This window comes from Hymenobacter radiodurans (assembly GCF_004355185.1).
In the GTDB taxonomy this organism is placed as follows: Bacteria; Bacteroidota; Bacteroidia; order Cytophagales; family Hymenobacteraceae; genus Hymenobacter; species Hymenobacter radiodurans.
The window spans coordinates 4,121,999-4,583,371 of sequence record NZ_CP037922.1; the positions used below are offsets into that span (position 1 = coordinate 4,121,999).

The 461,373-nt window shown below is 53.7% G+C and carries 393 protein-coding genes, 5 tRNA genes, 3 rRNA genes, 22 pseudogenes and 2 riboswitches (2 of these 425 only partly in view); of the genes and pseudogenes, 196 read left to right on the top strand and 227 right to left on the bottom strand.

Annotated features, from left to right (window positions below; all coding sequences use genetic code 11):
* The 3 genes and pseudogenes from porU to EPD59_RS18740 form a co-directional block, all read left to right on the top strand.
* Window positions 1–3,066, top strand: a pseudogene (porU, locus tag EPD59_RS22880) (type IX secretion system sortase PorU) (it extends 893 nt beyond the left edge of the window).
* A 46-nt stretch (window positions 3,067–3,112) separates the two neighbouring features.
* Window positions 3,113–4,330 (top strand): type IX secretion system outer membrane channel protein PorV, encoded by a 1,218-nt coding sequence (porV, locus tag EPD59_RS18735; RefSeq protein ID WP_133274117.1) that lies wholly within the window; start codon window positions 3,113–3,115, stop codon window positions 4,328–4,330.
* Between the two features lie 8 nt (window positions 4,331–4,338).
* On the top strand, window positions 4,339–5,619 hold the full coding sequence (locus EPD59_RS18740) for a M16 family metallopeptidase (RefSeq protein WP_133274118.1): 1,281 nt from the start codon (window positions 4,339–4,341) through the stop codon (window positions 5,617–5,619).
* A gap of 309 nt (window positions 5,620–5,928) precedes the next feature.
* Here EPD59_RS18740 and rrf read toward each other — a convergent pair.
* The 12 genes and pseudogenes from rrf to rpmH form a co-directional block, all read right to left on the bottom strand.
* Window positions 5,929–6,040, bottom strand: a 5S ribosomal RNA gene (gene rrf, locus EPD59_RS18745).
* Window positions 6,041–6,122: 82 nt separating this feature from the next.
* A 23S ribosomal RNA gene (locus EPD59_RS18750) occupies window positions 6,123–9,033 on the bottom strand.
* A gap of 207 nt (window positions 9,034–9,240) precedes the next feature.
* Window positions 9,241–9,314, bottom strand: a tRNA-Ala gene (locus EPD59_RS18755).
* Window positions 9,315–9,345: 31 nt separating this feature from the next.
* Window positions 9,346–9,419 (bottom strand) — tRNA-Ile (locus EPD59_RS18760).
* A 125-nt stretch (window positions 9,420–9,544) separates the two neighbouring features.
* Window positions 9,545–11,057: ribosomal RNA gene (locus EPD59_RS18765) — 16S ribosomal RNA — on the bottom strand.
* The 16S, 23S and 5S rRNA genes sit together here with 2 tRNA genes alongside, the layout of an rRNA operon.
* A gap of 866 nt (window positions 11,058–11,923) precedes the next feature.
* A complete protein-coding gene (locus EPD59_RS18770) occupies window positions 11,924–12,748 on the bottom strand; it encodes an ion transporter (RefSeq protein WP_133274119.1) in 825 nt (274 codons plus the stop codon).
* Between the two features lie 52 nt (window positions 12,749–12,800).
* Entirely contained in the window at window positions 12,801–14,117 is a 1,317-nt protein-coding gene (locus EPD59_RS18775) for an amino acid permease (protein WP_133274120.1), read from the bottom strand.
* A 95-nt stretch (window positions 14,118–14,212) separates the two neighbouring features.
* A complete protein-coding gene (locus EPD59_RS18780; RefSeq protein ID WP_133274121.1) occupies window positions 14,213–14,722 on the bottom strand; it encodes a DUF2480 family protein in 510 nt (169 codons plus the stop codon).
* A 100-nt stretch (window positions 14,723–14,822) separates the two neighbouring features.
* On the bottom strand, window positions 14,823–15,509 hold the full coding sequence (gene tsaB / locus EPD59_RS18785; protein WP_133274122.1) for a tRNA (adenosine(37)-N6)-threonylcarbamoyltransferase complex dimerization subunit type 1 TsaB: 687 nt from the start codon (window positions 15,507–15,509) through the stop codon (window positions 14,823–14,825).
* A gap of 138 nt (window positions 15,510–15,647) precedes the next feature.
* Window positions 15,648–17,347, bottom strand: a pseudogene (locus tag EPD59_RS24225) (S41 family peptidase).
* Window positions 17,348–17,374: 27 nt separating this feature from the next.
* Window positions 17,375–17,794 carry a ribonuclease P protein component gene (locus EPD59_RS18795; protein WP_133274123.1) on the bottom strand — a complete coding sequence of 140 codons (420 nt, stop codon included), beginning with the start codon at window positions 17,792–17,794 and terminating at the stop codon, window positions 17,375–17,377.
* A gap of 43 nt (window positions 17,795–17,837) precedes the next feature.
* Entirely contained in the window at window positions 17,838–17,996 is a 159-nt protein-coding gene (rpmH, locus tag EPD59_RS18800; protein WP_084444044.1) for a 50S ribosomal protein L34, read from the bottom strand.
* A gap of 231 nt (window positions 17,997–18,227) precedes the next feature.
* On the opposite strand from rpmH, the gene EPD59_RS22885 reads away from it, so the two are divergent.
* From EPD59_RS22885 to EPD59_RS18810, 3 genes are read left to right on the top strand one after another with little or no spacing between them, the layout of a single operon-like run.
* Complete coding sequence (locus EPD59_RS22885; RefSeq protein WP_240731496.1) at window positions 18,228–18,728, top strand: M61 family metallopeptidase; 501 nt, start codon at window positions 18,228–18,230, stop codon at window positions 18,726–18,728.
* Window positions 18,680–19,960, top strand: coding sequence for a M61 family metallopeptidase (locus EPD59_RS18805; RefSeq protein ID WP_240731497.1), 1,281 nt, complete (start codon window positions 18,680–18,682; stop codon window positions 19,958–19,960). The genes EPD59_RS22885 and EPD59_RS18805 overlap by 49 nt, the downstream gene beginning before the upstream one ends.
* 12 nt (window positions 19,961–19,972) lie before the next feature.
* Window positions 19,973–20,758 (top strand): hypothetical protein, encoded by a 786-nt coding sequence (locus EPD59_RS18810; RefSeq protein WP_133274124.1) that lies wholly within the window; start codon window positions 19,973–19,975, stop codon window positions 20,756–20,758.
* A 63-nt stretch (window positions 20,759–20,821) separates the two neighbouring features.
* Here the strand turns inward: EPD59_RS18810 and EPD59_RS18815 are convergent, their stop codons facing one another.
* The 3 genes from EPD59_RS18815 to EPD59_RS18825 all read right to left on the bottom strand — a co-directional run bounded on the left by EPD59_RS18815 (window position 20,822) and on the right by EPD59_RS18825 (window position 22,326).
* Entirely contained in the window at window positions 20,822–21,085 is a 264-nt protein-coding gene (locus EPD59_RS18815; RefSeq protein WP_133274125.1) for a hypothetical protein, read from the bottom strand.
* A 138-nt stretch (window positions 21,086–21,223) separates the two neighbouring features.
* Window positions 21,224–22,153 carry a PfkB family carbohydrate kinase gene (locus tag EPD59_RS18820; RefSeq protein WP_133274126.1) on the bottom strand — a complete coding sequence of 310 codons (930 nt, stop codon included), beginning with the start codon at window positions 22,151–22,153 and terminating at the stop codon, window positions 21,224–21,226.
* A gap of 99 nt (window positions 22,154–22,252) precedes the next feature.
* Window positions 22,253–22,326 (bottom strand) — tRNA-His (locus tag EPD59_RS18825).
* Between the two features lie 234 nt (window positions 22,327–22,560).
* Between EPD59_RS18825 and EPD59_RS18830 the strand changes: the two genes are divergently transcribed.
* Window positions 22,561–23,973: a DEAD/DEAH box helicase gene (locus EPD59_RS18830; protein WP_133274127.1), complete on the top strand. Its 1,413-nt coding sequence runs from the start codon at window positions 22,561–22,563 to the stop codon at window positions 23,971–23,973.
* A gap of 22 nt (window positions 23,974–23,995) precedes the next feature.
* Here the strand turns inward: EPD59_RS18830 and EPD59_RS21700 are convergent, their stop codons facing one another.
* From EPD59_RS21700 to EPD59_RS18845, 4 genes are all read right to left on the bottom strand, one after another.
* Window positions 23,996–24,169 (bottom strand): hypothetical protein, encoded by a 174-nt coding sequence (locus tag EPD59_RS21700; protein ID WP_165963661.1) that lies wholly within the window; start codon window positions 24,167–24,169, stop codon window positions 23,996–23,998.
* A gap of 255 nt (window positions 24,170–24,424) precedes the next feature.
* A complete protein-coding gene (locus tag EPD59_RS18835; protein WP_240731498.1) occupies window positions 24,425–24,889 on the bottom strand; it encodes a hypothetical protein in 465 nt (154 codons plus the stop codon).
* A gap of 150 nt (window positions 24,890–25,039) precedes the next feature.
* The gene (gene upp / locus EPD59_RS18840; RefSeq protein WP_133274128.1) at window positions 25,040–25,729 is read right to left on the bottom strand and encodes a uracil phosphoribosyltransferase; all 690 of its coding nucleotides are present in this window, start codon (window positions 25,727–25,729) and stop codon (window positions 25,040–25,042) included.
* A complete protein-coding gene (locus EPD59_RS18845; RefSeq protein ID WP_133274129.1) occupies window positions 25,717–26,661 on the bottom strand; it encodes a GNAT family N-acetyltransferase in 945 nt (314 codons plus the stop codon). The genes upp and EPD59_RS18845 overlap by 13 nt, the downstream gene beginning before the upstream one ends.
* Before the next feature lie 217 nt (window positions 26,662–26,878).
* Here EPD59_RS18845 and EPD59_RS18850 point away from each other — a divergent pair, with 217 nt between their 5' ends.
* The 7 genes and pseudogenes from EPD59_RS18850 to EPD59_RS18880 all read left to right on the top strand — a co-directional run bounded on the left by EPD59_RS18850 (window position 26,879) and on the right by EPD59_RS18880 (window position 35,913).
* Window positions 26,879–28,687 carry a hypothetical protein gene (locus tag EPD59_RS18850; RefSeq protein WP_133274130.1) on the top strand — a complete coding sequence of 603 codons (1,809 nt, stop codon included), beginning with the start codon at window positions 26,879–26,881 and terminating at the stop codon, window positions 28,685–28,687.
* 23 nt (window positions 28,688–28,710) lie between these two features.
* Complete coding sequence (locus tag EPD59_RS18855) at window positions 28,711–29,859, top strand: NAD(P)/FAD-dependent oxidoreductase (RefSeq protein WP_133274131.1); 1,149 nt, start codon at window positions 28,711–28,713, stop codon at window positions 29,857–29,859.
* Window positions 29,860–29,907: 48 nt separating this feature from the next.
* Window positions 29,908–31,748, top strand: a pseudogene (locus EPD59_RS18860) (ABC transporter ATP-binding protein).
* A gap of 231 nt (window positions 31,749–31,979) precedes the next feature.
* Entirely contained in the window at window positions 31,980–32,603 is a 624-nt protein-coding gene (locus EPD59_RS18865) for a hypothetical protein (protein WP_133274132.1), read from the top strand.
* A gap of 2 nt (window positions 32,604–32,605) precedes the next feature.
* Complete coding sequence (gene lpcA, locus EPD59_RS18870; RefSeq protein ID WP_133274133.1) at window positions 32,606–33,205, top strand: D-sedoheptulose 7-phosphate isomerase; 600 nt, start codon at window positions 32,606–32,608, stop codon at window positions 33,203–33,205.
* A 123-nt stretch (window positions 33,206–33,328) separates the two neighbouring features.
* Window positions 33,329–34,866 (top strand): annotated as a pseudogene (locus EPD59_RS18875) (YifB family Mg chelatase-like AAA ATPase).
* Between the two features lie 18 nt (window positions 34,867–34,884).
* A complete protein-coding gene (locus EPD59_RS18880; RefSeq protein WP_133274134.1) occupies window positions 34,885–35,913 on the top strand; it encodes a quinone-dependent dihydroorotate dehydrogenase in 1,029 nt (342 codons plus the stop codon).
* A 154-nt stretch (window positions 35,914–36,067) separates the two neighbouring features.
* On the opposite strand, the gene EPD59_RS18885 is transcribed toward EPD59_RS18880, so the two are convergent.
* Window positions 36,068–36,751 carry a DUF2306 domain-containing protein gene (locus EPD59_RS18885; protein ID WP_133274135.1) on the bottom strand — a complete coding sequence of 228 codons (684 nt, stop codon included), beginning with the start codon at window positions 36,749–36,751 and terminating at the stop codon, window positions 36,068–36,070.
* A gap of 216 nt (window positions 36,752–36,967) precedes the next feature.
* The gene (locus EPD59_RS18890; protein ID WP_165963662.1) at window positions 36,968–38,086 is read right to left on the bottom strand and encodes an acyloxyacyl hydrolase; all 1,119 of its coding nucleotides are present in this window, start codon (window positions 38,084–38,086) and stop codon (window positions 36,968–36,970) included.
* A 294-nt stretch (window positions 38,087–38,380) separates the two neighbouring features.
* On the opposite strand from EPD59_RS18890, the gene EPD59_RS18895 reads away from it, so the two are divergent.
* The 4 genes from EPD59_RS18895 to EPD59_RS18910 all read left to right on the top strand — a co-directional run bounded on the left by EPD59_RS18895 (window position 38,381) and on the right by EPD59_RS18910 (window position 41,512).
* On the top strand, window positions 38,381–39,118 hold the full coding sequence (locus EPD59_RS18895) for a porin family protein (protein ID WP_133274137.1): 738 nt from the start codon (window positions 38,381–38,383) through the stop codon (window positions 39,116–39,118).
* Between the two features lie 168 nt (window positions 39,119–39,286).
* Window positions 39,287–39,958, top strand: a complete 672-nt coding sequence (locus EPD59_RS18900) for a porin family protein (protein ID WP_133274138.1) — start codon at window positions 39,287–39,289, stop codon at window positions 39,956–39,958.
* Window positions 39,959–40,125: 167 nt separating this feature from the next.
* Window positions 40,126–40,749 carry a porin family protein gene (locus EPD59_RS18905; RefSeq protein WP_133274139.1) on the top strand — a complete coding sequence of 208 codons (624 nt, stop codon included), beginning with the start codon at window positions 40,126–40,128 and terminating at the stop codon, window positions 40,747–40,749.
* A gap of 145 nt (window positions 40,750–40,894) precedes the next feature.
* Complete coding sequence (locus tag EPD59_RS18910) at window positions 40,895–41,512, top strand: outer membrane beta-barrel protein (protein WP_165963663.1); 618 nt, start codon at window positions 40,895–40,897, stop codon at window positions 41,510–41,512.
* Window positions 41,513–41,571: 59 nt separating this feature from the next.
* On the opposite strand, the gene EPD59_RS18915 is transcribed toward EPD59_RS18910, so the two are convergent.
* The 12 genes and pseudogenes from EPD59_RS18915 to EPD59_RS18970 form a co-directional block, all read right to left on the bottom strand.
* Entirely contained in the window at window positions 41,572–42,933 is a 1,362-nt protein-coding gene (locus EPD59_RS18915) for a dipeptidase (RefSeq protein WP_133274141.1), read from the bottom strand.
* Window positions 42,934–43,035: 102 nt separating this feature from the next.
* Window positions 43,036–43,521, bottom strand: a complete 486-nt coding sequence (locus EPD59_RS18920; protein WP_133274142.1) for a DUF2199 domain-containing protein — start codon at window positions 43,519–43,521, stop codon at window positions 43,036–43,038.
* Window positions 43,522–43,632: 111 nt separating this feature from the next.
* Entirely contained in the window at window positions 43,633–44,181 is a 549-nt protein-coding gene (plsY, locus tag EPD59_RS18925; protein ID WP_317128403.1) for a glycerol-3-phosphate 1-O-acyltransferase PlsY, read from the bottom strand.
* Window positions 44,182–44,508: 327 nt separating this feature from the next.
* A complete protein-coding gene (locus EPD59_RS18930) occupies window positions 44,509–49,698 on the bottom strand; it encodes a hypothetical protein (protein WP_165963664.1) in 5,190 nt (1,729 codons plus the stop codon).
* 508 nt (window positions 49,699–50,206) lie between these two features.
* On the bottom strand, window positions 50,207–51,397 hold the full coding sequence (locus EPD59_RS18935; RefSeq protein WP_133274144.1) for a sialidase/neuraminidase family protein: 1,191 nt from the start codon (window positions 51,395–51,397) through the stop codon (window positions 50,207–50,209).
* Window positions 51,398–51,454: 57 nt separating this feature from the next.
* Window positions 51,455–53,089: a family 43 glycosylhydrolase gene (locus EPD59_RS18940; RefSeq protein ID WP_240731499.1), complete on the bottom strand. Its 1,635-nt coding sequence runs from the start codon at window positions 53,087–53,089 to the stop codon at window positions 51,455–51,457.
* 96 nt (window positions 53,090–53,185) lie between these two features.
* Window positions 53,186–53,974 carry a glycoside hydrolase family 43 protein gene (locus tag EPD59_RS18945; protein WP_240731500.1) on the bottom strand — a complete coding sequence of 263 codons (789 nt, stop codon included), beginning with the start codon at window positions 53,972–53,974 and terminating at the stop codon, window positions 53,186–53,188.
* A 332-nt stretch (window positions 53,975–54,306) separates the two neighbouring features.
* Window positions 54,307–55,443: a glycoside hydrolase family 43 protein gene (locus EPD59_RS18950; protein WP_133274145.1), complete on the bottom strand. Its 1,137-nt coding sequence runs from the start codon at window positions 55,441–55,443 to the stop codon at window positions 54,307–54,309.
* 165 nt (window positions 55,444–55,608) lie between these two features.
* Window positions 55,609–56,223 (bottom strand): annotated as a pseudogene (locus EPD59_RS18955) (RagB/SusD family nutrient uptake outer membrane protein); the annotation flags it as partial.
* Complete coding sequence (locus tag EPD59_RS18960) at window positions 56,142–57,104, bottom strand: RagB/SusD family nutrient uptake outer membrane protein (protein ID WP_133274147.1); 963 nt, start codon at window positions 57,102–57,104, stop codon at window positions 56,142–56,144. The pseudogene EPD59_RS18955 and the gene EPD59_RS18960, both read right to left, overlap by 82 nt.
* 65 nt (window positions 57,105–57,169) lie before the next feature.
* The gene (locus tag EPD59_RS18965; RefSeq protein ID WP_133274148.1) at window positions 57,170–59,233 is read right to left on the bottom strand and encodes a SusC/RagA family TonB-linked outer membrane protein; all 2,064 of its coding nucleotides are present in this window, start codon (window positions 59,231–59,233) and stop codon (window positions 57,170–57,172) included.
* Window positions 59,230–60,294 carry a carboxypeptidase-like regulatory domain-containing protein gene (locus EPD59_RS18970; protein WP_133274149.1) on the bottom strand — a complete coding sequence of 355 codons (1,065 nt, stop codon included), beginning with the start codon at window positions 60,292–60,294 and terminating at the stop codon, window positions 59,230–59,232. The genes EPD59_RS18965 and EPD59_RS18970 overlap by 4 nt, the downstream gene beginning before the upstream one ends.
* A 734-nt stretch (window positions 60,295–61,028) precedes the next feature.
* Here EPD59_RS18970 and galK point away from each other — a divergent pair.
* Complete coding sequence (gene galK / locus EPD59_RS18975) at window positions 61,029–62,201, top strand: galactokinase (protein ID WP_133274150.1); 1,173 nt, start codon at window positions 61,029–61,031, stop codon at window positions 62,199–62,201.
* A 41-nt stretch (window positions 62,202–62,242) separates the two neighbouring features.
* The gene (locus EPD59_RS18980; RefSeq protein ID WP_133274151.1) at window positions 62,243–63,310 is read left to right on the top strand and encodes a UDP-glucose--hexose-1-phosphate uridylyltransferase; all 1,068 of its coding nucleotides are present in this window, start codon (window positions 62,243–62,245) and stop codon (window positions 63,308–63,310) included.
* 79 nt (window positions 63,311–63,389) lie between these two features.
* Here the strand turns inward: EPD59_RS18980 and EPD59_RS18985 are convergent, their stop codons facing one another.
* From EPD59_RS18985 to EPD59_RS18995, 3 genes and pseudogenes are all read right to left on the bottom strand, one after another.
* The gene (locus tag EPD59_RS18985) at window positions 63,390–64,532 is read right to left on the bottom strand and encodes a cellulase family glycosylhydrolase (RefSeq protein ID WP_133274152.1); all 1,143 of its coding nucleotides are present in this window, start codon (window positions 64,530–64,532) and stop codon (window positions 63,390–63,392) included.
* Window positions 64,533–64,713: 181 nt separating this feature from the next.
* The gene (locus EPD59_RS18990) at window positions 64,714–65,769 is read right to left on the bottom strand and encodes a glycoside hydrolase family 43 protein (protein WP_133274153.1); all 1,056 of its coding nucleotides are present in this window, start codon (window positions 65,767–65,769) and stop codon (window positions 64,714–64,716) included.
* A 284-nt stretch (window positions 65,770–66,053) separates the two neighbouring features.
* Window positions 66,054–67,180, bottom strand: a pseudogene (locus tag EPD59_RS18995) (glycoside hydrolase family 43 protein).
* Window positions 67,181–67,491: 311 nt separating this feature from the next.
* On the opposite strand from EPD59_RS18995, the gene EPD59_RS21995 reads away from it, so the two are divergent.
* The 6 genes from EPD59_RS21995 to EPD59_RS19020 all read left to right on the top strand — a co-directional run bounded on the left by EPD59_RS21995 (window position 67,492) and on the right by EPD59_RS19020 (window position 73,007).
* Entirely contained in the window at window positions 67,492–67,758 is a 267-nt protein-coding gene (locus EPD59_RS21995; RefSeq protein ID WP_205703445.1) for a hypothetical protein, read from the top strand.
* Entirely contained in the window at window positions 67,755–68,582 is an 828-nt protein-coding gene (locus tag EPD59_RS19000; protein WP_205703446.1) for a glycoside hydrolase family 172 protein, read from the top strand. The genes EPD59_RS21995 and EPD59_RS19000 overlap by 4 nt, the downstream gene beginning before the upstream one ends.
* 74 nt (window positions 68,583–68,656) lie before the next feature.
* Entirely contained in the window at window positions 68,657–68,938 is a 282-nt protein-coding gene (locus EPD59_RS24230) for a twin-arginine translocation signal domain-containing protein (protein ID WP_133274154.1), read from the top strand.
* Window positions 68,854–69,789: a glycoside hydrolase family 43 protein gene (locus tag EPD59_RS19010; protein ID WP_133274155.1), complete on the top strand. Its 936-nt coding sequence runs from the start codon at window positions 68,854–68,856 to the stop codon at window positions 69,787–69,789. The genes EPD59_RS24230 and EPD59_RS19010 overlap by 85 nt, the downstream gene beginning before the upstream one ends.
* A 134-nt stretch (window positions 69,790–69,923) precedes the next feature.
* Complete coding sequence (locus tag EPD59_RS19015; protein WP_240731503.1) at window positions 69,924–71,876, top strand: sialate O-acetylesterase; 1,953 nt, start codon at window positions 69,924–69,926, stop codon at window positions 71,874–71,876.
* 93 nt (window positions 71,877–71,969) lie between these two features.
* Complete coding sequence (locus EPD59_RS19020; protein WP_133274157.1) at window positions 71,970–73,007, top strand: LacI family DNA-binding transcriptional regulator; 1,038 nt, start codon at window positions 71,970–71,972, stop codon at window positions 73,005–73,007.
* A 74-nt stretch (window positions 73,008–73,081) separates the two neighbouring features.
* On the opposite strand, the gene EPD59_RS23335 is transcribed toward EPD59_RS19020, so the two are convergent.
* From EPD59_RS23335 to EPD59_RS19055, 8 genes are all read right to left on the bottom strand, one after another.
* Window positions 73,082–73,342, bottom strand: coding sequence for a 50S ribosomal protein L11 methyltransferase (locus tag EPD59_RS23335; protein WP_262712912.1), 261 nt, complete (start codon window positions 73,340–73,342; stop codon window positions 73,082–73,084).
* Entirely contained in the window at window positions 73,291–73,914 is a 624-nt protein-coding gene (gene prmA, locus EPD59_RS19025) for a 50S ribosomal protein L11 methyltransferase (RefSeq protein ID WP_262712948.1), read from the bottom strand. Before prmA ends, EPD59_RS23335 begins: the two co-directional genes overlap by 52 nt.
* A gap of 115 nt (window positions 73,915–74,029) precedes the next feature.
* Window positions 74,030–74,779 carry a hypothetical protein gene (locus EPD59_RS19030; protein WP_133274158.1) on the bottom strand — a complete coding sequence of 250 codons (750 nt, stop codon included), beginning with the start codon at window positions 74,777–74,779 and terminating at the stop codon, window positions 74,030–74,032.
* On the bottom strand, window positions 74,728–75,393 hold the full coding sequence (locus EPD59_RS19035) for a hypothetical protein (RefSeq protein WP_133274159.1): 666 nt from the start codon (window positions 75,391–75,393) through the stop codon (window positions 74,728–74,730). Before EPD59_RS19035 ends, EPD59_RS19030 begins: the two co-directional genes overlap by 52 nt.
* Window positions 75,372–76,133, bottom strand: a complete 762-nt coding sequence (locus EPD59_RS19040) for an ABC transporter ATP-binding protein (RefSeq protein ID WP_133274160.1) — start codon at window positions 76,131–76,133, stop codon at window positions 75,372–75,374. Before EPD59_RS19040 ends, EPD59_RS19035 begins: the two co-directional genes overlap by 22 nt.
* Before the next feature lie 170 nt (window positions 76,134–76,303).
* Complete coding sequence (locus EPD59_RS19045) at window positions 76,304–76,696, bottom strand: DUF6150 family protein (RefSeq protein ID WP_240731504.1); 393 nt, start codon at window positions 76,694–76,696, stop codon at window positions 76,304–76,306.
* A 78-nt stretch (window positions 76,697–76,774) separates the two neighbouring features.
* Entirely contained in the window at window positions 76,775–77,536 is a 762-nt protein-coding gene (gene tpiA / locus EPD59_RS19050) for a triose-phosphate isomerase (RefSeq protein ID WP_133274161.1), read from the bottom strand.
* An 81-nt stretch (window positions 77,537–77,617) separates the two neighbouring features.
* The gene (locus EPD59_RS19055) at window positions 77,618–78,400 is read right to left on the bottom strand and encodes a hypothetical protein (RefSeq protein ID WP_133274162.1); all 783 of its coding nucleotides are present in this window, start codon (window positions 78,398–78,400) and stop codon (window positions 77,618–77,620) included.
* Between the two features lie 324 nt (window positions 78,401–78,724).
* On the opposite strand from EPD59_RS19055, the pseudogene EPD59_RS23885 reads away from it, so the two are divergent.
* The 4 genes and pseudogenes from EPD59_RS23885 to EPD59_RS19070 form a co-directional block, all read left to right on the top strand.
* Window positions 78,725–79,326: pseudogene (locus EPD59_RS23885) on the top strand (3-keto-disaccharide hydrolase); the annotation flags it as partial.
* Window positions 79,321–80,115: a 3-keto-disaccharide hydrolase gene (locus tag EPD59_RS23890; protein WP_317128541.1), complete on the top strand. Its 795-nt coding sequence runs from the start codon at window positions 79,321–79,323 to the stop codon at window positions 80,113–80,115. The pseudogene EPD59_RS23885 and the gene EPD59_RS23890, both read left to right, overlap by 6 nt.
* Window positions 80,116–80,150: 35 nt before the next feature.
* The gene (locus tag EPD59_RS19065; protein ID WP_133274163.1) at window positions 80,151–81,506 is read left to right on the top strand and encodes a Gfo/Idh/MocA family protein; all 1,356 of its coding nucleotides are present in this window, start codon (window positions 80,151–80,153) and stop codon (window positions 81,504–81,506) included.
* A gap of 9 nt (window positions 81,507–81,515) precedes the next feature.
* Window positions 81,516–81,971, top strand: a complete 456-nt coding sequence (locus tag EPD59_RS19070) for a VOC family protein (RefSeq protein ID WP_133274164.1) — start codon at window positions 81,516–81,518, stop codon at window positions 81,969–81,971.
* Between the two features lie 35 nt (window positions 81,972–82,006).
* Here EPD59_RS19070 and EPD59_RS19075 read toward each other — a convergent pair whose 3' ends face one another.
* Complete coding sequence (locus EPD59_RS19075) at window positions 82,007–83,020, bottom strand: LacI family DNA-binding transcriptional regulator (RefSeq protein WP_133274165.1); 1,014 nt, start codon at window positions 83,018–83,020, stop codon at window positions 82,007–82,009.
* Window positions 83,021–83,529: 509 nt separating this feature from the next.
* Here EPD59_RS19075 and EPD59_RS19080 point away from each other — a divergent pair.
* The 11 genes from EPD59_RS19080 to uxuA (EPD59_RS19125) all read left to right on the top strand — a co-directional run bounded on the left by EPD59_RS19080 (window position 83,530) and on the right by uxuA (EPD59_RS19125) (window position 98,576).
* Window positions 83,530–84,603, top strand: coding sequence for a carboxypeptidase-like regulatory domain-containing protein (locus EPD59_RS19080; RefSeq protein ID WP_133274166.1), 1,074 nt, complete (start codon window positions 83,530–83,532; stop codon window positions 84,601–84,603).
* A complete protein-coding gene (locus tag EPD59_RS19085; protein ID WP_165963665.1) occupies window positions 84,597–86,702 on the top strand; it encodes a SusC/RagA family TonB-linked outer membrane protein in 2,106 nt (701 codons plus the stop codon). The genes EPD59_RS19080 and EPD59_RS19085 overlap by 7 nt, the downstream gene beginning before the upstream one ends.
* Window positions 86,703–86,833: 131 nt before the next feature.
* A complete protein-coding gene (locus EPD59_RS19090; protein ID WP_133274168.1) occupies window positions 86,834–88,351 on the top strand; it encodes a RagB/SusD family nutrient uptake outer membrane protein in 1,518 nt (505 codons plus the stop codon).
* Window positions 88,352–88,569: 218 nt separating this feature from the next.
* Window positions 88,570–90,315 (top strand): glycoside hydrolase family 2 protein, encoded by a 1,746-nt coding sequence (locus EPD59_RS19095; protein WP_205703447.1) that lies wholly within the window; start codon window positions 88,570–88,572, stop codon window positions 90,313–90,315.
* A 93-nt stretch (window positions 90,316–90,408) separates the two neighbouring features.
* A complete protein-coding gene (locus EPD59_RS19100) occupies window positions 90,409–91,869 on the top strand; it encodes an agarase (RefSeq protein WP_133274169.1) in 1,461 nt (486 codons plus the stop codon).
* Window positions 91,866–92,732 (top strand): sialate O-acetylesterase, encoded by an 867-nt coding sequence (locus EPD59_RS19105; RefSeq protein ID WP_133274170.1) that lies wholly within the window; start codon window positions 91,866–91,868, stop codon window positions 92,730–92,732. Before EPD59_RS19100 ends, EPD59_RS19105 begins: the two co-directional genes overlap by 4 nt.
* 48 nt (window positions 92,733–92,780) lie before the next feature.
* Window positions 92,781–93,857 carry an endo-1,4-beta-xylanase gene (locus EPD59_RS19110; RefSeq protein WP_133274171.1) on the top strand — a complete coding sequence of 359 codons (1,077 nt, stop codon included), beginning with the start codon at window positions 92,781–92,783 and terminating at the stop codon, window positions 93,855–93,857.
* 260 nt (window positions 93,858–94,117) lie between these two features.
* Window positions 94,118–95,512 (top strand): glycoside hydrolase family 3 N-terminal domain-containing protein, encoded by a 1,395-nt coding sequence (locus EPD59_RS22000; RefSeq protein ID WP_205703448.1) that lies wholly within the window; start codon window positions 94,118–94,120, stop codon window positions 95,510–95,512.
* Complete coding sequence (locus EPD59_RS23340; RefSeq protein WP_205703449.1) at window positions 95,449–96,327, top strand: glycoside hydrolase family 3 C-terminal domain-containing protein; 879 nt, start codon at window positions 95,449–95,451, stop codon at window positions 96,325–96,327. Before EPD59_RS22000 ends, EPD59_RS23340 begins: the two co-directional genes overlap by 64 nt.
* A 13-nt stretch (window positions 96,328–96,340) precedes the next feature.
* Window positions 96,341–97,219, top strand: a complete 879-nt coding sequence (locus EPD59_RS19120) for an SDR family oxidoreductase (protein WP_133274172.1) — start codon at window positions 96,341–96,343, stop codon at window positions 97,217–97,219.
* A gap of 184 nt (window positions 97,220–97,403) precedes the next feature.
* Window positions 97,404–98,576: a mannonate dehydratase gene (gene uxuA, locus EPD59_RS19125; protein ID WP_133274173.1), complete on the top strand. Its 1,173-nt coding sequence runs from the start codon at window positions 97,404–97,406 to the stop codon at window positions 98,574–98,576.
* 139 nt (window positions 98,577–98,715) lie between these two features.
* On the opposite strand, the gene EPD59_RS19130 is transcribed toward uxuA (EPD59_RS19125), so the two are convergent.
* Complete coding sequence (locus tag EPD59_RS19130) at window positions 98,716–99,129, bottom strand: DUF2251 domain-containing protein (protein ID WP_133274174.1); 414 nt, start codon at window positions 99,127–99,129, stop codon at window positions 98,716–98,718.
* 68 nt (window positions 99,130–99,197) lie between these two features.
* Complete coding sequence (gene uvrA, locus EPD59_RS19135) at window positions 99,198–101,990, bottom strand: excinuclease ABC subunit UvrA (RefSeq protein ID WP_133274175.1); 2,793 nt, start codon at window positions 101,988–101,990, stop codon at window positions 99,198–99,200.
* A 325-nt stretch (window positions 101,991–102,315) separates the two neighbouring features.
* On the opposite strand from uvrA, the gene EPD59_RS19140 reads away from it, so the two are divergent.
* Together EPD59_RS19140 and EPD59_RS19145 are read left to right on the top strand one after the other, a co-directional pair.
* Entirely contained in the window at window positions 102,316–103,077 is a 762-nt protein-coding gene (locus EPD59_RS19140) for a hypothetical protein (RefSeq protein ID WP_205703450.1), read from the top strand.
* 222 nt (window positions 103,078–103,299) lie between these two features.
* Complete coding sequence (locus EPD59_RS19145) at window positions 103,300–103,803, top strand: DUF1905 domain-containing protein (RefSeq protein WP_133274177.1); 504 nt, start codon at window positions 103,300–103,302, stop codon at window positions 103,801–103,803.
* A 194-nt stretch (window positions 103,804–103,997) separates the two neighbouring features.
* Here EPD59_RS19145 and EPD59_RS19150 read toward each other — a convergent pair whose 3' ends face one another.
* Both EPD59_RS19150 and EPD59_RS19155 read right to left on the bottom strand, forming a co-directional pair.
* The gene (locus EPD59_RS19150; protein WP_133274178.1) at window positions 103,998–105,098 is read right to left on the bottom strand and encodes a hypothetical protein; all 1,101 of its coding nucleotides are present in this window, start codon (window positions 105,096–105,098) and stop codon (window positions 103,998–104,000) included.
* A gap of 234 nt (window positions 105,099–105,332) precedes the next feature.
* The gene (locus EPD59_RS19155; RefSeq protein WP_133274179.1) at window positions 105,333–106,040 is read right to left on the bottom strand and encodes an SGNH/GDSL hydrolase family protein; all 708 of its coding nucleotides are present in this window, start codon (window positions 106,038–106,040) and stop codon (window positions 105,333–105,335) included.
* A 196-nt stretch (window positions 106,041–106,236) separates the two neighbouring features.
* Between EPD59_RS19155 and EPD59_RS19160 the strand changes: the two genes are divergently transcribed.
* The 3 genes from EPD59_RS19160 (at window position 106,237) to EPD59_RS19170 (ending at window position 109,465) form a co-directional block, all read left to right on the top strand.
* Window positions 106,237–107,109 (top strand): alpha/beta hydrolase family protein, encoded by an 873-nt coding sequence (locus EPD59_RS19160; protein ID WP_133274180.1) that lies wholly within the window; start codon window positions 106,237–106,239, stop codon window positions 107,107–107,109.
* 17 nt (window positions 107,110–107,126) lie between these two features.
* Window positions 107,127–107,774 (top strand): hypothetical protein, encoded by a 648-nt coding sequence (locus tag EPD59_RS19165; RefSeq protein WP_394347206.1) that lies wholly within the window; start codon window positions 107,127–107,129, stop codon window positions 107,772–107,774.
* 209 nt (window positions 107,775–107,983) lie between these two features.
* On the top strand, window positions 107,984–109,465 hold the full coding sequence (locus tag EPD59_RS19170; RefSeq protein WP_133274182.1) for an alpha/beta hydrolase family protein: 1,482 nt from the start codon (window positions 107,984–107,986) through the stop codon (window positions 109,463–109,465).
* An 85-nt stretch (window positions 109,466–109,550) separates the two neighbouring features.
* Here EPD59_RS19170 and EPD59_RS19175 read toward each other — a convergent pair whose 3' ends face one another.
* The 5 genes and pseudogenes from EPD59_RS19175 to EPD59_RS24235 all read right to left on the bottom strand — a co-directional run bounded on the left by EPD59_RS19175 (window position 109,551) and on the right by EPD59_RS24235 (window position 115,488).
* The gene (locus EPD59_RS19175) at window positions 109,551–111,287 is read right to left on the bottom strand and encodes a DUF4974 domain-containing protein (protein ID WP_165963666.1); all 1,737 of its coding nucleotides are present in this window, start codon (window positions 111,285–111,287) and stop codon (window positions 109,551–109,553) included.
* A 39-nt stretch (window positions 111,288–111,326) separates the two neighbouring features.
* A complete protein-coding gene (locus EPD59_RS19180; protein ID WP_133274184.1) occupies window positions 111,327–112,388 on the bottom strand; it encodes a FecR family protein in 1,062 nt (353 codons plus the stop codon).
* A gap of 103 nt (window positions 112,389–112,491) precedes the next feature.
* Window positions 112,492–113,226: a head GIN domain-containing protein gene (locus tag EPD59_RS19185; protein WP_133274185.1), complete on the bottom strand. Its 735-nt coding sequence runs from the start codon at window positions 113,224–113,226 to the stop codon at window positions 112,492–112,494.
* A gap of 100 nt (window positions 113,227–113,326) precedes the next feature.
* Window positions 113,327–113,902 carry an RNA polymerase sigma-70 factor gene (locus tag EPD59_RS19190; protein WP_133274186.1) on the bottom strand — a complete coding sequence of 192 codons (576 nt, stop codon included), beginning with the start codon at window positions 113,900–113,902 and terminating at the stop codon, window positions 113,327–113,329.
* 294 nt (window positions 113,903–114,196) lie between these two features.
* Window positions 114,197–115,488, bottom strand: a pseudogene (locus EPD59_RS24235) (MFS transporter).
* A gap of 692 nt (window positions 115,489–116,180) precedes the next feature.
* Here EPD59_RS24235 and EPD59_RS19200 point away from each other — a divergent pair.
* From EPD59_RS19200 to nth, 3 genes and pseudogenes are all read left to right on the top strand, one after another.
* Window positions 116,181–116,816, top strand: coding sequence for an RNA polymerase sigma factor (locus EPD59_RS19200; RefSeq protein ID WP_133274187.1), 636 nt, complete (start codon window positions 116,181–116,183; stop codon window positions 116,814–116,816).
* Complete coding sequence (locus tag EPD59_RS19205) at window positions 116,755–116,985, top strand: hypothetical protein (RefSeq protein WP_133274188.1); 231 nt, start codon at window positions 116,755–116,757, stop codon at window positions 116,983–116,985. Before EPD59_RS19200 ends, EPD59_RS19205 begins: the two co-directional genes overlap by 62 nt.
* Before the next feature lie 68 nt (window positions 116,986–117,053).
* Window positions 117,054–117,787, top strand: a pseudogene (gene nth / locus EPD59_RS19210) (endonuclease III).
* Between the two features lie 6 nt (window positions 117,788–117,793).
* On the opposite strand, the gene EPD59_RS19215 reads toward nth, so the two are convergent.
* Both EPD59_RS19215 and gldB read right to left on the bottom strand, forming a co-directional pair.
* On the bottom strand, window positions 117,794–119,002 hold the full coding sequence (locus tag EPD59_RS19215; RefSeq protein ID WP_133274189.1) for a glycosyltransferase family 4 protein: 1,209 nt from the start codon (window positions 119,000–119,002) through the stop codon (window positions 117,794–117,796).
* 65 nt (window positions 119,003–119,067) lie between these two features.
* A complete protein-coding gene (gene gldB, locus EPD59_RS19220; RefSeq protein WP_133274190.1) occupies window positions 119,068–120,069 on the bottom strand; it encodes a gliding motility lipoprotein GldB in 1,002 nt (333 codons plus the stop codon).
* Window positions 120,070–120,176: 107 nt separating this feature from the next.
* Between gldB and EPD59_RS19225 the strand changes: the two genes are divergently transcribed.
* Window positions 120,177–120,833 carry a porin family protein gene (locus EPD59_RS19225; RefSeq protein ID WP_133274191.1) on the top strand — a complete coding sequence of 219 codons (657 nt, stop codon included), beginning with the start codon at window positions 120,177–120,179 and terminating at the stop codon, window positions 120,831–120,833.
* A gap of 176 nt (window positions 120,834–121,009) precedes the next feature.
* Here EPD59_RS19225 and EPD59_RS19230 read toward each other — a convergent pair whose 3' ends face one another.
* The 3 genes from EPD59_RS19230 to EPD59_RS19240 form a co-directional block, all read right to left on the bottom strand.
* Window positions 121,010–122,617 (bottom strand): Rne/Rng family ribonuclease, encoded by a 1,608-nt coding sequence (locus EPD59_RS19230; RefSeq protein ID WP_165963667.1) that lies wholly within the window; start codon window positions 122,615–122,617, stop codon window positions 121,010–121,012.
* 399 nt (window positions 122,618–123,016) lie between these two features.
* Window positions 123,017–123,934: a tetratricopeptide repeat protein gene (locus tag EPD59_RS19235; protein ID WP_133274192.1), complete on the bottom strand. Its 918-nt coding sequence runs from the start codon at window positions 123,932–123,934 to the stop codon at window positions 123,017–123,019.
* A gap of 83 nt (window positions 123,935–124,017) precedes the next feature.
* Window positions 124,018–124,323: an HU family DNA-binding protein gene (locus EPD59_RS19240; RefSeq protein ID WP_084443967.1), complete on the bottom strand. Its 306-nt coding sequence runs from the start codon at window positions 124,321–124,323 to the stop codon at window positions 124,018–124,020.
* A gap of 199 nt (window positions 124,324–124,522) precedes the next feature.
* Here EPD59_RS19240 and mutY point away from each other — a divergent pair, with 199 nt between their 5' ends.
* The 4 genes and pseudogenes from mutY (at window position 124,523) to recG (ending at window position 129,060) form a co-directional block, all read left to right on the top strand.
* A complete protein-coding gene (gene mutY, locus EPD59_RS19245; protein ID WP_240731507.1) occupies window positions 124,523–125,614 on the top strand; it encodes an A/G-specific adenine glycosylase in 1,092 nt (363 codons plus the stop codon).
* 94 nt (window positions 125,615–125,708) lie between these two features.
* Window positions 125,709–126,134 carry a single-stranded DNA-binding protein gene (locus EPD59_RS19250; protein WP_133274194.1) on the top strand — a complete coding sequence of 142 codons (426 nt, stop codon included), beginning with the start codon at window positions 125,709–125,711 and terminating at the stop codon, window positions 126,132–126,134.
* Between the two features lie 155 nt (window positions 126,135–126,289).
* Complete coding sequence (gene gldD, locus EPD59_RS19255) at window positions 126,290–126,892, top strand: gliding motility lipoprotein GldD (RefSeq protein ID WP_133274195.1); 603 nt, start codon at window positions 126,290–126,292, stop codon at window positions 126,890–126,892.
* A 72-nt stretch (window positions 126,893–126,964) separates the two neighbouring features.
* Window positions 126,965–129,060: pseudogene (gene recG / locus EPD59_RS19260) on the top strand (ATP-dependent DNA helicase RecG).
* A gap of 62 nt (window positions 129,061–129,122) precedes the next feature.
* Here the strand turns inward: recG and EPD59_RS19265 are convergent.
* A complete protein-coding gene (locus tag EPD59_RS19265) occupies window positions 129,123–129,347 on the bottom strand; it encodes a hypothetical protein (protein WP_133274196.1) in 225 nt (74 codons plus the stop codon).
* A gap of 458 nt (window positions 129,348–129,805) precedes the next feature.
* Here EPD59_RS19265 and EPD59_RS19270 point away from each other — a divergent pair, with 458 nt between their 5' ends.
* On the top strand, window positions 129,806–131,203 hold the full coding sequence (locus EPD59_RS19270) for a hypothetical protein (protein ID WP_165963668.1): 1,398 nt from the start codon (window positions 129,806–129,808) through the stop codon (window positions 131,201–131,203).
* Window positions 131,204–131,274: 71 nt separating this feature from the next.
* On the opposite strand, the gene EPD59_RS19275 is transcribed toward EPD59_RS19270, so the two are convergent.
* The 5 genes and pseudogenes from EPD59_RS19275 to EPD59_RS19295 all read right to left on the bottom strand — a co-directional run bounded on the left by EPD59_RS19275 (window position 131,275) and on the right by EPD59_RS19295 (window position 139,399).
* Complete coding sequence (locus EPD59_RS19275) at window positions 131,275–133,059, bottom strand: acyl-CoA dehydrogenase family protein (protein WP_133274198.1); 1,785 nt, start codon at window positions 133,057–133,059, stop codon at window positions 131,275–131,277.
* A gap of 228 nt (window positions 133,060–133,287) precedes the next feature.
* Window positions 133,288–134,465: pseudogene (locus tag EPD59_RS19280) on the bottom strand (thiolase family protein).
* A 48-nt stretch (window positions 134,466–134,513) separates the two neighbouring features.
* Entirely contained in the window at window positions 134,514–136,922 is a 2,409-nt protein-coding gene (locus tag EPD59_RS19285) for a 3-hydroxyacyl-CoA dehydrogenase/enoyl-CoA hydratase family protein (RefSeq protein ID WP_133274199.1), read from the bottom strand.
* Window positions 136,923–136,992: 70 nt separating this feature from the next.
* Window positions 136,993–137,472, bottom strand: coding sequence for a MarR family winged helix-turn-helix transcriptional regulator (locus EPD59_RS19290; protein ID WP_133274200.1), 480 nt, complete (start codon window positions 137,470–137,472; stop codon window positions 136,993–136,995).
* A gap of 151 nt (window positions 137,473–137,623) precedes the next feature.
* The gene (locus EPD59_RS19295; RefSeq protein ID WP_133274201.1) at window positions 137,624–139,399 is read right to left on the bottom strand and encodes an AMP-dependent synthetase/ligase; all 1,776 of its coding nucleotides are present in this window, start codon (window positions 139,397–139,399) and stop codon (window positions 137,624–137,626) included.
* Window positions 139,400–139,555: 156 nt separating this feature from the next.
* Here EPD59_RS19295 and EPD59_RS19300 point away from each other — a divergent pair, with 156 nt between their 5' ends.
* From EPD59_RS19300 to EPD59_RS19315, 4 genes are all read left to right on the top strand, one after another.
* Complete coding sequence (locus EPD59_RS19300) at window positions 139,556–140,704, top strand: formimidoylglutamase (RefSeq protein WP_133274202.1); 1,149 nt, start codon at window positions 139,556–139,558, stop codon at window positions 140,702–140,704.
* Between the two features lie 54 nt (window positions 140,705–140,758).
* Entirely contained in the window at window positions 140,759–141,088 is a 330-nt protein-coding gene (locus tag EPD59_RS19305; RefSeq protein ID WP_133274203.1) for a cytochrome b5 domain-containing protein, read from the top strand.
* Window positions 141,089–141,130: 42 nt separating this feature from the next.
* Window positions 141,131–141,937, top strand: a complete 807-nt coding sequence (gene murQ / locus EPD59_RS19310) for an N-acetylmuramic acid 6-phosphate etherase (protein WP_133274204.1) — start codon at window positions 141,131–141,133, stop codon at window positions 141,935–141,937.
* A gap of 105 nt (window positions 141,938–142,042) precedes the next feature.
* The gene (locus EPD59_RS19315) at window positions 142,043–142,609 is read left to right on the top strand and encodes a hypothetical protein (RefSeq protein ID WP_133274205.1); all 567 of its coding nucleotides are present in this window, start codon (window positions 142,043–142,045) and stop codon (window positions 142,607–142,609) included.
* 73 nt (window positions 142,610–142,682) lie between these two features.
* Here EPD59_RS19315 and EPD59_RS19320 read toward each other — a convergent pair whose 3' ends face one another.
* The 3 genes from EPD59_RS19320 to era all read right to left on the bottom strand — a co-directional run bounded on the left by EPD59_RS19320 (window position 142,683) and on the right by era (window position 145,564).
* On the bottom strand, window positions 142,683–142,931 hold the full coding sequence (locus tag EPD59_RS19320) for a YtxH domain-containing protein (protein ID WP_133274206.1): 249 nt from the start codon (window positions 142,929–142,931) through the stop codon (window positions 142,683–142,685).
* Between the two features lie 298 nt (window positions 142,932–143,229).
* Complete coding sequence (der, locus tag EPD59_RS19325; RefSeq protein WP_133274207.1) at window positions 143,230–144,552, bottom strand: ribosome biogenesis GTPase Der; 1,323 nt, start codon at window positions 144,550–144,552, stop codon at window positions 143,230–143,232.
* Window positions 144,553–144,670: 118 nt separating this feature from the next.
* On the bottom strand, window positions 144,671–145,564 hold the full coding sequence (era, locus tag EPD59_RS19330; RefSeq protein ID WP_133274208.1) for a GTPase Era: 894 nt from the start codon (window positions 145,562–145,564) through the stop codon (window positions 144,671–144,673).
* 193 nt (window positions 145,565–145,757) lie between these two features.
* On the opposite strand from era, the gene hemH reads away from it, so the two are divergent.
* A complete protein-coding gene (gene hemH / locus EPD59_RS19335) occupies window positions 145,758–146,798 on the top strand; it encodes a ferrochelatase (protein WP_133274209.1) in 1,041 nt (346 codons plus the stop codon).
* Between the two features lie 125 nt (window positions 146,799–146,923).
* Window positions 146,924–147,721, top strand: coding sequence for a sulfite exporter TauE/SafE family protein (locus tag EPD59_RS19340; protein ID WP_205703451.1), 798 nt, complete (start codon window positions 146,924–146,926; stop codon window positions 147,719–147,721).
* Between the two features lie 35 nt (window positions 147,722–147,756).
* Here EPD59_RS19340 and EPD59_RS19345 read toward each other — a convergent pair whose 3' ends face one another.
* The 4 genes from EPD59_RS19345 to glmM all read right to left on the bottom strand — a co-directional run bounded on the left by EPD59_RS19345 (window position 147,757) and on the right by glmM (window position 151,876).
* On the bottom strand, window positions 147,757–148,287 hold the full coding sequence (locus EPD59_RS19345) for a PRC-barrel domain-containing protein (protein ID WP_133274211.1): 531 nt from the start codon (window positions 148,285–148,287) through the stop codon (window positions 147,757–147,759).
* Window positions 148,288–148,359: 72 nt separating this feature from the next.
* Window positions 148,360–149,019, bottom strand: a complete 660-nt coding sequence (locus tag EPD59_RS19350; RefSeq protein ID WP_133274212.1) for a hypothetical protein — start codon at window positions 149,017–149,019, stop codon at window positions 148,360–148,362.
* Between the two features lie 214 nt (window positions 149,020–149,233).
* Complete coding sequence (locus EPD59_RS19355) at window positions 149,234–150,385, bottom strand: cysteine desulfurase family protein (protein WP_133274213.1); 1,152 nt, start codon at window positions 150,383–150,385, stop codon at window positions 149,234–149,236.
* A 96-nt stretch (window positions 150,386–150,481) separates the two neighbouring features.
* A complete protein-coding gene (gene glmM, locus EPD59_RS19360) occupies window positions 150,482–151,876 on the bottom strand; it encodes a phosphoglucosamine mutase (RefSeq protein WP_133274214.1) in 1,395 nt (464 codons plus the stop codon).
* 174 nt (window positions 151,877–152,050) lie between these two features.
* Between glmM and mazG the strand changes: the two genes are divergently transcribed.
* From mazG to EPD59_RS19410, 10 genes are all read left to right on the top strand, one after another.
* Window positions 152,051–152,890: a nucleoside triphosphate pyrophosphohydrolase gene (gene mazG / locus EPD59_RS19365; RefSeq protein ID WP_133274762.1), complete on the top strand. Its 840-nt coding sequence runs from the start codon at window positions 152,051–152,053 to the stop codon at window positions 152,888–152,890.
* A gap of 276 nt (window positions 152,891–153,166) precedes the next feature.
* Window positions 153,167–154,042 carry a MotA/TolQ/ExbB proton channel family protein gene (locus tag EPD59_RS19370; protein ID WP_240731509.1) on the top strand — a complete coding sequence of 292 codons (876 nt, stop codon included), beginning with the start codon at window positions 153,167–153,169 and terminating at the stop codon, window positions 154,040–154,042.
* 106 nt (window positions 154,043–154,148) lie between these two features.
* Entirely contained in the window at window positions 154,149–154,733 is a 585-nt protein-coding gene (locus EPD59_RS19375; RefSeq protein ID WP_133274215.1) for an ExbD/TolR family protein, read from the top strand.
* Between the two features lie 14 nt (window positions 154,734–154,747).
* The gene (locus EPD59_RS19380; protein WP_133274216.1) at window positions 154,748–155,272 is read left to right on the top strand and encodes an ExbD/TolR family protein; all 525 of its coding nucleotides are present in this window, start codon (window positions 154,748–154,750) and stop codon (window positions 155,270–155,272) included.
* Window positions 155,269–156,096, top strand: a complete 828-nt coding sequence (locus EPD59_RS19385; RefSeq protein ID WP_240731510.1) for an energy transducer TonB — start codon at window positions 155,269–155,271, stop codon at window positions 156,094–156,096. The genes EPD59_RS19380 and EPD59_RS19385 overlap by 4 nt, the downstream gene beginning before the upstream one ends.
* A 213-nt stretch (window positions 156,097–156,309) precedes the next feature.
* Window positions 156,310–157,143 (top strand): energy transducer TonB, encoded by an 834-nt coding sequence (locus EPD59_RS19390; protein ID WP_133274217.1) that lies wholly within the window; start codon window positions 156,310–156,312, stop codon window positions 157,141–157,143.
* 198 nt (window positions 157,144–157,341) lie between these two features.
* Entirely contained in the window at window positions 157,342–157,599 is a 258-nt protein-coding gene (locus tag EPD59_RS19395) for a hypothetical protein (RefSeq protein WP_133274218.1), read from the top strand.
* Window positions 157,580–158,539 (top strand): PstS family phosphate ABC transporter substrate-binding protein, encoded by a 960-nt coding sequence (locus tag EPD59_RS19400; protein WP_133274219.1) that lies wholly within the window; start codon window positions 157,580–157,582, stop codon window positions 158,537–158,539. The genes EPD59_RS19395 and EPD59_RS19400 overlap by 20 nt, the downstream gene beginning before the upstream one ends.
* A gap of 45 nt (window positions 158,540–158,584) precedes the next feature.
* The gene (locus EPD59_RS19405) at window positions 158,585–159,613 is read left to right on the top strand and encodes a tetratricopeptide repeat protein (RefSeq protein WP_133274220.1); all 1,029 of its coding nucleotides are present in this window, start codon (window positions 158,585–158,587) and stop codon (window positions 159,611–159,613) included.
* Window positions 159,607–160,182: a tetratricopeptide repeat protein gene (locus EPD59_RS19410; RefSeq protein WP_133274221.1), complete on the top strand. Its 576-nt coding sequence runs from the start codon at window positions 159,607–159,609 to the stop codon at window positions 160,180–160,182. The genes EPD59_RS19405 and EPD59_RS19410 overlap by 7 nt, the downstream gene beginning before the upstream one ends.
* A gap of 86 nt (window positions 160,183–160,268) precedes the next feature.
* Here EPD59_RS19410 and EPD59_RS19415 read toward each other — a convergent pair whose 3' ends face one another.
* From EPD59_RS19415 to EPD59_RS19480, 14 genes are all read right to left on the bottom strand, one after another.
* Window positions 160,269–161,330 carry an RluA family pseudouridine synthase gene (locus tag EPD59_RS19415; RefSeq protein WP_133274222.1) on the bottom strand — a complete coding sequence of 354 codons (1,062 nt, stop codon included), beginning with the start codon at window positions 161,328–161,330 and terminating at the stop codon, window positions 160,269–160,271.
* Window positions 161,331–161,422: 92 nt separating this feature from the next.
* Window positions 161,423–162,049: an OmpH family outer membrane protein gene (locus EPD59_RS19420; protein ID WP_240731511.1), complete on the bottom strand. Its 627-nt coding sequence runs from the start codon at window positions 162,047–162,049 to the stop codon at window positions 161,423–161,425.
* 41 nt (window positions 162,050–162,090) lie between these two features.
* A complete protein-coding gene (locus tag EPD59_RS19425; RefSeq protein WP_133274224.1) occupies window positions 162,091–162,774 on the bottom strand; it encodes an OmpH family outer membrane protein in 684 nt (227 codons plus the stop codon).
* 38 nt (window positions 162,775–162,812) lie between these two features.
* Entirely contained in the window at window positions 162,813–165,323 is a 2,511-nt protein-coding gene (bamA, locus tag EPD59_RS19430; RefSeq protein WP_133274225.1) for an outer membrane protein assembly factor BamA, read from the bottom strand.
* A 9-nt stretch (window positions 165,324–165,332) separates the two neighbouring features.
* Window positions 165,333–166,079, bottom strand: a complete 747-nt coding sequence (locus EPD59_RS19435) for an isoprenyl transferase (protein WP_133274226.1) — start codon at window positions 166,077–166,079, stop codon at window positions 165,333–165,335.
* Window positions 166,080–166,164: 85 nt separating this feature from the next.
* Window positions 166,165–166,887, bottom strand: a complete 723-nt coding sequence (gene porG / locus EPD59_RS19440; RefSeq protein ID WP_133274227.1) for a type IX secretion system protein PorG — start codon at window positions 166,885–166,887, stop codon at window positions 166,165–166,167.
* A 42-nt stretch (window positions 166,888–166,929) separates the two neighbouring features.
* Entirely contained in the window at window positions 166,930–167,886 is a 957-nt protein-coding gene (locus tag EPD59_RS19445) for a DUF6089 family protein (RefSeq protein WP_133274228.1), read from the bottom strand.
* A gap of 70 nt (window positions 167,887–167,956) precedes the next feature.
* Window positions 167,957–168,850 (bottom strand): NAD kinase, encoded by an 894-nt coding sequence (locus EPD59_RS19450; protein WP_133274229.1) that lies wholly within the window; start codon window positions 168,848–168,850, stop codon window positions 167,957–167,959.
* A 39-nt stretch (window positions 168,851–168,889) separates the two neighbouring features.
* Window positions 168,890–170,329 (bottom strand): BamA/TamA family outer membrane protein, encoded by a 1,440-nt coding sequence (locus tag EPD59_RS19455; protein WP_133274230.1) that lies wholly within the window; start codon window positions 170,327–170,329, stop codon window positions 168,890–168,892.
* A gap of 140 nt (window positions 170,330–170,469) precedes the next feature.
* Window positions 170,470–171,147 carry a CBS domain-containing protein gene (locus EPD59_RS19460; protein ID WP_133274231.1) on the bottom strand — a complete coding sequence of 226 codons (678 nt, stop codon included), beginning with the start codon at window positions 171,145–171,147 and terminating at the stop codon, window positions 170,470–170,472.
* A 124-nt stretch (window positions 171,148–171,271) separates the two neighbouring features.
* A complete protein-coding gene (locus tag EPD59_RS19465) occupies window positions 171,272–172,060 on the bottom strand; it encodes an alpha/beta fold hydrolase (RefSeq protein ID WP_133274765.1) in 789 nt (262 codons plus the stop codon).
* Between the two features lie 12 nt (window positions 172,061–172,072).
* On the bottom strand, window positions 172,073–172,693 hold the full coding sequence (locus EPD59_RS19470; protein ID WP_133274232.1) for an anthranilate synthase component II: 621 nt from the start codon (window positions 172,691–172,693) through the stop codon (window positions 172,073–172,075).
* A gap of 129 nt (window positions 172,694–172,822) precedes the next feature.
* The gene (locus EPD59_RS19475) at window positions 172,823–173,344 is read right to left on the bottom strand and encodes a CvpA family protein (RefSeq protein WP_133274233.1); all 522 of its coding nucleotides are present in this window, start codon (window positions 173,342–173,344) and stop codon (window positions 172,823–172,825) included.
* 77 nt (window positions 173,345–173,421) lie between these two features.
* Window positions 173,422–173,886: a GatB/YqeY domain-containing protein gene (locus EPD59_RS19480; RefSeq protein WP_133274234.1), complete on the bottom strand. Its 465-nt coding sequence runs from the start codon at window positions 173,884–173,886 to the stop codon at window positions 173,422–173,424.
* 140 nt (window positions 173,887–174,026) lie between these two features.
* Here EPD59_RS19480 and EPD59_RS19485 point away from each other — a divergent pair, with 140 nt between their 5' ends.
* The 6 genes and pseudogenes from EPD59_RS19485 to EPD59_RS19510 all read left to right on the top strand — a co-directional run bounded on the left by EPD59_RS19485 (window position 174,027) and on the right by EPD59_RS19510 (window position 179,165).
* On the top strand, window positions 174,027–174,740 hold the full coding sequence (locus EPD59_RS19485; RefSeq protein ID WP_133274235.1) for a pyridoxine 5'-phosphate synthase: 714 nt from the start codon (window positions 174,027–174,029) through the stop codon (window positions 174,738–174,740).
* An 81-nt stretch (window positions 174,741–174,821) separates the two neighbouring features.
* Complete coding sequence (gene mnmH, locus EPD59_RS19490; RefSeq protein ID WP_133274236.1) at window positions 174,822–175,880, top strand: tRNA 2-selenouridine(34) synthase MnmH; 1,059 nt, start codon at window positions 174,822–174,824, stop codon at window positions 175,878–175,880.
* A gap of 54 nt (window positions 175,881–175,934) precedes the next feature.
* Window positions 175,935–176,985 (top strand): annotated as a pseudogene (gene selD / locus EPD59_RS19495) (selenide, water dikinase SelD).
* A 3-nt stretch (window positions 176,986–176,988) separates the two neighbouring features.
* Entirely contained in the window at window positions 176,989–177,582 is a 594-nt protein-coding gene (locus EPD59_RS19500) for a hypothetical protein (RefSeq protein ID WP_133274237.1), read from the top strand.
* 68 nt (window positions 177,583–177,650) lie between these two features.
* Entirely contained in the window at window positions 177,651–178,352 is a 702-nt protein-coding gene (locus EPD59_RS19505) for an alpha/beta fold hydrolase (RefSeq protein WP_240731513.1), read from the top strand.
* A 108-nt stretch (window positions 178,353–178,460) separates the two neighbouring features.
* The gene (locus tag EPD59_RS19510; protein ID WP_133274238.1) at window positions 178,461–179,165 is read left to right on the top strand and encodes an SAM-dependent methyltransferase; all 705 of its coding nucleotides are present in this window, start codon (window positions 178,461–178,463) and stop codon (window positions 179,163–179,165) included.
* A 19-nt stretch (window positions 179,166–179,184) separates the two neighbouring features.
* Here the strand turns inward: EPD59_RS19510 and feoB are convergent, their stop codons facing one another.
* Both feoB and EPD59_RS19520 read right to left on the bottom strand, forming a co-directional pair.
* Window positions 179,185–181,371 (bottom strand): ferrous iron transport protein B, encoded by a 2,187-nt coding sequence (feoB, locus tag EPD59_RS19515; RefSeq protein ID WP_133274239.1) that lies wholly within the window; start codon window positions 181,369–181,371, stop codon window positions 179,185–179,187.
* Between the two features lie 9 nt (window positions 181,372–181,380).
* Window positions 181,381–181,644, bottom strand: a complete 264-nt coding sequence (locus EPD59_RS19520; protein WP_240731514.1) for a FeoA family protein — start codon at window positions 181,642–181,644, stop codon at window positions 181,381–181,383.
* Between the two features lie 214 nt (window positions 181,645–181,858).
* Between EPD59_RS19520 and EPD59_RS19525 the strand changes: the two genes are divergently transcribed.
* The gene (locus EPD59_RS19525) at window positions 181,859–182,758 is read left to right on the top strand and encodes a carboxypeptidase-like regulatory domain-containing protein (protein ID WP_133274240.1); all 900 of its coding nucleotides are present in this window, start codon (window positions 181,859–181,861) and stop codon (window positions 182,756–182,758) included.
* Between the two features lie 101 nt (window positions 182,759–182,859).
* Window positions 182,860–183,759 (top strand): carboxypeptidase-like regulatory domain-containing protein, encoded by a 900-nt coding sequence (locus EPD59_RS19530; protein WP_133274241.1) that lies wholly within the window; start codon window positions 182,860–182,862, stop codon window positions 183,757–183,759.
* A gap of 102 nt (window positions 183,760–183,861) precedes the next feature.
* Here the strand turns inward: EPD59_RS19530 and EPD59_RS19535 are convergent, their stop codons facing one another.
* The 4 genes from EPD59_RS19535 to murF all read right to left on the bottom strand — a co-directional run bounded on the left by EPD59_RS19535 (window position 183,862) and on the right by murF (window position 188,873).
* Window positions 183,862–184,470: an OmpA family protein gene (locus EPD59_RS19535; protein WP_133274242.1), complete on the bottom strand. Its 609-nt coding sequence runs from the start codon at window positions 184,468–184,470 to the stop codon at window positions 183,862–183,864.
* 80 nt (window positions 184,471–184,550) lie between these two features.
* The gene (locus tag EPD59_RS19540) at window positions 184,551–185,891 is read right to left on the bottom strand and encodes an alpha/beta hydrolase family protein (protein WP_165963669.1); all 1,341 of its coding nucleotides are present in this window, start codon (window positions 185,889–185,891) and stop codon (window positions 184,551–184,553) included.
* A gap of 487 nt (window positions 185,892–186,378) precedes the next feature.
* Window positions 186,379–187,011 (bottom strand): alanine racemase, encoded by a 633-nt coding sequence (gene alr / locus EPD59_RS23895; RefSeq protein ID WP_317128405.1) that lies wholly within the window; start codon window positions 187,009–187,011, stop codon window positions 186,379–186,381.
* A 5-nt stretch (window positions 187,012–187,016) separates the two neighbouring features.
* Window positions 187,017–188,873 carry a UDP-N-acetylmuramoyl-tripeptide--D-alanyl-D-alanine ligase gene (murF, locus tag EPD59_RS19545; RefSeq protein WP_317128406.1) on the bottom strand — a complete coding sequence of 619 codons (1,857 nt, stop codon included), beginning with the start codon at window positions 188,871–188,873 and terminating at the stop codon, window positions 187,017–187,019.
* A 105-nt stretch (window positions 188,874–188,978) separates the two neighbouring features.
* Between murF and EPD59_RS19550 the strand changes: the two genes are divergently transcribed.
* Entirely contained in the window at window positions 188,979–189,842 is an 864-nt protein-coding gene (locus EPD59_RS19550; protein ID WP_165963670.1) for an EamA family transporter, read from the top strand.
* Between the two features lie 48 nt (window positions 189,843–189,890).
* Entirely contained in the window at window positions 189,891–190,394 is a 504-nt protein-coding gene (locus EPD59_RS19555; protein ID WP_133274245.1) for a regulatory protein RecX, read from the top strand.
* 68 nt (window positions 190,395–190,462) lie between these two features.
* Here the strand turns inward: EPD59_RS19555 and EPD59_RS19560 are convergent, their stop codons facing one another.
* Entirely contained in the window at window positions 190,463–192,115 is a 1,653-nt protein-coding gene (locus EPD59_RS19560) for a catalase (protein ID WP_133274246.1), read from the bottom strand.
* A gap of 153 nt (window positions 192,116–192,268) precedes the next feature.
* Between EPD59_RS19560 and EPD59_RS19565 the strand changes: the two genes are divergently transcribed.
* The gene (locus EPD59_RS19565) at window positions 192,269–193,195 is read left to right on the top strand and encodes a hydrogen peroxide-inducible genes activator (protein ID WP_133274247.1); all 927 of its coding nucleotides are present in this window, start codon (window positions 192,269–192,271) and stop codon (window positions 193,193–193,195) included.
* A 9-nt stretch (window positions 193,196–193,204) separates the two neighbouring features.
* Here EPD59_RS19565 and EPD59_RS19570 read toward each other — a convergent pair whose 3' ends face one another.
* The 8 genes from EPD59_RS19570 to EPD59_RS19595 form a co-directional block, all read right to left on the bottom strand.
* Entirely contained in the window at window positions 193,205–193,834 is a 630-nt protein-coding gene (locus EPD59_RS19570) for a DUF4230 domain-containing protein (protein WP_133274248.1), read from the bottom strand.
* A gap of 116 nt (window positions 193,835–193,950) precedes the next feature.
* Window positions 193,951–194,691 carry a 1-aminocyclopropane-1-carboxylate deaminase/D-cysteine desulfhydrase gene (locus EPD59_RS19575; RefSeq protein ID WP_240731515.1) on the bottom strand — a complete coding sequence of 247 codons (741 nt, stop codon included), beginning with the start codon at window positions 194,689–194,691 and terminating at the stop codon, window positions 193,951–193,953.
* Window positions 194,619–194,906: a hypothetical protein gene (locus tag EPD59_RS22910; RefSeq protein ID WP_240731516.1), complete on the bottom strand. Its 288-nt coding sequence runs from the start codon at window positions 194,904–194,906 to the stop codon at window positions 194,619–194,621. The genes EPD59_RS19575 and EPD59_RS22910 overlap by 73 nt, the downstream gene beginning before the upstream one ends.
* Before the next feature lie 30 nt (window positions 194,907–194,936).
* Window positions 194,937–195,377, bottom strand: coding sequence for a YfhO family protein (locus tag EPD59_RS22915; protein WP_240731772.1), 441 nt, complete (start codon window positions 195,375–195,377; stop codon window positions 194,937–194,939).
* Complete coding sequence (locus tag EPD59_RS19580) at window positions 195,269–197,491, bottom strand: hypothetical protein (protein WP_240731517.1); 2,223 nt, start codon at window positions 197,489–197,491, stop codon at window positions 195,269–195,271. Before EPD59_RS19580 ends, EPD59_RS22915 begins: the two co-directional genes overlap by 109 nt.
* 187 nt (window positions 197,492–197,678) lie before the next feature.
* On the bottom strand, window positions 197,679–197,969 hold the full coding sequence (locus tag EPD59_RS19585; protein ID WP_133274249.1) for a DUF4834 domain-containing protein: 291 nt from the start codon (window positions 197,967–197,969) through the stop codon (window positions 197,679–197,681).
* Window positions 197,966–198,733: an FkbM family methyltransferase gene (locus EPD59_RS19590; RefSeq protein WP_133274250.1), complete on the bottom strand. Its 768-nt coding sequence runs from the start codon at window positions 198,731–198,733 to the stop codon at window positions 197,966–197,968. Before EPD59_RS19590 ends, EPD59_RS19585 begins: the two co-directional genes overlap by 4 nt.
* A gap of 68 nt (window positions 198,734–198,801) precedes the next feature.
* Window positions 198,802–199,254: a hypothetical protein gene (locus EPD59_RS19595; RefSeq protein WP_133274251.1), complete on the bottom strand. Its 453-nt coding sequence runs from the start codon at window positions 199,252–199,254 to the stop codon at window positions 198,802–198,804.
* 189 nt (window positions 199,255–199,443) lie between these two features.
* Here EPD59_RS19595 and EPD59_RS19600 point away from each other — a divergent pair.
* Window positions 199,444–199,516 (top strand) — tRNA-Thr (locus EPD59_RS19600).
* Window positions 199,517–199,609: 93 nt separating this feature from the next.
* Here EPD59_RS19600 and EPD59_RS19605 read toward each other — a convergent pair.
* The 6 genes from EPD59_RS19605 to EPD59_RS19630 form a co-directional block, all read right to left on the bottom strand.
* On the bottom strand, window positions 199,610–200,140 hold the full coding sequence (locus EPD59_RS19605) for a sensor histidine kinase (protein ID WP_133274252.1): 531 nt from the start codon (window positions 200,138–200,140) through the stop codon (window positions 199,610–199,612).
* A 17-nt stretch (window positions 200,141–200,157) separates the two neighbouring features.
* The gene (locus EPD59_RS19610) at window positions 200,158–200,871 is read right to left on the bottom strand and encodes a PAS domain-containing sensor histidine kinase (RefSeq protein WP_165963671.1); all 714 of its coding nucleotides are present in this window, start codon (window positions 200,869–200,871) and stop codon (window positions 200,158–200,160) included.
* Entirely contained in the window at window positions 200,778–202,700 is a 1,923-nt protein-coding gene (locus tag EPD59_RS19615; protein ID WP_133274254.1) for a PAS domain-containing protein, read from the bottom strand. Before EPD59_RS19615 ends, EPD59_RS19610 begins: the two co-directional genes overlap by 94 nt.
* 138 nt (window positions 202,701–202,838) lie before the next feature.
* Window positions 202,839–203,231, bottom strand: a complete 393-nt coding sequence (locus EPD59_RS19620) for a Fur family transcriptional regulator (protein WP_133274255.1) — start codon at window positions 203,229–203,231, stop codon at window positions 202,839–202,841.
* Between the two features lie 195 nt (window positions 203,232–203,426).
* The gene (locus EPD59_RS19625) at window positions 203,427–203,963 is read right to left on the bottom strand and encodes a fasciclin domain-containing protein (RefSeq protein WP_133274256.1); all 537 of its coding nucleotides are present in this window, start codon (window positions 203,961–203,963) and stop codon (window positions 203,427–203,429) included.
* A 231-nt stretch (window positions 203,964–204,194) separates the two neighbouring features.
* The gene (locus EPD59_RS19630; protein WP_133274257.1) at window positions 204,195–204,968 is read right to left on the bottom strand and encodes a hypothetical protein; all 774 of its coding nucleotides are present in this window, start codon (window positions 204,966–204,968) and stop codon (window positions 204,195–204,197) included.
* A gap of 482 nt (window positions 204,969–205,450) precedes the next feature.
* On the opposite strand from EPD59_RS19630, the gene EPD59_RS19635 reads away from it, so the two are divergent.
* Window positions 205,451–206,185 (top strand): SDR family NAD(P)-dependent oxidoreductase, encoded by a 735-nt coding sequence (locus EPD59_RS19635; RefSeq protein WP_133274258.1) that lies wholly within the window; start codon window positions 205,451–205,453, stop codon window positions 206,183–206,185.
* Between the two features lie 83 nt (window positions 206,186–206,268).
* Here the strand turns inward: EPD59_RS19635 and EPD59_RS19640 are convergent, their stop codons facing one another.
* Window positions 206,269–206,628: a hypothetical protein gene (locus tag EPD59_RS19640; RefSeq protein ID WP_133274259.1), complete on the bottom strand. Its 360-nt coding sequence runs from the start codon at window positions 206,626–206,628 to the stop codon at window positions 206,269–206,271.
* A gap of 317 nt (window positions 206,629–206,945) precedes the next feature.
* On the opposite strand from EPD59_RS19640, the gene EPD59_RS19645 reads away from it, so the two are divergent.
* Both EPD59_RS19645 and EPD59_RS24240 read left to right on the top strand, forming a co-directional pair.
* Entirely contained in the window at window positions 206,946–207,566 is a 621-nt protein-coding gene (locus EPD59_RS19645; RefSeq protein WP_133274260.1) for a C40 family peptidase, read from the top strand.
* 172 nt (window positions 207,567–207,738) lie between these two features.
* A complete protein-coding gene (locus tag EPD59_RS24240) occupies window positions 207,739–208,581 on the top strand; it encodes a DUF1232 domain-containing protein (protein ID WP_394347208.1) in 843 nt (280 codons plus the stop codon).
* Window positions 208,582–208,651: 70 nt separating this feature from the next.
* On the opposite strand, the gene EPD59_RS19655 is transcribed toward EPD59_RS24240, so the two are convergent.
* The 5 genes from EPD59_RS19655 to EPD59_RS19675 all read right to left on the bottom strand — a co-directional run bounded on the left by EPD59_RS19655 (window position 208,652) and on the right by EPD59_RS19675 (window position 215,978).
* Window positions 208,652–208,924, bottom strand: a complete 273-nt coding sequence (locus EPD59_RS19655) for an acyl carrier protein (RefSeq protein WP_133274261.1) — start codon at window positions 208,922–208,924, stop codon at window positions 208,652–208,654.
* A 106-nt stretch (window positions 208,925–209,030) separates the two neighbouring features.
* A complete protein-coding gene (locus tag EPD59_RS19660) occupies window positions 209,031–212,459 on the bottom strand; it encodes an efflux RND transporter permease subunit (RefSeq protein WP_133274262.1) in 3,429 nt (1,142 codons plus the stop codon).
* A gap of 73 nt (window positions 212,460–212,532) precedes the next feature.
* Window positions 212,533–213,672, bottom strand: a complete 1,140-nt coding sequence (locus tag EPD59_RS19665) for an efflux RND transporter periplasmic adaptor subunit (RefSeq protein WP_133274263.1) — start codon at window positions 213,670–213,672, stop codon at window positions 212,533–212,535.
* 104 nt (window positions 213,673–213,776) lie between these two features.
* Window positions 213,777–215,330: a TolC family protein gene (locus EPD59_RS19670; protein ID WP_133274264.1), complete on the bottom strand. Its 1,554-nt coding sequence runs from the start codon at window positions 215,328–215,330 to the stop codon at window positions 213,777–213,779.
* Window positions 215,331–215,363: 33 nt separating this feature from the next.
* Complete coding sequence (locus EPD59_RS19675) at window positions 215,364–215,978, bottom strand: TetR/AcrR family transcriptional regulator (protein ID WP_133274265.1); 615 nt, start codon at window positions 215,976–215,978, stop codon at window positions 215,364–215,366.
* Between the two features lie 245 nt (window positions 215,979–216,223).
* Between EPD59_RS19675 and ispF the strand changes: the two genes are divergently transcribed.
* From ispF to EPD59_RS19695, 4 genes are all read left to right on the top strand, one after another.
* Window positions 216,224–216,709, top strand: coding sequence for a 2-C-methyl-D-erythritol 2,4-cyclodiphosphate synthase (gene ispF, locus EPD59_RS19680; RefSeq protein ID WP_133274266.1), 486 nt, complete (start codon window positions 216,224–216,226; stop codon window positions 216,707–216,709).
* Between the two features lie 74 nt (window positions 216,710–216,783).
* Complete coding sequence (locus EPD59_RS19685; RefSeq protein WP_133274267.1) at window positions 216,784–218,484, top strand: M28 family peptidase; 1,701 nt, start codon at window positions 216,784–216,786, stop codon at window positions 218,482–218,484.
* Window positions 218,485–218,690: 206 nt separating this feature from the next.
* Window positions 218,691–220,064, top strand: coding sequence for a LutB/LldF family L-lactate oxidation iron-sulfur protein (locus tag EPD59_RS19690; protein ID WP_133274268.1), 1,374 nt, complete (start codon window positions 218,691–218,693; stop codon window positions 220,062–220,064).
* 101 nt (window positions 220,065–220,165) lie between these two features.
* Complete coding sequence (locus tag EPD59_RS19695) at window positions 220,166–221,251, top strand: hypothetical protein (RefSeq protein WP_133274269.1); 1,086 nt, start codon at window positions 220,166–220,168, stop codon at window positions 221,249–221,251.
* 64 nt (window positions 221,252–221,315) lie between these two features.
* Here the strand turns inward: EPD59_RS19695 and sdaAA are convergent, their stop codons facing one another.
* The 3 genes and pseudogenes from sdaAA to EPD59_RS19710 all read right to left on the bottom strand — a co-directional run bounded on the left by sdaAA (window position 221,316) and on the right by EPD59_RS19710 (window position 224,215).
* Entirely contained in the window at window positions 221,316–222,224 is a 909-nt protein-coding gene (gene sdaAA / locus EPD59_RS19700; RefSeq protein ID WP_133274270.1) for an L-serine ammonia-lyase, iron-sulfur-dependent, subunit alpha, read from the bottom strand.
* 184 nt (window positions 222,225–222,408) lie between these two features.
* A pseudogene (msrB, locus tag EPD59_RS19705) lies at window positions 222,409–222,865 on the bottom strand (peptide-methionine (R)-S-oxide reductase MsrB).
* Between the two features lie 114 nt (window positions 222,866–222,979).
* A complete protein-coding gene (locus tag EPD59_RS19710; RefSeq protein ID WP_133274271.1) occupies window positions 222,980–224,215 on the bottom strand; it encodes a hypothetical protein in 1,236 nt (411 codons plus the stop codon).
* Between the two features lie 144 nt (window positions 224,216–224,359).
* Between EPD59_RS19710 and EPD59_RS19715 the strand changes: the two genes are divergently transcribed.
* Entirely contained in the window at window positions 224,360–225,874 is a 1,515-nt protein-coding gene (locus EPD59_RS19715; protein WP_133274272.1) for an NAD(P)H-hydrate dehydratase, read from the top strand.
* Window positions 225,875–225,905: 31 nt separating this feature from the next.
* Here the strand turns inward: EPD59_RS19715 and EPD59_RS19720 are convergent, their stop codons facing one another.
* From EPD59_RS19720 to EPD59_RS23350, 6 genes are all read right to left on the bottom strand, one after another.
* Window positions 225,906–226,439, bottom strand: a complete 534-nt coding sequence (locus EPD59_RS19720) for a UbiA prenyltransferase family protein (protein ID WP_133274273.1) — start codon at window positions 226,437–226,439, stop codon at window positions 225,906–225,908.
* Window positions 226,436–226,843: a hypothetical protein gene (locus EPD59_RS19725; RefSeq protein WP_133274274.1), complete on the bottom strand. Its 408-nt coding sequence runs from the start codon at window positions 226,841–226,843 to the stop codon at window positions 226,436–226,438. The genes EPD59_RS19720 and EPD59_RS19725 overlap by 4 nt, the downstream gene beginning before the upstream one ends.
* A 13-nt stretch (window positions 226,844–226,856) precedes the next feature.
* A complete protein-coding gene (locus tag EPD59_RS19730; RefSeq protein WP_133274275.1) occupies window positions 226,857–227,540 on the bottom strand; it encodes a DUF6766 family protein in 684 nt (227 codons plus the stop codon).
* Window positions 227,541–227,627: 87 nt separating this feature from the next.
* Window positions 227,628–228,215, bottom strand: coding sequence for an inorganic diphosphatase (locus tag EPD59_RS19735; RefSeq protein WP_133274276.1), 588 nt, complete (start codon window positions 228,213–228,215; stop codon window positions 227,628–227,630).
* 181 nt (window positions 228,216–228,396) lie between these two features.
* Window positions 228,397–229,227, bottom strand: coding sequence for an alkaline phosphatase family protein (locus EPD59_RS23345; RefSeq protein WP_262712914.1), 831 nt, complete (start codon window positions 229,225–229,227; stop codon window positions 228,397–228,399).
* A 50-nt stretch (window positions 229,228–229,277) separates the two neighbouring features.
* Entirely contained in the window at window positions 229,278–230,105 is an 828-nt protein-coding gene (locus tag EPD59_RS23350) for an alkaline phosphatase family protein (protein WP_262712915.1), read from the bottom strand.
* Window positions 230,106–230,272: 167 nt separating this feature from the next.
* Between EPD59_RS23350 and EPD59_RS19745 the strand changes: the two genes are divergently transcribed.
* Window positions 230,273–230,998: an HAD family hydrolase gene (locus EPD59_RS19745; RefSeq protein WP_165963672.1), complete on the top strand. Its 726-nt coding sequence runs from the start codon at window positions 230,273–230,275 to the stop codon at window positions 230,996–230,998.
* 66 nt (window positions 230,999–231,064) lie between these two features.
* On the opposite strand, the gene atpG is transcribed toward EPD59_RS19745, so the two are convergent.
* The 8 genes from atpG to EPD59_RS19785 all read right to left on the bottom strand — a co-directional run bounded on the left by atpG (window position 231,065) and on the right by EPD59_RS19785 (window position 237,136).
* Window positions 231,065–231,958, bottom strand: a complete 894-nt coding sequence (gene atpG, locus EPD59_RS19750; RefSeq protein WP_133274278.1) for an ATP synthase F1 subunit gamma — start codon at window positions 231,956–231,958, stop codon at window positions 231,065–231,067.
* Window positions 231,959–232,043: 85 nt separating this feature from the next.
* The gene (atpA, locus tag EPD59_RS19755) at window positions 232,044–233,624 is read right to left on the bottom strand and encodes a F0F1 ATP synthase subunit alpha (protein ID WP_133274279.1); all 1,581 of its coding nucleotides are present in this window, start codon (window positions 233,622–233,624) and stop codon (window positions 232,044–232,046) included.
* Between the two features lie 9 nt (window positions 233,625–233,633).
* The gene (atpH, locus tag EPD59_RS19760) at window positions 233,634–234,194 is read right to left on the bottom strand and encodes an ATP synthase F1 subunit delta (RefSeq protein ID WP_133274280.1); all 561 of its coding nucleotides are present in this window, start codon (window positions 234,192–234,194) and stop codon (window positions 233,634–233,636) included.
* Between the two features lie 90 nt (window positions 234,195–234,284).
* Window positions 234,285–234,782 (bottom strand): F0F1 ATP synthase subunit B, encoded by a 498-nt coding sequence (locus tag EPD59_RS19765; RefSeq protein ID WP_133274281.1) that lies wholly within the window; start codon window positions 234,780–234,782, stop codon window positions 234,285–234,287.
* 210 nt (window positions 234,783–234,992) lie between these two features.
* Window positions 234,993–235,262: an ATP synthase F0 subunit C gene (atpE, locus tag EPD59_RS19770; protein WP_084443863.1), complete on the bottom strand. Its 270-nt coding sequence runs from the start codon at window positions 235,260–235,262 to the stop codon at window positions 234,993–234,995.
* Between the two features lie 64 nt (window positions 235,263–235,326).
* Window positions 235,327–236,397: a F0F1 ATP synthase subunit A gene (gene atpB / locus EPD59_RS19775; RefSeq protein WP_133274282.1), complete on the bottom strand. Its 1,071-nt coding sequence runs from the start codon at window positions 236,395–236,397 to the stop codon at window positions 235,327–235,329.
* Between the two features lie 33 nt (window positions 236,398–236,430).
* The gene (locus EPD59_RS19780; RefSeq protein WP_133274283.1) at window positions 236,431–236,763 is read right to left on the bottom strand and encodes a hypothetical protein; all 333 of its coding nucleotides are present in this window, start codon (window positions 236,761–236,763) and stop codon (window positions 236,431–236,433) included.
* 127 nt (window positions 236,764–236,890) lie between these two features.
* A complete protein-coding gene (locus EPD59_RS19785) occupies window positions 236,891–237,136 on the bottom strand; it encodes an AtpZ/AtpI family protein (protein ID WP_133274284.1) in 246 nt (81 codons plus the stop codon).
* Window positions 237,137–237,355: 219 nt separating this feature from the next.
* Here EPD59_RS19785 and porW point away from each other — a divergent pair, with 219 nt between their 5' ends.
* The 3 genes and pseudogenes from porW to uvrC all read left to right on the top strand — a co-directional run bounded on the left by porW (window position 237,356) and on the right by uvrC (window position 244,784).
* Window positions 237,356–240,361: a type IX secretion system periplasmic lipoprotein PorW/SprE gene (gene porW, locus EPD59_RS19790; protein ID WP_133274285.1), complete on the top strand. Its 3,006-nt coding sequence runs from the start codon at window positions 237,356–237,358 to the stop codon at window positions 240,359–240,361.
* A gap of 183 nt (window positions 240,362–240,544) precedes the next feature.
* Window positions 240,545–242,790: pseudogene (locus EPD59_RS24295) on the top strand (penicillin-binding protein 1A).
* 182 nt (window positions 242,791–242,972) lie between these two features.
* Window positions 242,973–244,784, top strand: a complete 1,812-nt coding sequence (gene uvrC / locus EPD59_RS19800; RefSeq protein WP_133274286.1) for an excinuclease ABC subunit UvrC — start codon at window positions 242,973–242,975, stop codon at window positions 244,782–244,784.
* 86 nt (window positions 244,785–244,870) lie between these two features.
* Here the strand turns inward: uvrC and porN are convergent, their stop codons facing one another.
* The 10 genes from porN to lipB all read right to left on the bottom strand — a co-directional run bounded on the left by porN (window position 244,871) and on the right by lipB (window position 255,162).
* Window positions 244,871–245,761: a type IX secretion system ring subunit PorN/GldN gene (gene porN / locus EPD59_RS19805; RefSeq protein WP_133274287.1), complete on the bottom strand. Its 891-nt coding sequence runs from the start codon at window positions 245,759–245,761 to the stop codon at window positions 244,871–244,873.
* Window positions 245,762–245,807: 46 nt separating this feature from the next.
* A complete protein-coding gene (porM, locus tag EPD59_RS19810; RefSeq protein ID WP_133274288.1) occupies window positions 245,808–247,391 on the bottom strand; it encodes a type IX secretion system motor protein PorM/GldM in 1,584 nt (527 codons plus the stop codon).
* A 60-nt stretch (window positions 247,392–247,451) separates the two neighbouring features.
* Entirely contained in the window at window positions 247,452–248,258 is an 807-nt protein-coding gene (gene porL / locus EPD59_RS19815; protein ID WP_133274289.1) for a type IX secretion system motor protein PorL/GldL, read from the bottom strand.
* A gap of 80 nt (window positions 248,259–248,338) precedes the next feature.
* The gene (gene porK, locus EPD59_RS19820) at window positions 248,339–249,358 is read right to left on the bottom strand and encodes a T9SS ring complex lipoprotein PorK/GldK (RefSeq protein WP_133274290.1); all 1,020 of its coding nucleotides are present in this window, start codon (window positions 249,356–249,358) and stop codon (window positions 248,339–248,341) included.
* 225 nt (window positions 249,359–249,583) lie between these two features.
* The gene (locus EPD59_RS19825; protein ID WP_240731518.1) at window positions 249,584–250,615 is read right to left on the bottom strand and encodes a PorP/SprF family type IX secretion system membrane protein; all 1,032 of its coding nucleotides are present in this window, start codon (window positions 250,613–250,615) and stop codon (window positions 249,584–249,586) included.
* A 101-nt stretch (window positions 250,616–250,716) separates the two neighbouring features.
* Window positions 250,717–251,547 carry a uroporphyrinogen-III synthase gene (locus EPD59_RS19830; protein WP_133274291.1) on the bottom strand — a complete coding sequence of 277 codons (831 nt, stop codon included), beginning with the start codon at window positions 251,545–251,547 and terminating at the stop codon, window positions 250,717–250,719.
* Window positions 251,548–251,625: 78 nt separating this feature from the next.
* Window positions 251,626–252,762 carry a DUF4271 domain-containing protein gene (locus EPD59_RS19835; RefSeq protein WP_165963673.1) on the bottom strand — a complete coding sequence of 379 codons (1,137 nt, stop codon included), beginning with the start codon at window positions 252,760–252,762 and terminating at the stop codon, window positions 251,626–251,628.
* A 64-nt stretch (window positions 252,763–252,826) separates the two neighbouring features.
* A complete protein-coding gene (locus EPD59_RS19840; protein ID WP_240731519.1) occupies window positions 252,827–253,996 on the bottom strand; it encodes an MraY family glycosyltransferase in 1,170 nt (389 codons plus the stop codon).
* Window positions 253,959–254,375 carry a hypothetical protein gene (locus EPD59_RS19845; RefSeq protein ID WP_133274293.1) on the bottom strand — a complete coding sequence of 139 codons (417 nt, stop codon included), beginning with the start codon at window positions 254,373–254,375 and terminating at the stop codon, window positions 253,959–253,961. The genes EPD59_RS19840 and EPD59_RS19845 overlap by 38 nt, the downstream gene beginning before the upstream one ends.
* Window positions 254,376–254,382: 7 nt before the next feature.
* The gene (gene lipB, locus EPD59_RS19850) at window positions 254,383–255,162 is read right to left on the bottom strand and encodes a lipoyl(octanoyl) transferase LipB (RefSeq protein WP_133274294.1); all 780 of its coding nucleotides are present in this window, start codon (window positions 255,160–255,162) and stop codon (window positions 254,383–254,385) included.
* Window positions 255,163–255,232: 70 nt separating this feature from the next.
* Between lipB and EPD59_RS19855 the strand changes: the two genes are divergently transcribed.
* A complete protein-coding gene (locus EPD59_RS19855) occupies window positions 255,233–255,592 on the top strand; it encodes a YraN family protein (RefSeq protein WP_133274295.1) in 360 nt (119 codons plus the stop codon).
* 41 nt (window positions 255,593–255,633) lie between these two features.
* Here the strand turns inward: EPD59_RS19855 and EPD59_RS19860 are convergent, their stop codons facing one another.
* Together EPD59_RS19860 and htpG are read right to left on the bottom strand one after the other, a co-directional pair.
* Window positions 255,634–256,581 carry a toxin-antitoxin system YwqK family antitoxin gene (locus tag EPD59_RS19860; protein ID WP_133274296.1) on the bottom strand — a complete coding sequence of 316 codons (948 nt, stop codon included), beginning with the start codon at window positions 256,579–256,581 and terminating at the stop codon, window positions 255,634–255,636.
* 187 nt (window positions 256,582–256,768) lie between these two features.
* A complete protein-coding gene (gene htpG / locus EPD59_RS19865; RefSeq protein WP_133274297.1) occupies window positions 256,769–258,601 on the bottom strand; it encodes a molecular chaperone HtpG in 1,833 nt (610 codons plus the stop codon).
* Window positions 258,602–259,028: 427 nt separating this feature from the next.
* Here htpG and EPD59_RS19870 point away from each other — a divergent pair, with 427 nt between their 5' ends.
* Entirely contained in the window at window positions 259,029–261,668 is a 2,640-nt protein-coding gene (locus EPD59_RS19870) for an endo-1,4-beta-xylanase (protein ID WP_133274298.1), read from the top strand.
* Between the two features lie 327 nt (window positions 261,669–261,995).
* On the opposite strand, the gene EPD59_RS19875 is transcribed toward EPD59_RS19870, so the two are convergent.
* Window positions 261,996–262,439, bottom strand: a complete 444-nt coding sequence (locus EPD59_RS19875; protein ID WP_133274299.1) for a hypothetical protein — start codon at window positions 262,437–262,439, stop codon at window positions 261,996–261,998.
* Window positions 262,440–262,841: 402 nt separating this feature from the next.
* Between EPD59_RS19875 and EPD59_RS19880 the strand changes: the two genes are divergently transcribed.
* From EPD59_RS19880 to EPD59_RS19915, 9 genes are all read left to right on the top strand, one after another.
* Window positions 262,842–263,186, top strand: a complete 345-nt coding sequence (locus EPD59_RS19880) for a hypothetical protein (protein WP_133274300.1) — start codon at window positions 262,842–262,844, stop codon at window positions 263,184–263,186.
* A 298-nt stretch (window positions 263,187–263,484) separates the two neighbouring features.
* A complete protein-coding gene (locus EPD59_RS22925; protein ID WP_240731520.1) occupies window positions 263,485–263,736 on the top strand; it encodes a hypothetical protein in 252 nt (83 codons plus the stop codon).
* Window positions 263,649–264,278, top strand: coding sequence for a TonB-dependent receptor (locus EPD59_RS19885; RefSeq protein WP_240731773.1), 630 nt, complete (start codon window positions 263,649–263,651; stop codon window positions 264,276–264,278). Before EPD59_RS22925 ends, EPD59_RS19885 begins: the two co-directional genes overlap by 88 nt.
* Entirely contained in the window at window positions 264,215–265,936 is a 1,722-nt protein-coding gene (locus EPD59_RS19890; RefSeq protein WP_133274302.1) for a TonB-dependent receptor domain-containing protein, read from the top strand. The genes EPD59_RS19885 and EPD59_RS19890 overlap by 64 nt, the downstream gene beginning before the upstream one ends.
* A gap of 18 nt (window positions 265,937–265,954) precedes the next feature.
* Window positions 265,955–266,875, top strand: coding sequence for a cation diffusion facilitator family transporter (locus EPD59_RS19895; protein ID WP_133274303.1), 921 nt, complete (start codon window positions 265,955–265,957; stop codon window positions 266,873–266,875).
* A gap of 95 nt (window positions 266,876–266,970) precedes the next feature.
* Window positions 266,971–268,236, top strand: coding sequence for an MFS transporter (locus EPD59_RS19900; RefSeq protein WP_133274304.1), 1,266 nt, complete (start codon window positions 266,971–266,973; stop codon window positions 268,234–268,236).
* Window positions 268,237–268,306: 70 nt separating this feature from the next.
* The gene (locus tag EPD59_RS19905) at window positions 268,307–268,696 is read left to right on the top strand and encodes a hypothetical protein (RefSeq protein ID WP_133274305.1); all 390 of its coding nucleotides are present in this window, start codon (window positions 268,307–268,309) and stop codon (window positions 268,694–268,696) included.
* A gap of 117 nt (window positions 268,697–268,813) precedes the next feature.
* Window positions 268,814–269,263 carry a DUF6526 family protein gene (locus EPD59_RS19910; RefSeq protein WP_133274306.1) on the top strand — a complete coding sequence of 150 codons (450 nt, stop codon included), beginning with the start codon at window positions 268,814–268,816 and terminating at the stop codon, window positions 269,261–269,263.
* Between the two features lie 58 nt (window positions 269,264–269,321).
* On the top strand, window positions 269,322–269,624 hold the full coding sequence (locus tag EPD59_RS19915; RefSeq protein ID WP_133274307.1) for a DUF4286 family protein: 303 nt from the start codon (window positions 269,322–269,324) through the stop codon (window positions 269,622–269,624).
* 73 nt (window positions 269,625–269,697) lie between these two features.
* On the opposite strand, the gene EPD59_RS19920 is transcribed toward EPD59_RS19915, so the two are convergent.
* The 14 genes from EPD59_RS19920 to EPD59_RS19975 all read right to left on the bottom strand — a co-directional run bounded on the left by EPD59_RS19920 (window position 269,698) and on the right by EPD59_RS19975 (window position 285,272).
* A complete protein-coding gene (locus EPD59_RS19920) occupies window positions 269,698–270,204 on the bottom strand; it encodes a GNAT family N-acetyltransferase (protein ID WP_133274769.1) in 507 nt (168 codons plus the stop codon).
* Window positions 270,205–270,331: 127 nt separating this feature from the next.
* Window positions 270,332–270,565, bottom strand: a complete 234-nt coding sequence (locus EPD59_RS19925; protein ID WP_133274308.1) for a hypothetical protein — start codon at window positions 270,563–270,565, stop codon at window positions 270,332–270,334.
* Window positions 270,566–270,708: 143 nt separating this feature from the next.
* On the bottom strand, window positions 270,709–271,347 hold the full coding sequence (locus EPD59_RS23910) for a prolyl oligopeptidase family serine peptidase (protein WP_317128409.1): 639 nt from the start codon (window positions 271,345–271,347) through the stop codon (window positions 270,709–270,711).
* Entirely contained in the window at window positions 271,263–272,906 is a 1,644-nt protein-coding gene (locus EPD59_RS19930; RefSeq protein WP_317128410.1) for a prolyl oligopeptidase family serine peptidase, read from the bottom strand. Before EPD59_RS19930 ends, EPD59_RS23910 begins: the two co-directional genes overlap by 85 nt.
* 108 nt (window positions 272,907–273,014) lie before the next feature.
* A complete protein-coding gene (locus tag EPD59_RS19935; protein ID WP_133274309.1) occupies window positions 273,015–273,689 on the bottom strand; it encodes an OmpA family protein in 675 nt (224 codons plus the stop codon).
* 100 nt (window positions 273,690–273,789) lie between these two features.
* Window positions 273,790–275,250 (bottom strand): hypothetical protein, encoded by a 1,461-nt coding sequence (locus tag EPD59_RS19940; RefSeq protein WP_133274310.1) that lies wholly within the window; start codon window positions 275,248–275,250, stop codon window positions 273,790–273,792.
* A gap of 111 nt (window positions 275,251–275,361) precedes the next feature.
* Window positions 275,362–276,897 (bottom strand): hypothetical protein, encoded by a 1,536-nt coding sequence (locus EPD59_RS19945; protein ID WP_133274311.1) that lies wholly within the window; start codon window positions 276,895–276,897, stop codon window positions 275,362–275,364.
* A gap of 59 nt (window positions 276,898–276,956) precedes the next feature.
* The gene (locus EPD59_RS19950; RefSeq protein WP_133274312.1) at window positions 276,957–280,430 is read right to left on the bottom strand and encodes a hypothetical protein; all 3,474 of its coding nucleotides are present in this window, start codon (window positions 280,428–280,430) and stop codon (window positions 276,957–276,959) included.
* Between the two features lie 65 nt (window positions 280,431–280,495).
* Window positions 280,496–281,491 carry a hypothetical protein gene (locus EPD59_RS19955; RefSeq protein WP_240731521.1) on the bottom strand — a complete coding sequence of 332 codons (996 nt, stop codon included), beginning with the start codon at window positions 281,489–281,491 and terminating at the stop codon, window positions 280,496–280,498.
* Between the two features lie 38 nt (window positions 281,492–281,529).
* The gene (locus tag EPD59_RS22930) at window positions 281,530–281,943 is read right to left on the bottom strand and encodes a hypothetical protein (protein ID WP_240731522.1); all 414 of its coding nucleotides are present in this window, start codon (window positions 281,941–281,943) and stop codon (window positions 281,530–281,532) included.
* 150 nt (window positions 281,944–282,093) lie between these two features.
* The gene (locus EPD59_RS19960) at window positions 282,094–282,339 is read right to left on the bottom strand and encodes a hypothetical protein (protein WP_133274313.1); all 246 of its coding nucleotides are present in this window, start codon (window positions 282,337–282,339) and stop codon (window positions 282,094–282,096) included.
* Between the two features lie 252 nt (window positions 282,340–282,591).
* The gene (locus tag EPD59_RS19965; protein WP_165963674.1) at window positions 282,592–283,128 is read right to left on the bottom strand and encodes a hypothetical protein; all 537 of its coding nucleotides are present in this window, start codon (window positions 283,126–283,128) and stop codon (window positions 282,592–282,594) included.
* Complete coding sequence (locus EPD59_RS19970; RefSeq protein ID WP_133274315.1) at window positions 283,122–283,982, bottom strand: hypothetical protein; 861 nt, start codon at window positions 283,980–283,982, stop codon at window positions 283,122–283,124. Before EPD59_RS19970 ends, EPD59_RS19965 begins: the two co-directional genes overlap by 7 nt.
* Before the next feature lie 288 nt (window positions 283,983–284,270).
* Window positions 284,271–285,272 (bottom strand): sugar phosphate nucleotidyltransferase, encoded by a 1,002-nt coding sequence (locus tag EPD59_RS19975; RefSeq protein ID WP_133274316.1) that lies wholly within the window; start codon window positions 285,270–285,272, stop codon window positions 284,271–284,273.
* Window positions 285,273–285,428: 156 nt separating this feature from the next.
* Between EPD59_RS19975 and EPD59_RS19980 the strand changes: the two genes are divergently transcribed.
* The 3 genes from EPD59_RS19980 (at window position 285,429) to EPD59_RS19990 (ending at window position 287,330) form a co-directional block, all read left to right on the top strand.
* Window positions 285,429–286,007, top strand: coding sequence for a LemA family protein (locus EPD59_RS19980; RefSeq protein ID WP_133274317.1), 579 nt, complete (start codon window positions 285,429–285,431; stop codon window positions 286,005–286,007).
* Between the two features lie 79 nt (window positions 286,008–286,086).
* The gene (locus tag EPD59_RS19985; protein WP_133274318.1) at window positions 286,087–286,542 is read left to right on the top strand and encodes a TPM domain-containing protein; all 456 of its coding nucleotides are present in this window, start codon (window positions 286,087–286,089) and stop codon (window positions 286,540–286,542) included.
* On the top strand, window positions 286,539–287,330 hold the full coding sequence (locus EPD59_RS19990) for a TPM domain-containing protein (protein ID WP_240731523.1): 792 nt from the start codon (window positions 286,539–286,541) through the stop codon (window positions 287,328–287,330). Before EPD59_RS19985 ends, EPD59_RS19990 begins: the two co-directional genes overlap by 4 nt.
* Window positions 287,331–287,363: 33 nt before the next feature.
* Here EPD59_RS19990 and EPD59_RS19995 read toward each other — a convergent pair whose 3' ends face one another.
* Genes EPD59_RS19995 through EPD59_RS20005 form a run of 3 tightly spaced genes read right to left on the bottom strand, consistent with a single transcriptional unit; the run spans window position 287,364 to window position 288,675 of the window.
* Window positions 287,364–287,663, bottom strand: coding sequence for a 3'-5' exonuclease family protein (locus tag EPD59_RS19995; protein WP_133274319.1), 300 nt, complete (start codon window positions 287,661–287,663; stop codon window positions 287,364–287,366).
* An 8-nt stretch (window positions 287,664–287,671) separates the two neighbouring features.
* Window positions 287,672–287,983, bottom strand: coding sequence for a hypothetical protein (locus EPD59_RS20000; RefSeq protein WP_133274320.1), 312 nt, complete (start codon window positions 287,981–287,983; stop codon window positions 287,672–287,674).
* 53 nt (window positions 287,984–288,036) lie between these two features.
* Window positions 288,037–288,675, bottom strand: a complete 639-nt coding sequence (locus EPD59_RS20005) for a DUF1684 domain-containing protein (protein WP_133274321.1) — start codon at window positions 288,673–288,675, stop codon at window positions 288,037–288,039.
* A gap of 112 nt (window positions 288,676–288,787) precedes the next feature.
* Here EPD59_RS20005 and polA point away from each other — a divergent pair, with 112 nt between their 5' ends.
* From polA to EPD59_RS20020, 3 genes are all read left to right on the top strand, one after another.
* Complete coding sequence (gene polA / locus EPD59_RS20010) at window positions 288,788–291,640, top strand: DNA polymerase I (RefSeq protein WP_133274322.1); 2,853 nt, start codon at window positions 288,788–288,790, stop codon at window positions 291,638–291,640.
* Window positions 291,641–291,785: 145 nt separating this feature from the next.
* Complete coding sequence (locus EPD59_RS20015; protein ID WP_133274323.1) at window positions 291,786–292,220, top strand: DoxX family protein; 435 nt, start codon at window positions 291,786–291,788, stop codon at window positions 292,218–292,220.
* Window positions 292,221–292,273: 53 nt separating this feature from the next.
* On the top strand, window positions 292,274–293,290 hold the full coding sequence (locus EPD59_RS20020; protein WP_133274324.1) for a YpdA family putative bacillithiol disulfide reductase: 1,017 nt from the start codon (window positions 292,274–292,276) through the stop codon (window positions 293,288–293,290).
* A gap of 76 nt (window positions 293,291–293,366) precedes the next feature.
* Here the strand turns inward: EPD59_RS20020 and EPD59_RS20025 are convergent, their stop codons facing one another.
* From EPD59_RS20025 to EPD59_RS20040, 4 genes are all read right to left on the bottom strand, one after another.
* Window positions 293,367–294,824, bottom strand: coding sequence for an SGNH/GDSL hydrolase family protein (locus EPD59_RS20025; protein ID WP_133274325.1), 1,458 nt, complete (start codon window positions 294,822–294,824; stop codon window positions 293,367–293,369).
* 23 nt (window positions 294,825–294,847) lie between these two features.
* Window positions 294,848–296,101 carry an OmpP1/FadL family transporter gene (locus EPD59_RS20030; RefSeq protein ID WP_133274326.1) on the bottom strand — a complete coding sequence of 418 codons (1,254 nt, stop codon included), beginning with the start codon at window positions 296,099–296,101 and terminating at the stop codon, window positions 294,848–294,850.
* Between the two features lie 155 nt (window positions 296,102–296,256).
* Window positions 296,257–296,487 (bottom strand): hypothetical protein, encoded by a 231-nt coding sequence (locus EPD59_RS20035; RefSeq protein ID WP_165963676.1) that lies wholly within the window; start codon window positions 296,485–296,487, stop codon window positions 296,257–296,259.
* Window positions 296,478–297,062, bottom strand: a complete 585-nt coding sequence (locus EPD59_RS20040; protein ID WP_165963677.1) for a cyanophycinase — start codon at window positions 297,060–297,062, stop codon at window positions 296,478–296,480. The genes EPD59_RS20035 and EPD59_RS20040 overlap by 10 nt, the downstream gene beginning before the upstream one ends.
* A 364-nt stretch (window positions 297,063–297,426) precedes the next feature.
* Here EPD59_RS20040 and mgtE point away from each other — a divergent pair.
* The 3 genes and pseudogenes from mgtE (at window position 297,427) to EPD59_RS20055 (ending at window position 300,612) form a co-directional block, all read left to right on the top strand.
* A pseudogene (mgtE, locus tag EPD59_RS20045) lies at window positions 297,427–298,808 on the top strand (magnesium transporter).
* Between the two features lie 88 nt (window positions 298,809–298,896).
* Window positions 298,897–299,808: a magnesium transporter CorA family protein gene (locus EPD59_RS20050; RefSeq protein ID WP_133274329.1), complete on the top strand. Its 912-nt coding sequence runs from the start codon at window positions 298,897–298,899 to the stop codon at window positions 299,806–299,808.
* Window positions 299,809–300,015: 207 nt separating this feature from the next.
* The gene (locus EPD59_RS20055; RefSeq protein WP_165963678.1) at window positions 300,016–300,612 is read left to right on the top strand and encodes a hypothetical protein; all 597 of its coding nucleotides are present in this window, start codon (window positions 300,016–300,018) and stop codon (window positions 300,610–300,612) included.
* A 30-nt stretch (window positions 300,613–300,642) separates the two neighbouring features.
* Here the strand turns inward: EPD59_RS20055 and arfB are convergent, their stop codons facing one another.
* Both arfB and EPD59_RS20065 read right to left on the bottom strand, forming a co-directional pair.
* The gene (arfB, locus tag EPD59_RS20060; protein ID WP_133274331.1) at window positions 300,643–301,047 is read right to left on the bottom strand and encodes an alternative ribosome rescue aminoacyl-tRNA hydrolase ArfB; all 405 of its coding nucleotides are present in this window, start codon (window positions 301,045–301,047) and stop codon (window positions 300,643–300,645) included.
* Between the two features lie 42 nt (window positions 301,048–301,089).
* Window positions 301,090–301,521, bottom strand: coding sequence for a hypothetical protein (locus EPD59_RS20065; protein ID WP_133274332.1), 432 nt, complete (start codon window positions 301,519–301,521; stop codon window positions 301,090–301,092).
* Between the two features lie 255 nt (window positions 301,522–301,776).
* Here EPD59_RS20065 and EPD59_RS20070 point away from each other — a divergent pair, with 255 nt between their 5' ends.
* The 4 genes from EPD59_RS20070 to EPD59_RS20085 all read left to right on the top strand — a co-directional run bounded on the left by EPD59_RS20070 (window position 301,777) and on the right by EPD59_RS20085 (window position 306,276).
* Window positions 301,777–303,834: a M13 family metallopeptidase gene (locus EPD59_RS20070; RefSeq protein ID WP_133274333.1), complete on the top strand. Its 2,058-nt coding sequence runs from the start codon at window positions 301,777–301,779 to the stop codon at window positions 303,832–303,834.
* 11 nt (window positions 303,835–303,845) lie between these two features.
* Window positions 303,846–304,241: an ACT domain-containing protein gene (locus EPD59_RS20075; protein WP_133274334.1), complete on the top strand. Its 396-nt coding sequence runs from the start codon at window positions 303,846–303,848 to the stop codon at window positions 304,239–304,241.
* 140 nt (window positions 304,242–304,381) lie between these two features.
* Entirely contained in the window at window positions 304,382–305,110 is a 729-nt protein-coding gene (locus tag EPD59_RS20080) for a head GIN domain-containing protein (RefSeq protein ID WP_133274335.1), read from the top strand.
* Between the two features lie 158 nt (window positions 305,111–305,268).
* A complete protein-coding gene (locus EPD59_RS20085) occupies window positions 305,269–306,276 on the top strand; it encodes a DUF3667 domain-containing protein (RefSeq protein ID WP_133274336.1) in 1,008 nt (335 codons plus the stop codon).
* Between the two features lie 12 nt (window positions 306,277–306,288).
* Here the strand turns inward: EPD59_RS20085 and EPD59_RS20090 are convergent, their stop codons facing one another.
* The gene (locus tag EPD59_RS20090; protein ID WP_133274337.1) at window positions 306,289–306,882 is read right to left on the bottom strand and encodes a hypothetical protein; all 594 of its coding nucleotides are present in this window, start codon (window positions 306,880–306,882) and stop codon (window positions 306,289–306,291) included.
* Between the two features lie 160 nt (window positions 306,883–307,042).
* On the opposite strand from EPD59_RS20090, the gene EPD59_RS20095 reads away from it, so the two are divergent.
* Window positions 307,043–307,990, top strand: coding sequence for a 3-oxoacyl-ACP synthase III family protein (locus EPD59_RS20095; protein ID WP_133274770.1), 948 nt, complete (start codon window positions 307,043–307,045; stop codon window positions 307,988–307,990).
* A gap of 63 nt (window positions 307,991–308,053) precedes the next feature.
* On the opposite strand, the gene EPD59_RS20100 is transcribed toward EPD59_RS20095, so the two are convergent.
* Window positions 308,054–310,213 (bottom strand): matrixin family metalloprotease, encoded by a 2,160-nt coding sequence (locus EPD59_RS20100; protein WP_133274338.1) that lies wholly within the window; start codon window positions 310,211–310,213, stop codon window positions 308,054–308,056.
* 391 nt (window positions 310,214–310,604) lie between these two features.
* Here EPD59_RS20100 and EPD59_RS20105 point away from each other — a divergent pair, with 391 nt between their 5' ends.
* Genes EPD59_RS20105 through EPD59_RS20120 form a run of 4 tightly spaced genes read left to right on the top strand, consistent with a single transcriptional unit; the run spans window position 310,605 to window position 313,283 of the window.
* On the top strand, window positions 310,605–311,387 hold the full coding sequence (locus EPD59_RS20105; RefSeq protein WP_240731524.1) for an ABC transporter ATP-binding protein: 783 nt from the start codon (window positions 310,605–310,607) through the stop codon (window positions 311,385–311,387).
* Window positions 311,371–312,147, top strand: coding sequence for a hypothetical protein (locus EPD59_RS20110; protein WP_133274340.1), 777 nt, complete (start codon window positions 311,371–311,373; stop codon window positions 312,145–312,147). The genes EPD59_RS20105 and EPD59_RS20110 overlap by 17 nt, the downstream gene beginning before the upstream one ends.
* 15 nt (window positions 312,148–312,162) lie before the next feature.
* Window positions 312,163–312,546, top strand: a complete 384-nt coding sequence (locus EPD59_RS20115; protein ID WP_133274341.1) for a GntR family transcriptional regulator — start codon at window positions 312,163–312,165, stop codon at window positions 312,544–312,546.
* Window positions 312,547–312,548: 2 nt separating this feature from the next.
* Window positions 312,549–313,283 carry a hypothetical protein gene (locus EPD59_RS20120; protein ID WP_133274342.1) on the top strand — a complete coding sequence of 245 codons (735 nt, stop codon included), beginning with the start codon at window positions 312,549–312,551 and terminating at the stop codon, window positions 313,281–313,283.
* A gap of 41 nt (window positions 313,284–313,324) precedes the next feature.
* Here the strand turns inward: EPD59_RS20120 and EPD59_RS20125 are convergent, their stop codons facing one another.
* Complete coding sequence (locus EPD59_RS20125) at window positions 313,325–314,239, bottom strand: DUF72 domain-containing protein (RefSeq protein WP_133274343.1); 915 nt, start codon at window positions 314,237–314,239, stop codon at window positions 313,325–313,327.
* A 349-nt stretch (window positions 314,240–314,588) separates the two neighbouring features.
* Between EPD59_RS20125 and EPD59_RS20130 the strand changes: the two genes are divergently transcribed.
* Together EPD59_RS20130 and EPD59_RS20135 are read left to right on the top strand one after the other, a co-directional pair.
* Window positions 314,589–315,431 (top strand): septal ring lytic transglycosylase RlpA family protein, encoded by an 843-nt coding sequence (locus EPD59_RS20130; protein ID WP_165963679.1) that lies wholly within the window; start codon window positions 314,589–314,591, stop codon window positions 315,429–315,431.
* A 198-nt stretch (window positions 315,432–315,629) separates the two neighbouring features.
* Window positions 315,630–318,065: a penicillin acylase family protein gene (locus EPD59_RS20135; protein ID WP_133274345.1), complete on the top strand. Its 2,436-nt coding sequence runs from the start codon at window positions 315,630–315,632 to the stop codon at window positions 318,063–318,065.
* 194 nt (window positions 318,066–318,259) lie between these two features.
* Here the strand turns inward: EPD59_RS20135 and EPD59_RS20140 are convergent, their stop codons facing one another.
* Both EPD59_RS20140 and EPD59_RS20145 read right to left on the bottom strand, forming a co-directional pair.
* On the bottom strand, window positions 318,260–319,003 hold the full coding sequence (locus tag EPD59_RS20140; protein WP_133274346.1) for an alpha/beta fold hydrolase: 744 nt from the start codon (window positions 319,001–319,003) through the stop codon (window positions 318,260–318,262).
* Window positions 319,004–319,100: 97 nt separating this feature from the next.
* The gene (locus tag EPD59_RS20145) at window positions 319,101–319,487 is read right to left on the bottom strand and encodes a winged helix-turn-helix transcriptional regulator (protein ID WP_133274347.1); all 387 of its coding nucleotides are present in this window, start codon (window positions 319,485–319,487) and stop codon (window positions 319,101–319,103) included.
* 331 nt (window positions 319,488–319,818) lie between these two features.
* Here EPD59_RS20145 and EPD59_RS20150 point away from each other — a divergent pair.
* The 14 genes and pseudogenes from EPD59_RS20150 (at window position 319,819) to EPD59_RS20210 (ending at window position 336,735) form a co-directional block, all read left to right on the top strand.
* A pseudogene (locus tag EPD59_RS20150) lies at window positions 319,819–320,882 on the top strand (alkene reductase).
* 228 nt (window positions 320,883–321,110) lie between these two features.
* On the top strand, window positions 321,111–321,956 hold the full coding sequence (locus tag EPD59_RS20155; RefSeq protein WP_240731775.1) for an SDR family oxidoreductase: 846 nt from the start codon (window positions 321,111–321,113) through the stop codon (window positions 321,954–321,956).
* A 188-nt stretch (window positions 321,957–322,144) separates the two neighbouring features.
* Window positions 322,145–322,459: a hypothetical protein gene (locus EPD59_RS22935; protein WP_240731525.1), complete on the top strand. Its 315-nt coding sequence runs from the start codon at window positions 322,145–322,147 to the stop codon at window positions 322,457–322,459.
* Window positions 322,441–322,761 (top strand): gluconate 2-dehydrogenase subunit 3 family protein, encoded by a 321-nt coding sequence (locus EPD59_RS22940; RefSeq protein ID WP_240731526.1) that lies wholly within the window; start codon window positions 322,441–322,443, stop codon window positions 322,759–322,761. Before EPD59_RS22935 ends, EPD59_RS22940 begins: the two co-directional genes overlap by 19 nt.
* A gap of 88 nt (window positions 322,762–322,849) precedes the next feature.
* Complete coding sequence (locus EPD59_RS20165) at window positions 322,850–324,523, top strand: GMC family oxidoreductase (RefSeq protein ID WP_133274349.1); 1,674 nt, start codon at window positions 322,850–322,852, stop codon at window positions 324,521–324,523.
* Window positions 324,524–324,535: 12 nt separating this feature from the next.
* Window positions 324,536–325,873 (top strand): family 1 glycosylhydrolase, encoded by a 1,338-nt coding sequence (locus EPD59_RS20170; RefSeq protein WP_133274350.1) that lies wholly within the window; start codon window positions 324,536–324,538, stop codon window positions 325,871–325,873.
* Window positions 325,874–325,992: 119 nt separating this feature from the next.
* A complete protein-coding gene (locus EPD59_RS20175; RefSeq protein WP_133274351.1) occupies window positions 325,993–327,435 on the top strand; it encodes a M16 family metallopeptidase in 1,443 nt (480 codons plus the stop codon).
* Window positions 327,436–327,676: 241 nt separating this feature from the next.
* Window positions 327,677–328,872 (top strand): annotated as a pseudogene (locus EPD59_RS20180) (M16 family metallopeptidase).
* A gap of 156 nt (window positions 328,873–329,028) precedes the next feature.
* Window positions 329,029–329,136: riboswitch (SAM riboswitch) on the top strand.
* A 71-nt stretch (window positions 329,137–329,207) separates the two neighbouring features.
* On the top strand, window positions 329,208–332,921 hold the full coding sequence (gene metH / locus EPD59_RS20185; RefSeq protein ID WP_133274352.1) for a methionine synthase: 3,714 nt from the start codon (window positions 329,208–329,210) through the stop codon (window positions 332,919–332,921).
* A gap of 49 nt (window positions 332,922–332,970) precedes the next feature.
* Window positions 332,971–333,927, top strand: coding sequence for a methylenetetrahydrofolate reductase [NAD(P)H] (metF, locus tag EPD59_RS20190; RefSeq protein WP_133274353.1), 957 nt, complete (start codon window positions 332,971–332,973; stop codon window positions 333,925–333,927).
* 176 nt (window positions 333,928–334,103) lie between these two features.
* A complete protein-coding gene (locus EPD59_RS20195) occupies window positions 334,104–334,580 on the top strand; it encodes a tetratricopeptide repeat protein (RefSeq protein ID WP_133274354.1) in 477 nt (158 codons plus the stop codon).
* Between the two features lie 84 nt (window positions 334,581–334,664).
* Complete coding sequence (locus EPD59_RS20200) at window positions 334,665–335,222, top strand: hypothetical protein (RefSeq protein WP_133274355.1); 558 nt, start codon at window positions 334,665–334,667, stop codon at window positions 335,220–335,222.
* Between the two features lie 238 nt (window positions 335,223–335,460).
* Window positions 335,461–335,952 carry a GAF domain-containing protein gene (locus tag EPD59_RS20205; protein WP_133274356.1) on the top strand — a complete coding sequence of 164 codons (492 nt, stop codon included), beginning with the start codon at window positions 335,461–335,463 and terminating at the stop codon, window positions 335,950–335,952.
* A 291-nt stretch (window positions 335,953–336,243) separates the two neighbouring features.
* On the top strand, window positions 336,244–336,735 hold the full coding sequence (locus EPD59_RS20210; RefSeq protein ID WP_133274357.1) for a GAF domain-containing protein: 492 nt from the start codon (window positions 336,244–336,246) through the stop codon (window positions 336,733–336,735).
* A 5-nt stretch (window positions 336,736–336,740) separates the two neighbouring features.
* Here EPD59_RS20210 and EPD59_RS20215 read toward each other — a convergent pair whose 3' ends face one another.
* Complete coding sequence (locus tag EPD59_RS20215; RefSeq protein WP_133274358.1) at window positions 336,741–337,409, bottom strand: hypothetical protein; 669 nt, start codon at window positions 337,407–337,409, stop codon at window positions 336,741–336,743.
* Window positions 337,410–337,606: 197 nt separating this feature from the next.
* On the opposite strand from EPD59_RS20215, the gene EPD59_RS20220 reads away from it, so the two are divergent.
* The 8 genes from EPD59_RS20220 (at window position 337,607) to EPD59_RS20240 (ending at window position 343,876) form a co-directional block, all read left to right on the top strand.
* On the top strand, window positions 337,607–339,115 hold the full coding sequence (locus EPD59_RS20220; RefSeq protein WP_133274359.1) for an N-acetylmuramoyl-L-alanine amidase: 1,509 nt from the start codon (window positions 337,607–337,609) through the stop codon (window positions 339,113–339,115).
* Between the two features lie 169 nt (window positions 339,116–339,284).
* Complete coding sequence (locus EPD59_RS22945; protein WP_240731527.1) at window positions 339,285–340,166, top strand: MFS transporter; 882 nt, start codon at window positions 339,285–339,287, stop codon at window positions 340,164–340,166.
* A gap of 23 nt (window positions 340,167–340,189) precedes the next feature.
* On the top strand, window positions 340,190–340,687 hold the full coding sequence (locus EPD59_RS22950) for an MFS transporter (protein WP_240731528.1): 498 nt from the start codon (window positions 340,190–340,192) through the stop codon (window positions 340,685–340,687).
* Window positions 340,688–340,727: 40 nt separating this feature from the next.
* Window positions 340,728–340,958 carry an MFS transporter small subunit gene (locus EPD59_RS24300; protein WP_449404373.1) on the top strand — a complete coding sequence of 77 codons (231 nt, stop codon included), beginning with the start codon at window positions 340,728–340,730 and terminating at the stop codon, window positions 340,956–340,958.
* 16 nt (window positions 340,959–340,974) lie between these two features.
* Window positions 340,975–341,295, top strand: coding sequence for a putative signal transducing protein (locus tag EPD59_RS20230; protein ID WP_133274360.1), 321 nt, complete (start codon window positions 340,975–340,977; stop codon window positions 341,293–341,295).
* Between the two features lie 102 nt (window positions 341,296–341,397).
* Window positions 341,398–341,489: riboswitch (SAM riboswitch) on the top strand.
* A 389-nt stretch (window positions 341,490–341,878) separates the two neighbouring features.
* On the top strand, window positions 341,879–342,490 hold the full coding sequence (locus tag EPD59_RS22955) for an ATP-grasp domain-containing protein (protein ID WP_240731529.1): 612 nt from the start codon (window positions 341,879–341,881) through the stop codon (window positions 342,488–342,490).
* Complete coding sequence (locus tag EPD59_RS22960; protein WP_240731530.1) at window positions 342,454–342,699, top strand: hypothetical protein; 246 nt, start codon at window positions 342,454–342,456, stop codon at window positions 342,697–342,699. Before EPD59_RS22955 ends, EPD59_RS22960 begins: the two co-directional genes overlap by 37 nt.
* 157 nt (window positions 342,700–342,856) lie before the next feature.
* Window positions 342,857–343,876, top strand: coding sequence for an LLM class flavin-dependent oxidoreductase (locus tag EPD59_RS20240; RefSeq protein ID WP_133274361.1), 1,020 nt, complete (start codon window positions 342,857–342,859; stop codon window positions 343,874–343,876).
* 34 nt (window positions 343,877–343,910) lie between these two features.
* Here the strand turns inward: EPD59_RS20240 and EPD59_RS20245 are convergent, their stop codons facing one another.
* Window positions 343,911–345,266 carry a molybdopterin molybdotransferase MoeA gene (locus tag EPD59_RS20245; RefSeq protein WP_240731531.1) on the bottom strand — a complete coding sequence of 452 codons (1,356 nt, stop codon included), beginning with the start codon at window positions 345,264–345,266 and terminating at the stop codon, window positions 343,911–343,913.
* Between the two features lie 272 nt (window positions 345,267–345,538).
* On the opposite strand from EPD59_RS20245, the gene moaC reads away from it, so the two are divergent.
* Together moaC and EPD59_RS20255 are read left to right on the top strand one after the other, a co-directional pair.
* Window positions 345,539–346,030 (top strand): cyclic pyranopterin monophosphate synthase MoaC, encoded by a 492-nt coding sequence (gene moaC / locus EPD59_RS20250; protein WP_133274362.1) that lies wholly within the window; start codon window positions 345,539–345,541, stop codon window positions 346,028–346,030.
* A 636-nt stretch (window positions 346,031–346,666) separates the two neighbouring features.
* The gene (locus EPD59_RS20255) at window positions 346,667–347,197 is read left to right on the top strand and encodes an NTP transferase domain-containing protein (RefSeq protein WP_133274363.1); all 531 of its coding nucleotides are present in this window, start codon (window positions 346,667–346,669) and stop codon (window positions 347,195–347,197) included.
* Window positions 347,198–347,200: 3 nt separating this feature from the next.
* On the opposite strand, the gene EPD59_RS20260 is transcribed toward EPD59_RS20255, so the two are convergent.
* A complete protein-coding gene (locus EPD59_RS20260) occupies window positions 347,201–347,617 on the bottom strand; it encodes a molybdenum cofactor biosynthesis protein MoaE (RefSeq protein WP_133274364.1) in 417 nt (138 codons plus the stop codon).
* Window positions 347,618–347,668: 51 nt separating this feature from the next.
* Entirely contained in the window at window positions 347,669–347,911 is a 243-nt protein-coding gene (locus EPD59_RS20265) for a MoaD/ThiS family protein (protein WP_133274365.1), read from the bottom strand.
* 138 nt (window positions 347,912–348,049) lie between these two features.
* Here EPD59_RS20265 and moaA point away from each other — a divergent pair.
* The 3 genes and pseudogenes from moaA (at window position 348,050) to EPD59_RS20280 (ending at window position 350,698) form a co-directional block, all read left to right on the top strand.
* Window positions 348,050–349,056 (top strand): annotated as a pseudogene (gene moaA / locus EPD59_RS20270) (GTP 3',8-cyclase MoaA).
* A gap of 242 nt (window positions 349,057–349,298) precedes the next feature.
* Window positions 349,299–349,499, top strand: a complete 201-nt coding sequence (locus EPD59_RS20275) for a hypothetical protein (RefSeq protein ID WP_133274366.1) — start codon at window positions 349,299–349,301, stop codon at window positions 349,497–349,499.
* Between the two features lie 398 nt (window positions 349,500–349,897).
* A complete protein-coding gene (locus tag EPD59_RS20280) occupies window positions 349,898–350,698 on the top strand; it encodes an alpha/beta hydrolase (RefSeq protein ID WP_133274367.1) in 801 nt (266 codons plus the stop codon).
* 3 nt (window positions 350,699–350,701) lie between these two features.
* Here the strand turns inward: EPD59_RS20280 and EPD59_RS20285 are convergent, their stop codons facing one another.
* The 4 genes from EPD59_RS20285 to moeB all read right to left on the bottom strand — a co-directional run bounded on the left by EPD59_RS20285 (window position 350,702) and on the right by moeB (window position 354,010).
* Complete coding sequence (locus EPD59_RS20285) at window positions 350,702–351,103, bottom strand: nuclear transport factor 2 family protein (protein WP_240731532.1); 402 nt, start codon at window positions 351,101–351,103, stop codon at window positions 350,702–350,704.
* A gap of 53 nt (window positions 351,104–351,156) precedes the next feature.
* Window positions 351,157–352,317 (bottom strand): putative sulfate/molybdate transporter, encoded by a 1,161-nt coding sequence (locus EPD59_RS20290; RefSeq protein WP_133274368.1) that lies wholly within the window; start codon window positions 352,315–352,317, stop codon window positions 351,157–351,159.
* A 64-nt stretch (window positions 352,318–352,381) separates the two neighbouring features.
* Complete coding sequence (locus EPD59_RS20295; protein ID WP_133274369.1) at window positions 352,382–352,816, bottom strand: hypothetical protein; 435 nt, start codon at window positions 352,814–352,816, stop codon at window positions 352,382–352,384.
* A gap of 84 nt (window positions 352,817–352,900) precedes the next feature.
* On the bottom strand, window positions 352,901–354,010 hold the full coding sequence (gene moeB / locus EPD59_RS20300; protein ID WP_133274370.1) for a molybdopterin-synthase adenylyltransferase MoeB: 1,110 nt from the start codon (window positions 354,008–354,010) through the stop codon (window positions 352,901–352,903).
* Window positions 354,011–354,178: 168 nt separating this feature from the next.
* Between moeB and fdhD the strand changes: the two genes are divergently transcribed.
* The 3 genes from fdhD to EPD59_RS20315 all read left to right on the top strand — a co-directional run bounded on the left by fdhD (window position 354,179) and on the right by EPD59_RS20315 (window position 358,109).
* Window positions 354,179–355,072: a formate dehydrogenase accessory sulfurtransferase FdhD gene (fdhD, locus tag EPD59_RS20305; RefSeq protein WP_240731533.1), complete on the top strand. Its 894-nt coding sequence runs from the start codon at window positions 354,179–354,181 to the stop codon at window positions 355,070–355,072.
* The gene (locus EPD59_RS20310; RefSeq protein ID WP_133274371.1) at window positions 355,056–355,379 is read left to right on the top strand and encodes a DUF7009 family protein; all 324 of its coding nucleotides are present in this window, start codon (window positions 355,056–355,058) and stop codon (window positions 355,377–355,379) included. Before fdhD ends, EPD59_RS20310 begins: the two co-directional genes overlap by 17 nt.
* Before the next feature lie 174 nt (window positions 355,380–355,553).
* A complete protein-coding gene (locus EPD59_RS20315; protein ID WP_133274372.1) occupies window positions 355,554–358,109 on the top strand; it encodes an FdhF/YdeP family oxidoreductase in 2,556 nt (851 codons plus the stop codon).
* An 86-nt stretch (window positions 358,110–358,195) separates the two neighbouring features.
* Here the strand turns inward: EPD59_RS20315 and EPD59_RS20320 are convergent, their stop codons facing one another.
* The 9 genes and pseudogenes from EPD59_RS20320 to EPD59_RS20360 all read right to left on the bottom strand — a co-directional run bounded on the left by EPD59_RS20320 (window position 358,196) and on the right by EPD59_RS20360 (window position 370,247).
* On the bottom strand, window positions 358,196–358,399 hold the full coding sequence (locus EPD59_RS20320; RefSeq protein ID WP_133274373.1) for a helix-turn-helix domain-containing protein: 204 nt from the start codon (window positions 358,397–358,399) through the stop codon (window positions 358,196–358,198).
* A gap of 3 nt (window positions 358,400–358,402) precedes the next feature.
* On the bottom strand, window positions 358,403–358,930 hold the full coding sequence (locus EPD59_RS20325) for a DUF2975 domain-containing protein (protein WP_133274374.1): 528 nt from the start codon (window positions 358,928–358,930) through the stop codon (window positions 358,403–358,405).
* Window positions 358,931–359,120: 190 nt separating this feature from the next.
* Window positions 359,121–361,433, bottom strand: a complete 2,313-nt coding sequence (gene tamL, locus EPD59_RS20330) for a translocation and assembly module lipoprotein TamL (protein WP_133274375.1) — start codon at window positions 361,431–361,433, stop codon at window positions 359,121–359,123.
* Window positions 361,434–361,637: 204 nt separating this feature from the next.
* Window positions 361,638–366,122 carry a translocation/assembly module TamB domain-containing protein gene (locus tag EPD59_RS20335; protein WP_133274376.1) on the bottom strand — a complete coding sequence of 1,495 codons (4,485 nt, stop codon included), beginning with the start codon at window positions 366,120–366,122 and terminating at the stop codon, window positions 361,638–361,640.
* Window positions 366,123–366,130: 8 nt separating this feature from the next.
* Entirely contained in the window at window positions 366,131–366,820 is a 690-nt protein-coding gene (locus tag EPD59_RS20340; protein WP_133274377.1) for a DUF748 domain-containing protein, read from the bottom strand.
* Window positions 366,821–367,065: 245 nt separating this feature from the next.
* A complete protein-coding gene (locus EPD59_RS24245) occupies window positions 367,066–367,776 on the bottom strand; it encodes a DUF4394 domain-containing protein (RefSeq protein ID WP_394347233.1) in 711 nt (236 codons plus the stop codon).
* 126 nt (window positions 367,777–367,902) lie between these two features.
* Window positions 367,903–368,687 (bottom strand): annotated as a pseudogene (locus EPD59_RS22970) (DUF4394 domain-containing protein); the annotation flags it as partial.
* Window positions 368,688–368,810: 123 nt separating this feature from the next.
* Window positions 368,811–369,761, bottom strand: a complete 951-nt coding sequence (locus tag EPD59_RS20355) for a DUF4394 domain-containing protein (protein ID WP_133274380.1) — start codon at window positions 369,759–369,761, stop codon at window positions 368,811–368,813.
* Window positions 369,762–369,995: 234 nt separating this feature from the next.
* Window positions 369,996–370,247 (bottom strand): DUF4394 domain-containing protein, encoded by a 252-nt coding sequence (locus tag EPD59_RS20360; protein ID WP_133274381.1) that lies wholly within the window; start codon window positions 370,245–370,247, stop codon window positions 369,996–369,998.
* A gap of 215 nt (window positions 370,248–370,462) precedes the next feature.
* Here EPD59_RS20360 and EPD59_RS24250 point away from each other — a divergent pair.
* From EPD59_RS24250 to EPD59_RS20385, 5 genes and pseudogenes are all read left to right on the top strand, one after another.
* Window positions 370,463–370,654 (top strand): annotated as a pseudogene (locus EPD59_RS24250) (CBM20 domain-containing protein); the annotation flags it as partial.
* Window positions 370,655–370,743: 89 nt separating this feature from the next.
* Entirely contained in the window at window positions 370,744–373,212 is a 2,469-nt protein-coding gene (locus EPD59_RS20370; protein WP_165963680.1) for a 4-alpha-glucanotransferase, read from the top strand.
* Window positions 373,213–374,155: 943 nt separating this feature from the next.
* Complete coding sequence (locus EPD59_RS20375; protein ID WP_133274384.1) at window positions 374,156–374,869, top strand: hypothetical protein; 714 nt, start codon at window positions 374,156–374,158, stop codon at window positions 374,867–374,869.
* Window positions 374,809–378,792: a beta strand repeat-containing protein gene (locus EPD59_RS20380; RefSeq protein WP_133274385.1), complete on the top strand. Its 3,984-nt coding sequence runs from the start codon at window positions 374,809–374,811 to the stop codon at window positions 378,790–378,792. The genes EPD59_RS20375 and EPD59_RS20380 overlap by 61 nt, the downstream gene beginning before the upstream one ends.
* A gap of 89 nt (window positions 378,793–378,881) precedes the next feature.
* Entirely contained in the window at window positions 378,882–379,847 is a 966-nt protein-coding gene (locus tag EPD59_RS20385) for an NAD(P)/FAD-dependent oxidoreductase (protein WP_133274386.1), read from the top strand.
* A gap of 9 nt (window positions 379,848–379,856) precedes the next feature.
* Here EPD59_RS20385 and EPD59_RS20390 read toward each other — a convergent pair whose 3' ends face one another.
* The 24 genes and pseudogenes from EPD59_RS20390 to uxuA (EPD59_RS20490) all read right to left on the bottom strand — a co-directional run bounded on the left by EPD59_RS20390 (window position 379,857) and on the right by uxuA (EPD59_RS20490) (window position 417,342).
* On the bottom strand, window positions 379,857–381,236 hold the full coding sequence (locus tag EPD59_RS20390; protein ID WP_133274387.1) for a sensor histidine kinase: 1,380 nt from the start codon (window positions 381,234–381,236) through the stop codon (window positions 379,857–379,859).
* 623 nt (window positions 381,237–381,859) lie between these two features.
* A complete protein-coding gene (locus EPD59_RS20395) occupies window positions 381,860–382,138 on the bottom strand; it encodes a hypothetical protein (RefSeq protein ID WP_133274388.1) in 279 nt (92 codons plus the stop codon).
* Between the two features lie 280 nt (window positions 382,139–382,418).
* Window positions 382,419–383,393 carry a hypothetical protein gene (locus tag EPD59_RS23915; RefSeq protein ID WP_317128411.1) on the bottom strand — a complete coding sequence of 325 codons (975 nt, stop codon included), beginning with the start codon at window positions 383,391–383,393 and terminating at the stop codon, window positions 382,419–382,421.
* Window positions 383,381–385,387: a glycosyl hydrolase 115 family protein gene (locus EPD59_RS23920; protein ID WP_317128412.1), complete on the bottom strand. Its 2,007-nt coding sequence runs from the start codon at window positions 385,385–385,387 to the stop codon at window positions 383,381–383,383. Before EPD59_RS23920 ends, EPD59_RS23915 begins: the two co-directional genes overlap by 13 nt.
* 251 nt (window positions 385,388–385,638) lie before the next feature.
* A complete protein-coding gene (locus EPD59_RS20405; RefSeq protein WP_133274389.1) occupies window positions 385,639–386,763 on the bottom strand; it encodes an endo-1,4-beta-xylanase in 1,125 nt (374 codons plus the stop codon).
* 56 nt (window positions 386,764–386,819) lie between these two features.
* Window positions 386,820–388,403 carry an alpha-N-arabinofuranosidase gene (locus EPD59_RS20410; protein ID WP_133274390.1) on the bottom strand — a complete coding sequence of 528 codons (1,584 nt, stop codon included), beginning with the start codon at window positions 388,401–388,403 and terminating at the stop codon, window positions 386,820–386,822.
* 207 nt (window positions 388,404–388,610) lie between these two features.
* Complete coding sequence (locus EPD59_RS22975; RefSeq protein ID WP_240731534.1) at window positions 388,611–389,429, bottom strand: transketolase-like TK C-terminal-containing protein; 819 nt, start codon at window positions 389,427–389,429, stop codon at window positions 388,611–388,613.
* A 44-nt stretch (window positions 389,430–389,473) separates the two neighbouring features.
* A complete protein-coding gene (locus EPD59_RS22980; RefSeq protein WP_240731535.1) occupies window positions 389,474–390,661 on the bottom strand; it encodes a transketolase family protein in 1,188 nt (395 codons plus the stop codon).
* Window positions 390,662–390,746: 85 nt separating this feature from the next.
* On the bottom strand, window positions 390,747–392,078 hold the full coding sequence (gene xylA / locus EPD59_RS20420) for a xylose isomerase (protein ID WP_133274391.1): 1,332 nt from the start codon (window positions 392,076–392,078) through the stop codon (window positions 390,747–390,749).
* Window positions 392,056–393,581 (bottom strand): annotated as a pseudogene (locus EPD59_RS24255) (xylulokinase). The gene xylA and the pseudogene EPD59_RS24255 overlap by 23 nt, the downstream one beginning before the upstream one ends.
* A gap of 403 nt (window positions 393,582–393,984) precedes the next feature.
* Window positions 393,985–394,683, bottom strand: a complete 699-nt coding sequence (locus EPD59_RS23935; protein WP_317128415.1) for a sialate O-acetylesterase — start codon at window positions 394,681–394,683, stop codon at window positions 393,985–393,987.
* Complete coding sequence (locus tag EPD59_RS20430; protein ID WP_317128416.1) at window positions 394,677–395,990, bottom strand: sialate O-acetylesterase; 1,314 nt, start codon at window positions 395,988–395,990, stop codon at window positions 394,677–394,679. The genes EPD59_RS23935 and EPD59_RS20430 overlap by 7 nt, the downstream gene beginning before the upstream one ends.
* 66 nt (window positions 395,991–396,056) lie before the next feature.
* Window positions 396,057–397,022, bottom strand: coding sequence for a glycoside hydrolase family 43 protein (locus tag EPD59_RS20435; RefSeq protein WP_240731536.1), 966 nt, complete (start codon window positions 397,020–397,022; stop codon window positions 396,057–396,059).
* 52 nt (window positions 397,023–397,074) lie between these two features.
* Window positions 397,075–399,528, bottom strand: a complete 2,454-nt coding sequence (locus EPD59_RS20440) for a glycoside hydrolase family 95 protein (protein WP_133274392.1) — start codon at window positions 399,526–399,528, stop codon at window positions 397,075–397,077.
* Window positions 399,529–399,626: 98 nt separating this feature from the next.
* Window positions 399,627–401,555, bottom strand: a complete 1,929-nt coding sequence (locus tag EPD59_RS20445) for an alpha/beta hydrolase-fold protein (protein ID WP_133274393.1) — start codon at window positions 401,553–401,555, stop codon at window positions 399,627–399,629.
* Between the two features lie 78 nt (window positions 401,556–401,633).
* A complete protein-coding gene (locus EPD59_RS20450) occupies window positions 401,634–402,977 on the bottom strand; it encodes a family 43 glycosylhydrolase (protein WP_133274394.1) in 1,344 nt (447 codons plus the stop codon).
* Between the two features lie 126 nt (window positions 402,978–403,103).
* Window positions 403,104–404,690 (bottom strand): glycoside hydrolase family 43 protein, encoded by a 1,587-nt coding sequence (locus tag EPD59_RS20455; RefSeq protein WP_133274395.1) that lies wholly within the window; start codon window positions 404,688–404,690, stop codon window positions 403,104–403,106.
* Window positions 404,691–404,718: 28 nt separating this feature from the next.
* On the bottom strand, window positions 404,719–406,026 hold the full coding sequence (locus EPD59_RS20460; protein ID WP_133274396.1) for a glycosyl hydrolase family 8: 1,308 nt from the start codon (window positions 406,024–406,026) through the stop codon (window positions 404,719–404,721).
* Between the two features lie 50 nt (window positions 406,027–406,076).
* A complete protein-coding gene (locus EPD59_RS20465) occupies window positions 406,077–407,753 on the bottom strand; it encodes a glycoside hydrolase family 43 protein (protein ID WP_133274397.1) in 1,677 nt (558 codons plus the stop codon).
* A 381-nt stretch (window positions 407,754–408,134) separates the two neighbouring features.
* A complete protein-coding gene (locus tag EPD59_RS20470) occupies window positions 408,135–409,904 on the bottom strand; it encodes a RagB/SusD family nutrient uptake outer membrane protein (RefSeq protein ID WP_133274398.1) in 1,770 nt (589 codons plus the stop codon).
* Window positions 409,905–409,943: 39 nt separating this feature from the next.
* The gene (locus tag EPD59_RS20475; RefSeq protein WP_165963681.1) at window positions 409,944–412,985 is read right to left on the bottom strand and encodes a SusC/RagA family TonB-linked outer membrane protein; all 3,042 of its coding nucleotides are present in this window, start codon (window positions 412,983–412,985) and stop codon (window positions 409,944–409,946) included.
* A gap of 136 nt (window positions 412,986–413,121) precedes the next feature.
* A complete protein-coding gene (locus tag EPD59_RS20480; protein ID WP_133274400.1) occupies window positions 413,122–413,931 on the bottom strand; it encodes an SDR family NAD(P)-dependent oxidoreductase in 810 nt (269 codons plus the stop codon).
* A gap of 24 nt (window positions 413,932–413,955) precedes the next feature.
* Entirely contained in the window at window positions 413,956–416,061 is a 2,106-nt protein-coding gene (locus EPD59_RS20485) for an alpha-glucuronidase family glycosyl hydrolase (RefSeq protein ID WP_133274401.1), read from the bottom strand.
* Between the two features lie 24 nt (window positions 416,062–416,085).
* A complete protein-coding gene (gene uxuA, locus EPD59_RS20490; protein WP_240731537.1) occupies window positions 416,086–417,342 on the bottom strand; it encodes a mannonate dehydratase in 1,257 nt (418 codons plus the stop codon).
* Window positions 417,343–417,671: 329 nt separating this feature from the next.
* On the opposite strand from uxuA (EPD59_RS20490), the gene EPD59_RS20495 reads away from it, so the two are divergent.
* On the top strand, window positions 417,672–418,904 hold the full coding sequence (locus EPD59_RS20495; protein WP_133274402.1) for a LacI family DNA-binding transcriptional regulator: 1,233 nt from the start codon (window positions 417,672–417,674) through the stop codon (window positions 418,902–418,904).
* On the opposite strand, the gene EPD59_RS20500 is transcribed toward EPD59_RS20495, so the two are convergent.
* Together EPD59_RS20500 and EPD59_RS20505 are read right to left on the bottom strand one after the other, a co-directional pair.
* The gene (locus tag EPD59_RS20500; RefSeq protein WP_133274403.1) at window positions 418,866–419,747 is read right to left on the bottom strand and encodes an FG-GAP-like repeat-containing protein; all 882 of its coding nucleotides are present in this window, start codon (window positions 419,745–419,747) and stop codon (window positions 418,866–418,868) included. The two genes, EPD59_RS20495 and EPD59_RS20500, sit on opposite strands and share 39 nt — an antisense overlap.
* A 29-nt stretch (window positions 419,748–419,776) precedes the next feature.
* Window positions 419,777–421,564, bottom strand: a complete 1,788-nt coding sequence (locus EPD59_RS20505) for a VCBS repeat-containing protein (protein ID WP_133274404.1) — start codon at window positions 421,562–421,564, stop codon at window positions 419,777–419,779.
* 707 nt (window positions 421,565–422,271) lie between these two features.
* On the opposite strand from EPD59_RS20505, the gene EPD59_RS20510 reads away from it, so the two are divergent.
* On the top strand, window positions 422,272–422,490 hold the full coding sequence (locus tag EPD59_RS20510; RefSeq protein ID WP_133274405.1) for a hypothetical protein: 219 nt from the start codon (window positions 422,272–422,274) through the stop codon (window positions 422,488–422,490).
* A gap of 105 nt (window positions 422,491–422,595) precedes the next feature.
* Here EPD59_RS20510 and EPD59_RS20515 read toward each other — a convergent pair.
* Window positions 422,596–422,668 (bottom strand) — tRNA-Met (locus EPD59_RS20515).
* A 135-nt stretch (window positions 422,669–422,803) separates the two neighbouring features.
* Window positions 422,804–424,639, bottom strand: coding sequence for a BamA/TamA family outer membrane protein (locus EPD59_RS20520; protein WP_165963682.1), 1,836 nt, complete (start codon window positions 424,637–424,639; stop codon window positions 422,804–422,806).
* A 246-nt stretch (window positions 424,640–424,885) separates the two neighbouring features.
* On the opposite strand from EPD59_RS20520, the gene EPD59_RS20525 reads away from it, so the two are divergent.
* From EPD59_RS20525 to EPD59_RS22990, 8 genes are all read left to right on the top strand, one after another.
* Window positions 424,886–425,476, top strand: coding sequence for an RNA polymerase sigma factor (locus EPD59_RS20525; RefSeq protein WP_133274407.1), 591 nt, complete (start codon window positions 424,886–424,888; stop codon window positions 425,474–425,476).
* Between the two features lie 3 nt (window positions 425,477–425,479).
* Window positions 425,480–425,782, top strand: coding sequence for a hypothetical protein (locus tag EPD59_RS20530; RefSeq protein ID WP_133274408.1), 303 nt, complete (start codon window positions 425,480–425,482; stop codon window positions 425,780–425,782).
* 93 nt (window positions 425,783–425,875) lie between these two features.
* A complete protein-coding gene (locus tag EPD59_RS20535) occupies window positions 425,876–426,568 on the top strand; it encodes a ClpP family protease (protein ID WP_133274409.1) in 693 nt (230 codons plus the stop codon).
* 107 nt (window positions 426,569–426,675) lie between these two features.
* Window positions 426,676–427,815, top strand: a complete 1,140-nt coding sequence (hemW, locus tag EPD59_RS20540; protein ID WP_133274410.1) for a radical SAM family heme chaperone HemW — start codon at window positions 426,676–426,678, stop codon at window positions 427,813–427,815.
* Window positions 427,816–427,843: 28 nt separating this feature from the next.
* Window positions 427,844–428,317, top strand: coding sequence for a hypothetical protein (locus EPD59_RS21705; RefSeq protein WP_165963683.1), 474 nt, complete (start codon window positions 427,844–427,846; stop codon window positions 428,315–428,317).
* A gap of 229 nt (window positions 428,318–428,546) precedes the next feature.
* Window positions 428,547–429,239 (top strand): alpha/beta fold hydrolase, encoded by a 693-nt coding sequence (locus EPD59_RS20550; RefSeq protein WP_133274412.1) that lies wholly within the window; start codon window positions 428,547–428,549, stop codon window positions 429,237–429,239.
* A gap of 24 nt (window positions 429,240–429,263) precedes the next feature.
* A complete protein-coding gene (locus EPD59_RS22985; protein ID WP_240731538.1) occupies window positions 429,264–429,761 on the top strand; it encodes a cyclase family protein in 498 nt (165 codons plus the stop codon).
* Window positions 429,762–429,817: 56 nt separating this feature from the next.
* Window positions 429,818–430,033 (top strand): hypothetical protein, encoded by a 216-nt coding sequence (locus tag EPD59_RS22990; RefSeq protein WP_240731539.1) that lies wholly within the window; start codon window positions 429,818–429,820, stop codon window positions 430,031–430,033.
* Window positions 430,034–430,155: 122 nt separating this feature from the next.
* On the opposite strand, the gene rpmA is transcribed toward EPD59_RS22990, so the two are convergent.
* Together rpmA and rplU are read right to left on the bottom strand one after the other, a co-directional pair.
* Entirely contained in the window at window positions 430,156–430,446 is a 291-nt protein-coding gene (gene rpmA / locus EPD59_RS20560; RefSeq protein ID WP_133274413.1) for a 50S ribosomal protein L27, read from the bottom strand.
* Between the two features lie 94 nt (window positions 430,447–430,540).
* Entirely contained in the window at window positions 430,541–430,846 is a 306-nt protein-coding gene (gene rplU / locus EPD59_RS20565; protein ID WP_133274414.1) for a 50S ribosomal protein L21, read from the bottom strand.
* A gap of 472 nt (window positions 430,847–431,318) precedes the next feature.
* On the opposite strand from rplU, the gene EPD59_RS20570 reads away from it, so the two are divergent.
* The 9 genes from EPD59_RS20570 to EPD59_RS20600 all read left to right on the top strand — a co-directional run bounded on the left by EPD59_RS20570 (window position 431,319) and on the right by EPD59_RS20600 (window position 438,769).
* Complete coding sequence (locus EPD59_RS20570; protein ID WP_133274415.1) at window positions 431,319–432,278, top strand: ribonucleoside-diphosphate reductase small subunit; 960 nt, start codon at window positions 431,319–431,321, stop codon at window positions 432,276–432,278.
* Between the two features lie 501 nt (window positions 432,279–432,779).
* Window positions 432,780–435,164, top strand: a complete 2,385-nt coding sequence (locus EPD59_RS20575; RefSeq protein WP_133274416.1) for a ribonucleoside-diphosphate reductase subunit alpha — start codon at window positions 432,780–432,782, stop codon at window positions 435,162–435,164.
* A gap of 336 nt (window positions 435,165–435,500) precedes the next feature.
* Complete coding sequence (locus EPD59_RS20580) at window positions 435,501–435,692, top strand: hypothetical protein (protein ID WP_133274417.1); 192 nt, start codon at window positions 435,501–435,503, stop codon at window positions 435,690–435,692.
* A 291-nt stretch (window positions 435,693–435,983) separates the two neighbouring features.
* Window positions 435,984–436,787 carry a hypothetical protein gene (locus EPD59_RS20585; protein WP_133274418.1) on the top strand — a complete coding sequence of 268 codons (804 nt, stop codon included), beginning with the start codon at window positions 435,984–435,986 and terminating at the stop codon, window positions 436,785–436,787.
* A gap of 163 nt (window positions 436,788–436,950) precedes the next feature.
* A complete protein-coding gene (locus EPD59_RS22010) occupies window positions 436,951–437,229 on the top strand; it encodes a hypothetical protein (protein ID WP_205703452.1) in 279 nt (92 codons plus the stop codon).
* A complete protein-coding gene (locus EPD59_RS20590; protein ID WP_205703453.1) occupies window positions 437,172–437,633 on the top strand; it encodes a RibD family protein in 462 nt (153 codons plus the stop codon). The genes EPD59_RS22010 and EPD59_RS20590 overlap by 58 nt, the downstream gene beginning before the upstream one ends.
* A 159-nt stretch (window positions 437,634–437,792) precedes the next feature.
* Window positions 437,793–437,897: a GIY-YIG nuclease family protein gene (locus EPD59_RS23940; protein ID WP_317128417.1), complete on the top strand. Its 105-nt coding sequence runs from the start codon at window positions 437,793–437,795 to the stop codon at window positions 437,895–437,897.
* Window positions 437,870–438,031: a GIY-YIG nuclease family protein gene (locus EPD59_RS23945; RefSeq protein WP_317128542.1), complete on the top strand. Its 162-nt coding sequence runs from the start codon at window positions 437,870–437,872 to the stop codon at window positions 438,029–438,031. Before EPD59_RS23940 ends, EPD59_RS23945 begins: the two co-directional genes overlap by 28 nt.
* A gap of 258 nt (window positions 438,032–438,289) precedes the next feature.
* Complete coding sequence (locus tag EPD59_RS20600; RefSeq protein ID WP_133274419.1) at window positions 438,290–438,769, top strand: GNAT family N-acetyltransferase; 480 nt, start codon at window positions 438,290–438,292, stop codon at window positions 438,767–438,769.
* 240 nt (window positions 438,770–439,009) lie between these two features.
* Here the strand turns inward: EPD59_RS20600 and EPD59_RS20605 are convergent.
* Together EPD59_RS20605 and EPD59_RS20610 are read right to left on the bottom strand one after the other, a co-directional pair.
* Window positions 439,010–440,460: pseudogene (locus EPD59_RS20605) on the bottom strand (Gfo/Idh/MocA family protein).
* Window positions 440,461–440,723: 263 nt separating this feature from the next.
* Window positions 440,724–441,719, bottom strand: a complete 996-nt coding sequence (locus tag EPD59_RS20610) for a ScyD/ScyE family protein (protein WP_133274420.1) — start codon at window positions 441,717–441,719, stop codon at window positions 440,724–440,726.
* 307 nt (window positions 441,720–442,026) lie between these two features.
* Between EPD59_RS20610 and EPD59_RS20615 the strand changes: the two genes are divergently transcribed.
* The 5 genes from EPD59_RS20615 to EPD59_RS20630 all read left to right on the top strand — a co-directional run bounded on the left by EPD59_RS20615 (window position 442,027) and on the right by EPD59_RS20630 (window position 445,785).
* Entirely contained in the window at window positions 442,027–442,563 is a 537-nt protein-coding gene (locus tag EPD59_RS20615; RefSeq protein ID WP_133274421.1) for a glycosyl-4,4'-diaponeurosporenoate acyltransferase CrtO family protein, read from the top strand.
* Between the two features lie 115 nt (window positions 442,564–442,678).
* Window positions 442,679–442,951 (top strand): hypothetical protein, encoded by a 273-nt coding sequence (locus EPD59_RS22015; RefSeq protein ID WP_205703454.1) that lies wholly within the window; start codon window positions 442,679–442,681, stop codon window positions 442,949–442,951.
* Complete coding sequence (locus EPD59_RS20620; protein WP_205703455.1) at window positions 442,909–443,952, top strand: M48 family metallopeptidase; 1,044 nt, start codon at window positions 442,909–442,911, stop codon at window positions 443,950–443,952. The genes EPD59_RS22015 and EPD59_RS20620 overlap by 43 nt, the downstream gene beginning before the upstream one ends.
* A 14-nt stretch (window positions 443,953–443,966) precedes the next feature.
* Window positions 443,967–444,272, top strand: coding sequence for a hypothetical protein (locus EPD59_RS20625; RefSeq protein WP_133274422.1), 306 nt, complete (start codon window positions 443,967–443,969; stop codon window positions 444,270–444,272).
* A gap of 154 nt (window positions 444,273–444,426) precedes the next feature.
* Complete coding sequence (locus tag EPD59_RS20630; protein WP_133274423.1) at window positions 444,427–445,785, top strand: TPM domain-containing protein; 1,359 nt, start codon at window positions 444,427–444,429, stop codon at window positions 445,783–445,785.
* Between the two features lie 85 nt (window positions 445,786–445,870).
* Here the strand turns inward: EPD59_RS20630 and EPD59_RS20635 are convergent, their stop codons facing one another.
* Complete coding sequence (locus EPD59_RS20635) at window positions 445,871–446,398, bottom strand: hypothetical protein (protein ID WP_133274424.1); 528 nt, start codon at window positions 446,396–446,398, stop codon at window positions 445,871–445,873.
* Window positions 446,399–446,837: 439 nt separating this feature from the next.
* Here EPD59_RS20635 and EPD59_RS20640 point away from each other — a divergent pair, with 439 nt between their 5' ends.
* From EPD59_RS20640 to EPD59_RS20655, 4 genes are all read left to right on the top strand, one after another.
* A complete protein-coding gene (locus tag EPD59_RS20640; protein WP_133274425.1) occupies window positions 446,838–447,404 on the top strand; it encodes a GNAT family N-acetyltransferase in 567 nt (188 codons plus the stop codon).
* A gap of 318 nt (window positions 447,405–447,722) precedes the next feature.
* Window positions 447,723–447,989 (top strand): acyl carrier protein, encoded by a 267-nt coding sequence (locus EPD59_RS20645; RefSeq protein ID WP_165963684.1) that lies wholly within the window; start codon window positions 447,723–447,725, stop codon window positions 447,987–447,989.
* 183 nt (window positions 447,990–448,172) lie between these two features.
* Window positions 448,173–448,889, top strand: coding sequence for a 3-ketoacyl-ACP reductase (locus tag EPD59_RS20650; RefSeq protein ID WP_133274427.1), 717 nt, complete (start codon window positions 448,173–448,175; stop codon window positions 448,887–448,889).
* A gap of 207 nt (window positions 448,890–449,096) precedes the next feature.
* On the top strand, window positions 449,097–450,014 hold the full coding sequence (locus EPD59_RS20655; protein ID WP_240731540.1) for an alpha/beta fold hydrolase: 918 nt from the start codon (window positions 449,097–449,099) through the stop codon (window positions 450,012–450,014).
* Window positions 450,015–450,071: 57 nt separating this feature from the next.
* Here EPD59_RS20655 and aspA read toward each other — a convergent pair whose 3' ends face one another.
* Entirely contained in the window at window positions 450,072–451,478 is a 1,407-nt protein-coding gene (aspA, locus tag EPD59_RS20660) for an aspartate ammonia-lyase (RefSeq protein ID WP_133274429.1), read from the bottom strand.
* A gap of 280 nt (window positions 451,479–451,758) precedes the next feature.
* Here aspA and EPD59_RS20665 point away from each other — a divergent pair, with 280 nt between their 5' ends.
* From EPD59_RS20665 to EPD59_RS20690, 7 genes are all read left to right on the top strand, one after another.
* A complete protein-coding gene (locus EPD59_RS20665; RefSeq protein WP_165963685.1) occupies window positions 451,759–452,349 on the top strand; it encodes a DUF4269 domain-containing protein in 591 nt (196 codons plus the stop codon).
* 57 nt (window positions 452,350–452,406) lie between these two features.
* On the top strand, window positions 452,407–453,174 hold the full coding sequence (locus tag EPD59_RS20670; protein WP_133274431.1) for a creatininase family protein: 768 nt from the start codon (window positions 452,407–452,409) through the stop codon (window positions 453,172–453,174).
* 75 nt (window positions 453,175–453,249) lie between these two features.
* Complete coding sequence (locus tag EPD59_RS20675) at window positions 453,250–453,699, top strand: alpha/beta fold hydrolase (RefSeq protein ID WP_133274432.1); 450 nt, start codon at window positions 453,250–453,252, stop codon at window positions 453,697–453,699.
* 14 nt (window positions 453,700–453,713) lie between these two features.
* Window positions 453,714–454,187: an alpha/beta hydrolase gene (locus EPD59_RS20680; protein ID WP_133274433.1), complete on the top strand. Its 474-nt coding sequence runs from the start codon at window positions 453,714–453,716 to the stop codon at window positions 454,185–454,187.
* Between the two features lie 107 nt (window positions 454,188–454,294).
* Entirely contained in the window at window positions 454,295–455,179 is an 885-nt protein-coding gene (locus tag EPD59_RS20685; RefSeq protein ID WP_133274434.1) for a haloacid dehalogenase type II, read from the top strand.
* Window positions 455,180–455,783: 604 nt separating this feature from the next.
* Window positions 455,784–455,981, top strand: a complete 198-nt coding sequence (locus EPD59_RS23950) for a cupin domain-containing protein (protein WP_317128418.1) — start codon at window positions 455,784–455,786, stop codon at window positions 455,979–455,981.
* Complete coding sequence (locus tag EPD59_RS20690; protein WP_317128419.1) at window positions 455,978–456,637, top strand: pirin family protein; 660 nt, start codon at window positions 455,978–455,980, stop codon at window positions 456,635–456,637. The genes EPD59_RS23950 and EPD59_RS20690 overlap by 4 nt, the downstream gene beginning before the upstream one ends.
* Before the next feature lie 105 nt (window positions 456,638–456,742).
* On the opposite strand, the gene EPD59_RS20695 is transcribed toward EPD59_RS20690, so the two are convergent.
* From EPD59_RS20695 to EPD59_RS20715, 5 genes are all read right to left on the bottom strand, one after another.
* On the bottom strand, window positions 456,743–457,000 hold the full coding sequence (locus EPD59_RS20695) for a hypothetical protein (RefSeq protein WP_133274435.1): 258 nt from the start codon (window positions 456,998–457,000) through the stop codon (window positions 456,743–456,745).
* Between the two features lie 52 nt (window positions 457,001–457,052).
* Window positions 457,053–457,586 carry a TonB-dependent receptor plug domain-containing protein gene (locus EPD59_RS20700; RefSeq protein WP_133274436.1) on the bottom strand — a complete coding sequence of 178 codons (534 nt, stop codon included), beginning with the start codon at window positions 457,584–457,586 and terminating at the stop codon, window positions 457,053–457,055.
* 49 nt (window positions 457,587–457,635) lie between these two features.
* Window positions 457,636–459,018 carry a M56 family metallopeptidase gene (locus EPD59_RS20705; protein ID WP_133274437.1) on the bottom strand — a complete coding sequence of 461 codons (1,383 nt, stop codon included), beginning with the start codon at window positions 459,016–459,018 and terminating at the stop codon, window positions 457,636–457,638.
* A complete protein-coding gene (locus EPD59_RS20710) occupies window positions 459,018–459,386 on the bottom strand; it encodes a BlaI/MecI/CopY family transcriptional regulator (RefSeq protein WP_133274438.1) in 369 nt (122 codons plus the stop codon). Before EPD59_RS20710 ends, EPD59_RS20705 begins: the two co-directional genes overlap by 1 nt.
* A gap of 157 nt (window positions 459,387–459,543) precedes the next feature.
* On the bottom strand, window positions 459,544–461,373 hold the 3' portion of the coding sequence (locus EPD59_RS20715; RefSeq protein ID WP_133274439.1) for a T9SS type A sorting domain-containing protein. 1,752 nt of this gene lie beyond the right edge of the window; 1,830 of the gene's 3,582 nt are visible here — the last part of the coding sequence; the start codon falls outside the window, past its right edge; its stop codon occupies window positions 459,544–459,546.

A 461,373-nucleotide genomic window follows, 5' to 3' on the forward strand; every position in this document is an offset into this window, starting at 1 on the left:
GGCCATCACGGCCTCTCCCACCGCCACCATCACAACCTTTGCAGAGCGGAAATTTCATGAGATTGATCTGATCAATTTGCTCAAATCGGGCCGGCAATGGCTGGGCGAAAAGTTTGAGTCAGGTGGGCGTCAGGAAATTTCGTTTACCATTCCCGACCTCGTTCCCGGCTCCCCAGTGCAGCTTACGTCATCGGTAGCAGCGGCGTCGAATAGTGCTTCCAGTTTTCAAATCAGCGTTGGGGGGCAAAATGTGGCTTCTCAATCGGTAGCTGGCTACAGCTCCAACTTCTTCCCCGAGATAGCCAATATCAGCCTGATTACAGCGTCTCTGCCCGCGCCGGCCACTACTGATTTGCGTGTCTCGCTGACGTATAATGCCACCAATCCTTCTGCTGCCGGCTACCTTGATTACTTGGAGCTGAATGCCCAGCGGCAGTTACGCTTTGTAGCACCTCAGCTTGAATTCCGCTCGTTCGAAAATATCGCTCGGGGTGCCGTCAGCCGATTTACCGTAGCGAATGCCGCTGGCGTTACAATATGGGATGTTACCAATCCGCGCCGGCCGGTAGCTCGCCTGCTCGATGCCAGCGGCGCTTTTGTGGCTCCTACCGATTCTCTACGCGAATTCATTGCCTTTTCGGGTTCCAGCTTTGAAGCACCGCGCAGTTTTGGTCGAGTAGCACCTCAAAATCTGCACGCACTGAACCTTGATGGGCGGCTGGACTTCGTGATCGTGACGCACCCGCTGTTTCGGGCCGAGGCTGAGCGCTTAGCTGAATATCGGCGTAACCCCGCCCGCCCCGCTGATAAGCTCAACGTAGTGGTGGTCACGACGGAGCAGATATATAATGAGTTCAGTTCGGGCGGTCAGGACGTAACGGCTATCCGCGACTTCATGAAAATGATTTATGACCGGACGCCGGCTGGCAAGCGCACGATGCTTTTGCTCTTCGGCGATGCTTCATACGACTATAAATCAGACCCCACAAATGATCTGACGAAAGTGCCAGCGTGGTGGAAGCAGCGGCGGCTATCCGAAAGTGGCGCAACAGACATCGATAGAATCAATCAGAACTTCGTGCCGGTGTATGAGTCGCGCGAGTCCTTCAATCGCGTTTTTCCTCGACCCGGCGCTCCCGCCCTCTCCTATTCCTCCGACGATTATTTTGGTCTTTTAGATGACGACGAAGGCCGCTGGGATGAGGGTGGCCGCCCGACTAGTGAAGGCCTCGATATTGGCATCGGTCGTTTGCCCGTGCGCACCCCCGCTGATCAGCCCCGCTCAACCGCTCAGGCTAAGTTGGTGGTGGATAAGCTTATTACCTACGACTCGCCGGCGGCGTATGGCAAATGGCGCAACCGCGTCACTTTCGTCGCCGACGATGGCGACGCCAATGAGCATGTGTTGTCATCTACCGAGCCGTTGGCCAACGACCTAGTGACACGCCGCCCAGCCTACAACGTGCACAAAGTTTACCTCGATATGTACCCACAGGTGGCGGGTGCTGGGGGGCAAAATTCACCCAGTGCCACCCGGGCCATTGATGAAGCGATTGAGCAAGGGTCGCTTATCGTCAATTATGCGGGCCATGGTGGAGTGCGTGGCTGGACCGATGAGCAGATTTTCACAAAATCTGACGTTCTGAATTTAGAAAATATAACACGGCCCACATTTATGCTCACGGCTACCTGCGATTTCAGTACCTACGATGACCCAGAATTTGATTCGGCGGGCGAAGTTGCCCTTACGAACGTGACAGGGGGGCTATCGGCTTGCTGACGACCACCCGTGTGGTTATATCTACGTTTAACCGTTTTCTGAATGAGCGCTTCTTTGCCGTGGTTTTTGCGCCAGTCAATGGTCGTATGCCTCGCTTAGGCGACGTCATGGCGCTTACCAAAAACGGCAGTCAAGCCGGCGATAATAACCGCAACTTCTCCCTTCTCGGTGATCCTTCTGCGCGCTTAGCTTATCCTGAGCAGTCAGCCGCTATTCGGCAGTTGAATGGCCAACCAATTGAATCCGCTACTGACACACTCCGGGCACTTTCCCGCGTAGACTTAGCCGGTACTGTAACAACAGCCGCAGGTACCATCGACGCTGGTTTTAGTGGCAAAGTACAGGTGACTGTATTCGAGAAGCCCGCTACCGTTACGCTGCTAGGCAATGAAATAAATGATGGCCGCCCCACGATAGCAGTGCAGCGCGATATTATTTATGATGGTCAAGCCAGCGTGCGCAATGGTGAATTTAAGCTCACTTTTGTCGTGCCCAAAGATATTAATTACAGCTTCGGCCAAGGGAAGATAAGCCTCTATGCCGCCGATACCATTCGGCGAACCGATGCCAGCGGTGCTACAAACGTAGTGGTGGGGGGCGTTTTAGACAATGCTGCCACCGATACAATTCCCCCAGATATCCGGCTATTCATGGATACGGAATCGTTTGTATTCGGCGGCCTCACCGGCACTTCTACCACGCTCATCAGTCGTTTGCGTGATGATAATGGCATTAATACGGCAGGTTCAGGTATTGGCCACGAAATAACAGCCACCCTGGATAACGATGTAAGCCAACTCGTCGTTCTAAACGATTACTATACAGCCGAGGTTGATAGTTTTCAGGTCGGGCGGGTGCGATATGTATTTGAAGACTTAGCTCCTGGTCCTCATTTGCTTCGAGTAAAAGCCTGGGATACGTTTAATAACTCCGCTGAAAAAGAAATTGAATTTATTGCGGCCCGCACCGAGAAGTTGGCGCTCGATCATGTATTGAACTATCCCAATCCGTTTTCCCGTGCTACTACGTTTCACTTTGACCACAATCGCACCGGCGACGATTTGGATATTCAGGTACAGATCTTTACGGTGTCGGGCAAATTGGTTCGCACTTTGCGCACTACCGCTATTAGCAGCAGTTCACACCTCAGTGACATCACCTGGGACGGACGGGACGAGTTTAATGACCAATTAGCCCGCGGTGTGTACGTTTATCGAGTCAGCGTGCGTTCTCCGCGTGATGGCTCTACGGCTTCTAAATACGAAAAACTAGTTCTTCTGAATTAACTTACTGGCCTCACCTTTATCTTTCAGCTCATCTTTTCCCGATTATATGCTCTTGTCGAAGCTGCCACTGCGCTATGCGCTTCTCCCCGGTTTGTTGGGTTTGTCGATTGCGGCTACGGCCCAGATTACCAACTCGAAAGTCATTACCACCGCAGTTCCAGTTCTCACCCTCAGCCCTGATTCTCGGGGTGCTGCTCTTGGCGAAGCCGGCGTGGCCACTTCACCCGATGCCAACTCTGCCTACTACAACGCGGGCAAGCTAGGCTTTGTACCGAATCAGTATAGCGTATCGCCTTCCTACACGCCGTGGCTGCGTTCCATCACCGACGATATGGGTTTGGCTTACCTATCGGGCTACGCCAAACTTAACCAGCGTGGTGCCATCTCAGCTTCACTTCTTTATTTCGACTTAGGAAGCATTGCGCTGCGCTCGGCCGCCAATCAGCCAGAAGGAGAGTTTAACCCGAAGGAGTACGCTTTTGCTTTATCCTACGGGCAGAAGCTCAGCGAGTACCTAGGCGTGGGCGTTACGGCGCGTTACATTCGCTCCAACCTTGTCGGTCCTACCAGCGGTGGTGACTCCAAACCGGGCAACGCTCTAGCCGTTGACTTAGGCACCTATTATACCCGCGACTTGAGCATCGGTGGTGGTGCCTATAATTTGGCTTTAGGGGCTGCTATTGCCAACATTGGTAATAAAATGACTTACACTGATGCCAATCAGGCCGACTTCCTGCCGATGAACATCAGATTAGGCACAGCCATCACCCGCGAGCTTGATCCGTATAATAAGCTCACTCTAACCCTCGATGGCACCAAGCTATTAGTGCCTAGCCCTTATTACGAAGACAACGTAGCTACGGACAATGCCAGTCAGCAAGCTTACCTTCTGCGCCGTGATGCTGAGAATGAAAAGAGGAGACAACTAGGTGTAGTTAGTGCCATTACAACTTCCTTTAGTGACGCGCCGGGGGGCTTTTCTGAAGAGCTACAAGAAATTAACCTTTCCGCTGGTCTGGAGTACACGTACAAGGATTTGCTGATGGCTCGCGTAGGATACTTCTACGAAAACCCGGACAAAGGCGACCGTCGCTACCTCAGCTTAGGTTTGGGAGGGCGCTTTCAAGTATTCGGAATTGATGGCGCTTATTTGGTTCCTAACTCCCGAGCGAATCCTTTAGCACAAACCATTCGGGTATCGTTACACTTCAACTTCAATAAGTTGGAGGAGGCTTTCGGCAACGACACCTCCCCTACCAACTAACTCGCTCTATGCTCGACCGTAAAGTCGCTCCTCCCGTTCAGCCGCTGGCCAGTGTGACACTGCCCGCGGCTGACGTGTTTTCACTCCCTAATGGCGCTCGTTTGCACGTATTGCGCAACGATGCCCAACCCGTCATTCGGCTACAGATAGTGTTTCCGGCCGGGAAATGGTACGAGCCACTACCTGGTATATCGCTTCTTGCCGCTCGCATGCTTCTAGAAGGAACCAAAAGCCGCACAGCTCGTCAAATTGCCGACACTATAGCTTTCTATGGTGCTTCGCTTGAGTGTGAGCAAGGCTTTGATCGAGCTACGCTAACTCTATATTGCCTCACTCGCCATCTTGAAGCGCTCCTACCACTCGTATTGGATGTTGCTACAGAAGCAACTTTTCCAACTGCAGAATTTGACTTACTGAAGTCACGCACCATTCAAAATGTAAGAATAGAGCGGCAAAAGACTGGCTATTTAGCTGCTGAGCGTTTCTCCCACAATTTGTTTGGCAATAATTATCCTTACGGGGTAACCTTCGATGAGAACTCATTTGAGAGGCTTACTCCTGAGCTAGTCAAAGCATTTTATCATACTGCTTACCAAGTTAGCTCCGCAGAAATATTTCTCTGTGGCGACATTTCTGATCAGCATGAGCAACTTGTTACCCAAACTTTTGGCCAAGGTTCTGCTAATCATCAAGCATCAACAATACAAGCTGAACCTGAGATCTTAACAGTTGCTCAACATGATTATGTCACCGTTGCGCAAAGTCTACAAGCATCACTACGGATTGGACGCCTATGGCCAAGTCCTATCCACCCAGATGCACATCGCTTGCAAGTATTAGTTAAAGTGTTGGGGGGCTATTTTGGGTCTCGACTAATGAAGAACATTAGGGAGGATAAAGGATTCACGTATGGTATCTATTCTAGTATAGCTCCCCGCGAACATGCGAGCATGTTTGTAATCGGCACAGACGTGAATGCAGCCAGTGCTGATGCAGCAATCAGAGAGGTCCATATCGAATTACGCCGACTGCAAGAAGAACTTATTCCAATCGAGGAATTACAAACCGTGAAAACGTATATGGCTGGTAAGTTCGCTAATGAACTTAGTACCGTTTTCGAGCAATGTGATAAGTATAAAACAGTTGTTCTGTTAGGTCTTCCAAGTAATCATTATTCGGAGTTCTTAACACAAGTTAATTCTGTTAGCGCAGATGATTTACAGCAGTTGGCCCAGGAATATCTAACGCCCGAGCATATGATAGAAGTTGTGGCTGGACCTATTAGATAATTTTATATTTCAATTCATATATCTGCACAACCACGGTTTACCGCGCATATTAATAAACAATAAAAGCCCCCTGAAGCTATTCTTTAGGGGGCTTTTATTATCTGACACTTATTCGGTATAAAGTAATAGGTCTTGAGGATGAGAACACATCTAAAATGGTTTGTGAGAAGCATTAAACAGCACCCCATCCCATTCATTAGTATCACGCTTATAGGGTCATTTCCAGCAGGGCAGGGAACGTCTTGTGTAAACGCGAACAGCCCCCCGCATCCGCTGATAAAGGGACGCTGGGGGCTGAACTGAAAGTAAGGTTGGCGGCGACCGACTCTCCCACCGGTGAAGGTAGTACCATAGGCGCTCCGGGGCTTAACTGCTCTGTTCGGAATGGGAAGAGGTGAACACCCGGGCTAAAGCCACCATTACTGGCGGTTGTGGCTAGTGCACAGCCACAACAAAAACGTTGACGTAGAAAACGAGTAAGAAGCCACAGAAAAGAGCTGGTACTAGGTAAGTGTTCGAGTCATTAGTACTACTCGGCTCAGCCATTTCGGACCTTCCACCTGTAGCCTATCGACGTGGTAGTCTACCACGACTCTTCGTATATGAGAGATCTCATCTTGAGGTGAGTTTCGCACTTAGATGCTTTCAGCGCTTATCTCATCCCAGCGTAGCTACCCGGCGCTGCAGCTGGCGCCACAACCGGTGCACTAGCGGCTGGTCCATCCCGGTCCTCTCGTACTAAGGACAGGTCCTCGCAAATCTCTAACGCCCACCACAGATAGGGACCGAACTGTCTCACGACGTTCTGAACCCAGCTCGCGTGCCACTTTAATCGGCGAACAGCCGAACCCTTGGGACCTTCTCCAGCCCCAGGACGTGACGAGCCGACATCGAGGTGCCAAACCTCCCCGTCGATATGAGCTCTTGGGGGAGATCAGCCTGTTATCCCCGGCGTACCTTTTATCCTTTGAGCGATGGCCCTTCCATGCGGAACCACCGGATCACTATATCCGTCTTTCGACCCTGCTCGGCTTGTAGGCCTCACAGTCAAGCCCGCTTCTGCTATTGCGCTCTGCGTACGGTTACCAAGCGTACTGAGCGGACCTTTGAAAGCCTCCGATACTCTTTTGGAGGCGACCACCCCAGTCAAACTACCCACCAGACACTGTTTCCCCGTCTCGGAGATTAGGCACCGAGTAACACAAGGGTGGTATTTCAACGTTGGCTCCCCGAAAGCTGGCGCCTCCGGCTCATAGCCTCCCACCTATCCTACACATGTGTTACCCAGCGTCAATGTCAAGCTATAGTAAAGGTGCACGGGGTCTTTCCGTCCCGTGGCGGGTACTCGGCATCTTCACCGAGACTACAATTTCACCGAGCTCACGGCTGAGACAGCGCCCAGATCGTTACACCATTCGTGCAGGTCGGAACTTACCCGACAAGGAATTTCGCTACCTTAGGACCGTTATAGTTACGGCCGCCGTTTACCGGGGCTTCGATTCAAACCTTCGCCTTGCGACTAAGTTCCCCTCTTAACCTTCCGGCACCGGGCAGGTGTCAGACCTTATACTTCCGCTTACGCGTTCGCAAAGTCATGTGTTTTTGTTAAACAGTCGCCTGGGCCTTTTCACTGCGGCTTCTTGTCTTGCGACAAGGAAGCGACCCTTCTCCCGAAGTTACAGGTCCATTTTGCCGAGTTCCTTGGCCGTGATTCACTCGAGCCCCTCAGGATACTCTCCTTGACTACCTGTGTCGGTTTGCGGTACGGGTTACAATAAGATTAAAACGCTTAGCAGGTTTTCTTGGCAGTCTGATTAGGTACACTATCCCCGTGGCCGAGGCCGTAGGGTACTATCACGTTTCAGCAAAGTCAGCGGATTTACCTACTGTCTCTATACCTACGCGCTTCAACGGGCACTTCCGTCCGCCCGCGGTACTTTCACTTCTGCGTCACTGCATCACTTCTCATTGTAAGTGCTGGAATATCAACCAGCTGTCCATCGACGTAGCCTCTCGGCGTAGCCTTAGGTCCCGACTAACCCTGCTCCGATTAGCGTTGAGCAGGAAACCTTAGTCTATCGGGGGCGGGTTTCTCACCCGCCTTATCGTTACTCATGCCTACATTTGCTTTTCTAGCCGCTCCAGCACGCCTGACAGCATACCTTCACCGCTGCTAGAATGCTCCCCTACCACTTATGCATAGCATAAATCCATCGCTTCGGTACCGGACTTGATGCCCGCGTATTATCGATGCCCTCTCGCTCGACCAGTGAGCTGTTACGCACTCTTTAAATGAATGGCTGCTTCCAAGCCAACATCCTGGCTGTCAAGGCAAGTGGACCTCCTTTGTTCAACTTAGTCCGAATTTAGGGACCTTAGCGGATGGTCTGGGTTCTTTCCCTCTCGGCATGGGACCTTAGCACCCCACGCCTCACTGCCGGCTATATTACGTGGCATTCGGAGTTCGTCTGGATTCGGTAGGCTTTGACACCCCCTAGTCCAATCGGTAGCTCTACCTCCACGTAACTCAACGCCGACGCTGTACCTAAATACATTTCGGGGAGTACGAGCTATTTCTCAGTTTGATTGGCCTTTCACCCCTACCCACAACTCATCCAAATCCTTTTCAACGGAAACTGGTTCGGGCCTCCAGTTGGTTTTACCCAACCTTCACCCTGGTCATGGGTAGATCACAAAGTTTCGCGTCTACCCCCCTGACTCTGCGCCCTATTCAGACTCGCTTTCGCTGCGGCTCCATGACTTGAGTCATTTAACCTTGCCAGGGAGGAGTAACTCGTAGGCTCATTATGCAAAAGGCACGCCGTCACCCCACAAAAGGGCTCCGACCGCTTGTAAGCACACGGTTTCAGGTTCTTTTCACTCCTCTATTCGAGGTTCTTTTCACCTTTCCCTCACGGTACTGGTTCACTATCGGTCTCTCAGGAGTATGTAGCCTTAGCGGATGGTGCCGCTGGATTCAGAGGGGATTTCTCCGGTCCCCCCCTACTCAGGAATCCTCTACCGTGCTTGATTCTCTCGCTTACGGGATTCTCACCCTCTATGATCGACTTTCCCACGTCGTTCAGCTAAAACCAAACAATCAGATGTTGAGGTCCTACAACCCCGCGCTGGCCGTAACCAACCCGGTTTGGGCTCGTCCCCGTTCGCTCGCCACTACTTAGGGAATCATTGTTATTTTCTGTTCCTCCGGGTACTTAGATGTTTCAGTTCCCCGGGTTTGCCCGTCTACCACTAAAGATAGACGCCCCTGTGCTTCACACAGGTGGGTTGCCCCATTCGGATACCCGCGGATCACCTCGTATGTGCCAATCCCCGCGGCTTTTCGCAGCTTATCACGTCCTTCCTCGCCTCTGAGAGCCTAGGCATCCCCCGTGTGCCCTTGTTTACTTACCTTATCTCCTTCCACAAGGAAAGGAGGGCTCATAACAAGAAACTACATTGAAGTAATCCTCGCTTCTTTCTTTTTCTTCTTACTCGTTATCCTACGTCAAAGAACATCTGTCTTCCGGTTGAAGACACAGTACTACTAAGGAGTGACCTCGCTTAGTAGTGTGTATTGAGTACTCTCCTAGCCTACCCACCATCTGTGGGCAACTCTAGTGGAGAATAACGGATTCGAACCGTTGACCCCCTGCGTGCAAGGCAGGTGCTCTAGCCAGCTGAGCTAATCCCCCGTGTGCTCTGCTCCTCCCCGCCTTCCCCCTGTGGGCCAGCGTGGACTCGAACCACGGACCTCGACATTATCAGTGTCGCGCTCTAACCACCTGAGCTACTAGCCCGAGTCAACTTTACACCTACATTGATAGGTATATAGTGAATCCTAAAAACGTTGAATGAAAGGAGTAACGAATAATATGCAAGACAATTGACACAATTGATTACGTCGTGAGCAAGGACGCTCCAGAAAGGAGGTGATCCAGCCGCACCTTCCGGTACGGCTACCTTGTTACGACTTAGCCCCAGTTACCTGTTCTACCCTAACTGGCTTCTGTGACGAGCACCAGCTTCAGGTCTACCAGACTTCCATGGCTTGACGGGCGGTGTGTACAAGGCCCGGGAACGTATTCACCGCGTCATTGCTGATACGCGATTACTAGTGATTCCAGCTTCACGGAGTCGAGTTGCAGACTCCGATCCGAACTGAGACCGGTTTTGTGAGATTGGCGTCTGCTCGCGCAGTAGCGACCCTCTGTACCGGCCATTGTAGCACGTGTGTAGCCCTAGGCGTAAGGGCCATGATGACCTGACGTCGTCCCCGCCTTCCTCACTGCTTGCGCAGGCAGTCCTTCTAGAGTCCCCGGCTTAACCCGCTGGCAACTAAAAGTAGGGGTTGCGCTCGTTGCGGGACTTAACCCAACACCTCACGGCACGAGCTGACGACGGCCATGCAGCACCTTGCTTTGTGTCCCGAAGGAAAGCCTGATCTCTCAGGCGGTCACGCGCATTCTAGCCTAGGTAAGGTTCCTCGCGTATCATCGAATTAAACCACATGCTCCACCACTTGTGCGGGCCCCCGTCAATTCCTTTGAGTTTCACTCTTGCGAGCGTACTCCCCAGGTGGGATACTTAACGCTTTCGCTAAGTCACCAACAGTCTATCGCTGGCAACGAGTATCCATCGTTTACGGCGTGGACTACCAGGGTATCTAATCCTGTTCGCTCCCCACGCTTTCGTGCCTCAGTGTCAGATGTAGCCTAGGCAGCTGCCTACGCAATTGGGGTTCTGGACGGTATCTATGCATTTCACCGCTACACCGTCCATTCCGCCACCCTCGACTACTCTCAAGCTTGCCAGTATCCAGGGCAGTTCCACAGTTGAGCTGTGGGCTTTCACCCCGGACTTAACAAGCCACCTACGCACCCTTTAAACCCAATAAATCCGGACAACGCTTGCACCCTCCGTATTACCGCGGCTGCTGGCACGGAGTTAGCCGGTGCTTATTCCTCAGGTACCGTCAGTTTAGGACGCATCCTCTTTTTCTTCCCTGAGAAAAGCCGTTTACAACCCAGAAGGCCTTCATCCGGCACGCGGCATGGCTGGGTCAGGCTCTCGCCCATTGCCCAATATTCCCTACTGCTGCCTCCCGTAGGAGTCTGGCCCGTATCTCAGTGCCAGTGTGGGGGATCACCCTCTCAGGTCCCCTAAGCATCGTCGCCATGGTGGGCCGTTACCCCGCCATCTAGCTAATGCTACGCAACCCCATCTGAATCCAATAAATCTTTACCGTCCAAGTGATGCCACTCACACGGCTTATGCGGTATTAATCCGCCTTTCGGCGGGCTATCCCCCAGATCCAGGTAGGTTGGTTACGCGTTACGCACCCGTGCGCCACTAGTGTATTGCTACACCCGTTCGACTTGCATGTATTAGGCCTGCCGCTAGCGTTCATCCTGAGCCAGGATCAAACTCTCCATTGTATAAATTCTCTTCACCTATGCGAACATAGGCTGCTGTCATGGGCTGATCCTTGCTCACGTATTGACGTAATCATTTAATTCGTGTCGCTTGGTCTTACTTGTCTCATTATCTCTTGTTACCAAAATTTAATTGAGACGTTTACCATTCGTTACTTTCCAATCATTCAAAGAACGTATGCGCCCTTCCTATTGAAGGAGCCTTGTGAGTCGAGCGACTCATTATTTTTTTAAAGACCAACCCTCTTTCGGATTGGGGATGCAAAGGTAAGCTTTCTTTTTAGATTGTCAAGAAAAATTTAGAATTTTTCTCTAAAATTTTCGAGCTAGATATTCGTCTTAAAAGCCTTATCAAAGTCCTTGAGACTTCTTGACTTCCCAACTCCTTTTGATTTGGGAGTGCAAAGGTACAAACCTTTTAATTAATGAAGCAAATAGATTTTTGTAAAAAATTCATTTGCTGAGTTCTGCGTTTTCAAACAGATAAGCAGGAAAACGCAGTCTTCTAGTTCAAAGGAGCAATTTGGCCTATTTTGCCCACCGCGTTTCGGATTGGGAGTGCAAAAGTGCAGGATAAAATCGTTGTTTGCAAGTAGGGAGGGGAGATTCCCACAAATCATCTCTTGTTACATGCCCTCGGTCGCCATCAGCATTCTGAGGCACAAGCCGTTATACTCACCAACTATTTCAGATTATTTTGAACGGTTGATTTTATTGCTGTCACAGCCGTTTGATAGAACTAGGCGCAATACTTACGGGCATCTATTCCACTCATCGGTTGTTGAAAGATATTTAACAGGTCAATGCCTTAGAACGTCTAGTTAAGATCGAGCTGTAATTCTCTCAGAATGAGTAAAGTGAGCCGAATCTTAGAGCTTCTCCCCGCACTTACGACAAAACTCAGCATCCTCCTCATGATCGGTGGCTTGGCAAACGTGGCAAATGACGTGCTTATAGGTTTTCTGGTAAGGTCGCGATAGCTCGGCGGTGACGATACCAGTAGGAACCGCGATAATAGCGTACCCCATAATCATGATAATGGAGGCTAATGCTTTTCCCAGGGTAGTTGTTGGGGAAATATCACCGTATCCTACTGTAGTAAGCGTGACGATAGCCCAGTAAATACTTTGGGGAATACTGGTGAAGCCATTCTTTCCACCCTCAATCACATACATCAGTGTGCCTGTTATAACAACCATAGCCACAACAGAGGTTAAGAACACTAATATCTTATGACGACTAGCTTTTAAAGCTCCCGTTATAACGGCAGCCTCCCCCACGAATCGACTGAGTTTAAGAATGCGAAAGACTCGCAGCAGTCGAATAGTACGGATGATCAGTAGGTATTGGCTACCTACTATAATCAGGCTCAAAAACGTCGGAATTATGGCCAGAAAGTCAATTATGCCTAGAAAGCTAAAGGCATAACCTAGTGGCCGACGCACTACAATAAGCCGTATTATGTATTCGATAGTGAATAGGATGGTAAAAAACCATTCAAGGGCCCGTAGGTAAGGACCGTACTGCTGGTTTATACTCTGTACGCTTTCGAGCATTACTACCAACACACTGATTAGTATAGCCCACAGCAGAGTAACATCAAAGGCTTGCCCGGCGTGCGTATCTGCCTCGAATACTACCTGATATACAGCTTGCTTCCAGCGCGAGTGTCGAGCAGAGGGGTTGTATGGCACAAGCGAGCTTTTTTGTTAAGGTAAGGCAGTATACGAGTGGAGAACACCAAGGTCAAACTGACTTCGGTCGTACTCGGGGTCCTGCATAATAAACAAATAAGCCTCCCAGAAGCGTAGCCAGTCCATAAAGTGACTCGGTAGGATTGTCGCGCAGAATAAAAACCAGCGTCCAGCCGCTTAGCACCAGAAATATAAATGGCGTTAAGGGGTAGCCCCATGCGCGGTAAGGCCGGGGTAAGTTGGGCTGACGCCAGCGCAACACAAACAAGCCCATTACTGTCAGAAAAGTGAATAAGCTAAGTATAAAGCCCGCATAGAGTAATACAGCCTTAAAAGTGGAGGTAAAAAGAAAGAGAAGCGTTAAGGCCGTCTGGAACAGCATAGCGCGCACCGGAACTCCCGCTTTGCTTACAGCGGCCATCTCACGCAAGGCTGGCAGATCTTCGCCCATAATCTGCACAATGCGCGGGCCGGCAAAAATCATAGAACTCACAGTAGACAAAAGCAAGCCTGCAATAACACCGCCCATAAGACGCCCCACTGATTCTCCGAAAAGCCGATTGGCAACTACATATCCTACTTCCACTTGTCCAGCAAGGCTCGTAATAGGTGTAGAATAAAGGAAGATGAAGTTTAAAGCCACGTATAAGAGGCATACTATAGAGGTGCCTAGCAGCAAAATGCGCGGTAAGTTGCGTTGGGGGGCTTTTACCTCACCCGCCAAATAAACAACTGCATTCCACCCGGAGTAGGCATACGAAACATATATCAACGCTACGGCAAACTCAGGGCTGAGCAATTGCCTCCAATCGGTGGCCTGGGGGGCAAATTGAATAAACTGGGGCTCAGCAAGCAGCCAACCTGTTCCAATAAAGGCCAGTAAGACTATTACTTTAACCGCAGTAATAATCACTTGTAAGTAGCTTCCGGCCCGACTGCTTGTCGCGTGAATCGCCGTCAGCGCTAATACTGCCGTTACAGAAAGCCATAGCGGATTTAGCGCTGGCCACACATTGGTGGCATAACTGCTTAGGGCCATTGCGCCGAGTGCCGTTGGAGCGGCGAACCCCACGGTGGCAGATACCCAACCCGATAAGAATCCGACAGCCGGATGATAAATTTGAGATAAGTAATGATACTCGCCTCCTGAGCGGGGCATTGCAGCAGCCAACTCAGCGTAACACCAAGCGCCACATAAGGCAATAAGCCCCCCCACAACCCACAGCATCAGCACCACAAAGCCACTCTGAATATCCAGTAGTTGGAGGCCTAAGGTGGTAAACACACCTGTTCCTACCATATTGGCTACTACCAAAGCTACGCCAGTAGTTAAGCCGATCTGGTAAGTGGGTACCTTAGGTTTGGTCATACAAGCCGTTTAGCTCTTCTTATTATAGAGTAAGCACAATGCATAGCGCAAAATGCGCACTCTATAGTAAGAGATATGATCTAAACTGAATGCACTTATACCTTAGGGCGCTTATATAATGGCACGGTGCTGCACGGCTCGCCATACATCATGCTGGCTGCTACCGGCAGGAGCTTTTGCATGATAGCGACGTAGGCATACGTTGGTACTGGGATATTGCCACAACCCTTCACTACCACTTTCGCGTCGCGATACTCTTCGGCATCGATGGCGGCAATGGCTTCTTGAAACAACTCCTGCTCCAAGGCTTCTAAGTTGCCGAATATGTACCGATGGGCGTGCCCTTGGAGTTTTGTGGCCAACAACATATAAGCCCAGGTAGGCACAATAGCATCGGCCGAGCAGATGATAGCTACATTTTTACCGTCATACTGACTCCAGTCATGGGTCTTAACGAATTCGCGAAAGTCCTTTTCGCGCAGGATAAGCCCCTGAAACAAGTTGTCTTTAATATCATACACCACACGCTCGCCGGGATGTAGCAGCAATTCAAGATTAAGCGTCGTGAGGGCGCTTTGTGCTACGCGATTGATGATTTCTTCCATATAAATAAGGCCCAGAGGGCTTCAAATTGGTGCAATGATTTTGTTCAGCTACTCTTAACAATATGGCTTAGGAGCGCCGTTGCATTGTTTCCACAACTTTTTACTTCGCCTTCGGAGTGGTTGTATACACTTCCTTTAGATAAAAAGGCTCGTAATACGCAACATCTCTAAACTCCTGACGCTGAAATGCCCCCCAAGCCAAAGCGCCTACCGCCACCGCCGATGGCTCGATACCCGCTAGAAAACCGGCATTGGGTTGCTCAGCTAGCAGCGACTGAAATTTAACTGCTCCGTTGCCAAAGAATAACACACGATGCCCACCTAATTGTTCGGCTAGCGCATCGGGAGTTAACACGAGGGCGGTGGGGGGCAAAATTTCCTGACTGTCGGGGGTATATAAGGCAGTATAGACCTCCATACGCCGTGCATCCAGCATAGGGCAATACAGATAAGTTTCGGGCGACGCAGTATAAGCGGCCACTTGCCAAGCCAAAGCCTGCAACGTACTAATCGCCAGCAACGGAATATTTAGGGCGAAGCATAATCCTTTGGCAGCCGCCCCACCTATCCGCAGCCCTGTATACGAGCCGGGCCCATCGGATAAAGCCACTGCCGCCACGTCTTGCAGTGCGTGGCCTGTGTTTTCCAGCAACTGATTAATTAACAGGCTTAGGTGCGACGAGTGTGACTTTTCGAGTCGTAGTTCCGCTTGGCCTAATAGAACACCAGCTTGGTGTACGGCCACAGAACACACAGAAGAAGAGGTTTCGAGGGAAAGAATAAGCATGTGCCAAGGCTATTTGTGCAAAGGTACAACTGGAAAGAAGCACGATGCTGATCGGATGAATTTCGCCTTGCGGCGGGTGTAACTAAAAAAGCAGGCCCCTACGGAGCCTGCTTTTGCTTATCCTAAACTACTTTAAGGCTACTTCTCCCCTGTTTTCTTCACCTCCGGCCGTGATTTAGCCTCGGGCGTACCTGGCTTTAGGAGTGCCGTATACCGCGCCTGATCATTCAACACATTCAGCGCCATCAGAATATCCGGATCATCATCAAAGCTAGCTTCGATCTGACCTTTTTGGAAGTAGTAGCGCGATACGATTTCCTGCTCTAATAACTCCCGAATTTCGGGTTTGAAGCGGGTTAAGTCGTTGCTCTTGTTGGTAGAAACCTTACGACGGATGGCTTCAATCTCGGCTTTTACGTCGTCGTAATGTTTTTCCTCTTTTGCCCTGCTACTCAACTGAGCGAGGCTTTTTTCCATATCCGTAGAATAGCTCAGATCCTTTCCGCCTAAAAACTGAATAAACTTCTGGTACTCAGCATCTGAGAGATGGAATTCGCGGGCGGGGGGCAAAGTTGCGTGAGCAGCGCGGTAGCGGGTAGCGTAATCAAATAGATAGTTCTTCTGTAGCAGCACCCGGGTAATATCGGCAATCGTGCGCTCCTGCACTTCTACGTCGGGGGCCACGCCGCCGCCATCGTACACCACCCGACCGCTAGTCGTTTTGAAAGCGGTGCGCAAGGAATCAGGCACCTTTCCCAAGCTGCCGTCATCAGCCCGATGAGCGTAGTCTATTTCCTGAATGCAGCGCCCGCTAGGAATGTAATACTTGGCTGTCGTGACTTTTAGCTGCGAATTATATGACAAAGGCCGCGTAGCCTGCACTAGCCCTTTACCGAACGTTCGCTTACCAACCAACACAGCCCGGTCATAATCCTGGAGCACACCAGACACGATTTCAGAGGCGGAGGCAGAGCGGTTGCTAGTGAGCACTACTACCGGCATCTGCGTGTCCAGAGGCGCGTCGAGCGCTTTATAGGTCTTGTTCCAGTCCGTGACTTTGCCTTTGGTGCTCACAATATCCAAGCCCTTATTCACAAAGAGGTTAGATACGTTAACGGCTTCATTGAGCAACCCCCCGGATTGTCGCGTATATCGAATACGATTTTCTTGGCACCCTGCTCTTTCAGCTTCATTACCGCCAAACGTGCTTCCTTACCAGCGTCAATGGTAAAGCCAGCCAACTGAAAATAGCCGATGTCAGGCGTTAGCATGCCGTAGTACGGCACATTCTCTACCTGAATCTTATCACGAGTGATATTGATTTCTGTTGGCACATCCTGCCCATAGCGCGTCACGAGCAGCTTGGCCACCGAGTTAGCCTGGCCTTTCAGCAGCTTACTAATGTCGGAGTTGTTTTTGGTGGCTACGTTGATTCCGTTGATAGTAATAATCTCATCGCCGGGCAGCAAACCTGCTTTCTGGGCTGGAGAGCCTTCATAGGCCGCCTGCACAATGGTTTTTGTCCCCCGCTTTGATATCAACGCCCCAATGCCGCCGTACTGCCCAGTGGTCATGAAGCGGAAGTCCTCGATATCGTCCTCTGGGATATAATTGGTGTACGGGTCGAGCGACTTAAGCATCGCGTCGATACCTGTTTTCACCATTTTCGCGGGCGTTATCTCGTCCACGTAGTACGTATTCACTTCCTTAAATAAGGTCGCGAAAATGTCGAGGTTCTTGGCAATCTCGAAGTAGCGCTCATTATCAGAGGCACTGCGGAAAGAGACGAGCAACGTGGCCCCACCTAAGACCAGGCCGGCCAGATATTTTTTGCGCATAAAAAGGCTGAAAGCGTGGAAAACAACCTACGATACAGGCACTACCTCAACGGTAGGGGTTGCATCAGTTAGCAAACGCTCCAGCCCTGAAATTAATTTTTTTTCAACCAGCGCGAAAGGCTTTTTTTCCTTGCCCGAATAGATAATCCCCAGCAACGCAACAGAATGCCCCCCAGGGGCCTCCAGCAAACGGTATTTATTTAATCGGTATGCCTCGCGCATGAGACGCTTGAGGCGGTTGCGGTCCACGGCTCGCTTAAAGGAGCGCTTCGATACGCTCACCAGCACTTGGGGCGGAGTTGTAGTAGGCGCAGGTGCAGGCAGCCAGACCAACCGCAATGGGTACAAACCAAAAGAAGAACCCCGGCCGAAAAGCTCGTCAATGAGCTTTTTGCGACACAAGTGTTCTTCTTTCGGAAATGAGTAGGAGCGCGCGCCCGGCGGCATAGATATGGCTGGCTGGGGCGAATCGGCGGGAGCCGTCAGCGGTTTAGCGCTTATGACGACCCTCGTCGGATACCGTTAGGCGCTTGCGGCCTTTGGCGCGGCGGGAGGCCAGTACACGGCGGCCATTGGCGGTTTCCATGCGTGAGCGGAAACCGTGCTTGTTGCGGCGCTTGCGCTGCGAGGGTTGAAATGTTCTTTTCATCGTCTTGGAATGCTATTCGGGGATGGCCGGCAAAGGTAAGGCGTTCATTTGTAAATGCCAAACAGTATGAAAAAGTAGTATCGGCTCTGTTGGCTTTAAGTCTTATTAAAGGCCTTCCAGCATGTCCTTGAGCTTATAGGCAGATCCGCTTCGTATACATTTAACCTCCGCACCCTACTTCGTTTTTGAAGTACCAACGTACACTTCAGCCGCAAAGCATACCTTTCCTTTATGATTCACTACCACGTCTCATTTGAGAATCCGCTTACCTTTTATCTGCAAATTCAGCTGACGCTTACAGTGCCGGCCGAAGCGACCGAACCGATAGAGTTGCAGTTGCCCGCGTGGCGTCCCGGTCGGTATGAGCTGCAGAACTTCGCGCAAAAAATTCAGCGGGTGGTAGTAGATGATGCTGATTCGGGCGAGGTTCTCCCCTATCGCAAGCTCACCAAAGACCGCTGGCAAGTGCCGGGTGCAGCCGGCCGCACAGTCAGGGTGCGCTACAACTTCTATGCTCATCAGATGGATGCGGGCGGCTCTTGGCTCGATGAAAGTCAGTTGTACATAAATGGCGTGCAATGCTTTATGTACGTTGAGGGTCGTCAGCAGGAGCCTTGCGAGTTGACATTGGAGCTGCCCGAAACCTATCAAATTGCCTGTGGTTTGCCCCAAAAAGCCCCCACATGCTACAAGCTGATAGTTTTGAGCACCTTATCGAGTGTCCGCTCATAGCTAGTCCTACGCTGCAGCACCATGAATACCAAGCGCAGGGCATACCATTTCACGTCTGGGTGCAGGGCGAATGTGACCCTGATTGGCCACGCCTGCTCCAAGATTTCGCAGCTTTCTCAGAAGAGCAATTGAGCTTATTCGACAGCTTTCCGGTAGCTGACTACCATTTTCTCAATCAAATACTGCCGTACAGTCATTACCACGGCGTTGAGCACACCAACTCTACGGTTATCACGCTGGGACCTGCGCAACTGCTCATGACAGACGTGTTGTATAAAGAACTGTTGGGCGTAAGCTGCCACGAATTATTTCACACGTGGAACATCAAAAGCATCCGGCCGGCTGAGCTTTTACCCTATAATTATACGCAGGAGCAGTACTTCCGCACCTGCTATATCGCCGAAGGCATCACAACTTATTACGGAGAGTACCTATTAGCGCGAAGTGGCGTGCGCACGGCGGAGCAATACTTTCATGAGCTAAACACTGTGCTGCGCAAGCATTATGAAGACGATGGCCGCTTCAACCTGTCGCTAGCCGATGCCTCGGTCGACCTTTGGCTGGATGGCTACAAGAATGGCGTGCCCGACCGTAAAGTATCGGTGTATCATAAAGGAGCGTTGGTGGCTTTACTGTTGGATCTGGCGTTGCGACAACTTTCTAAGCATCAGCGCAGCCTCGACGATGTATTGCGGCGGCTGTGGCTGGAATTTGGCCAACCCGGCGTAGGCTACACTGAGGACGACTATATCCGCTTAGTTGAAGAAGTAGCCGGCCGGCCCATGCGGCAATACTTCGACAGCTTTATTTACGGTACAGCCCCGTTGGAAGAGCCTCTGACCAAAGCTTTACACTTTGTGGGGTGCACGCTGTTGCAAGAGGAAAACGTATCGGCCGCGGAAGGCGTATTTGGCTTTAAAACCATTCTCAAAAACGAGCGAACAGAAGTAACGAACATCTCACCCCACTCACCTGCAGCCGCGGCTCTTACTGTTGATGATGAGATAATAGCCGTGAACGGGCAACGGGTTCAGATGAACTTACAGGTACTGCTGAACAGCGGGGCCCCTAGCTATGAAGTAAGCGTGTTTCGTCAGAGCCGCCTGCTTACGGTGTTGCTGGTAGCCGAGCCGAGCAAGCGTTTTTGGCCTAAGATTACTGTTGAAAAACGCCCCGATGCTACGCCGGAACAGCAGGTGAGCTTTCGCCAGTGGCTCAAGCAAGATTTCTAATTTTATTCTTATATGAACTTGTATCCCATTATTCTTACGCTGGGGGGAATCCTGCTGATCAGCTGCGACAGCAGTCCTCAAGAAGTTGAGAAAACTCAAGCAAGACCACCTACTGCGGCCGTCGAGCCGAAGGTTTTGCCCCCCGCTACCTCCGCAACGGCGGCTCCCGCGGCCAAGGTTCTACGCTCGGAGACTGACACACTTCGGCTTCGCAACGGCAGTATAGCGCAGCTTAGTCCAGCTCGTGAAGCCGAATTCGCTCGCCTCAGTGGCATTGACACCGACACCACCGAACAGAAATATATTCAGCTAGCCGGGGGCCGTGCCCAACGCCGTGCTGATCAACTCCTCCTTACACTCAAGAATGGTCGTACACTTACGCTAACGAATAATATAACCGATCCGGACGAAGAAAAACACGTCATCTACCGCTTCCGCGGTCCTCTTGATAAGAGCGACTTTTGGGTGCTAGACGTCACGCGTTGGGAGTCAGGGTTTGTACTTCTAATAAACCAACACACTGGGCGACGCACCCAGCTGTGGGGGCGGCCGGTATTGGCGCCCGACGGTACGCATTTGGTCGCATTCAACTCCGATATGGAAGCCGGCTATTCGCCTAATGGGTTGGAGGTTTGGTCCTTGGAAAGTGGAATTCCTATGTTGCGCTGGAACCGCGTAGTGAATACCTGGGGACCAGAGGAAGTACGCTGGCTGAATGACAAAACGCTCATCATCCGCCAGTATTACCCCGACAGCACTCCTCAGATCAAATATGCGCGCCTGCTGCTACCCCAGTAGATTGAGCCACAAAAAAGCCCCCAGAACTAGCTCTGGGGGCTTTTTTATAAATTATACCAATGTTTACTTCGCTTTTTGCTGGGTAGGATTGGGGTTGCTGCGAGGCTTATTAGTACGAGCCGAACGTACCTCGTTGACGTTACCGCCGGGGGTATTGTTCTTGATGTCGTTGCCTGCTTCAGTCAGTATATTCTGGTTAGCATTCTGCACTTTCGTTCCGCCGCTGTTGGAGCCACCCTTCATGTCCGGGGCTACAGAATTCAGTTCATTCTGCGGCGAATCGGAGGCTACAGATTTCTTCTTCGAGGGCTTCTTATTTTCTGCCATGAGAGTAGAGCTAAGGGTGAGAAGATTACTTCCCTCTTTTACCCAGCTTAGCAGTATTTAGTTGCCCGAAGAACTGCGGCAAATACATAGAAAAGCCCCCAGCATTGGTGGCTGGGGGCTTTTTTAATTTACCCGAACTTACGCTTCTATGCTAATCGGCTCTACGTTTACCAATTCGGCAAATTGACGCTCCCGAGCTTCGATTTCTTCTTTGGTCAAATTCACCAAACGCTCTGTACCAAACTTCTCTACGCAAAACGAAGCCATTGCCGAGCCGTGAATCACGGCGCGCTTCATGTTGTCGAAGCTAATATCATCGGTGGCAGCAAGGTAGCCGATAAAGCCGCCTGCGAAAGTGTCGCCGGCGCCGGTTGGATCGAATACTTCTTCCAAGGGCAATGCTGGCGCGTAGAAGACTTTGTTCTTGCAGAACAGTAGCGCACCGTGCTCACCCTTCTTGATGATCAAATACTTAGGACCCATGGCCATGATCTTGCGAGCCGCTTTTACCAGCGAGTACTCACCGGAAAGCTGGCGAGCCTCCTCATCATTAATGCTTAGCACATCCACCATCTCGATGGTCGTGAGCAATTCTTCGAGCGCCACATCCATCCAGAAGTTCATGGTGTCCAGCACAATCAGCTTGGGCCGATTAACGAGGCGCTGAATAACCAAGCGTTGCACTTGGGGCGTTAGATTCCCCAGCATCAGGTATTTGCAATCCTGATAAGAATCGGGAATGATTGGGTCGAAATCGGCCAGCACATTCAGTTCCGTCTGCAAGGTTTCGCGCGAATTCAGATCCGTCGAATACTTACCCGACCAGAAAAACGACTTCTCCCCTTCTTTTATCTGCAACCCTTCTGTATCTACGCCGTGCTCTTGCAATAACAGCACATCCGACTGCGGAAAATCGTCGCCTACTACAGCCACTAGTTTCACCGGCTTTACGGAGTAAGAAGCTGACAGCGTGATATAAGTAGCTGCGCCACCGATGATTTTGTCAGTTTTGCCGAAAGGCGTTTCCAGGGCATCGAACGCCACCGAACCGATAACTACCAGACTCATAAGAAGAGGGAATAAAAGTGATTCAAGCAGATGATTTGAAGTTGACAACGGCACAAACAAAAAAAAAGTCCCCGGAAAAACTTTCGGGGACCTTTTTAGGGTAAGCAATGGGGCTCGAACCCACGGCCTTCGGAATCACAATCCGATGCTCTAACCAGCTGAGCTATGCCTACCATATGGGTAATGGAGGGACAAAAGTAGCGGTCTGTTGGGGTTATTCAAAAAATATACGTGAGTTTTTTTACGCTAATCCATAGTTCCTAAAAATGCGTCATCACTCATTTAGCGTTTATATCACCTATTCAAACTATCAATTTTGCCCCCCAGTGCCAGCCAACGATTAGCTGTGCCGTGTCGAGCTCCTACCAGAGTCATGTACCTTTGTCTTTCGCATTAGCTTTTTTATCATGTCCGACGCCACGCCCCCACCCATTTCCTTTGCCGATTTCAAGCTCAATAAGCAGCTACTTACGGCCGTGGCTGAAGCAGGCTTTACAGAGCCAACCCCGGTTCAGCAGCAAACTATTCCGCTTCTCCTTGCCGGGCACGATGTGCTCGGTATCGCGCAGACGGGCACTGGCAAAACCGCCGCTTTTGGTTTGCCCTTGCTCATGAAAGTGAAATTTGCGCAGGGTATCCATCCCCGAGCCTTGATTTTGGCCCCCACCCGTGAATTGGCTATTCAGCTCGAAACGCACTTAAAGCGCCTCGCTACCCAAACCGACTTGCGGATTTACGCTATTTATGGTGGTTTGGGCCCCAAAACGCAGATTGAAACCTTAGCTCAGGGCGTTGATATTCTTATTGCCACGCCGGGCCGCCTGCTAGAGCTTTACCTGAAGGGCGAGTTGGTCTTGAAAGAGCTGAAAACCTTAGTGCTCGACGAGGCCGACAAAATGATGGATATGGGCTTTATGCCCCAGATCAGGCGTATTCTGGAAGTTATTCCGACCAAGCGGCAGAACGTGCTGTTTTCGGCTACCATGCCGGATAAGGTAGCAACCCTGAGTGAAGAGTTTCTGGAGTTTCCGGTGCGAGTGGAAGTGACGCCGGCGGCCACATCGGCCCAAAACGTCAGCCAGACGATGTATCAGGTGCCTAATCTGCTCACCAAGATCAACTTGCTGGGCCATCTGGTGCGCGATGAGGAGGAGTTTAACCGCGTCATGATTTTCTGCCGCACCAAGGAGCACGCCGACAATGTGGCCCACTTTCTGGGTCGCAAAAGCACGGGTGAGGTACGCGCTATTCACGGCAACAAAGGCCAGAATGTGCGGATCAACGCGATGGATGCATTTCGCAACGGCGAGCTACGCTTCCTAGTAGCCACTGATGTAGCGGCCCGCGGTATCGACGTACCACAAGTAAGCCACGTCATCAACTTTGATGTACCACTTATTTACGACGACTACGTGCATCGTATTGGCCGCACGGGTCGGGCCCAGCACACGGGAGCCGCCATTACGTTTGCTAACGCCGCCGAAATGCACCACATGGGTCGCATTGCAGAGCTTATTAATCAAACTATTCCGGAATTACCTCTGCCGCCGGACGTAACGGTGGCCGCTACCGCCTTTGATGAACAGCAAGGCATGGATCGGGAGATTGATGATCGTCGTCGCCGCCTCGACCCGAACTTCAAGGGCGCATTCCACGAGAAGAAGGTTCCGCTGCAAAAAGATATTGACAAGCGCACTGGTTTGCCTTATGTAGAAGGCCCGAACCGGAGCGTAAAAGGACGCAAAGCGAATCCGTCCAAGGGACGGTCGTCGTCGCCGGCGAAGAAAGCGGTAGCCAAGGCTCGCAATCGTCGCAAATAAAATCAGGTTTTACACTTCCAGTTTACTCGCTGCAAGCCATCAGGCGATAACCAGCCCGCACGGTTTCTTCGCATAGCGGCAAATACACCCTGGCACCTAGGGCATTGGTGTGCAAAAAAACCAATACAGGAGCGGCCGCCGTCCGTTCGTGTATCGTTGAAGAACGGCCTTGCAAGGTGAAGGATTGAGGTTTCATAGCAGCAACGATGAGAAGAACAGGAAGCTAGATACAAACAACAGATAGAGCTAAATATAATAAGACACTAGACAAAATCGAACTGTCTAAAGCACAAATATTTATAGCTTACTTCACATCAAAGCAACACCATAATCTACTGTTAAGCAATACCCACTTCAGGGTATTTTAGCCTTTGTTTATCTACGTAGAAATGCCCCCCAGACCGTCGGTCTGGGGGGCATTTCTACGTAGTTATATCTCGCAGCTGTAGCGTTAGTGACGAAAAATGGGCAAATGACTGAACTGAATAGTCATGAAGGTGAGCGCAACGCCCCATAGAGCTGCACTCCACAGCATATGGAGTAAGATCCGTGAACGGGGCACGTGCAATTGGGTAGCAATGACGGTACCGAGGATAGGGCTAAACAAAATGGGCGTCAGGAAAGCAATACCGGGCATTCCGAAGCGGCGAAAAATGCTCACAATACGGCGGCTGCGCTTACTGAATATGGGCTTTCCTTTACGCTGACGCCGCTTCCGAATGTGCAGCGCCCAAGCACGGCCCACCCCCGACACAATAATGACACTAGTCATCATGCCAGCCACGGTAAGCCCCCAAGTGAGTATGAAAGATAAGCCCGCCGCCGTGCCCGCAATTGGGCCTGCAAAGAACTTAAGAGTGCTCAGCAGGTAAACAGAAGCATATTGGGCCAATTCTTTGGCAAGTTCGGGTAGCACGAGCAAGAGGTAGTTACAGCTTGAATGACAAAGACGGCCAACAGCTTCGGGCGTAAAGGTAACACGAAGCTTGCGCCACCTTTGGTTCCGTATACGTTGACAGATTATTGTCGTGTTAGTAAAGCTGATATCTCATAAACTGACTTCTGCTCACAATTTGCTTCCATATGATAGGTCGCCGGCGTCGCCGAGGCCGGGCATAATGTAGGCCTGGGCGTTGAGGCCTTCATCAACGGCTGCTACCCAGAGTGTAGCCTCTGGGATTTCGCGGGTTACATACGCTACGCCCTCCGGGCTGGCAATAACGGCCGCAATGTGTACCTGCCGAGGAGTGCCAAAGCGTAACATTGCTCTATACGTAAGTACCAACGATTTGCCTGTAGCCAACATTGGATCAGCTAGAATAAGTACTCGCTCGTCCAAGGAAGGGGCAGCCAGATAATCGACCTGCACTTGTACTTGTGAGGTACCTTCTATGCGGTAGGCGGCGGCAAAAGCACTGGGCGATTGGTCGAAATAATTGAGAAAGCCCTGATGAAAAGGCAAGCCCGCCCGCAACACGGTAGCTAGCACCGGAAAGTCACGGAGCTGCTGGCTATTGGCCGTGCCCAGCGGGGTTTGTACCGCCTTATCAGTATAGCTCAGCAAAGAACTGATACGATACGCAATGATTTCACCTAACCGCTGAAGGTTGCGCCGAAAACGCAGGCTGTCGCGCTGCACGTCCACATCACGCAGTTCGGCCAAAAAATGATTTGCAATGGAAGGCTCGGCGCACACGATGTGCACACGCTGGGAGTGTTCGGGAGTAGCTTCGGGCGTAGGGTTTAGCGCATCCATTGCAGATACCAGGGTTGGCGGGTTTGAGTGAGGGCCGCGTAAGGCACGGGCGTGGCGCCGAAGTTGGCGAAAAAACGAGCAATAGAAGGAATCATCCCGCCCTCAAAATCCAGGACCAAGCCGGGCGAGCCTGCATAGCGCTGAATTACATGATCGAGCAGTAGTAGCGGGGCACCAACTTTTTTGCCCCCCAGTGAGGTGGCAGCAAACAAATAAATGATCACATGGGCATGGTAAACAAACAATGCCCCAGCTAGCAACTCACCGCTATCCGGGGCCCGCACTTCCAGTATCAGCAATCGGCTATGCGTCGGTAACGCTTCTACCAAAGCCGCCAAGTGCTGATATTCCTGGCTTTTCAACCCCACAGCCGCTTTCTCCTTTTTGAACAACTGAATAACAGCCGCCGCCGACATCGTTTCGGTAACTACTAAAGGCTGGGGCTGCTCCTGATTACGACCTAGACGGCGGCGGTAGTCGGGAGAATAGCCAGCAAGCAACGTAGCATAAACGGGCGCCAGATTGAGCTGATAGGTTTGGCGCGGAGCCAGTTTGAAGCCGGGCGGCGCAGCTACTAGTTCGTTTTGAGTGCTCAACTGCAAGTACAGATGCGCAAAACGACCTGCGGGCAGCAAAGCCAGATAGTCGAGCACATTACGGTGGCGGCTGGCGGCAGTGGTTATCAGGCCAAGCTGCTGCGTAAAATGCGGCTGATACACGTCGCGGCCCCAGGGGCGTGTTTTAAGGGGCAGCGGAAATACAGAGGCGTAAGTGCCGATATCTTCCTTCATTTCCACTACCGCATCCCAACGACCAGCCGTAGCCGCTAGCCACCAGGCGCACGCATACGGCAATGCCTGGGGCGCGGCCGCAATGCAAGCTTCCCAGGCAGATAGGTCTAGTTCAGAATGGCGGAGATAACGAAGCAGCAAGGGCAAATTTGAAAATTACCAGACTTAGTACGGCAACCTGAAGCAAAGGAGCACGGCATTGGGGGCTATTTTAGGGCAAAAAGTTTCAGTAAGCCAGCCAACACGTCTTTTACGCAGCGAAGCCGGATCGATTTTCGCGCTCAACCTAATTTGCCCCCCAAGTGCGTAGTTTTGTACAGCCGGACGCCTCAGTGGTCGTTTGGTCCTACTAAGTAGTATGAGAAAATCGTTATTGCTGCTCACAGCGTTGAGCTTTCTGGCTGGTCAGGCCGTTGCCCAGGTAAACCCAACTGGCCCCACTTATCTCCGCATCGACACGCTGGGCGCCAAGCCTGCGGTTCCGGCTCAACCCCAAAGTGATGTGCAAGGCACTACCTATGTGCCACTCGACAGCGATGTGTATCGGCTTATCGACCGCTATACTATTCTCTTCGGCCCCGATTCGCTCAACGACCCGCATACTTCCGTACGGCCTTATACCCGCGCTAGCGTAGCCCGCTTAGCTGAGCGCATTCTTCGCGACAGCACCACCGTGGGTATCACTCGCGCCGACCGATTCAATGCTGACTACTTATTACGCGACAACTGGCAGTACACGAAGCAAGATATTGCTGCCAATACGTCGAAAAAGCCGGTATTGGGGCGGTTTTACCGCAATCAGTCCGATTTTTTCCATGTAGAAACACCTAGCTTCACCTTGCGCGTGAATCCGGTAGCCAACCTCTCCGTAGGCCGCGACACCGACATTGACGGCCTGCGCTACCTCAATACGCGCGGCGTGCAGGTAGAAGGTACCATCGACGAAAAGCTGGGTTTCTATACATTTTTGGCCGATAATCAGACAGCAGCACCATTTTATGTGCAGCAACGAGTACTGCGCGACAATATCGTGCCGCATGAGGCTTTCTGGAAAACCTATAAAAACCGCTCCGACCAGTACGACTTTCTGTCGGGGCGCGGCTACCTCACTTACGCCGCCAGCAAGCATATCAACCTCCAGTTTGGCTACGACCGCAACACCATCGGCAATGGCTACCGCTCGCTTATTCTGTCGGACTACGCGGCGCCTTACCTGTTTTTAAAGGTGAATACCCGCATCTGGAAATTCAATTACCAGAACCTATTTGCGGAGATGACGGCTGAAAAGGCCAACCAAGACACTATTTATCAAAAGAAGTACTTCGCGCTTCATCACCTCAGCCTCGATCTGGCGCCTAATTTCAATGTAGGCGTATTTGAGTCAGTGGTATTTGGGCGGGGCAAGGGCCGCTATGAGTTGCAGTACCTCAACCCGATCATCTTCTATCGATCTGTGGAGCAGGCTATTGGCTCCAATGACAATGCCTTGCTGGGCCTCGATTTCAAGTGGAATATTAAGCGGCGGTTGCAATTGTACGGGCAGGTAGTGCTGGATGAGTTCGTTATCAGTGAGGCGCGGGCAGGCAAAGGCTCGTGGCGTAACAAGCAATCCGTACAGCTTGGCGGCCGCTACCTGAATGTAGCGGGTATCCAAAACCTTGATTTTCAGGGCGAGGTCAACTATATCCGGCCTTACACCTATCAGCACCTCGACCAGTACCGCAACTATCAGCACTATAATCAACCCCTGGCTCACCCCATGGGGGGCAATTTGGTGGAGTTGCTTGGTATTATCAGCTACCAACCCCTACCCCGTTTGAACTTAGTAGCCAAAGGATTCTACACCGTGCAGGGCAACGATGTGGTGGACGAAAACGGCTTCCTAATCAATTACGGTGGCAATGTACGGCTGCCCTACACCAATCGTCCGCTCCTAGAAAATGGCAACGTGCGCACAGAAGATTTCCGAGTGGGCGACGGCATCCAAACCAATCTTATCCACACCGATTTTACCGCCACGTATCAGGCCCGCCATAACGTATGGCTGGATGCGAAGCTGATTATGCGCCGCGTAACCAGCCCCGACGTAGATAATATAACGAATAGCACGGTGTACCCGTCTTTGGCTTTTCGCTGGAATATCGCGCAGCGCCTCCACGAGTTTTAACAGCTCCTGCGGGCCGCTATTCCATGACCAATCACTATGATGTCGTTATTCTCGGGGCCGGACCGGCGGGTACGGCGTGCGCGTTGGCGTTGCAGCATAGTGGTTTGCGCGTGGCCTTGATAGACAAAGACCAGTTTCCGCGTGATAAAGTCTGCGGCGACGCCATTCCGGGCTTAGCGCTCAAAGCTATTCGGCAGCTCTCGCCCGCTTTGTATGACGAGTTGTATGCCTTGCCGCAGAAAGCCGAAACCCGCGACAGTCGGCTGTTTGCCCCAGATGGTGGCGATATCCGGGTGCGTTGGCAAATTCAAACCTTCAACAGCCCACGCCTGCACTTTGATGCGCGCCTGCTGGCGATGGTGCAAGCGCACACCGCAACGCACGTTCAGCTCGATTTTGCGGTCAAAGGCATTCACATCACGGCTGAGCAAGTCACGCTGCTGCCCGCCAACGACCAGGCGCCGCTTACCTGCCAGCTGCTGATTGGCTGCGACGGCGCCAACTCGGTGGCTGCCCGCAAGCTCACCAAACGCCCCCTCGACCGCGCCCACCAGTGCGTAGCCGTGCGCGCCTACTTTCAGGGTCTCACCGACACCGACGAAACCACTACCGAGTTTTACTTCCTGCGCGAGTATCTGGCCGGTTATTTCTGGATATTTCCAGTCGGCGACGGCGTATATAATGTTGGCTTTGGTATGCTCTCATCGGATGTGGCAGCCCAAAAGGTGGATTTAAAGAAAGTGCTGCTGGCCATCACTCGCGAGCATCCACAGGTAACCAAACGCTTTGCCCAGGCCAGCCAACTAAGCGAAGTAAGTGGCTTTGGCTTACCGCTGGGGGGCAAATCTCGGCCTATCAGTGGCGACCGTTTCATGCTTTGCGGCGACGCTGCCTCGCTGATCGACCCGTTGCAAGGGCACGGCATCGATACGGCTATTCAAAGCGGGATACTAGCGGCCAAGCAAGCGATACGCTGCTTTGAGCAGCAAGACTTTAGTGGGGCGCAAATGCGCTGGTACGAGCAAGCGGTGTATCAACAAATAGGCAAGAAACTGGCGCGTAGCTACCGGCTCATGCGGTTTATTTCTACCAAGCCTTGGTTGGTAAATGCGGGATTTGGCCTTGCCCGCAATGCCTGGGTGAAGAAATGGCTGCTGAAAGTGGTCGGGTAGAAGCCGATTAACAGTAGGCTGCGCTAATGCCTTACCTTTGCGGCCTCCATGAAAACTTACCTCCGCATTCTGGGCTATGCGCGGCCGTTCGCCGATTTCGTGCCCCTGTATTTTCTGTATACGGTGCTCGGCATCATATTCGGACTCTGCAACTTTACGCTGGTCATTCCCCTGCTCAATGTGCTATTCGGCACTACGGAGCAGCATACTGCCACCGCTACCGCGCCACCGGACTTCGCGCTGTCAATCGACTACATCAAGACGACGTTCGATTACTACTTCACGCAGGTCACGCTTTCTCGTGGCAAGCTGGGCGCGCTGAGTTTTGTGTGTATGGTTCTGATTGTCTCGGTATTTCTGAGCAATCTGTTCCGCTATCTGGGCTTGCGCCTTATTGCCCGCGTTCGGGCCCGCGTGATTCGCAATATGCGCCACGCGCTGTACGAGCGCATTACGCAGCTTCAGCTCGGCTACTTTTCGGGCGAGCGGAAGGGCGACCTCATGTCGCGCCTCACCAACGATGTGCAGGAGGTAGAAGGATCCGTGGTAAACACCCTAACCGGCGTCATCCGCGACCCGCTGTTTATCGTGGCCTACTTCGTGCTTTTGCTGTATATGTCGGTGAAGCTCACGCTGTTCACTTTGCTTATTTTACCAGTGTCGGGCTTGCTGATTTCGGGCATTTCCAAGCGGCTCAAGCGGCAAGCTCACCAAAGTCAAGAATCGCTGGGTACTATGCTGACGGTAATTGACGAGACGCTGGGGGCATTCGGGTTATCAAGGCTTTCAATGCTCAGCCCTACATTTTGGGTAAGTTTCGGGCGCAGAACAACGAGTACGCACGCACGCTGCGGGCCATGGCCAACTCTCGTGATTTGTCGTCGCCCATTTCCGAATTTTTGGGCGTTGGCGTCGTGGCTGGCTTGCTATTCTACGGCGGCACTTTGGTGCTGTCGGGCGAGTCGGAGCTGACGGCGTCCGACTTTATCGGGTATTTGATCCTGTTTTCCCAAGTATTGGTACCAGTAAAGGCGCTGGGCGGGGCGTTCAGTTACATTCAGCGGGGTTTGGTGGCCGGCGAGCGAATTCTGAAAGTGGTCGATACGGAGCCTATTATTCGCGATAAACCCGACGCGCACGTACTCCCGCCGTTTGAGCACCAGATCGAGCTGCGGAATTTACAGTTCAGCTACGGCGACCAGCCCGTACTCACCGATATCAACCTCATCATTCCGAAAGGTAAAACGGTGGCGCTGGTGGGACCGTCGGGCAGTGGCAAGTCAACGCTGGCCGACCTGCTGCCACGCTTCTACGACCCCACTGGGGGGCAAATTCTGATCGACGGCCACGATGTGCGCGACTGCACGATCCACTCTGTGCGCGAGCAAATGGGCATCGTGACCCAAGAAAGCATTCTGTTCAACGATACGATCTTCAATAATATTCGCTTCAACACGGAGGCCACGGAAGCGCAGGTGATAGAGGCGGCCAGGATTGCTAACGCTCACGAATTCATTCAGCAAACCCCCGAAGGCTACCAGACCTTTATCGGCGACCGGGGTTCGCGCCTCTCGGGCGGGCAGCGGCAGCGCATCAGTATTGCCCGCGCTATTCTGCGCAACCCGCCCATTCTGATTCTGGATGAAGCTACCTCTGCCCTCGATACGGAGTCGGAAAAGCTGGTGCAGGAAGCCCTGACGCGCTTGATGCAAAGTCGTACTTCGCTGGTCATTGCTCACCGCTTAAGCACCGTGCAGCACGCTGATGAAATTGTGGTGCTACAGAACGGTCGCATCGTGGAGCGTGGCACCCACGAAGAGTTGCTGGCGCATGCTGGTGGCTTGTATCAGCGCCTGAATAGCATGCAAACCAACGGCCTATTGGTGTAGAATTCGGGTGACAAATAAATATTAGCTTCACGTTCAACCGCCCCGAAAAAGCCCCCAGACCGTGAAAAAGGCGCTTAAATTCAACCGTTGAAGGCTTGGTTGCGTTTAGCAAGATGGTGCCAAGGTTGCACTACGCGACGAAAATGGGTAAAGGTCTATATTTAGCCCGCCGTTGTGGCTTCCACGCGTGGTCCGACCACTGGCTTTTCTTCCACTTAGCTTTCTCTTCCTATGCTTGCTTTCAAACGCTTAGTCAATGTAGTCGTCATGGTGTATTTGCTCCTGGCGCTGCTGTTCATCCTAATGCCCGCGTCCCGCGACTTTATGATGTCATCAATGGGATTGAGTGGCAACTTAGGGTTGGCAACATTTTACAATACGATGTTTGTCATCGGAGCCGTATTGCTGGCTTTAGAGCTGATTGTAGAGAATCTGTACAAGGTGGCCTTGCAGCGCGACCTTTCCCGTCAGGCAGGTAAGGTAAACGAGTTGAAAGCCCGCCTCTATGATCACCAGATGGAGCAGCGCGACCGGGAATTGCAGGCCCGTCCGGTTACAACATCGGCTCCCGCTCGTCCCGCTACCACCACGGCCCCTGTTGTGCCCGTTACCCCAGTAACACCACCAACTCCCGTTGCGACACCAACTCCGGCTCCAGCACCATCGGCTACTACGACCACTACAACCACCCGTCTCGACCCGGTATATGTAGTGCCTACCGATCCGACGCCGGGTACCAATTTGCCCCCCAACCCTACTGTGGTAGAGACACCACCGCATTCCAACGTTCCGCCTGCTTCCGCCGCCGACCTCGAGACGCCGCGGACCACCCAGTATCCTTCTTCCCAACCTTAGTAGTGACCAATTCGCTTACCAACCGCATTCAGGCCGAACTCACGGAAGCTCGTACAGTCCTCGACCGTTTTCTAGCTGATCCAGCCAACCTTACTTCCATCGAGCAAGCGGCCCGTCTTATGGCTGAGAGCTTGCGGCTGGGGGGCAAAATTCTGACTTGCGGCAACGGCGGCTCTCTCTGCGATGCGCAGCATTTTGCCGAGGAACTCAGCGGCCGCTACCGCCACGACCGTCCCGCCTTGGCGGCCATTGCTCTCACTGAGGCTTCACACATGAGCTGTGTAGCCAATGACTATGGCTACGACCATGTGTTTGGTCGCTTCGTGCAAGCTCTAGGTCGCCCCGGGGATGTGTTGCTGGCCATTAGTACCAGTGGCAATTCACCCAATATTTTACGCGCCGCCGAAGCCGCGAAGGCTGCCGGAATATATGTAGTAGCACTTACGGGCAAAGATGGGGGGCAATTAGCGGCCCTCTGCGACGTCGAGATTCGGGCGCCGCATTCAGGTTATGCCGACCGAATCCAGGAGATTCACATCAAGGCAATTCACATCATGATTATGCTGATTGAGGAATTGGTCAACGAGAAAGCGGAGAGCTAGCACGTTTTATCAGCTTATCTTTCTTCTCATTAACGCAGTTAAAAAAGCCGGCTTCAAAAGAGGCCGGCTTTTTGGTGTCTATCTTTGATCCAGCTTTCATCTTATCCTATTTAGTTTTTATCAATGCTTACCAAAACCTTCGGCTCAGCCGTACAGGGAGTTAATGCCAATACCATTACAATTGAGGTAGTTGTATCACAGGGGACCAATTTTTATGTAGTTGGCTTAGCCGACAATGCTATTAAGGAAAGCCAGCAGCGCATTGAGTCGGCCCTGAAGTTTCGGGGTTATCGGATGCCGCGCACAAAGGTGGTCGTGAATATGGCGCCGGCCGATGTGCGCAAGGAAGGCTCAGCCTACGACTTGCCCATTGCGCTAGGTATTCTGCACGCTTCTCAGCAGCTAAATACAGAGCAGCTCGGCGACTATATTATTATGGGTGAGTTGGCGCTGGATGGCAGCTTGCGGCCCATACGGGGCGTATTGCCCATTGCTATTCAAGCCCGCAAAGAAGGTTTCAAAGGCTTCATTTTGCCCCGCGAAAACGCTCAAGAAGCGGCCATCGTGAACAACCTCGACGTGATTCCGGTGGACAGCATGCAGCAGGCCATCGACTTCTTCGAAGGGCGCGAGGAAATTGCCCCCCTGCGCATCGATACCCGCGACGTATTTCAGCACAGCGTCAACCAGTACACTGCCGACTTCGCCGATGTGCAGGGACAGGAAAACATTAAACGCGCGCTGGAAATAGCCGCCGCTGGGGGCATAATGCCATAATGATTGGCCCGCCTGGCGCTGGCAAAACCATGTTAGCTAAGCGGTTACCCAGCATTTTGCCACTCCTCTCCATGCAGGAGGCGCTCGAAACCACCAAGATTCACTCTGTGGCCGGTAAGTTGGGCACTAATGCCTCCTTGCTGACAACGCGGCCGTTTCGGGCACCGCACCACACTATTTCGGATGTGGCGCTCGTAGGTGGCGGCGGTAATCCACAGCCGGGCGAAATCTCGCTTTCGCACAACGGTGTGCTGTTTCTGGATGAGCTGCCGGAGTTTAAGCGCACCGTCCTGGAAGTGATGCGTCAGCCGCTGGAAGAACGACGCGTGACTATTTCGCGGGCGAAAGTGAGCATTGAGTTTCCGGCCAACTTCATGCTTATTGCTAGCATGAACCCGTGCCCCTGCGGCTACTACAATCACCCGGAGAAAGAATGCGTTTGCGGCCCCGGGGTGGTGCAGCGCTACCTTAACAAGGTAAGCGGCCCCCTCCTCGATCGAATTGATTTGCACGTAGAAGTTACGCCCGTCACGTTTGACCAGATGACGGAAACCCGCAAATCGGAAAGCAGCGCTGATATTCAGCTACGAGTAGAAAAGGCGCGGAAGGTGCAAAATGCTCGCTTCAAAGACTTTCCCGATATTCATTCCAACGCCATGATGCCTTCGCAAATGGTGAAGGATATCTGCCAGATAAATACGGCGGGCCGCGCCCTGCTCAAAACCGCCATGGAGCGCCTCGGCCTCTCTGCCCGAGCCTACGACCGCATTTTGAAAGTAGCCCGCACCATCGCTGACTTAGCCGGTACCGAAGAAATTCGCATCGAGCACTTGGCGGAGGCTATCCAATATCGAAGCTTAGACCGCGAAGGCTGGGCCGGATAATTTTTAACTAACTGATCGATGTACAAGCGCTTCGTCAAACCTCTCCTTTTTCAACTCGACGCGGAGCGCGCTCATCACTTTGTTTTCGATAATCTCAAGCGCGGCTACCGCGTGCCGGGCACAGCCGCCTTGCTGCGCCGCCTCTATGATTTCCAGCACCCCAGTTTAGAACGAGAGGTTTTTGGGTTGAAATTCAAGAACCCTGTAGGCTTGGCGGCGGGCTTCGACAAAAACGCCTACCTCACCGATGAATTGGCGGCGCTGGGCTTCGGCTTTGTGGAAATTGGAACGGTGACGCCCCGGGCTCAACCAGGCAATCCAACCCCGCGCCTGTTTCGGCTGCCGGCTGATGCGGCCCTTATTAACCGCATGGGTTTCAATAATGAAGGTGCTGAGGCCGCAGCCGCGCGCCTTGGTCAGCGACGCTCGTCTATGATTATTGGCGGCAACATTGGCAAAAATAAGGACACGCCCAATGAGCATGCTGCCGCCGATTATATTGCCTGTTTCGATGCGCTCTTTGATGTAGTTGACTACTTCGTGGTCAACGTCAGCTCGCCGAACACTCCCAATTTGCGCCAGCTTCAGGAAAAAGCCCCCCTGATCGACTTGCTCCAGCAAGTACAGAGCCGTAACCAGGCCCGCCTCAAACCCAAGCCGCTACTGCTCAAAATCGCGCCTGACCTGACGGATGGCCAACTCGATGACATCTTGCTCATCGCCCGCGAAACCAAATTGAGCGGCCTGGTTGCTACTAACACCACCATCAGTCGGGAAGGGCTGCAAATTGCCCCCCAGCAGCTACAGCAGCTAGGCGCGGGCGGGCTGAGTGGACGCCCTTTGCGCCAGCGCGCCACGGAGGTAATCCGGTATTTACACCAAAAATCGAACGGTGAACTGCCAATTATTGGTGTGGGGGGCATTTTTTCGGCTGCCGATGCTCAGGAAAAACTCGCGGCCGGCGCAGCGTTGGTGCAGTTATATACAGGCTTTATTTATGAAGGCCCGGCGCTGGTGAAGCGCATTAACCAAGCGTTAGTGCAGTAAGCTTTTCTAATCAATAAGCCCGTCATGCAGAGGCGGAGCCGAAGCATCTCGCGTGTTTAGTAAGAGTAGTACTCCTGCGTCAGCACGCGAGATGCTTCGCTCCGCTCTGCATGACGGACTAAATAAATTTCCCTTCTGGATCTGATGAGAAGATCTAAGCCTGGTTCTGTAAGCGCACTTCTACAATTTGTTCCGGGCGCTGCCCCTGCGAGAATTTCGCTTTGTAGCGGCGTTGCACCCACACTAGGGGCGGCACCATGACGAGCGTAGGCCACAGAAAATTCCAGGGCCAGGGAATGAACGTGAGGCTGGTAGCCGAAAAAGCCGACACCGCTGCTATATAGGCTCCCACAAACCCCGATATATGGTTGTGCAGCCATTGCCCCGTAGGCCAAGGGCCGGGGCGGCGAAACGCGCGCAACTGCTGTACGGCAAAGTTGGCCCCAATGCTGCCAAACACGAGCGAAATGACATTGCGGGTAACCAACCCATAGACAATTGTGCCTCCAAAAACCACCAGTCCCAGCCCTACTCCTATCCAATCGTAGACGGAGGCTTGCTGCCCTCGGCCCATGTGTTTATGGTAGAGGGAGCGGTAGCCAAACCAGGCCAAGTACAAGCTAAAAATACCCGTCAGCAGCAAGAAGGTGAGACCCTTGACACTAGCCGAAAAGATGGCTGTAGTGCCCGCAACTACCATCGCCCAAAAGAAGATACGCCCCCAAAGCCGATGTGCAGGTCCACCTTTGCGCACTGCCAGAGCGGCCGGCGCCATGAAAAAGCCCACAAATCCGGCCCCAATGTGAAGCCAGCGGTTCAGCAGCAGTATCTCGTCCATGACAGCAGCGAATAAGGGTTGATTATCAACCAACTCTGGTTGGTTGCTGTCAAATGTGGGCTAAAACGGGGTTTGAGTGAAAAAAATGATTCTGAAACGTCGGAATCAATAGCTGAAGCAACGGCTCCGGCAGACGAACTGCTGATTGCTTCTTCTCCGGGGGGCTTTTTCAGAGTACCGACACTACCGCTTAAGGCGTAGTGAGGACGAGATCAACTAGATCTTCATTCCCACTCGCCACTCAATTACGTCGGCGGCGCCGCGGTGCACTTTTAAGTCGATGGAGCCGAAAAGGCGCTCCGTAACGTGGTATTTCAAGCCGATGCGCTCGTAGTAAAAGCTGTTCGATTTGTACGGATTATACACGTAAATCCCCAGGTGCGTAACTACGGCCATGCGCCCAAACAGCAACTCGTGACCAACGAGCACACCAGCCTTCTTTACATCAATTAGCGCTTCTCCGTTGCGAACCGTATCGCGCTGCTCAGCAAGCAAGCCCCGGTCATAAAAGCCCTCTACGCCGGCCACCAAGTTACTTTTGCGGTTAACACGCCGACCGGCAATTACCGTCAGCGAGTTCACCAGATACTTCTGCCGGCTCGACTCGTTGCGCTGCTTGTAGCCGAGGGTACCACTGAGATTAAGGAAATTTCGGCCAATATCCTCGGGCACATAGCCCGGCACAGTAGCCACCGGCCGAAACGGTCGCTGCTGATGATAGTTCAGGCCCACGACCACTGTAGGTATATTGATGCCTAGGTTGGGCTTCGTGGTAGCACCGTTGGAGTAATGATTAAGCCCCACGCCCAATAATAGACCCAGATGCTGCGAAATAGCTACATCGTACTCGGCCCGCAGTTGCAGCGTGGCATTCAGACGTGAGCTGACAATCAGATTTTTATGGTTGGTTTCCTGATCGAAGCGTGTAGGAAAGTAGCCCAGACCAGTGCCCATGCGCAGGTTTAGCTCGTGGCGCGCCGTGCGCAAAAACGCCTTATTCAGGTACACGGTAGCAGCATACGACTTGCCCAGCACCGGATTGTGGTAGTCGTAGTACGTGAAGGCCACGCCCACTTTCGGATAGCGATACCACGCGTGCCAGGGTGCATTGCCAGTGGTTTGGCGCTGCCAGTTCAGCTCAAATCCCGTTGGGTGTGCTTTCACTAAGTGTGCTACCCGCGGCGTATGGGCAATAATAAAGCCCCCCTGTACATAAGCGCCCAGCACCAACGGCCCACGTGGCTCCCCAACGGCATCTGTGCTCTGAGCTTGTACTGACTGGCCACATAAGCCTAGTCCAACGAAAGCAGCTAAAACAATACTGCCCCAATTCAATCGACCAAAAATAACCATAGAGCAGCGTATCGCGACTCAAAATTAGTAAAACCCAAGCCACCGCACCGCGGAAACATGTCTGCTGTAAAGTGACAACTAAGCTACTGACCTCATTGCACTTGTCGGAAACACGAGTGCTCGGAAGAGGTTTTTGGGGCTACCCAACAAATATTAATTACGACCTGAGCCGCAACTTTTATACTCGCTTTTACGGTATGAGGGCCTGACAATCGTTTGTCTTGCTGGTATTAACACCAGATTTACAATGTTTTACAAAAACCTTTTATCCTTTTTATGAAAAAGTTTGCAGTACTAGCTTTAGGCCTTCTGACGGCTTCCGTCGCCCAAGCTCAGGACCCGGGCGGATTTCGCATTGGCGTAAAAGCCGGTGCCACTTACTCCAACATCAGCGGCGACAACGTAGAGCAAATCACGGGTGCGAATTATAGCAGTGACTTTGGTGACTATAAAGTGGGATATAATGCCGGTGTATCGCTGAGCATTCCGCTTAGCTCCGATGGCTTCTTCTCCTTCGCCCCTGAGTTGCTTTACAATCGCAAAGGCTACGAAATCAGCTCTACTTTGAAGAATCCAAGCGCTGGTATTTCTAAGCTAGAAGTCGAACAGTCGCGTGTTCTGCACTATCTGGATGTACCTCTGCTGGCTAAAATCAACGCTGGTGGGCTTTTCTTCGAGCTTGGTCCGCAGGTGAGCTATTTGTTCGGTTCTAAAAACAAGAGCCAGACGACCACCAAGTACACCAACGGCGATAAGGACAAGGTAGAGGACAACTCAGGCTTTCTCGATTACACCGGTGTTAGCCGCGACGATGCCTACAAGTCTGACTTGGCACAGTTCGATATTAGCGGTGTAGCCGGTATCGGTTACATGACGGAAGGTGGCATTAGCCTGGGCTTGCGCTATGCGCGGGGCTTCAACTCCCTCATTGACACCAAGGACACCGACAACGAGCCAAAAGCATTTAACAATGCTTTCACTCTACAGTTAGGCTACCTGATTCCAACGAAATAGATAGTTGCTGTTCAGCTTCTTAGAGCGGGTTGTCATGATATGGCAACCCGCTTTTTTGTGCTGTTTAAAATTTAAATAATCCCTTTTAAAGCCATTTTTCGGCATGATGGCACACTTTTCGTCAGCAGTCGAGGTGTGCAATTTATCTAACCAAACTTTTTTTGCGCCATGAAAAAAACTGCATTTATACTCGCCACTCTGCTATCGGCTGCGGCCTTCGCTTCGTCCGATGCGCATGCTCAGGGCATTCGCTTTGGCATAAAGGGCGGTGCCAACTACTCCAACCTCTCCGGCGACCTGACCAACGAAGACATATATGAGAATAAGTTTGGCGCTCATGGTGGCGTCATGCTGAATATCGGCCTCGTAGATGACGGTTTCCTCTCTGTTCAGCCCGAGGTTTTGTTTTCCCAGAAAGGCTACAAATACGCCGATGACCAGTTCACCTTCTTAGGTCAGAACTATACCTACAAAGGCACCCAGACCTACAATTACATCGACGTGCCGCTGCTGCTTAAAATCAATACGGGGGGCGTTTTCTTCGAGGGAGGCCCGCAGTATAGCTACCTGCTTAAGGTGAAAGACGAGTCGGAGCGCACTACCAACGGTACGGTGTTCAGCAAAGTGCAGAACGAACAGAATTTGGACGAAGTAAACCGCAACGAGATTGGCTATGCGGCTGGTCTGGGCTATCAAAGCGACGCTGGCCTGCTGATTGGCCTGCGCTACAACGGCTCCTTCACCGATTTTGCCAAAGATGGCTACCGCGACAACGAACTGCGCAACGCCCGCAACCAAGTATTTCAGGTATCACTTGGCTACCTGATTCCGAGCCGATAGAGCGATTTATAAAGTATTAATACAGAACACCCAACCGATCTGGTTGGGTGTTTTTTTTATTATTTATTAGCATATTTTAATATTTGGCATAATTATGAAGCACAACAATGCATCCATGCTTTTAACTGTATAAAGCGTGTAAATCATCATATTCATTATCTATAACAATGAAAAAGGTTTTCCTTTCCTTCCTGCTAATTGCCGGGGCTGCCTCCTTTAGTCATGCGCAGGGTGTAAAGCTTGGGCTCAGAGCCGGTGCTAATCTTTCCAACTATGCTGGCAAAGGCAAAGAAAATTTGGAAAATGCATTAGATGTTGAGTTAAAGCAGCTTGTTGGTCCTCATGGGGGCATCACCCTAAATGCTCCTTTGAGCAGCGATGGCTTCTTTTCATTACAACCCGAACTTCTATATTCTCAAAAGGGATTCCGGATAGAGGAAGATGGAGCCAAGCAAACGGTACGCAATCACTACATCGACCTACCGATACTGGCGCGCATCAATGCTGACGGCCTCATTTTCGAAGCTGGTCCACAGTTAGGGTATTTGGTAGCGGCAAAGAGCAAGTATGAAGGTGGTGGTAGGACTGAAGAGGATAGCAGCCTTGATGGCTACAATCGATTTGATATAGGCTATGTAGCCGGTGTCGGATATCAGTTTGCTTCCGGCCCGAGCTTAACGATTCGCTATAATGGAGGCATTTCATCGGTTGGAGAAGACGATGATGACGACACGAAAGCGCGCAACGCTGTATTTCAATTGTCTTTAGGCTACGTTTTTGGTAGCAACTAGAGAATAGTTTTAGAGGCCCAAAAGGCTGTTTCTCAGATTTGAGAAACAGCCTTTTTCTGTTTTACAGGCTTGTGAGAAAAGCGTCAGTATCTGTAGCTACTTTTGACCGATGACTTCGTTAGTAGTCTTTCGCTCTCGGCATTTTATGACAAAGGCACTTTTAGGCTTCCTCCTGCTACTTATTACCAGCACCGCCAGCTATGCGCAGCTCGTGCGCCTGCGGCCCGGCATCAAGGTGGGGGGCAATCTGAGCAGTGGCGTGGGGCGAGATGTGGAGAACAGCAAGTTTCGGGTGGGCTACCACGGCGGTGCTACGTTGAATCTGAGCGTTGGGGAGCGGTTTTCGTTGCAGACAGAAGGGTTGTACACCATCAAAGGCGACAAGTCGCTGGCGTACGGACCGAACATTCTAGCTGAGTTGCGCTATCTAGATGGCTTGGCACTTTTGCGCTACACCGTCACCGACATATTTTTCGAAGCGGGTCCACAGGTGGGGCGTTTGCTCTCAGTCAATAGCAATCTGGCAAGTGTGGCGGAGTTTAGTGTGGAAGAAGGCCCTTTTCGCCAACTGGAGTATGGTTATGCCGTCGGTTTTGGCTACCAAGATCCGGGCGGTCTGAGCGCAGGTTGGCGCTACCTAGGTGGCCTCAGCAATATTTTTAAAGCCGTCCAGTTTTCGGAGACTGAAACACAGCAGCTCCAGGCTCGCAACGGAGCACTTCAGTTTTACGTCGCCTATCGATTTTTCAATAAGAATAAATAGAGCAAAAAAGCCCCCAACGCAGGTGTTGGGGGCTTTTTTGCTCTAGTATCCGGCAAGTATTATTTGCTGGCCGCCGCGTAGTTGCGGTAGAAGTGCGGAATGGTTTCGATGCCCTTCAGGAAATTGAAGACGCCAAAATGCTCGTTGGGCGAGTGAATAGCATCGGAGTCCAGCCCGAAGCCGAGCAGCACCGTATCTAAGCCCAGCTCCGACTTGAACATGGCTACAATTGGAATTGAACCGCCACCGCGCGTAGGAACCGGCTTTTTGCCATACGTAGTTTCGATGGCCTTAGCAGCCGCCTGATACGCCACTGAGTTTGTGGGCGTAACGACGGGCTCACCACCATGATGCGGCGTTACCTTCACCGTGACGCCTTGGGGGGCAATTCTGGTGAAGTGCTCCTGAAACTTCTGCGTGATTTCGGCTGAGGTTTGGTGGGGCACCAGGCGCATCGAGATTTTGGCGTAAGCCTTGGAGGCGATTACCGTTTTGGCGCCCTCGCCAGTGTAGCCACCCCAAATACCGTTTACGTCCAGCGTGGGCCTAATACTGGTGCGCTCGATAGTGCTGTAGTCCTTCTCGCCGTAAATATCTTTCAGGCCAATGCTCTGTTTGAAATCTTCATCAGAGTGTGGGGCTTTGGCCATTTCGGCGCGCTCCTCGGCGCTCAGCTCATCTACGTTATCGTAAAATCCGTCGATGGTAATGTGGTTGTTCTCGTCGTGCAGGCTGGCAATCATCTTGCAGAGCACGTTGATGGGGTTTGGAACTGCGCCGCCGTATATACCAGAGTGCAGGTCGCGGTTCGGGCCGGTTACTTCCACTTCGTGGTAGCTCAAACCGCGCAGGCCAACCTCGATGCTAGGCACATCATTAGACAACATGCCGGTGTCCGAAATCAGAATAACATCAGCCTTCAGCTTCTCTTTATTTGCCTTCACGAAGATGCCGAGGTTGTTGGAGCCTACTTCCTCTTCGCCCTCAATCATGAACTTGACGTTGCAGGGCACGCCACCGTCCTGGCTCATCATTTCGAAGGCCTTCACATGCATATACACCTGGCCTTTGTCGTCGCAGGCGCCGCGCGCGTAGATTTTCTCGTCTTTGATTACCGGCTCAAAGGGCGGCGACGTCCACAGCTCATATGGGTCGGCGGGCTGCACGTCGTAGTGGCCGTACACGAGTACTGTAGGCAGGCTGGGGTCGATGATTTTGTCGCCGTACACGATGGGATAACCGGCAGTCTGGCAAATCTCCACGTTTTCTACGCCAGCTTCTTCGAGGCGGGCTTTAAGAAAATCGGCGGCTTTAAGCACATCGCCCTGAAACTTAGGGTCGGCGGAAACGGATGGAATACGGAGCCAATCGAGCAGCTCAGAGAGGAAACGATCTTTGTTTTGGTCGAGGTACGTGGGCATGGGGCGGTGAGGTTGATTGGGAATTAGAAGTAAAAGTAACAATCCCGCGTTGTCGGTTGCAGTCGCTTTGCGACAGAAGCGTTAGGAGCAGATATGCTTTGACTACTTATCCATGTATTGATGCACAATCTCCCACGCTCGTTCTAAGCTAACCCCCTCCTGCTGAGCTATCGCCAAAGGGTGGTTTGTAGGCTCTAATTCAATCCAAGGTCGTAGATTATTACCTTGGAAGTGCACGCGAGTTTTCAAATTTAACGTTGAGCCAAAAGCTGGTATACTACTGCATAACCAACCAAAATAAGGACCTATTTCGGCTGAATTTGGCTCCCGCATATAGGTCGCAAAGTTCTCTGCTTTCTGACTTACCCATACTCCAAGTCCAAAGGTTGTTTCTTGTCCATGTACAGGTAGTTCAATAAGACCACGAATGAAGAACTCATCGTTATCTATAATACAAGTCTCATTGGTCAACTTAACTCGATCTTTGCGCTCACCTTCTGGTACTGTGAAGAATGGATCCGGTTTAGCGAAGCCAATGTCTGGCAATGAATCGTGTATTTGACCACAACAGGCACATTTGTAACTCATAAACCTTACTTAGCAGTAATAACTACTTCCGCCCAAACAACGGCACCCGGCTCTCCGTCCCGGCGCGGAGGCGACCAATATTAGCTCGGTGGGTATAAATCAGCAGCCCGGCTAGCACGAAGCCGAATACCAGCAGCAGCGAATTATCCGGCCGAAACGGGGGAGCAGTTGTAAGAAAGCAAACGCCACGCCCGCCGCCATCGACGAGAGCGACACGTAGCGGGAAAGCAACAACACCGCTAAGAATACCAGAATACATACGCCCACGGTGGCCGGCGCAATGGCCAGCATCATGCCCAACACCGTGGCCACGCCCTTGCCACCTCGGAAGCCCGCGTAGATGGGATATATGTGGCCAACCACAGCCAGTACACCGCAGGCTAGCTGAAAGTACAGTAAGTGCCCGGCCTGAATAGCTCCCTGATTTAGCATCACCGTAGCCAGTGACGTAGCGGCCCAGCCCTTGAATACATCAATGGCCATCACTACGGAACCGGGACGCTTGCCTAGCACGCGAAAGGTATTGGTAGCACCCGAATTGCCGCTGCCATGCTCCCGGATATCCAGCCCGAAAAACCACTTTCCCACCCACAAGGCCGTTGGGATGGAGCCGATCAGGTAAGCGGCCACAAGGAGGCCAAGCACAATAGCAATGTTCATAGGGCGGAAGGGCAGAAAATGCGGATACGCTCAAAGATAGAAGTTGACTCCACCTTATACGCAAGTAGCAACATAGCATTACGAGAATACCTATAAAGGCTGTCACAACAAGTGCCACGGCGCACTTACTTGATCAGCGGCGATTGGTCAATCTTGTATGTCATGCAGAACGCAGTAAAGCATCTCGCGTGTTTGATTGGACTACTAACCTATCGTCAGCGCGCGAGTTGCTTCGGCCTCGCCTCTGCATGACTGCCATGCTAAGCAGTTGCATAAAAAAGCCCCCAGAAAATTTCTGGGGGCTTTTTTGCTTAAATGCTCTACTTTCTATGATCCGCCGAAGGGGTCTTCTTCATCGGATTTTTTCTTCTTCTTTTTCTCCTTCTTGGGCTCTTCTACCGGCGCGTCGGCAGGCGGAGCAGCTTGGTCTACCGCTTCGTCTTTCTTTCTCTTTTTCTCTTTTTTCGACTCTTCTACTGGCGCATCGGCAGCGGGCGTGGTGCCTTCGTCGACAACGGCTTCCTGCTTCTTCTTTTTCTTCTTTTTGCCAGTATCCTCCATGTTGTCGAAGTTGCCGGTGTCGTCGTTGCCGCTTACGATGGGAGTTGCTTTGCGCTTCTTCAGGTCTTCGCCCAGATAGTCTTTGCGGAAATGATCGAGGAAGAGCTGTACTTCTTGGTCGTCGCCGAGGTAGAAGCCGTACTGAGTGGCCGTGTTGTAGTCGCCCTTGGCTTTCAGGCTGATAATCTCATCGAAGGAGCCGTGCTGAGCTTTAGCTAACACTACATTATTAGTGTACTTGATGTAGTACCACGTGCGGGGTTCGGCTTCCAGGTAGATTTCTACCGCGTCGCCAGTGCTCTCCTTCTTGATTTCGATGTAACCGTCAATCAGCGCATTCAGGTCTTTCTTACCTACGCTCGCCAAGCCAATTTTGCCCACCGAATACCAAGCTTTCTTCTTCTCCGACCACTCCAGATTTACCTTGCTCAGCACCAGCGTATGTAGGAATTTAGAAGAGAGTTTTTGCAGAGGCACGTAGCTGCCCTTGCGAGCCGCGTAGCCTTGCACTGCCTTGCTACCAATAAACTCGCCTAGCTTGTACAGCTCATTCTGCGAGCCGTCGAGCGCCTCGGGAGCCCCTTTGATGCTGCCGGCTATGTCGGCCGCCATTGCCTCGATGGCTTTTTCGGGCATATTGATGTCGAATGCCATGAAGGTATCCAGCTCGTAGCGGTTGCTGTCGGGCTTGGCTTTGCCTACACCGGCGGCAGTTAGCGAATAGTCTTTGTTGGAGGCAATCAACTCCATCTTGCCTCGGAAATTCATCACCCCCGTGGAGTCGTCCAGCTTCAACACCTGGCCTTCGTAGATGTTGATGTCATTCGCATCATGACGGGCAATGGTGAAGTTGCGCTTCTTGGCATCGAAGCGCATAGTTCCGTCTACCTTAAAGATGTTCAGGTCGGTCACGTCGGGCTTCACGGCTGCGAAGAGCGGATACACTTTGGCCGTGCTACCCGACATAAACAGACCGGTGAGCATGGGGGAGCCATCTTCTGAGGTCAGATCCTGCACCTTAATGCGCATATCCTTGGGGTCAATACTATCCTGGACGGCAAACCAGCCACTGGCCGAGGGTTGGGAGCTGAAGTCGAGACGCGCCTGCCCATCGAAGATGAACCCCTTACGCTGGGAGTTCAGGCGCACGTTGCCCCGATAAGGCACCCGCGGCGCCAACTTGAATTTCTCAGCGGCCTGGATGTTTGCCACCGCTACCGTGGCCGGCGACAGGGGGTTCATGATGTTCTCTTTTTTGCCCCCCAGCAAGCCTTTTCCGCCACCCTTGCCAACATTAGCTAAGCTGCCCTTCACAGCCACCGAATCGACGGCAAAGTTGGCAAACTTGATGGCGAACGAGTCGGCCGTGGCATTCTGGTAGCTGTACAATGCGTTGCCCGTGAAGGACGTACGCGACTTAATTTCTATCTGGCCCTTATACAGCTCGTGGAATTTACTGAGCGTATCCATCACGATTCCGGCATTCTGGAAGGAGCGCATTTGGCCGCTGCCCAACACGTACACTTTGCTGCTGTCGGGCGTAATCCAGGCGTCGGCGGAGGCAATGTAGGGCACACCACCGGCTACCAAGCGGTAGCGGCTCAGGTCATATTGGCCACTGGTACCTCTGAACTTCAGCCCTTTCTGCTCTTCTTTGGTAGAAAAGAAATACGCTTTGGTGGAGTCGGCGCCGGGCGCCACGCGCATCTGCACGAGCTTCTTCTTGAAGTCCCAACGGCCACCGCTTAGCGTCGTTTTGAAGTCCGAATAGGGCAGATCGATGCTCGCTTTGCTGCCTTCTTCGCGGGTAAAGTTGGCAAAGCCCTGCTTGATATCGTAGTCGAAGCCTACTTCGTTGGCCGTAAGCGCGGGCTTGTTTGCTTCCGACGATTTGATGCTCAGCGTTGACTTTTTACCCTTGTAACTGGTAGGTAAGAAGGTGAACTGCTGCGAGCGAATAAACGACTGCGGCCCGTCCATCCCGCCGTTGCCATAAAGCCCCCCAGGCGTCAGAACGGCGGTACCTTTAAACCCGTAGTCGCCGGCGTAGAATTTCATGGCCATACCGTCGCGCGGGGTGCTGATGTACATGGAGTCGGCTTTCACCACCCATTTCATTTCATAGCCCGGCAATAGTGCCACATTGGCAAAATTCACCCCGTTGAGTGGTCCCTGCGCGATATTTCCCGACTTACCCGAGGTCACGACAGAATCTTGATAGAAGATAAACTGCTCACTTTGGAGCTTGCCCACGAGGTAAGTCAGCTCGCCATTGCCCTGAATACCGCGGTTGCTCATCTGCACCTTATTGTACAGACGACCTTTGCCCCCGTACACCGGCAACCCCTCTTTGGGAGCATTGTAGTTGAAGCCCAGCGAGCCGTCTTCCTGCAAGCTCAGTTTGGTTTGGATAGGCGGTAAAATGCCCCCCGACATGAATGTACCCTTGAAACCGACGGCCGAACGGTTCTTGTTATTCAGCGAGTCGAGGCGGAAAGGCGGAATGTCGAAGTACACGGCTGTATCGTAGGCGCCGCCTAGTACTTCGGGCTTGTTGAAGAACACATAGGCCCCTGTGGAAGCGTCGAATGAAGGGTAAGCGCCTAGCTTCTTGCGGCCCGACTTGTTCTTGGGGTCGTTGATGTAGAGCTTACCCGACGAGCTTTTCTTCTTGTTTGTCAGGGCAAAGTCAGTGTCTTTGCGCGTCTTCATCACCGAGCCTTTCGAGTTTTTGCCCTTCACGATGATGGAGTCAATCTTCACCAGATCAATGAAGAAGCCATCATAGTCGAACTTAAACTCTTTGCCTTTGAAGATAAACGCCGACGCCACCACGGTACCATTGAAGAGCACGCCGCGGTTTTTCTGGATGCGAATGGTGCTGCTGTCGGGCTTCACGTACACCGTTACGGAGTCGTCGGAGAAGTTGAAGCGGTCCACGCCGCGCACAATCAGGTCGTTGCTGTTCAGGTCCAGCGTCGCATTCTTCCCACTCGGCGACAACGACTTGATGGCAATATGGTCGTAGTCTTTTTTGCCGCGCGAGGAGCGCACGTAGTGAGTGGCTTTGGGCAGTAGAGTCACTTCGTCGGTGGCAGCATTCCAGGCCACATAGCCGTCGCGAGCGAGGCCCGATACGGCGGAGCGCACGTTGGCTTCCTTCACTTTCAAATCGGCGGCCATTTGCGCTACCGTGAAGGTTTTGGCATCGCCGTGGGTCTGGCTGTAGCCCACCACCATTTGTAGAGGGTGCAGCTTGTTAATGGCCTTAATCTGCTGATAGCGCGTATTTGTGTAGAACTCCTTCGACTCAAAGCTGGCCGTTACCTGGTTCTTGGCAGTCAGCATGGAGAAGTCAATTAGAGGGGTGCGAATGGGCCACGTAAGCAGTTCCGTCGCGATTTCCATCTGATGGTAGGAGTCGTAGTAAGGCGTATTTTTATACAGGCCATCCTCCCGGTTCAGCTGCAATACTTGGCCGCGCTTGCTATACTTAAGCTTCACGCCGGGGTGCGTTAGGGAGTCGGCTTTATCCTGATAAATGGTAACGCCGGCCCGGGCAGCAGTGATGATAGAGTCGCCCAATACATAGGCCCGCGACGTGGCCGCAAACTTAGTTTTGCCGTCGGCCACCACTGTAATGCGCGACAAGCTGCCATCGAGAGAAGCACTGAGCATCTTGCTGCCCGCCAACGAAAAGCCCCCCACATAGCGAATGTTGTCGCCGAGGTTTTTTACGCGGGCATCATTGGTAAGCGAGATGAAGCGCGGGTAGCCGGAGTCGGTGGCACCGGGCTTTTTCTTTACGCTTTTATAAGAAAGCGCGCCCTCAATAGGAGCTTCCAGCACCGCTGGGTACGTGAGGGTAACGGGTTCGGCGGTGAACTCAGCTTTAGCAATATCGAAGTCATAGCTGGTCAGGTCAGCCGTGACGGGATTGTTATTAATGGTCCAGGCCATTTGCCCGCCTTGCCCCACAAAGCTGCTACGACCGGGCACTACAATGCCACTGGTCTTGCGCAATACAATGCTGTCGCCGGGAGTGGCCATCAGCAGGTCAGCATCTTTAATAATGAGCACCGGGCCGCGCGTGGGCGGAGCCATGTACGAATCGTAGCTGTTATCGACGAATGCGGGCTCGGGAGCAGGTTCGGGCGCTTTTACGGGCGCAGCGACTTTAGCTGGCGTCTTGGCAGCAGTTTTGGCGGGAGCTTTTGCTGGTGCTTTCTTCTTGGGAGTGCCCCAGCCATCATCGTTGCCCCAGCCATTGTCGCTGCCGGAGTCCCATAGGTCGGCGGTATCCCAGCCGTCATTGCTTTTCTTGTTGGCGGGCTTAGGCTTTGCAGCGGGTTTGGCGGCAGGAGTTACAGCCAGCGGCTCCGTTTTTACGACGGGTGCAGGTGCGGGCGCAACTAACTTAGGCCGCGGCGGAGCCGGCAGTGGATTATCGTTTTCGTTGTAGGCGAAGGTAAAATTGCCCCCCACTACTCGCAGATTATTGTAGCGCGAGCGATACAGGGTTTTGGTGTTCAAAAACTGCGCGGTGTTAGTCAGAAACTTCTCCGTCGTCAGCAAATCCTCTTTGTCTACCGCCTTAGCTACTACGCCCAGCAGTTCCGTCATCTGCTGATCGGAGAGGTTTTGACTCGCGCCCGCCAGCACAGCATTGAACAGTGACTCAAAGTGCGGCCGGGGCCGATACTTCTTCTCCAGCATCTGCTGGGAAATAGCCACAATAGATGCCTGCTGCGTGGCCGTGAGCTTATTGCTAGCCCATAGCTGCTGTAAGCTGGCCGCAGAAGCCTTGGCCGCCGCGTTGTTGGTGCTGGCCATCATGGACTGCACATCCAGAATATATTGAGCTGGCTCTGGGGAAAGCTTGCCTCCCTTCGGACGAGGCGCGGCCGCAGGCGCACCCGCTACCGGCGTTTTGGGCGGGGCTTGCTGCCCCCACACAGGTGTGTTCCCCCCTATTATCAGCAAACAAAACCAACCAAAGACAAGATGCTTCATACTCACGCCATCAGGACCATAATAAGACAGCTACAATTTCGCAAAAACCACGCAGATTTTCGTAGTGACGCCCCAAAAACGGCGTAGTTGCAGGATTTGCGGCTTTTTATATAGAATAGTACCTAGTGAATACACTATAAATGAAAGCACCAGATACTATCTAATATCATTATAATACAAAACAGAGTCTCACAAATAACTCTACTGTTTTATCACAAAACTTGAAGAGTAGCTTGAAGGCAGACACAAAAAAGCCCCCCAGCAATAACGCTAGCGGGCTTTATAACTTATATACTACTTCATGAATGCAGTGAGATACACTTTGCTACACACTGCTTACGGGTAGTTTAAGTCTCTAACAAAGACAAAATCGAAATAAAGTCAAGCACTGCGCTGGCAATGCGAAATGCACAAAAAGCAGCATTTACACTTGGCTTCAGTCCTCACTTGCTTACTTCGACTTGCGAGCCTTCTTACTTGCAGGGGCTTTCTGCGGAGTTGGCGGGCTGAGTGGCGCCGAGCTATAGAAGGCACGGCAGCCATTTTCTGTCATTCTAAGCGCTACCTCCAGTACCGTTAGGCCGTCGGCGGAGGGCAGCAGTTGGGAGCTGTAATTAGGGCAAGGATTATCCTTGGCATCGGGCACTGGAACGGGCGCGGGCACTTCAGTCCAGGGGCCAATGCCGTTGGTGGTGTTTACCATGTATACTTTGCCGTTGTCGGGGGCTACTGTATTGTCGGCGTTATTGAGCAGCATTTGCCCGATAACCAACAGTTGACCGTCTTTCTTGCCCGGCACCGGCGCCCAAGCCAAGGTGGGTGCATGCTCAAAGTGATGCCCTGCCGTCGATTCTACGCGGGTACCCTCTACGGCCGGGTCGCCCCAGTTAGTGCCATCTGGCGAAGTGCGGATATAGGTGTCGCAGCCAGTACCGCAAATCTCGTAGGTCATGACGAAGCTGCCGTTGGGTAGTTGCTTTACCAGAGGCATTCCGGGGCGTCTTTTTCCATCATTCATGCCTACATCCAGCACTTCTTCGCCCCATGTTAGCCCCCCATCCAGCGAGACTTTGTGCGCCAGCATCTGATTGTAGCCGTTGGCTTTGCGCTCTTCGCTGGAGTAATACACCACCAATCGACCTTGCTTATCCACGGCAAATTCCGGCTCCCACAGCCCGATAAACCCGCTAACAGGGGTTGAGAAATAGCTCCAAGTGCGGCCTTCGTCCTGGCTGCGGTAAATCCGAATGGAGCACGGACCTCGTCCACCTTTGTCGGTACCCACGGAGGTTGACCAAAATAAGGTACCCGCCGCCGTGTTGCCGAGCTGGCGCGGCACCTCATACAGGCCACTGCAACAATTGCCGGGCGGCGTGGTCTCGGTAACTTCTGCTACAGCCTGCCAGGTTTGGCCATTATCAAGACTTTCGTAGATGTTGCCAGTTCGGCCCGAATCAAAGCTAGCCAGCAGCCGACCATTGGCCGCGCCGCTATGCTGCAGCCGAATGACGCGCGGATAGTATGTGGGTCGGTTGAGCGGCACCATATTTTGCGCCGATGCCCACCCGCTGCTCAGAAGTAGGAATAATAATACGGCCGTCAGGAAACGACAGTTGATGTAGCAAAACTTAGTTGTGATCATAGCAAATAGAGCTTGGGGGGCAAATTCTGTTCACATTCGCTGGCTACCGGCAAGAGCTTACTGATTGTCCAGCGTGAACCGATCAAAAGCGACGGTAGCTGAGCTTGGGCCTTGGGCCAGCACACCTACGCGCACCCCCAAATCCCAGGGCGGAAGGAAGCTACCATCGATGGCGTCGCCGCTGGCGGGCATATTTTGCCACGTTTGGCCACCATCCGGACTGTAGGCAAACCGGTATTTGTTGCCGCCTTCCGCTTGCACCCGCAACGTCAGATTCTTACCCTTCGGCAACGCCACTTCGCCCATATTCTCCCGCTTGCCTTTCTTCAGCTGCCATAGTCGGAGCTTACCGCCGCCAGCCGTAAGCGCCAGCGTATTTTCCACATTTCCAATGGTCGTCAGCCCCGCTTGTACGCCGGTGGGCAGCGTCGTAGGATCGAGCTGGGTGGTGGCGATATAATTGGTGGTATAGGTCGTTTGGCCGAGCATAGCGCCCGCGACCTCAGGGCGGGCAGTAAGCTGCAATTTGCCTTCGCGCACTGCAATTTTCGGCTTGGCGGTGACGGGCCATTGCCAAGCTAAGCCAAGTGCGGGTCCTTCGAACTCGTCGGTTACGTCATATTGTTCCAGATTAGCCGTTTGCGTGGCGGGCGTACTGCCGCCCGTAAACTCGGGCCACCCTTCCGCATTCCAAGTGAATTCGCTTAGTACGCCCTGGCGGCCTATGTTCTGAAAGCCCTCATTCTTATAAGCATGATGCAGAAAGTACCACCGGTTATCGTGCTGCACCACCGTGCCATGGCCGGGGCATTTCCAGGTATCATTGGGGGTCAAAATGGGGTTCTTGTCGTATTTCTCCCAAGGTCCGAGTAGGTTTTTGGCGCGGGCCACGCCGGTAGCATATGTGCAGCCACTACCACAGCAGCCATTTGCGGCATAAAAAGCATAGAAGTAGTCGTTGTGGCGCACCATAGCCACGCCTTCTACCAAGTTGCCTTCCCAAGGGGCCGTATTGCGAAACAGTTCGGTTTTCTCGCCGGTCAGGGCCGTGCGCTCCTCGTTGAGGCGCTGGGCCCAAATGGGAGTCGGCTCCTTCACACTGTTGCCATCTTCTTTCCAGACAAGATAAAGCTGCCCCTTCTCATCGCGCATCGGAAAACCATCGATAGAGCCGGCGGGCTGCCCTACTAAGAAGCCATGGTCGCGGTAAGGGCCTTCGGGCCGGTCGGCGCTAGCTACACCTACGGCCAGGTTGCCGCCCTTCTTATGGGCGGAGTAGTACACGTAGGTTTTGCCATTGTCCTGATTGATTTCGGGGGCCCAAAAATAGTAGTCAGCCCAGCTGGGGGGCATTTCTGGGAACACATGCCCGACGATCTTCCAATCGGTTAGATTATCGGATTTGAGCAAAGGAAAAACAGGCCCCCAATTCGACGAAGTAGCTGTGGCCCAATAGTTAGTGCCCACTTTCGTTACCGATGGATCAGGAAAGTCACCGGGTAGAACTGGGTTAGGTATAGGCGGCGCTGTGGGTGTTGCGGGAGCCGCAGGCTCAGGTGTAACCGCCGTGGCTGTGGGGTTGTCAGCGGGCTGCGTGGCAGTAGCCGGCGGCTGACAACCAATTACTACACTAAGACCCAGCGTAGCCAGCCAGCCAGCTTTTTTAGAAAAGGAAGAGAGCAAAGTAGTCACGGAAGAGAGCTTGGAGTAAGAAGAAGAGCGGAGTTTTGGGTATCAGCTTATGATAAATTGAAGCTATAAAACTGTATTCAGAGGTAAAACAGCCTCTTATTCGCCACTGGGCCGCGGCAGTTTGCTGCCAGTTGGCACAGGCTGCCCAAAGTTGGGGGAGCCATCGGAATTCCAGGTGAATTTCTGCATGCGCGTGCTTCGCGCATCGCCACACCCCTGCCCCGTCGCCACATTGGCGTGGTAGATCAGCCAGTCCTCCGTACCATCCGGTGATTTGAAAAAGCCATTGTGGCCGGGCCCGTAGGCATTGCCAGTGGGGTTCTTCACAAAAACTGGGGTTGGGGTTTTGGTCCAAGATTTTGGATCCATTGGATCGGCGGTTTGTGAGGCGGTTAGCAGGCCCAGCACATAGTCATCGGTGGAGCAGTGACTGCCTGAGTACACGATGAACGTCTTGTTGCCGTGCTTCAGCACTTCGGGGCCTTCGTTGACGTCCGGCTCACCTTTCTTTTCCCACTCATATTCGGGGCTGGAAAGCTCGACGCGCGGCCCGGTTAGCGTCCAGGGGTTGATCATCTTGGAAATGTAGAGCCGCTGCACGCCATCAGCCGTTTCGCGGTGGCCCGACCACAGGAAATAGCGCAGCCCGTTCTGCTCCAGCACCGTCCCGTCGATGGCCCAAAAGTCTTCCGTAGGATTGGCGATTCGGCCCTTATCGACCCAAGTGCCCGTAGTGGGGTCAGGCGACGAGTTTTCTAATACAAACACGCGGTGTCCATTGCAGCAAAACGGATCGGCGCTAAAATACACGTACCATTTACCGTCGAAGAAATAGATTTCTGGGGCCCAAATATCGCGGTAGGTATTGCCGGGGGAGGCGTCCAAATAACCTTCGGCGCTGCTTTGCTCAACTCCGACATTTTCGCGGTTTTGCGCAAAGACAAATTGCCCCCCGTCGTGCTCATGAAGTAATAGAACCCATCTTTTTGGTACACCCAAGGGTCGGGAGCGGAAGCCAGCAATGGATTCGCATACGTCGTCTCGTCTACTACCAGCGGCGGTGGCGCAACCGAGGACGTCTCTGATTTATTACATCCCAGCAGGCCTACTAGCAGCAAGAGAGTGAGCGGTTTACGCAAGACAGTTTTTATTAACATTGAGCAGGATAGAGAAAGAGAATAAGGACTAATGAATGGAACACTCAGGGAATACGGCTCTTATTTAGCCGCTGGTGTAGTGTTCGTGGCAGGAACAGGCACCGCGCCTGCTGAAGGAGTACCGTTGGCGGCTACGCGCGGCCAACCGTCCTGGTATTCTAGCCGGTCGAGGAGCATCACCCGCCCACCCGAGCCAGCGGGACTTCCGGCAGCGGTTTTTTGGGTGTTGATGGCATGATAAGCAATCCAGTCGTGACCGGCGGCATCCGTGATGACGGAGTTGTGGCCGGGCGCCAACCATTGGTCGTTGCGCACCAGAATGGCACTATTGGGCCGACCAGTTGCTTGAGCGAGCGTTTCAAAGGGACCGGTAGCGCTGCGCGAGCGAGCCACCAGCACGGCATAGTGGGCTTTGGGGCCGCAGCAGTTGTCGCCGGAGTAAAACAGGTAATACCAGCCATCACGCATCACCACCCACGCACCCTCCACCAGCTTCTGATAGTTATCTGTAGTTTTGGAAGTATCAGCTTTAATCAGATTGGTGGCGGTGCTACCCGGCGCGAATGAAGTACGATTGGGCGCCAACTCGCGCACTTTGATGGGCTCGAAGCCGGAGCCCCAGTACAGCAAGCGCTTGCCCGTAGCGGGGTCGTCGAAGCTCATGGGGTCAATGTTGACGAAGCCCGGCCCGCACTGCATTGGCTCCCCACTATCAACGAAGGGTCCGGCGGGCGACGTAGCCGTGGCCACGGCCAGGCACAGCCCATTTACTTCCTTGCCCTTCACCGGGTACTTGCGAATGTTCGGCTCAGCTGAATAGTATAGGTAATAGCGCCCATCGTGAAAGCTCACATGCGGCGCCCAGAAATTCTGAGTAGTATCGGCCCAGGCAGGTTTTTGGGGCAGCGCATCGCCCAGATGCTCCCAGACAACCAGGTCGCGGGAGCGGGCCACTTGTATGTTGAGCACTTTGCCCTTGCGCTCCGTTTGGGTGCCGTAGGCGTAGTAGTAGCCATCAGCAGCTTTAATAACCGTCGGGTCAGGAAAATCTTCGTTTAGAACTGGATTGGTAAACGAAGATTTGCCCCCCAGTACCGGCGCGGCAGCTACATCCGGCGCCGTGGTAGTACGCTGACATCCAAGGAGACCGGTACAAATGGTGAGCACCGCTAACAAGCGACAGGTAATCAGGTGCATAGGCAGGATAGTAACTGTAGAATGCGTCTGGGGGCTTTTTTATAAACCCGTTGCCCCTAGCAGCCAAAAAAATTCCGGGCCAGAAGCAGAGGTGACCAGTAGTCACGCACTGTCCCGGCCCGGAACGGAAATACTAGCGGCTAGTCGCCCGCGGCCAGTAATAGATTACCAACCGGGGTTTTGCTTAAGACCTTTATCAATGTCGAGGTCTGTCCGGGGCAAAGGCAATAAGGCCGACTTGCCGGGCACGAAATTGAGGAAGTCCTGGTCGCGCGTCTTGATCTGATCAACGCCGGCTTGGTTATCGAGTAGGCCAGAGCGAGTCAAATCGAAGAAGCGAACACCTTCACCACCAAGCTCGACAGCACGCTCGTGCAGAATCTGAGTTTTCATCTGCGCCTGGCTGAAGCTACCTGCTAGCGGCACTATACCAGCACGGGCGCGTACCTGATTGATAAGCGGAATAGCCGCCGCTGTTTGCCCTAAGTTATTGAGCGCTTCAGCTTGCATCAGGAGAATGTCGGCGTAGCGGATAACGCGAATGTTGATACCTGAGTGATAGTCTTCAAAAGTCCGGGTACGATCGTTCTGGTATTTGCGCCAGAACAGTTCATTCGGGTCATTATAGCCACGCTGAGCATATGTCCGGCCATAAATCGGCATCGCAGAGTTGAATACCGTAACATCACGACGTGGATCTACGCCTCCGGTGGTAGTGAGATCGGAAAACTCGGTGAACAACCAACGGCGAGGCTGACCATCGCTCCAGCCAATGCCACGAGGTCCAAAGAACTGAGCCCGGTTGTTACCTTCCGACCCGCCAGGAGCATCTTGCGCATCCCCTGCAAAGCATCGGAGAACTGTATTTCGAAGACGGACTCGGGATTGTTTTCGCTCGTCATCGTGAAGTTGTCCACGTAGTTTTCAACCAGTCTGTACTTGCCTGAGCTAATAACCTTCGTGAATTGTGCTGATGCTTCAGCCCACTTACGTTGCTGCATAAGCGTTTTGCCCATCAATGCCTGGGCGGCTCCTTTGGTAGCACGCCCGATATCAGCGCCCGTGTACTCGGTAGGCAGCCCTGCTTCAGCAATAGCCAAGTCAGCTAACACCTGCGCGTAATTTGATTCGATAGTACCTTGGGGCGCTCGTGAGGTGGCCGTAGAGACTTCCAGAATCATGGGCACATTGCCGTAGAGCGAGGTCAGGTTAAAGTAATATAGCGCCCGCAGAAAGTGTGCTTCGGCCAGCAACCGCGTCCGCATGGCCGCATCCATCGTCGTGATGGTAGGCAAGTTGGCAATGATTTGATTCGTGCGGTACACGCCCCGATAATGGTCGGTCCACATTACCTCGGAAGGCTCGAAGTTGTAATCGAGTTGGAGAAAACGGGTAAAGTTGGCGAGGTCGGTCCAAGGGCTGGCGCTATATCCTTCATCAGAGCGCAAGTCTGTGGCAAACCAGTACCAGCGGCTATAGGTACCGGGCAGCTGTAATGTGCCATAAGCCGACGTCACTGCCTTCATAGCATCGTCCTGGGTTTTCCAAAAGTCCTGCGTGGAAGGCTGGTTGGGATTCACCTTTTCCAGCAGATCTTTTTCGCAGCTGCTCAGCGACAATATACCAGCCAGTGCTGCTACGGTAAGTTTATTTATTTTCATGACTACAGGATGGTAATAGGTTTAAGATCAGCGCTTAAGAGTAAGCGCTGATCAACCAAAATAGTTTAGAAACCAAGCTGAATTCCGCCCGTGAAGGTGCGCAGGTTGGGGAAAGAGCTAAAGTCTACCCCACGCTCAAAGAAGTTGCCGTTTACAACCTCCGGATCCGGACCGCTATAATCGGTGAATGTCAGCACGTTTTGGCCCGTCACATAGATGCGCGCATTACTGATACCCTTCACTTTGCCTGTCAAAGACTCAGGAATCGTGTAGCCTATAGAGATGTTCTTTAAGCGCAGGTAAGAGCCATCCTCCAGGAAGCGGGAGCTGCCCCGAGCGTTAGAAGCAGCAGCTTCACGCAGGTTGGCCGTAGTACCGCCACCTTGCAGGGCGCGCGGGGTAGAGCTGGAAGGCGCATCTGGCCGCCAAGGCGTGAAGTCGGCGCGGAAGTTTGCAGGGTCGTCGGTGCGGTCCATAGTAGCGCGGGCTACGTTGAACAATTCGTTGCCCCCCGATCCTTGGAAGAGCAAGGAAAAGTCTACTCCTTTAAAGCCGGCGTTAGCACCTAAGCCATATTGAATCTTTGGAATAGAAGTATCGTAGAAAATACGGTCGGAGTCATTAATCTGTCCGTCATCATTCGTATCGCGGTAGCGGGCATCGCCAGGAGCAGCATAGGGCTGAATAACACGACCAGCAGAGTTTACGTGTCTAGTTACTTCCTCTTGGGTCTGGAACACGCCATCAAAAGGAATTAGAAAGAAGGCGCCTACTGGGTGGCCCACCTCTGTCCGGGTAACACCGCTTGGAATGCTCTGTCCTTCCTGAGAAAGGCGCAGTACTTCATTTTTAACGGTGGTCAGGTTGCCCGTCACCCCATAAGTGAAGGCGCTGCGGTTGTCCTGGTAGCCGAGTTGGAGCTCAAACCCCTTATTCTCGATATCACCAATGTTGACGAAGGGCCGAGTACCTGAGTTGCCCAAATAAATTGGCAGCAGCGGGTTTACAAGCGCATCCTCCGTCCGGGAGGTGTAATAGTCGGCGGATAAAGTGATGCGGTCATCGAAAAGCCCCAGATCTAAACCGTAGTTGGTGGTAAAGCGTGACTCCCACTTAATCCCTTCGCTGGGAATGGTCGTCTGGATCGAACCTACAGTTACCACGTTACCATTGTACACGTAGTTGGCGTTCTGATTAATTACGCCCTGATAGCGGTATTCACCGATCGCGTCATTTCCGTTTACGCCGTAGCTGACGCGGGCTTTCAGGTTGCTGATGTAAGGAGCTGATTCTTTCAGGAAATCTTCCTCACTGATGCGCCAGCCCAGGGAAGCCGCACCAAAGTTACCGTAGCGGTTTTCGGGGTCGAAGCGGGAAGACCCGTCGCGACGGAAGCTACCTGTAAGCAGGTAGCGGTTCTTATAATCGTAGACGGCCTGCGTGAAATACGACCGTTTGGAGTACTCCGAATCGGTTCCGGTAACCTCTGGACCAGTAGTACCCGCACTGAGTACAAAGTTATAGTTTGGGCCAGTACCGTATCCGCGGTTTAGTCCCCGCGAGAAGGTGTTTTTACCTCTCTGCTCCGAGTAGCCCAGGATTACATTAATCCCATGATCCCCGAACTGCTTATTGAAATCTAGAATGTTTTCTACGATCAGGAAGGAGTTATCCCCTCGCTGCTCCTGATACGTCGACTGGTACTCGTTCTGTGGTTGGTTCTGGGTAATGCGGCCGTATTTGCGCGAGTTGCGGTCGACATAGTCTAGGGTTTCTACCCCCACATTCAACTTATACGATAAGAAGTCGAAGAATGCGTATTCCGCATTGACGCTACCCTGAAGGCGGTTGTTGTACTGCGACTCGTCCCGGATGAGCTGCGACGCCACCGGATTGGTACCAAAGGTGTTAGCCGCTGGGCTACCATAGCCAAAGCCACTGCCAGTGCTTTCCGTAGGATCAAAAACAGGAATAGTAGGCAGCAGCCGGATAGCATCTTGGAAGGGAGCTCCACTTGGCAAGTCGGTGAGAGCGTGAGCCAACTGTAGAGATTCGCTTAGCTTGAAGCGACCGGCCGTCAGCCCTGAATTTAGGCGGAGAGTATAACGCTCAAAGTCCGTCCCGATCAGCGCACCTTTTTGTTTAAAATAGCCCCCGAGATCAGGAAATTGGTGCTGAAGTTCTCCCCTGTTGAGCCCCCTGAGAAATTCAGATTATAGTCTTGTACGGTACCGGTGCGCAGAATCTCATCCTGCCAGTCGGTGTTGGCATAGTTCTCCGGATTAGCCGCGGAAGCCAGCGGCGTCAGGCCTGCATTCTGGTAAGCTTCGCGGCTGAGCGCAGCCCACTCACTGGCATTGGTCAGATCCCAGCGGTCTACTACGTTTTGTACGCCAGCGTAGGCGTTAAAGCCAATAGTTGGCTTGCCCGCTTTCCCCTTTTTCGTGGTGATAATAACAACGCCATTTGCCCCCTGAGAGCCATAGATGGACGTTGAGGACGCATCCTTCAAGACCGTCAACGATTCAATATCCGACGGATTCAAGTCGCGGATATTATTCGTCCAAAGGCCATCCACTACGAATAGCGGAGCACTACCGCCGTTGAGTGTGCCAATACCGCGGATATTAAAGATAGGAGCCTGGCCAGGCGTGCCGCTATTCGAAATCTGAACGCCAGTGGTGCGGCCCTGGATAGCTTCCGTAATAGTTGCTACAGGTGCTCTTTTGGCCGCGGCCACATCTACAGGGCTCACGGCGCTGGTTAGGTTCTGGCGGTTCTGGGTGGTGTAGCCCAACACTACTACTTCTGACAGCGCTTGTGCATCAGGAGTTAGCGGCACATCAATAGTGGTGCGGCCGCCTACGGCAATTTCCCGGGGCGTATAGCCCACATAGGATACCACCAATGTTGCGTTATCCGGCACGGTGATGCTATAACGACCCTCAACATCAGTGCTGGTGCCATCGGAAGTGCCTTTTACTACTACGTTCACACCAGGCAGGCCCTCTCCTTTTTCATCCGTCACACGACCAGTTACAGTTACGTCAGGAGTCTGGATGATCGCAGCGGAAGGCAGTGCTGCACGCACGCTGGCCGCGGCGTTAGCCTCGGCAGCGACGGTAAGCGGCAGGTAGCAGATAAGCGCTGGAATGGCGAGCCAGCGCAGCTTGGGTACAGTCTTTTTCATAGAGAAAAGGTAGGATAGGGAAGGTGTTCGTTCAGGAAAGGAGAATGGAAGCACATATGAATGGCAAGCAAATCTTACTATGTGGCGCAAACGTTTGCGGACTCTTTGCTAAAAAAATCAGTTGACCAGGAAGCATTCTTCTTCGGGGTGAACTGAATCATTACTGAGGTTGGCCAGAGAAAACGCACGCGAACGGGCATTATGGCTCTCAGCCAAGTAAGTAAGTGCTGTAAGGATAACAGGAAATTAAACTAATGTCAAGAGAAATCATGCAATTTTCGTTAGCTGGACAATTCATTGATAAAACTATCGACAGTAATTCCTGCATTATATTAAGTCGAATCAGGCAGATCTTATTCAGCTGACTGGCGCATATCCTTAGGAATAATTTTAAGTAACAAAGTCCAAAACTTAGCAATTTCTACTTAGGCGAGCGCAATTTGAAAAGCCTAATGACAAAGCAATACTTATTGACTTAATAGTATTATAATCAATGATTTATCAACTTAAAATCTACTAACACAAGTAGTCATTCACTCGTTTTCTGGGCATGCTCGCTACCTCCTTTGATGTAATCTTATGACCAGGGTTTTACACGCCAAGCGAATAGCGAGGAGACGTACCCGTTAGTAACTAAAAGGCGCAATCGTTTGCGTTTTACAACCGGGTTTCTCACCTTTAGCATTGCTCTTCTCCCTCCCCTATTTTTGTTTCATTCTTTGCCTTATATCCTTATGTCCTCTCATTCTATAACTACTGCCTTCGAAAGCCATTTCGGATATGTTCCGCTTTTGGTGAGAGCTCCGGGTCGGGTAAATCTGATTGGTGAGCACACTGATTATAATGGCGGCTTTGTATTGCCCGCCGCAGTAGACAAGGAGATTCACTTCGCGGTTGGGCTAAACGGCGGCGATACGGCCCGCCTTGTGGCACAGGACCTGAATGAGACACATGATTTTTCCCTGACCGAAGAGATAAAGCCCGGCAAAACACAGTGGGCAAACTATCTGAAAGGTGTTGTGGCGCAGATGCAACGCAAGGGCGCAGATGTGCCCGGCTTTGATTGTGTGTTCGGGGGCAATATTCCGCTGGGTGCAGGCATGTCATCTTCGGCAGCTATAGAATGCGGGTTGGCTTTTGCCTTGAACGAGTTGCTGGGGGGCAAATTTGACCGCTTGGAACTGGCTCACATGGGGCAGGCCGCTGAGCACGAGTTTGCCGGTGTAAAGAGTGGCCTGATGGATCAGTTTGCCAGTCTCTTTGGGCGCGCCGGCCACGTTGTACGCCTAGACTGCCGCTCGCTTGACTACGAGTATTTCCCCTTCGATACCACCGCTTATCGTCTGATTCTGTGCAACTCCGGCGTGAAGCACGCCTTGGCCAGCTCCGAATATAATACCCGCCGACACGAATGCGAGCAGGGCGTGGCGCTGCTACAGCGGTATTATCCGGAGGTAAAAAGTTTACGGGATGTCACCTTGTCGCAGCTTCAGGCGCACGAGGCCGAGCTAGGCGATGTACTGTATCGCCGGTGCTCCTACGTGGTGGAAGAAAACCTGCGGGTGGAAGCAGCCTGTCAACATTTGCTGGAAGGCAACTTTCAGGGTTTCGGTCAGGAAATGTATGGCTCACACGCCGGATTGCGCGATAAGTATGAGGTGAGTTGCCGAGAACTCGATGTATTAGTGGAGTTGGCCCGACCTCTGCCAGGCGTATTAGGGGCGCGTATGATGGGGGGCGGCTTTGGAGGCTGCACCATCAACTTGGTAGAAACCGATAAGGTAGATGCCTTTATAGAGCACATGACAGCTGGTTATCAGCGGGAGCTGAACTTATCGCTTGAAACCTACCGGGCTACTATTGTAAGCGGCGTAGAAGTGGTGGAAAGCGTAGAAGCAGGCAGCTAGAATCGCGCTGCTCATTTATTCACTATCAACCGCTACTTGCCATGACATTTGATACCGCTGAACACTCCCACCGCCGCTACAACCCACTTACGGGCGAGTGGATACTCGTATCACCTCACCGATCGAAGCGGCCGTGGCAGGGGCAACAGGAAGAAACACCAGCCGACGTGCGGCTCACCTACGACCCCACCTGCTACCTCTGTCCTGGCAATACGCGCGTGGGGGGCATTGTGAACCCGCCTTACGATAGCACCTTCGTATTTGCCAACGACTTTGCCGCGCTGCAAGCCGATGCGCCCGTGGGTGAGATAACCGTGGGCGGACTATTGCGCGCCGAAGCCGAATCAGGAGTGGCGCGCGTTATCTGCTTTTCGCCCCGCCACGATCTGACACTGCCCGAGATGGACGAACCAGCCATTCGGCGCGTAGTGGACCTGTGGGTAGAGCAGTATCTGGAGCTGGGCGCCCGGCCGGATATCAACTACGTGCAGATATTTGAGAACAAAGGAGCCATGATGGGCGCCAGCAATCCGCACCCGCACGGCCAAATCTGGGCGCAGCGGACGGTGCCATCTGACCCAGCCAAGGAAACCGTTCAGCAGGCCGCCTACTTTGCCGAGCACGGTCGCAGCTTGCTCAGTGCTTATCTGGAAGTGGAGCTACAGGAGAAAACTCGGGTAGTGGTCGAAAACGAGCATTTCGTGGTGTTGGTGCCCTTCTGGGCCGTGTGGCCTTATGAAACGCTGCTTGTTTCGCGTCGCCACGTAACCAGTATCGAGCAGCTTACCAACGACGAGAAAGACGCGTTTGCTGCTATTCTGCGCCAGCTCACTATCCGCTACGACAACCTGTTTCAGATTTCTTTCCCCTACTCTGCCGGTCTTCACCAACGCCCGACCGACGGGCAAGCGCACGAAAGCTGGCATCTGCACATGCATTTCTATCCGCCGCTGCTGCGCTCCGCTACGGTGCGTAAGTTTATGGTAGGCTACGAGCTGCTGGCCAACCCCCAGCGTGACGTGACGGCCGAGTTTGCGGCCGAGCGTCTGCGCAGTTTGCCCGCCGTGCACTACAAGCAGTTAGCATCTTCAGAAACGGAAGTCAAGTAACATCAGCTTTAAGAGCGGAGAACGTTAGCCCGTAAAAAAGCCCCCAGAGCAGTTCTGGGGGCTTTTTTACGGGCTAACATTACTTGACCTTGAGCGCTGCTTCAATAGCTGCATCGGCCTTTTCGGCGTTCAATCGTTTGATCACGCTTGCTTCGTCTTGGCGGTAGGGCGTGCCATCGGGGTGGAATACTTCGTGGAACCACTCAATTGGCTCGCTGCCGTCGGCTAGAGGAGTATCCCACTGATACTTCGTGTTCGTTTTGCCCGCAACCAAGCCCCAGTTGATAGCTCCCACGTTTTGCTTCTTCAGCAGAGGCATAATGTTGGCAAACCGGCTGCCCCGAATACGAGCCATATACTCCGTGCAGATGAGTGGCCGGCCGTGGGTTTCCAGCATTTCGATGATGCGCTGGTGAGCGGGCGTGTCGTCGTAGCAGTGGTAGGTGATTACATCCGAATTCATGGCCTGAAAGGCGTTCAGCTTTTCAAAATCCCAAGCCCAAAGACCTATGCTCAGCGGCTGATCGGGGTTGACAGCGCGGGCCCAGCGGAATACGTTGCGTACCAGCGGCAAAGAGTTTTCCTTGTGGTTGCTGTTGCCGGGCTCATTATATAAGTCCCAAAGCAAAATGCGCTTGTCATTTTTGAACTGCGTCATCACGTCGGTGACGTACTTCTGCAACACTGGAAATAGGGTCGAATCCTGGGAAGTGGGCTCACCGCCGGGGTCCTGCACCCAGCCTGAGTTGTGAATGCCAGGCTTCGGCGCAGGCTGCGGGCCGGCTTTGTAGTCCTTGTTCCAGCAATCGTCGAAGAACACGAACATGGTCTTGATCTTGTGCTTGTCGGCGATGCCCAGGTATTGATCCATGCGCTTCTTAAATCCTTGCGGGTCTTGCTCCCACGCCAAGTGATGCAAAAACACGCGCATGGTATTGAACCCGATACTTTCGGCGTAACCTAACTCCTTGTCGATGGTAGCAGGATCGAAGGTGGCCGCTTGCCACATTTCGAGTTGGTTGATGGCGGTGCTGGGCGTAAAATTGGCCCCCGACATCCAATCCTGGGCTTTATACCAGGCGTTGGCTTTTTCCGGCGTCCAGCGGGTACCAACCGCGGCTTTGGACGTTTTGGCTGCTTTGGTTTTTCGATTTTGAGCTTGTAGCTGAACGTCGGGCGTGGCCACCAACAACAGCAGAATAAATAGCAGAGCTTTCTTCATGCGCTTAAGATTTGGGGAGAGTGTGGATGTATAGGAAGTTTTCTCAAAGCTTCGAGCTACTTACTGGCACTGGCAGGAGGCAGCGTACCGAAGCGAATTTGCACGTTGTGGCCGCTGGCGGGTCGTTTTTAAGAATTTACACTGCTTAGGGCCAAGCCTGCCTTTTAATAGTGAGCAACGTTTACTTTTCGCCGGAGGGCCTGGGCAGGGCTACTCCAGTGGAAATGGGCTGCCCAAAGCTGGGCGTATCATCGGCATTCCAGGTAAACTTCTGGGCGCGGGGCGTGCGAAACCGGCCGCAGCCCTGGCCTGCCTCGTCGTTGGCGTGGTAGAGAATCCAGTCTTCGGTGCCATCCGGCGATTTGAAGAAGGAGTTATGACCCGGTGCGTACACTTTTACCGCGGGCGCCTGCTGAAAAACGGGCGTTATGGTTTTGGTCCACGAGCCGGGCTTGAGTAGGTCGCTGGTAGCCGAGGCGGAGAGCATGCCCAAAGCGTACGTATCGGTCCAGCAGCCACTAGCTGAATAAATTAGGTGAATTTTCTTGCCGTGGCGCAGCAGCTGCGGACCTTCGTTCACATCCACATGGGGCGGATCGTTTGGGTTGTTTAAGTCGCCATTGCGCTCCCAGTGGAAGACAGGGGTGGAAAGTTTGTGCCGCTCCCCATCTATAGTCCAGGGGTTTTTCATCTTGGCGATGTAGATTTCCTGGCGGCCGTTTACGTCGCCCTCCCAGCCCGACCACACAAAATACAGCTGCCCATCGTGGTCGTATACCGAGCCGTCGATGGCCCATTTATCGGTGGGGTCCGTTATTTTGCCTTTGTCAACCCACGTGCCTTCCATTGGATCGGGCGAGGAATTTTCGAGCACCCACAAACGGTGCGTTTGGTTGGTGCCGGCGTCGGCGGCGTAGTACAGGTACCATTTGCCCCCCAGATAATGCAGCTCCGGCGCCCAGATATCCTTGGAGTTGGGGCCGGTGGCAGGCGGCGTCCAGACTACTTTTTTGGGAGCGTTCTTCAGCTGGCTTAATGACTTAGTTTTCCAGAGCGTGATGTTGCGGCCCGTCGTGTTGGTGTAGTAGTAATAGCCGTCTTTGTAAATGCTCCACGGATCGGCTCCTCCAGGCAAGAGTGGATTTGTAAAGGTGTTATCGGAAGCAGCCGGCGTTTGGGCCCAGGCGGCGGGCCCCACGCTACAGCCGAGCAGAAGCAAAAGCAGCAGTTTTTTCATTCTATGCAATTGTAAACTCTAGTTCTAGGCGGTCATGCGGAGCGGAGCGAAGCATCTCGCGTGCTGATGTTGCCAAGCTAACTGTATAAATCATCTGTCATCCTGAGCTTGCGAAGGACCTTATGGCAGTTAAACGACTAGTATTACTATGACTCGTTTCAGGGTGAGAAGGTCCTTCCTTCGTCAGGATGACAACGAAACAACATCAGCACGCGAGATGCTTCGCTCCGCTCTGCATGACCGCCTTTATCATTTATAGAAAGCTCTCAAAAAAGCCCCCAGCCTTATTTGGAAGTGCCGCTAGGGCGAGGCAGCGGCTTTTTGGTTGATACAGGGGCGCCAAAGTTGGGCGTGCCATCGGTATTCCAGGTAAAAGGCTGCATGCGCGAGCTGCGCTGTTCGCATTTGCCGGTGGCAGCATCTTTGGCGTGATACACTATCCAATCCTGCTTACCGTCCGGCGACTTGGTGAAGCTGTTGTGGCCGGGGCCATATACGCTATTGGCCTCCGACTTTTTGAACACTGGCTGGGGGCTTTTTTCCAGGAACCGGCTTGCAGCAGATCGGCATTTTGGTCGGCCGTGAGCATGCCCAGCGAGTAGTTGTCGTCCCAGCAAGCGCTGGCTGAGTACACAAGAAATAGCTGGCCTTTTTTGCCCGGCAAAAATTCTGGGCCTTCCAGAATCTGGCGCCCGCCGCCTTTTTCCCAGTCGTAAGTAGGTGTGGCAATCGTCACTTCCTTGCCGGCTTGCAGGGTCCAGGGGTTCTCCATGGGCGCAATTGCCAGTACGCTTTGCGGCCCCACGTAGGCCGAATACACGAAATAACGTTTCCCTTTATGCTCAAATACGCTGCCGTCGAGGCCTGTGTATTTTGTATTTACCTTGCCCCTGTCAGTCCAGGTTCCGGTGGTAGGGTCGGCACTGGCGTTTTCCAGCACGAATACGTAGCGCGTGTTATCCCCAAAATTTGCCTTGTCGGTAGCTGTATAATAGAGGTACCATTTACCATCTAGGAAATGTAGCTCTGGCGCCCATATCTCATATGAGTTCGGCCCTGTAGCAGGTGGCATCCACACCGTTACGGGCTTGGCCTCACGCACTTGGCTCAAGTCTTTGGTTTTCCACAGTACCAAGCGGTTGCCCATGGTATTTGTGTAATAATAGGTATCGCCCTGCCGGATAACCCACGGATCGGGGCCATTAGCGAGCAAGGGATTGGTGAAGGTGGCCGCCGTTTGGGCCTCACTCACGAAGGGCATAACGGCGAGCATTGCCAGCAAGAGAAAGCGTTGTTTGATATTCATAGGTAGAGTAGTACACGCAAACGTTTGTTTAGTAGCCGCAACAACTACTATATCACGTTGGAGCCGAAAGTTGCCGGAGCGGCGCATGCCGCAGCAAGTCAGCATCAATCCGGTTGAGATAAAGGTTCTTATTCGTACTCATGGGCTGCTAGTGAAGGAAGAAAAGCCGATAATCCTTCCTAGGTAACGACTGCTGTTTCAGCCAATTTTACTAGTGCAGTAGGAAGTTGCCAGGATAAGTTTGGACGAGCGATGCGGCCAATCTAAGACAGATTATTATATTGTGCAAACGTTTGCGCATAGTTACGCTTCCGGTTATTCGCTTCCCCGTCCCGACTAGCCACCGTACTTAACCTCTGCTTATGCTACGAAACACGCTACTCTTTCTCCTACTTTTGGGCACTCTGGGGCCAGTTATGGCTCAAAAAGCCACCTTCAATGGACTCGGTTCTGAATTAGGAAATCTGTACCGGCTCTCCGACGCCCAGACCCGCTCCATCAGCCCCGAAAACTTTAACGGCGCGAAAGGAAAAGGCGGCATGGCTACGGAAGGAACCGGCAAAAACGCTTCCCGCGACTTGGGCCAAGGCTGGAAAGTAAGCCCTAGTGTAATCATCAAAGCCGGCCAAACGATTACGGTGGCCGAAATCAATGGCTCGGGGCCATTCAGCACATCTGGATGACACCTACCGGACTGTGGCGGTTTGCCATTTTGCGCATGTATTGGGATGAGGAGAAAGAGCCCTCGGTAGAAGTACCGGTGGGCGATTTTTTTGGCCAAGGCTGGGGTCAAGTAGCCATGCTCAACTCCATTCCGGTTGTGGTAAACCCCGGTAGCTCATTCAATTCCTACTGGTTGATGCCCTTCCGTAAGAAGTGTCGCATCACGATGGAGAATATCGATGAGAAGGACATGGTGCTGTATTACCAAATAGACTACACCCTCACCGATGTGCCCAACGATGCGGCCTACTTTCACGCCCAGTTTCGGCGCCAGAACCCGACCCAGTACAAAGTCCCCTACACCATCTTGGACGGCGTAAAAGGCCGCGGGCACTACGTGGGCACCTATATGGCCTGGGGCGTGAACAGCAACGATTGGTGGGGCGAAGGCGAAATCAAGTTCTACATGGATGGCGACAAGGAGTGGCCCACCATCAATGGCACCGGCACCGAAGACTACTTTTTGGGTTCCTACAACTTCGAAAACAAGAAAACCAAGCAGTATCAAGAGTACACCACACCCTACGTGGGTTTGCACCAGGTAATAAGGCCCGACGGGCTGTATCAGGCCAATACGCGTTTCGGAATGTACCGCTGGCACATCCCGGATCCGGTCCGCTTCCAGCAAGATTTGCGCATTACCATTCAGGCGTTGGGCTGGCGCTACAATGGCCGATATCTGCCCCTACAGGATGATGTGGCGTCAACGGCTTTTTGGTACCAAACGGAGCCGCACGCGCCATTTCCTAAGCTACCTAGCAAAGACGATTTAGAAACCAAGTAACGCTCAGTTCAGCATTGCATCTGGCCCAACTCATCCTACATCAACACGTCAATTCGTCATTTTTGCCCCCCACTATGCCTCTTCACTCCTCCCGTCGCGAATTTCTTCAGCGCAGCACGCTCGGTTTGGGCGCGCTGGCGTTCTTGCCTTACTGTACTTCTCGCAGCAACGAAGCCGCAGATAGCAACCCCGAAGCGCCCACTGAAGGTAAAGCTGAAAGCGGTGGTACCTATACCAACCCCGTGTACGCGGGCAGTTTCCCGACCCATTTGTGCTGCGGCACGAGGGCACGTATTACGCCTTTGCCACCACCGGCCAAAGCCAGAAAAAAGACGGACGCATTTTCTCTATTCTGACTTCCAAAAATCTTTACGATTGGGAGGAAGTAGGCGGCGCGCTCACGCCCCCCACCGGTTCGGAAGGAGCCGATTTTTGGGCCCCAGAAGTGGTGTTTGTCAACGGCAAGTTCTACATGTACTACTCCAGAGGTGGCGGCGCTATCAACGCCAATGTGGGCCACCGCCTGCACGTAGCTACCAGTGATAAACCAGCCGGGCCCTATGAGGAAGTGGCACTGATGGACGTACCGGAAAGCAAGTTTACCATTGATGCTCACCCCTTTCAGGACACCGATGGCTCGTGGTACCTTTTCTACGCCCGCGACTTTATCGACTCCAACGACGGCTATTATCCGGGCACCGGCCTCGTGGTAGATCGACTCATCGACATGACCAAGCTGGCCAATGAAAGCCGCACCGTCATGCGGGCTCGCCACCCCTGGACGCTGTTTGAAGCCAATCGCCGCATGCCTATTTATGACAACAAGGTGTTTGCCCAATGGCACACGCTGGAAGGACCATTTATGCGTAAGCACGAAGGCAAATACTACTGTTTCTACAGCGGCGCCAACTTCCTGACCGACCGCTACGGCGTCGATTTTGTGGTTGCTGATTCTATTCTCGGGCCTTACTCCGATGCGGGTGCCGAGAAAGGTGCTCGCGTGCTGCACTCAGTTCCCGGCAAAGTGCGTGGGCCGGGCCACCACTCCCACGCCATGAGCCCCGATGGCAGAACCGAAGTACTCGTATATCACGCTTGGGACGAAGCCATGAAAGAGCGGCAACTATGCATCGACCCGCTCCTCTGGACACCCGAAGGCCCCCGCTGCCAGGGCCCTACCTACACGCCTCAGCCTCGCTTGACGTAGAGAGTTTCGCCCCCTAGAACGTCATGCAGCGCACCGCGAAGCATGACCGCTACTAATTAAATAATTAAGCTGAATTCTTGTTCTACGTATTGCTCTTTATGAGACTTATCAAATATCCTCTTCTCCTACTGACTTTGCTTACGCAGCTTTCGGCGCAAGCTACCGTGCGTGTGCCGAAGCTGGTGGGCGACCATATGGTGCTTCAGCGAGATAAGCCTCTGCAACTCTGGGGTTGGGCTGATGGGGGCGAAGCCGTAACAGTTTCGTTTCGAGGGAAAAGCTACCCGGCCAAAACGGGCGGACCGGGGAACAAATGGACGGTGACGCTGCCGGCTCAGCCAACGGGCGGCCCTTACGAGATGAGTATCAAAGGCTCGAATACCATCCAAATTCGCGACATTTTGCTGGGTGATGTGTGGCTGGCTTCCGGGCAGTCGAACATGGAATGGCCGCTGCAACAGAACGTAGTCAATTTTAAGCAGGAAATAGCCCAGGCAAATTTTCCTCGTATTCGCCTGCTCAATGTGCAGGATGCCACGGCGGCTACCCCACAGGCGGACTTTAAGAGTGAGGGCTGGAAAGTGTGCAGTCCCGAAACCGTGGGGGGCTTTTCGGCCGTGGCATACTTCTTCGGGCGCGATCTACACCAGCAGTACAAGGTACCCATCGGGTTGATTTCGAGTGAATGGGGCGGCACACCCGCCGAAGCCTGGACCAGCGGACAAACCTTGCGCAACTTCCCGGAATTTGCCCCCCAGGTGGCAGCTTTAGAGTCCAGCACGGGTCCGGCGCGCCAGCAGGCCGATTATCAGGCCGCCCTAGCCGCGTGGAAGAAAAGCCCTGCCAGTCAGGATCGGGGCCTGATACCTGGGCTGACTTCTTGGACTGATCCGGCTTACACACCTACCAATTGGCCCACGATGCAACTGCCCGGACTATGGGAAGACCAGCCGGAGCACCCCGAGCTGCGCGGCTTCGACGGCATTATCTGGCTACGCAAGGAAATAACGCTGCCTACCACCGCCGCTGGTCAGCCGCTTACGCTTTCGCTGGCCCAAATCGATGACCGTGACTCAACCTGGTTCAATGGTGTATTGGTGGGCAGCACCAACGGCTACACCCAACCCAGACGCTACACGGTGCCAGGTACTGCCGTGCGTGCCGGCCGCAACGTCATTGCGGTGCGCGTTGTAGATACGGGCGGAGGTGGGGGCATCTGGGGCAAGCCTGAGGAGCTTTATCTCAAAACGGCTACCCAAACTATGCCGCTAAATGGCCCCTGGCAATACCAACCTGCCTATGATCCGGCCAGCGTACCAAAAAATCCCTTCCCCGGCGGCACCCAAAACCAGCCGACTATGCTTTACAATGCCATGATTGCTCCGCTAGTACCCTACGCCCTGAAGGGTGTGATCTGGTATCAGGGCGAGAGCAACGCCGAGCGCGCGTATCAGTACCGCGCGTTGTTTCCGGCCCTTATTCAGGATTGGCGCACCCAGTTCGGACAGAAAGACCTTCCTTTCCTATATGTACAGTTGGCCAGTTTTGGTCCCCAGCAAGATCAACCCGCCGACTATGCCTGGGCTGAGTTGCGGGAAGCTCAACTGATGACGCTTGCGCAACCGAGTACTGGCATGGCCGTGGCTCTGGACCTTGGTAACCCCAATGATATTCACCCCCTCAATAAGCAAGATGTAGGGCATCGTCTAGCCCTAGAAGCGCGGCGCGTGGCCTACGGCGATAAAGCCGTAGTTTCTTCCGGCCCCGCCTATAAGTCGATGAAGGTGGAGGGTAACCGCGTTCGGCTGCAATTCGATAATATGGGCAGCGGCCTCATACTGAAAGATAGCAGCGGGCCCTACCTCAGAGGCTTTGCCATTGCCGGCGCCGACCGCAAGTTTGTGTGGGCTCAGGGCAAGCTGGAGGGTAATTCGCTCGTACTCTATAGCGATCAAGTAGCCAAGCCGGTTGCCGTGCGCTATGCTTGGGGCAACAGCCCATTTGTCAATCTTTATAATAAAGAAAACCTGCCAGCCTCGTCCTTTCGCACAGATACTTGGCCGGGTGTCACGGAAGGTAAAAAGTAAGATACTTTTTGCGTAGATTACTCAACCTTTTTGCGCCATTTTTTGCATTAAGTGTTGCGTAGCTATTTCTTTATTCTCTAAAAATCTACTTCTGTGGCCAGCAAGCGAGCGTCTATTTCGGATATGGCGAAAGAGCTGAATGTATCCGTTTCCACCATTTCGCGGGCGCTTAGCAATCATTCCAGTATTAGCGAGGCTACGAAGAAAAAAGTGTGGAAGCTGGCGCAAGAGCTTAACTATCAGCCCAACCACTTAGCGGCGGCACTACGCAAAGGCAAGAGCAATTTGCTGGGCGTAATAGTGCCCCACATCGACGGTCACTTCTTTTCCTCCGTAATGCATGGCATCGAGACAGTGGCCAGCAAAGCGGGTTTCAACGTGTTGATTTGCCAATCGAACGAGGACGTAACGCACGAGCGCAAAAACATCGAAACGCTTATTAATGCGCAGGTAGAAGGCATCTTGGTGTCGCTGGCCCGCACCACCCGCGACTTCAAGCATTTTGAAAAGGTCCGCAAACGGGAGATTCCACTCGTGTTTTTTGACCGGGTTTTGGAAGGGCAAGATGTGAATGCCGTGGTCATCGACGACCGCGAGGGCGGTTATCTGACTACCAAGCACCTCATCGCCCAAGGCTGCCGGCGCATTGCGCATTTTGCGGGTCCGCAGCACCTAAATATCTACAAAAATCGTCGCCAAGGCTACTTTGATGCCCTACGGGAACACGATTTACCCATCAATGAGGAGCTTATTTTTTACTGCGACATGACCCTAGAAGACGGCATTGTGGGCATGAAGCACCTGCTGCAGCTGCCGGAAGTGCCCGATGCCGTGTTTTCGGCCAGCGACTTCTCCATTGTAGGAGCGATGCAAGTGCTCAAAGCCCAGCGCCTGCGGGTGCCGGAGGATATAGCCTTGGTCGGCTTCAGCAACGAGTCATTCACCTCCCTCACGGAGCCCATGCTCACCTCCGTCGACCAGCGCTGCGAGCAGATGGGGCAGTCGGCGGTGCGCCTGTTTTTGGAGCTAGTGGAGGAAAAAAGCACGAAGTTTTCGCCCCGCCGCATCGTACTTCAGCCTGACCTTATTATTCGGGATTCTTCAATCAAGGACAAAGTCGGCGGAAAGTAAAGGACATCTTTTCTACCGCAAAAAAGCCCCCAGAAATATTTCTGGGGGCTTTTTTGCGGTAGAAAAGATGTCCTTTAAGCCACTTTCGTGAAGACGGCGGAAACCCAATTATTCTTGGTGAGGTGCGATTGAAATACCAATTGATGTTTATTGGCTTCTTCCTCAATCAGCGCTAAATCTTCCTGGTAAAAACCGCTGAACAGAATAGGTGAGCCAGTGGGCAGCAGGGCCGCGTAGGCGTACATGTCTTCCAACAACACGTTGCGGTTGATATTGGCCAGAATCAGGTCAAACGGCGCTTCCCCTTCCAGCACTTCCACGCCCCCAAGCGGCATTCGATGTTGGTGCAGTGGTTTTCGGCGGCATTATCGGCAGCGTTTTCCACCGTCCAGGGTTCTACATCGACGGCCAGCACTTCGCGGGCGCCGAGCTGAGCCGCCATGATGGCCAGAATGCCCGTGCCGCAACCCATATCCAGCACGCGCTTGCCGGCATGATCGACGCCTAGCTGGTTCTCAATCATCAGGGCGGTGGTTTCGTGGTGGCCGGTGCCGAAAGACATGCGCGGCATGATTACGATGTCGTACTCAATCGGCTCGGGCTTAGGGTGAAACGGCGCCCGCACTGATACTTTATCGGCAATAACAAGGGGCTGAAAATTCTTCTCCCACTCGGCGTTCCAGTTTTGGCGCGTGATGATGCGGTGACTATAGTCGAGCGTGCCGATGCCCGAGTAGCGGGCCATTACCTCAGCTACGGCATCAGGGTTGAAATCGCCCTCGCCGATGTAGGCGCAAAAGCCCTCGTCGTGGTCTTCAAAGGTATCGTAGCCCACTTCGGCCAACTCAGCTACCAGAATATCGGCCAACTCGCGCGGGGCCAGCACGCGCACTTCCACAAAATCCATAAGGGGCACAAAAGAAAAGTCAGAAACGAAAATGCCGCCCTGAGACGGGCGGCAAAGTTCGCAGGAAAAACTCAGCTATAATACATTGGCTTTAAAGCCGTCGTTGCTCGTTGCGTTAAGCGCCGATGCTACGCCATAGCTGGCGGCGCAGGTCGCCATCGTTGCGCCGAACTCGATTGATCAATAGCCAAACAGACGCCATCAGCACGACAACGATGGCCACGCGCACCCACCACCACGGCATAAACCACAATCCGACCATCAGCAGCACAGAAGCTGTGCTCATGAGCTGCGAGGTGTTGTTGCGCATCGCGCTCAGTTCCTTCACCTTCTTCACTGGCTTAGCGTGATAGAAGCTGGCCCACAACCCGACACTTAGTAACGCACCTACGCTCAGCGGCAGCAGCCACAGCAGGTGCCAGATACTGGACGGGAAAAAAATCAGCAACAGCACAGCGGATATAACACAATCGGTCAGCACGACGGGTACTACTAATCGGAAGTAGAGCTTAAGTATGCGCGGCGTCAGGCCAACTCGCTGGATTTCGTTGGCTACGATCGGCATGAGGTAGCCAAAGAGGTTATTGTTGATATAGGTGAAGGTTAGCAGAGGCAAGAACGCCACATAAAATATCCCGTTCGTCCGCATCGTGCCGTCGGCTTTTATCAGCTCCATTATGGTGCAGATGCTCATTAGCACGAGTTTGAACAGTAGGCTTACCAGCAGTGGCACCCACACTTTCAACACGTAGGCTTTGCTCTCAGGCGCTAAGCGAGCCAATAGGCGGATGGCACCATCGGGCGCGCCAGTTATCAGATGGCGACCGTTGAAAAAGCCCCCAGCCACCACAGCTGCACGCCCCACAGCACCCACGGCAACAGGGCCATTAGTACTCCTAGCATTGCGTGGTAAGGGGCATTAGGCAGAGCTAGCCACACGCCAGCCACCGCCAGACTGAGCAGATGCAACACTACCACCGGGTGGCGCCAGCGCCCCAACGACAACAGCAAGCGCAGGTTGAAGCTGGCCGCCGTGGCGCTCAGAATCAGCAACAAGCTGAACCCAATTTCCAGGCGCAACCGCTGGGCTATGGCTAGGGCTAGCAGCAGTCCGAATAGCAGGGCAACCCGGCGCAGAGAAATGAAATCGAGCAGAAACGCCGTTATCAGATTCAGCCTGTCGGATACGGGAAAATGCTCAGGCAAGGGCCGCTGTACCGCCCGAAAGGAGGGCATAAAATCTACCAATAAGGTAGAGACAAACAGAACGCTATTCAGCCCCAGCAGAAATCCTTGTAAGGTGGCGGGCTTCATCTCGCTGTTGCAAATTGCCCCCAAAAAGCCCCCATACAATAAACCTGCCCCCAGCAGGAGCATACTTACGGCCCGCTCCTCGCCCGCGGCGGGCCAGACTACCGCCCGCAGACGACGCCTTATTAGGTAGGGTAGAAAATGGCCTAGCGTTGGTTGGTCAGCCATGTCAGATCCTGGGTGGAGGCGGTAGTGGGTTGGAGCAGCTGGAGCAGCGCGTCGTTGAGGTAGGCTTGCTGCCCTTGTAGAAAGTCCGCCATCGTGCCCCAATATTTCACTTCGCTCTCGTCCAGAATAAGCAAATGCGTGGCGACCTTCTCGATGTGCGTCAGGTTGTGCGACGATACAAACGTGATGGCCTGCGGCCGGTAGCTGTTCAGCAAGTCGAGCATGCGCTCGACGGAAAACACATCGAGGCCATTGAAGGGCTCGTCGAGAATAAGCAGCTCGGGACGATGTAGCAGGCAAGAGGCCACGGCGACCTTCTGCTTCATGCCCGTCGAAAAGGAACTGAGTCGCTTGGTGCGCACGGTGTCGTAGTCTTCCAGCAAGTGCGCTAGCAGGCTTTCGATGCGCGTCATGGCGTCGGGCAACTCGTAAATGCGCGCCACGAATTGCAGGTACTCGATGGGCGTAAGCTCCTCCACTAAGTATCCTTGGTTGATGAGCGCACCCATGCGCCGCTTCACTGACATCGGGAAGGTTTCGCCCAGCGCCACGCCATCCAGCAACAGCTCGCCGCTACTAGGCAACAGCCCATTGGTGAGCAGGTTGAACAGCGTGCTTTTGCCCGCTCCGTTGCGCCCTAGCACACCGACACAGCAGCCCGTTTGCGCGGCGAAGGAAATATCGTGCAGGACCTTTTTCGGCCCAAATGATTTGGTAATACGGCGTAATTCTAGCTCCATTTATCAAGAAGTATATTCGTAGGTAATCACGGCCTACTCAGGGAAGAATATTGCAGACAAGGTACCATAAAGTGCGTGGCCGACCCCTACCCTAGCGCACAAAAAATGGCGCCCACCCAACATAAATTGGGTGGGCGCCAGGCTTACTACGATGGTGCGGTAGTGGGTGCTTACTGCTTGCGGCAGCCGGCGTACGAGCGCACATCGGTATAATGAATGCTGAAGTCAGCTAGGTTGCGGTTGTCGGTTACGAAGAGCGCGTAATCGGCAAAGTCGCGGGCCATAGTGAAGTACCAGAAGCCAGCTTTATCGGCGAAGAGCTTATTCGATTCCTTGAATATCAACACATCGGCAAAGGCTTCTTCGGGCTCCAGATACACCGTGGCAAAGCAGTAGCTGCGGCGCCGCGGGTCGGTTTCGAGGTAGATGCTGCCGTAGATGCGGCACGGCTCGATGGACAGAGCCGAACTGGGGGGCAACATGGGCGTCGGAGCCGGCTGGGGGGCAAAATTGCTTCCCCAGCCCAAGGTTAGCCAACCCACGAGCAGCAGAGTAAACGTCATGATTTCTTAGTAAGGATACACCTGCTTGCCAGACAAACTTGTCGCCACGTTTGGTTCGCTGAACTCAGCGGTTAGCACCTAAAAGGACTTGATAATTTCGGTGAAGTCGCGCGACTTGAGCGATGCGCCCCCAATGAGGCCGCCGTCGACATCGGGCTGGGCGAATAGCTCGCGGGCATTTTGGGCGTTGGCCGAGCCACCGTAGAGAATAGTAGTATCGAGGGCCGCTTTGGCGTCGTAGGCGCGGGCAATCTGCTCGCGGATAAAGGCGTGCACTTCCTGGGCCTGCTGGCTAGTGGCAGTTTTGCCCGTACCGATGGCCCAAATGGGTTCGTAGGCAATTACGACCTGCTCAAACTCCTCATTGGACAAGTGAAAAAGGCCATTCTGGAGCTGCTTGCCAATAAAGTCGTTGGTCTCGTTCATTTCGCGCGTATCCAGGCTTTCGCCCACGCAGAAGATGGGCTTGAGGCCGGCGGCCAGCGCGGCTTTCAGCTTCTGGCTCAGCAGTTCATCATCTTCCCGGAAATACTGTCGCCGCTCGGAGTGACCCAGAATCACGTATTCGCAGCCTACGGAAGCCAGCATTTTGGCCGACACTTCGCCGGTATACGCACCGCTTTCCTTCTGGTGGCAGTTTTGGGCGCCGAGGTGAAAATTGCTGGCCGGCGGCAATTGACGGCCAATGGCCGACAGAAAAGGCGCTGGGGGGCAAATCACGATTTCGACGTCGGCGGTAGTCTCATCGGCTACCATGTTCGTGATTTCTGATACCAGAGCCAGACCGTCTTGGTAGGTCATGTTCATTTTCCAGTTGCCGGCAACGAGGTTTTGACGCATAAGCGGGAGAGAGTTGATGGAGAATATGGGTGGAGCCTGCAAGTTAGGCGGAGTATCGGCATTGGCTACCGATGTTGGCGGCTAAGCTCGGCTTCGGGACAGAAAAAAGCCCCCCACCCCCACTAGCACTGCCCCGATAAGCGCCGCCCAACCCAGCTCAGGGTAGTCGGTGCGTTGCGCCACCCAAATGGCCACCAAAGCCCATGCTAACACCAGCGGATACACCATTTCCTGAAAAGCCCGGCTTATAATAAGCCCTAGCGCCACGACAATAGCCAGCAGCCCAAACGCCAGCAGCACAGATACATTCAGCGCCGACTGTACGCCCATATCGCGCAAACCCAGCGTGATATTGATCACCGAAGCCACCGAAATCCAGCCCAGGTACAAGGCAAAAGGCACACTTACCCAGGCCGATGCCTCGCCAGCCAACACCTGCCGCCGTGCCCGGCCATACACGATGATTAGCGCAAGCAGAATCACAAGCATGGTAAGCACACTAAGTTCAATCAGTTCGTAGGCAAACAGCGCCACCCAGGCCGCCGTAGCCACGCTAGCCATAGTGAGCGGCACGGCTATGGTATCGGGCAGGGCGTTGTGGCGCTGAGCAGGTAGCAGCTGCCACACCGCGTAAATGGTTAGGGCCAGAAAAATTGCCCCCCAAATGCTGAATGCGTAGCCCGCAGGCGTAATCAGGGTAGGATACTGAGCCGAGACCGCGCCCATGGTTTGCCCATTGAAGGGATAGGCTTGGCTGTAATAGTTCAGGCCGATATTACCCAGAATACTCAGAGCCGCCAGCCAGCGCCAAACGCGTGCAGCCGTAACGGGCACTCCCGAATCGAAAGTAGCAGTAGTTGTCATGAATAGCAGTTGAGGTTGTGTGGTTGTGTAATCTTACGAATGCACTACTGTATCTGTTGGGTACGCAGATGATGGCAGTATGCTAATTACAGAAACATCGGACTTTTTGCCTAAGCACTAGTATTGGGCAGATGATATATAACAGCAAGATGAATTGATGTTCTAGCAGCTTTCTTTTGGTTGCTTACAACGGCTAACAGCCTGAAAGAGTAGAATAGGCTGATTATAGACTTGCAGCGCAGAGCTTTGCGGATAATGTATATCGGCTGACTGCCGAAACTTTAGTAGCTTGACTTAACCTGACCTGATTTTACATCTCATCAAATGAGCCCTTTGAAAACCAAACGATTCTTACTTGCCTACCTGACCCTGGCAGCGCTGGCTTTCGGCCAGCCCCAGCAAGCGGCGGCTAGCACGGCCGAGGAGTGGCAGAACCTTTTCGATGGCAAGACCCTAAAGGGCTGGAAGCGCCTGGCGGGCACGGCCGACTACAAAGTGGAAAACGGTGCTATTGTGGGCACGACCGTGATGAACTCGGGCAACACGTTTTTGGTCACGGAGAAAGAGTACGGCGACTTTCAGCTGGAGCTTGATCTGATGATTGAAAGCACGGTGAGCAATTCCGGCGTGCAAACTCGCAGCCACTTCAACACGCCGGGCTTCGAGAATAAAGTCTATGGTCGACAAGTGGAGGTCGATCCGTCGGCGCGGAGCTGGTCGGGGGCATTTACGACGAGGCGCGCCGGCAATGGCTTTATCCGCTGGATTTGCACCCCCAGGCCAAGCCGCTTTTCAAGGTGGGCCAGTACAACCACATCAAAGTGGAGTGCATCGGCAACGAGATGAAAACCTGGATCAACGATAAGCCCGTGGCTTACGTGGTGGACCCCGTTGATCCAAAAGGCTTCATTGGGCTGCAAGTGCACGGCATTACTACCAAAGAGCAGGAAGGCAAAAAGGTCTACTTCAAAAACATCAAAATCAAGACGACTAACCTGAAGCCCAGCGCTTTCCCCGCCGACATTTACGTTGTCAACTTCGTACCTAACTACCTGACGGATTACGAAAAGCAGCACGGCTGGAAGCTACTCTTTGATGGCAAAAACCCGTCGAGCTGGCGCAGCGCCAAGGCTGCGACGTTCCCGGCCCAAGGCTGGAAAACCACCGATGGCACCCTCACCGTGCTATCTTCTGAAGGCAAAGAGGCAGCAAACGGCGGCGACATCGTTACCAAAGAGCAGTACAAAGCCTTCGACTTATCCTTTGAGTTTAAACTGTCGCCGGGAGCCAATAGCGGCGTGAAATACTTCGTGACCCTCGACGAAAAGACCCAAGGTTCTGCTATCGGCTTAGAGTACCAAGTGCTCGACGATGCGCTGCACCCCGACGCCAAGCTTGGCCGCGACGGCAACCGCACCCTAGCCTCACTCTATGACCTGAAGAAAGCCGACAAGAACCCCCGCTTTATTCACCCCATCGGGGAGTGGAATGTGGGCCGCATAATCGTGTATCCGGATAACCGGGTGGAGCATTATCTGAATGGGGCGAAAGTGCTGGAATACGTGCGCGGTTCCCAGGAATTCCGGGATTTAGTGGCTCAGAGCAAGTACAAGGTGTGGCCAAATTTCGGTGAGGCGGCGGCTGGTCACATTCTCTTGCAGGACCACGGCAATCTGGTTTCCTTCCGCAGTATCAAGATCAAAGAGCTGAAGTAGTTGCCTCTGCTCCCACCCTAACCAAGAAGATTCCCATGTCTACCGAACGTCGTCAGTTTATCAAGCAAACGGCCTTAGCCAGCGCTGGGGTGCTTTTTTCGCAGGTTAGCTGGTCGGCCAGCAGCTATAAGCGCATCATTGGGGCGAATGACCGGGTGCGCGTGGGCGTGGTGGGTTTTTCCGACCGACATAAGCAGTCGCACATGCCCTGCTTTATGAACCATTACAAGGAGCTAAACTTCGATGTGGTGGCCGTGTCGGACATTTGGAAGCAGCGGCGGGAAGAAGGCGCGGCCGCCTGGAAAGAAAAGCTGGGCCACGACGTAGCAGCCTACCGCAACAACGAGGAGATGTACAGCAAGAAGGCCGTGGACGCCGTGTTTATCGGCACCGCCGATTTTCAGCACGCGCTGCACGCCATTGAGGCCGTAAAAGCCGGCTGCGATGCCTACGTGGAAAAGCCCTTCGCCGAAACCATGGCCGACAACCGGGCCGCGCTGAAAGCCATCAAAGCCTCCGACCGCATTATCCAGATTGGCTCCCAGCGCCGTAGCGGCAGCAATTACCACGCGGCCGAAGCCTTTATTAAGTCGGGCAAGTTTGGGCCGATTACAATGGTGGAGCTTACCTGGAACGTGAACCAGCCCGGCCGCTGGCGCCGCCCGGCGTTGGTAGCTCAGCTCAAGGAATCTGACGTGGATTGGAAGCGGTTTCTGATGAACCGACCCGCTGAGGCTTTCGACCCACGCAAATACTTGGAATACCGTCTGTTCTGGCCTTATTCCTCGGGCTTGCCCGGCCAATGGATGAGCCACCAGATTGATACTGTGCATTGGTTTACCGGCCTGCCCCACCCGCGCAGCGTGGTAGCCAACGGCGGCATTTATATGTGGAAAGACGGTCGCCGCAACTGGGATACCATGACGGCTGTGTTCGACTATGGCCCGCTCAATGACCCGTCTACCGGCTTCCAGGTAACATTTGGCTCCCGTATGCACAACGGCGATGAGCGCCCCGCCGAGATTTATTATTCCAATGGCGGCGAGCTCAACCTGATTACCAACCAAGTGTCGCCCCGCGGCGGCCTGACCAAGAAGTTTGCTGAAGCCATGCAGCTCCAGGCCAATCTGCTGCCGGAAATGAGCTTAGCCGCGGCCGAAGCGGTGGTAGCATCGGCCAACACTGGGGGCGATACGCTGACCTCCAACCACGTCCGCAACTGGATGGAGAGCGTACGCAGCCGCAAAGCGCCGCACGCGCCCGTGGAGGCCGGTTACAGCCACTCCATTGCCAACATCATGACCACGGCCGCCGCGCACACGGGTATGAAGGCCACGTTTGATGAGAAAACCCAGGAAGTGATGGTGGGGGGCAAAGTGTTCACGCTATAGCACTACCTGATGAAAAACGTCTTTTTTCTGGCTTTCCTACTTGCCCTATTTGCCCCCCAGCGGGTCGTGGCCCAAGCAAATAAAACCGATGGTCCGCATTTCAATCACGCAGCGCTCTGCGTGCGCGACTTACAGAAAAGCGTGACTTTTTACCGCGACGCTCTCCAGCTGAAAGAAATTGCGAACCCCTTCAATGACGGCGCGCACGCTTGGTTTAGCATTGGGCCGGCGCTTCAGCTCCACATTATTCAGCGGGGCTGCGCGCCCGTCACAGCTAAGGATACGCATCTGTGCTTTAGTGTGAGTTCGCTCAGCAACTTTATCGCGCAGCTAGAAAAGCAAAAAGTGGCGTACACCAACCTAAAGGGCGACGGTAAAACACCGACTACCAGAATAGATGGCGTAAAGCAAATTTACCTGCAGGACCCCGACGGCTATTGGATCGAAATCAACGACGCCAAATAAGCTAAATTCTGTCGTCTGGGGGGCAAATTACTTGCCTAGCAAGCTGTCGATTTGCGCTGAAATAGCTCCGACTTCAAGATGATACTTTGGCTGGGCAGAATGGCTTTTTTCTTCTCAATGGCGCGCAGCAGAATCTTGGCGGCTTCCTTGCCGATTTCGTAGGCCGGCTGAGTAATCGTGGTCAGGGCTGGGTCGAGCAGGGAGGCTACGCCCAGGTTGGAGAAACCGATGATTTTAACGTCTTCCGGAATAGAGCGGCCCAGGTTTTTGCACGCCTGGTAGCTGCTGATAGCCAGGCGCTCGACGGAGGCAAAAACGCCATCTACCTCGGGGCGGCTGCGTAGCAGGTCCATTATCAGTTCGGTGTTGCGCTCGTCGCTGGCCTCGCCGTCCAGAATCAGGCTCTCGTCGAAGGGAATCGAGTGGTCGGCCAGCGCCGCCTGATAGCCTTGCATGCGCATGCGCCCAATGGACAAGTTGCCCGACACTGACATGTGGGCCACGTGGCGGCAGCCCGCTTCAATCAGGTGTTTGGTAGCTATATAGCCACTTTCGTAGTCGTTGGTGGTGACTTTGGCGGTGGCTACGGCGTCGCACACCCGGTCGAAAAACACAATGGCGGGCTTGCTGGCGTACAAGTGCTGCAAGTGGGCAAACTCCTGCGTTTCACTCGCCACCGACATTAGAATACCATCGACGCGGCCGCCGGTCAGGTACTGCGTAATAGCGACTTCCCGCTCGTGATTTTCGTGGGTGAGATAGATAAGCACGTGGTAACCACTCTGGCGCGCGATTTCCTCTATTCCATTGATAGCCAGCGAGAAGAAATGATTGGCAACCTCCGGAATAACGACTCCAATGGTCTTGCTGACGTTGCGGCGCAGGCTGCTGGCGTAGGCATTGGGTTGGTAGTTCAGCTCAGCGGCCAGCGCCTTTACCCGTTCTTTCGTTTGGGGCGATACCTCGTAGCTGTCCTGAAGCGCTCTGGAAACCGTGGCAATTGATAGGTTCAGTTCCTGCGCCAGCCGTTTCAAATTTACTTGACTCATCAAACGCTTGAATGAAGCTGAAAATGGGTGAATATGGAGGTGAATGGAAAGGGTAATGGCTCAGCTGAGTAAAGCTAACGCATTTTAAGCAATGGCAAATTATAGCGTAACGCGTAAAACAGGCACTGCCAGCACCCACGAATAGCATTATCACAACTCACTAATTCCTGGTGACTACGCCCTATTTCCATATGCGCCTGGCTATGTTCTCACCCAGGGAAATGTAAACGTTTACGTAGATAAACAGGGCCTTTATCTATGATTTGACTGCTAAATCTACTGTACTTAGCAGGGCGGAGCAGTTAAAGAAAATGTTGAATTCCTCCCAATTCAGCAGCTTATGTGCTGTCCATCACCATCTCTTATTCCACTGAATAAGAAAGCCCCCCAGCATCGATAATTGAAATATTTACTGTTCGATTAGCGGCTGTGCCCGTGAATTGCTGCCGATTGCTCGTGGCAGCAAGCCTGTCTCCTCGTCTTTGCTCAACAACAATTCCCACACCTCTATGACTCGTACTTTACATTTTCAACCGTTGCGTTGGGTTACAAGGCCGCTAATCCTGCTGCCCGTACTCAGCCTCGGTTTTAGCAACGGGCTACAGGCCGCTCCGACGGCACCTACCCCTGGCGTTACTTCCGGTTTGCTGGCCGACGTGATCATCACGGGTAGGGTAATTGATGAGCGAGGCGAAGGCTTGCCCGGCGTGAACGTGGTAGTAAAAGGCACCACCAACGGTGCCCAAACGGACCCCGACGGCCGCTATAAAATCACGGCTCCGAGTGATGCCACGCTGGTGTTTTCCTTTATCGGTTACCTGGCGCAGGAAGTAGCTATAAATGGGCGCGAGACGGTAAACGTAGCCTTAGCACCCGACAACAAGACGCTGAGTGAAGTGGTGGTAGTGGGTTACGGCGTACAGGAGAAAAAGCTATTGACCACTTCCATTGCTTCCGTCTCGGCCAAGGAAGTGGAACTGCTGCCGGTGGCCTCGCCCAATGAGGCGCTGGTGGGTTTGGTGGCCGGCGCCCAGGTAACCGAGCCATCCGGGGAGCCGGGTGCCGGCGCGGTTATCCGCATCCGTGGGCTAGGTTCGATTTCGGCTGGCAACTCGCCTCTGTATGTTGTGGATGGTTACCCGCTCAACAGCGCCGACAGCTACAACCAGATTCCACCCGGTGACATTCAGTCGATTCAGATTCTGAAGGACGCGGCGGCCTGCGCCATCTACGGCTCGCGTGGCGGCAACGGCATCGTGATTGTGACTACCAAGCGCGGCCGCAACGACGGCAAAACCCGCTTCAACTTCACTGCTAACACCGGCATTATTCAGGTAGCTAAAAAGGTGGACCTGATGGACCGTGACCAATACCTGGATTACCTCCGCGAATCGTTTACGAATGGCAACCGCGCCATTCCGGCCCAGCTACAACCAGGCGCCCCAGATCTGCCCGACACCGACTGGCAGGACGAGGTGTTCAGCACCGGCATGCAGCAGCAGTACCAGCTTGCGGCCTCGGGGGGCACCAACGTTTCGCGCTTTTACATCTCGGGGGCTATTTTAAGCAAAAAGGCGTGGTAGATAACACCGGCTTCGAGCGGTTTTCTCTGCGGGCCAATTACGACGCACAACTCGGCAAGAAGCTGAAACTGGGCTTGAGTTTGGCCCCCAACTACTCGCGCACCGACGTAAAGCCGATTTCGGGGAGCTACAACGGCGGCAACATCCAGGGCGGCGGCCCCGGCGGCGAAACAGCCATCATAACGTCGGCGCTGATTCTGCCGCCCGTGGTGCCCGTGCGCTTGGCCAACGGCGACTATGGCGCCATCCGCAACTCAGGCTCGGGCCTGACTACGCCGGGTGACCTGCTAAATCCTGTGTCTACGGTTGATTTATATAAGGACCGCGCCAGCGCCATACGCGCGCTGGGCTCTACTTACCTAGAATTCGAGCCTATCACGGGGCTGACGCTCCGCACCAATTTTGGGGCAGAGTTGCTCAACACCCGCCGCGCGATCTACGTGCCGGCGTCGTTGCCGACTAATAGCAACCAGGGCGCTAACATCTCCAACCCGGTGCTCAACAACATCGACGCGCGGCAGGCCAACGGTACCAACCTGAACTGGGTATGGGAGAATACGGCCACCTACAACCGCACGCTCGGCATCAACCATAACCTCACGCTGCTAGCTGGTTACTCGGCCCAGCGCAACACCAACGAAGGCAGCACGGTGCTGGGCCAAACGGGCACCTACACCAATACCAACATTGAGTACGCTACCGCCGCCGGCCAGCTGTTTGGGCAAGCCAACTATTCAGCAAACGCCCTGACCTCGGTATTCGGTCGCCTCGACTACGCCTTCAAGGAGCGCTACATTCTAACAGCTGCGCTGCGTACCGACGGCTCCTCACGCTTCGGCCCAGAAAACCGCTACGCTACCTTCCCTTCCGTGGCTTTGGCGTGGCGCTTGGGTGAGGAAAACTTCATCAAGGGCATTCCTACTATTTCAGAGCTGAAGCTGCGCGCCTCCTACGGCGTAACCGGCAACAACAACATCGGCGACTACAACTACCAGAGCTATCAGACAGCCGCCAACTACGTATTCGGCGCTGGCACAGGCACCCGCTTCTATGGTTTCTCGCCCAACGGGGTGGCTATTCGCGACTTAAGCTGGGAAACCAATACGCAGTTCGATGCCGGTTTTGACCTGGGCTTGTTCCGCGACCGGATCTACCTGACGGTGGCCGCATACCAGCGCAATACCACCGATTTGCTGCTCAACCGCAACATTCCGGCCTTGCTAGGTTACTCGGCACGGGCACTAGCCAACGTGGGGGAAGTACGCAACCGCGGCCTAGAGTTTCAGCTGAACACAGCCAACATTGTGCAAGGCGACTTCACGTGGAGCACCGCCGCTAACCTCTCGATGAACCGCAACGAGGTCATTGCCCTCGCTGGCGCCAATGAGCAAATCACCTTCGATGCCGTGTTCGGTTACACCGGCTCCATTCGGGTAGTGCCGGGCCAGCCGCTGGGTGTATTCTATGGCTACGAGCAGGAAGGACTCTACCGCGACCAAAGCGACATCGACAGCAGCCCCAAATGGACAGCTAGTAATACCGCCGTGCTACCGGGTGACTTCAAATTCAAGGACCGCAACGGCGATGGCGTTATCAACACCCAAGATATTGGCCCCATCGGCAACCCGTTCCCCAATTTCACCTACGGTCTGCAAAACACTTTCGGATATAAAGCCCTATCACTGGCCGTTACGCTGCAAGGCTCACAGGGCAACGAGGTTCTCTACGGGGGCGACCGGTACACCTTCAACTCGCCGGGCCAAACCAACGGCCGTGTGGAGCTAGTGGACCGCTGGCGCAGTCCCGAAAACCCAGGCGATGGCAAGACGCCCCGCGCCACTTCCGCTAGTTCGCTGCGCACGGTGTTCAATTCCTATTTCATCCACGACGCTTCATTCCTACGCATTCGCAACGTGACGTTGCGCTACAACCTGCCCGAGCAATGGGCCAAGAAAGCCAGCTTGCAAAACGCGAGCATTTACACCTCGGTGCAGAACCTGTACACCTTCACCAAATACGTGGGCTATAACCCGAAGCCAACAACTACGGCAATACCAGCAACCCCACATACGGCGTCGATCAGGGCTCTTACCCAATGAACCGCACCCTCACCCTGGGCATCCAAGTTGGCTTCTAACTCATTAGTGCTTAGTTGTTGGCGGCTCGTGCTCAAGCCAGTCTGAAGCCAGCGCAAACCAAGCCCAATTAAGCCCTATCAACTTCTCTCATCATGACTTTCAACTACAAAAATATACTTGTCGGTGCTGGCGTAACGGTGCTGCTGGGCCTGACTTCCCTGGGCACTACCTCGTGTCGGGACGAATTTATTGACCTAACCGACCCCACGCGCCTGCCTACCGTGGAGGGCTACACCGATTCATTGAGCATCTTCAACGGGGTGACGGCGACTTACGCCTCCTTGCAGGACTTGTACGGTCGCTCGGGCGGCAGCCGCGGCCTGTTCATCTTCGGCGAAATTCCGTCGGATAACAGCTTCACCGTGTCGTCGGGCGAGCGACTCAACGAGTACAACGATTTCACGCTGGTGAGCGACAATCAGCACCTACAGAGCTATTGGCAATCGACGTACCGCACCATTGCGCGCTGCAACATTGTGCTGAACCGCGGTGGCGCTGTCAAGCTCACCGATGCTACTCGTAACCGGTTCTACGCGGAGGTGCGCTTCATTCGAGCCTTAGCCTACTTCAATGCCGTGCGCATCTGGGGCGAAGTGCCGCTGGTGACCCGTGAAATCGAAAGCATTCCCGAAGCCTACGAATTTGGTCGTCAACCAGTGACGGAAGTGTACGCGCTGATTGAGGAAGACCTGGCTTTCGCCGAAGCTAACTTGCCGCCGACGCAAACCACTGCCAACCTCGGCCGCGCTACCAAAGGTGCTGCTACAGCTTTGCTGGGCAAGGTGCTACTTACGCAGAAGAAGTATCAGCAGGCTGTGAGTACGCTGCAGCCGCTAGCCACCGGCACAACGTACGCGTTGCAGCCTGCTTATGCCAACATCTTTCTGACTACCAATGAGATGAACAGCGAAATCATCTTCGCGGCGCGCTACAGCAAGGGCGCACTTGGGGTGGGTAGTGCGTTCAGCACTTGGTTTATGCCGGCCCTAACCGCCGCGGTGGCTACCACCGTAAATGGCAACGTGGGCACCGGCCAGCAGTTCAACAGTGTAGATCCGGACCTAGTAGCCGCCTTCACGGCCAGCGGCACGACGGATGTACGTGCCACTGCCTCTTTCGGTGCCTTCACCAGCGGCAGCAACCCTACGCTCTACTATACCAAAAAGTACAACGACGTGCCTACCAGCGCCTTCGATGCCGAAAACGACTGGATCGTGTTGCGTTACGCCGATGTGCTGCTGATGTATGCCGAAGCCGTGAATGAGCTAAGCGGCCCCAACGCTGCTGCTCTTACGGCCGTGAACCAGGTAATTCGTCGCTCGCGCAACCTGCCGGTGGCTACGCCCAGCGCCACCGTAGATTTGCCCGCCGCCACCACCCGCGAAGCCCTGCGCACCCGCCTGGAAGTGGAGCGCCGCTTGGAACTGAATTTTGAAGGTCACCGCTGGTTTGATCTGGTGCGCACCGACCGGGCTATTCCAGTAATGAATGCCTTCTTCACCCGCGCCAACAGCACCATTCGCCTCAGCCAGAACTCGCTGCTGTTCCCCATTCCGGTGCAGGAAATCCAAACCAACCCGATTCTGACCCAGAACCCCGGCTACAACTAAGCACTGCGGTGTGATGCTGAGCTGACGCGGTTTGTACTTCTCAAACAGCCAACTCAGCATCGCACCAAGTCGCTATTTCACTTTTTACACCCTGCTATGACTTTACCGAACCTGATGAAAACGCTGATAGCCTCTGTACTGCTGCTGGTTGGCACATTCAGCAGCCAGCTAGTACAGGCCCAGTCGGCGTTGCTCCAAAATGCCCCCAGCGCCGTGTATTGAGCCTGAACGGATCTTGGAACTACATCATTGACCCCTACGAGAATGGCTTCTACGACTACCGCCGCGAGGCCTTTGATCAGTCGAAGTCGGGCAAGGGCGGCTATTATGATAACCAGAAGCCTAGCAGCACGCAGGAAGAGGAATTGATTGAGTACGACTTCGATAAGTCGCAGGCCATGCAGATTCCGGGTGACTGGAATTCGCAGCGGCCGGAGCTGCTCTATTACGAAGGCACCATCTGGTTTAAGAAAAGCTTCAACCTGACGCCCAAGGCCGGCAAGCGCTATTTCCTGTATTTCGGGGCCATTAACTACGAGTCGCACATTTACCTGAACGGCAAGAAGCTGGGCATGCACAAGGGCGGTTTCACCCCGATTCAGTACGACATCACGACCGGCCTCAACCCCTCGGGGGGCAATTTTGTGGTCGTGAAGGCCGACAACACCCGCCGCCCCGAAGCAGTACCGACCATCAACACGGACTGGTGGAACTACGGCGGCATCACCCGCGACGTGTTTATTGCCGAAACGCCTGATACCTATATCGTTGACTACAAAGTTCAGCTATCTAAGGACGACGCCAAAACGCTTACCGGCTACGTGCAGCTCAGCGGCGAAGGCCGAGCCGGCCAAACGGTGAGCCTGAATATTGCCGAAGCGGAAATTAAGCAAACCATGAAAACCGACGCCGAAGGGCGCGCCACCTTCAGCGTGCCGGCCCGCAAGCTCACGCTCTGGTCGCCCCAAACGCCCAAGCTCTATACTGTTGCCTTAAGTGCGAGTGGCGACGCTATTCAGGACAAAATCGGCTTCCGCACCATTCAGACGCGGGGTCAGGACATTTTGCTGAACGGCAAGCCCATCTTTATGCGTGGCATTTCCATGCACGATGAAAACCCGCTAATTCCCGGCCGGGCCCGCGGCGAAGGCGACTTACGCATGATGCTGACTTGGGCCAAGGAGCTGGGCTGCAACTTCGTGCGCCTCGCTCACTACCCGCACAACGAAATCATGCTCAAGCTGGCCGACGAAATGGGCTTGTTGGTGTGGGCTGAAGTGCCGGTGTACTGGACCATTGCCTGGGAAAATCCCGCGACTTACCAGAATGCCGAAACCCAGCTCTCGGACCTGATCAACGTGGGTAAAAACCGCGCGAGCATTGTGATTTGGTCGGTGGGTAACGAAACGCCACTGGGCGAGCCCCGCCTGAAGTTTATGAGCAACCTGGCGAAGAAAGCGCGCAGCCTAGATGATACGCGCATGATTTCGGCCGCGCTGGAGCTGCACCGCACCCCCGACAACGTGATCCACGTGGACGACCCGCTGGGCGAGTTCCTGGACCTGACCAGCATCAACGAGTACGCTGGCTGGTACTGGGGCGGCAAGCCCGGCGAAATCACCAAGTATAGCTTCGACATCAAGTACAAAAAACCCGTGATCATCAGCGAGTTTGGCGGCGATGCCCTTGCCGGATACCACGGCGACGCCAACACCCGCTGGAGCGAGGAGTACCAGGAAGCATTGTACCAGAACCAGATCAAGATGCTGGGGGGCATTTCTGGTCTCCGCGGCATGACTCCCTGGATTCTGGCCGACTTCCGCGCCACCCGCCGCCAGCACCCCGTGTATCAGAACGGCTTCAACCGCAAAGGCTTGATTTCGAGCACCGGCGTAAAGAAAAAAGCCTTCTACGTGCTGCAGGAATATTATCGGCAGCTGGCCCAGAAATACGACAGCAAATAGAATATGAAACCCGTAAGCCAGAACGTCATGCAGAGCAGAGCGAAGCATCTCGCCAGCTGTAGTCAGAGTGGTACTCACGCATCAGCACGCGAGATGCTTCGCTCTGCTCTGCATGACGTTCGACTGGTTGGGGCTTTTCTGTTGCTGCTCGGTGCTACTACTGCTGCACAGGCCCAGAACCGCGATAGCGCCGAATACACCCTGCGCGTAGCGGCTAAAAAGACCATCAATAACTCCGCTATTGATGGAAAAGCGGGTTTCTCGGAGTACAAGAATTACCCTACGCGCACTATTGCGCAGCTGCAAGGCTTCAAGCCCGCTACCGTTAAGCTGAGCAAATACGGCGGACGGCTGGACAAGCACACCAAGGCCACGGGCTTTTTCCACGTGAAGAAAATCGAAGGACGCTGGTGGGCTATTGATCCGGAGGGTTACTACTTCCTGCACAATGCCCCTAATGACGTGCAGCCGGGCCGCTCGGAGCGCACGAAGAAGGCTTTGCAGGAGAAGTATAAGGACAATGCGGGCTGGATGTCCGCCACCCGTAAGTTTCTGTTTGCGAACGGCTTTAACGGCGCGGGCGCCTGGTCAGCGACCAAGGAGATTCAGGCCGAAAACGTGAAGGCTGATAAGCCGCTGGCTTACACCATCAATCTGGATTTGATGAGCGGTTATGGGAGCAAGCGAGGCGGCACCTACGTGCAGCCCGGCCACAAAGGCTACCCCAACGACGTGATTTTCGTGTTCGATCCAGGCTTCGAGGAGTTCGTTGAGGAGGCTACCAAGCAGCTGGCTAAGAACAAGAACGACAAGAACCTCTTCGGCTATTTCTCCGACAACGAGATGCCGCTGCTCCGCAAAAACCTCGACGGCTACCTTACGTTGCCCCCCACCGAGCCCGGCTACGTGGCCGCCAAAAAGTGGGCCGACGAGCGCGGTATTACCCTGGCCACCATCACCGACCAGCACCGCCAGGATTTCCTGGCCTACGCCGCCGAGCGCTACTTTTCCATCGTGGCCAAGGCCATGAAAAAGAACGACCCCAACCACATGTACCTCGGCTGCCGCTTCCACGGCGCCCAACGCTACTACCCCGAGCTAATGCGCGTGGCAGGCAAATACCTCGATGCTGTGAGCATCAACTACTACAACAACTGGACGCCCGAGAAGAAGTGGGTGGCCGAGTGGGAGCAGGTAGCCGGCAAGCCTTTCATGGTGACGGAATGGTACGTGAAGGGCGAAGACGCCCCCGGACTGGCCAACACTGCAGGCGCAGGCTGGGTAGTGAAGACGCAGGAGGACAGGGGGCTTTTTTACCAGAATTTCACGCTGGGTTTGCTGGAATCAAAGAATTGCGTGGGCTGGCACTGGTTTAAGTACCAGGATAATGACCCCACCCTGGTGGGCGCTGAGCCCTCGAATACCAATGCCAACAAGGGCATTGTGAATAACTACCTGGAGCCCTACACACCGCTGCTGGATAAGATGCGCGAGCTAAACCAGCAGATGTACACCCTGGCCGACTTCTTCGACAAACGCCAGCCCCAACCATGAAGTACGCCGCTACTTTGCTGCTGAGCTTAACGCTCCTGCTAACAGGCTCGGCCGGTGCGCAGAGTCTGCGGCCGCGGCTGCGCGAGGTGGTAGCGCCGCCGGCGCGTAAGGAGCAGTTTCGGCTTTACCTGCTCATTGGGCAGTCGAATATGGCGGGGCGCGGGGTGGTAGCAGCGCAGGATACACTTCCTAACCCGCGGGTGTTGCGCCTAAACCAAGCCGGGCAGTGGGAAGTAGCCAAAGACCCCGTTCACTTCGATAAGCCGGTAGCCGGCATGGGGCCAGGACTTAGCTTCGGCAAAACTCTGGTTGCGCAGGAGGCCGGCATCACCGTGGGGCTGATTCCGTGCGCGGTAGGCGGGTCGGCCATTGCCTTTTGGCAGCCGGGCGTGTTTTACCCCGCCACCAAAACCTACCCCTACGACGATGCCCTAGCGCGGGCCAAAGCAGCAATGCAGAGCGGTACCCTGGCCGGCATCATTTGGCACCAGGGCGAATCGGACAGCAACCCCGCCGGCAGTGAGGCTTATGCCCAAAACCTGACTGAATTAATTGTGCGGCTGCGTCAGGATCTGCAAGCTCCTAGCGTGCCCTTTGTGGCTGGTCAGCTGCCCGCATTTCAGATAGAAAAAGCCGATAGCCTCGGTCGCAAAACCACTAATGCTGCGGCCATTCGCCTCAATGAGGCCATAGCTACTCTTGCCCGAATGGTGCCGCATTACGCTTACATCAGCGCTGAGGGCACCCACGACAACGGCGACCAAATCCACCTAGATGCCGCCTCCGCCCGGCTTATGGGCCAGCGCTATGCCCGGGCAATACGCAGTCTGCAAGCCAAGGCCAAACGCCCCAAACGCTCCTGACGCTACCTAGGCATTGCTTTAACAGCTCACTACTTCACTCCCCCGCTCATGAAATCGTTGCCTGTACTCGTCTTTTGCATCCTGCTACTGATGCAGTGCAGCAACAAAGAGTCCGGCGACGTGGCGCCTGTTCCAACGCCTACACCCCCAAAAACGCCCCCCAGCACCACATTACGGCAAGTAGCGCCCTTTCCGATGGGTGCGGCCGTGAACATTAATCTGCTAAAGACGCGGGCCGCTTACCTGAACGTGGTAAAGACCGAATACAATAGCGTGACGGCCGAAAACGCCATGAAATTTGGCGCGGTGCATCCCAGCGAGACGGTTTACAACTGGACCGATGCGGACTATTTGGTGGAGTTTGCGCAGCAAAATAATGCCCGCGTGCACGGCCACACGCTCATCTGGTACAAGTCGCTACCCAGTTGGGTCACCAACTACCAAGGCAACACGGCGGCGTGGGAGAACCTGATGAAAACCCATATTCAGACCGTTGTGGCGCACTTTAAAGGCAAAGTAGCGGCGTGGGACGTGGTAAATGAAGCCTTTGAGGATGATGGGCAGTTGCGCAATAGCATCTGGCGGCAAAAGCTCGGCGACGACTACATCGCGCGGGCCTTTGAGTACGCGCATCAAGCCGACCCTGAGGCTTTGCTTTTCTACAATGACTATGGCCACGAGTACAGCACCACGAAGCGCACGGCTATTCTGGGCCTAGTAAACAGCCTAAAGAGCCGTGGTATTCCGATTCATGGTATTGGCCTGCAAATGCATACTAGCAGTACTATTTCCAATACCAATCTGGCCAACGCCATTAATACGGCCGCTCAAACCGGCTTCAAAGTGCATTTGGCCGAGCTGGACATTGCCATGAACCGAGATGCGGTGGCTACGGCAACGTTCACGCCGGCGCTGGCCGCGGCGCAGAAAGACAAATACAAAGCCGTGGTGCAGGCATTCAGGGCGCTGCCGGCTGCCCAGCGCTACGGCATCACCACCTGGAACGTGGGCGACGCGGATACCTGGGTGCGCGGCTACTGTAGCTGCCCCGATTGGCCCCTGCCCTTCGACGAAAATTACCAACGCAAGCCCGCCTACGACGGCATTGTGGAGGCTTTACAATAATCAAGCACTAGTGCGGGCTTGAGAGAAGCCCGTGCTTCTATGTTCACTTGGCGGCCACTGGCCACATTGGGGAATGGAAAAGCAGCTTTTCAGTAGTTCATGCGTCGGCCGCCTTGGTGGGTGAAATGCGTCGATGCTAATAGAAAAGCTGTGGCTAGTGGCCGCCAGTGAACATCTTATCCTTTGTTTTTGCCCCCCAGCGGCGACTTTTTACCCTAAACTGAATGCGCCTACCTCTTCACAGATATTTACTCCTGGGATTGTTGCTGGCCTCCGGCACCACCGGATTAGCCCAGAAAAAGCCCCCCACGGCGGCTACTATTGAGCAGCGCGTCAGCAGTTTGCTGGCCCAGATGACCTTGGAGGAGAAAGTCGGCCAGCTCAACCAATACTCGGGCCGCGAGCTGACGGGCCCAGTCAGCAACCGCAAAACCGATTTGCTCAACAGCATTCGCAGCGGGCAGGTAGGCTCCATGCTGAACGTGAAAGGCGTAGCCGACACGCGCGCAATTCAAGCGGAAGCCATGAAGTCGCGCCTGAAGATTCCGCTGCTGTTCAGCCTCGATGTGATTCACGGCTACCAAACTGTTTTCCCGATTCCGTTGGGTGAAGCGGCTTCCTGGGACTTGGCGGCCATCCGCGAATCGGCGCACGTGGCGGCCCGCGAGGCAGCGGCTTCGGGCATCCACTGGACGTTTGCGCCCATGGTGGATGTGGGCCGCGACCCGCGCTGGGGTCGCGTGATGGAGGGCGCCGGCGAAGACACCTACCTCGGCTCCCAGATTGCCAAAGCCCGCGTGCTGGGTTTTCAGGGCGAGAAGCTGGGCAGCACCGACGCCATAATGGCTTGCGCCAAGCACTTCGCGGCCTACGGGGCCGCCTTGGCCGGCCGCGACTACAACGTGGTGGATATGAGCGAGCAGCAGCTTTGGGAGGTGTATCTGCCGCCCTTCAAAGCGGCGGCCGACGCGGGCGTAGCCACGTTTATGAACTCTTTCAATACCCTGAACGGCATTCCGGCCACCGGCAACAGTTATTTGCAGCGCGACATCCTGAAGGGTCAGTGGCAATATCCCGGCTTCGTGGTGAGCGATTGGGGCTCGATCAAGGAGATGGTGGCCTGGGGATATTCTCTGGATAAAGCCGACGCCGCCCAAAAAGCCATAACCGCCGGCAGCGACATGGACATGGAAAGCGACGCTTATTCTGCTTCGCTGGCACAGCTCGTCAAAGATGGCAAAGCCGACATAAGGCTCGTGGATGACGCTGTGCGCCGTATTCTGCGCAAAAAGTTTGAGTTGGGCCTGTTCGACGATCCCTACAAGTTCTCGGATGCCAAGCGCGAGAAAAAGGTACTCAGCGACCCGCAGCACCGCGTGGCTGCCCGCCAGATAGCGCAGAAATCCATCGTGCTGCTGAAGAACGAGAAGAACACGCTGCCCTTAACCTCGCAGCGCAAAATTGCCCTCATTGGTCCGCTGGCTAAGGCCAAGCGCGACCTGGCCGGCAGCTGGATTGTGCTGGCCGATACCACCCAAATAACCTCCGTGTACGACGGCCTGACCAAGCGCGGCGGCGAAAATGCCCCCAGGTGCTTTACGCCAAAGGCTGCGAGGTGCAGAGCGACTCCCGCGCCGGCTTCGCGCAAGCCGTAGAAACGGCCAAAGCCGCCGACGTAATTGTGCTGACCGTGGGCGAAACCTGGGACATGAGCGGCGAGGCCAAGTCGCGCGCCGATATTCATTTGCCCGGCGTGCAGGAAGAGTTGTTTCAAGTCTTGAAAGCCACCGGCAAGCCCATTGTGGTCATACTCATGGCAGGTCGGCCACTCATTTTTAACGCCATAGCCGATCAGGCCGATGCCATCTTGTACGGCTGGTGGCCGGGTTCGGAGGGCGGCGCGGCCCTGGCCAACGTGCTGTATGGCGACTATAATCCGTCGGGCAAGCTGCCGGCTACGTTTCCGCAATCTGGGGGGCAAATTCCGATCAGCTACCAGCAATACAGCACTGGTCGGCCCGTTACCAAGCCCGGCGACATTCGCTACAAATCGGCCTACATCGACGCGCCCAATACGCCGCGCTACGCTTTTGGCCACGGGCTGAGCTACACTACGTTTAAGTATGATGGTTTAAAAATCAGCCAGCCTAGCATGCGTGCGGGCCAAACGGTGCAGGTGCAGCTGACGGTGACTAATACGGGCCAGCGCGCCGGCGAGGAAGTGGTGCAACTGTATTTGCGCGACTTGGTGGCTTCGGTAGCGCGGCCGCTGAAGGAACTCAAGGATTTTAAGAAGCTCAGCCTCAAGCCCGGCGAAACCCAGACCGTGACGTTCGTCGTCGATAAAGACAAGCTTGCCTTCTACAATCGGAAGCTGGAATGGGCCGCCGAGCCCGGCGAGTTTCAGCTCATGGTTGGCTCCGCCTCCGATGATATTCGGCTGGAAAGCAAACTAACCCTACTACCCTAAGCGACCTCTCTATATGCTTTCTACTATTCCCGTGCAGCCCGATGGAGCCACCGATTCCACTCCTCGCCCGAAGGCCGCTCTTGATCAGTTTTCCCTACGCGGCAAAGTCGTTGTCATTACTGGGGCCACGGGCGTGCTGGGTGAGGCTATGTCGCTAGCCGTGGCCGAGGCCGGCGCCAAAGTAGCCATCCTCGGCCGCGACGCTACCCGAGCAGCGGCGCGCGTGGCGGCAATTCAAGGCATGGGCGGCGAAGCCATGGCGGTATTAACGGACGTCCTAGACCAGGAAAAAATGCAGGCCGCTTGCGACGAGATTCTGGCTGCTTGGGGTTCTATTGATGGTTTGGTGAATGCAGCGGGGGGCAATATGCCCGGCGCCACCATCGGTCCCGACCAGGATTTGTTTGATCTGAGCATTGAGCAAACCCGCCAGGCGGTAGACCTGAACCTGTTCGGCACCGTCATTCCTACCACTATCTTTGGCCGTGTGATGGCCGAAAAAGGACGCGGGTCTATTGTAAATATTTCCTCTCTTACTGCCCAACGGCCTCTAACTCGGGTGTTGGGCTACACCATGGCCAAGAAAGCGGTGGAAGCGTACACGCAGTGGATGGCTTCGGAGCTGGGCCTGCGCTACGGCGGCGCCCTGCGCATGAATGCCATTGCCCCCGGCGTTTTCCTGACTGAGCAAAACCGTTCCTTGTTACTCGACGCTGACGGAAATCATACAGATCGGGCCCGCAAATTCATCGCCCATACGCCCTATCAGCGTTTCGGCGTGCCCGAGGAACTGACCGGTACGCTCATCTACTTGCTCAGCGATGCCTCCCGCTTCGTAAGCGGTGAAACGATATTGGTGGATGGTGGCTTCAATGCCTTCAGTGGCGTATAATTGGTCATTAATCAGTTCAAAAGGCAGTCATACAGAGCGCCGCGAAGCATCTCGCGTGTTTAGTTGGAAGACTAATCTCATCCCATCAGAATGTCATGCTGCGCTGGTTGAAGCATGACAATATTCTGACAACGACCGCGCGATACTGCGTCCTGCCTGACGTCCTCCTAGTGTTTTCTTCCCTATGCCTATCATTCAAAGCTGGCGCTGGTACGGCCCCAATGACCCCGTAAGCCTCTCCGACATCCGCCAAGCCGGTGCTACCGACGTGGTATCGGCCCTGCATTATATTCCGAATGGTGAAGTGTGGCCCATAGCCGACATCAAGCAGCGGCAGGCTGAAGTAGCCGCGGCGGGCCTCACGTGGAGCGTGGTGGAAAGTGTGCCCGTGCACGAGCAGATCAAAACCCGCACCGGCAACTTCGAGCACTACATTGCGAATTACCAGCAAAGCCTGCGCAACTTGGCTGCTTGCGGCATTCATACCGTCACCTACAACTTCATGCCCGTGCTGGACTGGACGCGCACGGATTTGGCCTACGAGGTAGAAGATGGCTCTAAAGCGTTGCGCTTCGAAAAAGATGCATTTGTGGCCTTTGATGCGCTGCTGCTGAAGCGCCGTGGGGCTGCTCACGAGTATACGTCTGAAGAATTGACGCGAGCCAAGACGCGCTTAGCTGGCATGAGCGAAGCCGAGCGGCACCAGTTAGAGCGCAACATCATTGCCGGCTTGCCCGGATCAGAGGAAAGCTTCACGCTCGCGCAGTTTCAGCAGGCGCTAGACGCGTACGACGGCATCGACGCAGCGCGACTGCGGCAGCACCTGATTCTGTTTCTGCAAGCCATTGTGCCCGTGGCCGAAGAAGTAGGCGTGAACCTGGCTATTCACCCCGACGACCCACCCTACCCTATTCTAGGATTGCCGCGCGTGGTCAGCACCGCCGCCGACGTGGAAGCGTTAGCCACCGCGGTGCCTTCGCTAAATAATGGCTTATGCTTCTGTACTGGCTCCTTCGGCGTGCGGGCCGACAACGACCTGCCGCAGATGGTACGCCAGTTTGCCGACCGGATTCATTTCATTCACCTGCGCAGCACTCAGCGCGATGCGGGGGGCAATTTTTACGAAGCTAACCACCTTGAAGGCGATGTAGACATGTACGCCGTGATGCGCGAGCTGATAGCCGTGATGCGCCAGCGCCAAGTGAGCCTCCCCATGCGCCCCGACCACGGCCACCAGATGCTCGACGACCTGCACAAAAAAACCAATCCCGGCTATTCCGCCATTGGCCGCCTGCGCGGCTTAGCCGAATTGCGCGGTCTGGAAATGGGCATTTCGCGCAGCTTAGCAGCGGAATAAGTAACTCCAAAACAGTGCGGAGACGCAACACTTTGCGTCTTGTCGTTGCTATGTTGGTCGTTCAGGCGGGAGAAGGTCCTGCCTTCGTCAGGATGACAGACGATTATGATTCTGACAGCAACATTTGCCCCCCAGCCACTTAGGCAGCGAAGTATTTATCCACCAATTCATCCGTCAGCTCACGCGAACCTAGCTGCCCGTTTTGGGCAGGTGGGAAAGCGTTGCGGCAAAAGCCAGCTTGGCGCTGGAAATCATACAGCGCGTGACTTTTGCCGTTGATGAGCAGCACAGCCGTGTTTTGGGCTTCATCCCAGAAGATTTGGGCGGTTATGGGCACTTCTTGATCTTCAATATCAGCCACGTTGTAGATGTGGAGCGCATCGAGCAGTTCCAGCTCATTGCCGTTGCGCAACGCGTAGAAGTGGCCGGTGGTGCCGTCATCTTCAAACAGAACCTGAAACTCATTATTAGCCGCTGCGCTGCTGATTAAACGGTTTTTCTCGCCGGGCTCTGGTTCGCCTACTCGGAATTTTTCTTCGACGCTTAAGATCATAGCTGCAATAAAAAAGGAGCCGCTAAGTAGCGGCTCCTTCGTTTTACGAGAAATCTGGGTTGAGGTCGCTACACTTTGTCAGCCAGGAAACGGGCCGTGTGGTTCGTGTCTTTGAGCTTCACCATGTCTTCAGGCGTGCCTTCGAACAATAAATGCCCCCCATTGAGGCCACCTTCCGGGCCGAGGTCGATAATCCAGTCGGCGCACTTGATGATGTCGACGTTGTGCTCGATGATGAGGACCGAGTTGCCTTGCTCTATCAACGCGTTTAGGGCTTTGAGCAGCTTGTTGATGTCGTGGAAGTGCAGGCCGGTGCTGGGTTCGTCGAAGATGAACAGGATTTTATCCTGCTGCAAGGTGGCGCCTTTGGTCAGGAAGGAAGCCAGCTTTACGCGTTGGGCCTCGCCGCCCGAAAGCGTATTGGCCGACTGGCCCAAGCGGATATAACCTAGTCCCACGTCGTCCAGCGGTCTGAGGCGCTCGGCTACTTTGGGCTGGCCTTTGAAGAACTCCACGGCATCGGCTACGGTCATGTCGAGCACGTCATCGATGCCTTTATCCTGGAATTTCACGTCCAGAATATCCTGCTTGAACTTGTGGCCGTTGCAGCTTTCGCAGGTCAGGTAGATGTCAGCCATAAACTGCATCTCAATCTTCACCTGGCCTTCACCTTGGCACACTTCGCAGCGCCCGCCTTCGATATTGAAGCTGAAGTGCGAAGGTTTTAAACCGCGCGCTTTAGCCAGTGGCTGCTCCGAAAACAAGGTCCGGATGGCGTCGTAGGCCTTCACGTACGTCACTGGGTTGGAGCGCGAGGACTTGCCAATCGGGTTCTGATCGACAAATTCTACGTGCGTCACCTGCCCGTTTACGCCCATCAGGCGGTCGAACCTACCAGTGGCTTCGCCCGCTCCGCCGCCGAGCTGCTTCATGAGTGCGGGGGCCAAAATGCGCTTTACCAGCGTCGATTTGCCGGAGCCCGATACGCCCGTTACCACCGTCATCACGTTCAGCGGAAACTTGATGTTGACGTTCTTGAGGTTGTTTTCGCGGGCGCCGGTTATTTCCAGGGTGTTGCGCCAAGGGCGGCGTGAGGTGGGTACTTTGACCTCCATTTTGCCCCCCAGATACTGCCCGGTATAGGTGCTGGTGTTTTTAAGAATCTCGGGGTAAGTGCCCTGGAACATCAGGTTGCCGCCGCCCGAACCGGCTTCGGGGCCGATGTCAATAATCTGGTCGGCCTGCTCCATCATCATTTCCTCGTGCTCCACCACAATCACGGTGTTGCCGAGTTTTTGCAAGGAGCGCAGCACGCCAATCAGCTGCTCCGCATCCTTGGGGTGCAGGCCGATGCTGGGCTCATCGAGAATATACATGGAGCCTACCAGTGCCGAACCCAGCGACGTAGCCAGCGAAATACGCTGCGATTCGCCCCCTGAGAGCGTACTGCTCAGGCGGTTGAGCGTGAGGTAGCCCAGGCCCACGCGGTGCAGGTAGCCCAGGCGGTTGGTCACCTCCGTTACCAGGCGCTCAGCTACTTTGGCGTCGTGCTCGGTTAGGGTCAGATTGTTGAAAAACTCCAGGGCCTTGCTCACCGGCAGCAGCACCACGTCGGTGATGCTCTGACCGTCGATTTTGACATACTGGGCGTCTTTACGCAGGCGGGTACCGCGGCAATCGGGACAGGTGGTGCGGCCCCGGTAGCGGCTTTGCAGCACGCGGTACTGGATTTTGTGGGTCTGGGTACTTACCCAGCGGAAGTAAGCGTCGAGGCCCTCGAAGTACTTGTTGCCGTCCCAAAGCAAGCGGCGCTCGGCTTCGGTCAGCTCGTTGTAGGGGCGGTGAATGGGGAAGTCGAAGCGGATGCCGTTTTTCAGCAAAGGCTTCAGCCACTCGCTCTGCTTATCGGTGCGCCAGGGGGCAATGGCGCCCTCAAACACGGTCAGGTTTTGGTCGGGAATAACGAGGTCTTCATCAATGCCCAGCACCGAGCCGAAGCCTTCGCAGGTCTGGCAGGCGCCGTAGGGATTGTTGAAGCTGAAGAAATTGACGCTCGGCTCCTCGAAGCTCATGCCGTCCAGTTCGAAGCGGTCGGAGAAGATGCGGGTTTCCTCATCGAGGCGCACCAAGCAGGTGCCGTGGCCCTCGAAAAAGGCCGTTTGCACCGAGTCGGACAGACGGAACTGCAAATCTTCGTCGCCGGGCCGGATAACGGCGCGGTCAATCATGATGTGCACGGCGCCTTTCACTTCCGGCTTGCCTTCCCCAATCAGGTCTTCGATGAACGACACTTCGCCGTTTTCGGTCACTACCCGCGAGTAGCCTTTTTGCAGCAGCAAATCCAGCTCCTTGCTCATCTTCCGGCCTTCCTCGGAGGGAGTCAGCGGCGACAGCAGCATCACACGGGTACCATCGGGCAGCGTAAACAGAAAATCGACCACGTCGGCCACGGTATCCTTGCGCACCTGCTCGCCACTGACGGGCGAAAACGTGCGACCTACGCGGGCAAACAGCAGCTTGAGGTAATCGTAAATCTCGGTGCTGGTGCCGACGGTGGAGCGGTTGTTCTTAATAGATACCTTCTGCTCGATGGCAATAGCCGGCGAAATGCCCCGGATATAATCGACGTCGGGCTTGTCCATGCGGCCCAGAAACTGGCGGGCGTAGCTGCTCAGGCTCTCCACGTACATGCGCTGACCTTCAGCGTACAACGTATCAAACGCCAGGCTCGACTTGCCCGACCCCGACAGCCCCGTCACGACAATAAACTTATTGCGCGGCAGCGCTACGCTGAGGTTTTTGAGATTATGAACCCGGGCATTTTTAATGAGAATAAACTCGCGCGGATCAAGCGCGTCAATCGGGTCGTCCGCGGGGCCGGCACCTGGAGGGAAGCAGTTTTGGGCATAGGTAACGTAACAGCCGGCAGCGGGTGGAAGGTTTCGCCCACAGCGTTTTGAATTCGCAAAGGTACGGCGGGGGTGGTTGGGATGGTAACTGCCTAGTGGTTTTGCGCTACTGCTCTATGATGACTTTTAGTGTAATCTATGCTACTATTGGTACGATTTACGCTACTATTTTGTGCGTTAAGGATTCATTGACGCTACTCCTTAATGGCGATAACACTAATTTCACCAAAAATTTTAAGGGAAAAAATAACTAATGAGAAGGTCAAAACAAATTACGTTGACAGTATTAATACTTTCCCTACTTACAGGGTGTGATTTTATTAAAAACGCTTTCACATATAAAGATAAAACAAAGGGCTTTATTGAATCAGTCTTAAAGAAAGACTACAATAATGCGATTGGTTATTTCGCTATGGAACATGAAATAGCAAAAGACTCTAATTCTGAAGAAATGAAAGCAAGTTTCGCCAGATTTCGAGAAATTATAGTCAAAGATTTCGGAACAGATTTGGACTTCACTTTTATGAATGCCGAGAAGAAATTCTCAACTAAGGAAGAGGAAAATACAGCACCTAACACAACAGTTGCACTAATTGAGTTTTCGAACGGTAAAGAATTTGGAATCTTTAAGGTTGTCTTTGACGACAAATCAGGAAAGATATTGAATATAAATACACTTGATGTAAAGAAGCCCGTTCCGTCTATGATATACTTTTGGTTATTTGGGCTTGTCGCACTATGTGTTCCTATATTTAATATTTATGTCATTAGACAAATAAAAAAGAGTGACTTAAGAAAGAAAAAACTAAAATATATTGCAGTGTTTGTTTTCAATGTTCCTGCATTGACGTATGCCGCGGTTAGCGGATTTTCCTTTAATATTCTTAGTTTTCAAATTTTACTTGGACTTAGTTTTAGCTACATGGGATATCTAGGTTCAGTCTGGACTTTTGGAATTCCATTGGGCGGATTATATTGGTTTTGGAAAATTAGACAACGAAAAATTGAGGTAGCAGAAACTGAAGTTGCTGCTTATTAAATTATCCCCCTAACTGGCGCGAGTTTAGCGCAGCGTAACTCGTGACACTTATCCGGGCGAGGCTGTGCCTCGCATCAGAACGTCTTGGCCACTTAATCTCACCCAAGTTTGCCGCTAACGCGGCAGTGGAGGCACAGCCTCCACTTTATAGTTTGTCACGAGTTGCGCTGCGCTAAGCTCGCGCCAGCACTGGAGCGTTTTAGATTCAAATTTCCTCCCATTATGCCCATCGAAGTCATAAATGCGGAAGTGACGCTGGAGAAATTTTCTGGCAAAGGTGGCTGGACGTATGCGCCCGTGCCGGCGCCGTTTGCGGGTTCCAAGGGTTACTTCAGCACGCTGCCGGTGAGCGGGCACATCGATGCGTTTGAGTTAACCAACGCGCACTTGATGTCTATGGGTCAGGGTCGGCTGTTTCTGCCGGTGAAGGCCGCTATTCGCAAGGAGTTGGGCAAGCAGGCCGGCGACGTGGTGCGGCTGGTGCTCTTCTGCCCCGATGAAGAGGCGCCGCTCACCGTATCCGCCGATGACTTTCGGGAGTGCCTGGCGGAGGTGCCCGGCGCGCTGGAAGCTTACGAGCGCCTGAGTGCCGCGCACCAGCAAGCCTGGGTAGCGTGGGTAGCGGCAGCCTCCACCGATGAGCAAAAAGTAATTCGGGCCGAAACTGCCTGCACGCGGCTGGCACATTTGCCCCCCAACACGAAAAGCTGCCTGCCACCGACGTAAAAAAGCCCCCCAGCGGCGGCTGCGGTCATGCTGAGCGGAGTCGAAGCATCTCTACTGCTTCGTTGATTACCGTTGCGGGAGAGATGCTTCGACTCCGCTCAGCATGACGTCCATTTTGGGATAACTTTAGCTTGGCGACGTCAGCACGCGAGATGCTTCGTGCTGCGCTGCATGACAAAAAATGTACATATGCTCTAAGGCAGGTCGTTGTAGCTAATCACTTTCACGCCGGGCATGGCCGCCAGAATTTCGCGCATGCCTTTGCCGTGCGAGGCTCCTACTCCCACAATTACCTTTTTGGCGCCTTGCTGACGAGCCTGGCGCACAATGTTCTCGCACATCCCCTGGTTGCGCCGCTCATATTGCACCTTCATTCCCTTCACCGATTCCGTGGGAAAGCCCGGCATGCCATAGAGCGCCTCACCACCGTAAAAATTCATGGCTTCGTCTACTGCGTCGTAGGCGGGTGTATTCATGAATTGGTAATAAATCATCTCCTGCGTGAGGGTTTCGGTGGGCTTAATATCATCCCCAAATGTGCGGTAGGCCACCACGGCGGCCTGAATTTTCTTGGCCGTTAGCGCCTCGGCAGAAGTGGAGTCGGCTTTTACCCGCGCCTTGAGCGCTTCTACCGCCACGGCCGTGCGGCTCCATTCTTGGCTCCATTCCTTATCGTACTTCTGGCAATCCATGGGGTAAACGCGTTGCCCTAGTTCATATACTAGAGGAAAATAAATCCGGTCGTACTCGGTGCCGGGGCGTAGTAGCTTCACCTTTCGTAAGGAGTCGGCGCCGCCAAGCACGGTATCGAAGTGGGCTAGGTCGGCGGGGCTGAACTTGGGCTTCTGAACCTTTTCCAGAATGTGCAGCTGGTACTCGGCGTTGGCCCGGTCGTAGGCCAGCACGTAGTTGCGAGCCAGCTCTATTCGGGTGGTGTGCTTGTCGGGCGACTTCCGAAGCGTCTTTTCCTGCTTGCTGATTTCACGCGCTAAGTTCTTGGGCATTACCGGTGTACGCCGCAGGATATAGCGGTAGCGGGGCATAAATGTATAACGGCCGTAGGTGCTGTCGTTGGCCGCTTTTAGCTCCGCTGGCAGCATGTACTCACCGAACACCATATCTGGCTGATAGGCCTTTAGCTTGTCAATAATAGGCCGGTATTTTTCCGGCTTGCTGGGGTTGCCGTGAGAGGAAGCCACCAGCACGACCTCCAGAGGCGCTTGAGCGCTAACGTTGCTGCTAAAGCCCGCGCAAAGCAGTGTAATGGTGAGGAGGAGAAGTAGAGATTGTTTCACTAGATGTTACTGTGATTTTAATAAAGGATAGGTTGTAGAGTTAAGATGCTAACAGTAGGTTAAAAGGATGCCTGGGGGGCATTTTTATTTACAACAACCCCTACCGTCATGCAGAGCGGAGCGAAGCATCTCGCATGTTAACCAGGATTACTAATCCAATGTCAGCACGCGAGATGCTTCGCTCCGCTCTGCATGACGGGCGAAATTATTGGGACAATCCTTCTAACAGCTTTCTTATTTAGCCAAAACGGGTAGTACCGCCTGCGTCCAGATTTCATAGCCGGCGCGAGTCATGTGCAGGCCATCTTCCAGGAAGAGCTCCGGGCGGGGTTTGCCATCGGCGCCGAGCATGGGCGCACCCACATCCACGAAGCGCAGCCGCTTGGGGTGAGCCTCGATATATTGACGGATGAGGTTGTTGGCCTCCTGCATTTTGGGGTAAAGCGCCCACCGGGCCAGACTAGGCTTGATAGACAGAAAAACCAGCTGCGACTTGGGCAGCTTCCGGCGCATAAGCTTCTCAAATGTGCGGAACGACGCATATACTTCCTGGGGCGTGGCACCGGCCGCTATGTCGTTGTCGCCTTCGTAGAGCACCACTTGCCGCGGCCGGTAGCGCACCACCAGCTGATCAAACAGCTGAATGGCATCGGGAAAGCGCGAGCCGCCGAAGCCGCGGTTGAGCACAGGTTGATTGGGGAAGTCGGTGGCCAGCGTTTCCCACATGCGGATGGAGGAGCTACCGTAGAACAGAATAGCGGCGATGGGGGGCTTTTTGAGGCTGTCCTGGCGTGCAAATGCTCGTAGCTCAGTCGTCCACTGGGCGACGCTGGCAGGGGGCGGAGCCGTTTGGGCGAAGCCCGTCAGCGCGACCAGTGAGAAAAGCAGAACAGCAAAAGCGCTCCTCAGAGCCTGAAGCGAACGTAGCCGAAAACGAAGCATAGAGTTGAGCATACTACTGATGAAAGATTGGGCAGCTGGCACTCACTGAGGCATCAAGGTAGCGGAAGCAACGCGATTCTCAGCTAAAAAAGCCCCCGCAAGCCGCCTGATAGCCACAGCAACGGGTGGTACTGGTCGGTGATTTTCTGCGCCTGCCTTAGTAAATATAGCATTTAGCCAATGGCAAAATTTAGAGATGGGTATACTATTCCTATCACTGGCCGGCGTTTTGCACCTGCCTGCGTCAGCTATTCATATCCCTCCCTATGCATACCGCCACCCCATTTCTGCTGCTATTTCAGCTCCTACTTGCCTGCAGCACCTCAGCGCTGGGCGCTGCCCCGGCTCTGGGGGCAAATGGAGTGGGACCCTGAAAATACCGAACGGTAAGCTGCTCCAGCTTCAGCTGCATATCTCCGACAATAATGGGAAGCCCACGGCCAGCTTGGATATTCCGACCCAAAATGCGCGTGGCATTGCCGTGGAGCGAGTGGAGGTGCGCGGCGACAGCTTACTGTTGCAGTCGAATGCCATTCGAGCCTCCTTCGCGGGCCGCATAGCACCTACTGGGGGGCTAATTACGGGTAAATGGCGGCAAAATGGCGCTAAGCTGCCACTGCTGTTGCAGCGCACCAGCACCGCCGTAGTGGCGGCTGCCGCGGCGGCTACCCCAACTATTCCGCCGAGCAAGCCTGTGGCCAGCAAGAACGCAAAACGGCCACAAGAACCCCAGACACCATTTCCGTATCGCGAAGAGGAGGTGCGTTTTACAAACAAAAGCGCTGGTATCAACTTCGCCGGCACCCTAACGGTGCCGCAGGGTGCGGGCCCATTTCCGGCCGTCGTGCTGCTTTCGGGTTCTGGGGCCCAAAATCGCGACCAAGCCGTGTTTGGGCACCGCCCATTCTGGGTTATTGCCGATTATCTGACCCGCCGCGGTATTGCCGTGCTGCGCTTCGATGATCGGGGGGTGGGCCAGTCGGGGGCAATTCGGCCACGGCTACGGCCGCTGATTATGCCACGGATGCCCAGGCCGCCCTGGATTTTCTGCGTACCCGCCGCGACTTAAATGCCAAGCAACTTGGTTTGGTAGGGCACAGCGAAGGCGGCACAGCTGCTATTATAGCCGCTAGTAAAGCGCAAGCGTCTAACTTCCTGGTACTACTGGCCACGCCCGGCGTGCTTGGACCTGAGGTTATCGTGCGTCAGACCTTGGACATCTCTCGTCTGAAAACCAATGACCCCAAAATTCTGGCTGGCGTAGAGCAGCGCCAACGGGCCCTGCTCAACATCGTGCAGCAGATCAGCGACAATAAGCACGCGCGGGCCCGTCTTATTCCGGCCATGATTCCGCCCATTCCGCTGCCTCCCGAGCAAGCCGCGCAGATGCAGAAACTAGCCGAAAATAAGGCTGACATGATGACTACGCCGGCTTACCGCTATATGCTGGAGGATAATCCGCCCAAAAACCTGCGCACGATTAAGTGCCCGGTGCTGGCGCTTAATGGCTCCAAAGATCTGCTGGTAGCGGCTGAGCCTAATCTGAAGTCAATTGAAAAAGCATTGAAAACCGGGGGTAACCGCGACGTGACCGTAAGGGAGCTATCGGGCCTGAACCACCTTTTTCAGACAGCCCCTACTGGTGCCGTCACCGAGTATGAGGGCCTTACGGAAACATTCTCCCCCACGGCACTACAAGCCCTGGGCGACTGGATCGTTCAACGAACCAAATAAGGTTACGGGCTGGTTATTAAGACAATTATCTTTTTCCGCTATTGCATAGATAGCAAGCGAACGGCACGCCGATTGCGCTAGTGAAAATATTTGTCTTAAATTATCCCAAAATAGCTTAATCGCCTATATTAATCACTATTCAGCGAGTGATAGGCTAGAAGACTATTGTTGCGTTTGACTGACTCCCAAGCAGAACATAATTAAACTTTATGAAGAAATCTTTATTCATTTCTCTGTTAGCGTGCCTGCTGATTTGGCTACCTAACCTTAGCCAAGCCGCTGATCCTGCTCCGCTAAAAGGCCAGTGGAAAGGGATGCTGAAGGTACCAGGAGGCAGCCTGGAGCTAATTATCACGATTATGCCGCTTACAAATGGCTCTTACTATGCAGCGCTAGATGTGCCTAAGCAGCGGGTTAACCGCATGCCCGTAGAGGTTGAGCTGAAAGGCAACGACCTGACGCTACGTATGGAGCAGGCTGGCAGCAGCTTTGTAGGTAAAGTAGGGCAAGGCGCCGCTACCCTCACCGGTACTTGGAAGCAGCCTGGCCTCACCGCTCCGCTTGTACTGAAGCGCTTGGTCGTTTCTACGCCGCCCGTAGCTAAAAAAGCGCGCCTCACCCCCCCCTACCGCGAAGAGGATGTTGCGTTTATGAATGTCGCGGCTAAGCTCAAGCTGGCCGGCACGCTGACCATACCAGCCGGACCAGGTCCGTTTCCGGCGGTGGCTCTCTTATCTGACACAGGCCCGCAGGATCGGGACGCCGGGCAGCAGGAATACCGCATGTTTGGGCAGCTCGCCGACTATCTCACGCGCCGCGGCATTGCCGTATTGCGCTTTGATGATCGAGGTGTAGGCAAATCGGGTGGGGATTATCGTACTGCTACTACCGTCGATTTGGTAGGCGATGCGCAGGCTGCGTTAACGTTTTTGCGCTCGCGCGACCTCATCGACCCGCAGCATGTGGGCTTGCTGGGGCACGGGGAAGGTGCCAACGTAGCCTTACTAGCTGCGGCCGACCAACACACGAAGACGCCTGATTTCGTGGTATCCTTGGCGGGCTACGGCCTAACCGGTCGGGACGTGCTGCTGCGCCAGCAAGTAGAAATTATGCGGCTTATTGGCTCAGATGCTCAGCAAGTGCAAGCGGCCGTAGACCTTCACAACCGTATGGTGGAAGTAATACGCCAGACACCCGATGATACGCAGGCGCGAGCTAAGCTGGCCGGCATCCTGCGGCTCAATAACACGCATATTGACCCGGTGATGGCTAAAGCACGCGCTATTCAGCTCACCACGCCGTGGTCGCGCTACTTCATGGATTTTGATCCTACCCACAAATTATCTGACGTAAGATGCCCAGTGCTGGCGCTCAACGGCGTGGATGACTTACAGGTAGCGGCCCGCACGAATCTTTCTATGTTATCGAAAGGTCTCAACGCTAACCGCGATGTGACCGTGCACAAGCTGGCGGGCGTCAATCACTCTTTTCAACCCGACATGAAAGATTGGCCCATTGTGAACGGGCAGCAGCAGCCGGCTTTCTCACCCAAAGCGCTGGACACCATCCGCGAGTGGGTGATGGATCGTAGCGGGCAGCCCGACGCTAAAAAGTTAGCAGCGCACACCACGTTTTTCAAACGACTGAAGCCTAACTTCGCCAAGCAGCCTAAGAGTCAGGCGAGCCGGTAGCATCATTTGTTTTTGGCATAAAATAGCCCAGCGCTTTCTCCGCCCAGCTGCATGAGAAAGCGCTGGGCTAGTTTCGTTTGTGCATTTATAAGCGCACCCCAACGCTATAGCCAACCCACCCCAGTACGCGAGTACTGGCGCTGCCTTCATCCAGCCACAAGCTGCGGTTCTGCAGCAGACTGGAATACACTTGAGCACGCTCCGTATCGTAGCGCTGCGTGACGAGCACGCTCACCGTCGGCCCGGCCACTAAACGCAGGCGGCCACCGGCTTTCAGCGGGGCGAAGCCTACTAGCAGGCGCAGCTGGTTGTGCAGATTCAGGTCGTCAGTCCAGCCGCGGCTTTCCTCATTTACGTGCATAGCTACCGCATCGAGGCTAAAGCTGACGCGACGCCGGGCAAATACCTCGGTGCCTACACCATAGCCAAGCCCCCAGCGTCGGTCGCGGCTGCCGAAGCCATCGTAAGCGCCCGTGAAAAAGGTATAGAAACTAGGCGAGCCGCCCAGCTTCAGGCTGGCGCTTACCGGCCACGATTCCGTATTAATAACCTCAAAGCGATGGTAGCCACGGCGCACAAAGTTGAGCGGCGCAATACTGACGCCCGCCACTGAGTCAGCAATATTGAGCAACCCCGCCACCTGCACACCCCGCACCGTACCGCCTACATTGAATAAGCCTGCGGCCTGCGCCCCTCGCACTTCACCCAAGGCGATGTTGAATAATCCCGCGGCCTGCATCGTTGGTCGGCCGGGGAGCATTTTAGCATCTGTGTTCTCGATATCCGTTGGCTGGGGGGCTTTTTTGGCAGGACCAACATAGTTGAACAGGCCAGCCGTTTGAGCCCCGCTTACGGGTCGGGTAGCTACGTTAAATAAACCCGCAGCTTGCCACCCAGTGGCGGTGCCACCCAGCACATTCAGCAAACCTGCGCCCTGAAAGCCAGTGAGGTTGCGCCCTACTATGTTAGCCAAACCAGCCACCTGCACACCCCGCACCGAGTCGCGGGCCACGTTGAAAAGACCCGCGGCTTCTACTCCATTTACCCCCGCCGAATAGCCTCCCAACACGTTCAAGGATAGTCGGTTTACCGTTTGGCCACTACGCAATCCATTCGACCCCAGAGGCCCCAGAAAAGACACCTGCACCTGTTTGGTAACAGTAGGCCTCCTCGTTTTTTCTGCCGAAATCTCAGGAGTGGTAGGCTGCGCTGTAGAATCGGATGAGGCGGTTGCGGCGAGTGTATCCACTGAGTTGGATGGCACAGAGGCCGCACTCGCGCTGATAGGTGGCGCTGCGGTTGGCACCGATTGGGTTCCTGACTTCGCCGTATCATTCGTAACCACGGTGGTCGAAGTCTGGGGGGCTTTTTTCTTACTTGGTAGCGGTTTACTAGATGCTGTCGGCTTATTGGGGGTTGAAGTAGTAGCGGCAGTTGCTTTCGTCACGGCACCCTTACTTGCGGCGTTTGCACCTGAGTCGAGGCTAGGCTTGGACGGAGTTGTGGAGTGCAGCACCACTTGGTCGCCTACCAGCTCATAGCCGATGTTTTTACCCGCCAGCACCGAGTTGAGTACAGAGCGCAACGATTGATTTTGCACGCTGAGCGTCACGGGCTGGCTCAAATCGAGGGCCGTATTGCTGTAGGATATTCGCACGCCATATTGGCGCCGCAGCGTACGCAGCACCGATTCGAGCGGTGCCTGATTGAAGGTCACCGTTACTTTGCGCTCCAGCACAGAGGCGGAGCTATTTTGGGCCTGAGTAGGTAGCCCGCATAGGGCAAAAAGCAAGGCCAAGGCTAGGCATATGCGGTTTCGCATAGCTATCATGAGTTAAAAGGCGAAAGAAAATCCGAACTGCTAGCGGCAGCCCGGCCCGTCGAGTGTGTAGCCGGCGCCTGATTGGCTTACCGTTAAGTTGGCCGATAAACTCACCACGCGTAGCACCTGGGGTAGGCTAGCCTGGGCAAAGGTGCCCGTGAATCGGCAGCGCCCAAGGGCCGGGTTAGCAAGCGTTACAGGCTGGTCGTAGTAGCGGGTCAGCGTTTGAGCAAGCTGTTCCAACGACTGATTGTCGAATACCAATTCCTGGCGCTGCCAGGCGCGGAAGTTAGGATCTACAATAGGTTTTTGCACGGCCGCCGTGGGTGCCACCCGATGAATTACCCCGCGCAGCCCCGCCGTGAGCAGCACCGAATCCGAACCAGTCGGTAAGCGGCGCACGGGGCTAAAAGCCACTCTCCCAGTTACTACGGCCACCTCCACGGAGTCCTCGGCGCCGTAGGCTCGTACGTTGAAGGAAGTGCCTAACACCTGCGTGCGGGTCTCATTGGCAAGTACCGTGAATAGGCGGCCTTGGTCTTTTTTCACTTCGAAAAACGCTTCTCCTTGCAGCTGCACAACCCGAGCGGTTTGGTTGAAGTTGGCGGCGTAGCTAAGCGTAGAGTGTCGATTCACCCACACCTTGCTGCCATCGGGTAAAGTGGTTTGCTGACGCTCAGCACCGGCTGTTACGGTTATCATTTCCTCCTGCCGGTTATTGAGCAAGAAGATGCGGAGCAAGCTCCAAACACCGACGAGCAGCAATACGGCTGCCGCTACCCGCAGCCAGGGCCGCGCAGCGGGCCACAAAGGCACTACTTTTCCAGCAGGTATTGCTGCCTGAATTGGGGCTGCTGGAGCTAGGTCAGCGGCTATCCGGAAGCGCTGCCAAGCTGGCTCAACATCAGCCTCCGAAAACTCCTCAGCTACGGTACCACCCCGCTCCCACGCCCGAACGGCGGCAGTAAGCAATGGCAAACGCTCCGGCGTAGCCGTCACCCAAGCGTGCAGTTCTTGTTGTTCCGACGCAGACGCCTCCCCGGCCAAGTGTTTGGCCAAAAGATCCCAGGGGGCATCCGTGTCGGAATACAAGTTGGGCATGAATGAAAGCGGCAAGTGAGCCTGCTAAAGTCGGTATTTTCGGGATACCGGATGGGGGTGCGAAAGGCAGTTTAGCAATTCCCCCGAAGCAATGCAAGTGAGCCTAATTGTCGGCTAGCACCTTGCCTGAACCTGTAATTCGGCTGCTTACGACGGGGGCGCCGCGGTAGTATACCGAGCCACTGCCGGTAATGTCGGCATTAAGCGTCCGTGAGGCGCGCACGTAGCTTCTACCCGATCCATTTATTGCTACGTAGCTATCCTGCGTGTCCAGATCATAGGCATCTACGCGGCCCGAGCCGCTGATATTCACGTTGTGGCTGGGTGCATTCCCGCTCAGCTTTGCCGCACCCGAGCCGGATATGCTCGTCCGCAGGGCATCGGCCCGATTGAAGTTCAAGCTAGCCTCTCCCGAACCGGATACCCCCACCCGGAAGCTGGTAGCCGTCCAGGGTGTTGTGCTGCTCACTTTTCCTGAGCCTGCTACCTCCACTTCCGTTAGGGCAGGCACCGTAATATAGATTCGAACCGGATCATGGCCGCGCACATTGTAGCGTCCATACTCTATCTCCAGCTTGTCACCGGCCAGTTCTGTTTCGAGCACGTCAAGGATGTTGCGCTGGGCCTCGATGCGCACTTGCTGGGGGCTGCCTTGGGTCAGAATCACATCAGCGTCAATTTTAAGCTCGAGGCGGCTGAAGTTATTGATGGTTCGGGTTTCGGTTTGGGTCGGGCCCGTGCCGCGTACACTTGGACCTAGTATGTCGCCTTCGTGGTTACAGGCAGTCGTGGTGAACAGCGAAGTGGATACTGCTAATAAGAGAAGTAGCTTTTTCATAGCTGACAATAGGTTGGGAGATGGGAATGCTTTCAGTAGTAAGATTCAAATCCCTGCCTTTACCCCTACGTCAGGTGAAAATATTTTTTTGCCCCAGCTTTTACCAACACAAAAAGCTGTGCAGCAAGCCCTGTAAGCCTTTTCGAAGTAGTCGTAGCGCTTTGCCCATCTGGTTCTCTACCGTTTTGGGGGCCACTTCTAAGGCATCGGCAATCTGCTGGTAACTCATGCCTTCCTGCCGACTTAATAAGAATACGGCGCGGCATTGGGGCGGCAGGGTGTCAAGAGCGGCGGCTACGGCAGCTTCGGCTTCCTGTCCGTAGACTTGTTCGTCGGTGGTGTTACGGCCCGGATCAGGTAATCTAGCTTCGTCCCACGTGACTTGGCGCTTCTGACGAGCGGCGTGGCGCAAGGCAACGTTCATGGCTGCCCGGAATAAATAAGCTTGATAAGTGGAAGTAATGTGGAGAGTTTCGCGGTTTTTCCAAACGTTCATCAACACGTCTTGCACCAAATCCTCGGCTACGGCTCGATCCTGCACTACACGAAAAGCGACATTCGCCAACGACCGGTAGAAGGCTCGAAATAGCGTTTCCATAAACGCCTCCGCATCCGTATGCTGCAACTCCGCCAAGCGAAGCTCTAAATCAGCGGCAGGTTCGGTAGCGATGGACATAGTGAGGTGGGTGAAAGCAACCACAACTCCTGAAATTCACCTAGTAAAACAGCTAGTCTAAACAGTCTGAATAAGCGGTAGAACCCACACTACTATTTACCTAGCTGTATCACTTGATTTCTGCGATGTCGCAAATTATAGTGGAGTTATATACTCAATCAGATAACTAATATGGGTGCAACAATACAGCTTTACAGGCTGATACACCACCTCAGGTTCCTATATTTTATTTGAAAAATACTCTAGTGTTTAACCAGAGTTGTTGGCGTAGGATAAGGACTCTCAATGAAGCACTTAGGCTGCTGCCACTGGCTTCGGCTCGGGTGTTAAATCGAGATGGCGCAGCTTATTCGCTTTAATCGCCGTGATACCAACGACTAGTAAGGTCATGGCGCCGCCAAAAATCACGGATGGCACTACGCCCATGAGTCGCGCCGCCGCACCCGATTCGAAGGAACCGATTTCGTTGGATGAGCCAATAAAAATGTTGTTCACGGCCGACACTCGGCCTTTCATATGCTCCGGCGTGAAAGTGTGCAGCAGCGTAGAGCGGACAATTACTGAAACGGCGTCGAAGGCACCAGTAAGGAACAGCAGAACTAAAGACAGCCAGAAATTACGCGACAACGCAAAGCAAATAGTAGCGACGCCAAACCCAGCCACCGCCCACAGGAGCTTACGCCCGGCCCTACGCCTCAATGGGAAGTATGTCATCATCACTGCCATTAGCACCGACCCGACCGCTGGCGCCGCGCGCAGGTAGCCTAGCCCTTCAGGACCCGTACGCAGAATATCATCAGCGAAAATGGGTAGTAGAGCTACGGCTCCACCAAATAGCACCGCGAACAAATCGAGCGATAAAGCCGCTAGCACCAACTGGTTACTAAAAATAAACTGCACCCCCGACAGAATACTTTCCTTCAGATTTAGCCGCTCCCCTTCTATCTGCGGAAGGGCGCGGCCAGCAATGCTACCGTACAGCAGCAAAGCCAGCGCCATCAGCACTGCATCGACACCGTAGGCGGTATTGATGCCGGCTTTGGCAAATAAAAGCCCCCAATCGCTGGTCCGAGCACCGCAGCCGCCTGATACGTAGTGCTGTTCCAGGTGATAGCGTTGGATAGGCGCTCACGGTCGGGGATAAGCTGGGGCATGAAGGAAAACAAGGCTGGCCCTAGAAAGCCACGCGCAATTCCACTCACGAATATGACGGCATACAGTGGCAGCGTATAAAACTGATCCTTCGCCAGCAGCCACGACCCAACAGGACGGGTAAGCAGAAACAACGTGACTGAGCAGAAAAGCAAAGCCGTGACGGCCGCCACAATAATGTTCTTCCGCCGCACGGAGTCCGCGACGTGCCCGGCGTAAAGCGATACGACAATGCTCGGGATTGCCTCGGCTAAGCCAATTAAACCAAGAGCTAATGGATCATTAGTAAGCTGAAACATTTGCCAACTTACCACTACGCCTTGAATTTGGGTAGCGACAGTCATGCACACACGAGCCGACAACAAACGTCGAAATTCGGGCAGTCGCAGAGCGGCGTATGGATCGTGGGGCCCGGTAGAGGAAAGAACGGACATAATATAAACGCAGGTCGAAATCGGGCTCAAAGGTAGCGCAACCCCGCTGGAAAGCAGGGCTATCAGGCGTCGGCCTTCGGTTTATTAGTAGGGTAGTTCTGCGTACAATCAGCGACCAGAATTAGTTTTCACACCATACGTGGGCGACTAACAAGCCAATAAAGGTGTGGAGAGTTGCAGTGCTCCTATCTCAACCTATACTTTGAGGAATAGATTAATCACTGGGGGCTTTTTTGAGTCGTGATACGTGCTATTGTACTAAATCCGGGTGATGCCGTGAATTCGTATGCTTGTTTTTGAAGGAATAACGTGACAATGATCCGGGCAGTCAAGCCGGTAAATCAACACTGAAATTGCCGCACGTAATTTGCAATATCTTGTTAGGGGCAGCGCTGGCGCGTTGTTATTACTCAGCAGTAAACCCAGTATTTGCCTGTATCTAGGGGGTTTGCAATAGTTAATGATATTAGTTTTTGAAAATTAGAAATAATAAATACTTGATTTACAATATTTAATAGTTTGTTTTGAATCCGTAAAAAAAATATTTTAACAGATTCTTTATCGCGTTGTATTTGGTCAACTAGTTTTATACATTTGATTCTCCCAGTTATCTTTTTATAAGAATTATCTCTTTCACCGGCAACCTGCACTATTTGACCTAAAGCTCTACGTTCTCTTAACCCGTAGCCTTTATGGAAACCATGCAGCCGAGTGATTCCGCGTTGATTTCGCTCTACATTGCCGGCAAAGAAGATGCATTCGCTCTCTTGCTGGAGCGGCACAAAGCCCGCGTCTTCACTACTATTATGCTCATCGTGCGCGATGAAGCCGTTGCTGAAGACTTACTCCAAGACACCTTTATAAAAGCCATCCACACCATGAAGGGTGGACGCTATAATGAGGAAGGAAAATTTTCTTCCTGGATTTGCCGCATTGCCCATAATTTGGCCATTGACTGCTTCCGCCGCGAAAAACGCAAACCTTTATTGAGTCTTGATACAACAAGCCACGCCTTTAATTCGTTGGCTTTAGCGGAGGAGGGCGCGGAAGCGACCATCACCCGCGAAGAGACCCATGCCCGGTTGCGCGAATTAATTCAGGACCTGCCCGCGGCGCAGAAGGAAGTGCTTGTTATGCGTCATTATGGCGATATGAGCTTTCAGGAAATCGCCGATGCAACGGGGGTCAGCATTAATACCGCTTTGGGGAGGATGCGCTACGCGCTTATCAACCTGCGGAAAAAAATGGCCGCACAACCCGTTTTCTATGATCAAAACATTTACCCACGAGAAACTGATCCGGTACGTATACAACGAGTTGCCGGATAAGGAGCGCCAAGAAATAGAACAAGCCTTAGCGCACGATGCTGATTTGGCAGCCCGCTGTGCCGATTTGCTGCTGGCCCAGCGCTGCCTCACCAGCTTGCAGCGAGGCCCTCGGCCCGCCACTACCCAAGCCATTCTACAGTATTCGCGCACCTTTCTGACGCCGTCGTAGAAGAGAAAAGAGGGAATGAGTAATGAGAGTAGCGTATTTTGCTGCTTCATTACTCATTCCCTCTTTTTATGCGCAAGGCCGAACGGTTTCGTCGCTTTCTGGACTACTTCACCACGAACTTTCCGGAGCCGCAAACTGAGCTACAATACTCCAATCCGTACGAGTTGATTGTGGCCGTGGTGCTCAGCGCTCAGTGCACCGATAAGCGCGTAAACCTTGTAATGTCCGAATTGCTGCGTCACTTCCCAACGCCAGCGCACTTAGGTGCGGCCTCAGCAGAAGAAGTCTACCCTTTTATCCGCAGTGTCTCCTACCCGAATAACAAGGCGAAACACTTAGCTGGATTGGGTAAGATGCTGATGGAGGACTTTGGGGGTGAAGTTCCGAGCACCATTGAGGAGCTACAGCGCTTGCCCGGCGTTGGCCGAAAGACGGCGAATGTGGTTGTCTCCGTTATTTATAATCAGCCAGCTATGGCTGTGGACACCCATGTATTTCGGGTGTCGCACCGACTAGGGCTAGTCAATCGCTCTTCTACTACGCCCCTAGCCGTAGAGAAAGACTTAGTGCGTTACATCCCGAACTCCTGATTCCGAAGGCTCATCACTGGCTGATTCTGCATGGCCGCTACATCTGCGTTGCACGTCAGCCCAAATGCGCCATTTGTCCCCTAACGGATATTTGTAAATACTACGCGGAGCATTATGGCTTGCCCTCTCCTGATAGTAGTGGCTCCTTAACTGAGCCGAAATTCCCCCCAGCGGGCCTTATATTTCATCTACAGGTACAACATAGTACATAAGTAGTTCTAGTTGGTATTAGACACAGCGCTTTCTAGCACTTTCTGCACATCCGCGGCAATTACTTCTCTATCGAAGTGAAGTAAGGCGGTAGCTCTTCCCCTTTCCCCAGCTTGCTTTAAGGCTGTGGGCTTGGCCAAGAGATTACTTAAACACGAAGCCATAGTGGATGCATTGCCAGCGGGAGTGTACCAGCCACACTTGTAGTCTTCCACCCACTTCTTTGTCCACCCGTTGTTTGTGACGACTACTGGTGTACCAACCGCAAGGCTATCGTAGAATTTGGCAGGAGAATTTGCGTCTAATACCGGCAGATTCAAGAAAGAAACTATCGACACTTCGGCCAACTTAAACCAAGTAAACACAGTGTGGCGGGGCTGGGGGGCAATTATGCGAATCCCAGTGCATCGGGCTGCTGCTGCTTGGATTAGGGGTTCATGAAAGCCATGCCCCATAAATAACCACGTAACATCCGGATGGCTGGGGGCCATTTTTTCGGCGGCGGCAACCAACGTGGGAATATCATTAGCCCGCCCGAAAGTACCTGCGTACAGCACCACTCTACGCCCTATTAAGCCCTGCTCCTGCCGCAGAGCCATTACGGCCGCGTCAGTGGCCGCGGCAGCTAGGTGGAAGTCCGTGCCGTTGAGAACCGTTGTTATTTTAGCTGAGCTTATCCCTAGCGCCTCAACGTAGTGCGACATATCGGGCGATAGGGGTAGGATGTGTTTTGCGCTAGCATAAAGGCCTCTCTCTAACGCAAACAGACGTCTTTGCGCTATTTTATTTGGTACGGCACCCATGGCGATTGGAAAAGACGGCCACAAGTCCTGAACTTCAAACACCCACGGCACACGACGTAGCCGGGCAACTTGCGCGGCGGCCCAGGCCGCCGTGAGCGGCGTAGATATTCCCCAGATAACATCTGGCTTCTCCAAGCGCAGGCCTTCGCGCAGGGCGTAGGTTGCATATTGGCCAAAAGCCAATGCCCGCCGGCCGACACCCATCTTATTATGGTACGGAACTTCGGCGGCTCGCATTTCTACACCTTCTGGCACCCACGGAAACTTTTGGGTAAGGCGCTGTGACTCCCACGTACGCGTCGTTATAAGTGATACGCGGTGCGTGCGGGCTAAATGCGCCAGCAAGGTGTAGTGCCGACTGGTAGCCGGACAATCGGGGTTGGTATGATACTGACTGAAAACCGCGATATGCACTTCGGCAACTAAAACTAGCTTCTTATTTCCCTTTCTTATTCGTTGAAAGCAGCTTCCCTTTCAAATCACTTCCGCTTCGGGCGGTAGCGCGACTCGTTTAGAATAGCCTGCGGATCCTTCATCGCCATAAGTTGAGCCAGTGTCACATTGGGGTGGGTTTCCATGTATTTACGCACAATTTGCCACCCTACCCAGGCACCAATACGTCCGGGGGCCGTTTTGGCAATTTCGGGCACGTTTGGTCGCTCGCTCACGTATTTTTGAATAGTGAAAGGGCTGTTGTTATAAAGCAGCTTTTTCTCAATAAAGTGAGCCCACACCTTACTTTCATTGAACTCTAAGCCCGCCAATTCCTCAGCGGTATAGCCAATGAGCACCGAATCGGGAGTACAGGGCAGCACCTTTTCGGTGAAGTAAAGCGACTTGCCCAGTTGTATCATCTCGCCCAGCATGGTTTGCTGGTTGGCGGGCAACGGTTGGTTGTACTTGCTGGAAATAGCCTGTGCTACGGTCGGCAACAGGTGAGCTGGAGTGTAGCGCCGCAAGATGTAGCCGGGTACATTGGGGCGGTAGCTAGCTTTGGGACCCACAAAGAAGTCAAGGCTAAGCACCATCAGGCTATCATTCACAAATAAATCCTGGCTCAGGCCGCTTACAAACGTCTTGACCGGTGGCACTCGGAAGGCCGGGAAATAATAGCGCACGTGCTGCATCAGCTGTTTTAGCTCCATCTGCAACGTATCAGTGCTAGAAAATTCGGCCAGTGTTTCGCGGCCTAGCTTCTGCAACCCTGGGTTGGTAGCCAAGCGCGTGAGAGTAGCCGCCAGCGCCGCATCGGAGGGGTACTGCCGGCGCTGCAGAAACTGGTTGGCCAACAACGGGTTTCGAGCCAAAAATTGCTGGGCCTCTGCTTCGTTCTTGATAGCGAAGAATGATTGCTCCAGTCGCTCCACTTGGACGGGCGCCTCTATCTTGGCTACTTCTGGGTTAATTTCGCAGGAGTTATCCTTTTTGCAGCCAGCCAGCAGCAATAGAGTACTCAGCCAAATGGCAAAACAGGTACGCAAGGGGGCAGATTTATAATACACGGTTCTATCTTTGGGACGAAAATAGCCAAAACGAAACGCCAGCCAGTCAGCTTTCGTGTTTCAGGTGTCGTTTTATCCGTTTAATTATGAAAAAAATACTCATAGCCCTGTTCTTACTTGGCGCTTCCCTCGGCACTGCTTCCGCTCAGGTTGAAATTGGCATTAAGCTTTCACCGTCTATTGCTTACCTGCGGGCCGATGCACCTTCGCAGTACAATTTTCAATCAGAGAAAAGCAAGGTTGGTATCGGTGGTGGCTTAGTTGTCGATTATTTCTTTGGCCAAAACTATGCCTTCGGTACGGGCTTACAGCTCACCAGCAAAGGCGGTACAGTTTCTTATGATGCCAACACCACCATTCAGGATAATGAACAGAAGATTAGCCTTCAGTATCTAGAGATACCGCTAACCGTGAAGCTGTTTACCAACGATATTACCACGGATACTAAGCTTTACTTCCAGCTGGGGGGCAAAATTGGCGGCTTAGTGGCAGCCCGCATTGATGGCGAAAAATTCTACCAATTCGGTGGCGAAAAGGCCACAAAGCACTTTATTATTCCGGATGCTGCCTTACTTGGTGGCCTCGGGGCTGAATATCAAGTGGGGCAGAGCACAAAAGTCTTTGCCGGTCTCTCTTATCATCACGGCCTTGCTAATGTGGACCGTTACTTCAAAAAGAATGGTTTCAATGGTGCTACCCTAAAAAACGGAGAAGTAGCGCTTGATTTGGGTATCAAGTTCTAATATAAGCCAGTGAGAAAAAAGCCCCCCAGCAGCGTTTTTATTGTTGAAAACGCTGCTGGGGGCTTTTTTGACTGCACATTATAGAACACAGACTATCTCTACGCAAAAGCCCGCCTTGCTCATCCAGAGCGAGGCGGGCTTTCTTCTTGGTCAGGGGCTTTTCGCAGAAAAAACCGTTAGTCCGTAATCTCTATTTCGCGGTCTTGGAGGCGGGCCATAGCTGCTGCGGGTGAGTGCAGCTCAATGTCTTCGCCTCGTTCGTCCTCAATGCGGTAGTCGGTGAGGCCAAGGCTAGTGTCCTTAGTCACTTTTACCCACTTATAGTATTTCAGATACCACTTCATCTGCTTGGAAACCAAGCCTTTGGTATAGTACGCGTACAGGAAAGGGTGCACGTGCAGCGTAATACCCGACTGGTTCTGGGTTACGAGCAAGTCTTCGATGCTGTTCTCAATCTCGTCGGTAACAAGGATAGAAGCCGAAATCTTGCCGGTGCCGCCGCAGGTGGGGCATAGCTCGCCGGTAATGATGTTTTCAGCGGGCCGCACGCGCTGCCGCGTGATTTGCAGCAGGCCGAACTTGGTGATGGGCAGAATTGTGAAGCGCGCTTTATCGTGCTTCATAATGTCCTTCACCGCGTCCTCCACCTTCTTGCGGCTCTCCGCCGACTTCATATCAATGAAATCGACGACGATAATGCCCCCCATATCGCGCAAACGCAGCTGACGGGCCACTTCACGGGCCGCCGACATGTTTACGTGCAAAGCATTAGCTTCCTGGTCGCTCTCTTGGTTGCTCTTATTGCCCGAGTTAACGTCGATGACGTGCAAAGCTTCGGTGTGCTCAATAACGAGGTAACCACCACCGGGCACCGTTACAGTTTTGCCAAACAGCGTTTTGAGTTGCTTCTCAATGTTGAAATGCTCAAACATCTTCACCTTACCGGTGTAATGCTTGAGCAAGCCCAGCTTATCAGGAGCGATTTTCTCCAGATAGCTGCGCATCTCTTCGTACATCGGCGCCGAATCGACGGTGATAGCATCGAAGGATTCATTGAGCATATCGCGCAGCATGGAGCTAGTGCGACCCAACTCACCCAGAATCTTATCGCGCTCCTTGGCAGTGCGCAGGGTCTGGAAGAGTTGTTCCCAATTAGCCGTCATGCTCTGCATATCCTTATCCAACTCGGCTACCTCGCGGCCCTCCGCTACAGTTCGGATAATAACGCCGAAGTTGTCAGGCTTGATAGACGCAATAAGACGCTTGAGGCGGTCTCGCTCCGTACGGCTGACAATCTTCTTAGAGACGCTTATGGTATTGGAAAAAGGCACCAATACCAGGTAACGACCAGCCATCGAAATATCGGTGGATAGGCGCGGACCTTTGGTCGAGATGGGCTCTTTTACTATTTGAACCAGCAATTGCTGACCCTTTTTGAGCACGGTGTCGATCTTGCCGACTTTGTCGAGCGGCTCCTCAAACTGAAAAGTCTTCAGTGGCCCAACGGTAATTTTCTGCGATTGTACGCCTTTCACCCACTTATTCAACGACGGGAAGTTCTCGCCCAAATCGCCATAGTGCAGAAAAGCGTCTTTTTGATACCCGATGTCAATGAACGCAGCGTTCAGACCGGGCATCACTTTCTTGACCGTACCCAGGAAGATGTCACCAACGGAATAGTTGGTGTCGTTGCGGTCGAAATGATATTCGATGAGCCGCTTGTCCTGGAGCAGGGCAATTCTTTCGCCATCCTGAGCAGAATTAATGATTAATTCGTTACTCAATGTCTCGGTAGCTTAACTAATCTCCCCAAAAGCGCCTGCATTTGCCCCCCGAAACCCACAAAGGGAAGCCAGTGCACCAAGGCACCAGCTTCCCTTCCGAGCCACGGGGAAAGCATCAAACCAGTCACTCTCAAGGATACTAAATGAGAGATAAACGGACTTTGGTTGAAGCCTCAACCGTCCGCCAGCTAACCCCGCGGGCTTACTTCTTCTTGTGACGGTTCTTGCGCAGACGCTTCTTGCGCTTGTGGGTGGCAATCTTATGACGCTTTCTCTTTTTACCGCAGGGCATGTGGTTGTAGGTTAAATGGTTGAATGATTCTATTGTCGAATGGCTGACCTTTTATTCCTCGTTCTTGCATCAAGTGCAGTGAGTTTCGGAGTTACAAATCTGCCGATTTATTCCAACTTGCTCAGCTCCTCATCAACAGAGGCCGCTAGGCTTGGGTCGCTGCTTAGGCTTTTTGCTTTAGTAAAAGCCGCTATAGCTTCTTCTTTAGCACCCGTTTGGGCCAAAGAAACGCCCAAATAAAACTGGCCGTTCACATTCTCTGGATTCACTTTTACAAGCTCCCGAAAACGCTCTACGGCTTTGTCGTACTGATTGCTTTGAATAGAGAGGATGCCCAAATTATAGAGCGCCTTCTCATTACGTGGGTTGGCGGCCAGCACCTCGCGCAGTAACGTAACGCCCTGCACGGGGTTGTCGCTGGCCATGTAGGCCATGCCCAGGTTGGTTTTGGCATCGAGGTTATCGGGGTTGTTTTTCAACACCTTCTCGTACAGCTCGCGCGTCTTTGCACTTAGCGTTTTGGCTCGCTCCTCGGTAGCAGCAAAGCCAAAGGCCTCGAAGTACTCATCGGCAGCACGTTTCCAGGCTTGCTCGCCCGGACGCGCAATAGCTACCTGCTCGTAGTAATAGCCAGCGCTATCAAACTTAGCGATATCCTTATACTTAGTAGCTAGGTCAGAGGCTACGCGCAAACGAGCCTGCGGATCGCGCTCCTTATTGTAGCGCGCGGCCAATTGCTTGATTTCGCGGCTTTGCTCGGCTGTAGCCTGCTGATGTGGCTGTTCAGGTGTAGCGCCCGCAGGGCCAGCTGTTTGCTCTTGGTCACCCGAAGAAGCAATAGCCTTCGACCCATTAGTAGCAGGGCCGCCACCGTCACGGTTGGCCGTGCGAGCTGCATCCTGATTCATTTCCCCTTTACCTTCTTTGGGTTTCACCGTTACTTTAGGCAACAGAAACAACCCAGCCACCAGCACAAGAGCGATGACTAGTATAATTAACTGATGTGAACGGGAACGTGATGCCATACAGAAAAAGCAGGCCGTCGGGCCCCCAGTTATGGAACGCCCGACGGCTCGCCGGCAAAAATTAAACGAAAGAAAAAGAGGGATTAAGCCTGAGCTGTTTCCTTGATTTTCTTGCTGTTCTTGATTTTGCCGATGAATGTTTTCGACGGCTTGAAGCTAGGAATAAAGTGCTCGTCGATGATGATCGACGTGTTTTTAGAGATGTTACGAGCCACTTTCTTTGCCCGCTTCTTGTTTACGAAGCTGCCAAAGCCGCGTACGTAGATGTTGTTGCCGTCGGCCATCGAATCCTTTACTACTTTGAAGAAGGCTTCAACGGTAGCTGACACGTCTCCTTTTTCGATGCCGGTCTTGTCGGCAATCTCGGCGATTACTTCTGCTTTAGTCACGCTGGTAAATGAAATGTACTATGGAGAGAAAAAATATGCTGGGCAAAATATCCCGATTCAACACGTAAGCCCTTGCCCGGTAAGCTGTTCGCTTATGAATTGGGGCCACAAAGGTAGTTTCCTTTTTTGGTTTTGCAACATTATTTACTGATTCCACACGGCTCTGTCTTTCTTTCCTAAATTATTTATTCTCAATATATTGACTTCCCTCTCTTCTACTTCTGCCCACCCTTTCTTTGCCTCTGCTCTACTCGAATGGTACCCACGCCACCGCCGCGACCTGCCTTGGCGCCACACGCGTGATCCATACGCTATTTGGCTCTCAGAAGTCATTTTGCAACAAACTCGTGTAAAGCAGGGCCTCCCCTACTACCTCGACTTTGTAACAACTTATCCCACCGTTCAGGAGTTAGCGGCGGCTCCCGAGGATGAAGTCATGCGTCACTGGCAGGGACTGGGTTATTATTCTCGGGCCCGCAACATGCATCACACCGCCAAACAAGTTACAAGTGAGTTTGGGGGGCAATTTCCAGGCTCTTATGACGGCTTGCTCCAACTTAAAGGTGTGGGGCAGTACACCGCGGCCGCTATTGCCTCTTTTGCTTACGACGAACAGGTAGCTGTCCTCGATGGCAATGTGTATCGGGTGCTGGCCCGCGTGTTTGGTATCAGTGCGGATATAGCTGCGCCGGCTAGCCGCAAGGTGTTCCAGCAACTAGCTGACTCGCTTATTCCGGCGGCCTCGCCAGCGGAGTTCAACCAAGCTATCATGGAGTTTGGCGCTATTCAGTGCACGCCTTTAAAGCCCGATTGTCTTTTTTGCCCCCTACAAGGTCAGTGCTTTGCTTTTCAGCACGGCATGGTGCAGGAGTTGCCCGTAAAAAGTAAAGCCAAAGCGGCACGCACGCGCTATTTCCACTACATGGTCTTGCGCTACGAGGACACCGTCTACCTGCGCAAGCGCACGGAAAAAGACATCTGGCAGGGCCTTTATGATTTTGCCCTGACTGAAACTGATGGCCCCAATTTGCCCCCCACCGACTTGCTTGATGCAGTAGAAGCCTTGGGGGGCAAATTGGACACTAATAGCGTGGAGGAGCCAGCTTACGCAGCTCGACATGTGCTAAGTCACCAGAAAGTGGAAGCGCGTTTTCACCCTGTTTGGCTAGAGGCGCCACTCCCCGCTGCGGCTTTAACGGCTAGCGGCTTGGCAGCTTTTACTAGTGCCGAAATTGAGCAGTTGCCCAAGGCCGTTTTGATCAGTAATTACCTAGGAAGACCCGGCTTTTAAGCCGTTTTGGGCTTGGATGCCTCATGCTTTTTTTGTATCTTTAAAGGAATAGGAAGCGGCTTATTTCGCTTCATAACCCCTTATTAATCAGGCTATGTCAGCAGGAGTTAACAAAGTAATATTAGTTGGAAATCTGGGCAAAGACCCGGAAGTACGCCACTTAGAAGGCGGCGTAAGCGTGGCCAATTTTACCTTAGCTACAAACGAGTATCACAAGGATAAAAACGGCGCCCGTATTGAGCGTACCGAGTGGCATAACATCACTGCTTGGCGTGGCTTGGCCGAGGTAGCGGAGAAGTATTTGCGCAAAGGTCACCAGGTATATATTGAAGGTCGCATCCGGACGCGCCAGTATCAGGACAAAGACAATCAGACCCGTTACATTACCGAAATTGTGGCTGATGAAATGACTATGCTGGGTGGCAAGCCTCATACTGACGGAACTACTACCCAGGCTGCCCCGACTCCGGAGGCTCAGACGTTCCGTCAGGAGCCGGAACTCGACCAGTTGCCCTTCTGAAATTGCCCTAGCGGGTAGTAATGCTTGAAAGCCTCGGCACGAAGCCGAGGCTTTTTGCGTTTCAAGGGTCTTACGAACGAATTGGTAGAATCAGTAGATGGAGACAACATCTTCTTTTCCGCCTACCTTTGATTATCATCTTCGCATTGTTTCAAATGCCTGTTTTTCGACTTTATCGTAGCCTGAGTGCGGTTCTGCTTTTTGTAGGTGCCTCACTTACTTCTTGCACATCTTCTGGGGGCGACTATACGCCTAAGCCTAAAGGGTATAATCGTATTGATTTGCCCCCCCATACCTACCAGCAACTCCCGTCGGGCCGCCCCTATACATTTGAGTATTCGCAGCACGCGCGTATTCTGCGGGATTCATCATACTTAGCACAGCCCAATTGGATTAACATTTATTATCCAAAGCTGGGCGCTAATGTGCAGATCACTTATACTAACGTGCAGCAGAACCCCAAGCTGTATAATAAGATGATGGAGGATGCGCGTAAGCTCACCAGCAAGCACCAGATCAAGGCATCAGCCATTGACGAGAGCATCATGCAAACGCCTAGTGGGATGAAAGTGGCCGTGTTTGAGCTAGCGGGTGACGTACCTAGCCAGTTTCAGTTTTATACAACTGATAGCACCAAGCATTTTTTCCGGGGGGCATTATACTTTCCTATCGCGACGGCCAATGATTCGCTCGCCCCGATCATTGACTATGTTAAGAAGGATATTGTACAGATGCTCAACACGTTGAAATATCAATAACACTTTGCTTAGTGAGCAATGCAGGGAGCCAAGACGCCTTCGTCTTTTATCCTGCATTGCTCATTCCCATGAATGAGCAATTTCTTCAATACCAAAATCGAGTATTTGCGTGGGGTAGGTACCCAGCGGGCACAGCTTCTGCAAAAGGAACTGAACCTTTTCACTTACGGCGACCTCATTCAGCGCTACCCCTTCCGCTACCTCGACCGTACCCAGTTTTATAACATAGCGGACCTGCACGACGATCTGCCGTATGTGCAGGTGAAGGGCGTGTTGCGCAATCGTGAAGTGTTAGGGGAAGGCCCGAAACAGCGCTTGGTAGCCAAAATTGCCGACGAGAGTGGTGAGCTGGAACTGGTGTGGTTTAAAGGGGTAAAATACCTGCAAAACGTCGTCAAGAACCACCAGGAATACATTGTCTTCGGCAAGCCGACGATGTTCAATGGCAAGCCGCAAATGGCTCATCCAGAACTGGAGGAAGTAACGGAAGCCAAGCCGGGCCAAAGCTTCTTGCAGCCCGTTTACAACACTACCGAGAAGCTCAAAAACTACCATCGTATTGATAGCAAGGCGCTGGCCCGCATAGTGGCCGACTTGCTCAAAATTGCCCCCCGCACATTCCAGAGTCGTTGTCGCCGGCGCTGATTCAGCACTATGCGCTCATGGGCAAGGCAGATGCGTTGCAGCAGATTCACTTCCCGCAGAGTCCTGAGCTACTGCAAGCAGCGCGATTCCGGCTCAAGTTTGAGGAGTTGTTCTATGTCCAGCTCAAGCTGTTGCGCCAGCGAGACCAGCGTAAAGTAGAGCTAGCCGGCCAGATTTTCCGGGAGGTACCATCACTGGTTGATTTTTATAAGAACCATCTTCCCTTCGACCTCACTGGTGCCCAAAAACGTGTCATCCACGATATCTACAAAGATTTTTGCGCCGGTAAGCAAATGAACCGCTTGCTACAGGGCGACGTAGGCTCGGGTAAAACCATCGTGGCCTTTATTGCTATGCTTATGGCTGCCGATAATGGCGCCCAAAGCTGCCTGATGGCCCCCACCGAAATTCTAGCTGACCAGCATTATGTTGGCCTCAAAGCATACGCCGACCAGTTGGGTATTAGTATAGGCAAGCTCACCGGCAGCACCCGTACTGCAGAGCGCCGGGTGTTGCATGAAGCACTGCGCGCAGGCCAGATGCATATGCTGGTGGGTACTCATGCCCTGCTGGAAGATGTAGTGCAGTTCCGCAACCTGGGCCTAACCATTATGGATGAGCAGCACCGCTTCGGCGTGGCGCAACGATCCAAGCTCTGGCAGAAGAACCCGCACGTCATACCCCATGTGCTAGTGATGACCGCTACGCCCATTCCGCGCACGCTGGCCATGACTTTATACGGAGACCTCGATGTCTCAGTGATTGATGAGCTACCAGCGGGTCGTAAGCCCATCGTGACGGTGCATCGCTATGATGCTAACCGGCTCAAAGTATTTCAATTCCTGCGCGATCAAATCAACCTAGGTCGGCAGGTATATATCGTATATCCGCTCATTGAGGAATCGGAAACGCTGGACTACAAAGATCTCACAGACGGCTACGAAAGTGTGGCGCGCGCCTTCCCCGAGTTTCAGATTAGCATTGTGCATGGGCGGATGCGGGCTGAAGAGAAGGATTTCGAGATGCAGCGCTTCATAAAAAAGGAAACGCAGATCATGGTGGCAACCACCGTCATTGAGGTGGGCGTGAATGTGCCTAATGCCTCCGTGATGGTAATAGAAAGCTCGGAGCGATTTGGCTTATCGCAGCTACACCAGTTGCGAGGCCGGGTGGGCCGGGGTGCTGACCAGAGCTATTGCATCCTGATGTCGGGCTATAAGCTCAGCAAGGATTCCCGCACTCGCCTCGAAACGATGGTGCGGACGAATAATGGCTTCGAGATTGCCGACATCGACTTAAAGCTACGCGGCCCCGGCGACCTGATGGGCACCCAGCAAAGCGGCGTACTTGATCTACTCATCGCCGACTTAGCCAAGGATGGCCGTATTCTGAGCGAGTCGCGGGCGGCAGCTCAGCAGCTCCTAAGTGAAGATCCAGGTCTTAGCCGGCCCGACAACCTCAATATTCGTCGCCATATCGAGTCGTTGCCCGCCACAGCTGTCAATTGGAGCCGAATCAGCTAACGTGAGCTTAGCTAATGAACATAAAAAAAGCAACTAACTAGTTGCTTATCAGGTACTTGGCTCTAATTATTACTTAGCTGGGCTTGTTCTTGCAACCACCACTGCTTACCATCGCCTGAGGTAGTACCTTGCAATGTAGCCTGCCGCGAAAAGAAAGAAACCATATGCACAGATAGCTCATTGGGAGCAACACGCTTAGTAGCAATATCTCCGGCAACAGGCTCTTTCGCCAACTTACCAACTATGATGAGACTAAACAGTAATACAAACTTGAGTAATGATTTCATAATGTAGGTAAGCTAATAAACGACTGCCTTAGAGGGGCACAAAGTTAAAGCCAAAGGTGGTAAAGAGGCAAGGAAACAAATGACAATGACGAGGAAAGGCGATTTAAAAGCTCCTGAAGCGTTTTTTTTATTTTTGTTACTTCTCTCATCTGCCATTTTTAGGGACACAAGTAGTAAGCGCTTACCGGTAATTTCATATTCGCCAATATTCTATCCACAAAGTAAGCGTACTCAAACCCTAATATTGAACACCAGAATATTAAGGCTTCATCAAGAAATGGTTACTTACTGATCCACTACCCGACTGGTAGCGGCGCCATATACGAGATGCCGTCGAAGATGGATACCTTTGATCCTATTTATTTCTGTTAATTATCATTTTTCCAATCTAACTGTCTTTCATTGTGCGATTTATATTTCCTCTTTCTCATTGCCTTATTTGGGCCATCAGTCTGGTCTTGGCTTTACCGGCGTTAGGGCAACGGGTAAAATCGGTAGCCTTTACCTACTTGCCCGAAAAGACGGACGACCGCTATAACCAACGGGTAGCCAAAAAAACGCTTCCTCTAACAGATGGTGGCTTCGTGATCTTAGCGCACCACACGGCTACTGAGTATGCGGTGGAGCGTTATGACAAAGAGCTAAAGCGCCTCTGGTCAACGGCCCTACCAGTTACAGCGGAGGAAAGCATTGATGGATTTGAACATAGTAGTCAGCAGGTTACAGCCATTATCTACCGCAAAGACGGTGCAGCCCAAAGCTTAACAGCGCAGCCGTTTGATTTGAGCACCGGCAAAATTGCCCCTCGGAAAAAGCTTACCGAAACTACTGCCCGCAACCGTCGCCCAGGGGCAGTTTTCTCCCTTGACGGTACTAAAATTGTGGCGTGGCAGTACGTCACCCGCGATGAGCAGATTCGGTCTATCAGCGCCAGCGTGTACGATGAGAAACTAACCAAGCTCAAGGATCGGGTTTACAATTTTCAGGATCTGGGGGGCTTTTTTTCGACCACTATTCACGTCGACAACGAGGGCACACAGTACGTAACGCTGCTGAGCGACGAGATGAAGAAGCTCACGGTGCGCCGTTACCGCAATGATAATCCGGACATCAAAGTGATGTCGGTGGCCGTGGGGGGCTCCTTTGAGGGCAAGAGCATTATGGTGTTCGACGCCAAGTTTGCCCTTCAACCGGACTCCACACTCTACGCCGCCGCTATTTGCACGGAGCGCCTGACAGGCCTTTACTATAGCCTGAAAGTAGTAAAGTTCGATTTTGCGGGCCAAGGCACCATGAAGTTTGCCCCCGAGTTCCGCTTCAAGCCCGAATACTTAGCAGAAGTAAACAAGGCGACCCAATCAACAGCGAAGCGGTTGGAAGACGTGTATCTAAACGACTTGCTCTTCACCGCGGAAAAGCAGCTGATAGTCGTCGCGGAAAAGAAATATGAAGAGGGCGGCGATACTTCGCCAGTGCATGCCCGTGAGCTGCACTTATTCGGCTATAACGAGTTTCAGCTTCCAGAATGGCACAGCATCATCGATAAAAAGCAGGTAGCCTCACCCGCGGAAGCCTTTGCTGGAATCGGCTACCGAGTGGCAGTTTTTGGCCCCGAAATTCATATTCTAACGCAGGAAAAGCTGAAAGGTAAATCGGACTTGTACTTGCGCCGGGTGAACGCACAAACTGGTGTAGTAGAGCCGGCGAAAGGCTTGGGCCTTAACGTAGCCAATGACCAGCAGCTAGCTTACGTAAAGGACTTCACCGCTTGGCTAGACCCCAAAACTATCGTAGGTGTGAGCCGACCAAGCAAGAAATCGGCAGCATTACAGCTGAATAAAATTGCTGTAAAGTAGTTACTACTTGTTAAGCATAAAAAAGCCCCCAGACGAATCCTGGGGGCTTTTTTCTTAGAAATAAGTGTCAGTTAGTACACGTATTCGTTCGCCTCAATCATGGCCGCGGCAATACGGCGACGGGCTTCTTTCGTATTGAACAGCTCCGCTTTAGTGAAGCGCTTAAGGCCGGTAGCCAGCAGTCGTTGCTCGTCACCTTCTGTCATGGCGGCAATCGCGTCTTTCGCTGATTTGGTTACTAAATCAATGGTGTCGGCCAAGTACACGCGGGCAATGTCGATCTGGTTGGCCAGTGCACCTTCGTTTTTCAGGCTAATTTCCTTCTCAACGCGTAGCAGCGTGCTCTCGGCAGTGTATACCTTGATGGACATGTCGGCGATGTTCATCAACACTTCCTGCTCTTTGGCCAATGAGTTCATGTACTTCTGCACGGCCGTGCCAGCTACCATCAGAATAGCTTTCTTGAGGTTAGCAATGATCTTCTTTTCGGCGCCAAACAGTGAATCATCAGCCTCGGCAAAGTCCGGGATGGCCAGTAACTCTTGCTGTACCGCCTGCGCTGGGCCCATCAAATCTAGCTCGCCCTTCAGACCTTTCTTCAGAATCATATCAACGGCCAGCATGCGGTTGATTTCGTTGGTGCCCTCAAAGATGCGGTTGATACGGGAGTCACGGTAAGCGCGGTCCATGGGGTAATCGGCCGAAAAGCCGTAGCCGCCGAAGATCTGCACGCCTTCATCACACACGAAGTCAAGCACTTCCGATCCTTCTACCTTCAGCATGGCGCATTCTACGGCAAACTCGCGCGCAGCACCTAGCAGCGCTTCGTTCGATGATTTGCCTTGGCTCAACAACTCCTGCTCCATGCGGTAGATGTCCATGCCAGCGCGGTAAATAGCCGATTCAGCCGCATATACACGGATGGCTTGCTCGGCCAACTTGTGGCGGATAGCACCGAATTTAGAGATGGGCAGCTTAAACTGCACCCGCTCATTGGCATACTTGATACTCAGGTTAAGCGCCATTTTGCTGGCACCCAAGCAAGCCGCAGCCAGCTTAATGCGGCCAATGTTCAGAATGTTGAAGGCAATCAGGTGACCTTTGCCAATCTCACCAAGCACATTTTCCTTCGGAACCGTTACGTCCGAAAGAAATACCTGCCGGGTTGAAGAACCGCGAATACCCATCTTGTGCTCCTCAGGCCCGAACGTCAAGCCAGGCGTGTTACGCTCTACGATAAAGCCCGTGAACTTGTCGCCATCAACCTGGGCGAAAACAATAAATACCTCGGCGAAACCAGCGTTGGTAATCCACATCTTCTGACCGTTCAGCACATAGCTCTGGCCGTCTTCGGTCAGAATGGCTTTGGTTTTGGCCCCTAGTGCATCGGAGCCCGAGCCGGGCTCGGTGAGGCAATAAGCACCAGCCCACTCACCGCTTGTCAGCTTAGGCAGGTATTTGGTCTTCTGCTCTTCGTTTCCAAAGTACAGAATGGGCAGCATAGCGATACCCGTGTGCGCCGCGAAAGCCACCGGGAACGAATGGCCGCCACCTACGCCTTCCGTCACGCGCAGGGCCGTATTGAAGTCCATGTCGTAGCCGCCGTACTCGGCTGGCATCGACACACCAAACAAACCTAGCTCACCTGCTTTTTTCATTAATCCCGCCATCAGGCCTTCCTCGTGGTTGTCGAGGCGGTCCAGCAGCGGGTATACTTCACTAGTCACGAAGTCCAGACAGGTCTGGTACATCATGTTTTGCTCCTCAGTGAATTCAGCAGGAGTAAACACGTCTTGGGCGTCCGTCTCCTTAATGATGAATTCACCGCCTTTTCTGAGTTTGTTCGATACTTCCATGACTATGTGAGGTTGAGAGTTGAGGTTAATTCTACGGGGGTAAACAGCGATGAAACTATTAGGCTTGCCGAGCATTCGGGGCAAAATCATCCTTTGGTTTCATTACCGAAATATACAAAAATATGTTATGCTTGCCGAGTACTTAGTGGAAAGAAAACCCCGTTTATTTCGGGGCTTTCTTTCCACTAATACAAACAGGATATCGTCCTGTCAAGTTCTAACGCTGAACTACTTCAGCAGTTCGTAAATACCGGCTACGCCTTGACCACCACCTACGCAGGCGGTTACCATGCCGTACTTCTTGCCCCGCTCGCGCAGTTCGTCGAAGAGTTGAATGCTGAGCTTAGCACCGGAGCAACCTAGCGGGTGGCCCAAAGCAATAGCACCACCGTTCACGTTGAGCTTCTCCTCATCAATACCCAACTCACGCACCACAGCAATAGACTGAGAAGCGAAGGCCTCGTTTAGCTCAATTAGGTCGATATCGTCGAGCTTCATACCGGCTTGCTTCAGCGCTTTCGGCACGGCCTTAATAGGGCCCATACCCATGATGCGCGGGTCAACGCCTTCGGCGGCGTAGGTCACCATGCGAGCGATGGGCTCCAGGTTCAACTCCTTTACCATGCGCTCCGACATGACAATGACGAAAGCAGCCCCATCGGATGTCTGGGAAGAGTTGCCGGCAGTCACGCTCCCGTTCGCCGCAAACACAGGGCGCAGACGGGCCAAAGCTTCAATAGATGTATCGGCACGCGGACCTTCGTCGGTATCAACCACGTAGGAACGGGTTTTTTTCTTTCCCGACGCTTGATCGAGGTAAGTTTCCTCAACTGTGATAGGCACGATTTGCTTTTTGAATTTGCCCCCTGAATCGCTTTGATAGCTTTTTGGTGAGAGTTGTAAGCAAATCTATCCTGGTCTTCGCGGCTGATGTTGTAGTCCTTTGCTACCGCCTCAGCAGTCAGGCCCATGCCCAGATAATAGTCTGGGTGATTCTTAACCAGGTTGTAATTAGGCACTGTTTTCCAGCCCACGGTTGGTACCTGCGACATGTTCTCAGCGCCGCCGGCCACAATGCAGTCGGCCATGCCAGCCGTGATTTTGCTGGCGGCCATGGCAATCGTTTCAATACCCGAGCCGCAGTAGCGATTCACGACTAAGCCCGGTACGTTTATGGGTAAGGCCAGCAGGGAAATCATCCGACCGATTTGCAGGCCTTGCTCCGCTTCAGGCACCGCGTTGCCCACAATTACGTCATCTACGCGAGTGGGATCAAGCGCGGGCACGGATGCCATCAGGTGTTTGATAACTTCAGCGGCGAGGTCATCGGTACGGGTGAAGCGGAAGCCGCCGCGGGGGGCTTTTCCGACGGCCGTACGGTAACCAGCTACGATATATGCAGTCATTAGTGTAAGTCTTGAGGAAAGTGATAGAGTTGAAACCAGCTTCCGGCCTTAGTTTCTCAATGGCTTGCCCGTAGTCAGGATGCTCTGAATGCGCTCCAGCGTTTTGCGCTCACCGGTGAGCGACAGGAAAGCTTCACGCTCCAGATCCAGCAGGTACTGCTCGCTTACTTCCGTAGGCTGCGACAAGTCGCCGCCGCACATGATATAAGCCAGTTTATTGGCAATTTTCACGTCGTGCTCCGAGATGTAATTGCCTTCCTTCATGGCATATACACCACTCATAAACATACCCAGCGCTCCTTTGCCGTGCACCTTAATATTGGTTTTCTGCACGGGCATGGTGTACCCAGCATCAGCTAAGTCCAGCGCCGCTGCTTTTGCCTGAGCGATGACGCGTTGGCTGTTCACCACGATTTCATCGCCGCGGCGTAGGAAGCCGAGGTCAAATGCTTCGGCGGCGGAGGTAGAAACCTTGGCCGTGCTTACCGTTACAAACGTGTTGCGCAGCAAGTTAAATTCCGGTTCGCCCTCCTCGTACTTCGCGGCCGTGCGCAGGGTCATTTCCTTGGTACCACCACCCGCCGGAATTACACCTACCCCAAATTCTACCAAGCCCATATATGTCTCGGCTGAGGCAACTACCTTATCAGCATGCAGGCAGATTTCGCAGCCGCCGCCCAAAGACAAGCCGTGCGGCGCCGTCACGACGGGAATGCTGGAATATCGCATCCGCATCATGGCGTTCTGGAACTGCTTGATCATCAGGTTTACCTCGTCGAACTCCTGTTCGATGGCATACATATAGAGCAGCGCCAAATTGGCTCCCGCCGAAAAGTTGGGTGCGTCGTTGCCTACCACAAGCGCGCGGTAGCCAGCTTCGGCCATATCCACACCCTTCATCAAGCCTTGAATAACATCGGAGCCGAGGGTGTTCATTTTAGAATGGAACTCAACGCCTAATACTCCGTCGCCGAGGTCATGAACGCTGGCACCGGCGTTTTTCCAGAGCACTTTGCCCGTGGTCCGCAGGTTGTCGAGAATGATAAAGTTCTCCACACCCGGAATTGACTGGTAGCTCTTGCTTTCGAGGTCGTAGTACTGCTTGGCGCCCGTTTCGGATACTTTGTAGAAAGACGTGTGGCCAGCGGCCAGCATCTCCTGTACCCAAGCGGCAGGCTGCTTGCCTTCGGTCTGCATCAGCTCCAAGCCTTGCTGCACCCCCAGCGCATCCCAGGTTTCAAACGGACCCATGTCCCAGCCAAAACCAGCCCGCAGAGCGTCGTCAATCTTATACAGTGAATCCGTGATTTCGGGAATGCGGTTGGTGACATAGGCAAACAGACCCGCGAACATCTTGCGGTAAAACTCGCCGGCTTTGTCCTTTCCGCTGGCTAGCACCTTAAAGCGCGGCGCCAGCTGCTCGATGGTTTTGGTCAGCTCCAGCGTGGCAAACTTCACCTTCTGGCTGGGCTGATACTCCATCGTTTTCAGGTCGAGGGCCTGAATCTCCGATTTGCCCCCCGCGCCTTTTACTTTCTTGTAGAAGCCCTGGCCGGTCTTGTCGCCCAGCCACTTCTTCTCGCCCATTTGCTTCAGAAAGTCAGGCAGCGTAAAGACAGCTTTGGCTTCATCGTTCGGTAAGCCTTGCGCTAAGCCATTGGCTACGTTAATCAGCGTATCAAGCCCTACTACATCCGAAGTGCGGAACGTAGCCGACTTGGCGTGGCCGATAACCGGACCAGTTAGCTTGTCTACTTCCTCCACCGTCAGGTCTAGCTGCTGCATAATTTGCAGCACATCCATGATGGCAAACACGCCCACTCGGTTGGCAATAAAGGCAGGCGTGTCTTTGGCTAGTACTGTGGTTTTACCCAAGTACAAGTCGCCATAGTGCATCAGAAAATCAACTACGGCCGGATCGGTGGCCGGCGTCGGGATGATTTCGAGTAGCTTCAGGTAGCGGGGTGGGTTGAAGAAGTGGGTGCCACAGAAGTGCTTTTGGAAGTCTTCGGAGCGGCCTTCCGCTAATAAATGAATCGGAATACCGGAAGTGTTCGACGTGATGAGCGTACCGGGCTTGCGCACCTTTTCTACCTTTTCGTAGAGGCTCTGCTTGATATCGAGTCGTTCTACCACTACCTCAATGGTCCAGTCGCAGGAGGCAATGTCCTTGAGGTTATCGTCGAAGTTGCCGGTTTTAATGCGCGACGCGTCCTGCTTGCGGTACAAAGGCGAAGGGTTGGAGGCCACCGCTGCCTGCAAGGAAGCATTCACAATGCGGTTGCGCACGGCGGGGCTTTCCAAGGTCAGCCCTTTGGCTTGCTCCTCGGGCGTGAGCTCGCGGGGCACAATGTCGAGCAGCAGCACTTGGGCACCGATGTTGGCGAAATGGCAGGCAATACGCGAGCCCATCACGCCGGAGCCGAGCACGGCTACTTTCTTGATAGTTCGATTCATAAAAGCTGAAACGGGTAATCTGTTGACAGAAAATAGAATAGGTGAAAACCAAAACGCGCCAAAAAGCCCCCTAGGCGGAGGTTGTTTCGGGGCGAAGCGGCTTAAGCGTGAAGTCGTCGAACAGGGATTTGCTCTCAATCATGGCGTTGATCTGGCCTATCACCTTAAAGAGCGTATCCAGTTGCGCCTGCGGAATTTTCTCCCGCACTTTCTGATTGAAATGACGTACCGTTTGGCGCGAGATTTCCTTGCCCCGCAAGCCCTCTTCCGTCAGAAAGATGCGCACTGAGCGCTTGTCTTGCGTGTCGGCTTGTTTGTAGATGAGGCCGCGCTCTTCCATGCTCCGCAGAATGCGCGTAAGGCTACGCGTCTCCAACCCCAGCAGGGGGGCAATTTTGGTGGCGGGGGTGCCATTTTCCTGATCAATATTCAGGAGCACGAAGCCGATGCTGGTCGTGATGTCGTGCTTGGCAGCCTGCGTATTATACATGCGCGAAATGGCATGCCAGCAGACTTTTACGTTATAATCGACGGTTTCTTCGGGTTTCATGGGGGCAAGCATGTCCGGTAAACATACAAAGAATATGTTAGGCTTGCATACTACTTTACTATAAAAAAGTTTAGCGCCTTAGCCATACTCTCTTTTCCTTACTGCAGCTTATTATACGAAAACGGCCCCGCCGTGGGGCGGGGCCGTTTTGCTAGCGGAGAGCGTTTTGGTGATACAAGCTCTCGATTAAGTCGCGGTTGTTTTCGGTGATTGCCTTCCGCTTGACTTTCATCGTAGGAGTCATCTCGCCAGTTTCCACGGTCCAGAGATGATCCATGATGCAGATTTTTTTAACCTGCTCCCACTGCGCGAAGCCTTTGTTGTAGTCTTTTACCAGTGCTTCATACATCTCCACAATCTTGGGATCCTTCACAATCTCTTCATTGGAGGTAAAGGGCACCTGGTGGCGCTTGCACCAGTTCTTGAGTTCATCAAAGGATGGTACCACCAGCGCCGACGGAAATTTCTGATCAGCGCCTACCACCATCGCCTGCTCAATCAGCGGCGACTCCTTGAGCTTGTTCTCAATAACCTGTGGAGCAATGTATTTGCCCCCCGAGGTCTTAAACATCTCCTTTTTACGATCCGTGATTTTGAGGAAACGGCCGTTCACGAACTCCCCAATATCGCCGGTATGGAACCAGCCATCCTCGTCGATTACTTCTTTGGTTAGTTCAGGCTTATTGTAGTAGCCTTTCATGACGGAAGCAGATTTGGTCAGAATCTCACCGTCCGGGGCGATTTTGACCTCCGTATTTTCAATCACGGGGCCCACGGCGCCGATGTAGTTATTCTCCGGCTCGAAGCCGCTAACGGCAATTACGGGGGAAGTTTCGGTGAGGCCATAGCCTTCCATCACCGGAATGCCCGCCGCCCAGAACACGCGGGCCAGCCGCGGTTGTAGCGCGCCGCCACCCGACACAATACACTTCAAATTGCCACCCAACGCTTCCCGCCACTTGTTGAAGATCAACTTATTGGCCAGTGCTAGTTGGGTGTTGTAAAAGAAGCCCTGGTTTTTCTGGGTATCAAACTTTAACCCCAGATCCAGGGCCCAGAAGAAGAGGTTTTTCTTCACACCTTCCAAATCGTGGCCCTTGGCGACAATCTTATCATACACCTTCTCCAGCAGGCGCGGCACGGTGGTGAAGATCTGCGGCTTGACCTCACGCAGGTTGTCGGCAATTACTTCCATGCTCTCGGCGTAGTAAATGCTCACGCCGTTAATCATGTACAGATACGTCACCATGCGCTCAAAAATGTGGCAGAGCGGCAGGAAGCTAAGGGCTATATCGTCTTTATTGACGGGTACCGAAGGCTGCGAATGGCGACAGTTGCTGAGCAAGTTGTCATGGCTGAGCATCACCCCTTTCGGGTTACCGGTAGTGCCGGAGGTATAGATGATGGTGAGCAGGTCGTCGGGCTGCACGCCAGCTTTTATCGGGTCTAAATCGGCGGCGTTGCCTTTCTTACCCATGGCCAGCAGTTCGTCGAAGTGCCGAGCGCCTTCAATTTTATCAAACGTGAAAATGTGCTGTACTTCGGGCAAAGCGGCAGTAGCCTCTTTTACCTTGGCGTACAGGTTTTTATCTGAAACAAACACGGCCTTTACACCGGCATCGGTGAAGATGTATTTATAGTCTTCAACCGTAATGCTGGGGTACATAGGCACGCTCACGGCACCAAGTTGGGAAATACCAAAGTCGGCCAACATCCACTCCGGACGATTCATGGAGATGATGGCCACCTTATCGTCCTTTCCAATTCCCAACTGCCGCAACCCTAAGCTTACCTGATTGGCAGCCTCACTTACCTGCTGAGTGCTCATCTTTTGCCATTCGCCATTGACTTTGGCGGTCAGACAATCCGACTTCGGATACTTTGCAAGCTGGTTAGGCAGAACATCAAACGCGCGCCGAACTTCCATTTATTAAGAGCAAAAGGGTGGGAAATACTGGTTAAATAAATGGATTTTTTCGCGGAAAGCCAACTACCTCCGTACGATTGCGCTGCTGGGGGGCAAATGTGGTGGATGGCTGACTCGATTTGCGTAATTTCGCCGGCCTGCCTTGCTTTTTGCCCGATGAATCTGGCTATCTTCTTTGATCCGCTCCCTGAGGAGCTTGTGCCTCCATTTATTGCCCCTACCACACTTGGGGCGCACCTCACCTGCTTTCTGGATACATTTCCGGATTGGCGTGATGCTGATATGGCCATCATTGGCCTGAACGAGTGGCGTGGTAGTGCCGCCGGCTCGCCTGACTTACACGGGGCCAACATTGTGCGCCACCGCTTTTACCAATTGCAGAAAGGCACTGCGCCACTCCGACTCGTAGACTTGGGCAATCTTCGGCCCGGCTTAACTCTGGAAGACACCTATCGGCGCCTCTGCGAGATAGTCTCGATGCTCTTGGAACAAAAGACGGTGCCCATTCTGCTCGGAGGCAGCCACGATCTGGACTATGGGCAATTTCTGGCCTATGAAACCCTTGATCGGGCCGTCAGCTTTGCTACGATAGATGCCCGCGTAGACATGGCAGAGCACGATTCGGCGGCAGCCGAAGATTTACACCTGCGGCGCATGTTGATGCACGAGCCCAGCTTTTTGTTCAACTTCGCCCAACTGGCACACCAACAGTATTTGGCTACGCCGGAAGTATTGGCAGCCTTGGAAAAACTACACTTCGAAACATTGCGCCTAGGAGCCGTACGGACTGATGTCCGCCAAGCCGAGCCGCTATTGCGGCAGGCCGACTTTGTAAGTTTTGATGTAGCAGCACTGCGCTGGCAAGATGCGCCGGCTTATTCGCCGGCCAACCCCTTTGGCCTAACTAGTGAGGAAGCGGCCCAGTTAGCTTGGTATGCTGGCCACAACGACCAGCTCAGCAGCTTTGGCCTCTATGGCTACCGCCCCGACCACGACCAGCACGGGTTAGGCGCTGCTACTTTGGCCACTATGCTGTGGTACTTTGTGGAAGGCTTTTATCATCGGCGCGGCGAGACTGATTTCCAAAGTACCCGCTTTAAGCGTTACGCAGTAGGGCTTCCAGGCACGCCAGCCAAGCTGGTTTTTTACAAAGCTAAGCGCACCGAAAAATGGTGGCTGGAAGTGGAAAGCCTGGCAGATAGTGCTATTAAGCGGGTTGTTCCCTGTAGCTACGAAGACTACGTCTATGCCGCGCAGGGCGACTTGCCTAACCGTTGGATTCTAACTCAGGCTCTGTTAGGCTAACCTGCTTTGGTGGCTGATTGAGGCCGATTTTTTTAGAAGCTTCTTCATTTTTAAATGGATAACCCTTTATCGTCGGCAGCAAAAAACGAGGATCAACCAGTAAAACTCGACACTTTACCTGAATACACGGTGTCGCAGCTGGCTTTGCGCAATGGGCAGGACCGGGATGAAATTTGGGTTAGCTACCAAGGGCTGATTTATGATGTCGGTCGGTCGCGGCTCTGGACGCGTGGCAACCACTATGGGCACTGGGCCGGCCAAGACCTTACTGCTGAGTTACACCGCGACGCACCTCATACGGCACATGTTTTCGATAAATTCCAGGTAATTGGCCGGCTAAAATTACCCCCCAGCCCCGTCTCTGCCAACCAGACCGGCCGGTAACCGTAAGCGCCGTCATCCCACCCACCTATTCCGACCTATGCCATGAACTCCACCGAAAGCTCTTCCCTTTTTAACGACCTCGAAACTTTATCCACGCACGATTTGCTGGCAGGCATGAACAGCGTCGATCAGACGGTGCCGCTGACCGTAGCCAAGTCGTTGCCCCAAATTGAGGCCTTAGTAGAGGCTACAGTGGCCTGCATGCAGCGTGGGGGGCGTTTATTCTACATAGGGGCGGGTACAAGCGGGCGGCTCGGAATTCTGGATGCGTCGGAATGTCCGCCCACGTTTGGTGTGCCGCAGGGGATGGTTATCGGCATCATTGCCGGCGGCGATACCGCCATTCGCCAAGCAGTAGAGAATGCGGAAGACGACGCTGAGCAAGCCTGGAAAGATTTGCAGCAGCATAGCATCAACCAGAACGATATGCTGGTGGGCATTGCTGCTTCGGGCCGCACACCGTATGTTATTGGAGGCTTGGAGCAGGCGCGGCGTCAGGGTATTGCCACGGGATGTATTGTTTGCAATGCGGGCTCCTTGGTAGCCGCCGCCGCTGAATTTCCGGTAGAAGTCGTGACGGGGCCCGAGTTTGTGACCGGCAGCACGCGACTTAAAGCGGGTACGGCGCAGAAGCTGGTCCTCAACATGCTCACTACGGCTACCATGATTCGGCTGGGCCGGGTGAAAGGCAACAAAATGGTGGATATGCAGCTCAGCAACTATAAACTGGTAGACCGCGGTGAACGGATGCTGATGGATGAGCTCGGCATTGAACAGGCTGAGGCTGCGACGCTTCTCAAACAGCATGGCTCTGTGCGCGCAGCGATGGCAGCTCATGCCAGTCAGTAAAAACTAGAAGTGCCGGGCGCTGACTTATAGCCGACGGATATTTTTGGCGATGCATGGAACAGAACGTTCTGTGGCACGTTTCTACCAAAAAACATCCGTCTTCTCGTGCATACCATTGAGCCGCATTATAATTGGATTGAGCAGTACTCGGCCTCCGAAGACCCCCGCTCGCCCCTGTTCGAGGCCGAAAACAGCCTTGATTCCTTCACGAACACGATCTACGGCTACTATATTCACCCCCAGTGGGATAGCTTAGAATCGGATACCTTATTTCTCAAAATCCTCTTCGTAGATTATGAGCAAGGTATTGGTGTAATCGAATTTATAGGTGAGTGGAATGATGCTATTGAGAACGACGTCATGCAGCTCAAGCGCAACATTATCGACTTGATGGTGCATGAGGGCATTCGCAAATTCATCCTGATTGGTGAAAACGTGTTCAATTTCCATGGCTCCGACGACTCCTATTACGAGGAATGGTTTGAGGACGTGGAAGATGGCTGGATTGCCGGCGTCAATTTTCAGGAGCACGTACTGCGCGAAATGCGCCAATATAATATTGACAACTACGTAAACTTCGGGGGTCAGCTCGATGAGTTGCCGTGGCGCACCTACGAGCCGCGCCGCTTATTTGAAGTGGTGGACAGCATGTTGCAACGCCGACTCAATTGAGAAAAGTATAATCAATAAAAAAGCCCCCAGAACGAGTCCGGGGGGCTTTTTTTGTGCTTTCGCACCACCTGAATTAGTTGGTGGTGGTAGCAGCAGGAGTAGTAGTAGAAGGAGTTGCGTCAGCAGCATCTTCCATAGCATCAGACGTGTTCTCAGCAGCGTCGCGGGTCGAGTCAGCAGCCTCTTCCATAGCGTCAGCCTTTACTTCGCCAGCCTCTTCTACGTTCTCAGCAGCATTCTCTTGAGCGTTTTCAGTCTTCGTGTCGCAAGAAGCGAAAGTGAACGAAGCAGCAGCGAGGGCGAGGAACAATACTTTTTTCATGATCAGGGTAAATTTGAGAGGGGGTTGAAAAATCAGTTTTAGGGTGAATCCCACGTCTTGCCGCGAGCGGATTAACAGGAGATTCGAAGCTTTATACCCCAATCAGCAATAGGTAACCCGACAGGACCAAGAATTTTATTGATTATTCACAGATAGCAATATTTTTCATCATGTATCTCAGTAAAAAAGCCCCCAGAGCTACTCTGGGGGGCTTTTTTACTGAGATAAGTCAACTGAATAAAAGTGATAATTGCTTATCTCTTATTGTCAGAATATCTCTATTCGGTTGAATAAGTACTTACTTCTTGCGGAAAATAATACCGATTGGTACACCTGTAAAGTCGAAATGCTCGCGCAGACGATTTTCGAGGTAACGGCTGTAGCTGTCCTTTACGTACTGCGGCAGGTTGCAGAAGAAAGCGAAAACCGGGTTGTGCGTTGGTAATTGGGTCACGTACTTGATGCGCACCATCTTACCCTTCACCGACGGTGGCTGATGCGCTTCAATCTCTCGCAGCATAACCTCGTTCAGCTGGGAAGTAGGCACCTTCTTGGTCTTGTTGTTATACACCTGCACGGCCGTTTCAATGGCTTTGTGCACGCGTTGCTTAGTCAGCACCGACGTAAAAATGATTGGCGGATAGCTGATAGGAGCAATTTTCTCCCGAATCTGATCCTCAAACTCTTTTACTGTATTCGTCTGCTTATCCTCAATCAAGTCCCACTTGTTGACCACAATCACAATACCCTTACGGTTGCGGTCAGCCAAGCCGATGATGTTCACATCCTGCGCCTCAATGCCACGAGTGGCATCGAGCATCACGATGCACACGTCCGACTCTTCCATGGCCCGAATAGAGCGCAGTACGGAGTAAAACTCGATGTCTTCGTGCACCTTGTTTTTACGGCGCAAACCGGCCGTATCTACTAGGATAAAGTCATTGCCGAAGGCGTTATAACGCGTCTGGATAGCGTCGCGGGTGGTGCCGGCAATATCCGTTACGATAGTGCGCTCTTCACCGAGCAGCAGGTTGAACAAGCTGGATTTGCCCACGTTAGGGCGTCCCAGAACTGCAATTTTCGGCAAACCGGAATCAGGCTCTTCTTCCCAGGGGTCATCGAAATGATTAACCACGGCATCGAGCAAATCACCGGTGCCGGAGCCATTTTGGCTGGAAATAGTGAAGATATCACCGTCGCCTACGCCTAAGGCATAAAACTCACCGGCCGCGTGTGCCCGCGCGTTTGTATCCGCCTTATTAGCGACTAGGTAAATCGGCTTTTTGCCCTGATAACGGCGCAGAACGTTGGCAAACTCTTCGTCTAAGCCGTGCAAGCCAGCGTCAACGTCGACCATAAACAGGACCACATCGGCCTCATCAATGGCGAGCTTTACCTGCTTGCGGATTTCTTCTTCGAATACGTCGTCGGAGCCGTGCACGTAACCACCCGTGTCGATAACAGTGTAGTACTTGCCGGTCCAGTCGCCGTAGCCGTAGTGCCGGTCGCGGGTTACGCCGCTCTCATTGTCCATGATGGCCTTACGCTGGCCAACTAAGCGATTGAAAAGTGTGGATTTGCCCACGTTGGGCCGCCCCACAATAGCGATGGTATTCTTCATGATACGATGCCCCAGCCGCCAGTCCGACCTACGTCTGGCAGTGCCCGGGGATATTAAGTGAAAGATGGTCGGACTTGAGGTAGAGGCAGGGAATGTGAAGCCTGCCCTCTTTACTTAGTTATTGATAGCCAAAACGGCTCAACGCTTTTGGGTCGGTGCGCCAGTTCTCGTTGACTTTTACGTGCGTTTCTAAGAACACCTGTTTGCCGAAGAACTTCTCCATTTCTTCCCGTGCCCAAGTGCCTACTTTTTTCAGCGCCTCGCCTTTGTGGCCGATGATAATCCCTTTTTGACTAGCCCGCTCCACATAAATAGTTGCCCGGATACGAATAATTTTCTCGTCTTCTTTAAACTCCTCCACGCCGACTTCGCAGCTGTAAGGGACTTCTTTTTTGTAGAGCTTAAAGATCTTTTCCCGAATCATCTCGGCGGCAAAAAACCGCTCTGGCTTATCGGTTAGCTCGTCTTTGGGATAATATGGCGGATGCTCAGGCAAGCGCTCCAATACTAGCTCCAGAACACGCTCGGTGCCTAAAGCATTCAATGCCGATATAGCTAGCACTTCGGCAGCATTGGGGAGTTGCTCACGCCAGTAGGCCAGTTTGGCTTCTACCTCCGCCTGCTCGGCTTGGTCAATCTTATTAACCAAAACGATAACTGGCGTTTCGGCCCGGCGCAGGCGCTCTACTACAGGCTCTTCGTCGTGCTTTTCGTAGATATCGGTCACAAACAGAATCACGTCGGCATCTTCCAGGGAAGAATACACGAAGCTCATCATGGCATTGTGCAGCTCATATTTGGGCTGAATAATGCCGGGCGTATCCGAGTAGACGAGCTGGAAATCATCGCCGTTCAGAATGCCCATAATGCGGTGGCGCGTCGTCTGGGCTTTGCTGGTAATAATGCTTAGCCGCTCGCCCACGAGCACATTCATAAGCGTCGACTTGCCCACGTTGGGCTTGCCAATAATGCTTACAAAGCCGGCGCGGTGCGGTTTAGGTTCGGAATTCACGAGGAGGCTGCTGAAAATGAGGCTGCAAAGGTACGGCTTTCGGACGAGTGAACCGTGGTGCCCAATAAGTTAGGTGTTTGAATCAGGATGCTAAGCATTTAGTCCGACTATCTGTTCCTACTTTACGCATTCCTAGTTAGCGCAAACCATTGGTGCTCTACCTTTGTATTGCGTCCGACGTTCTGTACTATTTATGCCTGAAAATGCCCCCCAGCGCCGTATCGGCGTTCTACTCGTCAATCTTGGTACGCCCGACTCGCCCCAAACCAGCGACGTACGCCGTTACCTCAACGAATTTCTTACCGATGGCCGCGTAGTAGATATGCCGGCCGCTGTGCGCTATCCCTTATTTCAAGGATTGGTGGTGCCGTTGCGCGCCCCTAAATCGGCCAAGATATACCAGCAGCTCTGGACCGATCGGGGCTCCCCCCTCCTCTTCCACGGGCTCGATTTGCAGAAACTGGTGCAAGAGCAGCTAGGCTCCCAGTATGTGGTGGCCTTCGGGATGCGCTATCAGAATCCGAGTATCGAAAAAGCCCTAGAAGAATTGCGTGAGGCCGCCGTCGACCGCATTATTGTGCTACCGCTGTTTCCGCAGTACGCTTCGGCTAGTACGGGCTCCGTGCAGCAGAAGGTGATGGACATCGTGCGCAAGTGGTGGATAGTGCCCAGCATCAGCTTCATCAGCTCCTTTGCCGATGACCAAGGTTTTATCGACACCATTGTGGCTTTAGGAAAAGCCGAGATGGAGAAGCGCGACTACGACCACGTAGTGTTCAGCTACCACGGCATTCCGGAGCGGCACGTGCTCAAAGGCAGCTTCAACGGGTATTGCCAGCTAGGCAAATGCTGCAATACGTACAACAAGAACAACCGCTACTGCTACCGCGCTCAGTGTTTTGCCACGTCGCGCTTGGTGGCAAAAGGCTTGGGGTTAAGTCCAGATCAATATACGGTGGCCTTCCAAAGCCGCTTGCAAAGCCGCCTCCGTGACCCGTGGCTGCAGCCGTATACGGATGAGATTTTAAAGCCGCTGCCCGCAAAAGGCTTCAAGAACGTATTGGCTTTCAGTCCCGCTTTCGTTGCCGACTGCCTCGAAACGACCATCGAAGTCGGGGAAGAATTTAAGGAGCTATTTGAGGAAGCCGGCGGCGAGCATTGGCAGTTAGTACCGTCTCTGAATACGCATCCGCTTTGGGTAAATGCCGTGACGGAGATGATTCGTCAGAATTAGTTAGCTGTCTTACAGAAACAAATAACCTCTATGCCCGACTAGCCAGTCACTGTTCGGGCATAGAGGTTTTTTAGCGCCTCTCAATAAGCTGCAACGTGGCGTTTAGTGCACTATTAAGTATGAATATGTTGACACTGGCTATTTCCTGGGAGCAGATATGGGAAGTGGTCAGCAGTGCCCAGACATTCTATCTTTTCGTAGCTATTGGGTTTGCGGCCCAACTCATCGATGGGTTGTTAGGCATGGGCTACGGCGTGGTCACGGCTATTAGTCTGATGTCATTGAATATGTCGCCGGCGACGGTGAGCGCGAGTATTCATACGGCGGAGATGTTTGCCAGTGGCGCTTCCGGCTACAGTCATTACCGGCTTGGCAACGTCAATCGGCGCTTGTTTAGGGCGTTGCTGGTGCCGGGTGTGCTGGGGGCCGTAAGCGGGGCATTTCTGCTTTCTTATTTTGGTGAGCATTTCTCCGCCTGGGTAAAGCCTACCCTAGCAGTGTACCTATTGCTCCTAGGGTTGCGCATTCTGCGACAGGCTTTTCAGCAGCCGGGGCCTTCTCGCCCCGTAAAGCATATTGGTTGGCTGGCCGGCGCGGGGGGCTTTTTAGACTCATTCGGTGGCGGCGGCTGGGGACCGTTGGTTACCAGCACGTTGCTTATGCGAGGCCGCGCCCCCCAATATGTTATCGGTTCTGTCAGCCTCACCGAGTTTTTTGTCACCTTCTCCAGCGCGCTCACCTTTTTTGCCACCCTAGGCTTTTCGCACTGGCAGGTAGTATTGGGGCTAATCGTGGGAGGCTTAGCGGCGGCTCCTTTGGCGGCGCGCCTGGCCGGAAATCTACCCGTCCGTTGGATGTTTGCGGGCGTGGGCCTGATGGTTATTGTCTGGAGCCTTTGGACTATCTATAGAGCCTTGAGTTAATAGTGCTTATTCCATAAAAAAGCCCCCAGGATCAACTAGACAATATTTCCGTTCTGGTCACGGCGGCGAAAAGCGTTTAACTCGGCAGGCCGACGGTTCTGATAGAAGCGCTGCTCATCGTAGGAAGGCTGATTGTAGAAAGTCTCAGAACCAGTTTCGGGTAACGGCAGCTTCAGGGCCCGCAGCATCGCCTCTTCGTAGTCGCGGCTGATTTGAATCTCGGAATAAGGCGGATATTCCAATACCGATTCCATCGTCAGGGCCGGGACAAACACGTTATCCCCCTCTTCGTCCAAGGCAGCTACGCCAATGGGCAGCAGAATATGACGCTCGTTCTTGTTGATGCGCAGGTTGCTGCTCAGTTCAATATCGAGGTAGCGCACTTTCAGCGCGTCTTCTTCCACTATCAGCTCTGCTACTTCGCCAAATTTCTGTCCGTCGGCGCCGCGCACGCTCCAGCCGCGTACATCGGGGCTACTATCTGCTACTTCAAAATCGGTCAGGTCGCGCAGACGGCGTAGGTGCATACCCTCGGCAGGTGGAATAGGGGCAGAAGTTGGTTCCATGAGTAAAGCAATAAAAGGCAGATAGAAGAGCAGCTATTTCCGAGAAAAGCCGATATTATTTCATGGATGAAATCAGGCGGCAGGCTTGCTTAATGTGCCAACTACATCGGCGGCCCGCACCAGAAACTCCCGTACCGCAGGCACTTCCGCCTCTGTAATCTGATTGGGCAACTCGTCAGCTCGTTGCACCAGCTCAGCCACAGGGCGAGCTAAAGCAGGATAAGCTTTTTGCTGCATTGCCTGCATTAAAGCGGCTGCCGCCACCAAACCCGGCCGTATGCTAGCTTGGGGGTTATCGCTCAAGCGACTAGTGGCACTGGTAAGGTCGTTGCGCTTCTCGGTGATGTTATTATCGCGCAAGTCGTTGCGGTCAGCTAGATCGACGAGCGTAGCCGTGAGCAGTTGGAGCCCACGCCGTCCGTAATCGGGAGTATCATCTTCATCGGCCGCAAATCGAGCCAATTCCTCAGTTGAAGCCGGCGTTTCTTCGGCAGCCATGTCCGTAACGGCTTGCGTGCCGCCATCGGCGGGCGGGGGCGTAGCGCGTGCTTGTGCCTCGGCATTGGTATCGGCCGGAGCAACGGCGCCCGTTGCGGGCGGCGCGGTAGCGGCAGGCTCCGAATCAGCGCGAAGTAAAAAGTAAGCTCCTACGGCCAACGCTGCCAGCACTAGCAAAATCAGTAGCCACGGACTGAACGAGTTTTTTTTACGTTGGATATTTATTTCAGCCATAAGTCAGGTTAAAGCAAGTATGTGGAATGCAGTACGGACGGCAGCCAAAATAGGTACTGAAGGCGGCTGACAGCTATGAGCATTCAAGCTACCAGTATATATTAACACGTTGGAATACATAACTCTAACGCACCTCATTTAATATTACCACGGAAGTAAAAAAGCCCCCAGACTAATCTGGGGGGCTTTTTTACTTCCGTGGTAAGCGACAAGTTTAAGCAGGCACTTTCCGATACATCTTAGCCAACTGCTCAACGGCAAATTTGACTTCTTCCGCCGTATTGTACTTACTCATCGAGAAACGGATAGCGCCCCGCTTGGGGTCGCAGTTTAGGGCGCTCAGCACGTGTGAACCCGCATTAGCTCCGCTCGTACACGCCGACCCTCCGGATACCGACACCCGATTAATGTCGAGATTGAAGAGCAGCATCTCGTTTATATCCGAGGGGGGCAAGCTAACGTTTAGTACCGTATACAAGCTCTGGTCAGCTTCGGCGGAAGTACCATTAAACTGCACATCCTCGATTTCTGCTCGCAGAGACGTTATAAACAATTCTTTCAAGCTTTGAATATGGCGCTGATGGTCCGCCATATCTCGATAAGCAATTTCCAGTGCCTTGGCTAGTCCTACAATGCCGTACACATTCTCAGTGCCAGCTCGCACGTTGCGCTCTTGGGAGCCGCCGTGGATCAGGGGCGTCACTTGCGTACCGGAGCGGGTATACAGAAATCCAACTCCTTTCGGGCCGTGAAATTTATGCGCTGAACCGACCAGAAAGTGCGTTTTGAGTTGCTGCACATCGTGGCGATAATGCCCCATAGTCTGCACCGTATCCGTATGAAAAATAGCGTTATGCTGCTGACATAGCTCGGCAATAGATTCTACGTCGTTGAGATTACCGATCTCGTTGTTGGCATGCATCAGACTAACGAAAGAGCGCGGATGTACCGCCAACAGCTCAGCTAAATGCGCCAAGTCTAGGCGGCCACGCTCATCGTGCCGTACGTAGCTCAACTCTATATCACCGCCTTTTTCCAGCGCCTGCAATGTATGCAGCACGGCATGGTGCTCTAGGGGCGAAGTAATAGCATGCCGCAACCCCAGTGTACGAACACTTCCGAAGGCAGCATAATTATCAGCCTCAGTACCACCCGACGTAAAGGAAATCTCCGCGGGCGCCGCATTTATCAGATGCGCGATGGTCTTGCGCGCATTCTCGATAGCAGCCCTTACCTGTCGCCCATGCCCATGAATGCTGCTTGGGTTGCCGAAGTGGTTTTGCAGAAAGGGCATCATAGCTTCTAGCACCTCGGGGTCGAGGGAGGTGGTAGCGGCATTATCGAAATAAACGGCTTGCTGAGTCATAGGCACCGATAAATAGCACAGAGAAATGAGTACAAAGATTTGAACTAGATAGCCAGCACAGTAACACCATTCCGTATGCCGGCTATCTTATCAAATCTATGCTTTAGCGGAGAGAATCTCTTTGATGTCTCCGATGATCTTGTTAGCCAGATGATCGGCGGTAGCATTCGACTCCGACTCGGCGTAAATGCGGATAATGGGCTCCGTATTGGACTTGCGCAGATGCACCCACTCTTTATCAAACTCTATTTTAACGCCGTCGATGGTATTGATGGGCTGCTTCGCGTAGCGCTGCTGCACCTGCTCCAAAATCTTGTCGGTGTTGATGTCGGGCGTTAGCTCGATTTTATTTTTCGAGATATGATAATTCGGGTATGACGCCCGTAAGCGCGTCATCGTCAACCCAGATTTTGCCAAGTGAGTCAGAAATAAAGCAATTCCCACTAGCGCATCGCGGCCGTAGTGCAGTTCGGGGAAAATGATTCCCCCGTTACCCTCGCCACCAATAATAGCGTTGGTTTGCTTCATCATATTTACCACGTTCACCTCACCAACGGCAGCGGCGGCATAATTGCCCCCCAGTCGTTCCGTCACGTCGCGCAGGGCACGGGTGCTGCTCAGGTTGCTTACCGTGTTACCTCCACCGTTCTGCTTGAGGACATAATCAGCTACAGCTACTAGGGTGTACTCCTCGCCGAACATTTCGCCATTTTCGCTTACCAGCGCCAAGCGGTCTACATCAGGGTCTACTACGATACCGAGGTCGTAGCTACCTTTCTCGAGCACTCGCGCAATATCCCTCAAGTTTTCGGGCAAGGGCTCGGGGTTGTGGGCAAAGTCGCCAGTAGGCTCGCAGTGCAGCTTCTCGATTGTTGAGACGCCCAGAGCCTCCAACAAGAGTGGCACGGCTAGTCCGCCACTAGAGTTTACGCAGTCAATTACCACGCGGAAGTTTTTCGCCCGAATGGCCTCTACATCTACCAAAGGCAAAGCCAGTACGGCCTTCACGTGCTTTTTAAGGAAGCTTGAATCCGTGCTGTATTGGCCCAGCTTGTTTACCGGCGCAAAATTAAATTGCTCAGCATCGGCCAAGGCTAATACTTGCTGCCCATCTTGGTCAGAAATAAACTCACCTTTATTATTGAGCAGCTTCAGCGCATTCCACTGTTTTGGGTTGTGGGAAGCAGTCAGGATGATACCGCCACCGGCTTTCTTGGCGGGTACGGCCAGCTCTACGGTAGGCGTAGTGCTCAGGCCCAGATCTATTACATGGATTCCTAATCCCTGCAAGGTCGCGGCGACTAGTTTGCTCACCATTTCGCCCGAAATGCGGGCATCACGGCCAATAATGATGGTGTTGTTCTGCGTGGTATTCAGTACCCACGTTCCGAAAGCGGCAGCATATTTTACTACGTCGATGGGCGTAAGGCCCTCTCCCGCTGCGCCCCCAATGGTGCCCCGAATACCCGAAATTGATTTTATTAGTGCCACAAGCAATGGTTATTTTAAGACGCAAAAGTAGACAAACGCGCTGCTTTCTCTATGAAAGTAGTTTTAGGGTCATGACAATTTTTAGTCCTTAAATCATTTCCTATCGTTGATAATCGGGTGTTTTTGCCTGCACAAATATTACTGTATGCTGAAAGTGAGCGTATATTTGATTTAATGGAAAATTCTTCCCCTTCTCGTCGTTCCGAGCAAATAGCTGCTTTTAGCCGTCTACTGGATGTGCTTGATCGGCTACGCGCTGAGTGCCCCTGGGACCGTAAGCAGACTATGCAAAGCTTACGACACCTCACTATTGAAGAAACCTATGAGCTTTCTGATGCTATTCTGCGCGATGACTTAGCAGATGTGCAAAAGGAACTCGGAGATGTATTTCTGCATTTGGCCTTTTATTCAAAAATAGCGTCCGAAAGTGGCCGTTTTGATATTGCTGACGTCCTTAACGCCCAATGCGATAAACTAATTTTTCGTCATCCGCATATTTATGGCGATACGCAAGTGGCGGATGAGGAGGAAGTGAAGCGCAACTGGGAGCAACTAAAGCTGAAAGAAAAAGGAAACACCTCCGTGCTGGGCGGAGTACCCGTATCACTGCCCGCGCTGGTGAAGGCCATGCGCATCCAAGAAAAAGCCCGCGGGGCAGGTTTTGATTGGGAAGAGCCAGCGCAAGTCTGGGAGAAAGTACAAGAAGAATTAGGTGAGTTCGGAGCTGAATTTGCCCCCCAGAACGCTGATTCCATTGATTCGGAGCGGGCGGCAAGCGAGTTTGGCGACTTATTATTTTCGCTGGTAAATTTTGCTCGCTTTGCCGGAATTAACCCTGAAGAAGCACTAGAACGTACTAACCGTAAGTTTATTCAGCGCTTTCAATACCTTGAAACAGAAGCCGCCCGCGACGGGCATCAGCTCACTGATTTAACCCTGGCAGAGATGGATACGTACTGGGAAAGGGCCAAAAAACTGCCTGCTTCAGTTACGTATGAACAGGGTGAAAAATAGCTTTTTTTTAAGTCGCACACCGTTTTAAACCGTTTAAACCCATATTTCATTTGGCGGCACGCTGGTTTTTATTTAGGTTTGCCATGCATAGACCTTCTGAGAAACTAGGCTCCGCACACGAGCAGACCCATATTTTATTCCCATTATTGAGGGGCAAATATGAGGGTGAGCGGAGCCGCTGCTGTCTTTAGGCTATTCTTTTTTCACCAAATACCCCATTCATTTTCTCCTTACCTCTTCAACCTTTCACTACCAACCCCCTAATCCTCCGGCACAATGGAACAGAAGAATGCCATGAACAAAAACGTGCGGCCTGCCGCCGCTACCGCTGCTCCTAAGGACGACGCGAAAGGCGGATCAGCGTTCGCCGCCATCGTAATTCCGTTGGCACTTATAGTCTCGATTATTATCTACATGTTCGTTTTTGGCAATGGTGCCAACTTCCAGGGCGGTAATAATGAGAACAACCCAATCGAAGGTAACTACCTCGGCATCGTGTATAAAGGAGGCTTTATCGTGCCTATCCTGCTCACCCTGTTCTTGCTCGTTATCACCTTCTCGATTGAGCGTTACTTGACTATCAGCAAGGCTAAGGGTACTAAGAGCATCGAAAGCTTCGTACGCTCAATTCGTCAAAAGTTGAACGTAAATGACATCACGGGTGCGCTAGCTGTTTGCGATCAGCAAAAAGGCTCGGTAGCCAACGTTGTTAAAGCTGGTTTGCTGAAGTACCAGGAGATGTCGCGTGAGCGTGGCATGGACAAAGACCAGAAGATCCTGTCAATCCAGAAAGAGATTGAAGAATCTACTGCTTTGGAATTGCCTATGCTGGAAAAGAACCTGGTTATTATCTCAACCATCGCTTCTATCGCTACATTGGTAGGTCTGTTGGGTACGGTTGCTGGTATGATCAAGGCCTTCTCGGCTCTGGCACAAGCTGGTAACCCCGATGCTACAGCACTTGCAAACGGTATTTCGGAAGCACTGATCAACACGGCTCTGGGTATCCTTGGCTCGGCGCTGGCCATCATCGCCTACAACTACTTTACGAGCAAAATTGACGAGCTGACGTACAGCATCGACGAAGCTGGCTTCAGCATTATTCAGACGTTTGCCGCTCAGCACGGCGAAAAGGAAACTTACACGGCATAAGTTGCGGTTAACGCACTAAAGCCTAGGGTTCCTACGTTTCTGAATTCAAACTAACAAAGCCAGAAATGCCTAAAGTAAAGCCCCATAGAACGTCCCCTCGTTGGATATGACCCCGATGGTGGACTTGGCATTCCTGCTGGTGACATTCTTTATGCTCACCACCAAGTTTGCCCCCGAGGAAGTGGTTATGGTGGACACACCATCCTCTACCTCAGACCTTAAGTTGCCCGATACCAACCTTATCACGCTTTCGGTTGATAAAGACGGCAAAACCTATTTTGCACTGGACAGTGAGCCTGCAAAAATCTTGATGCTGGAGAAAGTGGGGGCCAAATATGGTATCTCTTTTACTCCCCAGCAAAAGAAGCGCTTCGGCCAAATGACCAGTTTTGGTGTACCTATTCAGCAGCTTGGCTCCCTCCTCGACCGTAGCAAGGAAGAGATTAAGACCATTAAGCAGCCAGGTATCCCGACTGACTCTACGAACAATCAAATCATTGATTGGGTGATACAGGGAAGAGCTGCTAACCAACAGCTTTTCAAGAAGCCGGTTTATATCGCCATCAAGGGCGATAATAACGCGGATGTACCGACGGTTCGTAAACTTATCAAGTACATGCAGGATAAGGACATCAATCGCTTCAACCTGATTACTGATTTGGAGATGAAACCCAAATTGGTAAGTAACTAACCTCCCGTAGCGAAATGGCAGAAATACAACAACAAGCCGATTCCGGAGGAAAAGGTGGGAAGAAACGGGCCAAGAAAATGTCGACTAAAATCGACATGACCCCCATGGTTGACTTGGCCTTTCTTCTTCTTACCTTCTTCATGCTCACGACTACGTTCAATAAGCCGAACGTAATGCAAGTGACGATGCCGGTAAAACCTAAAAAAGATGATCCGCCATCTGAGATTAAATCATCGAATGCGATGACAGTCATCTTAGGTGAAACCAACAAAGTATATTACTACGAAGGCCTGTTGGCTGACGATGTAAAGCCTGAGTTGAAGGTCACTAATTACGGCGCTACTGGTATTCGTAAGGTGTTGCTCGATCGTATGCGTGCTAACCCTCAAACTGTAGTACTGATTAAGCCCGCGCGGAAATCGGTTTACAAGAACATGGTTGACATTCTGGACGAGATGAATATCACAAACCAGAAGAAATACGCACTGGTGGATATTTCACCAGCTGATACTGTACTTATAACCAAGTCAGGGCTATGATGGATAATGCGCAATTGGCCCGTGCTTCCTTCGACGATATCGTCTTTGAAGGTCGCAACAAGGCCTACGGAGCATTTGTGCTCCGCCGCTTGTATAGCAAGCACCTAACCCGCGCTCTTCTTATTGGTATCGCCATCTTCGCAGTTCTAGTAAGCTTCCCCATTATTGCTCGCATGTTTGAGGGCAGTAAAGCAGAGGAAGATGCTAAAAACTTAAAGGTGAACGAGCTGATGGAAGCGCCACCACTGGATAAAGCAGTGCCACCGCCACCACCGCCGCCACCACCAGAGGCGCCACCACCGCCACCACCAAAGCTCTCCACGATTAAGTTTACTCCTCCTGTCATTAAGAAAGACGAAGAAGTAGTAAAGGAGGAAGAAATTCCGGATCAGGATGAGTTGAAGGATAAGGTGGTTGCTACCGAAACCGTAAAAGGAAACACTGATGAGGTGGACCTAAGCGGTTTGGAAGGTGAAGGCGACGCAGCAGTAGCTGAAGTAGTAGACACGAAAGTGTATACCTATGTAGAGCAAATGCCGCAATTCCCTGGTGGTAACGATGCTATTGTTGGTGCCATTCAAAAGGCCATCAAATACCCAGCATTGGCACTACGCAATCAAGTAGAGGGCAAAGTTTTCGTAAACTTTACTGTAAACCCACAAGGTGAGGTAACGGATGTGAAAATTACCAAAGGCATTGGGGCCGGCTGCGACGAAGAAACCGTTCGCGCTGTGAAGACTCTTCCTAGGTTTGCTCCTGGTAAGCAGAATGGCCGTGCAGTAAGCGTATCATTTACTGTTCCGGTAACCTTCGCTATCAAGTAATTCACTTACTTTTTGAAGCTCAAAACCCCAAGCAACCGCTGTGTTGCTTGGGGTTTTTATTTGTATAAATATTTTTGTCGGCATGCATACTAGTTGAAATATATAGAGCGTTGAGAGTTTGAAAGCCGGAGCGGAAGCAATGAGAAGTAGATAGTATAAGGCTTGGGTAATAGCGTGTTGCGGCCTCCTTTCACCTTTAAGCCTATACAACCCATGAAAACCCTCAATCTACTCACCGCCACCCTCGACGATATCGTCTTCGATGGCCGCAACCAAGCGTATGGCGCCTATCTGCTGCGTCGGCTGTACAATCGGCACCTAGCTACGGCGCTGGCTGCTACGTTAGCACTCTGCCTAGTGCTACTCAGCGTCCCTATACTGGTGCAGCGCCTCTCTCCAGCAATTGCAGACGTGACATTGCCAACCGATCCTGGAATTATCAAGCTTGAGCCTATCATTTTGCCCCCCACTGATCTTGTCAAACCTCAGCCAACTACTCCGCCGGCAACGCGGGCTGTAGTAACAAGGATTAATCCCCCTAAAACGATGCCGCAAGTAGTGGCAGATAATGCGGTCACGGAGCCACCGTCAACACATAATACAACTAGCGATATTACGCCTGCCGGCGCTGTTGTCGGCCCTGTAGCTATTGCGGGCAATGATACTGGCGTGATTACCGATCTGCCAAGTACAGGTGCTGACTCAGGCAAGACGGCAGCAGGCGCCATTACGAAGCCCTTCCTAACTGCCGAAGTGATGCCTGAGTTTGCGGGCGGTCCGGAAGCGTTACGGCGCTACATGCAACGCAACTTGCGCTTCCCAAGTCAAGCGGCGAGCGTTGCCATATCGGGACGGGTGTACGTTTCCTTTACGGTGAATCCTGATGGCAACATATCCGATGTATCGGTGATTAAGGGACTGGGCTACGGGACAGATGAAGAAGCGGTGCGGGTAATAAGTAAAATGCCCCCCTGGTCGCCTGGTCGCCAAAACAACCACGCCGTTCCAGTGCGTTACACAATGCCTATTACCTTCCAGTATCAGTAAACTAACTTTGCTAGTAAGGATTGCAGCTTCTTACTGAATAAAAAATCCAGGGCGCAAAACCATGCGCCCTGGATTTTTTGTATCCGCTTAGCCTTAAAATATGCTATATGATATATATTTTGGGCTGGGCAGCGAACAATCTACCTACATTTATACGTTAAGGCACTAACTGCATACTTTTCCCGTTAGATCACGCCTATGTTGAATCGCCAAACAACGGATGAACGCTTGGGGAAGCGCGGCGCTCATAATGTAATGCGCTACTTTTCGCTGTTCATGGCCTTAGCTTATATTAGCTTGGGCATTTTCCTTTGGTTTGCCTCGCCTGAGGCTTTTTCGTTGTCACCGGCCGTACAACGCACGCTGGGGGGCATTTTTGTCCTCTACGGAATTATTAGATTTGTCCGCACCTATCAGCAACATTTCAAGAAATCCAATGACACTTCTGCGCGCTAACTGGCGAGCAGCCGGCGCTTTGCTTCTGCTCTCCGGCTTACTCAGTACAGGTTGCAATCAAGGAAATCCTGCTGACAGAGACACGCCAACCAGTGGTCGTCTCAACATCAGTGTGGATGAAACGTTTGAGCCCATCGTGCGGTCACAGGTCGATACTTTTCAGAAGCTTTATCAATCGGCTACTGTTACGGCAGCTTATAAGCCTGAAGAGGCCGTTATGCAGGACTTGATGACGGATAAAGTCCGTGCTGTAATTGTGTCGCGGCAATTGACTGAAGCCGAAAGGGCCAATTTCAAAAAGCAGACGATCACGCCGCGCATAACTAAGATTGCTACGGATGGATTGGCAATTATCGTGCACCCGAGCAATCCTGACTCGCTGCTCACGCTGGCTCAACTGCGAGCTATTTTTACTGGTCAGACGGCGAAGTGGACGCAGGTAAGCGGCAAGAAAGGGCTAGGCGACATTAACGTCGTGTTTGATGCCAACCGCTCCAGCACCACCCGTTATGTGCAGGATTCAGTAACCCAGGGAACGCCTTTAACAAAGCGCGTGTTCGCGGCAAAATCGAACCCTGAACTGCTTGATTACGTTGCTACGCATCCCGACGCAATCGGCGTGGTGGGAGCCAACTGGATAAGTGACCGTGACGACTCGTCTGTGCAGAGCTTTCTGCGCAAGGTGCGGGTAGTGGGCATAAGTGCCCTCGACAACCCAAAAACACCTGACGATTACGTGCAGCCCTATCAGGCTTATTTGGCCCTCAAGACGTATCCTTTGCGCCGCGAGCTGTATGTTATCAACCGTGAGGCCCGGACGGGCCTCGGCAGTGGATTTGCTTCGTTTGTGGCTGGCACCAAAGGCCAGCTGATTATTCTGAAGTCGGGACTGATGCCGGCCACCGGCCAAACACGCATCGTGACCACTTCAACTAAGTAAACTTTAAACTCTTTCACTCACTCTTCTTCACTAACCCTTTTGCTCATGAACTTCAAGCCCTGGAAGCTTTCGTTCCTCGTTGCCTTGTCGGTTTCCGGCTCTGCCGCTTTCGCTCAGAGTGCGCAGACCGCACAAAAGTCACTCGAACTGGAGCGCTACAATGAAGCCCGTGGTGCTCTGCTCCGTCAAGGTCAGTCGCCTGAGGCAATGTACGAATTGGGTCGCCTGTACCAAATGCGGGAAATGCCTGATTCAGCTGCATTCTACTTCAGCAAAATCACTCCAAATGCCGATTCGCCTATGTCGTTGGTAGCCGCTGGTCGTGCTGCGCTGGCGAAAGGGAATGAGGCAGAGGCGGCAAACCAGTTTGACAAAGCGGTAAAAGCCACCAAGAAGAAGGAGGCATTCAATACGCTAAAGCTGATTGCCCAAGCTTACGCTGAGTCTGATGTTAAAGACACGGCTAAGGCTATAGCCTATGTGAACGCTGCACAAACGGCGAACAAAGGCAAGGACGATTTGGGTCTAATGATTGCCCGCGGCGACATTTACCAGAAGTCTGAGAATGGTGGCGGCGAGTCAATGGGCAGTTACGACCGCGCGTTGATCGTAGATCCAAACTCGGTGATGGCCAACTACCGTAAAGGCCAGTTGTATGTGCGTTCGCGTAACTTCAACGAGGCTCGTACTTCTTTTGAGAAGGCTATCAGCCTCGACGCGAACTTCGCCCCTGCTTATCGCGATCTGGCTGAGATGTACTACTTCGCCAAGCAGTATGACTTAGCGCTGTCCACCTTTCAAAAGTATATGTCGATAGCGGAGAAGACGCCTAGCACGAATGCTAAGTACGCTTCTTTCCTCTACCTAACTGGTAAATACCCAGAGGCCCTGACTGAGATACAAAACGTATTGAAGACAGATCCGAATAACCTGACAATGAATCGTTTGCTGGCTTACTCTCTCTATGAGAACAAGCAGAACGACCTAGCATTGCCAGCAATGGAGAAGTACATGAAGATGGCCCCCGCCAACAAGATTATCCCGAGGATAATGTCTATTATGGCAAAATGCTAATGGGTGCTGGTCGTACGGATGAAGGCGTTGCTATCATCGAGAAGGCTATTCAAGCCAATCCGGATAAAGCTGGTGATCTGCAGAATGACTTGGCTCAGGCTTACCTAGCTAAGAAAGACTATGCGAAGGCTATTGCCACGTACCAGGCTAAAATTGCTGCTCAGGGCGATAAGCCTGAGCTAGCTGACCAGATCTATCTGGCCCGTGCTTATGAGCAAAACAAGCAGTTTGCGGAAGCTGACAAACTCTATGGTGCGGTAGCAACAGCTCGCCCTACCTACGTGCCAGTATATCTGATGCGTGCTCGCGCTAACTTTGGTCTGGATCCAGATTCCAAGCAAGGTACCGCCAAGCCTCACTATGAGAAGTTCATTGAGGTGGCTAAAGCAAACGACCCTACTAAATACAAGGAAGGTTTGGTTGAGGCTAACAAGTATCTTGGCTACTACTACTATCAAAAAGGCGAGAAGGCCACTTCACTACCTTATTGGAAGGAAGTAATAGCTTTGGACCCAAATGATACGCAGGCTAGCACCGCTATCACTGAAATTACAAAGCGTAAGAAGTAATTCACTTCAATAAGTCATAAAAAAGCCCCCAGTATATGCTGGGGGGCTTTTTTATGACTTATTGAAGGTAGGCAGCATAATTAAGCCTACTCATTGGCATTGGCGGCAAACTTCTCCCACTTCTCTAGCACGGTAGCAAAATCGGCTGGCAACTCTGACTCGAAGTGTAATTGCTGACCCGTATCAGGATGCTCGAATCCTAATGATTTGGCGTGCAATGCTTGGCGAGGCATTATAGCAAAAGCTTTCTCAACAAAAGCCTTGTAGGAGCCCGTACGCTGTCCGTACACGATTTTGTCGCCCCCATAGGTCGCGTCGGAGAACAGTGGGTGGCCAATATGTTTCATGTGCACCCGGATCTGATGCGTACGTCCGGTTTCGAGGTTGCATTGCAGTAGCGCTACATGTCGGAATGTTTTGAGCACCTTGTAATGCGTAACAGCGTGCTTTCCCTGCTCACCATCAGGAAATACGGCTTGTACCTTACGATCTTTCGCGCTACGGCCTACATGGCCTCTTATAGTGCCTTCCATCTCCTTCGGAATCCCCCAGACCAGTGCCAGGTACGTGCGCTCGATAGTATGATGGAAGAACTGCTGCGAGAGGTGTGTCATAGCCCACTCCGATTTGCCTATTACCAGCAGGCCCGAAGTATCCTTATCAATGCGATGTACTAGTCCAGGACGTATTTCGCCGTTGCGGCCCGTAGGAAGATTCTTTAGGTGGTGGGCCAATCCGTTGACCAACGTGCCCTGCCAGTTTCCGAAAGCCGGATGCACAACCAGTCCGGCAGGCTTGTTTACAAGTAGCAAGGCCGAATCCTCGTAGGGAATATCCAGCTCCATCGGTTCAGGTACCACCTTAAACTCCCGGGGCGGCTCCGGCAGCGTGATGGTGATAATGTCATACGGCTTAATTCGGTAGCTGGCCTTAACCACTTTTTCGTTCACCTGCACTGCTTCAGCCAGAATAGCATTCTGAATCTTGGTGCGCGAGGTGTGCGAAAGCCGATTTAGCAGAAACTTGTCTAAGCGCAGCATCTCCTGCCCCCGATCTACCTGAATACGGTGGTGCTCATAGAGTTCGTCGCCGCCCTCGCCCATTTCTTCGTCAGCCAGATCATCGGGGGGCAAATTTTCAGTAAGCATAAGTAGCTGGTGCGCTTTTGTTAATCAGGTCTCAAAACAAGAAAGCCGGAACATTAAGTCCCGGCTTTCTAAGGCAATAGGATAAAGAAAGATTACTTCTTTTTGCCCTTCTTAGCAGTGTTTGCTGCTGGCGTAGCAGCCGGTGCGGCTGGTGTAGTCTTAGCCGGTGCTGCAGCAGCAGCTTGATTGGCACCAGGTGTTACACCCATTTTCTTGAGGATCATATCGGAGATATCGCCTTCTTTAGGGCCGTGTAAGAGCACTGGGCTAGCACCATCCGAGTTCAATACATAGGTGTAACCGTTTTCAGTGGCTACTGCATCAATTGTCTTTTGTAGCTTATCCAAAGCGGGCTTCAGCAGCGTTTGCTGCTTCTGCTGGAGTGAGTTGTCGGCGCTGCGCTGAAACTCCTGAATAGAGCCCTGCAGGCCCGTCAATTCTTTCTCTTTGTCGGCGCGTACTACTTCCGTCATGGCACTGGCACCCTTCTGATAAGCCTCAGCCTTGGTCTGATAATCAGCAATTTTGCTCTTTAGCTGAGCTTCCAGCTGCGAGCTATACGCTTTCAGATCTGACTCGATCTGCTTGCTTTCAGGCATCTGGCTGAGCACATAGTCCACGCTAGTGTATCCGATCTTTAGCGGAGCCTGGGCTAGGGTAGTCGTAGCGGTTGTGAAAGTAAGGGCGGCCGCGGCCAAAGCAAAGCGGATTTTGTTCATGGTGGTCATTAAAAGGGAAGTTGCAAGTTAGAAAGTCAAAGTTAATTTTTTCGTTTTACCGGCTGAGCCGGCTGCCGGGTGCGAGGGGCCGGACGGGTAGCAGCAGGGGCATCAGTCGCCTCAGCCTCTACACCATCGGTGGGCGTAGTTGGCGTTTCTACCGTCTGTACTGCGCCCTTTGTACCAGGTTGGTTCTTTTCTTCAGAAGCTAAACCCAGTTCCTCCAGCACAAATTCAGTGTAGTCATGGACTGGATTCGTATAGAGCATGGTTAGGTCGCCAGCCTTATCAAATACAATCGCCAACTGTTTCTTCTTGGCCACCCGTTCGATAGCCTCAAACACTTGATCCTGAACAGGTTTAGTTAATTCTTGGCGCTTTTTGAATAATTGCCCTTCGAAACCGAAGATCTTATTCTGATACGCTTTTATTTCCTGCTCTTTCTTTAATATCTCATCCTGCCGCTTCTTTTTTGCAGCTTCCGTCAATAACACTTCTTCTGCCTGATAAGTGCGATATAGCTTATCAAGATCCTTCTTTTGGTTCTCGATATCTTTTTGCCAATTCCCAGACAGCGTATTCAACTCCTGCTGGGCAGCAGCGTAGGCCGGCAGTTTACCCATTACAAACTCGGAATCCACATACCCAAACTTTTGCGCTTGAGCTGCAGAAACCGTTAGTAATCCTGCTAGTACAATGAAAAGAGAAGAAAGTAGCTTTTTCATGGCGGAGATTTTAAGAATCTAGCTAACTGGCTAATGAATTAGCGAATCTGCTGGCCAATAATAAAGTGGAAAATACCCTCCTTTTTAGTCTGGCCAGGCACTGTGTCAAGTGGTAAGCCATAGTCGAACCCGAGCAAACCGAATGCCGACATAAATATGCGGGCACCCACCCCTACCGAACGGTACAGCTTATAAGGATTGTAATCGGTATACTGATCAAAAGCATTACCGGCTTCTGCAAAGCTCAACACATACACCGTTGCTGCCGGATTAAGCGACACTGGATAACGTAGCTCCATTACGTATTTATTGTAGGCTACACCTCCACTCGAAGCTTGTCGAGCCGTTGGAATGGAGTTGGCATCTCCTGGGTCACCATACCCACGCAGACCGATATATTCTGTACCGATGAGGAAGTTAGAGGAGCCACCGTAACCTAAGCCTGAGCCACCCAATTTGAAGCGCTCGAAAGGTCCAATCTGCCGATCAGAGCCATACGAGCCGATGTAGCCAAAGTGAGCCCGTGAATTAAGTACCAGCTTTCCAACGATTGGGGTAAACCACGAAGCGTCGAACATCCACTTGTGAAACTCAACCCATTCATTAACGGAAGGATGAGCGCCATTGAATACTGAATAAGGAGGCGTCAGGTTCAAGCTTAGTGACAGCGACGAACCACGACGCGTATATGTTGGATTATCAATGCTATTGCGTGATAGGGTCGTATTTAGTGTGATATTATTCGCATTACCAGTACCGTTCCGGAAGAACTCCGTACCGAAAGCCGGATACTGATTCAACTTATACTGGCTAATGGAAAGCGAATTGCTAAGAGTAAAGTAGTCGTCAGGGAAGCGCAATTGCCGACCTAAGCCAATAGAAGCGCTGTTTACCTTGATGAATCGGTCAGTGCTGGCATCTAGCGCTTGCCCTAAACGCTGAATGCTTTTATTCAGGCTAAAGGTGAGCGAATTACGCTTACGACCCCCTAGCCAAGGTTCAGTGAAAGAGAAGGAATAGGCTTGATATTGTAAACCATTGGCCTGCACGTTCAAAGCTAACCGTTGCCCGTCACCAGCAGGCACTGGCTTCCAGTTGCGGAAGTCACCAGCCTTACGCAGTGAGAAGTTGTTAAAAACCAGACCTACTGTACCAATAAAACCTGCATAACCACCCCAGCCGCCTGAAAGCGTGATCTGGTCAGAAGGTTTCTCAACTACTGTGTAGTTAATGTCTACTGTGCCCTCTGCTGGGTTAGGTACGGGATTAATACCAACTTTCTCTGGGTCAAAGTAACCAAGCGTCGATATCTCCCGCTGCGAGCGAATTAACAGTTCCCGGTTAAATTTGTCCCCCGGTAGCGTCCGTAGCTCACGGCGTAGCACATGGTCGCTCGTTTTGGTATTACCTGCTATGTTCACCTCCTTGATACGGGCCTGAACACCTTCGCTAATCCGCATCTCTAGGTCAATAGAGTCACCCTCAATCTTGGTTTCTACCGCATCAATATTGAAGAACAGGTAGCCATCATTCATGTAGAGCGACTGCACGTCCTGCCCCGTAGGGTTGTAGCTAATACGCTTCTCGAGCTCTTCTTTGTTGTAAACGCTTCCCTTCTTGATGCCTAGAACCGACGCCAGTGTCTTATCATCGTATAGATAGTTGCCGTTCCAAGTAATGTTGCGGAAGTAATACTTGGGGCCTTCATCTACTGTAATTCGTAAGGCCAGCCCGTCCTCCTGACGAATCAACGTATCAGAAACGATAACAGCGTCTCGGTAGCCTTCAGCATTATAAAACTCCAGCAGATTTAGCTTATCCTCTTCGTATTCAGCCCGTTGAAACTTACCTGCTGTCAGCAGTTTATACGACTTTTTAGCTTTTGTCTTCTTAAGCTTCTTCTGCAGCTTCCCATCAGTGAATGCTTCGTTACCTTCAAAAGCAATATCACGAATACGAATTTTATCCCCTTTATCTACTTTGATTTTGAGTACGACACTATTAGAAAGACTTGAGTCAGGTACTTGCGTAATGCTAACCTTAGCATCAAGGAATCCTTTGTTTGTATAGAATTTGCGTACCTGAGTGCGGGTGTTATTTAATAAAGCATCCGTAACCACTTTACCCCGGATAAGCTTGATCTTATCGCGCAGTTCATCACCTTGTCCTTTACTAATGCCTACAAAGTCGAATTTAGATAGGCGAGGACGCTCACTAAGGAAGAAATCGAGGAAAACGCGTTGCCCATCTATGCGAGTAACGGATACACTCACATCACCGAGAATACCCTGTTCCCACAAGCGGCGAATAGCTTTGCCAATCTCCTCTCCCGGGATAGTTACTGGGTCGCCAACTCGCAGACCTGTGATGCCGATAAGCGTATTTGCATCCAGATACCGCGCCCCACTAATGGTAATACCCCCTAGCTCGTAGCGCTGAGGCTCGGCAGGCGCTGCAGGAGTTTGGGCCTGCAACTGTCCGATGCCAACTATGCCAAGCGACACTACGAGGGCTAGTCGCGTGATAAATTTATTAAGAGAAGCAATCATTCTAAAAACTTACGAAACGGTTAGTTGCTCACTGGTTTTGCCAAACCGGCGCTCACGGCGCTGATAGGACTGAATGGCATCGTAGAAGTGCTCACGCCGAAAGTCAGGCCACAACAAATCAGTGATATAAAGTTCAGTATAAGCTAGTTGCCAAAGCAAAAAATTACTGATACGCTGCTCACCACTTGTCCGAATGAGCAACTCGGGGTCAGGAATGCCCCCCGTAGCAAGGTATTGGGCTACAGTTGCCTCATTCACGGCCGCGGGCGCTAGTCGGCCAGCGTCTACTTCCTCGCTAATGCGTCGCATGGCCTGAGTCAGATCCCAACGGCCACTATAACTTAACGCTAGTACCAGCGTCATGCGAGTACCAGCTCGGGTCAACTCTTTAGCTTCGGCTAGTTCACGCTGACAGGATGCTGGCAAACTATCGATCTGCCCAATAGACTCCAACCGAATACCGTTTTTGAGTAGGGTGGGAGTTTCCTGGCGAATAGTATGCACCAAAAGCTGCATCAAGGCGGTCACCTCATAAGCTGGCCTGGCCCAATTTTCGGTCGAAAAGGCGTAGAGCGTTAGATACGAAATGCCTAGCTCGGCAGCCGCTTCTACGGTGTCCCGCACAGCGGTAATAGCGCTTTGGTGGCCAAAAATCCGAAGGCCACCTTTTTGCTTAGCCCAACGCCCATTGCCATCCATAATAACGGCTACGTGGGCAGGTAAATTCTGAGAGTCAATTTCGGACCGAGAGGCCATTGCTATTTTTTGCGTAAAGAGGCTGCAAGTTACGCAAATGGTTGCATTTGCCTTCCGTATATGAGCGCTATAGGTCTTCTGCGCTTTATTCGGGGCAATAGATTTTATAGAATGTATAGGATATGCTTACCCCGTTGTAGAAATACCAGTCTTTGGTATGAGGATTCGCGATAAACTCGTTTTGGTCGCCTAAGTGATCTAATTTATCCGAAAATGTCTTGCGAGCGCCGGCCTCTAGTCCGAGATTCCACCGAGGAGATAAAGCATATTTTATACCTGCACCAACCGGAATCGCAACACCGAGCATACCTCCGCTAGTGCTAGGAATATTAAATCCCTGGCCCTCAAATGTCGTTTTGGTGTTGGCGTAAAATCCAGCAACTCCAATAAATACATAAGGCGTGAAGTGAATTTTGTCCTTGCGATTATGGTAATTAAAGAAGTTGTATTCCACTACGCACGACACTTCAGCCAAGCCACCCTTCATAGTAGCTTGCCGATAGCTATTTAAGGGTGCCGTCGCATCATTTACACCTTTAACATTTTCGTCATTGGCCTGTAGCATTCCGCCCGTAAAAGCCCCCCGAAGCGTAATTGGTACTGAAATATCCTTTCGATAGAAAATAGTCAGAACTGGTCTGTTATTCTCGAACTGATAATTCGGTGAGAGTTCACCTTTATAATTTAGCCCCCCAATGCCAATACCCAACTCACTGGTATTTTGGGCGTTAGCAGAAGCAATAAAAAAAACACTCCCTACTAGCACAAGGCAAGTAAGGAGTGTTATGCGGAGAAACGATTGCAGCATCAGACTGACTCTTGAGTGAAATAGACAGCCAGATACTAGTGGCTATCGGAATTTAGGGCTCTTCACGCGTGGCTGAAGAATATAGTTAAGCGTGATACCAGTAACGATGTACCAGTCATCTTCATTGCTTTTACCACGCATATTTCCTGGATCATCAAAGCCAGCAAACTCGCCAGTACGGCTAAGTGTAATGTCGCGACCGAAATACTGAGCAGCAGCGCTACGAAGATCAGCATCCTGAGCAAAGTTACCGCTTACATCATCAATGTAGTCAGTGAATGTCTTGCGCCAGCCTATTTCCAAGCCGATGTCAAAGTCCTTATTGATTTTGTAGCGAACGCCGCCACCAAATGGAATAGATATCTGAGTTTTGCTGTATCCTTCTGTCTGGCCTTCAGTATTCAGGGGCTGAAGCTCTACATAATCACCAGGATTCAAAGTCGTTGCGTTATCCTTCACTAAACCTTTGGGGTTATGGTAGAAGGCAGCAACACCTGCAAATACATAGGGCACAAAATCAGGACGCTTTACGTACGTATTGCGGTTCTCGATCAAGTCGAAAACACCAATTGCTGATAATTCAACTATGTCGTTGCGGAAGGCGAAGTTACGGTTGTAGCGATACTTAGCATCCGAATCGTTCTGGTTTGCAGCTTTCGTGTCGTCGCCAGTGATACGGCCATAAGATAGACCAGCACGACCAGATATCCGGGGGGCAAAACGGCGTGTGAAAGTCAAACCTATGTTAGGCCGTGTAGCAGCAAAACGGAAGCTGGGAACGCTAGCCTTCGGTACAATATCACCGAAATAGTTCATAGCGTTCAGGCTTACCCCTACGGAATTGTACTGCTTCCGTCTGTTAAACTGCTGAGCGCTTGCCTCGTTGGCTACTAGTGCAAGCACGAGCAACACAGCTAAGGTGTGGGTAAAGAAATGCTTCATAATCAAACCAGGGTTAGTAATATCAGATTTTGAGAGAGCAGGGTAGCCAATAGGCATAGTAGCAGTCGGCGACAAAAGTAGGGGTTGTAAAGAACTTTAAAAACAAATATTACAAATAGCCTTTCACTTATACAGGTGTTCCAGCAGGGTTTCGCCGATCCAGACCCCAATTCAGCTTACTGCGCAAGGTGGTCAGAAAATTAACGTGATTCAATTTTACGAGTCGTGCCCCAAAGTTTTCACGGCGTACAGCAATCTGCACATTAGCCTCCACGGGAACCGAACGGGAATCAAGCGACAGCAGGAAATTATTGCTTCTACCTTCTATTTCAAAGGAAATCACGCTACGATCTGACACGATAAGAGGACGCACATTAAGATTGTGCGGACATACGGGTGCAATAATGAAATTGTTGGTTTGCGGCAACATTACGGGCCCTCCACAGCTCAAAGAATATCCGGTAGAGCCCGTTGGAGTAGCTACAATCAGGCCATCTGCCCAATAGGAATTCAAATACTCACCATCTATGTAGGTATGCACCACAATCATAGACGATGTATCACGCTTGAGAATGGAGAATTCGTTAAGACCAAAATTAATCTTCCCGAAAACCTCCGGATCCGTTTCTACGCGAATCAAACTTCGTTCCTCAATTACGAAATGCCCCTTATATAAGGCGTCAATTGCCTGCGCGATGCGCTCTGGGGTGATGGTAGCTAAGAAACCGAGCCGACCAGTATTAATACCTAAAATCGGAATCTGCAGGCTTCCAACATAGGTTACTGTATCCAATAGAGTACCGTCGCCACCGATACTGAGGATAAATTGTACGCCTCGCAGAGAATCACCACGCTGAAAAACCGTAATTTTTTCGGGCAAGCGAAGCCGAGATGAGAGAGAAGAGTGAAACGACTCAGCAATAAGAATATCAGTCTGACGAGATACCAGATCATCTAGCAAAGCCTGAACGAAAGGCAAGGTAGAGTCGTCGAGGGGCTTACCAATTATGGCGATTTTCATAACAAAAGAGTAACCTGCGGTAAACCGTCGGGGTAGAATTTAGATAGGAAAATCGGTACGAAAGAAGAACCCGCCTTCGCCTCGGCCATTACGGGTGTATTCTACCGTTAGTACCCGATCGTAGTAGGTGACAAAATGCAAACCTACCCCAGCAGCCCCTAATAATTGGTTAGGCAACCTGTTTTCAGGAATGGTTGTACGAGCTAGCACGTACCCAGCATCGGTAAAGGTATTCAAATAAATAACCAAGGGTAAGGTGTTTATCTTGGAATTAGATATACCCTGCAACTTGATTTTACCAGCATCGAAAAGTCGGTAAGACACACTTTGTCGCGCTAATCCGTAATGGCGGCCGTCTACAACATAAGCATCATACCCACGCACATGAGCGTCGTAGCCAAGCGCTCGGTTGTCGGCATAGCCTAGCCGTTGAGCAAGTCGTAGCTGGCCCTGCAAACTGAAGTTATAGTAAAAATTGCCCCCCAGAGCGAAATATTGAGCATAACGGCCTATGAGGGTAGTAATATCAGGATTATTTGATGTCAGAAAAATGCGATGCGATAATGACACCTGAGCAAATCGGCCAGTAAGCGGGTAGGCGAAGGTGTTGCGCTGATTTAGGGTACTGGTGAGCTTAAACTCTAAATACTCACGCTGAGAACCGCTGAGAAAATAGACAGGATTCAGCTCAATGACAGAATCAGAAACCTGCTCTTTATAATATGCTACATCGAAGGCAGAGAAGCGCTGAACTGATTGGCGCCAGCGCAGCCCTAGTGAACCGTACTGGCGCATAAGCGGAAACCCATCTTCGGGGCGAAATGTCACGAGCCGGTCGCGAAGAGTGGCATAGTCGAGGGCACGGCTGCGGGCGTAGGAAATGCCTGCCCCAAAACCAATACGTCGGCGCGGACCATAGCCAGGTGCTTCATAAAACAACTCATAACGGCGGTTGAAGCCCAACTGCACATTAGCGCGTACTTCCTCATTGCGGCCCCGAAAGTTCTTGCGCACAATGTATAGCCCATAATTAACCCGACGCCATCGATCGGGGCGGTCCAGCCAGGCGTTGAAATTGCGCTCAGCAAACGAAAGTGTGGGAATAGGAAAGGTGTACCACCGCTCCTGCACTGCAAACAGTACTGTGATTTCGCCATTTCGGCAAACCGTCTGCTGAATGACGCTATGAAACAGCCGCAGGTTGAATAGCCGCAGGCGGTTACTTTCCAAACGAGCAGCCAACGTAGCAGCGGTCAGTGTGTCACCTTCTTGGAAATCCAACTCAGCGCGTAGCACTACTTCCTTGGTTACTTCATTACCTGCAAATAAAATGGTGCCTACACGCACAACAGCATACTGCGGGCATTGCGCCTGCAGCAAGCTATCAGCTGGAGCGCGTTTTACAGAGTCAGGAAACGGGCCGGGGGGCAAAATACTGCTACCCAGCAGTAAGGAAAGCAAACAAGCGAGCAGACTCAAGTAGGTAACAGTAGAAATGAAGAATCAGGGGGAGCGCAATTCTCATTCCGCAATGCCAAGAATATCACTGATCCTGCAATAGATATCTGCTGGCCTATCTTTCTATGCACTTCCACTTCTCTTTCCTCAAAGAATTACTCTTAAAGGCTCAAATACTTCAGGAGGGCATCAAAGCGGTCCTGCTCGTCTTCGCCTACATCAGTAGCACCACTAAACTGAGCGGTGATAACGTAGCCAAACCGTTCTAGCGTAGCTACGATGCGAGTAAGCGAAGGCGTGTTGAGCTTCAGCGTCAGCCGGATTTTATATGGGTCGCTTTCATCCTGCGCAACGTGGGCGCTTAAAATTTTAGCGTTATTCTCTTCTACGTACCGGCTTATTTGGGTAAGAGAATAATCGCGCTCATCCATGGAGAGCACCAAAATGCCCCCCTGCCCTACGGCGATGGGCATTTGGCCGAGCGCGGCCAGCGTATCACCTACCGTCACTACACCCATGTATTCGCGCTGCTCGTCGAGGACGGGTACCAACTGAATTTTATTCTGGATAGCTATTTCCATGATGCTATAGAAATGTTGATCGTGCTGCACATGCACATCAGCGTAGCCCAGCGTCAGGTGGCTGAGCAACTCCTCCGTCTGGTCATAGTCCAGCAGATCAGATTCGGTAATAAGACCGCGGTACTGGCGGTTATCGACGACGGGCAGTTGCCCCACGTGAAACTCCTCCAGCCATTTGGCAGCCTTCCCGGTCGAGTCCGTCACTTGTAGTGCCGGAATCATATGGTTGAGCAATTCTTCGGCAAGCATAGAATGCATGTGTAGGCTGAGAAACGGAAGTAAACGTGGATAAGCTACAAACCAAAAGGCAAACAAGCGCCAAGGAGCAAACTTTGTTTAGCTAAGTTGGCTCCGGGTTGCAAACAGAAATGAGATTTGCTTTCTATGATACGGAACTAACGACCTGCTGGCGCTTAGTGCTATGCAGAAACTGACGGAGCCGAGCATTGAACGCTTCGGGGCGCTCCATCATGGGCGCGTGACAACAGTGGTCCAGAAAATGCAGCTCGGAGTTGGCGATAAGGCGGTGAAACTCATGCGCTACTATCGGGGGTGTAATTGTGTCGTTCAAACCCCAGACGAGCAGGGTTGGCACCTGAATTCGGCCTAAGTCTTTGGCTAAATTATGGCGCTGAGCTGAACGGGCGATATTAATGATACGAAGCACCTTGATGTTCGAGTTCGTAACGTTAAATACCTCATCTACTAAGTCTTTGGTCGCTAACGACGGATCGTAAAACGTGTAAGCCACCCGCTGCTGCACGAAGCCGTAGTTGCCCCGTTTCGGAAAGGAGCTACCCATGGAGTCTTCAAACAAACCGCTACTCCCAGTCAGCACCAAACGCTGCACCTGCTGCGGATTGTGCAGCGTATACACCAGCGCTACATGACCGCCCAACGAGTTACCAAGTAGTGTAAAAGGTTGATGCAGCCCCATCTCGGCCACAAATTCTTCTACATATCCCACCAAGCCAGGCACGCCAGCCTTGGTGAGAGGCATCTCATAAATCGGCAGCATGGGGATGATGACGCGGTAGTCGCGCGCGAAATCACTTACAACGTCCTGCCAGTTGCTCAGGGCGCCAAACAAGCCGTGCAGGAGCAGGAGCACCTCGCCGGTGCCTTCCTCCACGTACTGAAATCCATTCTTTTCCTTAATCTGCAATTCCATCATCTCGGCTTCTCAGCGGGCTGACGCGGGTACGGCGGGTGCCGACCGAGCGTCCATTGCAATGATACAACACTTGACCCAATTGCCGAGCAAGGCTAAGCCGTGACTCGTCAGTAATGCTTCGGGATGGAACTGTACGCCGTAAAGCGGCAAGGAGTGGTGACGTAAGGCCATTATTTCTTGATGTTCATCCGTAGTGTGAGCCAACGGCACTAGTGTTTCAGGCAAGTCACTGATTACTAAGGAGTGATAGCGCGTAACAATAAGCTTGGGGGGCAAATTATGAAATAACATCTCCTGGGGGGCAAATTTAATTTCCGAAACTTTGCCGTGCATGGGGCGCACAGCACGTTGCAGTTTTGCCCCAAAAAATTCGCCTAATGCTTGGTGCCCTAGGCACACGCCCAGCATCGGTATCCGCTGATGATACGCTTGAATTAGTTCGAGCATTACGCCTGCTCTGTCCGGTGTACCTGGTCCCGGCGACAATACGATTGCATCGAACTCCAGCTCCCTGATAGCTGCCAAAGGCACATCGTTGCGCACGACTTGCACCTGCACCTGCAACTGCTGCAAGTAGTCTAGCAGGTTGTAAGTGAAGGAATCGAAGTTGTCGAGCAGAAGAAGCCGCACAGGATAACTAGTTGAATAACTAAGGAACTGAGCTGTTGATGGGTTGAAAGGTTGCAAGCGTAAAGCTTTGCTTATTCACCTTACAAGCGACAAACAAATTAGCTCCAGTAATAGCTCAATAGTTCAGCTCTAAAATACCCCCCGCAGGCGGGTCAGAAGAGTACTAGCGAAAGGCATTACAAAACCCACCACCTCCAAGGCTACCGGGGTGGCCTGTCGCACAACGGGGAGCATTTGCGAGTCGCCAGTTAGGGTGGGCGAGAGCAGATTTACCCCAGCTAAGCCCAATCCGTGCAGGAGCAAGCTTAAGCCCAATATCCATTTCAACGCCCCAGCAGCACCGCCCAATAAGTTGTCGAGCAAGCCGAGCGGGGTCAGATGCACGGCGCTCTTTACAAAACTGCCTAACAGATGAACTCCCCAAGCAATGAGCACGCACACCAGCAAGAATGACACGATGGGGAGTAGCCCAAAGGCTTCGCCCACATAATGCCGAACCAGCGGAATAGCATCGTTGAGCAGGCTGAGCCCGCCTACTACTCCCAGCACAAAGGCCAACAGCGACGCGACTTCCAACAATAAGCCCCGCCGAAATCCCTTCACTGCGCCCACGCCCACCACCAACAGCAAAAAGAGGTCGAAACCAGACATTTTGGAAGGGGCTAAAAATCAGGAGTTGGGATCTAGAAATAGGTTCAGGCAACTTCTAGCACCCAACTCCTTAAAAATTACACGTTAGTATTGTTCAGTAAGTGACCTACAACTTGCGAAATCATGCGTCCGTCTGCTTGGCCACCTAACTCGCGAGCTGCTACCCCCATTACTTTGCCTAGGTCTGAAGGACCAGTGGCGCCCACGCGCTGGATAATATCAACGAGACGCTCAACCAAATCGGCTTCGGAGAGTTGCTGAGGTAAATATTCTTCGATGATGGCCAACTCCGCTAACTCAATCTCTTCAAGGTCGGAGCGGAACTGCTTCTGGTAGGTTTCGGCGGCTTCGCGGCGCTGCTTGGCCTGCTTGGTGAGCAGCTTGATTTCGGCCTCAGGCGTGAGGGCTGCGCCGTGGGCACCTTCAGCTGTTTCGGCCAGCAGGATCTGGGCCTTGATGCTACGCAGAGCCGTGAGGCGTACTTTATCTTTGGCAAGCATTGCCTGCTTAATAGCGGCGTCGATAGTTTCTTTCAGGGCCATATTAGGGAATTTTAAAGTAAAAAAAGCCGCCTGTGACGAACGGGCGGCGAGCCAACGAACCAAAAAAAGCTCCCGTAAAATCGGTGTACTTTCGCGGTGCGCTGGCTTCAGATCAAAGCCAATTTTCGCTTTCTAAAGAGATGACAAAACTAAGCGTAAACATAAACAAAATCGCTACCCTGCGGAATGCCCGCGGCCACAACCGCCCCGATGTGCTGCAAGTGGCCCGCGACTGTGAGCGGTTTGGAGCTCAGGGCATCACGGTGCACCCGCGGCCCGATGAGCGCCACATCCGCTACCAAGACGTGCGCGATCTTAAACGGATTGTGACCACCGAGCTAAACGTGGAAGGCAACCCGACGCCCGATTTTATTAATCTGGTGCGGGAAGTGCGCCCCGAGCAGGTAACACTCGTACCCGATGCGCCCGATGCTATTACTTCCAACGCAGGTTGGGACACCATCGAGCATCAGATTTATCTCTTGGGCGTTGTGACGGAGCTCAAGGCGCTGGGGTGTCGGGTTTCCATTTTTCTCGATCCCAATCCGGCCATGGTAAAGGCTGCCGTAGGCACGGGCACCGACCGGATTGAGCTGTACACAGAGGCATATGCCCAACAATTTCATGCTGACCCGGCCGCGGCTATTGCGCCTTATCGCACCGCGGCTATTCTGGCGCAGGAGCTTGGTATTGGCCTGAATGCCGGCCACGATTTAGACCTGGACAACCTGGCTTATTTAAAGCAGAACTTGCCCGGCTTGGAAGAAGTAAGTATCGGGCACGCGCTCATCTGTGATGCACTCTACTTCGGGTTGGAAAACACAATTCAGCTGTACCGTCGGCAATTGGTGTAGGAACGCATCACGCCCGCTGTGGCGTTAGACCGTACGCTTTTCGCTTACTTTATTAGGCCGCGTTTCCCCAACTTCTACTACATGCCTCGTCTTTCCCTCTCCGATTTTCTGCAAGGCTCGCCCGACGTGCCCATTCTGGATGTGCGGGCACCGGTAGAATACGCCCACGGCCACATTCCGGGAGCCGTAAGTTTACCCTTATTTACGGATGAGGAACGGGCCCGCATTGGCACCGCTTACAAGCAGGTTAGTCAGGAGAGAGCCATTCATATCGGTCTGGATTTTTTTGGACCGAAGATGAGCAAGATGGTGAAGCTAGCGCAGAAAATTGCCCCCCAGAAGGAGGTGCGCCTGCATTGCTGGCGGGGTGGCATGCGCAGCGGAGCCGTGCTGTGGCTGCTAGAGTTGGCCGGTTTTAAAGTGCATCTGCTGGATAAAGGCTACAAAGACTACCGCCGCTGGGCGCTAGCTCAATTTGCTCAGCCGCGTTCCTTGTTCGTGCTGGGTGGCCTGACGGGCAGCGGTAAAACCGACGTACTGCACGAGCTAGCCCGCCAAGGTGAGCCCATTGTTGATCTAGAGGGTTTGGCCAGCCACAAAGGCTCGTCGTTTGGCAGCATTGGGTTGTCGCCGCAGCCTACGGCCGAACAATTTGAGAACGACTTGGCTCTTGCATTGGCAAATTTGCCCCCCAACGCCGTGCCGTGGTTCGAAGATGAAAGCTTGTCTATCGGCCGCGTGACCATTCCGAAGCCACTCTTCGAGCAAATGCGCCTTGCTCCGCTCGTGGTGCTCGACATTCCGCGGGCGGTGCGCACCAGTAAGCTAGCAGCTGAATATGGCCGCGAAGACCCCGCCGAGCTAGCTGGGGCCATTCAGCGCATCAGTAAGCGTTTGGGTGGGTTGGCAACGAAGGAAGCATTGACGGCCATTGAGGCAGGAGACATGGAAAAAATGGTAGACATCGCGCTTGATTATTATGACAAAACCTACGGCCACGGGTTAAACACCAAAATCAACAGCACTATCGTGCGTGTTCCTTCCAACACCTGCGACCCGGTAGTGAATGCCGAACTGGTGCGGGCCGCGGCCAAAACGGTAGTCGCCCAGTCTCTTTTTGCTTCCCGGGGCGTCGCTTAATTCCAACCTCCACCGTAAGCTGCAAAGCGCTACGATACCCTTCTTATTGAATCTATGATCTCCGAAGAAATCGACCAAATCCGCCTCACTCAGTATAGTCATGGGGCAGGCTGCGGCTGCAAAATCGCGCCGAAAGTGCTTGACCAAATTCTGCACACCAGCATTTCGCAGTCCCAAAACGATAAGTTGCTAGTAGGCAATAGCTCCCGCGACGATGCAGCCGTGTTCGATATCGGTGGCGGGCAGGCCATTATCAGTACCACCGACTTTTTCATGCCCATCGTAGATGACGCCTACGACTTTGGGCGTATTGCCTCGGCCAATGCCATCAGCGACGTGTATGCCATGGGCGGGCGGCCGGTGATGGCTATTGCCGTGCTAGGTTGGCCCATCGATAAATTGCCCCCCGAGGTGGCGCGCCGTGTTATCGAAGGTAGCCGTAGCATCTGCGCCGAGGCGGGCATACCGCTGGCGGGCGGCCACAGCATCGACTCACCAGAACCCATTTTCGGCCTGGCCGTGACTGGTATGCTTGATATTCCTAACCTCAAGCGCAACGACACGGCCACGGCGGGCTGTGAGCTTTACCTTACCAAACCGTTGGGCGTGGGCATGATGACAACAGCGCAAAAACGCGCCATTCTGCGTCCTGAGCACGAGCAAATTGCCCCCCAGCAAATGATGCAGCTCAACAAAATTGGCTACGCACTCGGCCAGCTTGCCGCCGTGCACGCCATGACTGATGTGACTGGGTTCGGTCTGCTCGGGCACTTGGCGGAGGTATGTGAGGGCAGCAACGTGACGGCAGAAATTGACTTCGCGAAAGTGCCTTTGCTCAAGGAAGCAGAGGAATACCGTCAGCAAAAAGCAGTGCCCGGCGGCACTATCCGTAACTGGGACAGCTACGGCCACAAAATTGGGCCGGTGACGGATGAGCAGCGTCAGTGGCTGTGCGACCCGCAAACGTCGGGGGCTTGCTGGTGTGCGTAGCGCCGGAAGGACGCGAGGCGGTGGGGGCATTTTTGCTCAATACGGTCTCGACTTGCAATCCTTTGGCACGCTGCGGCCACATACGCCGGGCGAGGCCTGGATTCAGGTTCGGTAAGCGGTGAAGATATTCCAGATACTGCGGCCCTTGCTGGAAATTGGGGTGGTCGTGTTTGCTATTGTCTTCGGGCTACGCTTTATCACCAGCTTTTTCTCACAGAAAAGCAAAGTCTATCGGCCTACATTTCTGCGGCAATTTTACCTGCTATTCTGGCCATTGCTGTGCCTAGGCGTGGGCTTGCCTAACATGGGCTTCTACTTCTACACGACTCACTTAGCGCCCCACGAAGCCGTTTTGCTGCTGGCTCTGGCAGCCGTACTGCTGGGCTTTTCGATGCCAGCATTGCTGCTGCACGCTCAATATTACGCTCGCAATCTGCACACCACGCTGGTTTTTGACCCAAAGGACAATCGATTGGAAGTGTATGAAGGCCGTGTGCGCATTCCGTTCCGACAAAGCGAACTGGTGCGTGTGGAACGCGTTACTTGCAAGTCGAAGCGACTATTTTGGAGCAACTACGACTTTCTGCGCCTGCACCTACGCACTGGCGAAGTACTCACGCTTACGTCTTTGCTACTCAACCTCGCCCCGCTGACGGAATTTTTGCGTAATACGCCCCTGGAGCACCGACAGCGCTGGTTTTGCTGGACCTGAGTGACCGAATTGGCAACGCATCAGCCCCGAACGCGTTTGCTTACTAGAAGATCTGAACCTCGCTATCTATGCAATTACACTACCGCGAACAGGGCCAAGGCACACCGCTGGTTATTCTGCACGGCCTTTTTGGTACCCTCGACAACTGGCAAACCTTGGCGAAACGCTGGGCGGAACTTCATCGGGTTATTGCCGTGGACTTACGCAACCACGGCCGTTCGCCCCATACCGAGGAGCATACCTATGAGTTGATGAGTGAGGACGTGCGGGAGCTTTTCACCCAACTCCAGCTCGAAGCTCCTACCCTACTTGGCCACAGCATGGGGGGCAAAGTAGCCATGCGCTTCGCCCTCGATTACCCTGATTTGCTGGCGCGACTGGTGGTGCTGGATATTGCGCCCAGCTTCTCGGATATGCTCCACCAAGACAACATTTTGGCGGGCCTTCACGCTGTAGATCTACCACGCGTAGAAAACCGGCAGCAGGCCGATGAGATGATGGCCCAGCATATAAAGCAGGATTCGGTACGGCAGTTTTTGCTAAAAAACCTTTACCGCCGCGAAGACCATTCGTTTGCCTGGCGCCTTAACCTAGAGGCGCTCACCTCACATATGGCACACGTCGGTGCGGAGATAAAAGCCCCCCAGCCTTTCCTAAAGCCCGCTTTATTTGTTCGGGGGGCAAATCGGACTACATCACAACGGAGGACAAGCTGCATGTTATTCCGGCACTTTTCCCCAATTCCCAGGTTGAAACCATCCCTGATGTAGGCCACTGGCTCCACACCGAAGCTCCTGACAAGGTGTTTGAGCTGGTTAATGCCTTTATGCAAGGTTAAGGAACTAACCTCTTGCACTACATATCAAATCCGACTTCTCTTGCCCGGCATCCTCTATCTTATTCCCACTATCCTAGCCGATGATACGGCCGCACAGGTCCTGCCGGCGCAGGTAGCTACGCACGTGGCCGCGCTCTCGTATTTTCTGGTAGAGAATGCCCGCACGGCCCGGCGCTTTGTGAAGAGCGTGGCCCCAGCGCACGTAATTGAAGATCTGCGCTTCACGGTGATTGATAAAGACTCGTCGGAAGCAGAAATCAGAGCGGCGCTGAAGCTGGTATCTGCCGGCCAAGATGCGGGCATTCTATCGGAAGCTGGCTGTCCTGGTGTGGCTGATCCGGGCGCAGAAGTAGCCCGGGTAGCGCACCAATTAGGCATTCAGGTAGTGCCGTTAGTGGGTCCTTCGTCGTTGTTGTTGGCTTTAATGGCCTCCGGCTTGAACGGGCAAAGCTTTGTATTCCACGGCTATTTGCCCATTGAAAAAGCCAAGCGAATCGCAGCGTTAAAGCAATTAGAGCGGGCGGCTCTTACCCACCATCAAACACAGCTTTTTATCGAAACGCCTTACCGCAATATGCCGCTGCTGGATGACTTGCTGGCGCATTTACAGCCTACTACCCGCCTATGCATTGCTGCCAGCCTCACGGCGCCAAATGAGTTTGTCCAAACGCATACCGTAGGCGATTGGAAGGGCAAGCTGCCCGAGATCCATAAGCAGCCAGCCGTCTTTCTACTTGGTAAGTAACAGGTAGTAGAATCCGATTTTACTTAAACAACTGATACACAATCAGCGACGACACATAGGCTAGGCCGGTCATGTAGACTAGCTGCATTAGGGGCCATTTCCAGCCTTTCGTCTCGCGGTACACTACGGCCAGCGTGCTCATGCATTGCATGGCAAATACATAGAACACTAGCAGAGAAAACGCGCGAGCCGGCGTAAAAAATGGCTGCCCATTTTCGTCTTTCTCAGCGGCGAGCTTTTGTTGCACCGTGCGCATGTCCGCGTCTTGGCCTACGCTATAAATCGTAGAAATGGTCCCCACAAATACTTCACGGGCCGCAAAAGACGTGATCAACGCAATACCGATTTTCCAGTCGAAGCCTAGGGGACGAATAGCCGGTTCCAGCGTTCGGCCAAATAGCCCAGCATAAGAGTTCTCCAGCTTCTCAGATGCAATGTGGTTATCCGTTTCCTCCGGCGACAGTTGTTGCTGAACGGCCGTGGCACGCGCCTGCTGCTCAGCTTTGTCTAAGGCATCGCCCGGTCCATACGATGCTAGCACCCACAGAATAACGGAAATGGCCACGATGACTTTACCTGCCTGAAACACGAAGGTTTTGACCTTCTCGACGATTGTAATACCTACGTTTTTCCAGCGAGGCCAGCGGTATACCGGAAACTCCATAATAAAGTAGCTCCGCTCCTGGGTTTTTAGGAGGAACTTCAAGGCCAAAGCTGAGAATATAGCCGATAGGAAGCCTAATAGGTACAAGCCCATCAGCACCACGCCTTGCAAGTTGAAGAAGCCCAGCACTTTTTCATCGGGCACCACTAAAGCCGTCAGAACGGTATAGACCGGAATACGAGCCGAGCAACTCATCAGCGGTGTGACGAAGATGGTAATGATGCGGTCTTTCCAATTCTCAATGGTGCGGGCGCTCATTATAGCGGGCACAGCGCAGGCCACGCCCGAAATGAGCGGCACCACACTCTTCCCGTTCAGTCCGAACTTGCGCATGATGCGGTCCATCATGAACGTGACGCGGGCCATGTAGCCGGTCTCTTCCAACACCGCGATAAACGCAAACAGCAACGCAATCTGTGGAATGAAGATCAAAACGCCCCCCAGACCCGCAATAACCCCTTCGGTGAGCAGATTAATGAGCGGCCCGTTGAAGTTGGTTTGGATAAGTGAGTTGATCAGCGCAATGCCCTGATCGATCAAATCCATGGGGTAGCTGGCCCAGGCAAACACCGCCTGAAACATCATAAACAGCACCCCGAAGAAAATCAGGTAGCCCCAAACCCGATGGGTCAGGACCTTGTCAAGTTTATTGCTGTACGGCTCATTGCGCTCAGTGCGCGTCACTGATACCGTGTTGAGCAGAATCTCATTGATGCGGGCGTAGCGGGCAATGGTTTCTTGTGCCTGGCGAGCAGTGGGCTCGAAACCATATTGTTCCACCAACTCCTGCACGTATTGGCACTGATCAGGCGTCAGAAAGCTGATGTGCCGGAACTGGTGCGCGTAGTGCAACGCCAAATAATCGTTGTGCAGATTGAAGTAATACCGAATCTGCCGGATCATGGGCAACAGTTCCTCCGCGGGCTCATAGAAGCTCACCGTGGGTGCATCGAGGTGTTGCGCCATGACAATCTTCAGCGCGGCCACACCAATGCCCTTGCGGGCGTTCATAGGAATGACGGGAACACCTAGCTCCTGCTGCAACTCCGCAATATCAATTTGGACGCCGTGCTGCTCAGCTACGTCCATCATGTTGAGAGCCAGCACAGCTGGCAAGCCCAAATCGGCGAGTTGCGTGAACAGCAACAAGTTACGCCGCAGGTTGGAAGCATCTACCGTGACCACTACGAAATCGGGATACTGCGCCGATTCGCGGTCGTAAAGCAAGTCGGTGATAACCTTCTCGTCCAGGCTCTTCGGGTACAAAGAATACGTACCTGGCAAGTCGATGATTTCAGCGCGGTGCTGGGGCGTGAGTTGGCTAATACCGGTTTTGCGGTCAACCGTTACGCCGGGAAAGTTGCCGACCTTTTGATTCAGGCCCGTAAGCTGATTGAACAGCGAAGACTTACCCGAGTTTGGATTACCTACTAAGGCAATACGCGTCAGCTCTCTGCGGGCGTGAGGCGTATGTATAGTGTCAACGCCTAGAGCGACGGCCGCCGGAGCGGATTCTGTATGTATAGTTGCCAGGCGAGCCATCCGCGCCGGTTAGTTTTTCAATAAAATGGTAGCCGCTTCGCTCACTCGTAGCGAGAGCGTATAATCTTCGTCGCCGAGTACCAGCGTGATGGGGCACCCCAACGGAGCGCGGCTATTCAGGCGCACCTGCGTGCCCGGAATGCAGCCCATCTCCAACAGCTTCAACGCCATCTCGGGGTCTTGCAGGCAGCAAATCGTCGCGCTCTCGCCCAGACGAAGGTCTTTCACACTACGTTGGGTCGTAGCGGCAGCGGTAGTAGAACGGATGGCCACAGGCAGGATCGGTTATTTAGACAGGATTCAAACAAAGGTACGCCCCATTTAGGTTTCGGCCAAAAGATGGTTTTCTTCATCTGTATATAAGAAGCAGTTTGAGTGTCTTAGAATTATTCCATCAGAAAATTGCACAGGTATAACTATTCAAGGAAAACAGGGATGACATTGGCACATTCATTGTAGTTTTGGGGTACAACTACTCATTCCTGCTATGTTCAAACGTGTACTTTATCTAGTCGTTTCTGCTCTAATGCTGCCCTATTTCAGCTTTGCGCAGGCCGATAGAATTTCAGGTCGGGTGGTTGATAAAGAAACGCAGGAGCCTATTCAGTATGCTTCCATCGGCTTGAAAGAAGAGCAAGCGGGTGCTTTAACCAACGAATACGGCTATTTCCAGATAGCCATGCCGGAAAAAAATCAGAAAGATTCTCTGATTGTAATGGCGTTGGGCTTTAAGCGTACAGCCATTCTAGTTAGAAAAAGCGACAAGAATCTGGAGGAAATTATCATTGAAGTGCCAAAGCGCGACTATTTGCTGAACGCAGTCAAAGTTGAGGCCAGTAAGGTGAAGCCTATCGGACTTGGTGCCCGCTCCAATACACCTGGCGATGGCATGATTCAAGGGATGCCAGGCACCCAATATGCTTTTTACGTCAAGAATGACAAAGGCAAGAAACTAGGTTTAGTACGCACAGTATCATTCTTTATTGGTGAGCACGGCTTCCCCCGTGAGCCCTTCCGCATCCGGATCTATGCTCCCGATGGCAACTACAGCTCGCCAAACTCCGATTTGCTGACCGAAAACGTTGTGGTATCGGCTATTAAAGGTGGCGCCTGGTACACAGTTGATTTAACTCAGTACAACATCGTAGCGCCGGACGAAGGATTCTATGTTGCTATGGAGTGGATCGTGACGGGCGATAAGTTCTACACCACCAATTTTATGGACACTTACACTCCTTATGGGCAGATCTTACGGCCAACGTTCGAGTTCAAGGAGAGCCGGACTTGGAACTACACCATCGGGCGTGGCTGGAGCTTAATAACCTTGGCTAACAATGGCATGCGTTACAATGCCATGATTAAGGCCGAGGTAGATATGTACAAGTAACATTTACCTGCTTTACTCTACTTATTAAGCTGTTTCTAAGGTCAGCTTTTACCTACCTATTTCTCTTACAAACTTGTCTTCCGGTCTGTAAACTTCCCTTTATGTTCCAACGCGTACTATTCACCTTTACCCTCTGTCTGCTGCTTCCGGCACTAAGCATGGCCCAGGAGACTCGGCTATCCGGTCGCATTATCGACAAGAAGACAAAAGAGCCCATCCCCTTCTCTTCCATTGGTTTGAAGGTGGAGCAGAGTGGTGCTCTTACCAACGAAATCGGCATCTTTCAGATGAACGGTCCCACCAAAAATGCGCAGGACTCCCTGATCGTTCTGGCGCTGGGGTATGAGCGCACGGCAGTGCTGGTGAAGCGTGGCGTTAGCCAAGCCGACATGGTAATTGAAGTTTCCAAACGGGTGTATGAACTGGCTGAAGTAAAAGTACAAGCCAGCAAGGTGAAGGACTTGAAATTAGGCGCACGCTCCAACACGCCCGGCGACGGCATGATTCAGGGAATGCCGGGTAGCCAATACGCGTTCTTTGTAAAAAATGAAAAAGGCAAAAAGCTGGGTAACGTGCGCTCCGTATCTTTTTACATTGGGGAACACGGCTTTCCGCGCGAGCCTTTCCGAGTGCGCATCTATGCTCCCGATGGCAACTACAGCTCGCCAAACTCCGATTTGCTCACTGAGAACGTCGTGGTATCGGCGCCGGGCGGCGGACAATGGTTTACCATTGATTTAACTCAGTACAACATCGTAGCGCCGGACGAAGGGTTCTATGTCGCCATGGAGTGGATCGTAAGCGGTGACAAGTTCTACACCACCAATTTCGACGATAACTATACCCCTTACGGTCAGATCATGCGGCCAACGTTCGAATTTAAGGAGAGTCGGACCTGGAGCTATACGCTCGGTAAAGGCTGGACACTGATGACTATGTCGGGCGCTGGCGGCTTGCGCTACAACGCTATGATCAAGGCGGAAGTAGATATGATTAAGTAATTCTTATGTTATCCAATCATTAGTTTATTCACTAATAAAAAGCCCCCAGAAAAATTCTGGGGGGCTTTTTTGTGATAGCAGAGCCTAACTCAAGAGCCTGCTTTACTTATTGATCACGGCTATTTCAACGCGACGGTTCTGCTGGCGACCAGCGGCCGTTGCATTCGACGCGACAGGTTTCGACTCGCCCATGGGCTGAATAGCCACGCGCGAAGCTTCGATCTTACCGTTCTGAACCAGCCAGTTTTTCACAGCCTCAGCACGCTGCTCACTTAGCTCTTTGTTGTACGACTTGGTATCTCGCGAATCAGCATGACCAATGATACGCAGTTGCTTACCAGCCGACCGTTGCCCAATAGAAGCCGATATCTGCTCCAATGCTTTGGCCGCACTCGGCTTAATGGTAGCCTTATCAGTATCAAACAGCACCGTTTCCTCGATGCCATACACACTGTACTGGTCATTGCCACGCACTGACACGTCCGGAAGATTAACTTCTGGGAAATCGACGTCGAGCAAATTCAGCGCATCCGTATCAATTAAGTCACCGTCGGCAACCGCGACGGCAGGACCAGCCTCACCTTCCCGATAGACCACTGCTGTATCAGCAGTAGCTTCTTCGGGCTCATTTTTGGTGGCCGGATTTTTCAGGTTGTCGCAGCTAGCCAATAAGGCAGCGGCGCTAAGAATTGCAAACAGGGACTTTTTCATAGCAGAAGAACCGTTGTGGAACCCTGTTCTACGCACAGGGTTCCACAACGGTTCTTTGAGGCTATTGCCTTGCTTGCCTTCTATTTAGCTTTCTCGGTAGCTTGCACTATAATCCACTGCCGAATTGCCTCCTGAGCCTGAGGGGAGAAAGTTGGCTGCGGTTGGCCGTTTACCACTGTCCACTCCGATGGGTCAGCCTGAAACATATGATTTACACCAGGCAATTTGCGGCTATTTACCGAAGAACTGCTTTTCAGGCCTTTCTGCAGCGAATTAAGATTGACGTCGGCTTCGATATAAGTGTCGGCAGTACCAGAAAGCAATAATACAGGGCACTTCACACTAGGCAATTTATCAGCTGGATTAAAATCAAGGAAATAGCGATACCGGTCGGTGGTCAACAAGCCAGCGCTAATCTTAGCCGTGGCCATGTCGATAGATGGATTCGTTTCTCGTAGCATAATAGCCACTAAGCGCTGAGCCTTGGTGTTATCAGGCGTTTGACGAATAACATCTAGGATGGCTTGCCGGCGCATAACGCCTATTTGCATCTGCGTCACGCTAGCCCCCAAAGAGCGATATAAATCGGCTTGCTGCTGCAGCACTAAGTCGCGGCCGGATATTCCACTGGCGGCCATTGTAACCACGAAATTAGGAGCCTCTTCATCGGCGGCGGCTAGCAAAGCAAGGTTGCCACCCTCTCCATGTCCAACAACCCCAACTTTAGCAGCATTAATTTCAGGACGGCTACGCAGTGCACGCATAGCTGCCTGTAGGTCGGTTAATAAGGCGGGAGGCGTTGCCTCGTTATAGTCACCACCTGATTTACCAACTCCTCTATCGTCGAAGCGAAGCACGGCGATACCACGACGAGTCAGGAAGTCGGCCAGCGCGCCCATGGGGCGGTAGTCACCTACCGTGGCATCACGATCTTGGGCTCCCATATCCGAAATCAATACAACAGCAGGAAATGGGCCTTCACCAGCTGGCACCGTGAGCATACCGCCCAAAGTTAGATTAGCGTCGGTGTTGGGCACAGCTATTTCCTCCTCGCGATAAGGAGGCGTGAGCCGAGCGCTTTTAGCCGTGCTAATCGGGGCCGACGTGTAACCAAGTGTCAAGGCTACTTGGTAGCCAGGCTGTTGCCAAGTACCCGTTAATGCTTTCCCATCGGCTGAAACCAAGCCCATGAACTGACTGCCGGCTTCGGGAGCCATGAATACGATGGTATCACCTCGTACTTCCACGCTGACTGCCATACGGCTGATCTTTTGCTGCGGTACATCAAGCGTAGCAAAGAAAGAGCCCCCCGTGAGAGCCACTACCCTGAATACTACCTCCAACTGGCCTCCGGGCACAGGTAAAGGACCCTTCCACAATCCATCTAATGCTGGTGCCGCCGCTCGAGCTGGAGCTGCCACAAGCAGTGCAATTACCAGACAAAAGCTTAAAAAAGATGAGTAGATAATTTTCTTCATGCAAAAAGGGGTGAGTAGTGGAGTAGGCTAATCGGGGCCGACCAAATGGCAACCTTAATACATAAGATGCTGCCACATCAGATCGGAAATTCCGCCCTATACAAAACATGCACCAGAGGCACGCAAAAATGGCACTGAGAACAGAAAAAAAACTTTTTCTGTTCTCAGTGCCATTTTATTTATAAACCAAGAATAAGAGGATTGCTTTGCGCTAAGTTTATATAGCAATTGAACCCCGCTAGTAATGTAAATGCATTGGCAACAAATATTAAAAAAACCTAGTAACCTAAAGAGCGCTTAAGAAAATTTAAAATTTCGTCGGTGCATTTTGGTGGCTATATCGATGCTAGTGATACTCATTTCTATTTTACATTTTTAAATTATATTAAGGGATAGATAGAGAAATATAGAACCTTTATTTACAAAGCAATTATTCACTTATGAATATGCGCTTTACTCGCTCGCTTACATTCGTCAGTAGCTCATAGGGTATGGTGCCGATGCGGGAAGCCAACTCTACCAATGGCATCTCCTCGCCAAATACGACTACTACGTCGCCGGCTTGTGCATCGGGAATGTGGGTGACATCGACCATGCACATATCCATACACACGTTGCCGATGATTGGCGCCCGTAGGCCGCGTATCACTACTTCGCCTACGCCGTTGCCAAAACGCCGATCATAGCCGTCGGCATACCCAATGGCTATAGTGGCCGTGCGCCGCTCAAAGTCGGTAGCGACACCCCGACGCCCGTAGCCAACTGTTTGACCAGCAGGCAACTTTTTAACTTGAGAAATGACCGTATGCAATGCGCTAACGGGTCGCAGAGCCGCTGAATCCTGGCCCGATGCTTCTACTCCGTACAGGCCAATTCCCAGGCGCACCATGTCGAGATGAGCCTCTGGAAAGCGGATGATGCCAGCAGAATTTAGCGCATGCTTCAACACAGGGTAGCCTAAAGCCGCTTCCACCAGCGGCGTCATTCGCTGAAAGGCGGCTAGCTGCTGGTGCGAAAATTCATTGTGCTGCTCTTCGTCGGCGCCGGCCAAATGGGTCAGCATACTGGCTACACGCAGCTGGGGGCTTTTTTCCGCAATAAGGCACACAGCTTATCCAGATCTTCTTCAGCAAAGCCCAACCGCCGCATACCCGTGTCGAGTTTCAGGTGAATAGCTGGCATCGGCTGCTCTTCAGCGGCCAGAAGATAATCGTGCAGACGCTCGAAGGAGTAGATTTCGGGCTCTAAATGATATTGATGTAGCTTTTGGAAGCTGTCGGGCGACGGGTTCATCACCATAATCGGCAGGCTAATGCCGTGTTGCCGTAGCTCTACGCCTTCATCGGCATAGGCCACGGCCAAGTAGTCGGCGCGGTGAAACTGGAGCAGGTTGGCTACTTCGTAGCTGCCGCTGCCGTAGGCAAATGCCTTGACCATCACCATCAGACGGGTGCCGGGCGCGAGGCGGGCGCGGTAGTAGTTGAGGTTGTGCACCAACGCATCCAGGTTCACCTCCAGCACCGTACCGTGGATTTTTTGCTGAAAAGCAGCCACAATCCGCTCAAATTCAAACCGGCGGGCACCCTTTACCAGAATCGTTTCGTGGCGAAACTGCTCCGGCTGAAAAGCCGCCAGAAACGCTTCTGTACTGGCATAAAAAGCCCTCCGGAACTCGCTAAATAACTGCTGGTGCGCGCTTATCGCCTCGCCAATACCGATAATCCGCCCGACACCGTGCGCGGGCAGTTGGGCTGCAATCCGAGCGTACAACTCCGCTGCCGGTAAGCCCGACTCTAGCACGTCGGAGAGAATAAGCGTGCGCTGCCCGCGGCGAGGTTGGCGGGCCAGGGCATCAAGGGCCAGCGTGAGACCCGCCAGGTCGTTGTTGTAGGTATCATCGAGAACGTAGCAGTCGTTGAGGGCCTGCTTCATCTCCAGGCGCATGGCTACGGGCAACAGCCGGTCGAGGCGGCGCTGAATCTCGGTGGCTGGCACGGCGTACCACAGCAGCACGGCCAAGCAATGCAGAGCGTTTTCTACCGAAGGCTCATCGGCGAAGGGCAAGGTAAAGGTGTATTCCTCAACTCTCGAGCGGACCAAACGCACATGCACCACCGTGCGCTCGGCGCTGGCTTCCGTTACCGTGACGCCCAAATTTGCCTCCTGCTGATGCTGCCGACTCCACGTAAAGGTGCGGGCCGGACCAAGCATCTGCTGGGCAGCACTGTGAATGGCTTCATGGTCGCGGCAGTAGAAGAGCGTATCTACCGCTTCAAAAAGCTGCATTTTCTCCTGCACTTTCTCTTCCGCCGAAGAAAAACCCGCATCGTGCGCCGTACCGAGGTTAGTGAAAATGCCGAGCGTGGGCTGAATAACAGCCGCGAGCTTCGCCATTTCGCCCCGCTCCGAAATACCCGCCTCAAAAATTCCCAGCGTGTGTGTTGCGTTCAGCTCCCACACGGATAGCGGCACGCCCACTTGCGAATTGTAGCTGCGCGGGCTTTTACAAATCAGCTCATCGGAGCTGAGCAATTGGGCCAGCCACTCTTTTACAATGGTTTTGCCATTGGAGCCCGTGATACCAACTATCGGAATAGTAAACTGCTGCCGATGCCAGGCCGTCAACGCCTGCAAAGCCGCTAGACTGTCCTGAATCAGCAGAAAGCCGGCCTCGGGGAATGCCAATTTGCCCCCCGGTATCTCCTCTACCCTATCAACTACAAACAGACGCACGCCGCGCTTATACAGGTCGGGCAGGTAGCGGTGGCCGTTGTGCTGGGCTCCGCGGATGGCAAAGAACAGGGAGCCGGCTGGCTGCCCCACGCGCCGGCTGTCGAGCAGCAGGTGCTGCACGCGACTCGCCTCGGGAGGCGTTTGGAGCAAGGTGCCGCCGGTGAGAGCGGGCAGATCGGAGAAGGATAGCATGGAGAGCAAAGGTAAGGCGTGTGGTATCTTTGCGGTCTTTACCGTTTGTTTCTTCGTTGTGCAACTTACTCGCTACCACCTGGCCGCACTCGCGGCTTTTCTTATTTGGGGCTTTTTCCCCATTCCGCTTCGTATGCTCGCCAGCTACAGCAGTGGGCAGATTCTTTTTTTCGGGTCCTCATTTCCCTCCTGATTTTACTGATCATTAATCTGCTGTTCCGCACCTCGGCCGTGCGCGCCACGTGGCGCAAGTGGCGTACAGCACCCATAGGCGAGCGGCGCGGGGTGGCTGGCAGCACCTTACTGGGGGGCATTTTGCTTACGTCCAACTGGCTGCTATTCATTTATGTCATCAATAAAGTAAGTGTGCAAGCAGGCTCCTTCGCTTACCTCATCTGTCCTATCCTGACGGCGTTGCTCGGGTTTCTGGTGCTGCGCGAAAAGCTGCGGCGCAATCAGTGGCTGGCCATCGGGTTGAGCGCCTTGAGCTGCGCGTTGCTGGGTACGGGCTCGGCGCGCACATTACTGATGAGCTTGGTGGTAGCGTCCACTTACGCCCTGTACCTTATCACCCAGCGCCGCCTGCAAGGCTACGACCGGCTAGTGCTGCTCACGGTGCAGCTTTCGCTCGCTGCCGCCTTTATTTTGCCCACCGCCAGCTTATTAGGCGCCTCTCCCCTAGCCGGTTTTCACGACCTGCATTTGCTGCTGATAACGGCTATTTTGAGTACTGTTTTTACGGTACTACCGCTATTTCTAAATCTATATGCTCTAAATACGCTGCCTTCGGGCACAGTAGGTATTCTGATGTATTTGAATCCGGTAGTAAGCTTTCTGCTGGCTTTTCTTTATTTCAATGAGGCCGCGACTACTATTCAGGCTGTCGCGTACGCTATTATTCTGGGCTCCGTCGTGCTGTATAATATGCGTTTTGGGGCCGCAGCAATAAGTAGTAAGCCCAGCATTTGATCCTTTTGTGCGTGGGTTGAGTTACTACTAAACACCTTTTCACAAAGCATGCAGCAGCCCGCTAAGAAATTTTATACACCGCCCGAAGCGCTTCAAAAAATAGCCGCTTTCTGCACCTACCAAGAACGTACGTTCAAGGAAGTTGAAGAGAAACTGCGTAGCTACGGTCTAACCGAAGACGAAGCCGGCGAAATCATCATTCGTCTGAGCCGGGAGAAGCTACTGGACGAGGAGCGCTACGCCAAGAGTTTTGTGCGGGGCAAATACCGACTTAAAAAGTGGGGTCGCCGCCGCATTCTGCAGGATTTAAAGTTCAAGGGCATCTCTGAGTACTGCATCAAGCAGGGCATGAAGGAGATAGACGGCGACGAGTATTACCAAAACCTGGTGGACGTGCTAGAAAAAAAGGACCGCCAGGAAAAGGAGAAGAACCCCCGCGTGCGCCGCCAGAAGCTCCAGCTTTTCATGACCAGCAAAGGCTACGAGTCCGACCTAATCAAGATGGCTCTGGATGATCTGGGCAAGGAAAAGACGGACGATGAAGACGAATAACAGTAGTTATTTATAAAGCAAAAAAGCCCCCAGAAGATTTCTGGGGGCTTTTTTACGGTTATTTTCTATTAATAAGGACGAGCCTCGTGAGCTACTTCTTCGGCTTGTGCCACAGCTTCGGCACTTTTGCTTTCATTGGCTTGCGTAGCACCTTGGGCACCGCTAGCGGTTTGCTTTAAGCCTTGGGCCAGACGATTGCCCCAATCCGGGTCGCAGTTGGTGCACAACTCAATCATCTTTTTCTGGATCACCTCATTAGCGTCGCTTAGTGCGCCCACCATGTTGCTGATCAGATCGTTGCGCTCCCAATCTTCGTGTAAGCGGTACCGTTCGCCGGCTTGCTTGAAGTTGTTCTGCCGATCGATGGTCTGACGGATCAGGCGACCCGTATACTCCGGCGTATGGTCGGGAGCCGTGCGGGGCGCTTCCTTCAGTCCATTGAGCGAGGAAGGCTCGTAGTTGATGTGGTTATTCTGGCCGGGCGCCGAATCGACGTGGTAAGCCATCTGACCGTCGCGCTGGTTAGTGGCTACGTGCTTCTTGGGCGCGTTGATGGGCAGCTGTAAGTAGTTGGTACCCACGCGGTAACGCTGCGTATCGGAATACGAGAACGTACGACCCTGCAACATTTTGTCGTCCGAGAAGTCCAGACCATCCACCAGCACACCGGTACCGAAGGCTACCTGCTCTACTTCTGCGAAATAATTCTCGGGGTTTTTGTTGAGCGTCATCTTGCCTACGGGCAGATGCGGAAACTGATCCTCAGGCCAGATCTTGGTATCGTCGAGCGGATCGAAGTCTAGCTCCGGATGCTCATCGTCGCTCATGATCTGCACGCGCAACTCCCACTGCGGGAAGTTACCCTTCTTGATATTATCGAACAGGTCCTGGGTGGCGTGGTTGAAGTTTTTGGCCTGAATGGCCTCAGCTTCAGCTTGCGTCAGGTTTTTGATGCCTTGCAGCGGCTCCCAGTGATATTTCACCAGTACAGCTTCACCGGCTTGGTTTACCCACTTGTAGGTATTTACGCCCGAACCCTGCATCTGCCGGTAGTTGGCTGGAATGCCCCAAGGCGAGAACAGGAAGCTCACCATGTGCATAGCTTCCGGCGTGTTGCTGATGAAGTCGAAGATGCGCTCCCCGGTCTGACGGTTGTGTACTGGGTCAGGCTTTTGGGAGTGAATCAGATCCGGGAACTTCATCGCGTCGCGGATAAAGAACACCTTCAGGTTGTTACCTACTAGGTCCCAGTTGCCATCTTCGGTGTAGAATTTCACCGCAAAGCCGCGCGGGTCGCGCAGGGTTTCGGGCGAGTGCCCACCGTGGCCTACCGTGGAGAAACGCACAAACACCGGCGTCTCTTTTCCCTTAGTATTGAACAGCTTAGCACGGGTATACTTCTCAATAGGCTCGTCGCCTACTTTGCCGTACGCTTCAAATACGCCGTGGGCGCCGGCGCCGCGGGCGTGCACCACGCGCTCCGGAACTCGCTCCCGGTCGAAGTGGCTGATTTTTTCGATAAACTGATAGTTCTCCAGCGTCGCGGGACCGCGGCTGCCTACGGTACGCGTGTTCTGGTTATTCGTGAGGGGATGCCCCTGACGGGTAGTAAGGGTCTGAGCATTTTCGCCGGCCGCCGTACGCGTATCCTGCGAAGTACCAGCGCCGGTTACGGCTGTACCCGTACCGTTGCCAGATGTGGGATTCTGATCTTGGTCCATAGTAAGCTAGTGTTAAGTGATTAGTCGGTTATACGAGAGTTGTGCGAAGACAATCTTATATAATTACTGTCAAAGATGCTGTTGTTGGAAGTATAAATCAAATCATTTGTTTTGATAATAGTATCAGCAATGCTTATAGTTTATCTTCGAACGGTGAATCTGCAACAGCTGGAATATCTTATTGCGCTTGATATGCACCGGCAGTTTGTGGGCGCCGCTAGCAGCTGCCACGTAACGCAACCGGCCCTGAGTATGCAACTTCAAAAACTGGAGGATGAGTTGGGTGTGCTACTCTTCGACCGCAAGAAAAAACGTCTGGAGCCTACGGCTGTGGGCGTTAAAGTAATTCGGCAAGCGCGCCATGTGCTCCGCGAAGTACAGTTGTTGCGCGAAGTTGTAGAGGTTGAGAAAGGTGAGCTAGTAGGGGAAGTACGACTCGGCATTATCCCTACGCTGGCTCCTTATCTGGTACCGTTGTTTTTGGTGGCTTTGGCTGAGCAGCATCCCCAACTACGAGTACGCGTGGAGGAGCTTCAATCAGAAGAACTAGTTCGCCAACTCAAAGCGCATCAGCTCGATATAGGGCTGCTTATCACGCCGCTGGACGACCAACAGCTACGTGAGTTACCGCTACTGGAAGAACCATTCCTGGGCTATGTATCGGCCTCACACCCCTTGTACGCGCACGCCACCCTCCGCCCCACCGACCTTTCGGGAGCTGGCTTGTGGCTGCTACAGCAAGGCCATTGCTTTCGCAATCAGGTACTCACTGTTTGTGCGCCGCCCGATGGCGCTCACCCGTACAGTTACGAAAGCGGCTCTATCGAAACCTTGAAGGAATTGGTACGTCGCAACAATGGCTACACGCTAGTACCTGAGCTTTCGGTGCTGGAAGAAGCCGATACTAACCCGATGGTAAAGCGTTTTGAGGCTCCGGAGCCGGTGCGCGAAGTCAGCTTAGTCGTGCATCATGGCTTCGTGCGCACCCAGTTGCTCGCCAACTTGCAGCAGCTCATTTTGGAGCAGGTACCCGAGCGACTGCACGCCGGCCGAGCTACCCAGAAAATAAAGTGGCAGTAAAAAAGCCCCCTAGCGCTTTGTTGGCCGCTGGGGTGGAGCTATTTGCTGGGTCAGCACCACGCGGCGGCCGGTCATGGTTTCGAGCATGGGCCGCAGAATCTTTTCGGCGTTTTGAGTCGTCTGCGGCAAGATGCCCGATTGCAGAGCTGTTTGGCGCACGTTGCGCTCGGCGTAGCGGTAGCCTTCATCGATGAGCTCAGCATCCTGAAAAAACGAGTTCTCAGTGCTGTAGACTTTGCTTTGACTATGATCGACGCGCCAAGTGCACAGCTCGGGCGCGGGTAAAGCTACTCGTATGATGGAGTCGCCCTCGAACACGACATCCTGGGCGCGCACTTTGGTCATATCGAGGCAGCCCACCGCCTCGCCGGCTACAATAAGGGCTACTTTGGAGTCGGGTAGAAAGCGGTAGGTGCTTTTGCGGTACTCTACCACGTCTTTAAAGCGGAAGCGCACCAACTCCATGCGGCCCAGGCTTTCCACTTTGGTCAGCACCGTATTATGGGTCACGGTGATTTGCGGAGTAGGCCGTAGCGGATTTTGTAGCTCGGCCAGCGTGGGCTGCACTTTCTCCCACAAAAACCAACCTAGCCCCACCAAAAACAACAACGGCACTAAACGGCGGAGCAAGCGAATCATTCAGGCGGAGAACAATGGTGAGTAGAAAACAATGGCAACAACTGGCCTGCATACGTTGCCAGTCACTGTTGAGTCACAACAACTATCCGGTTGCTTTTAATTCGCCGCGCTAAGATCTACTTCACTTCTTGGTTATGAATCACATCCGGCCACCACGCGCTACGCTGCCCAAAACGGGCGCTAAAACCAGCCCAGGCCTGCAAACCGCCCGTATGCACGGCCACCACGGTACTGCCCGCGGCGAAGTAATCCTGGTTTAGCAAATCAAGAACGCCGTACAGCAGTTTGCCCGTGTACAAAGGATCGAGCAGGATGCCGTGGCGCTGCTGAAACTGCTGGATGAACGTTAGTAGCTCGGGCGAAAACTTGGCGTACCCACCGAAATGATACTGGGTCTGTACCGACCACGGAGCGGTAACTGTTTGGCCAGCGGCGGTTTTCAACGCCTTTATGTCTTCTTGCAGGAAACCGCCATTCTTCAGTGCTGCCACGCCGACGGCCTGTTGCTGCGGGCTTAGCGCTGCCAAAAAGCCCCCCAGCGTGCCGCCAGTGCCGCAGGCTACGCACAACGCATCGAAGGAAATTTGCGCGCTTAGCTCGGGTACTAACTCGGCGCAGCCACGGAGTGCTAGCTCATTGGTGCCGCCTTCGGGTAAGACGTAAGCAGGGCCCGTTTGACCCAGCAAGTCAGCCTGAAAAGTGGGTTCCTGCTTCTGCCGATAGGCGTCGCGGTCGAGGTAGCGCAGGGTCATACCGTCAGCCGCGGCTTGGGCCAGCGTAGGATTCAGAGGACTGCTTTCTTCGCCGCGCACCATCCCGATAGTGCGAAACCCATAGAGCCGACCAGCGGCGGCCACGGCGGCCAGATGATTAGAAAAAGCCCCCCGAAGGTCAGGAGCGTGTCGTGGCCTTGGGCGCGAGCTTCCAGCAAGTTGTACTTAAGCTTGCGCCACTTGTTGCCGGGCAACTCGGGATGGGTTAAATCATCGCGGAGCAAGATCAACCGAATGCCGCGGCGACGCGCGGCCGGCTCATCAAGCTCCTGGAGAATCAGCGGCGTGGCGGTAGTCATGGGCTGAAACCCCCAAGCGGAGGTGTTGGATTACGCGGCTACCAAATCCTGATCAGCCAATACTGGCCGCTTCTTCCAGATATAAAGAGCTACCCCTATCAAGCCCAGAATCAGAATAATGGACGAAACCAGCGACACGGTATTACCGATGGCATACGACTGAGGCTCAAATTTGAACTCAATCGTATGTTGGCCAGCGGGCACCGGCATGGCGCGCAGCACATAGTTAGCTCGGATATGCGGCACCGGTTTGCCGTCGATATACGCGTTCCAACCGTCTTTATAATAGATTTCGGAAAACACGACAAAGCCGTCCTGGGCAGCATTGACCTGATATTTCAGAGCGTCCGGCGAATAGTTGGTCAGGCGGATGGTGGAGCCGGCGGCGTTGTAAGAAGTTTTGGAGACTGGGAATTTCGAGGCATCAACGACAGCCGTAGTAGCCGGATTGAAGTTGCTAAGGGCCGCAATTTCCTGGTCGGGGCTCTGCACTTTCTGAATTTCGCTGACAAACCAGGCGTTACCAAGTGCAGCCGGATTGCGCTGTACCTGCGAGGGCTGATTAGCTTGCGGATTGGGGGCGTAATCAGGTAGCGGGTGTTCAGCATGTTGAGCACCTGCGTGTTATTCTGCGAAATTTGACGCTCGATTAGATCCTGGTAGCGGCGCAACTTGGCGCCGTGATACCCACCAATGCTCTTGTGGAAATAAGAAGTGTTAGCTTCGTTAAACGGGTTATTCAGATTCAGCACGCGGTAGCTTAGGTCCTTGTCCTGCAAAATCTGCTGATCCTGAGGCGTTGGCACAAACTGCTGCGTGACCGTTTCACGCTGAAAGTTGGAGTCGTTGAGGTAGCGCTTATCTACCGCCCACAGGTCGACGAGGGTGAGCCCAGCCATCACTGCAGCAGCGGCCGTAGCCGAAAGCTTGCGCTGAAGAAAGAAGTACAAAACGCCCCCCGCGGCCAGAATAAAGAACAATGAGCGCAACACATCCGCGCGGAGCAGGCTAGCGCGGTCTTCCCGAATGGCATCGAGTGGGAAGCCACTTTGCTGCAATTGCGCATCGATAGGAGACGCATAATCGGCACCTAAGCTGAGCAGCCAGGCGAGGATGCACAAGCCCGCCGTACCTGCTACGGCGTAGAGTAGTTTACGCTTAAGGTCAGAGGTTTCGGCGGAGTCGGCGGTGGGAAGCGTGAGGGCTGGGTGGCCAGCAACTGGCGCCACCGCTGCGCGGTGGGCGCGCAAGAAGCGGGCTAACGCCATCACTGCTAGCAACGGCATCGCGAGTTGGGCAATTACCAAGGCCATCGACACCGACCGGAACTTGTTGTAGCCGGGGAAGTAGTCGAACATCAGATTGTTGAAGGTCTCGAAGTTCTTACCCCAGGCCAACACAATGGACAAAATGGTACCGATCAATAGCCAAGTGCGCAAGCGCCGGTCGGCCACAAACAACCCCAACACAAACAGCAAGCAGACCACTGCGCCCACGTACACGGGCCCGCTGGTGCTGGGCTGGTCGCCCCAATAGAGGGGAAGTTGACTGAGATAATCGCGGAGTTGAACGGGTGGTACGCCGAGTTGGGTAAGTGCCTTGCCGGTGGCCGAGCTTTCGCTCAGTGCGCCTTGGCTAGCGCCGCCGAAATAGTTGGGGATGAGCAAAGTAATAGATTCGCTTACGCCGTAGCTCCAGTTGAAAGCGTAGTCACGGTCGAGACCGGAGCCGCTGGGAGCATCATCGGAAGCGGCAGCAGTTGGAGCGCCAGGAGCAGGCGTGGTCAGTTCAGAGCGGCCCCGGATAGAGTACTTACCGTATTCGGCCGTGACGTAAAGGCGGCCGAAGCTGACGCCAATGGCTAATAAGGCTGCGGCGCCTAAAAGGGCCGTGCGACCGAGAAAGTCAGGTAGGCGCTTTTCGCGGAAGGCATAAACTAGCTCTACAATGCCAAACACCAACACCAGCAACAGCAGGTAATAAGTGATTTGGAGGTGATTGGAGCGCACATTCATGGTGAGGCCCAGCGCAAACAAAGCCGCGCCCAGCCAGCGGTTGCGCCGAAACGTGACCAGCAGCCCCGCCAGCACCAGCGGCGCGTAGGCAATAGACAAAGACTTGGTGTTATGGCCAGCGGCCAGAATAACGAGGTTGTAGCTGGTGAAGCCCAGCGCAATAGCACCCACTACCGCCACCAAAGGCCGCACCCCTAGCGCAACAAACAGGATATAGCCGCAGAGCAACGCCAGAAATAGGTTGGCCACTACCGCCGGCAGACTTAAGGTAAAAATCTGGTGCAGATAAGTCGATAAATCGCCGGGGAAGCGGGTGCTGATGAGGTAAGTGGGCATTCCGGCGAACATAGAGTTAGTCCAGAGAGCCTCCTTGCCCGTCTCCGCCCGGTAGGTTGCCGCTTCCTGCGAGCCGCCGCGGAACTGCACAATGTCATGCTGGGCGAGGGTTTGGTCATCCAGCACCAGGGGCGAAAAGTACACACAAGCCAGGGTCAGAAAAAACAACACGGCCAGCAGGTGAGGCAGCATCCGCCGCCACAAGGGCACGGCAACGGGAGAAACAGTAGTCATCAGCGAAAAGAAGAGTCGATTAACGGCCAAAAAGCCCCCAGGGCTTGGCAAAGCACGCCGAAGGTAGGTCGTTTATTTTATTCCAGGAAGTAGACGGTTTCGGCCAAACGATTTTAGCGGGCATAAAAACGCCCCCCAGTTGCACAGTTGAGAAACCATGCGACTGGGGGGCGTTTATGAAAGCTGGCTATTTTACTTCCTCGTATTCCACGTATTCACCGCCATTGAATTTGGTATCGGGGCGGGCTTTTGGCTTAGGGGGCGCAAACTCTACGCGCACTTCGCCGGGAGCTGGCGCCGGACCGGGAGGCGGCCCGAACGGCGAGGCTTGGCCGAAAGGAGGTGCCTGGCCAAACTGCTGACCGTAGCGACGAACTTGTTTTTTGATGAACATTCCTACCACCAAACGCAGCACCACGGGCAGCACGAAGCGCACGAGCAGCGAAATGATGAGCAGGGTTAGGAGGAACTTGGTCATGGGCGGGAAGGCGGGGAAACGGGTTGAAAGTAAAAATCGGCCGTAACGGCGCTGGTAAGCTGCTCAGTCGAGCACGGTACAAGTTCAGAACGCGGCGAAAGCATAAATGGTTTATAGCCCAGCTCCGCCAGCAAATTAACAACCGCTTGCCGATTCTCCAGACCATTCAACTCTGTTTGAATAAGTGGCCGAAAGCGGCGCAAGGTGGCCTGTAGATGGCGGAATACTTCGTGCTCAAAGCCTTCCACGTCGCATTTCACAAAATCCAGGCGAGGCAGATCGGCCAGCAGTTCGTCGGGCACGCGCATGGGTACCTCGTAGGTACGAGCGTAGCTCTCGTTGGGGTTGGAGGCCGCTACTTTGGTCATGCCGTGGTGCAGTAGACCGTCGCGCTCGGGCGTGCCCATTTGCACAGTCATATTTTGCCCCCCGAGGGCGTAAGGCAATAACGTCAGGTTGTTGTGGCCACTTAGGCGCACATTGTCCCGCCAGATTTTTTGAAAGTCAGGGATGGGCTCTACGGCCAACACTTGCCCTTTTACGCCTACCAAGCGGGATAAAGCTACGGAGTAATAGCCTAGGTTTGCGCCAATATCAAGGCATACGAAACCGGGCCGAATGATTTTCTCTAGAAAAAACAACTCCGGGTATTTTGCCCGTCCCCAGCCTGCGCTCACCAACCCCAAATACACGCGGCTCACGAAGCGGATATAGCGCTCGAAGCCGAGGGCCTGGACCAATAATTTGCGAAGCTGTTTTACCATAGCAGCGGCAAAGGTAGCACGTCCGGTTACGTGCACGTACTCCCTTGCACATTGCTACGCTCGGTGGCTTACTTTCGGCGCTTGCGGGTGGCTCGCGCCACACCCGCCGCAGCCAGCCCACCAATCAGATACCAAGCTACGGTCATCAGCTTGGTTTGCGGAGTACGGTTGCTAGGAGCTTCGCCCAAGCCCATAGGGCCGGGCAGCACCACGCCTCCTATCCCAGCGGCTAAGCCGAGCACGATTCCGCGTTGCCAAGCATTTTTGCCAGTCCCTACCAAGCTGTAGTACAAGCCATTGGACAGCAGGTCGCCGGCCATGGTTAGGTTGAATAGGGTGTCATGGTCGGGCTGGGGGGCATTTGCTTTGCCCAGCAGCTTGCGCAGGCCGCGCATTCCCAGCACATCCATGCGTGGGGCAGTGTCAGGAATAAAATGACGAGCGGTTTCGTGCACGGCCGTTAGCACAACCGCGCCCGCGAAGCCATTACCTAAGGCGCGGACTACAGTAGCAGATTTCATGTGGCAGGAGGTTCAAGATCAAGTTAAGTACGGCTATGGAGGCCAGATGCTTTTTCCAAACGCATAAGCGCTGCGGCACGTTGCCCGGCTCTGGGTAGCGGCTGAGGTTAGAAAAAAGCCCCCCAGCCTTGCACTAGTTTCCGGCTGCTGCCTATCTTTGTTGGCCTGAGCAGCTAGTGTTCAGCAGACGCCTCTTTAGCTCAGTTGGTAGAGCAGCTCATTCGTAATGAGCAGGTCGTTGGTTCGAGTCCAATAAGAGGCTCTTCGTAAAAAAGCCCCAGAGTCGCGGATGCGCCTTGGGGGCTTTTTTCTTGCGCCGCTGTTTAGCTGAGCAATGCCATTGGGATTCTAAAAATCAGCGCCGGAAGTACACGGTGAAGGTAGAGCCCACGCCCACCTCGCTTTCCACCTCAATTTTGCCCCCCGCGTTCTCCATTATCTTCTTCACCATGTACAGCCCAATGCCGGAGCCCTCTACATGGGTGTGGTAGCGCTGAAACATGGTAAACAACTGCCGCTCCCGCGTCAGGTCGAGGCCCAGGCCGTTGTCTTGCACTTGCATAACATCATATGCAGCCTCCGTGTGGCAACTAATCCGCACACGGGCCGGACGGTTGGGGTAGCGGTATTTGAAGGCGTTGCTCAACAGATTATACACTATCGAGCGCAGGTTTTTCTTTGAGAAGGAAAGCGTGGGGCAGCTGTCTACGTCTACTTCCAGCTCTGCCTCCGCCTGCTCCATCAGAGGCAGCAAATCAAGCCGAACCCCCTCTATCACGTCGGCTACATCAATAGTTATGGCGGGCTGATCGTGCTCCTTTTGCAGCTTCGATACTTCCGTCAGGTGGTCGATGGTCGTTTTGAAACGATCAACGGCACCATGCATCAACGACAGAATGAAGTTTACGTCGCCCTCCTGACTGCTGGGGGCAATTGTTGTTGCAACGCGTGCAGCAAGCCCTCAATGTTGGTAATCGGCGCTTTCAGATCGTGGGAGGCGGTATAGATGAAATTATCCAAGTCCACATTGGTGCGGCGGAGCTGGTCGTTGGTGGTTTCCAGCTCTGCATTGGCAGCGGTCAGCTCTTCGGCCAGCATCTGCGTCTGTTGTCGGCTGGTTTCCGTAGCCTGACGCGCCTCCACAGCCTCCGTAACATCCGTGACCATGGAGAAAAATCCGAGCACCTGTCCTCCCCGGATATCCGGCACGTAACTCGTTCTTATGTATCGAACAAAATCTTCCCGATAGGGCATTCTTGCCTCAAAATCCAGCCGCTCTCCCGCCAAGGCCCGCTCAATGTAGTGGGTTACTCCTTGGTAGGCCTTGTCGCCTATTACTTCATAGATAAGGCGGTTTACCAAGGTTTCCGGCCGTTGTTTAAACCATACATTGTAGGCCTCATTAGCAAACTGATAGCGCTGTTCCTGATCTATATAGCTGATCAGAACCGGCAAAGCATCCGTGATAAGGCGCAGCTTTTGGGTGCTGGCCTCACTCGCCTGGCGAGCCGCTACCTGCTCCGTTACCTCAAAGGCAAACACGAGCACCCCATCAATCTGTCCGTGCTCATCATATCGAGCCTGTTGAATAAAATTGAAGTAACGGTCTTCCAGCACTCCATCTTCCGTACGGGCAAAAGGAATGAGCAACGCATGCTCTTCGTGAGTGCCCCCTGTTCGTATATACTCCGAAATGTTTCGCCGGCTCGATTACCGATTACTTCTGGCAAGGCCTCATAAATGGACCGGCCTAGCAGCCGTCTGCGAGGAAATAGTTGCTGGTAGCTAGGATTTACCAGCTCGTAGATGAGGTCAGGACCGTTGAGAATACAAATGGCAGCGGGAGCCTGCATAAACAGCCGCTCCAAGCGTTGGCGCTGACGCTCGGTTTCGGCTTGGGCGTGCTGTAGTTCTGCTGTGCGCCGTTGTACCCGCCCTTCCAGTTCCGTGTTGAGCTGTTTAAGTTCTTGCTGGGTGCGAGACAGCTCGGCGTTGTTGGTGAGAAATTCCTCGTTTGCAGCATGAAGCTCTTCATTGGCAGCCGCTAACTCCTCATTCAGGTCCTGTACTTGCTGGCGGCTCCGCTCTACCTGTTGGCGGGCTTTTACCTGTGCCGTTACCTCGTAAGCAAACACAAGAATGCCCATAATCTGGCCATCCAGATTGCGAGTCGCCTGATAAATAAAGTTATAGTAATTCTCTCCAAGGTCGTTGGTGCCGGTGTTGGCATGATCGAGCTGCACCAGCATTTCTTGAGCGTAGAATGTTTCGCCAGTACGAAAAACCTTATCGAGCAAGCCAAAAATCGGTTGCCCGGCCAGCTCCGGCATCGCCTCACGGATAGTCCGCCCCACTAAAGTGCGCTCGCCTACCAGCTGCTGGTAGGCAGGATTGACGAGGCTAAACCGGTGCTCAGGACCTTCAAATATGCAGATCATGGCCGGTACCTGCATAAAAATACTGTGTAGCTGCTGGCGCTGGAGGTCGGTTTCGGCCCGAGCTATTTCCGCCTGATGCGTAGCCGCCGCCAATTCGAGATTGGTAGTTGCCAACTGTTGGTTTAAGCCCTGCAACTGAGCTTCATCCTGCTCCATTTGCCGACGCGTCTGCACCAGCTCGCTCACCTCGTAGGCAAAGACCAGAATGCCATCAATAGTGCCCGAGGTATCGCGGGTAGCTTGGTTGATGAAGTTGAAATAGCGCGGATTGGGCCCTTCGTAGTCGGCCTGAGAGAAGTGAATAGGAATCTCGTTGCCGTAAAAGGTCTCACCCGTGCGATACACCTCATCGAGTAAACCAAAAAAAGGCTCGCTTTCCAGCTCCGGGAGCGCTTCCCGGATGGTTTTGCCCAGCAGCTGTCGCCCCCCAAATAATTGATGATAGAGCGGATTGGCAACGGTAAAAATATACGTAGGCCCGGAGAGGCGGGCAATGCAGGCCGGAGCCTGGTTAAACAGCGTATCCAACTGCTGGCGCTGTGTTTCGACGCGGGCGAGTCCCTCCAACTCCTGGCGCTGACTTTCGCGGCGGGAAAGCTCTACGGCACTCCAATCCTGATCGGCGGTATTAGTGAAGCTTACTACCAGCTGCTCTCCACCGCGCTGAGCGGCCAGATGAAAGAAGTTGTCGAGTCCGCCGACCTGATAGGTAGTTTTGTACTGGTCGGGGCTGCCGGTTTCAAATACCTGCCGGTAGAAGGCCAAGACCCCGTTGGACAATGCATCGGGGAAGTGAGTTTTTATTGTGGCGTAGGGCTGCTCAAGCGGCCCCACCATGCGCAGTCCGGCCGGATTGATGTAGTCAATTGTAAAATCTACAATCTCTTCGCTTCCAGCCTTATAGACCGGCGAAAGTAGATTGACAGCCGTCAGGGATATATCTAGTAGCGTGTGCAGCAGAGCACTAGGATTGGATAAGGCAGGCAACGGCACGGGCATATCGGGCATAGCAAATGCGGAAAACACTAAACTAAGCTGCTAAAAGGGGGGTTCTTAAGAGACAGTTTTGACTGCTGGGGGCTTTTTTCATGTATCAGCGAACAGATGCGGTACTCCCAGGCTGACACTGCTGACAGACCCCCGTCATCAGGTATTCGCGCGATGTTGCCTGAAAGCCCCCGGCAGCGCTACAGCCGGAATAGCCACTTGGTTGAGGCAATACGTGTGCAAGCAGGCGGAGCACTTAAAGTGCACATGATCATCGGTGTGGGCGTGGCGGGCGCATTCGCGCGAGCAAAGTGCATAGCGCAGAATATCAGTGTTGTCGATAACGCGATGAATTACCCCTTTTTCCTCGAAGGTTTTCAGGGTTCGATACAAGGTAATACGATCGGTGTTGGCATCTAGGCCTTGCTCCAGATCATGACTGGATTGGGCGTAGGTTTTGGCCAAGAACGCCCGCAATACAGCCCGCCGCACGGGCGTTTGGCGCAGTCCGTGTTGGGCGAGCAAGGCAGTAGCAGAATCGGCAGCGGACATAAGTATTCGAAAATGTTAACGCATAAGCGCAATTACCGGCGGTTTCGTTCGGCTAGTGAATGGTAAAAATACGACCTGATATCGTTGCGAGGTTCCTTACTCATGGGGGCAAAGCCGCAGCGGCCGAAGCGATTGTATTAAAAAAGGCCTGCTTCATGGAAGCAGGCCTTTTTCACTGGACAATAAACAAGCAGTTTATTTGGCGGGCATCAAAACCGCATCAATGGAGTGCACAGTTCCGTTGGTAGCCTTGATATCGGGAGTTGTCACGGTAGCAGTGCCGCCCTTCGCATCGCGAATAGTAACAGTGCCGCCTTGCAGACTCACGGTAAGCGATTCACCCTGAACCGTTTTGATTGTTTGACCATCTTTCAGGTCCGCCGCCATTACATTGCCGGGCACTACGTGATAGGTCAGGATTTTAGTGAGCTGCTTTTTGTTCGCAGGCTTCAGCAGGTTATCTACTGTTCCAGCCGGCAGCTTTTCGAAGGCCGCATTATCGGGGGCAAATACAGTAAATGGTCCTTTGGCTTTCGCTTGTTCAGCTAAGCCCGCAGCCTTCAGCGCAGTTAATAAAGTAGTATGCTCAGTTGATAAAGCGGCACTGGCAGCTAAATCTTTTTGGGTTGAAGTAGCCGTGGCGGCAGGGGCCGTTGTCATGGTCTGGGCGGTGGCGATGCCGGTAGTGCCTACAAGAGCAAATGCGCTGAGGATGATGAGTTTCTTTTTCATAGTGAAAGTGGATGGTAGAAAAGTATTGAATGACAGTACAACTGCTAAGTGGCCGAATGGTTGAGATTAATTTATTTTAATCTCCTTGTAATCAGCCTTTTCCCCCTCCTCTCACTATCTAAACTCCGTTAGTTCTTGCATGTAGGAGATCATAAAAAGCCCCCGGGGCACAAAAAAAGCCAGACGTGACAGCGTCTGGCTTTTTTTGTGCCCCGGGGGCTTTTTTACAACCTACAGGCTGCTGTCATAATCAGATGAGCTGGCTGAGCTGCTGCCCATACCACCCCGATAGCCCGACTGGTTGCCGGAAGACGAACCGTAGTCGCTGCCACTGCTGCTACCTGAGCGGTAGCTGCTGCCGCTGCTTGGGGCCGGACGGTAGCCGGAATTAGATTTGTCGGAATCGGAGCTGTAGCTGCCGCTCGAACCGTAGCTGCTGCCGGAACCAGAGCCGTAGCTACCGCCTGAGCCGTAGTTGCTGGAGCCGTAGCTACCCTTAGAGCCATATTTGGCCGACTCGGAGCTAACTGAGCCGCGGTATCCTGATTTATCTTTTTTGCCACTCTTGCCTTTGTAAGACTTGTAGCCTTTGTCGCTGCTCTTGGAGCGCAACGCCAGCCAGCTTAAGCCACCAATAAGCAGGGCACCACCCACAATCTGCTGGGTAGTGGTCAGCTTGCCGAACTGGCTGGTAGCCTTGCTGCTCAGGTCTTTTACCGACTGGGGAAGTTGGTTGAGCGTATCATTCAGGCCCAACTGATCAACCCAGTTTTTTACGGCACCAGTGGCACCGCCTTGCTCGCGGTTTTGGTCCTGATTGTAGCTGTCGTTCTGACGATTAGAATCATTAGAGCTGCCACTGGCAGTGCTAGCTGAGCCCGCAGCACCTGATGCTTTGGTCGTCGAGCCTGGAGTTGAAGAAGATTTCTGGGAAGAAGCACCAGCGTTTGCGCCAGTAGAAGAGGAAGTAGATCCGGGGTTGGGTTGATTTGGCTTGTTTTCCATAATAGTGGTGAGGGTGATAGAGCGAATAATTACGTGTGACCGGCGGGTCGCACTAGGGTCTATATCGTATTTACTTGAAGCCGGGTTGCGAATAAGCCCTACTTTTTCTAGAAGCGGGGTCGCAGCTTTCACTCGTATCCATCAATACGTTAGCCCACCACTGCGTACTCTACCCAGCCTTAAAAACGGACTTTTGTAGCTCGTCACTATTAATTTGGGTGTGAGCTTTAGTACAGGACGGCTAGCGGCGTTGGGGACTAATTGACTCAGCTATTTGCGACAGATCAGGACCTAGATGGCCGGCAGCATTCAGCCATACATTGGCCACCTCGAGCCGACTCGTAGGATGGTTACGGAGCAGATATCGCGTGGGCTCGTAGCAGCTTGAGCTGAACAATTAGGGGATGTCGTGGCTTTTCCTTCGCGAAAGGCATCAGCCTCTTTCCGTTTTCTCTTCCAAAAAAGCCCCCAGCGCACCTCCTATGTCCAAACGGTTCGAAAACAAAGTATGCATCGTTACCGGAGCCACCTCAGGTATTGGTCGGGCGGTGGCTGTGCAACTCGGGCGCGAGGGCGGCTGCGTAGTAGTGCTGGGGCGTACTACTGAGGAGGGACGCGAAGTGGTGAGCGAAATCAAAGCGGCCGGTGGCGAGGCACTTTTTATTCGGACGGATGTGGGCAAAGACGCTCACCTCCAAGCCGCCGTTCGCAAAACCCTGGCGCGCTGGCACAGAGTAGATGTGCTCATTAATAATGCCGCCGAAATGACCTATGTGCCTTTGGTAGATTTGCCCCCCAAGGACTGGGATGCCCTCATGAATGTAAATATGCGGGCCCTGTTTCGGCTTTGTCAGCTCTGTCTGCCGCACATGAAGCACGGTAGCATTGTGACAGTCAGCTCCGTGCACGCTCACCAGACAACGGCTAATGTAGTGCCTTACGCTACCAGCAAGGGCGCGATGGAAGCATTTGTACGCGGCCTCAGTCAGGAAATTAAGCATACCCAAGCTCGCATCAATGCCGTAGCGCCCGGCGCAGTAGATACCCCCATGCTCTGGGACAACCCGAATGTGAAAAGTGGCCGCGAGAAGATAACCGGCCAAGTAGGTAGCCCCGAAGAATTGGCAGCGGCCATCTGCTTTCTGGCCGCCGCTGAGTCCAGCTTCATCAATGGTACGACCTTGGTTGCGGACGGCGGCCGACTTGCTGCGCTATAAAGTTTAGCCGTCCATAACGAAATAAAGGCTGGGGGGCTTTTTCAGTTGAAAAAGCCCCCAGCCTTTATTTATATACTAGAGCTTCATCCGCGGGCGCCCTTGTGCATATGCTCAGGATCGGGAAGAGGCTTGTTGCCGGCGTAGAGGTGGGCATCAAGGCGACCGGCGAGGCGGGCTTCGGCCTCAAAACGGTTGTTAAAGTATCCTACCCGCGCCGATTCGACCAAGTACTTCCATAAGAACTTGGCAGGCCCGTGCTCCCGAAACTGGCGGATGTGGCACATCTCGTGGGCCACCCAATACGGGTCCTGCAAAAACTCGTCGCGAGTGGTCCCACTTAGGTGAATACTATTGCCCAAAACCATAGCCACACTCCGCGACTGCAGCACGATGCGAGCGATGCGAGCGAGAGGAGAGTTCTCAATAATTCGAGGCGGCTTCATGGGCAAGAATTTGGGCGGCGTAGTATACGCCAAACGTTGAGCTTTGAGTCATGGTTCAGCTATAATTTTACGCTTATAAATTTATACTATTAGAAGTTTATTCATCCAATTAGGAGGTAAAACTTGGATACCCAATTTTTTATGGCTTAGCTTTAACCTATAGGGCTGGTTATAATCGGTCGGTTATGCCCCCTAAACAACTGCTTTTTCACCCCTTTTTTCCTGGACAATCAGTCCACCCTTTTCGCTCATACGACCCACCTTTTCGCCGCTTGCGGCTACGCCCGAAAATCGATTTTGCTCCCCTACGACGGACAATGAAACATAGCCTTCTCTATTGCCTCGCCGCTGCCTCGCTGACCCTCTCCTTCTTCTACGAACGCACCCTCCCTACTGATACCAGTGCCGCTCCGGTTCCCATTTTAGCCGAAGCCTCCCTCTTCCCCTCCTGGACACCGGATATGCCGGTTCCGCCCGCCGACGATCATACCGCTGCTAGTTCACGCGATTCGCTGGCTTATAACTACTACGCCCAGACCCTCGGTCTGAAGCTTGATTTCGACGAGAATAAAGCGCTGCTGCGCACCGTCACCGACTGGCTCGGTACTCCTTATCGCTACGGCAGCAGTACCCGCCGCGGCACCGATTGCTCTGGCTTTGTGAGCCGCGTTTTTCAGGAAGTTTACGGCATTACCCTCCAACGCAGCTCGCGCTCCATGTTTCAGAGCGTAAAGCGCATCAGCAAGGCTGAGATGGAGGAAGGCGACTTGGTATTCTTCCGTCGCGGCCCCGGCCAGCCTATTTATCATGTTGGTATCTATCTGAAAGATGGCAAGTTTGCCCATTCAGCTACCAGCGGCGGCGTCATGATAAGTTCCTTACGCCAAGCGTATTACAATCGCAACTTCTACGCGGCTGGTCGCGTTGAAACCAATTAACTGGCCGCCAACCGCTTTCCCGACATCAAGCCCTGCTCTCCGGAACAGGGCTTTTTTTGTAGCCTACAGGGGAGCCGCCGCGCCAAAACCATTTTGAACGGTTGCAGTATAGAACAGGCGAGCACCAGCCCAACGCGGGCTGGAAGCATTGTACTCACAACTTCGTTTTCTTATGAATACTCCAAACCCCAAGGGCGAGAATATTGCCTCTTCTCCCCTCTTCAAAACCTTCCTTGGCAAGGCTGAAGAATACATAAAAAAGCCCCTCCGCATTAAGCAACTCCTGAATGATGCTTATCAGAAAGCCAGCGAGAAAAACGACTTAGGTACGCTGGCCCAAGAGGCTTGGGAAAGTTTACAGGTGCTGTTTCGGTTGGTGCGCACGTCCGTATCGGGCGAGTATACCGGCGTACCTACGCCTACTATCGTAGCGGCAGTAGCGGTGCTCATCTATTTCCTAAGCCCTATCGACCTGATTCCGGATTTTATTCCGGTTATTGGCTTGCTCGATGATGTGGCTCTACTGGCCTGGTTTACCACCAAGTTAAAGGAAGAAATGGACCACTTCGTAGCCTGGGAGCACTCTCGGCCAACTGTGGTTAACACCAGCAGTGCAATGGCTACCACGAATGGTCCGGTAGACAGCCCTTCCGGCGCTGCCGTATCCTTAACCTCCACGGATGGCACCACGTCCGAATCGGGTCCGAAGCCGCAAAATGCCCCCCAGACGTCGCCCGACCACACATTAGATCGGGGCGTGGAAGCGCCGGAGTCGGCAAAGCGTATGGGAACGGTTGACTTGAATCATCCGGCGGCTGGCTCTGGCCCCGCACAGTCCCGCACCGATTCGGGTATCTCTTCGCCCGATAGCAGCAATCCTAATCCTAGCCTGGCGGGCCCGAATGATACCACGCCCAAAACAGGTGTGCAGCCCCACGCCGACGACACCTATAACACCGACGGCAGCCGCACCCGCAACGATAGCTCCAATGATACGGGCGGAAACGTGCGCTAAACGCAGTATCCAGACACAAAAAAGCCCCCAGAATTCTGGGGGCTTTTTTGTGTCTGGATGAACTCTTTATCTATGCTACCTGCCGAACTTCGGGGGTGTGCGAGGCTACGTAGCTTACAAAATCACCCACCGTGCTCAAAGGCACTTCATCTGGGATGGTGATTTTGAAGCTGCGCTCGAGTTCAAGAATAATGTCTACTACATCAACCGTGTCGAACCCAAGCTCGCGGCTCAGGTTGCTGCCGATACGCAGGCGCGTGGGCTTGATGGCTTTACGCTTGCTGATGATGCGCAGCACTTGCTGCTCGATGGTAGAAGGGACAGAGGTAGAAGAGGAAATCATAAAAGGGGAAGTATACAGAAAGAAGACTGTAGACCTGAGAAGTGAGATTTAGTTTACCAGGGCGGCTACTCTAACGTCTCACTTCTCAGTTCTCGTGTCTGAAAGTTTAAGCTTCAGCTAAAACAGGTGGGCGAGTGGCGCGGATTTCTTCCGCGTCGGCGGGGGGCGTTACTGGGGCATCAGGATCGTTTCCGGTGATCTTGGCCCGGAGCCGTTCGTTGATCAAATACATAACAGGGACTACTACAAGGGTGATAATGGTTGCAAAGCTAAGACCGAAAATAATGGTCCAGGCTAGTGGTCCCCAGAACACCACTGACTCGCCTCCAATGAAGAAGTGTGGCTGGAAAGAGTTGAACATCTCATAGAAATCAATATTCAAGCCAATTGCAAGTGGGATAAGTCCTAGAATAGCCGCAGTGGCCGTCAAGATCACCGGATTCAGACGCGTCCGACCTGCCAACACAATGGCTTCTCGTAGCGGCATGCCCTGAGAACGAAGCATATCCGTGAATTCAACGAGCAGAATACCGTTTTTCACTACGATACCCGCTAAGGCAATAATTCCTACGCCGGTCATTACAATACTTACGTTCATGCCCGTAATAGCCAAGCCCAGCATTACCCCGATGATAGAGAAGATTACCTCCGTCAGGATGATGATCGGCTTGCTCACCGAGTTGAACTGCGTTACCAGAATAATGAAGATCAAGGCTAACGCACCTACCGCAGCTATGCCGAGGAAGTCGCTGGTCTCCTGCTGATCTTCCTGCGCACCACCCATGCTAATAGTATAGCCAGAGGGCGTTGGGAAAGCTTTCAGCGCCGTTTCAATCTCACGAACCACATCGGGGCCAGTGAAGCCATTCAGTACGTTCGAGGAGATGGTGATAACCCGCTTCACGTCTTTGCGCTTGATACCACCATAGGTAGTACCGTACTCCACACCAGCAACCGAGGAAATCGGTACTTGACGAATCTGGCCGGTCGCGTCACGGAAGGTCAGGGGCGAGTTCAAAATAGCGTTTACATCCTCGCGGTAAGGCTTAGCGTAGCGCACCTGAATCGGATAGTCGTCATCGGCTGTTTTGAACTTGCTGGCTTCGTAGCCATAGATGGCTGTGCGAACTTCAACCCCAATCTGAGCAGTGCTAATGCCTTCGCGGTTAGCCCGCACCCGGTCGATGTTGACGGCAATTTCGGGGTTACGGTCTTCTAGGTTAGAGCGCAGATCTTCGATACCGCCAATGTTGAGCGAGTCGATGTAGCGTTCTACCTTTTTGGAAAGCGCAGCCAACTGCTGGTAGTCGTCGCCGGCTACTTCAATGGCAATAGGCTTACCAGTGGGCGGTCCGCTAGCTTCCTGGTCAACCGAAATTTCGGCCCCCGGAATGCCTTTTACCACTTCCCGAATATCATCCATGTAGGTAGAGGTCTTGGGGCCAGTCCGCTCGCTTAGCTCCTTGAAAGCAACACCAATTTTCGCCAAGTGCGACTGCGAAACGCCCGTAGCCGTAGCTTCGCCGGGGTCGCCGGCACCAATGGCTACGTTGGAAATGACCGATTCTACGTCGGGGTTATTTTTGCCAATAACGCCATAAATACGCTTCTCTAGCTCCCGTGCTACCGAATCGGTCACCGCTACGCGCGTGCCGACTGGCATTTTCAGGTACGTGTAAATGAAGTTTGGATCTCCTTTGGGGAAGAAGTCCACCTTAGGACCACGAGCAGCAACCGCAAAGAAGGAACCTACAAAGAGAACCAACATAGTTACCATCACCAGAGCTGGATGACCAATAGCCCAGCTTACCAATCGCGCATAGCCGTTTTGGAAACGGGGCAACACTTTAGTCTGGAAACCAGCAATCATGTGCACAAACACGAACTTGTTCAGGAAGCACAGAATGATGACGGTAATCGTCAGGTTGCCTACGAAGGGCGAGCCCGCTACATAGCCAATCATTGCTACAAGGAGCAGCAAGCCCATCGCAATGAGGAAGTTCTTCGTCAGCTTGGGCTTTTCGCCGCTGTGATGATCCTCACGCTCCATGAAGGACACAGCAAACACCGGGTTCATAACGAAGGCCACAATGAGTGAAGCCATCAGCGTCAGGATGAGGGTAACAGGCAAGTAGAACATGAAGCTACCCACGATACCCGGCCAGAACATCAGCGGCACGAAAGGAGCTACGGTGGTCAAAGTACCCGCTAATACAGGCACGAATACCTCACCAGCTGCGTACTTAGCAGCTTGCTTCGTGGTCAACTCCGGATGCTCATGCAGCAAGCGGTGCGTGTTCTCGATAACCACGATAGCATCATCCACCACAATACCCAACGCGAGCAGGAAGGCGAACAGCACAATCATGTTCAGCGTGAAGTCGAAGGTAGGCAGCAAGATGAAGGCCAGGAACATGGAAAGCGGTACCGACAGACCTACGAACAAGGCGTTGGTAGTGCCCATGAAGAACATCAGAATCACTGTTACCAGCAGGAAGCCGATAATGATGGTGTTGATCAGGTCGTGCAGGGTTACGCGGGTGTCGTTAGAGGTATCACCCGTGATAGTGATTTCCAACTCCTTGGGCAAGGAACTCTTCGAGTCTTCAATGATCTGCTTGATCTTGTCAGACGCGTTGATCAGGTTTTCACCCTGGCGTTTTACCACGTTCAGCGTAACCGAAGGCTTACCGTCGAGGCGGGCGTAGCTTTCGCGGTCTTTAAAGGCATCTTCCACCGTAGCAATATCGCCGAGGCGCACGGCCGAGCCATTTAGGTTCTTGATCTGAATGTCGGCAATGTCGGACGCGCGAGCATATTGGCCAGCCACGCGCACGGCGCGCTTCTGGTTACCAACGTCGATGGAACCACCTGAAACGGTGATGTTTTCGCTGGCAATGGCACGCTCAATATCGGAGAAGCCTAGGCGCGAAGCCCGCAGCTTGTTAAGATCAACGTCTACGTTTACCTGTTGCTCCAAGGCACCCACAATATCAACCCGCGTGATTTCGGGTAGTGCCTCAATCTTATCCTGGAAGTCATCAGCGAACTTCTTCAACTGAATCACCGACAGGTTACCCGCCAAGTTGACGTTCATAATCGGCAACTCCGACAAGTTCACTTCCTGCACCGTGGGCGGCGTAGGCAAGTCGTTGGGCAGCTCGGAAGAAGCCTTGTCGACGGCGTCCTTGATGAGCTGCTTGGCATACTGCACATCTACATCGGAGCTAAACTCGACGTCTACGATGGCGTAGTCTTGGTTAGAAGTAGAGTTGATCTTCTTCACCCCGTTCACCGACTTGATTTCCTTCTCGAGCTGGCGCGTTACCAAGTTCTCGATGTCGGTGGGTGAGGTACCTGGGTAAATCGTGGCCACGATAATGCGCGGAATCACGATATCAGGAAAGTTTTCCTTGCCCAGCCGGATGTAGGTGAAGATACCCGCTACGCAGAGTAGCAGAGTAATAATATAAACGCTGGTCTTATTATCAATAGACCAACTGGTTGGCTTAAATTCTTTTTCGACGTCCTGCATGGTATAATCGTTTGTGCGGATATGGACGAACTACCTCTTCTCAGGGGAAAAGGGGGAACGATGGTTATCGTCTTTACAGACTAACAACCTGTCCTTCATTAATATTCTGATAGCCAGCGGAAATAACTTTGTCATCAGCCGCCAATCCTTTCGTTACTTCTACCTCGCCGTTGTAAGTGGCACCGGTCTGGATGACGCGCTTGCGGGCTACGGCCTGATTGCCTTTCTGCTCCACCACGTATACATAGCTATTCTGTTCGTCGCGCTGCACCAGGTCTACGGGTACTACCGTAGCGTTCTGGCGGGTGTAGTTCTCGATACGAACGGTGGCTACCATATTGGGGCGCAACTGTATGTTCGTCTTACTGTTGAGGCGAAGCTCAACCGTGAACGTGCGGCTGGTCGGGTTGATGGAGCTGCTCACCACGCGCACGGTAGCCGGGAACTCTTGGTTGCCCATATCCGGAATCGTGACGATGGCTTTGTCGCCGGCTTTAATACCGCCCGAGTAGCTTTCGGATACGTCGGCCAAAATTTTGCCCCCCGTACCGCTTACCAAGCGCACGATGGGTGTACCCGGCGCTACCACCTCACCCAGCTTCGGCAATACCTCATCAGCAGTGCCGGCGAATGGAGCCGTTACGTTGAACAGCTCACGCTGACGACCGAGTGTGCTCAGGTTGCGTTGCAGAGCGTCGTAGTTGTTTTTGGCTTGCAGAAACTGGATTTCAGTACCAATCTGCTGATCCCACAGACGCTTTTGCTTTTCATATACTACCCGAGCCAGATCTAAGCGAGTGCGCAGTTCGGCAATATTGGACTCGAGCACGCCCGCGTCAATAGTAGCGAGCACCTGCCCCTTGCGGACCCGGTCGCCACGCTGCACGCGCAGGCTGGTAAGCGAGCCACCCGAACGGGCCGACACAGTGGCATTCTGATCGAAGTCGACGCGACCTTGTACTTCTAAGTAGCTGCGAAAATCAGCGGGCTTTACGTTTAGTACTGATACAGGCACTGCCGTAGCAGCGGCACCTGTGGCAGTAGCACCAGAAGCACCGGCCGCAGGCACTGCCTTAGCTTCAAGGGCGGCAATCTTAGCCTGATTTTCGGCCTGCTCTTTTTTCAGCGCGGCCAACTCAGCCTGCGGGTCCTTCTGCCCGCAGGCAGCTAGCAGCGTTAGGGCAAGAATGGCGGGAGTGATGCTGTATTTCATGGAGGAGAAGCGGTTCACTAACTAACTGAAAGGATGAAAAAGGTGCGACTGGGGGGCATTTTTTGCGCATTAGTGGAGCAAAAAGCCCCCAGCCACCGCTATGTTTATTTATTGCTCTGATACAGTGTGCCAGCGGCCTTATCGAAATCGACCTTGGCTACCAGCGCGTCGTAGAGCGAAGTGTAGTAATTGGTTTGGGCCTGGCGCAAATCAGTTTCAGCCGTAATTACTTCCAGGTTAGAGCCTACGCCCTCCTGAAACTTGATTTTGGCTACCCGTGCTACTTCTGTGGCTAGCTCAAGGTTTGCCTTCTGGTTTGCCAACACGTCGAGCGTGTTTTGCAGGCTGGTTTCGCTCTGGCGACGCTCCAAGTCAATGCCTTGCTGCAGCGTAGTGAATCCTTTTTGCACTTGCTCCAGCGCGAGCTTGCCTTGCTGAATAGAGGCGCGCTTGCGGAAGCCATCGAACACGGGAATCTGCAAAGACAAGCCGTAGTTGCCAAAGCCAAACCAGTTCTGATTCAGGACTTGCCGCCCACTGGGCGTGGTAGTTCTGGAGTTAGGTCCGCGGAAATCCAGCAGCCCACCCAAGCGTGGATCAGAACCAATGAAACCGTAGTTAGCGGTGAGGTTGAGCGAAGGCAGATAGCCCGCCCGGCGGTTGCGCACATCAAGCGCGGCCAAGTCGCGCTGGGATTCCAGCACCTGATACTCGATGCGGCGGCTATAGTCGAACTCGTTGCCGGCACTTTGTAGGCGGTTACGCTCAGCTTCCACCACGGCCGCGTCGAGGCGGTCAGTAAGGTTCACCACTTGGCGCTGGTCGAGGCCCATTTGAAACTTAAGCAAGGCTACGCTTAGATCAATCAGGCGGGTAGCGTTCTGCTGCTCAATGCGCAGATTATTGAGTTGAACCTGCAAGCGCTGCACGTCTAGCTTTTCAACAAAGCCTTCCTTAAACGTCTGTTCCGTTTGGTAGAGCAGGGTATCGAGGCGCTGCACGTTGCGAGCGAGCAGTTGGAGTCGCTCACCAGCTACCAAGGTGCTGTAGTAGGCTTTTGATACCTGCTCCACCACCTCAACTTCCGTCTGCTGGGTTTGACGCACCGACAGCTTTTCGTATACTTTGGCTGCTTTCAGCCCCAGAAAAACGGAGGCGTTGAAGAGCGGCTGCGTGAGCTGCGCGGAGGCGTTGCCCTGGTAGCGCAAGCCAAACGCAAGCGGTTGAGGACCAGCAGATTCTACTTGTGTATAAGCAGGTTCCAACACCACGCTCTGACCGCTTTGCACGTTGCGCAGCTGATCAGGCGTGAGGGTAGTCCCATTGAGAGTGCCAGCCCCGCCAGCAAAGGCGCCAAAATCAACGAGTTGGCGCTGAAGCTTGAAGTTATCCGTCACGCCGCCCCCAATGTTGATTTGAGGCAAGCCGCTGGCCGTTACTTCATTCACCCGAGCCGAGGCAATCTGCTCATTGAGGCGCTGAGATTGGAGTGTCGACTTGTTTTGCAAGGCGTAGTCAATGGCCTGCTGTAAGCTCAGCGCCATGGGCGCGCTAGCAGCCGGCGACTGGCCCGTAGCAGGCGTTTGGGCGAGTAGTTGGTGCAGCCCCAGAAAGCTCAGCACCAAAGCGAGCATTAGAAGGCGAAGCGAGTTTTTCATAATAAGCAGGAAGCAGTAAGCGAATCGTTGTTCTTATTCTTGTTCCGTCACCTGACGGTATTCATTAATTAGCTTATGACCTCGGAGGGTGGCCGCCCCAATCATAAAGTGCTCGAGGCAAATGCTTTGTACCCGGCTTGGGTCAAACTGGCGGGGTGGGTAGAGGTCGGCGTTGAAGGCTAGTTCAATTTGCGCCAACCGAAGGCGGGAAATCACTTCTATATCGAGGTCGGCGCGGTAGAGGCCCTCAGTGATACCACGGCGCAGGTTATCGGTAATCATCTCGAGGATAAACTGGTTTTTGTGGTCGACCCACACTTGCCAGGCTTGCGGATGATATTTCTGGAGGTCGTAGAAGATGCTGGGATGAATGTTGGTCATGAGGTGCTTGCTCCACTCCATCATCTGAAACAACTCTTCCAGCGCATTGTCTGCCGTAGCTGCCATGCCGGCGCAGTCAGCTTCTTCGTGCGCCAGAAAATGAACCATCACGGCATGCACGATCTGATCTTTGTTCTCAAACCATTTGTACAACGTCTTTTTCGACATGGCCAAGTGCGTGGCAATGTCATCCATCGATACACTCTTGATGCCGTTGCGCATGAATAGCGCTTTAGCTGATTGTAAGATGCGGTCTTTGATTTCCATAATTCCGGTACAAAGATACGTAGGAAACTTTCAATGAATCCAAAGTTTCCATTAATTTTTCGAAATCTTTTGTCCGGCTATTTAGTAGCTAGGCAGACGCTGGGGGGCAAATCTTACTTTACACTTCGCCAACTTTATTTTTCGGGGCGCCAAATTTGCCCCCCACGCCCTCTTTTGAGGCTCCCTTTTTACTTTACCGTACCTTAGGCTCGTCATTCATTTCTCCGCTCCTATTTACTGCCTCCATGAAAATTCGTACCGGCTTCGGCTACGACGTACACCAACTCCGGGAGGGCCTCCCCTTCTGGCTCGGTGGCATTCAGGTGCCGCACACCCACGGCGCCCTGGGCCACTCCGATGCCGACGTGCTCATCCACGTCATCTGTGATGCGCTGCTGGGCGCAGCCAACCTACGCGACATTGGCTTTCACTTCCCCGACACCGATCCGCAGTACAAAGGCATCGACAGCAAGCGTTTACTGGCTGAGGTAGTGCGCCTGCTCCGTGCGCGCGGCTACACCATTAGCAACATCGACTCCACCATTTGCCTGGAAAAGCCGAAGGTCAATCCGCATATCCCGGAAATGCAGCGCGTGCTGGCCGAGGTGATGGGCATTGAGGCTGATGACATCTCTATAAAAGCCACTACCACCGAAAAGCTGGGCTTTGTGGGCCGCCAAGAGGGTGTGGCTGCTTATGCTTCCGTGCTTATTAGTAAAGCCGAAGGCTAGACTTTTCGGTGAAAGCAATTTTTTCGCGCTTCCTGCGTCATTCCCCTTCCTGATTCATTCACTTTTTCCACCCCATGCAGAAAAACACGTTCTACGTCCTGCTGTTGGCGGCCTGCTGCGCTACCTCCGCCGTAGCCCAGGATGCGCCCACCAAGCGTAAAGTCAAAGTAAAGCGCAAGCAGAAAACGGAGGCGCCAACCAAAGAAGGCGCTGAGCCCAACGTAAGCGCCGCCACGGCTGCCACCACCGATTGGGCTGCTACCTACGGCCCCACCATCACGCAAGCCGATTTGCGGCAGCACCTCACCATTCTGGCCTCCGACGCTTATGAAGGCCGCGAAACTGGGGAGAAAGGCCAGAAAATGGCCGCTGAGTACATCAGCAAGCAGTTTAAAGACTTAGGCCTGACTGGACCAGTGCAAGGCTCCGACAATCCATATCTTCAGCACTTTACCATGGTGCGCTCCACCTGGGCCGATGGCGCTACGCTGAAAGTAGGCGGCCAGACTTACAAGTGGCTGACCGATTTCTATGCGGCTGGTGCTTCGCCTTTCCAGCAGGAAACGGCTATTCAGCCGGTATTTGCCGGCTACGGCATTGAGCAGGATGGTTACTCTGACTACGCTAGCCTGGGCGATGTGAAGGGCAAAGACCTGATCATTCTCTTGGGCGAGCCCATGAACGCCCAGAAGCAGCCCGTACTCGGTAAAGATGGTTCTCCGAGCAAATGGGGCACCGACTACCGCGCCAAATCGGCTATGGCTACGCAAAAGGGTGCCCGCAGTGTTTTCTTTGTTGATACCGACCCGAACGGCAACTTCTCAAAGCTGGCCGCGCGCATGGCGCCGTACATCAGCCGACCCAGCATTAACTTTAAAGAAGCTCCTGCTTCAGCCAATCCGCGGGCAGCTACTTTCTTTGTTTCGCCGGCTGTGGGGGGCAAAATGCTAGGCACGACTGCCGCCGCGCTTACCCAATATCAAACGTCAGTAGGCAAAGCTGGCAAGCCCGTAGCCGCTACGTTTAAGCCAGCCAAGGTGAGCATCAACGCCGCCAAGAAGCTGGAAGACTTCACGACGGAAAATGTGTTGGGCTACCTGGAAGGCACCGATAAGAAGGACGAGTTGCTGGTAGTATCAGCGCACTACGACCACATTGGCATCGTTGATGGCGAAGTGAACAACGGCGCCGATGACGACGGCTCGGGCACTGTTTCGGTTATCGAAATGGCACAAGCCTTTACCCAAGCCAAGAAAGACGGCCACGGCCCGCGCCGCAGCATCCTGTTTCTGACCGTAACGGGCGAGGAAAAAGGTTTGCTGGGCTCAGAGTATTATACTGACCATCCGGTATTTCCGCTGGAGAAAACCATTGCTGACCTGAACATCGACATGGTGGGCCGCACCGATAAGGAGCACGAAGGCAAAGGCGACTACGTGTACGTTATTGGTTCGGACAAACTTTCGTCGGAGCTGCACGCCATCAACGAGGCGGCCAACAAGAAGTACACGAACATCGACATGGACTACCGCTTCAACGACCCGGAAGATCCGAACCGCTTCTACTACCGCTCCGACCACTATAACTTCGCCAAGCACAAGATTCCGGTGGCCTTCTACTTCAACGGCGTCCACGATGACTACCACGCCGCTGGCGACGAAGTAGAGAAAATTGAGTTTCCGAAGATGGAAAAGCGCGCTCAGCTAGTGTTTTACACTGCCTGGGAGCTAGCGAACCGCGACAATCGGATTGTTGTTGATTCGAGCAAACCATAAGTTTTTAGTTGGTGAAAAAGCCCCCGGAGTTTCTCTGGGGGCTTTTTTTGTGCTCGTTCAGCGTACTTGTTGCGCTTAACTGATCATATTCAAGAAACCATTTACTGCTTGAATAGCGGGCGTATGGCGTAACTTTAAGGTAGAATTCAGAGTTACCAGTCGCTTCTCCTGTTGGCTTCGGCCGACTGCCTTACCCTTTTGCCGCCATGACTAAAGTCATTCAATTTCTCGCCGATTCAGAGTCCAAAGCCTTTGATTTAGAGCACCGGCGCAAGATTCGCTTCAACATTGGCAAGTACAACGCGGCCGTGCAAACTGGCCTCACGTGGTACTACGACCACGAGTTGGCGCGGGAGCGGGCGTCGTACTTGAAGGCGAAGGTCATTAATAACCTCGACCAGTATTTGCTGGAGTTTGAGCGCAACTTCACCGAGCGGGGCGGCAAGGTTATTTGGGCGCAGAATGCGGAAGAAGCCTTGTATGAGATTGGCAAAATCATGGCTCGCCGCCACGCCCGTACGGTGGTGAAAGCCAAGAGCATGACCACCGAAGAGATTCACCTGAACAAGTTTCTGGAGAAAAACGGCATTGAGTCGGTGGAAACAGACCTGGGCGAGTACATCGTGCAGCTCAACGGCGAACGGCCCTACCACATCGTGACGCCAGCCATGCACCTGAGCAAAGCCGACATTGCTGCCATCTTCGTCAAGCACCTCGGCATTGAGCACACCGATGACGCCCAGAAACTGGTACTCACCGCCCGCCATTTGCTGCGCGATAAGTACACCTCGGCCGAAGTAGGCATCACGGGGGGCAATTTTCTGATTGCTGATACTGGCGCCGTGGCCGTAACTGAGAATGAGGGTAACGCCCGCTTGTCGGCCACGTTTCCGCGCACGCACATTGCCATTGTGGGCATTGAGAAGGTGATTCCGACCATGCAGGACCTGAATCTGTTTTGGCCCCTGCTCAGCACCAGCGGCACGGGCCAGCAAGTAACGGTGTACAACACCATCTACACCGGTCCGCGCCAGCCGCTGGAAAAAGACGGCCCCGATGAGATGTTCGTGGTCTTACTGGATAACGGCCGCACCAACCTGCTGGCCCAGCCCGACAAGCGCGAAGCGCTGCACTGCATCCGGTGCGGCGCCTGCCTGAACGTGTGCCCAGTATACAAAAATATCGGTGGCCACACCTACGAGGCTACGTATTCCGGCCCCATCGGCTCCGTGATTACGCCTCACTTATCGGGCATGGCGGAGAATAAACACTTGAGCTACGCATCCAGCTTGTGTGGAGCCTGCTCGTCGGTGTGTCCGGTGAAGATTAACATTCACAATATTCTGCTCAAAAATCGGCAGCAGAGCGTAGCCGAAGGCCACACGGACAAAGAAGAGCGTATTGCTATTCAACTGTGGATGCGCACTATGAAAAGTCGGCGCCTGCTGAACTTACTGCCTGCCAAAGCTAAAAACTGGGTGCTGATGCGTATGCTGAGTCAGGTGGGCTGGAACAAGCGTCGCGACGCGCTGGAGGTGGCCCCGAAGTCATTTAACAAAATGTGGAAGGAGCGAAAATAGGCTTTCTTCGCGCTGACTGGCAATCTTTTATCGTTAAAACCAACCCTCGGAGCTGAACTAGAGTAGAGAAGCGGCATACCCGTGCGCTATTCTTAGTTCTTATGCTCGATTTGTTACTGCGAGTTCTGGCTTTTGCAGCCGGAGCTGCCTTGGTTATTTATACCGTAATGGGAGCCATTCGCTCCTTCGTATTGCCGCGCAACGACTTGGTAATCACCAACAAGTGGACTTACCTAATTATTCGGCGCCTGTTTAGCAGCCTTACTTCGCTGTTTAACACCTTCGCCCAGCGCGACCGCATAATGGCTATGTACGCTCCTACCAGCCTGATTATGTTGGAGATAAGCTGGCTTCTGATGGTGGCCGTGGGCTACACAGGTATTTATTGGGGAATTGGCGAAGGCTCGTTAATTGAGTGCTTTAAAATCAGCAATAGTGCCTTGCTTACCTTGGGTTCTGATGATGCTAAATCCATAGCGGGCAGCATTTTAACCTACTCCGAAGCAACCTTTGGGCTGCTGTTGCTTACCCTACTCATCTCCTATTTGCCAACTATCTACCAAGCCTATTCGCGGCGCGAGCTAGTGGTAGCTCGCCTGGAGCGCCGGGCTGGCACACCAATGTCGGCCCCCGTTCTGCTGATCTGGCTTAATCGTACGGGCTCCCTGCTCGACGACGGACCACAGTGGGAAGCCTGGGAAGAATGGTTTGTAGAGTTGGAGGAGAACCACACCTCGCTCCCCGTATTAGTTTATTTCCGCTCGCCCCAGTCGGGCCGCTCGTGGATAACGGCGATGGGCACGCTCCTCGACGCGGCCGCCCTCATCATGAGCACCGTCGATCAGCGCCGCGACCCGAAGATCGAACTATGCTTTAAAGCCGGCTGCGTTGCGCTCAACCGGGTATCGCGCTACTTTCAGGAGCGTATTCGCTCGACACCGGAAAAGTATGGCGGGGAAAATGATCCTATGAAAGACCCGCAACGTGACGAGTTTATGCGGACTTATGACCTTCTGGCCGAAACCAGCATTCCACTGGTGTCGGATAAAGAAGCAGCGTGGGAAAAGTATCATCTGCTGCGTAGGCATTACTCGCACGCGGTGGAGTATCTGGCTAAGCTTACGATGGCACCGGACCTAAAACCGATTACGCCCCAGGCCGATGACACCAAAGAAGCTGACAAGTGAACTATGCGGCGTAAAAAAGCCCCCCGGAAACTTCTGGGGGGCTTTTTTATTCATAAAAATTAACTCAATAATTGTTTTCCTCGTCGGGCAAAATGTTGATGTCTTGCACCAATACCCGCTGCTCTATTTCGCGGCCACGGGGCGTGTTGGCAAGGCCACCCAAAGCGGTTTCCTTATAGCGGGTTTCCATGCTCTGCCCTACTTCCCCCAGCGCCATCACGCATTGATCGACGGGAATAACTGGGTTGACGCCGGCAATGGCAATTTGAGCGGAGGAGAAAGCAATAGCTGCCGCTGAGGCATTGCGCACTACGCACGGCACTTCCACTAGGCCCGCCACCGGGTCGCAGATGAGGCCCAGCATACACTGAATAGTAATGGCTACGGCCGCGAAGGTTTGCTCCACGTCGCCTCCTAGGCAGTAAACAATAGCGCCGGCGCCCATAGCTGCCGCGCTGCCGGTTTCGGCTTGGCAGCCGCCCACAGCTCCGGCCAGTGAAGCATTCTGCTCGATAATGAGCGCAATGCCGGCCGCCACCAGCAAGCCTTCATGAATTTTATGATCGTCGAGTTTATGCAAATCCTGAAGCGTGACCAGCACGCCAGGCAGAATACCAGAGGCTCCAGCTGTGGGCGCGGCTACTACCCGGCCCATGCAGGAATTCACTTCCTTTGCTCCCAACGCTCTAGTAATAAGCTGCTTAAACTCAGGCGACAGCACCGTAACCGGCGAGGCCGCAATCTTCTTGGCACCGTTGTTTACCATACCTGAGCGGGAAGTCATATCCTCGGTGAGGCCGGTATGCACGGCTTCGCGCATCACGTCATAGGCCCGCTGCACGCCCGTCCAGATTTCCTCTTCGGTGCGGCCTTTCTGCTCGATCTCGTAGGCTAATACGGGCTGATACAGCGCCTCACCGGTACGGGTGCAATGCGCTTCCCAGCTAGCAAAATCATTGAATAATAAGGACATGGTGGGTGGGAGCAAAAGTGGGTGGAAACTCTTTATTTCAACGCGAAACAGAAGAGAGGGGTGCAAAAATCGCGATAATTTCGGCAGTAGCCGTGCCGTCTGCTGCACAAAAAAGCAGCTACCTGATCAAGATAGCTGCTTTTACACTTGGGCTGAATAAAGAGGAATGCCTCTACTGCTTTGCCTACGCTTTTTGCGGCTCTTGTACCAGTTGAACGGAGGCCGAATTGATGCATAAACGCAAGCCACTGGGGGGCGGACCGTCGGGGAACACGTGGCCCTGGTGGGCGTCGCATACGTTGCACAGCACTTCCACGCGGGTCATGCCATAGCTGGTGTCCTTCTTGTACTTGATGGCATTTTCTTGCACCGGCTGGGTAAAGCTCGGCCAGCCCGTACCCGATTCAAACTTAGTGCGCGAGTCGTAGAGCGGGGTGCCGCAGCATACGCAAGCATATAAGCCAGCTTCATGGGCTTCGCAGTATTCGCCACTAAAAGCGCGCTCCGTACCATGCTCGCGCGTGACGTGGTATTGCTCGGGGTAAGTTGGGCCTTCCACTCGGCATCGGTTTTCACCACGCGGCGCTCGGGGGCATATTTCCATTATTGGCAAGGCGAATGACGTCGTTCCAGGTTTGCATAGTCTTGCGGTTGGGTCAGGTTAGATAAGAGTAACGATAGCAAAACGCAACAACTGATCAAGAAGTTTGCAGGCCCATCCCATTCAAGCCAAACTACTTATCAAGCTTTGGGGGCTAATTCTTGATAGTCCAAGTTTGACTATTTCCCCCTTTGCCTTTAGCTACTAATGTGAATTCTCCCTTGTTCAGAGATAATGACTTATTGTCCTGTGGCCCCTGAAACTCCACAATATCCACCGGGATGGCTTGGGCCAGGTTTTCGGAGGTAGCATAGGCCAGTATCAAACAAGGATAGCCCACACGAATGGGTTCGACAACGGGCACGGGCTTATAGGCCGCGCTGAAGACCCATTTTGGCCGACCAGCCCGGTATTTAGTGCGTGGGTGATAAACATTTACATCAACCGACATTGTATGGTTGGCTTGGGCAAACGGCTTTTTGTCCTGAGCATTCAGGAATACAGAACTGTTGGTTGCCTTCACCAGGCGATACACGGCTTCCTCCCCGCCAATGGTACCCGCTTCCGTAAGGGCCGTCTGGTCGATGGTGAAAGGATTAATGCCAGTTAGTGCCCGGAGGAGAGTGGCCATTGCCGGCTGCCCAACCATTCCATCTGGCCCTTCATTTACGTGGCTGAAGCCGCAGTGAACGACAATTTTCGCTTCAGGATCGGCTTGCAGAATACGCTGAATATTGTGTGCCTGCGCGGTTTCTCGAGATTTTATCTGTGCCTCCATTGGGCCGCTATGGTCGGCACCGTAATCATAGGGTACCATTGTATAACCGCTCTGAGTGGCAGTGCGCAATACCCGTCCAAACTGTGGCTCCTTGGTATAATAGCCAGTTTCGGTTATCGGGTAGCCACGCTCATTCAGCAACGAATCACGCTCACTGAGTCCCTCAACCGCCAAATACCGAAACCCTAGCTTAGCTAAGTCGGGAAGCAGCGAAGCAGTGAACGCTCGATGTAGAGGATTGTGATGAGCCTCATTAATGATAATAATTCGTTCGGTGCGAGCCCGCGCCAGGATATAGCTCAACGCATCCACTGGCTGTAGGGCAACGAAGTCTAGGCTATCAGAAGCTGATAAACGACGCGGCGGGCCAGCTACACCGTCCCAAGCCAGCAAGGCCGCCTGATATTCACCAATGTAAGCGTATTCCCAAGCGGCAAATTGATTGGCACCTGGTTTTCCACTCTTTATCTCTTCCTTAATGGTAGAAGAAAACTTATAACTGATGCTATCAGGCGGCAGTGTACGCAGCTTACCCTCAGCCTTTAAGGTAAAAAAGGCTATTGCGCTTGCTACAAGCAACAAAAAGCATAGGACGAGTACATATTTTTTCATGTAGTTCAATTACTCTATACACGTAAGGACCCAAGCTTATAACATTCATTTTCTACTGTAAGATTAGCGTATGATTTATGGATCAACAAACAGGAAATCAGACCGCAGCGCAACGCACTGCCGATTTTCACGCTACACCCTCTCATGAAGATTCTTACCGCCGCCCAAACCCGCGCCGCCGACCAGGCTACCATTCAAGCTGAAGGCATCAGCTCTGAAGCTCTCATGGAGCGAGCTGCTACCATATTCACCGATTGGCTCACCGCGCGGCAGTCGCCCCAGGAAGCGGGTGAAATACTCATCCTCTGTGGCCCCGGCAACAACGGCGGCGACGGGTTGGTGGTAGCCCGCCGGTTATACGGCCGCGACTATAAGGTAAGGGTTGCCGTGCTGCCTTCTGAAAAGCAGTCGGCCGATTTTCAGAAGAATTTCCAAAAATTGCCCCCCGAGGTAATAGCTACTGAGCTATCAGCTACAGATTTGCCCCCCATCCCGGCGGGCACCCTCGTAATTGACGCGCTGTTTGGCACTGGTCTGACGCGGCCTCTGGAAGGCTTGGCAGCCACCGTCGTGCAGCACCTGAACGCCGCCCAGGCACGCGTAGTCGCCGTGGATATTCCGTCCGGGCTGTTGTCCGATGCGCCCCAACCCGCTGAAAGCGCCATCGTGCGGGCCCGCCACACGGTCAGCTTTGAGTTGCCGAAGCTGGCGTTCATGCTGCCTCACAATGCGGCATATGTTGGCCAATGGCATGTGCTACCTATCGATTTGGACCAGACGTTCATTGAGGAAACCGAAACCAAGCTTCACTTTCTTGACGCCAACTTAGTAGCCGGACGGCTTCAAAAGCGGGCACGCTTTGCGCATAAAGGCACGTATGGCCACGCCTTGTTGCTAGCGGGCAGCAAGGGCAAGATAGGTGCCGCCGTACTAGCCGCCCAGGCTTGCCTGCGGAGCGGCGTGGGTCTGCTTACCGTGCGCGTTCCGTCTGTAGGCTACAATGTGTTGCAAACGGCGGTGCCGGAGGCCATGTGCCTCACCGACCCTTCTGCCGATTTCCTATCTGAGCTACCCGATCTTGCGCCTTACTCTAGTATCGGAATCGGGCCCGGCCTGGGCAAAGAAAAAGCCCCCCAGCAGGTGTTGGCGCAACTTCTGCGCGAAGCGAAAGTACCGCTCGTGCTGGACGCCGATGCCTTGAATATATTGGCCGAAAACCGGGAGTTGTTGGCCGCACTTCCCGCTGATTCGCTGCTCACGCCTCACCCCAAGGAATTTGAACGCCTCGCCGGACCGGCCCGCGACGATTATCATCGGCTCGATTTGCTACGCGAATTTTGCCAACAGCATAGCTGCTATACCGTTCTGAAGGGCGCGAACACGTGCCTGGGCACGCCCGATGGCACTCTTTATTTCAACAGCACCGGCAACCCTGGCATGGCTACGGGCGGTTCCGGCGACGTGCTCACGGGCATTCTTACGGCATTGCGGGCCCAGCCGCTCTCCCCCCTCGACGCCGCCTTGGTCGGCATCTACGCGCATGGCCGCGCCGGCGATTTAGCAGCCCAATCAACCGGTGAAGCAGGCTTAATAGCGGGCGATATCACACGTTTCATCGGACCAGCTTTGGCGGAATTAACGACCAAAGAGCCGTTTTGAGGGTGTTAGTTGATTTGGCGCTAAAAGCAGTTCAGGATACCCAGTATACTGCTAGAAACTGCACCAACATGACCCCATCGGCCAACACCGCGAAGTAGTAATCGGGGCGCATTTCATCTGCGTACCATACGATTACTGCGGCCAAGGCAATTGGGATGGTAAGCACTAGCAAATAAAGCGGCGTGACGCCCTGAGGGATGAGGACGCCCGCGACGGCTAAAGCTAGTAAGGCTAATAGTTTGGTGGCCTTTACTCCAAAAAGCCCCGGAAACGTGTGGGTGCCGCTCAACAGGTCTTTGGTATAGTCGCGGATATCAAATACGAAAGCCAACGCCAGAATAAAGAAAAAGCGGCGTGCGAAAAGCACGAGTACTACGGGCGCGGTCAAGGTTTTGTGCAGGTAAAGAGCCGGAATCCAGACGGTGACGGCCGCCCAGACATAAGCAATCAGGAACACTTTGAGCAGCGGCAAATCGCGCAGGGCTCGCCACCGGCCACGAATACGCACGACGGGCAATGAATACAGTAGTGATATAGCGGCCAGATGAGCCAGAAAACCAATCATGGGTTTCCAACCATCCAGCCAAAAAAGCCCCCAGCAACCACTAATGCGGCTAAGGCCAACATAAACAGCTCACGGCGGTGCTGAATCATCCAGAGCTTGCGGCCCGACAGCACCAGCTGTTGGCGGTGCTTATAGGGCAGCACACTATCGATATTGTACAGGAATAGCGTGGCGGCAAAAATCATTATTCCCAGCCTAGCCGGAATATGCACGCGCCAGAATAGGAATGTAGCCCAGGTAAGCCCCGCCGCCGCCGCCGATACTAGCATGCTACTATACAGCACAGCATCGGTCCACCGCTTCAGGCCCGCAAAGGCAGAAACAGGAGCCGGCGATTTTTCGATACTATCGTGCATGGCAGCGGGTAGGCAAGCGGGGGCAAAAAGGGCAACGCGCAGCTCCAAAGATACAGTTCCGCTATTTGCCCGTTTCGGCGTAGCTCGCATCTACCGGCTTTGATTCGGGCGAGCCTTTCTGACGCAGAAAGATGGATAAGACTACAATGGAAACAATGGACAGGAACTCGCTCTGCCAGTTTTGTAGCGATTCAAACCAAAACCGGGAGGTTTGCATATACCCCCACACGCTTACCTGAGCTTCGCCTTCATGTACCTGCTCAATGTTGTATACTTCTGCTCCACCCAAAGCATGCAGGTACAATGCGCCCAGAAATAGCAGGAAAAAGGTTAAGCTAAGTGAGTTTTGATACAGCTTCAATACCCAGCCACCGCGCTTTACAGCGCTTGGCGCATCCTTCTTATTGGGGTCAGGATCTTGGTCAACTTCTTCTTCCTCGTATAGCTTTTTGGATTCGGAAGAGCCTCGCTGCCGCAACCAGACGGTGAGCAGCACATAGAGGCCCATTTGCAGAAACTCGCTTTCCCAGTTCTCAAACGTGGCTTCTATAAAGTGGCCCGATTGAAAATATTGCCCCAACGAAAGTGGCGCGAGCTGCATCTGCTTCAGTTCATCGTTGTAATCATGCCACCCCGTAAAGAACTGACCCACAAGCGTAAGCACGACTAAAGTAGTTACGACAAGCGAAAGGCTGTTCTCGTAGAGCCAGCGCCATACGGGTGATGCAGGTGGGTGGGTAGGCATACACCGCCTTACGACAGAGCCCCAAAAAGATAAGCGGTCTGCCAGTGAATCACCAGCAGACCGCTTTAAAGCACAGAAATATCCTTTTTACAACTCAACGCCTGCCGGGCGAGGCTTCACGGGCGGCGTCGCGCCACCTAGGGGAAACGTATCGTTGTAGAGCTTAATGCTGTCGGCGATGATGCGGTAAGCATCTTCGCGGCCCATGAAGCGCTCTACCGACACTTGCTTGTTTTCCAAGGCTTTATAGTCCTCAAAGAACCGGCGCATCTCGCGCAAGGTATGGGGGGGCAAATCGGCGATGTCATTGAAGTGGTTCACCGAAATATCGTTGGCGGCTACGGCAATAATCTTGTCGTCCTCCTCATTCTGGTCAATCATCTGCATCACGCCAATGACTTTAGCCTCAATGATACACATGGGCACCACATCAACGGAGCAGATAACCAGGATATCGAGGGGGTCTTTATCGTCGCAGTAGGTTTGAGGAATAAAGCCGTAAGCGGCAGGATAATGCACTGCTGAGAATAGCACGCGGTCCAGTTTGAGCAGGCCGCTGGCCTTATCCAACTCGTATTTGCCTTTCGAACCCTTCGGGATTTCGATGATGCCATTTACAACGTTCGGAGCGTTATCACCGCGCTCTACATCGTGCCAGGGGTTAAAGTGAGTCATTATTGTGAAAGAGAAAGTAAAATCTTGAAATCAGAAGTAAAACTCAGCCACCGCTACGTGCGCGAGTTTGAAATAGGCAAAAGATTATCAGGCCGCAGGTGCGTACGGATTAGCTGGCGTGAAGATGCCGTGAGATGATAAAAAGCTGCGTGTATCTAATTAATCCAGCCTCTAATTAAAGCTAACGCAATACCTCTACCAACGGCTTTCCCGTGCAGCCATCCGGTTCCTGAATGTGGAGCCAGCTGGCAATTGTGGGTGCAATATCGGTAATAGCAGCCGGAGCGCGCGATTCGCCGTGGCGCACGTGCCAGCCCCAGAACACTAACGGCACATGGGTATCGTAGTTGCCCGATGAGCCGTGGGTGGTGCCCCGATTTACCGGATAAGCATACGATTCCAACCAGCCGGGCTCCAGCACGACCAGCACGTCGCCGCTGCGCTTGGGGAAAAAACCGTTTTCTAAGAACATCAGCATACCGCTTTCCCAGTGTGACTTCTGCAAATCGTCGGAGGTAATGGCACGCGTCACGCCCGCAAACCTCAACACAATATCAGCTACCTCGTCCTGAAACTGCCGTAAGTTTTGTTTGCGCTCAGCAATAAGCGGACGGTTGAGATATACCTGTTGATTATCGTAAGCCAACACCCAGTTACCGGCCCCATGTCGGCGCACCAGTTCGCGCTGCACCGAGTCACGCATGATGCGCGGCCCCACCGAGCCCGCCGGGATGCGGTGGCTGCGCAGAAAGTCGGGCGAGTGTGCCGCGCCATGGTCAGCCGACAGGAAAATCAGGGCGTTGCCCTTGCCAACTGTTTTATCCAAATAATCGAGCAACCGTTTTATTTCCAAGTCCAGCCGCAGATAGGTGTCTTCCGCCTCAATGGAATTAGGCCCAAACTGGTGCCCCACGTAATCAGTCGAGGAAAAGCTCAGAGCCAGAAAATCGGTTATGCCCCGCTGGCCCAGTTTCTCTGCCCGAATTGCTTCCATGGCAAAATCAAGGGACAAGGTGTTGCCAAATGGCGTGGAGCGAATCAGGTCGAGGTTACGAGCCGACGCTAAGGGGGCTTTTCGCCAGCGGTTTGCAATGTGGTCTTCGTCTGTGTGGTCGGAGCAGCACTTAGCGTAGGCAAGTCATGCGGAAATACCGGCTTGGCTTCTCCTCTGAACGGTCCTTCCCAAGGCACATCATCGGCGGTGCTCTCCGTGTACTGCCCGATGGGCAGTAACGTAGTCCAGGACTTGTCTAGGTATTGAGCCGGCAGATTTCGTTCGTTAAACTTAGTCACCCACTCAGGCAAGCTGGTTTGGTAAAAGGTACTGGTAATAAAGGCGCCATTGACCCCATCGTACCAATACGCACCGGTAGCGGAATGACCAGCTGGCAGAATGGAGCCCCGATCCTTCATGGAGACCCCAATTACTTTCGCCTGAAAATTGGTGGCTAGCCGCAGCTCGTCGGTGATGGTGCTGGTAAGCATATGGCGCGGCGACTGTTGCCCCGCCTCCGCTGTTCCGCCCACCGACTGCACCGTCTTGTCCTCGGTTACATACGTGGCGCGCCCCGCCTCCCGTACAAACCAATTGTTGCCCACAATACCGTGAACGGAGGGCGTAGTGCCTGTATAAATGCTGGCGTGGCCCGGTCCAGTGTAGGTAGGCACGTAGTTGTAATGCGTGTTCTCGTAGCTGAATCCTTCGCCAAGCAGCCGTCTAAAGCCTCCTGTTCCATATTTATCCCAATAGCGATAGAGGTAATCGTAGCGCATTTGGTCGACCACAATGCCCACCACCAGCTTCGGGCGGTCAAGGGACTTTCCCTTTTTCTGGGCAAAAGTCGGCGCTGCCAAGACGGCGGCTAGCAACAGGAATAGGCTCTTTTTCAAAACAGTAGCGTGTGTAACCGCCTGGCTTCTTGCGGTTGGCGACAAAAGCCAGCGTTTGCGGCCGCAAAGATAGCCGCCCGCGTCCGTAATCTTTGACCTCACAGCCGAAATAGCCCGCTTGCCGTAAACTGGCAGATTACCGTTTTATTAAATCAATGCCTTCCTGCATGGCCACCGCTTCCGACTATGCCCTCATCTTTGATATGGATGGGGTTTTAATTGATAATACTGCTTACCAAGCTCGCGCCTTTCAGCTCCTATTTCGCGAACATGACTTGACAACCAATGCACGCCGGCTGCTGGAGCGCCTAAATGGTATGCCAGCCACCAATATTTTGAAAACTGTTTTTCGGCATACGGTACCCGAAAAAGACCTCAAGAAATACGCTGACCAACGCGAGTTTCTGTACCGGGTACTCTATTGGAATAAGCGTCGCGAGGCAGCTGGCCTCACCGACTTCCTGACGGCCGCGCGGGCCGCAGGTTTCAAAATAGGCCTCGGCACAGCTTCGCCGCCCGAAACGATTGAATACATCATCGACCATCTACACCTCCGCCACTTGTTCGATACCATTACGGGCAAGGCCGATGTAGAGCGGGGCAAGCCCCATGCCGACACGTTCACCGTTGCCGCCAAGCAGCTCAAGGTAGCGCCGGAACGGTGTATTGTATTTGAAGATGCCGTACTGGGTGAGCAATCAGCCTACAAGGCGGGCATGCGTTGCGTTTGCCTTAGCACGAGCGTGAAAGCGAGCAAGTTTCAAAACCCCATGAAAGTCATTAAGGACTTCACCGAAATTACCCCCCAGGATGTGCTGGATCTTGTAGAGCAGTTCCCTAGTGCACCGAAGCCTGATAAGCAATTGGCACAACGTCAGTATGCAAAACTTTAGGACCACATCTTCCATAAAAAAGCCCCCAGAATGTTTCTGGGGGCTTTTTTATGGAAGTAAATTTTTCTAGCGACTCGCAGCTAGTGCTTCTGCACCACCCACAATTTCAAGAATCTCAGTGGTAATTGCCGCCTGACGCGTACGGTTGTACGTGAGTTTCAGGGACTTCAACAACTCACCAGCGTTTTCAGTAGCCTTATCCATGGCCGTCATACGGGCACCGTGCTCTGAGGCGTTGCTTTCCAGCACAGCCTTATATAGCTGCACCTTCAACGACTGCGGAATAAGGGTTTGCACGATTTCCTCTTTCGAGGGCTCAAAAATGTAGTCAACATTCGCAGTAGGCGTTGCCGTAACGGGTGCCTCAACGGCTACGAGAGGCAACAACTGCTCCGCGCGTACTATTTGCGTCGCTACGTTTTTGAACTCGTTGTACACCATAGTTACCTCGTCGAACTGACCGGAACGGAAACCTTCCATTGCTTCCTCAGCCGCCACGCGCACCGTATCGAATGACAAAGAGCCAAAAACGTGGTTGTAATTGCCCAGCATCGGTAGACGGCGACGCACGAAATATTCGTGAGCACGCTTACCAATAGCCAATACGGTTACGTTGCCAGCCGCCGCCTGAGTGCTATAACGGCTTGCTAACAGTTGATTTACGCCTTTAAAAATGTTGCTATTGAAGGCACCCGCCAAGCCACGGTCAGAAGTAATAGCTATGACAAGCACACGACGCACTTCGCGCTGCGCGCTGTATTCGCTTTCTACTCCGCTTTCGGCTGAGCTAGTCAGATTGCTCAGAATGCTGTTTAGCCGCTGGGCGTACGGGCGCATGCGCAGGATGTTATCCTGTGCGCGGCGCAGCTTCGCCGCCGCCACCATTTTCATGGCTTTGGTGATTTGCTGCGTGCTCTGCACCGATATGATGCGGCTGCGAACTTCTTTTAAACTAGCCATTCTAGATTATCAACTTGTTGAACACCTGATAACTGAATGATTAGCTCCAGGAGCAGTCTCATTTAGTTACCAGGTATCTAACTATTTATTTTGCGTAAGACGCCGACAAATCCTTCGCTACCTGACGGATAGCGTTTGTGATGCTGTCGTCGAGCTTACCTGCTTTCAGCGCTTGTAACGCCTCAGGATGACGGGTTTGCATAACTTGGCGGAACTCAATCTCGAAGGCGCGAACCTTCTCAACGGGCACATTGTCTAGCAAGCCATTGGTAGCAGCATAGATAATGGCTACCTGATCTTCCACCTTGACAGGCGAGAACTGAGGCTGCTTCAGAATCTCCAAGTTGCGACGGCCACGCTCAATCGTGAGCTTAGTAGAAGCATCGAGGTCGGAACCGAACTTGGCGAAAGCCTCTAGTTCACGGAACTGGGCTTGGTCCAGCTTCAGCGTACCGGCAACTTTCTTCATCGACTTGATCTGAGCGTTACCTCCTACGCGCGACACCGATATACCCACGTTAATAGCAGGACGCACACCGGAGTTGAACAAGTTGGTTTCCAAGAAGATCTGGCCGTCTGTAATCGAGATTACGTTGGTCGGGATATAGGCTGATACGTCACCAGCTTGAGTCTCGATCAGGGGAAGAGCTGTCAGTGAACCACCGCCTTTTACCAGGTGCTTAATGCTCTCAGGTAAGTCGTTCATGTCGCGGGCGATAGTGTCGGAAGCATTAATCTTCGCGGCACGCTCCAGCAAACGGCTATGCAGATAGAATACGTCACCAGGATATGCCTCGCGGCCTGGAGGACGACGTAGCAGCAACGACACCTCACGGTAAGCCACAGCTTGCTTTGATAAGTCATCATATACAACCAGTGCTGGGCGACCAGTATCGCGGAAGAACTCACCGATAGCAGCACCTGTGAAGGGAGCAAAGAACTGCATCGGAGCTGGGTCAGAAGCCGAAGCCGCAACAACCACTGTATAGTCCATAGCGCCACCGCGCTGCAGAGCGTTTACTACCTGAGCAACCGTAGAAGCCTTCTGACCTACGGCTACATAAATGCAGAATACGGGCTCACCACGCTCGAAGAACTCGCGCTGATTCAGAATAGCGTCAAGAGCAACGGTAGACTTTCCCGTCTGACGGTCACCGATGATCAATTCACGCTGGCCACGGCCAATCGGAATCATGGCGTCGATAGCCTTGATACCCGTTTGCAGTGGCTCGTTTACTGGCTGACGGTAGATAACACCGGGAGCTTTGCGCTCTAAGGGCATTTCATACAGTTCACCAGCAATTGGACCACGACCGTCGATGGGCTGACCGAGTGTGTTTACCACACGGCCAATAATGCCTTCACCTACTTTGATGGAGGCAATTTTATTTGTGCGGCGTACCGTAGCTCCCTCACGAATATCGCTGTAGTCGCCGAGCATTACGGCACCTACGTTGTCTTCTTCAAGGTTAAGAACTAGGGCTTGCAGGCCGTTTTCAAATTCTAGCAATTCCCCCGACTGGGCATTGCCCAGTCCGTAGATGCGGGCTACACCGTCGCCCACCTGCAGCACCGTGCCGACTTCTTCAAGTTCGGCTGCGGTCTTGAAATTGGACAACTGCTCCCGCAGGATGGCGGATACTTCATCCGGACGTACTTCTGCCATGATGCTGAGTTATAGTTGGGGTTGGTAGGGGTTCTGAGAGAACTCGCCGCGCAGCTTGCGCAAGCGGTTGCGCACCGAGTCATCAATTTGCTGATCACCCACGCGCAGCACGAAACCGCCAATGAGTGATTCGTCAACTTTCTCGGTAAGCGTAATGCTCTGGAGGCCGGTTTGACGGCGTACCAGTTGGGTTACTTCCTCGCGCAATGCGGGAGTCAGGGGCTGAGCCGTTGTGACTTGGGCCACCTGAATACCGCGGAGGGTTTCGTATTGACTCTGAAACTCAGTAGCTACCCATTCCAAGGCACTTTCGCGGTTGTGCTGCGTGATGATGGTGAAAAACTTCTCCGTCACCTCCGACACTTTGCCACCGAAAATGGCGCGCAGAATAGCTAACTTCTTGTCGTGCTTCACAATAGGGTTACGCAGCAAGAGACGCAAGTCACGGTTCTGCTCCAAAGTTTTGGCAAACAGATCCATATCTTCCTTTACCTGCGGCAGATTGCCCCGCTCCTGGGCCAAGTCTAGCATAGACTTAGCATAGCGGGAAGCAGCTCGTTGTTCAGACATTTTTTGTAAAAGTTTGAAACTGGCATTTTAGAGCTTGAAGCAAGATTACCATTTGGTATAATCCCTTCTAGCTCTTCGTTACCCGCTTCTTTAGTTGAGCTTTACGTCTTTCAGGTACGAGTCTACGAGTTGCTGCTGGGAGCTACTGTCGGCTAGTTCGCGACGCAAAATGCGCTCAGCAATATCAATAGAAAGCTGAGCAGCCGTGTTTTTCACTTCAGCCAGTGCAGCGTTTTTCTCGTTCTGAATGGCTTCGCGGGCCTGCACGATCATGCGGCCGCCTTCTTCATTCGCCTTCGTCTTGGCTTGCTCGATCAACTGGTTAGCCATTTGAGTGGCTTCCTGCATGATCTTGTCACGCTCTTGGCGAGCTTCAGTCAGCAGCTTTTCGTTGCCGGCTTTCAACTGTTGCATCTCTAGCTTGGCTTGGTCAGCCATGCGTAGGGCGCTTTCAATAGAATCTTCCCGCTCTTTAAGGGAGGCAAGAATGGGACGCCAAGCAAACTTGGCCAGCAAAAGCAGCACCAAGCCAAAAATCACCAACTGCCAGAAGATCAGACCTAATTCGGGGGTTACTAAGGGAGGCATAAAGCGGTAGTTAGTATGGGGTAATCAGTATGTAATTGGTAGTTAGTGCTGCTCAATAAATACTGGCAGCACCTCAGATGCAGTGGGTGGATTCTATATTCAGTGCCAACTACCAGCTACTAAATACTCACTACTAAAAAGCCAAGTCAGCCCGCCGCGCCGTGCGCCGAAGCGACGCGCAGCGGGCTGCTTAGGCGGGTGCCCCTATCTCTAGAGGTTGAAGGAAATCAGCAAGCAGACTACGACTGCAAACAGACCCAGACCTTCGATCAGAGCCGCTACAATCAACATAGCAGTTTGGATGCGACCTGCAGCTTCGGGCTGACGGCCAATGGCTTCCATGGCGCTACCACCGATGCGGCCGATACCCAGACCAACACCAAGAGCAACCAGACCGGCACCGATACCGGCACCCATTACGGCTAGACCAACCGAATTGGAAACGTCACTGACAGCCTGCAAAAACAGAGAAAGAAGCATAAAACAGAAATTAGAGGGAAGTGAAAAACGAAAAAATCAGGGTGAGAAATATATACTGAATGACTTAGTGACCGTGCGCTGGAGTAGCGGAGTTGTCGCCACCAATCTGCAGATCAGCATCGTGGTGATGCTCCTCTACGGCACCGCCGATATACATGGCAGTTAGTAGCGTGAAGATGTAGGCTTGCAAAATAGCAACTAGCAGTTCCAGCATATTGATAAACAAGCCAAAAGCCAAGGTAACGGGGCTAATCAATACGCTTTGAAAGATGAAAATCAAGCTAATAAAGCTCAGAATCACGATGTGGCCGGCTGTGATGTTAGCAAACAGACGAACCATAAGCGAAAATGGTTTTACCACCACACCGATAAGCTCTACTGGAATCATGATGGGCAGCAAAGCCTTTGGTACACCAGGGGTAGCAAAAATATGAGCCCAGTAATTCTTGTTGGAGCTAAATAAGGTAATAAGCAACGTCAGCACTGCCAAGGTCAGGGTGACGGCGATGTTGCCGGTGAGGTTAGCAGCACCTGGCAGCAGACCTAGCAAGTTGCTGAACCAGATAAAGAAGAACACTGTGAGTAAATACGGCATGTAACGCTCGTACTTAGGCCCGATGGCTTTTTTGCCTACTTCATCGCGAATAAAGATGATGATCGGCTCGAAAAAGGACTGAACACCCTTAGGAGCACCGCCTTTATTCTTCTTATAACGGCCAGCTACCGTAAAGAAAATGCCTAGTAACAGCGCTGCGCTCAACATCAGCGAGGCAACATTCTTAGTAATAGAGAAGTCGTAAACTTTACCGCCATCTTCGGCGATAAGGTGCTCATGCTCCAGCTTCAGGCCATTGTATGTTTTGCCCTCAGCAAGTTGAGACGAAAAGAATACGCTTAAACCTTTGCCAGGCTGAAAAGCTATAATTGGCAGCGGAATAGTGAAGTGAATGCCGTGCTCTTTCTCGTCGCCAAGAGTAGCAAAATGCCATTCGTGGGCATCGCCAATGTGGTGCAGAATCATCTCGCCGGGGCTGAAGGCTTCCGAGTCGGTAGCTTCTTCAACAGTGGGCGCGTGCTCTTGGGCAAAAACGGGAAGCGAAAGAATGCAAAAGAGAGCTATCAGTAAACGCTTCATTCAGAGTAATTTAGGTGGGAGCAGGATATTGGACTAACCCTGTTTTGAAAACGGGCGCAAGTTACTCAGGACGCTCCAGATTTCAAACCCGGCGAAGAGAAAATACAGGATAAAAAAGCCCCCCAGAAATGTCCAGAGCCCTGGCCGCTCTTGAGCACCGCCCTTATAAAGGAATACAAGCACCAACCCCACCGACAGTAGTAAGCGCACTACCATCGAACCAAAGTAGGCACCCATAAAATTGTCGGGGTTGGCCCGTATGAGCCGAGAAGTGACCCAATAGGTTATAAGCGTCAGGAGGGCGAAGAACCCAAATACGTAAATGGTGAGCGGATGAATGACTGCCGTCCCAAACTGAGTGGACAAAGCATAGAAAATACCCCCCAACAGCACACAGAAAATTAAAAACTGACGCAGAAAAATCATTATATGTTGGGTTATGCTTTATCGGTGATGCTTAGCAGTGAGGTACTATTCAATAGAAACAAGAATACTATGAGTCGCGGGTAAGGGAGCGAATAACTTGGTACATCGCTATAAATACACCAAGCAGCATCAGCACAATGGTATACCACGGCCGCTCATTCTGAAAACGCTCGTCGAGCGCAGTGCCAGCCCAAGCACTTAAGCCAATAATTGCCAACATCTGAAACCCTAACCCTGAATACTTAGCAAAAGCACGCAAGCGGTCCGGATTGGAGTTGTTGGGCTTATCAGGCGGGGGAACAGCGGCAGGCATCGTAAATAGTAGGATGGGGGGCAAAAGTATAACTTTTCAACACACAAATGCCGGTTGCAATTCCTTAGTATTGTGGAGTTATGAAAAGGAGGCAGGGAAAAAGCCGTAATTTTACCCGAAGCTATACGTTGAGAAGAAAATGCCTTCCAGCCTTGTCGAACGAATCGGCCGCTGGGACGCGTTAAACAGCCAACCCACCGCTCTGATTTGCTTTCTATTTTGACTACTTCTCCGCTCTTACGGTTGTTTTCAATCCCGATGGCTTTGCTGCTGTTGGTAATGAGTATGAGTGCTTGTTCCTCGGAGCGCAAATCAGTGGTGGGCCGCACCTATCAGAATATTGTGGCACGGGATAACGGCTATTTTCTTGCTCGCGAGAAGATGCGCGCCACGGAGGCGACGCTGTACGCCGCTCGAATCAACGACTACAACCGTTTCCTGCCCCTCTTCCCTACTCTCGACGACGCGACCGTGACCAAAATAACGGCCGACCTCGACGATATTATAAAAAAAGCCTCTCTGCCCCTTCAATATCAACCCGGTAGTACTTGGACGGATGACAGCTACCTCGTTATTGGGAAAGCACGCTATTATAAGAAGGAGTACGCAGAAGCAGCCAAGACATTCCGTTATATCAACGGCAGCAGCGAAGACGCCACGGTGAAGCAAGAAGCCTTGATCTGGCTTATGCGTACATATCTGGCACTCAAGGAATATGATAATGCTGCCGCGGTATCTGATGTGCTGGATAAGGAAGAAGGCCGTGAGAGTACTGCCCGCGAGTTGTTTCTGACCCGCGCAGAGTATCATTTGCTGACCGGTAATCCGAAGCTGGCCACGGAGAATCTGAACAAGGCCATCCCATATATCAAACCCAAAAACGAGCGCTCACGCACCCGCTACATTCTAGCACAGCTATATCAGGCTCAGGGGCAGGATAAGGAGGCGTATGCTGAGCTAAACCAGATTCTGAAGCGCAATCCGCCTTATGAGCTGGATTTTTATTCCAAGCTGCTGCTAGGCCAGGTCTCCGATTTGAATACCGATAGGGCGCGGCTAGATAAGTATTTTGTGAAGCTGCTCAAGGATCCCAATAATAAGGAGTACCGCGACAAGGTACTGTATGAGATGGCGCGGCTCGACTACCGCCAGCAGCGCTACCCCGAGGCTTTGGCCCTCGTACAGCAGTCATTGCGCGTGCCTACGCCTAATCGAGTACAGAAATCGTACACCTATCTGCTGGCGGGTCGTATTTATTATGAGAACCTACAACGGTATCAGCTAGCGGCAGCTTATTACGATAGCGCAGTCCAAAATTTGCCCCCCACGGCACCCGAGTATGCAGCTACGGCTGAGCGAGCTCAGATTCTGCAGGAGTTTGCTAAGCAAATTACCATCATTGAAACACAGGACAGCTTGCAAGCCTTAGCGCGGCTAGATACTGCCGCGCTACGCACGCGCCTTAGTGAATATGCTAAAGTAGAAATTGCTTCTCGGCAACAGCAAGCCGAACGCCTAGCCGCCGCCGATAAAGCCCAAGAAGTACGTCAGCAGCAGGCACAAGCCTATACCGGCGTCAGCGAAACCCGGGCGGGGAACCCTGACATTGATCCGGCGACATTCGCTACTACCAACACGGGTGCCCAATGGTACTTCGACAATCCGGCGGCGCTTAGCACGGCCCGGTCTGAGTTCCAGCGGCGTTGGGGTAATCGACAGCTCCAAGACAATTGGCGGGTCAGCAGCCAGGTTAGCGGAGCCCTTGCTACCAATTCGAGCGGGGCCGGACCGGCTACCAACCCCGGTGCTGCCGGAAGTGGGGTCAACCCTGCCAATGGCGCTGCTCCCGCTGGGGCCAATGATGCTGCGGCATTTGAGCGTGGCTTAGTAGCCCAATACCGACAGAATATTCCGCTTACCGCGCCGCAGCTCCAAGCGTCGCAGAAGCAAATGGAAGAGGCCTTATTCGCGCTGGGGGGCATTTATAACCAGCAGCTACGAGAGCCCGCCCGCGCCGCCGAAACCTATGATAAGCTCATAGCAGGCTACCCCAATAGCACCCATCTGCCCGAAGTATATTACAGCCTCTATCTGATTTATAAAGATCAGAATGACCCCAAGGCCGAAGTATATAGCCAGCGGCTGCGCGAGTCGTTTCCTAATTCATCCTACGCCCGCCTCGTTGGCGATCCAGAATATTTGCGACGCACCTCGCAGGCGAATGCACAGGTAGGCATCTTGGTAGATTCGGCATTTGTGCTTTATAAAAAGCAAGACTTTAAAAAGTCTGCTGACCTGCTCGACCAGGTAAAGCGCCGATACCCGGATAACGCCTTGAACGATCGGGTAGCTTTCCTCAATACCCTGCTTACAATCCGTACCCAACCGCCACTATCGGCCCAGGCAGCGGTAGAAAAGTTTTACAAGGATTATCCGAGCAGTACATTGGCTCCACAAGCGGCCATTTTGCTGAAGTCGTATCAGGATTATAAGGCTGGCAGCATTAACGGCGCATTAGCCTCCACAGAAAAGCCCCCCATATCCGCTTTTCGACCTGGTGAGATAGATACTCGGCGGCGCGTAGCAACAACATCTGAAAATCGGCCGGTAGTCCCTGTCAATCGAGTGCCAGCTCCACCGGTTTCCGCTCCTAGCCCAGCTTCAACCGTCAATCCAACTCCTGCTAAACAACCCGCTACGGTGGTTACCAAGCCAGCCGAAAAGGGTGGTACGGCCAAACCTGCTGCTTCTGCAACAGTTCCGGCCAAAGAAGTAACTGCTCAGCCGAATGCACCGACTCCAGCATTATCGCCGGGGGGCAAATCTACGCCTCCCTCTGCTGAGCCGGCGGCCACTCCTTACCTGAATAACCCGGCCACAGGGCATGCGGTAGTGCTCATCTTCCCTAAGGGAGCAGCACCCGTTGCTACCCTGCCGGCCGCTCTTGCCACTTATAATAACCGCTTTTATAGAGCCAATAACTTGCAAGTACAGCCCACTGCGCTCGGCGATTCAGTGGAATTGGTAGTAGTACAAACATTGCCGGTCCAAAAAGCGGCGCAGAGCTACGCCCTCAAACTGCGCGGGCCGCAGTCGCCGCTAAGCCGATTACGGGGTGCGGGTTACCAAATCCTAGTTATCGGTATTGATAATCTCCCTTTGCTACTTCAAAATAAGGATTTAGCTGAGTATCAACGCTTCTACGAAAGAGAAATCAAGAATTGATAATTGCCAGTGCCAGATGAGTCAGCGCACCTTGGACTCTATACCACTCAATACCCTTCCTGATTTCGCGTTCCTAGCTTATAATCTCCCTAAAGAATGGCTATTCCTGCCACCAAAACCAAAGTTCAGCCACGTAAGCCCCAACGGTCAGGGCGCTTCACGGGCCTTACGCGCACACTATGGATGCTTTTTGGCTTCGGGCTAATTGGCTTCGTCGTGTATGTGATGGCCGTGAGTGTCAATTTTATGAACCTGTTTGGGCGAATGCCCAATCTTAAAACGCTGGAAAACCCCAAGAGTGAGCTCGCCTCCGAGATCTACTCGGCCGACGGCGTGCTGATGGGCAAGTATTTCCGCGAAAACCGCACGCCAGTTGGCTACGATGAGTTGCCTCAAAACTTGATTGATGGCCTGATTGCTACCGAAGACGTTCGTTTTGAGAGCCACTCAGGCATCGATTTGAAAGGCCTGTTCGCTGTTCCTTATTATTATGTCGCGGGGCGCATTCGGCGGGGATCGAGCACACTTACGCAGCAGGTAGCAAAGGTGCTGTTCCGCACCCGCGCCGACCTTAATGATGGCACTCTTAGCCACGTACCCGGCCTGCGCATGCTTATCATCAAGACCAAAGAATGGATAATGGCCATTCGGCTGGAGCGCAACTATACCAAGCGCGAAATCATGACGATGTACTTGAATATCAACGAGTACGGATCGAACGCCTTTGGTATTAATGTCGCTGCTAAGACCTTTTTTAATAAGCAGCCCAAAAACCTCACGCTGGAGGAATCAGCTCTTTTGGTGGGCGTACTTAATGCACCTTCGTATTTCAGCCCGGTGGAGCATCCTGAGCGAGCCAAAAGCCGCCGTAACTGGGTGCTGAGTCAGATGCTGAAATATGGCTACATCGATCAGGCTTCGCACGCGGCAGCGACTGCTAAACCTATTGCACTGACTTATAATGTTGAAAATGCCAATAAGGGTATTGCGCCTTATTTCCGTCGGGAAGTCAGCAAAGCACTGTTGCAATGGAGCCGTGAAACTGACCACGACCTCTACGCCGACGGCCTGAAGATTTATACCACCATCGATTCGCGGATGCAGAAGTATGCCGAATCAGCCGTGGCGGAGCATATGAAGCAACAACAGAAGGTGTTTGCCCAGCATTGGAAAGGCCAGCAGCCATGGCGTGATGAAACGGGCCGCTTGATTCCGAACTTCCTGCAGACTGCAATCAAACGCACGGAGCGTTATAAATCCCTGAACACGCGCTTTGAAGGCAACAAGGACTCTATCAACTACTATCTGAATAAGAAGTATAAGATGATGGTGTTCAGCTGGCAAGGCGAGAAGGAAATGACGATGTCACCGTTAGATTCATTGGCGTACTATAAGCGCTACCTGCAGGCCGGCTTTATGGCTATGAACCCGCTGAATGGTCAGATTAAAGCGTGGGTAGGAGGTACCAACTTTAAGTACTTCAAATACGACCACGTAAAGCAAGGTACACGGCAACCGGGTTCCACATTCAAGCCGATTGTATACACTGCGGCTATCGATCAAGGCTATTCACCGTGCTATCAGGTACAGGACTTGGCCATCACCTTCCCCGCGGAAGCTGGCCGGCCGGCCTACACGCCGCGCAACTTTGAGGGGGGTATTCTGGTCGCACCTTCACAATCCGGCAGGCAATGGCCCGCTCGATGAACTCGATTACGGCCTTCCTAGTGCAGAAGCTAGGTCCCGAAACCATTGTTGCTTACGCCAAGCGCTTGGGTATTACCTCCCCTATCGAAGCTGTACCGGCTGTCGGTTTCGGCTCTAGCGATGTGAGTATATATGAGTTGTGTGGAGCTTACGGCACCTTTGTAAATAAAGGAGTTTGGACTTCACCCATGATGGTGACGCGGATTGAAGACAAGAATGGTAACGTATTGCGCGAATTTGTCCCCCAGACCCGTGAGGCCCTAAGTGAAGAAACCGCTTACCTAATGACGCACATGCTACAAGCCTCGACCACCGAGCGCGGCGGCACCTCTACCATTCTTAAGACGGGCTTTAAGTTTCCGTATGAGATGGGGGGCAAAACTGGTACTACTTCGAACTACTCTGACGCCTGGTTTATGGGTATCACGCCCGACTTGGTTTGTGGCATGTGGGTGGGCGGCGAAGACCGGAGCATCCACTTCCGTAACGGTTCCAATGGCCAAGGGGCTCGGGCGGCGCTACCTATCTACGGCTTATTTATGCGCAAAGTATACGGCGATAAGAGCCTTGATGTAAGCAAAGGACCTTTCCCGAAGCCGGCGCAGCCGCTGAGCATTGAGATTGACTGTAGCCGTTATTATGGCGGCCAGCGCGATACTATTCCAGTAGATCAGAAGCTAAATCAAACCGATCTTGATATCCTTAACGGACAAGAGATTTAAGGAAGCGTAGTATATAGCCAACTGGCTTTTTAGAAAAACAAAATCGTGGCTGGTGTGCCGTACCAGCCACGATTTTGTTTTTCTACTGTCTTTGTGAGTTTTGGAAATTCCTCTGTACACCTTCGCGTTCTTTATTTGCGTACTTCTATCAGGACATTTATTCTGCGCCTAATTCCCACTATATGGCCGCCAAAGCCCATTTACAAGAGCAAATCCGTCAGCTTCCTCATCGTCCGGGTGTATACAAATACTTTGATGATGAAGGTATTATCTACGTTGGTAAAGCGGTTGACCTGCGCAAGCGCGTGAGCAGCTACTTTACCAAGCAAGATCACAACAAGAAGACTCAACAACTGGTCAAGAATATCAAGCGCATCGAGTTCACAATAGTAGACAGTGAATCCGACGCCTTCTTGCTTGAAAACAACCTCATCAAGCAGCATCAGCCTAAGTATAACATCCTGCTGAAAGACGGCAAGACGTATCCCTATTTATGCTTAACGAACGAGCGGTTTCCGCGCCTGATTCCTACGCGTAAGAAGATTAACGATGGCTCGCGCTATTATGGCCCATACGCCAACTTAACGGCTATGAACGTGATACTGGAGTTGATTCGGGCCTTGTACCCATTGCGTACCTGCACGTATAATCTCGCCCCGGAAAACGTTGCTGCCGGTAAGTTTAAAGTTTGTCTGGAGTATCACCTAGGCAACTGCAAAGGCCCTTGTGAAGGATTGCAGGATGAGGAAACATACAATCAATACATTCAGCAGATACGTAGCATGTTGAGCGGTAATCTTACTGTTCCCAAGGCTTATTTCCGGGAGCGCATGATGGCCGCCGCCCAGGAGCAACAATATGAGTTAGCCCACACCCTTAAGAAAAAGCTAGACCGCCTCGACGAATTCCAAGCAAAATCGACGGTAGTAAATGCTTCACTGTCGAATATCGATGTTTTCTCGATTGCGTCGAATGAGAAGAGTTCTTTCATCAATTATCTGAAAGTCATGAATGGCTCAATCATTCTGACGCAGTCGCTGGAAGTGCAGAAGAAGCTGGACGAGACCGACGAGGAAATTTTGCCCCCCTTAATCATGCAGATGCGGGAGGAGTTCGAGAGTGAATCGAAGGAGATTCTCACGAACGTTGCCCTGCCTCCTTTGCCGCTTCCTGGGGTTGTTGTATCCACCCCGCAAATTGGTGATAAGCGCAAGCTTTTAGAGTTGAGCATCAAGAATGTGCTCTATCTACGCAAGGAAAAGGAGAGCATGAATGACCGCTCCAAGGACTTGAATGAGGTTCGCATCATGGAGACCATAAAGAAGGATCTGCGCCTAACAGAGCTACCAAAGCACATTGAGTGCTTCGACAACTCTAATTTTCAGGGAGACAACCCTGTGGCGGCCATGGTTTGCTTTCGTAATGCTAAGCCTAGCAAGAAAGACTATCGGCATTACCACATCAAAACCGTCATCGGTCCCAACGACTTCGACTCTATGTACGAAGTCGTAACACGTCGCTATCGCCGGCTCGTGGATGAAGGAGCTTCCCTACCCCAATTAGTTATTGTAGATGGTGGCAAAGGTCAGCTTAGCATGGCTGTCAAAGCCCTGAAAGACCTCAATCTTTGGGGCCAGATTCCAGTGATAGGCATTGCCAAGCGCTTGGAGGAGATCTACGTTCCCAATGATCCATTACCGCTTTACATAGATAAGAAAAGTGAGTCGTTGCGCCTATTTCAACGTATGCGCGACGAGGTACACCGGTTCGGTATCACCTTTCACCGTAATCGACGGGATGCGGCAACGCTCAAAACCGAATTAACGGAGGTGAAAGGTCTCGGTCCAGCCACGGCCGAAAAGTTATTGAGCAAGTTTAAATCAGTTAAGAAGATTCGTGAGTTGAGCGAGGCTGAGTTAGTAGCAGAAATAGGCAAAGCGAAAGCGCGTGTTTTACTGACATATTTTGAGCAGCAAGAGCAGGCAACTGAATAAATCAATTGGTCATTACTTGAACTCAGCTAACAACAAAAAAGCCCCCCAGCGACGTCGCTGGGGGCTTTTTTGTTGTTAGCTGAAGCTTAAAAGCTCCACAAATTGTATTCGTACTCAATCAAGTCAGCAGCAGCTTGTTGCGAGGCTAGAATACCTTGCTGTTGGCTACCATAGATCTCATCCAGACGAGCATCGCTTGGGTTAGAAACTTGAACGATATACGAGTTAAACAACCATAGCTCAAATGCGTCGGCCAAGTTCTTGTGCTGAGCGTCATTCTGAGGGTTGAACCAGATAGCCTTATCAGGATTGTTACGGAACATCTTCACCAGATCACTGTACTTGAATGTGCCAATCTCTTTTTCAATGCCCGAGGTATTCGAGCTAAGAGTGGATGGCACCAACAACGTGATGGTTTTGATGTCATGATACATCCGCGACCGTTTCTTGTCGAAGATCATATCTTCCTTCAACTCCATTTGATACAGATCCTTGTAGCGATATTCGTAGCTAGCTGGTGCACCGGCTACGGCGGGAGCACTGGTTCCAGCGGCTGGTTTAGCCGCTGGAGCGCCCCAACCGTCGTCATTTGCGCCAGCATCTGCCTCAGTGAAGCCAGCAGCCTTTTCTTCGTCGCTAAGTTCATTAGCCGACTCAGCAAATGACATATTAGCTAAAACCTCAGCAGGCGTGAAAGTGCTTGTCAAAGAATCGTTGCGATAAGCCTGAATTTCACCGCGCTTTACTGCCTCAAGGATAACTTTACTGATTTCCTTGCCCTCGGAGAACATCGGCTTATTCTGCTTTTCACGCAAATCAACAGCCCGAGTTATCGTCTTACTGAACATAATGTCCGAGTTCGGGATAGGTCGGTGCGAGCCATTACTACTCGCAGTAGTGGATTGCTCCTGAGCCGAAGCTGTCAATGACAGTGTAAGGCCGGCGGCCAGAGCAGCGAATGAAAGGAATTTATTCATACCGTGATAAGCAATTAAAAGCGACGGTTAGTTCAGGAGAGAGCGACTAGACGAGCGGGATGTTGAACTGCTTCGACACCTTCACTTCTTCCTGCTGATTTTGGAAATTCAAACGGCGAACTTCCTTTACTTCGATGTACAGACGGTCGCCTTCACGAGCCGAGTTTACTACATCATTCAAGTTAGCATCTGGGCCATTGATAGTACGAGCTGGCATGGCTGGACGCTTACCACGAACCAATGTAATCTCATACTGTGTCACACGATAACGAGCATCTTCAGGCAAGAAAGTCTGGAAACCAGCATCTGGAATTGCCTTTAGGCTCATGTTGCGCACTGCAGTAATAGGTGTGCCTTGCTTCTCATTAGCCTCACGCCCGCCTACGATGCACTTAATTTCAGGCTTTGGAATGGGTCGCACTTCGAAGGTTTGCGAGCCAATAGCATTACCGTTGCTGCTTACGCTCAAGGTTACTTGCTTAGCATTTGGCACCAAGGTGATGTCACCAGTCTTAGAACCAGGAATCGCTTGTGCACCGGAAGCAGAGAAGCTTGGCTTGTACTGAGCACCCAAAGCAGGTACCTGTACATTTAGCTTGTTACCGCACTTGAAGTACAAAGCTTGTACTGAAGCAGATTGAATCTGCATTACAGGCTTCGTTACAGTATAGGAAACAGGCACTTTGAAAGTAGTATCGCGGCCATTCTGCTTGAAACGAACCGTGCCAATCCATTGCTTCTTAGCGTTACCGGCAGCATCAAATCCACCAGGAGTAGCTGTGAACTCTACCTTGCCTTTTCCGTCAGGACCCACTGGAATGGGTGTACCATTCATAGTCATGGTGGGTCGCAACGTGCTGGCAGAAGCCGTCAGGAACAACTCTGCTTTGTACTTAGTACCGGCAGCTACTGTGTTAGACTCAGCACTAGCAAATGCGCCTACTTTATCAAAAACGATGGTTTGGGCACCAACTTTTGCTCCTAGAGCGCTCAAGGCATCAGCCTCAAGCTTCAACACTTCCGTTTCTTTCTGAGAAAGCACAGCCAAAGCAGCTACTAATGGTGTATTCTCGAAGTTCAGCTCAGCGAAGTTTTTATTCTTCTGCTCTGGGTCGATCACCATTGGATCCTCTTTAGCATCAAGAGCCAGTGGAGCAGCATTAGGAACATACTGCTTAATATATTCTGAGTATTTATTCAACTCATCCTTCATAGGATAGGCTGCGCCGTTGCGGTTGCCACCTAACATTGTGATGGCTACTTTATCTTCGGCACTCATGTTCTTGTACTCATTTTTGCCTTTGGTATTCTCCGTCGACGTAACGAGTTTGTCACGAACATCACGCAGATATGCCACCATTTTGGCCGTCTGCTGGCGTACTTCTTCGCTTTGCTTTAGCACAGCTAGGTCACGTGCTTGGTTCTGATTTTTTTGGACGGTTGCAGCAATACCTTTTACTGTATTCGCATTAGCGGTGGAAGTCTTATCGTTGACACCCAGCAAGCTATCATCCAGAAATTTAAACTTCAGCAATATTGCTGAGTTGACTTGTAGGGCCAGAAGAGCAGTCAGTACCAAGTACATCATGCCGATCATCTTCTGCCGTGGAGTCTCTTTTGCTCCCGCCATTGTATTTTGCTAATCTATAACTGTGTGGACAGAACCCTTTTGGCTATGGTAGTATAAATACTAGCTAGTAGCGCGCATCGCGTTCAGCATATTGCCATAGACGCGGTTGAGGGAATGAAGATTGGTAGTAAGGCTAGTAACCTCTTGCTTGAACTGCTCTGTCTCCTTACCAGCCTCGGTAAGGTTTTCCATCGCCTGGCTCAACGTGCCATAGAACTTGTTCATAGATTTGAGGTGCGTGTTAGCATCCTGCAATTCCATTTCATAAACTGCATTCAGAGCTCCCAGGTTCTTGGTTACGTTCTGAACTTGTAGGTGATACTCCTTCGCATCAGAAGTAGCATCTGACATAGCAGCCATAGCCTCGGCTGTGTTTGCATAAGAAGCAGTGATACGCTCAAGCGACTGGGTGGCAGTACGCACTTTCGTGGTGTACTCTTCTGTAACGTTAGTAGCTTCACCTAGTGAAGACAATTGCTGCGTAGTGTTGCTCAAACGATTCAAGCCTTCGCCTAAGGAAGATATAGCAGCAGGAGTTACGTTAGCATCCTTCAGCATATCGTCTAATTTACGAGTCAGACCTGTGCTGTTATTATTAGTAGAGAAGCTAGGATCGCCAGTGGAAGGATCATAACCTTCAGCCAATTGAGGATATACGAGACCCCAATCGGGCTCCTTGGATGTAGGTTGGAAGGCACTAAGGAAGAATATCAGAGCTTCTGTACCTAGACCAACCATCAACATTATATCAGCACCTTTCCAGTGCAGAATTTTAAACAAAGCTCCAATGATTACGACCGCTGCCCCGATGCCATAAATCTTGGGCATGATCACATCAAAGAAGAAATTACCGCCTTTTGCTGCCATTTTAAGTAAGAATTGAAAAAAGTTGGTTGGAAAGGATGAAGAATGTATGAAAATGTAAATGAGATAGCGTTTAGTCAGCTTTAGTTCAACTGGCGGTTAGTTCCCATGCCAATTTGAATCATAGCAGTGCGGAATCCGATGTAGGAGCGGGCCGAATCCTGATACTCGAAATTGCGTGTTCCTGTCTCAAGGAAATAAGCAATGTCTTTCCAAGAACCGCCACGTACTACTTTGCGGGGCTCGTTATCATCAGGGTTAGTGGGGTTCATATCCCAAACCACTGGTACAGAAGCCTCCATGTATGCGTCGTCGCACCATTCGGCTACGTTGCCCGACATATCGTACAAACCGAAGTCATTAGGAAAGAAACTACCTACGGCTGAGGTGTAAGCATATCCATCGCTGGCATAGTCGCCACGACCTGGCTTAAAGTTGGCTAACATGCAACCCTTAGAGTTACGCAGATAAGGTCCACCCCAAGGATATGTAGCTAAATCGCGACCCCCACGAGCAGCATACTCCCATTCAGCTTCTGAAGGCAAACGAAAGTTAGGCGTTGGGGCTGAGCCAGCTTCCTCATTGGCCGCATTCTTATGCTTAGTGCGCCAGTTACAGAAATATTTAGCTGCAAACCAATCGACACCGACTACTGGGTAATCATCGAAAGCTGGATGAGTGTAGTAATACTCCATAAGCGGATCCCCCATATGATACGTGAAGTCACGTACCCATACTGTAGTATCCGGGTAGAGTTCCGTCATCACATATTCCTCACCCAACACATCAATTGAATCCTGCCGAATGGCATTCATGAACTGCCGATACTCGTTGTTGGTGATTTCGGTCTCATCCATGTAAAAGCCGGCTATTGTCACCTGCTTATTCATGTTGACCATAGAAGCTGATATATCCTGATCAGTCTGGCCCATATGGAATGTGCCTCCTGGGCAAGGAACCATACCGAAGGGCACTTCCTGCGGATTAAAATCTGGACGGTCCTCCGCTCCAACCAGGTCACCCTGCGGTCCTTTGCCAAAACCACAGCCTCCCATTAACAACGCTGAAAAAGCGACAAGAGGCAATTTGAGAAACTTATTCATGTGAAGTTTAAAAAGACTATTGGGCGGCGATACCAAAAGATTACAATTTTACAATTGGCAAACTTAGCAACTGATGTGACTATTAGCAAGGTTCGTGCCCGAGCTGAAGGCAACATTTAAATAGTAGATAAAGCTCCTACTCATATAATAAAAATAGAGCCAGAATGGGCATCCATTTTATAAAGTTGCTTTAACTCACTGAATACAAATAAATTTTCTAATTTTTTAGAAACTATACCGGGGCGTACGGATTGCAGGGCGAGTAGCAGGTCCCATTTTAGGTAAGCGATATGAGAGCATTATTTCATGTGAACTAAATGCCCTTGCATCTTGATTAAATGCAACTAAATCAAACGCATAACCCACGCGGAACGAGTTGCTTTCTGCAAAACTCATGCCTAGTTGACCAGTGAAAGATTCTCCGTAACGATACCCTACGCCCGCCCAGTATTTTTCCTGCAAAGTTGCCCGTGCTCCTACTTCAAAAGAGTTGTTGTCGAAAGTAAACTTATCATCATCACCAAACTCTCCTGGCAGAACCAATTTACCAATGACAGTGGGTGTTACAACAACGGAGGAACTAACCTCAATATTGTAACCCGCTGTTAAGTAAGCATGATTCTCTCCGATATACGATGCGGTTCGCTGGCTGCTCTCTGTCTGAAACTGATAGCGTGACCTCAACAGGTTATTAACACTTAGGCCCACATAAAATTTAGGAGCCTCATACCATATTCCTGCGCCTGCATCGATCTTACTATCAGAACTTTCAAAAGGCACACTCGGATCGTCTGCGTCATTTGCCCGATATGTACCCTTGCCTAAGTTATTGAAGATTCCTTGAGCGCCGATACCTAACAAGCCTTCTCCAAGCTTAAAATGTTTTGAATAAGATAGCGCCGCAGTCGTTACGCTGGCTTCTCCTATAGTATTGCGATAAATATTTACTCCTATACCACCACCTAAAATGCGAACAGGAGTAGAAGCGGATAACAAGAAGGTACGGTCATTACCCCCTGGATCAAAGGTTCCGCCGTAATTAAAGTACTGCTCCCGTACTATAGTTAAAACTTCCCCTTGTCCTTTAATTCCTGCATAAGCAGGGTTCAGAAACATGCCATTAAACCCGTAATGACTGAATTGAGGCTGCTGTTGGGCAACGACAGTGCCAGTGGCTGCTAAAAGCAGAACCATAGCACCTAGTATAGATCTCTTCATATAGGCACCCAATTTTAGCGCAGATTTCAAGTAGGACATAATACCCTACGTAACTGATTCCAAATCTATGGAAAAAAGTCTGCGCATCAAACGAGCTACCCACGGGGGTTAGTGCCTAAAAATGCCTCTGCTATTCTATTTTAAGCGTTTTGTTTATCGGTCTTATTCTTCTCTTTTCCGGCATCAGGTCCGTAGTGGTAACGGATATACTGCTCAATGGCACCTGTCATAGAAGGAGCATTGGGATGCGGAGCCTCAATATCCAACTCTAGGCCAGCATCAATCACAGCTTTGGCTGTAGTGGGGCCAAACGCGGCAATGCGAGTACCATTTTGCTCAAAGTCAGGAAAGTTGACGAATAGCGAACTGATTCCGGAGGGGCTGAAGAAAGCAATACAATCGTATTTTACATCCGTCAGATCCGAAAGATCACTAGCCACGGTACGGTAAATCACTGCCTCTGTAAACTTAAAGTTATTGGCCCTCATAAACTCTGGAAGATCATCCTTACGGATATCAGAGCAGGGATACAAAAACTTTTCGCTTTTATGCTTTTTGATTACATCAAACAAGTCAGATGCCGTACGCTGGCCCACAAAGAGCTTACGCTTACGCAGGACAATGTACTTCTGCAGGTAATTAGCAGTTTGCTCTGAAATGCAGAAATACTTCATCTCAGCAGGCATTTCCAGCTTTGCTTCTTGGCAAATACGGAAAAAATGATCTACTGCGTTACGGCTCGTAAAGATAACGGCTGTGTACTCAGCGATATTGATTTTATCCTTGCGAAAATCCTTGTAAGAGACTGGCTCTACTTGGATAAATTCCCGGAAATCGACCTTGATGCCATACTTATCAGCAATTGCGAAGTAGGGTGATACATCGCCCGTTGGTTTTGGCTGGGTGACAAGAATGCTGGAGATACGCTTGGCGTGTCGGCCCGTCCCCGGTTTGTCTTTGCTCTCGGCCATAGAGGGTGGGTGAATGGGTATTTTTGGAGCGATAAAAAAGTGTGCAAAACGCGGCTCTGCGGCCCGCGTTCAATAATATCAGTAAGTAAAAACGATCAACTTAAGCAATATGGTAAGAGGTATTACTTCTGTGGCGCAAAGGTACGAAAACAAATGTAAATTAAGGAGGGATGTCCGACTATGTAGAGTACGCGTAACCCGCAGCATTGTCCCGACCAACATCAAGGAAACCACCCCATTGGATATCCATAGTACTGTTTCAGGTAGGGTTTGATTGAGGGCTAGATAAAAGAGCATCACGATAGGTAAAAATAGACCCATGAATAGAATTGTGCGCACAAACTCACGGTACTGCACCATTACCAATGGAGTAACGTCGAAGATGTAGCCCATTAGCTCCAAAAAGAGGTATTTGCCAAATACAAATGCAGCTACTAAGGCAGCGTAGAGCAGAACTCGAACTACAATAGCGGACTCAGGCACATCGAACAGGCGACGCAGAATTACGATGCTCTGGATGTTGGTATGAATAGCAACTAGCAGCAAAGCGAAGGAGAGAGAGAACACAAATACCAGTAGCAGATTCAGCCAGGTGATGGTGGGTTTGGTCAGAAATGCCTCATCACTATTTGATTTACCAAGCAGCCTGTCGAACTGATAGATGCGGGCGAAGCCGGGTTGATACGCAGCTTTGATGCCTCCGTACAACAGCCCAATCAGTAATAAGAAGCACAGAAATACATTTTGCCCTTGGTGGCCTCTCACCCTAAGCTGGGCCTGATATGGTGTAGGCTCTACTTTTCCCTTTGCAATGATCGTCAGAGCAGGGGTATTGGCAAAGGAGGAAACGTCGGGAGAAACGGCAGGATGCCAGACACACAGTAGATGTAGGCCCGCAGGAGTACCGGGGGGCAAAAGTTTCTCTAGGTCGATTGAGTAAGAGGCGGGTGTGGCGGCCGTAAAAACGAGCCTGTTATCTAAAAAAAGACTTAAATCTTTGCGCGCAGTGAAAGTAATGGGCAACTTCTGGCCGGGCCGAATGCTTACCCATTGATAGTAAGCATTTGCTGGTGCGTGATAATCCGGGAGGTAAAGAATTAGCTGATTTCGGGGGGCGTCGAAGATGAGCCAATCGGTAGAAAGGCCGGTACGGGGGGCGGGAGGTAACAACTTGTATTCAGCAGCAGTAGCACTCAGCGACAATACTAGTAGCACCAGTTGCAGAAAAGCCCCCCAGCCCCTACTTCTACTTACATTTGCACCTCTGAATATCACCGGTTTAAGAAGCTACTCGCTGTTGCGCAGTGCGGCTACGATACACGCCCAAAAACACACTCAACAGCACTGAAAAGGCCACCAATACAACGATAAGGATTGTGTTGCCCAGCTCAGCGAAGTTGATCACAAATAAGATAACCACCAGATTTAATAAACCCAACAACATCACCGTACTAATTTGCTGGAAGCCCATAGCCAGAATGCGATGATGCACATGGTTCTTATCAGGCGAGAATGGCGAACGACCGGCCATCATGCGGATCAGGAAAACCCGTAGCGTATCAAAGAGGGGAACGAACAGGATGCCGACGGCCACTGATGGAGCGGAAGCGCCAAATGGCTGGCCTAATTGGGCACCCATTTCAATAAATTGGATAGTGAGAATGGAGACGATGAAGCCACATACGAGTGAGCCAGTATCGCCCATAAAAATGGTGGCTCGGTGGAAGTTATAGCGCAGGAAGCCTAAAATGCCCCCCAACACGCACACCGACACATACACGTAATTGCCAAATTCGGAGCCACCATACCGGTAGAAAAAATACCCAAGCGTTGTGACGATAATGCTAACAATTGTGCCTGCTAAGCCATCTAAGCCATCTATCAGATTAATGGCGTTGGTGATGCCCACTATGACTAGGAAAGTGAAGGCATAGCTGATTCCAATCGGCAACTCATGAATACCCAGAATCCCCTGAAAGCTTGTAATGCGCACATCGGCCATTACCATGACGATGCCGGTAGCAAGAAGCTGGCCCACAAACTTTTTAGTGACCGAAATGCTCACTAAGTCATCTTTCAAACCCACAAAGAACAGGACGATACAACCGGCCAGAAGCTGTTGAACACCGTTGTTGAGGTCGGCAAAGATGGTGAGAGCCGACATAAACCCCGCAAATACAGCTACGCCCCCCAAGCGGGGAGTAAGCGACTCATGCACGGTCCGCACGTTAGGCGTATCGAGCATGTTTTTGAGATGGGCAATATAAATGATGGAAGGTACCGCAAACAGTGCCACTAAAAAGGACCACAAAAACGACAACCCCAGCGTAATTCCAATGGCATTCATCACGTATTGGCTCAAAGATGAAGCAAACAACAGGATACGCTCCTGCTCATCTGCGCGTAAACTTTTACCCGTGCAGCACGCCTTCGCGGCCGAGCAGAGCAATAGGAATCAGGTTGGCAGACACAATAGAATCGGGCACGAAGATGAACTTCTTATCGAAGATCTGCGGGCCACGATAGTAGCTTACCCAATACTGATTATTGAGGTGAAACAAATCAGGGTCAATAGGTTCGACGGGTACGGTGCTCCGGGGCTCTACTTCCGCAAATACATGCCGCAAGGTTGAAGTCCGCACCTTTTCGCCGTCCTCTAGCGTGCCATAGCCATTGGAACTAATGATAACATTGCTCAATGGATAGTCATTATGGTTGAGCAGATACACTTGCCAACCAGGCTTTCCCGCTTCCGTAGCCGCGGCCTCATCAGGTACGATAGCTATGGAGACGCCTTCCACCGGATCAAAAATAATATCTTCTTTCATTCAATAATCAAACAGACAGCTCAGCCTCCAGTAAAGCTGCCAGGTGAGGAAGCAAACGATTTTCTACTTCAGTAATTGGTACTGCGTAGCCCAACTCCTGCTGTAGAGAGGTAACAGTTTTGTCGGTGATGCCGCAGGGCACGATATGGCCGAAATACGTGAGGTCGGTATTTACGTTAAGCGCAAAGCCGTGCATGGTCACCCAACGGCTGCACTTCACCCCCATTGCGCAGATTTTGCGCGGCTGGGTGGCATTTTCCTCAAAGTCCAGCCACACGCCCGTTAGGCCGGCGATGCGGCCAGCAGTTAACCCGTATTCAGCTAGCGTACGAATAATAGCTTCTTCCAATACGCGTAGGTAGCGGTGGATATCGGTGAAGAAATTGTCGAGGTCAAGAATAGGATAACCTACCAACTGGCCGGGGCCATGATAAGTAATGTCACCTCCCCGATTGATACGGTGAAACGTTGCTCCATGTAAGGCCAGTTCCGCTTCACTTAACAACAGATTTTCTTCTTTACCACTTTTGCCCAGCGTGTACACATGGGGGTGTTGGCAGAGCAGTAGGTAGTTGGGAGTCGGCTTGGGGGGCAAATTTGCTTCCGCGGCTTGCCGATTTTGCGTTTTTATAGCTACCGTAGCAGCCAGCAATTCCTCCTGATACGCCCACGCAGCTTCATACTCAATCAACCCGAGCCGCTCCACAATGACGTGGCGATTTTGCCCCCCAGCAGGTGCCACAGGCAAAAGCGCAGCCGTCGTTATTGAAGCAGGATTTGTATTCATCGATAAACGCTGAAATAAAGGCACAAAGGTACTATATTCAGCGCCAAACCCAACCCACAACCATCTTGCCATGCCTGGCTCCAGCCATCTGCTTGGTCACGCCGGCGAAGCGGCCGCGGCCGATTTTTTTCTAAAGCAGGGCTATACCGTCGCCCACCAAAACTACCGTTACCGGCGCGCTGAGGTAGACCTAATTGTGCAGCGAAGCACCGCATTACTGGTTTTTGTGGAAGTAAAAACGCGCTCCTCCAGCCAATACGGCTACCCCGAAGAATTCGTAACGGAGCGCAAGCGTCAGCTTTTCCGCTTAGCTGCTGATCAGTATCAGGAAGAGGTAGACTGGCGCGGCGATATTCGCTTTGATATTCTGGCGCTCACCCAACTTACCGATGGCTTTCGCATCGAACACTTCGAGGATGCCTTTTACTAACCGATACTCTTATAGTAAAGTATGGCTGTAAAATGAGCAGCTTATTTCTGCTTTGACCCCGGCCGATCAGTAACAGCGTCGCGCTTGTCGAGCTTATCTTTCTCGTACACCAGCACTCCGTTGCGGTTATATTCCTTAAAAAGAACTGGTTCCTTTACCTCGGGGTCGTAGCCGTTTTCTCCATAGAGATATTCGTAGTGCCGACGGTTACGAAAACCCCAGTACTTAGCCCACTCTCCTACTTTTTTGCCGTTCTCAAACTGCCCATCCCAGTCCTTCTGCCCATTCTCCAGAAAGCGAGCGTATTCGCCTTCCAGCTTCCCGTTGTAGTAAGGTATTATCTCTTTGATCTTTGTGCGCTCCGCATCGTAATACGTGATTTCGGCGTCGCGCGGAAAGCCTTTCTCGTAGTGAATCTTCGTTAGCAGAATTCCTTCCCGATTGAACCGCTCCCAGCGCAAGTGCTTTGCTCCTATGGCGAAGTAGCCTGTTTCTACAATTTTGCCCCCCTGCATTTTTTTGTAAGGCCCATGCAGCACTTTATTATCGCCGGGGTCCACGCCCGCTCTGTCCTGCACAATCCGGCCTTTGCGCGCATCGAAATAATAGCGCGTAGGCACATACGGATCAGTGGGCTTGGGAGTGCGCATATAATAGAACTGCTCCGTAATCTGGTTGCGCCCCTTTGCTCCTGACTTCACGTAGGCCTTCTTGATTGGCTCCCCGAGGAAGATATTCTTCTTCTTTTTTGGCTTGCGCTCCGCGGCTTTTTCTTTTGCCCGGGCCGCCCGGGCCTCTTCTTTACTGAGCGTTACCTTCTTAGCAATCTTCCCACCCGTTGTGTCGCTAGTCTGAACCAACGAATCAGACAGCGTTGTGAGTGCTGGATCATCAGCCTTACTATTAAAGGAAACCGTTTTGCGTGAGCAAGCAGCGGCAGCTAATCCCAGCAAAACCAGCAGAACAAGTGAAAAGCGAAAGAAGCGCATCGATGAAATAAGCAATATTCAAAGCCTCGAACGTAAAGATAACCTGATTTGGTGCCCGGCTTAATTTTGCCCCCCAAACGTGGTGGAAAGAAGTTATTTCAGAATGGGAAGTTTTACCAAAACAAAACCCGCTGACTTACTAGTCAACGGGTTTTGTACTACTTAAAACTACGTGTACTATTTAGTACTACTCGGCAGCCAGTAAATCGGTGCTGCGCTTCACAAAGGCCGTTAAGGCTTCACCTTTCAACATATTCTGCGACAGCAAAGCCAGATCGAATGCCTGACGGGCCAGCTTGCGGCCCGCTTCTTCATCGGCTTGCAGCACCCGTTGCGTAATGGCGTGGTTCGCATTCACGCTTACGGTGTAGCTGTCCGGCAGTGAGCCAAACATCGCCATTCCACCGCCGCCACCTGTGCGCTGCATATCCTTCATGCGGCGCATAAACTCAGGCATTGTAATAAGTACGGGCGCTTCCTGCGGCGACAAAGCATCTACCTGCACATGCATTTGCTCGTTGCTGATGGCCTTCGAGAACAGCTCCTGCAAGCGCGTTTTGTCGTCGTCGCTGAGTACGCTTTCGGTCGTTTCATCCTTCTCGATCAGCTTACCGATGGTATCAGCGTCGACACGCTTGAACGTGGTCTTTTCGAGCTTCTGCTCTAGCTGGCCGATAAAGTGCGGATCGAGCACGGCTTCCAGTTTCAGCACATCGTAGCCCCTATCTTGGGCGGCCACTACGTAGCCATGCTGTGCTTCAGCGTCGGTGCTATACAGGATAACCAACTGATCGTTTTTATCCTTTTGATTGGCTTGCACAAACTCCTGGTACTCACTGAGGGTAAAGAATTTGCCCCCCACGTTCTGTACCAAGGCAAAATCCTTCGCCTTCTCATAAAACTTCTCGTCCGACAGCATGCCGTACTTCACAAACAGACCGATATCCGACCACTTTTGCTCGTAACCAGCCCGATCTTTCCGGAACAGCTCACCCAGCTTATCGGCTACCTTCTTGGTGATATAGGTATTGATTTTCCGTACGGCCGCATCGGCCTGCAGGAAACTACGCGACACGTTCAGCGGAATATCCGGCGAGTCGATTACGCCGTGCAGCAGCATCAGGAACTCGGGCACTACATCTTTTACCTCATCGGTAATAAATACCTGCCGCGAGTAGAGCTGAATCTTATTGCGCTGGAATTGCAGTTCATCCTTCACCTTCGGGAAGTACAGAATGCCCGTCAGGTTGAAGGGATAATCTACATTGAGGTGAATCCAGAATAGCGGTGCCTCCGAGAACGGATACAGTTCCTGATAGAATTTGGTGTAGTCCTCATCCGTCAGTTCGGCCGGCTGCTTGGTCCAGATCGGTTGCGTTTGGTTAATGACCGTGCCTTCGAACTCAATTTCGATGGGCAGAAACTTGCAGTACTTGGTCAGGATGTTCCGTAGGCGAGCCTCTTCCAAAAACTCGTCGGAATCGGCGGCTACGTGCAGCACTACGTCAGTGCCGCGCTCTGCTTTCTCGGTAGTTTCGAGCGTAAACTCCGTGCTACCGTCGCAAGTCCAATGCGCACCTTCGGTACCTTCTTTATACGACTGAGAGAAAATCTCTACTTGATCGGCTACCATGAAAGCCGAGTAGAAACCCAAGCCAAACTGACCGATAATCTGGTCTTTAGTCGCAGCATCCTTCTCCTTATACTTTTCTACAAACTCAGTAGCGCCGGAGAAAGCAATCTGGTTGATGTACTTCTTGATCTCCTCGCCCGTCATGCCGAGGCCACGGTCCGAGATGGTGATTTTGCGCGCTTCCTTATCTAAGGTTACCCGCACTTTCAGCTCGCCCAGTTCGCCCTTGAACTCGCCTAGTTGCGCCAAGCTCTTCAGCTTTTGGGTGGCGTCCACGGCATTGGAAACCAACTCCCGCAAAAAGATCTCGTGATCGGAGTAGAGAAACTTCTTGATGATGGGGAAGATGTTCTCGGTGTGAATCGAGATACTACCTGTCTCTTGCATAGCGCCTTAAAAAATGAGTCTTGAAATAAAAAGTGGACAGAATTGCAGGACTCTATGAGCCCGCTTCCTGAATGCAGCGGATTTCAAAACCTGTTCCACGCTACTCGCGGCTGCCAGTTTGACACCTGTTTATATCTCAACTACAGCTTATCAGCCGAAAGCCGAAGTATAAAGCAAGTCTGTGTACACCTGATATAAAGGAAAGGCAACACTAGTCTTTAGCAACAAAATTTTGTGCTTGCAGACCCTTCTAGCTATCACAACCGATTGCACTCTCCTATCGCAAACGCTTGCATAGTTTATCTAAAATTAGCCTGTTACTGAATCGATTACGGCACCGTAGTACGATTCTAACTTGGCAGCTGCTGTTGCCTGAGTGCACATTTACTACTACCTAATAACTAACCATTTACAACAAATTCCACATATGATGACACTTCGACGCTTAAGCTTTCTCCTTACAGCTTTAGCCATCACTCTGACCGCCTATGGTCAGAACGCCCCGGTAACGCTGCAAGCCGAAGCTGGTACACTTCGGGCCACAAGCACGCCTGCGGCTATTACATTTTTAACCGAAGCAAGCACCGGAACTGGCTTTATCCGGGTAGTTGGAGATCTTGTTCGAGACGCGAACAATGGCGCTTCAAGTCCTAATGCCGACAGCCGGGTGCTTACTTACACGGTTACGTTTCCGGGGCCTGGTGTATATGATCTGTACGCCAGAGCACGCGTAGGTTCAGGTAATTTCGACGATGACAGTTACTACGTACCGAACTCATTTGGTACTCGGTCGGCCTCCGATGCTAGCCAATGGCGAATTGCCAACGGTCTGGCTGGTGGCGGGTACACAACTGCTACGGATGTCGTTTCGGCCAGCGGTCCTGGTGGAGCCAGTAACACGTGGAGATGGTTTCGGATATCAGCATTTGATGGTGGAAGTACATTCACGGTACCAGCAGGTAGCTTAACCCAGACGTTTGAAATTGGTAGCCGCGAGAATGGGTTGGACATCGATAAGTTCGTATTTGGGGCTTCAGGCGTATTTTTCACCGTGAGCAACCTCGACAATGGCCAACAAGGCTCTACTACGCCACCCCCGCCGCCATTTGTTCCCCCTGGCCCTCCGGTTGCTACTGGTAAGCCCAAATTTGTAGGCGGCGCTTTGAGCAACTCTCAGGGAGTTAATTTCGATAAATATTGGAACCAGGTGGTGTCGGAGAACGACGGCAAATGGGGCAGCGTAGAAGCCACTCGTGACGTGATGAACTGGACTGGTCTCGATTTGGCCTATAATCAAGCCAAGCGCCAGAATGTACCATTTCGGATGCACGTGCTGGTGTGGGGCAACCAACAGCCTGCTTGGATCGAAAATTTGCCCCCCGCCGAGCAGTTAGAGGAAATAAAGGAGTGGTTTGCGGCCGTGGCGCAGCGCTACCCCGATATTGCCTTCCTAGAAGTAGTAAATGAGCCCACTAACGACCCGCCCTTTAAGCGGAATGCGACGGACCAAGGCAGCGGCAATTATATTGAGGCCCTCGGTGGTAATGGCACTACCGGCTGGGATTGGGTAATCAATTCCTTTAAGCTGGCTCGTGTATATTTCCCGAATACGCCGCTGATGCTCAACGACTATAGTGTTGAAAATGTAACGTCCAACACCCAGCGCTACCTGAACATCATCAACTTACTGAAGCGCGAAAACCTGATTGACGTGATTGGTATTCAGGGCCACGCCTTCTCCACTCGTCCTACTCCGGCCGCCACGCTCACAAACAACCTGAACTTGTTGGCCACCTCTGGCCTGCCATTGTACATCACAGAATTTGATGTCGATGGTTTGCAGGACGATGTACAACTAGCCGAGTATCAGCGGGTGTTTCCATTATTCTACGAACACCCCGCCGTGAAAGGCATTACGCTGTGGGGCTACCGGCCCGGGCACTGGCGCACCGCCCAAGGAGCGTACATAGCGTATGAAAACGGCGCCGAGCGCCCCGCCTTGAAATGGTTGCGCGAATACGTGCAAGGCACTACCCTATCGACAATCACGACGGCGACGAGTTTGGCTGCTACTACTTTCTGCGGCAGCAGCACGCTCCAGGTGCCATTCAGCGCCAATGGCGTAGTAGCCTCCAACCAAACCTACACGGCTGAGCTTTCGGATGCTACCGGCAGCTTCGCGACTTTTACGGCCCTTGGCTCTATTACAGCATCAACTGCCGGTAACTACGCTATCAACGCCACTATTCCAGCTAATACGCCGGAGGGTACGCGCTACCGCATTCGGGTAACAAGCAGCAATCCTAGTGTGCTGGGCAATGCCAACACCACCAACCTAACGATCAATCCGGTGTTTACGGCCCCTGAAGTTGTCGTGATGCCAGTCAATGCTGTGTATACTGGTGGTGTACCCACCAACATTTATCTGGGCTACGGTCCGCAGAGCGTTATACTCGCGGCCAGTGGCGGGGCCAGCTATGCTTGGCAAGGACCAGCTGGACTGAGCAGCACCTCCATTGCTGATCCGGTATTCACGGCTACGGAAGCGGGCACCTTCACCTTCACTGCCACCATCACCAATGAAGTTGGCTGCACCACTACCAAGCAAGTAACCCTGACCGTAGTGGATGTGCGGTGCAGCAACAACAATAACTCTCCCAAGGTGCTGATTTGTGTCAATGGCAAGGTAGTGTGCGTTGCTAAAAGTGCTGTTCCCGCTCTGCTCACGTATACCAAAGGGATAGTTAGACTAGGCGACTGCACCACGGGCACCAACGCCGACTTGGCAGTGCTGAAAGAGAAGCTCATTCGCTTATTTGAAGCTTACCCCAATCCATTTAATGGGCGCACTACCGTGCGTTTCCGCTCTACTGAGTCAGGGCAAGCCCAGCTGCAAGTCTACAATCCGTATGGGCAGCTTGTAGCCACTCCCTTCAACGGCCGAGCCGAAGCAGGCCGAGAATATGAAATTTCGCTGGACGGAACCTCGTTGCCCGAAGGCATTTATACCGGCCGTTTAATCACAAATGGCAAAGTGGAAACCCTGCGTATGATGGTCGTTAAATAACGACCTGTTACCTGAAAAGTATGCCATAGAAAAGGGCGGCTGAAATCAGCCGCCCTTTTTATATTCTCAAAAACCGATTGATTTCTGGCAACTCAACTACACAAATAAAGCATCAGGATTACCTGCTGCAGGTTTTTTGGAGGCGGGACGAAGGGCAGCCACAACGCGGCGCAGTAATCGTGCGGACAGTGTTTTCATAGCGTGGGTGGTAACAGGGTGGGTTATATATCTTTATACTCCAAATGTCGGCAGTAGTTGTGTCCCGAATGTTCTTGAAATGTTATGCTTTCGTTGCATCGGTAGCATACGGGCAATTGGGGGCTTTTTTTAAGAGGCCGACTGCCATTCAGCCAGCAACGCCAGCATATGAATAGGAGAGTTGGTTAGCCAATCCAGCGCCGAGCCAGGGTCAGCAAAAAACTGCACATCGAAGCGAGTGATTTGCCGGCTGAATCCTAATAAGCTTTCTACGACCATCTGATTGTAGGTAGCAGCGGGTGGAACAACTACAGCTACATGCTGCACGGATTGGGCCGCTACGCGGGGAAACCAGCTAACGCCCACCCAAATCTGTTCCTTCATGCTCAACTCAGGTAAGCCGTTCATATCTACCAGCACGCGCTTGATTTGATGCGTCTGCACCAGCTCAGCTAGGTAGTTCATGGCCTGAGCAAAGCTGTGCAGCGAACTACCACCGCACCACTGGTAGCGCAACAGGCACAAGGATTCATCGTACTGCACCCGCAGACAATCTATTTGAGCAAGTATCATCTTGAAAATAAAAGCCAGAAGCTTTTTAAAGTGCTAAAAGCAAAGCAACGATTATAAGTAGCGAATTGCTTGCCAGTAATTTTCATTTAAGAGTGTAATAGCTTATTTATTTACGCATTAAGAATAGATTATATACTTTATGAACACTGATGATATAATGCTTTCCCTAGTAGATTAGCCAGTACTGCTCTCTCTTGTTTCTTTAATTCGTATAAAAATAGCAACCAGTATAAATCCGGATCGGTTTGAGGTGTAGCTCCGTAGTTTTGACAATTAAGGCTACGCTCTTCAATTAATTCTGGGGAGCTTTTATCAGCCCGCAAATAGTTAATAAGTTGATTTAACTACCTATTATCATTTTCCGCGTACTTTTGTGTACTCCCTTCTGACACATTGTTGCAAATGCGGACTTTGCGTTCCCGTCTGGCTCTTCTACTGCTGCTCTGCTTTACGCGGGTGCTGCTGCCCGACGCGTGGATACTGGCGCTGCACCAGCACGAGCACACACTGGAGGAATCGGCGCAAGCTACCCGCGTTGATAAAGCGCAGGACAAGGCCTTGCTCACGGTTCAGCACCAGCACTGTCAGGTCGATCATTTCTATAACGTCCCCTTCCAAGTACCAGCGCCGCTGGAGTTGCCATTCGTGGTACTTTATGCCCATCAGGAGGCTGTGGGGGGCTTTTTGGCTGATGCACATCGGAGTGTGCAAGTGGCGCGCCTGCGGGGCCCACCCACCCAGGCTTAGCTTCTTTTCCCAGCCACATTGCCGATGAATTTGCTCCCCAGGGGCTAATTCTACCTGCGTTTCTCTACTGCTATGCAGTAAAAGCTGCTCTCCGACAATTTTCATAAGGCGCTTTAGGTTCCAACCCTACGTTCAGGCAACCAAGCCGCCCAAGGCAAGAGCAGCCACGACGGCAACGCCTCTTTGCAGGCAGCAAGATGCGCCAGCAGGATCGTAGCGTGCGCAATGGCTGGCATTTCAGTTTTCCACTATCAATTGATGGGCTGCGCGTGCGTAGTTGCCCACTGAACCTATGTTTATGACGCGTATCATTCTGACCGCCGGGCTGTTGCTGCTGGCGGGGGCGTTTTTGCCCAAAAACCATCTTCTCCTCCGGCCTCATCCACTAGCCGCGCCCTCGCCGCACCCATTACAGGACGCATCGTTGACCAAGCCACCGGCGAGCCGCTCCCGTCGGCCACCATCCTCTTTCCAGATCTGCGACGATTTACAGCCACGGGCCCCGATGGCGCCTTCCGCTTCACCAATCTACCCAAAGGTCGTTTTTTGATGCAAGTGCGCAGCTTAGGCTACACTACTGTAGTGCGCACTGTGGATACCGGCACTGGGCAGCCACTCGATATTGCGCTGGTTCCGGCGGCCACCGAAATTGGGCAGGTGGTAGTTACGGGCGTATCGGCAAGCACGGAGATGCGCCGCTCTCCCATCCCGACTACCGTCGTAAACCGTACCCAACTGAATCAGATGGCGGCTACCAATGTAGTTGATGCCATCGCGCACACCCCTGGCCTCTCGCAAATCACGACCGGCGTAGGCATCAGCAAACCCATTATTCGGGGTTTGGGGGCCAACCGGGTGATAACACTAAACAATGGCGCCCGCCAAGAAGGCCAGCAGTGGGGTGATGAGCACGGCATCGAAATCGACGAAGCCGGCATCGACCGAGCCGAAGTTATCAAAGGCCCCGGCAGCCTACTCTACGGCTCCGATGGCTTGGCCGGCGTCGTCAATTTTGTGGCCCCGACCCCGTGGAAGAAGGCAAGATCATCGGCTCAGTATCGACTAACTACCAGACTAATAATAGCTTGCTAGGTTACTCCGTGATGAACGCCGGCAACCTCAACGGCTTCAACTGGATGGCTCGCAACAGCGGCAAAGTAGCCAGCAACTACCGCAACCCTTATGATGGCCGCGTATTCAACTCGGGCTTTCGGGAGCTAAATGGCAACGGTTACATCGGCCTGAATAAAAGCTGGGGCTATTCGCACCTCACCCTTAGCACCTTCAATCAGCTCGTAGGTTTGGTAGAAGGCGACCGAGATACTATTACGGGCCAGTTTCTGAAGCCAGTTGCTCGCGGCGCCGATAACATAGTAGGCGAGCCCCAGAGCGAAGATGCCCTGCGCACCTACACGTTGCAGGTGCCCCGCCAGCAGATTAATCATTTGCGCATCGGCACTGAGAACAACTTTATTTTCAACCAAAGCCGCCTAACGCTCAACGTGGGCTGGCAGCAAAACCTGCGTCGCGAGTTTGGCAACCCCGCCGACTACTACGAAGAGTCGCTGTTCTTTCAGCTTCGTACCGTAGACTATAGCCTGCGCTATTTTTTGCCCGAAGTGAACGGCTGGAATACCACCATTGGGACCAGCGGTATGCGGCAGCAAAACGTGAATAAAGGCGTTGAGTTCCTGATTCCGGCTTACCAACTGTTCGATGCTGGCGCGTTTGCGGTCACCAAGAAAACATTTGGCAAGCTCGATCTGAGCGGCGGCCTACGCTACGACTGGCGCCGCATTGAGGCCGATAACCTTTACCTTGATGCCGAAGAACAGCCCGTGCCCGCGCCGACGGGAGAAATGAAATTTCCGGGCTTTGTGAGCACATTCCGGAATGTATCGGGTAGCGTGGGGGGCTCTTTTGAGGCTACCGAGAAGCTCGTGCTCAAAGCCAACGTGGCCCGTGGTTTCCGGGCACCTAATATTGCCGAGCTAGGCTCCAATGGCATTCATGAGGGTACTATTCGCTACGAAATTGGCAACCCCGCGCTGAAGGCCGAAACCAGCTTTCAGCTTGACGCGGGGGCCAGCTACGAAACCGAGCACGTAGGCCTGCGCATCGATGCTTTCCGCAACCAGATTCAGAACTACATCTTTCCCCGCCGCCTGCCCGGCGCAACCGGCGCCGATTCGCTTTCGGTCGACGGCGACCCTGTTTTTGTGTATGGCCAGGGCGATGCGCGCCTGCTGGGGGGCGAATTTACAATTGATATCCACCCTCACCCGCTCGACTGGCTTCACTTCGAGAATAGCTTTTCGATAGTGCGGGCCCAGGAGCGCAACCAGCCCGACAGCCTGCGCAATCTGCCCTTCATTCCCGCCGACCGGCTACAATCAGAGGTGCGCGTCAATTTTAATAAAGTAGGTACTCACTTCGCCAACCTCTATGCCCGCGCCGGTATTGAGCACACGTTTGCTCAAAATAGATTCTTCTCCGCTTTCGGCACCGAAACTCGCACGCCTGGCTACACCCTGACCAATGCCAGCATTGGCACCGACGTGGTAACGTCGCAAGCCAAAACGCTGTTTTCTATTTATTTAACGGGCACCAACCTCTTCAACGTAGGGTACCAAAGCCATTTGAGCCGATTGAAATACGCAGCTTTCAACCCCGCGAATGGTCGTAGTGGCGTATTTAATATGGGCCGCAATGTGAGCGTGAAGCTGGTGGTGCCACTAGTGTTTAAGTAGAAATAACTATACTGAGCTATGGCACACGCTCACCACCACGGTCACGATCACCATCACGCCGTTCCCACTGAGGGCGACTATAGCCAAGCTTTTGCTATAGGTATTGCGCTGAATATGGTTTTTGTGGTGGTGGAAGCGGCGGGCGGCCTTTGGGCTAACTCTTCGGCACTGCTTTCCGATGCGGGCCACAATCTGAGCGATGTACTAAGCCTGGCGCTGGCCTGGGGGGCTACTCGCTTGGCCCGCCGACCCGCTTCCGAGCGCTACACTTATGGCCTGAAGAGCGCTACTATTCAGGCGGCTTTGCTGAATGCCGCCCTGCTGTATGCCGCACTAGGCATTATCCTCTGGGATGCCATCGACCACTTGCTCCACCCCACGCCCGTCGACGGCCGCGTTGTGATGCTGCTAGCTAGCATCGGCATTGTGGTCAATGGCTTCACGGCGTGGCTGTTCCGGCGCGGGCAGCAGGGCGACGTAAACGTGCGTGGCGCTTATATGCACATGCTCACCGATGCCTTGGTGTCGGCGGGCGTGGTGGTTGGGGGCGCCCTCGTGCTCTGGACGGGTTGGCTGCGGCTCGATGCGCTAATCAGCTTCGGTATTCTGGGACTGATTGCGTACAGCTCGTGGAGCTTGCTGCGCGAAACCGTACAGCTCAGCCTACAAGCCGTACCGCCGGGCATCGACCTAGCTGCTGTGCGTCAGTTTTTGCTGTCCTGCCCCGGCGTTACGCAGGTCCACGATCTACATGTGTGGCCCCTAAGTACCCGCGATACCGCCCTTTCGGCCCACCTCGTGCGTCCGGGCGGCGCCAACAACGCCTTTCTGCATGAGCTACAAACCACGTTAGAAGCTACGTTTGGTATCAGCCATTGCACCGTGCAGATAGAAGATACGGTGCCAGTAGCAGGCAGCCACGGCGGCTGCGAAGTATAAGACTGCTCATTATAGGCAGGCTGGGGGGCTTTTTTGCCAAAAAATCTTCACCTTCACCGGACCCAAAATCAGCATATCTACCCAACCTTGCTTTTATGAGTAAACCCGCTGCTCCAGTTCCCATTTTGCCCCCCGAAACTAAACACGCCTCTGTATTTAGCGCCGTGGTGATTGTGGCTGCCCTGGGCTACTTCGTGGATATTTATGACCTGATTCTGTTCAGTATTGTGCGCGTGCAAAGCCTGAATGCACTGGGTGTGACAGATAAAGCGGCCGTCACTAGCCAGGGTCTGTACCTGATCAATATGCAGATGGGCGGCATGCTGCTGGGGGGCATTTTGTGGGGCGTGTTGGGCGACAAGCGAGGCCGGATCTCGGTGCTGTTCGGGTCTATTCTCTTGTATTCGCTGGCCAATATTGCCAACGGCTTTGTGCAGACCATCGATCAGTATGCCTGGCTGCGGCTCATTGCGGGCATCGGTTTGGCCGGAGAGCTAGGGGCTGGAATTACGCTGGTAGCCGAAAGTTTGCCGAAAGAAAAGCGTGGGTACGGCACCATGATAGTGGCCACCGTGGGCGTATCGGGAGCTATGCTGGCCTACTGGGTGGGCGAGCGGTTTGGTTGGCGCAACGCTTACTTTATCGGTGGCGGACTGGGTTTAGCACTGCTGCTATTACGCGTCAGCGTCTACGAGTCAGGCATGTTTGAGCAAGCCAAGCGCAGCGAGGCCGTGCGCGGCAGGTTCCTGGATTTATTCACCAACGGCCCGCGCCTGGCCAAATACATAAAGTGCCTGCTAATCGGTGTGCCACTGTGGTTTGTCGTGGGCATTCTGATCACGCTGGCGCCGGAGTTTGGGCGGGAGTTGGGTGTGCAGGGCGAGGTAACGGCCGGCTTGGCGGTGTTCTGGTGCTATTTCGGGCTAGTATTTGGTGATTTTGCCAGCGGCGGGCTAAGTCAAATCTGGCGAAGCCGCAACCGCGCGTTGCAAGTGTTCCTAGTATTCTGCGGACTCATGGTGGCGGCCTACTTGTTTGGCTTGCGAGGCGCCAGCACCACTACTTTCTATGCGGTATGCTTCGTGTTGGGCTTATCCGTGGGTTTCTGGGCGTTGTTTGTAACCGTGGCAGCTGAGCAGTTCGGCACCAATCTGCGGGCCACGGTAGCTACTACGGCTCCTAATTTTGCCCGCGGCTCCGTAATAATTCTGGCTCCCACCTTTCAGTTTCTCACTGGCCCACTTGGCCTTATCGGGAGCGCGGCTGTTTTGGGTGTGGTATCGTTGCTGATAGCATTCTGGAGCGTAAGCACTCTGCCTGAGAGCTACGGCAAAGACCTTGATTATCTGGAAGTTTCATAAGTATCAGTATTTGGCAACATTCGGCTGCTTCGTACCGTTTCAGGCTAAACAGCGGCAAGTCCGACCTATCATGAAAAAATTAGCAAGTATTCTTACCCTGGTTGGCATCGCTTTACTAAGCCACACCGCCCAGGCCCAAACTACTACCGTTGACTCTACTCAATTGCGGATTCAGCAACAGCAAGAGGCGTTAAAAACCAATGAGCAGGCTCTGAAGGAGCAGCGCAAGGAACGCGAGAAGACTGCCGACGCGATTGATAATCAGCGCGACGACATGCGTAAGCAGAAAAAGGAAATGGATCGTCAGGAGGACGAGATGCAGGCTAATCGTCGGGCGCAGAAAAAGCAGATAGAAGGTCAAGAACTAGATCTAAAAGCTACTAAGCAACGCGAAAAAGCCCGGCAGGCAGAGTTGAAAGCCGAACGGCTTCGCTTAAAAGCAGAACGTAAGCGCTCCTAAGCATTTGTCTGTAAGCCGGCGCTTTACGTAGGCAGTTCAGACACAATTACCCTTGTAAAAACTCCAGCCCATCGGCTGGAGTTTTTTATGTTCACACGCTCACTTCACCCCTTATTAATGGCCAATCTACCGACCAAAAACACCGCTCGCTATTATCCGCTGCACCATTTCGTTCTGCTGCCAGCGGCGCTCATTATGGCCTTCTACACCGGCCGGCGCTACGCTGAGGTAGCCGGCGACGACTCAGATCTGTCGCGGCTCTGGTTTTCCATCATGGCGCTGGCCGTTATCGGGTTAGGTGTGCTGGTAATGCTACGTCAGCATTATGCCCTTACTTTGCAAGACCGCCTGATTCGGCTGGAGGTACGGCAACGGTATTTTGAGGTCACGGGTCAAAGCCTGCGGCCGTTGGAGGATCGGCTTTCGCTAAAGCAGATTCTGTCACTACGCTTTGCCGGCGATGCCGAGTTGGCTGGCTTGGTGCAGGCTACTATCAGCGAAAATTTGCCCCCCAAAACCATTCAGGCTCGTATTCAAGAGTTTCACTTCGATCCTATGCGGGTGTGAGGAAAGCTTACACCGATCAAATGGCTGCCTGACCATTTAACAATCAACCGTTTACATCATGATTCTTTACAACGTAACAAGCAGCATCGAGCCAGAAATAGCGGACGAGTGGCTGGCTTTTATGCAAGAAACCCATATGCCGGAGGTGATGGCCACTGGTTTTTTCATCCGCAGTCAGCTCTGCCGTCTGCTCAATGAGGAAGAAGGAGGCATCACCTACGCAGCGCAATACTACTGCGCTAGCCTGGAGCAGCTCGAAGAGTACCAGCGCATATCCGCCCCCGGCTTGCGCGCCGACCTCGAAATTCGCTTTCCCGGTCAGTACGTTTCTTTCCGCACCGTGCTGGAGGTAATGGACTGACAGCAAGTTGCGACTTAATAAAAAAGCCCCCCAGATGATTCCGGGGGCTTTTTTGATTGAGTTAGTCGCTCATCTACGCATTATTCACCGCTGCTTCCGCAGCGGGGGCACAGGCATAAGCTTGCAGCTGCTCGGCGTTGAGGTTGCCGTTGAACCACTCCGGGTCGAGGTTGGCCCCAATCTTCTTGTAGAAGCCGATAGCGGGCTCGTTCCACTCCAGCACCTGCCATTTCATACGATTAGCGCCGGTAGCGCGGGCTTCAGCCACTACCGCGTCGAAAAGCAGTTTGCCGAGGCCCGTACCGCGCACTTCTTCCGTCACGACCAAGTCTTCCAGAAACAGCATCCGGCCCTTCCAGGTAGAGTAGGCGGTGTAGTACAAAGCCAGCCCCACGATCTGCTGGGGGGCTTTTTCGGCTACAAAAAACTTAAAAATGGGGTCTGGCCCAAAACCGTCGCGCTCCATATCGGCCAGGGTATTGGTCACCTCGTGAGGGGCGCGCTCATACACGGCTAGTTCCTGAATAAGAGCCAGCACTTGGGGCAAATCGGCGCGAATGCCGCGGCGGATGGTCGTCATCAGTGGAAAGATCAAAGGTATATTATGACAAACGTAGCCCTTAGTGAAGAAGAGCCGAAAAGCACAATGAGCAATAGCTCCAAATTGGCTATTGCTCATTGTGCAGTTTTACTTTTTAAGCGCTCAATTACATCTGAGGCTGCATTTTCTTGATGCTCTCGGTGGCGTTGACGGCGTTTATCTCGCGGGGCACATTGGAGTCGGGCTTGCCGCCGGTGGTATCGGCAGCGGCGGGAATGGGCGGCAGGGGCTTTACAGCCACATTCTCGTCCATGTTCTTATAATCCGGATTCTTGCACGAGGTCACGGATAGGGTCAGGGAAGTGCCGGCCAACAGACCGAGCACAAGCGTTTTCTTCATAAACAGCCGAATAAGGCGGGCAATTGGGTTTCGGGCCGCAAGATACAAAGCGACCCGCGAAAGGTTAGTACGGAAAAAAGCCCCCCAATGGCTATTCCTTCCCAGATTCAGTCCAAGCTCAACCGCTGGGGGCTTTTTTACGCCTATTTTCCGTAGGGATTCAGGCCCATGCTGTAGTAGGTAAAGGCCCAAACATCGGCCCATTCCTGAATTTGCAGCTTGGTGCTTTTGCCCGCGCCGTGGCCCGCATTTACGTCTACGCGAATAAGCTGCGGATTAGCGCCACCTGCTTTTTCCTGCAAAGCCGCCGCAAATTTAAACGAGTGCGCCGGCACCACGCGGTCGTCGTGGTCGGCGGTGGTAATCATGGTGGCCGGGTAGTCGGCGCCTTGCTTCAGCGTATGCAGGGGCGAGAAGCTATAAAGATTCTGAAACTGGGCGTAGTTGTCGGAGGTGCCGTACTCGGGCGCCCAGTTCCAGCCAATCGTAAACTTCTGATAGCGTAGCATGTCCATCACGCCCACAGCCGGCAGCGCTACGCGGGCTACATCGGGGCGCTGAATCATGGTGGCGCCCACCAGCAAACCGCCATTTGAGCCGCCTGCAATAGCCAAGTGCTTAGGCGAGGTGTAGTTCTGCACCGATAAGTACTCGGCGGCGGCAATAAAATCGTCGAATACGTTTTGCTTGTTGGGCGTCATACCGGCTTTGTGCCAGGCCTCGCCGTACTCGCCGCCACCGCGCAGATTAGCCACGGCCAACACTCCCCGTTTTCCAGCCACAGCATGCGCGCTACGCTAAACGATGGAGTCAGGGAGATATCGAACCCGCCGTAACCGTAGAGGTAAGTCGGGTTTTTGCCGTCCAACTTCAGTCCTTTCTTGTGCACGATAAACATCGGAATCTTCGTGCCGTCTTTGCTGCTATAAAAGACCTGCGTCGTTAAATAGTCATCAGGCTTCACCTCCACTTTGGGAGCCTGAAATATTGTGCTTTGCTTGGTAGCGAGGTCGTATTTGTAAATGGTGGTCGGATACGTGAACGAGGTGAAAGCGTAGTACACTTCCTTGGCATCACGGCGTCCGCCAAATCCAGCGGCCGTGCCAATGGCCGGCAGTTCCACATCATTTTGAAACTCGCCAGTCTCGCTGTACACTTTTACCTGACTGCTCGCGTCTTTTAGATAAGTAGCAATGAGGCGGCCACCCACGTGCTCCACGTTATCAATCTTATAAGTGGTTTCGGGCAGCACCGTTTTCCAGTTGGCTTGCTGCGGCTTTTTGGGGTCGATGAGCACCAAACGGTACAAAGGCGCCTGGTAGTTGGTGAGCACCAACAATTTGCCCCCCACGTTGCCCACTACCGAGTTGTTGTGCTCGTAGCTGCTGATGAGCGTCGTGAATTTATCGGCCTGCTTCGGGTCGGTGAGGTCGCGCACGGCTAAGCGGTTGCCGTCGGCCACGCCATCGGTAAGGCTTAGCACCAAGAATCTCTCATCTTCCGTGGTGCCCGCAAACCGGAAGCCCAGCGGCATTTTCTTGTCTTCATACACCAGCTTATCCGTCTTTTGCGGGGTACCAAGCTTGTGGTAATAGACTTTGTGAAACTCGTTTTTGCCGGCCAGCTGGTTTTCGCCCGACTTAGGCGCGGCGTACCGACTGTAGTAAAAACCATCCTTGGCCCACGCCACCCCCGATACCTTTACCCACTCCAGCTCATCCTTAAGCGGCAAGCGCGTCTTGATGTCCAGCACTTTCACCTTCAGCCAATCGGAACCCCCGCCAGAAGTCGAGTAGGCCATGTAGCGGTGATCATTGGAGAAATAAGTACCCGTCAGAGCTGTAGTGCCGTCGGTGGAGAACTTATTTGGGTCGAGCAGGACTTCTGGCAGGCTCTGGGGGGCATTTTTCTGCACGTACAGCACGGCCTGGTTTTGCAAACCGTCGTTTTTGGAGAAATACAGCTGCCCATCTTCCACTTGCGGCACACCGTAGCGCTCGTAGTTCCAGATGTTGGTAAGCCGCTCCCGTATCTGGTCGCGAAACGGTATTTTCTCTAAGTAGCCAAAAGTCAGCTTGTTCTGAGCCTCCACCCACGCCTTGGTTTCGGGCGAGTCGAGGTCTTCAAGCCAGCGGTACGGGTCGGCAACGGACGTGCCGTGGTAATCGTCTACCTGATCAGATTTGCGGGTTTCGGGGTACTTCACAGGGGAGCTAGACGGGGTAACGGCCGCCATATGAGGGTTAGCGGAATAAGTAGTAGCCGATTTGGCAGTGGGTCCCGCCGAGCGGCAAGCCGCCAGCGCCAGCAAAGCTAGCAGCGGATATTTAGGGATGTGCATGAGGTGTGGGAGCAGCAGAGTAGATGTCGAAGATAGCCGACAGCTTTTCTTTAATAGTTTATTCAGACAGCTATTGTTATAAGTTAATACTCGAATTATTGGGCTGCCTTAGCTGCCTATGCGTCCTATTTTTGGAATAACCTGAATTAGGAAGCGCTTATTGTCACCTTCGCGCGAGCCGCGGTAACGGCCAGTACCATAGAAGCCGCTGCCACCAATTATCAGTTCGATGTTGCTGTCCTGGCTGAAGTTGAGGCCATTCTGCTTCCAGAAGTTCAGCAAATTCAGCGCCCGGCGGTAGCTGAGCTGATAGGTAAGCTGCTCCTGCGTGCGGTTACGTGAATCGTTGCCGGCGTAGCGCGCCGCCATGCCTTCCACAATCACCAAATAACGCACCGGCTGCTCCGTCTTAATGGTTTTGAGCACAGAACGCAGCGTGCGTCCGGCCTGTAAAAGCGCGGGCTTGTACGCATCCTGAATTTCATCCTGCCCAGCCTTAAACTGCACCGGCACGAGCAATTCGTGGCGCTCCAGATTCGGGTCGTAGCGGAAGTATTTGCCTTCCAGCCGCTGCAACGAGCGCCGAATTTTAGTAATCTGCTCCAACTCTTCCGCTTTGGCTTTCAGGTCGCCATTAGCCTTTTTCAGGTCGTTTTCGCGGTCTTTAAACAGCTTGAAGCTGTACACAAACAGCACCAGCATCACCACAAACAACGACGTCATCAGGTCCACGTAACTGGGCCAGAAAAAGTCGTTGGAAGAGCGGTTTTGAGAATCCTGCATGAGTAGAATATGTAACGCAAAGAAGTACTTTATCTCGCGTCAGAGTCGTTATAAATCGTTGTAAAAAGCCCCCCACAAGACGAATAAGGCTACGCTTAGCTTACTGTGGCTTCACGCCGCCAAACAAGCTGTCCATCGCCCGCTGCATGCGGTTTTTGGCTGTAGCTTTTACCAATACCTCATTTAGTGTGGACAGCTCCATCAGAATTTTGGCTTGGATCTGCGAGTCCATCTCGATTTTGCGCATCAGCTCGCGCTGGGTAGCGGTCACATCGCGGGATAGGTTTTTCTGCTCGGCGTCCAGGTTTTTGAAGGGCTCCAAGTAATGCGTAATTCGGTCGAAAACGTTCTCCTCGTTGAGGCGCTGGAAGTACTGCCCCCACTTTTCGTAGGCCTGTTGGGCGTCGCGCTCGTGGAAGCTTAAGCGCTGCTGCATCAGGTCGGTGAGGCGGCCGGTGGCTAGGTCGAAATACTGCTCCGTGCGGGCCGCTACGTTGGTCATTTCCTTCTCGTGGCGCTGGAAAAAGTCGAGCTGGTGCTGAATCAGGTTATCGTGCTGGCCGATGTACTGCCCGACGTTGTTGATGCCGCGCTCAAAGCCCGTCAAACGGTCCAGAATGCTCCGCACAGCGTTAGCAGTGGCGGTACCCTCTTCTAGCATTTGATTGAGCCGCTGCTGATAACCGACGAACGAGCCGAACAGCTCCGCCGACTCCCGCACTTTGTCGAACACGGCTAAGTTGGCATTCGCCATCTTATCAAACCCAATTTCATTGAGCTTCACCAGAAAGTCGCGCTGCACTTTCACGTTCTCCGTCAGCGTCCCGATGATGGGCTCGAAGATCGTGACTTTGCTTATAAAATCTTGATTAAAAGCATCCAAAACCCCTTTTAGAGTCGACAAGCTGTTCGCCATGTCGTTGTGCAGCACGGGCAGCAAGCGTGCTTGCAAAAAAGTGTAATACCTATTCTGACCTTGGTCGAGCTGCTGATGCGCCTTCCGCACCAAACCATTGCCCAGCAACGTCAGCAGCAATCCCACAAAGCTGCCGGTCATGGCGATGAGTACGCCGGTCAGGAAAGGCGTGAGCGCATCTTCATCTGATACTCCATTTCGCGCAATACCTACTAAGCCCAGAATTACGCCCAAAAAGGTCCCTAGCAGGCCCAGATACAAGGGCGTGGCCACATTCGCCTGCACCGCATTTTCCAGCACCTGCGACTGCCGCTCCGAGATATCTTTTAGGATACCGAAGTCAGCAGCGGCGCCTTTGTTATGGCGCAGATAATCGTTGGTATCGGTCAGGATTTCCTGAAAGTCGGCGGGCACGGCGTCCGCCCGAATCAGGTCGATGAGGTACGCATCGGCGGGCGCATTGGCGGCGTAGGGGGGCAAATCCTCGCCGGACGGCGTTACCAATCGACGCTCCACCCGGAGCGTATTTTTGGCCGGATAAATCTGCGCTAATCGTTGGGCCTGCGCGCGGGTTTGCAGAAACGTGCGGATCTGCAAGCCCACCACCACGAGCACAACAATTATTTCAAGAACGATTTCAAGCATCAAGCAAGAGTTTGTAGAAACACACACCGCCGCGTTTGACTTACGCGGCGGTGGAATGTACTCACGAATACGACTACAAAGAAACAACGCGCAAAGCGTTGGGGTACGTTCCTACTCGAAATGAATAGCGGCTTTTTGCTCAATCTGCCAAGCACCATTGCTTTTAAACAGTGTCCCTTCTTCATCCGTCACGATGCGCGAAACGGGCGTGCTGGGCTGCTGGTAGCGGCAGGCTTCACGCAGGGAGTACTGCGCGCTTTGGATAGCATAGGCGTGTACCGCCGTGTTAGAAGTAATTCGAAACGTGGCGCGCTCAGGCCGCTGGGCGTCTACTTTGATTTCGTAAATACTGTCGTGCTGGGGTTGTTCCTGCAAGTCGTATTCACTAAATCCACCATTCACAGGCACTTTTACATAATAGCGACTCGTCTGGGCTGGTTGATTTTCCGGCTTATTCATCGGAGGCGCCACTGACCAATTATCTGGAGTGGGCAGTTGTACAGGCGGCACCAAACTATCGAAGTCATCGCGCGGGGCAGCAGCGGGCGGGCCCGCTGGTATCACAGGAGCCGGGGCAGCAACCGACGCTTCGGCTATTGGCGCTGGTGCTTTATAGATTGGTGCTGGAGCCGGTGGCGGTGGCGTAGGAGCCGCGGGCTGCGGGGCTGGCGGAGCGGGGGCGGCCACTACGGGCACGGCCGGCCGCGCCGGCGCTGGAGATGGTGTTACTGGGTTTGGCGCTGCGGCCACTGGAGGATGATTTTGCGCCGGCGGAGCAGGTGCGGCTGGTCTGGGGGGCAAATTTTGACCGGCGGGCTTCGTTTGAGCTAGTGCCGCGCCTACGCGTTGCTCCACCATCTTCTCAATCTCACGCTGTAGCTCGGGCGTCAGTTTCTTGAGCGAAGGACTATCACTTGGCATGGCCAGCTTTACCGCTTCCAACGCAGCCCGATGACGCTCGGCGCGCGCATTCAGGGCCTTGATATGACCGCGCTGCAAGGCAAAAAGCACGAGGCTTAATATTGAAAACACCAACGCAATTGGAGCAAAAAGTTTGCTGATGGTGCTTTCAGCCGCATACGTGCGCGGACTACTTACGCTCGTGCCAGTTGGTAGCGCCACGCCTACATCAGAGTCCATCGTGGTATCGGCCAGGGAAGCCGTATCAGCAGCTTCTTCAGCTACGAGGTCAGCGCCGGTGTCACCCAGGGGAGTACCGTTTTGCACAAAGCCCTTGAGGCCCGTTTCTAAGGCCGTGAGGCGCTGCATCCGAACCGGGTCGTTGGTGCGCGCTGGGTTTTTGAGTCGGTTAATGATTTCGGTGGTGAGCTTATTAAGCCGCGCCTCATCCGTAGTCAGACCGTTATAAATTGCCCCCCGCTCCAGTGGTTTATACAAACGGCTGTATACACTCTGCTTATCGGCTTTGATACTGTTCTCGAATGCCTGCAAGCTACCGTCGCAACGCAAGGTGCTCTTAAGTTCAGGCACACCCGTATCCTCGTACACGAACTTGGCCGTGGCGCACCAAATCTGGGTTTTTGACTCGTCAAGAGTTGGCTTGCCTAGTTCGGTTTGGGCATGGACACTTGAGGCAGACAGTATTACGCCTAGCAGTAAGGGAGCGAAACGGGAAAATATTTTCATAGGAAGAAATACAACGGTATAACGCCGTACAGAATCAGCTCCTGCACGGCGTTATTTCATTACGAATTCGGGTTAATCAACTCCCGACTCAAGTTATACAGCGCCTGCTTCATCGGGTAGAAAAACAGCGTTTCCGGTAGTGTTTCACCCTGACCGAGGTTGCGGCCAATCTGATGCAGCCCCAAGTTCAAACTGTCCTCAATTTCACGGAGCAAGAAGTCTTTCACCTTCTGCCGATCCACGTCTACGCCTACCTCGCGCATCAACGGGGCTACGTCGTCGTTGTCGAGCACGATTTCGAGGAAGCGGCGCGTGTTGTCGATTACCGACTGCTTCAATTCGGCATCCACTTGGGGGATTTTGAGACGAGCCGTGTCAATGTCCGCGCCTTCTAAAGCACCATTGAGCTTCACCGTCCGAATCTTGTCGAAGTCGGCGGCACTAGTGGCGCTTTCCTCGAAGAGCACGCCACCATTGGTGGTTGCTTCTTTAGGATTGTCAGCCAGAATTACGCGGAAGTTTTGCGGTGGCTCCTGCCCGGTAGCGGCGCGGAATACGGCCTTGGTAATTTTCTCTATGGCCGCCAAGCTACTGCCGCCGCTGAGCAACCGCAGATACAAGCTACCCTTACCCGAGAAGCACAGATAACGCGGCGTTTTCAGGCCCAGATGCTGTACTAGCTGTGCTACGTGGTAGATAATAGCCGTGTAGTGCAGGTAGAAAAGCACTCGCAACTGCCGTCCTTTGCCCAAGCCCAGACTCTGCGTAAAGCGTAACGCCTCGTTGTAGGTAAAGAGCAAGCTCGTTACGTCAGCCGAACCAAAATCAGGGTTTTGCAGAGCCGCCCGCAGGTAGCCTTTGTACTCCTGGTTCTGCTCCGAATCGGGCAAGCTTTCCACGTACTGCACGCCGAGGCGGAGAAGGCCATTTTGCTTGGGCGCGCCCTGTACGCGAGCATAACCGTCACCCCACAGGTCATCGCCGGCAAAGCGGAAGGATGAACTGAAGGACGGCTTCTGCTCCGCGAAAATCAGCAAGTCAGTCGTGCCGCCGCCGATGTCGATGTTGATGACGTTCTCGTCGCGGTTGGGCACTACCTGATTGGTAGCCGTCAGGTAATAGTATGGGGCCACCGATTCCGAAATGCACTGCGTGGGTCGACGGGCGCGGAATACCTCCTGGAAGGCTTCATCCCACACCTGCTGAAACTGATTGCGCAGGAACATATCGAAGCTCAGGGGGGCAAACCACACCACGCGGGTATCTTCCAGAATACCACCGTACTGAGCCGCCTTGTGCTTCATCAGCAGCAGAATCTCCTTAAAGAAGGCCGCGATCCGATTCACACCCTGCGGATCCAGTTCTGCCGACCATTTCAGATTGGTCACGAAACGGTTCTGGGGCGGCTGGTTGGTTTCAGTGTTGATGCTGAAACCGATGTTAATGTTGCTCAGCACTTTGCTGGGCTCGTTAGCATAGGAGTTCGTTTCGCAGACTGCCGTCCGAATCGGAAACTCATACACCGACTGCTGCTCACCCACGATGCTGGGCACAAACTCCCGATTCTGAATTAGAGGAATGTCAAACAGCTGACCGGGGCCGCGCATATAGCGCTGAAAGGCCGAGTAGCCAGTATCGGGCAACGGCGCGTTTAGCAACTCTACTTGCAAGTCACCCTCGCCAATAGTGAACGGCCGCGGGTGAGCCGAAGGACCGTCGGCATACGCTACGTGCGTATTGCTGGTACCGAAATCGACGGCGAAGGTAAAGCGGCGCGTGCCACGGTCCAGCTCCTTCCAGCGTGGCACAATAAGACCACGGGCCGGCTCCGCACCAAGCGTAGCTGGCGGACAAGTAAGTTCGGCCAGGTCGAAGTGTGTGCCGGTGATTTCATAATATGTACTGCCAGCCGTTGCTACACTTTTTTGAGTACGCTCAAACTTGGTAGCCCGGCGGGCCGCGCCTTGGTCCGTTAATCGTTCGCCACCCACGAAGAAGGTGAGGTCGTAGCGGCGCTGCAGCATGGTAGGGCTGTTGTCAGCATCCACGAGCATGACCTTGTAAAAGTCGTTGTACTCGGGCTGCGCGCGCATCTTGTAGAATGGGAACACGCCCAAGCCAATGTTAGCCCGTACGATGCGACCCTTTTCCGGAATCTCGCGTCCCTGTGCGTCCTTGGGGTTCTGTGGATTTTGGTAGTAGCTGCGCTCAAACGTGATAAAACGCCCCCCTTGTACCGGCACCCGCACATTTACCCGCACATGGTTCAGGTCAATGGTAAAGGTGACCAGCTCGGCCAAATCGTGCTCGGTGAAGTACTCGAAGAAAGACTGCTTCAGCGGTAGCAAGTATGGAAACCGCGCCCGGCCCTGGGTATCAGCGCCGTACTGGAAGGTCACTTTGCCGGTGTGGAAGCGCTGCGTGTTAAGCTCATAAGGCAGCTCAACCAACGCATCTTCCAGAAAGTCGCCTACTGTAAGGTAAGGGTACTTGAAGCCTTTGCCGGGCAGCACCCGATTCTCCAGCGTCAGCTCATCAGCGTAGGGCACGGGCGTGCGGTCGTCCCAAGGCTGGCCGTTGAGGTAATTTGCCCCCTGCATAGTCAGGTTGGGGCGCAACACCAAGGGGCGCAGGCGGCCGGTATTGCTCTCGCGGGTAGGCTGAATAAACAAGTCACTGCTCATCACCGCCGATTGGTCGGCGCGGCCGGGAAGCGGCACGTACTTCACGCTCACCAAGTTGCCCTGGAAGTCAGTGATGGCTGGGTACTTGGCAGCAAAACGCTGGGCTGTATGCTCACCCTGCATCTGCATCTGATTGATGCGGCTGCGGTCGAGGCTAGCAAATACACTGCCTGCAAACTCGCGGCGCTGGAGCTGCGGATAAGCCAGAAACATCTCGTACACGAACTCTCGGAAAGCCGGCGAGCGGTCTTCGAGCAGCACGATCTGATTATCAAAATAATGCCCCCTAGCCTGCGCACGCTCCAAGTCCAGCGGTGCTACCGTAGGGGCTGTGAAGAGCAGGGTAAGCGGCGAAGTGCCCCCCAACAAGCGCGGCCCACCTGGCAGGTCCGGCGACTCATAGAACACCAGATACATATCCGTGAAGTCACGGAATCGGTCATCCTGCAGGAACAAGCGCAAGGTTTCGCCTAGCAGGCGTGTGCCTTCATCCGACTGCATCTTGCGCAACTCCGTCTCCGCATTCCAGCGGCGCAACGTGATTTTGCGGCCAGCTTGAGTATAGAGATTGAAGTTATACAGCACTTCGAACAGGTCCCAATAATGCGACACCAGCTCGTGGTACACCGAACCAGGATTGCGCTGCCCTTCACGAGCCAGGAAATCGAAGGCCGTTTCAAACAAGTGCATCCGCGCAAACGGCGTCGGGATGGACACGGCCACGTTCTTGGCCCGCCCGCCGGTGGGGTCGGTTACGGTATCAATTTCGGTGCTGGTAATGGGGGCGGTTTTCTGCCAGCCTTGCACCTGCTGGGAGCCGTTATTATGTAAGCGAAGGACTTTGGGCATTCCTTTATGTCTTATTGAATAGTAATGCAATTCCCTTTCTCTGGCTGAGAAGGGAAGCTTTATTCTTATACCACTTTTACCTTTTCTTCAAATGCCTTGTCCGTTACGCGGTCAAACAGGGCCAGCAGCTTCTTGAAGTTGTCGGGCTCTTGTATGGACTTGGCGGCGTCGTTGAGGCTATTGAGGAAGTAGTTCTGACTGAGACCTTTGTTGAAGAAGTCATTCCACTTTTTCTCCACTGGCTTACCGGCAATCATGGCGTTGAAGTCGTCGGTGGTCAGGTCAAAGGGACGGAAGGCGCGGCGGTTTTGGGCCAACTCTTTCAGCCACTCATCCACGCCGAACTCGGGGCTGTGGAGGAAGTTATTCAGCTCCTTGAAGATGGGCTCATTGCGCATGGCATAGTCCAGGTTCAAATTGTCGTGGTAGGGGGCTTTATCGGTGGGCAGGTGCTGCTTGTGGTAGCGCGTGAAGTACAGGAACTGCGTGAGCTGCTTTGCAATCATCTCCCGCGACTCATCGGGTAGGTGGCTAAAGTTGAGCTCCTGCGTGTCTACACCCAATCCGTACTCATGGAAGTGCGGACCACCGTTGCGCAATTCCGCATCAGGGTACTGCATGAAGTCCACGATACTGAGGGCGGCCAGTAGCTCGATGAGGTGAGCTTTGTTGCGCTGGGCCGTGCCGCCGGGCTGGTTCTCGTAAGGCGTATCGGGCGTATCAGCCAGATAATAGAGAGCATCAAGACCTTGTAGATTGTGCTCATAGTAGCTAAGCGCAGCCTTGGTTTTGGTCAGGAAGCTGTTGGAGTCAATGATGGAGTTATCCTCCGATTGCAATGCAAAGTAGGGCATCACCGTCACGGCGCCGGTGAGGGCGTCACGCAGGTAACGTGCGTTGCTCAGGCGCGTATTTTGGTCCTTGAGGTTTTTGAGTAGCAGCGGGAAGCCCGCTGCACCCGTACCGCCGAAGATGCTGGAAATGAAAAACACCCGGTCACCGGCTTGGAAGTTGTCGGCGAAAAACCGAATCTCTGGCGAATCCACAACCTTGTTCAGCACGACGCTGCCCACGTTTGGCGAGCCGCGGAAACCGATGGTCAGGGGCTTTCTAGGTTGTCCTGCGTGAACAGTAGCTCCACCAATCCCTTGGAATCAATGGAGAGTTGATCGTAGCTCAGATACTGGCGGAAGCTTTGGTTGATGCCACCAAAGTCAAACACGAACGTGTCTTTTACACCGCCATTCGTATCAGCCGAAATGCTGCTGAGCGTGCTGATGTTGGTGTGGAAGAAGCCATCCTCCCGCTGGCCTAAGCGGTTATAAATCTGTTGATAGCTTTTCAGCATATCCACCGTCCGGTTCATGTCGCCGTTGTGAGCGTCGGGATCAATGATGATTGGTACTACCCGGTCGCAATTGGGTAGCTGTACGCCGGCGGCCAGCAGCATGGTGAGGGAGCGAATAACGCGGGAGCCTGTACCGCCAATACCGAATAAAAAGAGTTTAGCCATTGAATCGCAGAGTTTGCAGATTGATCAGATTTCACGGATGCGTGTGAAAACGCATGTGTTGGCAACTTAGCGCTAAGCCATCAGGCCAATGCTTGGCTATAGCTTAACGATAGAAACGATAAAGACGCGGGTTATCGCGTCTTTATCTTATTAAAAAGGTGTGGTGCTGGCGTTGGTTGAGCCTTTGCGCAGAATAACGGAGAAAAGGAAGAACCAAAGTAGTCCGTACACCGCGTTTATGGTAGCCAGCCAGTAGATGTAAGAATGCTCGGCCACCTGCTGGCTATTGCATTGCACGATGGCGATGATGAAAGCGATAATAGCATTGGCAATTAGGAAAATAGTCCAGTGGCGCACCTTATTAAAGGTGGCGACGCCCATTGCACGGTTGATCAAGTAATAGAAAATCAATACTAAGGCCAGCGAAACCCCTAGCGTCAGCAACCCGACATTAGGAAAAATTACCTCGCGGTAAACTGGCGTTTCGGATGGCGGCTGGGGGACCCGATGATTTCGTAGAGAAAGCGAAAAAATGACTTCATAGCGGAAATGTACAAATAACTTTGAGTGGAGATTCGCTGAACGCTAAAGATTCAACAGAATTGTGTGAGCAATGCAAAACAAGCTTTGCTCTATTACATCCTGACGCTATTTGGCAGGCTCAAGCGTAAGTGGAATCTGGAAAATGGGTGCCTGCTGACCAGCTACAACAGCGGTGGAGACACCATCGAGAAGGCTAGCGAAAGCAAAGGTTTTCGGGCCGGCTTGGTTGATGTTGCTGTCGTTTTGAGTGGTCCACTGGCTTACCCAAGCCGGGCGGGCATCATTGAGCACAACCTGCAAAGGACGCGCGGCACGGGCCATTTTGGTCAGGCGGACTTTCACAAAATGCGTGTATTGATTCTCAGGACCGCTGCTGGTACGGGTCTGGTCAGTCGCGGCGGCTACGTTGACGATCTTCGCGTCGGTGTCTTGGCCAACAAGCTTCAAATTCTGCTTCAAATAAGCCACATCCTGATACAAGGCAGGCATATTGCCCAGATTTAGCCCTAGTACAAACTCTACCGGGTTTTGTGCGGAGGCCTCCTGTACGGCTACCGTGTGGTACGTGGCACCAGCCTCACGCTTGCTCGCGGTTTTCTCGCCGTAGTACCAATCACCTTTATTCTGGTACCGATTCAGCAAGGAGGAAGCCGGACGTGGGTACTTGATGCCGTAATGTACCTGCTGCGCCGGCTGTTTGGCCAGTAATGCTGCATCGAAGCGCCGCACGGCATCTTGGGGCCAATTACCCAGAAATAATACGGAATATCGGTGTCGCAGCAGTTAAGTACTTTGCGGGCACCAGTCATGATGGCCGGGTAAAACGTGCCCTGAAAGTCGGAGGTGAAGCCGTACACCGACACAGCCAAATCGGGACGTTGGGTGCGGCTGATAGCGTCCGTGATATCGGTCTTGATGTAGGGAATGGCGCCGGTGTTCTTGGGTGAGTAAATAAAATCTGAAATCAGGATGCTGACCGTGTTCGGATCGTAATAATTACTGACCAACGTGTCGAGCACCGTTGGAATGTCGGTACTGCTGGCGGGTTCCTTGATGCCACTGCGCACAGTACCAGAGAGTTGCTGATACGAGTCGCGGTAGGGCTTCTCTTTAATGCGATAATACACCTTGCGGCTTACCGCTGGGCTGTTATTCAGCTCCGACAGAAACTGCGCAACGTGTTGCTGAAAGCGAGTATTGCTAGCATCGGCGCCGGGCTTGGGCATGAAGCCTTCCATCGAGCCCGACACCTCCAGAAAAACATTTACCTGGGTGAGCGGCGCAGCGGAAGCATTAGTTTCCTCTACAACCGGTGCAGATGCATCTGGGGCAACTTTGGCATTGTCGGGGGGCGTTTTCGTCTTGTCATTCTCAACCTGCGTTTCGGATACCGCGCCGCCATCAGTTTTGACGTCATCGCGGGAGTAACAACCTGCCAATACTAACAGCACAGCGGCTAGCGCAGGTTGGAAACGGAATCTGGGGGGCAAATTCATAGGAGCAAAATAGAGGCAAACGGCCTGTGCCGCAACCTGCGTACTGCTGGCCGGGCCGGTGGGTTGTGGAGGAACGCTGAGAAAGTCGGAAAATTTTGTGCCACTTCGTGGCGCATAGCCTTGTCGATATTATCGAAAGTTTTCCACTTAGACTGTCAGGCAAGGCAAAGCGCAGCATTTTGCGTGCTGATGCTAAAGTAGGGATTCACCCAAAGCGAACGTCATGCTTCATCTGCGTCTGCTGGTTGAAGCACAAACTTTAATGAGGGCAAAAAAGCCCCCAGACCGTTAGCTGTAATTAATTTCGGTGTTGTCACCGATATTCAGGCTGTGGTTCAGACCACTGAAGGAAGCATCACTACCCACAATACAGTCTTGCATGACGGCAGAGCGAAGCTCACTGTAAGACCCAATAATAGAGTCGCTTAGAATGGCATTGCGCACAATAGTGCGGTCGCCGATGGCGACGTTGGGCCCGATGATGGAGTGGCGAATCTGGCAGTCGCGGCCGATGCTGACGGGCGGGATGATGATGGTGTCGGGAAACTCTGGGTACTCGCGGGTCACCAGAAATTCGGGGCGGTTCAGCAGGCGAGCGTTGGCTTCAAGTAAGCTTTCCTTCCGGCCGCAGTCAAACCAATTATCAACCGGCGTAGTGGTCATTTCCTCCCCCTCATTAATGAGTAGCATAAGCGCATCGGTTAGCTGATACTCATTATGCGTACGCTGCTCATCGGCAATGATGCGTTCCAACGCCGTAGCCAGGCGTTCGGGATTGGCAATCTTGTAGAGCCCGACCAGCGCATGGTTCGACTTCGGGATGCGCGGCTTCTCGACTACTTTGGTCACCTGCCCAGTGGCATCCGTTTCTACCAACCCAAACATGGACGGCGTTTTCACTTCCTTCACGGCCAGCACGGTGCCCGGCGTGTCCAGCAACTGACTTAGATCCACGTCTACAATTGTGTCGCCGAGCAGAATCAGCATGCCGTCGGTTTCGTGGCGGAAATACTCCCGGGCCACCCACAAGGCATGACCAATGCCCTCACGGGGTTCTTGTACCACAAACTCAGAGCGGACATTCGGATACTGCCGCCGAACGTAGCTCTCGATTTTCTCGCCCAAGTAGCCAATCACGAAGACAAAATCTTCAATGCCGGCGGCCACTAGCCGGTCAATAATGTGGCCCAGAATGGTGTTGCCCGCCACCGGCACCAGCGACTTGGGCTGGGTGTGGGTGTGAGGCCGTAAGCGCGAACCAATACCAGCAACAGGAATAACAGCTTTCATAAACGACAAACGTGGCGTAAGACCGCAAAATAGTAATTCGTGCGGCAGTAACTCCAAAGACAACCGCTAAGTCGAGTTTCCGTACTTTGCACTGCGCATATTTAATATTTGATGCGTAACTACAACCATCTTTCCCTTCCTCTCTCCCTTACTCCTATGAAACGTCTTCTTCTCTACCTGTTTGGTTTGATGGTATTGCTCACGCAATCGTCGTGCGGCTACAACGGCATGGTCAGCCGCGATGAGGCGGTTAAAGCCCAGTGGGGTAACGTACAGAACGCCTATCAGCGCCGCGCCGACCTGATTCCAAACCTGGTAAACACCGTAAAAGGTGCCGCCAACTTCGAGCAAAGCACGCTTACCGGCGTTATCGAAGCCCGCGCTAAGGCTACCAGCGTGCAGCTTAACGCTGATCAGCTTACCCCCGAAAACATTCAGAAATTTCAGGAAGCCCAAAGCCAGCTAAGCGCCGGTCTGGGTCGTTTGCTGGCCGTGTCAGAAAATTATCCGGAGCTAAAGGCCAACGCCAACTTCCAGGAATTACAGGCCCAGATTGAGGGCACCGAAAACCGGATCAACGTGGAGCGTAACAAGTTCAATACCGTTACCAACGACTACAACGGCTTCATCCGACAGTTCCCCAATAACTTATTTGCGGGTGTATTCGGCTTCTCAGCCAAAGGCTATTTTGAGGCCGATGCGGCTTCTCAGAAAGCGCCCACAGTACAGTTTTAAGTTTTAGCGGCTGGCTTCTGATTTGGCGTAAAAGCGTGAAATCGAAAGCCAGCCGCGACAAACCCATGATCAGAAACACATGAAGAACCCTTTGACCCCGGAGCAGGAAGCCAAGCTGGTTTCTGCCATTCGACAGGCCGAAATCAAGACCTCAGGCGAAATTCGGGTACACTTGGAAGATACCTGCCCCACCCCCGAACCCCTGGACCGGGCCGCGCAGGTATTTGCCGAGTTGAACATGCACCGTACGGCGCAGCGCAACGGGGTTCTTTTTTATCTGGCGTGGGAAGCACGCCGCTTCGCTGTTATTGGCGACGCCGGCATCAACGCCGCCGTGCCCGACGACTTCTGGGAAACCACCAAAGAAACGGTGCTCAAGCACTTTCGGGCTAATGACTATGTGACCGGCCTAGAAAAAGGCGTGCGCATGGTAGGCGAGCAGTTGCAGCACTTTTTCCCTTACGATGCGGGCACCGACAGCAACGAGCTCGACGACTCAATCTCATTTGGCAAACCGACGCCCCCGCGCGCATGAGGCACCCCTCCCCTTCTGCCTTCTGGCGAATCTTAGTTCCTTGTCTGTTGCTGTGGCTGGCCGTTGCCGGAATTTGCCCCCCAGCCTTCGCCCAAGATTTGCCCCCCAGACCCAGTCCGCCCCGACTGGTGAACGACCTGGCCGGTATGCTGCGCCCCGATGAGGTAGCAGCGCTGGAAAATAAGCTGGTTGCTTACGACGACTCTACGTCTTCTCAAATTGCTGTCGTAACCATCCCAACGCTAGGTGATTATGAGCTGGCCGACTACGCTCAGCAGCTGTACGAAGCGTGGGGCATTGGGCAAAAAGGCACCAACAACGGCATCCTGATTCTGGTAGCCGAAAAAGAGCGCAAAGCCCGCATTCAAACGGGCTACGGCCTGGAAGGCGCTGTGCCGGATGCGTTGGCGAAGCGTATTATTTCCAATACCGTGGTGCCGGCCTTTCAGCAACAGCGCTACTATGATGGCCTCGACCGGGCTACGGATCAGCTTATTGCGCTGGCCAAGGGCGAATACAAAGCCGACCCAGCCACAAACCGACGAGAGCGCAGCAGCGACGACAGCGGCTCCGGTTGGACTTTCTGGCTGGTAATCGGGGTGCTGGTGCTGTTTCTGCTGATGCGCAACCGCGGTGGCGGCTCCGGCGGCCGCCGTAGTCGGGGCTTCGGGGCATGGGTATTCCGCCCGTTATTTTCGGCGACTTCAGTGGCGGACGCGGCGTATTTGGCGGCGGAGGCGGCGGCTTCGGGGGTGGAGGCGGTGGCTTTGGCGGCTTCGGGGCGGTAGCTCCGGCGGCGGCGGGCCAGCGGCGACTGGTAATTACTGCGCTTCTTCGGCGCTACGCGCCCCAACTTGCTGATATACTGGCAACTCATAAAACGGCCGCAACAGCTGGATGACATCCAGCGCATCGGCTACGGCTTCGTGCGCCACGGTGTTGTCGTCAAACTTTGCGCGAGCCTTGCAGATGCTCATTGTGGGCAGACGCGAATCCTTCTTCCAGTTTAGATAGAACGCGGCAGGGTCCAGCATAGCGGGCTCAGCCCGCACCAAAGTGCCGTAGCCGGGCAACTCGCGCAGAAAGCCCAGGTCGAAAGAAGCGATATTCTTCCCAGCCATAGTCACCGTCACGCAGTTGTGCTTGTCAGCATTGAAGCCTTCAGCCAGTAAAAAGTCTCGCAATTGAGGCAGTAGCTCTTCTGGGGGCAAATTTCAGGGTTAGGCTCCTTGCGCGACAATTCTTCCAGCAAGCGCGCATTCAAGGCCAGCGCGCCGGCTGTGCCTACGTACTCCGGATGCCGCACCGCCCGTCGAAAAACCGGCAAATCGGTCAGTGGCCTTGGGCGCTTGGTGTCTTCCACTACAGCCGCTAGTTCCAGAATCTGATGGCGTTGGGGCTTGCCGCCGGTGGTTTCGAGGTCGAGGGAGATGTAGCGCATTCCTGACTGTACGGGTAGCAGTAAGCAGACGTTGGGGCTGCCACCGCTACTTCTTAATGATCACTCATTACGCCCGCTTTGATAGCCACTGGCAAGCGGTTTTCGACCGGCGGCACGGGGCAGGAATATTGCCCCCCATACGCGCAGAACGGGTTGTAGGCCCGATTGAAATCCAGCACCACTTTTCCGTTTTGAATTTGGCCGAGGCGCAAGTCGAGGTAACGGCCGCCACCGTAGCTGCTATGGCCGTTGGTGCGGTCGGTGAAGGGAACAAACAGATAATCTTGGTAGCCTTCTTTCTGTAGTAGATCAAGGCTTTGGTAAATAGTGAGCTTCAATTCCTGCCCATCAAGCGTGAAATAAGCGTCGCCATATTTGCGGTACATCGGCCGGCGGGCGGTGCTGGTTTCCATCTCAAAAGGAGCAGCCAGCGAATCGCGGATAAAACGGGCCTCAACGCGAGCAGCGCGATTGAGTGGGAAAAACGGCAGTCCCTTGAATTTCTTTAGCTCCTTCGCGGGCAAGGGCGACTCGGCCGGGTTGCGGTATTCAGCGTTGAGTTCCTGCTGGAAAGCGGCTACTTCTTTAGCGTGGTCTGCGGCTGGGAGCGTAGGAATGGCAGCCGTTGTTTGGGCTGTGGCGCTCAAGGAATATAAAACCAGCAGCAGGGGAAAAAGGTAAGTGTATTTCATGCTCCAAAGTACTCGGGCTTTAGCATACTCGTAGTATTATTGACCGAACACGGCAGGCTCTGGCGCGTTTACTTCATACGCTCGCCCACCTACCGCTTGTATCTTCGCCCCCATGACCGAATCTACCGCCCCCGAAACTCCCAAAAAACTCTTTCTCCTCGACGCTTTCGCCCTTATTTACCGCGCCCACTTCGCTTTTAGCAAGAATCCGCGCATCAATTCCAAGGGAATGAATACGGGCGCCGTACTCGGCTTTACCAACACGCTCGTGGAGGTGCTACAGAAGGAAAAACCCACCCACCTCGGCGTAGCCTTCGATGCTCAGAAGAAAACGTTCCGCCACGACAGTTTCGCCGAGTACAAGGCTCAGCGCCAGGCAATGCCCGAAGATATCGGCACGGCCATCCCCTATATCAAGCGGGTAATTGATGCCTTCAACATCCCGATTCTGATGGTGGACGGCTTCGAGGCCGACGACGTGATTGGCACCCTGGCCCAGCGCGCCGAAGCGCAAGGCTTTGAGGTGTTTATGATGACGCCCGACAAAGACTACTGTCAGCTCGTTACCGAAAAAATCAAGATCTACCGGCCCGCCTTTATGGGTAATGCCGCTGAAGTGCTGGATCTTGCCCATGTCCTGCAGCGCTTCGAGATTGAGCGCGTAGAGCAGGTAACCGACATTCTGGGCTTACAAGGTGATGCGTCCGATAACATTCCGGGCATTCCAGGTATTGGCGAAAAAACCGCCAAAACGCTGATCCAAAAGTACGGCTCCGTGGAGCAACTGATTGCTCACGTAGATGAGCTGAAAGGCAAGCAGCAGGAAAACGTGCGCAACTTCGCCGAGCAGGGCCTGATGAGCAAGGAGCTAGCCACTATTCATGTGAACGTGCCCATTCCGTTTGAGCCCGACGCCCTGAAAATGGGTCCGCCCAATGAGGAACAGCTACGCGCCTTATTCGATGATCTGGAGTTTCGGCAGCTGGCGGCGCGGGTGCTGAGCGGGGGCGCGCCAACCACATCTACGCCTTCGCCACGGGCGCGGCGCGCGGCGGCTGGGGGGCAAATTGCGCTGTTTGGTGCGCCAGTTTCTACAGCTACCGCGGAGGATGAGGAGGAAGATGAATTTTTGCCCCCCGCCACCAAACGCACCCTTGCCGACGTGCCGCATCAGTATCACCTGATTGATACGCCGGCGCTACGTAAGTCTTTGCTGGGCTTCCTGATGCAGCAGAAAGAGGTCAGCTTCGATACCGAAACGACTGGGTTGGATACGATGACTTCGCGGCTGGTGGGTTTGTCGTTCTGCTACTTGCCCGGCGAGGCGTACTATGTGCCGGTTCCGCACGACGATATGACTGCCGTTCAGGCTATTGTAGATGAGTTTCGGCCTTTTCTTGAGAGTGAAACTATTGGCAAGATTGGCCAGAACATCAAGTACGATCTCACTATTCTGAAGCACTACAACGTGCGGGTGCGTGGGCCCTTGTTTGACACCATGCTGGCTCACTACCTGCTGGAGCCCGATATGCGCCACAACATGGACATTTTGGCCGAAACCTACCTGCATTACACGCCGGTTTCTATCATAGAACTTATCGGACCCAAGGGCAAAAACCAGAAAACCATGGCCGATTTGCCCCCCAGCCAGGTAAGCGACTACGCCTGCGAAGACGCCGATGTGACCTTGCAGCTCAAGCACGTATTCGAGCCCAAACTAGCTAAAATCGGCCTATTGAAGCTACTGAACGAAGTAGAAAACCCGCTGGTGCCGGTGTTGGCCGATGTAGAATATGAAGGCGTACGCATCGACAGCTCGGCCATGGGTGAATATTCTGCTGAACTGCAAGGCTACATTACGGATCTGGAAAAGCAGATTTTTCAGGCGGCCGGGCAAGAGTTCAATATCGGCTCGCCCAAACAGCTTGGGGAGGTTTTGTTTGATAAAATGCAGCTCGGTGGCGGTAAAATCAAGAAAACCAAAACCGGCCAGTACGCCACCGGCGAGGAGATTCTGAGCGTGCTGGCTATTGACAACCCTGTGGCCGCGCTGATTTTGGAATACCGCCAGCTGACTAAGCTGCGCTCTACGTACGTGGAAGCGTTGCCGCAGCTTGTATGTGAGCTAGATGGCCGTGTGCACACGTCCTTCAATCAAGCCGTAACGGCCACCGGGCGCCTGAGCAGCACCAATCCTAACCTCCAGAACATCCCGATTCGCACGGAGAAAGGCCGTGAAATCCGCAAAGCCTTCGTGCCTCGCGACGCCGACCATTTACTGGTTGCAGCCGACTACTCGCAAATCGAGCTGCGCATCATGGCCGACTTCAGCAAGGACGCAACGATGATTGAGGCTTTCCGCCAAGGCATCGACATTCACAGCAGTACGGCCAGCAAAGTGTTTGATGTGCCGCTTTCAGCCGTGGATGCCGAGATGCGCCGTAAAGCCAAGACCGTGAACTTCGGTATCATCTACGGTATTTCAGCGTTTGGTTTGGCCCAGCGCCTGAGCATTTCGCGCAAGGAAGCGCAGGATATTATCGAGGCCTATTTTGAGGAATTCGGGGCCGTAAAACGCTTCATGGATGAAAGCATTAACAAAGCTCGAGAGCTAGAATACGCCGAAACGCTGCTCGGTCGCCGCCGCTATCTACGCGACATTAATTCACGCAACGCTACGCTAAGGGGCTTCACCGAGCGCAACGCCATCAACGCGCCCATCCAAGGCACCGCCGCCGATATCATCAAAATTGCCATGATCCGCATCCACGATTGGCTGGAAAAGGAAAAGCTAGGCACTAAGATGATTCTGCAAGTCCACGACGAACTGGTGTTCGACGCGCCAAAGGAGGAAATTGAGTATATCACGCCGCGCATCAAAGAACTAATGATCAACGCGTTGCCCCTAAGCGTACCAATGGAAGTGGAAGTAGGCACGGGCAGCAACTGGCTACAGGCGCATTAGGCCAGAAGGAATGTTACTGAATGATTCATGATGATAATGTCGTCGAAATAGAGCGACTTAATAACGGTAATTGACGGAGCCTAAGCCCTTCAAGCACCTACCTCCGTATAGTGTGGCTACACTTCCATATTTATCCTTAGCGCTTATGCCACACCAGGTCCATACCTCCACATTGCAGAATGTAGCCCGCGGCGCGCTAGGTACCTTTATGATTGTAGCCGGCACGGGACACCTCACTTTTGCGCGGCAGGAATTTCAGGCCCAGGTACCCGATTTTGTGCCTCTGGATAAGGATACCACCGTGCTGGCATCAGGAGTGGTGGAAATTGGGCTGGGGTTGGCGCTCCTAGCGCTGAAAGGGCAGAACCGGGTGCGGATGGGTTTGGGGTTGGCAGCCTTCTATGCGCTGGTATTTCCCGGCAATATTCATCAATACACGCATCATATCTCGGCTTTTGGCCTCGATACCGATGCCAAGCGACTTGGTCGGCTGTTTTTTCAGCCTGTGCTGATGGGTTGGGCCCTGTGGTCGACAGGAGCTTTGCAAGCCTTGAAACAAAAGCAGAACGACCGAACATAGCCGCAAATTGGTGAGCCATGAACTCTCGATAGGCTGAGTTGGTATACCTATATATGACGACGAATCCTTCTTTTGATGTAGTAGTAATCGGCGCAGGACCGGTGGGTTTGGCCTGCGCTATTGAGGTGCAGCGCCGTGGTCTGTCGGTTTGTGTTGTCGACAAAGGCGCGCTGGTTAATTCTATCGTGGGATATCCTACGAATATGGAGTTTTTCTCCACGCCCGAGCTGCTCGAAATTGGTGGCTACCCTTTCCCAACTAGCGGCTATAAGCCCTTACGTGAAGACGCGCTGGATTATTACCGTCGCGTAGCCTTCGCCGAAAAGCTCAATCTCCGCCTATATGAACGCGTGCTAGGGCTGGAAGGCGAAGCCGGTGCCTACGAGCTGCGCACGAACCTGGGACTTATTCAGGCTCAATCAGTGATTGTAGCGACGGGTTTCTTTGACGTGCCAAACAAGCTAAACGTGCCAGGCGAAGAACTGCCCCACGTAAGTCACTACTACAAAGAGCCCTATGCCCATGTTGGTCAGCCGGTGATTGTGGTGGGGGCCAAAAATTCTTCGGCCAAAGCGGCGCTGCAATTAGCCCGCGCGGGCGCTGATGTGACCTTAGTAGTGCGCGGACCAGCGTTGGCCGAATCGGTGAAGTACTGGATTAGACCAGATTTGGTGAATCGTATTGCCGAGGGTCGAATCAAAGCCCTTTTCAACACCACTATTTCGGCCATCCGACCCGGCGAGATAGATGTAGTGACAGAAAATGCCCCCCAAACCCTACCTGCCAGCTTCATCTACGCCCTCACTGGCTACCGTCCCGACTACAGCTTGCTTGCTGCCTTAGGCATCGACACGCAGCCAGATGCCGTGTGCACTCCCTGGCACGATCCCGAGACTTTCGAAACCAACCGCACAGGTGTATACTTGGCTGGTACCGTGTGCGGGGGGCTAAATACCAGTCGGTGGTTTATTGAGAACGGCCGCTATCATGCGGCCGTTATTGCAGCGCACCTTGCCGGTCAGGCAGCTCCTACTTTGCCTCCCGTGCTTCAGCCCGTACAATTATCATAACACCGGTCAGTTGATTCACACAAAAAAGGCCTTCTCCTGTGCAGGAGAAGGCCTTTTCACTTTTTAGTGAGGCGAATTAAGGGAACTTCACACCAGGATAATCATTAGCATTCAGCGTCGGTACAGATGCTCCATACTGCTGGTTGATGATGCGAATCATCTCATTAGCCACGATGGAGTAACCGCGAGGAGTTAAGTGCACACCATCCAAAGAGAACAAGTTGCCCGTGATAAACTGCGCCGTATTGTTCACGCCGTTCGTCACGATACCACCGCTGGCTACACGAGCGAAAAAGCCATTCACATCGAATACAGCCAGGTTTTTTGCCGTTGCTTTGGCTATCATGGCATTGTTGAAGGCGGTAGTAGCCGTGCGTACTGCTGTCTGCTCAACATCGTCAAGCACGAAGGCGCTTGGAATAGGATTTCCAGCGCTAGTACCAAACGTCTGAAGCGTATCAATACCATAAGTAGTCAGGAAGATCGGAAAACCGGCGGCTGGTTGGCCGCTCTGCCCATATATATAACGCCAAGCACGACCCGTACGCTGGTTAAGCAAGCCTAGGAAAGGAGAGGAAGTCAGAGTAAAGAGTTGACGACCTACACCGCTAGCATCGCGAATATCAGCAGTAAGAATTTGTCTACGGTTAGTAGAGGTTGCGCCACCTGGGGCTGAACCGGTCTGAATTACTAGGCCAGGTACACCATTGGGCAAGCCGGGCTGCGGGGTCAGTAATGTAGCTTTAAATGATGGACCTACCGTCGTGAAGAAAGGAATGTTAGTAACGTCTGGAATAGTAGCAACAATCCCTTTTGCGCCATTTGCCGTGAGCGCATCAATAAGCTGGTTGTTGTTAGCCGTGAAGGTTGCTGTACTTGTTATTATGCTGGTTGGAGCAGTACTTGCGCCACCCGATGTAGCATAACCCAACACGTCATTGTTACCCATCCAAGCCGAGAAGAAAGTTGGGTTAGAGGCTGTTACACGGGCCAGATAAGTTTGAGTAGGCTGAGCATCAGGTGTAATACGCTCAAACAGTGGATTGCCCTGTACGCTACCGTAGCCAGCCGTCAGAATATCCGACATGCGAATGCCGGGTACACCTAGGTTATTAACAGGCTCGGTAAACTTAGTGTAGAGCGGACGAGCCGCTGTAGCGCCAGCCCGCAGAGCTAGCTCTGTGGTAACCGTAGCTGTGATGGGGCTGCCGGTAGCAGTAAAGCCAGCCAGACGCAGGTAGCCAGTACCGTTGCGCTGAGCTTCTGTGAACAAAGGCTGCACGAACTCGCCGCCGCCTACGCTACGGAACTGTTGCGCTAACAGGTTGGGATAAGAGTTCAGCTGACCTTCCAAGTACAAGCCGCCGTCTGCATAGCCAGCCGTTAGAGAGTTACCAACAGAGATGTAGCGAGAGAAGTCCGCGGTGCCACTGCTGGGCTTGATGTCTTGTTCCAGATCAGGCTGGCAGCCCGTGAGAGCCAACCCAAGAAACGCCAGGAACGGGGCGGATTTAGTAAACAGTTTAGAGGCCATATCGATACAAGCGAGGCAAAGAGTTAGAAGGAGTAGTTCAGGCCAATACCTGGAATGACAATGTTGGTTTTGTAGGTACCTGCTACGCGGTCCTGAGTACCATTGGCCACCAACTGGCTTTGCGTCTGGCTGCGCTTGGAAATGCTTACAAACTGGGTTGAGAAATCTACTCCAAATTTGCCTACCGCGTACGAAGCACCAATGGTACCGCTAACACGGTTCGCGTCGGGCGTTTCGGGCGTCACGTACCCGTCGCGTACCGGCGACTCATCATAAGCAGCACCAGCACGCACGGTCAAGCCATCCGTAATTTTGTACTGTCCACCTAAGCGGAAAGTGAGCGCATCTTCATAGTTACGCTTCGATACGCTGGTGTTGGAACCGTTGATAGGATCAGCAAACGTGAACTCTAGGGTTTTGTACTTGCTCCACTCGGCATAGTTCACGTCGAGGCCGATGGTGAGCTTCTCTGTAGGCATAATGCCGATACCGATGCTGGTAGTAGCAATCAGGGGTAGTGTAGCGTCGAACTTGGTATTAGGAAAACGAGCCGCTAATACCGAGTTAGGGTCGATGTCGGTGAAGGTAACGTCGCCGCCTTTCACCTCGGCATCAATCTTCGAACGATAGTTTATACCTAGGCTAAACTTCTCAGATGGCTTAAAGAAGACACCCGCGTTGAAACCGATTTTGCGTTCTGCCTCGCCGTCGAGTTCAATATGGCCAAAGGAATCTGGCAAAGGCACATCGCGCTGTAGGTTTACCGCACCGTAAGCCAATACCGTCAGGCCAGCGCCCACGCTGATCTGATCCGTGATGGCGTAGCTGAAAGTAGGCTGCACATAAACCGCCTGAAGCTCAATCTCTGTCAGAGCCGTGCGGCCCTCCCAACCCTCAGCATATTTCAGCGTGCTGCCAAAAGGCGTGTACACCGCAATACCCGCCCGAAACTTGCCTTCTGCTGGGCCAAAGCTCGCGTACAGGTTAAAAGGCGTAACTACTGAGTTGCGTAGCTCGCGCTGCGTACTTCCTCCTTCGGCCACAAAAGCCGAGCGGGCAAACGTAGCATTAACTCCTACTTGTACGCCCCGCTCGCGTACCATTGCCAGCGCACCCGGGTTGTAAAACATAGCAGCCTGATCGAGCGATAAGCCAACGCCAACGCCGCCCATGCCGTTGTTTTTCTGCCCGGCTAGCGTCACCTGATAGCCACCCGCCGAGGCCGCAGTACTCGTAAGTAGCGCACCACCCACTAGGAGTAGAGATTGTAACTTCATAAAAAAGGGGAATGAGTGAGAATTTGCGGTTTATGGCACTAAATGTAAGTAGAAAAATTAATCAAATTAGTAGGCGTGCCGAGTAGTTTACAAGACGCTCTAAACTTTGAACAATTTGCCTTCATTGGATATTGGGGGCAAATTAGCAATAATGTCTACTGATTAGCTACAACTTGCCGGCTGTGCAAATTCAAGCGCTGGCCACTCACCAGCACATGCACGCGCAGGTCCTGGCCTGCCACCGGCTCGCCCCGGCCAATGCGGCCTAAATTGCTGCCATGCAGATGCTGACCATCCACCACCATCACTACCCCATCACCGAAGATTTCCGCTTCTTGGCCGCCCCGCACAATAATGCCCGTTTCCTGCCCCAGTCCTAAGCCCAAACGCGTAGGATGCTGCACCACCGCGTGCGCCAACCGCCCAAAGCGCCCTCGCTCGGCAAAATGCTGATCCAAGTACACTTCCCCAACAGGCCCAGCCCGGGGGCCGTGCGCAGCCCTCCTTTTGTGAGCGAGCGGGCCCCGTGGCCTTCCACAATCATGCAATCGGGGAGCACGGCTGCACCGGCGCTGGTGCCGGCCACAATAAAGGCCGCATCGTGGCGGTAACGGTCGGCCAGCACGGCTAGGGCGCGGGTTTTTTGCCAGAATTCCGTAATCCGCTCTTGATCACCGCCCGTAAAAAAAACCATAGCCGCTCGCTCCAGGCGCCTGAGGTTTTCCTCCGTATCGGCGGCGTGGCGTTCGTCTATGCGCAAGTGATGCACCGAGCGGCAGCCCAAGTCGTGCAAACTATCCTGGTAGCCGCGGCTACTTCGGCCAGGGTTGCTGGAGGCCGTAGTGACAATCTCGACCGGAGCAGTAGGCGCTGGCAGCATATCAGTGAGCATAGCCAGCATGGCGTCGTCATCGCCGCCGCCCAAGGCTACCAGCGTTCCGAGAGGTGATTTTCTGGGCATATTTGGCAGGATAAAAACAAATAGCGGATATAGAAAACCCCGGGGGGCTTTTTCAGGCCAGTCGATCGACGGCTGCGGCATGAAGGTAAGAGGCACGTGCCACCCACCCGCGCTTGTTCCCTACGTTCTGGATAATGGTATGGTAACCCTTTTCCTGCGTCACTCAAAAAAGTATACGCTGCCACCAGTGTAGCGCCATCCTCGGCACCACACGAATCGACTTCGCCAGTCAATTTTCAGGTTCAGCTCTTACCGCTCGAAATTAGCGACTAGTTTACAGCAAGGCCGTTTTTTTAGGTTAATTTTGAGAGGCCAATTCTCACTAACTCATCCTTGCCTAGCGAAGCACTCCTCTTAGCAGTTCATGAATCAGCACCCTACCACCGACCAGATTACGTCCCTGATTCAGGAGGGCGAATTTTTTAAATTAAAAGAACTGCTCAAGAAGTTTGAGCCCGCCGAAGTGGTGGAGCTGATCGAAGAGGAAGACGAACGCGAACAACTGATTATTTTTCGGCTGCTGCCTTTGCAGCTGGCCACGCAGGTATTTGAGTACCTGGAAATAGACGTGCAGCGGCACTTTCTGGCCAATCTGAGTCAGGATAAAATCTCGGATATCCTGAACGAGATGTCGCCCGACGACCGGACGGCGCTGCTAGAGTTTCTGCCCGATGACTTCGTAAAAGAGCTGATTCAGACGCTATCGGAGGCCGAGCGCAAGGTAACGCTGGAGCTGCTGGGCTACCCCGAGTACAGCGTGGGCCGCCTGATGACTCCCGATTACATTGCTATTCGTGAGAGCTGGACGGTGCAGCAAGTGCTCGACTATATTCGGCGGCACGGGGGGCAATCGGAAACCATAAACTTGCTGTATGTCACCGACGGCCGTGGTGTGCTTATCGACGATATCAGTATCCGGGAGGTGTTGCTGGCCGACCCCAGTAAGCGCGTGAGTGAGCTTATGGACCGGCGCTTCGTGCACCTCCAAACCATGCAGGATCAAGAAGAAGCCATTGAGGTGTTTCGCAAAAATGACCGGGTGGCCCTCCCCGTCGTCAATGACGAAGGCGTGCTCTTTGGCATCGTGACTATTGATGACATTCTGGATATTCGGGAAGAGGAAGATACCGAAGACATCCAGAAGCTTGGTGGCTCGCAGGCTCTGGACGAGCCGTACCTTAGTATTCCGCTGCTGGGCATGGTGCGCAAACGCGCCGGCTGGCTCGTAATTCTGCTGATTGGGGAGATGTTTACGGCCACGGCCATGGGGTATTTTGAGGAAGAGATAGCCAAGGCGGTGGTACTGGCGCTGTTTATTCCGCTCATCATCAGTGCGGGCGGCAACGCGGGCTCCCAAGCTACTTCGCTTATTATCCGGGCCATGTCGCTGGGCGAGCTGAACCTGGGCGAATGGTGGCGCGTGATGCGCCGCGAACTGGCTACTGGCCTGATGCTGGGGGCATTTTGGGAGTGGTTGGCTTATTGCGTATCCTGTTGTGGTCGCGCCTGTACCCCAATGAATACGGCGAATACTACTGGCAAATTGGGTTTACGGTTGGTTTTTCGCTGGTCGGCATCGTGTTGTGGGGGTCCTTGTGCGGCTCTATGCTACCGTTGCTACTCAAGCGCCTCGGTGCCGACCCAGCTACTTCATCGGCCCCTTTTGTAGCCACACTAGTTGATGTGACCGGGCTAGTGATTTACTTCTCGTTTGCCCTGCTATTCCTGAGCGGCACGCTGCTGTAGTCCAACTTTAGCCCGCCGGAAAGTAACCGTACCCAACAGCCGCACCGTACGTTAGCCGAGGCAGCGTGCCAGTTACTTTCTATGGCTTATGACAGAACATCTTCTTACCCAGCAAGAAAGCCTTTTTGCCTGGCTCGATATTACTAATCCTGCCGTAGCGGAATTGCAAGCCGTAGCGGAGCAGTACCAGCTTCCCGACTCGCTGGTGCGCGACTGTTTGGAGCCCACGCACTTACCTAAGTTTGAAGCCACCAACGGCCTGAACTTTGTCATTCTGAGGGTATTTATTACGCCCGAGAATAGCGAGGCCGATACTATTCAGGAGCTAAGCACCAAGATTGCCGTTTTCTACGCCGCCGACTATCTGATTACCGTGCACCGGCTGCCGCACCCGGTGCTGAGCGAATTGAAAAAGGTAGCCCGTGCGCCCGGCCGGGAGTGCAACTCACCCTCCGAAATAGCCATTCACCTCGTTCGCTATGCCCTCAATAGCTACGTGCAGCCTGCCCTCACGCTCACGAAGGAGCTGGACGATTATGAGGCAGAAATATTTTTGAAAAAGGAAGTCCCCAACGCGCTGCAGGGCCTCTACTTTCTCAAACGCAAGGCCTCGGCCGCGAAGCAGCTCCTTCTCCTCACCCGCGACATTCTGACCATGCTGCGGCGACAGTCTGCTAGCACCGATAGCACCCTGCTGCAAGACACCCAGGATCTGCAGGTGAAAGTAGAAACGCTCTATCAGCAACTCGATGGGGCTGCCACCAACCTCATGAACCTGTACCTGTCGTTGTCGTCGCAGCGCACAAATGAGGCCATGCGCGTACTCACGGTGTTTTCGGCCTTTTTCCTGCCCCTAACTTTTATTGCCGGTGTCTATGGAATGAACTTCGAGTACATGCCCGAACTGACCTGGAAAATGGGCTATCCGGGGGCCATGGCGGCCATGGTGTTCATTTCCGTTGGCATCTACTTTTGGTTTAAGCGAAAGGGCTGGATTTAGCTTAGCTTCCATCCCCAGAAGTTGTAAAATGTCAAGTGATAGAATATGCTGCGTTTTAATAGCCGGCACCGCAAACTACGTTTCTGTCTCCTGTTGTTGGCAGGCTTGCTAGCGAGTGGGGGGCTTTTTACAGGTTGCGTTGCGGTAGGAACGTTACCCACTCTTGCATCTGGCGACTACCAGCTTTTTCGTACAAACGACCCGGCCTTGGCTGCTGCCATTGGGAAGGAGCGTGCTGTATATGTGGAGCAGGTGCAGGATTCCTTAAGATTTCTGTCGCAGCCCAAAGATGACAACGATGCTGCAACGCATAGTCAGCGCCGTTTTAGCTATCCATTGCGCCGCGGGCAGCACGTCATTCTGCTAGACAGTAAGTTTGACTTAGACGTCTTTACAATTCCTTTTAAGGCTCGTCCACCCCAAGGAGCGCTGCCCTTACAGCTTAATACCAACTTCAACGCGGCAGTTTATTATGGTCGTCGGCTAGACTTTTACCATGTCAACAGCCGGCAGCACTTAAATGGAAAGCAAGAGCCGCAGGTTCGGACTGTTGGCTTAGGATATGGCCTGTTCACTGGGTTGGGTTCCTCTACTATCAATCCTGACGTCACGAATCAGCAGACACGTGTGGCCGAATATGAAGGCTTTGTGGTGCACGTGGGAGCCGCGGCTATTTATGATGCCCGCATCTTTAATTTGGGCCTAGCCATCGGAGCCGATCAATTACTAGGCCCTGATGGCCAGCACTGGATATACCAGCGCAAGCCCTGGTTTGGGGTGCTGTTTGGCTTGGACTTAAACTAGAGACTGCTGAGTCATAAACGACCATTGCCTCTACAAATCCAGCCGCCGATTAGCTTTCTTCTCGCTGTGCTTTTTCTTAGTTTCTAAGCGTTTGCGCACGGCGCCTTTGCTGGGCTTAGTGGCTTTGCGGGCTTTGGGCTTGTGCAAAGCCCGCTTGAGCAAATCGTGAAATTTCTGGAGCGCAATTTCCTTATTGCGCAGCTGGCTACGGTCTTCCTGAGCCGTTACCAGCAGGTAGCCTTCGGTGGTGAGCTGCGAGGCTAGCTTTTGGAGCAGCACCTGCTTCTGCTCGTCGCTGACAAGATGGGAAGACGATACCTGCCACCGCAGTTCCACCCGCGACTCTACTTTATTGACATTTTGCCCCCCAGGCCCGCTGCTGCGGCTGGTTTGCACTTGTAACTCGGGCCAGAAATATTCGGCGGGCGGAAGCATTAATTCTAGTAAAAATCAGAAAGCAAAACTGCAAAATTACGCCTACAGCAAGCGCCAGAGTATATAGCCGAGCAATGAGCAGCGCGCCGTCCAGGCTAGCGTACGCAGCCAGTTGGTGCGCACTAGTCCATCGATGGCAATATAATCGAAGCCTTGGGCGAGGCGGTTGTGAAAAGGTACGGACACAAAGAATGTTACCGCCCAGATAAAGACCACCAGCGCCAGGCTCCACCACACACTGCCTCCCAGCGCCCGCCCCTGCCAAGCCAACCACCCTGCCAGCCCCAGTTCGGCCACCATCGGGGCCATTACCACCCAGCCCATGCGCGAAGAATGCGCCCGATGAAACGCCACAAATTTATCGGCAGCCACAAAGGCAAAGCTGGGATAATGCACCAGCTGCACCGTCCAGATAAGACCCGTGAGGTAGGCAGCCAAGGCGAAATTGAGTAGGACAAGCAGCTTCAGTGACATCGTAGCCCAAGGTACGTGCCGCCGCGCTAAACGTGACGCTTTTCTCCAGCGCTAGTCATTTATTCAAGCTCTGGGGGCTTTTTCGACCGTCATGCTGAGCTTGTCGAAGCATGACAGCTACTTTGGTAAAGTCCACAAGCCAGCGCCTAGTGTCGGGAGCTGGCGTGCAACGCGGCGACAACCTAAGCCGTCAGTGTTCAATAATTGCCCGGAACTGGTAGCTTAGCCATCGTTTTTCAGCCAAACTTCTTCTTTATGACCTATTCTTTTGCTGCGAGCAAATGGCTTTTTGCCCTGCCCATTGCTCTGCTGGCGTTGAGCGGCTGCCAGTCCTCGGATAAAACCGGCTCCGGTCAGCCCGATCTGCTACAGGCCAACGCCGACACCACGGTAAACCCCGGCGACGATTTTTTCACGTATGCCAACGGAGCCTGGCTTAAGAAGCACCCCATTCCGGCCTCTGAAAGTTCGTGGAGCATTGCCAAGGAGGTGCAAAATGAAGTGTACGCTCGCCTACGCAAACTCAACGAAGAAGCCACCAAAGCCAAGGCCAAACCCGGCAGCAACGAGCAGAAAATCGGTGACTTCTACGCCACCGGTATGGATTCAGTCACGATTGACAAGCAGGGCATTATGCCCCTCAAGCCTGAGCTCGACCGCATTGCGGCCATGCGCACCGTGCAGGATGTGCCGGCGGTTATTGCTCGGCTACAACCCTTGGGCGTAGATGCCCTCATTGGGGTATTTATCAACCAGGACGCCAAAAAGAGCGACCTGATGACTGCCTACCTTTGGCAGTCGGGCTTAGGGTTACCCAACCGCGACTACTACTTTAATAAGGACGCCCGCACCGCCAACATTCGTAAGGAATACGGCCGGCACGTAGCCCGTATGCTTCAACTCAGCGGGCAAGATTCGGGGCAGGCACAGGCCAACAGCGCCCGCGTGATTCGCCTAGAAACCGCACTGGCGGGCTCTTCTCGCAAGCTCGAAGACCTTCGCGACCCCTACGCCAACTACAACAAGATGGCGGTAGCCGACTTGGGCAAGCTTGCTCCTAGCCTCAACTGGAAAACCCTGCTCACGCAAATGGAGCTGGGCAAGCTGGATACGGTGATTGTGGGCCAGCCTGAGTTTTATAAGCAAGCCGAAAAGCTCCTCCAAACGGCTTCCATCGACGACTGGAAGGCTTACTTGCAGTGGCACCTAGTGAATGCGTACGCCTCCAACCTCAGCCGCCCGCTCGATAATGAGCATTTCCGGTTTTACGGTACGGTACTGCAAGGCCAGAAGGAGCAGCGTGCGCGCTGGAAGCGGGTGCTAGATGAAGAGGAAGATGCCATGGGCGAAATCCTGGGCCAGCAGTTTGTGAAAGAATACTTCACTCCCGAAACCAAAGAGCGCTACGAGAAGCTGACCGAAAACGTAGTAGCAGCCTTCCGCGAGCACATTCAAGCCTTGGACTGGATGAGCGACTCGACCAAGCAAAAGGCGTTGGTGAAGCTGACCAAAATCAGCAAGAAAGTAGGCTACCCCGACAAGTGGCGCGACTACTCTACCCTGGAAGTTGCCCGCGACTCGTACGCCCAAAACGTGATGCGTGCCAAGCAATGGCAGTATCGCTATCGGGTAAATAAGCTGGGCAAGCCGGTAGACCGCACGGAATGGGAAATGACGCCCCAAACCTACAACGCCTACTATAACCCGTCGAACAACGAGATTGTGCTGCCAGCGGCCATTTTCTCTATTCCTGGTCTGATCGACAAAAACGCCGACGATGCCGTCATCTACGGGTATGCCGGCGCCAGCACCATCGGCCACGAGCTAACGCATGGTTTTGATGACGAGGGCAGCCAGTTTGATGCAAAAGGCAATTTGCGCAACTGGTGGAGTAAAAAGGACCGCGCCGCCTTTCAGCAGCGTGTCAACGGCATTGTGCGCCAGTTCAACGGTTACACCGTGCTCGATTCCATGCGTATTAATGGCAAAGCCACGGCCGGCGAGAACATTGCCGATCTGGGGGGCATTGTCATTGCCCTCGATGCCTTCAAGAAAACTGAGCAGTACAAGAAGGGAGAAAAAATTGGCGGCTTCACGCCCGTGCAGCGTTATTTTCTCGGCTACGCGCTCGGCTGGCAAGGCCATCAGCGCGACGAAGTGCTGGCCCAGCGTATCCTCACCGATGTGCACTCCCCGGCTAAGTACCGCGTAAACGGCCCCTTCGCTGATGTGCCAGAGTTCTACGAAGCCTTCAACGTAAAACCCGGTCAGAAGCTCTACCTCCCCGACTCCGCCCGCGTGAAGATTTGGTAACAGCCACGGCCATGAGCGGCGAACAAAACCTGGAGCAGCTGCTGCGCACCATGCAGCCCGTATTTCAGGCCGAAGAGTATGTGTTTTGCACGCTACCGGCTGGGCAGGCAACACCAGAATCAGTGACTCCGGTGGGCACGTTTTGGGAGGCGGAAGGACTTACGCTTATTATGACGAAAGCTCAAGCGGAGCAAGCGGCCCTGAGCTACAGTTACCCGTGTCGGATGATTACGCTGAATGTACATTCCAGCTTGGAAGCGGTGGGCTTTCTGGCGCGCATTACCGCTAGGCTCGCAACGCATGGCATCAGCGTGAATGCGGTATCGGCCTTCTACCACGATCACCTTTTTGTACCCACTGCTAGAGCCGACGAGGCAGTGCGTTTACTGAACGAGTTATCAAGCTAGAAAAAGCCCCCAGAGTCTTTCCTGGGGGCTTTTTTATAATAATTTTTGCTTCCATTCATAAAGTCTGAGAGGCAGGCAACGGTTGATAAATCTTCCCCATCTTATAGTTGATTTCTAACCTTTCACTTATTCTGAGTGCCATGAAAAACCTACGCTTGTTCTTTCTTCCCCTGCTGGCCGCTCTATTTGTGCTGTCGGCTTTCCGTCTGGCGCCAACTGCTGAGCGCGAAGTGCGTAGTGTGCCGGCCTTTACGCATCTCAATCTGGCGGGCTCTTTCAACATCGTATTACGGCAGGGCAGCACGCAGAAGGTAGAAGTTGAGGCTTCGCCCGAAGACCTTTCACACATAGAAACGACCGTAACCAACGGCAAGCTACGCGTAGGCGCCAAACAGGAAAAGAAAACGGGGGGCCTCAGCTGGTCGTCGTACAGCTTCAAACGGCCGGTCACCGTCTACGTCACCATGCCTACCATTGAGGCTTTGGGCGTAAGCGGCTCGGGTAATATGACCGCCACCGACCCCATTCAAGGCAACGAGCTGCAACTTTCCGTCAGTGGCTCGGGCCACATGAAGCTGGGCCGCGTGCAAGCCAACCGCTTAAAGTCGTCGGTATCGGGTTCGGGCGAAATCACCATGTCGGGCACCAGCCCACGCCACGAAGTAAGCATTAGCGGCTCAGGTCAGGTAAATGCCCCCAACATGCGCAGCGAAACCTGCCGCGTGACCATCAGCGGCTCGGGCAACTGCCGCATCGAAGTCACCAAAACGCTCGACGCCAGCCTAGCTGGTTCCGGCAATGTGTACGTGACCGGCAAGCCGCAGATAAATGCCTCCACGGCGGGCAGCGGCCGTGTCCGCAGCAGCTAAATCTGTTTCGTCACGCAATAAAAAAGCCCCCTAGTAGATTGCTGGGGGCTTTTTTATTGCGTAAAATTCAACGAAGCTATATAGAGGGCTAAATTAAAAGCTCGTACTTGTGCCCGCGTTTTCCGTGGCTTGCGGCCCAATCGTTTATTTGTTTGCTTATGGCTCATACTGCTACCAAACTCCCGGCTTGTGCCAATTGCCACTACAGCTTCCCTCCCAACCTGCCCAACGAATTTTGCCCCCGCTGCGGCCAGCAGAATCATGAGCTTAGCCTCTCGGCCGGCCATGTGCTGGAAGAAACGCTGGAAGGCCTATTTCACTTCGACGGCAAGGTATTCCGCACGGCTAAGCTGTTGCTTTTCAAGCCTGGTGAGCTTACCAAGCGGTTTTTAAAAGGAAAACGAATGCCGTACGTTCCGCCTATCCGGTTGTACGTCTTTCTGAGCTTCGTCTTTTTCTTTTTGCTGTCCCTGAGCATGGGCACGGTTAGTAAAGAGCCCACTAGTAGGCTGTTGAAGATGAAAAGCGTGCAAGAAGTCACTGATTCTGTGCGCGCTAACGCTCCTGAGTCAACCAAGTTTCAAGTATATGAGGCTGATTCGTCCGACTCTCCGCTGACCGCGGCTTTCAACTTGAAGTTTAGTCAGGCAGAGCTTCTCTCCTTAGGCAAAGACCCGACCCCCGCGCGCCTCGATTCGGCCATCCGCAGCCGGGGAGAGGAGCCTACCACCATGCGCCGCTTCGCGCTGCGCCAAACCATTCGGTCGCTCAATGCCAGCCCCGACGAAATCACGAACAAGTGGATTCGAATGCTGCCTACGGTCATGTTTGTGCTCATGCCACTATTTGCCTTGCTCCTGAAGGGGCTATACCGGCGGCAGCACCAGTACTACTTGGCTCACCTCATTTTCTCTCTTCACTTTCACAGCTTCGTGTTTGTGCTGTTCATTGTGAATCTGCTGCTTGGCTATCTGCATATGAGCGACTGGTTTGAGCCGGTGCTCTTCTTCCTGCCAGCCGTGTATTTTTACTTGGCACTCCGCAACAACTTCGGGCAGCCGTGGCCCAAAACCCTCGCCAAAGTGCTCCTGATGATGGCAGCCTACGGCTTGGTATTAAGCATTTCTATGATAGTATCAGCCCTGATCAGCGTGTTTACGCTGTAGCGGGGGGCTTTTTTAGAAGTCGAACAGGCCTCGGCGGGGCGAGTCGTCTTTGTTGCGGTCGCGCTTTTTCTGCTCGCGCTCCCGTTGCCGGCGGCGGTCGTCGCGGTCGTCACCATCACCGAAAACACCGTTCAGGAAGCCTTCTTTCTTGTCTTTGATCAAGATATAGCGTACCGACAAGGCCGCCGGAAACCGAAACCAGTCGTCGCTACTGATTTCCACGCTGGGCTTTATATCCAGGGACAGCACCACGGGCACGAAAGCAATTTTGTATTCCACGCCCGCAATGGCATCGAAGCCGCCGAAGCCGCCGTTGTCTTTTTGGGTGCCAATATGGGCACCGCCGCCGAGGTAATAGTTCAGGCTTTTGCCCAGCAAACCAAAGTGTTGCTCGGCCAGCAGTGTAGCGCTTACCTCGCGGGTACCTATCAGACCAATGCCTTCCAGTGTGGTCCGTTCAAATATTTTTTGCTGCACCGTTACGCCAAAGTTGTCTCTGCCGACACGCAGGCCCGCGGCGGTGCGGTATTTCTGGGCGCTGGCAGCTAGGCTCAGTAGCAGCAGTAAACCCGTGAAAACCATGCGTGTACCAAAGGAAAACATCATAATCTTATTACTATAGCGGCGGAACTCCGAGACTCGAAGGCTGTTTGAACGTTAAATGAGGGCACAAAGTACGGGCCATGACGTCATTTGATGGCGCATTCTCTGGCAGCGCCGTAACTTGCAGCCTCATTTACTGCCCTCATTCAGCCCCACCCCACCCGTGTACATTCATCAGGTAGCGGCGTATGTGCCCACCAAGGTTATTACCAACGAGCATTTTACCCGCCTAAACGGCCTCTCCCACGACTGGATTATTGAGCGCACCGGCATCCGGGAGCGGCGCAAGGCTGCGCCTGGCGAAAATACCAACACCATGGCCACCGAGGTCACGCGTCGCGTGTTGGCGGCGGTGCCCGCTATTGCCGCCGATAGCATCGACCTCATTGTAGGTGCCACCTACACGCCCCACGACACCATTTATACTTTAGCCCATGCCGTGCAGCGTGAGCTGGGCGTTGCCGACATTCCGGTGGTTAGTATTTCCTCCGCCTGCTCTTCATTGCTGAATGCCGTGGAAATTGTGGAGGGTTATTTTGCTATGAATAAAGCCACTAGGGCTTTAGTAATCGTATCGGAGCATAACACGGCCTACAACAACGAAGAAGATACCATAGCTGGTCACCTGTGGGGCGATGGGGCGGCAGCCCTGCTCATTAGTAAGGAGCGCCTAGCTGAAAGTGACTTGCGCATAGTAGACGTGAGAACCGGTGGTGCTGCTCACGTAGGCAAAGCCGATACCGCCGTGACACTCAAACCTGTAGAAAAAGGCATCGTGATGCCGCACGGCCGCGACGTGTTCACGCACGCTTGTCAGTATATGGCCCGCGTTACAAGCGAGGTGTTGGAGCACAATAAGCTGGAAGTCAATGATGTGACATACCTCATTCCGCATCAGGCCAATCTGCGCATCACCAAGAATGTAGTGCAGGCACTAGGCTTACCCCCGGAGCGCGCCATTTCCAACATTCAGGACCTGGGCAACACCGGTTGCGCGGGTGCCGCCATTGCCCTCGCCGACTATCACCCCCGCCTGCAGCCCGGCGAGCGAATTATCATCACCGTTTTTGGCGGTGGCTATTCATACGGAGCTATGCTGCTGGAGCGCTAGAATAAAACGAATAAAGCCAGTAAAAAGCCCCCCAGTAATCTTCTGGGGGGCTTTTTACTGGCTTTATTCGTTTGTGGAGCGCACGAAATTGAGTGAGCCCGTTTTACCCGTCTGGTCGCGCCAGCGCACGATGTACCATCCTGACCGTAGATCGGTGAGGGTGAGGAAAAAAGGCCGGCCCGATTGATAGTTGACTTGCTCCGTACGACGCCTCCGCCCTACGGCATCATAAATATCGAGGGTGAGCTGGCCGGTAGCGGCTCCTATGTACAGCAAGCTGGCTGGTCCTTCATCCAATGGATTAGGGAAAAGCTGTAAACCCTCCACCACCGGGCCACCGGCCAGCGCCGTAACTGCTCGTGGCTGCGTATTATCCAGGCTGTTATCGGGGCGACGAACGCGCAGGCGGTAGAACGAGCGTCCCGGCAGCGGATTAGCATCTATATACGTGTACTGCCCCCCCGTGCTGCCGGGCTGCACGGTGGCTAATGGTTGCCAAGCAGTTGTATCAACGGCGCGCTCAATGACAAATTCGCGCAGGAAACACTCATCCTGTGTAGTCCAGTTTACTTGGTTACCGATACCCGCTAGGGCGTTGGCGTCTACGCTGGTTAGGGGTGCGGGCAGCATGGGCGTTACGCTACCGCACGCGGGCGGCACAAAGCTGCGGGTACGCAGCAATAAACGCCCCCCAGCTATATCGCTTACCGGATTTATCTGCCGACTTTGCTGCCCCCGCGCTACCGCGTAATGCATCACGGCGGCGGGCAGAATTACGTGGGAGAGTTGCTGCGCGTGTCCCAGCTCATGTACTACCACCGATTCGAAGTCAATCTGGTTGGTAGAAGGATTTCCTGGTCCATACTGCCAAGCGGTTTCAGTATCCAGTTGCATATCAATCTCTGAGACCCAGAAGTAAACGGGGCCATTTCCTATGCGGCAGCCTTCGTAATAACTGGTGGTCCGGCCTAATACGCGCGTAGGCAGCTGTGTATCGCCGGTGCCAAAGTCAAAACCGATAACATTCTCTGAGTCCTCATCCGAGCCGCGCTTCGTGCTGTTAGCGCCAATTTCCCAGTTCATACCCGTTTGACAGCGCCAAGTAGCCAAAGCCCGGCGGAAAGCAGCTACCGCCGCCGCGTTGCCAGCCAGGCCCGACTCGAGGCGGAGCGTGTATCCTCCCTTTCCATTTTGATTGATATGGCCCGGCCGAACAATTTCGCCGGTTCCATCCGTTTCCACATTGCTCACGGCATACAATACTGTTATCGGAACGCCGCTTGTGCCTTCTAGCTGTTCAGCCGATGTCACGCGCACGGGGCCGGTGCCAGCGGGGGCGCTGCGCTCGGGGTCGCTGCTGTTAGGTAGAGAAGGCACCGTGCCGTTGGAAGGCACGCGTACCTGAATCCGGGTATCGGACCAGCTGAGGTAGTCCGATGCTTTGGCACGGGTCCGGGTTTCGCCCCCATCATCGGCATTCAGAAAAGAGACAAAGCCGGTGCCGCGTGTGGCGCCAAATCCAGACCCGGTGATGGTTAGCACGGAGTTGGTACCGGCCGTAATGAGGAGTGGGGTCACACCAGACACGACTGGTGCCGTACCCTTAGCCGCTACGGCCGGCCGCGCCCGCTGGGCCTGCGCTGCAGCCAATACCGGGTTAGCGCTCACTTCCAACGTCGACTGACCCGTGGTCAGCTTTAAGTCAGCATAAAAGCTTTGGCTTACCAGCGGATACTGCCGAAAAGGCTCCGAAGCCGAAGCTTTCGTCAGATCGTAGCGAATGAAGCCTTGCTCGCTGCCGTAAGCCGTCCATGCCTGGCCTGCCGACTCAATACCAGAAAACGGGGCCGGATACAAGAACAGGACGCCCTGCTCGCCCGGAAACAAACGCAGCGTATTCGTCAGCTCCTGCCGACTCAGGTCTACGGTGCCTCCTTCCGTAATAACAGTTAGCTCGGCGGCGGCGGCACCCTTAAATACTTTGAAAACACGCACCCGATGCGCGGTATAAATGCGGCGGTGGCGGGCGTCCCAGAAGCTGCGGGCATCCAGCACCTCACCTTCCACTACCAGTGCTGAGGCCTGCGCCCTACTCGTTGGGTCGAGGGGTAGCATCAAGCAATGGCTTTCAGGCTCCACGCTCACGGTTTGGGCAATAGCCGGGGTTATGACAACAGAAAAGACCAGCCCAAGGGCCAGCTGTAGAGAAGACGATAATTTCATACCGAAGCAACGGGGACGAAAAGCGCTGACAATAGTGTGTTGTGTTCCAAGATACGGCTTTCGGCCTGCATTGGTAGATGCTCTCTAGCCTGCGCGGAGCGAAAACGCTTTACCTACGGGCTAAGTGTATCTGGTAGCTGAAGCTGAGCAAGAAACCAAGTAAGAAGACTTGAATAATGTTCGAAGCCAGCCTAAAAATGCGAGTGCCTACTTGCCAATCAGCATCATAAGAAATATTTATTTGAAAGTATTTGAAAAGACAAATACTCAAGTACATTTACAGTGTACTAGATATGTAATACACTAAGACAGATTTCTTATGGTTCATGTAAACAATATGAGTTTTGGATACTCCAAAAAGCATTTACTTTTCGAGAATCTGAGCCTATCCTTGTCACGAGGACACATTTATGGGCTATTAGGAAAGAACGGCGCTGGCAAGTCTACTCTCCTTAAGAACATGATTGGCTTGGCTTTCCCGCAAGCGGGTTCCTGCCAGATCAACGGTCAGCCGGCAGCCAAGCGACTTCCATCGGTGCTTGAAGACCTGTATTTTCTGCCCGAAGAAATATTTGTACCTGCACTTTCCGTCGAGCAGTTTGTGAAGCACACTGCCTGCTTCTACCCTCGGTTTCAAGAGGCCGAGTTGCAACGGTATCTGCAAGAGTTTGAAGTGCCGCGGGGGGCAATTTTAGACCGACTCTCCTTTGGTCAGCAGAAGAAGTTTATGATTGCATTTAGTCTGGCTACCAATACGGGGCTGCTGGTGATGGATGAGCCTACGAATGGCCTCGACATTCCTTCCAAAGTGCAGTTTCGCAAGATTATGGCTTCCGCTCTTACCGAAGACCGCTGCATGATTATCTCTACCCATCAAGTGCGCGACCTCGACAGCCTCATTGATACGGTAGTAGTGCTGCACGACCGCAAAATTGTGCTGAATCAGGAGCTGGATCAGGTGGCCGAGCGACTCACTTTCGCCACTCATTCTACTACTGATGGCCTTGATGTGCTATATGCGGAAAAGTCGGTACGCGGCCAGCAGGTCATTCTGCCCAACACCGACGGGCGCTACAGCCGGGTAGACTTAGAAGTACTCTTCAACTCACTTACCAGCGGTAATCCAACGGTCCTCCAATATTTAGCCCAGCCGACGTATGAAAAATCATTTTAACGCCCAACGCTTCGGACAGCTATTCCGAAAACACTCCGCTGAATATTTGAATCAGTACCTTTTATCAACGGGAGTATTAATAGGAGTGATGATGTTGATTATGGGATTTATTGCCTACATATCCGGCACTCCCCTGAATGCTAGAATGCAGGATATATTCTTTATGCTGTTTTTATTCGGGGCGGGATTTATTTTCACTAGCACCATATTCTCTAATTTAGGAAACAAAAACCAAGCAATTGCAGCTCTTAGCCTTCCTGCATCCCATTTCGAAAAATACTTGGTGGGGTGGGTATATTCCTTTATAATATTTTTAGTTGTCTTTACTGCTAGCTTTTATCTAGTAACAGCACTGGTAGTAAGCATCGACGAGTGGTATGGGCAGGAAAAAGAAATACTAAATGTTTTCTCCCCGGATCAGCAAGGCTTGAAGACCTATATTATATATGCCTTTATACACGCAGTAGCTATCTGGGGGGCAATTTTCTTTACCAAAATACAATTTATTAAAACTGCTTTCTTATTTTTTCTGGGTTTGGGAGTTGTAGCTGTGCTGAATTTTCAAATTTTGAAAACGCTTTTTACGCAAGACTTAAAAATGGCTATGCCTTTCGCTGATGTATTCTTGCAAGCCGACAAAGAGATGTATTCTCTGGAACTACCCCAGCAGCAGCAACAGCTCATTATTCTAGTGCCCATCATATTAGCGTTCTTTTTCTGGACAACTGCTTATGTCCGAATAAAGGAAAAGCAAATTTAATAGGGGAACAAATCCATGGAGTTCAAAGATAATGAAGCCATTTACCTGCAAATAGCCAGCTATGTAGGTGAAAATATTTTACTGGAAAAATGGCCCTCCGACGACAAAATCCCTTCGGTACGCGACTTAGCTGGTGAGCTACAAGTTAATCCCAACACTGTGATGCGCACATACGAATTTTTGCAAAATCAGGAAGTACTCTACAATAAGCGTGGCATTGGCTTTTTTGTAGCTCCCGACGCTATTGAAAAAGTAAAACGCTACCGCAAGGAGCACTTTCTGCAGCAGGAATTACCTGATTTTTTCCGCAATGTTTTTCTCCTAGATATTAGCCTGGATGAATTACAAAATAGGTACGAGCAATTTAAGCGTGAGCATTACGCACCCACTGAGAAGTAATTATGAAAACCAGCAATAAAATAGCTCTGACGGCTTTGGTATTCCTGCTCGCTTCGCTGGCGGCTTATAATATGGCCTTAAAAAAAGAGTATAATAAAGGCGCCTATAAAGATCCTTATAAGAACTTCACAGCCTTAAGCTTTCAGGATTTTGAGGCGTTGGAGGTAAACCCAGCCCATATTCTCAACGTGAAAGTTTCGGCGGGCCCGTACGCAGTGTGGGTGCGCAACGATGCGGCCGAGTATGTGCAGGTAAAGCAGATTGGCAAGCGCCTGCGCCTCGACGCCATATTTCCCGAAGAAAGGGAGTATGCAGGACCCTCTTACGCGGTGATGATCAGCTGTCCGCGACTTAGTAGCTTGGCTACTAATGCTATGTACTCAGTAAAAGGCAAACTCACCACCGATAAGGCGTCACCGTCAAGCTATGCTGTCACGGTATCAGGGTTCGACCAAGACAGCCTGCGGATTCAGCAGGACAATGCTAGTTCGGTGAAGCTAACTGGCAATGACTTCAGGCAACTGCATGTAGTGGCCGGACTAAGCCCCCGCAGCAGCTCAGCCTTTTATGTAATGCCAGGCAACCAAATTGCGGCGGCCAGCTTCGATATTCGCAATAAGAGCCAACTCGTATTAGACAATGTGTCTATTCCCAAGCTACGCTACCAATTTGCGGATAGCACGAAAGCGACAATTTCGGGGTCTGCACTGGCGGCCTTAACCCACTTAAATAAGTAGTTGAAGCGAGAGCCAGCTGACATTGATTGGCCGGCTCTTGCTTAAAACAAACTTCCTTGCACAGGCTGGACAATAATCTTCGGGGGGGCAATTTCGAGGCCCGTTAGCGTGCGTAGCTTATCCAGAAAATACTGCGTCCAAATGGGCGAGTGCATAATATCCTTCTGATGGATAAATATGTAAGCCGTGTGCAAGCCAGCGCTCAACCAGCCGGCCAGGCGCTCAGCCCAAACATCGGCGCGGCGATAGTCGCTGTTGCCGAGGCCGTGGCCATTGAAGCGGATGAAGGCCGTGGGCGTAGTCAGGCGCTGGTGAAGCACGTCGCGGCGACCAGCTACGTCGGTAATTACCAGCGTCTTGTTCAGAGCTTCCAGCAAGGCAAAAACCGTGTCGCGCACGCCCGTATCGGCAAACCACCGCGGGTGACGCAGTTCCACGGCCAGCGGCACATAGGCTGGAAAATCGAGCAGGTAGCGCTCTAGGCGGCGCATGTGCTCCGGCCCGAACGTGGGGGGCAATTGTAGAAAGGCTGGCCCCAAATGTTCTTCCAGCCCGCTGATGGCCCGGCAAAACGAAGTGGTCAGTTCATCGGCATTGTATAGCTCCCGCTCGTGGGTGATGCTTTGGGGCATCTTGGGGCAAAACTTGAAGCCCGGCGGCACCGCATCGCGCCACTTGCGCACGGTGGGCGCGTCGGGGATGCGGTAGTGCGTGGTGTTCAACTCAATGCTGTTGAACTGCCGGGCGTAATGGTGCAGGTAGTCACTATCCTTAATGCCTGCCGGGAAGTAAGAGCCTAGCCAAGCCTTGTTCGTCCAAATAGGACACCCCACATATACGGCGGGCTGAGGTGGCGCCGTGGCTTGCGCACGCGCCAGCAGCGAAGCCGTCTCGGGGTGGTCGGGAGGAAGCGTGAAATCCACGCCGCGCAGGTCGGAAAGGCGGCCAAAATCCATAGAGCAAAGTACGGCAAATCTCGCCGCAGGAAGTAGGTTATTCCAGTAACAAAATTCGAGGACTTTTGCAACACGGCTTTGAACATGCTCAACAGGCCAATGACAAAATTTTGTACCAATCAAATAATATCATTCTTTTTAGCCCTTCTAAGCCTTCTTTTAATAATACTAAGACCATCTTTCTGAAACACAAAAGCGCCTTTTGCTACAGGAAGTACAAATTATTTTCGTACAAGTTTTATTCAAAAAATATAATTTATTATACTTGGAAACAGCTACCGCCGGTGGAATTGACTCTCCGCCAAAAAGTGGTGCTCTAGTTTTGGCTGTTTACCAATTGTCTAAAAGTGTGATTCGATCCCTCCGATTACCTCTTGCCGGTTGGCTGTTTGCTCTGCTCCTGACCTTGCCTTTAGCCTTCCCCCAAACCGCATTTGCCACCCGGCTCAGCGACGACGATAAGGCTCCCACAGCTACCACTCGCAAAAAAGTTGTCGTGTTACGCGGCCGGGCCTCGTGGTACGGCATCCAACATCAAGGCTTACCTACCAGCAGCGGCGAGCGATTTGATCGCAACAAGTACACCGCCGCTCACAAGACGCTTCCCTTTAATACCCGCTTACGCGTAACCAACCCCCAAAACGGCAAATCAGTAGTCGTACGCGTTACCGACCGCGGCCCATTCCGCCACCAGCGGATTCTCGATTTAGCCGAAATTGCCGCCCGCCCGCTGGGTATTATTCAGCAAGGTGCCATTTCAGTAGTGGCCGAAGTAGTCCCCGAAACGACGCCCCTTGGCCCCACGGATGCCCCCGAAGATTTGGCTGAGATCCTCAACGACACCATTGACCCGGAAATGCCCGTGGTGGCTACCACCGAAACATCGGTACCTGCTACGCTTCCCGCCTCAACGGCAGCCTATGTAGTACAAACCGGCACCTTCGGCAGCGCCCTGAATGCTCAGAACCAGCTTACCAAGATTCAGTCAATCAACAACAAGCTAGTGGTAACGGTGACGCCCGAAACCGTGAATGGCAAAGCTCTCAACCGCGTGGTAGTAGGCCAATTCGCCGACCGCAAAGCCGCTGATACCGTGCGCCGGCAATTGCAGCAACGTGGGATTACCGGTTTGGTTCGCCAGATTCAGGTACCACTCGAGCCTGCCGCGCACGCAGTAGCCGCAGGCCGATAAGTCTTTACTTCTCTACTCTAAAAGCCCGAACTTTCTGCTTTAGCAGGGGTTCGGGCTTTTTCGTGTGAGCGGGGGGCAAATTTTTGGGCATACGTTGGTTAACGAAGAGTAAGCGTTGTTATGTGAGCGCATCACTATAACTTAACGGCACTTGCCAACCTGCTGGGGGGCTTTTTCACCCGATTTCTACCATTCTTTATGGCTTGGATAAAGGCCTTGTTGGCACTGCTGGTCAGTGTTACGCTTACTTGGGTACTCAACAGCAAGCAGGGTGACCTGCCGCCTTTTGGCAAGTTTCTAAGCCCTTTTGTAGGCTTTTGGCAAAACGCGGAGGCCGCTACGGAGGCAAATGAGCAGCAGGAACTAACCTTATCCGGCCTGCAAGCGCCCGTGCAAGTGCGCCTCGATGACCGGCGCGTACCCCACGTATTTGCCCAAAACGACCACGACCTCTACTTTGCCCAAGGCTACCTCACCGCCCGCGACCGGCTCTGGCAGATGGAGTTTCAAACGCACGTAGCGGCCGGCCGTATTTCGGAAATAGTAGGCGCGAAAGCCCTGGAGTATGACCGGTTTCAGCGGCGCATGGGTTTGCCGTTTGGGGCCCAGAAGTCGCTGGATGTGATGCTAGCTGATCCTACTACGCGCATGGTGCTGGAGGCGTATTCGGCCGGTGTGAACGCCTATATCAGTAGCCTGTCGACCGAAGACCTACCATTCGAATACAAGCTACTGGATTACAAACCTGAGCCCTGGAAGCCCCTGAAATGCGCGTTGCTGCTCAAACTCATGGCCTGGGACCTGAGTGGTCGCTCCGATGATTTGCGCCTCTCGAATGCCTTGAACGAGTACGGGCCAGCCATCACCAACGATCTTTTTCCCAGCTATCCGACCCGCGAAGACCCCATTGTGCCAGTTGGCAGCCCCCTAGATTTTACGCCCGTTCCGACGCCCCCTAAGCCACCCATATTTGGAGCTGCCATGTCGGATAAAGTACCCACGCGGGAGCCAGACCCTGAGTTGGGGTCCAATAACTTTGCGGTCAGCAGCGCTAAATCGGCAACGGGCTTTCCTATTTTGGCCAATGACCCGCACTTACAGCTAAATCTGCCCAGCATCTGGTATCAGATTCAGCTGGTGGCGCCCGGCGTGAATGTGTATGGGGTTACTATTCCGGGTTCGCCCTTAGTTATTATTGGCTTTAATCAGCAGGTAGCCTGGGGCGTAACCAATGTGGGCGCTGATGTTCTCGACTGGTATCAGCTCAAATTCAAAGACAACGCAAAGCGCGAGTACTGGCACGACGGCCGCTGGAAGCCGGTACGCCGGGTGATAGAGCGCATCAAGGTGCGCGGCTTGCCTGACCGCCTCGACACGGTGCTCTATACCCACCACGGCCCGGTGGTGTATGATCAGAACGAGAAGGTTTTTAACAAGCAAACACCCGTTCGACATGCCTTACGGTGGACTGCCCACGAAGGCGGCAACGAGGTAAAAGCCCTCTACGGCTTGAACCGGGCCCAAAATTACGCCGACTATACCGCGGCCATTCCCTTCTTTGCCTCCCCAGCCCAAAACTTCATTTTTGCCAGTGCTCAAAACGACATTGCGATTTGGCCCAATGGCAAGTTTCCGCTGAAATGGGCCGATCAAGGCAAGTTTATCCTCGATGGCACCAACCCGGCCCACGACTGGCAAGGGTGGATTCCGTCGGCCCACAACCCTCATGTGCGCAACCCGGCGCGGGGCTTCGTTAGCTCAGCCAACCAGTTTCCGGCGGGGCCCGATTATCCTTATTATTTGGGGTGGTCGTTTGGCACTTGGGAGCGGGGACACCGCATAAATGAGCGCCTGAGCGCTATGCAGGGCGCCACGACTGACAGTTTGCGCCTTTTGCAGCTGGATAACCTCAACCTGAACGCCCAGCTGATGCTGCCGCGCCTGCTGGCTTTGGTGCAGCCCCAGCAACTAACTGCCGCCCAGCGCTCAGCATACGAGACCATGCAGCGCTGGAATTATTTCTACGACGCAGATGCTATTGCGCCCAGCGTGTTCAGCCTCTGGTACAGCAACTTAGTAAAGCGCCTCTGGGATGATGATTTTGGGGCCGCAGCCACGGGCTTAGAAATGAGCTATCCGCCCCGCGACCGGACTAATAATCTAATCTTATTGCAAGATACCAGTCGCTGGATCGACGACCGGCGCACGCCTCAGCGCGAAACCCTGACCCAATTGGTGCAGGCATCCCTACAGTTTGCCACCGACTCACTGCAACGGAAATTTGGCCCCCAAGGTCCGTCTTGGCGTTGGGCCAACCAAAAAAGCACCGACATTTTGCATCTGGCCCAGCTCAAAGGGTTCGGCCGCATGGACCTAGAAGTAGGCGGCGGCGCAGCCATCGTCAATGCTATTTCGGAGCGCAACGGCCCCTCTTGGCGCATGGTGGTTGCTCTTGGCCCCCAAGTGAAAGCCTTCGGCGTATTTCCCGGGGGCCAAAGCGGCAACCCCGGCTCAGCCTACTATGACGACATGATCGAAACCTGGCGAAAAGGCGAGCTGAACGAGTTGATTTTCCTGCAAAAACCCAACGAGAAAAGCCCTCGTGTGAAAGCTAGCTTAGCCTTGAAGCCGTAATTTAGACAATCGTAGAAGACGATTACATCAGATTACATCATATAAGCCCGACCGTCATGCAGAGTGGCAGCGAAGCATCTCGCTCACGTCGTTAGATTAATACTCCTGAGTCAGCACGCGAGATGCTTCGCTACCGCTCTGCATGACGGTCTTTTCATTGAGGTTTCGGTGTTAGTCATTGACACCTCAGAAGTCTAGCTCGCTAGCGAATCGGCAAACTCCCGCAAAAGCGTTGCTACTTCCTGCGGCGCTTCTAGCGGCAGCAAGTGGCCAGCCCCACCTATTATTTCCAAAGGCGTATTGGGGGGCAAATGTGGTAGCGTTTCAAGCCCATGCAACGACGGTGACATGACCGCATCGGCGTCGCCGGCCAGCACAACGGCTGGTACGGTAATAAGGGGCATTTGAGCCAGAATATTTTCACGGCTACCGTGCAGCAGCCACGCGTCCCAGGCCGCGCGCGTAGTGCGCAGATTATCTTCGATGACTTGTGCATTCGTATCCTCTGGCAGCGGCCGGGCCGTAATGTGAGCTAGCGTGCGGGCGGCCGCCTGCGGGTTGCCGTAGGCGTGTAAGGACGTGGTACGCTCTTCATCCGTCATAGGCTCAGGGGAAGGCGGCGAGGGCGAGATTAAGGCCAATCCGCGCAAGCCGACGGGCTGCTGAGCGGCCAAGGCAAGAGCAATTTTGCCCCCCATACTATGCCCAACCAGAATATAAGTACGAACCCCCTGCTCCCTAATGTAGGCGGCTATGGCTTCGGCATATGCCTGCACTGAGTAGCCACCCACCGGAGCCGGAGCACTTCCAAATCCACCTAAATCGGGAGTCAGGCAGGCGTAGTCAGGAGCCAGCTCGGCGGCTACTGCGGCCCACTCTCGCCTCGAACCAGCCCAGTAATGCAAACAAATAAAAGCAGGGGCGGCAGACGCGGGCATAAGGAGGAGGTTGAAACGTGTAGCCTACCTACGCAAACCCGCCCCGAAATGGTCAGAAAAGCCCCCCAGTAAACCGTAACCGCCCACCGCCTATGAGTTATCCGGCCACTGCCAGCGCGTCTGATGTTGCTTCTGCGCAGGGCGCTTCGCCTAAGCCCAGCGCCTCACGGTGCAGATTACCCCACTCGCGCAGGGAGTGTAATACTGGACACAGGGTTTCGCCGTGGGCAGTCAGGCGATATTCTACCTTAGGCGGCACCTGCGCATACACGCGCCGATTGACGAGGCCTGCTTCCTCCAACTCTTTAAGCTGCTGGGCCAGCATCTTCTGTGTTACTCTCGGAATGAGGCGTTTCAGCTCGCCAAAGCGCAAGGTGCCGTGCTCCGCCAAGTACGAGAGAATAAACACCTTCCACTTGCCCCCCAATACATCGAGTGCTGCCGTAATTGGGCATATCGGCGCATTCTTTGGCGTTGCTATCATTTTAAGTTATTGATTATCAACTATAGTTTCTAATAGGTACCTGCATTACTTTATGGTACCTACTTGACAAATATATCCTATTGACGAGACCTTTGCAAGCGCCGCCAATAGGCGGAAAGGAAGTATTTGCGTCCCCATAAAGCAGGCCGCCGGTTAACCATTACCGCCACTGAGTGGTTTGGCAAGACGCGCCAAGTAAGCGAAGGCTCACACGTGCTTTCATTCTTTTAAGTCAGTTATCACCCTTCTTATGTCATCTGCAACCAAGCATCTGTTCACGCCCTTCCAAATGGGCGCTCTTTCTTTACCCAACCGCCTCGTAATGGCGCCCATGACGCGCAGCCGCGCCAATAACGACGGCAATGTGCCTACCGACTCCACGGTGGAATACTACCGGCAGCGGGCCTCGGCAGGGCTTATTATTACTGAAGGCGCCCAGGTTTCGCCGCAGGGCGTAGGCTACGTTTTCACACCCGGCATTCACTCAGCAGCGCAGGTAGCGGGCTGGAAAAAAGTAACGGATGCTGTACACGCCGCTGGGGGCGAATTTTTATTCAGCTGTGGCACGTAGGTCGTATTTCGCACCCATTCTTCCACAACGGCGAATTGCCCGTTGCTCCATCCAGCGTGAAGCCAACCGACGTGATGGCCTACACCGCCAATGGCATGGAAGAAATTCCGGCCCCGCGCGCTCTAGAGATCAGCGAGATTGCTGACGTGGTGAATGACTTTCGCCAAGCGGCTCAAAACGCAAAAGATGCCGGCTTCGACGGAGTCGAGCTGCACGGTGCCAATGGCTACCTACTCGACCAATTTATCCAGGATGGTACCAACCAGCGCACCGACGAATACGGCGGCAGCGTAGAAAACCGCGCCCGCTTTGTGCTGGAAATAGTAGAGGCAACCGCTGAGGTATTTGGTGCCGACCGTGTCGGCATCCGTTTGGCCCCTACTGGCAACGTGGGGGGCATTTCTGACTCCGACCGCCTAGGTACCTTCAGCTACGTAACGGAGCAGCTCAATAAGTTTGGCCTAGCCTATCTGCACATCATTGAGGCGCTGCCGGGTCACCCGATGGCCGCAAAAGCTGGGCAGGAGCCGATAGCTCCGCACCTGCGTAAAATCTTTGATGGCCCGTTTATTCTGAATGGCGGCTACACCCAGGAAACAGCTGAAGCCGCTTTAGAAAACAACGAAGCCGACCTTATTGCCTTCGGTGTCCCGTTCATTGCTAACCCCGACTTGGTGGAACGCTTCGAGCAGGGTGCTGCCCTCAACACGCCCGATCAGGCTACTTTCTACGGCGGCGACGACAAAGGCTACATCGATTATCCTTCGTTGGAGGTAGCAGAAGCCACGGAGGCTTCGCCCAAGCAGGACATCGTGAATTACTAGCCTTCTCAGCAGCCAAACGGCTTCTAATACTGAACCCCGCCTCGGAACATTCCGGGGCGGGGTTTCTTGTATACAATATCACGCAGCTACCTCCCGTCGAGATTCTGCGTAGACAGTGACTCAACTTTATCACATCGCTCTGTTATGGCCAAAAAAGCTTCTGCCCCCGCCCCAAACGCCTCCACCAAAAAAGCCCCTGCGCCGATAGATCATCCCACGGCGAAGGACATGAAGAAGCACGCGCAGAAGCTTCCCTACCCCGCCAAACAAGCTGACATGAAGCTTCAGCCCGGCATGAGTTTCTCAACCTACCGCGCCGCTAATAAGCTGGGGGGCAAAATTGCCCTTATCACCGGCGCCGACTCGGGCATCGGGCGCGCTGTAGCGGTAGCCTTCGCTATGGAAGGTGCCGACGTAGCCGTGCTTTACAACGAAAACGACGTGGACGCCCAGGAAACGCAACGATTGGTAGAAGCGCAGAAGCGCCGTTGCCTGCTGCTCCGCCTCGATGTGCGCGACCCTGAGCAGTGCCGCCAGGCCGTGCGCCGTACCCACGCCGAGCTAGGTGGCCTGCATATTCTGGTCAACAACGCGGCTTTCCAAATGGCGCAGGAAAAGTTTGAGGACATCAGCGAGGAGCAGATTCGCCGCACTTTCGACACCAACATTCTTGGCTATATCTGGATGGCGCAGGCCGCCCTGCCCCATATGGAAAGCGGCGACTGTATCATCAATACGGGCAGCATCGTGGGGCTTACCGGCAACCCTTTGCTTATCGATTATACGGCCACCAAGTCGGCTATTCACGCCTTCACCAAATCACTGGCTACCCACCTGGGCGAACGGAACATCCGCGTAAACTGCGTCGTGCCCGGCCCCGTCTGGACGCCCAACATTCCGGCCACGATGCCCCTGGAAGAAGTAGAGAAGTTTGGCTACGAAGTAGCGCTTCAGCGCCCCGGTCAGCCCGAGGAACTGGCCCCCGCCTACGTGCTGCTGGCCTCACAGGATGGCTCTTTCATGACGGGAAGTCTAGTCCACGTTACGGGGGGCAAATTATCCAGCGACCAGTAACCCAGGCACCACTTTAGTGCGGCTTGGCAGTAGGCGGCCGGCAGCGTACTCCGGGGAGCGGCAACCATAACGCCAGCTCAACAGTTAAGCATTTACGCAGGTATTGGTGCTAAGCGATAAGCGTAGCGGGAAGTTTTGGCTTCCAAGCAGTTTACTACCTGTAGCTTCCCTTATCAGCTGCTCTGCCCATGACTTCTCCTCACTATCCCGACGGTACCGTGCGCGCGCTGCTCGCCACCGACCTCGTCACCGAAGCTACTCGCACGGCTCTCCAAGAGCGCCTCGATGCGCCGGCCTACGAGCCTCAGTTTCTGGAGCCCGCCGCCTACGATCTGCTGCGAGCAGTAGCCGCCTGCCTTTTTCCCCAGCCCGACCGCCCCGACGCGCCTATCGAGTTGGCGCCCAGCGTAGACCGTCGCCTGGCCGCCGGTCTCAGCGATGGCTGGCGCTACGATGCCATGCCCCCGACCGCGAAGCGTATCGCTTGGGTCTGGGGGGCATAAACCAAGCCGCTGAGTCCTTGTTTCAGCAAGAATTCCGAGCGTTAACCCCAGACGAGCAAGCTAGTGTACTTGAGTTAGTTCAGGTTGGTGAAGCACCCGGCGAAGCATGGCAGACGGTACCCGCCGTTCGTTTTTTTGAAGAAATGTTAGCCGAGCTAACCGAACTCTACTACGCTCACCCGCTCGCTCAGGAAGAGATTGGTTACGTGGGTATGGCCGACGCACCCGGCTGGACTCGCTTAGGCTTAAACGAGTTAGAGCCCCGCGAGCCGGAAGCTATTTCGCCCCCGCCAAGTCTGTAAAACAAGCTGCCTTCACCGAAGAGCGCAGCCTTTTGTTCTTACTATTCTACCGATTGAACGCGCCGTGGCGTGTGCTTACTAATCTTATATGCCCGACGAAGAAGTAATAGAAGAAGGTGTGCTGAATCCGCTGAAGCAGGAGGTGCAAGATCCTCTTTTGAAGCAGATTATGCAGGATTCGGCCCTGGAGCCCGAGCCCCAGCCAGCCGAAATTCCACTTCCAACCGACGAGGTCGATTGCCTGGTTATCGGCACCGGAGCAGGTGGTGCGCCGCTGCTGGCGCGCCTGGCTATGGCTGGGTTGAAAGTGGTAGCTTTGGAAGCCGGCCCTTGGCACAATCCCAAAACTGATTTTGCTACCGATGAAAAAGCCCAGGAGTTTCTTTTTTGGAACGACGAACGCCTTTCAGCAGGAAAAAACCCGGTAGCCTTTGGCAAAAACAACTCTGGTACTGGCGTAGGCGGCTCTACCCTCCATTACACCGCCTACACGCCCCGCGCCCAACCCGATGACCTCCACCTAAACCGCGACTTTGGCGTGGGCGTCGATTGGCCGTTTGGCTACGAGGAGTTAGAGCCCTATTACGAGGAGATAGAACATTTCTTGGGCATTTCGGGCCCTACGCCTTACCCCTGGGGACCTAAGCGCGGCCGCGGCTATCCGCTGGCGCCGCTGCCGCTTAATGGCGCCGCTCAGCTTATGGAGCGAGCCTGTCAGCAGTTAGGAATTAAGACGTCGCCGGCGGCTAACGCGGCTTTGTCGGCGCGCTACTACCAGGAGGGTGTGGGCTGGCGCGAGGCCTGCACCAACCGGGGCTTCTGCCAGGCCGGTTGCAGCACCGGCGCAAAAGCCAGCATGGACGTCACGTTTCTGCCTTTAGCCGTCGCGCACGGCGCCGAAATCCGTCCTAACTGCTTCGTCACCGAGATCGAGCGCGATGAGCAAGGCCGCGTAACGGGCGTCGTGTATGAACACAACGGCATTACGCAACGCCAGCGGTGCCGCCATTTATTTATCTGCGCCGGGGCCGTGGAAACACCGCGTCTGCTGCTGCTGAATGAGTTAGCGCTGAGTAGTGGGCATGTAGGTCGCAACTTTATGGCTCACCCCGGCGTGCAGGTGTGGGGCACTTTCCCCGAAGACATTCGACCCTACAAAGGTATTCCTGGGGGGCTAATTTCGGAGGATACCCACCGCCCAGCCGATGCCGACTTTGCGGGCGGTTATCTATTGCAAAGTATTGGCATGATGCCCGTTACGTTTGCGGGCCAGGTAGTGCGGGAACGTAAGCTCTGGGGGGCAAAATTGCGCGAGTATATGCGCAGCTATAACCACATTGCCGGCATCAACATTCTGGGCGACTGCTTGCCCCACGAAGATAACTTCCTGGAATTAGCCGAGGAAAAAGATGCCCGTGGGTTGCCCAAGCCCCGCTTGCACTTCACCAACCACGAAAACGAGATCCGCATGAACCGCCACGCCGAGCAGCTCATGCGCCGCATCTGGGAAACAGCCGGCGCCACCGATATCTGGGCGTTTCCGCGCTCGGCGCACGTCATTGGTACCGCTCGCATGGGCCTCTCCGGCGACGATGCCGTGGTAAACCCCGACGGCCGCGCCTTCGACGTACCCAACTTATACATCTGCGACAACTCCGTGTTTCCAAGCGCTTTAAGCGTTAACCCTGCCCTAACTATTATGGCGCTGAGCCTGCGCACGGCCGACAAGTTTTTGGAAAGCGAACAAAGAAGAGACGCTTAATCATTCCTCCTCATGGCTAAAGGATTTCTAACGCACATCATAGACAAATTCGGCAACGGCAGCTATGAGGGCGACCAGTACGGCGGAGCCGGCGGCCACGACGGGAGCGGGCTGCCCACCGGAACTCCCGGCAACTTCATGTTTGCCACCGGCATTGAGTGTTCCTATCCTACGATCGAGAACGGCCGGACCCGCCGCGACTTGCTGGCCGAGTGTGGGCACTACGAGCACTGGCAAAAAGACCTGCAGCTGGTTAAAGACATGGGCCTGAAGGTATTGCGCTACGGCCTACCCTACTACAGCATGCACAAAGGGCCGGGGCGCTACGACTGGGAGTTTGCCGACTTGGTCATGAATGAGATGCAGCGCTTGGGAATCACGCCCATCCTGGATCTGCTGCACTTTGGTGTGCCCGACTGGTTGGGCAACTTCCAGAACCCGGAGCTACCCGTACATTTTGCCGCTTTTGCCGGGGCCGTAGCCAAACGCTACCCGTGGGTGCGCTACTATACGCCCATCAACGAAATATACGTGACGGCCCGCATGAGCGCCAAGGACGGAGCCTGGAATGAGCAACTGCGCACCGATAAAGGATTCGTAACAGCTATGAAGCACTTGGTAGCCGCCAGCATTATGGCCACCCAGCAAATAGCCCTGCAGCGCCCCGACTGCATCATTGTGCAAAGCGAATCGGCTGAGTATATCCACGAGCTAAAAGCAAGCCCTTGCTCCCAGATTAAGCTCGATAACAAGCTGCGCTTCCTGGCCCTGGACCTTCTGTATGCCCATCACCCCGACGCCGATGTGCTCACGTATCTGCTCGATAATGGCCTGACCCGCAAGGAGTACGACTGGTTTATGGCCGGTGAGCCACCCGGCTACCAGATTATGGGCAACGACTACTACGGCCGCAACGAGAAGATTATTCTGCCCAGCGGTGAAATCTGCACTAGCGTGGATGTGCTAGGCTGGTACAACATTACGCTGGAATACTACAGCCGCTACCGCAAGCCCGTAATGCACACCGAAACCAACGTTTTTGAGGCTAAAGATGCTCCTACCTGGCTTTGGAAACAGTGGGTCAATATTCTCAGAATGCGGGCGGAGGGTGTGCCCGTGCTGGGCTTCACCTGGTATTCCCTCATCGACCAAGTAGACTGGGATATTGGCCTGACGCGCAAAGTCGGGACCGTCAACGCCTGCGGCCTTTACGACCTCGACCGCAACCCGCGCCCCGTGGCCGAGGCCTACATGCAGCTACTCCAGGAGTACGGCCAGATTACGATTGTGCCTCATGGTGAAATGTTTGTGATAACGCCGAAGCCCGCCACGCTAAAAGTGGAGATATAGCAGCCGAAGGCCAAGTGGAAAGCAACGGTACAATTAAGAATGGCATCTTTTATATAAATGCTTAGCTTTTCTTAATATCGTAAAACCAAAATTCTTCCACTTCCCAGCCTCCACTAGCTATGCTCTCAACACAACGATTTATTCCCACTCTACTATTGGGTTTGGGGGGCTTTTTTGCCCTGAATTCCTGTAGTCAGAAAACCACGTCGGGGGTGGCCGGCGACACAAATGCCCCCCAAGCTTCCCAGACCACGGAGGTAGCCAAAGTAGCTACCTACCAGGTGCCCGTGGAGTACTACACGCTCAACAATGGCCTGAAGGTGGTGCTTTCACCCGACAAAACGGCCCCTGTGGCAACCATTGCGGCGTATTATAACATCGGTTTCCGCATTGAGCCTCGCAACCGCACGGGCTTCGCGCACTTATTTGAGCACATGATGTTTCAGGGCTCCAAAAACCTGGGCAAAATGGAGTTCATTCAGGTGGTGCAGAAAAACGGCGGCATCCTGAACGGCTCCACCCGCTTCGACTTCACCAACTACTTCGAAATCGTGCCTGCGCACAAGCTCGAAACCATGCTCTGGGCCGAAGCCGACCGCATGCGCGGCCTCAACATCACCCAGGAAAACCTGACCAACCAGCAGGGTGTGGTGAAAAACGAGGTGAAGGTAAACGTGCTCAATCAGCCCTACGGCGGCTTTCCGTGGCTGGATATGCCCCAGTACGCCAACAAGAACTGGCACAACGCCCACAACTTCTACGGCGACCTAAAAGACCTCGACGCGGCTAACCTGGAGGACGTTCAATCCTTCTTCAAGACTTTTTATGCGCCCAACAATGCGGCGCTGGTTGTAGTCGGCGACTTCAACCCCGCCGAGGCAAAAACGTGGATTAAGAAGTATTTCGAGAACATTCCGAAGTCAACATTGCCCCCCAAAGTAGACCTGACGGAGCCCCGCCAGGAAAAGGAGCAACGCTTCAGCAAAGACGACAAGCTGGCCACCAAGCCCGCCCTGGCCTTCGCCTACCACATGCCCGACAAAAACACGCCGGAGTATTATGCCATGGGCCTGCTCGACCAGATTCTATTGCAGGGCAACGACAGCCGCTTGTACCATGCCTTGGTGCAGGAGCGTGGCTACACCGGCTCGGTGAGCGGCGGCATCAACTCGAGCCTGGGCAACATGTTCAACTACAACGGCCCCATGCTCTGGGATGGCAGCCTGGTGTATGACAAAACCGTTTCGGCCGATTCTGTGGTAGCCGTGCTGGACCGCGAAATTCAGAAGCTTGATAAGGAAGGCGTAAGCCAGGAGATGCTGGATTTGGCTATTGTGAAAATGCGCTCCGACTTATACGACCAGGTAAGTCAGCTATACGGCTTCGGCAAGGCCGATTTGCTGGCCAGTTTCGCTTTATTCGAGAATGACCCGAAGCGGATAAATCAATTGGAAAGCGAGTTTCGGAAAGTGACGCCGGAGCTGATGCAGAAAACGCTGCGCGAATATCTGCGGCCCACAAACCGGACGATTCTAACGATTAATCCATTGGCGAAAAGCTAGTGCATCACTCGGCTTACAGTTGGTAACTCCTCCAAAGACATACCTCATGAAAAATATACTTATTGGCCTGCTGAGCGTCGCCTGTGTCCTTAGCACCCCGGCTTTAGCCCAAAAAGAAACGCCGCCCGCCGGCGGCGCCCCCCGCGACTTCACTTTGCCCCCCAAGACGGAATTTACGCTGGATAATGGCCTGCAAGCCACGCTGGTACCTTACGGTGACATTCCGAAAGTAACGGTGAGTATGATCGTACAAGTTGGCAACGTGCACGAGGCCGCCAACGAGAACGGCCTGGCCGACATCGTAGGGCGCCTCATGCGGGAAGGTACCACCACGCTCTCCGCTAAGCAGATATCAGAAAAAGCGGCCCGTATGGGTGGCTCACTCAGTGTATCGGTAGGCCCCAATCAGACCTTTATTACTGGCTCGGTACTGTCAGAATACGGTCCGGAACTGGTAAAGCTGATGGCTGACTTGGTGCAAAACCCGGCTTTCCCACCTTCCGAGATTGAGCGCATCAAAAATGACTTTAAGCGCGAAAATAATCTTTCCCGCTCCCAGCCGGGCACTCAGGCCCGCACCAAGTTCTCGATGGCTCTGTACAAAGGGCACCCCTACGGCCGCGATATTCCCACCGACGCCGAAGTAAACGCCTATGGCCCCGAGCAGGTGCGCGACTTTTACACCAAGCAGTTTGGTGCCCAGCGCACGGCAGTATACGCCGCCGGCAAGTTCGATGAAAAGGCTATGCGCGAGGCGGTTACATCGTCTCTAAACAACTGGACCAAAGGCCCCGCTCCGCGCATCGAGATTGCCAAGCCAGTCACCAAAACCGATCTGATGGTGCAGAACCGCCCCGGCGCGCCCCAGTCTACGCTGGTGATCGGCCTACCTGTCGTCGATCCGACCCATCCCGATTTCACGCGCTTACGTGTGATGAATTCCTTGCTGGGGGCTCTTTTGGCTCGCGCATCACTAGTAATATTCGCGAGAATAAAGGCTATACTTATTCTCCTTCCAGCAACGTGAATGCCCGCTACCGCGTGGGGGAGTGGGCCGAGGTAGCCGACGTAACCACCGAACACACCGGCAATTCGCTCAAGGAAATTGTGTATGAAGTGGAGCGTCTGCAAAAAGAGGCTCCCACAGCCGAAGAGTTGGAAGGCATCAAAAACTACGAAGCGGGCCTGTTTGTGCTCCGTAACTCCACACCCGCCGGCATCATCAGTCAGCTCAGCTTCCTCGATCTGCACGGCCTCCCCGACAGCTACCTCACCAATCAGGTGAAAGATATTCACGCCATTACGCCTAAGGAAGTGCAGGATGCGGCCAAGAAATACGTACGTCCCGATGAAATGACAATCGTCGTTGTGGGAGACAAAAAGGTGATTGACCCGCAGCTAAAGAAGTTTCAGGCCGAGCGGAAGAAAGCGCTTTAGCCCTCTCTTCAACCTAAGTTTATGGAAAAGGTCCGGCTTCTAAACCGGACCTTTTTTGTGTACAAAAAAGCCCCCCAAGCGTGTAATGCTCATCCGTGAATGAGTTAAAAAATCCAGGTAAACTTTTTTCGTCGTCTTGCTGTATCTTTGTCCAGCTACTTATCCAGAAAGACCGAGGGACTGGGCCCTACGACGTCTTGGCAACCTGAGTAAAACAAGGTGCCAACTCCCATTTTGTCCCCCACGGGCAAAAGAAGATAAGTGCGGAGCCCGCGTTGCGAGGTTCTCTTTCTGGATAAGCAGCGCTAAAAACGCCTTTTTCCAAAGGAGATCTTATGAAAACGACTCGCCCCGCCTCTCCCCTTTACGACATTCTCCAACAGCGCATTCTGGTGCTCGATGGCGCCATGGGCACCATGATTCAGCGTCACCCACTGACGGAAGAGGATTTTCGGGGAACGCGCTTCGCCGACCACCCCAAGCCCCTGCGCGGCAACAACGACTTACTCAGCCTCACCCGCCCTGATATCATCAGCGGCATTCACGCTGAGTATTTCGCCGCCGGCGCCGACATGGTGGAAACCAACACCTTCAGCGGCACCACCATTGCCCAGGCCGACTATGGCTTGGAACACTTGGCATATGAGCTGAACTACGAGTCGGCGCGAATTGCGAAAGAAGTGGCTGATGAGTTTACCGCCCGCGAGCCGCACAAACCGCGTTTCGTAGCAGGTGCCATCGGCCCCACCAACCGGACCGCTTCGCTCTCGCCCGACGTAAACCGCCCCGGCTTTCGCGCCGTGACCTTTGACGAGCTGGCTACCGCTTATCTGGAGCAGGTGCGTGGCCTGGTGGAAGGCGGTTCGGATACACTATTGATAGAAACCATCTTCGACACGCTCAATGCGAAAGCGGCGCTGTATGCCGTGCAGAAGTTCTTTGATGAAGGCGGCAAAGTGGTACCGGTCATGATTTCGGGCACTATCACTGATGCGTCGGGTCGCACGCTTTCGGGGCAGACGGTAGAGGCGTTCTGGAACTCTATCAGTCATTTGCCGCTGCTAAGCGTGGGCTTGAACTGCGCCCTCGGTGCGGACCAGCTACACGTGTATGTAAAGGAGCTGAGTCGCATTGCCGATGTGCACGTTTCGGCCTATCCGAATGCCGGCTTGCCCAACGCTTTTGGAGGCTACGACGAGTCGGCGCAGGAATTCGCGGCAGTCGTTGAAAACTACCTCAAAGAAGGCATTGTAACGGTGGCCGGTGGGTGTTGTGGCACCACGCCTCAGCACATTGCCGAGTTGGCGAAGCTGGCCGAGAAATACCAGCCACGCCAACTGCCTGAAGTGCCCAAAGCCACCCGTTTGGCTGGTTTGGAGCCGTTTGGCATTACTCCCGACAGCCTGTTTGTAAACGTGGGTGAGCGGTGCAACGTGACCGGCTCCCGCGCTTTCGCCCGCCTCATCCGCACGGGTGCTTACGAGCAGGCCCTGCAAGTAGCCCGCGACCAAGTGGAAGGCGGTGCCCAGGTGCTCGACGTGAATATGGACGAAGGCATGCTCGACTCGGAGCAGGCCATGACCACTTTCCTCAACCTGATTGCCTCCGAGCCCGACATTTCGCGGGTGCCGGTGATGATTGACTCCTCAAAGTGGAGCGTGCTGGAAGCCGGACTGAAGTGCGTGCAGGGCAAGAGCATCGTCAATTCCATTTCGCTGAAAGAAAGCGAGGAAGTATTTAAGGAGCGCGCTCACACCGTGCGCCAGTACGGCGCAGCAATGGTGGTGATGGCCTTCGATGAAAACGGCCAGGCTGACTCTTTTGAGAAGCGCATCGAGATATGTAAGCGCAGCTACGACATTCTGGTAAACGAAGTAGGCTTTCCCGCCGAGGACATCATCTTTGACCCTAACATCCTGACCGTGGGCACCGGCATGGAGGAGCACCGCAACTATGCCTTGGACTTCATTGAGGCCGTGCGTTGGATCAAAGCCAATCTGCCCGGCGCTCTTACCAGCGGTGGTGTTAGTAACATAAGCTTCTCTTACCGCGGCAACGACGTGGTGCGTGAAGCCATGCACACCTCTTTCCTCTACCACGCCATACGCGCTGGGCTGGACATGGGTATTGTAAACCCCAGCCAGCTGGGCGTGTATGATGAGATTCCGAAAGATTTATTGGAGCTAGTAGAGGACGTATTGCTCAACCGCCGCCCCGACGCCACCGAGCGCCTCGTAGACTTTGCCGAAACGGTGAAGCAGAAGGACAAGGTGGAAGTGGTAGCCGACGCTTGGCGCAGTCTGCCCGTGGCCGAGCGCCTGCAACACGCGCTAGTTCGCGGCATCACCGAGTTTATTGATGAAGACACGGAAGAAGTGCGCCAGCAAGTAGGCCGGCCGCTGGAAGTAATCGAAGGTCCGCTGATGGCCGGCATGAACGTAGTCGGTGACCTGTTTGGCGCCGGCAAAATGTTCTTGCCGCAAGTAGTAAAGTCGGCCCGGGTGATGAAAAAAGCAGTGGCGTATCTGGAGCCTTTCCTGCTGGCCGATAAGCAAGGCTCGGAGCGGCAAACTGCTGGCAAGATTCTGCTGGCTACCGTGAAAGGCGACGTGCATGACATCGGCAAAAACATTGTGGGTGTGGTGCTTGCCTGCAACAACTTCGACATTGTGGACCTCGGCGTAATGGTGCCGCTGGAGCGTATTCTGGATGAAGCGGAGAAGCAAAACGTAGACGTAATTGGCCTAAGCGGCTTGATTACGCCCAGCCTCGATGAGATGGTGTACGTGGCGCAAGAAATGGAAAAGCGTGGCTTAAAGACGCCGCTGCTTATTGGTGGTGCTACTACTTCCCGTCTACATGCGGCCGTAAAGGTGGCGCCCAACTACTCCGGGCCGATGGTGCACGTGCACGACGCTTCGCGCTCGGTGGGCGTGGCCGCTAGTCTGCTCGGTTCCAGTGCTGAGACCTATGCCAAGACCGTTAGCGACGAGTACGCGGCTCTCCGCGCCGACTATGCTACCCGCCAGCGGGAGAAGAACTACTTGACTATTGAAGCGGCACGCGAAAATCAGTTTAAGGCTGATTGGGAGACTACTCCGATTACGAAGCCAACCTTTCTGGGCACGAAAGTGCTTGACAACTATCCGTTGGCTGAGTTGGCCGAGTACATCGACTGGACACCTTTCTTCCATACTTGGGAACTGAAAGGACGCTATCCGCGCATTCTGGAGGACGAAAACCTTGGCGAAGCGGCTACCAAGCTATTTGCCGATGCCCAGGCAATGCTCCAGAAAGTTATCAGCGAAAACCTGCTCACTGCCCGCGCGGTGGTTGGTTTCTGGCCCGCAAATACCGTTGGTTACGACACCATTGAGGTCTATGCAGATGACACGCGCGAGCAGGTAATGACCGAGTTTTTCACTTTGCGTCAGCAGGGCGAAAAAGGCCCCCGCATTCCGAACCTTGCCTTCTCCGACTTTTTGGCCCCCAAAGATTCAGGCCGCCAAGACTACATTGGTGGTTTCGCCGTGACTGCAGGCTTGGGTATTGAAAAGCTTATCGAAAAGTTTGAGGCCGACCATGACGACTATTCCAGCATCATGATTAAGGCGCTGGCTGACCGCTTGGCCGAGGCTTTTGCTGAGCGTCTGCACCAGCGCGTGCGGGAAGAATTCTGGGGCTATTCGGCTGATGAGAAGCTGACGAAGGAAGAGCTGATTCAGGAGAAGTACCGCGGCGTGCGGCCCGCGCCCGGCTACCCTGGCTGCCCTGACCACACGGAGAAAATCACGCTGTTTCAACTGCTTGATGCCGACCAGCAAACGGGTATCATCCTCACCGAAAACCTGGCGATGTACCCGGCCTCATCGGTAAGCGGCCTCTACTACGCGCATCCCGATTCGCGCTACTTTGGCCTCGGCAAAATAGCCCGCGACCAGGTAGAAGACATTGCGCAGCGTAAAAACATGCCGATTGCAGAGCTGGAACGCTGGCTTTCACCCAACCTCAATTATAACCCAACCAGCGTACCCGTAACGGCGCTGTAAGCACGAAGCTCCTCTCACTACTCTCACCAGCCTACTGCTGGTGTTCTATATGAAAGTAACTGACCACCTGATCAAAGCCGACGGCAAAACGCTGTTTTCCTTCGAAGTTTTGCCCCCCAGAAAGGGCGAGAACATCCAAAACCTGTTCAGCAATATTGAGCCGCTGATGGAGTTCAAGCCGCCCTTTATTGACGTGACCTACCATCGCGAGGAATACGTGTACCGCAAACAGCCGAACGGCTTTTTGGAGCGCAAAACCGTACGCAAGCGGCCCGGCACGGTCGGCATTTGCGCGGCTATCAAAAACCGGTTTGATGTAGATACGGTGCCGCATCTGACGTGCGGCGGCTTCTCAAAGGAAGAAACCGAGAATGCCCTAATTGACCTGCACTTTTTGGGTATCGACAACGTGCTGGCTTTGCGCGGCGACCCGATAAAGTCGGAGTCTCACTTTATCCCGGAGCCCGACGGCCACGCTTACGCCAGCGACCTTATTGAGCAGGTAGCGTGCATGAACCAAGGGCGTTATCTGGATGAGGAGCAGGAGGATACGTTTCCGACCAACTTCTGCATCGGCACGGCTGGCTACCCGGAAAAGCACTTTGAAGCGCCCAACTACGGCTCTGATATTCGTTTTCTGAAGCAGAAGATGGACCGTGGCGCGGAGTACATTGTCACGCAGATGTTTTTTGACAATGAGCAGTTTTTCAACTTCGAAAAGCGGTGTCGGGCGGCGGGTATTACGGCGCCTATTATTCCGGGCCTGAAGCCGATGACGACCAAAAGCCAGCTCACGATGCTGCCGCGCACTTTTTTCCTCAACATTCCGGAGGAGCTGGCCGAAGCTATAAGCCAGTGCCGCGACAACGAGGATGCGCGCCGCATCGGCATTGAGTGGTGCATCAATCAGAGCCGCGAGCTGATGGCCCACGGCGTGCCTTGTCTGCACTATTATTCCATGGGTAAGTCGGAGTCGATTCGGCGCGTGGCCAAGGAGTTGTTTTAAGCTCCCATTTTGACTTAACGAGCAAAAGCCAGCAACTGCGTTGTTGGCTTTTGCTTTTGACAAAAGCGTATACATTCGGGAAGCTATAGGGAGTGGGCAAAAAGCCCCCCGCTCGGCTCTACCCAAACGCCGTCGCCAATCCGGCGTACAATTACTTCAGCTTTACACCTTTAGCTATGACTACGCTCGATGATCTGTTTGCCAGGTTGCAGGAAGCCGAGGCGCCAGCGGAGATTGAAGCGTTGCAGAGCGGCATCTGGCAGATTTGGCTGACTACCGGCGACCATGCCCTCGACAAGCACTTGGAGGCGGGCATGCGGGCCCTGGCGGCCGGCGACTACACCCGCGCCATTGCCGATTTTACGTACTTGATTGATAATCGGCCGGAGTTTGCTGAAGGCTGGAACAAGCGCGCTACGGCCTACTACATGCGGGGTGAATACCGCGCTTCTCTGCTGGATATTGCCGAAACGCTGCGCCGGGAGCCCCGGCACTTTGGGGCGCTTTCCGGTTGGGTGGCTATCCTGCGTATGCTGGGCGAAGACCGGACTGCCCTGCGCGTGCTGCGCCGCTTAGCCAAAATCTGCCCGCACTTTCCTGGCCTGCAAAGCCAGCTACGTGACCTGCGCGACCGCACCGATGAGGAATACTGACCTAGCGCGCAGGGCGGGGGGCTTTTTTGGTTGGAAACCAATGAGCTAAATATCCAACTGGGCAGCGGTTGCGTACACGCCTCTATGAAACCTACTGCCCCTTTTCCGAGCTCTTTAGTGCAGGCTGCGGGCCTGTCTTTTGTCTGCCTTTTCCTGCTCAGCGGCTGCGACACTACGCCCCGCGAGCGCCAGGAAATAGTGCGCCAAGAGGCCCGCAAGCTTGATACGCTAGCCGACCGTGCCGGCGACCGCCTCGACCGCGCCAGCGACCGCGCCGCCGACTATACTGCCACTGCCCGCGCCCGCAATCGTCAGCCGCTAGACCCCGCTGCCGAGGCAACCTTTGCCACTGATCTGCTGGGTAGCTATGCGGCCATCGACCAGCTTACTGCTCAGAACATTGAGCCGGCCTATACCCAATTGCTCCGCCAGACGCGCGCCAAGCGCCGCCAGTGGACCCAGCGCGACTGGGACTACGCGACCAGCATTTATCGCCGCCTCACTGACCGATTTAAGGCCGTTCGCCTCGACGTAGTAGGGCGCGACGAACTGCGCATCAGAGGCCTGCAGGCAGAGTTTGTGGCCATGGAAGCGGGCCGCGACATTAAGGACCTGGGGGAGGCCGTGAAGGAGAAACCCTAGGCTATATAACCTACGCTGGAAACATTCCTTTTTTGACTGCTTTATGCCTGAATAAAAAGCCCCCCATGTGTTAGATGGGGGGCTTTTTTTAGGTATTTTTAAATCTCACGGAAGCTGGGTGCAAAACGGCTGGCTCATAACCAGTTGATGAACGCACCACCATTCTATTCTCAGATTATCAGTCAATTACAAAGGTTCACTTCGCTTTTTCCGTTCTGTTCAGCCGCCACTATTTCCCATGACCACTGCTTCGACTTCCGCTTCGCCTGTGCTCCCCGATATAGAGCAGTTTAGCTCCCTGTTGCAGCAGCACGGAATTCATACGGCGCTCCAGTATCTGAACAGCCGCACGCCGCACCGCTACACTGGCGTTTTCCGCTTTGAGGGCGACGAACTGCGCAATGAAGCCCTCTACGACCGGCGCGACCCCGTGAATGTGGTGCACGGTCCCAATGCCCCCCTAGAGGCATCTTACTGCGTCTTACTAACCCGGCAGCAGACGCCACTCGAAATCACGGACGCGGCCACTGATCCGCGCCTCAATCACCTGACCAATAAGCCCGTCTTGTCTTATTGCGGGGTCCTGATTCGGGATAATGAGGGCAAGCCATTCGGCTCGCTTTGCCACTTCGATATGCAGCGCTGCCAGGAGCGCACTACCGATTTGCCACTGATGCAAGCCGCCGCCGACCTGCTGTACAACCATTTGCACCCCTCCCCCGCCAAGTAATTGTCTACCACAGAGGGGCTTCCTTCCGCAAAAAGCCAGTATAGCGGCTTGCGATGAGAAGAAATAAAGCTTGCGTGCCCGCTAATAACGACGCATAAAACGTTTCTCAGAGCATCTGGGGGGCTTTTATGCGTCGCTACTTTTTTAAGTGATCTGTCCCTAACTAAAAACTGATGGCGTAAACCAGCGTACGTACATCAATCTTCAATACATTGCAGCTTCCTCCAGTGATTAACGCGTTCCGGGGAACTGTCTTACGCCCTTCTTTCTACAACCGTCCCCTTCCTGCATATGTCTACCTTTCCGCCAACGCCGGACTCGTCCATGCTACGCGAAATTGATGAGTTCTCTACCGTATTGCACCAACAAGGGGCACATGCTGCGCTTAAGTATTTGAACGGTCGCACCCCACACCGCTACACCGGCGTGTTTCGTTTTGATGGCGACAAACTCCGCAACGAGGTATTATATGACCGGTATGAGCCCAACGTACAACAGGGCGAAGATGCGCCGATGGAAGCCACGTATTGCTCCTTGGTAGGGCGGCAACAGGCTCCTCTGGAAATTAACGATGCTGCCACCGATTCCCGGGTTAAAGGCCTCATTGATACGCCCGTTGTATCTTATTGCGGAGTGCTTATTCGCGATGCGCAGGGCACAGCATTTGGTACGCTTTGCCATTACGATATGCAGCGTTGCCAAGAGCGCACCACTGATTTGCCCTTGCTGGAAACGGCCGCAACTCTGCTGCACAAATATTTGTACCCAGTTGCCACTAACTAGCAGCCCTAGAAAGCCACGGTAGCACGTAGCCGCATGGCCGGACGATGCATGGTCGTGGTTTCGTGATAGGTGGAGCTTAAACTACCGTTGAGGTTATCCTGCTGCCTGGTTTCGTCGCGGGCGCGCAGCACGTCGTAGTAAATTTCTGGGCTCAGGTAAACACTTTTAAACACGCTGATTTTGGCCCCCAGGCCGACATTCAGCCCAACGCCATTAGAAGTACGGGTTTGAGTGACATCCAGACAGCCGCAAATGCCGCCGGTAAGGTCGCCGGTGGAGGTGTAGCGGCGGTAATAGAGGTCGGTGAAAGCGTACAGCCAATCGAATTTTTTCAGCGGCGCGTATTGGGCGCCTACCTTTAGCTGTAGTTGTTTGTCGGTTACTTTTCCCTCTAGGCAATCGGCGCAATAGTCGTAGCTGGGCTTCACGGTTCCCCGGCTAAAATTGCCCCCCAATCGCACCCCGAACCGAGTGGGCGTATAGCGCAAAAACACGCCGGACGCCCACTGGGCTGGATTGTTGGCGGGTGAGTTGTCGTAGCGGTGGCCGTTGCCGGAAGGAGTATAGTTCACGACTTCGATGCCGGCTTCATAGGCGCGCTTTGGCTGGTTTTGGGCATTGGCGACCAGGGTGCAGCCGAGCAGGCAGGCGGTAATGAATAGCGTCTTGAGCATAAATACAGGCAATACTAAGTGTAGGAGAAACTGAGACATCGCTGAGCCGTAGCTGCCTCTTACCAAACTGCGTTCAGAAGTTGGGCCGGCAATCGGCGCTATGATGCTTCACTGAAGATAAATGGTTGCAAACCTTTATAAACGGAATAGTATCTGCTGGTTTTGCGCTCGCTAAGCCATTTTCAATCTGACTCTTCATGAGTATCCCCAAATTTTCGCTGCTCTTACTCCTGCTGCTCCCGCTCACGAATGTACTGGCTCAAACGCCCCTGATTGAAACGGCCGAAACCATACCCGCCACCGATCAGTGGCTGCACCCCGGCGACCGATTGCAAGTGCGCCTGAAAGGGCAATCCGGGGCCACGGCAACGTTTCTGGGGGGCAAATTGATGACTGAACTGGCCCCCACGCTCACCAGTGGCCAGCTGGGCATCTATCAGGGCACATACGTAGTGCAGCCCGGCGACACGCTTCTGGATCGGCCCATTGCCTTTGAGTTGCTCACCCCAGACAGTGTACGCACGGTGGCTTTTAGCCCACAGAAGGTTCGTTTTCTGGATCAAAATGCCCCCCAGCTAGCGGTTACGAAGGGCCCGTTGGCTTTCCTAAATTATGGCTTGGGCGAAGACCGCTTAGGCGGGGCCAAAATGGGCTACCTCGATTCCTTAGTGGTACTGCACATCAACGGAAAAGTAGGCAGCCAATACCGGGTGCGGCTGGCCGAAAACCAAACCGCCTGGATACCCGAGAACAATGTGCGGTTTTTGCCCCCCGGGGGCTTTGTACCTGCCTCCCTCACCGGATCCTGGAGCGTGCAAGGCGACTCGCTCTACGACTATGTGCGCGTGCCGCTCACCGAGCGCCTGCCCTACCGCTCCCAGCTCCTCACCGAGCCCAACCGGCTGGTCATCGACGTATTTGGCGCTACCTCTAACACCAACTGGATAACGCAGCGAGCGGGTTTGCAGGCCCTGGGCGACGTGCACTATGAGCAGATACAGCCCGATGTATTTCGGCTGGTACTGCACTTGCGCCACCGGCAAAGCTGGGGTTACAGCATTGGCTACCAGAAGAATGTGCTGACCATTCGCGTAAAACGCCCCCCAGCCAAGATGAGTTTGCGGGGCTTGGTTGTAGCTGTCGATGCGGGCCACGGCGGCTCAAATGTAGGGGCCATCGGCGCGGGCGGTGCCCGCGAAAAAGACCTCACTTTAGCTATTGCCCAACGCCTGCAGCGTGCGCTGGAACGCAAAGGAGCCCGCGTGCTGATGACGCGCGATGCCGATGTAAGCGTAGACAACAGCGACCGAATTCTGCGTTTACGCCAAGCTAATCCAGATTTGCTGGTCAGTATTCACGTCAACTCCTCCGGCAATAAAACGGTACGCGGCACCAGCACCTACTATCGCTACGTGGCGTTCCGGCCTTTATCAGCTGCGCTGTACACTGAAATGCTGGCGACGGGCTTGCCCGGGTTTGGCAACGTAGGCAGCTTCAACTTCGGGCTGAATGGTCCTACCGAATACCCCAATGCGCTGGTAGAAACGGCTTTCGTCTCGAATCCTGACGATGAACGCCTGCTGGCCTCGCCTGCTTTTCAAGAGCAAATGGCCGAGCGGATGGTTCGCGGACTAGGAAGATTTCTAAGGGGCAGTCGGCAGCCGGGCCTACGCGGCTGGCTAGGTCGGAAACCCGCCGAGCAGTAAGCTACGGCTACTAGCTATAGCTATTTAGCAACATTTATAGCTTTCAGGTTGATAATCTGAAACAAAAGCTTCTACCTTCCTGATTCTCAATGCAAGAGGCGCCTTTGCTGCCTCAGCATATCCTAGCGCTCTCCCGTTCACCTATTTCCCACCACTCTTTTTCTACTGCATGGCAACCTCTACCTCATGGCTGGATCGCAGCCGTACCATTGCCGGGCCGGGTTTCAACCGCTGGCTGATTCCGCCGGCCGCATTGGCCATTCACCTTGCCATTGGTCAGGCTTACGCGTTCAGCGTATTCAAAAAGCCTATGGGAGCCCTCATCAGCGGTGATGTGAACGCGCCCGCTCCTACCGACTGGACGCCCGGTCAGTTGGCTGTTATCTTCTCCATTGCCATTGTGCTCTTGGGTTTGTCGGCGGCGGTATTTGGTAAATGGCTCGAACGGGTTGGACCGCGCAAAGCAATGCTGGCTTCGGCTCTATGCTTTGCGGGGGGCTTTTTTATCTCGGCACTGGGCGTATCCATGCACAACATCTGGCTTGTGTACTTCGGCTATGGCTTTGTGGGCGGTATTGGGCTAGGCATTGGGTACATTTCGCCGGTGAGCACGCTTATCAAGTGGTTCCCAGATAGGCCGGGCGTAGCGACGGGTATGGCTATTATGGGCTTTGGCGGAGGCGCCATGATTGGCTCGCCGCTGGCCGTCGCCTTGATGGCTTATTTCAAAGATTCGGCTCCTATGGGCGTAGCGCCTACCATGCTCACGATGGGTGCTATTTACCTGATATTCATGATGTTTGGGGTATTCACCATTCGGGTACCCGCCGAAGGCTGGAAACCGGAAGGCTACGTGCCCAACACCCAACAGTCAACCCTTATTACGACGGCCAACGTGGATGCCGATACGGCTATTAAAACCCCGCAGTTTTGGCTTCTATGGGTGGTATTGCTCACGAATGTGACAGCGGGTATTGGTGTGCTCGAAACAGCCTCACCGCTTATTCAGGAAACTTTTTCTGATACCTCTATGGGACAGGCCTGGGCGTAACGGCGGCCGCGGCTGCTGGCTTTGTGGGTCTGCTGAGCTTATTCAATTTGCTAGGGCGCTTTTTTTGGTCGTCGGCCTCGGATAAGATGGGCCGCAAGCCTACCTACATGATTTACTTTGGCTTGGGCATTGCGCTCTATGCATTAGTGCCCACGCTGGCGGCCAATCACTCACTGGCGTTGTTCGTCATCGTGTGCTGCGTGATTCTGAGCATGTATGGAGGCGGATTTGCTACCGTTCCGGCTTACCTGCGCGACTTGTTCGGCACGATGCAAGTAGGCGCTATTCATGGGCGCCTGCTCACGGCTTGGTCTACGGCTGGTATTCTGGGGCCTCTGATTGTGAACTACTTGCACCAAAGTCAGAAAGATAAAGGCCTGACCGGCGCGGAGGCATACCAGACGGTGTTTTATGTGATGGCCGGCGTACTGGTAGTTGGCCTGATTGCCAACATGCTCGTGACGGCCGTGAACGAGAAATACCACTACAAAGAAGCTACTCCCAAGAAAGTAGCTGCTTAGTGCGTGCTGGTTTAAGTACTCAATTGTAAACATCCTTCACATGGAAAATAGAATAAATCCCACCATTCCAGAGGCCGATAATGCACCATCCTCGGGTTTAAAAACAGCGCTGGCATGGCTGTATGTCGGTGTGCCGCTCGCCTGGGGGTGTCCCAAACGTTTATTAAAGCTTTGGACTTGTTCAAATAAGTCAGCAAGCCGCTTCAGTTGTGAAGCCTGCATATACTTTTTACCACGAGAAGCACCTAATGGGGTGCTTCTCGTGTTTTAGCTGAAATTTATATCCTATGTTCATCGAGCCAACCGACGGCACAGTTGTCCTGCTAGAATCGTTTGCCAACTCCATATCAGCGCACCTGGCCAAGAACCAGCTCGAAGCGGCTGGTATTGCCTGCTTCATAAGCAATGAGAATCGGCCGTACGGGCCTATTTCGGGCGGAGTACGGCTGCACGTGCGCCAGCAGGATTTGGAGGCCGCGCAGCAGGTTCTAGCCGACCACAGCGCTCTGATGACAGCCGTACCCGATGATGAGCCAGACGCGGCTCAACCGGCCTCCGATTCATCCGGCAGTTTGCTTACTCGGCTTCGGACGTGGCTGCTTTCGTAGCAGCGCAACACGTCGCGTTTCAATAGTGCGCACCCCAGATTTGGAATATTAGGAAGCGAGTTGGTACATTTGTACCACCAATTCTTTCCCATCAAAGGATTGTTTTTATACAGAGGCGCAGAGAGACAGGCTCCGTGAAGCGCCGGCAACCCCCGCTCCCCGTGGAACGGTGCCAAGTCCTGACCATATAAAAACAAGTTACCGTGGATCTTTTCAACACCTCCGCTTTCTCTCTACCCCTCGTTGCTACGCAACAGCTTTGTCGCGCACAGTCTGCGCTGGCCTGCTGTTGTATGGGCTCGGTAGGACAAGGTTGTTGTTGATTTTCCCTCTTCCCTTTCCTACCAGTAACCTAGCCTGACGCGTTTTCAGCGGCTGGTTGGTGTTTTCTGCTTTCGTGGCTCCACCTTGTGGCCGCCCTCCTCGAGCACCCAGACTGGCTAATGCAGTTCGTGCCAGCTAAGGCCCCGCGGCGCCCCAACTTATTCGGCTTGGTCCAAGCAGAAAAAAGCCCCCCAGCTTTTGCTCCCGTTGGCAACGCGCCTATTTCCAGTGCTTTCACTTTCTTACTATACCACCTAACATGTCTGATTTACAGAAGCCTATTGGCATTTATTATGAGCACCCCGAATGGTTTAAGCCGCTGTTTGCGGAGCTGGACCGCCGGGGTTTGCCCTACGAAAAGATTGACGCCGCTCATCATCTGTTTGACCCTTCTGAAAAGGAAAGCCGCTATAGCTTGGTGGTGAATCGGATGAGTTCTTCGGCCTACCTGCGCGGACACGGACAAGGCATTTTTCACACCGCTGGCTTTGCTACTCACTTGGAGCGGCTCGGCGTGCGTATCATCAACGGCTCGGCCGCTACGGCTATTGAGACGAATAAAGCCCGTCAACTCTCGCTGTTCGAGTCGTTGGGCCTGAACTACCCCAAGTCGTTTGTGATAAACCACGCCTCGCGGGCCGTGGACGCGGCCAAGCAGCTGCGCTTCCCGATTGTGGTGAAAGTGAACATCGGTGGCAGCGGCGCGGGCATCATTCGCTTCGACACGCCGGAAGGCCTGCAAGCGGCCGTGGACGCCAATCAAATTGACTTGGGTATCGACCAGACGGCGCTGGTGCAGGAGTACGTGACGCCGCGTGGGGGCATATTACCCGCGTGGAGACGCTGGATGGCAAGTTTTTGTACGCCATGAAGGTGTTCACTACTGGCGAGAGCTTCAATCTCTGCCCCGCCGAAATCTGCCAGATTCCGGACGAGCCTACGGCCGGCGACTTCTGCCTGACGGAAGCGCCCAAGAAAGGCATTCAGGTAGAAGCTACTACGCCGCCCGATGAGATAATTGAGGCCGTGGAGCGCATCGTAGCTGCCGCTAAAATTGACGTGGGGGCATTGAGTATCTGATTGATGACCGCACGGGCGAGGCACTGTTCTACGACATCAACGCCTTGTCCAACTTCGTGGCCGACGCCGTCAATGTGGTTGGTTTTGACCCCTACGCCCGCTTCGTGGATTACCTGGAGCAACAACTCGAATTAACCACCGCAAACGCTCTTACGATATGAAATTCGGGTATTGGCTTCCCATTTTTGGCGGTTGGCTCCGCAACGTTCCCGACGAGCAAATGCCTACGTCGTGGGACTACGTAAAACAGTTGGCGCAGCGCAGCGAGGACTGGGGCTACAGCCTCACCCTCATTGCGGAGCTGTATCTGAATGACATTAAAGGTCAGGAAGAGCCAGCCCTAGAGGCGTGGAGCACGGCCGCAGCCCTGGCGGCGGTGACCAAAGAGTTGGAAATTATGGTGGCGGTGCGACCTACTTTCCACAACCCCGCCTTGCTGGCCAAGCAGGCTGCCAACATCGATCTGATTGCACCGGGCCGCTTGTCGTTGAACGTGGTATCGTCGTGGTGGCGCGATGAGGCGACCAAGTACGGCTTGCACTTCGAGCAGCACGACGACCGCTACGCCCGCACCAAAGAGTGGCTGGACGTGGTAACCAACGTATGGGAGAAAGATCATTTCTCCTACGATGGCAAGTATTATCAGCTGACGGACAACGTATTGCAGCCCAAGCCCGCCAAGAAGCCCTTCCTGTACGCCGGTGGCGAATCGGAAGCGGCGAAGGACTTGATTTCGACGCAGTGCGACGGCTACGTGATGCACGGCGACTCACCGGAGCAGATCGGGCAGCGCATTGCCGACATGCGTAGGCGTCGAGAGCAGAAGAATTTACCCCCCATGAAGTTTGGCGTGGCCGGCTACAGCATCGTGCGCGATAATGAGCAGGACGTGAAGCGCGAGCTGGACCGCATTACCAACGTGCAAGCCTCCGCCGCAGGCTACGGCAACTACCAGCAGTGGTTGGCCGGCACACAACTGGAGCAGCAGGTGTCGCTGCATGATTACTCGGTATCGAACCGTGGCTTGCGCACCGGCCTCACCGGCACACCCGCCCAAATTCAGGACCGCATCGGTGCCTACGAAGCCGTGGGTGTAGATTTCTTTCTGTTGCAGTGCAGCCCGCAGCTAGAGGAAATGGAGCGATTCTCGGAATCGGTAATTCATGTGCTGGTTTAATTGAGGCCACCACGCTAAGCTGATTACCTATTTATTAGGCGGTTATGCAGAGCAGAGCGAAGCATCTCGCGTGCTGACACAGGAGTAATACTCCCACTAAACACGCGAGATGCTTCGCTCTGCTCTGCATGACCGCCTTTTTACTTTGTTCTACTTGGTCTTGAGCAGCTTCTTCAATTCCGAAACCGTAGAAGTGGCCACGCTTCGCCGGCGGGGAATTCGGTTTGGTCGGGGGCAATTCTAGGAAACCATCGCAGTGGAGCAGGCTGGCTAAATCGCCGGAGCCACCGGCTCGTTGCGGGTGGGCCAGCAGGCGGCCTTCGGAAGTCAGTTCGAGGCGAACGGGCAGGAAGTGGGTGAGGCGCGGACGAAAGCTGACATCGGTAGCCAGCACGGCTACGGAAGTGGGTGTGGGGGGCATTTCTGCTGCCTGACAGGCGCGCAGCCAAGGCTGCACGTAGCGGTAAAAATTCACGAAGGTCGACACCGGATTGCCCGGCAAGGCAAATACAACTGCACCGCCCGGCTTCCACCCAAACCAAAAGGGCTTGCCCGGCCGTTGCTCTACTTCGTGAAAAATCTGCTCCACGCCCAGCTCGCGCAGCACGCCCGGCAAAAAATCGGCCTGGCCTTTCGAGACGCCACCGCTGAGCACTACGGCATCGAAGTCGCTGAGCAGTTGGGGCAACCCTTGGCGCAGAACATCCTGGTCGTCGATGAAATGAAACGCCTCGGTCGTTGCACCAGTAGCGTGAGCAGCAGCTTGCAGCATGGCCGCGTTGGAACGGCGAATCTGGTGGGGCAATGGCTGCTCAGCAACGTCCACCAGCTCATCACCAGTGCTAACGATAGCCAGGCGGGCGGCCCGCGTGACGGAGAGCGTAGCCGCGCCGATGGTAGCCGCTACGGCTATTTCGGCTGGGCCGAGGCGTGTGCCTGCGGGCAGTAATAAGTCACCTTGGCGACGGTCGGCGGCGCGGGCGTGCACGTTGTGGCCCGCACGCTCAGGCAAGACTTGAACGGTAGCAATACGCTGCTCTTCAACTTCATGAAACGTCACATCTTCGTAGCGCACTACCGTATCGGCGCCGGGAGGCAGCACGGCACCGGTCATGATTTCGACGGCAGCCTGCGGATTCTGTAGTGGCTGCGGCGGAGCGCCGGCGAATTGAACACTCTCGATGGGAAACTCAATTTGCCCCCCAGCTATTGCTGCATAAGCCAACGCGACACCATCCATGGCTACGCGGTTGAAGGGCGGAAAGTCGCGGTCGGCGGTCAGGTCCCGACGAAGCACGCGCCCCGTAGCGACTAGTAAGGGCACCGTTTCGGTGGGTAGTGGGCGGGCAGTGGCAAGAACCAGGCGTTCGGCTTCAGCGACGGAAATCATAGATGTGAAAAATAGGTGGGCGGAAGGCGCAGGCGTGCCTTCATGGCTGCGTAACGTAAATTTGCTTTACTCGGCCCTGTTTGCCACGTAAGCTGTTATAGTTTCAGCGTGTGGCGGGCAGCTCCTCAACTTAGTTAAAATGGGCGGTCATGCAGAGCGAAAGCGAAGCATCTTGCGTGTTTAGTTGGGCTACCGTTGCAACATCAGCACGCGAGATGCTTCGGCTCCGCCTCTGCATGACGGTCATTTAAAAATATACATCTTCTCCACTTATGTCTGAATCCCGCTCGCTTACTCACCTCAATGCTGCTGGCCAACCGTCGATGGTTGACGTGGGGGGCAAAATTGCGACTCGCCGTGTGGCGCGTGCTCGTAGTCGTGTCGTGTTGGGATCCGAAATTCTCCAATTGGTGCAGGCCGGCGATTTGCCAACGAAGAAAGGGCCAGTATTTCAGACCGCCATTCTGGCCGGCGTAATGGCCGCCAAAAAAACCGCCGACCTCATTCCGCTCTGCCACCCGCTAGGCCTCGACGATTGCCAAGTGCGTATCGAAGTAGCCGCCCCCGATGCTATCGTCATTGAATGCACAGCCACCGTAACGGGCAAAACCGGCGTAGAAATGGAGGCCCTTATGGGCGCTTCGGTGGCGGCACTGACGGTGTATGATATGTGTAAGGCATTGTCGCACAACATTGTTATCAGCGAAACCCGCCTGATTGAAAAGACTGGCGGCAAAAAAGATTTCCACCATGCCGATGAATAATCCTGCCGCCAATTTGCCCCCCAAGCCCCGCACCAAGCATGCCGCGCTAGCTCGCCCCAACATCGGTGAGTTTGGGCGGCACGAGCTGGCCATTTTGGGCGCGCCCTGTGGCAAAATCAAGGATCTGGTGACGCGCCTGCTGCCTCACCTGGCGCCCGAGCTGAGCGTGGGCTACGTCGATGCCGACCACGCCACCGCTGATGCCGACGACACCGCCGGAGCCAGTCCTATGTTGCAAGCCGGCGCCACGGCCGAGCTAACCGACAAGATTCAGTTTCGCCGCTTAGATCAGCCGCGGGCGATGGATAAGTTTAGTCAGCCGGAGTGGCTGGCGCACCAAAGTCTGGTGCTGGTGAATGGCAACCATTTTCGGGCTAAGCAGCAGATTATCATCCTCGATCCGGCCAAGCCGCTGGACCGCAAGCTGGATAAGCTGACCGATGTGCAGCTTATTTTGCGCGTGACAGAAGGCCAAGCGCTACCTGAGTATCTACAGAATCACTTGCCTGGCGCTAGCCAAATTCCAAGCCTCGACTTAGCAGACACGGACGGAATTGCGGCATTCGTAAAGCAGTGGTGGCAAGCCAGCGTCCCTCCCTTGCGGGGTCTGGTACTCGCTGGGGGCAAAGTCAGCGGATGCAGACTGACAAGGGCCGTCTGCGCTACCATGGCCAGGAACAGCGCGAGTACGTGGCCGAGCTACTCGCCACCGTGTGCACCGACGTACACGTATCCTGCCGCCCCGATCAGGCGGCCGAGCTACCCGCCACGCTCCAGCCTCTCCCCGACCGTTTTCTGGATTTAGGCCCATTGGGGGGCATTTTATCAGCTTTTCAACTCGATCCCAACGCGGCTTGGCTGGTAGTAGCCTGCGACTTGCCTTTTCTATCCACCGATACCCTGAACCACCTCGTAGCGCACCGCCAACCGGGTAAGATGGCCACCGCCTACCAGAGTCCGCACAATGACTTCCCCGAGCCGCTCATCACCATCTGGGAGCCCAGCAGCTACGCTACCCTCCTGCGGTTTCTGAGCTTAGGGTATTCTTGCCCGCGCAAGGCGCTCATCAACTCAAATGTGGCAGTATTGAAGGCCCCAGACGCGCGGGAATTGCGCAATGTAAATACGCCCGAGGAGCGCGAAGCCGCGCAACGAGAGCTTGGCTAAAGGCTATGGGTGTGCCGCTACCCACACCTGCCCGTCCTCAAACTCCTCTTTCTTCCAGATCGGCACTACCTTTTTAATCGTGTCGATGATAAACTGACAGGCGGTGAACGACTCGGCGCGGTGGGGCGTGGATACGGCTATTACTACGGCTACGTGGCCAATTTCCAGTGTGCCTTTGCGGTGAACTACCGCTATTTTTTGCAGCATGGGCCACTTCTCCTGGGCCTGCTCGGCCACGAGGCGCATCTGGTGTAGGGCCATGGCATCGTAGGCTTCGTAATGCAGGCGCACCACTGGTCGGCCAGTCGATTGGTTGCGGACCGTGCCGATAAAGGCATTGACGGCCCCGGCGCCTTCGGCTTCCACGGCCGCAATGGTAGCGGCAACATCAATGGGCTGGTCGGTGAGTTCAATGAGCATAGGTAGCGTATTGCAAACAGAAATTGGCGAGGAGGTTCTATTGGGGGCTTTTTAGCCGCCACTCACGGGTGGAATAAGCGCAATTTCGTCGCGCTCGTGCAATTGATACTCATCGGCGGCGTACTCGCTGTTTACGGCCACGGCACAGCTGGTCAGCTCGCGTAACTTTGGATACTCGGTGCGAAGCTGCTCCATAAGCCCCGCAACGGACTGCGTGTCGGGCGCGGTCAGCTCCAGTTCAGAGCTGCCTACGATTTCTTTTGTGATGCCGAAAAGAGAAAGTTTGAGTTTCATTTGTTGAGATGTCAGTTCGTAAATTGAGCTTACCCGCAGGCCTTGCGTAAAGCAAAGTACATCGAACCATTTTTGTTCCGAAACCGTCCGGTTTACGACGCCGAACGTACTAGATTGCCGCTGCCTTTCACCTCTTCTATGTCTGTTGCTCCTTCCGTTTTGTACGATAATCACGGCCGTCCGCTCGAATACGTGCGCGTGGCCGTTACGGACAGATGCAATCTGCGCTGCTTTTACTGCATGCCCGCCGAAGGCATCGAGTACATGCCCAAGCGCGACTTGCTGAGCTACGAAGAAATGGAGCGCGTGGTCGGTATTTTGGCCGGACTAGGTGTGCGCAAAGTACGCCTTACGGGCGGTGAGCCCTTTGTGCGCCGCGACTTGGTGCCCTTCATGGATCGGCTGAGCCGCATTCCAGGCATTCAGGATATCAGCCTGACTACCAATGGCGTACTCACGGCTCCACACATCCCAGAGTTGGTGCGCATGGGCATCCGAAGCGTCAATCTAAGCCTCGATACGCTCGACCAAGCCCGCTTTCTGCGCATCACCCGCCGCGACGAGCTGCCCCGCGTGTTAGACACACTCTATAAGTTGCTGGCTACCAATATTGCGGTCAAAATAAACGCCGTGGTGATGGACGGGCAAAACATCGAGGACCTGATTCCGCTGGCTGAGCTTACCCGCGAGTTGCCCGTCGATGTGCGCTTTATCGAAGAAATGCCCTTCAACGGCGGCAGCCACGGTGCCATCGCCTTGCCCTGGAACCATGTACGTATACGAGAGCATTTGCGGGGGCTTTTCCGGACCTGCACGCACTGCCCACGCCGGCCGGTGCCACGGCTACGGCCTACGCCATTCCGGGTCATATGGGCCAAATAGGCATTATTGCCGCTTATTCCCGCACTTTCTGCGGCACCTGCAACCGCATTCGCCTCACGGCCGAAGGCGGCCTCAAAACCTGCCTGTACGACCAGGGTGTGCTTGATGTGCGGGCTTTGCTGCGCAGCGGCAGCTCCGACGAAGACGTACGCGCCGCACTCGTCTACGCCTTCCGCCACCGCGCCGCCGACGGCTTCGAGGCCGAACGGCAGCGTCCCGTGCACCAGCTCAGCTTCGAGTCGATGTCAACAATTGGAGGCTAGGTTTTCGGTTTCATACCTTTGCCTTTAGTAGTTGGCGCACCAGAAGTATTTAGACTTTTAAGGGAATTTTAATACTGTGTTCCTGATGTGTTCCTGATGTGTTTATTTAAAATAAACCGATTCTGGGTACGTATTTACCCATGCCTGAAGTAACCCCCTAGTGCTAATATTTAAGTATTTTTTCAAGAAATAAGAGCCCTGCTCAGCTTGCGCATAAGGAGAGGTGTTTGGAAATTGCAGGTATGAAACCTTTGCAGCCTTCCGACTTAATGCAGCGTGATGGGCGTGAGCGGGCAGTAGCCTGGGCTTTAACTATTACGCAAAACACTCCCCTAGCCCCTGCGCAACAGGAACAACAGCTATTAAATAAATTTATAGCTGGCGAACTATCTCTGGACGAGGTAATTATGCTTCTTGATGAGGAGAATAAGAACCAGATGTAGCTTATCTGCTTCGACCTAACGCTTTGTTAAGAATAGCGCAGAAAGCGCAGTGTGTTCGATTCTTTCCGTTGCCCGGCAGCCGATAAACCTCTTCTACGCTCCTCGCAATCGCGCACTCATCGTTGTCGTGGTATACATCCTTGACCCCGATACCACGCACAAACGAATAAAAGGGAGGAGTGCGCTTCATGGTAAGCTCAACGATAAACCATGGTTTTGGTTGAGCTAGGCGAGCGGCGGGCGGGCTGACAGTTTTAGGCTTACTTACTGAGCCATAAATAATTAGCCAGGGTATAACCAACTGCTGCGGCTAAGCTACACCGTTGTCGGTAATATAATAGCTAAGTGGTATATTGGCTTATCCACTTGGCCACCCGCAACCCGGCCCAAGCCTTGCCATGAAACTTCTGCTCGTTGCATTTGGCGTAGCTTTCGTGCTGTATGGAGCGGTGTGCTGCCTGCTTTATTACAAGCAGGAAAGCCTGCTGTTCTTTCCGCAGAAATTGCCCCCCGACCACCGTTTTTCCTTCCCTTTCCCCTTCGAGGAATGCTGGGCACCTACTGCTGACGGCCTGCGCCTGCATGGCTTGCTCTTTACTACGCCAGCCCCGAAGGGCCTCATCTTTTACTTGCACGGCAACGCCGGCTCACTGGCTGATTGGGGCGAAGTGGCGCCAGTATACACCCGCTTGGGCTACGACGTATTTATGATCGACTATCGGGGCTATGGCAAAAGCGAGGGCGCAATCAACAGCGAAAAGCAGCTTATCGATGACGCTGAGGCAGCGTACAGGTATATAAAAGCTCGATACCGCGAGAACCAGACGGTAGTGATGGGCTACTCGCTGGGTACGGGACTAGCAACTTGGCTCGCCGCTCATTATCAACCCCGATTGCTTATTCTGCAAGCGCCCTATTACAGCTTTCAGGATTTGGCTCAGCACTTTTATCCTTGGGTGCCGGGCGTATTGCTGCGCTATCCTATGCGCACCCACGAATTATTACCGCAGGTGAAAGCCCCAGTCGTACTCATCCACGGCGACCAGGATGAGGTAGTGTACTACGGCTCGTCGCTGAAGCTCAAGCCTTTGCTCAAGCCCTCGGATCGGCTTATTACGCTGCCCGGAATTGGGCACAACGGCATGACCGAAACCCCTATCTACCAAACGATTATCCGAGGCATCTTAAATGTATCGTAGGGGCTAGAACATGCCGTTGCTGTTCTTGGAGTCGGGAGGTACTATTTGCAGCACGTCCCAGTGCTCCACGATTCTGCCCTGCTCGTCGAAGCGAAAAATGTCGATACCGGCATAATCGTGGTCGCCGGGCCAGTGCTGATGGCAATGCAGGATAACGTGGTTGCCATCGGCGAAGGCGCGCTTTATTTCCACGTGCTTACCGGGGTATTCGCGCTCCATTCGCTCGAAATATTCGATGAAGCCTTGTTTGCCATCTGTCACGTGCGGATTATGCTGGATGTACTCGCTGCCAACGTAGCGGGCAATGGCGGCCGCCGGCTGGCAGTCGTTGAACATCAGCTCATAGAAAGCAATGGCATTTTGCTTGTTCTGGTCTTGCGTGAGCATCGTTTTGTTTCCAGTCATAAATACTATAACCCTACAGTTTGCCTATGTAATACGGGTATTTGCTGCCCGATTTACTTACCCAAGCCTGCCCAACCGCGCTGCATGGTGTAGTACACCGCCGTACCGACTACCAGCCCTACCAGATACCCATAAGGCAGACCGCCGCACAACAAACCCACCAGCAAGGCCACCAGCAAATCGGCGCGGGAGCCGGTCAAGTCGCGGATGAGAGCGGCCAGCGTGAGCGATTCAAATAGGAGCAGAATGCCGAGGATAGGCAGCGGAAATATCTGCACAATCTGAGCGAAGCCTTGGCTGAAAAACAGACCCATCACCAAAAAAAGCCCCCCATACAGAATAACCGAGCCCCCGGAGCGCGCCCCGAACGCGTGGTGCCCTACCAGCCCACCGGAGCCGTGGCACACCGGCACCCCACCAAAAAATGGATTGACCAGGTTCATCAGCGAGTAAGTGAAGCTGATTTGGCGGACGGTGATGCGGCGCTCAGGAAAGAAATCGGTGAGCACCTGTTTGGTGGCCAGAATGGAGTTACCGAGGGAAAGCGGAATCTGAGGTAAGGCCAACAGCAGAGCGCCCGTCAGTACATCGGCGCGGTTGGGCGTGTGCCAGGTAGGCAGATGAAAGCCCAGTGCGGCGTAGGAAGACGTAAGATCGAGCTTGAAAATCAAGGCATAAATGCCCCCCAACGCAATTACCAGCAGCGCCGCCGGCCAGCGCCGATTACCGAGCAGCGCCACCGTGACGCCAAAGGCCGCGGCAGCCAACAAATAGCCCCCCAGACCATCGGCGGGCACATATTCCTTGAGCGCCAGCGAAGCTAGCTGCAACGCCAGCCCCAGCTGAATACCGCGTACCACAGGCTTCGGCACCAAACGGGCCAGCCCATCTATCAGCCCCAACACGGAGAGCAGGAACATGACCACGCCAATAGCGAGCCCGCCGCCGAAGATGACGTTGCCGGGCAATTTCTGGGCAATAACCAGCGCGGCAAATGCCTTCAGCGGCTGCACCGGCATGGGCAGGCCGTACCAAAAGCCCGAAAACAGCTGCATCAGCCCAAACATGATCAGCACGCTGGCACTATCAACATTGGAGGCGGCGATGATGCCAATCAGCAGCGGCAGATCGGTGCCCAAATCCCCGAACGCCCCGGCCAGCTCATTGCGGTCAAAACGGATGCGGCGAGGAGTTGGAGCGATACTGGGGGGCATTTTTAGGACGTATAATTCTCAGCAAAGAAAGGTGTAAACAGGCATCGGCAACTCGCGCCTCTGCTTATTTTTTGCCTTCCTGCAACCAGCGCGTGGCCTCGCCTTCATCATCAAAAACATTGGCCAGAAAAGGTCGTTCTGGCGCGAGCATATACGCTACGTGCTGCTGGTGCGCGGGGTCGTTGCGGAAGCGGTCGTAGATATAAGCGGAGTTGAGAATACCCAAGCGCAAGCGCTGGGGCAGTAGGTGAGCGGCGGCATGGGGGTAAAAAGTAGCGCTAGCCCACGCGCTCAGCTGCGGATCGGTGTTTTCGCGGCGGCGCACATCCAGCAGCCATTGAGCGCAGTTATTTTTAATAGCCACATCCAGCATGGTTTGATAATCGGCTTGCAAAACCGATAAGGAGGCATCCTGATGCCAGCGAACAATTAAAACTCCTAGGTCAGGACGGTAAGCAATGGTGCGGGTGGTGGTAGCCAACACGGTAGAATTGGGCATAAGGGGCGGGAATGGGTCAGAGATGCATCCAATGCTATACTGAGCACGGACGCCAAGTAAACCACTAGCTTCCGAAATCCTCCCTCAGTATTGCGGCATTTGTGGATCAACTTCCAGCGCCCAGGCATGAATGCCCCCTGCCAGGTTTTGCAGGTTGGTAAAGCCCGCCTTAGTCTGCAACTCCGTAATAGCTGCCGCGCTCCGTCCACCGTGGTGACAATACACTACAATGGGGTGGTGGCGAGGCAGTAAACCAGCGCGCGCCACTACCTGGCTCAGCGGAATAAGCGTGGCCCCCGGCAGATGAAAGCGGTAATATTCCTCCGGCTCGCGCACATCCAGCAGAAACGGCGGCGCTTCGGAGGCCAGTAAGTCGGCCAACTCTGGCGCTGTGATGGCTACGGGCGTGGCTGAGCAGAGTTCCGCATAATCGGTGGAGGAAGCGGTGCTGAGATTGAGTAAGGAATGCTCGGGGTGGCGCGGAAAGCGCAAAATGCGCGACTGAAAGCTCAGCGCATCGAATATCCAGAGCCGACCGCGCAGCACTTCGCCCAGGCCCAGCAGTACCTTGAGCGCCTCGGTTGCTTGAGCGCAGCCAATGAGGCCGGGCAGCACACCTAGCACGCCGGTAGTATCGCAGTTGGGTGCCTCGGCGGCCGAGGGTGGCGTCGGGAACAGGCAGCGATACGTAGGTCCGCCCTGATAATTGAACACTGATACCTGTCCTTCAAACTTATAAATGGCCCCCGACACCAGTGGCCGATGCACGCTCACGCAGGCATCGTTGAGCAAGTAGCGGGTGGCAAAATTATCGGAGCCATCGACCACCAAATCGTAGGCGGCAACCAGCTTTTCGACACTCACCCGATCGACGCGCCGGGCGTGGGTTTCGCACTTGATGGATGGATTGAGACGCTTTATGGCCCGGGCCGCGGCCTCCGCTTTCATCTGGCCGATGTCTGCGTTGCCGAACAGAATTTGCCGCTGTAGGTTGCTGAGCTCTACCCGGTCGGAATCGGCAATGCCGAGCGTGCCGACGCCCGCGGCAGCCAGGTATTGCAGCACTGGACAGCCTAGGCCGCCGGCGCCTACCACCAGCACCCGTGCGGACAGTAAGCGCGCCTGCCCCTCCTCCCCTATTTCGGGCAGCTGGAGGTGGCGGCGGTAGCGTTGACGGTCTTCTTGAGTTAGCATAGAACAGATAAGTAACTATAGAAACCTAGCTAATGCAAATTTAGCTGTAGCGTGATGATGTTGCGCGGCGCAGTCGGGCCGGCGTTGATTGGTTAAACTAACTGTGGTACCATAGAGTTAATCAATACCTTGTAATCACCGCTTTTTCCGCCTTCTACTCCTACTCACGTGTCCGCACCCGTATTTTTGCCCCCCACCAGCTACGACTACGTGACCGTACACAAAGTACAGGGTCAAGAAGTAACGGTAGCCTCTGATGTACTGGCCGCCGAGGAGCCGCTGGAAATCCGGATTGGCTACGGCCCCAGCGGTCAGCGGGAGCACCGCACGCTTTCTATCACTATGCGCACGCCGGGCCACGACTTTGAACTGGCCGCCGGCTTCCTGCTCACCGAAGGAATTATTCGGAGCCGCCACGATTTGCAGGGTGTCATCTATTGCCCCGATGTGGAAAAAGAAGACGAGCGCGAAAACGTAGTTCGGGCTGAGCTAGCTCCAACTTCTACCCCCGATCTTCCCCGCTTGGAGCGGCACTTCTATACCAGCAGCAGCTGCGGCGTCTGCGGCAAAACCAGCATCGAGGCCGTGCACGCCGCCTCCTGCCCGATGTTGCCCAAAAATGCCCCCCACGTAGATGCCGCGGTCATACATCAGTTGCCGGAGCGGCAGCGGGCGGCGCAGGCCTTGTTTGAGCAAACGGGTGGCTTGCACGCGGCGGCTTTGTTTTCGCCCGAAGGTGAATTGCTCCTGCTGCGTGAGGATGTGGGGCGGCACAATGCCCTGGATAAAGTAATCGGGGCGGCGCTGCTGCAGGAGCAGCTGCCTTTGCACAATACGGTATTGCTGGTGAGCGGGCGGGCGTCATTTGAGCTAGTGCAAAAAGCGGCGGTGGCGGGCATCCCAATCATGGCCGCCGTGGGGGCGCCCAGCTCGCTGGCGGTGCAGGCCGCTCAAAACTTTGGCATGACGCTTTGCGGTTTCGTTCGTCAGGGGCGCTACAACGTATATTGTGGAGAATGGCGCATTCGTACCAACTCAGCTCCCCATGAAACTTCGCATTGAAGACAACTCCCTCCGCCTCCGCCTCTCCGAGGCGGAGGTGCACCAGTTTGCCGATGCCGGTCGGGTCGCGGCGGTGCTACCGCTGGGTCCTACCGCCACCGACACTCTGACCTACGCGCTGGAGCGCGTAGAAACGGAGCATTTTCGGGTGACGTATGGGGCTGGCGCCATCACCGTGAAAGTGCCCGCCACCTTGGCCAATCAGTGGACCGGCACCGACCAGAATGGGCTTTCGGCTACGCTTCTGCTCACCGAAAGCCAAACGCTTAACGTTTTAATTGAAAAAGACCTAGACTGTCGGCACTAAGTAGCCGACATATTCCACTGCATAAGCTCTCCTTTGCGGGTTCTGCTTTCGAGCCAGAAAAGGAGTGAAAACCAAGAATTGCCTACTTTGGTTAAGGAATAGCTGGGCACTGAATTTCAGCTAGTTCGGCCTTCCGCTTTCCCACCCTATTTCATCCCATTCTTTCGTTTTGTTATGGAAAAATCTCCCGCCGCAGACCCCAGCAAAGCCGGCCAGACGCATGAGCAAACCGCCCAGGACAACGTGCCCAAAAGCGGGGAGCGCTCCGACCAAGGCGAAGCACCCGCACCCGACCATTACAACCCTGAAGGACAGTTGAACAAGGAAGAAGAACATATCCCAGCTCCCGAAACAGCCCGCGCCAAATACCTGTTTCCCATCTTGGCCCAGCCCGTCGAGACGCTCACCGGCCTGAAGCTGGAGGAGCGCATGAAAGTAGCGGCGGGCGTGACGGCCGTGATCAAGTCCATGCAGTTTAGCTGGAGCGAGGGCGGCGTAAACCGAGGTAGCCGCGGGCTGCTCAAGATGAACCAGAAGGACGGTTTCGACTGCTCCAGCTGCGCCTGGCCCGACCCGGATGATCATCGCTCAGTAGCTGAGTTCTGCGAGAATGGCGCCAAAGCTACCGCCTCCGACGCCGACGATAAAGCCGCTGGCCCTGAGTTCTTTGCCAAGCATAGCCTCGCCGACCTCTCGCGCATGACCGACCGCGACCAGAACAACGCTGGCCGCCTTACGCACCCGCTGGTGAAGCGCCCCGGCGGCACGCACTACGAGCCCATTGAGTGGCCCGAAGCGTTCCAGATTATTGGCCGCGAATTGAACGCGCTGGCGTCGCCGGATGAGGCGGCGTTCTATACCTCGGGCAAAGTGCCCAACGAGCCAGCTTTTCTGTTTCAGCTTTTTGTGCGCGAGTTTGGCACCAACAACCTGCCCGACTGCTCCAATATGTGCCACGAGAGCAGTGGCTCGGCCCTCAGCCCCACGCTGGGCTTGGGCAAAGGCTCCGTCACGCTCAACGACTTATATGAGGCCGAGGTCATTCTGATTATCGGTCAGAACCCCGGCACCAACCATCCGCGTATGCTCACGGCTTTGCAAAAGGCGAAGCGCAATGGAGCCAAAATCATCAGCGTCAATCCGTTGATCGAAGCGGGCCTGAACCACTTCAAAAACCCGCAGGATTTCATGAATCCGGTACGGGCGCTGGGTGCGCTCATGGGCGACGGCACCCAGATTACCGACGTATACTTGCAGGTGCGCGTGGATGGCGACATGGCCCTACTGCGCGGCCTGATGAAGCATTTGTTTGAGGCCGAAGACCGCAACCCCGGCCAGGTAATCGACCGCCCTTTCATAGCCGAGTTCACCACGGGCTTCGAATCGTTTGAGCAGAACATTCGCAACACCAGCTGGCAGGAAATTGAGGAGATCAGCGGTATTACCCGCGCTGAATTGCTGGAAGCGGCCAACCTCATTGCCAACAAGCAAAAGATTATCACCTGCTGGGCCATGGGCGTCACACAGCAGCGGAAAGGCGTCGAAACCATTCAGGAAATCGTCAATCTGCAATTGATGAAGGGCGCCATTGGCAAGCCGGGCGCGGGCACTTGTCCGGTGCGCGGCCACTCCAACGTGCAGGGCGACCGGACGATGGGCATCTGGGAAAAGCCGCATAAGAATTTCCTGGATGCACTGGAAAAGGAATTCGGCTTCTCACCACCCCGCGAACAAGGGCTGGATACGGTAGAAACCATTAAGGCAATGGTGCTGGGCAAAATCAAGGTATACTTCAGTCTGGGGGGCAATTTGCTGGCCGCCGGCCCTGATACCGAGCTGATTGCCGAAGGCATGCGCAAGCAGAAGCTGACCGTATTTGTGGGTACCAAGCTCAACCGTGGCCACCTCGTAACCGGTGAAACCAGCCTGCTGCTGCCCTGCTTCACTCACCTGGATATCGACATGCAGAAGTCGGGACACCAGATGACGTCCTGCGAGAATTCTATGGGCGTGGTGAGCCAGAACAAAGGCATACTAGTACCGCTGGATGGGCAGATGCTGAGCGAAGTAGCCATCATCAGCGGTATGGCCATTGCTACCCTCGGCAACCGTACGAAAGTGGATTGGGTGGCCATGACCCAGAATTACGATAACATCCGCAACCACATTGCCCGCGTAATTCCGGGCTTCGAGGATTTCAACGAGAAGCTACGGCGCCCGGGGGGCTTTTATTTGCCCAACGGCCCCCGCGAGCGCAAGTTCACAACGCAGAATGGCAAGGCTAACTTCACCACTACTACGCTGGACAAGTATCAACTTGAGCCTGACCAGCTGGTGCTGATGACGGTACGCAGCCACGACCAGTTCAACACGACCATTTACGAATACAACGACCGTTACCGCGGCGTCTACAATGAGCGGCGTGTGCTGTTCATGAACAAGGCCGACATGGCTGCCCGCAACATCAAAGCCAAGGACCTCATCGATATCACCAGCCACTACCAAGGCGAGCAGCGTACGGTAGAGAAGTTTGTGGCCGTACCCTACGATATTCCGAAGGGCAACGTTTGCGCTTACTTCCCCGAGGCCAACCCGCTGGTGCCCATCGAAAGCGTAGCCAAAGTGAGCAATACCCCTACTTCTAAGTACGTGGTAGTGACGGTGGTGCCTGCTGCTGTTTCCAACGGTGATTCCGAAAGAGCCATGAAGCGCGTAGCCGTGGAAGCGTAAGCTTTCGCAGAATGAAAAGCCCCCCAGACCAAGATCTGGGGGGCTTTTCATTCTGCGAAAGCTTTAGGTAATGGGGAGTGAGAATGTCACTCCACGAACTCCAGAATATCTCCCGGCTGGCAGTTCAGGGCCTGACAAATAGCCTCAAGCGTACTGAAGCGGATGGCCTTTGCCTTGCCGGTTTTTAGTACGGAGAGATTGGATAATGTTAGATTAACTTTTTCGGAAAGCTCATTCAAAGACATTTTACGCCTGGCCATCATCACGTCCAAATTCACAACTATGGGCATACGTCAGACGGTTAGCTCATTTTCGGCCTGAAACTCAACCCCACGCTTAAATACCTGCGCTACGATAAACAGCACGCCGGCCAGAAACAAGAACTCACTGCTGCCCCAATCTTGCTGCACCGCCACGCCTTTTTTGATTAGCCAGTCGCTGTAGCCGTTGGCCACCAGCGCCACTACCCCCGTCCGGAGCGCGACGTGGCTAATTTCCGTTATCAACAAGGAAACGTTGGCATCAAACGGACGCGTGAAATCGAATCGCGAAAAGATCTTGATAACCAAGTAAGCGATATAAGCTTTCAAGCCCGATAAGGCAATCATAAACGACACCACAGAGACATAGTGGCGGGTGTCGAGTTGGTAAAGAGTATACAGGTCGAGTTCCGAGTAGAGGTTTCGCGCCCCTTCCGGATTTACAAACAGGCTTACCAAAAGTGCGATGAGCAACGCCATGCTTTTGATACACAGGCCGATAAATATCACCCAGAACACTACATGCACGGTGTTCAGAATAAACTTGTCTTTTGCTTCCATGAGTGTTTGAATAAAAGTTTACACACAAATTACAATAAAAATTTATTGATAAACAATAAATATAAAATCTACTTTCATTCGCTTTCACTCAGTTTCCCAACACCAATACATAGTTGGAGAGAGCCCAAAAAAGCCCCCCGATGCGCATCGGGGGGCTTTTTTGGCTCTTCGCAAGCAAATGTTTACTATACTAGAATGGATAGCCAATACCAATATTTAAGCGCACTGCCTTAAAGCCAGAGTCCAGCTTGTTGTACTCGTCGCCATTCTGGGTCTGAAAAGCACCGTTCTCAAACGGATATACCAGCGGGTAGGCTGCATCGAAGCGAATAACGAAGAACTGCACATCGATGCGGATACCGGCACCGGCACCAACGGCTAATTCTCTGAAGAAGCTATTGAACTTGAACTGACCGTTTTTACCGTCGGGCTGACCGTTTGCGTCGAAGGTAGGGCGGTCCGGGTCGGCGTTGATCAGCCAGATATTACCCGCGTCGACAAACAGCGCACCTTTCACGTAAGGAAACAAGTCGTGGCGGTATTCGATGTTGGCTTCCAGGCGCATATCGCCCACCTGGTCGTAGAAGGCGTTTACATCTTCCGGGTCCTGCGCCCGATACGTGCCTGGCCCCACGCCCCGCGCCGCGAAGGCCCGCACGCTGTTGGGGCCGCCAATACCGTACTGCTTCAGGTAGGGCAGCACGCTGGAGTTCTTGTAAGGCACACCCACCCCAATCAGTAGCCGCGTAGCAAACCGGTTGCCGCTGGTAGCATCGGGCGACACGCGGTAGTAGTTGCGGAACTCCAGATTGACTTTGGTGTACTGCGAAAACTCCTGACCAAACAGCTCGTAGTTGCCCTGCTCGTTTCGCGGAGCCCCTTTGGTGCTTTGCAGCAGGTAAGCCAAGTTGCCGGCCAGCTCAATGCCGCTGTTGAAATAGATCTGGTTGCGACGCTGCTCCAGCACCTGCTGGTTGTAGGTATAGCTGTAGTTGCTGCCCAGAATAAACTGCTGGCGGAAGCTGTTGGCCAAGAAAGGACGCTCCTCTAGCAACCGATCAAATTCAGCATCGGTGTTGGCCAGGCGCAGGTACTGTACGTCGATGGGTTGCAGCTGCTGCTCATTGGTCACCTTGGTTTTCCAGCTGTAGCCATAGCCCACGTTGAACACATCCTGCTGGAAGAAATTGGTGCGCAGCACATACTTGTAGCCCGCATTGAAGAAGGTGCGGGGCTGAAAATCCGAGTTGACTAAGCGAATGTTGAAGGGCGGCGTAATCAGGCGCGGCACCAACAGTTGGGCATCCACCCCGATGGTAGTGGAGGTCACGCCCGACTGGATACCATTACCAGTTTCAAACGAGGCTCGCCCATTAATCGTCAGCTGTTCGGCCCCGCGCAGGGCGGAGCGGTTGCGGAACTGCACCACAATACCCGGCCCGGTGAAGATGTTGGACACGTTCATCTGCAACTCCGCCCGCAGCGACTTTTTGGGTACCTGCGTCATGCGCACCAAGGAGTTGAGACGGCCGTAACCACCCGAATCAGGCTGGTTCGCAGAACGGTACCGGATGTCCACAAACTTGAACGTACCCAGGCTCATCAACCGGCTTAGCGTCTGGTCGGAGCGGCGACGACGATAGATGCTATCGGGGTAAATAAAGGTGGCGTTGGTAATGGCTTTCGCCTTGAATACTTTCTCGTCGGGGAAGTAGCGGTAGCCCCGAAACATGATTGGCTCCTTCGCTCCTTCGGTCGTATCAGAAAGAGTATAATCGGTGTCCAGCGTCACCCGGTTGAGCACATAAGGCTTGGCAGCCTGCGGCGGAATCGTGCCTTTGATTTTCAGATAGACGTTTGCCTCATTATCCAAGGTGCTATCTACCTGAAACAGAATATAATCGGGGTTGAAGTAATAAAATCCCTGATTTTTGAGCGCCGCGTCGATGCGCACGCGTTCGTTAATCATGGTTTGCAGGTTGTACGGGTCGCCCACTTTCAGCAGGGAGTTCGGCTCCGTGGCCCGAATGGCACGATCAAGGAGCGTGTCACGGTCGGGAAAGTGGATTTCCTTAATCAAATAGGGCTTGCCCACGGTGGCCACGTAGTCAACGGAGGCGGTATTGTCCTTTACCTTCACCTTGCTGCTGACCGCGGGCTTAAAGTAGCCGTTGTTGTACAAGCGGTTGGTCATCAGGCCCTTCACAGTGTTGGTGTCCACGACGCTCAGTAGTACGGGCTCTTCGCCGTATTTATTGGCCAGCCACTTGCCTAAGCCCTTGGTTTTGCCCTCGCCCATATGCCAGAAATAGAGCTTAGGCCGCAACCCCAGAATGGAGCTATTGGGTTTGGGCGTAATCACCGATTCCAGCTCTGTTGTGAGCACCGATTCGTTCGGAATTGCGCTTTCCGACTTGATAGTGACCGTGCTGCCCGTGTAGAGCTTACTGCCTTCCGGGATAAACTTGGTACCGGAACAGCTGGCTAGCAGCAAAGCGAGCACCAGCAACGGCAACCGGCGCTGGGGGCTTTTTTGAAGGAAAGTAGAAAGGTGTAAGTCGGAGAAAGCACGGAGTAATGTTGATGTTGAATGCTAGTAACTAGAACGTCATGCCGAGCATCGCGCACGAGGTTATCTAATTAGTAATCCTGCGTCTGCACGCGAGATGCTTCGCGGCACTCGGCAGGACAATTTTAACCTATAGAATTACCGGCCCGAAGTCGTCTGGCGCCTCGCCAGGCGTCCGGCTTCGCGTCGGGGCGTAGCTACGGTTTGCACCGTGTCTTTAACAGCTTTTTCTTCTTGCTTTTCGCGTTTACGGTTTTGCTTGCGCTCTACTTTTACGTCTTTGTCGATGCCTTGAAATAAGTCAGCCAGGGTCTTGTAGTCGCGTTGGAAGATGAGCGATGCCCCGTTGCGCACGTACTGCCCATCGATGTCGCCGTAGGCGTTGTTACGATAAGCGCGCAGACGCAGGCGGCCATTGGCCAGAATATCATATTCGATGCTCACGTCGCCGGCAAAATTGCTCACGCTTTGCTGCCCGCTGGAAGCTTGGTTGCCACCGGCCAACGGCACATCAGTACCCAGGCGCACCGTCACGCGGTCGTTGAAGAGCTGGCGGCGCACGGCTACGTTCAGATCGGTGCGCGTTTTTTCGGAGCCCGAGGAGAAATCGGCCTGTGAATTCACGCCTAGCTCCACGCCCAAATTAGATAAGTAGCTACCTGTGAGCTTATTGAGCTGCGAAGTAAGCACCTGACTGGCGCTACCCCGCAACTGCTCCGCCACCAAACTACCCCCACTCGACTCGAACGGATTGGCAGCCAAGAAGCGCTCTAGGACCAGCAGCGAAAACACCTGCTTATTCAATTCGTCGGATTGGCTGGGCTGGCGCAACTGAGCCAGACGGTTTTCAATCTGAGGGCGCAGCTGGGTACGAGTATCCTCGGGAAGTTGGATATCGAAGCTGATAATGGGCTTGAGCAGGTCGCCGTTTACTTTCAGCAGCACCTCAAAGGGCAACTGGTTGCGGCCAATCGTCTGCAAACTCTCATCGGCTTCGCCCTGGCCGGCCAATAGCTCAGCGGGGGCCGTTTTTACATTGAATATGGCCGTCACATTGGTTTGTGCATTATACGGGTCGCCGCTCCACACAATGGAGCTACCCTGGGCAATTTCGAATTCCCGCGACGCCAAGTCGTAAAGCGACATAGCGTACTTACCCTCCGTCACGTCTAAGCGGCCGCTGAGCGTAATAGTGCCCGCCGGGTCTATAGCAGTATTCAGCGTGCCCGCGGCCCGCACCTTCAGGTTGTCGCCGGATGCTTGGTCGATAATAATGGTGAAGGGCGTTTCATCGGTCACGGTCACGACGGCGGCAATGTCAAACCCTTCTGCCGTCTGGGCCGAATCGACGGGCGCCTGGCGAGCCAGCATGGTATCGAGCGGCGCGCTGAGGTCAATGAATTCCACAATTCCCTCCCGCTCCACGGCTACGGCCTCGTCGTTGGGCACCGCCACCGTCAGATTGGAGCCTTCCACCACGGTAGCCGTGGTGCGAATGCGTGGCAGTGCGAGGTCGCCGGTAATGCGCGTGTCCGAATCGACCAGCAGCTTACCGTAAAATATTTCGTTGTCGCGCTGGGTGCTTTGCACGGCCAGGAAGTCATTGGTCACGGCCCGTAGCTGAAAGCGGTAATCATCAATGTAGTTCTTGGTGTACACGTAGCCGTTGATTTCGGCCTTATTATTCAGTGAATCGAGGATGGTAAAGTCCTGAAACTTGATACCCTGCTCATCGAAGGTCAGGCTCTCGTTGGGCAGCGTAAAGGGGGCCCCAAGTTGGGTTAGCGTAAAGCCGGCGTCGTTGGTATTGAGCGTACCGCGCAGCTGGGGGGCATTTGTGGTCCCCTTCACCGTAAACTGCCCCGTGAGGTAGCCGGTCATTTCCTTTACTTCGCCGAGCGCAAACGGCTCAGCCGTATTCAGATTGAGACGAGCCACGTTGATAGCCATATCCAACGCACCAGCCGCCAAGTAGTAACCAGTGGCTCGTACTTCGTTGTTGTTGGGGCCACCCGTCAGGCGAGCATCTACCTGATAACGGTCGGCGGTGGGGTTGGTCGCATTCAACGATAAGTCACCGATAATCGACTTGTTGTAGGCCAAGCTGCTCAGCGTCATATCGGCGGTAAAGGCTTGGCGCGGCTGGCCTATGCTTCGCACTACCGCCTGCCCGTTGAGCGTACCGCCTACCAGCGAGTCCTGCAAGCCGCCCGCTACGGCCAGCATATTCAAGTCGAGGTTGCCCAAGCGCGCCTGCAGCGGATATTCAGCCCCCGGCAGCGTCTGCAATTCAATAAATTGCTGACCCTGACTCAGGCGTACATTATCGGCTCGGATGGCACCCGAAGCCAGGGTGTAGCGCACCTCGTTGTTGAGCGCTACCGTCCACTTCTGGTTGTTTACTACCAAGTTTTCGTCGAAGCTGAACGCATACGCATCGCCCTGGTTTAGCACTTGCAGCACTCCCGCCAGATTCAGCAATTGATTGTTGTCTGATTCACCAACACGCACATTGGTAGCCACTTTATTGTTGGCCACGTTGCCCGTTATGCTGGGGTTGGGCAGGCGCAGACTGGTATCCTGGCTAGCCTGGCGCATGCGCAGTGCGTAATCCAGCTTTTGAGGGTCAGAAGCAATGGTGAGCTGCGTGGAATCGAGCCGGTAGCCATCGTAAATGATGACCGGAATACGGCTATTCAATGTCAGGTTAGCATCCCGGCTGTCAAAGCCGCCGGTCAGGTTAAAGGGCGAAATCTTCGTTAAGCCTGGCACCAGCGCCGAAATCGGGCGGGGCTCCAGCACGCGCACATCGAAAGTGAAGTTGCGCGCCGGACCACCCGCTACGTAGCGCACATCGGGGAGGTCGAAGTAGCGGTCGATGTGTTGCTGAAGTACCGTTGCTAAGTCGCCCAGCGGCGTGTTGCCGTCTAGCTTCACCGTAAAAATATCGGAGGTCACGTCTACCGCGGAGCGGCCGGGCTGCTGCACGATTTTGCCTTCCAGCACTCCAAAAGCAAAGGGCTGATTATCGCGCACCACGACCACATTTTGTCCCGAGAACGTACCGTTGATCGAGTTCGCATCGGCTCCGCTGAGGTTGGCCGTCAGGTTGCCCTGCACGCGCAGGTCGCCGCCGGTGTAGAAGCCCAGCGCGGTCAAATTTGCCCCCCGCAGGTTCAGCGACGACACTTCGTAGCTTGGGTTGTTAGCGTCGCGCAGATTCACGGTAGCCAGCACATCCAGATTCAGGTTAGGATCGGTTTTGCTTTCGGCCGCAATCACGTAGCGGTTGCGGTCGATGTCGACGGTGGCCGCGATGTCGCGGTACGTGTAGTCATTGTACTCGGCCCGCTGCACGTCGGCCACTAGGCGGCCCTGCATAGTGGCCGGATCGAGGCCGCGGGCGTTGAGGCGGCCGGTGGTTGTCACGCGGCCAATTGTGGGGTCGCGGAGAACGGCGCCCACGTTGAAGTTTTGCACTGAGAAGCGGGCCGTAATGGGCTCGCGGCCGGCGGGGCCAGGCTCCATATTTACTACGGCCGTCGCGTTGCCGAAGCTGGTATTCACTTTCAGATTAGTGTCAAACACCATCGCCGTTGGGCGTCCCTGAAACGTGCCTGATACCGCAATGCGCGGTGGCAATTGATATTCTGGTGGAATGGTGCCGGCTGGCGCTAAGCTCTTAATGTCGGCTGCGGTGGTCGTAAACTGCGCAATGTTGAGGTCGGTGTACAGGCGGCGGTCCACTTCGGGCAAGCCCTGAATCCGGCCACTGGCCCGCAATACCGTATTGCGGAAGCCAACCACATCCAGGTTTTGCACCCGGAAGTCGCCCACGCGGCCATTTACGCGCCCACTCACCAGCACCGATTGATTGGCGCCCGTAGTAAAAGGCGGCGTATTGGCCAGATCAGGCGATAAATACAGAATATCGCGGAAGCCGAGGCGCGTTTCGCGTAGGTCGCCTTCAATACGCAACTGGCCGAGTTTCTTGGTATCGGCCAGCGCATCCAGGCTTTCGTAGCCCATGGCTAGCGTGCGCCGAATGCGGGTGTGGGGCGTAATCAGGTCGAGGTTGTCGAGGCGGGTTTGCACCGAGTCGAAGATTACATCAGCAGTGGCGCTTTCCACCTCAAACCCGCTCTGCTCCTTACCCGCCAAGTTCACGATGCGGCCGGTGGTGCGATTCTCGGAGTAAAACAGGTTCTCCGTGTTCAGAATCAGGTCGGTGAATTTTAGATGATTGTAGTCCATGCCCCGCACGCGGGTTTTTTGGGCCGGCTCGTTGAAGTTGTCGAAGGCGACATCTACGTCGCTGATGTCGGACTTCTTAAGCGTGACGACCCAACTGGCTTCCTCGCCAGTGGCTTTTTCCACTGATTCGTTCAAGTCGCGCACGGCCTCGGCGGGGTTAATAATGCGTTCCTCAACGGGCACGTTTTCGTTTTGAGCGTAGGCAAATGTCGTGTTGCGCAAACGCAGTGTGTTCAGCGCCACGCGTGAGTTGCGCAGGTCAATGTTATCGGCCGTGATTTCGGCCTGCCCTACGCGGGTGTTGATATACTGAGCCGAGGGAGCATTTTTGTACGTCAGACTGACGTTGTCGAGCAACGCTTTATTCAAACCCAGCTCTAGTTCCAGCGGCTCGCTGACGGCGGTGTTCGGGGGGCATTTTTGCTCTGTACAATGTTAATGGCAGTGTTGCGCAGCACCGCTTGATCGATGCGGTAGGTGGAAGCATCCACGTCTACGGCGTCCATGTTCACGGCCAACTCGCCTACCCGCGTCTTCACGGCCATGCCTTCCACTTGGTCGTCGTAGGTGAGGCGAATATTGGTTAGGCGCGCATCGCCGATGTTGTACTGAAAGCCCGCGCTGGCCGTATCTACCGGAGCGGTAGTAGTGTCGCCAGTAGCAAAGGCTGCCGTGATATAGTCGAAGTTGAAGGTACTATCGGGCAGGGTGCGCGTGATGCCTACGGTGCCATCGTTTAGCTCTACCGACTTCACATTGATCTGTGATTTGGTAAGGGCCCACAAGTCAATGTTGACACCTAAGTGCCCCACCGACAGCAGTGTATCCCCTTTCTGATCTTCCAGATAGACATCATCGAGGGAAATGGCATTGCGCCAATCGGTGCGAAATTTCCCGATCCGCACTTCCGTCCCAATCTTATCTTGCAGATAGCCGCTGGCTTTGCGGGCTGCAAAGTCCTGCGCAGCCGGAAACTGCAAAGCCACCACTACCAGGATTACCAGTAGGACAATAAAAGCCACCAACCCCAGGATACCATAGAGGATGCGGCGAACGTACGTAGGCAAGGATTTGATAACTCAGTTGTGCTTAAAGTGTTCAGTATCACCCAACGAAAAAAAGCGGCGCGGGGTTGGCTGGGGGGCTTTTTTGGTGGTAGAACACGCTATATATGGCGACTGATGCAGCGTGAAGCACGAAAGGTGGAAATAAAGCTATAGCTACTAGAAGAAATAATGGGTAACGTAAAAGCCCCAGCGCTTGACTGGGGCTTTTCGGAAATGTGGCTTGTGGGCTAAGGCAGCCGTCTATCTTAAAATCCTAGGCCCACGGTAAAGCCACTCATCTGATAGCTGAGGTTTTGATATTCGCGGAAGTTAAATTCCTGGAATTCCTGTGACAAGATTCGCCCCGTCGCTCTATCAAAATCAAATGTGATAAACTTTGTTCCCCCAATATGTAGCGAAATCAGGTATCCTCGGTTGCTCATCGCGCCAATGTCAAACGATAGGGTACCGTAGCTCCAACTTTGCAGGCTAACGGTGTTGATGCGCACCAATGTGCCGTCATTGGGTGGAGTTTGCCGATACAATGTGGCCTGAGTGGGCCGATAAGCCATCGGGTCTAGGCCAATTACATACAACTCCGTTCCCGTTGCCCCTGCCACGTTGTTCGTATAAGCGGCAGCCTGAATGCCGGGTTCTGACGGATTCAGACGGGTATCAGCGATTGTCACCCCATCCACGGGATTCACCCGCAAGTTCTGGCCCGTGTTGGTGACTATGCGAATCCGGTCCGCGACGGGGTTAAAATCGAAGCCAATGCTGGCGTTACTCTCAATCGGAATGCTCAAGGGCGCAACCGGGGTGGCTGCCGCCGTAGCTGCGTTCAAGGTGTAAAGGACGCTGCTCGCGCTCAGAGCATATAGCTGCCCCGTGGCAGGCCGGAAGTCTAAGCCAATCAGTCGTTCCCCGGCCGGCAGACCCGTAATGGTTTCTGGCAGCACATTCCCGAGTCCGCTCACCCTCGTAGGATCAAAAGTGAAAAGGGTATTGCCACCAATAGCGTAAGCTACGGGCCTTGTGGGAATGGCAATACCCGTATAGCCAGTCGTAGCCGCGTACTGAGCCAGGGGTCGGGCGGCACCCGTGGCTAAGTCGAGGGTAAAGAGCGTGGGGTTGCCATTGACCGCGTACAGGCCCAGGGCCGTGCCAGTTTTGGCATCAATGTCAAAACCGCCATTGCCTGTGATGTTCAGATTCAGATTGCCCACGGGCACGAGCGTGCCGTTGTTGGGTGGGTCTTGGCGGTAGAGCTGATCGGTGGCCGGGTCTAGGTCGTAGAGGACGGTAGTTTCTGCTCCGGCGGTGTTGCTGGTGTAAGCTGCCCCCGTAATGGTAGCGCCAGCTGCCCCATTGATGGCGCCATCGGTGTTGCTAACAGTGCCGGTCTCGGGGTTCAGGCGCAGGTTCTGGCCCGTAGAAGTAATAAGGCGAATGCGGTCGACGGTCGGGTTGAAGTCAAAGCCCACCAAATTGCCCCCAGCGCGGGGGTAAACGGTCCTGCGCCAATGGCCCGAGCCACGCCCGTGTTCTGGTTGATGACGTAAAGGCGGCTGGCACTGCTAACCCCGTAGAGTTGCCCGGTAGCGGGGCGGAAGTCAATGGCTAAGAGCGTCTCGCCGCTACCGAGGCCCGTAATGGCGACCGAGTTGGTGCGCGTAGCGGCATTGCTCGTGTTGTAGGCATCGAGCCGTGTTCCTCCCGATAAGGCATAGAAGGGAATATCCTGGCCTAGAGGCGGAAAGGTGGGGATAGTGGGCGGGGTAGGGGTAGGCTTGGGGAAGTACTGCTCCAAGATGTCTTCGCAGCTGGTGAGCGACAGTAGCAGCAAGGCCGCGGCCCCGAGCTTAGCAAGAGAAAAGGGTGTTTTCATACAGGGAGGATAGAGGATAAGAAAGGAAGGATAAGACTGAGGCAATGGAAACTGCTTAAAATCAGAAAGAACCACCCGAGCATAGGCGCCCGAGCAGTTCGGTTTCTGGCAAGAGAAGACTACTTAGAATCCTGCTCCAAGCGTAAAGCCTGTGGGGACAGGAACAGCCTCCCGTGTCGCAACGGGAAATCCAAGTTCTCCTAAGTCCGTGGCCACGCCTGTCGTCAAATTGATGGAAAATAAATGCGTCGTGATATTGAAATTGAGTGGCGCGTCCGACACCGCAATAACCGTGACGGCGTAGGCTGTATTGCTAGGTCCCCCAATATCAAAACCCCAAAACGTTTCGTTGACCCCCAAGGAGCCAATATCCACCACTGTTCCGCTATTCGGTGGATTAAGGAGGCCCAGCTTATCCCGATTCAAGTCCAAAACATACAAATTGGTTGAAGTGGCCCCCGCTACGTTATTATCGTAGGCAGCGCCTTGAGCAGTAGCGTTATTCCCGTTAATGCGTCCATCTTCAATGGCTACGCCATCGGCAGGGTTCACGCGTAGGTTCTGGCCTGTTTCGCTCACAATGCGAATCCGGTCCACGACGGGGTTAAAATCAAACCCAAACGGGCCGATGCGCCCTCCGATAGGCACACTGAGCGGCGCGACGAGCGTAGCAACCCCAGTAGCCGGATTGATAGTATACAGGCGGCCATTGCTGATAAAATCGGGAGTAAAGGGTTCCCTGGGAACATTGTTTGTGCCCACCAGGGCATAGAGTTGACCAGTGGCAGGACGCAGGTCGATTCCCAGGATACGATCGCTGGCCGCGCTCAAGCCCGTAATGGGCAGTTGCTGCGTTGTGGCGCGCGTAAGTGGATTGAAAATCACCAATCCATTCTCAAAGGTATTCCCGGCGCGTCGAATTGCGTAGGTAGAGTACGCCACGGGCTGGGTCGGAATGGTAGGCGGCGGGGTGGGCTTGGGGAAGTATTGCTCTAAAATATCTTCGCAGCTACTGAGCGAAGACACAAGCAAAGCAGCCACACCCCACTTGGCGAGGGAAGAGGTTCTTAGCATAGAAGCCAGACTATAGGATGTAAAGAAGAAATAATTGAACTAGATTATTTGCCATACGCAGCTCTTCAGTAATTAGATGTTACTTTTTTTAATAAAAATTTACCTGATTAAATACACCGCCTTTGCAGAGCTTAGATTCTATCTGCATCCTATAAAACGCAAATAAAAAGCCCCCAGATGTTGTCTGCGGGGCTCTTATGTAGTGTAGGCACATTAAACTATCGGCTTGCAAACTTAGAATCCTAAGCCAACGGTAAAGCCGCTTGTGCCGATGCCCCCTGAGCTTCTGCCAAACACGCCTTTGCTGGTAGCTTTGTCCGTGGCCAAATTGATCGTATACAGCTCTGTACTACCGGTAGTAATCAAAACAGCATAGCCCGTGTTGGTGGTGTCCCCGATATCGAAGTTGCTGCCGGGGCCGGCGTTAAGATCCAGATTACCAACCGCTAGCAACGTTCCTACATTGGGCGCGTTTTGTGGAAACAATTATACGGACGGAAAATATTTTATTACTAAATAAATAAATAATATAATTTATTTTATCGTATACCCTATGCACCTATAATAGATTAAGATTATCAAATTTTTGTGTCGTGCCTAAAATCCTTCGAACCTTGTCTGCTCAAATAGGTAGCTACTACCTAGCACAGCCATAAAGCGTAGTAAAACTTATCTTTCGCGCCCATCCTGATTTTTTCCGAATGATCATTCGCTTCTCTCTGCCCTATTACACCGAGCCCGGCCAGCGCATAGCGGTCTGCGGCTCCGAGCCCAGCTTGGGCAATTGGAACCTCGACCACGCGCTTTTTTTGCACTACGCAGCCCGCACGGGCCTGTGGACCCAGGAAATAAGCATCCCCTCCGACCACCCGCACCCCATCGAATACAAGTATGTGCTCCTCGACGAGCGCGACGGTAGTAAGCAGTGGGAATGGGGACCCAATCGGGTAGTAGGCGATACTGGGGGCTTTTTACCCGCCTTGTGCTGGAGGATTACTGGCGCGCTCCCGCCGAGCCCGACAATGAGCTACACACGGCCGCCTTCACCAAAGCGCTGTTTCGGCGGGGGCCACACGACGCTTCTGCCCCAACTCAGGGCACCACATCCACTACAGAGATAGGGTCAGCGGGGGCCATCCGGTTTCAGCTGGTGGCGCCGCGGGTAGCCCCGCAGCATCAGGTCTGTATTCTGGGTTCCGATGCAGCATTGGGGGCTTGGGATGCTAGTCGGGCAGTTATTCTATCTGATCGGGACTATCCAATCTGGACGGCGCAGGTAGCCTTGGAGCAGCCCGGCCAGAACACCCAGTATAAGTATGCCATCCGCGACGCCCTAACCGGCCAGATCATTCATCTGGAAACCGGCGACGACCGGGTAATTTTGCCCCCCACGCCGGCTAATACGTTGCGGGTGCGGTCTGATGAAGGGTTTCGCTATCCGGCCGGCAATTGGCGCGGGGCCGGCGTGGCGCTGCCAGTTTTCTCCTTGCGCACGAAGCAGGGATTAGGCGTGGGCGAATTTTCGGACCTGAAGATGCTGGCCGACTGGTCGACGGAAGCAGGCCTGAAGCTGATGCAGATTCTACCCATCAACGACACCACCGCTACGCACACCTGGGTCGATTCGTACCCCTACGCGGCTATTTCGGTGTTTGCGCTGCATCCGCTGTATCTGCATCTGGAAGGTATTGCGGAGCTGGCCAAGCCTGCCGACCGCAAGGAGCTGGCCCGCCTGCGCGAGGAGCTGAACGCCCGCGACTTCGTGGACTACGAGCCCGTAATGGAGGCCAAGTGGAAGTTCATTAAGCGCTTATATCAGCAGGAAAAAGCCACTTTCCTCGCCGATCCTGCTTTTAAAGCGTTTTGGGCAGAGCAGAATGAATGGCTGGTGCCCTACGCTGCTTTCTCGGCCCTCCGCGACCGGTTTGGCACAGCCGACTTCCAGCAGTGGCCCGCCGAGTTTCAGACGCCCCAAAACCTCGACCAGCTTACGGCCCCCGACCAGCCCGATTTCGATGAGTTTGGTTTGCACTTCTTCACGCAGTTTCATCTTGATAAGCAGCTGCGCGAAGCCGTAGAATACGCCCGCCAGCGCGGTGTGGTGCTCAAGGGCGATTTGCCTATTGGCATTTATCGCCACTCCGTGGATGCCTGGACCCAGCCCGAACTCTATCATATGGACCGACAAGCCGGCGCTCCGCCAGACGACTTCTCGGTGACCGGTCAAAACTGGCGCTTCCCGACCTACAATTGGGAGCGCATGGCCGAGGACAACTATCAGTGGTGGCGCAACCGCCTGAGCCACTTGGCCCGCTACTTCGACGTGCTGCGCATCGACCATATTCTGGGCTTTTTCCGCATCTGGGAAATCCCGGGGCACTCGGTAGAAGGCCTATTAGGACACTTCGCGCCCGCTTTGCCGATGCATCGGCACGAGATTGAGCAGCGGCTGGGCTGGTTCGATTATGGGCGTTTGTGCGAGCCGTACATCCGCTGGCACATGCTCCAGCACATCTTCCACGCGCAGGCGCAGGCGGTGTTCGATGAGTTTATGGAAGATGCCGGCTATGGCGCTATTCGCCTTAAAGACTACGTGCGCACCCAGCGGCAGATAGAAGCCTTATTTGACCAGCGCATTGCCGAAGACCCAAACAACGCCGAGCACCTGCGCTGGTTGCGTACGGGGTTGTATAAGCTGGTGAACGAGGTACTGTTTGTGCCCGCCGACGAGCCCGACTTCTACCACCCGCGCATCACAGTGTACCTGAGCACGTCATTTAAGGAGCTGGACGATCATAACCGGCATCTGATTAACGAGATTTACAACGACTTTTTCTTCCGGCGCCATGAGGATTTCTGGCGGCGGCAGGGCTTGGTAAAATTGCCCCCCGTGCGCTACGCCACCGATATGCTTATTTGCGGCGAAGACTTAGGCATGGTCCCGGCTTCCGTACCCGGCGTTATGCGTGAGCTGGGTATGCTGGGCCTCAACATCCAGCGCATGCCCTCCGACTCCGAGGTAGAGTTTGGCAACCCGACTCATGCGCCATACTTGTCCGTTGTCAGCCCCGGCTCGCACGATATGAGCACGTTGCGCGGCTGGTGGGAAGAGGATCGTGACCTTACGCAGCGCTTCTTCGAAGACCTGCTCGGCCACCGCGGCGAAATTGCCCCCCAGTACTGCGAGCCTTGGGTAGCACGCGAGATAGTTGTGCAACACCTGCATTCGCCTGCCATGTGGGCCATTTTTCCCCTCCAGGATCTGCTGGCGATGGATACTAATCTGCGCCGCGAAAATCCGCACGATGAGCAAATTAACGTTCCGTCCAATCCCCAGCATTTCTGGAAATATCGCCTGCATCTGAATCTGGAAGAGCTAGCCTCACAGGCGAGCTTCACCCAAGAGGTGCACGAGTTGGTTGATGGCAGTAAGCGAACCCAAGTATATTAAGCTCAACGGCTTGGCATTACTGGCCGCTTACCCTTTTTGAGAGGAAGATTATGTAAGCGTAGTCAAAACCCAAAAAAGCCCCCAGCGCTAAGAATGAGTTCTTGGCACTGGGGGCTTTTTTGTACATATCTATTGGTACCGGTTTGTAAATGCGAACTACAAATATTTCCTGACTAACGCATAATCCTATAATTAGTAGTACTTATAAATAGCATATATAGATACCTATAATGCGCATTCAGTTCTATAAACATCATATTTCAAGGCCAATGACTCCTTGGTTAGTTACAGTATTTAGCGAAATAGTTAAAAAAAATATGTTTTTAAAACTTCAATCGTGCGGTTGAGCTTGTTCATCGAAAAGTTGGATTCAAGCTCGTCAATGGGCAGTAGGTTTGCAAGATGTTTACTAGGCAACATGCCTAGTAAATACGCTTTCACCCTTCTCTAACCCTACAGTCCTCCCAATTTTAATGCGAACAACTTTACGCTTACTTTTTCCAATTTTAGGCTTAGTGCCATTGGGAGTACATGCAGAAGGCTCGAAGCAATTGACGCCTAATACGGCGGCTACAGCTGGTTTAGCTCTCAGTGATATTAATAATACCCGTTCTGGGTACCTAGAGCATGATGGCAATGTGGCCCAAACTCAAATTGGGGGCGTGAGTAAGGCTTTTTGAAGCCTTCTAATTTCACTAGCAATAGCAAGTTTACGTACAGCGATGATCAACGCATGTATGTGCTCCTAAAACCTAATGAGACGGTTTATTATGGTTTGCACCGGGTTCCTCATGATCAGGATACAAATCCTAATAGCCCATTAAGTGCCTATCAGCATAACAATCTTATTGTTACCGCACGGTACAGTGCAGATGGTAAGGGCACGGGTACCTTTGGTCGGCAGTATAAGATTCTTCGGGACTCGTCTGCTGCTCAAACCACTATGGCTCTCCGGCGAGCGGCTTTCCTGAATACCATTGCAGGTAATCCTCAGCGTGGCGTAATTGCTACTGCCGATCAGGCGCAGGCTGGTCCTAAAATCAACGGATTACCAGCAGCAGGCTATGAGCCGATGTCCTTCACCAATACGACTACTTCCATTCAGTACGTATGGTTTGAATTTGTACAACAGGGTGAATTCACGTCGACAGGTGCTTACAACCCAGCTTTCCTTGACCATCAGCGCTTTTCTGTATACGACTTCTGGGACTTTACGGTAAAAGACAATGCTGGCACCGAGAAGCCCGGCCGCTTATTCAGCAAGCAGTGGGCCTTCTCAGCAGGTCAAGGTGATGGGCGTTTTGCTTCTACCTTCAACATGTACCCCCTGATTCCGAGTCCAACGGAGGCAAATCGGTTCTTTGTTAAGAAGTTCGAATTGGCTGGAATTGCCCCCCAGAACTTTTTTCGGTTCGTTTCAAACAGCACTGGCGCAAATCCAGCCCAGGTTACGCCCAATACCTTCCTGAGCACGACCAAAAGTCAAACGACGGAAATAGATTATCCTGAGTATCTCAACTTTGTAAACAACCCCGATCCGGAAATCTGGCCTAGCGCTCAGGACCCTGATCTTAAGGTGGTGTCCGTGGGCTCTTATTGCAAGAATGGCGGGGGCGTCATGGAGTTCTTTTTGCGCTCCTCCTTGGGGGCCAGGTAGTTATTGATATAGAGCTGAATGGTGTTCCCGGCTATCAGGTCAGCACGCGCGACAGACGAATTACAACCACTATTCCTGCTGGCAACACCCGGGTAGAGTGGGATGGACGCGATGGCCTGAACGCCGTAGTAAGCTCTGGCACCTCGGTGACCCTACTTTTCAAGAATTCAAAATCACCTATCGCTCCCGTTAACTTTCCCGTGTGGGATGCCGAGAATAATGCCGACGGCTTCCGTATTCAAAACGTGCGCCCTGGCTCGCAAGGGTTTGAGGTGTTGTACTGGGATGATTCTAACTTAAGCACGGCCGCCTTTCCGAACATGCCCGCCAATCCACGCACGCAGCTTGCTGGTGTGCCATCTAATATGGGTGTGCATACATGGGGAGGGGGCGCTACAGGCAGTGCGACAGTGGCTTCGGGTAACCAGGTGTTGGTAAATACTTACACCTATGGGAATACCGAGCAGGAAAGCCGAATATTCACCTTCAACTATGCCTGCGACCCTGATGGCGACGGCATCAACGACAACCTGGATGTTGACCAGGACAATGACGGCATCACGAACGTTGTCGAAAGCAACGGAATTGACCCTACGTTCATCACCGCGAGCAGTGTACCGCGCTACATCGATCCTTACGAAGCCAACTTTGTTGACGTAAATCAGGATGGGGTGAATGATGTATATGACTTCGACCTAGACGGCATTCCTAGCTTTCTCGATATCGATGCTGATGGCGATGGTATTCCGGATACTATGGAGGCCAATGGTGGTGTAGCACCTACTGGCTATACCGCCTCACTGGGGCGCTTTCCCAGCACCGGTGTGGGAGCCAATGGTATGCCCGACGTAGCCGAAACTACGGCCGAAAGCGGCATTACGAAACTGCCAATTACGAATACGGACAATGTTGGTCAGCCCGATTATCTGGACATCGATTCAGACAACGATGGCATTGTGGATAATATCGAAGCGCAAACCACAACCGGCTACCGTGCTCCTTTAGGCCTTGACACGGACAGAGATGGTTTGGACAACCGCTACGACCCCACGACGGGCCCCGGTCAGACGGCGGGCGTAGCCGTACCGCTCACCAATACCGATGCTGCCCTCACGAATAGCGACACCCTACCCGACTACCGCGACTTGAACTCGGACGGCGACGGCCGAACTGATGCAATAGAGGGTTGGGATACCAATAATGATGGGGTTGCCGAACAAGTATTCAGTGGCATTGACGTGGATGGCGATGGTCTGGATGATGCTTATGATACTGACTCAACAAGCCCTGATCCTACCAATGGCCAGTTGCCTACCTCCTTCCCCGATAACAACACGGCAACTACAGAACGCGCCTGGCGGGAAGTGCTTACTCCCCAAACCATTACTACCCTCACCATCAGCGGGCGTATCTTCGAAGATGTAAACTACGGTGGTGGTGCGGGCCGCAGCTACGCTGATGCCAACACTTCGGCAGTAGGTAGTGGCTTCACCTCCGCTGCTATCGGCCGTGCAGGAGTTACGGTTGAGCTGTATGATGCCAATGGTAATTATGTAACCAGCACAGTCACCGGCCTTAATGGCGCTTATAGCTTTGTGCTTACTGGCCGTTCGGCCGGAAACTACAGCGTACGGGTGGTGTCAAGCACAGGCTTTACTTCGGTGCGGGCTGGTACAGTAACTGGCTTGCTCCCTGTGCAAACATTTGCTTACGGCGTCACGAATAAGGTAGGCGGTGAGATACCAACCAAAATAGACGCTGGTGTTCGCACTGCTGGTCAAACGTTGTCGGATATCATCAACGGCACCACTACTACAGCCCAGTCACTTGCTACCATCACAGTACCTGCTGGCACCACCTCATCGGTGACCAACATCGATTTTGGTTTCAACTTCGACGTTATCAGCAATACGAACTCATCGGGCCAAGGGTCGCTGGCGCAGTTTATCACAAATGCTAATGCGCTGCCTAACACTAACCTGAATCAGACGGGCTTGAGCCGGCCAGGTGTTGAAACCTCCATCTTCATGATCGGAGATGGTAATGCAACCGGTACTCCGCCAACAGGCCTGCGTATTGGGGTAGATGGCGGCACCGATCCTGACACGCACGTAGCTACCATTAAGCTTACGGCCTCTCTGCCAAATATCACAGATCCTAACACAAACCTAGATGGCTCACGCCAGACGGTTGTAACAGGCAGTACTCCCACAACCAGCAGCGAAGAATCTACCGATCCGGAGGTAATTATCGACTTCAATGGTTTTAAGGGTTTGTTTGTAACGGGTGGGAATACTCGCATTGCATCGTTAGGCCTTGTGAATGCCAAAGGCACGAGTGCCGCGACGAGCGGTGCTGTTTTCTCCGATGGCGCGGCGGTAACCTTCAGCACCGCTACGGTTGCCGGGTCAATAGTAACGGACGTGACGACCCTGAACAATGCCATTGCTGGCGTGCGCATTCAGAGCGGTACCTCGACAACGGTTACTACGGGCGTAACGGTCTCAAACAGCGTCTTCAATAACGCGGCAACGAACTTCGGCACAAGCACCATTGACGGCGACGGTATCAACCTTATCGGAGCTTCGGGCAATACCATTACAGGCAACGTGATTGCTGACAACAAGGGCTTTGGTATCTACTTGGCTACTACGGCCAGCAATAACAATAACATCTCAGGCAACACTATCCGCAACAACGGTACGGGCACTAGTGTAGACGATGCAGGTATTGCGGTTGCCTTCGGTAATAACAACCTGATCGCCGGTAACACCATCACGGGCAACGCGGGTGATGGTATTGTGGCCCTCAATGGTACTTCGGGCAACCGTTTTACGCAAAACATCACCAGCGGCAACACCGGTATTGGCATCGATCTGTCGAACGGTACTGTGATGACAGGTGATGATGTAACCACTAACGTAAACAGTGGCTCCGCTGCTGGTGCTAATGGACGCCTCAATTTCCCGGCCTTCACGCAGGCTACAATCAGCGGCGGAGTGCTACAGATTACGGGTTTTGCCCCGGCTGGTGCGCTAATTGAAATCTTCCTGGCCGATAACGACGGGTCGAAGTTTGGCGAAGGAAAAACCTTCCTGACTAGCGTAACCGAAGGCTCCGCTGCCGATCGGGACGCGAAAATTGGTAGCTACTCCGGCACAAACAACCATATGGGTATCGATCAGGGCTCGGAAACTAATGCCAACCGCTTCTACTTCAAGATTGCCCTCAGCGCTCAGCAACTGGCTTTGTTGCAGATTGGTGGTGCCCAAATCACTTCCACGGCTACTATTCTGTCTTCGACGCTGGTAAATGGCACGGCCGTAGGCAACACGTCGGAGTTCTCCGGTAATATCTTCCTCTCGACGGCGCCGCTGCCCGTAGAGTTGACCAAGTTTGATGTCATAGCTCAGACAAACAATGCTTTGCTGACCTGGGCTACGGCTTCGGAAAAGAACAACGACCACTTCGATGTGGAACGATCCGTCAATGGCACTACGTTCGAACGAGTTGGCACGGTAAAAGGCAATGGCTCTACCACAACTGCTCATCAGTATTCGTTCGTAGATGCGGGCGCCAGCCGCTTCGGTCAGCAGCTTTACTACCGTCTGCGTCAAGTAGACACCGATGGCACGGAGGCTTTCTCGCCCGTGCGTACGGTTACTTTTGCCCCCCAGACCGTGCAGGTAACACTGTATCCCAACCCCGCCACGACTACCACCACGCTGGATTTGAGCACCCTACCCCTGGGTACTTACTCCGTAACGCTGATAGATATGACCGGCCGCACGCTAATAACTGAGCAGGTAGCTGGTGGAATACGGCAGCCGCTGATGGTAAGCCAGTTGCCAGCAGGTACTTATCTGGTGCGAATCCAGGGTACTAACACGAACCTGACGCAGCGCTTGGTAAAGCAGAAATAGCGTATTACTTACCATTTTCTACTTAAAAAAAGCCCCCCAGCCTAACCGCTGGGGGCTTTTTGGTATAGAGGTGTCAACGTTCGTTTCTTATGCCTGCTTCTGTTCCTCTGCCCAAAGCCGCGCGCCGTCTCCGCCCCGCTACTGATTACGATGTGGTTATAATTGGGGCCGGAAGCGCCGGACTCAGCGCCGCCTTGGTGCTGGGCCGCTGTCTGCGCCGCGTGCTGGTGTGCGATGGGGGTGCCCCGCGCAACGATCCTTCGCCCGCCGTGTGGGGTTTTTTCACCCGCGATGGAGTGCAGCCCAGTGAGCTGCTGCGTCTCGGGCTCGAGCAGTTGGCGGCCTATCCCAGTGTCGAAGTATGCCCCCTGCGCGCCACCGAAATTAGTGCGAGCGACCAGTGCTTTACCATAATCGCCGATACGGAGGCCAGCCGTACCCGGACCATCACGGCGCGTAAAGTGCTGCTGGCAACGGGTGTAGAAGATGAATTACCTCCTCTGGAAGGTATGCGCGAGTTCTGGGGCCGGGGCGTGCTGCATTGCCCTTACTGCCACGGCTGGGAAGTGCGCGACCGAGCCCTGGCAGTATACGGACGCGGAAAAGGCGTTACCGGGCTCGCATTGCTCGTCAGCCGGTGGTCGAAGGAAGTGGTGGTATGCACCGATGGGCCCGGCGGCCTGACCGACAAGGCGCGCCAGCGTCTTCAGAGACAGGGCATTAAGGTGAGGGAAGAGCCTATTGAACGCCTGGAGGGCACCAAGAAACAAGGCCTACAACATGTGCTGTTCAAAAATGGTGATAAACTGGTACGAGAGGCATTGTTTGTGCATCCGCACCAGCACCAACGCACCAATCTGGCCGAGCAGCTAGGGTGCCGTCTCAATAGCAAAGGTGCCGTCTGGACGGATAAAAAGCAGCAAACTTCGGTGCCGGGCCTCTACGCCGCCGGCGACACGACGGCCGGTATGCAACAGGCTATTCTGGCCGCGGCTGAAGGCTCACTGGCGGCCATTATGATAAATGAAAAGCTCACCAAAGAAGAGTGCGTTTGAGGCGCTTAATCAACCCGGAATACGGATCGTAAACTCCGTGTATTCACCTTCCTGGCTTTCCACGGTAAGCGACCCATTGTGGCCTTTGGTTACTATATCGTAGCTCAGCGACAGGCCTAAGCCGGTGCCTTCTCCCGTGGGCTTGGTCGTAAAGAAGGGCTGAAAAATCTTATCCTTCACGGTGCTTGGCATGCCCATACCGTTGTCGCGCACGCGTACTTCTACATCACCGGTCTCGGTGCGGCGGGTGCTTACGCTCACCGTGGGCACGTAGCCATCGGATACGCACTCTTTCTTTTTCTGGACGGCGTAGAAGGCGTTGGTAAAGAGGTTTAGCATCACCCGCCCTATGTCCTGCGAAATAGCATTCACCTGTCCTAGCTCAGGATACAGGTTCGTGTATAGGGTGGCATTAAAGGTTTTATCCTTGGCGCGCAGGCCGTGGTAAGCCAGGCGCAGGTACTCGTCGGCCAGCATGTTTATATCGGTCGGTTGCAGCTCGCCTGTGCTGGCGCGGCTGTGCTCCAGCATTCCCTTCACGATGGATGCTGCTCGTTGGCCGTGGTGTGTAATTTTTTGCAGATTCTGCTTTAAATCAACCAGCAGCTCTGTTTCCAGATCGATGTTGCGGGTGGGCTTGCGCTTTTCCTCCTCCAGTTCCATAATCAGTTCGGCGCTTACATCCGAAAAGTTGGTCACGAAGTTCAACGGGTTCTGAATTTCATGGGCAATACCGGCAGTCAACTCGCCTAGAGAGGCCATTTTCTCGGCCTGAATAAGCTGAGTTTGCATGGTTTTGAGCTCAGTTAAGGCCTGGCTCAACTCCTCCGTCTGCTTGGTGAGCGTGGCGGTACGTTCGGCCACGAGGCGCTCGAGTTCGGCATTCTGCAATGCAATGCGCTGCTTTTCCTGTTCTTCTTCCTCCCGCAACAGGCGCTCTTTCTCTAGGTGCTTTTTCTGGTTGCGCGCAATCAGCAGAAAGGTGATCATCCAGATCACCGTGAAGCCCTGCGAAGCATCAAAGGCATTCTCGTAGTCCTCGTCCAGCTTCCAATTCGACAGGGCCAGCACCAGCTCCATGGCGGAGTACACGGTGTACGGCACGACGGCCAGCAGCACGGTACGAGCCGGTCGGTAATCGCGCAATGACAATGCTACCAGCACTACAACCACAAACACGAAGAGCATATACACTTCGTCCAGCTGATCGTTGCGGAAGTTGATTAGCAGGTCAAGAATACCTAGCCCCACCCCCGGCACCCAAATCCAGCCGAGCAGCTTATCCCAATAGGGCAGGCGGTTGGGTAGGTCGAAAAACCTACGCAAAATCCGCACTACCACCAGTTGGGCCAGCAGAATGCTAATTATTATTTGACCATCAAATTTCATAGTGGAAGCCAGTGCTGAGACAGCGAGGTAAACCGGGCGGAAAGGGGAGCATCAAATTACTAAACTACCGCTACCATCTTGCGCCTGCCAGTGCGGGAAAGATCAGCTTGGGGAGCAATAGTACTAATCATCTTTTATTAACTTTTTAGTTAGCCAGTTCCTCGGTAGCGGAACGGCAAAGACGACTGTCGGATTGCTGGTGCGTGGACGGCGGCGGGTAGTAAGCTTTTTCAGCTTGTCATCCTCTTTCGACAAAAGGATGCTGGCATAATCTCCAATCAGGCCCACGGAGGTGGGAAGTACAATGCGTACTGAAAGTTGCTGTGAGGTCTCAGCAGGTTTTGCGCCAGCGGGGTTTTGCGCGTGGCTGCTAAGAATGGAAAGTGGGCCCGCAAGACATAAAAAGAATAATTTAACACCTGACATTGAGCAAGAGCAACACTATACTACTGATTAGGAATAGAATTTATTCGCAACTCTCTATAGAATTATGAACAAATCTACTGTGTTTGCTTTCGTAAGCAATAGCTCAGCAAACGCAGCCTACCAACGCTTAGAGTGTAAGGCGGTAGCCAGTATTATAGTGAAAAACGCTGCTCTTCTGCCGTCCGCTCGGGTAAAGGCTAATTCAAACCATACTGCTGTAGCGGGACGGCGTGCCATTTAGTATAAGCCAGCCAGCGCCGATACCACTGCTCATACGTACCCAGCACGCAGATAATCTGGCCACTTTGCAGGTAGATGCGGGTCTTGGGCTGACGGTTTTTCCACTCAATGGGCCCTGCTTCATCGGGCTCCATTTCCTGTACATGCTGCCAGAGAAAAGCGCGCGGCATTTCGTGTTCCTGGCCCAGCATATCCTGCCAGAGCCGTGTAGCTTGAACGATTGGGGAAGAAGACATATTACGGAAGAGCAATCTAGTGTGCATCCACTCTCATTTTCCCAATAATTGCGCCTGTTTTTAAGTTAGAAAAGCAGCACAGGCAGCAGACAGCAAATTTCTGTAAATCGGTATAGTTTAAGTTGTTAAAGCAATTATTCGGGATATAAAGCCAACCTAGCTGACGAATAACTGTAGCTAATTTATCCGTTGAGGTGTAGATACCCATGGGAGGCGCTGTCATACACAAAAAAAGCCCCCCCAGTGGGAGGCTTTTTTTGTGTATGACAGCGCCAACAAACTAGCGCTGGCCCACGCTGCCCTTGGATGCATCAGCCGCTTTTGGCGCGGGCGTAGCGCCGGAGAAGCTTTCGGGTGGTCCGAGGTAGCTCGGCTTCACGCCACCGCGGTCTACTACTAGCTTTTGCAGTACTACGCCAGGGTCGACAAGCCAGAATTTCAGCACATGCTCGCCGGGCTTGGCCAGCGTGTGGCTGGAGGTTTTAATGATGATATTATTTGCCACTGCCTGCTCCCACGGACGATTGCCATTATCCGGGTTTAGGCCAGTATGTAGGTTGACTATCTGCGGTGCTTCGTCATCAAACGACACAGCGTAGCGCAAGCCGGTGGTATTGGTAAAGTCGAGGGTGGGGGCCAAATACGCTTGTACCGTCACAGGGCCGCTGCCCGTTAGTTGCACTCGGTACTGTAGATGTGGGCTGTTTGCGCCGGGTGTCTGGGCAGTAATGGTTCTAGGGAAAACCGTTACGCCCGAAAGAGTGCGGCCCAGGTCTGGAATGGTTTGCCACTTGACCGTGCTGCCGTTCACGGCTTGGCTGTAATGCTCGGCTTCTATGGACACATAGCCATCAGCCTCCACAAAGCCTTTCGCTAGATTAGATTTGCCCCCCGCCGCATTTTCCACCACCGCTTGCACTACGACTTGCTTATTATTCGGGCCGCTGATGGTGATGGGCACGCGCGTGGTACCGGCGGGCGCTTTGCTCCAATCAACGCTAACGAGCAAGCGTTGCTCCTTTTCCAGCTTGACTGGTTTAGTGACGCGCAGCCACGGTTTGCCAGTTCCTACCGTGAAGTCAAAAGGTACCGTGCCGCGGTTGAATACCTCAATGCAGCGCGTGTTTTGTTGATAAGAGTTGAAAGCTGGCAATACCGCTTCGCTCGTTTGTTGGGGCCAAGCGGCTTCGGCACCTTCAATGGCCACGCCCATGTCGGCGGTGGCGGCAGGAGTCAGCTGTTTTACTTCGGGCATTTTATCGGTGGGGGCTGCTGCCAATACGTATAGCCAATGTGGGTCTGGTCCATCATATGGTTCCACTTGCCCTTGGCCATCGTCTGGTTGTAGTAGCGCGAAATCTCGGCATCGCGCTCAAACAGTTGCTTAGCTTTAGCGGCCAGATCGTTGGTACTGGCGCGGCCCTGCTGGGCGTACAGGTGATTTTGCGCCACCGTATAGTACATCTCGTTTAGGTTGGCGCAGGCTTTTACGGGGTGTAGCACCAACTGGAAATACGCGTCGCGGTGCTCGGGGGGCATTTTTTCGTTTAGTTGCTCCGTCTCCACCAACAGCTTATTGTAGTCGGCTACTACCGTTTCAAACTCGCGGTAGTTGGTCAGGCTATACGTTTTTTCATTCAACAATTCCGGCTTGCGGCGCGAGTTGTACTTGGCATACTTAGCCAGAATATCAGCAATGGCCGCGGCGTGTTTGGCGCCAAACTGCTGAGTGGCCCACTGCCGGGTATAGTCGTCAATTTGGTTGGCACCGATCTTATCAGGGTTCCAGGCGTAGTCGAGGAAGAAGCTGATGGGGAATTCCATGGGCTTTAGGTCGCCCACGTTCACTATCCAGATTTGGTTGGCGCCGTACTCGTGCGCTAGGTGCATCTGCTCCCAGATACGCGGAATTGGGTTCGTGTTGAGCCACTTGTAGTTGCGCGGGCCTCCTACATAATCATAGTGATAGTAGATGCCGTAGCCACCTTTGCGGGGCTTGTCACCTAGCTTGGGCAGCTTGCGGATGTTGCCCCAGTTGTCGTCGCAGAGCAGTAGGGTCACGTCGTCGGGCACGCGCATGCCTTTGTCGTAGTAATCCTGAACCTCTTTGTAGAGAGCCCACATCTGGGGCGTTTGCTCGGCGGGCTTGCCGGTTTCTTCCGCAATGATTTTGCGCTGATCAGCTACTATCTTTTCCAGCAAGGCAATGTTGCTGCCCTCGCTCATAGGCTCGTCGCCGTCGCCGCGCATACCTATGGTCACGATGTTTTCGCGAGTGCCCATGCGCTTGATGCCGCCCCGCCAAAATTCCTGCAAGGCCGCCGCGTTGGTTTGGTAGTTCCAAGCACCTTTGCCAGCTTTTTCCCACTCAGCGTGGGCTCTGGTGAGCGGCTCATGGTGCGAGGTGCCCATCACAATCCCATATTCATCGGCCAACACGGGGTTTTGCAGGTCATTCACGCTGAACATATTTCCCCACATGGCGGGCCACAGGTAATTGCCCTTGAGCCGCAGAATCAGCTCAAACATGTGGGTGTACATCTTGGAATTTAGCCCCCCAAACTTCTCCGTCGCCCAGCCTTGCATGGCCGGTGCTTCGTCGTTGATAAAGATGCCCCGGTATTTCACTTTTGGCTCGCCTTGGGTATGTCGGCCGGGCGCCACGTACAAAGCCTGTTGCTGGGGTGTGGGCACATCGGCCCACCAATACCACGGCGACACGCCTATCTGGGCCGACAAATCATAGATGCCGAAGATGGTGCCGCGCTTGTCGCTGCCGGCAATAACCAAGGCGCGATCTACGCCCGGCATAGGCTGCTCTACTACTTGCAGCAGAAAGGTTTCCCACTTGCCCGCCACACCCGACACATCGAGCTTTTTCGCCTTTACCAGCCCATCAATCAGGGGGCTTTTTCCGAGCGTCCCGATCAGCACTACTTCCTTTCCAGCCGGCGCTTTATCAGTTATAAACGTGGGCGTGAGCTTAGTAACGCGGTTGATGTCAGCCTGCAAGTCCTTGGCAGCACGCAGCACGCCCGGCCAATCAGTGTTGCTGGCATATAGAGCAGCAGTTTTGCCCCCCGCCGCTAAGGTAAAGCCACCTTTTCCTTTCTGGCTCGAAACGTACACTTCGGCGCCAGGTACTGTTGGGCCAGCCAACGTGGGCAGCGTTGCTAGCAGCACAAGCAGCATCGGTAGCTGCCACTTGCGGCGCCAGTAAAAGTACAGTTGGATAGGTTTGAGTAACATAGCTTTGGGTGGAAATAGGCAGAGCGAAAATCTAAGGTTATGGCGAAGACTATAACTAGCTCCCCTCCTCAGTCGAGGAGGGGCTGGGGGTGGTTGATCAATCGTTGAACGACACTAGTTCTAGTTTTTAGTTCTAACATTGTTCTAGCGTTTTCAACCACCCCCAACCCCTCCTCAACTGAGGAGGGGAGCTAGTTTCCTAGTTATTTAGTTTCCTAGCTTTTAATCTTCTAGCTCTCGCAGAACGCGTTCTACATTTTGTTCTTTGCTGTCTGCACTACCGCCTGGAAAGCGGGCTTGGGCTGGTATTGGCGGTCAAACAACAACGGGTAGCTGGTGCGGCCCCTGATAGGCCAGTCGTTTAGCCAAGAATCGTGGTCGGTTACGCCCCACAAAGTGATGCGGTCAACGACATCGCGGTGCTTGCGAAAGAGGGCGAATAGGTCGGCGTAGCGTTTCGTCAGCTTTTGCTGTACGGAGTCGGGCAGACCGGTCGTATACACGTTGTATTTCGCATCGGTGGCGAAGGTCTCGGCGATGTCCGCGCCCTGGCGCCGGCTGGGGTTGGGCAGCACATCAATGTCCAGTTCCGTAAAGTTGACCTTAACCCCAAGCTTCGAGAAGGCCACGATACTCTCTTCTATCTGCTCAATGCTTGGCTTTGTTAAGCCGTAATGGCCCTGCATACCGATGGCTGCTACCTTGATGCCTTTGGCTTGCAGGCCTTTGACCAGCTTGATTGTTCCTTCCCGCTTTTCGGGGCGGTAGAGGCTGTAATCGTTGTAGTACAACTCGGTTTTAGGATCAGCTTTGTGGGCGTACTCAAAGGCTTTGGCAGCGAAATCTTCCCCGATAATCTCCAGCCACTTGGTTTTGCGCAAGTCGCCCTGCTGGTCGTCGATGGCCTCGTTGACTACGTCCCAGCCCCCAATTTTACCTTTATAGCGCCCTACGACGGCATTGATGTGGTCTTCTAGACGCTTCAGTACTACCTCTCGGGATGCTGGTTTGCCGGTCGCGTCCTCAAACACCCACTTAGGCGTTTGCTGATGCCACATAAGCGTGTGCCCCACGATGAACATCTTGTTGTCCTGCCCGAATTTCACGTAATCGTCGGCGGGCTTAAAGTTATATGTATCTGGCTGTGGGTGAACGGATCCCCACTTGAGCAGATTCTCGGGGCTGATCGTATTGAACTGCTGCTTAATCAACGCAATGGCCTTGGTATCCTGACCATTAACCTGCTTGTAGTTGAGCGCGGCACCGACGTAAAAGTCTTGCTTAAACGCATCCTTTAGGGTTGGCTCAGACTTCTGAATAAAGCCTAGCGAAACACTAGCCAAGACGGCGTATGTAAAGGTTTTTTTGATGCTCATGGAAGCGTAATATCAACGGAGAAACAGATACGGATTATGGTAGCATCAAGAGGTTGTTACTTCAGCTCCAGCATTACTACCGATTGGGGCGGCAGCTCTACGGCTAGATTTCCGCCGCGCTTTTTAGCACCAGAAAAGCCCCCCAGCTTCACTTTATTGGGATTATCAAAGCTGTTGTAATCATTGACTTTAGCCGAAGTCAGAATCCGGCCGGTCACGTTTTTCCAGGTTACGCCGGCCAGGGCGGTTTCCAGCTTGAGGGTCTTTTTGGTGTCCAGATTTACCAGTGAGATGTGCACCGCGCCGCTGGCATCTTTGGAGGCGGAAGCGTTCAGCGCCGGCACTTTGTCGTTGCCCATCACATAATCAGGGCTAGTGAATTGCAGGGGCAAATACTGGGCATCTTGGTGCACCTGATACAAGTCGAAGACGTGGTAAGTGGGCGTGAGCAACATCTTTTCCTTGTCGGTCAAGACGAGGGCTTGCAGCACGTTCACGGCTTGGGCCAAATTTGCCCCCCGCACCCGGTCGCAGTGGTTGTTGAAGATGTTGAGCGTGGTACCGGCTACCAGCGCGTCGCGTAGGGAGTTTTGCTGAAACAAAAAGCCAGGATTAGTGCCGGGCTCCACGTCGGTCCACACGCCCCATTCGTCTACCAGTAAGGCTACCTTCTTGTCCTTGTCGTATTTGTCCATGATGGCGGCGTGCTTAGTCACCACGGCTTCCATTTTCAGGCAGTTCTTCATGGTGTTGAAGTACTCCTGCTCGTTGAAGCCGGTGGCTTTGCCCTTGCTGCCCGTCCAGCTGCCGGTGGGCAGCGTGTACTGATGCAGCGTGAGGCCCCACATCTGGTTAAGCGGAATGTTTTTCATGCACGTTTCCGTCCAGTGGGCGTCGTCACCGTTGGCTCCGCTCACGATTTTCTTGAGCGGCGGCGAGGCGGGGTAATTATGAGCGAAGGTGGCGTAGCGCTTGTACACGTCGGTGTAGTATTCGGCGGTCATGTTGCCGCCGCAGCCCCAGCTTTCGTTCCCAATACCCCACCACGTCACTTTGTACGGCTCCGGGTGGCCGTTTTTGCGTCGCTCCAGTACCAGCGGCGTGTCGTCGTTGGAGTTCAGGTATTCCATCCAGCCGGCCATTTCCTGCACCGTACCGCTGCCCACGTTGGCCGCCAAGTATGGTTCGGTGCCCAGCAGTTTGCATAGTTCCAGAAATTCGTGGGTCCCGAAGCTATTGTCTTCCAGGTTGTTACCCCACCACATATTCAGCATCTTAGGCCGTTGGGCTGTGGGGCCCACGCCGTCGCGCCAGTGGTAGGTATCGGCGAAGCAGCCACCGGGCCAGCGCAGATTGGGCACTTTAATCTTGCGCAGCGCCTCCACGATATCCATGCGGATGCGGCCTTGCTTGGGCACGTTCAGCTTTTCATCCACCCAAAAGCCATCGTAAATACAGCGGCCCAAATGCTCAGCAAAATGCCCGTAGATGTGCTTGCTGATTTGCAGCTTCGGGTCGCCGGGCTGCACCGTTACCTGCACCGTTTGGGCGGCGGCATGAATAGTTAAGCCAAGCCCGAGCCCGGCTAGGAGCCCAACTTTTTTTCCCCACTTGCGCAGGGAAAACCGTGGCGTATCCATCTCAAAAAAGCCCCCAGCGGTCGGTTCGGATGCAGTTTGGTCATTAGACTTACTTCTGAATTGGGAAATGATTGCTGAAAAAGACGGTCATGCAGGGCCAAGCATCTCGCGTGCTGATGAGAGGTTAGTACTCCCACTAAACACGCAAGATGCTTCGCGCCTCTCTGCATGCCCCCTTTTTTAAGCCTGTAAAGAATTCCTTAAGACTTAAGAAAGGATTTCCTTGGGTTCAGTTTCAGCAGGCTGGTCTTGCAATAACGCTTTGGCCTTCTCCACCACATTCTCCACCGTAAAGCCAAACATGGCCATTACCTCCTCACCCGGACCCGACTCACCGAAACGATTCATGCTGATCACGGTGCCTTCATCGGTCGCGTACTTGTGCCAGCCAATGGGCGAACCAGCTTCAATGGTAACGCGCTTGCGCACGGCCGGCGGCAGCACTTGCTGCTGGTAGGCTTTATCCTGCTGCTCAAACAGTTCCCAGCTCGGCATACTCACGACCCGCGCCGCAATGCCTTGCTTTTGCAGCTCCTGCTGAGCCTGCATAGCTAGTGACACTTCCGAGCCGGTTGCAATTAGTATTAGCTGGGGCTTGCCACCATCAGCTTCGCTCAGAATGTAAGCACCTTTGGCCACGCCTTCGCGCGCTGAGCCGTACTTCTCTTGATCCAAGGTGGGCAGCTTCTGGCGCGACAGAATAAGCACTACAGGCGAGGCGGGCTTGGTCATGGCAACGCGCCACGACTCTACCGTTTCGTTGGCGTCGGCAGGGCGCAGCACAATAATGTTGGGAATGGTGCGCAGCGCGGCCACCTGCTCTACCGGCTGGTGCGTGGGTCCATCTTCGCCCAGGCCGATACTATCGTGGGTGAAGACAAACGTAACGGCCGATTCGGCTAGGGCAGTGAGGCGAATTGCCCCCCGCATATAGTCGGAGAAGGTGAGGAAGGTGCCGCCGTACACGCGCACGCCACCGTGGCGCGACATGCCGTTGAGGGCGCCGCCCATGGCGTGCTCGCGCACGCCAAACCAGATGTTCGTTTTCTCATAGCTGCCCGGCTGGAAGCTCAGGTCGCCACCGGGGGCATTTCGTTGGAGCTAGCCAAGTCGGCCGAGCCCCCGAAGAGGAAGGGAATCGTTTTTTTCAACGCACCCAGCGCCTTGCCCGACGCTTGGCGGGTGGCCAGAGCACCATCGGCGGGCGAGAAAACGGGCAGCTCCGCATCCCAACCAGCGGGCAGATCGCTGGCAAAAGATGTTAGGAACAGCTCGCTTTCCTGCTTAAACTGCTGTTGGTAGGCTTCAAACTTTTGCTGCCACTCCTGCTGCAGCTGAGCGCCGCGCTGGCCGGGTTCAGCCAAGTGTTGGCGCACCTCATCAGGCACCACAAACGACTCGTCTGGGTTCCAGCCAAAAAACTCCTTGGCCTTGCGCACATTTTCGTCGCCTAATGGGCTGCCGTGCACTTTGCTGGTGCCTTTCTGCGGACTGCCGTAGCCAATAATCGTCTTAATAGAAATCAGGGAAGGCCGGTCGGTTTCGGCTTGGGCCGCGCGGATAGCTTGCTCGATACCGTCTAGGTCGTTGCCGTCCATCACGCGCTGGGTATGCCAGCCATAAGCCTCGAAGCGCATCAACGGGTCCTCGGTGTAAGACAGACTGGTAGGCCCGTCGAGGCTAATGTCGTTGTCGTCGTAGAGGTAGATGAGCTTGCCCAGCTTTAGGTGGCCAGCAAGCGAAGCAGCTTCGGCCGCAATGCCCTCCATCAAGTCACCATCGCTCACAATAGCGTAGGTGTAATGATTTACTACTTCGTGGCCTTCCTTATTGTACATGGCGGCCAAATGCGCTTCCGCCATGGCCATGCCCACGCCATTGGCGAAGCCTTGACCCAGCGGGCCCGTGGTTACTTCCACGCCGGCCGTAATGTTAGACTCTGGGTGGCCCGGGGTTTTGGAGTGCAGCTGGCGGAAGTTCTTGAGTTCCTCGAGCGGCAAGTCGTAGCCGTACAGATGCAGCAGGCTATACAGCAGCGCCGAGCCGTGGCCCGCCGACAGCACAAACCGGTCGCGGTCGGGCCAAGCAGGGTCTTGCGGATTAAAACGCAAAAACCGCGACCATAGCACGTATGCCATAGGCGCGGCCCCCAGCGGCAGGCCCGGATGACCGGAATTAGCCTTCTGCACCATATCCACCGACAAGAGGCGGATGGTGCTTACACTTTGCTCTTCTACTGATATTTGCTGATCAATCATACTGCGCTACATTAAGTTGTAAAACGTCCCCGGCCGGCCACAAAAATTCCCACCCAAGCAGCCAGCCGGTTCGGTTTTACTCGTTTTAGATGTATTGGTTGATAATGGCTTCCAGCCACTCTTGCTTACCGCTGCGCATCACTGGCTCACCTGATTTATGGGCGATGGTGCGCAGGTCTTCTAGGCTTAGTTGGCCTTTCTCGAAGGCAGCACCGTCGCCACTATCAAACGAGGCGTAGCGCTCCGTGCGGAACTTACGGTAAGGCGACTTTTCCAAAATATCGTTAGCCGTTACCAGAGCGCGGGCAAACGTATCCATGCCGCTGATGTGCGCTACGAAAATGTCCTCCAGGTCCGTAGAATTACGGCGCGTTTTAGCATCGAAGTTGATGCCACCGGGCTTAATGCCGCCGTGCTCCAGGATGATGAGCATGCACTCAGTTAGCTCGTTGATGTTGTTCGGGAACTGGTCGGTATCCCAGCCGTTCTGGTAGTCGCCGCGGTTGGCGTCCATGCTGCCGAGCATGTTGGCATCGGCGGCTACTTGCAGCTCATGTTGGAAAGTGTGGCCGGCCAGCGTGGCGTGGTTGGTTTCCAGATTCAGCATGAAGTCATTCTCCAGGCCGTACTCTTTCAGGAAGCCGATAACCGTGGCCGCGTCGAAGTCATACTGGTGCTTGGTGGGCTCGGCGGGCTTAGGCTCGATAAAGAATTTGCCCTGAAAACCTTGCTTGCGCGCGTAATCGCGGGCCGTGCTGAGGAAGCGGCCCATGTGGTCGAGTTCCCGCTTCATATTGGTGTTGAGCAGGGTCATGTAACCCTCACGGCCACCCCAGAACGTATAGCCTTCTCCACCCAGCGCGATAGTCGCGTCCATGGAGTTTTTCACCTGCGTGGCGGCGTGAGCTACCACCTGAAAGTCAGGGTTGGTGCTGGCGCCATTCATGTAGCGCGGGTGCGAAAACACGTTAGCTGTGCCCCACAGCAGCTTTATGCCGCTGGCCGCCTGGTGCTCCTTCGCGTAGTCTACAATGGCCTGCAGGTTGCGCTCGTACTCAGCTAGCGAGTCGCCTTCGTCTACCAAGTCGATGTCGTGGAAGCAGTAGTACGGCGTGCCGAGCTTGGTGAAAAACTCGAAGGCCGCATCCATTTTATCCTTGGCGCGGTTGATGATTTCGTGGTGCGAATCCCAGGCAAAGCTCTTAGTGCCAGGCCCGAATGGGTCGCCGCCCGTACCGGTGAACGTGTGCCAATATGATACGGCGAAGCGCAAGTGCTCCTTCATCGTTTTGCCCCCCACGACACGGTTCTCGTCGTACCATTTGAAGGCTAGCGGATTGTCTGACTCGCGTCCTTCGAAGCGAATCGTGTCAATGCCTTTAAAAAATTCCGTTTTAGAAAGAGTGTTGGACGACATCTGTCTGGGTGGTTGTGGTTGAAAGAATCTGTTGAGTAAGGACCTTGTGCCAGCGGGCGTAGGCCGATTGATATTGGGTTTGCAGCTCCGGAGTGGGCTCCAGCGTCAGAATGCGCTCCAAGCTGCCGAAAGCTTCGGCTGGGCTGGCGTATACCCCTACTCCAATACCGGCGCCACGGGCGGCACCTTGGGCAGCGTCCGTGTTGTAGAGTTCCAGGGTCACGTTGCCGGTGTTTACGAAAGCTTCGCGGAACACTGGGCTCAGAAACATATTGGCGTTGCCGGCGCGCACCTTTTGTACTTGTACGCCCATACTGCGCATGATGTCCATGCCGTAGTTCAACGCAAAGACGATTCCCTCCTGGGCGGCGCGCAACACATGGGCCTGCGAGTGGATATTGAAGCTCAAGCCGCGCAGCTCAGCGTCGGTGGGCCGGTTTTCCAGAATACGCTCGGCACCATTACCGAAGGGCAAAAACAGCAGTCCTTCAGATCCAACCGGCGCTTGCGCGGCCAACTGGTTCATCTGGTCGTAAGGCATTTCGCCTACCACTTTTCGCAGCCAGCTATTCAAAATACCCGTGCCGTTCATGCACATCAGCACGCCATTACGCGGTTGCTCGATCGTGCTGTTCACGTGGGCAAACGCATTGACGCGCGAGTGCGGATCGGACGCGGGCTGATCGGTGATGCCGTATACGACGCCCGATGTGCCGGCCGTGGCGGCTATTTCGCCGGGCTGCAACACGTTGAGGGAGAAGGCATTGTTAGGCTGGTCGCCGGCGCGGTAGCTGATGGGCGTGCCCGCGTGTAGTCCTAATTCTAAAGCCGCTTCGGCCGTAAGCTGGCCCTGGGGGCAAATGTGTCGACTACCTCGGGTAGCAGGTCGCGGCTGATGCCGTAATAATCGAGTAAATCCTGGGCGACTGCCTGCTCCCGAAAATTCCAGAAAACGCCCTCCGACAAGCCCGATACGGTCGTCTGCATCTGGCCCGTGAGCTGGTAGGCGATGTAATCGCCGGGCAGCTGAATCTTATAAATCTGCTCGTAGATAGCGGGCTCGTTTTCCTTTACCCATTTAAGCTTGGAGGCCGTGAAGTTACCAGGCGAGTTCAGGAAGTTTTGGAGGCAATAATCCTCTCCTAGCTCCGCAAACGCCTGATTGCCAAATTCTACGGCGCGGCTGTCGCACCAAATGATGGCGGGGCGTAACACCTTACCGTTTTTGTCGAGCAGCACAAGGCCGTGCATTTGATAGGTAATACCGATGCCGGCCACCAGTGAAGCGTCGAAGCCGTACTCGCTTTTCAACTCACGGGTGGCGTTCACCACTTCCTGCCACCAGCGTTCGGGCCGTTGCTCCGCCCAGCCGACTACCTCCGCCATTATCTCCATTTCCTTCTTCGGCGACGTGACGCTGGCCACGCACTTGCCGGTGTCTATGCTGAGTAAGGCAACTTTAATGGATGAACTGCCTATATCGTACCCGAGCAGGTATTTCATGGGTGGGATGGGATTAAAAAGAAGGATAGGTTAGCGCGGAGCAATCAACCCTTGTGTACGGTAAAGTTCAATTCACAAGAGATTCAACAACGATCTATCTTACAAGACTAACGGGGGGTTGCTGTTAGCCTCTTTGCAGTTCGGTATCCGAATATACACTACAAGCTTCGATTACTGACTTTATAAATATGGCCAAAAAAGCTTGGATTGTGAATAAAAATACCGCAACCGTTTTCGGAAACGGTTGCGATAGGAAAAAGAACAACAATTTTATTTCGTAAAATATCTTCAAATAGTCAAACGCAACGCTTTTAGGTAGCTGACTATTTATGCAGGAAAGCTTACAGAATAGTACCATTTGCAAATGAGTTACGTATACAATCCCTGCGTTATTCAATAACGATTAAGGCGAAGCTGGCGCGACCGTGGTCTCAAATGGAGAAGCCGGTAATCCTTCCTTATTATAAAGGTTGGCACCTTCCGGGTTGTCAGCCCAGGCGTAGCGAACGAATGCAGGCACTGGTACTTGGTCGTGCCACACGACGACTGTATTACCCTCAATACGGGCCTGGGCCCACACGAATTTTTTATCAGCGCCAGCTACGGCGAACTGCTTTAGTGGCCCGCCACCTTTGGCCACCAAACCACTTCCCACGTTGGAAAACTGGAGCACTGCCTTGTTGCCTTTCACCTGCATCGATTGATATAGCGGGCCAGACGCGACCAGCTTCTTTTCACCATAAGCTGCTTGGCGGGCGGCCAGGGCAAGGCGCTTACCAACGGTTTGCTTATCCAAGGGGTGAATATCGTTCCACTCGCCCACGTCGATGGCTACGGCCATAGCGGTATTAGGCAACTTCAGGGTTTTGCGCTGGGACTCGCGCAGTTCGGCCCAGTTGCTTTCGCTCGGCTGGGATTTGGTGGCCATAAAGTTGGCGAGCTGCACGTACAGAAACGGCAGCGTTGGGCGCTGCCACTGCTTGCGCCAATCAGTAATCACGGCCGAAAAAAGCTGCTGGTATTCCTGGGGTTTGCCCGTGTTGGACTCGCCCTGAAACCAGATGACGCCCTTGATAGCATACGGCAGCAGCGGCGCTACCATACCATTAAAAAGCCCCCAGGCTGATTCTGAAAAGAGGTACTACCGGGAGCGGGCGGCAGCGTGGCACCCAGCTTGTATTGCCAGGGTCCGCGCAGATCCAGAATTTGCCCCCCAGCACTGAGCTGGTATTGCTTATCCAGGGTGAAGCCCCCGCGCCCGCCGTTGCTGATGATGCGCACCACAATGACGTTCTTGCCCGTCTTCAATACACCGGGGCCAAAGTCGTACTTGCGCGGCGGGTACTGATAGCCCGTAGTGCCCACCAGCTGTCCGTTGATATAAGTGGAATCGGCATCGACGAGGGTGCCCAGCTCCAGGCGGGCGGGCTTGCCTACCATTTCGGCCGGCACTTCCACTTCCTTCCGAAACCAGAGCACACCATTTACCGGTCCCAGCGGCGTTTGGTCGGCCCAGTAACCGGGCACGTTCATGGTGGCCCAGCCAGCAGCAGTATAGTCGGGCGACGACCACTTCGTTTGGCCGGGTGCTTCGCCTTGGTCAGCCTGATAGAGGCGCTTATACCACGCGCTGGAGTTGGCCCTATCCTGCTGCTGAATGCTGGCTACCAAGGTGCTGTCTTTATACTTCTCGCCCTGCTGCTGATAAGTTGGAAACTGCTTAAGGGCCTCGGCGCTCAGCCACGCCTCAGCCGGCGAGCCACCTACCGCGTTTCGGATCAAGCCAATGGGTACCTGATACTTGGCGTACAGATCTTTGGCAAAAAAGTACGCTACTCCCGAAAACTGCCCAATACTTTGCGGACTAACCCCTATCCAAGTGCCGCCCGTCAGGTCGGCTTTAGGCCCCTTGAAGGCATAGGTTAGGGGCACCACAAACTGGCGGATGCGGGGGTTGTTGGCCGAGGCTACTTCTTCGGGAAACTTGTCGCGCAGGCGACTCATGGGTGTTTCCATATTCGACTGGCCGCCGCACACCCACACGTCGCCCACCAGAATATCCTTTAACTCAATGCGGTTGTTGGCGGCAATGGCCATCGTATATGGCCCGCCCGCTGGTTGAGCCGGCAGCGTAACCGTCCATTTGCCATCGGCGCCAGTAGTGGCAGAGTAGGTTTTATTCTTGAAGCTGAGCGTTATCTTCTCGTCTTTTGCCCCCCAGCCCCACACCGTCAGCTTGGTGTCGCGCTGGAGTATCATACCGTCGCTGACCAGCCGCGGCAGGCGTACCTCCGCGCTAACTTCGGTCGAGTTGAGCAGATAGCAGCCGAGCAAGGCTAGTACCACGCCTTGCCGGCCCAGCCTCAGGCGCCAGCGCAGCAATGATTCAGTAAAAAAAGAGCGTATCATGTGATGGAAGTGAATATGTATAAAGATCAAGCCGCCGGCTACTGCATGACTAAACGATGGTTCCGGCTACTTCACCGGCGCGACGCCTTTGGTAGTTTGCACTATCGGCTGGATTGTGCCGTCCGGGTTGTAGTTTAGGTAGTCGACGCAGATGGAGCGGCGGTAGCTGCCGCCAGTGGGTAGGGAACCGTTGTGGTAGAAGAAGTAGCTTTTGCCCTTGTAATCGATGATGCCGGGGTGGGTGGTGAAGCTATTGGGTACATTTTCCTGGATGATACCCCGGTACGTCCACGGGCCGGTGGCGCTGGGAGCCGTGCAGTACTCAATCATTTCGGGCTTGGTGCCCTCGCTGGCGTACACCAAGTAGTACAGTTTTTTGCGCTTGTACACCCAGGGGCCTTCGATGTAGTTTTTGATATTCAGAACAGTGATGGGGCCAGCCAGCTCGGTTAGGTTGTCTTTGAGCTTTACCCAGCGGCAGCTTAAGTTGCCCCAATACATATACACCTGCTTGTCGTCGTCCACGAAAACGGTGGGGTCAATGTCGTCCCAGGCGTGGGGCTTGTCCTTGGTCATTTCATTGGTAATAAGCGCTTTGCCAATGGCATCCTTGAACGGCCCGGTAGGTCTATCCGACACGGCTACGCCGATGGCCGCGCCGCCCTGGCTGTTGTCATCTTTCTTGTGAAACGTGGATACAAACCAGTAGAACTTGCCGTTGTGGTACACGCACTGCGCCGCGTAGGCGTCGCCGGTAGCCCAAGCGAAGGTCCGGGGCGAGAGGCGCTTGCCGTAGTCTTTCCAGTGCACCATGTCGGTGGTGGAATAGATTCGCCAGTCGGGCATTTTGTAGTTGGTTTCCTTCACTGAGGCCGTATCGTGGCTGGTGTAGAGAAACAGCGTATCGCGGTACACTAGCGGAGCTGGGTCGGCAGTAAATACGTCGCGGATAATGGGGTTTTGCGCTAGCAGGCCGGTCGCAGTTACTAAGACAAGAAAGAGTATAGCTGATGTGCGAAAGATCATTTTCATAGAATCAGGATGGAGGGCAGAGCCGTATGGAGAGGGAGTCGTGGCTGAAAGATTATTGGGCCTGCAATTCGTAGGTTTTACCAGCTTTAGTAGGAAAATCATACACAAATGACGCGGGCAGCGCGGGTTGACGCTGGGGGGCTTTTTCGGATACTTGGGGGGCTTTTATGGCAGGGGTCTGATAAAACGGGTTGGGGTTTTCGCCCTGCGCTGGGCGCAGGTTTGTGCGCCCAGCAACTACCACGGGACTATGCACCCGCACCCGACAATTGCCCCCCAGACGCGAGGTAATGCGCACGCGCGTGATTTTGCCCTGATTCCAGGCTAGGTCCACCACGTAGCCACCACGAGCGACTAAGCCCGTTACTTCGCCCGTCGGCCACGCGTCGGGCAGGGCGGGCAGCAGATCAATGGCTCCGTCGTAGCTCTGCACCAACAGCTCTGCTAGACCGGCTGTGCAGCCAAAGTTGCCATCAATCTGGAACGGAGGGTGAGCGTCGAGCAGATTAGGATACGTACCGCCGCCTTCGCCCGAGTTGCCGCCCGCGCCAGAGCGTAAGTGCAGTTGCTCCGTGAGCAGCTTGTAGGCGTGGTTGCCATCCTGCATCCGGGCCCAAAAATTCACTTTCCAGCCCATCGACCAACCCGTGGACGCGTCGCCGCGCTGGGTGAGCGTGGTGCGGGCGGCCTCAAACAACTCGGGCGTGCGGTAGGGCGAAATCTGGCCGCTCGGGTACAGCCCGTACAGGTGAGATATGTGACGGTGCTTGTCGCTAGGGTCGTCCACATCTTGCAGCCATTCCTGCACCTGTCCGTACTGCCCGATGTGCATAGGCGGCAGCCGCTCGCGCAGGGCGCGCAGGGTATCGGCAAAGGGCTGGTCGAGGCGGAGTATCTCGGCAGCCCGAATGGTTTTCGAGAACAGGTCGAACACCAGCTGGTTGTCCATCGTAGTGCCGGCCACGATGGCAATGCGCTTGCCCTGAAGTGAATACGTATTTTCGGGCGACACTGATGGGGCTACTACCAGCCACTTATTGGTCGGTTCCTCTTGCAAGGCATCTACCAGATAAGTGGCTGCGCCTTTCAGCACAGGGTAGTATTCGCGCAAAAACTGCTCGTCGCCGGTGAACTGGTAATGGTCCCAGAAGTGCTGGCTGAGCCAGGCCCCGCCCATAGGCCAGAGTCCGTACTGCGGCGGGTCTACCTGCCCCGTGATGCGCCAGATATCGGTGTTGTGGTGCAGCATCCAGCCCCGGGCCCCGTACATCTGGCGGGCGCTCTGCTGGCCAGTCACGCTCAGGTCTTTGAGCATCGCAAACAAGGGCTGATGCAGCTCCGTCAAATTAGTGACTTCGGCCGGCCAGTAGTTCATCTCGGTGTTGATGTTCACCGTGTACTTGCTGTCCCAGGGGCCCTTTAGCTGGTCATTCCAGATGCCTTGCAGGTTGACCGGCTGCCCGCCCGGCTGCGACGAGCTGATAAGCAAATAGCGACCATATTGAAAATACAGCGCTGCCAGTGCTGGGTCGTGACCTTGCGCAAAGTTTTCGAGGCGCTGATTGGTGGGTAGCTGGGCCGCAGGCGTCACGCCTAAGTTCAGCGTCACGCGGTTAAAGTAGCGCTGATAAGCTGCAATGTGGTCAGCCAGCGCTTGCTTATAGGGTTTGCCCACGGCCTTTGCCAGGTAAGCGGTGGCCCGCTCGGCGGCATTGCCGCTCACGTCGTGGTAGTTGTTGAAGTTGGTCCCGATGGAAATGTAGAGCGTGGCGCTATTGGCGCGCTCGATGCCGATGCCCGCGGCGGTGGTTAGCACGGTGCCGCCGTCGGCCACAACCTGCACCCGCGTCTGGAAGCGAATTTTTCCTTCCTGCCCTTCGTGCTCACTGCCGCGGCCATCGAGCACCAACTGGTCGTTTTCGATGCGCAGGGCATGTTGCATCAAGCTTTCCGCGCCAAGCTGGCAGCTAATTTTGCCCGGTTGGCTGGCCGTAAGGCGCACGATTATCACTTGGTCGGGCAGAGAGCTGAACACCTCGCGCCGGTAGCTCACACCGCCAAGCTCATAGCTGACCGAGGCTACGGCGCGGCCGATATCCAGGTCGCGCTTATAGTGCGCGACTTGTTCGTGACCGGGAAAACTCAGGTACAGGTTGGCAGCCATTTGGTAGGGCATGCCGCTGTTGCCGGCAGGTTGCATCTGGGTCTGCGCCAGGGTCTGAGCGTCTTGCAACTGCCCGGCCAGCAGCTGCGTCCGCAGTTGCTGAATTACTGGCAAAGCATCGGGCTTCACGTTGTTGTTGGGTCCGCCCGCCCAGATGGTTTCCTCGTTCAGCTGGAGCCGTTCGCGTTCTGGCGCGCCAAACACCATCACTCCCAGGCGGCCGTTGCCGAGGGGAAGCGCCTCGTTCCAGTTGGCAGCGGGCCGGTCGTACCACAGCCGCAGCGGGGTCGGCGCGGGCTTTACCCCGGCTACCGCTAACGGCCCGCTAGTCCAGCAAAGCAAGAGCAAAAAAGCCCCCCAGAGCCAGCGAAGCTTCCTTATCCGTTCTCTAATTCGCAAGGGAAACGTGGATTAGATGTGAAGTAGGTATCTCGATTTGGCTAAAACAGCTTCTGGGCAAACAGATACAAATCGTGCCGCCACACGGGCCAGGTGTGGCCGCCGGGGTATTCGCTATACACGTATTTGATACCTAGCTCATCCATTTTTGCTCGCATCACTTTGTTGTTGGCGTAAGCAATGTCCTCCGGCCCGCCCATCGAGAGCCACAGCTGCTTGAGGTTGGAGTTGATGGTGCTTGCATTGGCTTTCATGAAGGCATACTGCGGATCGGAGAGTTGGGGGTTGTTAGCAAAAAAGCCCGAGCTGAACACGCCCAGATACTGGAACATGTCCGTGTTTTTGATGCCGGCGTAGAGCGTTTGCAAGCCCCCCATCGACAAGCCCGCCAAGGCCCGGTTGTTAGCTCCGGCGGCTACTCGGTAGCTGCTTTCTACCACTGGCAACACAGTCTGTCTCAGCTCGTCTTCAAAGCGTTTTAGGGTTTGCTCACCGAAGCCGGCCAGGCCACCAGGGCCGCCCATATTACCGTCCAGCATCACTACGAGCATGGGTTTGGCTTTTTTATCGGCAATGAGGTTGTCCAGAATCAAATCGGTTTTGCCCTGTTTGGCCCAGCCGGTTTCGTCTTCGCCGCCCCCATGCAGCAGGTAGAGCACGGGGTACTTAGTGGCCGGGTTGGCGTCGTAGCCTGGCGGCGTATACACATAGAATTGCCGCCACGAATTGGTGACTTTGGAGAAAAAACGCTTCATCCGCATCTCGCCGTGGGGCACGTCGCGCAGGGCGTAAAAGCTGGTGCCGCGGCCGGGAATCTCGATGCCGCTGGCCATGCGTCCCATGCCGTAGAAAGTGTCGCTGGCCGGGTCGGCTACGGGTAGGCCGTCAAGTACTAGGGAGTAGTAGTGCAGGCCCCGGCTCAGCGTATCGGTGGTCACGGTCCAGGTGCCGCTGCTGTCTTTTACCATTTCGTATTTACGGCCCAGATCTAGCTGCGCCTGCTGCACGCCGGGAGCTTTCAGGCGAAATACGGCGCGGTTATCGGGCAGAATCTGAGGGTATTTCGCGTTGCGCACGTTGGTAGCAGCCGGCGCGCCCAGCACTGTGTAGGTGGGCAGTGCCGCCGTATCGACCGGCTTAAATAGAAACTGCGAAAACATGTACAGCCCGTTTTTCCAGACCTTGAAATCGTGCCCACCCGCTTCGAGGTAGTACACGTGCGGCACATTGTGCTCGTACAGGTAATCGTGGGTGCGCTGGCTGATGGGCACCAAGCCGTCTTGGTCGCCGCACGAAATCCAGAGGAGCTTGAGTTGCTTTTTAGCTTTCGCGGGGTCGGGCACCAATTGCTCGGGCATTTTGGTATTCGGAGCCGAAGAAAAGCCCCCCACCCAGGCAAATTTATCCAGGTTGCCCAGCCCAAAATTCAGGGACTGCCCCCCGCCCATGGACAGCCCGGCCACGGCCCGGTTCTCGCGGTTGGTAAGCACGGGGTACTTCTTTTCGATGTAGGGGATAAGGTCGGTCAGCAGGTCTTGCTCGAAGTTGGCAAACGCGGCTACTTTCTCGGGGCTGAATACATTACCCACGGGTCGGTCGTCTTTCATGGCCCGGCCGTTGGGCATCACCACCAGCATGGGCTTGAGCTTTCCCGCCGCGTACAGATTATCCAGAATCACCTGCGGACGCCCACCTCTGAGCCACTCTTTTTCGTCGCCCCCGATGCCGTGCAGCAGGTAGAGCACCGGGTACTTCTTCCTTTTGGAGTAGCCCGGCGGTGTGTACACCAGCGCCTTGCGCACCGTGCCCACCGTTTTCGAAGTATAGCTGATGCTATCCAGCTTGCCGGTGGCAATACCCGCCGTGGGCTGGTCGAAGCCCTTTGGCGCTTCCTTCACGGTCGGCTGGGCCAGAGAATTGCTTGTGTTCAGCAACAGAATCCCTAAGATGACAGCATATATGTTTCTCATAGCTTGGAAGGAAAGTCTTGCAGAACGGGTGGCTGGGGGGCAAATCAGACGGTTGAGCATTGGGGGCTTTTTCGCCGCTTACTCAAATCTGATCCAGTCAATTTCAACGGGTGTATTCGTTTGGGACGCCACCACTAGCGTATGGGTACCGGGCTTGAAGGCGGACAGGGGGGCTTTTATTTCCTGCCATTGGCTGCCTTTCGGCACGGTAACCTGAGCCAGCATGGGGCCGGTGGCGCCATCCATCCTAATTTGCACTGTGGCGTTAGCCGTAGCGGCAACGCGCATGGTTACCGTCTTCAGCGCCTGTTTGCCGAAGGCTACCCCATTGTATTGCACCCAGCCCTGGTTAGTGGCCAATACGGTTTTCCAGCCTTGAAACTTGTTCGCGGTATCCAGGAAGGCAATGGAGGCGCCGCCAGGGCTCAGACGGCTGTAGCGGTCCAGCTGGATTTTCTGCTTGGCATCGGTCAGGCCAACGCCGCGTAGCGTGGGCTGCACTTTCCGGATGGAACCATCGGGCGCGAAGGACAAGCTATCGATTCTGACCGAGCGATTCTTGTCGAAGTTGGGCGACAAATCATTGTGGTGGTAAAACAGGTACCACTGGTTCTTAAACTCCAGCAGGGAATGGTGGTTAGTCCAGCAGCCCGTGGGCGACTCGTCCATGATGACGCCCTTCACGGTAAAGGGTCCCAGCGGACTGGTACTGGTAGCGTATTCAAGGCGTTCAGTTTTGTTGGCTACGTGCGGATAGGTGAGGTAATACGTGCCTTGGCGTTCGAATACATATGGGCCTTCTTTCAAGCCCTTAGTGGGCAATTCCCCCAAAGTTTTAACCTCAGAGGCTAGCTCCAGCATATTTTCTTTGAGCTTGGCGCCGAAAATCTCTCCCTGCGACCAGTACAAATACGCCTGTCCATCCTTATCGATGAACACGTTTGGGTCGATGCCGCGCACGCCCTTGATGGGCAGCGGCTGCGGCACGAATGGTCCGGTGGGTTTGTCAGCCACGGCTACGCCGATGGTGAAGCCTTTGATGACCGTCGTGTCTTTGGGAGTAGTCGGGAAGTAGAAGTAGTATTTGCCGTTGCGGTAGATGCAGTCCGGGGCCCACATGCTGTAGCTGTTGGGCTTCACCCAGGGCACCTTGTTTTGGGTCACGATGACGCCGTGGTCGGTCCAATCGGTCAGGTTAGCGGACGAAAACACGTGGTAGTCCTCCATCACAAACCAGCCGGCCCGCCCGTGCCCGGGAGTGGCCCGAATATCGTGCGACGGATACACGTACACCCGCCCGTTGAATACGCGCGCTGTTGGGTCAGCTGTGAATTGATCGGTGATAAAAGGGTTCTGCGCGCTGGCCGCTGCGCTAACAAAGACCAATGCAACCAGCAGATACCAGAGCTTATGTTTTATCATTTGATGTCTTATTGAATGAATGCATATTGTCATGCAGAGCGGAGCGAAGCATCTCGCGTGTTTAGTGGGATTGCTAATCCTGCGTCAGCACGCGAGATGCTTCGCTCCGCTCTGCATGACGTTCTTTTATTCTTTGCTGATCTGCTCTGAAATGGTGAAATAATCAAAGTCAGCATAGCCGCCGGCATTTTTTGAGGCGTAGTTAAAAAGCCCAAATCGGTAGCCCATAAAATGTGGCAGCGTGTATGCCATTTTAAGCGGCGCGCCTATTTTTTGCCAGGCTTTACCGTCGAGGCTGTAGAAGAAAACAGCGACGTCTTTGCGGTCCGTAAAATCACATTCGGCCTTGAAATAGATTTTATTCTGCGTCAGCGGCACGCGCTGTATTTCCACGGGTTTTTCCGATTCCGCACTCACCATCACAATGGACTTCGTATCCTTTGTGCGCTTCACTCCTACCAGCCCGTAGCGCTTTTGTAGCAGCGCGAGGCCGGCGAAGTCGCCGTCTTTTAATTGCGAGACATCCAGGGCGGTAGCCCCAGAGCACGTGGGCCCGATGGTGCGCTGGGTGAGCGTGTTGCGGGCCAGGACAAAGGAGGTATCCACGCGGCCGGTTTTCAGGCGCAAGTAGCCTTTGCGGTTGGTGAGCGACCAGAGCGCGTTGTCGGGGTTGTGGTTCCACTGCCACACTAAGGGCAGGGCCGGCGCGCCCGGCCGCCGGCTGAAATCATCCGACGCCACGAGGCCGGGAATCAGCCCTTTGCTAGCGGGCAAGGCTAGCGTTTCGGGCACTTTGCCCCCCGTGCCCAGCACGGGCCAGCCATCCGCCCATGTTACCGGCACCAGATACGGAATGCGGCCTACCGCCCCAAAATCACGGAATAAGTAGGAGTACCACTGCCCGTCGGGTGTGTCGATGAGGCCGCCTTGGGCTACGCCCAGGTCCTGCAAGGCCACCCGGCCTTCGTAGGGGCCCGTTAGCTTGTCGGCCCGGTGAACAACGACTGTGCGCATGCCACCTTTGGGCCACACAATGTTGAAGAGGTAGTATTTGCCCTTGATTTTGAAGAGCTGCGAGCCTTCGGCGGGCAGGCCAGTATTGGGGCCGGCTGGCGCACCGGCATTTTCAATCAGTACCTGTTCCGTGGTGCCGGGCTTCACGCCAGAGGCGTCGGCGGTCAGTTCCACCAGCCGCAGCTTGCCGCCGCCATATACCAGGTACACCCGGCCGTCGTCGTCGAAGAACAGGGAATGGTCGTGGTAGCTGGGCTTGAACGACACCGCCTTCCAGGGGCCTTTTTCGATGTTCTTAGTGAAATAGATATGCGTTCGGCCAGAAGTTTGAGCAAACGTGGACACGTAGTACGTGCCGTTGTGAAAGCGCAGGCTGCTTGCCCACGAGCCGCGGCCATACGTGCTTTGGCCGTTAGCCAGGTTCATGGCGTCGTTCGAGGCCAGGGTGTCGTAGGCGTAGCTTACCAGGCGCCAGTTCACCAAATCCGTGGACTTCATAATCGGCACGCCCGGACTCATGTGCATGGTTGTGCTGCTCATGTAATAATTGCCCCCCACCCGAATCATCGACAGATCCGGCACGTCGGCAAAAATTACAGGATTCTGCGCCTGCTTAGTTTGCGCAGAAAGCGGAAAACGAGCAACCAGCGCGCAGAATATTCCGCAGCTCAATCCGAGTTTACTGAAAAAGCCCCCCATAGAAAAAGCGTATATGCGTTCGAGTTTTTTAGCGCTGCTGAGGCTTTATAGCCTGGTATTTTCCGCTCAAATGCATCAAGCTAAACAGGTATAAAATGCCGTCGTAATAAGGGTCGAAGTAGCCATCCTCGTATGGCTCCAGCTTGGCATCCCAGAGGGCGCGCACAAAATCCAGCTTCTGCTTGTCCTGACTGGCCAGGGAGGCCGAGGCGGATGTAGCCACCAGGCCCAGCGAGTGCCGCAGCTTCTTGACGTTGCCGGCTTGCAGAATAAAATCGGGCCGCGAGCCGTCCACGTTGAACTGGTCCTCGAAGGTGTTGATGCCCTTGCTGCGCAGGAAGCCCTGAAAACGCTGGGCGTACTGCTCCTGCCAGGTCTTATCCTTGCCAAACCACACGTAATCCATGGCAATGTTCATAGGCACCCGCCACGAATCGTAGCGGAAGGCGGGCGGCGCCCACTTGGTTGCGTGGGGCTTGCCGCTAAACTCGGTGTAGTCGTAATTGAGGCCGGTGACTGGGTCGCAAGCGCGGCGCAGAAACGCCCGCGACGTATCGGCGCAGGCCCGGTAGAATTGCTCGTGTCCGTCCTTAGCATACTCGGCCCACACTTCCATAAAAGCCGGCACGTGGTAGGAAGGGTCGGTCCAGTTATACATGTCGCCGACGGGTACAAAGGTGATTTGCTTGTGCTCGGTGTTAATCAGGTTGTACACATCACCGGTCCCGTCCTTTTTCCACATCGCATCCAGAATGTTGCGAGCTTCCTGGTAGTAGTTGATGCCCGTGGCGTTGCCCCAGCGGTTGGAGGCAAACAGCAGGCTGGTCACGAAGTACAGCTCACCATCGGAAGCCGGTCCTTCGGAGTTGCGCTTCATCGTGGCCGGATTGAGGCTCCAGGCAAAATACCCTTTCAAAGGCCCTTCCTGGTGTTGCAGGTACCTTTTCGACCAGCGCCAAATGCGGTCAAACACCTCCTTCTTATTCAACTGCACGGCTATCATCATCCCATAGGAAACTCCCTCCGTCCGGACATCATGGTTTTTCAGGTCAGAAACGTAGGCCATCGAATCACCTACTTCGAAGTAAATTCGGTTGGCTCCTTCAAAAAGCGCCTGATAGGTTTGGGTCACCTTCTTATCGATGTCGGCCTGGCTGTAGCCCGCTTCCCGGAGCAGATTGGGGTATTTTCCCGTATAAAAAGCCCCCCTTGAAGCCGAGCGCGTCGGCTTGGGCGCGCGCTGCGCTAGGCCGTCGCCCAAGCCGATAGACAGCAGAGATAGCAAAAGCAGGCCACCACTCTTGAGGCGCTGAGGGAGTTTGAAAGGTAAGTTCATCAACTAAGCAGCTAGAAATCAGGGGCGTGACGTTACGCGGGCGTTGCGCTCTATTTCTTGTACATCGGGTCGTGACCCTCGTATTTCAGCCACTTGAAAGAGGCTGTATTGACGGTGGGCTGGCCGGCCGACGTGCCGTACATACCGAACAGACAGCCAATAAAGCCCCCCGCCGTTTGCGTGCTCAGGAAGCGCGCGTCTACTTTGTCTTTGAGCAGCGTCCAGGCTTTGCCGTTTTCCGAAAAATGGAAACTGTAGGTATCGCCCTCTGCTCTAATGCGTAATTGAACTTTGCCCGCCGCAGCTTTCAAAGGCGCTTTTGCCAGCGGCTCCATCTTCTTTGGCTCGTCGGTACTCTTGAACAGCTGCATCACTGGCTGGCCTTTTTCAACCGATTTGCATAGGTAGTAAAAGTGCTTTTCATCCTGAAAGACCACTAGGCCAGAGGTTTCATTCTCCGCCTTAGCCGAGAAACTCAACTCCGTTTCGGCGCTGCCATACAGGTGCTGTTGGCGCTTGCCAATGAAGGCCGGGTTGCCGAGCTCCGAGCAGGTTTCCGGCTTCAGCTTTAGCGTGAGCCCTTTGTCTTTACTCAGCGAAAAGTTCGTGCTGTCCACTGTGCGCATGAACAACAGCGCCGGGTCAAGCTCCTTGTCGAAGGTGAGGGTGTAGCTGAAATTGCCGCTCTGTGGCCGGGCGCCCGGCTGTTTTACCTCGGGAAACTTCGCCGTGTATGAATACTGCACGCCGCCAGGGCCGGGGTCCATCACCGGCCACTCGTCTTTCCATACTACGGGTACGATAAACGTCTCCCGGCCCGTATTGTAATGGTTGCCTTCGTAAGGCCGTACCGCCAGGAAGATGGCGTAGGTCTGCCCATCGGGCCCGTCCACAAACTGCGCGTGTCCTGCCGATGTGATAGGGTCTTTGCGATCTTTAGGCAGCTCCCGCTGCGAGAGAATGGGGTTTTTCTCGTAAGGCATGTACGGCCCTAGCGGCGACTTGCTGCGGAACACCACCTCCGTATGATTTACCGACGTACCGCCTTCGGCCGCATACAGGTAATACCAGTTGTTGCGCTTCATGATGTGCGGTCCTTCAATCCAGACCGGCTTTTTGCTCAAATCGACGCCGCCGTTGACCAGGATTTTGGCCTCGCCCACGGTTTGCAGCTTCACGGGATCGAGCTCGATAATCTTGATGGTGCGGTGGCCAGAATACAGGGACACATTGTTTGGCGGGTCGCTGTTATAGATAACATAGGCTTTGTCGCCTTCAAAAAACAAGGAAGGGTCGATGCCCTTTACCTCTGGTAAAAAAATCGGGTCGCTCCACGGGCCAGCAGGATTTTTGGCCGTCACCACAAAATTGCCCTTGTGGTCAATGAGTGTGCAGGTGACGTAAAACGTGCCATTATGGTGCTCAATGGCCGGAGCAAATAACCCACGGGTCATCCGGTCGCCCATGAAGTTCATTTGCGAAGGCCGACTGATGACATTTCCAATCTGCTTCCAGTTTTTCAGGTCCTTGCTATGCATCACCGGAATGCCTGGAAAATAGGAAAAGGTAGAGTTAACCAAGTAGTAATCCGTGCCTACTCGAATGACGCTAGGATCGGGGTAGAAGCCCGTCATAATGGGATTTACCAACTCAATCGATTGTGCAAATAAGGCTGAGATTTGCGTTAAAAGAGCGAGGAAAGTGAGAAGGAGCCGTTTGAATTTCATGCTATTCTATAAAGTGTTGATTAGACCCGGTGCGGAGTATGTTAGCTATTTTGACGCTTACTGGTTAGATGGTGGTTAGACCTTATTAGCAATCCACCGCCCAACAGTAAGCTCAATTTGCAGGTAAGCGCAATGGCGGTGCTTACCGCATAAAATTTGTTGGGCGCTACAGCTCACCGATGATTGTCTAGCCGGAATTTGCCCCCCAATGACCAACATAGCGTTTACTTGTGCTGATCTGTAAAGCAACAACCTGTTTGGGCCAGCTAAGTATCTAGCTTAAATGGTTATGGTACCATTCTAAAAAAGTACTGCCGGCAGTACACTGAATCCGAACGAATTCGGCGTACTGCCGGCAATGCTTTTACTTATTCACGTGCGCTATTGCGGATAGCCCGGATTCTGGGTGATCTTACCACTCGTGCGGTCAATTTCCTGCCGCGGAATGGGACGCAGCACGTGGTAGGGCTGGATGTTAGCAGCAGCGTTAGAACCGTAGTTGTCGGTAACGCCAGGGATGGGCGAGGGCTTAGAATTTACCAGTGGCGGTACATATTTCTTCACGCGCTCGATCAGCTTGCCAGTCCGAACTAAGTCGTACCAGCGCAATTGCTCACCAGCCAACTCACGGCTACGCTCATCCAGGATAAAGTCAATGTTTATCTGGCTCGTGGCGATTTCCATTTGAGTAGCTCTGCCAGGTGCGGCTGCCCGACGACGTACAACATTGATGAAATCACGGGCTTTATTGAGGTCACCTAAGTACATATTAGCTTCCGCCGCAATCAGATAGGTTTCAGACAGCCGGTGCAAAATTAATGGCCGGTCAGAACTGGTGTTCGCAGCCGGACGCGTGGCGTCGTCAAACTTGTTGATGAATGGTGAGAAGTTGGTGGTGTAGGTGCTAGGAGTACCTACTACGTACGGACCATTAGGTCGAGCGGCAATACGCGCGCGCTCTGCCGCCGTAAGTTCACGGCCCGCATACCAAGCAGCAGTATCACCTACTACTGCCTTTGAATTAAATGCGCGACCACCATTTATACCAGTCGTATTATTGACTAGCCACATTGTCGAGAACCACTTATTATAGCGGGTATCAGTGGTGCGCCACTGCCGCGGGGTCGTTTCTGTGGGCAGAATGTACGAATCGAGCAAGTACGGGGTAGAAATAAGACGACCAAAAGGTCGGCCGTATACAATGCTACGCTCTACGTTGGGCAGCAAGTCGTAGCGGCCGCGAAACAGGTAATTAGTTTGGTTCTGACCGGCGCCGCCAGCTCCGTTATCAGATATGCCCGTGAAGGTGGGGTCCGTGTTAAACTGCACGTTCATCAGCACTTCCTTCCCGTTCTCGTTACCTTCTTTGAATACGTCGGCTGCGTCAGCCTCCAATCCTTTGCCATACTTACTCGCGGCATCCTTGATCAACTCTTCGGAGTACTGAGCAGCTTTGGCGTAGTCGTCCCCTTGTTTGGCGGTAGAGGTAGCTCGGGTTAAGTGCACCTGCGCCAGTATGTGCAGGGCCGTAGCCCGCGTTACACGCCCAGGCTGCGCGGCCGTATTAGCAATAGTGCCCAGCGCGTCGTTCAGGTCCGTTACAATGGCATTGTACACATCGGCTATGGGAGCCCGCGTAAAGTCTTTGGTGGGCTGGTCCACGAACGTGAGCGTCAATGGCACATCACCGAAGGACCGCACTAGGCGGAAGTAGTGCCAGGCACGCAGCACTTTAGCCTCTGCTATAGCCTGAGCAACAGCAGTTGGAGAAAGCCCCTGCGCCGTGGATGCATACTGGATTACGCCATTGGCCGTATTAATCGTGCGGTAGTAGGCACCCCACGTGTTCGTTACGTTGCCATTGGTTCCGTTTAGGGTACCAGCGTTATAATCCTCGAAGCCTTCTGTTGCGGCAAAACCGCGCATGAACTCATCGGTACCCTGCGAGATAAAAATAGAACCTCCCTGATCGGCGGTTGCACTACGCAAGCCGGAGTATACGCCCGCCAAGCCGACCTGTATACCTTCGGGTGTACCAAGGAAGCTGGGCACTAGAATGGAACGAGGAGTTTCCTCTAGTGTGTCTTTGTTACAGCTGCTAGCGGCTAACAGTAAAGCCAGCGCCGAACCAGTAAGCAGTATCTTTTTCATATAGTCAAGAACGCACTCAGCGTTAAGAAAAGTTTGTGATTAGAAACCTACGTTTAAGCCTACAATGAAGGCGCGGGTAGCAGGGTAGTTCGTACCAGCTAAGCCGTCAAAGGAGATACCACCGTTATTAGCGGTGCTACCACTAAACCGGGTCGAATAAGACAGGGCATCTGGGTCGATGGCCTTGTTTTTCTTGTAGTAGCTCACCGGAGACCAAATGAGCGGGTTTTGCACCTGCAAGTAGATACGAGCTGTGCTCATCTTAGCCTTTTGAATGAGACTAGCTGGCAGGGTGTAGCCTAAATCGATGCTACGCACCTTGATGAATGTACCACTCAGATAAGCCAAGGTCTGAGAGTTGAGTACAAAGTCGTTGAAGTAGTTTTGGTTAGGCTGTGGGTAACGATTAGTAGGCGTCTCAGGCGTCCAGTACGGTAAGTTGAGCTGGTTGCGGCGGCCGCTGAAGGTCGTGATGTAGTTGGAAGGGAAGAGCAGCGGATCTACCACCGTGGCGCCCACGCGGGTCAGACCCACAGCGGTTAAGTCGAAGCCTTTGAAGCGTAGGCGTTGGGTCATGCCAGCTTCAAATTTGGGCTGGCGGTTACCGATAATTTGCCGATCACCTCCATCTACAACCCCGTTACCATTGAGGTCTTCTATTTTAACTTGGCCTACGCGAGTACCGGCTTTGGCTGCCGCTGCCGCCTCCTCTTGCTGCCAGATTCCGGCGTACTTATAGTCGTAGAAGACATACAGTGGCTGACCAATAAAGCGCTGATTGCTGATGTCGCTGCGTTGGTTGCCATTTTCATCCTCACCCAAGCCGAGGTCAAGCACCTTCTCACGGTTTAAGGTAAAGTTCCAGTCAGTGCTCCACTCAAAGCTGTTAGCCGAGCGTATATTAATCGTGGTCAAGCTAACTTCTACACCACGGTTTTGGGTTTCTCCGATGTTACGGGTAAAGGAACCGTAGCCGCTGGTTGTGGGCAACGCATCAGGCAACAGCAGGTCGCTGGTACGCTGTTGGTAGACTTCAACCGCACCGGTGACACGGTTATCGAAGAAACCAAAATCAAGGCCGAAGTTAGTGGTAGCAGTGTATTCCCAGCCCAGGTTGGGGTTAGGAATAGAGGCTGGAACTGCACCAGCTACACCTGTTCCACCAAAGTTGTAGTAGCCGTTGCCTAAGCTCGACTGCAAAGAGCCAAGTGTCTGGTAAGGGTTTACGGCAGTGCTGCCAGTACGACCATAGCTGGCACGCAGCTTCAGGTTGCTCACCCAAGCCTTATCCTGCAGAAACGATTCATTGGCAATATTCCAGGCTACGGCAGCCGATGGGAAGGGCTTATACTTATTGCCGGGAGCCAAACGTGACGAGCCGTCCACACGCATTGTCAGCGTAGCCGAATAGCGGTCATCAAACGCGTAGTTTAAGCGGCCCATGTAGGAAATAATATCCCACTGGCTCTGGTTGCTGCTAGGGGCCGTAGGCGTACCGGCGCCCAGGTTAAAGGCTTGCTGGTAGTTGGTAGGTAAGTTCTGGGAGCCCGTACCGAAACCGTCCGTGCGGAACTGCTGCCAGCTATATAAACCGGTAAAGTTTACATCGTGCTTTTCCGCAAAAGTGCGGTTGTACGTCAGGATGTTTTCAACCAGCAGGTTAAAGGCAATGCTGTTGTTGCGAGTGGCGGCATTTTGCCCCCCAGCACGCGCTGGCGTGTTCGAAGCGAAGAATGATTCGTTATTTTCTGTACGGCCATCTAAGCCCAGATTCAAACGATAATCCAACCCTTTTATAATGTTAACCTGCCCATACAGGCTGTTGAAGGTGCGTAAGCGCCGGCGCTGTTCAAAGTGGGCATCCGGTGAGTAGTAAGCCAGCGGATTAGCCTGGGCATTGTCAGCATTAGGAAATAGGATCGGCAGGCCATTAGCATCGTAGGGCGAAGCAAGCGGACTGCTCGTTAGGATGTTGTAGGAGATGTTCAGGTTAGGATCATCTTGCTTCGTAAACGAGTTAAGTGTATTCAACCCAACTTTGATCCGTTTTCCGATTTGTTGATCCAAGGTTCCGCGCAACGAATACCGTTCGATGCCTTGTACCGGTACGATGCCCGTTTCTTCGTAGTAGCCGAGCGAAGCGGAGTACTGCGTCTGCTCTGTCCCACCGCTCACACCTAGCGCGTGGTTCTGGATGCGCCCATTCTGGAACATCAAGTCTTGGTAGTCAAAGCTTCTGCCAGCTTCGTAGTTGGCGCGCTCATCATCCGTCAAAAAGCCCGCGGCGCTGTTCGGATTCTGCCCAGCGGCACGAAAAGCTTCCGCACGGTAGTTATAATACTCTTGGCCATTTTGCAGATCATACAGGCCGATGGGCTTTTTTACGCCGTAGTAGGCGCTGTATGTTGCCCGTGGAGCGCCAGCCTTGCCGCGCTTGGTTGTGATCAGAATAACGCCATTTGCCCCCCGCGCTCCGTAGATGGCCGTTGAGGAAGCATCTTTCAGGACTTCCAGCGAGGTAATGTCGTCGGGATTCAGGTCGTTTAGGTTACCATCAAATGGTATCCCGTCTACTACCAGCAATGGGTCGTTGCTGCCCGCAAACGAGCGGTTGCCACGAATACGGATAACGGGCGACTGACCCGGCGCATTGCTGCTGCTGGAAATGTTGACACCGGCGGCGCGCCCCTGCAAGGCCTGGCCAATGTTGGCCACCGGCACGTCGCGCAATGACTGCTCATCTACCGATGAGATAGCGCCCGTTACCTGACTCTTCTTCTGCACACCGTAGCCTACTACCACTACCTCACTCAAGGCTTTGGTATCCTCCGCCAACGTTACATTTATCGTCGACTGATTACCAACAGCTACTTCCTGGGGTGCGTAGCCTACGAAGGAAAACACCAAGGTAGAGCCCGGCGCCGCAGCTACAGTAAACCGGCCTTCGGCGTCAGTTGCAGCACCTGTACTCGATCCTTTCACAACCACGTTTACACCGGGCAAACCGGTACCATCGGCCGCCACAACACGACCGGAAATAGATTGGGCTGCCTGAGCGTGTACCTGAACCGGGACGAGCATGGCCCCGGCTAGGGGTAGGCTGGTGGCCACCGCAAGCGGCCAGCTCAGCCCAAAGACCGTTTTTCGTAATGATAAATGCATGGAAGTGGGATGTTTGAGGTATGAGAGTAAGCTGAATTTCTAGTGGAATTAGCTCCTAAAAGCCAATGGAGTTACCGCCATCCACAGGGAGGGAGGCGCCCGTGATATAGCGTGCGGCCTCAGAAGCCATAAACACAGCGGCATGGCCGATATCAGAGGGCTGGCCGAACTTGCCCATGGGCGTGCGGCGCATGGCCCGGTCGCGGCGGTCGGGGTCGGAGTTCATGGCGGTGCGGCTCATCTCCGTTTCGATAAAGCCGGGGGCAATGGCATTCACCCGCACGTTGTCTTTGGAAAACTCGGAGGCCAGCACCTTCACCATCCCTTCTACCGCCGACTTCGACGCCGCGTAGGCTACTACCCGATCAATACCGTAGTAGGCGGCCATGGAGGAGATCATCAGAATAACTCCGCTCCGGCGGGCTACCATACGCTTGGCACAGGCGCGAGTGAGCGAAAATACCGCGTTCAGGTTTGTATGAATTATACGGCTAAAGTCTTCGTCAGTGACCTCTAAGGCGGGCTTTTTCATATTTACTCCGGCATTGTTCACCAGAATATCCAGCGGCCCGTAAGTGGCCTCAATATGAGCTACAAGGCCTTCGAGTGTATCCAGCTCACAGATGTCGTTGGTGAGATAATGCGCTGAGTTGCCAAGCTCAGCAACAGCTTCTTGCAGCACTGTCTCCCGGCGGCCAGTGATAACGACGGTAGCGCCCGCAACCGTCATGCACCGGGCTATTTCCAAGCCGATGCCAGTGCCACCGCCCGTCACCAAAGCCAGCTTTCCTTCCAAGGAAAACGGGTTAGCCTGCTCCCCGCTGGGCTGGATATGCGATGAAACAAGATGCTCAATGTGTGTCATGACTGAAAGAATGATGCGGATTGATTAGCGCAGTTGATAGATGTCGACCAGCTCTTTGATTTCGGCGAGCGGACGGGTGGGGGGCGTCAGCGAGGGCGGAATGGGCCGCTTTGCGTAGGTCTGGAAGTAGAGCACGCAGGCGTCGCGCCACCAAAGGGCCTCGCGGTGCTGAATGCGCAGGCGGGAAGCTACATCGGTGTGCTGTTCGGGGTCTACTTTCGGCTTCACCTTCTCCCATTGCTGTTGCATCCACACCACCGAGTCGGCACCAGTGTAGTAGCGGGTAGCTAGTTCATCCCAGAGCGTATTGCCGGTGCTTAGCCGCTGGCCCCAGGGCACGTGGTGAAACCACAATAGGTAGTTGGGTGGGCAGGTGGCCGGATTTCCCCAGAGCTGGCCCACCTGTGGGGCGTATAGACTCAAGGCATTGGAACCTTTGGCGGTGCGGTCGAAGCCGAGACCGATGGAGTCGGCTTTGTGATAGTACACTGAGGTCCAGTCGGGGCGGGCGCTTTTTTCCAGCCAAGGCTCGGGGCCATAGTGGATGCTCTGCCCCATAATGTGGTGCAGACCCAGCGGCGTGGTGTAGCGCACATAAATGTTGCGCGACTGGTTGAGCACCTGCGAAATTGTGCGCACAGCCTCGGGCTCCGGTGTCAGCGTCATTTTGGTCCACTCCTCGGCAATGGCATCCGATTTTAGCGTGTGGTCCCAAGCCAGCCGGCCGAAAGCGTACCAGTTGGCCTGCCCCACGGGGTGGCCCGTCCAGTTGCGGTCGGAGCCGATGTTGGCAACGCCGGCAATGCCTCTTATGCTGTGTTTCTCGAGGGTGCCATCGACCACCTTTGCCACCGTTGAACCTTTGCCCTGGGAGTAGGTGTCGGACTCCAAGCATTCCTTGATAAGTGGCCCCAAGTACACCAAATGGGTTGCAAAGCCTAGATACTCCTGGGTCAACTGCACTTCCAGCACGAGCGGGGTGCGTGGCATAGCGCCAAACAGCGGGTGAAACGGCTCGCGCGACTGAAAGTCAATCGGGCCGTTTTTCACCTGCACCAGCACTTTGGGGTCGAACTTGCCGTCGAGCGGTTTAAACTCCTCATATGCCTCCTTGAAGCGGTCGCCTTTGGAGTTGGCTTTGTATACGAAGGCCCGCCACATCACAATGCCATCATGCTGACCCAACGATTCGGCGAGCATGTTGGCACCGTCGGCGTGGTTGCGGCCGTAGTCCTGGGGACCGGGTTCACCCTCCGAGTTGGCTTTTACCAGAAAGCCACCGAAGTCAGGAATAGTCTTGTAAATCTCATCAGTGCGCGCTTTCCACCACTGCCGCACTTTGGGGTCGAGCGGATCGGAGGTAGAAAGACCCCCAATGAGTTTAGGCGCCGCCCACATCACCGACAGATACACTCGAATGCCATAGGGCCGCATTACATCGGCGACCGCTGCCACCTTGCGCAAATACTCGGGCGTCAGGTAGCGCGCACTGGCATTCACGTTGTTAACTACGATACCATTGATACCAATAGAGGCGTTGGCGCGGGCGTAGTCCTTGTAGCGAGGGTCAATGACTTCAGGTAGCTCCAGCCATTTCCAGATCGAAGAACCCGCGTAGCCGCGCTCTACGGTGCCATTGGGGTTGTCCCAATGATTAAGCATGCGGTACTGAATGCGCGGCTGACTGGTCAGGGCCGCCGTGGGGGGCATTTGTCCGGTCTGGATGTGGCGGAGCAGGGCAAATGAGCCATAGAGCACGGCCGCATCGGTAGGGCCGGTTATGACCAGTCCACCATTTTGCTCCGATATCTTGTAGCCTTCCTTGCCCAGTGTGGGGTCGGGGGCTACTTGCAAATGGATACGCCCCTTACCGCCCGATGCTCCCACCAACACCGGGCGGCCCAACAAACCTTGCAGCCCGAGTTGCAGCTCGTGGGCGGCCGTTTGTAAAGTAGGCGATGCTCCATTTTCTAGTGTAATGCCCTTAGCCTGCGCCTGCCATGCTTTGCGCAAGCGCGCATCTGACAGCTGATCATACTTTAGCCACAAGCGGTAGCCATCGTCGGCAAGGCCCTGTTGAAGGGAGCCAACGCATAGAACTACAAGCAGGAGCAGAAAGCGGAATCGCATAGGTGAGAGGGCAAATGAGACGTATTAATTGACGCGCGAGGCGAAAGCAGCAGTAGTAGTGTGCGCTGGGGGGCTTTTTTCAGCTTCCTGCATACTGCGCCGAATTCCCAGCTCTAGCCCGCGCAACTCCGCCAACCCACGCAGCCGCCCGATAGCCGAGTAGCCCGGATAGGTGCGTTTCTCTAAGTCGTCGAGCATCTGATGACCGTGGTCGGGGCGCATGGGAATGGCCGCGTTGCCTTCACCCGTCTGGGCCCGGCGCAGCTCTTCACGCACCAGCTCTTTCACGACCGCATACATATCCACGTCGCCGGTGAGATGATCGGCCTCGTGGAAATTTCGCGGGTTTTCTTCGCGCTTGGTGGCCCGGAGGTGAATAAAATGAATGCGGGGGGCAAATCGGCGCGCCATGCTAGCCAGGTCATTATCTGGCCGAACTCCTAAGGAGCCTGTGCAAAACGTCAGGCCATTGGCCGGCGAATCATACGCTTGCAACAGCCCAGCGAGGTCAGCTTCGGTACTTACTACGCGCGGCAAGCCCATAAGCGGGTACGGCGGGTCGTCGGGGTGAATGCACAGATTAACGCCCACCTCTTCTGCTACCGGACCTACTTCCCGCAGAAAGTAGTACAGGTTTTCGCGCAGCTCAGTAGCACCAATAGCTGCGTACTCATCTAGCAAACCTTGAAATTTACTTAGCTGAAAGGCTTCCTCCGAGCCAGGCAACCCAAGCAGCACGGTATCCGATAACGTTTGCAGATCAGCCGGCGACATAGCGGCAAACTGAGCGCGAGCCGCGGCTGCTACGGTTGAGTCGTAATCGTTTTCGGCGCCAAGACGCTTTAAAATGCACAGGTCGAATACTGCGAAGTCCTGCCATACAAACCGTAGCGCCCGTGAGCCGTCGGGCATCTGGTAGTTCAGGTTGGTGCGCGACCAATCCAGCACCGGCATAAAGTTGTAGCACACCGTCTGAATGCCGCAGGCGGCCAAGTTGCGCAACGACTCTTTATAGTTCTCTATATACTTTGTGCGGCTGGGCAAGCCTTTCTTAATATCCTCGTGCACCGGCAGGCTTTCTACTACTGCCCAGTGCAAGGCCGAATACTGGCCATTATCTGCTTCGATCAACTGCTGCCGCGCTCGAATTTCCTCTGTTGGCCACACCACTCCTACCGGTAACTGGTGCAGGGCCGTAACTACGCCGCTACAGCCCGCTTGGCGGAGTGAATGAAGAGAAACCGGATCATGAGGTCCGAACCAGCGCATCGTGTGCAACATGGGCACTATTTATTATAAAAGTCCAATTAACTTTAAGCTCCATAGCTTGTATCTAAAGGTTTGCTGAAAACCCCGCAACAAGCTATTCTGGGTGACTTGCTCTCGAAGATAGAATAACAATTGCAACCGAAAGCAAAAAAAAACATGGCCTAACAGGCTGATTTCTAAATAAAAATATCGAAAACGTTACCGGAAACGGTTTCGATAGGTAATCTTAAAACTCCTCAAGACAAAAAATAATTTTAGATTATCTTCGAATAATCAAGGAGGATATTTCGGAGTGCTTTTTCTCTACTGTTTGAGCATTTCGAAATAATACTATTCATATTATGATGAAATGCACAAAGTGCACCTCCGCTGATGCGGTGATGCGGGCAGGCTTCATTCGGGGCCGTCAACGGTTCTTTTGCAAGTCCTGCGACTATCACTTCACGGATAACAAGGCTCTGCCAGCGCCGGAGCGCAAACGGCACCAAACCACCATCAGCGACGTGGCAAAAGTGCTGGGCGTAGCGCCTTCCACGGTGTCGCGGGCGCTCAATGGCCACTCTGACATCAACTCCAATACCCGGCAGGCTATTATTGACGTGGCCCGGCAGCTAGATTACCAGCCTAACTTATTGGCTCAGAGCTTAAAGAGCAGCGAAACCAAGACCATTGGCGTCGTTATTCCGGACATTGAGCGGCCCTTTTTTGCCACGGCTATCAGTGGTATTCAGCAAGTAGTGACGGAGGCAGGCTACCGCGTCATGATTTGTCAGTCAAAGGAATCGTATGATGTGGAAGTCAGTAACGTGCAGGCACTTATTGCCAGCCGTGTAGATGGGCTACTGATTTGTCACTCCCGCGAAACCCAGAACTTCGACCACGTGAAGCCGCTGGCCTGCCGTGGAATTCCGGTGGTCCATTTTGATAGAGTGAGCAACGAGGTAGATAGCGCTAAAGTGATTCTGGATGACTGGAATGGCGCTTTCAACGTGACCGAGCATCTGATTGAACAAGGCGCGCAGCGGATTGCCATCTTGGCCGGACCTGAGTCTTTGCTCATCAGCCGTAATCGTTTAGCGGGCTACCAGCATGCCCTTAAACGTAACCAAATGCCGCTCCGCCCCGAGTATGAGGTGCATATAGAGTTTCAGCCGGAAGAGGCCGTAGCCGCCTTAGATGCGTGGCTGGCCTTGCCGGAGCCGCCCGACGCCATTTTTGCCATTAACTACACCAATGCCTTCGATTTGCTAGTAGCGCTCAAAAAGCGCGGCCTGCGAGTGCCGGAAGATATGGCGGTAGTAGGCTTCGGCGACGAGTTTATGGCGTCGATGATTGAGCCGGGCTTAACGACCGTGGATCTTCACCCCTACCGTATTGGGCAGCAAGCGGCGCGGCTTTTTCTGGAGCAGATGCGTCTGAAGGAAGCATTTCAACCCCGTACCTTCGTTATCTCCGGCGATCTGGTGATCCGGCAGTCTTCCCTGAAAGGCAAGGGGGCTATTTTAAGCTGGAAATTTAAAAATAGGCGCCTCCAATCATTCTATCACGCAGCGGCTTTGGAAGTGACCGTCTGAGGTTTGATAGCGCACCACATAAATGCCCCCCGGTAGGCCTGCCAGCGCTAGGTCGCCTTCTGCCATATCCTTTACCGATTGGGTGCGAACCACTTGGCCGCTTTGGTTGATAACATGCAAGGTAGCCGCGACGGCTGGTCCGGTATAGCGGTAGCGCGCGCGCCCAGCAACCACTACCGTCGGATACACGTCGAAGCCAGGTGCAGCTTTGGACAGGTGTACGGCCCGCACCGGCGAATAGCTTATGGTACTATCGAGGTCGGTTTGGCGAAGGCGATAATAGACAATCGGTTCTCCCAGGGGTAGCTGCGCATCGCGGAAATTATAGTGGTGCGCAGCAGTGCTCGTACCGGCGCCCTTAAGTTTGGCGATGGTAGCAAAAATTTGCCCCCCAGTGCTGCGCTCCACCGCGAAACCGGCATTTTGGGTTTCAGAAGCCGTAGTCCAGGTTAGGCTCACCGCCGATGCGCCGCTGGCTACAGCCGTAAAGCTTACCAACTCAACTGGTAAAGGGGCAACACTAGCCCCTTGGTACAGATAAACTTGGCCTTGTCGGTTGTTGGCATATGGGTCACCGATCATGATATCGTCATCCTCATCCCCATCAATGTCGCCGACCCCGGCTACTACGCTGCCGAATAGGAAGCCATTCGTTCCTGCTGGTCTGCTCAATATAATGGGGCTAGTGGTGCGCAGCCCAGAACTGGACCCCTGATATAGATAGGCTCTACCCTTATTTCCCTCGGAACCATAAGCGCCAATCAATACATCGCTGTACCCATCTTTGTCAACATCCCCTACTCCGGCAATGTCCAGCCCAAAAAAGCTCCCCGGTTTTGCCATGGGGTCATCAAGAGTTACATGGGCTGTATTTATCCCAGTAGGGCCGCCAGTGTAGAAGTAGGCGCGGTTGGGGGTGCCCCCAGACCGGCAATAATCCCCACCAGAATATCAGAATAACCATCGCCATTGACGTCTCCTGCCCCACACACGTTTACCCCGAATTGGCTGAGCCTCACCCCATGGGGCTCATTTAGTATGGTGGGGGATGGGGCCAGTCCGGCGCTAGAACCGAAGTAGACGTACGCACGCCCCCGATTATTATTTGCGCCCTGTGCCCCAATCACCACATCCGCGTAGCCGTCTTGGTTCACGTCGCCGGCTCCGGCCACACTGACGCCAAACCAATCCTCGCCTGTTTTGGCTGGATTAATAATGATGCTAGGAGTTGTATTCAACCCCGAGCTTGTACCACGATAAAGGTAAGCGCGCCCCTCATAGCTATTCGTACCAAAGGCTCCAACCAATACATCGCTATAGCTATCGCCGTCTATGTCGCCGATTCCCGCGACGCTATTGCCAAAATAATCGCTGCTACTATTCCCAGGAGATGATAGAATTGTAGGAGTATCGGTAAGGAGGCCTGTGCTAGAGCCGCGATAGAAATATACAAGCCTCGGTCCACTCCCAATGCTTTCAGCGCTGATGAGTACATCGGCGTACCCATCAGTATCTATGTCTCCTGCTGTTGCCATATTTTGACCGAAGGCACGAGTATTTGCAGGAGCTATCAAGACTGTAGGATCGGTAGTAACTAATCCGTTCTTGCTACCGTGATAGAGGTATACCCGGCTTTTGTAAACAGAACCAGAATTGTTAAAGGTGTCAGCGGCGGCAATAAGGACATCGTCAAAACCATCGCCGTTTACGTCGCCAGCACCCGCTATGCGATGGCCGAAGGAGGTCCGCTTCTTCGAGCCAGGCTCCGCAATGGTACTAGGCGTGCTAATGAGCGGATCAATGACAAGGGGATAAATGGCGCGCGTATCATCCACCACCAGCGCCACCGTTTTTTTATCGTCGCTGAGCTGCATGCGCGACGCTAGTACCCGGCCAGTAGCGTCCCAAGCGCGCAGGCCCGCGTAGCGCAGCACTTCTTTACCAGCTCTGAGCAAACGCAGCGCTTGCCCATTCGGCTGCGCTGCTACCTGCAAATTTGTGTGAAGGGCCAACTGCACTTGCACCGGACCACCCAGGCCAGCCGGCCGCTGAAACAGGGTGTAGTTTTGCCGTAACCCGGCCGGGGAGTTCTCATAATCGACGGCGAAGTCGAGGCCATGGGTATAAGCCACCTTATTTTCCTGGAAGTCAGCGCCTGAGGAAGATTTCTTAGGCATAAATTCCAGTATCCCGTCCCGTCCGATGCCCCGTAGCTTCAGGCTTAGCTGATCAGCCGGGGCGGCCTCGGCATGGTTGGAAGTAGCTACCGTATATCCATCCGCGTCCAGCGTGGCACGAAGTCCCTGATCAGGATTTGCAGCGAAAGTAGCCGGAGAAGATTTGCTGGATTGGTATAAAAAGTAGGCTCGGCGCCGGACGTCCATCAGCGCGGCCGCAACCCCTTCCTGCACGGGAATAGTCGGTAAGTCTGAAACTGGCGTAAGGCCAAGGGCGGGGATGTCAGCCGGCCCACCCCCAAAAAGCCTGGCAGGTGCTTCCAAACTGAAAAAAAGCCCCCCATCGGAAGCCACAGTCTGAACAACGAGCGGCCGACGAGCAACCGCAAAATTCAAGAAGAAAAGCCCCCCACTAACAGTTGCTACAACAAGCAAGCCGATAGCGTAGGTACAGTGCCTCAAAAAAGAGGAAATACGCAACATAAAAATCAAAGTAGAATATCTGATACATAGACACTTAACATTTCATAAGACACCAGTAGCCTGTAAGATCAGGAGTATGGAGGTGGCGCAGGCTGGTGGGGTGCGCGGGCCCCTTCACTAAACACGCAACTGGCGCAGGCCACAAGAAGCGTCCATAGATCTTTACTAAATATACATGCAAACGTTCTCGCAATTGAAAGCAAGCAAGAAAATTTATGATTAAGCTGAACTGTCGTCAGCAATAACCTGCCGAGCAGAAAGCCATCTGAGTGGCTACGAGCTATTGTACTCTTTATGAAGGCTCGATTTTCAGCTTAGGAGTTCTTCTTCATCTTCACTTTTCAGTGCCTAAGCCTCCGGCGGGGGACAAATTTCAACCTCTTTGCCGTCCAACTCTTCTTTTTTCTTTAAAAACAAAACTGCTGGCTCCCAATTAAGCCAGCTACGCATATGTTGGCCCGGCGTTGTCTTGGGCCAAGTAACTTGACTCACTAGTAATGTGCACTTATCCACTGGCTTAGCACATTTTTTACTTTGCTTCTAATTAAGGCTTTACTCTTTCAGCTATGTATACGTTGCTCCTACAAGGAGGCAGGGCCATCGGCAGGATGGCATGCGCTTATCCGTATATTTCCGTAGTATGGCTCAGCTTGTGTGAAAAGTACTTATTGCCGATCTTTGCATCCGTACTTATACTTAAGTGATTTATGCGCAATCCTTCCTCTTTGGGCCCGCGTGAAGCGCACCGTCTCGCCTTTTTATTAGCATTTCAGTTGCCTTCTCACCCCTTCCTTACTCCTAGCCCATACCAGCAATTATTGCTTGAGGCCTTCGTGCGTGGGGAACTGACGATGGACCAGGTATTGGTGCATTTAGAGGCATACGAGTATGCACCGAAGGAGCAATCGGTCATTTACGTAGCGTAGAGCCCTGCATGCCGGGTGAGTAATCCGGAGGGGCTTCTAATTTCGACTATCGCAGAGATAAACAAAAAGGCCGTTTCCTATTAGGAAACGGCCTTTTTGTTTAGGTAGCGGGGACAGGACTCGAACCTGTGACCTTTGGGTTATGAGCCCAACGAGCTACCAACTGCTCCACCCCGCACTGTTTGGTTCTGCAAATGTAAGAGGCTTTTTCGGAATTAGGTGGTAACGCGCTGCAAAAAAATGCATTTAGAGCTTTCCGGCCTGATAATCAGCCTCTTTATTCTCTGACAAATTTTTGAGTAAGTGTTTGGACCTAGAAGCGACTGGTAATGCCGAAGTGAATTTTAGAGGCATTAAGTGCCAGTTTTTGACTTAGCTGCGCTGATCGACCAACAGAATAAACCAGCTGGAATAAGCCCGCACCAGTGCGAAAGCTAATGCCTGCGCCCATGCCCGTGGGCGTATCGGCGTTGGTGCTTTGGGTTAGCTTACGTTGCAAGTACGCTTGATCGAGAAAGAGAAACACGAAGGAATCGGGGCCAGTGAACTGGCGGTACTCCACGGTGCCGACAGCGTAAGAACTGGCGTAGAAGGCAAACTCACTAAAACCGCGCAGCGTAGCCAAGCCACCCAATCGGAACAAGTCGTTGAGAAACAGACGGTCGTTGAGCAAAGACTCTCCTCGCACCCGACCGAGCAGCACACCGTTGCGGCCAATGGGATAATAGTATTCTGCGCGGCCGCCGAGTGTAACCTGAGTAGAGCGCAGAGGGACTCGCGTGTAAAGCGTGTCGTTGAGGTCGGTGTTTTTGCTGATGCGCTTGTTGCCTACAGCAGCTAATCCGCTAAAAAAAGCCCCCCGACGCGGGAAATATAGGTCGTCGAGGGTATTTTTAGAATAATCCAGTCCGTAAGAAGTGTACTCGGAGTCGATGTTTTCGGGGAGAGCCTGTAGCTCCCGAAAGGTAGAGTCGGATAGCAGGCGCGAGCTACGAAATTCGGTGAAAAAGCTGATGCGCCCGGCCCGCACCGTCGGATAGGTTATCTGCAGGCGAGGGCGAAGCGTTAGAAAAGCATCAGACTGTCGATAAAGATTAAAATTGCCCCCCACCTCCAAGGGCGAGCCAAAAAAGTTGGGGTGCACATATTGGGCATCGAGGAGTTGAGAGGCGGCGTCTACTTTGCGCCATTGCAGCCCCAACTGCTTGCCTCCACCGCGAATGTTGCGCAGGTTGATGGTCACGTCGCCGGTGAGCTGCACCTTGTTCTGGCCCGGGCCGGGGCTTGGGTTGGGCAGTACGCCTACAATGGCATCGAACTGGTTGGCTGGCCGGTCGTCGAGTAGCAGGTATACCCGCGCTTTCCCTTGGGCAAATCGCACCTCCGGCTCAGCCTTAACCTGTATATACGGTAGCTGGCGCAGCAGCCGGGTGATGGCGTCTACACGCTGCTGGCTGTAGGGTTGCCCAGGGAAAATCTGCAGGTATCGGGTCAAAAACTGAGTTCGCGTTTTGGTATTCCCCAGCACCTGTAAAGAGTCGAATACGATAACGGGGCCTCGGTCGAGCACTACGCGGCCTTCAATATCGGAGGCAATGAGCGCGACGGAATCGAGGCGGACCGTAGCGAAGGGGTATCCCTGGTTTTCGGCCTCAGCCAAGACGCGCTGTTGGAGCTGGGTCCACTCCTGGGGGCGGAAAGGCTGGTCGCGGAAGAACTTTTCGCGGTAACCGGCCTTGGTCAGCAGGCCGTCACCGAGGTTGCCATTGCGCAAGCGGGCCCACCGAAATTGCTCGCCCACATATATCCGTACTTGCACCGTATCGCGACTCCAACGCATAGTATCGGCGGAGGCGGTAAGGTAAGCGTCGGCTTGCAGGGCTAGTACTACGTCGCGGATGGTGCGCAGAGCGGTAAGCGAGTCGGGGGCGTTAGGACGAAACCGGTAACGTGCGAGGGTGGTTCGGTCTGCTTCTTCGGTATTAAGTTGAATAAATTTTGCCCCCCGCAGAGGCTTACGTAGGCGCGTGGTGCTAGTGTCGGGGCGGGCTGGTGGCAGCGGGGGCGTCTGGAGCGCTGACTGGTTGGGCGCGGCTGGAGTGGGTGTTACCTGTGCCTGTGCTGCACCCGGCCAGCCCGCCAGCAGCATACCTATTACACAGTAAAAAAAGAGACGGGCACACATTAGGGCAAAGAACGTGGAGAGTGCGCACTTAATTTCAGTGGCTTCTCCAAAAGCAATCTGCCAATTTAAAGTGTTGCCTTTATCTACCAGTCGCTTGGTAGCAGTTGGCAAGCACAGAAAGCGCAGTGAGAACAGTAAACTTTACTTTCTTTTTTAACGGCAGGTGATAGTTGTGGCAAATAAGGATTAACCATTAGATTGCTCGCTCCCATGAAACTACTTCATTCATCCCCGACAATACCAGCTGAACCGGTGGCCGCGCTTCGGCAAGCCTTGCTGCACGACCGTGAAGTCGCACTTACCCAACTTTATCGGCGGGCGTTCCCGATGGTGCGGCGGCAGGTGAAGCAGTTGGGCGGCACGGAGCAGGACGCGCAGGATGTATTCCACGATGCCTTGGTTGTATTCTACGAGAAAGCCATGGGCGGAACGTTGGTTTTAACGGCTTCGGCCAGCACGTACTTGGTAAGCGTTAGTCGGAATCTGTGGCGGCAGGAGCTCAGCCGCCGCAACCGGCATCCTTCCACCGAGTGGCAAGAGGACACGCAGGCGGCCGATGAGACGGCGGAGGCCACGCCAGACTCGGAAGAGGCCTTTTCGGTGCTGAGTTATGTAGAGCAGCTGGGTGAGAAGTGTAAGAGCATTCTGCTTTCCTTCTACTACTTCCAGCAGCCTTTGGAGCAGATTGCGGTTACTCATAACTACAGTAGTGTGCGCTCGGCCACGGTGCAAAAGTTTAAGTGCCTCGAGCGGTTACGCAAATCAGTTCGGGCTGTTCGAGCCGAACTATTAGCCCACTAAGCCATGCGACCAGAACTGAAGCGTATGCAACAAATTGAGCATCAACTCTTGGCAACTTCTCCGCCCTTTGACCCGGCTAGTTGGGAAGTGCAGCTGCTAGTTGATGGCGATTTGCGTGCTGACACGGAAATACAACGTCTCCTTTACCAAGGAATTCACTTGGCTGGCCAACGGCAATTGCACCGCGAGTTAGCCCTTATTCATCAGCGCCTGTACAGCCCGCACCGTAGTAGCTGGATTCAGATGGCCACCGCTGGCTTACACTCCTTTTGGAGGCGCTACCTGCGCGGCCGAGCCTCCAGCTAACTTTTTCCTCGCTGTTGCATCCTTAGTCTTAGTCACGCACACGTTTGCCTGTGCGCAGAAAACTTGTGTGCCTCTTATTTCGCCTTTTCACTTATGCTGACAAAACAAGAATTCCGCAAGTTCGCCGTCAAAGGTCAGGGCCTCAATGGCCTGGGGGTTGATCAGTATCTGCACCATATCGAAGGACAGGCAAATCATTTTATTACCAACATGACCCGCTCCGTGATTGAGGAGCGGCCTACACGCTTTGCCGAGATTGACGTATTCTCTCGCCTGATCATGGACCGCATCGTGTTCTTGGGCACCGCAGTAGATGATCAGATTGCTAACATCATCACGGCCCAACTCTTATTTTTGGAGTCAGTTGATGCTAAGAAGGATATTCTGCTTTATGTAAACTCGCCGGGGGGCTCTGTGTATGCTGGTCTGGGCATTTATGACACCATGCAATATTTGGCTCCGGATGTAGCTACTATTTGCACGGGCCTGGCGGCCTCCATGGGTGCTCTTCTACTCGCGGGCGGAGCCGCGGGCAAGCGTTCGGCCCTCCCCCACGCCCGCGTCATGATTCACCAGCCTTCCGGGGGTGCCCAAGGTCCATCCGCTGATATTGAAATCTCCGCCCGCGAAATTCTGAAGATTCGCAAAGAGCTCTACGATATTTACGCGCACCATACAGGCAAAACATACCAGCAAATTCATGACGATTCTGACCGGGACTATTGGATGCGTGCTGACGAGGCCAAAGACTATGGGCTCATTGATGAAGTGTTGGAGCGTAAATAAATAAGCAGGCGGTGGGGTTTGAGTAGCTTGCCGAGTGATCAGAAATGAGTTGGGCTAAACTAATTGCACAACTCCGGCTGTTACTCAATACGCTACTTTTCTTCCGAATGCCTGGCCTTTACCTCCACATCCCTTTCTGCAAACAAGCCTGCCATTACTGCGACTTCCATTTCAGTACTTCTATGGCACTGAAAGGCAGGCTAGTAGACGCGCTGGTGCGAGAAGTAGAGTTGCGCCGCGACTACCTAGGTTCTCAAGCCACGCTCGACACCATTTATTTTGGTGGGGGTACGCCCTCCTTGCTGACTGCAGCAGAATTAGACACTTTGTTTGACGCTATTCAGCGCCATTTCAACATTGCCCCCCAGGCGGAAATCACCCTCGAAGCCAACCCCGACGACCTTACTGCTGATAAGCTTCGGAAGCTAGCTGCGTCGCCTATCAATCGTCTGAGTATTGGTCTGCAAAGCTTCCACGAGCCGCACCTGCGCCTTATGAACCGGGCTCACTCCGCTGTAGAGTCGGCGCGGTGCGTGCGGCTGGCCCAGGATGCCGGCTTTGAGAACATCTCGGTGGACTTAATTTATGGGGTGCCCGCTCCTGACCACCGTATTTGGGAACAGGATATGGCGGCGGCTTTTGCGCTAGACGTACCTCACCTTTCGTGTTATGCGCTTACTATTGAGCCGGATACGGTGTTTGGGCGGCGCCTGCGCAAAGGGCAGTTCATACCGCCAGCTGATGACTTCGTAGCCCGACAGTTTGAAATGCTGTTGGCCCAAATAACCGCGCACGGTTACGAGCAGTACGAGATTTCCAACTTTTGCCTCCCCGGCCGCGAGTCACGCCACAATTCAAACTACTGGCGCGGGGTGCCTTATTTGGGCTTAGGTCCGAGCGCCCATTCTTTTAATGGCACGAGTCGAGAATTTGCGGTAGCGAATAACACGCGCTACGTCACGAGCCTGCTGGAACAGAATGAGGTGCCCACTACCCGCGAAATCCTCTCGCCCACCGACCGCGCCAATGAATACCTGATGACCAGCTTACGCACGGCCCGAGGCTGCGACTTAGTGCGTCTGCGCCAGGAATTTGGGGTAGACTTACGCGCCCAACGCACTGAGTACTTGCGGGATTTGGAGCAAAATCAGTGGGCCACGCTGCACGATGAGGTGTTAATTCTTACGGATCAGGGAAAACTGCTGGCTGACCACATCACCCTAGAATTATTTCAGGCCGCTGGCTAAATCAATAAAATCAGCGTAATCTGTGCCTATGGAACGCCTGATTGATGCCCTCGCCGACGATGCTGACTTTTTTGTGGAGCACGTCCAAATCACTGCCATCGTTTTCGACACGACCGATGACGTAACGGTGTGGGCCACTACTTACTTCGACAACAGCCTGCATTTCTTTCACTTAGGCCTACAGTTTCCAGCTTTAGATCTATTGCTTCGCCTAGCCGGCGAGCGAGCGGAGTCATTGCAAGAAGAAGTAGCCGAGGCGCTGGCTACCGTCACAGAATGGCCCTGCCTTCTGGAGTACACCACCGAAGAAAAGCCCCCCGTCCCCCTTCCAAACGTGGCTATGAAGCTCGCCTGCACGTATCCGGCTACGTTGGTAGATGAAGATGATGAAGGGGAGGGTGAAGAAGAGGAAGAAGTCGACGAAGACGAGGAGGATGACGATGAAATTGCCCCCCACAATATCTTTTACTTAGAAGGCGTGTATCTGCGGCTCGAACCGTAGGCGTATGTGCTGTTTGCTATAGAGTTAAAAACACTTTTTTCTCTCAGTCTAGTGGTTGGTTACTAAGCTTGGTCGTCATGCCGAGCGCAGCGAAGCATCTCGCTCGCTTCGTTGATTAGCTTGGCAACATCAGCACGCAAGATGCTTCGCTGCGCTCGGCATGACGGGCGGGTTTTGAGCGATTACTACAGCAACTAGTTAAGAACACATCGATCACCTCTAGCACATTATGTTTTACCTGATTCCTGGTTTGGGGGCTGATGAGCGCGTTTTTCATAAGCTGCGTCCTTTGCTGCATGGTCCGTCTCAGGTGCTGGAATGGTTGAAGCCGATAGGCGATGAGCCGTTGCCGGACTACGTGCGCCGGATGGCGGCGGCAATTCCCGAGGATCAGGTCTGCTTTGTGGTGGGCGTATCGTTTGGCGGCGTGGTAGCGCAGGAAATCTGCCGTATCCGGCCGCGGGCCTGTGCGGTGCTGGTGTCCAGCATTCCGGATGCTGACCGATTACCTGCTCTACTCCGACTCATTCGGGCGACGCGGGTGTACAAATTGGTACCTCCACCTTTGCTCAAGCTTTTTCCGTGGGCCGGGCGCTGGTATTTTGGGATTGATGACAACCTGGAATACAAAATATTCAAGGCCATTCTGCGCGACATGGACTCCGCTTATACCAGTTGGGCCATCAAGCGGCTCCTACATTGGGACAGCACCGGCGTCGGGAGCTGCGTACAAATTTTGGGCTCCCGCGACCGGGTTTTTCCGCCTTCTCCTGCCCCCGTCGACTACCTTATTCCCGGCGGCACACACTTTATGGTTCTCACGCACGCGCAAGAGATAAGTCAGATTTTGAATGGCTTACTTCACAAGCAGCAGGCAAAACAAGAAGCTGCAGCCGAAAAGCGTATTGATATCGCGCGGTAATTTCTTCCTCTTTCGCTCCCCCGAATGCTTGCTACCTATCCCTACCACGGCCACACCTTTTCCTTCAACCCCAGCGCACCGCTGGATATTTCGCTGCCTCTAGCACCTGGCTCAAACCAAGTGAATTGCTTTTGGGCCGAGCCAGTACAGTTCGACACCATTCGGGTAGGCGATTTTGTGGGGAGTGTAGCGGAGGGCGGCAGCACTAATTATAAGCGTGTTCACCTCACGCCCCACGGCAACGGCACGCATACGGAGTGCTACGGCCACATTTCTACCGATCCGGAAGCGACTATCAACCGCTGCCTGCGACGCTTTCTGTTTGTGGCGCGGCTTATTTCCGTGGAGCCGCGCCAGCAGGCCAACGGTGACCAAATAGTGATGCTAGCGGACGCACAATCGGCGCTGGGGGCTTTTTTCCAGACTCTGCGGTATTGCCGGAAGCGATTATTCTGCGGACGCTGCCCAACCATAAAGCTAAGCGCAACCGCCAATATTCTGGCACCAACCCTACATACATAGAGCCAGCACTAGCGCAGTACCTTGCCGATCATCACATCGAACACCTTCTGTTGGACTTGCCTAGTGTAGACCGGGAAGAAGACGGCGGCCAGCTCCTCGCTCACCATGCTTTCTGGCAATATCCTGAGCATACCCGACGCACCAGCACGATTACGGAGCTAATTTTCGTGCCCGATGAGTTGAAAGACGGCTTATATCTGCTTAACCTTCAAATTACTAGCTTAGAGCTAGATGCTAGCCCAAGCAAGCCAGTGCTCTACCGTTTGAGCTAGCTATTTGCTCCAGCTATCAACACGAACGTAAAAAGCCCCCCAGGTAGAGTCTGGGGGGCTTTTTTGAATACTCTATCGTCTGGCCACGAAATGCGTGGCGTCCGATTAGCTAGTAGCTCAGACTAAGCAGCAGTTGCTTCGGTCAGTTCCGTCTCGTCGATAACGGGTACCACCGATACGAACGAGCGGTCCTTGCGGCCCTTGCGGAACTGCACGGTGCCGTCTACCATAGCAAACAGGGTGTGGTCCTTGCCGATACCCACGTTCTGACCGGGGTGATGCTTGGTGCCACGCTGACGAACGATGATGTTGCCAGCAATAATGCCTTGACCGCCGAAGATCTTCACGCCCAAGCGCTTAGAATGCGATTCGCGGCCGTTGTTAGATGAGCCGACGCCTTTCTTATGTGCCATTGTTGTATATGTTGTGCGTTAGTGGTGTTGAGTTGTCTGTTGGTGCTAAGAGTAGAAGGTTATCCTCACTTAGCAACACAATCAGTCAATTCAGTTACCCGATGCTGTTGACCATTACTTTGGTGTAGTCCTGACGGTGGCCGTTGAGCTTCTTGTAGCCCTTACGACGCTTCTTCTTGAACACCAATACCTTGTCACCTTTTACTTGGGCCAAGATGGTACCCTTCACTTTCACGTCCAGGAACGGAGCGCCGATAGTGAGCGAACCGTTATTGTCGGTCAGGAGCACGTTGCCCAGCTCAACTACGTCTCCGACGTTGCCGGCTAGTTTGTGGGTATAAACAAATTTCTCGGCTTCGACCTTGGTCTGCTTGCCAGCTATGTTGACGATTGCGTACATCGGCGTCTCGCGTGTTTTAAAAATGGGAAGGCAAAAGTAACAGGTTTAAGATTCAAAACCAAACCTAACTCACTAGTCTTCATTTGGTCGGCTGCCAAAACAGCTTTCCTGTTGAGCTGGCAAACAGTCTTTTAACAGCACGCGCCGGGCACGCGAATACACTTTTTGTGGATAAGTTGGATTGTCCACAGTCGAAATGTTGATAAGTATTCAAAATTCGGGCGTTTTAGGCCAGATTTGGCTCCTTTCCGCAAAAATATTATCAACAAGTCATCAGTGAGCATAGCTAAAAATTAACAGAATAAAAATGCTTTTTGGGGGGCATTTTGCCAGTAGTCGGGTTTATATTTGATCCATTGACCAGCCAAATTTTATCCGAAGCTGGACTAAACAATTCTGTTTAGCGCAGGGTTGGCAAGCCACTACCTGATCATATTTTTGGTCACGTTTCACCTTCAATACGCTATCTGTTATGGAACCACTGCTCGTTGAGAACCCCAACCGCTTTGTGCTATTCCCCATCCAGAACGACGATGTCTGGCAATTCTATAAGAAGGCCGAGGCTTCCTTCTGGACCGCCGAGGAAATAGACCTCTCCCAAGACCAGAAAGACTGGGAAAACCTCAACGATAACGAGAAGCACTTCATCTCCCACGTGCTAGCATTTTTCGCGGCCTCCGATGGCATCGTGAACGAGAACCTGGCCGTGAACTTCATGCAAGAAGTGCAGATGCCCGAAGCGCGCTGCTTCTACGGCTTCCAGATCATGATGGAAAACATTCACAGCGAGACTTATTCGCTGCTGATTGACACCTACATCAAAGACCCCAAGGAGAAAGACCGCCTCTTCAACGCCCTGGAAACCGTACCCTGCGTGAAGAAGAAAGGCGAGTGGGCCCTGAAGTGGATCAACTCCGAGGACTTTGCTGAGCGCATTATCGCCTTTGCAGCCGTGGAGGGCATTTTCTTCTCTGGCTCGTTCTGCTCAATCTTCTGGCTGAAGAAGCGTGGCTTGATGCCTGGACTTACCTTCTCCAACGAGCTAATCTCCCGCGACGAAGGGCTGCACTGCGACTTCGCTTGCTTGCTCTACGGCTACCTCCAAAACAAGCTCTCGGAAGAGCGTGTGCACAGCATCATCCGCGACGCGGTAACCATCGAACAGGAGTTCGTAACGGATGCGCTGCCTGTGAACCTCATTGGAATGAACGCCAAGAACATGGCGCAGTACATCGAGTTCGTGGCTGACCGCCTGCTTGTGTCGCTGGGTTATAGCAAGATCTACAATGCTTCTAACCCCTTTGATTTCATGGAAATGATTTCGCTTCAGGGTAAAACCAACTTCTTCGAGAAGCGCGTGGCCGAGTATCAAAAGGCTGGCGTGATGAGCGAGCGTACCGAGAATGCCTTCTCGCTCGACGAGGATTTTTAAGGTATTGATTCTAAATAAAAAGCCCCCGGCGTTGGCTGGGGGGCTTTTTTATTGGCTGGTTTCTCGTTCAACGATTGGCCTCACCCCCTAGCCCCCTCTCCTAGGGGAGCGGAGGAACTAGCTTTTAGCTCTTTTAGAATATTAGTCATTGTTAGAAATCTAATTTGATAAAGCTAGTTCCCCCTCCCCTAGGAGAGGGGGCTAGGGGGTGAGGCCACTCCTTAGTGCCGCCTACCAAATTTCCCTCAACACTACAACCCAATTTCACCTCCAAAATTTAGCACCAATCCCTAGCGCTACCCATCAATTTTGCCCCCCAGCGCTACATTTTTGGACTATGTGGATAACTTCTGTTGATAAGTCTTGTCCTACCCAACTGTAAGAAATATCTTCCGCAACGATTAGCCACATCCATTCGCGGCTTACCCCAATTTGCCGATTATACTGCCTGCTCTCACAGAGCCGGCAAACTCATATCCAACTACCAAAACGCACACGCTTATGCTGGTAATTAAACGCGACGGCCGGCGCGAATCCGTGAAATTTGACAAAGTCACGGCGCGCATCGAGAAGCTCTGCTACGGGCTCAACATGGTGTATGTCTCGCCAATAGAAGTGGCCAAAAAGGTCATTGACGGGATTTATGACGGCGTAACGACGATTGAGCTTGACAACCTGGCGGCCGAAACTGCGGCTTCGCTCACCACCAAGCACCCCGACTATGCTATTCTAGCGGCCCGCATTGCCGTGAGCAACCTGCATAAGGTGACCTCGAAGTCGTTCAGCAGCACCATGAAGCGACTGTACACCTACGAGGACCCCAAGACGGGCGAAAACGCTTCGCTCATTGCCAAAGACGTGTGGGAAGTTATCCACAAGCACGCGGCTACCCTCGACTCGGCTATCCTGTATGACCGCGACTACAGCTACGACTACTTCGGGTTCAAAACATTAGAGCGCTCCTACCTGCTGCGCGTGGATGGCAAAGTGGTAGAGCGGCCCCAGCACATGCTCATGCGCGTGGCCATCGGTATTCATAAGGACGATATCGACTCGGCCATTGAAACCTATGAGTTGATGTCGGAGCGTTGGTTTACCCACGCGACGCCTACCCTCTTCAACGCGGGCTCTCCGAAGCCCCAGTTGTCGTCGTGCTTCCTGCTCACCATGAAGGACGACTCCATCACGGGCATCTATGATACGCTGAAAAACTGCGCTCAGATTTCGCAGTCGGCGGGTGGTATTGGCCTCAGCATTCATAACGTGCGGGCTACGGGCTCTTATATCAAGGGCACCAACGGCACCTCCAACGGCATCATCCCGATGCTGAAGGTGTTCAACGACACGGCCCGCTACGTGGACCAAGGCGGCGGCAAGCGCAAAGGCGCCTTCGCTATCTACATCGAGCCCTGGCACGCCGATATTTTCGACTTCCTGGATTTGAAGAAAAACCACGGCAAGGAAGAAAACCGCGCCCGCGACCTGTTCTACGCTCTCTGGACGCCCGACTTGTTCATGAAGCGCGTGGAAGAAAACGGCGACTGGACCCTGATGTGCCCCAACGAGTGCCCCGGCCTGGGCGACACCTGGGGCGAGGACTTCGAGCGCTTGTACCGCAAGTACGAGAAGGAAGGCCGCGGCCGCAAGACAATCAAGGCGCAGGAGCTGTGGTTTGCCATTCTGGAAAGCCAGACCGAGACCGGCACGCCTTACATGCTGTTCAAGGACGCGGCCAACCGCAAGTCGAACCAGCAGAACCTGGGCACCATCAAGTCGTCGAACCTGTGCACCGAGATTATGGAGTACACCGACGAGAACGAAATTGCGGTCTGCAACCTGGCTTCGCTGGCCTTGCCGCGCTTCGTGAAGGAAGGCGAGCAGAAGGGCCAGCTGGTGTTCGACCACCAGAAGCTCTACGATGTAACCTACCACGCTACCAAGAACCTGAACAAGGTTATTGATATCAACTATTACCCCGTGCCCGAGGCCGAGCGCTCCAACCGCCGCCACCGCCCCATCGGGCTGGGCGTACAGGGCCTCGCCGACACGTTTATTGCCCTGCGGATGCCGTTCGAGAGCGACGAAGCTACGGGCCTGAACAAGGACATCTTCGAGACCATCTACTTCGCGGCCTGCACGGCTTCCATGGATTTGGCCAAGAAAAATGGCCCCTACGAGACCTTCGCCGGCTCGCCCATGAGCCAGGGCAAGTTTCAGTTCGACCTCTGGAACGTGACGCCCGACTCGGGCCGCTGGGATTGGGAAACGCTGCGCGCTCAGGTAATAGAGCACGGCATGCGCAACTCCCTGCTGGTGGCGCCCATGCCCACGGCCAGCACCGCCCAGATTCTCGGCAACAACGAGTCGTTTGAGCCTTACACCTCCAACATCTACGTGCGGCGCGTGCTGAGCGGGGAGTTTATGGTGGTAAACAAGCACTTGCTCAAGGACCTCATCAAGCTCGGCATCTGGAACGAGCAGATGAAGAACGAAATCATTGCCGCCAACGGCTCGGTGCAGAACATCGCCCGCATCCCGCAGCACATCAAAGACCTCTATAAGACGGTGTGGGAAATCTCCCAGCGCCGCATTATCGATATGTCGGCCGACCGGGGGGCATTTATTTGCCAGAGCCAGAGCCTGAACCTGCACGTGATGAACGTGAACTTCGGCAAGCTCACCAGCATGCACTTCCACAGCTGGAAGAAGGGCCTCAAAACCGGCATGTACTACCTGCGCACCAAAGCCGCCGCCGACGCCATCAAGTTCACGGTGCAGAAACAAGCCGCCGAGACCCTGGAGCCGCTGAACGTAGCCGCCCAGAATGCCTCGGATATGGCTTGCTCGCTGGATAATCCAGACGCTTGCGAGGCCTGCGGTTCGTAAGGCTAGACTAACAATACCGGTTCCCAAGACTTATCTTAGCACCAATCACTGAAAAAGCCGCCTCACTATGGGGCGGCTTTTTGCTAGCCCCTTCTATCATGTTTGCGAACCATGAAATAGACCTTGCTAAGCTTAACCTAAACTGGCTGCACAGCGTCAGCATAGAGTTGGATGAGATAACTAACCTCTTAGAGGTAGCAGAGCGGGCTCATACATATCTACAAGCCAATGGCCAGATTGAAATGGTCGGCTACACGAACCGTCGCAAGTTTATTTCTGTTATTTTTACTATCAACGAGTATAAGCTCGTGGTAAATGACGTAGAGTTACCTCGTTATGAAACAATCCAAGACGTCGTCCTCCGCCGACTCGCCGCAGAATCCGGCTCATCTTTCAATGAACGGGAAGACCTCTGAAGAATGGGAAGCTGGCCGCATCAGTGGGCCACTCACGAAGCGTGAGTTGTTTGCTTATCTAAAGAAGATCGGCAAATTGCCCCCCAATACCGAATTGAAACAAGCATCTTAACACGGTGCAGAAACAAGCCGCCAAGACCCTGGAGCCGCTGAACGTAGCCGCCCAGAACGCGTCGGACATGGCTTGCTCGCTGAATAATCCAGACGCTTGCGAGGCCTGCGGCTCGTAGCGAATATAACCTAAATAAAAAAAGCCGTCTAAGATCTAGACGGCTTTTTTTATTCTAAATGATGACTATAAATACTGGGGCAACTAAATGACTGTTGAGAAATTTTCAATGTGAAATACGTAAAGTAAAAGACGTTTTGCGGTCAAGTTTTTGCTGATCGGACTCGGCCATTTATGGTGCTTTTATTTTGCTCTAGTTTACCGCATTCATCATCTCATATGCATTTTAAAAACAAGCTTTTAGTTATCTGTCTATTGTTTGTAGTGCCATCTTGGGCACAAACACTGCCCCCTCCCGATAAGGCACAGATTCAAAAAACTGTTACACAACTGTTACCTAGCCGCAACTACACTGTTGCAATTATGGATGGGGTGACCATGAATCCGCGGCTGCAAGTATTAATGCTGAAATTTCAGCAGGGCATTCAAAAGAACCCAGATGTTGCACAAGCAATTCAAAAGGCGGCTGCGGCCAAGCAGTTTCCTATGCCATACGACCGCCGCTTGGGACTCACGAAGGCGGAGTATGAGGAAATGCAAGTATTAATAGACAAACGAGAGATAAAGTCAGTTTCCACTTGTACTCAACAAGTAACAGTAACTAATCAAGCAGGAATTATTCGTTTTACGGCTAAGGATAAGCTTGCTATGCTGAGCGACTTTTGGCTTGACACAAATCGCAATGAAGCTCACGTAGGAGAGCACATACTCACCTTTGATCAAGCATTAGACATCACCGACAGTAAAAATGCTTATGAAAGCGCATGGACAGGTTACAGATGGGAATTTACGACACCCAAGGATCTGGATTTAGCAAATTATAACATGCGTGATTTGAGTAATTTAAATGCCACGATGTATAGAATTATTATAGGGAAGATAACCAAAACAGGACAGACTTTGGTGCAAATAAAAGGTATGGAAATAGAGAGCGGAGTGCGCACCGTATCCTTCGAAACGCCTCTTTTCTTTGAATAGACCTTCACTAATTGGTTTGTAGTGCTAAGCACTCAAGACACTAACAATTATGGGACAACTGAGAAGACCCGACCATTTTGGTTGGGTCTTCTCAGTTGTCTAGTAATATCATCAGTTCGTAACCCACGTAAGAGCAAGCCTATTCTTAGACTAACAAATACTTATGAAACCTCAGGTAATCTGCCACATGATGAGCTCCCTGGACGGGCGCACCATTCTCAGCCGCTGGGGCGACTCACCCAACACCAAGGAGTACGAAACGACGGCCGCCACCTTCGAGGCCCAGGCCTGGCTGTGTGGGCGCGTGACCATGGAAAAGGACTTCACCCACGGCCTAGCCCCCGACCTGAAGCCCGTAGCCTCCCCCTGCCCCGCACCGATTTCGTGGCCGAGCACGGTGCCGAGTCGTTTGCCGTGGCCGTCGATGCCCACGGGAAGCTAGGCTGGGAATCGGCCGCCATCGACGACGACCACATCATCAGCATCCTCACCGAGCAGGTAAGCGACGAATACCTGGCGTACCTGCGCGAGAAAGGCGTATCGTATTTGTTCGGCGGCGCCCAGGAAATCGACTTTGCGCTGGTCCTACGCAAGCTGGGCGAGCTATTCCCCATTCAGACCATCCTGCTGGAAGGCGGCGGCCACCTGAACGGCTCCCTGCTCAAAGCCGGCCTCATCGATGAGCTAAGCCTGCTGCATTACCCCGTGGTGGATGGCGCGCCCACCTCGCCCACCATTTTCGAGCAGGGCGACGCGCCCGGCCCCGCCACGCCCTTCAAGCTCCTGAGCGCCGAGCAGCGCCCCGACGGGATTCTGTGGCTTCGCTACGAGGCGGGAGCAGCTTAGGAAAAAGCCCCCAAGGAGCCGATTGGCAGCGTGGGGGCTTTTTCTTATAATGTGGTTCTACTCCAGGCGGTCATGCAGAGCGGAGCGAAGCATCTCGCGTGCTGATGTTGCAATCCTATATCTTTAAACTGAACATGTTACCATAAAGACATCTAACTAGTGTACATCTACCTTCTGACCAATCCTTCTAAGTCAGTCCTTTACACCGGCATCACTAACAACTTGGACCGACGGCTATGCTATATGAACACGGTCAAAACTTAGGTACTGTGGGCAAATTCACCGGTCGTTATCAGTGTAATCTGCTCATGTACTTTGAGGTATATCCCGATGCTGTTCAAGCTATTGCGCGCGAAAAAGAAATCAAAGGCTGGAGCCGGGCGAAAAAGAAGCCCTGATTGCGACAATGAATCCGACTTGGGAGCCTATCGATTTGAGTACTTGGCCGAGCTAAACGAATTGCTAAATAATTCTTCAACACCAGAACGTCATGCAGAGCGCAGCGAAGCATCTCGCGTGTTTAGTAAGAGTAGTAATCCTGTGTTAGCACGCGAGATGCTTCGCTCTGCTCTGCATGACCGCCTTTTAGAGTAGCTTTTTGACCAAGGCGGCTAGTATACTACACAGCGCAAAACGCTAACAGCAGAACTATCAAGATGCAGCAGATACAGGTAAACCTCAGGCCAACCGAAAAAGCCGACTTAGAGTTTTTCTTTCAATTCCAGCTTGACGAAGAGGCAGGTTACTTAGCTGCATTTATGCCTGAAAACCATACTGATAAAGAAGCTTATGTGGAGAAATACACCAGATTTCTGAATGACCCGACCATCCATATGCAGACTATTTTGGTGGATGAAATCATTGCCGGTAGCATTTCAAAATTTGAGCGGGAAGGCGACGCTGAAATCACGTATTGGATAGACAGACGCTTTTGGGGAAAGGGAGTTGCGACAACCGCACTGAAGAACTTTCTTATCCTCGAAAACACCAGACCTATTCTTGGACGAGTTGCATTTGATAATCTAGGCTCGCAGCGAGTCTTGGAAAGATGCGGTTTTGTGAAAATCGGCACGGACAAAGGTTTTGCGAATGCGCGCCAAACAGAGATAGAAGAGTTTATTTATAAACTGACATAGTGACTACTAAACAACGGACCACTCAATTGACGTGAACAAACCCGCTAAAACAAGAAGAGTCGTTTGCACCGCAGACGACTCTTCTTGCTTATACTTGACCTGATGCGATGACAGACACGTCAGCACGCGAGATGCTTCGGCTGCGCCTCTGCATGACGGCTGGGAGTGTGACAGGCCATTATAGATATGGTTTACTCTTGAGCATACTTCTGGCTTTCTAACTTCCCAGCTTCCAGCTTTCTAACTTCCCAGCTTCCAGCCGGCGCGGTAGTCGCGCTTTACAAACTGGTTGACCTCGTCGAAGTTGGTGATTTTGCGCTGCTGATTATCCCAGAGCAGCTCGATGCCGCGGCCGGGGTAGTCAAAGCCTTGGCCGGAAGCTTTGGGGCGCTGGAGGTCGTAGCCACGGATGGCGAGGTTGGCCATGAGCAGGGCTTCGGTGAGCGGGCCAGCCAGCTCGAAGGGTGAGCTGACGGTTTGCTTGCCGTGGCCGGCGATGCAGGCTTCTACCCACTGGCCGTAGTGGCCGTCGGCGCCGCCGGGCACGCGGGCGATGGTCTGCTTCACCTTTACTTCGTTGTTGCGGGAAGTGGGCAGCAGGCGCGGATCGGCGGAGTAGGTGCTGGCCATCATCTTGCCCTTGGTCCCGACGAAGAGGGTGCCGTTGCCGCCGTCGCCAAACTTCTCGTTGGGGCCTAGTTCGTCGGGGCGGGTGGGTTGAATGCCGCCATCCATCCAGTGCACGGTGATATCCTGCTTGGTTTTGTTGGTTTTGGGAAAAGTCAGCGTGACGTGGCTGGAAGGCGGGCAGCTCTCGGGGAAGTAGCCGCGCTTAAACTCATCAACATAGACGCTGCCCACGCTGGCCTGCACGGCGTTGGCGTATTGCAGATTCAGGACGCGGAAGGGCGCTTCCAGCAGGTGGCAGCCCATGTCGCCGAGGGCGCCCGTGCCGTATTCCCACCAGCCGCGCCAGTTGAAGGGCACCAGCTTATCTACGTAGTCGCGGTAGGGGGCCGTGCCGAGCCAGAGGTCCCAATCCAACTCCGAAGGCACGGTGCCTTTGGTGGTGGGCCAGGCAATGCCTTGGGGCCAGACGGGTCGGTCGGTCCAGCAGTACACGGTATGCACGTCGCCGATGATGTCGGCATCGTACCACTCCTGGAGCTGGCGCACGCCGTCGTTGGAGGCGCCCTGGTTGCCCATCTGCGTTACTACTTTGTAGCGTTTGGCCGCTTCGGTGAGCACGCGGGCTTCGTGCAGATCGTGAGTGAGCGGTTTTTGCACGTACACATGCTTGCCCATCTGCATAGCTGCCAGCGTCACGACGGCGTGGTTGTGGTCGGGCGTGGCGATGGATACGGCATCGATCTTCTTCGCTTCCTTGTCCAGCATCCGGCGCCAGTCTTTGTAGTAAGGAGCCTGCGGATACGCCTTGCGGGCCGCGGCAGCCCGGCGGTCGTCTACGTCGCAGAGGTAGCCGATGCGGGCTTTACCGGTTTTGACAAACATAGCCAAGTCGCTTTCGCCCTTACCGCCCACGCCGACGCCGGCTATTACCAGTTGGTCGCTGGGGCGGTGTAGCCTTTGCCCCCCAACACGAAGCGCGGCACAATCATGATACCAGCGGCAGCTACGGCGCTTTGCTTGATAAACTCGCGCCGGGACGGCGAATCGGGGATCTGGCTCATCGATACGTACGGGATAAGGGTGGGTGGAAACGAGCCGACCGGGGGGCAAATTTGCTCCCCAGGCCGAACTATTCAAGCGGGTATTCGCGGGCAAAGCCACAAACGAAAGATACAGGAATGTATGAATTTTGCGCGGTCTGACGCTGACCTGTGGATTCTGTAAGTAAGCACCTTAGCGTACAGTACTACACGCAAAAACGCCCAACCTAATGGCTGGGCGTTTTGCGCTCTTTGTGCAATTAAGCACCAACAATAGGGTTCGTTTAAAACGTTACGCGCCGGATAGTGCCGTCGCCGTTGCTTAGAACATAATAGGTACTGCCGCTGATACGCTCGATATCGGTGGGGCGCTCGAGGCCACCTAGCAGGACGGTGCCCGCTTCGTTGCGTACGGCCCCGGTTTTGGGCTGGAAGCCTACGTTTGTTGGGGGCTGAAACACGAATTCAGCCAACTGAGTAACTACGGGGGCTTTGTTAGCCGATAAGGCGATGTCGGTGAGGGTAGTGAAGCCGGTGCGGTAGTCGCTCACCACGCCGCTGTTGCTTACCTGCATTATTTTGGCGGCGCCAGTGGTGAAGGGAAAGCCGGTGAGCAGGCTAACCAGGAACCGGCTGCCATCGTGCACAATACCTGTGGGTACGGGCTGGGTCTGGGGATTGATGTTGGGGAAGCGGGCAAATACGCTCAGCGTTCCGTTGTCCTTATCACGCCGGATGATGGCATTGGCGCCCGCATCCGTGATATACAGGCTACCATCGGGGCCGAAGGTCATGTTGTAGAGGTTGGAATCAATCGGGTCGGAGAGGTTCTGCGACAGCACGTACGAGCCGATATCTTCCGATGTGAGGCTGGAAGCTGGCCGCGCAGGGTCGCCGAGCCGGTAAGCAGACACATCTACCCGATACAATTTGCCAGAATAGCCCCCCAGAATATACAAGATGCCGTCACGGTAGAGTACGTGGCCAATACCGGTTACTTCTCCATCCGGCCGCAGATCAGACTGAAAACCAGTAAATACCGGATACACCTGCCCAGTGCCCGCTACCACCGATACCCGCCCATCGTTACCGCCCGTCCCCGTCTCGCTTACCCACACACGGCCATTCGGCGCTACACTCATCCCAATCGGGTTCACCAGATCATCGGTTAAAATAGGCCGTTGGGAAGCCAGCAATCCATCGAGGCCATCGATGTCGTTGCAGCCGGTAGCGAGGATCAGAAGTAAGGTTGCACTCAGGAGGTAGCGTTTGTAATTCATGGCAATTGATAGTTGGAGTGAAGAAAGAAAATATGATTATTTTGGTTGAAATAGCTGTTAATCAGCTTGTTACACCTAATTAATAAAGTTAAACCCGAATTTCATAGCATTATTTCAATCTATTTTAGGACTGGTATCATGCCGTTGTTCAGCTTCTGCGCCAGTAATTCTCCCCTTTCAGGAAGCCCTAAAAAAGCCCCCCAGGCTCTCCGCCCGACGGCACCAAGGGCGGTGTGGCACCGAGCCTGCATCTTGTGTAGCTTAGGCGTCCTTCCGTCTTTGTCTTATGTTACCGACTGGCAAGAAAATGCTTGGTCCTTCTCCCGCCCGGCTGGCCTGGTATAATGCTGTGCCGAACGTGTTCTGGTCGGTGCTGGGCCTGACGCCCATCAGCGTGTTTTGCTACCAGCATATGGCGCGGCCGTGGCTGTACGCGCTGCTACTCATCAGCCTTTTGGCGTTTGCGGTACCGACTTCCTGGTTCAGGTATCTACAGCTTAGTCGCCGGCCGGCCGCTTACCGCCGATTGGGCGTGCACGTTATTAACCGCTTCACCCAGCACGGCGACCTTATTCACCGCCTCATTCGTCGGCAGTATCCGCAGTACCAGCGCGTCCGCACTCACTCCAATAGAGCAGCCCTGGTAGGCGCCACCTATCATCAGGAGCGGTTTCACTGGGTGCTCTTTCTGTTTTTTCTACTGACGAGCCTGTATGCCGTCGCGCACGGCTACGGGCGTTGGGCGCTGCTTATTGGGTTTACCAATGTCGTTTACAACCTCTATCCGATCTGGCTACAGCAGTACGTTCGAGTGCGGCTTCGTGCTTCTTCTGCCTATCCGTGAAGAGATTGCCTAGAGAGAAGGCAAATAGATTCTGATTACTCTATATTACCTGAATTATTCGCCTCTGCTTTATCGCCTACACTACCAGACTTAGTCTCTCCTTCTACCCAAATCTATGGCCCTTCTTTACAAACGAACTTTTCTGACATTGCTGGTTCTGGGTCTGCTCACGGTTCCGGCGCTGGCCGCTCCGGCCGCAGCACCCGATTCGGCCGCTGCTTTTAACATTGAAGCTGCCACTCAGCACTATCTCAACACGCTCACGCCCGCCCAAAAGGCCAGCTCCGACGCCTACTTTGAGGGGGCTACTGGCTGCAAATCTGGGGGCTGGTGTATGCGCTGGGTGTGGCAGCCATATTTCTGGCGCTGGGCCTGTCCAGGGTTATAAGAGGCTGGACTTCGCGGCTGCCGGGCAAGGTGCTGCCCACGCTGGCTTACGCGGCGCTCTATCTGCTGCTGGCTTACTTGCTCAACTTCCCACTGAGTCTCTACGACGATTATTTCCGTGAGCATCAGTATGGTCTATCCAACCAGAGCTTCGGGGAGTGGCTGACTGATGATTTGAAAGGCTTGGCGCTATCGTTGGTATTCGGGAGTTTGGTATTGCTGGCGTTGTACGCGGCCATTCGGCGCACGGGGCGGAACTGGTGGATGTGGGGCACGGGGATACTGGCTGTCTTTCTGGTTGTATCCATATTCGTGTCGCCGGTATTTATCTCGCCCTTGTTCAATAAGTACACGCCGTTGCCAGCGGGGCCTGTGCGCGACCAGATTCTGAGCATGGCGCGGGCCAACGGCGTACCCGCCGACAACGTCTACCTCGTGGATGCCTCCAAGCAGAGCAAGCGCATTAGCGCCAACGTGAGCGGACTAGGGAGCACTATCCGGGTTTCGCTCAATGACAACCTGCTCAACCGCTCTACGCCCGAAGAAGTGCAGGCCGTAATGGGCCACGAGCTAGGCCACTACGTGCTAAACCACATCCCCAAAATGCTGATCTTCCTTGTCCTGATTATTGGTATCGGCTTGTGGTTTGTCGATTGGGCCTTTCACCGCCTGATTGGGAGCTACGGGGCCCGCTGGGGCATTGCCAGCGTTGCCGACGTGAGTGGGCTGCCGCTGCTAATGGCTTTGTTTGCGATATTTATGTTTCTGGCCACGCCCGCTTTCAACACCATTATCCGCACCCAGGAGCAGGAGGCCGACGTGTTTGGCCTGAACGCCGCCCGCCAGCCCGATGGCTTTGCTACCATTGCCATGAAGCTGTCGGAGTATCGCAAAATTGACCCTAGCCCGCTGGAAGAAATGATTTTCTTTGACCATCCCAGCGGCCACACCCGCGTGCTGACGGCTATGCGCTGGAAGGCAGAGCATCTGCAGACTGAATAGACCCGTCGTACTTTATGCAAAACGCTATTCTTCAACTGGTTCACCAAGCACATGCGCTGAGTGAGGCCGCGGCCGTAGAGGCCACTGATCCGCTGGAGCGCAAAAAGCTTATCCTCGCCGATTTGTCTTTGCACTTAGTGCAGGCGGCACTGCGCCATCCCCAACCGCAGCCAGCGGAGCTACGACGCTATTTATTCTCCGTGCTCACTGTGTGCGATGGGTTTGTTCCAGACCTCGACCTTAAAGCAATGGCTGAAGTGGTACTTCCTCCTTCTCAGCCTAATACCGCAGCCGCGGCAGAAAATAACGTGGCGGATTGACAGCTCCCGGAGGCCCAGAGGAGAGCAGCAGCGAGATGTAAAGCGTACGTAGCGGACAGGTGATAAGCTAAGTGTCAGGCAACTATGGCCACTTAGTCGGTGGAAGCGTAGAAGGCAAAAGAATGCTCCTTATCTCCCACTCCACCTTATTCCTATGCATCGCTTCCTATTCGTTATTCTCCTTCTTGTGTCGGCCGGCCTAAGTGGGCCTGTCAGTATCGCGCAACAGCCCACTGATGGGCTGCCGCCGCGACCTACGCCTTTTCGCTTCGTAACCGACCAAGCACAGCTTCTCTCTCCCGCCGACGTTAAAACGCTGGAAGGCGGTCTGCGGCGCTACGCCGATAGCACCGGCACCCAGATTGTTGTCGTGACGGTGGCCACGCTGGGCGGCCGCCCGGTGGCCGAGTATGGCCGCGCACTGGGTGAAGCCTGGGGCGTTGGGCAGCGCGGCAAAAACAACGGTATTGTGCTGCTACTTTCGGGCCAAGAGCGGCAGGTAACGATTCAGGCGGGTAGCGGCCTGCGCGCCCAGATTACGCCGGAGCTGACCAATGAGGTTATCAGTCAGAAAATGGCCCCCAGCTTCAAGCAAGGCCGCTACTTTGCGGGCTTACGTGCGGGCCTGAACTCCTTGATGCTGGCCGCCAGCCCCACTTTTGCCCCCCAGGGCAAGCAGCAGGCCGCAACTGCGGCGGTTCCAGGTGCGGCATCAGCGCCGGGTAGTGCGGCAGGCGCTGGCCTTATGACCGACGAATCGAGCCTGAACAATGAGCTGCCCGCGGCCTCTGAACCAGCCTCGGAGCCTTATAGGCCGGCCGTAGCGCCGCCTGAACCGTCGTCGCCGGGCCTGGGGATGGGCACACTGGCTATCGGGGCTCTGGTAATTGGCGGTATTCTGTGGCTGGTGATGCGGATGTTTCGGAGCAAGACTCCAGCTGCCACCCGAACTGTTTATTCCAACCAGGATCAAAATCGTAATCAGACGCCTGATTTCCTAGGTACCCAATCGCGCGGTGGCAACCAACCTGCGGGGCCGGCTGGCAACTATAGCCGTGGTCCAGCGCGCCAGCCAGTACCCGATTTTCTTGGTACCGGCTCCATGAACAGGGGTGGCGGTGGCCTGAGCAGCGGCATGGGGGGCATTTTGGCAACGGGAGCCGCCGCCGCTGCGGGCGCTTACCTAGGCAACCGGATGGCCTCGGGCGGGCACTCCGACCAAGCCGGCAACAGCATAGCTGGTCCCGACAACACCGCGTCCCAAAACCTTGACCCCGCGAATACTTACGCGGCCGGTATGGGCGGCGCAGCTGCTTCTGGTGGCTTCCCAGCATTAGAAGGTTCAGGCAATGTTGAGGAAACGAGCCCTGATTATTTCTCCGACCTACCAGCCGAGAGCTCTGAGCCCGACTTTTTCTCCGCCGATGAGACGTCGTCCTACGATGATACTGCCTCCGATGACACGGGCGGCGGTGGCTTCGACGATACCAACGACAACAGCGGCTCCTGGTAAGCGTTTCGGAACTCTGTTTTCAGCAAAAAAGCCCCCCAAATATGCTTTGGGGGCTTTTTTGCTAGGCGTTATTTCTGCGTGGCTCTTATAGTCCGCCAGCTGCCAGCGTGGGAATTACTGCTACTGGTACCGAAGTGTTGAGGGTAGCCAGCTGCTGGCTTTGCTTGCCCAGCCGAACCTTCACATTGCGCACGGCTACTTCTTCGTTTGCTCCATTTGATTTCACCCGTAGCGTGTACCGATAGCTGTCTTTCCCGACCTTCAGGCACATTAGGTATTCGCCGGGCTGCAAATTATCGAAGTTGAGGCGGCAGGTATAATACGATTGGTTGAATGCTTCATCGAACAGCTTCTGGCCAGTGATGAGGCTGTACACCTGCAGCTGTCCGCGCTGCTTGGCCAGGTTCTGGGTGCGCACCCGAAAAACGGTGGGTTCTACTTTGTCGATGGCTACGGGTTGCTGCTGCGCCACTGCGGGGCTGGCAAACAAGGCACCACCAAACAAGAGCACGCCCAAGGTGGCCCGACGCAGATAATCCAAAGCAGAAGTGGCTGGCCGGTGAGCAAAACGGGCGGCGAAGCAGGAAGCAGCGGAAGTGAAGAAGCTTTTCATGATAAAAAGTTTGGGGTTAGAAATGATGGAGGCGTTACCAAATGCGCCGCTTGGCAGCGGCTATTTTCCTCTATAATGTTGCTGCTGGTGGCCGAGCCTGCTGCTGGAAACAGCAGAGCGTGTGCGGTTGTGAACAGTTGAATTGTAGAGGCATAGATAAATTTCCAACACCCGTGCCACTTACGTAATATATTACAATACAAATACTTACAATAAAACCACACCAAATACCACCGCTGAAAACTGTTCGCTCTCGGACAGAGCGTTCGATTTCGAACTAGGAGGGAGAGCTGATATCAATAGGGTAGTGGAAAAACTGCATGCGTGGGGAGTATTCGTCACCCGACACCCTTCGTTTTGCTCCACGGCCTGCCTACTGGCGCCATCACTATGGCTGCGCTTATTACTTTAGCCAGCGCGTCGCTACTACCTATACTTTATGGAGTCAATTCCTACCCCAGTTCTTAATCCGCCCCTCCACCAAGTACCCGTGCTCGAAACGGCTCGCCTACTTATGCGGGGATACAAACCCAGTGATTTTGAGCAGTATGTGGCTATGTGGTCCGACCCCAAGTTTTACCGCTACCTGACTCCGCGCCCCATGGTGGAGGAAGAAGTATGGGCCACTATGCTGCGCAGCATTGGGCACTGGGCGCTGATGGGCTTCGGGTTCTGGGCTATTGAGGAAAAAGAAACCGGCGCCTTTATCGGTGCCGTGGGCTTTGCCGATCCGAAACGCGACATCGTACCCTCGAGCCACGGCACGCCCGAAATTGGCTGGGTGCTGGCTGCTTCCGCCCACGGCAAAGGTTACGCGACGGAGGCCGTAGCGGCGGCCATTGCCTGGGGCGATGCGCATTTTGGGGCCGTGCGTACCGTGTGCATTATTCATCCGGCCAACAAAGCCTCCCTGCGCCTGGCCGAGAAGTTTGGCTACCGGCCCTACCACCGCACCACCTACAAAGATCAGCCGACTGTGATGCTGGAGCGGTTTGGGAAAGAGTAATTCCTCGCTTCTGCAACTGCTACCGAATACAAACTCATTTTAAAAAAGCCCCCAGATTTGCTTTGGGGGGCTTTTTTATTCCGACTTACTGGTTGCACGCAGAGTGCGTGCCCCGCATCGGATTTGCTGCGCTTTTTTCGAGGTGTTCACTCATGTATCAGGAAAAAATTAGGTGCCTTGATAAGGTAAAAAGCCAGTTGATACGTCGTATAGCCTAACAATCGGGCTCCTGCCACAGACGTGGGAGCGCCCTTTAACGACCTATATAAGCGGCTTCGCAACGGCGCACGCCGCCTCAACTACTATTCTTTCTTTCGCATGCTACCCATTCAGCAGCAGGTCTATAGCTACCTGCCTATCAAACCCACGCTCGCAGCCAAACCCTCCAACGACTCCCGCTTCAGCGAGGATTTGGGCATGGATCAGATCGACTTTTTTGAGCTGGTTATTCGCCTCGAAAACCTCTACCACGTCCGCATTCCTGATACGGAGCTAGAGCAGGTGAAAACAGTGCAGCAACTCATCAGCTGTCTTAATGATCAGCTGGTAGGGCAAAAGTGGGGCTGCTCGTTGCTTATGGCCTAGACTACTACACCTGTTTACTTCGCCTGACGCATTTGTGCTTATTCCTGAGAGCGACTTTTCTCGGCATTCCGCTTTTCACTAAAACTGAAGGTGGCGTGTACCAGCTACTTACCGCAGACAGCCAAACACCTGTCGGCTTCGGTAGTTATGCCGTGTATTACTCTCTCTTTTAGTTGAAATCGCATGGAATCATTAGCAGGAAAAGTCGCCCTTGTGACGGGCGCGGGCAAAGGAATTGGGCGCGCAGTGGCCTTGGCGCTGGCGCAGGAAGGCGTGCATGTAGGCTTGCTGGCCCGCTCTGAGGAGCAGCTTCAGGCCGTAGCCGCCGAGATAAAGGCCTTGGGGGGCAAAACTGCCGTCGTAGCCGCCGACATCACCGACCGCGCCGCCGTAGAAGCCGCCGCTGCCCGCGTAGAGCAGGAGCTTGGCCCCATCGATATTCTCATTAATAATGCTGGCATCGGCACCTTCGGCAAGTTCCTGGACTTCGACCCCACCGAGTGGGAGCGCATTATTCAGGTAAACCTGATGGGCGTTTACTACGCCACGCGCGCCGTATTGCCCCAGATGATAGCCCGCCAGACCGGCGACATCATCAATATTTCGTCTACGGCCGGGCAGCGCGGCGCAGCGGGCACCAGCGCCTACAGCGCCTCAAAGTTTGCCGTCATGGGTCTCACCGAATCGTTGATGCAGGAAGTACGAAAACACAATATTCGGGTGTCGGCGCTCACGCCCAGCACCATCGCTACCGAGCTGGCCGTCAGCAATAAGCTCACCGATGGCAACCCCGATAAAGTAGCCCAGCCGGAGGATTTAGCTGAGCTTATCATCGCGCAGCTGAAGCTTAATCGGCGGGTGTTTATTAAAGAGGCCGGTATGTGGTCGACGAACCCGTAGCACGAGCTTTCTCTGCCTCTTGGTCTTTTGGTGCGGCGTTGATGCTTATTATCCTCTCCCCAGTATCTAAGCACATCACTATCGCGTAGAAAGTACAGCGCATCAGCTTCGACCTACGCGAGATTCGCGAACGAAAAGCCCCCAGACGCTCACAAGTAGCGCTTGGGGGCTTTTTAATCTTCCCACTCCTACTCTTTTCTCATGGATATGCACCACATCCGGCGCGGTACCGGCAAGCCACTTTTACTGCTACACGGTATCGGAGGCAGCTGGCGCTCTTGGCAAACCATTCTCGATGGCCTCGCGGCTGAACGCGACGTGATTGCCGTAGACTTGCCTGGGTTTGGCAATACGCCCCCTTTGGATGGACCGGTTACTATCGGCACGCTAGCCGACGCGGTAACGGACTTTCTACGCGCGCAAAATCTACTGGGTATCGACGTGGTAGGCAGTTCTATGGGCGCGCGCTTGGTGCTGGAGCTGGCGCGCCGGGGCGGCGTGGTGGGCGTAGTCGTATCTCTGGATCCGGGCGGGTTCTGGGAAGGCTGGGAGATTCCGGTCTTTTATCATACTGTGGCCGTTTCAACCAAGCTAGTGCGTGCCTTGCAGCCGGTGATGCCGCAGTTAACCGGCAATAGTGCGAGCCGCACGATATTGTTTGCCCAGTTTTCAGCGAAACCCTGGAAAATTGCCCCCCAGGTAGCTTTGGATGAGATGCGGACCTTCGCCAAAGCGCCTTCCTTCAATGAGCTGCTGTACAACCTGGCCTACGGTGAAAAGCAGCAAGGCGCGCCGCGGGGCAGTATCACAGCACCTCTCATCATTGGCTGGGGCCGGCAAGACAGGGTATGTTTTCCGAGTCAGGCCGAGCGGGCCCTAGCCAAATTTCCGGATGCCCGCCTGCGCTGGTTCGACAACTGTGGGCACTTTCCGCAGTGGGATCAGCCTGAGGAAACCACTCGCCTGATTCTGCGCGCCACCAACGGCGAAACCATTGAGGAAGCCGTCGAAGCGCGTGAAACCGTTGGCGCTTCGCCCCGCCGCCTGAGTACTACGGCCGCCGTGTTGGGCATAGTGGCCCTTGTAGCGGGTGGTATTTGGATGGCGGGTCTTAAAAGACGCTAAAAGGTTGTGGCCCACGATAAAACCTTATTTCTACCATGGGCCACAACCTTTATTCAGCTACTGGATAAAATGCGGTCTGATCAGGTTTTCGAAGGTGAATATTTCGTCCCATTTAGCTTGGGTCAGCAACTGACGCTCGGTCACGGCTACTTCATACACCGATTTACCGGTGCGCAGGGCCTCTTTTGCAATTTCGGCGGCCGTTTCGTAGCCCAGCACCGGGTTTAGCTGCGTAACGATGCCCACGCTGTTGCGCACCAAGCGCTCCGCGTGCTCTTTGTTGGCCGTAATGCCCACCACGCATTTTTCGCGCAAGGTGTGGCAGGCGCGGGTGAGGTAAGAGATGCTGGTGAACAATGCGAAGGAGATAACCGGCTCCATTACATTGAGTTGCAGTTGGCCGGCCTCAGCAGCCATTGTCACGGTCAGGTCGGCCCCGATTACATAGAAGGCTGTTTGGTTGACTACCTCCGGCACCACTGGGTTCACTTTGCCGGGCATAATGCTGGAGCCGGGCTGCAAGGGGGGCAAATTTATTTCGTTGATGCCCGTACGGGGGCCAGAGGACAGCAGGCGCAGGTCGTTGCAGATCTTGGAGAGCTTCACGGCCGTGCGCTTCAGCACCCCCGATAGCTGCACGTACGCGCCCGTATCGTAGGTGGCCTCAATCAGGTCGCCGGCCAGTATCAGATCGAGGCCCGTAATAGTACGCAGGTGTTCGGTCACAATTTCGGCGTAGCCGGCCGGGGCATTTACCCGCGTCCCAATGGCCGTGGCACCCATATTAATCTCGCTGATGAGGCTGCGGCTGTCTTCAATGCGCAGCAATTCCTCGCGCAGGTTGGTTGCGAAGGCCTGAAACTCGTCGCCCATACTCATGGGCACGGCATCTTGGAGCTGGGTGCGGCCCATTTTGAGCACGTTACGAAACTCAACGCCTTTTTCCGCAAACGCATCAGCCAACTGGCCCAGCGCCTGGCTGTAGCCCACCAGCTTATTATTCAGCGCAATGCGGAAAGCCGTCGGATAGGCGTCGTTGGTCGATTGGGAGCAGTTGACGTGGTTGTTAGGGTGGCAGAACTGGTATTCTCCTTTCTGCTTGCCCATCAGCTCCAGGGCCACGTTGGCAATGACTTCGTTGGCGTTCATATTCACTGAAGTGCCCGCGCCGCCCTGAATCATATCAGTGGTAAACTGGCTATCGAACTCGCCGGCCGCCACCCGGTCGCAGGCCCGCACAATGCACTCGGCAATAGTAGGATCGAGCACGCCCAGGTCGCGGTTGGCCAGGGCCGCGGCTTTTTTTACGTAGGCCAGCGCCTGCACAAACAGCGGCTCTGAGCGGAGTGGAATACCCGTGATGTCGAAATTTTCGAGGGCGCGCAGGGTCTGAATACCATAGTAGACATCCGTGGGGATGGCCCGTTCGCCAAGAAAATCGTGTTCGAGTCGGGAAGTTTGCATGGTGGGGTGGGGTGGATTTCTAAGAGTAACTTGTCTACGCAAAGTAACGGACGAGGTCGGAGATTGTGTGAAGCAGCACTGTTGCCGATCAACGTACCTTAAGCAAAAAAGCCCCCCATTGCATGTCGGAACAGCTTCGCAGATAGTACAGAAATGCCTACTTGCGTCTGGTTGATGAATAATCTACCGCATATCAAACTACTAACTTCCACAACGAAAAGAACGCGAATATGCGTCTCGATACCGGCCTTTGTGAAGAGCCCATATAAGCCAGCGGAGCGTGAGAAACTGGAAAGACCCGAGCTACTTGCGTACCGGCACCCCGCGCCAGCAACTAGCGTATGCTACCCTGCAAAACCTAGCTGTACTAACCACGCTGCGCGATTTTGATCCAGTGCTGGCCGGCACCATTCCGCTGAATATTGACATTAGCAGTAGCGACCTAGACGTGCTATGTGCCGTTGCGGCCGCGAAGGTGCCTTCCTTCCTACAGCTTCTCAACGCACACTATGCCCATCTGCCGGAGTTTGAGTTAGGGCAAAAACCCATCAACGACCGGCCGTCAGTGGTATGCCGCTTTCGTTATGCGGAGTTTGAAATCGAGATTTTTGGGCAGGATTGCCCGACCGAAGCTCAGCACGCCTTCCGACATATGGTTGTGGAAGACTTGGTGCTGCAAGCCGGGGGCGAGGCATGGCGCACGGCCGTGCGCCAGCTCAAAGAGCAAGGACTGAAAACGGAACCCGCCTTCGCAACTCTCCTGCAGTTCCGCGGCAATGCCTACGAGTCCCTGCTGGAGCTGGAAGGGAAAAGCATAGAGGAACTTCGAGCTTGGCTATCTAATCTTCCGCCGCCACTTGCCGTAGGTTGATATCCGTTTAGTTTTGGCGCTACACCCATCATTACAGCTACTGTTCGCTTTTCTCCTATGACCCCACGCCCGTATATTCTTGCCGAAACCACCTGGCAGCAGGTGAAAGAAACGAAGTATGAAGTAGTGGTGCTGCCCTGGGGCGCCACCGAGGCCCACAACTACCATTTGCCCTACGCCACCGACAACTACCAGTGCGACTATGTAGCAGCCGAAGCAGCTCGCAAGGCTTGGGACCGGGGGGCAAAAGTGACTGTGCTGCCCACCATTCCTTTCGGCGTAAACACTGGCCAGCTGGATATTACGCTCGATATGAACCTGAACCCGAGCACGCAGCACTTGATTCTGCGCGATATGGTGCAGGTGCTGGCGCGGCAAGGTATTCCGAAGCTGGTAGTGCTGAACGGGCACGGAGGCAACGATTTTCGGCAGATACTGCGCGAGCTGCAGGCGGAGTTTCCGAGCGTATTCCTTTGTACCCTCAACTGGTATAAGGCCGCCGACCGCAGCCAGTTCTTCACGGCCCCCGGCGACCACGCCGATGCCTTGGAAACCAGCGCCATGCTGCATATTGCCCCCCAACTGGTGCGTCCGCTGGCCGAAGCTGGTGATGGCGCCGCTAAGCAGTTCAAAGTAAATGCTTTTCGGCAAGGCTGGGCGTGGGCGCAGCGCGAGTGGAGCAAAGTGTCGGCTGATACCGGCGTGGGCGACCCCGCTGAGGCAACGCCTGAAAAAGGCGAGGCGTTTCTGGAAGCAGTGACTACCAACATCGGGCAATTTCTGGTCGATCTGGCTGCCGCCGACCCGCAGGATCTATACGAATAGGCCGCGCCGCTACCTCGTCTGCCGAACTTTGTGCAAGTTTGGGCCGGCACCACTCCCGCCCCATTATTTAACCCTATGAAGTATTTTTTCCTGTCACGGCGCACGCTGCTACTCGCCACCATTTTCTGGGCGCTAGGCTTCGCTGTGCAGGCCCAACCCACTATGAAAGAAGGCTATATCGAGGTGCCGGGGGGCAAAGTTTGGTATAAAATCCTAGGCGCCGACAAGCCGGGCATTCCCTTGCTGCTTCTGCACGGCGGGCCGGGCTCAGGAAGCGGCAGCTTCGAGGGCTTTGTAGCGCTGGCCGATGAGCGGCCGGTTATACTGTACGATCAGCTGGGCTGCGGCAAATCGGATAAGCCGGATAATCCGCAGCTGTGGACGATGGAGCGGTTTGTAACCGAATTGGAGCAGGTAATAGCGGCGCTGGGCTATTCCAAGCTGCATTTGTTGGGGCACTCCTGGGGCGGCACGCTGGCCACCGAGTATTTGCTCACCAAAAAGCCCCCACCGTCGTCAGCCTGATTCAGTCGAGCCCGTTGCTGGACACCAAACGCTGGGTGCATGATGCGGAGCGCTACATTGCGCAGCTACCGCCGGCGCAGCAAAAGGCGATGCGCCTATACGCTGCCACCGATGAGCCCAGCAAGCAGGCCTATAAAGAGGCCGTCACGCTCTATAATCGCCAACACCTGTACCGCAACGGCCCGATGCCACCCAACCCCACCTTCGGAACCCAAGTGTACGAGACCATGTGGGGCCCCGATGAAGCGCAGGCCACGGGCTCGCTCAAAAGCTACTCCCGCGCCAACGACCTCAAAAAGCTCACCGTGCCAGTGCTTTATCTCTGCGGCCGCTACGATGAGGCCGCGCCCGCCACGGTGGCTTATTTTCAAAAGCAGACGCCCAACTCGCAGTTAGTTGTTTTTGAAAACGCCTCCCACAAAGCCTATTGGGAAGTGCCGGAGCAATACTTCCAGACCGTTCGGGCCTTTTTGCGCAAGCAGAAGTAAGCTGGGGTTTTCTACCGTTATTTCGCTAAAACGGATGGTAGCGGTCTGCGTAACAAGTGGTTACGTATGCAAGTCTACTTGTTCTTTTAGCTAGTTTTTATTCACGTATGCAGCAGCCCCGTCCTACCGGCAATTCCAAGGTTATTCTCTTCGACGTAAACGAAACGTTGTTGGACATGAGCAAGCTAAAAAACGCGCTCATCAAAGCCTTCAACAACAAAGCGGCTTTCCAGCAGTGGTTTGGCTTATTGCTCCAGTATTCGTTGGTGGATACCGTGACTAACCACTACCACGACTTTCGCACCATCGGCGACGCGGCCCTGGATATGACGGCCGCTATGCTGCAGGAAAGAACGCTGAAGTCGGCCGAGAAGCACAAGCTGTTGGCCCTCATGACCGAGTTACCGGCCCACAAAGACGTGCCCGAAGGCCTGAAAATGCTTTCGAAAGCGGGCTATTCTTTGGTGGCATTTACCAACTCCACGCGCAGCGTGCTCGATGAGCAGCTGCGCTACGCCGACATCATTCACTACTTCGAGCAGGGATTGAGCGTGGATGAGCAGCGCCGCTATAAGCCTCACCCCGATACCTACCTCACCGCCGCCCGCCAAGCCGGTGCTGAGCCCGCTTCTACTACACTCATTGCCGCGCACGGCTGGGATATTGCCGGTGCGCTGCACGCGGGCCTTGCTGCTGGCTTCATTGCTCGCAAAGGCCAAACCCTGTATCCGCTGGCGCCATCGCCCACTTACGAGGGCAAAACGCTGGTGGAAGTAGCCAAGCAAATCATTGATAAAAAAGCCCCCAGCGGCCGTAGATCCCTAATTTTTGCTTACGACCAGCTCGCGGATCTGCTCCTGTTGCAGCCATTGCATAGCATCACTTTCGGTACTGAAAAAGGCGACAACGTAAGGCTTATCATCGTAGGCGCTGGGGGCAAAAAGTTGGGCATACTTCTGATGGCGGCCAGCAAATCTGGGCCCGTGAGGTAGGCCACGCGCAGGCGCCCGCCAAGTTGCGCGCTCATCTGCGGGAAGTACTCGGTGAGCAGCCAGTTGGTAATGACGGGGTCGTTGAAAGTCCGGCGCCGGATATCCTGTAGCCAGAAGCGGCAGCCGTTAGCCAAAGCGTTGTCTTTCAGAAGCTCATAGGCGCGGGACAACAGCTCGGTGGCAGGCTGATAGCCCCAGCGTCCCACAAACATGTTCAGGTCGGATCGGTAATTGGTGTGCAGTAGATCGGTTAGCTTCTCGGGAACCATGATGCCATGTGGTAAACAATACAGGTAAAACGCCGCGACGACACCTAGTGTTTTAGGCAAGGCATTCCTTTCCCTTTGAGCGGGAGCAATAGCTTGTGGGCGACAGGCACAGGGTTCATGTTGCCGCTCGTTAGTCAGCAGGCCTACTGCCACCGTTACTTGCAACTTTGCGCCTTAAACAACTGCACAAAGTCTTCACAAAGCGCCCCGAAATCGGCCGCTAAGTGATCTGCCAATAAACCCTGCTCCGCCACATCGGTTTAGTAAGCTGCTCACCCCGACCGCCCAAATGCAGTCCTGACGATTCACTTTCTCATTTTCACCATTTTCGCCTCATGCGCACCATCAAGCAGCAGCACCAAGCCGTCAGCGCGCCCATCGCCGACCTGATTACCTACCGAGCGTTACCTACACAGTCGGTCGACCACCTCGATCCGTTTCTATTTCTGAACCACCACGGCCCGCAGGTGTATCGGCCTAATAATCGCGGCTTGCCCTTCGGCCCCACCCGCACCGCGGCTTCGAGACAGTGACGTTCATTCTGGCCGGCGACATCATGCACCAAGATTCGGGTGGCCACGAAAGCGTAATTGAGGCCGGCGGCATTCAGTGGATGACGGCCGGTAGCGGGCTCATTCACGCCGAGGTCTCGTCGCCCACCTTCAAGCGCACGGGCGGCGATCTGGAGATTCTGCAGCTGTGGGTAAACCTGCCCGCCAAGCACAAGATGACCGAACCCCAATACACTGGCCTACAAAAAGCGGATATTCCGGAGGTAGTGGAGGACGAGGGCCGGATAGTTATCAATGCCGTTTCGGGCAACTGGCTGGGCACGGCTGGCGCTATGCAGCCCCTAACCGATATTCAGCTGGCCACCGTGGAAATGAAGGCGGGGGGCAAATTGATGCTGACTATTCCTGCCGAGCGCACCATTTTCTTCTACACCATCCGGGGCCAGCTACGCGTGAATGGCGAGCAGACCGAAGCGCGTCGCCTATTGGAGTTCAACCACGACGGCGACGAGCTGCAAATTGAAGCCTTGTCTGATGCGGTAGTGCTGCTCGGTCATGCCGCCCCTTTTCAGGAGCCTATTGTAGCCGCTGGTCCCTTCGTGATGAACACTAATGCCGAAATTCAGCAGGCCTACCAGGATTATCAAGCCGGCAAGTTTGGCACTTGGGAAGGGTAGTTTTTGCTTAACCACAGGGCTTTAAAAACGTCAGCCAGAGGCAGAGCCGATGCATGACCACCTTATATATAGAAAAAGCCCCCAGAAAGTATCTGGGGGCTTTTTCTATATATGTGACTTGCCTTTTAAGTCCCAATGGCTAGAAGCAGCCTGCGCATTATCAGCGGCCCTTTTAATGGTGCGCTTGTATCGCTCGCCGATGATCACGCCATCGGGGCGGCGCTTGCCGATAAACAGCGTAACGGGCTCGCCGTTTTCGTTGGTCACAAAGGTGATATCGTGGCCTTTAAACACGTCATTAATTGTGGCAGACGGCTCATAAATCTTGCTGAGCTTATCGAACAAAAGGCGATGGAGCGGCATAGCAGGCGCGTGAATGGTCACGCTTTCTACGCGCCTGCTGTGCCGCAGGGTTCTACTTTGTGGTGATGATAGCCGCCCCGTTTTTGCCCTTTTCCCCGTAGGCTTCCACCGCTTTTTCCGGCGACAGCACCGTTATCTGATAGATTTGGCTCGGCACCATGCGCTCAAACTCGGTGCGAGTTACTTCCTTCCCGTCGATGAGCAGCAGCTTGCCCGCGATATCGGCGCTGCTGTTGAGTTTTTTATTTAACGCCACCACCGCCGCCGAATTTTCATTGGCTTTGGTCGTGATGAGGATGGCCTGCGTTTCGGACACGTTGCCGAGCACCGCGCGCACCTTTGGTCCTTTTAGCACATTCATGCTGGCAATGTCATTGGGACTTATCTTGTCCAGATCCTCCTTATTAACGCGTTGTCCATCTATATAATACAGGATACCCTCGGGCAAGCCCACGGCAGTCTGTACGGGGGCAGACTGCGCAGTTGCCTGCACGATGGGCATGGCCATGCTTAGGCTTGAGAACAGCAGGCAGGAGCTGACAGACCATTTTTTGAGTACATGTGCGGCGGCAGTTGTCTTATGCATAATAGGAGGAAATAGAAAGTTAAAATGTCTCGTTGTGATCTGTATTGGCTTACTCTTTTGGCAGGGGTTTGCCGGTCATATCAAAGCTACCAAGCGCCTTACCCTGCGTATCGAAGACCACATATTTTGGTCGGCGTCCCGTGGCAATAACGGCCTTGTAGCGCACCTCGCTGGCTCCGCCCCCAGTCACTTCCAGCAACTCAATCAGCCGATGTCCTGGAAAATTCTGGGTGATGTACGCCAGCACCTCCGGGTGCAGATTGCTGATGGGCACTGCTTTTTCTTCCGGTTCAGAAGCCGCTATTGCGCTACTGATTTTAGCGCTCAGAGCCTGCACCGCGGGCAAGTTCTCCTGCCCTTTCGTCGTCACCACCACCACGCTAGTCGTGGCGGCATTGTCGGTCAGGGCTTGAGCTGCTTCGCCTTTTAGCACCTGCATAGTAGCAATGGCGTCGGGGTTAGCACTCAACTTTTCTACCGCCAATGGCGCGGCGGGTTGTCCATCCAGATAATAGGTTATTCCACCCGTTTGCGCGACGGCTGCGCTGGACGATACAGACTGCCCGGCGCGCGAAGTCGTAAAGCCGACCAACAACACTGCGGCAAGCGGAAGCACTAACGCGTACTGCCCCAGATGTGCGCGGGCGGAGGAAGGTTTGTTCATCATGGCAATCCGGTTTTTGAGGGTGAGAAGCGTGAAATGATTGGCCAACGCGGTGCCCGAAGTAAGGCCGCTGAGGCGCAGTAAGCTATATTGATACTCTTTCGGAGCCACTAAGCCTGCGCGCAGAACCGCGTCATCCGTTACATACTCCAGGTTTTCTTGTATTGCTCGGCCCAGCCACCATGCCACCGGATTGAACCAGCCCAGCACCTGCCCCACCTGCGCTACCAATACATCCAAGGTGTGCCACTGGCGCACGTGCACCCGCTCGTGATGCAAAATGGCGGGCAGCTCCGCGGCTGGGTATTGTTCAGGGTTTAAGTAAATAAACGGACCAAAGGAAAACGGGCTACTGGCTCCCGGCAGGCACCGCACCAGCTCGCCATTCACTACTTGGGGCACCGCCGTTTGGTGCAAGCGATAGAGCGAGAAGAGCCGGCCCAGCAGGCGCAAACTCAGCAGCGCCACGCCCGTCCAATAGAGCCAAACTAGTACGCTTGACCAGTCTACTACGGGAGCAGCCGGAGCAGTAAACTTGCCTGACCAATTAGGCACAATCGTAAGCAGCGAGCCGCTTAATTGGCTGTGGGGGGCAAATATGGCCGTTACATCCAAGACCGGGAACGTGGCCGAGAACAGGAGAGCGAACAGCAGATACGCCCGGTTGAGGCCATAAAAGGTCAGCCGCCGCAATGCCACGTAATACAAGCCCGCGAACAGCAATAGCGCCCCGTTGGACTTTAGCAGATACAAGAGCAGCCCCGTCATTAGTCCTTGGCTGAGCGGTTCTCAATCATGCCGATAATCTCCTTCAGCTCCTCCGCGCTAATTTTCTGATCCTTCGCGAAAAAGGATACGACTTCTTTGTAGGAGTTTTTGAAATACTCGCTTACAAAGGCGCTCATAAACCGCTTGCGATACTCTTCGGCGGCAATCTGGGGGGCAAATCGGTAGGAGTTGCCTAGCTTCTCGCTCCGCAAATAGCCTTTGCGCTCAAGGTTGCGAATGGTGGAGGCTAGCGTAGTGTAGGGCGGCTTGGGTTCGGGCAGCAAATCCAGCACGTCCTTGATGAAGCCTCCATTGAGTTGCCATAGCACCTGCATGGCTTCCTCTTCGGGTTGGGTTAGTCTTTCCATATGCACCTATTACGAATCTTTCGTAATTATACGAACATTTCGTAATTAGTTGCTACTGTTTATCAGCAATAATAATTTATACATAAAAAAAGCCCCCAGAAGCAATCTGGGAGGCTTTTCGTCTTAGTTAAAAATGTGCTTACAGGCGCTAAGCAGGCTACTTCACCAGCACCAGACGCTTGGTTTCGACTTTACCGCTGGTGGTCAGGCGGCAAGTGTAGACGCCCTCAGCCAAGGAAGCACCTTCTACCGTGAACTCATACGTGCGGCCACCTTCTGCTACGCCATCATAGATGGTGGCTACCAGCTTACCTACCGAATTGTAGACGAGTAGCTGCGCCTTGCCCGTTTCGGCAGCGCGGAAACGCAGGGTAGCACGCTCTGTGAAGGGGTTTGGATAAGCTTCAAATACATTAGCCGTAGCCGCATATTCTGTCGTTACCGCAGTGGCTGCGGCCGAAGCAGTGAGCGTATTACCACCGCAGCTACCCAGCTGTTCTTTGTGCATCACGAGGTGGCCTCGTACGGCGCCGACATCTTCCCAAGTGCTAACTCCGTTGTGGCAAACCAAGATTTGTGCATTCTTCTTGCCACCGCGCACATCAACCACTTTTAAAGTTACAGCCTTCGTAGCAACGCAGCCAAACTCATTAGTGACCGTCACAGTGTAGACGAAAGTACCAGCCTTGCTGGCCGTAAATATGGGGCTAGCAATGTTGGTAGTGTTGAGGCCAGCCGGCCCGCTCCAGCTATACTTTGTGCCACCACCAGCCGTCAGCGTCAAGCTTTGCGGGCCGTAGCCGAGGTATAAGTTGGTAGCCACACCGCCAGTGTACACCGTGTTGGAAGGTGTAGCCGTAATGGTAGGTACTGGCAGCGGATTAACTGTTACCACTGCCTTGCCTGTGAAGGCAGCGCCCATGCAGTTAGCATCCGAAACCGCCAGCAAAGAATACGTGGAAGTAGCAGCAGGACTAACCGAAACTACATAAGGCGAGCTGGTGATGCCCGTCACCGCGACTGGCGTGGTGCCGTCCGTGTACGTCAGGTTCCAAGGACCAGTGCCCGTAAGCGCAACGCTCAACGAAGTGGAAGTGCCGGCACAAACGGTAGCAGTGCCGCTCAACGTTGCGGTTGGCAACTCCCGTACCGTTACTTTCTGGGTATAGGTAGCAGAGCAAGCGCCCTGCGTAATAACGAGGGTAGCTGTGTACGTACCAGCAGCGGCATATGTGTGGCTGATATTGCCAGCAGTCGTGTAGTCTACTTTGCCATCACTCTCCACGTCCCAAGCATACGTAGCATTGGCCTCAATTACTGTAGAAGTGTTGGTGAAGGCGGTTGCAGAACCTACACAAGCCGTAGAGGCTGTGAAAGCGGGCATTGGCTCCAAGCAAATAAGGCCCGTACGAACTACCCGGTAGCTATTGCCTACCCGAATGCCGTCGATGGTTAGTTTTGGAAGGTTGGTCGCTTGACGGATTGCTACTGCGCCAATATTGGATGGTGAACCACCCACTTCGGTAACTTCAGCACTTGCCGTTGTAGGCTCTGCATCAGCCGCTGGATTGACGAATAACTTGGTCGTGCTGCCGGCCTCATCATAGTCGTATTTGACTACCAATAAATGAGTAGCATTCAACGGATAATTCGCGGTCGTATAGGTAACAATTCCGCCGTTGCCGCTGATACCAAACTGCACTGTACCCGATTCAGAGCCAGTCCGTGTAAATACGCGAGCCTTGAAGGTAGAGCCTATTGCGGTGGGTCCGAGATGGAAAAAATAGTCAGCACCCACACTCGCAACGTTTACCAGTAACGATGTATATACCGGCGTGCCAGCGTAAACAGGCTCCGTAAATACTCGGTTAACATCCTCGCCATTCCCAACGGTAGCGGCCGCCTTTCCACTGCTGGCGCTGTAGCCGGAGTAAGACAGTCCATCGGCAGCGGTAACGGCAATTGAGTTGGTGCCACCGCCGCTGTG

Coding starts and splice junctions, on each gene's coding strand:
- uvrC (WP_133274286.1), top strand. CDS start 242,973: ATGGCCGCCAAAGCCCATTTACAAGAGCAAATCCGTCAGCTTCCTCAT.
- EPD59_RS20075 (WP_133274334.1), top strand. CDS start 303,846: ATGAGCGGCGAACAAAACCTGGAGCAGCTGCTGCGCACCATGCAGCCC.
- EPD59_RS20175 (WP_133274351.1), top strand. CDS start 325,993: ATGCTCTCAACACAACGATTTATTCCCACTCTACTATTGGGTTTGGGG.
- aspA (WP_133274429.1), bottom strand. CDS start 451,478: ATGCAAACTTCCCGACTCGAACACGATTTTCTTGGCGAACGGGCCATC.
- EPD59_RS19655 (WP_133274261.1), bottom strand. CDS start 208,924: ATGATTTCCTCTTCTACCTCTGTCCCTTCTACCATCGAGCAGCAAGTG.
- EPD59_RS22885 (WP_240731496.1), top strand. CDS start 18,228: ATGATTCACTACCACGTCTCATTTGAGAATCCGCTTACCTTTTATCTG.
- EPD59_RS18815 (WP_133274125.1), bottom strand. CDS start 21,085: ATGGCAGAAAATAAGAAGCCCTCGAAGAAGAAATCTGTAGCCTCCGAT.
- EPD59_RS19465 (WP_133274765.1), bottom strand. CDS start 172,060: ATGGAATTGCAGATTAAGGAAAAGAATGGATTTCAGTACGTGGAGGAA.
- EPD59_RS20205 (WP_133274356.1), top strand. CDS start 335,461: ATGACCACTGCTTCGACTTCCGCTTCGCCTGTGCTCCCCGATATAGAG.
- EPD59_RS19420 (WP_240731511.1), bottom strand. CDS start 162,049: ATGAACAAAATCCGCTTTGCTTTGGCCGCGGCCGCCCTTACTTTCACA.
- EPD59_RS20580 (WP_133274417.1), top strand. CDS start 435,501: ATGAAACAATCCAAGACGTCGTCCTCCGCCGACTCGCCGCAGAATCCG.
- EPD59_RS20085 (WP_133274336.1), top strand. CDS start 305,269: ATGGCTCATACTGCTACCAAACTCCCGGCTTGTGCCAATTGCCACTAC.
- EPD59_RS20295 (WP_133274369.1), bottom strand. CDS start 352,816: ATGCCCAATTCTACCGTGTTGGCTACCACCACCCGCACCATTGCTTAC.
- EPD59_RS19595 (WP_133274251.1), bottom strand. CDS start 199,254: ATGAAATCTGCTACTGTAGTCCGCGCCTTAGGTAATGGCTTCGCGGGC.
- EPD59_RS19615 (WP_133274254.1), bottom strand. CDS start 202,700: ATGCCCGATATGCCCGTGCCGTTGCCTGCCTTATCCAATCCTAGTGCT.
- EPD59_RS21700 (WP_165963661.1), bottom strand. CDS start 24,169: ATGAAACCTCAATCCTTCACCTTGCAAGGCCGTTCTTCAACGATACAC.
- EPD59_RS19485 (WP_133274235.1), top strand. CDS start 174,027: ATGACAAAACTAAGCGTAAACATAAACAAAATCGCTACCCTGCGGAAT.
- EPD59_RS19675 (WP_133274265.1), bottom strand. CDS start 215,978: ATGGAAATCAAAGACCGCATCTTACAATCAGCTAAAGCGCTATTCATG.
- EPD59_RS18895 (WP_133274137.1), top strand. CDS start 38,381: ATGAAAAAGTTTGCAGTACTAGCTTTAGGCCTTCTGACGGCTTCCGTC.
- EPD59_RS19055 (WP_133274162.1), bottom strand. CDS start 78,400: ATGACAACTACTGCTACTTTCGATTCGGGAGTGCCCGTTACGGCTGCA.
- EPD59_RS19630 (WP_133274257.1), bottom strand. CDS start 204,968: ATGGAAAACAAGCCAAATCAACCCAACCCCGGATCTACTTCCTCTTCT.
- EPD59_RS20260 (WP_133274364.1), bottom strand. CDS start 347,617: ATGCTCATTGAACTCACCGACCAGCCCATTGATGTTGCCGCTACCATT.
- porV (WP_133274117.1), top strand. CDS start 3,113: ATGCTCTTGTCGAAGCTGCCACTGCGCTATGCGCTTCTCCCCGGTTTG.
- EPD59_RS20695 (WP_133274435.1), bottom strand. CDS start 457,000: ATGCCGCTCCATCGCCTTTTGTTCGATAAGCTCAGCAAGATTTATGAG.
- EPD59_RS20505 (WP_133274404.1), bottom strand. CDS start 421,564: ATGTTGCGTATTTCCTCTTTTTTGAGGCACTGTACCTACGCTATCGGC.
- EPD59_RS20325 (WP_133274374.1), bottom strand. CDS start 358,930: ATGGAAGCAAAAGACAAGTTTATTCTGAACACCGTGCATGTAGTGTTC.
- EPD59_RS19410 (WP_133274221.1), top strand. CDS start 159,607: ATGCTAATGGGTGCTGGTCGTACGGATGAAGGCGTTGCTATCATCGAG.
- EPD59_RS18740 (WP_133274118.1), top strand. CDS start 4,339: ATGCTCGACCGTAAAGTCGCTCCTCCCGTTCAGCCGCTGGCCAGTGTG.
- EPD59_RS19940 (WP_133274310.1), bottom strand. CDS start 275,250: ATGCTTGAAATCGTTCTTGAAATAATTGTTGTGCTCGTGGTGGTGGGC.
- EPD59_RS19080 (WP_133274166.1), top strand. CDS start 83,530: ATGACTCGTACTTTACATTTTCAACCGTTGCGTTGGGTTACAAGGCCG.
- EPD59_RS19145 (WP_133274177.1), top strand. CDS start 103,300: ATGCCCATCGAAGTCATAAATGCGGAAGTGACGCTGGAGAAATTTTCT.
- EPD59_RS20255 (WP_133274363.1), top strand. CDS start 346,667: ATGCAGACTGACAAGGGCCGTCTGCGCTACCATGGCCAGGAACAGCGC.
- EPD59_RS23935 (WP_317128415.1), bottom strand. CDS start 394,683: ATGGTAGCGCCGCTGCTGCCGTATGCTATCAAGGGCGTCATCTGGTTT.
- EPD59_RS20155 (WP_240731775.1), top strand. CDS start 321,111: ATGAAGAAGCACGCGCAGAAGCTTCCCTACCCCGCCAAACAAGCTGAC.
- EPD59_RS19265 (WP_133274196.1), bottom strand. CDS start 129,347: ATGAAATCATTACTCAAGTTTGTATTACTGTTTAGTCTCATCATAGTT.
- EPD59_RS19320 (WP_133274206.1), bottom strand. CDS start 142,931: ATGAAAAAAGTATTGTTCCTCGCCCTCGCTGCTGCTTCGTTCACTTTC.
- EPD59_RS20220 (WP_133274359.1), top strand. CDS start 337,607: ATGAGTATCCCCAAATTTTCGCTGCTCTTACTCCTGCTGCTCCCGCTC.
- EPD59_RS19695 (WP_133274269.1), top strand. CDS start 220,166: ATGCTCGATTTGTTACTGCGAGTTCTGGCTTTTGCAGCCGGAGCTGCC.
- EPD59_RS19425 (WP_133274224.1), bottom strand. CDS start 162,774: ATGAAAAAGCTACTTTCTTCTCTTTTCATTGTACTAGCAGGATTACTA.
- EPD59_RS20120 (WP_133274342.1), top strand. CDS start 312,549: ATGAAAACCAGCAATAAAATAGCTCTGACGGCTTTGGTATTCCTGCTC.
- EPD59_RS19225 (WP_133274191.1), top strand. CDS start 120,177: ATGAAAAAAATACTCATAGCCCTGTTCTTACTTGGCGCTTCCCTCGGC.
- EPD59_RS19745 (WP_165963672.1), top strand. CDS start 230,273: ATGGCCACCGCTTCCGACTATGCCCTCATCTTTGATATGGATGGGGTT.
- EPD59_RS19905 (WP_133274305.1), top strand. CDS start 268,307: ATGAAAAAATTAGCAAGTATTCTTACCCTGGTTGGCATCGCTTTACTA.
- EPD59_RS19845 (WP_133274293.1), bottom strand. CDS start 254,375: ATGAAAGAAGATATTATTTTTGATCCGGTGGAAGGCGTCTCCATAGCT.
- EPD59_RS20165 (WP_133274349.1), top strand. CDS start 322,850: ATGCCCGACGAAGAAGTAATAGAAGAAGGTGTGCTGAATCCGCTGAAG.
- EPD59_RS20230 (WP_133274360.1), top strand. CDS start 340,975: ATGTTCATCGAGCCAACCGACGGCACAGTTGTCCTGCTAGAATCGTTT.
- atpB (WP_133274282.1), bottom strand. CDS start 236,397: ATGAAGCGTTTACTGATAGCTCTCTTTTGCATTCTTTCGCTTCCCGTT.
- atpH (WP_133274280.1), bottom strand. CDS start 234,194: ATGTCTGAACAACGAGCTGCTTCCCGCTATGCTAAGTCTATGCTAGAC.
- EPD59_RS19995 (WP_133274319.1), bottom strand. CDS start 287,663: ATGGCTGGGAAGAATATCGCTTCTTTCGACCTGGGCTTTCTGCGCGAG.
- EPD59_RS19710 (WP_133274271.1), bottom strand. CDS start 224,215: ATGAAAAAATATGTACTCGTCCTATGCTTTTTGTTGCTTGTAGCAAGC.
- EPD59_RS18885 (WP_133274135.1), bottom strand. CDS start 36,751: ATGGACGAGATACTGCTGCTGAACCGCTGGCTTCACATTGGGGCCGGA.
- EPD59_RS19100 (WP_133274169.1), top strand. CDS start 90,409: ATGCTTCGCTCTGCTCTGCATGACGTTCGACTGGTTGGGGCTTTTCTG.
- hemH (WP_133274209.1), top strand. CDS start 145,758: ATGCCTGAAAATGCCCCCCAGCGCCGTATCGGCGTTCTACTCGTCAAT.
- EPD59_RS19385 (WP_240731510.1), top strand. CDS start 155,269: ATGATGGATAATGCGCAATTGGCCCGTGCTTCCTTCGACGATATCGTC.
- EPD59_RS20700 (WP_133274436.1), bottom strand. CDS start 457,586: ATGCATAAGACAACTGCCGCCGCACATGTACTCAAAAAATGGTCTGTC.
- arfB (WP_133274331.1), bottom strand. CDS start 301,047: ATGCTTCCGCCCGCCGAATATTTCTGGCCCGAGTTACAAGTGCAAACC.
- EPD59_RS20650 (WP_133274427.1), top strand. CDS start 448,173: ATGGAATCATTAGCAGGAAAAGTCGCCCTTGTGACGGGCGCGGGCAAA.
- EPD59_RS20450 (WP_133274394.1), bottom strand. CDS start 402,977: ATGATAAAACATAAGCTCTGGTATCTGCTGGTTGCATTGGTCTTTGTT.
- EPD59_RS19460 (WP_133274231.1), bottom strand. CDS start 171,147: ATGCATTCTATGCTTGCCGAAGAATTGCTCAACCATATGATTCCGGCA.
- EPD59_RS19070 (WP_133274164.1), top strand. CDS start 81,516: ATGAAAAACGTCTTTTTTCTGGCTTTCCTACTTGCCCTATTTGCCCCC.
- EPD59_RS20570 (WP_133274415.1), top strand. CDS start 431,319: ATGGAACCACTGCTCGTTGAGAACCCCAACCGCTTTGTGCTATTCCCC.
- EPD59_RS18905 (WP_133274139.1), top strand. CDS start 40,126: ATGAAAAAGGTTTTCCTTTCCTTCCTGCTAATTGCCGGGGCTGCCTCC.
- EPD59_RS18900 (WP_133274138.1), top strand. CDS start 39,287: ATGAAAAAAACTGCATTTATACTCGCCACTCTGCTATCGGCTGCGGCC.
- EPD59_RS19690 (WP_133274268.1), top strand. CDS start 218,691: ATGACTAAAGTCATTCAATTTCTCGCCGATTCAGAGTCCAAAGCCTTT.
- EPD59_RS18775 (WP_133274120.1), bottom strand. CDS start 14,117: ATGACCAAACCTAAGGTACCCACTTACCAGATCGGCTTAACTACTGGC.
- EPD59_RS19340 (WP_205703451.1), top strand. CDS start 146,924: ATGTTGACACTGGCTATTTCCTGGGAGCAGATATGGGAAGTGGTCAGC.
- EPD59_RS21995 (WP_205703445.1), top strand. CDS start 67,492: ATGGCTCAAAAAGCCACCTTCAATGGACTCGGTTCTGAATTAGGAAAT.
- EPD59_RS20115 (WP_133274341.1), top strand. CDS start 312,163: ATGGAGTTCAAAGATAATGAAGCCATTTACCTGCAAATAGCCAGCTAT.
- moaC (WP_133274362.1), top strand. CDS start 345,539: ATGTCTGAATCCCGCTCGCTTACTCACCTCAATGCTGCTGGCCAACCG.
- EPD59_RS19715 (WP_133274272.1), top strand. CDS start 224,360: ATGAAGATTCTTACCGCCGCCCAAACCCGCGCCGCCGACCAGGCTACC.
- EPD59_RS22015 (WP_205703454.1), top strand. CDS start 442,679: ATGGCCCTTCTTTACAAACGAACTTTTCTGACATTGCTGGTTCTGGGT.
- EPD59_RS20465 (WP_133274397.1), bottom strand. CDS start 407,753: ATGAAATTCAAACGGCTCCTTCTCACTTTCCTCGCTCTTTTAACGCAA.
- lipB (WP_133274294.1), bottom strand. CDS start 255,162: ATGAATACAAATCCTGCTTCAATAACGACGGCTGCGCTTTTGCCTGTG.
- EPD59_RS20640 (WP_133274425.1), top strand. CDS start 446,838: ATGGAGTCAATTCCTACCCCAGTTCTTAATCCGCCCCTCCACCAAGTA.
- EPD59_RS18780 (WP_133274121.1), bottom strand. CDS start 14,722: ATGGAAGAAATCATCAATCGCGTAGCACAAAGCGCCCTCACGACGCTT.
- feoB (WP_133274239.1), bottom strand. CDS start 181,371: ATGGCTCGCCTGGCAACTATACATACAGAATCCGCTCCGGCGGCCGTC.
- EPD59_RS19880 (WP_133274300.1), top strand. CDS start 262,842: ATGCGGACTTTGCGTTCCCGTCTGGCTCTTCTACTGCTGCTCTGCTTT.
- EPD59_RS20030 (WP_133274326.1), bottom strand. CDS start 296,101: ATGAAGTTACAATCTCTACTCCTAGTGGGTGGTGCGCTACTTACGAGT.
- EPD59_RS19935 (WP_133274309.1), bottom strand. CDS start 273,689: ATGCAGGATTCTCAAAACCGCTCTTCCAACGACTTTTTCTGGCCCAGT.
- EPD59_RS22945 (WP_240731527.1), top strand. CDS start 339,285: ATGGCAACCTCTACCTCATGGCTGGATCGCAGCCGTACCATTGCCGGG.
- EPD59_RS19945 (WP_133274311.1), bottom strand. CDS start 276,897: ATGAAAATATTTTCCCGTTTCGCTCCCTTACTGCTAGGCGTAATACTG.
- EPD59_RS19350 (WP_133274212.1), bottom strand. CDS start 149,019: ATGGCTGAAATAAATATCCAACGTAAAAAAAACTCGTTCAGTCCGTGG.
- EPD59_RS19175 (WP_165963666.1), bottom strand. CDS start 111,287: ATGCGAAACCGCATATGCCTAGCCTTGGCCTTGCTTTTTGCCCTATGC.
- EPD59_RS19640 (WP_133274259.1), bottom strand. CDS start 206,628: ATGAAGCCGCCTCGAATTATTGAGAACTCTCCTCTCGCTCGCATCGCT.
- EPD59_RS20615 (WP_133274421.1), top strand. CDS start 442,027: ATGCTTGGTCCTTCTCCCGCCCGGCTGGCCTGGTATAATGCTGTGCCG.
- EPD59_RS18960 (WP_133274147.1), bottom strand. CDS start 57,104: ATGAAAATAAATAAACTTACCGTAGCAGCACTGGCTGGTATATTGTCG.
- porM (WP_133274288.1), bottom strand. CDS start 247,391: ATGGCGGGAGCAAAAGAGACTCCACGGCAGAAGATGATCGGCATGATG.
- porN (WP_133274287.1), bottom strand. CDS start 245,761: ATGAATAAATTCCTTTCATTCGCTGCTCTGGCCGCCGGCCTTACACTG.
- EPD59_RS23915 (WP_317128411.1), bottom strand. CDS start 383,393: ATGCCCGAAGTAAAACAGCTGACTCCTGCCGCCACCGCCGACATGGGC.
- polA (WP_133274322.1), top strand. CDS start 288,788: ATGACCGAATCTACCGCCCCCGAAACTCCCAAAAAACTCTTTCTCCTC.
- mazG (WP_133274762.1), top strand. CDS start 152,051: ATGGAAAATTCTTCCCCTTCTCGTCGTTCCGAGCAAATAGCTGCTTTT.
- EPD59_RS20550 (WP_133274412.1), top strand. CDS start 428,547: ATGTTTTACCTGATTCCTGGTTTGGGGGCTGATGAGCGCGTTTTTCAT.
- EPD59_RS22930 (WP_240731522.1), bottom strand. CDS start 281,943: ATGGCTAAACTCTTTTTATTCGGTATTGGCGGTACAGGCTCCCGCGTT.
- EPD59_RS18990 (WP_133274153.1), bottom strand. CDS start 65,769: ATGAAAAAACTGCTGCTTTTGCTTCTGCTCGGCTGTAGCGTGGGGCCC.
- EPD59_RS19415 (WP_133274222.1), bottom strand. CDS start 161,330: ATGCTTACTGAAAATTTGCCCCCCGATGATCTGGCTGACGAAGAAATG.
- EPD59_RS20535 (WP_133274409.1), top strand. CDS start 425,876: ATGCTGACAAAACAAGAATTCCGCAAGTTCGCCGTCAAAGGTCAGGGC.
- EPD59_RS19450 (WP_133274229.1), bottom strand. CDS start 168,850: ATGAAAATCGCCATAATTGGTAAGCCCCTCGACGACTCTACCTTGCCT.
- EPD59_RS19205 (WP_133274188.1), top strand. CDS start 116,755: ATGATCAAAACATTTACCCACGAGAAACTGATCCGGTACGTATACAAC.
- EPD59_RS20005 (WP_133274321.1), bottom strand. CDS start 288,675: ATGAAATACACTTACCTTTTTCCCCTGCTGCTGGTTTTATATTCCTTG.
- EPD59_RS19395 (WP_133274218.1), top strand. CDS start 157,342: ATGTTGAATCGCCAAACAACGGATGAACGCTTGGGGAAGCGCGGCGCT.
- EPD59_RS19875 (WP_133274299.1), bottom strand. CDS start 262,439: ATGATACTTGCTCAAATAGATTGTCTGCGGGTGCAGTACGATGAATCC.
- rplU (WP_133274414.1), bottom strand. CDS start 430,846: ATGTACGCAATCGTCAACATAGCTGGCAAGCAGACCAAGGTCGAAGCC.
- EPD59_RS20375 (WP_133274384.1), top strand. CDS start 374,156: ATGGCTCTCCGGCGAGCGGCTTTCCTGAATACCATTGCAGGTAATCCT.
- EPD59_RS19345 (WP_133274211.1), bottom strand. CDS start 148,287: ATGGAACCAACTTCTGCCCCTATTCCACCTGCCGAGGGTATGCACCTA.
- EPD59_RS18795 (WP_133274123.1), bottom strand. CDS start 17,794: ATGCCGCCGGGCGCGCGCTCCTACTCATTTCCGAAAGAAGAACACTTG.
- EPD59_RS19635 (WP_133274258.1), top strand. CDS start 205,451: ATGTCCAAACGGTTCGAAAACAAAGTATGCATCGTTACCGGAGCCACC.
- EPD59_RS19065 (WP_133274163.1), top strand. CDS start 80,151: ATGTCTACCGAACGTCGTCAGTTTATCAAGCAAACGGCCTTAGCCAGC.
- EPD59_RS20710 (WP_133274438.1), bottom strand. CDS start 459,386: ATGGAAAGACTAACCCAACCCGAAGAGGAAGCCATGCAGGTGCTATGG.
- EPD59_RS18970 (WP_133274149.1), bottom strand. CDS start 60,294: ATGAAAAAGACTGTACCCAAGCTGCGCTGGCTCGCCATTCCAGCGCTT.
- EPD59_RS20625 (WP_133274422.1), top strand. CDS start 443,967: ATGCAAAACGCTATTCTTCAACTGGTTCACCAAGCACATGCGCTGAGT.
- EPD59_RS18850 (WP_133274130.1), top strand. CDS start 26,879: ATGAGAAAATCGTTATTGCTGCTCACAGCGTTGAGCTTTCTGGCTGGT.
- EPD59_RS19765 (WP_133274281.1), bottom strand. CDS start 234,782: ATGCCTCCCTTAGTAACCCCCGAATTAGGTCTGATCTTCTGGCAGTTG.
- EPD59_RS19305 (WP_133274203.1), top strand. CDS start 140,759: ATGGATAACCCTTTATCGTCGGCAGCAAAAAACGAGGATCAACCAGTA.
- EPD59_RS20000 (WP_133274320.1), bottom strand. CDS start 287,983: ATGCGCTACATCTCCCTCGACCTCGAAACCACCGGCGGCAAGCCCCAA.
- EPD59_RS19720 (WP_133274273.1), bottom strand. CDS start 226,439: ATGATTGGTTTTCTGGCTCATCTGGCCGCTATATCACTACTGTATTCA.
- EPD59_RS20145 (WP_133274347.1), bottom strand. CDS start 319,487: ATGATAGCAACGCCAAAGAATGCGCCGATATGCCCAATTACGGCAGCA.
- mnmH (WP_133274236.1), top strand. CDS start 174,822: ATGCCTCGTCTTTCCCTCTCCGATTTTCTGCAAGGCTCGCCCGACGTG.
- EPD59_RS20410 (WP_133274390.1), bottom strand. CDS start 388,403: ATGGATACGCCACGGTTTTCCCTGCGCAAGTGGGGAAAAAAAGTTGGG.
- EPD59_RS19090 (WP_133274168.1), top strand. CDS start 86,834: ATGACTTTCAACTACAAAAATATACTTGTCGGTGCTGGCGTAACGGTG.
- EPD59_RS19120 (WP_133274172.1), top strand. CDS start 96,341: ATGCTTTCTACTATTCCCGTGCAGCCCGATGGAGCCACCGATTCCACT.
- EPD59_RS19235 (WP_133274192.1), bottom strand. CDS start 123,934: ATGGCATCACGTTCCCGTTCACATCAGTTAATTATACTAGTCATCGCT.
- EPD59_RS19900 (WP_133274304.1), top strand. CDS start 266,971: ATGAGTAAACCCGCTGCTCCAGTTCCCATTTTGCCCCCCGAAACTAAA.
- EPD59_RS19475 (WP_133274233.1), bottom strand. CDS start 173,344: ATGTCTGGTTTCGACCTCTTTTTGCTGTTGGTGGTGGGCGTGGGCGCA.
- EPD59_RS19180 (WP_133274184.1), bottom strand. CDS start 112,388: ATGCCCAACTTGTATTCCGACACGGATGCCCCCTGGGATCTTTTGGCC.
- EPD59_RS20385 (WP_133274386.1), top strand. CDS start 378,882: ATGCCTGCTTCTGTTCCTCTGCCCAAAGCCGCGCGCCGTCTCCGCCCC.
- EPD59_RS20290 (WP_133274368.1), bottom strand. CDS start 352,317: ATGCCCCCCAGTATCGCTCCAACTCCTCGCCGCATCCGTTTTGACCGC.
- prmA (WP_262712948.1), bottom strand. CDS start 73,914: ATGGATTTTGTGGAAGTGCGCGTGCTGGCCCCGCGCGAGTTGGCCGAT.
- EPD59_RS19380 (WP_133274216.1), top strand. CDS start 154,748: ATGGCAGAAATACAACAACAAGCCGATTCCGGAGGAAAAGGTGGGAAG.
- EPD59_RS20600 (WP_133274419.1), top strand. CDS start 438,290: ATGCAGCAGATACAGGTAAACCTCAGGCCAACCGAAAAAGCCGACTTA.
- EPD59_RS19040 (WP_133274160.1), bottom strand. CDS start 76,133: ATGGAGCTAGAATTACGCCGTATTACCAAATCATTTGGGCCGAAAAAG.
- EPD59_RS19530 (WP_133274241.1), top strand. CDS start 182,860: ATGTTCCAACGCGTACTATTCACCTTTACCCTCTGTCTGCTGCTTCCG.
- tpiA (WP_133274161.1), bottom strand. CDS start 77,536: ATGCGTCAAAACCTCGTTGCCGGCAACTGGAAAATGAACATGACCTAC.
- EPD59_RS19045 (WP_240731504.1), bottom strand. CDS start 76,696: ATGACGTTTACTCTGCTGCTCGTGGGTTGGCTAACCTTGGGCTGGGGA.
- EPD59_RS19895 (WP_133274303.1), top strand. CDS start 265,955: ATGGCACACGCTCACCACCACGGTCACGATCACCATCACGCCGTTCCC.
- plsY (WP_317128403.1), bottom strand. CDS start 44,181: ATGAACATTGCTATTGTGCTTGGCCTCCTTGTGGCCGCTTACCTGATC.
- EPD59_RS20585 (WP_133274418.1), top strand. CDS start 435,984: ATGGTGCTTTTATTTTGCTCTAGTTTACCGCATTCATCATCTCATATG.
- EPD59_RS19075 (WP_133274165.1), bottom strand. CDS start 83,020: ATGAGTCAAGTAAATTTGAAACGGCTGGCGCAGGAACTGAACCTATCA.
- EPD59_RS22985 (WP_240731538.1), top strand. CDS start 429,264: ATGCTTGCTACCTATCCCTACCACGGCCACACCTTTTCCTTCAACCCC.
- EPD59_RS19525 (WP_133274240.1), top strand. CDS start 181,859: ATGTTCAAACGTGTACTTTATCTAGTCGTTTCTGCTCTAATGCTGCCC.
- EPD59_RS20200 (WP_133274355.1), top strand. CDS start 334,665: ATGAAACCTACTGCCCCTTTTCCGAGCTCTTTAGTGCAGGCTGCGGGC.
- EPD59_RS19160 (WP_133274180.1), top strand. CDS start 106,237: ATGGGTATACTATTCCTATCACTGGCCGGCGTTTTGCACCTGCCTGCG.
- EPD59_RS19200 (WP_133274187.1), top strand. CDS start 116,181: ATGGAAACCATGCAGCCGAGTGATTCCGCGTTGATTTCGCTCTACATT.
- EPD59_RS20435 (WP_240731536.1), bottom strand. CDS start 397,022: ATGAAAATGATCTTTCGCACATCAGCTATACTCTTTCTTGTCTTAGTA.
- EPD59_RS19660 (WP_133274262.1), bottom strand. CDS start 212,459: ATGCAGGACGTCGAAAAAGAATTTAAGCCAACCAGTTGGTCTATTGAT.
- EPD59_RS20100 (WP_133274338.1), bottom strand. CDS start 310,213: ATGAAATTATCGTCTTCTCTACAGCTGGCCCTTGGGCTGGTCTTTTCT.
- atpE (WP_084443863.1), bottom strand. CDS start 235,262: ATGCTTCTTTCTCTGTTTTTGCAGGCTGTCAGTGACGTTTCCAATTCG.
- EPD59_RS19505 (WP_240731513.1), top strand. CDS start 177,651: ATGCAATTACACTACCGCGAACAGGGCCAAGGCACACCGCTGGTTATT.
- EPD59_RS18920 (WP_133274142.1), bottom strand. CDS start 43,521: ATGAGTTACAAATGTGCCTGTTGTGGTCAAATACACGATTCATTGCCA.
- htpG (WP_133274297.1), bottom strand. CDS start 258,601: ATGCAAGAGACAGGTAGTATCTCGATTCACACCGAGAACATCTTCCCC.
- EPD59_RS19375 (WP_133274215.1), top strand. CDS start 154,149: ATGACCCCGATGGTGGACTTGGCATTCCTGCTGGTGACATTCTTTATG.
- EPD59_RS19185 (WP_133274185.1), bottom strand. CDS start 113,226: ATGAAAAAGCTACTTCTCTTATTAGCAGTATCCACTTCGCTGTTCACC.
- tsaB (WP_133274122.1), bottom strand. CDS start 15,509: ATGCTTATTCTTTCCCTCGAAACCTCTTCTTCTGTGTGTTCTGTGGCC.
- EPD59_RS20495 (WP_133274402.1), top strand. CDS start 417,672: ATGATGAAATGCACAAAGTGCACCTCCGCTGATGCGGTGATGCGGGCA.
- EPD59_RS19910 (WP_133274306.1), top strand. CDS start 268,814: ATGGCCAATCTACCGACCAAAAACACCGCTCGCTATTATCCGCTGCAC.
- EPD59_RS18820 (WP_133274126.1), bottom strand. CDS start 22,153: ATGAGTCTGGTAGTTATCGGTTCGGTGGCGTTCGATGCCCTGGAAACG.
- EPD59_RS19295 (WP_133274201.1), bottom strand. CDS start 139,399: ATGGAAGTTCGGCGCGCGTTTGATGTTCTGCCTAACCAGCTTGCAAAG.
- EPD59_RS20485 (WP_133274401.1), bottom strand. CDS start 416,061: ATGCGATTCCGCTTTCTGCTCCTGCTTGTAGTTCTATGCGTTGGCTCC.
- bamA (WP_133274225.1), bottom strand. CDS start 165,323: ATGATTGCTTCTCTTAATAAATTTATCACGCGACTAGCCCTCGTAGTG.
- EPD59_RS19445 (WP_133274228.1), bottom strand. CDS start 167,886: ATGCCTATTGGCTACCCTGCTCTCTCAAAATCTGATATTACTAACCCT.
- EPD59_RS19000 (WP_205703446.1), top strand. CDS start 67,755: ATGACACCTACCGGACTGTGGCGGTTTGCCATTTTGCGCATGTATTGG.
- EPD59_RS19970 (WP_133274315.1), bottom strand. CDS start 283,982: ATGAATTTGCCCCCCAGATTCCGTTTCCAACCTGCGCTAGCCGCTGTG.
- gldD (WP_133274195.1), top strand. CDS start 126,290: ATGCCTGTTTTTCGACTTTATCGTAGCCTGAGTGCGGTTCTGCTTTTT.
- EPD59_RS18865 (WP_133274132.1), top strand. CDS start 31,980: ATGCTTGCTTTCAAACGCTTAGTCAATGTAGTCGTCATGGTGTATTTG.
- EPD59_RS19645 (WP_133274260.1), top strand. CDS start 206,946: ATGAAACATAGCCTTCTCTATTGCCTCGCCGCTGCCTCGCTGACCCTC.
- EPD59_RS22925 (WP_240731520.1), top strand. CDS start 263,485: ATGACGCGTATCATTCTGACCGCCGGGCTGTTGCTGCTGGCGGGGGCG.
- EPD59_RS19300 (WP_133274202.1), top strand. CDS start 139,556: ATGAATCTGGCTATCTTCTTTGATCCGCTCCCTGAGGAGCTTGTGCCT.
- EPD59_RS22910 (WP_240731516.1), bottom strand. CDS start 194,906: ATGACTACCGCCACGCCGCTGATTCTCCAGGAGCTTGATGAGCCGGCC.
- EPD59_RS20040 (WP_165963677.1), bottom strand. CDS start 297,062: ATGCCCAGAAAATCACCTCTCGGAACGCTGGTAGCCTTGGGCGGCGGC.
- EPD59_RS19920 (WP_133274769.1), bottom strand. CDS start 270,204: ATGACGACCATCCGCCGCGGCATTCGCGCCGATTTGCCCCAAGTGCTG.
- EPD59_RS19915 (WP_133274307.1), top strand. CDS start 269,322: ATGATTCTTTACAACGTAACAAGCAGCATCGAGCCAGAAATAGCGGAC.
- EPD59_RS19035 (WP_133274159.1), bottom strand. CDS start 75,393: ATGGCTGACCAACCAACGCTAGGCCATTTTCTACCCTACCTAATAAGG.
- EPD59_RS20510 (WP_133274405.1), top strand. CDS start 422,272: ATGCGCAATCCTTCCTCTTTGGGCCCGCGTGAAGCGCACCGTCTCGCC.
- EPD59_RS22980 (WP_240731535.1), bottom strand. CDS start 390,661: ATGATTGATCAGCAAATATCAGTAGAAGAGCAAAGTGTAAGCACCATC.
- ispF (WP_133274266.1), top strand. CDS start 216,224: ATGAAAATTCGTACCGGCTTCGGCTACGACGTACACCAACTCCGGGAG.
- EPD59_RS19685 (WP_133274267.1), top strand. CDS start 216,784: ATGCAGAAAAACACGTTCTACGTCCTGCTGTTGGCGGCCTGCTGCGCT.
- EPD59_RS19580 (WP_240731517.1), bottom strand. CDS start 197,491: ATGACTACTGTTTCTCCCGTTGCCGTGCCCTTGTGGCGGCGGATGCTG.
- EPD59_RS19670 (WP_133274264.1), bottom strand. CDS start 215,330: ATGAAAAACTCGCTTCGCCTTCTAATGCTCGCTTTGGTGCTGAGCTTT.
- EPD59_RS18880 (WP_133274134.1), top strand. CDS start 34,885: ATGTACAAGCGCTTCGTCAAACCTCTCCTTTTTCAACTCGACGCGGAG.
- EPD59_RS19620 (WP_133274255.1), bottom strand. CDS start 203,231: ATGTCCGCTGCCGATTCTGCTACTGCCTTGCTCGCCCAACACGGACTG.
- EPD59_RS20210 (WP_133274357.1), top strand. CDS start 336,244: ATGTCTACCTTTCCGCCAACGCCGGACTCGTCCATGCTACGCGAAATT.
- EPD59_RS20475 (WP_165963681.1), bottom strand. CDS start 412,985: ATGCTCGTCCCGGTTCAGGTACACGCTCAGGCAGCCCAATCTATTTCC.
- EPD59_RS18935 (WP_133274144.1), bottom strand. CDS start 51,397: ATGATCACAACTAAGTTTTGCTACATCAACTGTCGTTTCCTGACGGCC.
- der (WP_133274207.1), bottom strand. CDS start 144,552: ATGAAGAATACCATCGCTATTGTGGGGCGGCCCAACGTGGGCAAATCC.
- EPD59_RS22955 (WP_240731529.1), top strand. CDS start 341,879: ATGTCTGATTTACAGAAGCCTATTGGCATTTATTATGAGCACCCCGAA.
- EPD59_RS20460 (WP_133274396.1), bottom strand. CDS start 406,026: ATGAACTTACCTTTCAAACTCCCTCAGCGCCTCAAGAGTGGTGGCCTG.
- EPD59_RS19250 (WP_133274194.1), top strand. CDS start 125,709: ATGTCAGCAGGAGTTAACAAAGTAATATTAGTTGGAAATCTGGGCAAA.
- EPD59_RS18910 (WP_165963663.1), top strand. CDS start 40,895: ATGACAAAGGCACTTTTAGGCTTCCTCCTGCTACTTATTACCAGCACC.
- EPD59_RS20675 (WP_133274432.1), top strand. CDS start 453,250: ATGAAGTATTTTTTCCTGTCACGGCGCACGCTGCTACTCGCCACCATT.
- EPD59_RS19390 (WP_133274217.1), top strand. CDS start 156,310: ATGAAAACCCTCAATCTACTCACCGCCACCCTCGACGATATCGTCTTC.
- EPD59_RS19950 (WP_133274312.1), bottom strand. CDS start 280,430: ATGCCCAAAGTCCTTCGCTTACATAATAACGGCTCCCAGCAGGTGCAA.
- atpA (WP_133274279.1), bottom strand. CDS start 233,624: ATGGCAGAAGTACGTCCGGATGAAGTATCCGCCATCCTGCGGGAGCAG.
- EPD59_RS20015 (WP_133274323.1), top strand. CDS start 291,786: ATGCCACACCAGGTCCATACCTCCACATTGCAGAATGTAGCCCGCGGC.
- EPD59_RS19480 (WP_133274234.1), bottom strand. CDS start 173,886: ATGGCCCTGAAAGAAACTATCGACGCCGCTATTAAGCAGGCAATGCTT.
- EPD59_RS19355 (WP_133274213.1), bottom strand. CDS start 150,385: ATGACTCAGCAAGCCGTTTATTTCGATAATGCCGCTACCACCTCCCTC.
- EPD59_RS24300 (WP_449404373.1), top strand. CDS start 340,728: ATGGAAAATAGAATAAATCCCACCATTCCAGAGGCCGATAATGCACCA.
- EPD59_RS20670 (WP_133274431.1), top strand. CDS start 452,407: ATGACCCCACGCCCGTATATTCTTGCCGAAACCACCTGGCAGCAGGTG.
- EPD59_RS20575 (WP_133274416.1), top strand. CDS start 432,780: ATGCTGGTAATTAAACGCGACGGCCGGCGCGAATCCGTGAAATTTGAC.
- EPD59_RS20050 (WP_133274329.1), top strand. CDS start 298,897: ATGACAGAACATCTTCTTACCCAGCAAGAAAGCCTTTTTGCCTGGCTC.
- porL (WP_133274289.1), bottom strand. CDS start 248,258: ATGGCAGCAAAAGGCGGTAATTTCTTCTTTGATGTGATCATGCCCAAG.
- EPD59_RS20480 (WP_133274400.1), bottom strand. CDS start 413,931: ATGACACACATTGAGCATCTTGTTTCATCGCATATCCAGCCCAGCGGG.
- EPD59_RS19730 (WP_133274275.1), bottom strand. CDS start 227,540: ATGCCTACCCACCCACCTGCATCACCCGTATGGCGCTGGCTCTACGAG.
- EPD59_RS21705 (WP_165963683.1), top strand. CDS start 427,844: ATGGAACGCCTGATTGATGCCCTCGCCGACGATGCTGACTTTTTTGTG.
- EPD59_RS19990 (WP_240731523.1), top strand. CDS start 286,539: ATGAGGCACCCCTCCCCTTCTGCCTTCTGGCGAATCTTAGTTCCTTGT.
- EPD59_RS18855 (WP_133274131.1), top strand. CDS start 28,711: ATGACCAATCACTATGATGTCGTTATTCTCGGGGCCGGACCGGCGGGT.
- EPD59_RS19860 (WP_133274296.1), bottom strand. CDS start 256,581: ATGCGCTTCTTTCGCTTTTCACTTGTTCTGCTGGTTTTGCTGGGATTA.
- EPD59_RS20195 (WP_133274354.1), top strand. CDS start 334,104: ATGACTACGCTCGATGATCTGTTTGCCAGGTTGCAGGAAGCCGAGGCG.
- EPD59_RS19590 (WP_133274250.1), bottom strand. CDS start 198,733: ATGGTAAAACAGCTTCGCAAATTATTGGTCCAGGCCCTCGGCTTCGAG.
- EPD59_RS19110 (WP_133274171.1), top strand. CDS start 92,781: ATGAAATCGTTGCCTGTACTCGTCTTTTGCATCCTGCTACTGATGCAG.
- upp (WP_133274128.1), bottom strand. CDS start 25,729: ATGGATGCGCTAAACCCTACGCCCGAAGCTACTCCCGAACACTCCCAG.
- EPD59_RS18950 (WP_133274145.1), bottom strand. CDS start 55,443: ATGCACCTGATTACCTGTCGCTTGTTAGCGGTGCTCACCATTTGTACC.
- EPD59_RS20310 (WP_133274371.1), top strand. CDS start 355,056: ATGAAACTTCGCATTGAAGACAACTCCCTCCGCCTCCGCCTCTCCGAG.
- EPD59_RS19570 (WP_133274248.1), bottom strand. CDS start 193,834: ATGATTCGCTTGCTCCGCCGTTTAGTGCCGTTGTTGTTTTTGGTGGGG.
- EPD59_RS20080 (WP_133274335.1), top strand. CDS start 304,382: ATGAAAAACCTACGCTTGTTCTTTCTTCCCCTGCTGGCCGCTCTATTT.
- EPD59_RS19435 (WP_133274226.1), bottom strand. CDS start 166,079: ATGGCCTCTCGGTCCGAAATTGACTCTCAGAATTTACCTGCCCACGTA.
- EPD59_RS20025 (WP_133274325.1), bottom strand. CDS start 294,824: ATGGCCTCTAAACTGTTTACTAAATCCGCCCCGTTCCTGGCGTTTCTT.
- EPD59_RS18830 (WP_133274127.1), top strand. CDS start 22,561: ATGTCCGACGCCACGCCCCCACCCATTTCCTTTGCCGATTTCAAGCTC.
- EPD59_RS20630 (WP_133274423.1), top strand. CDS start 444,427: ATGCATCGCTTCCTATTCGTTATTCTCCTTCTTGTGTCGGCCGGCCTA.
- EPD59_RS20315 (WP_133274372.1), top strand. CDS start 355,554: ATGGAAAAATCTCCCGCCGCAGACCCCAGCAAAGCCGGCCAGACGCAT.
- EPD59_RS20500 (WP_133274403.1), bottom strand. CDS start 419,747: ATGGCAAAACCGGGGAGCTTTTTTGGGCTGGACATTGCCGGAGTAGGG.
- EPD59_RS20170 (WP_133274350.1), top strand. CDS start 324,536: ATGGCTAAAGGATTTCTAACGCACATCATAGACAAATTCGGCAACGGC.
- metF (WP_133274353.1), top strand. CDS start 332,971: ATGAAAGTAACTGACCACCTGATCAAAGCCGACGGCAAAACGCTGTTT.
- metH (WP_133274352.1), top strand. CDS start 329,208: ATGAAAACGACTCGCCCCGCCTCTCCCCTTTACGACATTCTCCAACAG.
- EPD59_RS19285 (WP_133274199.1), bottom strand. CDS start 136,922: ATGAATCGAACTATCAAGAAAGTAGCCGTGCTCGGCTCCGGCGTGATG.
- EPD59_RS19555 (WP_133274245.1), top strand. CDS start 189,891: ATGCAGCAGCCCGCTAAGAAATTTTATACACCGCCCGAAGCGCTTCAA.
- EPD59_RS20215 (WP_133274358.1), bottom strand. CDS start 337,409: ATGCTCAAGACGCTATTCATTACCGCCTGCCTGCTCGGCTGCACCCTG.
- EPD59_RS22935 (WP_240731525.1), top strand. CDS start 322,145: ATGACTTCTCCTCACTATCCCGACGGTACCGTGCGCGCGCTGCTCGCC.
- EPD59_RS23920 (WP_317128412.1), bottom strand. CDS start 385,387: ATGTTACTCAAACCTATCCAACTGTACTTTTACTGGCGCCGCAAGTGG.
- EPD59_RS19830 (WP_133274291.1), bottom strand. CDS start 251,547: ATGGCCGAGAGCAAAGACAAACCGGGGACGGGCCGACACGCCAAGCGT.
- EPD59_RS20705 (WP_133274437.1), bottom strand. CDS start 459,018: ATGACGGGGCTGCTCTTGTATCTGCTAAAGTCCAACGGGGCGCTATTG.
- EPD59_RS19585 (WP_133274249.1), bottom strand. CDS start 197,969: ATGACCAAGTTCCTCCTAACCCTGCTCATCATTTCGCTGCTCGTGCGC.
- EPD59_RS20110 (WP_133274340.1), top strand. CDS start 311,371: ATGAAAAATCATTTTAACGCCCAACGCTTCGGACAGCTATTCCGAAAA.
- EPD59_RS20655 (WP_240731540.1), top strand. CDS start 449,097: ATGCACCACATCCGGCGCGGTACCGGCAAGCCACTTTTACTGCTACAC.
- EPD59_RS19105 (WP_133274170.1), top strand. CDS start 91,866: ATGAAGTACGCCGCTACTTTGCTGCTGAGCTTAACGCTCCTGCTAACA.
- alr (WP_317128405.1), bottom strand. CDS start 187,011: ATGCTGACCCATTTGGCCGGCGCCGACGAAGAGCAGCACAATGAATTT.
- EPD59_RS20070 (WP_133274333.1), top strand. CDS start 301,777: ATGACCTATTCTTTTGCTGCGAGCAAATGGCTTTTTGCCCTGCCCATT.
- EPD59_RS19870 (WP_133274298.1), top strand. CDS start 259,029: ATGATGACACTTCGACGCTTAAGCTTTCTCCTTACAGCTTTAGCCATC.
- EPD59_RS20445 (WP_133274393.1), bottom strand. CDS start 401,555: ATGAGAAACATATATGCTGTCATCTTAGGGATTCTGTTGCTGAACACA.
- EPD59_RS20065 (WP_133274332.1), bottom strand. CDS start 301,521: ATGTCACTGAAGCTGCTTGTCCTACTCAATTTCGCCTTGGCTGCCTAC.
- EPD59_RS19855 (WP_133274295.1), top strand. CDS start 255,233: ATGCCTGGCTCCAGCCATCTGCTTGGTCACGCCGGCGAAGCGGCCGCG.
- EPD59_RS23945 (WP_317128542.1), top strand. CDS start 437,870: ATGCTATATGAACACGGTCAAAACTTAGGTACTGTGGGCAAATTCACC.
- EPD59_RS24240 (WP_394347208.1), top strand. CDS start 207,739: ATGAATACTCCAAACCCCAAGGGCGAGAATATTGCCTCTTCTCCCCTC.
- EPD59_RS18805 (WP_240731497.1), top strand. CDS start 18,680: ATGCTACAAGCTGATAGTTTTGAGCACCTTATCGAGTGTCCGCTCATA.
- EPD59_RS19155 (WP_133274179.1), bottom strand. CDS start 106,040: ATGCTTCGTTTTCGGCTACGTTCGCTTCAGGCTCTGAGGAGCGCTTTT.
- murQ (WP_133274204.1), top strand. CDS start 141,131: ATGAACTCCACCGAAAGCTCTTCCCTTTTTAACGACCTCGAAACTTTA.
- EPD59_RS20090 (WP_133274337.1), bottom strand. CDS start 306,882: ATGATGTTTTCCTTTGGTACACGCATGGTTTTCACGGGTTTACTGCTG.
- EPD59_RS19170 (WP_133274182.1), top strand. CDS start 107,984: ATGAAGAAATCTTTATTCATTTCTCTGTTAGCGTGCCTGCTGATTTGG.
- EPD59_RS22010 (WP_205703452.1), top strand. CDS start 436,951: ATGAAACCTCAGGTAATCTGCCACATGATGAGCTCCCTGGACGGGCGC.
- EPD59_RS19130 (WP_133274174.1), bottom strand. CDS start 99,129: ATGATCTTAAGCGTCGAAGAAAAATTCCGAGTAGGCGAACCAGAGCCC.
- EPD59_RS20320 (WP_133274373.1), bottom strand. CDS start 358,399: ATGCCCATAGTTGTGAATTTGGACGTGATGATGGCCAGGCGTAAAATG.
- EPD59_RS24230 (WP_133274154.1), top strand. CDS start 68,657: ATGCCTCTTCACTCCTCCCGTCGCGAATTTCTTCAGCGCAGCACGCTC.
- EPD59_RS20470 (WP_133274398.1), bottom strand. CDS start 409,904: ATGAAAAAGATACTGCTTACTGGTTCGGCGCTGGCTTTACTGTTAGCC.
- sdaAA (WP_133274270.1), bottom strand. CDS start 222,224: ATGTCCTTATTATTCAATGATTTTGCTAGCTGGGAAGCGCATTGCACC.
- EPD59_RS20395 (WP_133274388.1), bottom strand. CDS start 382,138: ATGTCTTCTTCCCCAATCGTTCAAGCTACACGGCTCTGGCAGGATATG.
- rpmH (WP_084444044.1), bottom strand. CDS start 17,996: ATGAAAAGAACATTTCAACCCTCGCAGCGCAAGCGCCGCAACAAGCAC.
- EPD59_RS19400 (WP_133274219.1), top strand. CDS start 157,580: ATGACACTTCTGCGCGCTAACTGGCGAGCAGCCGGCGCTTTGCTTCTG.
- EPD59_RS20275 (WP_133274366.1), top strand. CDS start 349,299: ATGAAACCTTTGCAGCCTTCCGACTTAATGCAGCGTGATGGGCGTGAG.
- EPD59_RS20240 (WP_133274361.1), top strand. CDS start 342,857: ATGAAATTCGGGTATTGGCTTCCCATTTTTGGCGGTTGGCTCCGCAAC.
- EPD59_RS19290 (WP_133274200.1), bottom strand. CDS start 137,472: ATGAAACCCGAAGAAACCGTCGATTATAACGTAAAAGTCTGCTGGCAT.
- EPD59_RS19735 (WP_133274276.1), bottom strand. CDS start 228,215: ATGACTCACTTTAACCCCTGGCACGATGTAGAGCGCGGTGATAACGCT.
- EPD59_RS20140 (WP_133274346.1), bottom strand. CDS start 319,003: ATGCCCGCGTCTGCCGCCCCTGCTTTTATTTGTTTGCATTACTGGGCT.
- EPD59_RS20285 (WP_240731532.1), bottom strand. CDS start 351,103: ATGACTGGAAACAAAACGATGCTCACGCAAGACCAGAACAAGCAAAAT.
- EPD59_RS19535 (WP_133274242.1), bottom strand. CDS start 184,470: ATGAAAAAGTCCCTGTTTGCAATTCTTAGCGCCGCTGCCTTATTGGCT.
- EPD59_RS23335 (WP_262712912.1), bottom strand. CDS start 73,342: ATGCCGCTTGGGGGCGTGGAAGTGCTGGAAGGGGAAGCGCCGTTTGAC.
- EPD59_RS19825 (WP_240731518.1), bottom strand. CDS start 250,615: ATGTCCTACTTGAAATCTGCGCTAAAATTGGGTGCCTATATGAAGAGA.
- EPD59_RS23950 (WP_317128418.1), top strand. CDS start 455,784: ATGCGCACCATCAAGCAGCAGCACCAAGCCGTCAGCGCGCCCATCGCC.
- EPD59_RS20125 (WP_133274343.1), bottom strand. CDS start 314,239: ATGGATTTTGGCCGCCTTTCCGACCTGCGCGGCGTGGATTTCACGCTT.
- moeB (WP_133274370.1), bottom strand. CDS start 354,010: ATGCTAACTCAAGAAGACCGTCAACGCTACCGCCGCCACCTCCAGCTG.
- EPD59_RS18980 (WP_133274151.1), top strand. CDS start 62,243: ATGACATTTGATACCGCTGAACACTCCCACCGCCGCTACAACCCACTT.
- EPD59_RS20685 (WP_133274434.1), top strand. CDS start 454,295: ATGCAGCAGCCCCGTCCTACCGGCAATTCCAAGGTTATTCTCTTCGAC.
- EPD59_RS20265 (WP_133274365.1), bottom strand. CDS start 347,911: ATGAAACTCAAACTTTCTCTTTTCGGCATCACAAAAGAAATCGTAGGC.
- EPD59_RS19605 (WP_133274252.1), bottom strand. CDS start 200,140: ATGCATGGTGCCGTTGATCGTTTCAAAACGACCATCGACCACCTGACG.
- EPD59_RS19975 (WP_133274316.1), bottom strand. CDS start 285,272: ATGAAAGCTGTTATTCCTGTTGCTGGTATTGGTTCGCGCTTACGGCCT.
- EPD59_RS20280 (WP_133274367.1), top strand. CDS start 349,898: ATGAAACTTCTGCTCGTTGCATTTGGCGTAGCTTTCGTGCTGTATGGA.
- uxuA (WP_240731537.1), bottom strand. CDS start 417,342: ATGTTGCACACGATGCGCTGGTTCGGACCTCATGATCCGGTTTCTCTT.
- hemW (WP_133274410.1), top strand. CDS start 426,676: ATGCCTGGCCTTTACCTCCACATCCCTTTCTGCAAACAAGCCTGCCAT.
- EPD59_RS20525 (WP_133274407.1), top strand. CDS start 424,886: ATGAAACTACTTCATTCATCCCCGACAATACCAGCTGAACCGGTGGCC.
- EPD59_RS20390 (WP_133274387.1), bottom strand. CDS start 381,236: ATGAAATTTGATGGTCAAATAATAATTAGCATTCTGCTGGCCCAACTG.
- EPD59_RS20645 (WP_165963684.1), top strand. CDS start 447,723: ATGCTACCCATTCAGCAGCAGGTCTATAGCTACCTGCCTATCAAACCC.
- EPD59_RS20455 (WP_133274395.1), bottom strand. CDS start 404,690: ATGGGGGGCTTTTTCAGTAAACTCGGATTGAGCTGCGGAATATTCTGC.
- EPD59_RS20245 (WP_240731531.1), bottom strand. CDS start 345,266: ATGATTTCCGTCGCTGAAGCCGAACGCCTGGTTCTTGCCACTGCCCGC.
- EPD59_RS20135 (WP_133274345.1), top strand. CDS start 315,630: ATGGCTTGGATAAAGGCCTTGTTGGCACTGCTGGTCAGTGTTACGCTT.
- EPD59_RS20405 (WP_133274389.1), bottom strand. CDS start 386,763: ATGAGCATCAAAAAAACCTTTACATACGCCGTCTTGGCTAGTGTTTCG.
- EPD59_RS19985 (WP_133274318.1), top strand. CDS start 286,087: ATGAAGAACCCTTTGACCCCGGAGCAGGAAGCCAAGCTGGTTTCTGCC.
- EPD59_RS19560 (WP_133274246.1), bottom strand. CDS start 192,115: ATGGACCAAGATCAGAATCCCACATCTGGCAACGGTACGGGTACAGCC.
- rpmA (WP_133274413.1), bottom strand. CDS start 430,446: ATGGCACATAAGAAAGGCGTCGGCTCATCTAACAACGGCCGCGAATCG.
- EPD59_RS19785 (WP_133274284.1), bottom strand. CDS start 237,136: ATGCCTGCCGCTGTTCCCCCGCCTGATAAGCCCAACAACTCCAATCCG.
- EPD59_RS19925 (WP_133274308.1), bottom strand. CDS start 270,565: ATGAAGAAAACGCTTGTGCTCGGTCTGTTGGCCGGCACTTCCCTGACC.
- EPD59_RS20610 (WP_133274420.1), bottom strand. CDS start 441,719: ATGAATTACAAACGCTACCTCCTGAGTGCAACCTTACTTCTGATCCTC.
- uxuA (WP_133274173.1), top strand. CDS start 97,404: ATGCCTATCATTCAAAGCTGGCGCTGGTACGGCCCCAATGACCCCGTA.
- EPD59_RS19190 (WP_133274186.1), bottom strand. CDS start 113,902: ATGTCCATCGCTACCGAACCTGCCGCTGATTTAGAGCTTCGCTTGGCG.
- porK (WP_133274290.1), bottom strand. CDS start 249,358: ATGAATAAGTTTCTCAAATTGCCTCTTGTCGCTTTTTCAGCGTTGTTA.
- EPD59_RS20530 (WP_133274408.1), top strand. CDS start 425,480: ATGCGACCAGAACTGAAGCGTATGCAACAAATTGAGCATCAACTCTTG.
- EPD59_RS20430 (WP_317128416.1), bottom strand. CDS start 395,990: ATGATACGCTCTTTTTTTACTGAATCATTGCTGCGCTGGCGCCTGAGG.
- EPD59_RS20020 (WP_133274324.1), top strand. CDS start 292,274: ATGACGACGAATCCTTCTTTTGATGTAGTAGTAATCGGCGCAGGACCG.
- murF (WP_317128406.1), bottom strand. CDS start 188,873: ATGCTATCCTTCTCCGATCTGCCCGCTCTCACCGGCGGCACCTTGCTC.
- EPD59_RS19930 (WP_317128410.1), bottom strand. CDS start 272,906: ATGCACATCCCTAAATATCCGCTGCTAGCTTTGCTGGCGCTGGCGGCT.
- EPD59_RS19665 (WP_133274263.1), bottom strand. CDS start 213,672: ATGAAATACAGCATCACTCCCGCCATTCTTGCCCTAACGCTGCTAGCT.
- EPD59_RS18915 (WP_133274141.1), bottom strand. CDS start 42,933: ATGCCCACGTACCTCGACCAAAACAAAGATCGTTTCCTCTCTGAGCTG.
- EPD59_RS19370 (WP_240731509.1), top strand. CDS start 153,167: ATGGAACAGAAGAATGCCATGAACAAAAACGTGCGGCCTGCCGCCGCT.
- porG (WP_133274227.1), bottom strand. CDS start 166,887: ATGCTGCAATCGTTTCTCCGCATAACACTCCTTACTTGCCTTGTGCTA.
- EPD59_RS18985 (WP_133274152.1), bottom strand. CDS start 64,532: ATGAAGAAAGCTCTGCTATTTATTCTGCTGTTGTTGGTGGCCACGCCC.
- EPD59_RS20355 (WP_133274380.1), bottom strand. CDS start 369,761: ATGCTAAGAACCTCTTCCCTCGCCAAGTGGGGTGTGGCTGCTTTGCTT.
- EPD59_RS20520 (WP_165963682.1), bottom strand. CDS start 424,639: ATGCTGCTGGCGGGCTGGCCGGGTGCAGCACAGGCACAGGTAACACCC.
- galK (WP_133274150.1), top strand. CDS start 61,029: ATGTCCTCTCATTCTATAACTACTGCCTTCGAAAGCCATTTCGGATAT.
- EPD59_RS19405 (WP_133274220.1), top strand. CDS start 158,585: ATGAACTTCAAGCCCTGGAAGCTTTCGTTCCTCGTTGCCTTGTCGGTT.
- atpG (WP_133274278.1), bottom strand. CDS start 231,958: ATGGCTAGTTTAAAAGAAGTTCGCAGCCGCATCATATCGGTGCAGAGC.
- EPD59_RS19275 (WP_133274198.1), bottom strand. CDS start 133,059: ATGGAAGTATCGAACAAACTCAGAAAAGGCGGTGAATTCATCATTAAG.
- EPD59_RS18810 (WP_133274124.1), top strand. CDS start 19,973: ATGAACTTGTATCCCATTATTCTTACGCTGGGGGGAATCCTGCTGATC.
- EPD59_RS19980 (WP_133274317.1), top strand. CDS start 285,429: ATGAAACGTCTTCTTCTCTACCTGTTTGGTTTGATGGTATTGCTCACG.
- EPD59_RS20635 (WP_133274424.1), bottom strand. CDS start 446,398: ATGAAAAGCTTCTTCACTTCCGCTGCTTCCTGCTTCGCCGCCCGTTTT.
- EPD59_RS19625 (WP_133274256.1), bottom strand. CDS start 203,963: ATGAAAAAGAAACTCATCATCCTCAGCGCATTTGCTCTTGTAGGCACT.
- xylA (WP_133274391.1), bottom strand. CDS start 392,078: ATGTCGTCCAACACTCTTTCTAAAACGGAATTTTTTAAAGGCATTGAC.